At 60.4% G+C, this 458,111-nt stretch carries 434 protein-coding genes, 2 tRNA genes, 2 other RNA genes, 4 pseudogenes and 3 riboswitches (1 of these 445 running past the window's edge); of the genes and pseudogenes, 188 read left to right on the top strand and 254 right to left on the bottom strand.

Annotated features, from left to right (window positions below; translation table 11 throughout):
• Positions 1-156, top strand: the 3' end of a protein-coding gene (locus tag HGP12_RS02210) for a VOC family protein (RefSeq protein ID WP_168838910.1). The gene continues 216 nt to the left of window position 1, outside the view; the window shows 156 of its 372 coding nt (coding positions 217-372); the start codon falls outside the window, past its left edge; the stop codon is at positions 154-156.
• Positions 157-185: 29 nt separating this feature from the next.
• On the opposite strand, the gene HGP12_RS02205 is transcribed toward HGP12_RS02210, so the two are convergent.
• Positions 186-1,316: a citrate synthase gene (locus HGP12_RS02205; RefSeq protein ID WP_168838909.1), complete on the bottom strand. Its 1,131-nt coding sequence runs from the start codon at positions 1,314-1,316 to the stop codon at positions 186-188.
• 84 nt (positions 1,317-1,400) lie between these two features.
• Between HGP12_RS02205 and HGP12_RS02200 the strand changes: the two genes are divergently transcribed.
• Complete coding sequence (locus HGP12_RS02200; protein WP_168838908.1) at positions 1,401-2,489, top strand: citrate synthase/methylcitrate synthase; 1,089 nt, start codon at positions 1,401-1,403, stop codon at positions 2,487-2,489.
• 23 nt (positions 2,490-2,512) lie between these two features.
• Here HGP12_RS02200 and HGP12_RS02195 read toward each other — a convergent pair whose 3' ends face one another.
• Complete coding sequence (locus tag HGP12_RS02195; protein WP_168838907.1) at positions 2,513-3,388, bottom strand: LysR family transcriptional regulator; 876 nt, start codon at positions 3,386-3,388, stop codon at positions 2,513-2,515.
• 100 nt (positions 3,389-3,488) lie between these two features.
• On the opposite strand from HGP12_RS02195, the gene HGP12_RS02190 reads away from it, so the two are divergent.
• Positions 3,489-4,088 carry a LysE family translocator gene (locus tag HGP12_RS02190; protein ID WP_168838906.1) on the top strand — a complete coding sequence of 200 codons (600 nt, stop codon included), beginning with the start codon at positions 3,489-3,491 and terminating at the stop codon, positions 4,086-4,088.
• Positions 4,089-4,114: 26 nt separating this feature from the next.
• Here HGP12_RS02190 and HGP12_RS02185 read toward each other — a convergent pair whose 3' ends face one another.
• The 4 genes from HGP12_RS02185 to HGP12_RS02170 all read right to left on the bottom strand — a co-directional run bounded on the left by HGP12_RS02185 (position 4,115) and on the right by HGP12_RS02170 (position 8,191).
• Complete coding sequence (locus tag HGP12_RS02185; protein WP_168838905.1) at positions 4,115-5,974, bottom strand: CHASE2 domain-containing protein; 1,860 nt, start codon at positions 5,972-5,974, stop codon at positions 4,115-4,117.
• Positions 5,975-5,986: 12 nt separating this feature from the next.
• A complete protein-coding gene (locus tag HGP12_RS02180; protein ID WP_168838904.1) occupies positions 5,987-6,520 on the bottom strand; it encodes a FecR domain-containing protein in 534 nt (177 codons plus the stop codon).
• Positions 6,521-6,606: 86 nt separating this feature from the next.
• The gene (locus tag HGP12_RS02175; protein ID WP_168838903.1) at positions 6,607-7,656 is read right to left on the bottom strand and encodes a HoxN/HupN/NixA family nickel/cobalt transporter; all 1,050 of its coding nucleotides are present in this window, start codon (positions 7,654-7,656) and stop codon (positions 6,607-6,609) included.
• A 142-nt stretch (positions 7,657-7,798) separates the two neighbouring features.
• Positions 7,799-8,191 (bottom strand): rhodanese-like domain-containing protein, encoded by a 393-nt coding sequence (locus HGP12_RS02170; RefSeq protein ID WP_168838902.1) that lies wholly within the window; start codon positions 8,189-8,191, stop codon positions 7,799-7,801.
• A 65-nt stretch (positions 8,192-8,256) separates the two neighbouring features.
• Here HGP12_RS02170 and ftrA point away from each other — a divergent pair, with 65 nt between their 5' ends.
• Positions 8,257-9,309, top strand: coding sequence for a transcriptional regulator FtrA (ftrA, locus tag HGP12_RS02165; RefSeq protein WP_168839173.1), 1,053 nt, complete (start codon positions 8,257-8,259; stop codon positions 9,307-9,309).
• A 40-nt stretch (positions 9,310-9,349) separates the two neighbouring features.
• Here the strand turns inward: ftrA and HGP12_RS02160 are convergent, their stop codons facing one another.
• From HGP12_RS02160 to HGP12_RS02145, 4 genes are all read right to left on the bottom strand, one after another.
• Positions 9,350-10,978: a CTP synthase gene (locus HGP12_RS02160; protein ID WP_168838901.1), complete on the bottom strand. Its 1,629-nt coding sequence runs from the start codon at positions 10,976-10,978 to the stop codon at positions 9,350-9,352.
• 143 nt (positions 10,979-11,121) lie between these two features.
• Positions 11,122-11,649: a preprotein translocase subunit SecG gene (gene secG / locus HGP12_RS02155; protein ID WP_168838900.1), complete on the bottom strand. Its 528-nt coding sequence runs from the start codon at positions 11,647-11,649 to the stop codon at positions 11,122-11,124.
• A 114-nt stretch (positions 11,650-11,763) separates the two neighbouring features.
• Positions 11,764-12,534: a triose-phosphate isomerase gene (gene tpiA, locus HGP12_RS02150; RefSeq protein WP_168838899.1), complete on the bottom strand. Its 771-nt coding sequence runs from the start codon at positions 12,532-12,534 to the stop codon at positions 11,764-11,766.
• Positions 12,535-12,673: 139 nt separating this feature from the next.
• The gene (locus HGP12_RS02145) at positions 12,674-13,570 is read right to left on the bottom strand and encodes an alpha/beta fold hydrolase (protein WP_168838898.1); all 897 of its coding nucleotides are present in this window, start codon (positions 13,568-13,570) and stop codon (positions 12,674-12,676) included.
• A gap of 203 nt (positions 13,571-13,773) precedes the next feature.
• Here HGP12_RS02145 and parE point away from each other — a divergent pair, with 203 nt between their 5' ends.
• From parE to HGP12_RS02130, 3 genes are all read left to right on the top strand, one after another.
• On the top strand, positions 13,774-15,837 hold the full coding sequence (gene parE / locus HGP12_RS02140; RefSeq protein ID WP_168838897.1) for a DNA topoisomerase IV subunit B: 2,064 nt from the start codon (positions 13,774-13,776) through the stop codon (positions 15,835-15,837).
• Positions 15,838-15,986: 149 nt separating this feature from the next.
• Positions 15,987-17,120 carry an esterase-like activity of phytase family protein gene (locus HGP12_RS02135; RefSeq protein WP_168838896.1) on the top strand — a complete coding sequence of 378 codons (1,134 nt, stop codon included), beginning with the start codon at positions 15,987-15,989 and terminating at the stop codon, positions 17,118-17,120.
• 139 nt (positions 17,121-17,259) lie between these two features.
• On the top strand, positions 17,260-18,438 hold the full coding sequence (locus HGP12_RS02130; RefSeq protein WP_168838895.1) for an AI-2E family transporter: 1,179 nt from the start codon (positions 17,260-17,262) through the stop codon (positions 18,436-18,438).
• Positions 18,439-18,444: 6 nt separating this feature from the next.
• Here the strand turns inward: HGP12_RS02130 and HGP12_RS02125 are convergent, their stop codons facing one another.
• The 4 genes from HGP12_RS02125 to HGP12_RS02110 form a co-directional block, all read right to left on the bottom strand.
• On the bottom strand, positions 18,445-18,909 hold the full coding sequence (locus HGP12_RS02125) for a GNAT family N-acetyltransferase (protein ID WP_205926291.1): 465 nt from the start codon (positions 18,907-18,909) through the stop codon (positions 18,445-18,447).
• 35 nt (positions 18,910-18,944) lie between these two features.
• Positions 18,945-20,084, bottom strand: coding sequence for a DUF2336 domain-containing protein (locus HGP12_RS02120; RefSeq protein ID WP_168838894.1), 1,140 nt, complete (start codon positions 20,082-20,084; stop codon positions 18,945-18,947).
• A 128-nt stretch (positions 20,085-20,212) separates the two neighbouring features.
• The gene (locus tag HGP12_RS02115; protein ID WP_168839171.1) at positions 20,213-20,818 is read right to left on the bottom strand and encodes a flavin reductase family protein; all 606 of its coding nucleotides are present in this window, start codon (positions 20,816-20,818) and stop codon (positions 20,213-20,215) included.
• On the bottom strand, positions 20,818-21,405 hold the full coding sequence (locus tag HGP12_RS02110; protein WP_168838893.1) for a nitroreductase: 588 nt from the start codon (positions 21,403-21,405) through the stop codon (positions 20,818-20,820). Before HGP12_RS02110 ends, HGP12_RS02115 begins: the two co-directional genes overlap by 1 nt.
• Before the next feature lie 110 nt (positions 21,406-21,515).
• On the opposite strand from HGP12_RS02110, the gene HGP12_RS02105 reads away from it, so the two are divergent.
• A complete protein-coding gene (locus HGP12_RS02105) occupies positions 21,516-22,628 on the top strand; it encodes a DUF4493 domain-containing protein (protein WP_168838892.1) in 1,113 nt (370 codons plus the stop codon).
• 80 nt (positions 22,629-22,708) lie between these two features.
• On the opposite strand, the gene HGP12_RS02100 is transcribed toward HGP12_RS02105, so the two are convergent.
• The 5 genes from HGP12_RS02100 to HGP12_RS02080 all read right to left on the bottom strand — a co-directional run bounded on the left by HGP12_RS02100 (position 22,709) and on the right by HGP12_RS02080 (position 27,244).
• Positions 22,709-23,548: a lysophospholipid acyltransferase family protein gene (locus HGP12_RS02100; RefSeq protein WP_168838891.1), complete on the bottom strand. Its 840-nt coding sequence runs from the start codon at positions 23,546-23,548 to the stop codon at positions 22,709-22,711.
• 144 nt (positions 23,549-23,692) lie between these two features.
• Positions 23,693-25,681 carry a threonine--tRNA ligase gene (gene thrS / locus HGP12_RS02095; RefSeq protein WP_168838890.1) on the bottom strand — a complete coding sequence of 663 codons (1,989 nt, stop codon included), beginning with the start codon at positions 25,679-25,681 and terminating at the stop codon, positions 23,693-23,695.
• 128 nt (positions 25,682-25,809) lie between these two features.
• Positions 25,810-26,337 (bottom strand): DUF1697 domain-containing protein, encoded by a 528-nt coding sequence (locus HGP12_RS02090; RefSeq protein WP_168839170.1) that lies wholly within the window; start codon positions 26,335-26,337, stop codon positions 25,810-25,812.
• Positions 26,338-26,342: 5 nt separating this feature from the next.
• Positions 26,343-26,765, bottom strand: coding sequence for a membrane protein insertion efficiency factor YidD (gene yidD / locus HGP12_RS02085; RefSeq protein WP_168838889.1), 423 nt, complete (start codon positions 26,763-26,765; stop codon positions 26,343-26,345).
• A 14-nt stretch (positions 26,766-26,779) separates the two neighbouring features.
• The gene (locus HGP12_RS02080; RefSeq protein WP_312862840.1) at positions 26,780-27,244 is read right to left on the bottom strand and encodes an iron-sulfur cluster assembly scaffold protein; all 465 of its coding nucleotides are present in this window, start codon (positions 27,242-27,244) and stop codon (positions 26,780-26,782) included.
• Positions 27,245-27,647: 403 nt separating this feature from the next.
• Here HGP12_RS02080 and folE point away from each other — a divergent pair, with 403 nt between their 5' ends.
• The 3 genes from folE to HGP12_RS02065 all read left to right on the top strand — a co-directional run bounded on the left by folE (position 27,648) and on the right by HGP12_RS02065 (position 29,799).
• Positions 27,648-28,259, top strand: coding sequence for a GTP cyclohydrolase I FolE (gene folE / locus HGP12_RS02075; protein WP_168838887.1), 612 nt, complete (start codon positions 27,648-27,650; stop codon positions 28,257-28,259).
• Positions 28,260-28,284: 25 nt separating this feature from the next.
• A complete protein-coding gene (gene hisI / locus HGP12_RS02070; RefSeq protein ID WP_168838886.1) occupies positions 28,285-28,734 on the top strand; it encodes a phosphoribosyl-AMP cyclohydrolase in 450 nt (149 codons plus the stop codon).
• A gap of 105 nt (positions 28,735-28,839) precedes the next feature.
• Positions 28,840-29,799 carry a patatin-like phospholipase family protein gene (locus HGP12_RS02065; protein ID WP_168838885.1) on the top strand — a complete coding sequence of 320 codons (960 nt, stop codon included), beginning with the start codon at positions 28,840-28,842 and terminating at the stop codon, positions 29,797-29,799.
• Between the two features lie 96 nt (positions 29,800-29,895).
• Here HGP12_RS02065 and HGP12_RS02060 read toward each other — a convergent pair whose 3' ends face one another.
• Positions 29,896-30,330, bottom strand: a complete 435-nt coding sequence (locus HGP12_RS02060) for a CBS domain-containing protein (protein ID WP_112343114.1) — start codon at positions 30,328-30,330, stop codon at positions 29,896-29,898.
• A gap of 165 nt (positions 30,331-30,495) precedes the next feature.
• Positions 30,496-31,266, bottom strand: a complete 771-nt coding sequence (locus tag HGP12_RS02055) for a rhomboid family intramembrane serine protease (RefSeq protein ID WP_168838884.1) — start codon at positions 31,264-31,266, stop codon at positions 30,496-30,498.
• Between the two features lie 314 nt (positions 31,267-31,580).
• Here HGP12_RS02055 and HGP12_RS02050 point away from each other — a divergent pair, with 314 nt between their 5' ends.
• The 7 genes from HGP12_RS02050 (at position 31,581) to HGP12_RS02020 (ending at position 38,047) form a co-directional block, all read left to right on the top strand.
• Positions 31,581-32,243 (top strand): PAS domain-containing protein, encoded by a 663-nt coding sequence (locus tag HGP12_RS02050; protein WP_246703228.1) that lies wholly within the window; start codon positions 31,581-31,583, stop codon positions 32,241-32,243.
• An 83-nt stretch (positions 32,244-32,326) separates the two neighbouring features.
• A complete protein-coding gene (locus tag HGP12_RS02045) occupies positions 32,327-32,956 on the top strand; it encodes a PilZ domain-containing protein (RefSeq protein ID WP_168838882.1) in 630 nt (209 codons plus the stop codon).
• Positions 32,957-33,028: 72 nt separating this feature from the next.
• Positions 33,029-33,991: a prolyl aminopeptidase gene (gene pip, locus HGP12_RS02040; RefSeq protein ID WP_205926290.1), complete on the top strand. Its 963-nt coding sequence runs from the start codon at positions 33,029-33,031 to the stop codon at positions 33,989-33,991.
• Positions 33,992-34,380: 389 nt separating this feature from the next.
• On the top strand, positions 34,381-34,986 hold the full coding sequence (locus HGP12_RS02035) for a transglutaminase-like cysteine peptidase (protein ID WP_168838880.1): 606 nt from the start codon (positions 34,381-34,383) through the stop codon (positions 34,984-34,986).
• A gap of 318 nt (positions 34,987-35,304) precedes the next feature.
• The gene (locus HGP12_RS02030) at positions 35,305-36,075 is read left to right on the top strand and encodes a hypothetical protein (RefSeq protein WP_168838879.1); all 771 of its coding nucleotides are present in this window, start codon (positions 35,305-35,307) and stop codon (positions 36,073-36,075) included.
• Positions 36,076-36,192: 117 nt separating this feature from the next.
• On the top strand, positions 36,193-37,674 hold the full coding sequence (locus HGP12_RS02025) for a serine hydrolase (protein ID WP_168838878.1): 1,482 nt from the start codon (positions 36,193-36,195) through the stop codon (positions 37,672-37,674).
• 97 nt (positions 37,675-37,771) lie between these two features.
• On the top strand, positions 37,772-38,047 hold the full coding sequence (locus HGP12_RS02020; RefSeq protein ID WP_075856917.1) for a hypothetical protein: 276 nt from the start codon (positions 37,772-37,774) through the stop codon (positions 38,045-38,047).
• A gap of 12 nt (positions 38,048-38,059) precedes the next feature.
• Here HGP12_RS02020 and HGP12_RS02015 read toward each other — a convergent pair whose 3' ends face one another.
• Together HGP12_RS02015 and HGP12_RS02010 are read right to left on the bottom strand one after the other, a co-directional pair.
• Positions 38,060-38,494: a DUF1489 family protein gene (locus tag HGP12_RS02015; protein WP_168838877.1), complete on the bottom strand. Its 435-nt coding sequence runs from the start codon at positions 38,492-38,494 to the stop codon at positions 38,060-38,062.
• Positions 38,495-38,553: 59 nt separating this feature from the next.
• Entirely contained in the window at positions 38,554-39,963 is a 1,410-nt protein-coding gene (locus tag HGP12_RS02010; RefSeq protein ID WP_168838876.1) for an L-serine ammonia-lyase, read from the bottom strand.
• Between the two features lie 200 nt (positions 39,964-40,163).
• On the opposite strand from HGP12_RS02010, the gene HGP12_RS02005 reads away from it, so the two are divergent.
• From HGP12_RS02005 to HGP12_RS01995, 3 genes are all read left to right on the top strand, one after another.
• Complete coding sequence (locus HGP12_RS02005; protein WP_168838875.1) at positions 40,164-40,856, top strand: DUF599 domain-containing protein; 693 nt, start codon at positions 40,164-40,166, stop codon at positions 40,854-40,856.
• A 64-nt stretch (positions 40,857-40,920) separates the two neighbouring features.
• Positions 40,921-41,910, top strand: a complete 990-nt coding sequence (locus tag HGP12_RS02000; RefSeq protein WP_168838874.1) for a heparan-alpha-glucosaminide N-acetyltransferase — start codon at positions 40,921-40,923, stop codon at positions 41,908-41,910.
• A 12-nt stretch (positions 41,911-41,922) separates the two neighbouring features.
• Positions 41,923-42,396: an isoprenylcysteine carboxylmethyltransferase family protein gene (locus tag HGP12_RS01995; protein WP_168838873.1), complete on the top strand. Its 474-nt coding sequence runs from the start codon at positions 41,923-41,925 to the stop codon at positions 42,394-42,396.
• A 22-nt stretch (positions 42,397-42,418) separates the two neighbouring features.
• Here HGP12_RS01995 and HGP12_RS01990 read toward each other — a convergent pair whose 3' ends face one another.
• Entirely contained in the window at positions 42,419-42,811 is a 393-nt protein-coding gene (locus HGP12_RS01990) for a MerR family DNA-binding transcriptional regulator (RefSeq protein WP_168839169.1), read from the bottom strand.
• A gap of 319 nt (positions 42,812-43,130) precedes the next feature.
• Between HGP12_RS01990 and HGP12_RS01985 the strand changes: the two genes are divergently transcribed.
• The gene (locus HGP12_RS01985; protein ID WP_168838872.1) at positions 43,131-43,625 is read left to right on the top strand and encodes a peptide deformylase; all 495 of its coding nucleotides are present in this window, start codon (positions 43,131-43,133) and stop codon (positions 43,623-43,625) included.
• 59 nt (positions 43,626-43,684) lie between these two features.
• On the opposite strand, the gene HGP12_RS01980 is transcribed toward HGP12_RS01985, so the two are convergent.
• Both HGP12_RS01980 and lipB read right to left on the bottom strand, forming a co-directional pair.
• Positions 43,685-44,221, bottom strand: a complete 537-nt coding sequence (locus tag HGP12_RS01980) for a hypothetical protein (RefSeq protein ID WP_168838871.1) — start codon at positions 44,219-44,221, stop codon at positions 43,685-43,687.
• Between the two features lie 627 nt (positions 44,222-44,848).
• Entirely contained in the window at positions 44,849-45,565 is a 717-nt protein-coding gene (gene lipB / locus HGP12_RS01975) for a lipoyl(octanoyl) transferase LipB (RefSeq protein WP_168838870.1), read from the bottom strand.
• 238 nt (positions 45,566-45,803) lie between these two features.
• Here lipB and HGP12_RS01970 point away from each other — a divergent pair.
• The 3 genes from HGP12_RS01970 (at position 45,804) to HGP12_RS01960 (ending at position 46,639) form a co-directional block, all read left to right on the top strand.
• Positions 45,804-45,888: transfer RNA gene (locus HGP12_RS01970), tRNA-Leu, on the top strand.
• Between the two features lie 304 nt (positions 45,889-46,192).
• Positions 46,193-46,408 carry a hypothetical protein gene (locus HGP12_RS33900; RefSeq protein ID WP_120664072.1) on the top strand — a complete coding sequence of 72 codons (216 nt, stop codon included), beginning with the start codon at positions 46,193-46,195 and terminating at the stop codon, positions 46,406-46,408.
• A 78-nt stretch (positions 46,409-46,486) separates the two neighbouring features.
• A complete protein-coding gene (locus HGP12_RS01960) occupies positions 46,487-46,639 on the top strand; it encodes a hypothetical protein (RefSeq protein WP_168838869.1) in 153 nt (50 codons plus the stop codon).
• An 18-nt stretch (positions 46,640-46,657) separates the two neighbouring features.
• Here the strand turns inward: HGP12_RS01960 and HGP12_RS01955 are convergent, their stop codons facing one another.
• A complete protein-coding gene (locus HGP12_RS01955; RefSeq protein ID WP_168838868.1) occupies positions 46,658-47,080 on the bottom strand; it encodes a helix-turn-helix domain-containing protein in 423 nt (140 codons plus the stop codon).
• Positions 47,081-47,300: 220 nt separating this feature from the next.
• On the opposite strand from HGP12_RS01955, the gene HGP12_RS01950 reads away from it, so the two are divergent.
• The 6 genes from HGP12_RS01950 (at position 47,301) to sugE (ending at position 53,550) form a co-directional block, all read left to right on the top strand.
• A complete protein-coding gene (locus HGP12_RS01950) occupies positions 47,301-48,236 on the top strand; it encodes a DMT family transporter (protein ID WP_168838867.1) in 936 nt (311 codons plus the stop codon).
• Between the two features lie 81 nt (positions 48,237-48,317).
• Entirely contained in the window at positions 48,318-50,327 is a 2,010-nt protein-coding gene (locus HGP12_RS01945; RefSeq protein WP_168838866.1) for an acetyl/propionyl/methylcrotonyl-CoA carboxylase subunit alpha, read from the top strand.
• A 160-nt stretch (positions 50,328-50,487) separates the two neighbouring features.
• A complete protein-coding gene (locus HGP12_RS01940) occupies positions 50,488-51,615 on the top strand; it encodes an S-(hydroxymethyl)glutathione dehydrogenase/class III alcohol dehydrogenase (protein ID WP_168838865.1) in 1,128 nt (375 codons plus the stop codon).
• A gap of 74 nt (positions 51,616-51,689) precedes the next feature.
• Positions 51,690-52,130 carry a YaiI/YqxD family protein gene (locus tag HGP12_RS01935; RefSeq protein WP_168838864.1) on the top strand — a complete coding sequence of 147 codons (441 nt, stop codon included), beginning with the start codon at positions 51,690-51,692 and terminating at the stop codon, positions 52,128-52,130.
• A gap of 120 nt (positions 52,131-52,250) precedes the next feature.
• On the top strand, positions 52,251-53,087 hold the full coding sequence (gene fghA, locus HGP12_RS01930; RefSeq protein WP_168838863.1) for an S-formylglutathione hydrolase: 837 nt from the start codon (positions 52,251-52,253) through the stop codon (positions 53,085-53,087).
• Positions 53,088-53,235: 148 nt separating this feature from the next.
• Positions 53,236-53,550, top strand: a complete 315-nt coding sequence (gene sugE / locus HGP12_RS01925) for a quaternary ammonium compound efflux SMR transporter SugE (RefSeq protein WP_168838862.1) — start codon at positions 53,236-53,238, stop codon at positions 53,548-53,550.
• A gap of 10 nt (positions 53,551-53,560) precedes the next feature.
• Here sugE and HGP12_RS01920 read toward each other — a convergent pair whose 3' ends face one another.
• From HGP12_RS01920 to HGP12_RS01885, 8 genes are all read right to left on the bottom strand, one after another.
• Positions 53,561-53,947: a DoxX family protein gene (locus HGP12_RS01920; protein ID WP_168838861.1), complete on the bottom strand. Its 387-nt coding sequence runs from the start codon at positions 53,945-53,947 to the stop codon at positions 53,561-53,563.
• Between the two features lie 137 nt (positions 53,948-54,084).
• Positions 54,085-54,477, bottom strand: coding sequence for a DoxX family protein (locus HGP12_RS01915; RefSeq protein WP_168838860.1), 393 nt, complete (start codon positions 54,475-54,477; stop codon positions 54,085-54,087).
• 123 nt (positions 54,478-54,600) lie between these two features.
• Complete coding sequence (locus HGP12_RS01910) at positions 54,601-56,133, bottom strand: acyl-CoA carboxylase subunit beta (protein ID WP_168838859.1); 1,533 nt, start codon at positions 56,131-56,133, stop codon at positions 54,601-54,603.
• 162 nt (positions 56,134-56,295) lie between these two features.
• Positions 56,296-56,766, bottom strand: coding sequence for a hypothetical protein (locus HGP12_RS01905; protein WP_168838858.1), 471 nt, complete (start codon positions 56,764-56,766; stop codon positions 56,296-56,298).
• Positions 56,767-56,835: 69 nt separating this feature from the next.
• Positions 56,836-57,621 (bottom strand): ATP12 family chaperone protein, encoded by a 786-nt coding sequence (locus tag HGP12_RS01900; protein ID WP_168838857.1) that lies wholly within the window; start codon positions 57,619-57,621, stop codon positions 56,836-56,838.
• A 9-nt stretch (positions 57,622-57,630) separates the two neighbouring features.
• Positions 57,631-58,284 (bottom strand): HAD-IA family hydrolase, encoded by a 654-nt coding sequence (locus HGP12_RS01895; protein WP_168838856.1) that lies wholly within the window; start codon positions 58,282-58,284, stop codon positions 57,631-57,633.
• Entirely contained in the window at positions 58,281-59,279 is a 999-nt protein-coding gene (locus HGP12_RS01890; protein WP_168838855.1) for an RluA family pseudouridine synthase, read from the bottom strand. The genes HGP12_RS01895 and HGP12_RS01890 overlap by 4 nt, the downstream gene beginning before the upstream one ends.
• Before the next feature lie 186 nt (positions 59,280-59,465).
• Positions 59,466-59,999, bottom strand: coding sequence for a copper chaperone PCu(A)C (locus HGP12_RS01885; protein WP_168838854.1), 534 nt, complete (start codon positions 59,997-59,999; stop codon positions 59,466-59,468).
• 168 nt (positions 60,000-60,167) lie between these two features.
• Positions 60,168-60,251: riboswitch (glycine riboswitch) on the top strand.
• A gap of 3 nt (positions 60,252-60,254) precedes the next feature.
• Positions 60,255-60,332, top strand: a riboswitch (glycine riboswitch).
• Between the two features lie 70 nt (positions 60,333-60,402).
• Between HGP12_RS01885 and gcvT the strand changes: the two genes are divergently transcribed.
• The 4 genes from gcvT (at position 60,403) to HGP12_RS01865 (ending at position 65,448) form a co-directional block, all read left to right on the top strand.
• The gene (gene gcvT, locus HGP12_RS01880) at positions 60,403-61,539 is read left to right on the top strand and encodes a glycine cleavage system aminomethyltransferase GcvT (RefSeq protein ID WP_168838853.1); all 1,137 of its coding nucleotides are present in this window, start codon (positions 60,403-60,405) and stop codon (positions 61,537-61,539) included.
• 25 nt (positions 61,540-61,564) lie between these two features.
• The gene (gene gcvH, locus HGP12_RS01875; RefSeq protein ID WP_168838852.1) at positions 61,565-61,927 is read left to right on the top strand and encodes a glycine cleavage system protein GcvH; all 363 of its coding nucleotides are present in this window, start codon (positions 61,565-61,567) and stop codon (positions 61,925-61,927) included.
• Positions 61,927-64,791 (top strand): aminomethyl-transferring glycine dehydrogenase, encoded by a 2,865-nt coding sequence (gcvP, locus tag HGP12_RS01870; RefSeq protein WP_168878669.1) that lies wholly within the window; start codon positions 61,927-61,929, stop codon positions 64,789-64,791. Before gcvH ends, gcvP begins: the two co-directional genes overlap by 1 nt.
• 348 nt (positions 64,792-65,139) lie before the next feature.
• Positions 65,140-65,448: an addiction module antidote protein gene (locus HGP12_RS01865; RefSeq protein ID WP_168839168.1), complete on the top strand. Its 309-nt coding sequence runs from the start codon at positions 65,140-65,142 to the stop codon at positions 65,446-65,448.
• Here the strand turns inward: HGP12_RS01865 and HGP12_RS01860 are convergent.
• From HGP12_RS01860 to HGP12_RS01825, 8 genes are all read right to left on the bottom strand, one after another.
• On the bottom strand, positions 65,403-66,026 hold the full coding sequence (locus HGP12_RS01860; RefSeq protein ID WP_168838850.1) for a hypothetical protein: 624 nt from the start codon (positions 66,024-66,026) through the stop codon (positions 65,403-65,405). The two genes, HGP12_RS01865 and HGP12_RS01860, sit on opposite strands and share 46 nt — an antisense overlap.
• A gap of 27 nt (positions 66,027-66,053) precedes the next feature.
• Entirely contained in the window at positions 66,054-66,443 is a 390-nt protein-coding gene (gene sufA / locus HGP12_RS01855; RefSeq protein WP_168838849.1) for a Fe-S cluster assembly scaffold SufA, read from the bottom strand.
• A 76-nt stretch (positions 66,444-66,519) separates the two neighbouring features.
• Positions 66,520-66,900 carry an SUF system Fe-S cluster assembly protein gene (locus HGP12_RS01850; protein ID WP_120664094.1) on the bottom strand — a complete coding sequence of 127 codons (381 nt, stop codon included), beginning with the start codon at positions 66,898-66,900 and terminating at the stop codon, positions 66,520-66,522.
• Positions 66,901-66,911: 11 nt separating this feature from the next.
• Positions 66,912-68,153: a cysteine desulfurase gene (locus HGP12_RS01845; protein ID WP_168838848.1), complete on the bottom strand. Its 1,242-nt coding sequence runs from the start codon at positions 68,151-68,153 to the stop codon at positions 66,912-66,914.
• Positions 68,154-68,168: 15 nt separating this feature from the next.
• Positions 68,169-69,443, bottom strand: coding sequence for a Fe-S cluster assembly protein SufD (gene sufD, locus HGP12_RS01840; RefSeq protein ID WP_168838847.1), 1,275 nt, complete (start codon positions 69,441-69,443; stop codon positions 68,169-68,171).
• A gap of 22 nt (positions 69,444-69,465) precedes the next feature.
• Complete coding sequence (sufC, locus tag HGP12_RS01835) at positions 69,466-70,221, bottom strand: Fe-S cluster assembly ATPase SufC (RefSeq protein WP_047633180.1); 756 nt, start codon at positions 70,219-70,221, stop codon at positions 69,466-69,468.
• 71 nt (positions 70,222-70,292) lie between these two features.
• Positions 70,293-71,762 (bottom strand): Fe-S cluster assembly protein SufB, encoded by a 1,470-nt coding sequence (gene sufB / locus HGP12_RS01830; protein WP_168838846.1) that lies wholly within the window; start codon positions 71,760-71,762, stop codon positions 70,293-70,295.
• A 146-nt stretch (positions 71,763-71,908) separates the two neighbouring features.
• Positions 71,909-73,075: a cysteine desulfurase family protein gene (locus HGP12_RS01825; RefSeq protein ID WP_168838845.1), complete on the bottom strand. Its 1,167-nt coding sequence runs from the start codon at positions 73,073-73,075 to the stop codon at positions 71,909-71,911.
• Between the two features lie 233 nt (positions 73,076-73,308).
• On the opposite strand from HGP12_RS01825, the gene HGP12_RS01820 reads away from it, so the two are divergent.
• Positions 73,309-73,986, top strand: a complete 678-nt coding sequence (locus HGP12_RS01820) for an alpha/beta hydrolase (protein WP_168838844.1) — start codon at positions 73,309-73,311, stop codon at positions 73,984-73,986.
• Positions 73,987-73,998: 12 nt separating this feature from the next.
• Here the strand turns inward: HGP12_RS01820 and HGP12_RS01815 are convergent, their stop codons facing one another.
• Together HGP12_RS01815 and HGP12_RS01810 are read right to left on the bottom strand one after the other, a co-directional pair.
• Positions 73,999-74,517 carry a GNAT family N-acetyltransferase gene (locus HGP12_RS01815; RefSeq protein ID WP_168838843.1) on the bottom strand — a complete coding sequence of 173 codons (519 nt, stop codon included), beginning with the start codon at positions 74,515-74,517 and terminating at the stop codon, positions 73,999-74,001.
• Between the two features lie 169 nt (positions 74,518-74,686).
• The gene (locus HGP12_RS01810; protein ID WP_168878668.1) at positions 74,687-77,095 is read right to left on the bottom strand and encodes a caspase domain-containing protein; all 2,409 of its coding nucleotides are present in this window, start codon (positions 77,093-77,095) and stop codon (positions 74,687-74,689) included.
• A 283-nt stretch (positions 77,096-77,378) separates the two neighbouring features.
• On the opposite strand from HGP12_RS01810, the gene tyrS reads away from it, so the two are divergent.
• Together tyrS and HGP12_RS01800 are read left to right on the top strand one after the other, a co-directional pair.
• Positions 77,379-78,635: a tyrosine--tRNA ligase gene (tyrS, locus tag HGP12_RS01805; protein WP_168838841.1), complete on the top strand. Its 1,257-nt coding sequence runs from the start codon at positions 77,379-77,381 to the stop codon at positions 78,633-78,635.
• A gap of 181 nt (positions 78,636-78,816) precedes the next feature.
• On the top strand, positions 78,817-79,143 hold the full coding sequence (locus HGP12_RS01800; protein WP_168838840.1) for a hypothetical protein: 327 nt from the start codon (positions 78,817-78,819) through the stop codon (positions 79,141-79,143).
• A gap of 52 nt (positions 79,144-79,195) precedes the next feature.
• On the opposite strand, the gene HGP12_RS01795 is transcribed toward HGP12_RS01800, so the two are convergent.
• Positions 79,196-82,615 (bottom strand): DUF3971 domain-containing protein, encoded by a 3,420-nt coding sequence (locus tag HGP12_RS01795; protein WP_168838839.1) that lies wholly within the window; start codon positions 82,613-82,615, stop codon positions 79,196-79,198.
• 129 nt (positions 82,616-82,744) lie between these two features.
• On the opposite strand from HGP12_RS01795, the gene HGP12_RS01790 reads away from it, so the two are divergent.
• The 5 genes from HGP12_RS01790 (at position 82,745) to HGP12_RS01770 (ending at position 87,659) form a co-directional block, all read left to right on the top strand.
• Complete coding sequence (locus HGP12_RS01790) at positions 82,745-83,227, top strand: peroxiredoxin (RefSeq protein WP_168838838.1); 483 nt, start codon at positions 82,745-82,747, stop codon at positions 83,225-83,227.
• Between the two features lie 5 nt (positions 83,228-83,232).
• Entirely contained in the window at positions 83,233-84,063 is an 831-nt protein-coding gene (locus HGP12_RS01785; protein WP_168838837.1) for a ferritin-like domain-containing protein, read from the top strand.
• Between the two features lie 115 nt (positions 84,064-84,178).
• The gene (locus tag HGP12_RS01780) at positions 84,179-85,483 is read left to right on the top strand and encodes a M23 family metallopeptidase (protein ID WP_168838836.1); all 1,305 of its coding nucleotides are present in this window, start codon (positions 84,179-84,181) and stop codon (positions 85,481-85,483) included.
• 197 nt (positions 85,484-85,680) lie between these two features.
• Positions 85,681-87,198, top strand: a complete 1,518-nt coding sequence (locus HGP12_RS01775; protein ID WP_168838835.1) for a DEAD/DEAH box helicase — start codon at positions 85,681-85,683, stop codon at positions 87,196-87,198.
• 38 nt (positions 87,199-87,236) lie between these two features.
• Positions 87,237-87,659 carry an NUDIX domain-containing protein gene (locus HGP12_RS01770; RefSeq protein ID WP_168838834.1) on the top strand — a complete coding sequence of 141 codons (423 nt, stop codon included), beginning with the start codon at positions 87,237-87,239 and terminating at the stop codon, positions 87,657-87,659.
• Positions 87,660-87,662: 3 nt separating this feature from the next.
• On the opposite strand, the gene HGP12_RS01765 is transcribed toward HGP12_RS01770, so the two are convergent.
• Genes HGP12_RS01765 through HGP12_RS01735 form a run of 7 tightly spaced genes read right to left on the bottom strand, consistent with a single transcriptional unit; the run spans position 87,663 to position 93,356 of the window.
• A complete protein-coding gene (locus HGP12_RS01765) occupies positions 87,663-87,983 on the bottom strand; it encodes a TfoX/Sxy family protein (protein ID WP_168838833.1) in 321 nt (106 codons plus the stop codon).
• A 3-nt stretch (positions 87,984-87,986) separates the two neighbouring features.
• A complete protein-coding gene (locus HGP12_RS01760; RefSeq protein WP_168838832.1) occupies positions 87,987-89,621 on the bottom strand; it encodes an NTP transferase domain-containing protein in 1,635 nt (544 codons plus the stop codon).
• Complete coding sequence (locus HGP12_RS01755) at positions 89,618-90,325, bottom strand: XdhC family protein (protein WP_168838831.1); 708 nt, start codon at positions 90,323-90,325, stop codon at positions 89,618-89,620. The genes HGP12_RS01760 and HGP12_RS01755 overlap by 4 nt, the downstream gene beginning before the upstream one ends.
• Complete coding sequence (locus tag HGP12_RS01750) at positions 90,325-90,654, bottom strand: XdhC family protein (RefSeq protein ID WP_047633158.1); 330 nt, start codon at positions 90,652-90,654, stop codon at positions 90,325-90,327. The genes HGP12_RS01755 and HGP12_RS01750 overlap by 1 nt, the downstream gene beginning before the upstream one ends.
• Before the next feature lie 10 nt (positions 90,655-90,664).
• A complete protein-coding gene (locus HGP12_RS01745; protein WP_168838830.1) occupies positions 90,665-91,909 on the bottom strand; it encodes a vWA domain-containing protein in 1,245 nt (414 codons plus the stop codon).
• Positions 91,910-91,912: 3 nt separating this feature from the next.
• Positions 91,913-92,842: a MoxR family ATPase gene (locus HGP12_RS01740; protein ID WP_168838829.1), complete on the bottom strand. Its 930-nt coding sequence runs from the start codon at positions 92,840-92,842 to the stop codon at positions 91,913-91,915.
• A gap of 19 nt (positions 92,843-92,861) precedes the next feature.
• Positions 92,862-93,356: a flavin reductase family protein gene (locus HGP12_RS01735; protein ID WP_168838828.1), complete on the bottom strand. Its 495-nt coding sequence runs from the start codon at positions 93,354-93,356 to the stop codon at positions 92,862-92,864.
• 168 nt (positions 93,357-93,524) lie between these two features.
• Here HGP12_RS01735 and HGP12_RS01730 point away from each other — a divergent pair, with 168 nt between their 5' ends.
• From HGP12_RS01730 to purB, 4 genes are all read left to right on the top strand, one after another.
• Positions 93,525-94,607, top strand: coding sequence for an ABC transporter substrate-binding protein (locus HGP12_RS01730; RefSeq protein ID WP_168838827.1), 1,083 nt, complete (start codon positions 93,525-93,527; stop codon positions 94,605-94,607).
• An 80-nt stretch (positions 94,608-94,687) separates the two neighbouring features.
• Positions 94,688-95,374 carry a ribulose-phosphate 3-epimerase gene (rpe, locus tag HGP12_RS01725; protein ID WP_168838826.1) on the top strand — a complete coding sequence of 229 codons (687 nt, stop codon included), beginning with the start codon at positions 94,688-94,690 and terminating at the stop codon, positions 95,372-95,374.
• Between the two features lie 16 nt (positions 95,375-95,390).
• A complete protein-coding gene (locus tag HGP12_RS01720) occupies positions 95,391-95,882 on the top strand; it encodes a hypothetical protein (protein WP_168839167.1) in 492 nt (163 codons plus the stop codon).
• Positions 95,883-95,999: 117 nt separating this feature from the next.
• The gene (gene purB, locus HGP12_RS01715) at positions 96,000-97,301 is read left to right on the top strand and encodes an adenylosuccinate lyase (protein WP_168838825.1); all 1,302 of its coding nucleotides are present in this window, start codon (positions 96,000-96,002) and stop codon (positions 97,299-97,301) included.
• Positions 97,302-97,508: 207 nt separating this feature from the next.
• On the opposite strand, the gene HGP12_RS01710 is transcribed toward purB, so the two are convergent.
• The gene (locus HGP12_RS01710; protein ID WP_168838824.1) at positions 97,509-97,931 is read right to left on the bottom strand and encodes a low affinity iron permease family protein; all 423 of its coding nucleotides are present in this window, start codon (positions 97,929-97,931) and stop codon (positions 97,509-97,511) included.
• Positions 97,932-98,058: 127 nt separating this feature from the next.
• On the bottom strand, positions 98,059-98,865 hold the full coding sequence (locus HGP12_RS01705) for a DUF2189 domain-containing protein (protein ID WP_168838823.1): 807 nt from the start codon (positions 98,863-98,865) through the stop codon (positions 98,059-98,061).
• A 170-nt stretch (positions 98,866-99,035) separates the two neighbouring features.
• On the opposite strand from HGP12_RS01705, the gene HGP12_RS01700 reads away from it, so the two are divergent.
• The 6 genes from HGP12_RS01700 (at position 99,036) to HGP12_RS01675 (ending at position 102,798) form a co-directional block, all read left to right on the top strand.
• Positions 99,036-99,590: an alpha/beta hydrolase gene (locus tag HGP12_RS01700; RefSeq protein ID WP_168838822.1), complete on the top strand. Its 555-nt coding sequence runs from the start codon at positions 99,036-99,038 to the stop codon at positions 99,588-99,590.
• A gap of 265 nt (positions 99,591-99,855) precedes the next feature.
• Positions 99,856-100,620 (top strand): phosphoribosylaminoimidazolesuccinocarboxamide synthase, encoded by a 765-nt coding sequence (gene purC, locus HGP12_RS01695; protein WP_168838821.1) that lies wholly within the window; start codon positions 99,856-99,858, stop codon positions 100,618-100,620.
• Positions 100,621-100,637: 17 nt separating this feature from the next.
• Positions 100,638-100,880, top strand: a complete 243-nt coding sequence (gene purS, locus HGP12_RS01690; protein WP_168838820.1) for a phosphoribosylformylglycinamidine synthase subunit PurS — start codon at positions 100,638-100,640, stop codon at positions 100,878-100,880.
• A 103-nt stretch (positions 100,881-100,983) separates the two neighbouring features.
• The gene (gene purQ / locus HGP12_RS01685) at positions 100,984-101,655 is read left to right on the top strand and encodes a phosphoribosylformylglycinamidine synthase subunit PurQ (RefSeq protein ID WP_168838819.1); all 672 of its coding nucleotides are present in this window, start codon (positions 100,984-100,986) and stop codon (positions 101,653-101,655) included.
• Positions 101,656-101,777: 122 nt separating this feature from the next.
• Positions 101,778-102,185 carry a hypothetical protein gene (locus HGP12_RS01680; protein ID WP_168838818.1) on the top strand — a complete coding sequence of 136 codons (408 nt, stop codon included), beginning with the start codon at positions 101,778-101,780 and terminating at the stop codon, positions 102,183-102,185.
• A gap of 79 nt (positions 102,186-102,264) precedes the next feature.
• Positions 102,265-102,798: an AAA family ATPase gene (locus tag HGP12_RS01675; protein ID WP_168838817.1), complete on the top strand. Its 534-nt coding sequence runs from the start codon at positions 102,265-102,267 to the stop codon at positions 102,796-102,798.
• A 12-nt stretch (positions 102,799-102,810) separates the two neighbouring features.
• On the opposite strand, the gene HGP12_RS01670 is transcribed toward HGP12_RS01675, so the two are convergent.
• Positions 102,811-103,056 carry a DUF1127 domain-containing protein gene (locus HGP12_RS01670; protein ID WP_168838816.1) on the bottom strand — a complete coding sequence of 82 codons (246 nt, stop codon included), beginning with the start codon at positions 103,054-103,056 and terminating at the stop codon, positions 102,811-102,813.
• A gap of 105 nt (positions 103,057-103,161) precedes the next feature.
• On the opposite strand from HGP12_RS01670, the gene HGP12_RS01665 reads away from it, so the two are divergent.
• The 4 genes from HGP12_RS01665 (at position 103,162) to HGP12_RS01650 (ending at position 107,947) form a co-directional block, all read left to right on the top strand.
• Complete coding sequence (locus HGP12_RS01665; RefSeq protein ID WP_168838815.1) at positions 103,162-104,580, top strand: PLP-dependent aminotransferase family protein; 1,419 nt, start codon at positions 103,162-103,164, stop codon at positions 104,578-104,580.
• 120 nt (positions 104,581-104,700) lie between these two features.
• Positions 104,701-105,297 carry an acyloxyacyl hydrolase gene (locus tag HGP12_RS01660; protein ID WP_246703227.1) on the top strand — a complete coding sequence of 199 codons (597 nt, stop codon included), beginning with the start codon at positions 104,701-104,703 and terminating at the stop codon, positions 105,295-105,297.
• A 170-nt stretch (positions 105,298-105,467) separates the two neighbouring features.
• Complete coding sequence (gene purL, locus HGP12_RS01655; RefSeq protein WP_168838814.1) at positions 105,468-107,699, top strand: phosphoribosylformylglycinamidine synthase subunit PurL; 2,232 nt, start codon at positions 105,468-105,470, stop codon at positions 107,697-107,699.
• 14 nt (positions 107,700-107,713) lie between these two features.
• Entirely contained in the window at positions 107,714-107,947 is a 234-nt protein-coding gene (locus HGP12_RS01650; RefSeq protein WP_004108912.1) for a BolA family protein, read from the top strand.
• Here HGP12_RS01650 and HGP12_RS01645 read toward each other — a convergent pair.
• Together HGP12_RS01645 and HGP12_RS01640 are read right to left on the bottom strand one after the other, a co-directional pair.
• Positions 107,933-109,132, bottom strand: a complete 1,200-nt coding sequence (locus tag HGP12_RS01645) for a hypothetical protein (protein WP_168838813.1) — start codon at positions 109,130-109,132, stop codon at positions 107,933-107,935. The two genes, HGP12_RS01650 and HGP12_RS01645, sit on opposite strands and share 15 nt — an antisense overlap.
• A gap of 206 nt (positions 109,133-109,338) precedes the next feature.
• Positions 109,339-109,641: a hypothetical protein gene (locus HGP12_RS01640; RefSeq protein WP_168838812.1), complete on the bottom strand. Its 303-nt coding sequence runs from the start codon at positions 109,639-109,641 to the stop codon at positions 109,339-109,341.
• Between the two features lie 383 nt (positions 109,642-110,024).
• On the opposite strand from HGP12_RS01640, the gene grxD reads away from it, so the two are divergent.
• The 3 genes from grxD (at position 110,025) to HGP12_RS01625 (ending at position 113,028) form a co-directional block, all read left to right on the top strand.
• A complete protein-coding gene (gene grxD, locus HGP12_RS01635; RefSeq protein WP_168838811.1) occupies positions 110,025-110,360 on the top strand; it encodes a Grx4 family monothiol glutaredoxin in 336 nt (111 codons plus the stop codon).
• Positions 110,361-110,498: 138 nt separating this feature from the next.
• Positions 110,499-111,731 carry a multidrug effflux MFS transporter gene (locus HGP12_RS01630; RefSeq protein WP_168839165.1) on the top strand — a complete coding sequence of 411 codons (1,233 nt, stop codon included), beginning with the start codon at positions 110,499-110,501 and terminating at the stop codon, positions 111,729-111,731.
• Between the two features lie 13 nt (positions 111,732-111,744).
• On the top strand, positions 111,745-113,028 hold the full coding sequence (locus tag HGP12_RS01625; protein ID WP_168838810.1) for a multidrug effflux MFS transporter: 1,284 nt from the start codon (positions 111,745-111,747) through the stop codon (positions 113,026-113,028).
• 14 nt (positions 113,029-113,042) lie between these two features.
• Here the strand turns inward: HGP12_RS01625 and HGP12_RS01620 are convergent, their stop codons facing one another.
• From HGP12_RS01620 to HGP12_RS01565, 12 genes are all read right to left on the bottom strand, one after another.
• Positions 113,043-113,972: an adenylate/guanylate cyclase domain-containing protein gene (locus HGP12_RS01620; RefSeq protein WP_168838809.1), complete on the bottom strand. Its 930-nt coding sequence runs from the start codon at positions 113,970-113,972 to the stop codon at positions 113,043-113,045.
• A gap of 108 nt (positions 113,973-114,080) precedes the next feature.
• The gene (locus HGP12_RS01615; RefSeq protein ID WP_168838808.1) at positions 114,081-114,905 is read right to left on the bottom strand and encodes an inositol monophosphatase family protein; all 825 of its coding nucleotides are present in this window, start codon (positions 114,903-114,905) and stop codon (positions 114,081-114,083) included.
• A 15-nt stretch (positions 114,906-114,920) separates the two neighbouring features.
• A complete protein-coding gene (locus tag HGP12_RS01610) occupies positions 114,921-115,748 on the bottom strand; it encodes an inositol monophosphatase family protein (protein ID WP_168838807.1) in 828 nt (275 codons plus the stop codon).
• Positions 115,749-115,836: 88 nt separating this feature from the next.
• The gene (gene ttcA / locus HGP12_RS01605) at positions 115,837-116,712 is read right to left on the bottom strand and encodes a tRNA 2-thiocytidine(32) synthetase TtcA (protein ID WP_168838806.1); all 876 of its coding nucleotides are present in this window, start codon (positions 116,710-116,712) and stop codon (positions 115,837-115,839) included.
• A 61-nt stretch (positions 116,713-116,773) separates the two neighbouring features.
• Positions 116,774-117,703 carry a glutaminase gene (locus HGP12_RS01600; protein WP_168838805.1) on the bottom strand — a complete coding sequence of 310 codons (930 nt, stop codon included), beginning with the start codon at positions 117,701-117,703 and terminating at the stop codon, positions 116,774-116,776.
• A 72-nt stretch (positions 117,704-117,775) separates the two neighbouring features.
• Positions 117,776-118,393, bottom strand: coding sequence for a 30S ribosomal protein S4 (gene rpsD / locus HGP12_RS01595; protein WP_149636283.1), 618 nt, complete (start codon positions 118,391-118,393; stop codon positions 117,776-117,778).
• A 231-nt stretch (positions 118,394-118,624) separates the two neighbouring features.
• Positions 118,625-120,142 carry an ATP-binding protein gene (locus HGP12_RS01590; protein WP_168839164.1) on the bottom strand — a complete coding sequence of 506 codons (1,518 nt, stop codon included), beginning with the start codon at positions 120,140-120,142 and terminating at the stop codon, positions 118,625-118,627.
• Between the two features lie 131 nt (positions 120,143-120,273).
• The gene (locus tag HGP12_RS01585; protein WP_168838804.1) at positions 120,274-121,419 is read right to left on the bottom strand and encodes an alpha-hydroxy acid oxidase; all 1,146 of its coding nucleotides are present in this window, start codon (positions 121,417-121,419) and stop codon (positions 120,274-120,276) included.
• An 85-nt stretch (positions 121,420-121,504) separates the two neighbouring features.
• Positions 121,505-121,969, bottom strand: coding sequence for a GNAT family N-acetyltransferase (locus tag HGP12_RS01580; RefSeq protein ID WP_168839163.1), 465 nt, complete (start codon positions 121,967-121,969; stop codon positions 121,505-121,507).
• Positions 121,970-121,971: 2 nt separating this feature from the next.
• Entirely contained in the window at positions 121,972-122,772 is an 801-nt protein-coding gene (gene murI, locus HGP12_RS01575; RefSeq protein WP_168838803.1) for a glutamate racemase, read from the bottom strand.
• A complete protein-coding gene (locus HGP12_RS01570) occupies positions 122,753-123,595 on the bottom strand; it encodes an RNA methyltransferase (RefSeq protein WP_168838802.1) in 843 nt (280 codons plus the stop codon). The genes murI and HGP12_RS01570 overlap by 20 nt, the downstream gene beginning before the upstream one ends.
• Positions 123,596-123,708: 113 nt before the next feature.
• A complete protein-coding gene (locus HGP12_RS01565) occupies positions 123,709-124,314 on the bottom strand; it encodes a hypothetical protein (protein ID WP_168838801.1) in 606 nt (201 codons plus the stop codon).
• Between the two features lie 222 nt (positions 124,315-124,536).
• On the opposite strand from HGP12_RS01565, the gene HGP12_RS01560 reads away from it, so the two are divergent.
• Both HGP12_RS01560 and HGP12_RS01555 read left to right on the top strand, forming a co-directional pair.
• Positions 124,537-125,751, top strand: a complete 1,215-nt coding sequence (locus HGP12_RS01560) for an NADP-dependent isocitrate dehydrogenase (protein ID WP_168838800.1) — start codon at positions 124,537-124,539, stop codon at positions 125,749-125,751.
• Between the two features lie 119 nt (positions 125,752-125,870).
• Positions 125,871-126,497 carry a glutathione S-transferase family protein gene (locus HGP12_RS01555; protein ID WP_168838799.1) on the top strand — a complete coding sequence of 209 codons (627 nt, stop codon included), beginning with the start codon at positions 125,871-125,873 and terminating at the stop codon, positions 126,495-126,497.
• Positions 126,498-126,543: 46 nt separating this feature from the next.
• On the opposite strand, the gene HGP12_RS01550 is transcribed toward HGP12_RS01555, so the two are convergent.
• The 3 genes from HGP12_RS01550 to recA all read right to left on the bottom strand — a co-directional run bounded on the left by HGP12_RS01550 (position 126,544) and on the right by recA (position 131,450).
• Positions 126,544-127,395 (bottom strand): GyrI-like domain-containing protein, encoded by an 852-nt coding sequence (locus HGP12_RS01550; protein ID WP_168838798.1) that lies wholly within the window; start codon positions 127,393-127,395, stop codon positions 126,544-126,546.
• Between the two features lie 136 nt (positions 127,396-127,531).
• Positions 127,532-130,192: an alanine--tRNA ligase gene (gene alaS, locus HGP12_RS01545; RefSeq protein ID WP_168838797.1), complete on the bottom strand. Its 2,661-nt coding sequence runs from the start codon at positions 130,190-130,192 to the stop codon at positions 127,532-127,534.
• 172 nt (positions 130,193-130,364) lie between these two features.
• Positions 130,365-131,450: a recombinase RecA gene (gene recA / locus HGP12_RS01540; protein ID WP_112797567.1), complete on the bottom strand. Its 1,086-nt coding sequence runs from the start codon at positions 131,448-131,450 to the stop codon at positions 130,365-130,367.
• Between the two features lie 239 nt (positions 131,451-131,689).
• On the opposite strand from recA, the gene HGP12_RS01535 reads away from it, so the two are divergent.
• Together HGP12_RS01535 and HGP12_RS01530 are read left to right on the top strand one after the other, a co-directional pair.
• Entirely contained in the window at positions 131,690-132,634 is a 945-nt protein-coding gene (locus tag HGP12_RS01535; protein WP_168838796.1) for a carbohydrate kinase family protein, read from the top strand.
• Between the two features lie 46 nt (positions 132,635-132,680).
• Positions 132,681-133,607 (top strand): pseudouridine-5'-phosphate glycosidase, encoded by a 927-nt coding sequence (locus HGP12_RS01530; RefSeq protein WP_168838795.1) that lies wholly within the window; start codon positions 132,681-132,683, stop codon positions 133,605-133,607.
• Positions 133,608-133,670: 63 nt separating this feature from the next.
• On the opposite strand, the gene trpS is transcribed toward HGP12_RS01530, so the two are convergent.
• A complete protein-coding gene (gene trpS, locus HGP12_RS01525; RefSeq protein WP_168838794.1) occupies positions 133,671-134,690 on the bottom strand; it encodes a tryptophan--tRNA ligase in 1,020 nt (339 codons plus the stop codon).
• A 226-nt stretch (positions 134,691-134,916) separates the two neighbouring features.
• Positions 134,917-137,535: a cell cycle histidine kinase CckA gene (gene cckA, locus HGP12_RS01520; protein WP_168838793.1), complete on the bottom strand. Its 2,619-nt coding sequence runs from the start codon at positions 137,533-137,535 to the stop codon at positions 134,917-134,919.
• Between the two features lie 291 nt (positions 137,536-137,826).
• Between cckA and HGP12_RS01515 the strand changes: the two genes are divergently transcribed.
• Positions 137,827-138,747, top strand: coding sequence for a flagellar biosynthetic protein FliO (locus HGP12_RS01515; RefSeq protein WP_168838792.1), 921 nt, complete (start codon positions 137,827-137,829; stop codon positions 138,745-138,747).
• 75 nt (positions 138,748-138,822) lie between these two features.
• Here HGP12_RS01515 and dksA read toward each other — a convergent pair whose 3' ends face one another.
• Complete coding sequence (gene dksA, locus HGP12_RS01510; protein WP_168838791.1) at positions 138,823-139,242, bottom strand: RNA polymerase-binding protein DksA; 420 nt, start codon at positions 139,240-139,242, stop codon at positions 138,823-138,825.
• A gap of 281 nt (positions 139,243-139,523) precedes the next feature.
• Here dksA and HGP12_RS01505 point away from each other — a divergent pair, with 281 nt between their 5' ends.
• The 4 genes from HGP12_RS01505 (at position 139,524) to HGP12_RS01490 (ending at position 143,372) form a co-directional block, all read left to right on the top strand.
• Positions 139,524-140,015 (top strand): SixA phosphatase family protein, encoded by a 492-nt coding sequence (locus HGP12_RS01505; RefSeq protein WP_168838790.1) that lies wholly within the window; start codon positions 139,524-139,526, stop codon positions 140,013-140,015.
• Positions 140,016-140,152: 137 nt separating this feature from the next.
• Complete coding sequence (locus tag HGP12_RS01500; RefSeq protein ID WP_168838789.1) at positions 140,153-141,628, top strand: YcjX family protein; 1,476 nt, start codon at positions 140,153-140,155, stop codon at positions 141,626-141,628.
• A complete protein-coding gene (locus HGP12_RS01495; RefSeq protein WP_168838788.1) occupies positions 141,625-142,719 on the top strand; it encodes a YcjF family protein in 1,095 nt (364 codons plus the stop codon). Before HGP12_RS01500 ends, HGP12_RS01495 begins: the two co-directional genes overlap by 4 nt.
• A 101-nt stretch (positions 142,720-142,820) precedes the next feature.
• Positions 142,821-143,372 (top strand): hypothetical protein, encoded by a 552-nt coding sequence (locus HGP12_RS01490; RefSeq protein WP_168838787.1) that lies wholly within the window; start codon positions 142,821-142,823, stop codon positions 143,370-143,372.
• 70 nt (positions 143,373-143,442) lie between these two features.
• Here the strand turns inward: HGP12_RS01490 and folK are convergent, their stop codons facing one another.
• The 3 genes from folK to folP all read right to left on the bottom strand — a co-directional run bounded on the left by folK (position 143,443) and on the right by folP (position 145,256).
• Positions 143,443-143,961 carry a 2-amino-4-hydroxy-6-hydroxymethyldihydropteridine diphosphokinase gene (gene folK / locus HGP12_RS01485; protein ID WP_168839162.1) on the bottom strand — a complete coding sequence of 173 codons (519 nt, stop codon included), beginning with the start codon at positions 143,959-143,961 and terminating at the stop codon, positions 143,443-143,445.
• On the bottom strand, positions 143,954-144,325 hold the full coding sequence (gene folB / locus HGP12_RS01480) for a dihydroneopterin aldolase (protein ID WP_120664156.1): 372 nt from the start codon (positions 144,323-144,325) through the stop codon (positions 143,954-143,956). Before folB ends, folK begins: the two co-directional genes overlap by 8 nt.
• A 61-nt stretch (positions 144,326-144,386) precedes the next feature.
• Positions 144,387-145,256, bottom strand: a complete 870-nt coding sequence (gene folP / locus HGP12_RS01475; RefSeq protein WP_168838786.1) for a dihydropteroate synthase — start codon at positions 145,254-145,256, stop codon at positions 144,387-144,389.
• Between the two features lie 92 nt (positions 145,257-145,348).
• Here folP and HGP12_RS01470 point away from each other — a divergent pair, with 92 nt between their 5' ends.
• Entirely contained in the window at positions 145,349-145,972 is a 624-nt protein-coding gene (locus tag HGP12_RS01470; protein WP_168839161.1) for a DUF922 domain-containing Zn-dependent protease, read from the top strand.
• A 556-nt stretch (positions 145,973-146,528) separates the two neighbouring features.
• Here the strand turns inward: HGP12_RS01470 and HGP12_RS01465 are convergent.
• Both HGP12_RS01465 and HGP12_RS01460 read right to left on the bottom strand, forming a co-directional pair.
• Entirely contained in the window at positions 146,529-146,849 is a 321-nt protein-coding gene (locus HGP12_RS01465; RefSeq protein ID WP_168838785.1) for a 2Fe-2S iron-sulfur cluster-binding protein, read from the bottom strand.
• Positions 146,850-147,008: 159 nt separating this feature from the next.
• Complete coding sequence (locus HGP12_RS01460; protein ID WP_168838784.1) at positions 147,009-147,377, bottom strand: Hpt domain-containing protein; 369 nt, start codon at positions 147,375-147,377, stop codon at positions 147,009-147,011.
• Positions 147,378-147,870: 493 nt separating this feature from the next.
• Here HGP12_RS01460 and HGP12_RS01455 point away from each other — a divergent pair, with 493 nt between their 5' ends.
• Positions 147,871-154,641: a hypothetical protein gene (locus HGP12_RS01455; RefSeq protein ID WP_168838783.1), complete on the top strand. Its 6,771-nt coding sequence runs from the start codon at positions 147,871-147,873 to the stop codon at positions 154,639-154,641.
• 142 nt (positions 154,642-154,783) lie between these two features.
• Here HGP12_RS01455 and HGP12_RS01450 read toward each other — a convergent pair whose 3' ends face one another.
• The 10 genes from HGP12_RS01450 to HGP12_RS01405 all read right to left on the bottom strand — a co-directional run bounded on the left by HGP12_RS01450 (position 154,784) and on the right by HGP12_RS01405 (position 166,948).
• Complete coding sequence (locus HGP12_RS01450) at positions 154,784-155,110, bottom strand: RcnB family protein (protein ID WP_168838782.1); 327 nt, start codon at positions 155,108-155,110, stop codon at positions 154,784-154,786.
• A 144-nt stretch (positions 155,111-155,254) separates the two neighbouring features.
• Positions 155,255-156,865 (bottom strand): glycoside hydrolase family 43 protein, encoded by a 1,611-nt coding sequence (locus tag HGP12_RS01445; protein ID WP_168838781.1) that lies wholly within the window; start codon positions 156,863-156,865, stop codon positions 155,255-155,257.
• 92 nt (positions 156,866-156,957) lie between these two features.
• The gene (gene mgrA / locus HGP12_RS01440) at positions 156,958-157,989 is read right to left on the bottom strand and encodes an L-glyceraldehyde 3-phosphate reductase (RefSeq protein WP_168838780.1); all 1,032 of its coding nucleotides are present in this window, start codon (positions 157,987-157,989) and stop codon (positions 156,958-156,960) included.
• A gap of 69 nt (positions 157,990-158,058) precedes the next feature.
• Positions 158,059-159,192: a Gfo/Idh/MocA family protein gene (locus tag HGP12_RS01435; RefSeq protein WP_168838779.1), complete on the bottom strand. Its 1,134-nt coding sequence runs from the start codon at positions 159,190-159,192 to the stop codon at positions 158,059-158,061.
• An 11-nt stretch (positions 159,193-159,203) separates the two neighbouring features.
• The gene (locus HGP12_RS01430) at positions 159,204-159,965 is read right to left on the bottom strand and encodes a sugar phosphate isomerase/epimerase family protein (protein WP_168838778.1); all 762 of its coding nucleotides are present in this window, start codon (positions 159,963-159,965) and stop codon (positions 159,204-159,206) included.
• Positions 159,966-160,043: 78 nt separating this feature from the next.
• Positions 160,044-162,506 (bottom strand): glycosyl hydrolase 2 galactose-binding domain-containing protein, encoded by a 2,463-nt coding sequence (locus HGP12_RS01425; protein WP_168838777.1) that lies wholly within the window; start codon positions 162,504-162,506, stop codon positions 160,044-160,046.
• A 58-nt stretch (positions 162,507-162,564) separates the two neighbouring features.
• Positions 162,565-163,656: an ABC transporter ATP-binding protein gene (locus HGP12_RS01420; RefSeq protein ID WP_168838776.1), complete on the bottom strand. Its 1,092-nt coding sequence runs from the start codon at positions 163,654-163,656 to the stop codon at positions 162,565-162,567.
• Positions 163,657-163,659: 3 nt separating this feature from the next.
• A complete protein-coding gene (locus HGP12_RS01415; protein WP_312862848.1) occupies positions 163,660-164,589 on the bottom strand; it encodes a carbohydrate ABC transporter permease in 930 nt (309 codons plus the stop codon).
• 4 nt (positions 164,590-164,593) lie between these two features.
• The gene (locus HGP12_RS01410) at positions 164,594-165,499 is read right to left on the bottom strand and encodes a carbohydrate ABC transporter permease (RefSeq protein ID WP_168838774.1); all 906 of its coding nucleotides are present in this window, start codon (positions 165,497-165,499) and stop codon (positions 164,594-164,596) included.
• Between the two features lie 213 nt (positions 165,500-165,712).
• On the bottom strand, positions 165,713-166,948 hold the full coding sequence (locus HGP12_RS01405) for an ABC transporter substrate-binding protein (RefSeq protein WP_168838773.1): 1,236 nt from the start codon (positions 166,946-166,948) through the stop codon (positions 165,713-165,715).
• A gap of 461 nt (positions 166,949-167,409) precedes the next feature.
• On the opposite strand from HGP12_RS01405, the gene HGP12_RS01400 reads away from it, so the two are divergent.
• Positions 167,410-168,441, top strand: coding sequence for a LacI family transcriptional regulator (locus HGP12_RS01400; protein WP_168839160.1), 1,032 nt, complete (start codon positions 167,410-167,412; stop codon positions 168,439-168,441).
• Between the two features lie 55 nt (positions 168,442-168,496).
• Here HGP12_RS01400 and gndA read toward each other — a convergent pair whose 3' ends face one another.
• Positions 168,497-169,924, bottom strand: a complete 1,428-nt coding sequence (gndA, locus tag HGP12_RS01395) for an NADP-dependent phosphogluconate dehydrogenase (protein WP_168838772.1) — start codon at positions 169,922-169,924, stop codon at positions 168,497-168,499.
• A gap of 287 nt (positions 169,925-170,211) precedes the next feature.
• Here gndA and HGP12_RS01390 point away from each other — a divergent pair, with 287 nt between their 5' ends.
• A complete protein-coding gene (locus HGP12_RS01390) occupies positions 170,212-170,610 on the top strand; it encodes an SRPBCC family protein (RefSeq protein ID WP_168838771.1) in 399 nt (132 codons plus the stop codon).
• Between the two features lie 58 nt (positions 170,611-170,668).
• Here HGP12_RS01390 and HGP12_RS01385 read toward each other — a convergent pair whose 3' ends face one another.
• From HGP12_RS01385 to HGP12_RS01355, 7 genes are all read right to left on the bottom strand, one after another.
• A complete protein-coding gene (locus HGP12_RS01385) occupies positions 170,669-171,283 on the bottom strand; it encodes an ABC-type transport auxiliary lipoprotein family protein (RefSeq protein WP_168838770.1) in 615 nt (204 codons plus the stop codon).
• A gap of 38 nt (positions 171,284-171,321) precedes the next feature.
• Positions 171,322-172,692: an MlaD family protein gene (locus tag HGP12_RS01380; protein ID WP_168838769.1), complete on the bottom strand. Its 1,371-nt coding sequence runs from the start codon at positions 172,690-172,692 to the stop codon at positions 171,322-171,324.
• Between the two features lie 9 nt (positions 172,693-172,701).
• Positions 172,702-173,565: an ABC transporter ATP-binding protein gene (locus HGP12_RS01375; protein WP_168838768.1), complete on the bottom strand. Its 864-nt coding sequence runs from the start codon at positions 173,563-173,565 to the stop codon at positions 172,702-172,704.
• A gap of 12 nt (positions 173,566-173,577) precedes the next feature.
• Positions 173,578-174,732 carry an ABC transporter permease gene (locus HGP12_RS01370; RefSeq protein WP_168838767.1) on the bottom strand — a complete coding sequence of 385 codons (1,155 nt, stop codon included), beginning with the start codon at positions 174,730-174,732 and terminating at the stop codon, positions 173,578-173,580.
• 156 nt (positions 174,733-174,888) lie between these two features.
• A complete protein-coding gene (locus HGP12_RS01365; RefSeq protein ID WP_168838766.1) occupies positions 174,889-176,106 on the bottom strand; it encodes an MFS transporter in 1,218 nt (405 codons plus the stop codon).
• Positions 176,107-176,272: 166 nt separating this feature from the next.
• Entirely contained in the window at positions 176,273-177,079 is an 807-nt protein-coding gene (locus HGP12_RS01360) for a UDP-2,3-diacylglucosamine diphosphatase (protein WP_168838765.1), read from the bottom strand.
• Positions 177,080-177,192: 113 nt separating this feature from the next.
• The gene (locus HGP12_RS01355; RefSeq protein WP_168838764.1) at positions 177,193-177,948 is read right to left on the bottom strand and encodes a glycerophosphodiester phosphodiesterase; all 756 of its coding nucleotides are present in this window, start codon (positions 177,946-177,948) and stop codon (positions 177,193-177,195) included.
• A 240-nt stretch (positions 177,949-178,188) separates the two neighbouring features.
• On the opposite strand from HGP12_RS01355, the gene HGP12_RS01350 reads away from it, so the two are divergent.
• Both HGP12_RS01350 and HGP12_RS01345 read left to right on the top strand, forming a co-directional pair.
• Positions 178,189-180,465, top strand: a complete 2,277-nt coding sequence (locus tag HGP12_RS01350) for an NADP-dependent malic enzyme (protein ID WP_409526814.1) — start codon at positions 178,189-178,191, stop codon at positions 180,463-180,465.
• A 159-nt stretch (positions 180,466-180,624) separates the two neighbouring features.
• Entirely contained in the window at positions 180,625-181,377 is a 753-nt protein-coding gene (locus HGP12_RS01345; RefSeq protein WP_168838762.1) for a hypothetical protein, read from the top strand.
• Positions 181,378-181,419: 42 nt separating this feature from the next.
• Here HGP12_RS01345 and HGP12_RS01340 read toward each other — a convergent pair whose 3' ends face one another.
• From HGP12_RS01340 to HGP12_RS01330, 3 genes are all read right to left on the bottom strand, one after another.
• Positions 181,420-183,174 (bottom strand): ankyrin repeat domain-containing protein, encoded by a 1,755-nt coding sequence (locus tag HGP12_RS01340; RefSeq protein WP_168838761.1) that lies wholly within the window; start codon positions 183,172-183,174, stop codon positions 181,420-181,422.
• 166 nt (positions 183,175-183,340) lie between these two features.
• A complete protein-coding gene (locus HGP12_RS01335) occupies positions 183,341-184,168 on the bottom strand; it encodes a TolB family protein (protein WP_168838760.1) in 828 nt (275 codons plus the stop codon).
• 27 nt (positions 184,169-184,195) lie between these two features.
• Positions 184,196-185,875: an NAD+ synthase gene (locus tag HGP12_RS01330; RefSeq protein WP_168838759.1), complete on the bottom strand. Its 1,680-nt coding sequence runs from the start codon at positions 185,873-185,875 to the stop codon at positions 184,196-184,198.
• Between the two features lie 189 nt (positions 185,876-186,064).
• Here HGP12_RS01330 and HGP12_RS01325 point away from each other — a divergent pair, with 189 nt between their 5' ends.
• Together HGP12_RS01325 and HGP12_RS01320 are read left to right on the top strand one after the other, a co-directional pair.
• Positions 186,065-187,996, top strand: a complete 1,932-nt coding sequence (locus tag HGP12_RS01325) for an LTA synthase family protein (protein ID WP_168838758.1) — start codon at positions 186,065-186,067, stop codon at positions 187,994-187,996.
• A gap of 226 nt (positions 187,997-188,222) precedes the next feature.
• Complete coding sequence (locus HGP12_RS01320) at positions 188,223-188,759, top strand: DUF1003 domain-containing protein (protein ID WP_168838757.1); 537 nt, start codon at positions 188,223-188,225, stop codon at positions 188,757-188,759.
• Between the two features lie 3 nt (positions 188,760-188,762).
• On the opposite strand, the gene HGP12_RS01315 is transcribed toward HGP12_RS01320, so the two are convergent.
• The 5 genes from HGP12_RS01315 to rpiA form a co-directional block, all read right to left on the bottom strand.
• Positions 188,763-189,188 (bottom strand): GFA family protein, encoded by a 426-nt coding sequence (locus HGP12_RS01315; protein WP_168838756.1) that lies wholly within the window; start codon positions 189,186-189,188, stop codon positions 188,763-188,765.
• A 156-nt stretch (positions 189,189-189,344) separates the two neighbouring features.
• Positions 189,345-190,718 (bottom strand): class II 3-deoxy-7-phosphoheptulonate synthase, encoded by a 1,374-nt coding sequence (locus tag HGP12_RS01310; protein ID WP_168838755.1) that lies wholly within the window; start codon positions 190,716-190,718, stop codon positions 189,345-189,347.
• A gap of 154 nt (positions 190,719-190,872) precedes the next feature.
• A complete protein-coding gene (gor, locus tag HGP12_RS01305) occupies positions 190,873-192,258 on the bottom strand; it encodes a glutathione-disulfide reductase (RefSeq protein ID WP_168838754.1) in 1,386 nt (461 codons plus the stop codon).
• Positions 192,259-192,442: 184 nt separating this feature from the next.
• On the bottom strand, positions 192,443-193,000 hold the full coding sequence (locus HGP12_RS01300; protein WP_168838753.1) for a DUF2059 domain-containing protein: 558 nt from the start codon (positions 192,998-193,000) through the stop codon (positions 192,443-192,445).
• A gap of 13 nt (positions 193,001-193,013) precedes the next feature.
• Positions 193,014-193,715: a ribose-5-phosphate isomerase RpiA gene (gene rpiA, locus HGP12_RS01295; protein ID WP_168838752.1), complete on the bottom strand. Its 702-nt coding sequence runs from the start codon at positions 193,713-193,715 to the stop codon at positions 193,014-193,016.
• A gap of 195 nt (positions 193,716-193,910) precedes the next feature.
• On the opposite strand from rpiA, the gene HGP12_RS01290 reads away from it, so the two are divergent.
• A complete protein-coding gene (locus HGP12_RS01290) occupies positions 193,911-194,585 on the top strand; it encodes an HAD family hydrolase (protein ID WP_168838751.1) in 675 nt (224 codons plus the stop codon).
• Between the two features lie 71 nt (positions 194,586-194,656).
• Here the strand turns inward: HGP12_RS01290 and HGP12_RS01285 are convergent, their stop codons facing one another.
• A complete protein-coding gene (locus tag HGP12_RS01285) occupies positions 194,657-196,555 on the bottom strand; it encodes a murein L,D-transpeptidase (protein ID WP_168838750.1) in 1,899 nt (632 codons plus the stop codon).
• A gap of 405 nt (positions 196,556-196,960) precedes the next feature.
• Here HGP12_RS01285 and fumC point away from each other — a divergent pair, with 405 nt between their 5' ends.
• The 3 genes from fumC to HGP12_RS01270 all read left to right on the top strand — a co-directional run bounded on the left by fumC (position 196,961) and on the right by HGP12_RS01270 (position 201,593).
• The gene (gene fumC, locus HGP12_RS01280; RefSeq protein WP_168838749.1) at positions 196,961-198,352 is read left to right on the top strand and encodes a class II fumarate hydratase; all 1,392 of its coding nucleotides are present in this window, start codon (positions 196,961-196,963) and stop codon (positions 198,350-198,352) included.
• A 367-nt stretch (positions 198,353-198,719) separates the two neighbouring features.
• On the top strand, positions 198,720-200,327 hold the full coding sequence (locus HGP12_RS01275; RefSeq protein WP_168838748.1) for a fumarate hydratase: 1,608 nt from the start codon (positions 198,720-198,722) through the stop codon (positions 200,325-200,327).
• A gap of 198 nt (positions 200,328-200,525) precedes the next feature.
• Positions 200,526-201,593: a GGDEF domain-containing protein gene (locus HGP12_RS01270; RefSeq protein ID WP_168838747.1), complete on the top strand. Its 1,068-nt coding sequence runs from the start codon at positions 200,526-200,528 to the stop codon at positions 201,591-201,593.
• A 75-nt stretch (positions 201,594-201,668) separates the two neighbouring features.
• Here the strand turns inward: HGP12_RS01270 and HGP12_RS01265 are convergent, their stop codons facing one another.
• Positions 201,669-202,277 carry a pyridoxamine 5'-phosphate oxidase family protein gene (locus tag HGP12_RS01265; RefSeq protein WP_168839159.1) on the bottom strand — a complete coding sequence of 203 codons (609 nt, stop codon included), beginning with the start codon at positions 202,275-202,277 and terminating at the stop codon, positions 201,669-201,671.
• A gap of 57 nt (positions 202,278-202,334) precedes the next feature.
• Positions 202,335-203,297 (bottom strand): annotated as a pseudogene (locus HGP12_RS01260) (alpha/beta hydrolase); the annotation flags it as partial.
• Positions 203,298-203,342: 45 nt separating this feature from the next.
• Between HGP12_RS01260 and HGP12_RS01255 the strand changes: the two are divergent.
• On the top strand, positions 203,343-203,828 hold the full coding sequence (locus HGP12_RS01255) for a MarR family winged helix-turn-helix transcriptional regulator (protein WP_168838746.1): 486 nt from the start codon (positions 203,343-203,345) through the stop codon (positions 203,826-203,828).
• Here HGP12_RS01255 and HGP12_RS01250 read toward each other — a convergent pair.
• Complete coding sequence (locus HGP12_RS01250; RefSeq protein WP_168838745.1) at positions 203,822-205,021, bottom strand: low temperature requirement protein A; 1,200 nt, start codon at positions 205,019-205,021, stop codon at positions 203,822-203,824. The genes HGP12_RS01255 and HGP12_RS01250 overlap by 7 nt on opposite strands.
• Before the next feature lie 34 nt (positions 205,022-205,055).
• Positions 205,056-205,430: a gamma-butyrobetaine hydroxylase-like domain-containing protein gene (locus HGP12_RS01245; protein WP_168838744.1), complete on the bottom strand. Its 375-nt coding sequence runs from the start codon at positions 205,428-205,430 to the stop codon at positions 205,056-205,058.
• 194 nt (positions 205,431-205,624) lie between these two features.
• Here HGP12_RS01245 and moaA point away from each other — a divergent pair, with 194 nt between their 5' ends.
• On the top strand, positions 205,625-206,614 hold the full coding sequence (moaA, locus tag HGP12_RS01240; protein WP_205926308.1) for a GTP 3',8-cyclase MoaA: 990 nt from the start codon (positions 205,625-205,627) through the stop codon (positions 206,612-206,614).
• A gap of 270 nt (positions 206,615-206,884) precedes the next feature.
• Here moaA and HGP12_RS01235 read toward each other — a convergent pair whose 3' ends face one another.
• Entirely contained in the window at positions 206,885-207,283 is a 399-nt protein-coding gene (locus HGP12_RS01235; protein WP_168838742.1) for a VOC family protein, read from the bottom strand.
• A gap of 100 nt (positions 207,284-207,383) precedes the next feature.
• Between HGP12_RS01235 and HGP12_RS01230 the strand changes: the two genes are divergently transcribed.
• On the top strand, positions 207,384-208,091 hold the full coding sequence (locus HGP12_RS01230; RefSeq protein WP_168838741.1) for a YafY family protein: 708 nt from the start codon (positions 207,384-207,386) through the stop codon (positions 208,089-208,091).
• Positions 208,092-208,159: 68 nt separating this feature from the next.
• On the opposite strand, the gene HGP12_RS01225 is transcribed toward HGP12_RS01230, so the two are convergent.
• Positions 208,160-210,709 (bottom strand): methyl-accepting chemotaxis protein, encoded by a 2,550-nt coding sequence (locus tag HGP12_RS01225; protein WP_168838740.1) that lies wholly within the window; start codon positions 210,707-210,709, stop codon positions 208,160-208,162.
• 334 nt (positions 210,710-211,043) lie between these two features.
• Here HGP12_RS01225 and HGP12_RS01220 point away from each other — a divergent pair, with 334 nt between their 5' ends.
• The 3 genes from HGP12_RS01220 to mobB are packed head-to-tail and all read left to right on the top strand — an operon-like array spanning position 211,044 to position 213,143.
• Complete coding sequence (locus HGP12_RS01220; protein ID WP_168838739.1) at positions 211,044-211,955, top strand: DMT family transporter; 912 nt, start codon at positions 211,044-211,046, stop codon at positions 211,953-211,955.
• A 10-nt stretch (positions 211,956-211,965) separates the two neighbouring features.
• Positions 211,966-212,616, top strand: coding sequence for a molybdenum cofactor guanylyltransferase MobA (mobA, locus tag HGP12_RS01215; RefSeq protein WP_168838738.1), 651 nt, complete (start codon positions 211,966-211,968; stop codon positions 212,614-212,616).
• The gene (mobB, locus tag HGP12_RS01210; protein WP_168838737.1) at positions 212,613-213,143 is read left to right on the top strand and encodes a molybdopterin-guanine dinucleotide biosynthesis protein B; all 531 of its coding nucleotides are present in this window, start codon (positions 212,613-212,615) and stop codon (positions 213,141-213,143) included. Before mobA ends, mobB begins: the two co-directional genes overlap by 4 nt.
• Before the next feature lie 50 nt (positions 213,144-213,193).
• On the opposite strand, the gene HGP12_RS01205 is transcribed toward mobB, so the two are convergent.
• Positions 213,194-215,641 (bottom strand): OmpA family protein, encoded by a 2,448-nt coding sequence (locus HGP12_RS01205; RefSeq protein ID WP_168838736.1) that lies wholly within the window; start codon positions 215,639-215,641, stop codon positions 213,194-213,196.
• A gap of 480 nt (positions 215,642-216,121) precedes the next feature.
• On the opposite strand from HGP12_RS01205, the gene HGP12_RS01200 reads away from it, so the two are divergent.
• The 4 genes from HGP12_RS01200 (at position 216,122) to HGP12_RS01185 (ending at position 219,115) form a co-directional block, all read left to right on the top strand.
• Complete coding sequence (locus tag HGP12_RS01200; protein ID WP_168838735.1) at positions 216,122-216,904, top strand: ABC transporter substrate-binding protein; 783 nt, start codon at positions 216,122-216,124, stop codon at positions 216,902-216,904.
• A gap of 118 nt (positions 216,905-217,022) precedes the next feature.
• On the top strand, positions 217,023-217,835 hold the full coding sequence (locus tag HGP12_RS01195; RefSeq protein WP_168838734.1) for an ABC transporter permease: 813 nt from the start codon (positions 217,023-217,025) through the stop codon (positions 217,833-217,835).
• Complete coding sequence (locus HGP12_RS01190) at positions 217,832-218,662, top strand: ABC transporter permease (protein WP_168838733.1); 831 nt, start codon at positions 217,832-217,834, stop codon at positions 218,660-218,662. Before HGP12_RS01195 ends, HGP12_RS01190 begins: the two co-directional genes overlap by 4 nt.
• A gap of 186 nt (positions 218,663-218,848) precedes the next feature.
• Positions 218,849-219,115 (top strand): usg protein, encoded by a 267-nt coding sequence (locus HGP12_RS01185; protein WP_120664213.1) that lies wholly within the window; start codon positions 218,849-218,851, stop codon positions 219,113-219,115.
• Positions 219,116-219,160: 45 nt separating this feature from the next.
• On the opposite strand, the gene HGP12_RS01180 is transcribed toward HGP12_RS01185, so the two are convergent.
• Positions 219,161-219,886 (bottom strand): DUF2270 domain-containing protein, encoded by a 726-nt coding sequence (locus tag HGP12_RS01180; protein ID WP_168838732.1) that lies wholly within the window; start codon positions 219,884-219,886, stop codon positions 219,161-219,163.
• A gap of 145 nt (positions 219,887-220,031) precedes the next feature.
• Here HGP12_RS01180 and HGP12_RS01175 point away from each other — a divergent pair, with 145 nt between their 5' ends.
• The 4 genes from HGP12_RS01175 (at position 220,032) to HGP12_RS01160 (ending at position 222,482) form a co-directional block, all read left to right on the top strand.
• Complete coding sequence (locus tag HGP12_RS01175) at positions 220,032-220,856, top strand: methyltransferase domain-containing protein (RefSeq protein WP_168838731.1); 825 nt, start codon at positions 220,032-220,034, stop codon at positions 220,854-220,856.
• 123 nt (positions 220,857-220,979) lie between these two features.
• Positions 220,980-221,672 carry a glutathione S-transferase family protein gene (locus HGP12_RS01170; protein WP_168838730.1) on the top strand — a complete coding sequence of 231 codons (693 nt, stop codon included), beginning with the start codon at positions 220,980-220,982 and terminating at the stop codon, positions 221,670-221,672.
• Positions 221,665-222,009, top strand: a complete 345-nt coding sequence (locus HGP12_RS01165) for a helix-turn-helix transcriptional regulator (protein ID WP_168838729.1) — start codon at positions 221,665-221,667, stop codon at positions 222,007-222,009. The genes HGP12_RS01170 and HGP12_RS01165 overlap by 8 nt, the downstream gene beginning before the upstream one ends.
• Entirely contained in the window at positions 222,006-222,482 is a 477-nt protein-coding gene (locus tag HGP12_RS01160; RefSeq protein ID WP_168838728.1) for an SRPBCC family protein, read from the top strand. Before HGP12_RS01165 ends, HGP12_RS01160 begins: the two co-directional genes overlap by 4 nt.
• Here HGP12_RS01160 and HGP12_RS01155 read toward each other — a convergent pair.
• The 4 genes from HGP12_RS01155 to HGP12_RS01140 form a co-directional block, all read right to left on the bottom strand.
• Positions 222,479-223,279: an ATP-binding cassette domain-containing protein gene (locus HGP12_RS01155; protein WP_168838727.1), complete on the bottom strand. Its 801-nt coding sequence runs from the start codon at positions 223,277-223,279 to the stop codon at positions 222,479-222,481. The two genes, HGP12_RS01160 and HGP12_RS01155, sit on opposite strands and share 4 nt — an antisense overlap.
• A gap of 10 nt (positions 223,280-223,289) precedes the next feature.
• Positions 223,290-224,126, bottom strand: a complete 837-nt coding sequence (gene ssuC / locus HGP12_RS01150; protein WP_168838726.1) for an aliphatic sulfonate ABC transporter permease SsuC — start codon at positions 224,124-224,126, stop codon at positions 223,290-223,292.
• A 24-nt stretch (positions 224,127-224,150) separates the two neighbouring features.
• A complete protein-coding gene (ssuD, locus tag HGP12_RS01145) occupies positions 224,151-225,326 on the bottom strand; it encodes an FMNH2-dependent alkanesulfonate monooxygenase (RefSeq protein ID WP_168838725.1) in 1,176 nt (391 codons plus the stop codon).
• A gap of 193 nt (positions 225,327-225,519) precedes the next feature.
• Positions 225,520-226,488, bottom strand: a complete 969-nt coding sequence (locus HGP12_RS01140) for an aliphatic sulfonate ABC transporter substrate-binding protein (protein WP_168838724.1) — start codon at positions 226,486-226,488, stop codon at positions 225,520-225,522.
• Between the two features lie 245 nt (positions 226,489-226,733).
• Here HGP12_RS01140 and HGP12_RS01135 point away from each other — a divergent pair, with 245 nt between their 5' ends.
• The 3 genes from HGP12_RS01135 to HGP12_RS01125 all read left to right on the top strand — a co-directional run bounded on the left by HGP12_RS01135 (position 226,734) and on the right by HGP12_RS01125 (position 229,393).
• Positions 226,734-227,627 (top strand): NAD(P)-dependent oxidoreductase, encoded by an 894-nt coding sequence (locus tag HGP12_RS01135; RefSeq protein ID WP_312862846.1) that lies wholly within the window; start codon positions 226,734-226,736, stop codon positions 227,625-227,627.
• A gap of 278 nt (positions 227,628-227,905) precedes the next feature.
• Entirely contained in the window at positions 227,906-228,796 is an 891-nt protein-coding gene (locus HGP12_RS34590) for a helix-turn-helix transcriptional regulator (protein WP_168838722.1), read from the top strand.
• Positions 228,797-228,847: 51 nt separating this feature from the next.
• Positions 228,848-229,393, top strand: a complete 546-nt coding sequence (locus tag HGP12_RS01125) for a YbhB/YbcL family Raf kinase inhibitor-like protein (protein WP_168838721.1) — start codon at positions 228,848-228,850, stop codon at positions 229,391-229,393.
• 94 nt (positions 229,394-229,487) lie between these two features.
• Here HGP12_RS01125 and HGP12_RS01120 read toward each other — a convergent pair whose 3' ends face one another.
• From HGP12_RS01120 to HGP12_RS01110, 3 genes are all read right to left on the bottom strand, one after another.
• Positions 229,488-229,976, bottom strand: coding sequence for an Lrp/AsnC family transcriptional regulator (locus tag HGP12_RS01120; RefSeq protein WP_168838720.1), 489 nt, complete (start codon positions 229,974-229,976; stop codon positions 229,488-229,490).
• A gap of 66 nt (positions 229,977-230,042) precedes the next feature.
• A complete protein-coding gene (locus HGP12_RS01115; RefSeq protein WP_168838719.1) occupies positions 230,043-230,675 on the bottom strand; it encodes a uracil-DNA glycosylase family protein in 633 nt (210 codons plus the stop codon).
• Entirely contained in the window at positions 230,672-231,247 is a 576-nt protein-coding gene (locus tag HGP12_RS01110) for a thermonuclease family protein (RefSeq protein ID WP_168878667.1), read from the bottom strand. Before HGP12_RS01110 ends, HGP12_RS01115 begins: the two co-directional genes overlap by 4 nt.
• 123 nt (positions 231,248-231,370) lie before the next feature.
• Here HGP12_RS01110 and HGP12_RS01105 point away from each other — a divergent pair, with 123 nt between their 5' ends.
• Entirely contained in the window at positions 231,371-232,900 is a 1,530-nt protein-coding gene (locus HGP12_RS01105) for a sensor histidine kinase (protein WP_168838717.1), read from the top strand.
• Between the two features lie 21 nt (positions 232,901-232,921).
• On the opposite strand, the gene HGP12_RS01100 is transcribed toward HGP12_RS01105, so the two are convergent.
• Positions 232,922-233,314 carry a diacylglycerol kinase gene (locus HGP12_RS01100; protein ID WP_168838716.1) on the bottom strand — a complete coding sequence of 131 codons (393 nt, stop codon included), beginning with the start codon at positions 233,312-233,314 and terminating at the stop codon, positions 232,922-232,924.
• Between the two features lie 187 nt (positions 233,315-233,501).
• The gene (gene cobT / locus HGP12_RS01095) at positions 233,502-234,518 is read right to left on the bottom strand and encodes a nicotinate-nucleotide--dimethylbenzimidazole phosphoribosyltransferase (protein ID WP_168838715.1); all 1,017 of its coding nucleotides are present in this window, start codon (positions 234,516-234,518) and stop codon (positions 233,502-233,504) included.
• Between the two features lie 127 nt (positions 234,519-234,645).
• Here cobT and HGP12_RS01090 point away from each other — a divergent pair, with 127 nt between their 5' ends.
• The 4 genes from HGP12_RS01090 to HGP12_RS01075 all read left to right on the top strand — a co-directional run bounded on the left by HGP12_RS01090 (position 234,646) and on the right by HGP12_RS01075 (position 237,375).
• Positions 234,646-235,422 carry an adenosylcobinamide-GDP ribazoletransferase gene (locus tag HGP12_RS01090; RefSeq protein WP_168838714.1) on the top strand — a complete coding sequence of 259 codons (777 nt, stop codon included), beginning with the start codon at positions 234,646-234,648 and terminating at the stop codon, positions 235,420-235,422.
• Between the two features lie 19 nt (positions 235,423-235,441).
• Complete coding sequence (locus tag HGP12_RS01085; RefSeq protein ID WP_168838713.1) at positions 235,442-235,663, top strand: DUF1289 domain-containing protein; 222 nt, start codon at positions 235,442-235,444, stop codon at positions 235,661-235,663.
• The gene (locus HGP12_RS01080; RefSeq protein ID WP_168838712.1) at positions 235,660-236,361 is read left to right on the top strand and encodes a TIGR02281 family clan AA aspartic protease; all 702 of its coding nucleotides are present in this window, start codon (positions 235,660-235,662) and stop codon (positions 236,359-236,361) included. The genes HGP12_RS01085 and HGP12_RS01080 overlap by 4 nt, the downstream gene beginning before the upstream one ends.
• 108 nt (positions 236,362-236,469) lie before the next feature.
• Complete coding sequence (locus HGP12_RS01075; RefSeq protein ID WP_168838711.1) at positions 236,470-237,375, top strand: DMT family transporter; 906 nt, start codon at positions 236,470-236,472, stop codon at positions 237,373-237,375.
• Positions 237,376-237,405: 30 nt separating this feature from the next.
• On the opposite strand, the gene HGP12_RS01070 is transcribed toward HGP12_RS01075, so the two are convergent.
• The 6 genes from HGP12_RS01070 to HGP12_RS01045 all read right to left on the bottom strand — a co-directional run bounded on the left by HGP12_RS01070 (position 237,406) and on the right by HGP12_RS01045 (position 243,036).
• On the bottom strand, positions 237,406-237,936 hold the full coding sequence (locus tag HGP12_RS01070) for a GNAT family N-acetyltransferase (protein WP_246703226.1): 531 nt from the start codon (positions 237,934-237,936) through the stop codon (positions 237,406-237,408).
• The gene (locus HGP12_RS01065) at positions 237,933-239,264 is read right to left on the bottom strand and encodes a bifunctional folylpolyglutamate synthase/dihydrofolate synthase (protein ID WP_168838710.1); all 1,332 of its coding nucleotides are present in this window, start codon (positions 239,262-239,264) and stop codon (positions 237,933-237,935) included. The genes HGP12_RS01070 and HGP12_RS01065 overlap by 4 nt, the downstream gene beginning before the upstream one ends.
• 150 nt (positions 239,265-239,414) lie before the next feature.
• Positions 239,415-240,176 carry an ABC transporter permease gene (locus tag HGP12_RS01060; protein WP_168838709.1) on the bottom strand — a complete coding sequence of 254 codons (762 nt, stop codon included), beginning with the start codon at positions 240,174-240,176 and terminating at the stop codon, positions 239,415-239,417.
• Entirely contained in the window at positions 240,173-241,099 is a 927-nt protein-coding gene (locus HGP12_RS01055; protein WP_168838708.1) for an ABC transporter ATP-binding protein, read from the bottom strand. The genes HGP12_RS01060 and HGP12_RS01055 overlap by 4 nt, the downstream gene beginning before the upstream one ends.
• Positions 241,100-241,484: 385 nt before the next feature.
• Entirely contained in the window at positions 241,485-241,739 is a 255-nt protein-coding gene (locus HGP12_RS01050) for a hypothetical protein (RefSeq protein WP_168838707.1), read from the bottom strand.
• A gap of 103 nt (positions 241,740-241,842) precedes the next feature.
• Positions 241,843-243,036: an extensin family protein gene (locus tag HGP12_RS01045; RefSeq protein ID WP_168838706.1), complete on the bottom strand. Its 1,194-nt coding sequence runs from the start codon at positions 243,034-243,036 to the stop codon at positions 241,843-241,845.
• A 245-nt stretch (positions 243,037-243,281) separates the two neighbouring features.
• Between HGP12_RS01045 and HGP12_RS01040 the strand changes: the two genes are divergently transcribed.
• From HGP12_RS01040 to HGP12_RS01020, 5 genes are all read left to right on the top strand, one after another.
• The gene (locus tag HGP12_RS01040) at positions 243,282-243,671 is read left to right on the top strand and encodes an acyl-CoA thioesterase (protein ID WP_120664241.1); all 390 of its coding nucleotides are present in this window, start codon (positions 243,282-243,284) and stop codon (positions 243,669-243,671) included.
• A gap of 4 nt (positions 243,672-243,675) precedes the next feature.
• On the top strand, positions 243,676-244,266 hold the full coding sequence (locus HGP12_RS01035; protein ID WP_168838705.1) for a hypothetical protein: 591 nt from the start codon (positions 243,676-243,678) through the stop codon (positions 244,264-244,266).
• A gap of 120 nt (positions 244,267-244,386) precedes the next feature.
• A complete protein-coding gene (locus HGP12_RS01030) occupies positions 244,387-245,979 on the top strand; it encodes a tetratricopeptide repeat protein (RefSeq protein WP_168838704.1) in 1,593 nt (530 codons plus the stop codon).
• A gap of 55 nt (positions 245,980-246,034) precedes the next feature.
• Positions 246,035-247,099: an SEL1-like repeat protein gene (locus HGP12_RS01025; protein WP_168838703.1), complete on the top strand. Its 1,065-nt coding sequence runs from the start codon at positions 246,035-246,037 to the stop codon at positions 247,097-247,099.
• 148 nt (positions 247,100-247,247) lie between these two features.
• Positions 247,248-247,763, top strand: coding sequence for a hypothetical protein (locus HGP12_RS01020; protein ID WP_168838702.1), 516 nt, complete (start codon positions 247,248-247,250; stop codon positions 247,761-247,763).
• A gap of 53 nt (positions 247,764-247,816) precedes the next feature.
• Here the strand turns inward: HGP12_RS01020 and HGP12_RS01015 are convergent, their stop codons facing one another.
• Positions 247,817-249,067, bottom strand: a complete 1,251-nt coding sequence (locus HGP12_RS01015; RefSeq protein WP_168839157.1) for an MFS transporter — start codon at positions 249,065-249,067, stop codon at positions 247,817-247,819.
• 284 nt (positions 249,068-249,351) lie between these two features.
• On the opposite strand from HGP12_RS01015, the gene uvrB reads away from it, so the two are divergent.
• From uvrB to HGP12_RS01000, 3 genes are all read left to right on the top strand, one after another.
• Entirely contained in the window at positions 249,352-252,255 is a 2,904-nt protein-coding gene (gene uvrB, locus HGP12_RS01010; protein ID WP_168838701.1) for an excinuclease ABC subunit UvrB, read from the top strand.
• A gap of 188 nt (positions 252,256-252,443) precedes the next feature.
• Positions 252,444-252,902, top strand: a complete 459-nt coding sequence (locus HGP12_RS01005; protein WP_168838700.1) for an SRPBCC family protein — start codon at positions 252,444-252,446, stop codon at positions 252,900-252,902.
• Between the two features lie 162 nt (positions 252,903-253,064).
• Positions 253,065-254,123: an adenylate/guanylate cyclase domain-containing protein gene (locus HGP12_RS01000; RefSeq protein WP_168839156.1), complete on the top strand. Its 1,059-nt coding sequence runs from the start codon at positions 253,065-253,067 to the stop codon at positions 254,121-254,123.
• Between the two features lie 27 nt (positions 254,124-254,150).
• On the opposite strand, the gene HGP12_RS00995 is transcribed toward HGP12_RS01000, so the two are convergent.
• Entirely contained in the window at positions 254,151-254,687 is a 537-nt protein-coding gene (locus tag HGP12_RS00995) for a nucleoside deaminase (protein ID WP_168838699.1), read from the bottom strand.
• 466 nt (positions 254,688-255,153) lie between these two features.
• Here HGP12_RS00995 and HGP12_RS00990 point away from each other — a divergent pair, with 466 nt between their 5' ends.
• The gene (locus tag HGP12_RS00990) at positions 255,154-255,366 is read left to right on the top strand and encodes a cold-shock protein (RefSeq protein ID WP_168838698.1); all 213 of its coding nucleotides are present in this window, start codon (positions 255,154-255,156) and stop codon (positions 255,364-255,366) included.
• 274 nt (positions 255,367-255,640) lie between these two features.
• Here HGP12_RS00990 and dusA read toward each other — a convergent pair whose 3' ends face one another.
• Positions 255,641-256,639: a tRNA dihydrouridine(20/20a) synthase DusA gene (gene dusA, locus HGP12_RS00985; protein ID WP_409526813.1), complete on the bottom strand. Its 999-nt coding sequence runs from the start codon at positions 256,637-256,639 to the stop codon at positions 255,641-255,643.
• Positions 256,640-256,793: 154 nt separating this feature from the next.
• Here dusA and HGP12_RS00980 point away from each other — a divergent pair, with 154 nt between their 5' ends.
• Together HGP12_RS00980 and HGP12_RS00975 are read left to right on the top strand one after the other, a co-directional pair.
• A complete protein-coding gene (locus HGP12_RS00980) occupies positions 256,794-257,489 on the top strand; it encodes a fumarylacetoacetate hydrolase family protein (RefSeq protein ID WP_168838696.1) in 696 nt (231 codons plus the stop codon).
• Positions 257,490-257,505: 16 nt separating this feature from the next.
• Positions 257,506-258,036, top strand: coding sequence for a gamma carbonic anhydrase family protein (locus tag HGP12_RS00975; protein ID WP_168838695.1), 531 nt, complete (start codon positions 257,506-257,508; stop codon positions 258,034-258,036).
• A gap of 49 nt (positions 258,037-258,085) precedes the next feature.
• Here the strand turns inward: HGP12_RS00975 and HGP12_RS00970 are convergent, their stop codons facing one another.
• From HGP12_RS00970 to HGP12_RS00960, 3 genes are read right to left on the bottom strand one after another with little or no spacing between them, the layout of a single operon-like run.
• Positions 258,086-258,484 (bottom strand): Fur family transcriptional regulator, encoded by a 399-nt coding sequence (locus HGP12_RS00970; protein WP_149636391.1) that lies wholly within the window; start codon positions 258,482-258,484, stop codon positions 258,086-258,088.
• Positions 258,481-259,308 (bottom strand): zinc ABC transporter permease subunit ZnuB, encoded by an 828-nt coding sequence (gene znuB, locus HGP12_RS00965; RefSeq protein ID WP_168839155.1) that lies wholly within the window; start codon positions 259,306-259,308, stop codon positions 258,481-258,483. The genes HGP12_RS00970 and znuB overlap by 4 nt, the downstream gene beginning before the upstream one ends.
• Positions 259,301-260,188, bottom strand: a complete 888-nt coding sequence (locus HGP12_RS00960; protein WP_168838694.1) for a metal ABC transporter ATP-binding protein — start codon at positions 260,186-260,188, stop codon at positions 259,301-259,303. The genes znuB and HGP12_RS00960 overlap by 8 nt, the downstream gene beginning before the upstream one ends.
• 100 nt (positions 260,189-260,288) lie before the next feature.
• On the opposite strand from HGP12_RS00960, the gene znuA reads away from it, so the two are divergent.
• Positions 260,289-261,257: a zinc ABC transporter substrate-binding protein ZnuA gene (znuA, locus tag HGP12_RS00955; protein ID WP_168838693.1), complete on the top strand. Its 969-nt coding sequence runs from the start codon at positions 260,289-260,291 to the stop codon at positions 261,255-261,257.
• Positions 261,258-261,349: 92 nt separating this feature from the next.
• Positions 261,350-262,555: a zinc metallochaperone GTPase ZigA gene (gene zigA / locus HGP12_RS00950; RefSeq protein WP_168838692.1), complete on the top strand. Its 1,206-nt coding sequence runs from the start codon at positions 261,350-261,352 to the stop codon at positions 262,553-262,555.
• A 187-nt stretch (positions 262,556-262,742) separates the two neighbouring features.
• Here zigA and HGP12_RS00945 read toward each other — a convergent pair whose 3' ends face one another.
• The 14 genes from HGP12_RS00945 to HGP12_RS00880 all read right to left on the bottom strand — a co-directional run bounded on the left by HGP12_RS00945 (position 262,743) and on the right by HGP12_RS00880 (position 276,105).
• A complete protein-coding gene (locus HGP12_RS00945; RefSeq protein WP_168838691.1) occupies positions 262,743-263,465 on the bottom strand; it encodes a PAS domain-containing protein in 723 nt (240 codons plus the stop codon).
• A 383-nt stretch (positions 263,466-263,848) separates the two neighbouring features.
• Positions 263,849-264,781: a lipid A biosynthesis lauroyl acyltransferase gene (locus HGP12_RS00940; RefSeq protein ID WP_168838690.1), complete on the bottom strand. Its 933-nt coding sequence runs from the start codon at positions 264,779-264,781 to the stop codon at positions 263,849-263,851.
• 5 nt (positions 264,782-264,786) lie between these two features.
• The gene (locus HGP12_RS00935) at positions 264,787-265,815 is read right to left on the bottom strand and encodes a zinc-binding dehydrogenase (RefSeq protein ID WP_168838689.1); all 1,029 of its coding nucleotides are present in this window, start codon (positions 265,813-265,815) and stop codon (positions 264,787-264,789) included.
• A 54-nt stretch (positions 265,816-265,869) separates the two neighbouring features.
• On the bottom strand, positions 265,870-267,150 hold the full coding sequence (locus HGP12_RS00930; RefSeq protein WP_168838688.1) for a beta-ketoacyl-ACP synthase: 1,281 nt from the start codon (positions 267,148-267,150) through the stop codon (positions 265,870-265,872).
• 10 nt (positions 267,151-267,160) lie between these two features.
• The gene (locus HGP12_RS00925; protein WP_168838687.1) at positions 267,161-268,366 is read right to left on the bottom strand and encodes a beta-ketoacyl-ACP synthase; all 1,206 of its coding nucleotides are present in this window, start codon (positions 268,364-268,366) and stop codon (positions 267,161-267,163) included.
• 46 nt (positions 268,367-268,412) lie between these two features.
• The gene (locus tag HGP12_RS00920) at positions 268,413-268,886 is read right to left on the bottom strand and encodes a 3-hydroxyacyl-ACP dehydratase FabZ family protein (RefSeq protein WP_168838686.1); all 474 of its coding nucleotides are present in this window, start codon (positions 268,884-268,886) and stop codon (positions 268,413-268,415) included.
• A gap of 121 nt (positions 268,887-269,007) precedes the next feature.
• A complete protein-coding gene (locus tag HGP12_RS00915; RefSeq protein WP_041677496.1) occupies positions 269,008-269,286 on the bottom strand; it encodes an acyl carrier protein in 279 nt (92 codons plus the stop codon).
• A gap of 219 nt (positions 269,287-269,505) precedes the next feature.
• Positions 269,506-269,934, bottom strand: a complete 429-nt coding sequence (locus HGP12_RS00910; protein WP_168838685.1) for a L,D-transpeptidase — start codon at positions 269,932-269,934, stop codon at positions 269,506-269,508.
• 119 nt (positions 269,935-270,053) lie between these two features.
• The gene (gene cbiB, locus HGP12_RS00905) at positions 270,054-271,037 is read right to left on the bottom strand and encodes an adenosylcobinamide-phosphate synthase CbiB (RefSeq protein WP_168838684.1); all 984 of its coding nucleotides are present in this window, start codon (positions 271,035-271,037) and stop codon (positions 270,054-270,056) included.
• A gap of 84 nt (positions 271,038-271,121) precedes the next feature.
• Positions 271,122-272,141, bottom strand: a complete 1,020-nt coding sequence (gene cobD / locus HGP12_RS00900; RefSeq protein ID WP_168838683.1) for a threonine-phosphate decarboxylase CobD — start codon at positions 272,139-272,141, stop codon at positions 271,122-271,124.
• Positions 272,138-273,445, bottom strand: a complete 1,308-nt coding sequence (locus HGP12_RS00895) for a cobyrinate a,c-diamide synthase (protein ID WP_168878666.1) — start codon at positions 273,443-273,445, stop codon at positions 272,138-272,140. Before HGP12_RS00895 ends, cobD begins: the two co-directional genes overlap by 4 nt.
• Positions 273,442-274,290, bottom strand: coding sequence for a uroporphyrinogen-III C-methyltransferase (gene cobA, locus HGP12_RS00890; RefSeq protein ID WP_168838681.1), 849 nt, complete (start codon positions 274,288-274,290; stop codon positions 273,442-273,444). Before cobA ends, HGP12_RS00895 begins: the two co-directional genes overlap by 4 nt.
• A gap of 288 nt (positions 274,291-274,578) precedes the next feature.
• Positions 274,579-275,538 carry a nucleoside hydrolase gene (locus tag HGP12_RS00885; RefSeq protein ID WP_168838680.1) on the bottom strand — a complete coding sequence of 320 codons (960 nt, stop codon included), beginning with the start codon at positions 275,536-275,538 and terminating at the stop codon, positions 274,579-274,581.
• Between the two features lie 162 nt (positions 275,539-275,700).
• A complete protein-coding gene (locus HGP12_RS00880) occupies positions 275,701-276,105 on the bottom strand; it encodes a cobalamin biosynthesis protein (RefSeq protein WP_168838679.1) in 405 nt (134 codons plus the stop codon).
• Between the two features lie 160 nt (positions 276,106-276,265).
• Here HGP12_RS00880 and HGP12_RS00875 point away from each other — a divergent pair, with 160 nt between their 5' ends.
• From HGP12_RS00875 to HGP12_RS00865, 3 genes are all read left to right on the top strand, one after another.
• Entirely contained in the window at positions 276,266-277,051 is a 786-nt protein-coding gene (locus HGP12_RS00875) for a TSUP family transporter (RefSeq protein ID WP_168838678.1), read from the top strand.
• A gap of 99 nt (positions 277,052-277,150) precedes the next feature.
• A complete protein-coding gene (locus HGP12_RS00870) occupies positions 277,151-277,516 on the top strand; it encodes a nuclear transport factor 2 family protein (protein WP_168838677.1) in 366 nt (121 codons plus the stop codon).
• Positions 277,513-278,316, top strand: a complete 804-nt coding sequence (locus HGP12_RS00865; protein WP_168838676.1) for a helix-turn-helix domain-containing protein — start codon at positions 277,513-277,515, stop codon at positions 278,314-278,316. Before HGP12_RS00870 ends, HGP12_RS00865 begins: the two co-directional genes overlap by 4 nt.
• Positions 278,317-278,331: 15 nt before the next feature.
• On the opposite strand, the gene cobO is transcribed toward HGP12_RS00865, so the two are convergent.
• The 5 genes from cobO to cobU are packed head-to-tail and all read right to left on the bottom strand — an operon-like array spanning position 278,332 to position 285,138.
• Entirely contained in the window at positions 278,332-278,976 is a 645-nt protein-coding gene (gene cobO / locus HGP12_RS00860) for a cob(I)yrinic acid a,c-diamide adenosyltransferase (RefSeq protein WP_168838675.1), read from the bottom strand.
• Complete coding sequence (locus tag HGP12_RS00855; RefSeq protein WP_168838674.1) at positions 278,973-279,572, bottom strand: dimethylsulfonioproprionate lyase family protein; 600 nt, start codon at positions 279,570-279,572, stop codon at positions 278,973-278,975. Before HGP12_RS00855 ends, cobO begins: the two co-directional genes overlap by 4 nt.
• The gene (gene cobN / locus HGP12_RS00850) at positions 279,569-283,549 is read right to left on the bottom strand and encodes a cobaltochelatase subunit CobN (protein WP_168838673.1); all 3,981 of its coding nucleotides are present in this window, start codon (positions 283,547-283,549) and stop codon (positions 279,569-279,571) included. Before cobN ends, HGP12_RS00855 begins: the two co-directional genes overlap by 4 nt.
• Before the next feature lie 9 nt (positions 283,550-283,558).
• Complete coding sequence (gene cobW / locus HGP12_RS00845) at positions 283,559-284,608, bottom strand: cobalamin biosynthesis protein CobW (protein ID WP_168838672.1); 1,050 nt, start codon at positions 284,606-284,608, stop codon at positions 283,559-283,561.
• 5 nt (positions 284,609-284,613) lie between these two features.
• Positions 284,614-285,138 carry a bifunctional adenosylcobinamide kinase/adenosylcobinamide-phosphate guanylyltransferase gene (gene cobU, locus HGP12_RS00840; protein ID WP_168838671.1) on the bottom strand — a complete coding sequence of 175 codons (525 nt, stop codon included), beginning with the start codon at positions 285,136-285,138 and terminating at the stop codon, positions 284,614-284,616.
• Positions 285,139-285,279: 141 nt separating this feature from the next.
• A riboswitch (cobalamin riboswitch) is annotated at positions 285,280-285,679 on the bottom strand.
• A gap of 180 nt (positions 285,680-285,859) precedes the next feature.
• Between cobU and HGP12_RS00835 the strand changes: the two genes are divergently transcribed.
• Positions 285,860-287,656 (top strand): chloride channel protein, encoded by a 1,797-nt coding sequence (locus HGP12_RS00835; protein ID WP_168838670.1) that lies wholly within the window; start codon positions 285,860-285,862, stop codon positions 287,654-287,656.
• A 21-nt stretch (positions 287,657-287,677) separates the two neighbouring features.
• Here HGP12_RS00835 and HGP12_RS00830 read toward each other — a convergent pair whose 3' ends face one another.
• Positions 287,678-289,132 (bottom strand): cobyric acid synthase, encoded by a 1,455-nt coding sequence (locus HGP12_RS00830; RefSeq protein ID WP_168838669.1) that lies wholly within the window; start codon positions 289,130-289,132, stop codon positions 287,678-287,680.
• A gap of 234 nt (positions 289,133-289,366) precedes the next feature.
• Between HGP12_RS00830 and HGP12_RS00825 the strand changes: the two genes are divergently transcribed.
• From HGP12_RS00825 to bmt, 5 genes are all read left to right on the top strand, one after another.
• Positions 289,367-289,510 carry a hypothetical protein gene (locus HGP12_RS00825; protein WP_168838668.1) on the top strand — a complete coding sequence of 48 codons (144 nt, stop codon included), beginning with the start codon at positions 289,367-289,369 and terminating at the stop codon, positions 289,508-289,510.
• An 802-nt stretch (positions 289,511-290,312) separates the two neighbouring features.
• The gene (locus HGP12_RS00820) at positions 290,313-291,311 is read left to right on the top strand and encodes an ABC transporter substrate-binding protein (RefSeq protein ID WP_168838667.1); all 999 of its coding nucleotides are present in this window, start codon (positions 290,313-290,315) and stop codon (positions 291,309-291,311) included.
• 248 nt (positions 291,312-291,559) lie between these two features.
• Entirely contained in the window at positions 291,560-292,471 is a 912-nt protein-coding gene (locus HGP12_RS00815; RefSeq protein ID WP_168838666.1) for a proline/glycine betaine ABC transporter permease, read from the top strand.
• The gene (locus HGP12_RS00810) at positions 292,464-293,516 is read left to right on the top strand and encodes a glycine betaine/L-proline ABC transporter ATP-binding protein (protein WP_168838665.1); all 1,053 of its coding nucleotides are present in this window, start codon (positions 292,464-292,466) and stop codon (positions 293,514-293,516) included. The genes HGP12_RS00815 and HGP12_RS00810 overlap by 8 nt, the downstream gene beginning before the upstream one ends.
• A gap of 158 nt (positions 293,517-293,674) precedes the next feature.
• The gene (gene bmt, locus HGP12_RS00805) at positions 293,675-294,688 is read left to right on the top strand and encodes a betaine--homocysteine S-methyltransferase (protein WP_168838664.1); all 1,014 of its coding nucleotides are present in this window, start codon (positions 293,675-293,677) and stop codon (positions 294,686-294,688) included.
• Between the two features lie 118 nt (positions 294,689-294,806).
• On the opposite strand, the gene glf is transcribed toward bmt, so the two are convergent.
• From glf to HGP12_RS00775, 6 genes are all read right to left on the bottom strand, one after another.
• The gene (gene glf, locus HGP12_RS00800; RefSeq protein ID WP_168838663.1) at positions 294,807-295,982 is read right to left on the bottom strand and encodes a UDP-galactopyranose mutase; all 1,176 of its coding nucleotides are present in this window, start codon (positions 295,980-295,982) and stop codon (positions 294,807-294,809) included.
• A gap of 36 nt (positions 295,983-296,018) precedes the next feature.
• Entirely contained in the window at positions 296,019-296,993 is a 975-nt protein-coding gene (locus tag HGP12_RS00795; RefSeq protein ID WP_168838662.1) for a hypothetical protein, read from the bottom strand.
• Between the two features lie 79 nt (positions 296,994-297,072).
• On the bottom strand, positions 297,073-298,005 hold the full coding sequence (locus HGP12_RS00790) for a glycosyltransferase family 1 protein (RefSeq protein WP_168838661.1): 933 nt from the start codon (positions 298,003-298,005) through the stop codon (positions 297,073-297,075).
• A gap of 132 nt (positions 298,006-298,137) precedes the next feature.
• Positions 298,138-298,884: a phosphodiester glycosidase family protein gene (locus HGP12_RS00785; protein WP_409526808.1), complete on the bottom strand. Its 747-nt coding sequence runs from the start codon at positions 298,882-298,884 to the stop codon at positions 298,138-298,140.
• Positions 298,885-298,951: 67 nt separating this feature from the next.
• Entirely contained in the window at positions 298,952-299,644 is a 693-nt protein-coding gene (locus tag HGP12_RS00780; protein WP_168838660.1) for a 4Fe-4S dicluster domain-containing protein, read from the bottom strand.
• Positions 299,645-299,745: 101 nt separating this feature from the next.
• Positions 299,746-301,326 (bottom strand): trimethylamine methyltransferase family protein, encoded by a 1,581-nt coding sequence (locus HGP12_RS00775; protein ID WP_168838659.1) that lies wholly within the window; start codon positions 301,324-301,326, stop codon positions 299,746-299,748.
• A gap of 261 nt (positions 301,327-301,587) precedes the next feature.
• On the opposite strand from HGP12_RS00775, the gene HGP12_RS00770 reads away from it, so the two are divergent.
• Positions 301,588-302,289, top strand: a complete 702-nt coding sequence (locus HGP12_RS00770) for a corrinoid protein (RefSeq protein WP_047633207.1) — start codon at positions 301,588-301,590, stop codon at positions 302,287-302,289.
• Between the two features lie 64 nt (positions 302,290-302,353).
• On the opposite strand, the gene HGP12_RS00765 is transcribed toward HGP12_RS00770, so the two are convergent.
• Positions 302,354-302,515, bottom strand: coding sequence for an entericidin A/B family lipoprotein (locus tag HGP12_RS00765; protein WP_015340221.1), 162 nt, complete (start codon positions 302,513-302,515; stop codon positions 302,354-302,356).
• Positions 302,516-302,530: 15 nt separating this feature from the next.
• On the opposite strand from HGP12_RS00765, the gene HGP12_RS00760 reads away from it, so the two are divergent.
• From HGP12_RS00760 to HGP12_RS00730, 7 genes are all read left to right on the top strand, one after another.
• The gene (locus HGP12_RS00760) at positions 302,531-303,169 is read left to right on the top strand and encodes a DUF1638 domain-containing protein (protein WP_168838658.1); all 639 of its coding nucleotides are present in this window, start codon (positions 302,531-302,533) and stop codon (positions 303,167-303,169) included.
• Between the two features lie 234 nt (positions 303,170-303,403).
• Positions 303,404-303,706 (top strand): virulence factor, encoded by a 303-nt coding sequence (locus HGP12_RS00755; RefSeq protein WP_168838657.1) that lies wholly within the window; start codon positions 303,404-303,406, stop codon positions 303,704-303,706.
• Entirely contained in the window at positions 303,699-304,277 is a 579-nt protein-coding gene (locus HGP12_RS00750; RefSeq protein ID WP_168838656.1) for a methylenetetrahydrofolate reductase C-terminal domain-containing protein, read from the top strand. The genes HGP12_RS00755 and HGP12_RS00750 overlap by 8 nt, the downstream gene beginning before the upstream one ends.
• Before the next feature lie 3 nt (positions 304,278-304,280).
• Positions 304,281-305,387: a methylenetetrahydrofolate reductase gene (locus HGP12_RS00745; RefSeq protein WP_168838655.1), complete on the top strand. Its 1,107-nt coding sequence runs from the start codon at positions 304,281-304,283 to the stop codon at positions 305,385-305,387.
• A gap of 103 nt (positions 305,388-305,490) precedes the next feature.
• Entirely contained in the window at positions 305,491-306,456 is a 966-nt protein-coding gene (locus HGP12_RS00740; RefSeq protein ID WP_168838654.1) for a methyltetrahydrofolate cobalamin methyltransferase, read from the top strand.
• Positions 306,410-306,790, top strand: coding sequence for a hypothetical protein (locus HGP12_RS00735; RefSeq protein WP_312862839.1), 381 nt, complete (start codon positions 306,410-306,412; stop codon positions 306,788-306,790). The genes HGP12_RS00740 and HGP12_RS00735 overlap by 47 nt, the downstream gene beginning before the upstream one ends.
• Positions 306,791-306,844: 54 nt before the next feature.
• On the top strand, positions 306,845-308,845 hold the full coding sequence (locus tag HGP12_RS00730) for an ASKHA domain-containing protein (RefSeq protein ID WP_168839152.1): 2,001 nt from the start codon (positions 306,845-306,847) through the stop codon (positions 308,843-308,845).
• An 18-nt stretch (positions 308,846-308,863) separates the two neighbouring features.
• Here the strand turns inward: HGP12_RS00730 and HGP12_RS00725 are convergent, their stop codons facing one another.
• Complete coding sequence (locus HGP12_RS00725; protein WP_168838653.1) at positions 308,864-309,763, bottom strand: LysR family transcriptional regulator; 900 nt, start codon at positions 309,761-309,763, stop codon at positions 308,864-308,866.
• Positions 309,764-309,885: 122 nt separating this feature from the next.
• On the opposite strand from HGP12_RS00725, the gene HGP12_RS00720 reads away from it, so the two are divergent.
• The 3 genes from HGP12_RS00720 (at position 309,886) to HGP12_RS00710 (ending at position 311,735) form a co-directional block, all read left to right on the top strand.
• Positions 309,886-310,131, top strand: a complete 246-nt coding sequence (locus HGP12_RS00720; protein ID WP_168838652.1) for a hypothetical protein — start codon at positions 309,886-309,888, stop codon at positions 310,129-310,131.
• A gap of 74 nt (positions 310,132-310,205) precedes the next feature.
• Positions 310,206-310,412: a DUF1127 domain-containing protein gene (locus tag HGP12_RS00715; RefSeq protein WP_168838651.1), complete on the top strand. Its 207-nt coding sequence runs from the start codon at positions 310,206-310,208 to the stop codon at positions 310,410-310,412.
• Between the two features lie 303 nt (positions 310,413-310,715).
• Positions 310,716-311,735, top strand: coding sequence for a GlxA family transcriptional regulator (locus tag HGP12_RS00710; protein ID WP_409526807.1), 1,020 nt, complete (start codon positions 310,716-310,718; stop codon positions 311,733-311,735).
• 33 nt (positions 311,736-311,768) lie between these two features.
• Here the strand turns inward: HGP12_RS00710 and HGP12_RS00705 are convergent, their stop codons facing one another.
• The 4 genes from HGP12_RS00705 to HGP12_RS00690 all read right to left on the bottom strand — a co-directional run bounded on the left by HGP12_RS00705 (position 311,769) and on the right by HGP12_RS00690 (position 318,711).
• Positions 311,769-313,100, bottom strand: a complete 1,332-nt coding sequence (locus HGP12_RS00705) for a diguanylate cyclase (protein WP_168838649.1) — start codon at positions 313,098-313,100, stop codon at positions 311,769-311,771.
• Between the two features lie 184 nt (positions 313,101-313,284).
• Positions 313,285-314,115 carry a response regulator gene (locus HGP12_RS00700; protein ID WP_168838648.1) on the bottom strand — a complete coding sequence of 277 codons (831 nt, stop codon included), beginning with the start codon at positions 314,113-314,115 and terminating at the stop codon, positions 313,285-313,287.
• 217 nt (positions 314,116-314,332) lie between these two features.
• Complete coding sequence (locus HGP12_RS00695; protein ID WP_168838647.1) at positions 314,333-316,921, bottom strand: mechanosensitive ion channel family protein; 2,589 nt, start codon at positions 316,919-316,921, stop codon at positions 314,333-314,335.
• A 374-nt stretch (positions 316,922-317,295) separates the two neighbouring features.
• On the bottom strand, positions 317,296-318,711 hold the full coding sequence (locus HGP12_RS00690; RefSeq protein WP_168838646.1) for an FAD/NAD(P)-binding protein: 1,416 nt from the start codon (positions 318,709-318,711) through the stop codon (positions 317,296-317,298).
• 660 nt (positions 318,712-319,371) lie between these two features.
• Here HGP12_RS00690 and HGP12_RS00685 point away from each other — a divergent pair.
• Complete coding sequence (locus tag HGP12_RS00685) at positions 319,372-320,589, top strand: SfnB family sulfur acquisition oxidoreductase (protein ID WP_168838645.1); 1,218 nt, start codon at positions 319,372-319,374, stop codon at positions 320,587-320,589.
• Positions 320,590-320,613: 24 nt separating this feature from the next.
• On the opposite strand, the gene HGP12_RS00680 is transcribed toward HGP12_RS00685, so the two are convergent.
• From HGP12_RS00680 to HGP12_RS00670, 3 genes are all read right to left on the bottom strand, one after another.
• Complete coding sequence (locus HGP12_RS00680; RefSeq protein ID WP_168838644.1) at positions 320,614-321,081, bottom strand: RrF2 family transcriptional regulator; 468 nt, start codon at positions 321,079-321,081, stop codon at positions 320,614-320,616.
• Positions 321,082-321,289: 208 nt separating this feature from the next.
• Positions 321,290-322,750 (bottom strand): FAD/NAD(P)-binding protein, encoded by a 1,461-nt coding sequence (locus HGP12_RS00675; protein WP_168838643.1) that lies wholly within the window; start codon positions 322,748-322,750, stop codon positions 321,290-321,292.
• A gap of 533 nt (positions 322,751-323,283) precedes the next feature.
• Positions 323,284-324,063: an aminoglycoside adenylyltransferase family protein gene (locus tag HGP12_RS00670; protein WP_168838642.1), complete on the bottom strand. Its 780-nt coding sequence runs from the start codon at positions 324,061-324,063 to the stop codon at positions 323,284-323,286.
• Positions 324,064-324,522: 459 nt separating this feature from the next.
• Between HGP12_RS00670 and HGP12_RS00665 the strand changes: the two genes are divergently transcribed.
• Positions 324,523-324,819, top strand: coding sequence for a hypothetical protein (locus tag HGP12_RS00665; RefSeq protein ID WP_168838641.1), 297 nt, complete (start codon positions 324,523-324,525; stop codon positions 324,817-324,819).
• Positions 324,820-325,084: 265 nt separating this feature from the next.
• Here the strand turns inward: HGP12_RS00665 and HGP12_RS00660 are convergent.
• From HGP12_RS00660 to HGP12_RS00625, 8 genes are all read right to left on the bottom strand, one after another.
• A tRNA-Lys gene (locus HGP12_RS00660) sits at positions 325,085-325,160 on the bottom strand.
• A gap of 124 nt (positions 325,161-325,284) precedes the next feature.
• Positions 325,285-326,202, bottom strand: a complete 918-nt coding sequence (locus HGP12_RS00655) for a PhzF family phenazine biosynthesis protein (protein WP_168838640.1) — start codon at positions 326,200-326,202, stop codon at positions 325,285-325,287.
• Positions 326,203-326,270: 68 nt separating this feature from the next.
• Positions 326,271-327,008 carry an NUDIX hydrolase gene (locus tag HGP12_RS00650; protein WP_168838639.1) on the bottom strand — a complete coding sequence of 246 codons (738 nt, stop codon included), beginning with the start codon at positions 327,006-327,008 and terminating at the stop codon, positions 326,271-326,273.
• Positions 327,005-328,120, bottom strand: coding sequence for an endonuclease/exonuclease/phosphatase family protein (locus HGP12_RS00645; protein WP_168878665.1), 1,116 nt, complete (start codon positions 328,118-328,120; stop codon positions 327,005-327,007). Before HGP12_RS00645 ends, HGP12_RS00650 begins: the two co-directional genes overlap by 4 nt.
• A gap of 53 nt (positions 328,121-328,173) precedes the next feature.
• Entirely contained in the window at positions 328,174-329,169 is a 996-nt protein-coding gene (locus HGP12_RS00640; RefSeq protein ID WP_168838637.1) for an isopenicillin N synthase family dioxygenase, read from the bottom strand.
• Positions 329,170-329,246: 77 nt separating this feature from the next.
• Entirely contained in the window at positions 329,247-330,278 is a 1,032-nt protein-coding gene (locus tag HGP12_RS00635; protein ID WP_168838636.1) for an ABC transporter ATP-binding protein, read from the bottom strand.
• Positions 330,266-331,960 carry an iron ABC transporter permease gene (locus HGP12_RS00630; RefSeq protein WP_168838635.1) on the bottom strand — a complete coding sequence of 565 codons (1,695 nt, stop codon included), beginning with the start codon at positions 331,958-331,960 and terminating at the stop codon, positions 330,266-330,268. Before HGP12_RS00630 ends, HGP12_RS00635 begins: the two co-directional genes overlap by 13 nt.
• A gap of 17 nt (positions 331,961-331,977) precedes the next feature.
• The gene (locus HGP12_RS00625; RefSeq protein ID WP_168838634.1) at positions 331,978-332,958 is read right to left on the bottom strand and encodes an ABC transporter substrate-binding protein; all 981 of its coding nucleotides are present in this window, start codon (positions 332,956-332,958) and stop codon (positions 331,978-331,980) included.
• A 174-nt stretch (positions 332,959-333,132) separates the two neighbouring features.
• Between HGP12_RS00625 and HGP12_RS00620 the strand changes: the two genes are divergently transcribed.
• Positions 333,133-334,191: an aldo/keto reductase gene (locus HGP12_RS00620; protein ID WP_168838633.1), complete on the top strand. Its 1,059-nt coding sequence runs from the start codon at positions 333,133-333,135 to the stop codon at positions 334,189-334,191.
• 160 nt (positions 334,192-334,351) lie between these two features.
• On the opposite strand, the gene HGP12_RS00615 is transcribed toward HGP12_RS00620, so the two are convergent.
• Positions 334,352-335,581 (bottom strand): PLP-dependent aminotransferase family protein, encoded by a 1,230-nt coding sequence (locus HGP12_RS00615; protein ID WP_168838632.1) that lies wholly within the window; start codon positions 335,579-335,581, stop codon positions 334,352-334,354.
• A 242-nt stretch (positions 335,582-335,823) separates the two neighbouring features.
• On the opposite strand from HGP12_RS00615, the gene HGP12_RS00610 reads away from it, so the two are divergent.
• From HGP12_RS00610 to HGP12_RS00600, 3 genes are read left to right on the top strand one after another with little or no spacing between them, the layout of a single operon-like run.
• Positions 335,824-336,033, top strand: a complete 210-nt coding sequence (locus HGP12_RS00610) for an AbrB/MazE/SpoVT family DNA-binding domain-containing protein (protein ID WP_168838631.1) — start codon at positions 335,824-335,826, stop codon at positions 336,031-336,033.
• Positions 336,033-336,413 carry a type II toxin-antitoxin system VapC family toxin gene (locus tag HGP12_RS00605; RefSeq protein ID WP_168838630.1) on the top strand — a complete coding sequence of 127 codons (381 nt, stop codon included), beginning with the start codon at positions 336,033-336,035 and terminating at the stop codon, positions 336,411-336,413. The genes HGP12_RS00610 and HGP12_RS00605 overlap by 1 nt, the downstream gene beginning before the upstream one ends.
• A gap of 1 nt (position 336,414) precedes the next feature.
• Positions 336,415-337,023, top strand: coding sequence for a class I SAM-dependent DNA methyltransferase (locus HGP12_RS00600; RefSeq protein WP_168838629.1), 609 nt, complete (start codon positions 336,415-336,417; stop codon positions 337,021-337,023).
• 196 nt (positions 337,024-337,219) lie between these two features.
• On the opposite strand, the gene ilvC is transcribed toward HGP12_RS00600, so the two are convergent.
• Both ilvC and HGP12_RS00590 read right to left on the bottom strand, forming a co-directional pair.
• Entirely contained in the window at positions 337,220-338,239 is a 1,020-nt protein-coding gene (gene ilvC / locus HGP12_RS00595) for a ketol-acid reductoisomerase (RefSeq protein WP_168838628.1), read from the bottom strand.
• A 44-nt stretch (positions 338,240-338,283) separates the two neighbouring features.
• Positions 338,284-338,934: a TetR/AcrR family transcriptional regulator C-terminal domain-containing protein gene (locus tag HGP12_RS00590; protein WP_168838627.1), complete on the bottom strand. Its 651-nt coding sequence runs from the start codon at positions 338,932-338,934 to the stop codon at positions 338,284-338,286.
• A gap of 234 nt (positions 338,935-339,168) precedes the next feature.
• On the opposite strand from HGP12_RS00590, the gene HGP12_RS00585 reads away from it, so the two are divergent.
• A complete protein-coding gene (locus HGP12_RS00585; RefSeq protein ID WP_168838626.1) occupies positions 339,169-339,615 on the top strand; it encodes a hypothetical protein in 447 nt (148 codons plus the stop codon).
• 40 nt (positions 339,616-339,655) lie between these two features.
• Here HGP12_RS00585 and HGP12_RS00580 read toward each other — a convergent pair whose 3' ends face one another.
• Entirely contained in the window at positions 339,656-340,567 is a 912-nt protein-coding gene (locus HGP12_RS00580; protein WP_168838625.1) for an AraC family transcriptional regulator, read from the bottom strand.
• Positions 340,568-340,766: 199 nt separating this feature from the next.
• On the opposite strand from HGP12_RS00580, the gene HGP12_RS00575 reads away from it, so the two are divergent.
• On the top strand, positions 340,767-341,810 hold the full coding sequence (locus HGP12_RS00575; protein WP_168838624.1) for an NAD(P)-dependent alcohol dehydrogenase: 1,044 nt from the start codon (positions 340,767-340,769) through the stop codon (positions 341,808-341,810).
• A 56-nt stretch (positions 341,811-341,866) separates the two neighbouring features.
• On the opposite strand, the gene HGP12_RS00570 is transcribed toward HGP12_RS00575, so the two are convergent.
• Both HGP12_RS00570 and HGP12_RS00565 read right to left on the bottom strand, forming a co-directional pair.
• Complete coding sequence (locus HGP12_RS00570; protein ID WP_168838623.1) at positions 341,867-343,129, bottom strand: NAD(P)/FAD-dependent oxidoreductase; 1,263 nt, start codon at positions 343,127-343,129, stop codon at positions 341,867-341,869.
• A gap of 106 nt (positions 343,130-343,235) precedes the next feature.
• Positions 343,236-343,700, bottom strand: a complete 465-nt coding sequence (locus tag HGP12_RS00565; protein WP_168838622.1) for an Lrp/AsnC family transcriptional regulator — start codon at positions 343,698-343,700, stop codon at positions 343,236-343,238.
• Between the two features lie 161 nt (positions 343,701-343,861).
• Between HGP12_RS00565 and HGP12_RS00560 the strand changes: the two genes are divergently transcribed.
• The 5 genes and pseudogenes from HGP12_RS00560 (at position 343,862) to HGP12_RS00540 (ending at position 348,165) form a co-directional block, all read left to right on the top strand.
• Entirely contained in the window at positions 343,862-344,581 is a 720-nt protein-coding gene (locus HGP12_RS00560; RefSeq protein ID WP_168838621.1) for an aspartate/glutamate racemase family protein, read from the top strand.
• Positions 344,582-344,652: 71 nt separating this feature from the next.
• On the top strand, positions 344,653-345,582 hold the full coding sequence (locus HGP12_RS00555; RefSeq protein ID WP_168838620.1) for a helix-turn-helix domain-containing GNAT family N-acetyltransferase: 930 nt from the start codon (positions 344,653-344,655) through the stop codon (positions 345,580-345,582).
• Positions 345,583-345,668: 86 nt separating this feature from the next.
• Positions 345,669-346,175: pseudogene (locus HGP12_RS00550) on the top strand (GNAT family N-acetyltransferase).
• Positions 346,176-346,266: 91 nt separating this feature from the next.
• On the top strand, positions 346,267-346,884 hold the full coding sequence (locus tag HGP12_RS00545; RefSeq protein ID WP_168838619.1) for a TetR/AcrR family transcriptional regulator: 618 nt from the start codon (positions 346,267-346,269) through the stop codon (positions 346,882-346,884).
• Positions 346,885-346,938: 54 nt separating this feature from the next.
• The gene (locus HGP12_RS00540; RefSeq protein WP_168838618.1) at positions 346,939-348,165 is read left to right on the top strand and encodes an MFS transporter; all 1,227 of its coding nucleotides are present in this window, start codon (positions 346,939-346,941) and stop codon (positions 348,163-348,165) included.
• Between the two features lie 90 nt (positions 348,166-348,255).
• Here HGP12_RS00540 and HGP12_RS00535 read toward each other — a convergent pair whose 3' ends face one another.
• The gene (locus tag HGP12_RS00535; protein WP_168838617.1) at positions 348,256-349,503 is read right to left on the bottom strand and encodes an NAD(P)/FAD-dependent oxidoreductase; all 1,248 of its coding nucleotides are present in this window, start codon (positions 349,501-349,503) and stop codon (positions 348,256-348,258) included.
• 9 nt (positions 349,504-349,512) lie between these two features.
• The gene (locus HGP12_RS00530; protein ID WP_168838616.1) at positions 349,513-349,929 is read right to left on the bottom strand and encodes a winged helix-turn-helix transcriptional regulator; all 417 of its coding nucleotides are present in this window, start codon (positions 349,927-349,929) and stop codon (positions 349,513-349,515) included.
• 139 nt (positions 349,930-350,068) lie between these two features.
• Here HGP12_RS00530 and HGP12_RS00525 point away from each other — a divergent pair, with 139 nt between their 5' ends.
• Complete coding sequence (locus tag HGP12_RS00525; RefSeq protein WP_168838615.1) at positions 350,069-350,956, top strand: SDR family oxidoreductase; 888 nt, start codon at positions 350,069-350,071, stop codon at positions 350,954-350,956.
• A 144-nt stretch (positions 350,957-351,100) separates the two neighbouring features.
• Here the strand turns inward: HGP12_RS00525 and HGP12_RS00520 are convergent, their stop codons facing one another.
• From HGP12_RS00520 to HGP12_RS00510, 3 genes are all read right to left on the bottom strand, one after another.
• Positions 351,101-351,484: a GFA family protein gene (locus HGP12_RS00520; RefSeq protein ID WP_168838614.1), complete on the bottom strand. Its 384-nt coding sequence runs from the start codon at positions 351,482-351,484 to the stop codon at positions 351,101-351,103.
• Positions 351,485-351,567: 83 nt separating this feature from the next.
• A complete protein-coding gene (locus tag HGP12_RS00515; protein ID WP_168838613.1) occupies positions 351,568-352,320 on the bottom strand; it encodes a pyridoxine 5'-phosphate synthase in 753 nt (250 codons plus the stop codon).
• 185 nt (positions 352,321-352,505) lie between these two features.
• Positions 352,506-353,633, bottom strand: a complete 1,128-nt coding sequence (locus HGP12_RS00510; protein ID WP_168838612.1) for an ATP-dependent RecD-like DNA helicase — start codon at positions 353,631-353,633, stop codon at positions 352,506-352,508.
• Positions 353,634-353,786: 153 nt separating this feature from the next.
• Here HGP12_RS00510 and HGP12_RS00505 point away from each other — a divergent pair, with 153 nt between their 5' ends.
• From HGP12_RS00505 to HGP12_RS00495, 3 genes are read left to right on the top strand one after another with little or no spacing between them, the layout of a single operon-like run.
• Positions 353,787-354,167, top strand: a complete 381-nt coding sequence (locus HGP12_RS00505) for a hypothetical protein (protein WP_168838611.1) — start codon at positions 353,787-353,789, stop codon at positions 354,165-354,167.
• A complete protein-coding gene (locus HGP12_RS00500) occupies positions 354,151-354,705 on the top strand; it encodes an RNA polymerase sigma factor (protein WP_168838610.1) in 555 nt (184 codons plus the stop codon). The genes HGP12_RS00505 and HGP12_RS00500 overlap by 17 nt, the downstream gene beginning before the upstream one ends.
• Entirely contained in the window at positions 354,702-355,505 is an 804-nt protein-coding gene (locus HGP12_RS00495; RefSeq protein WP_168878664.1) for an anti-sigma factor, read from the top strand. The genes HGP12_RS00500 and HGP12_RS00495 overlap by 4 nt, the downstream gene beginning before the upstream one ends.
• An 87-nt stretch (positions 355,506-355,592) precedes the next feature.
• On the opposite strand, the pseudogene HGP12_RS00490 reads toward HGP12_RS00495, so the two are convergent.
• The 5 genes and pseudogenes from HGP12_RS00490 to HGP12_RS00470 all read right to left on the bottom strand — a co-directional run bounded on the left by HGP12_RS00490 (position 355,593) and on the right by HGP12_RS00470 (position 358,805).
• Positions 355,593-356,353: pseudogene (locus HGP12_RS00490) on the bottom strand (IS5 family transposase).
• Positions 356,354-356,530: 177 nt separating this feature from the next.
• Positions 356,531-356,902 carry a nitrile hydratase accessory protein gene (locus HGP12_RS00485; RefSeq protein WP_168843688.1) on the bottom strand — a complete coding sequence of 124 codons (372 nt, stop codon included), beginning with the start codon at positions 356,900-356,902 and terminating at the stop codon, positions 356,531-356,533.
• Positions 356,889-357,548: a nitrile hydratase subunit beta gene (gene nthB / locus HGP12_RS00480; RefSeq protein WP_168843687.1), complete on the bottom strand. Its 660-nt coding sequence runs from the start codon at positions 357,546-357,548 to the stop codon at positions 356,889-356,891. Before nthB ends, HGP12_RS00485 begins: the two co-directional genes overlap by 14 nt.
• Positions 357,545-358,189, bottom strand: a complete 645-nt coding sequence (nthA, locus tag HGP12_RS00475; protein ID WP_168843686.1) for a nitrile hydratase subunit alpha — start codon at positions 358,187-358,189, stop codon at positions 357,545-357,547. The genes nthB and nthA overlap by 4 nt, the downstream gene beginning before the upstream one ends.
• 22 nt (positions 358,190-358,211) lie before the next feature.
• Positions 358,212-358,805, bottom strand: coding sequence for a LysE family translocator (locus HGP12_RS00470; protein WP_168843685.1), 594 nt, complete (start codon positions 358,803-358,805; stop codon positions 358,212-358,214).
• A gap of 205 nt (positions 358,806-359,010) precedes the next feature.
• On the opposite strand from HGP12_RS00470, the gene HGP12_RS00465 reads away from it, so the two are divergent.
• A complete protein-coding gene (locus tag HGP12_RS00465; protein ID WP_168843684.1) occupies positions 359,011-359,856 on the top strand; it encodes an aldo/keto reductase in 846 nt (281 codons plus the stop codon).
• 2 nt (positions 359,857-359,858) lie between these two features.
• Here HGP12_RS00465 and HGP12_RS00460 read toward each other — a convergent pair whose 3' ends face one another.
• From HGP12_RS00460 to HGP12_RS00450, 3 genes are all read right to left on the bottom strand, one after another.
• A complete protein-coding gene (locus tag HGP12_RS00460; protein ID WP_246703225.1) occupies positions 359,859-360,866 on the bottom strand; it encodes a capsular biosynthesis protein in 1,008 nt (335 codons plus the stop codon).
• A 204-nt stretch (positions 360,867-361,070) separates the two neighbouring features.
• The gene (gene ilvN, locus HGP12_RS00455) at positions 361,071-361,643 is read right to left on the bottom strand and encodes an acetolactate synthase small subunit (RefSeq protein ID WP_168843683.1); all 573 of its coding nucleotides are present in this window, start codon (positions 361,641-361,643) and stop codon (positions 361,071-361,073) included.
• Positions 361,644-361,732: 89 nt separating this feature from the next.
• The gene (locus HGP12_RS00450) at positions 361,733-363,526 is read right to left on the bottom strand and encodes an acetolactate synthase 3 large subunit (protein WP_168843682.1); all 1,794 of its coding nucleotides are present in this window, start codon (positions 363,524-363,526) and stop codon (positions 361,733-361,735) included.
• A 343-nt stretch (positions 363,527-363,869) separates the two neighbouring features.
• On the opposite strand from HGP12_RS00450, the gene HGP12_RS00445 reads away from it, so the two are divergent.
• On the top strand, positions 363,870-365,900 hold the full coding sequence (locus tag HGP12_RS00445; protein WP_168843681.1) for an ATP-binding protein: 2,031 nt from the start codon (positions 363,870-363,872) through the stop codon (positions 365,898-365,900).
• Here HGP12_RS00445 and miaA read toward each other — a convergent pair.
• The gene (gene miaA, locus HGP12_RS00440; protein WP_246703224.1) at positions 365,885-366,793 is read right to left on the bottom strand and encodes a tRNA (adenosine(37)-N6)-dimethylallyltransferase MiaA; all 909 of its coding nucleotides are present in this window, start codon (positions 366,791-366,793) and stop codon (positions 365,885-365,887) included. The two genes, HGP12_RS00445 and miaA, sit on opposite strands and share 16 nt — an antisense overlap.
• Before the next feature lie 13 nt (positions 366,794-366,806).
• On the opposite strand from miaA, the gene serB reads away from it, so the two are divergent.
• Positions 366,807-367,697 (top strand): phosphoserine phosphatase SerB, encoded by an 891-nt coding sequence (gene serB / locus HGP12_RS00435; RefSeq protein ID WP_168843679.1) that lies wholly within the window; start codon positions 366,807-366,809, stop codon positions 367,695-367,697.
• A 31-nt stretch (positions 367,698-367,728) separates the two neighbouring features.
• Positions 367,729-368,310 (top strand): GNAT family N-acetyltransferase, encoded by a 582-nt coding sequence (locus tag HGP12_RS00430; RefSeq protein WP_168843678.1) that lies wholly within the window; start codon positions 367,729-367,731, stop codon positions 368,308-368,310.
• A gap of 4 nt (positions 368,311-368,314) precedes the next feature.
• On the opposite strand, the gene HGP12_RS00425 is transcribed toward HGP12_RS00430, so the two are convergent.
• From HGP12_RS00425 to HGP12_RS00400, 6 genes are all read right to left on the bottom strand, one after another.
• Positions 368,315-370,054 (bottom strand): Do family serine endopeptidase, encoded by a 1,740-nt coding sequence (locus tag HGP12_RS00425; protein ID WP_168843677.1) that lies wholly within the window; start codon positions 370,052-370,054, stop codon positions 368,315-368,317.
• Positions 370,055-370,245: 191 nt separating this feature from the next.
• On the bottom strand, positions 370,246-371,184 hold the full coding sequence (hflC, locus tag HGP12_RS00420; protein ID WP_168843676.1) for a protease modulator HflC: 939 nt from the start codon (positions 371,182-371,184) through the stop codon (positions 370,246-370,248).
• Positions 371,184-372,308 (bottom strand): FtsH protease activity modulator HflK, encoded by a 1,125-nt coding sequence (gene hflK / locus HGP12_RS00415; RefSeq protein WP_168843675.1) that lies wholly within the window; start codon positions 372,306-372,308, stop codon positions 371,184-371,186. Before hflK ends, hflC begins: the two co-directional genes overlap by 1 nt.
• A 177-nt stretch (positions 372,309-372,485) precedes the next feature.
• On the bottom strand, positions 372,486-373,004 hold the full coding sequence (locus tag HGP12_RS00410) for a dihydrofolate reductase (protein ID WP_168843674.1): 519 nt from the start codon (positions 373,002-373,004) through the stop codon (positions 372,486-372,488).
• A gap of 109 nt (positions 373,005-373,113) precedes the next feature.
• The gene (locus tag HGP12_RS00405; protein ID WP_168843673.1) at positions 373,114-373,950 is read right to left on the bottom strand and encodes an NAD(P)-dependent oxidoreductase; all 837 of its coding nucleotides are present in this window, start codon (positions 373,948-373,950) and stop codon (positions 373,114-373,116) included.
• Positions 373,951-374,051: 101 nt separating this feature from the next.
• Positions 374,052-374,618: a helix-turn-helix domain-containing protein gene (locus tag HGP12_RS00400; RefSeq protein WP_168843672.1), complete on the bottom strand. Its 567-nt coding sequence runs from the start codon at positions 374,616-374,618 to the stop codon at positions 374,052-374,054.
• A 297-nt stretch (positions 374,619-374,915) separates the two neighbouring features.
• On the opposite strand from HGP12_RS00400, the gene HGP12_RS00395 reads away from it, so the two are divergent.
• Together HGP12_RS00395 and HGP12_RS00390 are read left to right on the top strand one after the other, a co-directional pair.
• Positions 374,916-375,443, top strand: coding sequence for a GNAT family N-acetyltransferase (locus HGP12_RS00395; RefSeq protein WP_168843671.1), 528 nt, complete (start codon positions 374,916-374,918; stop codon positions 375,441-375,443).
• Between the two features lie 13 nt (positions 375,444-375,456).
• Positions 375,457-375,900 carry a DMT family transporter gene (locus HGP12_RS00390; protein ID WP_168843670.1) on the top strand — a complete coding sequence of 148 codons (444 nt, stop codon included), beginning with the start codon at positions 375,457-375,459 and terminating at the stop codon, positions 375,898-375,900.
• Here the strand turns inward: HGP12_RS00390 and HGP12_RS00385 are convergent.
• Positions 375,897-376,817: a thymidylate synthase gene (locus HGP12_RS00385; RefSeq protein ID WP_168843669.1), complete on the bottom strand. Its 921-nt coding sequence runs from the start codon at positions 376,815-376,817 to the stop codon at positions 375,897-375,899. The two genes, HGP12_RS00390 and HGP12_RS00385, sit on opposite strands and share 4 nt — an antisense overlap.
• Positions 376,818-377,014: 197 nt before the next feature.
• On the opposite strand from HGP12_RS00385, the gene ssrA reads away from it, so the two are divergent.
• The 4 genes from ssrA (at position 377,015) to HGP12_RS00365 (ending at position 378,574) form a co-directional block, all read left to right on the top strand.
• Positions 377,015-377,385: a transfer-messenger RNA gene (gene ssrA, locus HGP12_RS00380) on the top strand.
• 118 nt (positions 377,386-377,503) lie between these two features.
• Positions 377,504-378,013, top strand: coding sequence for an SspB family protein (locus HGP12_RS00375; protein WP_168843693.1), 510 nt, complete (start codon positions 377,504-377,506; stop codon positions 378,011-378,013).
• 48 nt (positions 378,014-378,061) lie between these two features.
• A complete protein-coding gene (locus HGP12_RS00370; RefSeq protein WP_168843668.1) occupies positions 378,062-378,256 on the top strand; it encodes a DUF4169 family protein in 195 nt (64 codons plus the stop codon).
• Positions 378,257-378,361: 105 nt separating this feature from the next.
• Positions 378,362-378,574, top strand: coding sequence for a ribbon-helix-helix domain-containing protein (locus HGP12_RS00365; RefSeq protein ID WP_041677915.1), 213 nt, complete (start codon positions 378,362-378,364; stop codon positions 378,572-378,574).
• A gap of 186 nt (positions 378,575-378,760) precedes the next feature.
• Here the strand turns inward: HGP12_RS00365 and HGP12_RS00360 are convergent, their stop codons facing one another.
• Both HGP12_RS00360 and HGP12_RS00355 read right to left on the bottom strand, forming a co-directional pair.
• Positions 378,761-382,498: an AsmA family protein gene (locus HGP12_RS00360; protein ID WP_168843667.1), complete on the bottom strand. Its 3,738-nt coding sequence runs from the start codon at positions 382,496-382,498 to the stop codon at positions 378,761-378,763.
• 247 nt (positions 382,499-382,745) lie between these two features.
• A complete protein-coding gene (locus HGP12_RS00355; protein WP_168843666.1) occupies positions 382,746-384,158 on the bottom strand; it encodes an FAD-binding oxidoreductase in 1,413 nt (470 codons plus the stop codon).
• A gap of 320 nt (positions 384,159-384,478) precedes the next feature.
• Between HGP12_RS00355 and HGP12_RS00350 the strand changes: the two genes are divergently transcribed.
• The 4 genes from HGP12_RS00350 (at position 384,479) to HGP12_RS00335 (ending at position 387,344) form a co-directional block, all read left to right on the top strand.
• Positions 384,479-385,249, top strand: a complete 771-nt coding sequence (locus HGP12_RS00350) for a transporter substrate-binding domain-containing protein (RefSeq protein ID WP_409526872.1) — start codon at positions 384,479-384,481, stop codon at positions 385,247-385,249.
• A gap of 64 nt (positions 385,250-385,313) precedes the next feature.
• Positions 385,314-385,985: an amino acid ABC transporter permease gene (locus HGP12_RS00345; RefSeq protein WP_168843664.1), complete on the top strand. Its 672-nt coding sequence runs from the start codon at positions 385,314-385,316 to the stop codon at positions 385,983-385,985.
• Positions 385,982-386,641: an amino acid ABC transporter permease gene (locus HGP12_RS00340; RefSeq protein WP_168843663.1), complete on the top strand. Its 660-nt coding sequence runs from the start codon at positions 385,982-385,984 to the stop codon at positions 386,639-386,641. Before HGP12_RS00345 ends, HGP12_RS00340 begins: the two co-directional genes overlap by 4 nt.
• Complete coding sequence (locus tag HGP12_RS00335) at positions 386,619-387,344, top strand: amino acid ABC transporter ATP-binding protein (protein ID WP_168843662.1); 726 nt, start codon at positions 386,619-386,621, stop codon at positions 387,342-387,344. Before HGP12_RS00340 ends, HGP12_RS00335 begins: the two co-directional genes overlap by 23 nt.
• A gap of 13 nt (positions 387,345-387,357) precedes the next feature.
• Here the strand turns inward: HGP12_RS00335 and HGP12_RS00330 are convergent, their stop codons facing one another.
• Positions 387,358-388,245 carry an AraC family transcriptional regulator gene (locus HGP12_RS00330; protein WP_409526871.1) on the bottom strand — a complete coding sequence of 296 codons (888 nt, stop codon included), beginning with the start codon at positions 388,243-388,245 and terminating at the stop codon, positions 387,358-387,360.
• A 14-nt stretch (positions 388,246-388,259) separates the two neighbouring features.
• Here HGP12_RS00330 and HGP12_RS00325 point away from each other — a divergent pair, with 14 nt between their 5' ends.
• Positions 388,260-388,667, top strand: a complete 408-nt coding sequence (locus tag HGP12_RS00325; RefSeq protein ID WP_168843660.1) for a DUF2000 family protein — start codon at positions 388,260-388,262, stop codon at positions 388,665-388,667.
• Positions 388,668-388,726: 59 nt separating this feature from the next.
• On the opposite strand, the gene HGP12_RS00320 is transcribed toward HGP12_RS00325, so the two are convergent.
• From HGP12_RS00320 to HGP12_RS00305, 4 genes are all read right to left on the bottom strand, one after another.
• Positions 388,727-389,395: an OmpA family protein gene (locus HGP12_RS00320; RefSeq protein ID WP_168843659.1), complete on the bottom strand. Its 669-nt coding sequence runs from the start codon at positions 389,393-389,395 to the stop codon at positions 388,727-388,729.
• A 188-nt stretch (positions 389,396-389,583) separates the two neighbouring features.
• Positions 389,584-390,558 carry a flagellin gene (locus HGP12_RS00315; RefSeq protein WP_168843692.1) on the bottom strand — a complete coding sequence of 325 codons (975 nt, stop codon included), beginning with the start codon at positions 390,556-390,558 and terminating at the stop codon, positions 389,584-389,586.
• A gap of 274 nt (positions 390,559-390,832) precedes the next feature.
• Positions 390,833-393,988: an efflux RND transporter permease subunit gene (locus HGP12_RS00310; protein ID WP_168843658.1), complete on the bottom strand. Its 3,156-nt coding sequence runs from the start codon at positions 393,986-393,988 to the stop codon at positions 390,833-390,835.
• Positions 393,985-395,151, bottom strand: a complete 1,167-nt coding sequence (locus HGP12_RS00305) for an efflux RND transporter periplasmic adaptor subunit (protein WP_168843657.1) — start codon at positions 395,149-395,151, stop codon at positions 393,985-393,987. Before HGP12_RS00305 ends, HGP12_RS00310 begins: the two co-directional genes overlap by 4 nt.
• Before the next feature lie 361 nt (positions 395,152-395,512).
• On the opposite strand from HGP12_RS00305, the gene HGP12_RS00300 reads away from it, so the two are divergent.
• Together HGP12_RS00300 and HGP12_RS00295 are read left to right on the top strand one after the other, a co-directional pair.
• Positions 395,513-397,978: an ATP-dependent helicase gene (locus HGP12_RS00300; RefSeq protein ID WP_168843656.1), complete on the top strand. Its 2,466-nt coding sequence runs from the start codon at positions 395,513-395,515 to the stop codon at positions 397,976-397,978.
• Between the two features lie 240 nt (positions 397,979-398,218).
• Positions 398,219-398,503, top strand: coding sequence for a GIY-YIG nuclease family protein (locus HGP12_RS00295; RefSeq protein ID WP_168843655.1), 285 nt, complete (start codon positions 398,219-398,221; stop codon positions 398,501-398,503).
• Here the strand turns inward: HGP12_RS00295 and HGP12_RS00290 are convergent.
• Positions 398,483-398,845 carry a winged helix-turn-helix transcriptional regulator gene (locus tag HGP12_RS00290; RefSeq protein ID WP_168843654.1) on the bottom strand — a complete coding sequence of 121 codons (363 nt, stop codon included), beginning with the start codon at positions 398,843-398,845 and terminating at the stop codon, positions 398,483-398,485. The genes HGP12_RS00295 and HGP12_RS00290 overlap by 21 nt on opposite strands.
• Before the next feature lie 149 nt (positions 398,846-398,994).
• Between HGP12_RS00290 and gstA the strand changes: the two genes are divergently transcribed.
• Positions 398,995-399,630 (top strand): glutathione transferase GstA, encoded by a 636-nt coding sequence (gene gstA / locus HGP12_RS00285; protein ID WP_168843653.1) that lies wholly within the window; start codon positions 398,995-398,997, stop codon positions 399,628-399,630.
• A gap of 75 nt (positions 399,631-399,705) precedes the next feature.
• Here gstA and HGP12_RS00280 read toward each other — a convergent pair whose 3' ends face one another.
• Both HGP12_RS00280 and HGP12_RS00275 read right to left on the bottom strand, forming a co-directional pair.
• Positions 399,706-400,056: an Atu4866 domain-containing protein gene (locus HGP12_RS00280; RefSeq protein ID WP_168843652.1), complete on the bottom strand. Its 351-nt coding sequence runs from the start codon at positions 400,054-400,056 to the stop codon at positions 399,706-399,708.
• Positions 400,057-400,067: 11 nt separating this feature from the next.
• A complete protein-coding gene (locus tag HGP12_RS00275) occupies positions 400,068-400,793 on the bottom strand; it encodes an SDR family oxidoreductase (protein ID WP_168843651.1) in 726 nt (241 codons plus the stop codon).
• Positions 400,794-400,899: 106 nt separating this feature from the next.
• Between HGP12_RS00275 and HGP12_RS00270 the strand changes: the two genes are divergently transcribed.
• Complete coding sequence (locus tag HGP12_RS00270; protein ID WP_168843650.1) at positions 400,900-401,820, top strand: LysR family transcriptional regulator; 921 nt, start codon at positions 400,900-400,902, stop codon at positions 401,818-401,820.
• A 39-nt stretch (positions 401,821-401,859) separates the two neighbouring features.
• Here HGP12_RS00270 and HGP12_RS00265 read toward each other — a convergent pair whose 3' ends face one another.
• Positions 401,860-402,597: an SDR family oxidoreductase gene (locus HGP12_RS00265; protein ID WP_168843649.1), complete on the bottom strand. Its 738-nt coding sequence runs from the start codon at positions 402,595-402,597 to the stop codon at positions 401,860-401,862.
• Between the two features lie 171 nt (positions 402,598-402,768).
• On the opposite strand from HGP12_RS00265, the gene HGP12_RS00260 reads away from it, so the two are divergent.
• The 4 genes from HGP12_RS00260 (at position 402,769) to HGP12_RS00245 (ending at position 406,839) form a co-directional block, all read left to right on the top strand.
• Positions 402,769-403,383 carry a TetR/AcrR family transcriptional regulator gene (locus HGP12_RS00260; protein WP_168843648.1) on the top strand — a complete coding sequence of 205 codons (615 nt, stop codon included), beginning with the start codon at positions 402,769-402,771 and terminating at the stop codon, positions 403,381-403,383.
• A gap of 272 nt (positions 403,384-403,655) precedes the next feature.
• Entirely contained in the window at positions 403,656-404,939 is a 1,284-nt protein-coding gene (locus HGP12_RS00255) for a sugar MFS transporter (RefSeq protein WP_168843647.1), read from the top strand.
• A 109-nt stretch (positions 404,940-405,048) separates the two neighbouring features.
• Positions 405,049-405,672: a bifunctional nicotinamidase/pyrazinamidase gene (pncA, locus tag HGP12_RS00250; RefSeq protein WP_168843646.1), complete on the top strand. Its 624-nt coding sequence runs from the start codon at positions 405,049-405,051 to the stop codon at positions 405,670-405,672.
• Between the two features lie 81 nt (positions 405,673-405,753).
• Positions 405,754-406,839, top strand: coding sequence for a glycosyltransferase family 4 protein (locus HGP12_RS00245; RefSeq protein WP_168843645.1), 1,086 nt, complete (start codon positions 405,754-405,756; stop codon positions 406,837-406,839).
• Between the two features lie 6 nt (positions 406,840-406,845).
• Here HGP12_RS00245 and HGP12_RS00240 read toward each other — a convergent pair whose 3' ends face one another.
• Positions 406,846-408,231 carry a hypothetical protein gene (locus HGP12_RS00240; protein ID WP_312862838.1) on the bottom strand — a complete coding sequence of 462 codons (1,386 nt, stop codon included), beginning with the start codon at positions 408,229-408,231 and terminating at the stop codon, positions 406,846-406,848.
• A 234-nt stretch (positions 408,232-408,465) separates the two neighbouring features.
• Between HGP12_RS00240 and panC the strand changes: the two genes are divergently transcribed.
• The 3 genes from panC to HGP12_RS00225 all read left to right on the top strand — a co-directional run bounded on the left by panC (position 408,466) and on the right by HGP12_RS00225 (position 411,007).
• On the top strand, positions 408,466-409,341 hold the full coding sequence (panC, locus tag HGP12_RS00235; protein WP_168843643.1) for a pantoate--beta-alanine ligase: 876 nt from the start codon (positions 408,466-408,468) through the stop codon (positions 409,339-409,341).
• A 1-nt stretch (position 409,342) separates the two neighbouring features.
• Complete coding sequence (gene panB / locus HGP12_RS00230; protein ID WP_168843642.1) at positions 409,343-410,164, top strand: 3-methyl-2-oxobutanoate hydroxymethyltransferase; 822 nt, start codon at positions 409,343-409,345, stop codon at positions 410,162-410,164.
• A 96-nt stretch (positions 410,165-410,260) separates the two neighbouring features.
• A complete protein-coding gene (locus tag HGP12_RS00225) occupies positions 410,261-411,007 on the top strand; it encodes an aminoglycoside phosphotransferase family protein (RefSeq protein ID WP_168843641.1) in 747 nt (248 codons plus the stop codon).
• A 12-nt stretch (positions 411,008-411,019) separates the two neighbouring features.
• Here HGP12_RS00225 and HGP12_RS00220 read toward each other — a convergent pair whose 3' ends face one another.
• Positions 411,020-411,289, bottom strand: a complete 270-nt coding sequence (locus HGP12_RS00220) for a DUF2164 domain-containing protein (RefSeq protein WP_168843691.1) — start codon at positions 411,287-411,289, stop codon at positions 411,020-411,022.
• Between the two features lie 232 nt (positions 411,290-411,521).
• Here HGP12_RS00220 and HGP12_RS00215 point away from each other — a divergent pair, with 232 nt between their 5' ends.
• The gene (locus HGP12_RS00215) at positions 411,522-412,244 is read left to right on the top strand and encodes an AzlC family ABC transporter permease (protein WP_168843640.1); all 723 of its coding nucleotides are present in this window, start codon (positions 411,522-411,524) and stop codon (positions 412,242-412,244) included.
• Between the two features lie 2 nt (positions 412,245-412,246).
• A complete protein-coding gene (locus tag HGP12_RS00210) occupies positions 412,247-412,558 on the top strand; it encodes an AzlD family protein (protein ID WP_168843639.1) in 312 nt (103 codons plus the stop codon).
• A 50-nt stretch (positions 412,559-412,608) separates the two neighbouring features.
• Here the strand turns inward: HGP12_RS00210 and HGP12_RS00205 are convergent, their stop codons facing one another.
• Entirely contained in the window at positions 412,609-414,444 is a 1,836-nt protein-coding gene (locus HGP12_RS00205) for an aminopeptidase P family protein (protein ID WP_168843638.1), read from the bottom strand.
• Between the two features lie 342 nt (positions 414,445-414,786).
• Here HGP12_RS00205 and HGP12_RS00200 point away from each other — a divergent pair, with 342 nt between their 5' ends.
• Entirely contained in the window at positions 414,787-414,927 is a 141-nt protein-coding gene (locus tag HGP12_RS00200) for a hypothetical protein (RefSeq protein ID WP_168843637.1), read from the top strand.
• Between the two features lie 219 nt (positions 414,928-415,146).
• On the opposite strand, the gene HGP12_RS00195 is transcribed toward HGP12_RS00200, so the two are convergent.
• Genes HGP12_RS00195 through HGP12_RS00185 form a run of 3 tightly spaced genes read right to left on the bottom strand, consistent with a single transcriptional unit; the run spans position 415,147 to position 417,804 of the window.
• A complete protein-coding gene (locus HGP12_RS00195) occupies positions 415,147-416,025 on the bottom strand; it encodes a 50S ribosomal protein L11 methyltransferase (RefSeq protein ID WP_168843636.1) in 879 nt (292 codons plus the stop codon).
• Positions 416,026-416,045: 20 nt separating this feature from the next.
• On the bottom strand, positions 416,046-417,194 hold the full coding sequence (locus tag HGP12_RS00190; RefSeq protein WP_168843635.1) for an NAD(P)/FAD-dependent oxidoreductase: 1,149 nt from the start codon (positions 417,192-417,194) through the stop codon (positions 416,046-416,048).
• Positions 417,195-417,201: 7 nt separating this feature from the next.
• Complete coding sequence (locus HGP12_RS00185; protein ID WP_168843634.1) at positions 417,202-417,804, bottom strand: SCO family protein; 603 nt, start codon at positions 417,802-417,804, stop codon at positions 417,202-417,204.
• Positions 417,805-418,253: 449 nt separating this feature from the next.
• Between HGP12_RS00185 and HGP12_RS00180 the strand changes: the two genes are divergently transcribed.
• A complete protein-coding gene (locus HGP12_RS00180; RefSeq protein ID WP_168843633.1) occupies positions 418,254-418,718 on the top strand; it encodes a chemotaxis protein CheW in 465 nt (154 codons plus the stop codon).
• A 307-nt stretch (positions 418,719-419,025) separates the two neighbouring features.
• Here the strand turns inward: HGP12_RS00180 and HGP12_RS00175 are convergent, their stop codons facing one another.
• The 3 genes from HGP12_RS00175 to HGP12_RS00165 form a co-directional block, all read right to left on the bottom strand.
• The gene (locus HGP12_RS00175; RefSeq protein WP_168843632.1) at positions 419,026-419,520 is read right to left on the bottom strand and encodes a CreA family protein; all 495 of its coding nucleotides are present in this window, start codon (positions 419,518-419,520) and stop codon (positions 419,026-419,028) included.
• A gap of 159 nt (positions 419,521-419,679) precedes the next feature.
• Positions 419,680-420,123, bottom strand: coding sequence for an SRPBCC family protein (locus tag HGP12_RS00170; protein WP_168843631.1), 444 nt, complete (start codon positions 420,121-420,123; stop codon positions 419,680-419,682).
• A gap of 38 nt (positions 420,124-420,161) precedes the next feature.
• The gene (locus tag HGP12_RS00165) at positions 420,162-420,485 is read right to left on the bottom strand and encodes a helix-turn-helix transcriptional regulator (protein ID WP_168843630.1); all 324 of its coding nucleotides are present in this window, start codon (positions 420,483-420,485) and stop codon (positions 420,162-420,164) included.
• Between the two features lie 307 nt (positions 420,486-420,792).
• Between HGP12_RS00165 and HGP12_RS00160 the strand changes: the two genes are divergently transcribed.
• The gene (locus tag HGP12_RS00160; protein WP_168843629.1) at positions 420,793-421,329 is read left to right on the top strand and encodes a GNAT family N-acetyltransferase; all 537 of its coding nucleotides are present in this window, start codon (positions 420,793-420,795) and stop codon (positions 421,327-421,329) included.
• Positions 421,330-421,366: 37 nt separating this feature from the next.
• Here the strand turns inward: HGP12_RS00160 and ligA are convergent, their stop codons facing one another.
• The 9 genes from ligA to aqpZ all read right to left on the bottom strand — a co-directional run bounded on the left by ligA (position 421,367) and on the right by aqpZ (position 433,772).
• Complete coding sequence (ligA, locus tag HGP12_RS00155; protein WP_168843628.1) at positions 421,367-423,520, bottom strand: NAD-dependent DNA ligase LigA; 2,154 nt, start codon at positions 423,518-423,520, stop codon at positions 421,367-421,369.
• A gap of 120 nt (positions 423,521-423,640) precedes the next feature.
• Positions 423,641-425,314: a DNA repair protein RecN gene (gene recN / locus HGP12_RS00150; RefSeq protein ID WP_168843627.1), complete on the bottom strand. Its 1,674-nt coding sequence runs from the start codon at positions 425,312-425,314 to the stop codon at positions 423,641-423,643.
• Positions 425,315-425,326: 12 nt separating this feature from the next.
• Positions 425,327-426,196: an outer membrane protein assembly factor BamD gene (locus tag HGP12_RS00145; RefSeq protein WP_205926283.1), complete on the bottom strand. Its 870-nt coding sequence runs from the start codon at positions 426,194-426,196 to the stop codon at positions 425,327-425,329.
• Positions 426,197-426,482: 286 nt separating this feature from the next.
• The gene (lpxC, locus tag HGP12_RS00140; protein WP_168843625.1) at positions 426,483-427,439 is read right to left on the bottom strand and encodes a UDP-3-O-acyl-N-acetylglucosamine deacetylase; all 957 of its coding nucleotides are present in this window, start codon (positions 427,437-427,439) and stop codon (positions 426,483-426,485) included.
• A 330-nt stretch (positions 427,440-427,769) separates the two neighbouring features.
• Positions 427,770-429,509, bottom strand: a complete 1,740-nt coding sequence (gene ftsZ, locus HGP12_RS00135) for a cell division protein FtsZ (RefSeq protein ID WP_168843624.1) — start codon at positions 429,507-429,509, stop codon at positions 427,770-427,772.
• A gap of 102 nt (positions 429,510-429,611) precedes the next feature.
• Positions 429,612-430,943: a cell division protein FtsA gene (gene ftsA, locus HGP12_RS00130; RefSeq protein WP_168843623.1), complete on the bottom strand. Its 1,332-nt coding sequence runs from the start codon at positions 430,941-430,943 to the stop codon at positions 429,612-429,614.
• Complete coding sequence (locus HGP12_RS00125) at positions 430,940-431,872, bottom strand: cell division protein FtsQ/DivIB (protein WP_168843622.1); 933 nt, start codon at positions 431,870-431,872, stop codon at positions 430,940-430,942. The genes ftsA and HGP12_RS00125 overlap by 4 nt, the downstream gene beginning before the upstream one ends.
• Positions 431,860-432,786 carry a D-alanine--D-alanine ligase gene (locus tag HGP12_RS00120; RefSeq protein WP_168843690.1) on the bottom strand — a complete coding sequence of 309 codons (927 nt, stop codon included), beginning with the start codon at positions 432,784-432,786 and terminating at the stop codon, positions 431,860-431,862. Before HGP12_RS00120 ends, HGP12_RS00125 begins: the two co-directional genes overlap by 13 nt.
• 299 nt (positions 432,787-433,085) lie before the next feature.
• The gene (gene aqpZ / locus HGP12_RS00115; protein WP_168843689.1) at positions 433,086-433,772 is read right to left on the bottom strand and encodes an aquaporin Z; all 687 of its coding nucleotides are present in this window, start codon (positions 433,770-433,772) and stop codon (positions 433,086-433,088) included.
• Between the two features lie 256 nt (positions 433,773-434,028).
• On the opposite strand from aqpZ, the gene HGP12_RS00110 reads away from it, so the two are divergent.
• On the top strand, positions 434,029-435,360 hold the full coding sequence (locus HGP12_RS00110) for an MFS transporter (protein ID WP_168843621.1): 1,332 nt from the start codon (positions 434,029-434,031) through the stop codon (positions 435,358-435,360).
• A 191-nt stretch (positions 435,361-435,551) separates the two neighbouring features.
• Here the strand turns inward: HGP12_RS00110 and murB are convergent, their stop codons facing one another.
• From murB to HGP12_RS00025, 17 genes are all read right to left on the bottom strand, one after another.
• Positions 435,552-436,526: a UDP-N-acetylmuramate dehydrogenase gene (gene murB, locus HGP12_RS00105; RefSeq protein WP_168843620.1), complete on the bottom strand. Its 975-nt coding sequence runs from the start codon at positions 436,524-436,526 to the stop codon at positions 435,552-435,554.
• The gene (gene murC / locus HGP12_RS00100) at positions 436,523-437,938 is read right to left on the bottom strand and encodes a UDP-N-acetylmuramate--L-alanine ligase (protein ID WP_168843619.1); all 1,416 of its coding nucleotides are present in this window, start codon (positions 437,936-437,938) and stop codon (positions 436,523-436,525) included. Before murC ends, murB begins: the two co-directional genes overlap by 4 nt.
• Positions 437,935-439,056 carry an undecaprenyldiphospho-muramoylpentapeptide beta-N-acetylglucosaminyltransferase gene (murG, locus tag HGP12_RS00095; RefSeq protein ID WP_168843618.1) on the bottom strand — a complete coding sequence of 374 codons (1,122 nt, stop codon included), beginning with the start codon at positions 439,054-439,056 and terminating at the stop codon, positions 437,935-437,937. The genes murC and murG overlap by 4 nt, the downstream gene beginning before the upstream one ends.
• Positions 439,057-439,226: 170 nt before the next feature.
• Complete coding sequence (ftsW, locus tag HGP12_RS00090; RefSeq protein ID WP_168878663.1) at positions 439,227-440,381, bottom strand: putative lipid II flippase FtsW; 1,155 nt, start codon at positions 440,379-440,381, stop codon at positions 439,227-439,229.
• A gap of 1 nt (position 440,382) precedes the next feature.
• A complete protein-coding gene (gene murD, locus HGP12_RS00085) occupies positions 440,383-441,795 on the bottom strand; it encodes a UDP-N-acetylmuramoyl-L-alanine--D-glutamate ligase (protein ID WP_168843616.1) in 1,413 nt (470 codons plus the stop codon).
• Positions 441,796-441,802: 7 nt separating this feature from the next.
• Positions 441,803-442,924 (bottom strand): phospho-N-acetylmuramoyl-pentapeptide-transferase, encoded by a 1,122-nt coding sequence (gene mraY / locus HGP12_RS00080; RefSeq protein ID WP_168843615.1) that lies wholly within the window; start codon positions 442,922-442,924, stop codon positions 441,803-441,805.
• An 11-nt stretch (positions 442,925-442,935) separates the two neighbouring features.
• On the bottom strand, positions 442,936-444,396 hold the full coding sequence (locus HGP12_RS00075; protein ID WP_168843614.1) for a UDP-N-acetylmuramoylalanyl-D-glutamyl-2,6-diaminopimelate--D-alanyl-D-alanine ligase: 1,461 nt from the start codon (positions 444,394-444,396) through the stop codon (positions 442,936-442,938).
• Positions 444,393-445,856 (bottom strand): UDP-N-acetylmuramoyl-L-alanyl-D-glutamate--2,6-diaminopimelate ligase, encoded by a 1,464-nt coding sequence (locus HGP12_RS00070; protein WP_168843613.1) that lies wholly within the window; start codon positions 445,854-445,856, stop codon positions 444,393-444,395. The genes HGP12_RS00075 and HGP12_RS00070 overlap by 4 nt, the downstream gene beginning before the upstream one ends.
• A gap of 66 nt (positions 445,857-445,922) precedes the next feature.
• The gene (locus HGP12_RS00065; protein ID WP_168843612.1) at positions 445,923-447,674 is read right to left on the bottom strand and encodes a penicillin-binding protein 2; all 1,752 of its coding nucleotides are present in this window, start codon (positions 447,672-447,674) and stop codon (positions 445,923-445,925) included.
• The gene (locus HGP12_RS00060) at positions 447,674-448,189 is read right to left on the bottom strand and encodes a hypothetical protein (protein WP_168843611.1); all 516 of its coding nucleotides are present in this window, start codon (positions 448,187-448,189) and stop codon (positions 447,674-447,676) included. Before HGP12_RS00060 ends, HGP12_RS00065 begins: the two co-directional genes overlap by 1 nt.
• A 1-nt stretch (position 448,190) precedes the next feature.
• On the bottom strand, positions 448,191-449,216 hold the full coding sequence (gene rsmH / locus HGP12_RS00055) for a 16S rRNA (cytosine(1402)-N(4))-methyltransferase RsmH (RefSeq protein ID WP_168843610.1): 1,026 nt from the start codon (positions 449,214-449,216) through the stop codon (positions 448,191-448,193).
• A 14-nt stretch (positions 449,217-449,230) separates the two neighbouring features.
• The gene (gene mraZ, locus HGP12_RS00050) at positions 449,231-449,671 is read right to left on the bottom strand and encodes a division/cell wall cluster transcriptional repressor MraZ (protein WP_168843609.1); all 441 of its coding nucleotides are present in this window, start codon (positions 449,669-449,671) and stop codon (positions 449,231-449,233) included.
• A 430-nt stretch (positions 449,672-450,101) separates the two neighbouring features.
• An RNA gene (gene rnpB / locus HGP12_RS00045) (RNase P RNA component class A) lies at positions 450,102-450,500 on the bottom strand.
• A 67-nt stretch (positions 450,501-450,567) separates the two neighbouring features.
• The gene (locus tag HGP12_RS00040) at positions 450,568-451,761 is read right to left on the bottom strand and encodes an NAD(P)/FAD-dependent oxidoreductase (protein ID WP_168843608.1); all 1,194 of its coding nucleotides are present in this window, start codon (positions 451,759-451,761) and stop codon (positions 450,568-450,570) included.
• 81 nt (positions 451,762-451,842) lie between these two features.
• On the bottom strand, positions 451,843-452,400 hold the full coding sequence (locus HGP12_RS00035; protein ID WP_168843607.1) for a lytic transglycosylase domain-containing protein: 558 nt from the start codon (positions 452,398-452,400) through the stop codon (positions 451,843-451,845).
• Positions 452,401-452,666: 266 nt separating this feature from the next.
• Positions 452,667-453,428, bottom strand: coding sequence for an N-acetylmuramoyl-L-alanine amidase (locus HGP12_RS00030; protein WP_168843606.1), 762 nt, complete (start codon positions 453,426-453,428; stop codon positions 452,667-452,669).
• On the bottom strand, positions 453,425-454,135 hold the full coding sequence (locus HGP12_RS00025; RefSeq protein ID WP_168843605.1) for a DnaJ family molecular chaperone: 711 nt from the start codon (positions 454,133-454,135) through the stop codon (positions 453,425-453,427). Before HGP12_RS00025 ends, HGP12_RS00030 begins: the two co-directional genes overlap by 4 nt.
• 273 nt (positions 454,136-454,408) lie before the next feature.
• On the opposite strand from HGP12_RS00025, the gene HGP12_RS00020 reads away from it, so the two are divergent.
• The 3 genes from HGP12_RS00020 to HGP12_RS00010 all read left to right on the top strand — a co-directional run bounded on the left by HGP12_RS00020 (position 454,409) and on the right by HGP12_RS00010 (position 457,687).
• Positions 454,409-455,620 carry a pyrophosphate--fructose-6-phosphate 1-phosphotransferase gene (locus tag HGP12_RS00020; RefSeq protein ID WP_168843604.1) on the top strand — a complete coding sequence of 404 codons (1,212 nt, stop codon included), beginning with the start codon at positions 454,409-454,411 and terminating at the stop codon, positions 455,618-455,620.
• Positions 455,621-455,760: 140 nt separating this feature from the next.
• Complete coding sequence (locus HGP12_RS00015) at positions 455,761-456,396, top strand: LysE family translocator (protein ID WP_168843603.1); 636 nt, start codon at positions 455,761-455,763, stop codon at positions 456,394-456,396.
• Positions 456,397-456,529: 133 nt separating this feature from the next.
• Positions 456,530-457,687, top strand: a complete 1,158-nt coding sequence (locus HGP12_RS00010) for a lytic transglycosylase domain-containing protein (RefSeq protein WP_168843602.1) — start codon at positions 456,530-456,532, stop codon at positions 457,685-457,687.
• A 122-nt stretch (positions 457,688-457,809) separates the two neighbouring features.
• On the opposite strand, the pseudogene HGP12_RS00005 reads toward HGP12_RS00010, so the two are convergent.
• A pseudogene (locus tag HGP12_RS00005) lies at positions 457,810-458,111 on the bottom strand (hypothetical protein); the annotation flags it as partial.

Raw genomic sequence — 458,111 nt, 5'->3', positions numbered from 1 at the left:
GTCGATGAATTTCACCAAGCGGCCCTTGCGGCCGGCGGCATCGATAACGGCGCTCCCGGGCTTCGTCCTCACTATCACGAGAACTACTATGGCGCCTTCATCCTCGATCCGGATGGCCACAACATCGAAGCCGTTTGTCACTTGCCGGTGAGCTGAGTGGCGACGCCGCATTCCTGGTAAAATCACTATACCGGCGGGCCGACATAGCGCGCACGCGGCCGGATCAATCGGCCGCTGGTCGCCTGCTCCATGGCATGTGCGAGCCAGCCCACCGTCCGCGCCAGCGCGAAGATGATCAACGGCGCATCCTCCGGGAGATGATAGGCATGGGTCATCGCCGTCAGAGCGAAGTCAACATTGACGCGTTCGCCGACCAGCTGTTCGCCGGCATCGCGAACCCCAGCAAATAACGGTGGAAGCGTAAAGCAGCGCAGCAGCGCCTCGGCACGGATATCGACATCCGGATAAAGCTGATGGCCGAAGGCCGGCAATGCTCGGCCCTCCGAGAGATAGCCGCGAACCGCCTCCTCCGCGCCCGTCACGGCCGCCCGGGCGATCAGCGAGCGCACGCTTTGCCATGCGCCGCCGTGCAAAGGACCCGTCAGCGTGGAAAGGCCGGACAAAGCGGCGGCGGATAATGTCGCTCCCGCGGACGCCGTGATCCGTGCGGTGAAGGTCGAAGCATTCAATTCATGATCGGTGAGCAGCACGAGGCTGCGGCGTATCAGATCGCTCGCATCGGGACGATTCCAGGCGGCGGCAAGACGTCGATGCAGCGGTTCGTCCCATGCGCCGGGGGCCAAGGCTTCGGCCACGGTGTCGAATACGCTCTCCGCCTCCTTCTGCAGGGCTGGAAGCGAGCGTCCAAGTGACGGCAGGTCGCCCATTATGCGCTCGGCAAGGGCAGAGAAAGCAGCATTCAACGAGGGAGGTCTTGGCCGCGCCTCGTTTTGCTCAAAGCGTAACGGCCGCTTCATGTCCCAAAGCAACAGCGCGACGTCCTCCAGAGCAGCGCTTTCGGCAAGCAATGCCGCATCCCTGCCGCGATAGAAGAGCCTGCCGTTCGAAACCGTCGACAGCGCCGATGGCAAGACCGGATCGCCCCATTGAATGGCTTCGGCCGCCACTGCCTCCGTCTTGCGCCGGCCGGCATGGCGGGTGACCAGTCGCTTCACGTCGTCGGTAAAATAGAGGCTGCGCCGCGTATCGGCGGGATCCGGCTTCGCACGAATGCGACCGCGGCTGACATTGGCGTATAGCGTCTGTGGTTTCGTTCCCAGCAGGCTCAGCGCCTGCTCCGCCGTCAGCCAGCTCATCATCCCTCACATTGATCAATTGCGTCAAGATTGACGTCAATAAAAATAGGCCCGATCTAATCGGATAGTCAAAGGAGAACGATGATGAAAAGTGGTCTTGAAGACGTCATTGCCGCGGAAACCAAGCTGTCCGACGTCGATGGCGCAGCCGGTCGTCTGATCATCCGCGGCGTGTCGCTGGATGATCTGGTGGCGACCAGCCGCTTCGAAGATGTCGCGGCGCTGTTGCTCGATGGCCTATTCGACGAGCATATCGACGCAGCCTCCATCCGCACACAGCTCGGCGTGGCCCGCCTTGCGCTCTTCGCGCATGTCGAGGCTGCCGATGCGGCTGTGCTCGCACTGCCGCCGGTCGATGCCGTACGCGCCTTGCTGGCGCGCCTCGGCGACGGCGAGGACTTTGCGACGGCGGTCCGCCTGATGGCAGCGCCGGCTGTCTTCCTGCCGGCCGTGTTGCGATTGCAGCGGCGCGAAACGCCGATCAAGCCGGATGCATCGCTTTCCCAATCGGCAGACATCCTGCGCATGTTGACAGGCCGCGTTCCGACGGCGGAGCAGACGGCGGGTCTCGATGCCTATCTGGTGACGATTTCCGATCATGGCCTCAACGCATCGACCTTCGCCGCGCGCGTCATTGCCTCGACCCATGCGGGCCTGACCTCCTCCGTGCTGGCGGCAATAAGCGCCCTCAAGGGTCCCTTGCATGGCGGCGCCCCCGGCCCGGTTCTCGATATGCTTGATGGTGTCGGCAAGCCCGAAAACGCTCGCGCCTGGCTGTCGCAGGCACTCGATCATGGCGAGCGGCTGATGGGTTTCGGTCATCGCATCTATCGCGTCCGCGATCCGCGTGCCGATGCCTTGAAGACGGCGCTGAAGCCGATTTTTGCGGGCGGACAGGCGGATGCCGCACGCATCGCCTTGGCGGAAGCGATCGAGGCGGCGGCTCTGGCCCTGCTGAAGGAGCGCAAGCCGGATCGGCCCTTGGACGTCAATGTCGAATATTATACCGCCCTGTTGCTCGATGCGCTCGGTTTCCCGCGCAACGCCTTTACCGGCGTCTTCGCGATCGGCCGCACGGTCGGCTGGATCGCCCACGCGCGCGAACAGACGCTCGATGGGCGCCTTATCCGGCCGCAGTCGCGCTATGTCGGCCCTCTTCCGAAGGCGGCATAGGCAGGTCTGATATCTGATGGAATTCAGGCGGCCGCGGATTGGCGCGGCCGCATCATGCCCTCGCGGATGTGGCGGGCAAGCTCCAGAGCCTGCGGTGTTGCGCCCCCCTTGGGCAAATGCAGGTTGATCGCAAAGACCGGCAATTCGGGCAGTCCCTGCTCGACGGTGAGGATATCGAGATCGGCCGGAACGGTGGAAGCGAGCCAGGCAGTCACTGCCAGATCCGTGCGCACCGTCGCCGTGGTCGCCTCGATATTGCCGTTCTCGAAAACAGTCCGCCAGCGCAACCCATCCTTGCTGAGTGCGGCAAAGACGGATGACCGAAAGGCACAGGTGTCCGCCACCATCGAGATCGGCAGAGGCACCTTGCGATAGGCATTTCCCGCCTTTGCACCCACCCAGACAAGCCGCTCGGCACCAAGGCATTCGCCTTGTGACGGACCAAAAGGTTCCTCCACCACGCAGAGGTCGACGGTTCCCTTCCCCAATTCCGCCAGCAGCTCCGGCGACGAGGCGCAGACCAGCGAAATCTCCACATGCGGATGACGCTCGGCATAGAACTTCAGTACGGGTGCCAGCGTTGCTCCCACGAGATCGTAGGGAACACCGAGCCGGACGCTGCCGCGAACGCTCCTCTCCGTCATGTCGTCCCAGATTTCGTCGTTCAATGCCAGCAGGCGGCGGGCCTTGCCGAGCAATCGTTCCCCCGCTTCCGTCAGCCGCAATCCGCGCCTATCCCGCTCGAACAGGGCACAATCAAGCATGTCCTCCAATCGCTTGATCTGCTGGCTGACGGCACCCTGGGTCATATGCAGCATATTGGCGGCAACCGTCATGCTGCTTTTGTCGGCGACAGCAGCGAAAGTTCGGATAAGGGCTATATCGAAATTCCGGATCATGGCTCGCATTATAAATGCTAATGCGACGATCCTTCAATATTCGTTTTGCTGATGAAGGCCATATCTCTATCCCTTGTCTCAAAATCGAGAAAGGCTGGAGATGACTGTCGAAACCCTGTTGCCGCTGATCCTCTTCGCATTGGTTTCGACCATAACGCCAGGGGGTGCTACGACGCTCGCGACCGCGTCCGGCGCGCATTTCGGCTTTCGCCGGTCGGTACCGGTCATGGCCGGTTTTGCTGTCGGCCTCGGCTCCATGGCCGGCGCGACGGCCGCGGGGCTTGGCGGCGTATTGCTGGCCCTGCCGGTGCTGCAGATCGGCATGAAGACGCTGGGTTCGCTCTACCTGATCTGGCTTGCCGTCCGCATCGGCGGGAGCGGCCCGCCGAGCGAGGCCGGGCAAATGGCGAGGCCCACCGGCTTCCTCGCCGGTCTCTGGATGCTCTGGCACAATCTCAAGGGCTGGGCGATGACCATGGGTGCTGCCGCTTCTTTCGCCGCGCTGGCGGAAAGTCCCGTCAGACTTGCGATCCTGCTCGGTGTGACCTTCTGTCTCGTCGCGGCTTTCTCGCTCGCCGTGTGGTGCATTCTCGGACAAATGCTCGGGCGCCTATTGAAAACCGCGTGGCAATGGCGCGCGGTCAACGTCTCCCTCGCCTGCCTCCTGGTGATTTCGATCGTTCCGATGTGGCATGAATGAAAGCTGACACGTCGAGGCCGGCGTGATCACGTCCGGCTGCGCCAGAGCCATATGGTCAATGTTCCGGCGCGGCCACGCAAGCCTGTATCGATCGGGCCATGGAGGTTCCCCTCCTTGAAAGGGGTGCTGTCCCGGCCGGCTGAGAGCAACAGCTCGTCACTGAGAGCGACCTCCGCCCGATGGCTGGCGGCGACCTCCATCAGTCGGCTGGCGATGTTGACCGTGTCGCCGGTTGCCGTGATCTGCTGGCGACCCCCACCACCCAGCCTCGAGGCGACGATAGTGCCGAAATGCGCGCCGATCTTGAAGCCGATACGGGATGCGACCGTCTCCGGCATGGCCGAGAGCCAGCCTCTCATACGCGCGGCCAGACGAATGCAACAGCGCGCCGCATCGGCGGAATCGCTCGGTTTCGGTTGCGGCAAGCCGAAAAGGATCATCGCTCCATCGCCCATGAAGCTGGTGATAGCGCCGCCGCATGCAGTCACTTCCTCGTCGACGAGATTGTAAAAGCCGTTCAGCAGTTCCCGCACGGCCGTCGGGCCGATCGTTTCGCTGAGCCCCGTGAAACCGTTGATATCGATGAAGACGACGGCGGCTTGCTGATGCACCGGGCTTGCTAGAAAATCGGGATCACGGGCAAGATGTTCGGCAAGACCGGGCGCCTCGATGCGCTGCAGGAGTTCGCTTTGCTTGGCGAAGCGCGTGGCCCGCCTGCGGTCGAACCAAAGCTGTACAGTGCCAAACAGCAGCGCCGTCGGGACGGTCGCGGCAATCGGCAGGGCGGCACTCAGCCAGATCCCATGCTTGAAAGCGCTGACATTGACTGCGAACCAGAGGAGCACGACGCCGAGAGCTGTTATCAGGCCGAAGGTGCTGCGTTGCCAGGAGAGAAGGCCGACGACGAGCAGCGGCAAACCGACGGCGAAATAGAGATCGATGAAGCGAATGTTGCGGTCGCGCACCAGGCCGTCTCCGGCAATCAGATGCGTGATCGAGGTGGAGATAACCTCGACACCCGGCAGAACGGGATCGAAAGGCGTCGGAAAGACATCGCCGCCACCGGTAACGGTTGCGCCGATGACGACGACATGATCCTTGATCGCAGCTTCCGGCAATTGCCCGTTGAGCGCCGCGCTGGCGCTGATGGTGCGGATCGTGCCGCGCGGACCGTAGAAAGAGAGCGGCAAGAGATAGCCGGTATCGGTCTGGATGGACCGGTCACCGATCTTGATACGATCGGAGATGACGGTTGTCTGCTCATCGGTTGCAGCGGAAACGACGCGCAGCGAAAAGGACGGCTCGATTCGCTCGCCGCTGCGAAACAGCATCGGAACGAAACGCGGCGTTCCCGCCTTGTCCGTCTGCACATTGACGACACCATAGCTTGCGGCATCGGCGAACCGCTGCTGCGGTTGGAGGAATTGCAGTGCGCTTGGCACGCGGGCGAGAGGTTCCCTGCTGTCGTCAACGACACGCTGTCGGCTTTCGGGGAAAATGCCCGCCGCAGCCAGCACGACTTTCGTTCGCTTCAGCGATTGCTCCAACGCGGAATCGCCGGCCTCGTCGCCGGAATCGAGCAGAAGCAGGTCGAGCGCAATGGCTTTCGGCCCCAACGCGCCGATGGCATCGATGATCCTGGCGAGCGTGGTGCGCGACAAGGGATAGTGCCCCGCCACGCGCGACGTATCATCATCTATGGCAACGATCGTGACGAGATCGGGTGGTGGGTGGCTGCCGCCGAGTGTATTGCGGAGGTTCGTCAACGTCGCTTCGGCGTTGTCGACGAAGGGAATGTCACCGCGCAGATGCGCGATGCCGAGGCCCAATCCCCAGACGGCAGTCAAGAGAAGCGCAATCAGCGTCTGCAGCGGTGGTCTGCGCATGGCGTCCGGGTCTCACTGGCCGAGGCGAGCCATCAAAGCGTTTATGCGCGGTTGTCCCCATTGGGTGACACGCAATGGGGAGCGGCTGCGGTCGACGTCGACGCCTTGCCCTCGGCCGAGCGTAACCCCCTGCCCGGTCGATACCTTGTTGACCGCGACACGGCCGCGCAAGACCAGCACGGATGTGTTGGCGCGTTTCACGTCGACTGCCCATCGTGTGCCGCGCACGGCGGCGATTGCTTGTGGCGTTACCACCTCGAATCCGCCCTGAATGCGACCGGCATCCACATCGATCAGCGCTGCCTTGCTGTCGAGCACAAGAGCATCCACCTGGCCATCACGGTTGCGGTCCGCGAGCCGGTAGTGCGCGCCGCGCTCGACGGTGATGCTAAGCCCAGCTTCGCAATTCAACGTCTGGCGCTCGGCGCTGACAGCGGGCCGCAACGGACAATTCGCGACGGGTTGCGAGGAGGCGGTGCCGGCGCTGATGATGCACAAGGCGCCAATTAACAACGCCAGGTTGCGAATATTGCTTGCATGGATCATGATTCTGGCCCCTCATCGCGTATAACTGGAGCGGCGAACGGCGATTTCCAGTCACGGCATGCTCGATCCCTGGGGGCGATGATGCGTCATGAACGATCGATCTGCAAGTTGTCGTATCCCCTGGCTTTGTAGAGGACGGTCGAAATCAGCCAGCTCAGCAGGAAAATGCCGACGACGGCGAAGCCGAAATTGGCAAGATTGTCATTGAGTTCGCCGATGAAGCTCCAGAAGCCGCCTTCGAGGCCGAGCTTGTCGGAGATCAGCCCCAGCGCCTCGATGCCGCCAATGAAGACCGCGACGACGACCGAGGCCGCCGTGATCGTCAGATTGTACCAGAGCTTGCGGATCGGCTTGACGAAGGCCCAGCCATAGGCGCCGGTCATCAGCGTGCTGTCGAGCGTATCCATCAGCGACATGCCGGCGGTGAAGAGCGCCGGGAAGACGAGGATGGTCCAGAAGGACATGCCCTGCGCGGCTTGGGCGGCGGAAATGCCGAGAAGCCCGATTTCCGTCGCGGTGTCGAAGCCGAGGCCGAAGAGAAAACCGATCGGATACATATGCCAGGAGCTGGTGACGACCTTGAACATCGGCCGGAATATGCGCGCCAGAAAACCGCCGCCGGCAAGCAGCGTATCGAGATCCTCGTCCGCGATCCTCTCGCCCCTCTGCGCCCGCCTGAAGGCGGACCATACGCCTCTGAGGACAAAGAGATTGGCAATGCTGATCAGTAGCAGGAACACGGCCGATACGGTGGTGCCGATGACGCCGCCGATATCGTGGAAGGAATCGAGCTGGCTCTGCATGGCGGCCGCGGTCGCGGCAATCAGGATCGAGGCGATCACGACGATCGAGGAATGGCCGAGCGAGAAGAAGAAGCCGACCGCATAGGGCTGCTTCCTTTCCTGGATCAGCTTGCGCACGACGTTGTCGATCGCGGCGATGTGATCGGCATCGAAGGCGTGGCGAAGCCCGAACATATAGGCAAGAAGCGCAATACCCAGCAGCGATGGCCTGTCAGCGAAAGCGAGCCAGGCCCATATCCATGCGGCAATGTTGAACGCGATCAGCAGCGTGAAAGTGATGGCGATCTTGGCCTTCGGCTTTTCCGCTCGATCGTCAAATGGATTGAGGATCATACTTTTGTTCCCGTTATGCTTACTCGCACAGTGCCACGGAACGAGAAGCGGCGCGACAGTCAAATGACGTAGGTGCCGAAGTTTTTCGCAGTGTCATAAAAATGGGCAAACCCGGCAGGCGCCGGGTTGTCCTCTTTGCCTGCTAGCCTCTTTCGAATGGGTGCCCCTCGTCCGCCCAGCCGGTCATGCCGCCGATCATGACCTTCACGCGCTTGCCGAGCGTGCCCAGTCGCCAGGCCGCCTTGTCGGTGCCGTTGCAATGCGGGCCGGCGCAATAAACGACGAACAGCGTATCGTCAGGCCATTCCGCCATCTTCCGCGCGGTCATCTTGCCATGCGGCAGATTGATCGAGCCGGGAATATGCTGCTCCTGGAACATGGCTGGACCGCGAACATCAAGCAGGACGAAATCCGGATTGCCTGAGGTCATGGCCTGACGCACATCGGAGCAATCGGTCTCGAAGGCAAGCCTGCGGGCATAATGTTCCGCAACGAGGTTCGAGGCGGCAGCGGGGATTTCACTGACTAGGGACATGGAACGCTCCTTCTTTGGTTCGGTGCATTCATGCCTGAGCGATCCCGGAGTTGAAATTGGCCGAAATGCCATATAGCATCAACATCATGCCAAACTCCGATAACCCAAATCTTCTCGGCCCGCATGTCGTCACCCTCGTCTATGACGGGCTGTGCACGTTCGAATTCGGCGTTGCCTACGAGATCTTCGGCCTGCCGCGCCCGGAGATGGGCGACGGCTGGTATCGCTTTTCCGCCTGCGCGATCGAGGACGGCCTCCTTCGCGCCGCCGGTGGACTGACGGTGCAGGTCGATCACGGGCTCGATGTCATTGCCGATGCCGATCTGATTATCGTGCCGGGATGGCGCGGCATCGGGACGCCTGTCCCCGCCCCGCTGATCGCCGCGCTGCAGGCAGCCAGCCGCCGCGGCGTCCGTATCATGTCGCTGTGCTCGGGCGTCGCAGTCCTTGCAGCCGCCGGATTGCTTGCGGGCCGAAAGGCGACCACGCATTGGCGCTACGTCGATTCCATCGCTGCGCGTTACCCGGACATATCAGTCGATGCCGATGTTCTTTATGTCGATGAGGATAGCGTGCTGACAGCCGCCGGCAGTGCCGCCGCCATCGATCTCTGCCTGCATGTCGTCCGCCGGGATTTCGGACCTGATATCGCCAATAGCGTCGCGCGCCGCCTTGTGGTGCCGCCGCATCGCGAAGGCGGCCAGGCGCAATATATCGAGACCCCGGTTCTCAGACAGCGCGAGGGAGCACGCTTAGGTCCCTTGCTCGAATGGATGCGCGAGCGCTTGCAGGAAGACCAGCCCGTTGCTGTGCTTGCGGCGCGAGCCGGAATGAGCGTACGGACTTTCCAGCGCCGCTTCGAGGCGACCACCGGCATGTCGCCGGGCGAATGGCTGTTAAGTGAGAGGTTGCGCCGCGCCCGCGATCTGCTCGAAAAGCAGACAGCTATTTCGCTTGATGATGTGGCGGTGGCGAGCGGATTTGGGTCGCTCGCCACCATGCGCCATCATTTTCGGGAGAGGCTTGCGGTGAGCCCGAGCGACTACCGCAAGCGATTTGCTGTTCTTAGAGCAATTCCAGGAAAAGTGCCCAGCGGTTTTCCGTCCGGAATTGCGTAAATCAAAAAGGTAGAGCGATTCAACGTTTCTGTGAAACGCTCTACACCAGCCGGCTCTGTTCCGTTGCCGCTTCGATGAAGCTGGAAAACAGCGGGTGCGGTTCCAGCGGCCGTGACTTCAGCTCCGGATGATACTGGACGCCGATGAACCATGGATGATCCGCATATTCGACCGTTTCCGGCAGGATGCCATCTGGTGACATGCCCGAAAAGGTCAAGCCGCAACCTTCCAGCCGGTCCTTGTAATCGACATTGACCTCGTAGCGGTGGCGATGGCGCTCCGAAATATCGGTGGAACCGTAGATTTCGGAAATCTTCGTACCCTTCTTCAAGGCCGCATTGTAGGCGCCGAGACGCATGGTGCCGCCGAGATCGCCGGATGCCGTGCGCTTCTGCAATTCGTTGCCCTTCAGCCATTCGGTCATCAGGCCGACGACCGGCTCCGGCGTCGGTCCGAATTCGGTCGATGAGGCCTGTTCGACGCCTGCCAGATTGCGGGCCGCTTCGATGACAGCCATCTGCATGCCGAAGCAGATGCCGAAATACGGCACTTTGCGCTCGCGCGCAAAGCGGGCAGCCAGGATCTTGCCTTCAGACCCGCGCTCGCCGAAGCCGCCCGGTACGAGAATGCCATGAACCTTCTCGAGATAAGGCGCTGGATCTTCCTTTTCGAAGACCTCGGACTCGATCCATTCGAGGTTAACCTTGACCCGATTGGCAATGCCGCCGTGATGAAGTGCCTCGATCAGCGACTTATAGGCATCCTTCAGGCCGGTATATTTGCCGACGATGGCAATGGTCACCTCGCCTTCAGGCGTACGGATGCGGTTGCAGACTTCTTCCCACTGATCGAGACGCGGCTTCGGGGCCGGCTCGATGCCGAAAGCGGCCAGCACTTCGTTGTCGAGGCCTTCCTTGTGGTAGGCCATCGGCACGTCGTAGATATTGGCGACGTCGAGCGCCTGGATGACGGCCGAGGGGCGGACGTTGCAAAACAGCGAAAGCTTGCGGCGTTCTGCTTCCGGGATCTCGCGATCCGCACGCACGAGCAGGATATCCGGGTGAATGCCGAGAGCCTGCAGCTCCTTGACGGAATGCTGCGTCGGCTTCGTCTTCAATTCGCCGGCGGCCGGGATGTAGGGCATCAGCGTCAGGTGGACATAGATCGCCGTGCCCCGCGGCAGATCGTTGCCGAGCTGGCGGATCGCTTCCATGAAGGGCATGGCTTCGATATCGCCGACGGTGCCGCCGATCTCGCAGATGACGAAATCATACTCGTCATTGCCCTCGATAACGAAATCCTTGATCTCGTTGGTGACGTGCGGAATGACCTGGACGGTGGCGCCCAGATAGTCGCCACGACGTTCCTTGTCGATGATGTTCTTGTAGATGCGACCGGTGGTGATGTTATCGGTCTTGGTGGCCGAGCGGCCGGTGAAGCGCTCATAGTGGCCAAGATCGAGGTCGGTTTCCGCACCGTCGTCGGTGACGAAGACCTCGCCGTGCTGGGTCGGGCTCATCGTGCCCGGATCCACGTTCAGATAGGGGTCAAGTTTGCGCAGGCGGACTCGATAACCACGAGCCTGCAACAACGCTCCGAGAGCCGCAGCCGCAATTCCTTTTCCGAGGGAAGAAACCACGCCGCCAGTGATGAATACATATCGCGCCATGGGAGTCACCGGATACCTTTTCACAAATGATTCCGCTAGCCCTAAAATTCGTTTCCGGAATTTTGGCTACAGAACGCGGAATATGGACAAAACAAAACCGGCAGATCCAGGGACCTGCCGGGGATGATCTTCGGCGACCGGAATTACTTACCGGTCGGAACGCCGCCGTTGTCGGCTGGCGCGGGAGTCGTTGTCGCCGGCGCGGTCTGCTGACCGGTCGCGGCCGGAGCCTGTTGAGCCGGCGCCGTGGCGGCAGGCTGGTTCGTCGTTGCGGGCGGTGTCGCCTGCGACTGCGGAGCGACGGCGCCACCGTTCGGAACGCCGCTATTGTCGGCCGGCTTCGGCTGGGTGGTCGCCGGCGCCGGGCTCTTCTGGCCGCCGAGCGAATCGAGAATGCCGTTGCCCTGGCCCGCCGTGCTCGGGATACGATTGAGAACGTCGGTCGGGCGGGCTTCGAAACGCGACAGCACATTCATGCCGAGCGCAAGAGCGAAGAACAGCGCTGCCAGAATGGCCGTGGTGCGCGTCAGCGCATTGGCCGTACCGCGTGCAGACATGAAGCCCGATCCGCCGCCGATACCGAGGCCGCCACCTTCAGAGCGCTGAATCAGCACAACGCCGATAAGGGCGACGACGATCATGAGATAGATAACAAGCAGTACGGTTTGCATAGATCCAGTCCCGCCCGCGGGCGGGCATTAAAAAGAAAAGCTCGCGGCTCTTTACATGAGGCTCTCGCCTATTCCAAGCCCCTTTAGGACTGGAATACCGGGCAAGTTGTTGCTTCAGGCGAACTGCCGTTCGAATGCGGCATAAATGGCGAGGAAGTCGGCGGCTTTCAAGCTCTGCCCGCCGACCAGCACGCCGTTGACGTGGGGAACGTCCAGAAGGTCGCGTGCATTGGCGCCGCTGACTGATCCGCCATAGAGGATTCGCATGCTCGCCCCCTCCTTGCCGAAGCGCTCGATGAGCTCGGCGCGGATGAAGGCATGTGCCTCCTCGACATTTTCCTGGGTCGGAACGACACCGGTGCCGATCGCCCAGACGGGCTCATAGGCGATCACGGTCGTCTGTGCCGTAGAGCCATCCGGGATGGAGCCTACGAGCTCTCGCTTCAGTACCTCCAGCGTCTGGCCGCTATTCCGCTCATAGGCGGTCTCGCCGATGCAGATGATGGCGATGAGCCCTGCATCGTGCGCGGCCTGCGCCTTGGCGCGCACCAGCATGTCGCTTTCCGCGTGGTTCCTGCGGCGCTCGGAATGACCGACGATGACATGGGTACCGAAGCAGTCCGCAATCATCTCGGCCGAAATATCGCCGGTATGGGCACCGCTGACCTGCTGATGGCAATCCTGGGCGCCGATTGCGAGCGGGCTGTCGTCGCAAAGTGCGGTCGCGACATAGAGCAATGTGGCCGGGGGGCAGAGCAGCGTATCGATCTTCTCAGACAGAGGCGCCTTGACGCCGTCAGCGATCGCCTTGATCTGATCAAGGCTCGCGCGCGTCCCGTTCATCTTCCAGTTTCCGGCCAGAAGCGGCCGTATGGTCTTCGTCATCCAGGTTGTCTCCCCCTTAACTCCATCAGTCGGACTAACAAAAAGGAGGAGGAAAGGAAAGTTATCGAATGCAGACGAAACGGTTCAAATCGTTTGAAAAAATGCTTACCCGGAAAATAGTTCGAATTGCGGGAGCGCTTTACGATGCCTGCGGATCGACGATCCAGTTGAGCACCTTGCGCCAATCGGTCATGCGCACGGGTGTTCCATGGTTACCGGTTTCGAAAAGCGTGAAGCGCGCCGGATAATGCGCCTTGTAGAGTTTCTCGAACAGTGCCTGCTGGTCCGCCGCGGCGTAGACGGGGTCCTTGCTGCCATGCGTGAACCAGAGCGGCAGCCTTGCCTTGTAGAAGGCGCTCTTGGTGAAATCCGGATCGGTCACCCCGCTCAGGATCGCCATGCCCTTCAGGCGCTTGATGCTATCGGCATCGCGGGTAATGCCCCAGCAGACGAAGCTGCCCATGGAAGCGCAGGTGAGGATCACCGGCTTGCCGCCCGATTGCTCGTATGAGTAGCGGATCAGCGCGGCGATATCGGCAACCCCGTTGCTGTCGAAACCCCTAACGCTCGGCGCGTAATAGGTGCCGCCATTGCGATAGGCGAGGTTTTTCAGCCGGTTGAAATTGCCGCCGAACGTATAGTCGTTGGAGCCGAGCCGGCGGTCACCGCCGCGACCGTGGATGAAGATCACGGTAAAGGACTGCTTCGATGCCGGGCCGATGCGGGTGACGTCGACCTTGCGGTCACCGAGTTGCAAGGTTTCGTCCTCTTGCGCCTTCCAGCGCATGCCGGTGTCGACATAGGCGGGCTTGACCCGCTTTTCCGGAACCTGGTCGCGGCCGTTGATATCCCGCATTTCCTGGTAATCGATCGTCTGGAACGCGCCATTGTCGTGGCTTTCGATGACGGTCTGGTTGGAAAACAGCTCGTCCTTGAAGGGCTTCAACATGTCGGCGGCGGCGCCTTGGGCAGTCGCCAGAAGCAGAATGCCCGCTATTGCGGACAGGATGGGCAAATGAGCTGTGGACATTGGCATGCGGACACTTCCTCCGATCGGACATCGGGCTTGCCATTCGTCACCCGGCAACGCAAATCTCTTTTGAATCTGCCCCGCTTTGGGGCGCCATCGCTCTTGTGCGTCGTTTCTGGCAGAATCACGGTGATTCGCGAATACCGGCCATAAATGCGACAATAAAGGGATCTGGCCCCTCCAGGACAAATCTAGCAGCTTGAAGTTCTATGGATAACAGCAACGATCTCTTCTCCGGACTGCCCCGCTCCCCGAAACCGGAAGCGGTGGAAAAGCCTGTTGCAAAGGCTGAGAAGCCGGCAGCCGCTCCGGCGCCGCGCGCCGCGCCGGCGACATCTTCTGCGGAAGAATACGGCGCAAGCTCGATCCGCGTTCTCGAGGGGCTTGAGCCCGTGCGCATGCGTCCCGGCATGTATATCGGCGGCACGGACGAGAAGGCGCTGCATCACCTCTTCGCCGAAGTCATCGACAACGCCATGGACGAGGCGGTGGCCGGTCATGCTAATTTCATCGAGGTCTATCTCGACCGGCAGGGCTACCTGACCGTCACGGACAATGGTCGCGGCATTCCTGTGGAAAACCATCCGCAGGTGCCCGGCAAGTCGACGCTCGAGGTCATCATGACCAAGCTGCATGCCGGCGGCAAATTCGACGGCAAGGCCTATGAGACATCGGGCGGCCTGCACGGCGTCGGTGTGTCCGTCGTCAACGCGCTGTCGGACGATCTGGAAGTCGAGGTCGCCCGCAACCGCAAGCTCTACCGCCAGCGCTTTTCGCGTGGCCTGCCCGTCGGCGGCCTGGAAGAACTGGGCGATGTGCATAACCGGCGCGGCACCCGCGTCCGTTTTCATCCCGACCCGCAGATTTTCGGCGATCACGCCCGTTTCGATCCGGCCCGCGTCTTCCGCATGGCCCGGTCCAAGGCCTACCTGTTCGGCGGAGTCGAGATCCGCTGGACTTGCGATCCTGAGCTTGCGCCCGAAGGTGCCGACGTTCCGGAAAAGGCGGTCTTCCATTTTCCCGGCGGCTTGAAGGACTACCTCAAGGCGACGATGGGCAACGAGTTCACCGTCACCCGCGAGATATTCGCCGGCAAGACGGAGAAGGAAAGCGGCCACGGCTCGCTCGAATGGGCGATGACCTGGTATGGCGGCGACCCGCAGATCCACTCTTATTGCAACACGATTCCGACCCCGGAAGGTGGTACGCATGAAGCTGGTTTCCGCATCGCACTGACCAAGGGCCTGAAGAACTACGCCGATCTCACCCAGAACAAGCGCGCGGCCAATATCACCACCGACGATGTGATGATCTCGGGCGTCGGCATGCTGTCGATCTTCATCCGCGAGCCTGAATTCGTCGGCCAGACCAAGGACAAGCTTGCAACGGTCGAAGCCCAGCGCATCGTCGAAAATGCACTGCGCGATCCCTTCGATCATTACCTGACCGATAATCCGGCCGAGGCCGAAAAGCTGTTGGAATGGGTGATCGAGCGTTCCGAAGAGCGCATGCGCCGCCGCAAGGAAAAGGAAGTCAACCGCAAGACAGCCGTGCGCAAGCTGCGCCTGCCCGGCAAGCTGGCCGACTGCTCGCAAAATTCCGCGGCAGGCGCCGAACTCTTCCTGGTCGAGGGCGATTCGGCAGGTGGCTCGGCCAAACAGGCACGCAACCGCACGAACCAGGCGATCCTGCCGCTGCGCGGCAAGATCCTCAACGTGGCCAGCGCGGGCCGCGAAAAGCTGTCCGCCAATCAGCAGATTTCCGATCTCGTCCAGGCGCTCGGCTGCGGCACGCGCACGAAATATCGCGAGGAAGACCTTCGCTATCAGCGCATCGTCGTCATGACCGATGCCGACGTCGACGGTGCGCACATCGCCTCGCTGCTCATCACTTTCTTCTATCAGGAGATGCCCGAGCTCATCCGCCAGGGCCATCTCTTCCTGGCCGTCCCGCCGCTCTACAAGATCACGCAGGGTTCGAAATCCATCTACGCCCGCGACGATGCCCATCGTCTTGAGCTGATGGAGACGGAATTCAAGGGCAGAGGCAAAGTCGAGATCAGCCGCTTCAAAGGCCTGGGCGAAATGCTGCCGGCCCAGCTCAAGGAAACGACGATGGATCCGTCCAAGCGCACCCTACTGCGCGTCGAGATCGACGAGGTGGATTTCGAAGGCACGCGCGATGCCGTCGATAATCTGATGGGCACCAAGGCCGAGGCGCGCTTCCGCTTCATTCAGGAGCGGGCCGCTTTTGCCGAGGATCTGGATATCTGACAATCCCAACGGATCGCCGTGGCATATCTCCATCCCCGATATTTTATTGGATTGTCGAATATCCGTTACGAGCGCGTCATCGACGGATGCATAGATGGCGGCATTGCCTTGGATGTCACCATTTAACCGTTCGGATTGACCATACCGCCATGCTGAAATCCTTTTTGACGACCGTTGCCGCCGCTCTCCTTCTTGGCTTTCCCGTTCGTGCCGCCGACATCGGCACCACCATCGACGTGCCCTGCCCTTTTGGCGACTGCAACGCCGGCATCAGCCTTTCCTATCTCGGCAGCTATGACATACCGACCGGCTTTACGGAAAACGGCGTCGAAGTCGGCGGCCTTTCGGGCATCGAATTCGATCCATCCACCGGCCGCTATATTTCCATCAGCGACGATCGCTCCGAAAAGGCGCCTGCCCGTTTTTACCGTCTCGATATCGACGTCGGCGCCAATGGTCTGAACGGAGTGGCGGTTCTCGATCACGTCACGCTGAAGGACAAGGACGGCCAGCCTTTCGCATTCCGCAAGGTGGATGCGGAATCCATCCGCTTCGGCAGGGACGGCATTTACTGGAGCAGCGAAGGCGACGGTAAGGCACTGTTGCCACCCTTCGTGCGCATAGCTGATCGCGACGGCAATTTCATGCGCGAGTTCTCGCTTCCGGCGGGATTTGCCCCCACCGCCGACAAGGGCACCGGCATCCGCGACAATCTCGCATTCGAGGGCCTGGCGTTCCTCCCTGGCGGCGATCTGATCGTCGGCACCGAATCCGCGCTCTACCAGGATGGACCGATTACGACGCTGACCGGCGGCGCGCTTGCCCGCCTGATCCGCTATGATGTGGCGACCGGCGAGCAGAAGGCGCAATATGCTTATCCGATCTCGCCCATTCCCCAGGCGCCGTCAACGGCAAGTGGCTGGAACGACTTCGGCCTGTCCGAGATCCTGGCGCTTGATGACCGCCATCTGCTGTCGATCGAGCGCGGCTATGCGCAGGGGGTCGGCAATTCGGTCGTCATCAACATGTTCGATCTCGACGGCGCCACCGATGTCTCGAACATCCCGTCCCTGGCGAAAACCGATCAGCGAATCGTTCCCGTGCGCAAGACGCAGATCATGGATCTGAGAGCGCTCGGCCTTGCGCCCGATAACATCGAAGGCATCACCTTCGGCAAGGCGAAGGACGGCACTGACGTCTTGATCCTCGTCGCCGACAACAATTTCAATCCGACGCAAAAGACCCAGTTTTTTGCATTCAAGGTGATCCGTCGCCCCTCGTGACAGCTCATTCTTATTTGCACCGCAGTCGTGTTATTGTCACGGCAGCGGAATAAAGAGGCTTTCAGGGCGTTGCTCTTGAAAGAGCCTAGATCATACCCCATAACCGGGAGGTCTAGTAAAGAGGGGCGAAATAAGTCCGGTGGGTGTATTTGAACGTCAAAAGCCGAAGGAGCATCGGTGGCTTGGGCCGAGCGCGCATGCGCGTATGCCGCTTATTCCATCTATCTCCGCGGCGCGTTGGCTGCTGATCCTGATTGCCATTGCGGGCATCTATTTCTTCTACGGTTTTCTCGTTCCGGTTCTGGCAGCGGCAGTGATCGGTTTCGCCACCTGGCCACTTTATAGCGAGCTTGTGCGCCGCACCGGCGGAAATACTACGCTCGCGGCCACGATTGCCCTCATGTTCATCGTCACCTTTCTCGTTCTGCCGATCGTTCTGTCGGCCATCTATATGGCCGGCGAAGTGCGCGAGTGGTTCGGCTGGGCTGTACACGTCAACCGCGAAGGCGCGCTGCCGCCGCAATGGATTCTGGCCTTGCCTGTCATAGGATCCTGGCTCGGCGAACAGTGGACGCAATATGTCGGCAGCCCCGGCTCGCTCGGCGAACTGGCACAACTCGTCAGTGGCGCGCATATCGGCAATATCTACAGAGCCGTGCTTGCGGCCGGCGGCGGGGCATTCCATGTCATTCTGACCCTGCTGTTCATGCTGATTGCGCTGTTCTTCATCTATCGAGACGGTTCGACATTCGTTCGGCAAGTCGATCTGCTCGGCGAGCGCATCCTTCCGAACCGCTGGGAACGGATTTCCCGGGTTGTTCCCGCGACTATCAGCTCGACCGTCATGGGCATGACGCTGATTGCCATTGGTGAGGGTATCGTTCTCGGCGTGGCCTATTGGATCGCCGGCGCTCCGTCCGCCATCACGCTCGGCGTCCTCACGGGTGTCATGGCGCTGGTGCCGGGCGGCGCTCCGCTGTCGATGTCGCTCGTTTCGATCTATCTCGTCGCGAGCGGTTCGCTCTGGGCGGGCATTGCCCTCTTCCTCTGGGGCACCATCGAACTCTTCATTGTCGATAAGACGCTTCGCCCGAAGCTCGTCGGCGGCCCGATCAAGCTGCCTTTCCTGCCGACCTTCTTCGGTCTCGTCGGCGGCGTGAAAACCATGGGCTTTCTCGGCCTCTTCATCGGGCCGGTCCTGATGGCGATCATCGTCGCGATCTGGCGCGAATGGATCCGCGAAGCCGAATTGACCGAGGAGCAGCAAGCGAAGGAACCGGAACTGCAGCTCCATGTCCGAGACGCTGCCGAACGCTGACCTTCGCTATTTCTGCGTCAGCTGTTTCTCCATGAACAGGCTGAGCGGGTCCGGCTGGTAGTCGCCGAAGGCAGCGATGTCGACATAACCGAACCTCCGATAAAGGCCGATTGCTTCCGGCTGGTATATGCCCGTCTCCAGCCGGATCGCTGAAAGGCGCTTTTCCAGCGCTTTCGCTTCGAGCGTTTCCATCAGCTTGCGCGCGACGCTGCGTCCTCGGGCTGCTGGATCGACGAACATGCGCTTGATTTCCGCCGTGCCGTCACCGGCCTCCACCAGGGCGCAACATCCGACGATGGCTTCCTCCAGCCTTGCGACCCAGAACGTCACGTCCGGTTTCTCCAGCGAAGCCAGATCAAGGATGTGATTGCTCTCGGGCGGATAAAGCGATTCCGCATAGGCGCTCGACATGTCGAGAAGGCGGATGACGCCTTCCTGGCGCGGGGATTCGATGGCGATCGTCAGCGGCAAGTTGAACCTCGGAAAAATGAGCCGCGCGCTGGATATCACGCAGCGGCGAGCGTCGCCAGAGCTGCGAAGCTACGCGCGGCCTGTCGCCGCTCGGCGTTCGCCAGCTTTTCCACCATGTCGAGCAGCTGCGTCGCGGCGGCGGGAGGCTGTTCGGCAAGGCGGAATTTACGCATCAGCTGCGAAGAGACGTTCTCCAGCATGGCGGCACTGTTCTTGCGGGACGCTTCGCGCCAGATCAGCGTCGCCTCGACGAAGATCGTGCTGATGTCGCGCGTCAATCCCGCGCTTTCATAAAGCGCCCGGATGGCATGGACGCGGCCTCTGGAGATGATGGAGCGCACGCGCCGTTCGTCGCAGCCGGAAAGATTGGTGATCGCGCACGCAAAGAAATCGACCTTGCCGGAGCACAGCGCATGCATCAGGAAGGCCGGCGTCAGCCAGCCGGATTGCCGCAGATGCTCCACGAGATCGGGCAGCTGCTCGTGCCCTGCCGTTCCCGCAATGGCGACGGTTGTGGATTCGGCCGCTTCGCGCGTCACCTGCTGCAGCCTGCTGCTGCCGATAACGCTCTGAACGAGCGTTGATTCCGACAGCGCCTCACTGACCCGGAGCATCAGCTGGTGCCTGACATCCGAAGACAGGGCGTCACGCGAAAGAAGCAGGCCGCGTATATCGGCGCAATCGCCCAGGCGCTCGGCGATGCGCTTAAGCGATGCCTGCGAAAGCAATGCGCCATCATTTTCGAGCAGACATAGGATTTCCGCCTCCCCGCCGATCTCGGCAAGCGCGGCACAGACAGCACGCGGCACCTGGCCGCGGGAGGCAATCAGGACTCGCGTCACGTCGCTGCCATGCAGCGCCAGATCGACAAGATCGGCATCGGTGAACACTGGCGAAAGCAGGATGATCTGTCCTGCTATTTCCGGCTGATCTCCAGCCAGAGACAGAATGACATTGCGGGGAGCACCGGCCGAGCGGGCGACTGCTTCGGCAAGCGCAAGCCGGACGCGCGGAGACGGATCATCGAGCAGATAGGTCATCGCCATTTCCGCGGCGGCGCGCTCTTCCCTAGGCATCTCCGACTGCAAATAGGCTCGGCCGAGCGCATTGGCCGCCCTAGCCCTGCTTTCTGCCTTGGCGGTCTCGGCCCAGCGGAGAAATGCTTCTATGATCACGTAATGCCCCGATAGCGACGAGGCGATTCCCGCCCCGCAAACTCATATTCCCCACGCTATCGAGGAAAAGTTTACGGGACGTTTACCGTGCTTATTAACCTTTTGCATATCAGTGCGATGGCCCCCCTTCAGGGTGCCTTTGGCCGCATCATCTCGAAGACGTCGCTGCCCTCGCTATAATCCATGTAGCCCATGCGCGCGACGGGCCGCGCAAGCGCCATGTCCAGCCTGCCGTCACGGATGATCGCCTCGTCGATGTGGATGCCCACAACCTGACCGATGGCCATGATGTTTTCCGACGTCTCGCCATCGAGGCCCTTTGGCCGTAGTACTTCGGTGACGCGGCATTCGAGAACCGCGAAAGCTTCGCCGACATAAGGCGCATCCACCAGCTGGCCCGGTTTCGCCGTCAACCCGGACAGCTCGAATTCATTGGTGCCGTAGGGAACGGCAATCGACGAATGGTTCATCTTTTCGACGATGTGACGGCTGACGAGATTGGCGGTGAAAACGCCGGTTTCCTCGACATTGCGCACGCTGTCCTTGCGGCCGGCGGAGGAGAACATCACCAGCTTCGGCCGGTCGCTAACCGCGTTGAAAAAGGAGTAGGGAGACAGGTTCAGCGAACCATCCCTGCCCTTGCTGCCGATCCAGCCGATCGGCCTTGGCGCGACGATGGCCTTGAAAGGGTCATGCAACAGCCCGTGGCGATTGCTGTCCGTCGTGTAGAACATCATGCGTCCTCCCCACCGACCCAGCTTACAGTCTCCGACAGTTCCGGGCGCGGGCGCTCGACGGGAGGGAAGCTGGAGGAGCCGATATGGATGAATCCGGCTACCTTTTCGCTCGGCTTAACGCCCAGCAGCGGATAGGCGCGCTCATCATAGGCGAACCATTCGGTCAGCCAATTGGAGACCCAGCCATGAGCATTCGCTGAAATCAGCAGGTTCAGGCAAAGCGCGCCGGCCGACATCAGTTGTTCCCATTCCGGAATCTTGAAATGCGGCGCGGCCTTGCTGACGACGGCGATGACGACCGGAGCGCGGGTGAAGCGAGTGCGTTCGACCTGGATCATTTCCTCCGAGAGCTCAGGCTTTGCCTGCAGCGCGAGTTTCAGCAACTCCTCGCCGATACGCGCCCGCTCTTCGCCGCGGTAGACAATGAAGCGCCAGGGGGCAAGCTTGCCATGATCCGGCACGCGCGAGGCCAGCCGGATGATCTCCTCGATCTCGGCCTTGCCCGGCCCCGGCTCCGACATTTGAAACGCGGGAATGGATCGGCGCACGGCGAGATAATCGACCAGCTTGATATCGGTTTTCATTAAGGAACTGCCTTCATTTTGGCTTGTGCTAAGAGGTAGGTCTTGAATTTGCCACTGCATTGGTTTTGAAGTGGCTTGTGTTTTATCGGAAGTCAATCGGTTGGGTATCCATGTCAGGCATTTCATCCGCTCGCCGATTGAGTGCTGTGATCGCGATCTTCGCGAGCGTGAGTACGGCCGCCTCCGCGCAGGAAGCCTTCAAGGAATTCAAGCAGCTGGACGGCAGCGTAAAGATGCCCAAGCTGAACGCCTTCGTGGCGCCCGCTGGGGAGAATTCGGCCTCCCGCACCTTGCGTGACGTTTCGCTCGAAGCGAGGATGACGCCACAGAGCAGCCCGCAGCAGCAAGGCCTCTCCTGGTATGTTTTCAGCCCTGTTGCCGGTGCGGACGGCAAGCTGCCGCTTGTCGCCAGCTCGCGAGGAGGCTCGGCCTCATTCCACCTGCTGCCCGGCGACTATTTCGTCAATGTCTCCTTCGGCCGTGCTGGCGTCACCAAGAGGCTGAGCGTCGCGGAAACGGGCGAAACGCAAAAGCAGACGATGGTGCTCGACGCCGGCGGCATGGTCTTGAACGCCGTATCCGGATCCGATGTCCGGATCCCGCCGAATGAGCTGAGCTTCTCGATCTATTCCAGCGAAGCCAAGGAAGACGGGGAACGCGGCCTTGTCATGGACGATGTGAAGCCGAATACGCTGGTCGGCCTCAGCGCCGGCACCTATCACGTCGTTTCCGAATATGGCGACGTCAACGCCGTCATCCGTGCCGACATTCAGGTGGAAGCCGGCAAGGTGACGCAGGCGACCATCCAGCACAGGGCGGCGAAGGTCACACTCAAGCTGGTGTCGGACGCCGGTGGCGAGGCGATCGCCGATACCGCCTGGTCGGTCCTGACATCGGCGGGCGATATTGTCGGCGAAAGCGTCAGCGCCTTTCCGACCATGGTGCTTGCCGAAGGCCGCTACACCGCCGTCGCCCGCAACAAGGACAAGATCTATCAGCGCGATTTCACCATCGCCGCAGGCATGAATACGGATGTGGAAGTGCTGATGAAGCAGCAGCAGCCGCAGGACGCCGATACCGAACAGCCGGCCCGCCAGCTTCCGATCCAGATGCCGCCGATGCGTGAGAGCCAGACACCGTCGGCGACAACCAGTCAGCAACCGCTGCCGACCTACGAACAACTGGCGCCTGCCGGCGGCGACAGCGGCGACAGCATGGATTGATAGCGGCGGCACGCCTTGAGCCACTGGCTGAACTCACTTGAGCGATCACCGCTTGGTGGCAGGTAGCTCGGCGCCCGTGCTTACCCAGCCCTTCGCCGCAGCATCTTTCTTGGCGGCGCCATGGAGAAGACAGCCCCATAGAGCTTCGACAGCAGATCCTTGCGGTCGCTGCCTTCGCTGAGCGCCTCCCAGCTTCTGGGAGCGCCGATATGGGCGGTAATGGTGCTGCCGGAAAGACGCCGGAATTCGCGGATCAGCAGCGAGATGCGCAAGGTCATCGAAATACGGCTCGCCAGATGGAACAGCCGGCCGTTCTGCCCTTCGAAATAGATGGGAATGACGCTCGCGCGCGCCGCCTGGATGAGCTTGGCGGGGAATATCTTCCATGGAAGATCCTCGGCGCGGCCGAAACCCTTCTTGGCTGTTGCGACGCCGCCGGCGGGAAAGACGATGATGGTCGTGCCTTCCTTCAGCAGGCGAACGGCCTCATGCCGGGTTTTCATGTTGATCGCCATCGCTTCCTTGGTTTCCTCGAAGGAGACCGGCAGCGAATAGTCGAGCATCTCAGGCACTTTCAACAATTCATTGTTGATGAGAACCTTGAAGGGGCGCCCCAGCTGCTCGGCAAGTGCCAGCACCGCGATCCCGTCGCCGATACCATAGGGGTGGTTGGCGACGATGACGATCGGCGCTTCGGGGATCTGGCTCGGCGGCCATTCGCCCTTGATGAGCAGGCGCACGTCGATGAGATCGAGCATCTTGCCGAAGACGCGCTCGCTCTTTCCGGCGATATCGGTGCGCCAGATATCGTAAAGCCGGGTGTAACGGTCCCGGCCGGAAAGGCCTTCGATAGAACGGATGAACCAGCGCTTGAGGCGCGGATCCCGTTCATTGGAGTAGGATAATTCTTTGAATTCCAAGTGCGCGACGGGGCTGCCCCGCTCCTATCGTTCCGTTGCGTCACATGTTGCGGCCACAGCAACGCCTTGATTCATCAACTATATGAATGCTCTATGACAATTGTCTGACGGCGCCCTGAAGCGCCGTCAGATGTCCATGGTCCGTCAGGCGGCCTTGGCGCGGCGTGCCGCCCGCTTGCGCAGGATGTCCGGTGCTGTTGCCTCCAGAGCAAGCGAAGCGATGGCTTCGTCAAGCGACATCGAAGTCTGCGCTTGGCTGCCGAGGCGGCGGATATTGACCGAACGCTCCTCGGCTTCCTTCTTGCCGCAGACGATGATGACAGGCACCTTCGTGACCGAATGCTCGCGGATCTTGTAGTTGATCTTCTCGTTGCGGAAATCGGTCTCGACCGTGAGACCGGCATCGCGCAGAGCTTCGGCTACTTCTTCGCCATAGGCATCGGCTTCGGAGGTGATGGTGGCGACAACTACCTGCAGCGGCGAGACCCAAAGCGGCATGTGGCCGGCAAAGTTCTCGATCAGGATGCCGAGGAAGCGCTCCATCGAGCCGCAGATGGCACGATGGATCATGACCGGCTGCGTCTTCTCCGAGTGCTGGTCGATGTAGAAGGCGCCGAAGCGTTCCGGCAGGTTGAAATCGACCTGCGTCGTGCCGCACTGCCATTCACGACCGATGGCATCCTTGAGCGTATATTCGAACTTCGGCCCGTAGAACGCGCCCTCGCCCGGCAGGATGCCGGTCTTGATGCGTCCTTCCGACTGCGCCTCGATCGTCTTCAGCACATCCATCATCACGCTTTCGGCGCGATCCCAGAGTTCGTCGGAACCGACGCGCTTGTCCGGGCGCGTCGAGAGCTTGACGACGATCTCCTTGAAGCCGAAATCCTCATAGACAGAGAGGATCAGGTCGTTGATCTTCAGGCATTCGGCCGCCATCTGCTCATCGGTGCAGAAGATATGAGCGTCATCCTGCGTAAAGCCGCGCACGCGCATCAACCCGTGCAGCGCGCCTGACGGCTCGTAACGATGCACGGCACCGAATTCCGCAAGGCGGATCGGCAGTTCGCGGTAAGACTTCAAGCCATGCTTGAAGATCTGGATATGGCCGGGGCAGTTCATCGGCTTCAGCGCGAAGACGCGATCATCGTCCGTATCGTCGCCGGCGACGGTCACCTTGAACATATTGTCGCGGTACCAGCCCCAATGGCCGGAAGTCTCCCAAAGCGACTTGTCGAGCACCTGCGGCGCGTTGACTTCCTGATAGTCGCCCTCAAGCCGCCGGCGCATGTAGGACACCAGCGTCTGGAACAAGCGCCAGCCCTTGCCGTGCCAGAAGACGACACCGGGGCCTTCTTCCTGGAAATGGAACAGATCCATTTCGCGGCCGAGACGGCGATGATCGCGCTTCTCGGCTTCGGCAAGGATGTGCAGGTAGTTATCGAGATCCGCCTGTTCGGCGAATGCCGTGCCGTAGATGCGGGTCAGCATCGGATTGTTGCTGTCGCCACGCCAATAGGCGCCGGCCACCTTCATCAGCTTGAAGGCGGTGCCGATCTGGCCGGTCGAGGCCATGTGCGGGCCGCGGCAGAGATCGAACCAATCCCCCTGGTAGTAGATCTTCAGATCCTGACCTTCGGGGATGGCATCGACCAGTTCCCCCTTATAGCGCTCGCCCTTGGCGGCAAAAACTTCCTTTGCCTTGTCACGGGACCAGATCTGCTTGGTGAACGGCGCATTGCGCTGGATGATCTCGCGCATCTTCTTCTCGATGACCGGGAGATCATCGGGCGTGAAGGGCTCGTTCTTGGCAAAGTCGTAATAGAAGCCGTTCTCGATCACCGGGCCAATGGTAACCTGCGTACCGGGCCACAATTCCTGAACCGCTTCCGCCATCACATGCGCCGCGTCATGCCGGATAAGCTCCAGCGCGCGGTCGTCCGTGCGGGTAATGATCTCGATCCTGCCATCGGTCACCGGATCGGAAAGGTCGCGCACGGTGCCGTCGATGGCAATGGCGACGGCCTTCTTGGCCAGCGACTTGGAAATGGATTCGGCGACATCGCGACCGGTCGTGCCGGCAGCGAAGCTGCGCACGGAATCATCGGGAAATGTCAGGGAAACGGATTGGGACATCGATATTCTCCTTGTCCAGTCCCGCCAACGAATGCGGGTGGTTTCGTAAAAAGAGGACCAAGTAAATACTTACTTATGTCCGCGCGCCTGATAGCCGCATTTCGTGATCTAGTAAAGAAAAAGCGGCGTTAGCGGCGGATCATCTCGGCCAAACCGCGCACCGTGTTCCAATTCCGCATCGTTCCGACGCCAAGCCTCTTTGTCGTCAAGGCCGGCAACATTTTGGTCTCGCTGGCCTTGAGGCCGAAATCGATCCAGAGATCGCCATCGACAACAGCCATGCGCTCGCTGCGGCGGTATTTCTCCAGCGTACCGAGGATTTCAGATTCGAGCGGCTGTCGCATAACCCGAACGATGACCTCACTGCCGATGCCGTCGCCGAAAGGATTGCCCTCGGTAAGCTTCAGCCATGTATCCGCATCGCGCACGATGATGTCGACATGCTTGCCGAAAGCCGCAGCAAAGCCGGCTTCGAGTTGTTCTTCAATCGCGGCGATCGGCTGTTTCTCGCATTCGAAAATCAGATTGCCGGTAGCGACCAGCGTTCTGGCATTGTGATAACCCAACCCCTCCGCCATCGCCTTGAGATCGGCCATAACGACCCTGCGACCTTGGCCGAGAACAATGCTGTGAAGCAGTGCCACATAAAGCGCCATGCGGATCAGGCGGTCTTCCGCCCAAGGCGGAAGTAGCGCCAAGGGGTCCACCAGTGATAGCGGCGCTCCAGCTCGCTGGGCACGGGATCGAGCCCGCTTGTACCACCGGGTCCACAGCGGGCGACACGAAACAGCGTCATCCAGCCACCGGCCCAAAGCCCGTGGCGAGCAACGGCTTCATAGCCATATTCCGAACAGGTCGGGATATGGCGGCAGGAATTGCCGACAAAACCTGAGAGCGTGAGCTGATAGAGGCGAATGAGGCCCATGCCGAAAAGCCTGTCCGGGGTCTTGCGCAATGGGCCGGAATAATTTCGCGACTGCGTCGCCTTGTCGCTGGCTGGTGACGTATGGCGTCGCGCATGCCTGGGAGGAGCGGCGCCACCCTCATCTTCATCGTCTTCCTGCATGAGACAGAATTGGCACATCGTCAGTATTCCGCTCAGACCTCTTCGGCCGTTTTGGTATTTCCACCCTGACGCGCCGCTTCGATCTGCCCGATCGCATCGACGACGGCATCGAAGGTCAGCATCGTCGAGGCATGACGGGCCTTGTAGTCCCGGACGGGCTTCAGATAGCGCATATCCTCGAAGCGCCCGCTCGGCCCTTCGCCATCGGCCTTGAGCATGGCGAGCATATCTTCACGGGCCTTTCGCACTTCATCTGACGAAGCGCCGACGATATGGCGGGCCATGACCGAAGACGATGCCTGGCCGAGGGCGCAGGCCTTGACGTCGTGAGCAAAATCGGTCACGACATCGCCGTCCATTTTCAGCCAGATTTTTACGCGAGAACCGCACAGTCTGGAATGGGCCTGGGCACTGGCATCGGCGTCAGGAAGACTGCCGATACGGCCGATATTGCCGGCAAACTCCAGGATTTTGCTGTTGTAGATGTCGTCCATCACAGATTTTGCTCCGATGCGCCTGCTAGAGCATGATGCCGAAAAGTGTAGGCGGTTTTCGGACGACATCATGCTCTATTTATTTGATCTAGAGCGGATTCAGATTTTTTAGGCCGAGCAGACCTAAAATCATCCGGCTCTAGTGTTTCGTAACAAAAAACACAGCGTGTCCATTTCGGACACTTTCACAGGGACAATGCCATACTATATGTATGTCGTTCGAAGACCATCGAAATGCAATGGTCTTCTGTAAGTTTGATGGGAAACCGTGCAGGACGGCAGGCTTGTCCGCCAGCCAGAACGCCCCGGAGCCCGCCAAAGGTACGTAAGCCTCTTTGTGGGGAATGCCAGTGGCGAGTCCGACAAGATGATATCCGCGTAGTGCGGGTCAGGAGATCCACAGGTAATGGACGCCATTGTAAAGAACTTTCCGCAAGTCGTTGATTCCGAACGTCCGACGCAGAAGGAAGCCGAGGACGCCATCCGCGTTCTGCTTCGCTGGGCCGGCGACGATCCGCAGCGCGAAGGCCTGCTTGATACGCCCGCGCGCGTCGCCAAGGCCTACCGCGAGCTTTTCGCCGGCTATGACATGAATCCCGAAGACGTGCTCGGTCGAACTTTCGAAGAGGTTTCGGGCTACGACGACATCGTCCTCGTGCGCGATATTCCGTTTTTCTCCCATTGCGAACACCACATGGTGCCGATTATCGGCAAGGCGCATGTCGCATATCTGCCGAACGGTCGGGTCCTCGGTCTTTCCAAGATCGCCCGCGTCGTCGATATCTTCGGCCGCCGCCTGCAGACGCAGGAAGCCATGACGGCGCAGATTGCCAATGCGATCGACGACACGCTGCGCCCGCGTGGTGTTGCCGTCATGATCGAGGCCGAGCATATGTGCATGGCCATGCGCGGCGTGCAGAAGCAGGGCTCCTCGACGTTGACGATGACCTTCACCGGTGCCTTCAAGGCCGATCCGGCCGAACAGGCCCGTTTCATGTCCTTGGTCCGGGGTCGCTGACCGGGCTTCAACGAAAGAGCCGGAGATGAACCTGATCTTCAACGCGCCTTCCGAAGACAAATCCGAACTTGAGGATGCCGGCGATTTCACGCCTCGCTTCGACGATCGCGGCCTGATCACCGCGATCGTGACCGATGCGCATGACGGCGAACTCCTTATGGTCGCCCACATGAATGCCGAGGCGCTCGCCCTGACGATCAAGACGGGCACGGCGCATTATTTCAGCCGTTCCCGTGGTAAAATCTGGAAAAAGGGCGAAACCTCCGGAAACTTACAGTCGGTGAAGGAAATTCGTACCGATTGTGATCAGGATGCCATCTGGCTGAAAGTGGAGGTCGCCGGACATGACGCAACGTGCCATACTGGGCGACGTTCCTGCTTCTATCGAACGGTTGAGCTTGAAGAAGGCAAGCCCGTGCTGAGCGTAGTCGACGATCATCTGCATTTCGACCCGGAAGAAGTCTACAAACAGTAGACCCATAGGCGAAACGGTCAAGAAGCCACAACCGATATACGATTTGGAAACGAAAAAGGGACAGTATTTTAGCGGAGGCACGCAGGGCCTCGAAGGAGGCTTCAAATGCTGAATTGGGGGTTGAATCGTCAGAACGGCGGACAGAACTTGACCGGTTCAGGCCTCTCGCAGGATACCTCCAATCCGCTTCCCCCTCCCGCACCACCCAAGAAAGTTAAGATCGCTCTGGCGCTCGGTGGCGGCGCCGCGCGCGGCTGGGCGCATATCGGCGTTCTGCGGGCGCTCGACGAGGCAGGTATTGAAGTCGGCATGATTGCCGGCACGTCGATCGGCGCCTTGGTCGGCGGCTGCTATCTTGCCGGCAAGCTCGACGAACTCGAAGCCTTTGCCCGCTCGCTGACGATGCGCCGCATTGCCAGCCTTCTCGACCTGACCATCGGCGGCAGTGGCCTGTTCGGTGGCATGCGGCTGACCAAGCGCATGCAGGAGCACCTGCAGGGCCTCTCGGTCGAGGATTTGGACCGTCCCTTTGTCGCCGTCGCATCGGAACTGAATACCGGACATGAAGTCTGGATTGCCAATGGCTCCCTGATCACGGCGCTCAGGGCTTCCTATGCCCTACCCGGCATTTTCGAGCCGGTGCGGACCAACGGCCGTACGCTGGTCGACGGCGCCCTCGTCAATCCCGTGCCGGTTTCGGTATGCCGCTCGTACGAACAGCCGCTCGTGGCGGCGGTCAATCTAAACTATGACCTCTTCGGTCGCTCGGCCGTGGTCAAACACAATGTCGGCCAGCTGAGCAGCGATTTGGTGCGGCGTGAAGACACGCCGCCCATGAAACTCGGCATGACTGGCGTCATGGTCCAAGCTTTCAACATCATCCAGGATAGAATTGCCCGCGCCCGCCTGGCTGGCGATCCACCGGATCTTGCGCTGCATCCACGCCTTAGCGATATCGGCCTATCGGAGTTCCATCGCGCAGGCGAAGCTATCGAACGCGGCTACGAGGAAGCTCTGACAAGATTGCCGGAAATCCGCCGCATGCAGGAAGCTTACGCGCGCTAAGGTGTAAATCAAGTTGATAGATCAATTTAGGCCTCTCCGCCAAGAACGGGAGAGGCTCTGTCGATGCCGGACGATCCGGCCCCCCGCTCCTCACCCTCAGCCGGCGATATAAGCTTTGATCTGCTCGGCCTCGAGTTCGATCTCGCGGATGCGCCATTTGACGACGTCACCGATCGAGATGATGCCGGAGAGCTTGCCTTTCTCCTCGACGGGAACGTGACGGAAGCGGCGCATCGTCATCAGTTCCATCAATTCGTCGGTCGTCGTATCTTCCTTGCAGCGGTGTACCTTGGCCGTCATCATCGAAGCGATCGGCTTTTCAAGGCATTCATGGCCATGCTTGGCAACGGCATTGACGACATCCCGCTCGGTGAAGATACCGGAAATCTTGCCGCCTGGACCGACGACCACGATGGCGCCGATGCGATTCTCGTTGAGAATCTTCGCGGCCTCGGCAACGGTTGTGTTACCGCCTGTCGTAACGACGTCGCGACCCTTGGCTTCCAGTATGGCCTTTACGGAAACTGACATTCGATCCTCCCATCTCGAAAGCATGATGAACACTTGAAGGTCCGATATGTTCCGAAATTACCCCCGGAGCTTAAACCGGCGCCCTACCCGTCGGTCGAGTCGATCTCCTCATCTCGCGACCGACGGAGAACAATGGTGCGCCTGTGTCAATGAGAAAGCAACAGCTCATTCATCGAGCGGTAAAGCTTCCTGGGCCTCCTCGCGCGGCTGCCGGTCGAACAGCGCAAAAAGCAGAAATCCGAACAGAAAACCGCCGATATGGGCATCCCATGCCACCGGCTGAGAGCTGTCGCCCGCAAGCGTAATCCCGAAGGCGACAAGCGCGTTACCGGCAACCCACATGACGATATAGGCAATGACGGTACGGCTTTGAAGCGAGCCGAGAATGGTGAGACGCGGATTGAGATGCGCCTCCCGTATGGAGACCCGCCGACCGTCCATGGCCGGGAAAGCGAAGCGGCAAGCCGCGCCCATGAGCGCCGAGACGACCCCGGATGCCCCTATCAGAAGCGTCTGGTCGCCCCAGTAGAGTGCGGCATGCATAAAGGCGGAAGCCGTGGACGAGAAAATCCAGAAGATGACATAGCGCAGGGCGCCGATGCGCCGCGCCACGGGCGCCGCGAAAACCATAAGCCACAGACTATTGAAGACGATGTGCTCGACCCCGCCATGCAGCAGCGAATAGGTGACCGGCGTCCAAAGCCATTCCAGGCCCTGCTGCGACAGGGGAAGGGCGTAGCGGGCCGGGATGAAGCTGAAGGTGAAATAAATCCAGTTCAGCATATCGTCCGACCACCACGGCAGGTTCATGACCGCGAAAATGACGATCAGGAAGGCCAGGCTTGCCAGTATGACGGGAGGCAGATTGAAAGCCGGAGTGCGTTGCCGCGGCCTCGGATCTTCGGGCTCTTGGTGCGGCAGCTGTTCATCATCCATGTCTTGCTCGGCTTGTCTATGAAGGTCATCGACACATAGCACAGCGAAAACCAAAAAAAAGCCGCCCAACAAAGCCGGGCGGCATATCGGGCGCTCCTTCCGGAATTGACCTTGAGGCCGGTCCGGCACCCGTGAAGTTCGTGCTGAAGGTCACTTCGTGAAGTGATGAACGATTCCTTTCATTTGTCGATGCAAAAGGCAACCGAAACCATTCATTAACCCTAACGGCCCGGCTTTGGCATGGAATTCGCAACGCTGGAATTGGAGGCAATGAATGCCTGGGCAATTGAATTGAAATGGGACACGGACGCGGCATGCGCCAGAAGACGAGCATCGACATATTTACCTATTGGGAACGGATACGCGGCAGCGCGGATGCCCCCTTGCGCAATTTGATACAACCGTCGGCAGTCAGCCATATTCTTCCGGAGCTGTTCATCCTGGAAAATACCGCGGACGACAATCCTCGTTTCCGGTTGGCCGGTACGGCGATCTGCAATCTCATGGGGCGCGAGATTCGCGGCGAAAACTTCGCGGCGCTATGGGCCAGCAGCCAGCAGGATGATCCGGTGCGCATCGCCGCCGGCGTGATGGCGCACGTCATTCCAGCGTCTATCCATGCCACGGGCTATTGCGTCAGTGGCCGCAGTATGACTTTCGAAATGACATTGATGCCGGTGCGTTCCTCTGCGGACGTCTGTGACAGGTTGCTGGGATCTCTGACGCCCACCGTTCATTCGACGTGGCTCGGCAACGAGCGTCTGGAGTTTCTGGCGCTGGACCGCAGTCGTTTGCTCTATGAGCGTCCTGCCCGGCTCGTGGAGGCTCCTCCCCACCCCGATCCGACGGATCTTCTGCCGCTTCAGGCAGGCGCCGGCCTTGGTGAATGGATGCGCCGAAAGTTGAATCAAGCAAAGAATAGCCGCGATCGTGCCAGAATTGATCCGGCGCGGGACAGAATCGGCCGTCACCTTTGAGTTATGCCTCGGGAAAGACAACCTTACTTTAAGGAGTTGCGGCTAATAGTTGGAAGAGACGCAATAGGACCCAAGACGCTTCCATGCACTCGTTCCAACCGGCCCAAGCGACGCGGCCCAACCAGTTGGCAGGCAATGCCGTCCGCGGTGATCAACGGACCTTTCAGCGGGTTCCGATCAACATGCAGGGCCGACTGATGTTGGCCAATTATGAGGAATTCGAGTGCCTGGTGACGGAGATGTCGCCGGGCGATCTCTATGTCACCTGCGTGGGACGTCCGCGCGCGGACGAGCGGGTCATCGCCTATATCGACCATCTCGGCCGCGTCGAGGGCAATGTCGTTGCCGTTGACGGCCGTGGTTTCAGCATGTCGATCAACGCCACCGAGCGGAAGCGCGAGAAGCTTGCGGCTCAGCTGACCTGGCTTGCCAACAAGCATGAGCTCGGACTGCCGGAAGATCGCCGCCATGATCGCCTGACGCCGCGCACGACCCGCAGCGAACTCACGCTCGATGACGGCACGCACTATGTCTGCCGCATCATGGACCTCTCGCTTTCGGGCGCTGCCGTCGACGTCGAGATACGCCCCGTGATCGGGACGCCGGTGCGTCTCGGCAACATGCGCGGCCGCGTCGTGCGTCATTTCGTGGAGGGCGTGGCGATCGAGTTCCTCTCCTTGCAGTCGCGCGAGACCTTGCGCGAATTTCTCTGATGCAGTCATCCTCCTGTCACGCAGCGTCGCGAAACAGCGGCGCTTGTCTTTTCTTTGATGCGTTGCGGCGAGATGCTCTACCCGGACACAATTCCCTTTGATGAAGGCCTGCTCGATGTGGGCGACGGCCAGCGGATTTACTGGATGCTCTCAGGCAATCCGGAAGGTGTTCCCGTGCTCATCCTGCACGGCGGCCCGGGATCCGGCAGCTCCGCCGGAACGCGACGCTATTTCGACCCGCAATACTACTGGATCATCCAGTTCGACCAACGCGGCTGCGGACGCAGCCTCCCGCATGCGTCGGAGCCGGAGAGCGATCTCTCGGCAAACACCACATGGCATTCCATCGCCGATATCGAGCAATTGCGGTTGGAGCTCGGTGTCGAACGCTGGACCGTATTCGGCAATTCCTGGGGCTGCACGCTGGCGCTGATCTATGCCGAAACGCATCCGCATCATGTCGACGGCTTGCTTCTCGTCGGCGTCACTATGACGAGGCAATCCGAAATAGATTGGCTTTATCGCGGACTTGGCCGTTTCTTTCCGCAGGAATGGGCGCGCTTCCGGGCCGCCGTGCCACAAGAGGATCGCGACGGCGATCCGGTGGCCGCCTATTATCGTCTTCTATGCGATCCGGATCCCGCAACCCATGTGAAGGCCGCCAGGGATTGGCATGAATGGGAGGCTGCCTCGATCCTGATCGATCCGCGTGCGACCCTGTCGCCGCGCTGGTCCGATCCACACTATTTGACGGCGCGGGCACGGATCATCACTCATTACTTTCATCATCTGGCCTGGCTTGAGGATCGGCAGATCCTGCGCGATATCCATAGGCTTGCCGGTATCCCCTGCGCGATGATTCAAGGACGACTGGATCTCGAGGCACCCCTCGTGACAGCCTGGGAATTGTCGCAGGCTTGGCCGGAAGCGAAACTGGTGATCGTCGCGAATGCTGCCCACTCGATGGCAGTCACCGAAATGACCACTGCGATCATACGCGTGACCGATGGCCTCCGCAGCGATATCAAGCGATAAAAATCAAAAATACTTTTGAGCCGACTTTCTCAAAATGGGACATATCCGGCTGCAAATGGCCGGTTTCAGCGCCTGGATAGGACGTATGCGCGATTGCCATGCTTCATTCTGGCACGCTTTCCGTCGTAGGCGGCCCCTCGACGTTAAGAAATCCGTTTCGAAAAGTCCTTTCAGCGCAGCACGATGCAGGATTTGGCCCTCCCATATCCAATACCGAAATCACTCAAATTTTAATCGAATTTTCCGCGAACTTGAATCAAGTTTTCTGCGTGTTTTATGAAAGTTTGATCCAGATTTGAATAAACTAAGTCCTTAATTTGACTGCGCAATTTTGCGCCGGATAAAAACATGCGTGTCATTCTGATCCCAATAAAAACAGGGACAGGGACATGAACTTTCAATTCGCAATTCGCGGCTGCGCCGCATTGATATTCGCCACTCTTGGCTTCTTCGGTCTCGCTCAGGCCGCGCCCGCCAACATGACGATCACCGGCGATGCGGCTCCTCCGATCGGCCACTATGAGTTCTGCAAGGAAAATCCGCGGGAATGTGTCTATGCCGGCGGCGATGCCGGTCCGATCATCCTCACCCAGGACAGCTGGAAGACGATCCTGAAGGTCAACTACACCGTCAACACGACGATCAAGCCGGTGACCGATATGGAACTTTACGGCGTCGAAGAGAAATGGGCCATCCCCACGACGGCCGGTGACTGCGAGGATTTCGCTTTGCTGAAGCGCAAGCAGCTGATCGATGCCGGCTTCTCGCCCTCCGATCTGCTGATGACCGTCGTGCTGCAGCCGAACGGCGAAGGCCATGCCGTCCTGACGGTCCGCACCGATCGCGGCGATTTCGTCCTCGATAACATGCGCAACAAGGTGAAACTCTGGTCCGAGACCGAATACACCTTCCTCAAGCGTCAGTCCGCTGACGATCCGGCCCGCTGGGTCAAGATACAGGATGGCCGCGCCGTCGCAGTCGGCAGCTTGAAGTAAGCCTTCCGCACACGATCGTCGGCGTCGATGATCAAAGTCTAAGGCCCGGTCTCGTCCCCTGAATTCTGTCCAGACCGGTGCCTTTGAGCCGTTCCCACTGTCCCGGGGAACGGCTCATTTTCATTGAGCAGCGCCCTCAAAGCGGTCGCGGAGAATTTCCTCAGAATTAACTGTGCCGTTAGCATGGCTTGCGATGTATATTTAACCGTCGGTTAACCATCGTGACGTCAATCATTCTTTCCAACGAGACTCATCAAGTCACACGCCGCGCGGCTTGGCCATCGATGACGGCGGGCGGAAGGAAATGAAGGCAACAGCATGGCTCATCCCCTGTCATCCGCCTCAATGATCGAAGAAAGGCCGCTGATCTCAAGCGGTGTCGTTTATCGGCTCACGGCAGGCGTTGCCGTCCTGGCTGCCCTTACGGTTGCCATATCCATCGGCGGTCACTGGCTTGGCGGGAAAATATCGTTGGCCGGTCATACGATCGATGCCAAACCCATCTCCGTCACGATCGGTGACGACACATTGCATTTGGCCGCGAATACGATCCGCTTCCCGAGCGAACGCGTGAATGGCGCTGCCGAGCGCATCGACCTCTATCTGACTTGGCCACAGATGCAGGGGTACAGCGAAGTGGATCGGCTGCGCTTCGATGATATCTCCCAGTCGTCGTCGTTGATCTTCCTGCAGGTCAGCCAGAGCACGATGTCCCGCGACATGTCCGGCAGGTTGGCGCCGATCTACTCGCAATTGATGGACGGCGCCGCCTATGCCGGCCCCTTCGGTCTGACAGCACATCGGCTGCGCGCGGATGCCGGCTATAACGGCGAAGTGCTTCTGACCGCGCCGCGTTCCGGCGAATCCGATTATGTCGTGCGCTGCCTCCTTCCCTCCTCGCCGGCTCTGGCCACCAGCGGGGATTGCCAGCGAGACGTCAAGCTTGGCAGGGATTTGAGCGTTCTCTACCGCTTTTCCAGCAATCAGCTCGGGGATTGGCGCGCCATGGACGCAGCCGTCCAAAATTTCATCGGGGCGCGCCTTGAGGATAAAGCCGACGCCGTGACGGCGGCCGAGGTCGGCCGCTAAAATGGCGCAAAAACTTGAAACCAACTGTTCATCATAAACCGATTGGTAACGCTAAGCTTCTACTGTCGAACGCAACGGACGTTCATGGAGGCGGCGGCCGGATCATCGAGAATGTAAATGCAAGCAGAGAGTGATTTAGTGTCCAGATCAATTCTTTCCGTTTCGACGTCTCAAACCGGTAAGATTCTGGCGAGAGCGCTAATTGGCTTTTCAATCGCGACGGCAACGATCACCGTGACGACGGACGCGAATGCCTCCGGGACGAAATATGCGGGCATCGTCATCGATGCGAATACCGGCAACGTCCTTTACAGCGAAAATGCCGACACGCTTCACTATCCTGCCTCGTTGACCAAGATGATGACGGTCTACCTGACCTTCGAGGCTCTCGAGGCCGGGCGCATCACCCTCGACACTCCCGTCGTATTCTCCAGGAATGCGGCCACTCAGGCGCCGACGAAGCTTGGGATTGGTCCCGGCCGTTCCGTGACCGTTCGCGAGGCCATCCTCGGCATCGTCACCAAATCCGCCAATGACGCCGCCATGGCGCTTGGCGAAATGCTCGGCGGTTCGGAGGAAGGCTTTGCCCGGCTGATGAACGACAAGGCGCGCGCCCTCGGCATGACGCGCACGACCTACCGCAATCCGAACGGCTTGCCGAATACTGCGCAGATGACGACCGCGCGTGATCAAGCCCGCCTCGGCGTGGCTCTGCGTGAACATTTCCCGCAATATTACGGCTTCTTCTCAGAAACGAGCTTCCGTCTCGGCAACCGGATCATTCCCGGCCACAACCGTTTGATCGGCTCCGTGCGGGGCGTCGATGGCATCAAGACCGGTTACACCCGCGCGGCCGGTTATAATCTCGCAACCTCGGTGAAGATCGATGGGCGCTCCATCGTCGGCGTCGTCCTGGGTGGCGCCTCGACGCCGGCTCGGGACAATCAGATGCGCAAGCTGATTGCGGAGTATCTGCCTGTCGCATCGACGAAACATATTCCCTCGAATGTTATCGCGCAGGCGCCGGCTGCGGCACCCAATCTCCAGGCTGCCAGCGCGCGCATGGCCGACATGAGCCGTGCGAAAATCAAGAACGACGAGACGGCGGAAGCCACCGATACGCATCCCTCCAGCGCGGCCGCCTTTGCAGCGGTTACGCCTCAATCCACCAATCCATTGCTGTCGACGAAATCCGTCCAGCGCCCCGCCTCCGAAGAAGTCGCTTCAGTTGCGCCTTCGGATGAGGGCAATGAGGACGAGGTCGATACCGTGACGACGGCATCGACGACCAAGGCCGATGCCAGGCCCATCAAGCAGCAGCGGGCCGAGAAGTCTGAAAAAGTCGCCAAGGCCGAGCGCGAACCGACCGGCTGGGTCGTTCAGATCGGCGTTTCCTCAAGCAAAAATGGCGCGAATGATCTGCTCGATACGGCGAAGAGCAAGGGTGGCAAGGCGCTTCGCTCGGCTAGACCTTACGCGGTCGCCTTCGATGGCGGCTATCGCGCCCGCTTCGGCGGTTTCGACGATCAGGGCGCGGCGCTCAATGCCTGCAAGGCGCTCAAGCGCGCTGGCGTGAAGTGCTGGGCAAGCATGGAATAGGAATGCAGATTGGCCGGGCTTTGTGTCTCGCCCGGCTTTCCGGTCCCGAATGTCAAACGGGCCGGCCCTGAGTTTGTAACGTGTACGGGGTTTTGAAATGGCAATGAACGAGAACTTTCCCGGTTTCTCGCTCGATAGCGGGGGCAAGATGAAACAGAAGAGCTTTGCTCTTCATCCGCTGCATGAAGCGGCGATGCGACTGGCGGACCTTGGTCTCAGCCGCTCGCGCTCGCGCAACAAGACGAAAGACCTGATCGGCATCCTGCTCTGCCACGGCGCGCGCGCCTGGCGCTACTCGCAGCCGGAAGCGCATATTCATCTGCACATCACCGCGCCAACGGGCCGTGCGCCGATCATGATGCGGCTGCGCTGAGCACCGCCTGGCCTAAAGCAATCCAAGTTCGGAGAGTTCCCGCCTGAGATCGGCGGGCAATTCAGCCGCAGCGCCCAAGCTGTCGAGGTCGCGGGGCACATCGTCCTGCGGCAGATAACGCCAGCCCTGAAACGGGCGTCGCGGCTGCCCGGTGGTTTCGACGACGCTCGGATCGAGAATGAGCCGGCAACGATGAATACCGTCCGCGTCGGTGAAGGTCTCGATCCCGAGAAGCTTCTGCCTTGCCTGCACCTGCCCCTTGATCACCCAATAGAGCGAGCCGCCATCCAGCAGCTCCTCGATCCGTTTCGGCACCATGCGTGTCGTATGGGTCGTATGCGGCTCCAGTCCGGCGGCAATGGCGTTCATTGCCCGCTCGGACACCCATTCGCGCAGATCCTCGATCGAATCCGCGCCGACACACAATTTGATGAGATGCAAAGCCATAGTGCCGTTTGAAGTCCTTTTGCCCGGCAGCGTCAAGCTTTTAGATCAGGCGTCCACACTCAGCATTCCACGACATTGACGGCGAGACCGCCGGTCGAGGTTTCCTTGTATTTTTCGCTCATGTCGTAGCCGGTCTGGCGCATGGTCTCGATGCAGGCGTCGAGAGGCACGAAATGCTGGCCATCGCCCTTGATCGCGAGCGAGGCGGCGGTGACCGCCTTGACAGCGCCAAGCGCGTTTCGCTCGATGCACGGCACCTGCACCAGGCCGGCAATCGGATCGCAGGTCATGCCGAGGTGATGTTCCAGCGCGATTTCCGCGGCGTTTTCGATCTGCTCCGGCGTTGCGCCCATCACTGCCGCAAGCCCCGCAGCCGCCATGGCCGCCGCCGAACCCACCTCGCCCTGACAGCCGACTTCAGCGCCGGAAATCGAGGCATTGTGCTTGATGATGCCGCCGACGGCGGCTGCCGTCAGAAGATAGTTGCGAATGCCGTCCTGATCCCAATCCTCGTGGAAATGCTGATAGTAGCGGATCGTCGCCGGGATGACGCCCGCAGCACCATTGGTCGGCGCCGTCACCACGCGTCCGCCGGCCGCATTCTCTTCGTTGACCGCCATGGCGTAGACGCTCAGCCAGTCGTTGGCGAGCAGCGGGTTGATGCGGTTGCTGCGCCATTCCTCCTGCAGCTTGTCATGAATGGCGCGCGCGCGCCGGCGCACCTTCAGGCCGCCGGGCATGATGCCGTCGACCTTCAGGCCGCGATCGATACAGCTGCTCATGGCAGCCCAGATGCGGTCGAGGCCGGCATCCAGCTCCTCGGCGCCCATGCGCGTCTCTTCATTGGCGCGCTTCATCTGGGCGATCGAGAGGCCGGAGCGCTCGGACATTTCGAGCATCTGCTTGGCGCTGGCAAAGGGGAAGGGAATGCGCTCGCCCGAGGCAGCCGGCTTCTTCTTGTCCGCCCGCATCTGCTCCAGTTCCGTATCGGTGACGACGAAGCCGCCGCCGACGGAATAGTAGATGCGCTTCACCAGCAGGCGATCATCCTTGTCGAAGGCGGAAAAGCTCATGCCATTGGCATGACCGGGTAGCGGCACCTTCTTGTCGAAGATAAGATCGGTCTTGGGCTGGAATTCATAGGCGGGATGGCCCGGCGGCGTGATGCGCCCGCTGCGCTCGACCTCATCGATGGTGCTATCCATGTGGTCGGGATCGACGCTATCCGGCCGTTCACCCATCAGGCCGAGAATAACCGCCCTGCCCGTACCATGGCCGATGCCGGTATGGGCGAGCGAACCATGCAGGCTGACCTTGATCGAGGCGACATGCACATTCGAGGACGGGCGCGGCCATTCGTTCGACAGCAGCAGGTCCAGGAAGCGATTGGCGGCCGACATCGGCCCCATCGTATGCGAGCTGGACGGCCCTACACCGATCTTGAACACATCGAAAACTGAAAGAAACATGGACCTTTGGTGCCTCCCAGGCAAATCGATTTCCGGCAAGGCTACGCTATTGCGGTAAGCTTGCACGGCGATTGGCCGACATCGGATTTCATGGCAGCGACATTACATATAGGCATTCGGGGAAGCAAACAGAAGGCCATTGCGCGCCGTCCGCGCTGCGCTACAGTTCACATCGGATTGGTCCTGGAGAATCTGCCTTTATGACGACTGCCGACTATGTCGCCCTCGCCCTGTTCATCTTTCTCTGGATCGCGCTGAACTGGATCACCACTAGCGCCCGCTTTTTCAATCGTACCAGCCTGACGCTGGCGATGAACGAGCGCCGGCGCGAGTGGATCTACAATTCATTGCGCCGCGATCTGAAGATGATCGATACGCAGATCCTCTCCGGCCTGCAGAACGGCACGGGCTTCTTTGCCTCTACCTCGATCTTCGCGATAGGCAGTTGTTTCGCCCTCCTCGGCGCCACCGACAAGGTCAACGCTTTCTTCTCCGACCTGCCGTTCATACTCAATGGCGGCCGCGCCGCTTTCGAGATCAAGGTGACGGGACTGGCTTGCCTGTTCGGCTATGCCTTCTTCAAATTCGGATGGGCCTATCGTTTGTTCAACTATTGCACCATCCTTTTCGGCTCGTTGCCGATGCGTGAGGAAGCCATTCTCGATCCGCTCGGCGCCGAACGGGCGGCGGAGCGCGTGGTGCGCATGAACATCATTGCGGCGCGCAACTTTAATGCCGGCCTGCGGGCGATCTTTCTGTCGATCGGCTATCTCGGCTGGTTCCTCAGCCCTTATGTCTTCATGGCGACCACTACATTCATCATCATCGTGCTGATCCGCCGACAGTTTTTTTCCGATGCCCGTCTGGCCATCATGGATGCCGATATGCAATGACAAGGCCGCGTCGGCTCGGACCGGCGCAGCATATATTTGAGTTTATGCCTGGAAGGACCCCACGATGGCCGTGATCGCGGAGAGCGTCGATGCCCCCCGAAAAACACCTCGCATCGGCATTCTGGATACGGCGCGCGGCTTGGCCCTTCTGGCCATGGCAAGCTATCATTGCACCTGGGATTTCGAATTCTTCGGCTATCTCGATTCCGGCACGGCTGAAACGGGCTGGCTGAAACTCTATGCCCGCGCCATCGCCAGCACTTTCCTGTTCCTGGCGGGCTTCAGCCTCGTGCTCGCCAATATGCCGGAGATCCGCTGGCACTCCTATTGGCGACGGATGGGCATGATCGTCGCCGCGGCCGCGGCGATTTCGCTTGTCACCTTCATCGGCATGCGTGACGAATGGATATTCTTCGGCATACTGCACAGTATCGCGGCGGCAAGCCTCGTCGGGCTGCTGTTCCTGCGACTTCCGGCATTCGTCACCCTTCTCATTGCAGCCTTGCTGACGGTCGGCATCGTCATCGACAATGTCATCGCACCCCTGTCGCTGCATTCGAGCTTTTTCGATGCGCCGTGGCTCTGGTGGGTCGGGCTCTCCGAGAATCTGCGGCGCTCGAACGATTATGTACCGCTCTTTCCATGGCTGGCGCCATTCCTGTTCGGCCTTGGCATCGCGCAATTGGCCACGTCCCTCGGCTGGCTCGAGCGTCTGGCGAAATTCGGCCCCGGCCGCAATCTGATCGCCCGCGCCGGCCGCCACAGCCTCATCGTCTATCTGGTCCACCAGCCCGTCCTGTTCGGCCTTGTCTACCTGCTGTCGCTGGTTGCGCCGGCGGCGCCGCAGGATCCGGCGGTTGGTTACATCAGGCAATGCGTGGCTTCTTGCACGCGGTCGGGCAGCGAAACCATGTGCCGCAGCTTCTGCCAATGCACCCTCGACAAGTTACAGGCCCAGGATCTCTTTAAACCGTTGGAATCCGGGGCGATCAAAGCAGATAGCGATGAACGCGTAAGCCGAATCGCGATACAATGCACGGATGAAGCGCAATGACAGGGTTATTCCATGAATGCCTATCGTTCGAAGTCGCTAAGTTTTCCGTGGTCGCCGCTGCTCTATAGCCTTGCCGTCCTTATGGCACTCTATATCCAGCGGTTGTATCCATTGCCCCTGCCGTTCATCTGGGCGCTCGCTTCATGGGTCGTCGGCGCGATCCTGACCGCCGTCGCGGTGACGTTGAACGTTTGGGCCGTCAAGACGCTGCTGGAGAGGCGAACGACCGTCTTGACCCAACGCTGCAGCGCGCATCTGGTGACCACGGGTCCCTTTCGCTTCACGCGCAACCCGACCTATCTAGGTTATACCCTGCTGACGGCGGGGCTCGGCCTGATGATCGGCAATCTATGGTTCGTGGCGATGGCGGCAGCGGCGGCTGCTTTGACGACATTCCTCGTCATCCGCTGCGAGGAGATGCATTTGCTCTCGCGCTTCGGCTGTGAATTCGAATTCTACTGCAAGCACACGCGCCGCTGGGTATAAGGCGCTGGCAGTTGGCCCATGATCAGGTCCCGACGCCGATTTCGGCGAGACGACCGAGACAGGCTTCCTCGACATTGTCGAGCTCGCTCAGCGTATCGTCGATATCCTTGCGCTTCTGGCGCAGCTCGTCGCGCTTTTCGTCGACGCGCTTCATCAGCAGCTTCAACTGGCCGATCTCGCCCGGCGGCTCCCTGTAGACCTGAATGATCTCGCGGATTTCGGCGATGGTGAAGCCGATGCGGCGGCCACGGAGGATTTCGGCAATGAGGCGTCGGTCGGCGGGCCGGAACAGGCGCGTACGCCCCTTGCGCTCAGGTTGAATGAGACCCTCGTCTTCATAGAACCTCAGCGTCCGGGTCGAAACCCCGAATTCCCGAGTAAGTTCTGTTATGCTATAATATCCGTCGACCAAGATTCCGCCCCTATCTGCTGCCCACCATAATATTGACTTTTACGTAATAGTCAATTTTGACGGGTTTGCAGCCCGTTGTTTCCTAAAGCGCGTGGAGCGCGCCCCGTCGGGCCGCGAGGATAACCAGGGGAAATATCAGGTAAATTCGATAGCAATGGCGGCCAGGAAGACGGATGCCGCCTGGCCGGCTCAGTCCGAATCGGGACGACAGAAGCGATAGAAGAGATAGCTGATAAATCAGCTATCGAGGCGGTGGTAATATCGCCAACCCGCCCTTATCGTGGGTATCCACATATGTCCTTTCATTCGATAGAGAGTGTCGTTGCCCGCCCGCCCGATCATCCGCTTCCCGGATCCGCTACTGCGAATCGCCTGTTCTCCCGTGACCATCTTCGACGACGATCTGCGAATGCTCGTCGGCGACCTGCTGGATACGATGCGCGCCGCCCCCGGCGTCGGCATCACCGGCCCGCATATCGGGGTCCTCAAGCGAGTCGTGGTGATAGAACTTAGCCGCGATGATGGCGTGCGCACCTATATCAATCCGGAGATTCTCTGGTCCTCGGAAGAGACCATGCGACATACGGAGGGCAGCGTTTCCATGCCTGGAGCGACCGAAGAGATCGTCAGGCCCAAATCCATCCGCTTCCGCTATCAGAATGTCTCCGGCGAAGTGCATGAAGCGGAGGCGGAGGATTTTCCGGCCATCTGCATTCAGCACGAGATCGACCAATTGGATGGCATCTTCTGGCTTCAGCGGCTTTCAAGGCTCAAGCGCGATCGCCTTGTAAAGAAATGGGAAAAGGCGCGAGACTAAGTTTGCAAAACAAAACGGGCGCCAAAAGGCGCCCGTTCTGCAATTGGTTGGATACGCGATCAGCCCTTGAGCTTGGAGTTGCAGAGGCTGTAGTAGCCGCCGCCCTTCTGGATCCACTTCAGGCCGCCGAGCGAATTGCTGGTCTTGGCGGCGTTGTATGCGTCGACGCAGGTATGGAAGCGGCCCTTGCCGGGCGTCTCGGTGGCATACTTGGGATCGACCTTTGCCGGGAACGTCACGCCGGCCGGAGCAGCCGTCGTCGGCTTTGCCGGCTCGCTTGCCGGCGGCTTCATGGCATCGGGCTCGCTGGCGTCTACCTTGGCGGCAGCGGTCGTCTTCGCAGTCTTGGAAGGTGTCGTTGTGGCCGGCGCGGTGGTTGCCGGCGCAGTCGTGGTGGTGGCGCTGGCATCGGCGCTGCACTGCGTCGCGCGGAAGTCGTTCCACTTTTGGCCGTTCAAGGTACCAGCGGTCTTAGCCGCCTGGTATTTGGCGCTGCACTCTTTCATGGTTAGCGCAGAAGCCGAAGAAGCGAGGCCCATCGAACCTACAACTGCAAGAGACGCAAAAGACATCAACAGAATGGCACGACTAGTCATTGGCATTTCCTCCGCTCTATGACGAATGTCGAAACTATTAATCGTATCGTCCCTACCGATTGTCAATCGACGCGCGATTTCTGGGGCGACGGAAAACACCATATGCGGACGAACATGAACGCAAACTGTACAAAAATAGCCATCAAAAAGAGAGGCTTGGCGGGATCGGCAATCGCTGATGGTCTTTCGTCGGGGTGCCGGATTCATCCGGAGGTAGATAAGGCAAAGATGCCGATATGGCATAATGGCGCTCGATTATCTCACGCGCGGATCAGCGATGCGTTCGGGCTGCAATGGCATCGAACGTCAAACTGCTGATCAGCAGTGGCCGATGTCCCGCTATAGATGAAAGCGATTGTTGACGCGATACAACCTATCACGGGCTTCGGGCCTTGAAGTGCGAGCGTGTCGCCCTACTCTCTTCCCTGCAGTTCCCCTCTCTATGCCCTGGATGCTCTCCCTTCCAGGGCATTTTTCTTGGCTGGCGCGCCATGCCGCAAGACCCACCTGTCCAAAATGATTCGCCTTTCCCTGTAAGGCTGCGGCGAACTGCAGTGGTCGATCGGACAGGGCTGCTTGATCTGCCGGGCTTTCCTAGGATCGCGCGGAAGCGCTCGGGAATCGGTCCTACGCGTCGTTGACCGTCTGTCCGAAGACCTGTTCGAAGGCGTCGCGAAGGCGGATGTCGACATCGGTCATCATGACCGGCAGACCGAGATCGACGAGGCTGGTGACGCCGTAAGCAGAAATCCCGCAGGGAATAATGCCGGTGAAATGGCCGAGATCTGGATCGACGTTCAGCGAAAGGCCATGAAACGTCACCCATTTGCGTACGCGGATGCCGAGGGCTGCGATCTTGTCTTCGGTTACGGTGCCATCTGGTAGAACCGGCTTTTCCGGGCGCCGGACCCATACTCCGACCCGATCCTCACGACGTTCGCCGCGCACATTCATCGCATCGAGCGTACGAATGATGACTTCTTCAAGCGCGCCCACGAAGGCGCGGATATCCTGCCGCCGACACTTCAGGTCCAGCATGACATAGGCCACGCGCTGGCCCGGCCCGTGATAGGTGTATTCGCCGCCGCGTCCGGTCGCGAATACCGGAAATCGATCCGGCTCGATGAGATCGGCGACATCGGCGCTGGTGCCGGCGGTATAGAGCGGCGGATGCTCGACCAGCCAGACCAGCTCCGGCGCCCGCCCCTCGGCGATATCGGCGACTTCGGCTTCCATGGTGGCGACGGCCTCTTCATAAGGCACGAGTCCCTCGCTGATCCGCCAGCGAACAGGCGGCGTACCGTGGACGGGAAGCATCTGGTGGGAAAGTTCTGTGCGAAGCATATGGCAGTCCTTTGCGTGCCGCCGGCCGCTCATGTGGAAATCCAGCGCTGCCTGCGGGTTGTCCACATATGGCGCTATTCGGGCGGAAATTCAAACATCTAAGGCGTTTCCACCGCATCTGGGCTGATACGATCGGAGGAGCTGTGAAGGAATTTAAAAAAACTGACACATCGCTCTTGTGCCCCCCGAATGCTTTTGCTACATGCAGCCGCGCCGGAGCAATCCAGCCTACCACGATGCGGTCGTGGCGGAATTGGTAGACGCGCAGCGTTGAGGTCGCTGTGGGGCAACCCGTGGAAGTTCGAGTCTTCTCGACCGCACCAAAAAGAACCCGGCTTAGGCCGGGTTTTTTGTTTTTCAAACAGTGCTTTAGGCAAGCATATATTCCGCAATGAAACGGGTCGCAGAACACAACGGATATCTCTCCGCGCTGTTGAGTACTTGCTCGCTTGAAATCAGCTTTTGTCGATATCGAGCGCTTGGTGTCCCCGCCTCATATATTTTCGTATGTTCGGGGCGTTCATGCTGTTCTCCCGCCTCGATCAGCGAGAGCCGTTAGGTCTCCGCGGTTACTTGACTTCGCGCCCCTCTCTGGCACCGTGAAATTCTTCAAAAATCGGAGGATGCATGACGCCAGAACGCTTTTCCGAATGCCTTTTGCATATCCGCTGGACGCCTATCAATCTGGCGAGCGCCCTGCAATGCGACCTATCATGGGTGGAGGCAATGGAAGTTGGAAATGCCGAAGTGCCGGCCGGATTGGCAGAGTGGCTGGAAACTCTCGCACAATGCCATGAGGAGGCCGGCGTCCCGACCACGTATCGCGGACGCGGGCACGACTGAGATCGACGGAGATGAACCTGGAAAACAACGGCAGTCCGGCAAACGGCGGATAATTCACTCCAAACGGAGGGGTTTGAGATGAATGATGATTTTCGTTTGAAGCTTATCAAAATCAGAGGCGAAAAGATCGCCCATCGCGACGAACTGCTGGCGATGAAGATGCAGGGCGTGAGCGCAAAAGGCGGTGCCGAGATTATCGATCTTGACGATACGATTGCCCGCCTGAGCTAGAAATGCCCAGCTCCGCGCTCAATGCGCCACGTCCTTGCTGAGTTTGCGCAGCCGGATCTGATGATCGAGCCGCTCGAGTTGGTGAGTGGTCGCCTCGATCAGTTTGCCGATTTCCTGGTGTGCTGTTCGTAGCCGCGAAAGCTCGTTTCGGACAGCTTCCAAGGCGCGCTCGTCGCTATCCTCTCCAGGACCATCGCCCGACCCGGTCATCAACCACGCCGGGGAAACATCGAAGAGAGCCGACATCTTCACCAGGGCGGAGGGGTTGGGTTCGGCGCGATCGGATTCCCAGGCAAGCATCGTCTCCTCGCTGACGCCAAGCTGGCTTGCCAATGTTTCGAGGCTGATGCCGGCGGCATCGCGGGCCATGGACAACCGTCCGCCCAGCGTATCGTCGCCCTCATCCGAAAAAACGGTCGTCTCTTGTTCGGGTTTGAACATCGGTGCGATCCTTTTCCTGGCTGCGTCGCTGATTTTTTGTGCGGCGCGTTTATGTTTTATCCGTTTCCGAAGGCGGAGATAGGTCTAAGGACGTCATCCCGCCATTCCGATCTGTCCCAAATGGAAAAGTGTGACGTTTTGCCATGCCTGTTTCCGCGTCTTGCGATCCGCTCACGATCGCGCCTTGATTGCATGCCTCTCTCGTGTTTGATGTCTCTTCATGTCCATCTCTCCCGCCGTTTCCACACAGCAGAATCCCCTCAAAGGCATGACGATCATGGCAAGCGCCATGTTCCTGCTGCCGACGATGGATGCGATTGCCAAGTACATGGCGAGTTTCGAAGGCATGTCGCCAGGCCAGGTGACCTTCTATCGCTTCTTCTTTCAGATTGTCTGCATGCTGCCGCTGCTGGCGACCGAAACTGGACGGTCGGCATTCTCGGCAAAGCGTCCCTGGATGAACCTCCTGCGTGGCGCGTTGCACGGTGCGGCCAGCCTGCTCTTCTTCGCAGCGGTCAAATACATGCCGCTTGCCGATGTCTTCGCGATCTATTTCGTCGAACCATTCATGCTGACAGCACTTTCAGCTCTGTTTCTGGGCGACAAGGTCGGCTGGAGACGCTGGCTGGCGATCGCCATCGGCTTCGTCGGCGCGATGATCGTCATTCAGCCGAGTTTCGAGATCTTTGGGCTGAAAGCGCTGCTGCCTGTAGCCTGCGCCTTCCTCTTTGCACTCTATCTGTTCATGAATCGCGCCGTCGGCGAGGCGGATTCGCCATTGACGATGCAGGTCATGGCCGGCGTAGGCGGCACGCTGTTCATGACGGCCACCCTGTTGGCCGGGGCATCCGCCGGCATCGCCGATTTCGAGCCTTCCCTGCCCGCCTCTGCGCTCGGCCTCGCGCTTCTACTGATTCTGGGTTCGATATCGGGCTACGCGCATATGCTTGTCGTCCGGGCCTTCCGGCTGGCACCCCTTTCGCTGCTCGCCCCGTTCCAATATTTCGAGATCATTTCCGCCACCGTCCTCGGCTACGCGATCTTCGGCGATTTCCCCAATCTTTCCAAATGGATCGGCATTGCCATCATCGTCAGCTCCGGTCTCTTCATCATCTGGCGGGAGCGCGTGCAGTCAAAATTGGCAAAAGCGGCGTGAGCCAAGACAGCTTGCGCATGGACCGGCCATGCAATTTGTGGCTAAAACACTGACTGAATAGAGTATTTGGGCGGAGATTGCATGTTCAAGAAAATCCTGATCGCCAATCGCGGTGAGATCGCTTGCCGCGTGATCAAGACGGCGCGCCGGATGGGTATCCTGACGGTCGCCGTCTATTCGGATGCCGATCGGGATGCTCTTCATGTCGAAATGGCGGATGAATCAGTCCATATCGGTCCGGCGCCCGCCGCCGAAAGCTATCTCGTCGCCGACAAGATCATCGCCGCCTGCAAGGAGACCGGCGCCGAAGCGGTTCATCCGGGCTACGGTTTCCTCTCCGAGCGCGCCTCCTTCTGCGCGGCGCTGGAGAAGGAAGGCATCATCTTCATCGGCCCCAAGCCGAAGGCGATCGAGGCCATGGGCGACAAGATCGAATCGAAGAAATTCGCCAACGCCGCCAATGTGTCCACCGTGCCGGGCCATCTCGGCATCATCGATGACGCCGATCACGCCGAGCGGATCGCGGCCGAGATCGGTTATCCCGTCATGATCAAGGCCTCCGCCGGCGGCGGCGGCAAGGGCATGCGCATTGCCTGGAGCAAGGACGAGGTGCGCGACGGGTTCGAGCGCGCCCGTTCGGAAGCGAAAAGCTCCTTCGGCGACGATCGCATCTTCATCGAGAAATTCGTCGTCGACCCCCGGCACATCGAGATCCAGGTACTGGCCGATGCCCATGGCAACGTGGTCTATCTCGGCGAGCGGGAATGCTCCATCCAGCGCCGGAACCAGAAGGTCGTGGAAGAAGCGCCCTCGCCGTTTCTCGACGAGGCGACGCGCAAGGCCATGGGCGAACAGTCCGTGGCGCTCGCCAAGGCCGTCGATTATCAAAGTGCCGGCACGGTCGAATTCATCGTCGATCGCGACAGGAACTTCTACTTCCTCGAAATGAACACCCGCCTGCAGGTCGAGCATCCGGTGACGGAGCTTGTGACCGGCATCGACCTCGTCGAGCAGATGATCCGCGTCGCCGCCGGCGAAAAGCTACCGTTCAAGCAGGCGGATATCAAGCTCAACGGCTGGGCGGTCGAAAGCCGCCTTTATGCGGAGGATCCCTATCGCAATTTCCTGCCCTCGATCGGCCGTCTGACGCGCTATCGCCCGCCGCGCGAGGGCAAGACGGAAAAATCGGCCGTCCGCAACGACACCGGCGTCTTCGAAGGCGCCGAGATCTCCATGTACTATGATCCGATGATCGCCAAGCTCTGCACCTGGGCTCCCACCAGGCTGGAAGCGATTGAAGCGATGGGCGAAGCCTTGGACGGTTTCGTGGTCGACGGCATCGAACACAACATGCCATTCCTGTCCGCGCTGATGAAGCATCCGCGCTGGCGCGAGGGCCGCCTTTCTACCGGCTTCATTGCCGAGGAATATCCTGATGGGTTCGCGCCTGTGACGCCGGATGAGGACCAGACAGCACTTCTTGCCGCAGTCGCCCTCTCCTGCAGCCTGATCGAATCCAACCGCCGCGAACGCTATGCCGATCGCTTGCGTCCCACAGCCGGGCCGTTGCCGGAGAACTGGATCGTCAAGCTCGGCACGGCCTACCTGCCCGTGGCATTGCTCGAGGGTGTGGTGACCATTCCTTTCGAGATGGATATGCGGATCGGCGGCAAGATCGTGACTGTCGCAACCGACTGGCGTCCCGGCGATGCCGTCTGGGCCGGCACCGTAAACGGCCGCAAGCTGACCGTCCAGATCCGCAGCCTGCTGAACGGCCTGCGTATCGACTGGCAGGGCATTTCCGTCAGGGTCAAGGTATTCACCCCGCGTCAGGCTGAGCTCGACAAGCTCATGCCCGTCAAATTGCCGCCCGACACGTCGAAGCTGCTGCTCTGCCCCATGCCTGGCCTGGTCGTCGCCATTGCCGTTGCCGAGGGACAAGAAGTCAAGGCCGGCGAGACGCTGGCCATCGTCGAGGCGATGAAGATGGAAAATGTCCTGCGCGCCGAACGCGACCTGGTCGTCGGCAAGATCAACGCCAAGCCGGGTGAGAGCCTCGCTGTCGATGCCGTGATCATGGAATTTGCCTGATCCGGATATAGGTATCGCCACCCTTTCGGAAAAACTGAGCGGCGGTTGCTCGGCTGAAACATGACGATTGCGACGCTAAGTGTCTGATTTTGGCTTGAGTCGCCCTGCGCGCCCATGCCAATGTCGCGCGGACCAAATCATAGCAAAAAGGGATGAGATCATGGACGTTCGCGCCGCCGTAGCCATTGCCGCCGGCAAGCCGCTAGAAGTGATGACGGTTCAGCTTGAGGGGCCGAAGGCCGGCGAAGTGCTGATCGAGGTCAAGGCGACCGGCATCTGCCATACCGATGATTTCACCCTGTCGGGTGCCGATCCGGAAGGCTTGTTCCCGGCGATCCTCGGCCATGAGGGCGCCGGCATCGTCGTCGATGTCGGACCGGGGGTGACTTCGGTCAGGAAGGGCGACCACGTCATTCCGCTCTATACGCCCGAATGCCGCGAATGCCCGTCCTGCCTGTCGCGCAAGACCAACCTGTGCACGGCGATCCGCGCGACGCAAGGCCAAGGCCTGATGCCGGACGGCACCTCGCGCTTCTCGATCGGCAAGGACAAGATCCATCACTATATGGGCTGCTCGACCTTCGCCAATTATACCGTGCTGCCGGAGATTGCCGTTGCCAAGGTCAATCCCGACGCCCCCTTCGACAAGATCTGCTATATCGGCTGCGGCGTGACGACGGGCATCGGCGCGGTCATCAACACCGCCAAGGTGGAGATGGGGGCAACGGCGATCGTCTTCGGTCTCGGCGGCATCGGCCTCAACGTCATCCAGGGCTTGAGGCTGGCCGGCGCCGACATGATCATCGGCGTCGATCTCAACAATGACAAGAAGGCCTGGGGCGAGCGCTTCGGCATGACGCATTTCGTCAATCCGAAGGAAGTCGGCGACGACATCGTTCCCTATCTCGTCAACATGACGAAGCGTGGCGCCGACCAGATCGGCGGGGCCGACTATACCTTCGACTGCACCGGCAACACCAAGGTGATGCGCCAGGCGCTGGAGGCGAGCCATCGCGGCTGGGGCAAGTCGGTGGTGATCGGCGTTGCCGGCGCCGGCCAGGAGATCTCGACGCGGCCGTTCCAGCTGGTGACGGGCCGCTCGTGGATGGGGACGGCCTTCGGCGGCGCGCGGGGCCGCACCGATGTGCCGAAGATCGTCGACTGGTACATGGAAGGCAAGATCGAGATCGATCCGATGATCACCCACACCATGCCGCTCGAAGACATCAACAAGGGATTTGAGCTCATGCACTCCGGAAAGAGTGTCAGGGGCGTCGTGGTGTACTGACACTCGAAGTCGCGAAAAGAAACGTATGCGGCGCATGAGAAATACGCCGCATATAACTGAAAAGATTTGATATCATGATCTATGTCGACGCTGATGCCTGTCCGGTCAAGCCGGAGATCCTGAAGGTTGCCGAACGCCACGGCATCGAAGTGACCTTCGTCGCCAATTCGGGGCTGCGGCCGTCGCGGGATCCGATGGTGCATAACGTCATTGTCTCCAACGCCTTCGATGCCGCCGACAACTGGATTGCCGAACATGCGGGCGCCGGCGATATTGTCGTCACGGCGGACGTGCCGCTCGCCGGCCGCTGCGTTGCGACGGGAGCGCTTGTGACGGGGCCGACCGGCCGCATCTTCGACAAGACGAATATCGGCATGGCGACGGCCATGCGCGATCTCGGGGCGCACCTTCGCGAAACCGGCGAAAGCAAGGGCTACAATGCCGCCTTCTCGCCGCGCGACCGCTCCGCCTTTCTCGAAACCTTCGACCGGCTCTGCCGGCGTGCCGGAGCATGATCCCAAAAAGTGCGCAGCGGTTTTAAGATAAGATTATGCAAAATCAAAGCATTAGAGCGTAATGGCAATTAGAAGAAAGCCGTTACGCTCTAAAACTCACCAATCGCCTGGAGACCAATCGTGAACATCATTTCCCAGAACACCGCCTTCGGCGGCATGCAGGGTGTCTTTTCGCATGAATCTGAAGCCTGCAAATGCGAGATGACCTTTGCCGTCTTCGTGCCGCCGCAGGCGATTACCGAGCCTCGGCCTGTCCTCTGGTATCTTTCCGGTCTCACCTGCACCCACGCCAACGTCATGGAAAAAGGCGAGTATCGCCGCATGGCCGCCGAGCTCGGCCTGATCATCGTCTGCCCGGACACGAGTCCGCGCGGCAATGACGTGCCGGACGAGCTGACCAATTGGCAGATGGGCAAAGGCGCCGGCTTCTATCTCGACGCCACCGAGACGCCCTGGGCCGAAAACTACCGGATGTACAGCTATATAACCGAGGAATTACCCGCGCTCGTGACCAAGCAATTCCGTGCCGATATGAGCCGCCAGGGTATCTTCGGCCATTCCATGGGCGGCCATGGCGCCATGACGATCGCGTTGAAAAACCCGAAGCGCTTCAAGAGCTGCTCGGCTTTCGCCCCGATCGTGCAGCCGTCGACGGCCGATTGGTCGGCTCCCGCTCTCGAGAAATATCTCGGCAGCAACAAGACGGCCTGGAGACAATACGACGCCTGCTCCCTCGTCGAGGACGGTGCCCGCTTCCCGGAATTCCTGATCGACCAGGGCAAGGCGGACAGCTTCCTCGAAAAAGGCCTGCGCCCATGGCTTTTCGAAGATGCGATCACGGGCACCGATATCGGTCTGACGCTGCGCATGCATGAGCGCTATGATCATTCCTATTACTTTATCTCCAGCTTCATGGACGATCACCTGAAGTGGCATGCCGAACGCCTGGCAAGATGAAGGTTGCGTGGCTGCCATGCGGCTCATGCCTTGAAAAGCGCCTTCGGCAAAGGCATATACAAAATGCGCAGACGACTGCGGTGGCCGGCGAATATGACCGGCCGCAGACATCGCGGGGACGGCCTCGCTCTTAACAAAGGAGCGTAAAATGGCTTGGTTCCTGCTTTTCCTCGCTGGCTTGTTCGAAATCGGCTGGGCCGTCGGCCTCAAATATACCGACGGATTCACCCGGCCGATGCCGACGGTCCTCACCGTCATATCCATGATCATCAGCGTCGTGCTGCTCGGTCTCGCTGTAAAGACCCTGCCGATGGGCGCGGCCTATGCGGTCTGGACCGGCATAGGCACGGTCGGCACTGTTCTCTTGGGCATATGGCTGCTCGGCGATCCCGCGACGTTCGTCCGACTGCTCTGCATCGGTCTTATCGTGGCTGGCATCGCCGGCCTGAAGCTTGCCGCCTGACAAGCTGCCGTCATCGGCGCTGGCGATTGTCCAGCGCCCACTTTCCAGGGCCTGCAAACACCAAAAACAGGAAGACGAAGCAGAACAGCACTGCGCCATCGCCCTGATTGTTGGCCGGGAAGAAGTCGATCGGCATATGCACCGTGAAATAGGCGATCGCCATTTCGCCACTGAGGAGAAAGGCGACCGGGCGGGTGAAGAGACCGAGCAGGATGAGGATACCGCCTACGAACTCGATGATCGCCGCAGCGAAGAACAGCGTCGTGATGGCGTAAGGTGCCGGCGGAAAGCCGAAGAGCTTCTGCGTACCATGTTCGATGAATAACAGGGCAGTCATGATTCGCAGAATTGTGAGGACTGCAGGCTGGTATGGCGAAAAGCGCTCGAAAAACGACATGAAGATCTCCGTTCGAAGGGGAATGCGAAGGAGATCCTGCCGAAAATGCTCTCGCTCCGCTGACAACGGGGCAAACACGCGAGAGGCGGATTTATTCGCCGGACCCAGCGATCAGCCAGGCCCGGCGACGAAGCGGATTACTTCTTGCTATTGTCGATCGCCAGAAGGCCCGGACCTGCGAAGATCAGGAACAGGAAGATGAAGCAGTAGAGGATCGCTGCGTCACCGCCATTGTTGGCCGGGAAGAAATTCTTGGGCGAATGCGCCATGAAATAGGCGACCGCCATATTGCCGCAGAGAATGAAGGCAACCGGACGGGTAAAGAAGCCAACGATCGTCGCCAATCCGCCTACGACTTCGATAATCCCCTGAACCAAGATCAAGGTCGGCAAGGGGCTAGGAAATTGACCGCCGGCCGGAAAGCCAACGAGCTTCTGCAAGCCATGTTCGATGAACAGCAGGCCGGTCATGACACGCAATACAGTAAGAGCATAGGGCTGATATTGGGTCAGCCGATCGGAAAGCGCCATTTTAAACTCCAGTTTTAACTCCCCCTGGAGGAAGCATTAGTGCGGACAGTCGCGAACGTGAAAACACGGCTTTTGACACTCAATCAATTTTTCGTGTGATATCCGTGGCTTGTTGTCACAGACTCACAAGGGGATGTTGTCGTGCTTCTTCCAGGGATTGGTCAGATCCTTGTTGCGCAGCATCCTCAGCCCCTGCGCCAGCCGCCGCCGTGTCGAACGCGGCATGATCACTTCGTCGATGTAGCCGCGTTCGGCCGCCACGAACGGCGATAGGAAGCGATCCTCATACATCTTGGTATGCGCTACAATCTTTTCCGGGTCGGCGATATCCTTGCGGAAGATAATTTCCACCGCCCCCTTGGCACCCATCACGGCGATCTGCGCCGTCGGCCAGGCATAGTTGAGATCGCCGCGCAGATGTTTCGAGGCCATGACGTCATAGGCGCCGCCGAAGGCCTTGCGGGTAATGACGGTCAGTTTCGGCACGGTCGCTTCGGCATAGGCAAAGAGCAGCTTGGCGCCATGCTTGATCAGCCCACCATATTCCTGTGCCGTTCCCGGCAGGAAGCCGGGCACATCGACGAAGGTGACGATCGGGATATTGAAGCAATCGCAGAAACGCACGAAGCGGGCCGCCTTTCGCGATGCATCGCTGTCGAGAACGCCGGCCAACACCATCGGCTGGTTAGCGACGAAGCCGACCGTGGCTCCCTCGATGCGACCGAAACCACAGACGATGTTCTTGGCGAAGCTTTCCTGTATCTCGAAGAAATCGCCCTCATCCGCGATCTTCAAGATCAGCTCCTTGATGTCGTAGGGTTTGTTGGCATTGGCCGGAATCAGCGTATCGAGCGAGTTATCCGGCTCTGTCACGGATTGATAGCATTCGATCTCCGGTACCGCCGCCGTGTTCGACTGCGGCAAGAAATCGACGAGACGGCGCACCTGCAGCAGTGTATCGACATCGTTGTCATAGGCGGCATCCGCGATCGAGGATTTCGTCGTGTGTACCGAAGCGCCGCCGAGCTGCTCGGAGGTAACGGTTTCGTTGGTGACGGTCTTTACCACATCCGGCCCGGTGACGAACATGTAGGAGGTGTCGCGCACCATGAAGATGAAATCCGTCATGGCCGGGGAATAGACGTCGCCACCCGCGCATGGCCCCATGATGATGGAGATTTGCGGAATGACGCCGGAGGCCAGCACGTTGCGCTGGAACACCTCGGCATAGCCGCCGAGTGCGGCCACGCCTTCCTGAATGCGGGCGCCGCCGGCATCGTAGATGCCGATGATCGGCGCCCGGTTCTTCAGCGCCATATCCTGTATTTTGGTGATCTTTTCCGCATGTGCTTCTGAAAGAGATCCGCCGAAAACCGTGAAATCCTTGGCAAAAATGAAAACGGTACGCCCGTTGATGGTGCCCCATCCGGTGACGACGCCGTCGCCGGCTATCTTGCTCTTGTCCATGCCGAAATCGGTCGAGCGATGTTCGACGAACATGTCGAATTCCTCGAAGGAGCCCTCGTCGAGGAAAATATCGATGCGCTCGCGCGCAGTCAGCTTGCCGCGCGCATGCTGCGCATCGATGCGCACCTGTCCGCCTCCGAGCCTTGCGACCTCGCGACGACGTTCCAGTTCCTGCAGGATTTCCTTCATGCGGTCCTCTCTCCCTCATCGCTTGGACTGGAGCATTTTCGCTTTTTTCGAATCGCGGAAGTGCTCTATCTTCTTGTTTTTACGCAATCCGGACGGAAAACCGCTGCGCACTTTTCCTGGAAATGCTCTAGCATGGCGCGAGCGTCGTTTGAAGCTGCCGGGTCAATTCGCCAGCCGCGGCGTAGTCAGGGAAAAGATGGAGCGGACGCGCGCCGCGATATCCTCGGCCATCAGCTCATCCGCCGTGGCGGGATCGGGAGCGGTGGTTTTAGTCTCGAAAGACGCCATGGCGACCACCGCGCCGCCGTCCAATGCCGCGGCGTCGATGTTGACCTTGGCGCTGTTGCGATCACGGTTGAAACCACGCGCCCTGCGGACATCGGTCAATCGGACCGTAATTGCGACCTGTGGCAAGGGTTGACTATAGGTCGTTGCGGCAATCGCCGCATTCACGCGATCGTTGACGGCGGCGACCAGCGCTGGCGATACCGGAGGCAAGGCCTGATCGGCGACGACACTCGCACTGCGTACGGCATAGGTTGGAGGCGGAGGGTCGACGGACCAGCTTGAGCAGGCTGCCAGAGCCAAACATCCCACGAGCGCCGAAGCGGCACCCGACTTCAACCACGACATGATATCCGTCCAGACCTACGAACTTGCAAGATACGAAGATCGCTATAAAGGACTGGAAATCAACAATGTTCAACTGCGAAGCGCGGAAAAAACATCGGTCGCGGCCTGAAATTCCTCAAAACGCTGTGCACGACGCAGTTCGGCCTCTTCGTCGCTGCCCCAGTGCTCGATCGTCCAGTCCTCATCGAGATGGGCAAGCGACCAGACGTCGGTGAGTGGCAGAAAACCTTCGGCGAAAGCAAGCGCCAGGATCGCCGAGCCGGTGAGCGTCGTGATCGTGTGCAGGCTCGCAAGCTCCATCGGCGTGGAGTATTTGCGCAACGCAGCGGCGAAGGCTGCGATGGCTTCGCCAGGCTGTTCCTGATGCATGACGCCTTCGGCCAGGATGAAGCGGGCGCCGATGTCGCGCGCCACCCATTCGATCACCGGATCCCAGCGTTCCGAATGCCGTTCGACGAGCCGCTCAGGCCCGTCGGCGCGGTAGCAAAGCAGGTCGCTGCCGGAGAAACGGACGATCTCGTCGAACACGGCCTCGCTCTCCGTCTCAACACCGTCGATAGCGGTGTTGACGAGGCGCGTTACCGGCATGGTGGCCGGATCGATCACGTCGACCTGCCGCGCCCATTCGGCAGCCACCAGCTTGGCAAGGGCTTCCGTCGGCAGGGCCAGGGAGTGCCGCGCCGGCGTCTTCACCACCTTGCCGTCGAGAGCGATGGCATGGTTGCCCTCTTCCTCGTTGATCGTCACGTCCTTGTAGAAGCGCTTGGGCAACGGCTTCTTCATCTGGATCTGCGCACGGCGGATCGGATCGGGATGGCTCAGGCCCTCGGAAACATCGTTCAACAGGTCGCGCATGACGTCACCTCAGAGAATATGGCTCAACAGGTCGTTCGGATGGTGTGCGATGGCATCGGCTCCGGCTGCCAGCAACTCCTCGACGGAAGCATAGCCCCAGGCGACGCCAATGGCAGTCGCACCCGCCGCCTTCGCCATTTGCATGTCGTAGATCGCATCGCCGATCACGATCGTGTCGTGCGGATCCATGCCGGTTTCGTCGCAGCATTCGGTCACCATCGCCGGATGCGGCTTGGACGGGCAATCGTCGGCGGTGCGCGAGACAATAAAATAGGGTGTGAAATCGTTGACCTCAAGGATATGGGACAGGCCGCGGCGGGATTTGCCCGTTACCGCGCCGATCAGCAATTCATCGCGGGCCGAAAGCATCTCGATCAGCGGCTTGATGCCGTCGAAGAGCGGCGTCTGCATGTCGGCCTCGTCCCGCACGTCGGGAAAAATCGACTTGTAATGCGCCGTCATGGCGATCGCCTCGTCATCGACATGCGGCTTGCCCTGCAGGCGGGCGATGGCGATGTCGAGCGTCAGGCCGATGATCGACTTGGTGGCCGAAACGTCCGGACGCTTATAGCCGAAGGCGACAAAAGTTCGCGCCATGACCTCGTGGATCAGCCGCGCACTGTCGACCAGCGTGCCGTCACAATCGAATAGGACCAGCTTCATTCGTCGTCCGGCTCCCCTGCCGATTCCATATCGAAACCGAGAAGGTTCCAGGTCTGCACCATATGCGGCGGCAAAGGCGCGGTGACGCGCAGGCGCCCGCCGCTCGGATGCGGGATATCGATATGGCGCGCATGCAGATGCAGGCGCTTCTGGACGCCGCCCGGGAAATCCCAGTTCGGATCGTCATCGAAATATTTGGGGTCGCCGATGATCGGATGGCCCATATGCAGCGCGTGGACACGCAACTGGTGGGTACGGCCGGTATAGGGCTCCATCTCCAGCCAAGCGAGGCTCTGCGCAGCGGTTTCGAGCACGCGATAGTAGGAAATGGCGTGATCGGCGCCCTCCTCCCCATGCTTGGCAATGCGCATGCGATCGCCATCCGGCGTCGCCTCCTTCACCAGCCATGTGGAGATCTTGTCCTCATGCTTGCGCGGCACGCCCTTGACCAGCGACCAATAGGTCTTCTTGGTGTCGCGCTCGCGGAAGGCCGCCGTCAGCTTCTGCGCGGCTCCACGGGTGCGGGCAACGACGAGCACGCCCGACGTATCGCGGTCGAGACGGTGCACCAGGCGCGGCTTTTCGCCTTTCTTGCTCGTCCAGGCCTCCAGCATCTTGTCGATATGACGCGTAAGGCCGGAGCCGCCCTGTACCGCAAGGCCGGCCGGCTTGTTCAGCACATAGACTTTGTCGTCTTCATGCAGAAGCATGCGCGCAAGAAGCTCGGCATCGCCGGAATGTTTGAGGTCATTGCTGGCAATAGGACCGCTCTTCAGGGCCTTTGCGTCGACATCGAGCGGCGGCACTCGCACGGTCTGCCCCGGCTGCACGCGCGCATCCGTCTTGACGCGGCCACCATCGACCCGCACTTGGCCCGAGCGCATCAGCTTCTGCAATTGCCCGAAGCCGAGGCCCGGAAAATGCACCTTGAACCAGCGGTCGAGGCGCATGCCGGCCTCGTCAGGCTCGACCTTAATATGCTCAATCCCGGCCATTCTTCTTCTTTCAAACATCGCGGCATGTCCCGGAAAATGCCGAACGCTCGTCGGACGGGGTCATGCGAATTCAAACGACGGGACAATCAGCCCCGCGGCCGGAGATTTCCTAGCCTTTTGACGTGGCTTTAGAGCATTTCGAGGAAAAGTGGAAACCGGAATTATACGGCAGGATAATTTTCTGGCTCAGTTTCCCCTAGCCGAGACGACGGGCAGATTGACGTTGACCATACCAGCCTTGTCGAACATCAGCATCACGGGCACCGTGCCGCCCTGCTTGAAAGGCGCCTTAACCTGCTTGAACATCATGTGCATCGTGTTGGGCGCAAGCGTCACAGTGGCGCCGGCGGGAATGGCGACGCCGCCCTTGATTTCGCGCATCTTCATGATCTCGCCGTCCATCTTCATCTCATGCAGTTCCACCTTGCCGGCGGACGACGAGGTCACGGAGGTCAGCTTGTCATCGGTCTTGCCACTGTTGTGGATGGTGATGTAGCCGCCGCCGACGGGCTGGCCAGGAAGCATGGCGCGAACATAGCCGCCGCTGATATCGAGATCGCCAAGCTTGGCGACGGCAGAGCCTGAAGGTGCTGCGCCGGCATCCATATGCATTCCAGGCATAGACTTCATCGCGCCGCTGTCCTGCGCCATCGCCCCGCTTAGGGACAGTGAAAATGCGCCAATCGAAATCAGCAGTGCGGCGGCGTAGTTGCGGTTCATCTTCATCTCCTGCCCGGCTCCTCAATCGACCAGAAGGGATAACCTCTCCAGTCTCTATTGCAAAGGCCAGTAATCGTTGCCAAACGCAGGATTGATCGGCGCGACAAAAATTTGTTCAGCGGCGACATTTGCCCCTTGCCATCTCTGACCGGGACCGGATAATGGCAACTGACCTTGTTGGGAGAATCCGGCGCAAGCCGGTGCCGAAGGAGCAACCGCCCCGGAAACTCTCAGGCCAAAGGACCAGCAAGGGGCAGACGGAACTCTGGAGAGAAGCGCGCAAGCGTTCGCCGAAGGGATAACAATCTCAGGCAAACAGACAGAGGGGGCTCATCGTCAGGCGCGCTTGCGCCGAAATTGTGAGCTCTGCGCCTCGAAACGGCGCAAAACCCGGAGGCGTCATTTGGACGAGACCGCTGCCCTCAAGACAACACCACTTCACGCCCTGCATCTGTCGCTCGGTGCCCGCACGGTGCCGTTCGCCGGCTATGACATGCCCGTGCAATATGCGCCCGGCGTGCTGAAAGAACATCTTTGGACCAGATCTTCCGCCGGCCTGTTCGACGTGTCGCATATGGGTCAGGTGACAATCCGCGCCCGCTCCGGCAAATATGAGGATGCGGCACTGGCGCTCGAAAGCCTGGTGCCGGTCGATATTCTCGGGCTTGCCGAAAATCGCCAGCGCTACGGCTTCTTCACCGACGATAACGGCGGCATCCTCGACGATCTGATGATCGCCCATATGGACGACTATCTTTTCGTCGTCGTGAACGCCGCCTGCAAAGAGCAGGATTTCAAACATCTTCAAGATCATATAGGCGATAGCTGCGAAGTTACATTACTCGATCGCGCCCTCATCGCCCTGCAGGGACCACGCGCCGTCGACGTGCTTGCCGAGCTCTGGGCCGATATCGCCTACATGAAGTTCATGGATGTGCGCCATTGTCGCCTCCACGACGTTTCCTGCCTCGTGTCGCGCTCCGGCTATAGCGGCGAAGACGGCTTCGAAATCTCCGTACCGGCGGATAAGGCCGAAGATATCGCCAAGCGGCTGCTGGAGCACCCGGACGTCCAGCCCATCGGCCTTGGCGCCCGTGACTCGCTCCGCCTCGAGGCCGGCCTCTGCCTCTACGGCAACGACATCGACGAGACGACGACGCCGATCGAAGGCGCCCTTGAATGGGCGATCCAGAAGGCCCGCAAGACCGGCGGCGCACGCGCCGGCGGCTTTCCCGGCGCAAGCCGCATTCTTGCCGAACTCGATGGCGGTACCGCGCGCCGCCGCGTCGGCCTGAAGCCCGAGGGCAAGGCACCGGTGCGCGGTCACGCCAAGCTTTATGCCGATGCTGAAGGCAAGACGGAAATCGGCGAAGTCACCTCCGGCGGCTTCGGCCCGAGCGTCGAATCTCCCGTTGCCATGGGCTATGTGCCGACCGAATTCACCGCTCCCGGCACCATCGTTTACGCCGAAGTGCGCGGCAAATACCTGCCGGTCGCCGTCAGCGCCCTGCCTTTCATCAAACCCACCTACAAACGCTGAACGTCTTTTCCAGAGAGGATTATCCATGCTGAAATTCACCGAAGAACACGAGTGGCTGAAGGTCGAAGGCGATGTCGCAACGGTCGGCATCACCGCGCATGCGGCCGAGCAGCTCGGCGATCTCGTTTTTGTGGAATTGCCCGAAGTCGGCGCCAGCTTCTCCAAGGGTGACGACGCGGCAACCGTCGAATCCGTCAAGGCGGCATCGGAAGTCTATTGTCCGCTCGATGGAGAAATCACCGAAGTCAACGAAGCCATCACCGCCGATCCGGCCCTCGTCAATTCCGACCCGATGGGTGCCGGCTGGTTCTTCAAGCTCAAGCTGAAGAATATGAGCGATGTCGATGGTCTTCTTGATGAATCCGGTTACAAGGAGCTGATCGGATAATGACGACGCCTACGGAATTCACATTCACCGACTACCAGCCATACGATTTCGCCAATCGTCGCCATATCGGCCCGTCTCCCTCCGAGATGACCGATATGCTTCGCGTCATCGGCTACAACAGCCTCGACGGCTTGATCGATGCGACGCTGCCGCCGGCGATCCGCCAGAAGACGCCGCTCGCCTGGGGCGCGCCGATGACGGAGCGCGAGGCGCTCGACAGGCTGCGCGAGACCGCCAATAAGAACAAGGTCTTGGTTTCGCTCATCGGCCAGGGCTATTACGGCACGATCACGCCGCCGGTCATCCAGCGCAATATCCTGGAAAACCCGGCCTGGTACACGGCCTATACGCCGTACCAGCCCGAGATCAGCCAGGGCCGCCTCGAGGCTCTGCTGAACTACCAGACGATGATCAGCGACCTCACGGGTCTCGACGTCGCCAATGCATCCCTGCTCGACGAAGCGACCGCCGCTGCCGAAGGCATGGCGATGGCGGAACGCGTCGCGAAATCGAAGGCAAAAGCCTTCTTCGTCGATGCCGAATGCCACCCGCAGACCATCGCGCTGATCAGGACGCGCGCCGAGCCGCTCGGCTGGACCGTCATCGTCGGCAATCCGTTTACGGATCTCGATCCGGTCGACGTCTTCGGCGCGATCTTCCAGTATCCGGGCACGCATGGTCACATCAACGATTTCACCGGTCTGATCGCACGCCTGCACCAGACTGGTGCAATCGCCATCGTGGCGGCCGACCTCCTCTCCCTGACGCTGCTGAAATCTCCCGGCGAAATGGGCGCGGATATTGCCATCGGCTCCTCGCAGCGCTTCGGCGTTCCTGTCGGCTATGGTGGTCCGCATGCCGCCTATATGGCGGTCAAGGACGACTACAAGCGCTCCATGCCGGGCCGTCTCGTCGGCGTTTCGGTCGATGCGCGCGGCAATCGCGCCTATCGCCTGTCGCTGCAGACGCGCGAACAGCACATTCGCCGCGAAAAGGCGACGTCGAATATCTGCACCGCCCAGGTCCTGCTTGCCGTTATGGCTTCCATGTATGCAGTCTTCCACGGCCCGCAGGGCCTGAAGGCGATCGCCCAGCAGGTCCACCAAAAGGCCGTCCTGATGGCCAAGGGGTTGGAAAAGCTCGGCTATACCATCGAGCCGGAAAACTTCTTCGACACCATCACCGTCGAGGTCGGTCACATGCAGGGTCTCATCCTGCGCGCGGCCGTGGCCGAAGGCGTGAACCTGCGCAAGGTCGGCGAGACGAAGATCGGCATGAGCCTGGACGAGCGCACCCGCCCGGCAACGGTAGAAGCCGTCTGGCGCGCCTTCGGCGGCGATTTCCGCATTGCCGATTTCGAGCCATCCTATCGCCTGCCGAAGGGCCTGCTGCGCACCAGCGAATACCTGTCGCATCCGATCTTCCACATGAACCGCGCCGAAAGCGAGATGACGCGTTACATCCGTCGTCTCTCCGACCGCGACCTGGCGCTCGACCGTTCGATGATCCCGCTCGGCTCCTGCACCATGAAGCTCAATGCGACGGCGGAAATGCTGCCGATCACATGGCCTGAGTTTTCGGATATCCATCCTTTCGTGCCGGCCGACCAGGCGCTCGGCTACCGCGAAATGATCGATGATCTGACGGACAAGCTCTGCGCCATTACCGGCTACGACGCCTTCTCCATGCAGCCGAACTCCGGCGCGCAGGGCGAATATGCCGGCCTCCTGACCATCCGCAACTACCACATAGCCAACGGTCAGGGTCATCGCGACATCTGCCTCATCCCGACCTCCGCGCACGGCACCAACCCAGCTTCGGCGCAGATGGCGGGCATGAAGGTCGTGGTCGTCAAGGTCAGCGACGACGGCGATATCGACATGGCCGATTTCCGCGCCAAGACCGAGCAATATGCCGACAACCTCTCCTGCTGCATGATCACCTATCCTTCGACGCACGGCGTCTTCGAGGAGACGGTGAAGGAGATCTGCGATCTCGTGCACAAGCATGGTGGTCAGGTCTACCTCGATGGCGCCAACATGAACGCCATGGTCGGCCTCTCGCGTCCGGGCGATATCGGCTCCGATGTCAGCCACCTGAACCTGCACAAGACCTTCTGCATTCCGCATGGCGGCGGCGGCCCCGGCATGGGCCCGATCGGCGTCAAGGCTCATCTGGCATCCCACCTGCCCGGTCATCCGGAAACGGACGGCCGCAACGGTGCGGTCTCGGCGGCAGCCTTCGGTTCGGCCTCCATCCTGCCGATCTCCTGGAGCTACTGCCTGATGATGGGTGGCGAAGGCCTGACGCAGGCGACTAAGGTGGCGATCCTCAACGCCAACTATATCGCTGCCCGGCTCAAGGGCGCCTATGACGTCCTCTATAAGTCGAAGGCAGGACGTGTCGCGCATGAATGCATCATCGACACGCGTCCGCTGGTCGCAAGCGCCGGCGTGACGGTTGACGATGTCGCCAAGCGCCTCATCGATTGCGGCTTTCACGCGCCGACCATGAGCTGGCCGGTTGCCGGCACGCTGATGATCGAACCGACCGAATCGGAAACGAAGGCCGAGATCGACCGCTTCTGCGAGGCGATGCTGGCGATCCGCGAGGAAGCCCGCGCCATCGAAGGCGGTCGCATGGACAAGACCGACAATCCGCTGAAGAACGCTCCGCACACGGTGGAAGACCTCGTCGGCGAATGGGATCGCCCCTATTCGCGTGAACAGGCCTGCTTCCCGCCCGGCGCCTTCCGCGTGGACAAATACTGGTCCCCGGTCAATCGCATCGACAATGTCTATGGCGACCGCAACCTGATCTGCACCTGCCCGCCGCTGGAATCCTACGCCGAGGCAGCCGAGTAGAATTTTTGAAAAAAAGTGAAGCGGTTCAGTCGCTTCGCCGGAAACAGACATAAATCTATTGTGAAACTTGTCTATGAAAACGCCGCGTGTCCGAACGGATGCGCGGCGTTTTTTATGACGCGGCAATGGCGCCTTGGAATTCAGATTTATGCCGGAACAACCGGAATTTCATTTCGTCGCCGGGGGGCGAGCGGAGGCTTGCTTGCGGATGCGATCACGCTGCAACGCCCGCGTAAGGCTGCTTGCCCTGCCCCGATTCTGGTCGGCTTCCCCAATGGGGGCACCATGGCCGCATCGGCTCCGCGGCGGGAATCATCCGCGATTGGCTTGTACGGAAAGGCATATGACATGAATCAGGAGATTTTCTTGGACGCGGACAATCCCGACGGCTACATCGCGGCGGCCTTTGCAACGGACGATCCGTCCTCTATCGCCAGAGCATTGGGCGAAGTCGCCCGCACGCGCAACATGAGCAAGCTCGCCAAGGATGTCGGTATGAACCGATCCGCACTCTACCGGGCTTTGAGCGGTGACGGAAATCCGGAATTCGCGACGATCCTGAAAGTCGTCAAGGCGTTGGGCCTCAAGCTGACACCGGTGCCGGCGGCAAACTACCAGATCACTTTGGACAATTCGGAAAGAACTGTGTTGCCGTAGTCCGAGTCCTTCATGCTGAATTCCGCCTCGCCGGAGACCAGATTGAAATTGAAATAGACCTCGGCTGACTCTTCGCCGAGGAAGAGTTTGGTGGCATACCAATCTCCTGGCCTGCCACCGAAGCCGCCGTCGGGAAGACGTGTGGTCGCAGCTCCGAGAAATGCTATGCCGAACGGCAGAGTTTCAAGCTTGGCGTCTGACGAGCTGGGCGCATTTGCTGCCAATGCTTTGGCCAATTGCTCGAAGAATCGCGCCGGCCGAGAACCGTTAACGTGGCGGAATTCGCCACGCAAGAAACTGATTGGTCCTCCTGTCTCAGCACTTCCCTCCGAGGCGCCGTCCTTTTCACGCGGCCCCTGAATTTCGATGATGAACTTGGTCTGGTCTTCGCCTTCACCAAAGCTGGCCATCAAGGCGAGCATTTCCGGATCCGAGCCGGGGGGCCGCAGAGCAATCGTGAAGGGAAGAGGTCCGGGAAAATCACTATCGGGCGGGAGTGGCACCTCGGCACGGTTCTGTGCCGACAGCAATGCCCCGACTGGCAGAATCAGTATGGAGCGCCGTGTGATTTTCCACATTTTGAGATAACAAACACTGTCGGTCCGTTAGATGGCCTGCGCGGCCTGGCGTTGCGCGGCAAGCGCAGCGAGATCGGCAGGCTTCAATTCGACGGATTCACCGCAGCCGCAGGCCGATGTCTGGTTCGGATTGGTAAAGATGAAGCCCGAGCGCAGCGTGGTGACTTCGAAATCCATTTCCGTGCCGAGCAGATAAAGCACGGCCGACGGCTCGACCCAGACCTTGGCACCATCGCGCTCGATCAGGTCGTCCTTCGCATTCGGCTCGGTCACCAGGTCGATCGTATATTCCATGCCGGCACAGCCGCCCTTCTTGATGCCGACGCGAACGCCCTTGGCATCGGGGCCAGAATTCTCGACGATCGCCTTGACGCGGGCTGCCGCCGCATCCGTCATGCTCATGACTGCAAAGCCCATGGGCTCATTCTCCTTCCGCAACCGGGGTCAAGATCCGGCGCTTCGAGTCTTAATGTAAAGCCGGCGGCTTAAAGCTTCAATACCAGCCGACGGCAACCTGCGCTTCTTCCGACATGCGATCCGGCGTCCAGGGCGGATCGAAGGTCATGCTGACCTCGACGCCGGAAACGCCTTCGACGGCGCCGACGGCATTTTCGACCCAGCCCGGCATTTCGCCGGCAACCGGGCAACCGGGCGCGGTCAGCGTCATGACGATCTTCACCATGCGGTCGTCTTCGATATCGATCTTGTAGATTAGGCCGAGTTCGAAGATATCGGCTGGAATTTCCGGGTCATAGACCGTTTTCAGCGCGGAGATGATGTCGTCGCTGAGGCGTGCCAGCTCATCCTCGGGGATGCTGGAATGCACGATCCCTTCGCGCACATCGATCTTCTGTTCGCTTTCGTCGAGTGACATTGCTTGCCTCCTTAGGCAAAGAATTTCCGCGCATATTCCAATGCATCCGCCAAAGCATCCACCTCGGCGCGCGTATTGTACATGCCGAACGATGCACGGCATGTGGAGGTGACGCCGAAGCGTTTCAAGAGTGGCTGGGCGCAATGGGTGCCGGCACGAACGGCGACACCCTGCCGGTCGATCACCATCGAAACGTCGTGAGAGTGAATTCCCGCAAGCTCGAAGGAGAAGATTCCGCCCTTGCCGGGCGCCGTGCCGATCATGCGCAGCGAATTGATCTCCCGCAGCCGCTCGGCCGCATAGGCGGCAAGATCGGCCTCGTGGCGTGCGATCGCTTCCCGGCCGATGCTGTCCATGTAATCAAGCGCATAGCCAAGGCCGATCGCCTGGACGATCGGTGGTGTTCCCGCTTCAAAGCGATGCGGCGGCTCGTTATAAGTCACGTTTTCCTCGGTGACGTCGAAGATCATCTCGCCGCCGCCCTGGAACGGCCGCATCTCGGCAAGCCGCTCCTTCTTGCCGTAGAGCACGCCGATACCCGATGGACCGTAAAGCTTATGACCGGTCATGACGTACCAGTCGCAATCGATATCCTGCACGTCGACGGGCATATGCACCGCCCCCTGCGAGCCGTCGATCAGGACGGGAATGCCACGCTCATGCGCGATCCGGCACACTTCCTTCACCGGAACGACGGTTCCGAGCGCATTCGACATATGGGTAATGGCGACGAGCTTGGTGCGCTCCGTCAGGCTCTTCTCGAAATCTCCGATATGGAACGCACCCTCGTCGTCGACCGGCACCCAGACGAGCTTCGCACCCTGCCGTTCCCGGATGAAATGCCAGGGAACGATATTGGAGTGGTGCTCCATGATCGAGACGACGATCTCGTCGCCCTCACCGATTTTCGGCATGCCCCAGCCGTAGGCGACCGTGTTGATCGCTTCCGTCGAGTTCTTGGTAAAGACGATATCGTCCACCGATGGCGCATTCAGGAAGCGGCGCACCTTTTCGCGCGCTGCTTCATAGGCTTCCGTCGCGGCGTTGGACAGGAAATGCAGGCCACGATGCACATTGGCATATTCGTTCGAATAGGCATGCGAGATGGCATCGATGACGACCTGCGGCTTCTGCGCCGACGCGCCATTGTCGAGATAGACCAGCGGCTTGCCGTGCACCGTCTTCGCCAGGATCGGGAAATCCCGGCGAATCGCTTCGACGTCATAGGCCGTTGCCGGCACGATCTTGTCCACGAGCTTTGCCTCCAATCAGGCGTGCTTTTCCAGCCAGGCGGAAATAACGCCTTCCAGCGCCTCTACCAGGGCTTCGTCTTCCAGTTCCTCGACGATCTCGGCCACGAAGGCGTTGACCAGCATGGCCCGCGCCTTGTTCTTCGGGATGCCGCGCGCCATCATGTAGAAGAGATGGTTCTCGTCGATATCGGCAACCGTTGCGCCATGGCCGCACTGGACGTCGTCGGCGAAGATTTCGAGCTCCGGCTTGACGGAGAATTCGGCATCATCAGACATCAGCAACGTATTGCAAGCCATGCGTGCGTCGGTCTTCTGTGCATCGGGCGCAACTCGGATCATGCCCTGGAACACGCCGCGGGCGCGGTCGAACACCACGTTGCGGACGATCTCGGTCGATCCGGTATGCGGAACGTCATGGCCGAGCACCAGCGTCACGTCGGTATGGGTGTCGCCGCCCAAGAGGTTGATGCCGCGAATCGTCAGATCGGAGCCCTCGCCCGTCACCTTCACATGCAGCTCCTGGCGCACCAGCTTGCCGCCGGCATTGATAACGAAGAGCTTCAGCTTCGCATCGGCACCGAGATCGACGCGGATCTGACCGAGATGCGTGTCCTCGGACCCCTGCTCCTGCAGGATGATCCAGATCACTTCCGCACCCTTGCCGATCTTGATTTCGCTCACCGACGAAACGAGAGCGGCAGCGCCTTCGACCGCCTGATGGCGTTCAATGACCGTTGCCTTGACCTCGGCTCCGAAGGAAACCGGCAAGCGGCTGTGGATCTGCCCGCCGGCATGCACGAACTGCACTTCCAGCGGCGCTTCGAGTTCGGTGCCATCAGGAAAAACGATGACGTAGCCGTCGCGCACAAAGCTCGCATTGATGCGCCCGATAGCGTCATCCTTGTCGAGCGCTTCAAGCCCGGCGGCGGCCGTGCCATTGATCAGGCTGTCGGCATAGCGTCCGACCGTCAGGTTCTTGACGGCAGCCTTTTCGTTCGCCCTGCCCTGGAGGACGGCAAGAACCGGAGATCCGTCGACCGTCGGCGGCAACGCCTCCACGAGACCCTTGCCGATATCGCTCGGAACCAGGCGCAGCAGGTTCTTGAAATCGGTGTAATGCCAGGCCTCGACACGGCGTGTCGGCAGGCCCGCGGTCTTTAGCTCGTCCAGCAGGCGATCGCGAACGGCAAAAACTTCGCCGTCACCGGGCAGATCGCCCATCTGGTCGTTATACGCCTCGATCAGCGCCGTCTCCGCGGCGGTGAGGCGGTTCGTCGTCTGAATGTTCATCGACGTGTCCTTTCCGCCTCGATCAGGCTGCAGCTCCGATGATGTCGGCATAGCCGTTGGCTTCGAGCTCATGCGCCAGCGTCTTGTCGCCGGATTTGATCACTTGGCCCTTGTAGAGAACGTGAACGGTATCCGGAACGATGTAGTCGAGCAGGCGCTGATAGTGGGTGATGACGATCACGGCGCGATCAGGCGAACGCAGCGCGTTGACGCCGTCGGCAACGATCTTCAGCGCGTCGATGTCGAGGCCGGAGTCGGTTTCGTCAAGCACGCAAAGCTTCGGCTCCAGCAGCGCCATCTGCAGGATTTCGGCGCGCTTCTTCTCGCCGCCGGAGAAGCCGACGTTCAGCGGCCGCTTCAGCATGTCCATGTTGATCTGCAGCTTGCCGGCAGCATCCTTGACGCGGCGGATGAAATCCGGCGTCGTCAGCTCGTCTTCGCCGCGCGCCTTGCGCTGCTCGTTCAGAGCCACTTTCAGGAACTGCATGGTGGCAACGCCGGGGATTTCGACCGGGTACTGGAAGGCAAGGAAGATGCCCTTGGACGCACGCTCGGCAGCGTCGAGCTCCAGAATGCTCTCGCCGTTGTAGAGAATGTCGCCCTCGGTGACTTCATAGTCGCTACGGCCGGCGAGAATATAGGACAGCGTCGACTTGCCGGAGCCGTTCGGCCCCATGATGGCGGCAACTTCGCCCGCCTTCACGGTCAGGTTCAGGCCACGGATGATCTCGGTGCCGTCTTCGGCGATGCGGGCATGCAGGTTCTTGATTTCAAGCATTTTGGAATCCTATCGCAGGAATGAGTGTGCGGCGCGCGTGGCGCGCCAAAGCTAATTCTGGTTCGTGGACGTCAGCCGACGCTGCCCTCAAGCGAGATGCCGATCAGCTTCTGCGCTTCGACGGCAAATTCCATCGGCAGCTCCTGCAGGACTTCCTTGACGAAGCCGTTGACGATCAACGCGATCGCCGCTTCGGTCGGGATACCGCGCTGCAGGCAGTAGAACAGCTGGTCTTCGGAAATCTTCGACGTCGTGGCTTCATGTTCGAACTGCGCCGTCGAGTTCTTCGCCTCGATGTAGGGCACCGTATGAGCGCCGCACTTGTCACCGATCAGCAGCGAGTCGCACTGCGTGAAGTTACGCGCGTTCGACGCTTTGCGGTGAGCTGAAACCTGGCCGCGATAGGTGTTCTGCGAGACGCCGGCGGCGATGCCCTTCGAGACGATGCGGCTCGACGTGTTCTTGCCGAGATGGATCATCTTGGTGCCGCTGTCGACCTGCTGATGGCCGTTCGAAACGGCGATCGAGTAGAACTCGCCGCGGCTGTCGTCGCCGCGCAGGATGCAGGACGGATACTTCCAGGTGATCGCCGAGCCGGTCTCGACCTGCGTCCAGGAGATCTTCGAGCGATGGCCGCGGCAATCGCCACGCTTGGTGACGAAGTTGTAGATGCCGCCCTTGCCGTGCTTGTCGCCCGGATACCAGTTCTGGACCGTCGAATACTTGATCTCGGCATCATCGAGCGCAACCAGCTCGACGACGGCTGCGTGCAGCTGGTTTTCGTCGCGCTGCGGCGCCGTGCAGCCTTCGAGATAGGAGACATAGGCTCCCTCTTCGGCGATGATCAGCGTGCGCTCGAACTGGCCGGTATTCTTCTCGTTGATGCGGAAATAGGTCGACAGTTCCATCGGGCAACGAACGCCCTTCGGCACGAAGACGAACGAACCGTCGGTGAAGACGGCCGAATTCAGCGTCGCATAGAAATTGTCCGTCGTCGGCACCACGGAGCCGAGATACTTGCGCACCAGCTCAGGATGCTCGCGGATGGCTTCCGAGATCGACATGAAGATCACGCCGGCCTTCTTCAGCTCTTCCTTGAAGGTCGTGACCACCGAAACGGAATCGAACACAGCGTCGACGGCGATCCTCGGCTTCTCGACGCCAGCAAGAATCTCCTGCTCGCGCAGGGGAATGCCGAGCTTTTCGTAGGTCTTCAGGAGTTCCGGATCGACTTCGTCGAGCGACTTCGGACCGGCGAACTTCTTCGGCGCGGCGTAGTAGTAGATGTCGTTGAAGTCGATCTTCGGATAATCGACGCGCGCCCATGTGGGCTCTTCCAGCGTCAGCCAGCGGCGATAGGCCTCCAGACGCCATTCCAGCATCCATTCCGGCTCTTGCTTCTTGGCGGAAATAAAACGGACAATATCCTCGGATAGACCCTTGGGAGCCTTGTCCATTTCGATGATGGTCTCAAAACCGTACTTGTACTGGTCCACGTCAATCAGGCGAACCTGATCGACCGTTTCCTGGACTGCAGGCATTTCGTTCTCCAATCTCGCCGGATCCAAGGTCCGGCAGCTTGTCAACGTTGCGGCAGACTTATGTCTACCCCCTATGTAGTCGGCCAAAAGGGACTTTTCATCCCGCTTGGCAAGCGGAAATTTCGGTTTCCGCAAATTTGTGGCCGTCAGGCCGCCGCACCCGTCAGCTTGCGCCTTCCCACGATGCGGGCAAACGCGGCAATTGCGCGATCAATATCCGCCTCGGTTGTGGTTTGCCCCAGCGAAATGCGGAGCGCCCCGAGCTTGGGATCGCATCCCATCGCCACGAGCACGTGGCTCTCGCCGACCTTGCCGGATGAGCAAGCGGAACCGGCTGATATGGCGACACCCTCGAGATCGAAGGCGATCTGCCCGGTTTCGGATTTCAGGCCCGGCAGGGTGAAAAAACTGGTATTCGGAACGCGCGCGCCCAGTTCCCCATGAATAATAATATCGGGCGCGTTTTGCCGCATGCCCTCTTCCAGCTGGCTCCGCAATTGAGCGATTGCGGCATTCCGGCCCTCAAACTCATCGAGCGCCGCAGCGGCTGCCGCGCCGAATCCGATGATGGCGAGCGTATTTTCCGTGCCGGAGCGATGGCCCTTTTCCTGCCCACCGCCATGGATCAGCGGCTTCGGCATGAGCACCTCGCCGCGCGAGACAAGGGCGCCGGCACCCTTCGGGCCGCCGATCTTGTGCGAGGATACGATGAGAAAATCCGCACCGATCGCATGGATATCGAGCGGAACGCGGCCGGCTGCCTGAACCGCATCCACGACAAACAGCCCGCCAGCGGCTTGAACAAGCTTTGCCGCTTCAACGACAGGCTGGAGAATTCCGGTCTCGTTATTGGCGAGCATGATCGCCACCATCGGCAGACCGGTCGTCTTGTCATGGGCTGATAGCATCGCCTCCAGCGCCGCAAGATCGACCGTACCATCCGCTGTCACCGGGATCTCGCTGACATTATCCTTGGCAAATCGTCCGCCTTCGCGCACGGCCGGATGCTCGACGGCGGATATGTAAAGACGGCTGATCGCAAGCGGCGTCCGCCCCATGCGGAATTCCGGCGTCAGCACCATATTGATCGCCTCGGTGGCGCCGCTGGTGAAAACGATATGCGCGGATTCGGCGCCCGTCAGGCTTGCAACTTGCCTCCGGGCGGCCTCGACAGCAGCCCGCGCCGCCCTACCTTCGCCGTGAACGGAATTGGGGTTGCCTTGAATATCCATTGCACGCAACATCGCATCGCGCGCCGCCGGATGAAGCGGCGCGGTAGCATTCCAGTCGAGATAGAGGCGTGTTGCCGCCATAATCGTCTTCCTGCGCGACTTTGCTTTGCTGCGGCCGGCTCATTTTCCTTGAAATTTCAGCCAGGCATGCCTTATGACACGTTCCACAAACCGTTGCACAAACAACGCGCGGAACACCGCATCAAGTTTCGAATTGTTCTAAACTGCGTTCTAGAAAATATGAGCGCATTCGTCAAGTCAACTTGCTGCGTGCCGTTAGGTTTGAACGCAGAAAAAGAAGAGCCGGAGTATCGATGCCCGAAGTAATTTTCAACGGCCCCGCGGGTCGCCTTGAAGGCCGCTATCAGCCCTCCAAGGAAAAAAGCGCCCCGATCGCCATTATCCTTCATCCGCACCCGCAGTTCGGCGGCACGATGAACAACCAAGTGGTCTACCAGCTCTTCTATATGTTCCAGAAGCGGGGCTTTACGACGCTCCGTTTCAATTTCCGCGGTATCGGCCGCAGCCAGGGCGAATTCGATCACGGCGCCGGCGAGCTTTCCGATGCGGCCTCGGCACTCGACTGGGTACAGAGCCTTCATCCAGACTCCAAGAGCTGCTGGGTTGCCGGCTATTCCTTCGGCGCCTGGATCGGCATGCAGCTGCTGATGCGTCGCCCCGAGATCGAAGGTTTCATGTCGATCGCGCCGCAGCCGAACATCTATGACTTCTCCTTCCTGGCACCCTGCCCGTCGTCCGGCCTGATCATCAATGGCGACGCCGACAAGGTTGCTCCGGAAAAGGACGTCAACGGCCTCGTCGAGAAGCTGAAGACGCAAAAGGGCATCCTGATCACGCACAAGATCGTGCCGGGCGCAAACCACTTCTTCAACGGCCAGGTCGAAACGCTGCTCGGCGAATGCGAGGACTATCTCGATCGCCGCCTAAACGGCGAACTGGTGCCGGAACCGGCCGCCAAGCGCATCCGCTAAGAAAAGCGGCCATTACCGGGCCATTCTGAAAGTTGGGCACAGGACCCCGTCGATCGTCATCGGCGGGTGATCCTGCATGCCGATCTTCCGCAAGACCCGTTGCGACGCAGCGTTTTGCGGATGGGTAAACGCGATGAATTGCCTGGCAAGACCACGCGCGAAGAACCATTGCGCCAGCGCGCCGGCGATCTCGGTCGCATAGCCGTTGCCCCAGCCATCCTTCTGAATGGAATAGCCGAGCTCGAACTCGCCCCGACCGCTTTCCTGATGAAAGCGCGAGAAGCCGGCACGGCCGATAAAGCGGCCGTCGTCGCGTCGCAGCATCTTGTATTTCGTCGTGCCATCGCGCGCCTGTTCGCCGAACCAGCTTTTCAGTCGCTCTTCGGCCTTCTCCAGCGTCCACGGCGCAGCTCCCGAAAGATAGCGCGTCGTCTCAATCGTCGAATGAAGCTGCCGAATCATCTCCGCATCGCCCTTGTCCCACATCGTCAGAACAAGGCGTGGGGTTTCGAGTATGACGACATCGCTCATCTGTCTGCCTTTTCCCGATTGCGATGAAACTGCGGCCCATGTTCAACCATGATGAGGTCCATACGGCAAGCCGCCAAACGCATAGGGCGCTCCGGCACTAAGGATGGGCTGAAGCTCAAAGGCCAAGGGCCGCATACGCGGCCCTCGGATCATCCGTTGAAATCGCGGATCAGTGACATGCAGGCAGGCCCGGAGCGCCGCACTTCTTCTTTTCCGGAGGCTTCTGCGGCGGAGGCGGAGGTAGTCTTTTCGCCTGCTGCTGCACGATCTTCGGCTGCGGTTGCGGCCTCGGTTGAGCCTGCGGCTTGGGCTCGGGCGCCCTCGTCTGGGCAGCGACATGAGGCACCGGCCTGGGTGGCGCGGCGGCGCCGTGAGGTTGGCTATTGACCCGAGGTTGGTTGTTGGTGACCGCCTTGGGCTTCGCCGGCGCCCTAGCGACCACGGCTGGCGCAGCCGGACTATGGGCGTTGGGCTTCGGTGCAGCGGCAACCGGATTCGGTTTGCCGCCCGGCGCTGCTTGCGGTGCCGGGGTCTTGGCAATCTGGTTTTGCCCCTTCACGGCAGGCGCATTGCCAACGCCCGGTAGTGGTTGCGCCTTGGCGCCGGGAAGCGCATGTGCGTGCGCGTTCGGTACAGGCTGAGGCTGTTGAGCCTGTTTCGCTTGAGCTGCACCAGGATTGACCGGCAGCTTGCCCGTGGCTGGCAAAGGTTGACCGTTGGCACCGGGAAGTGCGTGCGCGTTGGCATTTGTGCCTTGCCGGTTAGGTTGAGTGGCGACAGCCGGATTATGCACTGCATTCGGTGCGGCTCGCGGCGGTTGCCCCTGCTTCGTCTGAGCCGTTCCCGGATTAACGGGCAGCTTGCCGCCGGCCGGCAGCGGCTGGGCCGAAGGCGCGACCGCCGGAGCAGCTTCAGGCGCCGCCTTGGCCGCTGCTGCCGGATTCTGTTTTTGTAGAACCGCCGCCTTCTTCTGCACCGACGACGGCAGGGCAACATGCAACGCGGCGGCACCCGCTCCGGCAACGACGGCGGCGCCGGCAAGCTTCTGGCCCGTCGTCAGCCCGGGTGCGGCAGGTGCCGCACCATTTTCGTTGAGGACAGTATTGTTGTTGATGACCGTCGTGTTGTTCACGACCGTGTTGTGGATATTGTTGAAGATGATGTTGTTTTCGGGCGGCGCGATATCGCGCGGCGGCTCGACCCATCGCGGGACCGGAACGAAGACCGGCGCCGGCAGCACATAGACATCGACCGAAGGCTGCGGCGCCGCCAGCACGACGAAATCCGGCGGCGGTGGCGCCAGGAAGACGACGGGCGGCGGCGGAGCATAGCCAAAGTCGGCATCGTCGAAATAAAGCACGGGCCGGTCGACATAGACCACTTCCGGCGGTGGCGGCGGCGGAACGTCATACTCGATGACGGTGAAGGATGGCGGCGGTTCGATTGCGGCCTCGAAATGCTCCAGACGGCGGCGGGCATCCCAGACATGCGGACCGCGCGGATACCGTCTCAGATAGGACCAATAGGCCTCCGGCGTGTCCGCAACCCAGGTTTCGCGCCAGGTGATCGCCTCGCGGCGGGCGGCAATGATGGCGCGTACGCGTCTCGCCATGGAGTCGTTCGGATAGGCTGCGAGGAAATCCTCATAGCCCTGCAGCGTGTCGCGATCGAGCGCGGCGAAATAGGCATCCCGCTCGTCGAAATCACGGATCGCCTTTGTGCGGATTGCAGCATTGTCGTAGCCGGAAGCCTGAGGGGCAGGCGCATCGGGACCGCGATCGAAGAAGGTGAAGGCGTTCTTGAATTTCGAGGCATCCCAGGAGATCTGCGCACCCTTGGTCAGATCGCCGACACGCAGGCGCGTGCGGTCGAACACATCGCCGAGCGGCAAACCGCCGACGCGGATCATTTCCGCCAGCGCATGCGCATAGGAACCATAGGAACCGGCCTCCTGCGGCGCCACAGTGCCGGGCGCCGCATTGAAGGCGATCAGCTGGTTGGCGTCCGGATCGACCAGCGCCAGGCCACCGGCCAACGGCTGATTGGACTGCACGAACGGATTGGCTCTCGCCGCGTCGAGCACGACGATGCTGCCGCGATTGTTGATGGCCGCCAGCGATTTGGTGAAATCGGTCATCCGCAGGGCCTCGACCGGCACATCCGTGGCATTGGCGATTTGAGCATCCACGGGCACGAAATAATTATCGCCCTGATATTGCACGCCGTAGCCCGCCAGATAGACGAAAACGACGGTGTTGGGGCCTGACGCATTCGCTTTGGTCAGAAAATCCCTCATCGCATCGCGCAAGCCGTTCTGGTCGAGGTCGCGCGCGCCGATCACATCGAAACCGGCCGCCTGCAGCGTCTGCGCGATCAGGCCGGCATCATTGGCCGGTGTCGGGAGCGCGCCCGCCTTGTAGGCAGCATTGCCCACCACGAAAGCTATTCTCTTTTCGGGGGAACCTTGTGCTTCGGCCGGGCTCGCCGCAGCAATACCGGCCAAAACCAACATCATGGCAAAGAATGCCCAGATCGTCTTTTTGGATGACAATCCCATCATCGAGAGTAGAGGTGACATACCGGCTTCTTTCGCGAAACATGTGCACACGGGATCAATCAGAAATGACTAGGATTTGATTTGGGCGGATAGGCGGCATATTCCCGGCGGCTTGGCGGCGATGTCACGATCTATTCACGTTTAGATGCGCTCGTTTACAAATCCCGCCTCAATCGAAACTTGCCATCCGCGCCCACCAAAATGATGACGCGCCGGCAAATCGGTGCTAAACGCGCCTCCGCGATATTTAACAACAGCGACTTCGCCGCATCCTTCATCGATGCGGCCTCGAGAGACCAAGATCATGGCTGAATTCAAATCCGATTTCCTGCGCACTCTGCACGAGCGCGGCTTCATTCATCAGATTTCCGATGAAGCCGGCCTCGACGACCTTTTCGCCAAGGAAACGGTAACAGCCTATATCGGCTTCGATCCGACGGCATCGAGCCTGCATGCGGGCTCGCTGATCCAGATCATGATGCTGCACTGGATGCAGGCGACCGGTCACCGGCCCATCTCGCTGATGGGCGGCGGCACCGGCATGGTCGGCGATCCTTCGTTCAAGGACGAAGCCCGCCAGCTGATGACGATCGATACGATCGAGGGCAACATCGCTTCGATCAAGCGCTGCTTCTCGAACTACCTCACCTATGGCGATGGCCCGAAGGAGGCGTTGATGATCAACAACGCCGAGTGGCTGCGCTCGCTCAACTACCTGGAATTCCTGCGCGACGTCGGCCGCCACTTCTCGGTCAACCGCATGCTGTCGTTCGACAGCGTCAAGACGCGTCTGGATCGCGAGCAATCGCTGTCGTTCCTCGAATTCAACTACATGATCCTGCAGGCCTACGACTTCGTCGAACTGGCCAAGCGCTATGATTGCCGCCTGCAGATGGGCGGCTCGGATCAGTGGGGCAATATCGTCAACGGCATCGACCTCGGTCACCGCATGGGGACGAAGCAGCTCTTCGCGCTGACCTCGCCGCTGCTGACGACGGCATCCGGCGCCAAGATGGGCAAGTCCGCCACCGGCGCAGTCTGGTTGAATGCCGATCTGCTTTCGGCCTACGACTTCTGGCAATACTGGCGCAACACCGAGGACGCCGACGTCTCGCGCTTCCTGAAGCTCTACACGACGCTGCCTATGGACGAGATCGCCCGTCTCTCCGCCCTTGCCGGTTCGGAGATCAACGAGGTCAAGAAAATCCTTGCGACGGAAGTGACCGCGATCCTGCATGGCCGCGCGGCGGCCGAACAGGCAGCCGAAACGGCGCGCAAGACCTTCGAGGAAGGCGGTCTGTCCGAAAACCTGCCGACGATCGATGTTCCCGCTTCCGAGCTTGAAGCCGGCATCGGGCTTCTCTCGCTGATCGTGCGTGCCGGCCTTGCCGCTTCCAACGGCGAGGCTCGCCGCCACGTTCAGGGGGGCGCGGTTCGTATCAACGACGAAGCCGTCAGCGACGAACGCAAGATCATCGGCGGCGGCGAGATGACGGCCGACGGCATCATCAAGCTATCGCTTGGCAAGAAGAAGCACATCCTGATCCGCCCGGCCGCCTGAGTGGTCGACCCGCTTCTGAATAAACAAAGCCGGCGTCCCCTCGCCGGCTTTTTTCTATTTTTGCACGCACGGCGCTATCAATCGGATGGCGTCATCGGAACTAATTTAATTCCTCCAATGTCGGATCGAGGAATGCTCGTTCGTCCTCTTTTATGAATCCTAACGTAGGAGGAGGTGGACCATGGATGAATTGCCGGTCATCAAGACGAGGCGCAAAGGCCGAAGTCTCACGCAGAGCATGCTGATTCCAAGCGAGGAAATGGTCGCCCATGCGCTTTGGGCGGCGCCCGCGGGTCGAGTATCGGATCTGGGCGGACTGCGGCAGTCGCTTGCCAAACAATATGGTGCCGACGCCTGTTGCCCTGTCACCGTTCAGCGACACTTGGTGCGGATCAGCGAAGCCGGCAACGCTCCGTTCTGGCGCGTAGTGAATCCCGATCGACCATTCGCCCGGCGCATGAGCGGCGGACCGGAACGCATACGCCAGCAATTGGCGGCGGAAGAATGATGTTTTGAGCAAATCGCTCGTGACAGGACGCCGGGCGCCGGCCACTATCGCGTCAGAACTCGAAAATCTGCCTGAAAACACCCGGCGCGATGATCGACAGCGGGTTGATCTGGAGGTTCGATTTTTCCAGCGTGCCGGTCAGCCTGAAGGTGATGCCGATGAGACCGCGGTCACTGCCGTTGCCGAGGATGAAGCCGACGATCGGGACCTCCGCAAACAGCCGGTTCAGGCCGTAGGCGGGCATGAAGGTTCCGGTCATGTCCATCTTGCCGTTGGCATCCTTCAGTGTTCCCTGGAACGTAGCGCCGAGCTCTACGCCGCGCACCACGCCGTTTTCGACCGATAGCACGCCGTCCCGCATGACAAGCCGGGCAAAGCCCCGCTCGAAGCTCTGCGAACGCGTATCGATATTCTGCTTCACCGCCGCATTCAGGCTCTTTCCGTTCTTGCCGCTCGGCGTCGAGACGATGGTCGAGAGCTTCTTTTCATCGATGATGGCGAAGTTGCGGATATCGAGCGAGCCATCCCAATCGTCCTGCCCGGTCGAACGCAGCGATAGATTGAGAAGCCCACCCCTCAGGTGCTTGTAGAGATCGGTGAAGCGTGCCACCGCGCCGGCGTCGCCGCTCGTGATGCGGATCACGCCATTGCTGCCCTTGCTCATCTGGGTGACGAGCGCCTCGCCGCTGCGCGTCACGCCGGAAAAATCCGCTGCCGTCGTCTTGCCACCGGCGATCGAATAGACGCCCTTGACGTTGCCCATGGTCTCGTCGTTGAAACCGATAACCTTGTCGATATTGGCGCGAACCGTCGCGCTCGCCGAAGCATCGCCATCCGAATTCTGCTGACCGCCCGAGGTAGACGACTTTAGGCGGGCCAGGATCGGGCGAATGTCGGCGGAGTTGCCCGATATGGCGACATCGTAACCGCTGCTTTTGCTCCGCTTCAGGGAGAGCGCAAAATCGTCGAGCGCCGAAAGCTTGACGCTGTCGAAACTGGCCGATGTGAGCGTCCCCTTGCTGATCAGGAGATCGCCGCTGACGCCGAAACCGTCGCCCTTGAGCGTGAAATTCTTGAGCGCCGTCTGATTGTCGGGGCCGGATGCCTCGAACTGCGCGATCGCCCCGATGCCGCTGCCCTTCGACCAGCCGATCCAGGGCACCGTCAGTGCCGCCTTACCCAGATCGACTTTGACGCCCTGACGATCCTCATCGATGCGCGTCAATTCCACCTTGACGGGTCCGTCGATTATATCGCGAAGACCGGGCAGAACCGCGTTGCGCTGCGCATCGGTAAGCGTGGCCGTAATAACGCGCGTACGTTTGACGCTCGATTTGCTGTCGGTCGGCTCGACCATGTCGATCTCAGCGGGAATGCCGTCGATCTGTGCCTCTGCCTGCAGATGCACCGATTGCGGATCGGCCGAAATCTCACCGTTCAGATTGTCGATCTTGCGATTGTTCATCGGCTTCAGCAGATCGACATTGTCGAGGTCGAGCTTCGCCTGCCAGTCCGGCGGAGGCGGCTGCTGATCCCTGATCAGCCCGATCCTGGCATCGACCTTGGCAACGATCTTGCCGTTGAAATCCTCCGGCTTGAACTCGGTCCGCTGCAGCACCTCGAGGGGCTTATAGGTCAGGAGCTCGCCTATGGCGTCACCGGAGCCGGATATCGTCAGGTCTAGATCAGCCATCAACGGCTTGTCGTAGGTCGCCGGGATGGAGAAGCTGCTGTCGTTCAGCGTAATCGTGCGCCCGGTCGAAAAATAGGAGGTCGCCGTCGCGATATTGACGGCCATGTTCGGCCCGGTCAGGTCGAAATGGGCCTTGGTGTCGCGCAATGGCGGGATTTCACCGGGAACGTTCAGGCGCGCGCCGGCGATGTCGAAGGCGATGTGAAGCTCGTTCTTTCCGAGCTGCAGCTTGCCGTTTTGCGACGCTTCCCTCAGTCTTCCGGCAGGTATGAAGACGGATATGACGGCATTGGTCACCGAGCCGCCAAAAAGATTGGCTTCGACCCAGGTCCTCGGTTTCGAGGCCATCCAGAAAGGCCAAAGCTGCTTGACAACAGTCGTGTCCAGCTTGTCTGCGCGGCCGCCGAAGCTGATTTCCGGCGAGCTGTCGCCGAGCTTCATGTGCAGGGAACCGAACAGCGCGCCCTGCGGCGTCGATACGCCGAGGCTGTCGAACTGGAATTCCTTGGTTTCGGATAGGAAATGCCCCATGGCGCGACCATCGAAGCTGACGGGCTTTTCTCCGGAGATCGACGATGCGGCAACACCATCCTTGATTACGAAATCGATCCCGAAACCCTTGCCCGCATTGGCATTGACACGATCGAGATCGATGAGTGCGCCGGAGAACGGCACCATGGTGCCGACGAATTGCATCTTCGAAGGCAAAATCTCCAGCGTCTGATGATCGAAATTATAGGCGAGGTTGATATTGCCTAGCGTTAGATCCTGTACGTCGCGGTCCATATAGAGGGTACCGGGCTGCACGTCGATCGAGGCTTCCAGCTTCGGATCGATGCCGGCATCGCCCTTGACCGCAGACAGCGTCACATCGGCAAAACTGCTAACGCCCTGCCGCGGCGCGCCGTTCGCATCATAGGCCATCGTCAATGGCTTGAGATCGAGATTGGAGATCGTTGCCGTCAGCGAGGAACTGTGACCCGGTTGCTGCTGCGTCGCTTTCACATCCAATGTCGCGACTGATCCGTTGACGGCAACCTCGCCATAGAGATGCAACGCGTTCGGCTCGGCGCGCTCGAAGGTGAGATTGTCGACCACGAGAGAGATCGGGTCGCCTTCCTGGCGCGCCAGCTTCATCGAGAATCCGGAAATGCGCACGGAATTCGTGCCGCCGCGCTGCACGAAATGCTCCAGAAAATCGAGGTTGTCGAAGGCCGCGTTCAGCGCCTGCGGCAGTGCATCGACCCGCAACTTCGTCAGATCGACGGGATCTCCCTGGGGAAGTAACGACGTATCGAGCGCTATGCCCTCCGCCGCCACGCTCGCAACTTCCACCCGGCCCTCGAGCAGAGCCAATGGATCGAGCTCCATGTTGACGGCAGACATCGTCGACAGATGTTTGCCGCTATCCTGATCGACGACGTTCACGTCGCGCGCTTCGAGCGTTAGCCGCAGGCTGGATGTAAAGCGGACCACGGTCGCGCCGACTTCGGCCTTGTAGCGAGGGCCGATGGCGCGATCGAGGGCCGTCTGCGCCTTCTGTGACAGCGGCTCGTCGAAGATGCCGCCCTCGATGGTCGCGATGACGGCTCCGAGGATGAGCGCGAGAAATGCAAAGAAAACCAGCGTGATGCGGCAGACGTGCCAGACATGCGAGCGACGGCGGCGCACGCGCTCCGGCACGTGGACGATCAATGGATCTTCGGCCTGGGCGGACGGCAGATTGTCGAGCGGCACGAGATCCTTTTTGCGGAATGTTATCTTTTCGCCTCGGATCACTCCTGCGCGTGCCTTTCGCTCTCTACAATTTTGTTGGTGACGCTGCGTCCCATTGGACGGCACACGTGGGCAGTATATATGGCTTCCCTCAAGTGTCATCTAAAAAACCGGCAAAAGAAAGGTTTTCCCGTGGCGGAAGTTTTTCCAATTCAACTCGGCATCGGCGACAAGGCACCGGATTTCGATCTCCCGCGCGACGGCGGCGGCAGAATTCGTCTTGCCGATTTTGCCGGGAAGCCGCTGGTGGTCTATTTCTACCCCAAGGACGACACCACCGCCTGCACGACGGAATCGATTTCCTTCACTGCGCTCTCAGCCGCTTTCGCCAAGGCGGGTGTCGCCCTCCTCGGCGTGTCTCCGGACCCGGTCAAGAGCCATGACAAATTCGTCAAGAAGCATGCGCTTTCCGTGCCACTTGCCTCCGACGAGGAAAAGACCATGGCGACGGCCTATGGCGTCTGGCGGGAGAAGAGCATGTATGGCCGCACGTACATGGGCGTCGTGCGCTCCACCTTCCTGATCGGCGCCGATGGCCGGATCGCCAGAATATGGGACAAGGTCAAGGTCGCGGGACACGCCGAAGCCGTTCTGGCCGCCGCGACGGAACTCTGACAGGCATGACAGGCAATCCCGAAACGATCACCTCGCTGCGTGGCGGTGCCATTGCCGCCATTCGCGCGGCCGATCTCGATCTGAAGACCGAGCTTGCCCAGGAAACGGCAAGGCGCTGGTTTGCCCGCACCCTGTCGCTGCGTTCGCCGCTCGATCCGCCTCTGGCCGATCGCCCCGGCCGCCCCGACAAGCCGGATCTGGTGCCGCCTAAAAATATGGAGAAGCGCTCCCTGCATACGCTCAAGGGCCGCATCGCGCTGCTGCACGCCATCGCCCATATCGAGCTGAATGCCGTCGATCTGGCGCTGGATATCGTCGCGCGCTTCGCGACGGGGCCGATTCCCAATTCCTTCTTCGACGGCTGGATGCAGGTCGCCTTCGAGGAAGCCAAGCATTTTCGTATGGTGCGGGCGCGGCTGCGTGAACTGGGTGCGGACTACGGCGATCTTCCCGCCCATGACGGCCTGTGGCAGGCAGCCCATGCGACCCGTACGGATCTCACCGCCCGCCTCGCGGTCGTGCCGTTGATCCTCGAAGCCAGGGGGCTGGACGTGACGCCGGCGCTGCAGGCGAAGATGCGCGAAACCGGCGATCTGGAGAGCGCCGCCATCCTCGACGTCATCTATAATGATGAAAAAGGCCATGTGGCCGTCGGCGCGAAATGGTTCCGATTCCTGTGCGCACGAGAGAAGCGCGATCCGGCCCGCACCTTCCAGGAATTGGTGCGTGCCAACTTCCGCGGCTCCCTCAAGGCGCCATTCAACGACATCGCACGGGCGGAAGCAGGACTGACTCCATCCTTCTATCGCTCGTTAACCTCTACGAACAGCGCATAATCCACTAACATTAAAGGCTTTTTCCGGTATTTAGCGATGCGCCGGAAAGCATTCGTTAACCATAATGCCGTGTACTTCAAATCAATGCCATAAGGCATCGATTGGGAGATTCTCGGTGACAGCAAAGCCTCAGAATCGGGTTTTCGGCAAGCAGCAACGGCACCACACCATTATCCTCGCCAGCGGCGATACGGTGCGCCACATGACCGTGCGCCCATGGATGGCCGCCGGTGCCGTCTGCCTGGCCGGGATCTTTTCGATCAGCTATCTGCTTGCGACGTCCTACCTCGTGCTGCGCGACGATCTGATCAGCGCGACGATGGCTCGCCAGGCGCGCATGCAATATGATTATGAGGACCGCATCGCCGCGTTGCGCGCCCAGGTCGATCGTGTGACCTCCCGTCAGCTTCTCGATCAACAGGTCGTCGAAGAGAAGGTCGACAAGCTGATCGAACAGCAACAGCAGCTATCGTCCCGCAACGGCAAACTCGGAACCTTGCTCGACAGGGCCGAGAGTTCCGGCCTTACGGGTCAGCACCCCGACGCAAATGCCGCCTCCGGGAATGAGCATGCCCAGCTGACCACGCCGAAGGCGATCGAAAAGCTTCTTCTTGGAGGCAAGCCGGCGGACGCGACGCCTGACAACTCCACGCTCGCCTATGTTCCCGCGCCGGAAACAGTCGCCGATCGCGCTGATCGCGTCTTCTCGAAGGTAACGCTGTCGCTGAAGCATATCGAACAGGATCAACTGACCCGAATCCACAACCTTACGGCCGATGCCTCCGGGACAGCGAACGAAATCCAGACGATCATGCACAATGTCGGCATCAGGGTTCCGAATGAGGTCGCAGCCGCGAAGGGCGAAGATGCGGACGGCGTGGGCGGACCTTATGTGCCGCCTGAAAATGTGGATCGGTTCGAACAGTCGATGGCGGACCTCGATACCGCATTGACGCATCTGGAAATCGTGCGGGGCGCGGCCGAAAGCCTGCCTTTCCGCAATCCGGCGGCGGGCAAGCTCGTCACCAGCCCCTTCGGCAATCGCAAGGATCCCTTCTTCGGCACGCTGGCGCTCCATACAGGCACGGATTTCCATTTCAGCCCCGGCGAGAAGATCAAGGCCACCGCCCCCGGCAAGGTCATCGCGGCCGGTTGGACGGGCGGTTACGGCAATATGGTGGAGATCGACCATGGCGATGGCATCTCGACGCGCTACGGCCATATGGAGCAGATCCTGGTCAAGGTCGGCGACAAGGTCGGTACAGGCGCCGTCGTGGGTCTTGCCGGCAGTACCGGACGTTCGACAGGAACGCATCTGCATTATGAAGTTCGCGAGAACGGGCATCCGGTAGACCCGATGTATTTCATCAATGCCGGCACGAAACTCGCAAGTTACATCAGCGGCCTGGGCGCAATTTAGCTGCTGGAATTGTGACAAACGCGCAACAAAGATGGCACTAATCCGAAAATTGCGTTATGAATGAACTTCAGGTCCGTTGAAGCGCCTACTTTCCTTGACTTCACGGGTATTTGGTTCTATGTCGCGCTGCGTTGCGGCACATTCCTGTGTGTCGACTCATGGCGTTCGACTGAACCAAGACGGAACTAGATTTCCCTTTGACAACATTTGCTGACCTTGGCCTGAGCCAAAAAGTCCTTTCCGCGGTAACCGACGCGGGCTACACCACACCGACTCCGATCCAGGCCGGTGCCATCCCGTTTGCGCTTCAGCGCCGTGACATCTGCGGCATTGCCCAGACGGGAACCGGCAAGACGGCCTCTTTCGTGCTGCCGATGCTGACGCTGCTCGAAAAGGGCCGCGCCCGTGCGCGCATGCCGCGCACGCTGATCCTGGAGCCGACCCGCGAACTGGCCGCCCAGGTCGCCGAAAACTTCGAGAAGTACGGCAAGAACCATCGCCTCAACATCGCCCTATTGATCGGCGGCGTCTCTTTCGAGGACCAGGATCGGAAGCTCGAACGCGGCGCCGATGTGCTGATCTGCACGCCCGGCCGCCTGCTCGATCATTTCGAGCGTGGCAAGCTTCTGATGAGCGCCGTCGAGATTTTCGTTATCGACGAAGCCGACCGCATGCTCGACATGGGCTTTATTCCTGACATCGAGCGCATCGCCAAGCTCATTCCCTTCACGCGTCAGACGCTGTTCTTCTCGGCAACGATGCCGGCGGAGATCCAGAAGCTGGCCGACCGCTTCCTGCAGAACCCGGAACGTGTCGAAGTCGCCAAGCCGGCATCGACGGCCAAGACCGTGACGCAGCGCTTCGTTGCCTCGCATGGCAAGGACTACGAAAAGCGCGCCACCCTGCGCGATCTCATCCGCGCTCAGACGGATCTCAAGAACGCGATCATCTTCTGCAATCGCAAGAAGGATGTGGCCGATCTCTTCCGCTCGCTCGAACGCCACGGTTTCTCCGTCGGCGCACTGCATGGCGACATGGACCAGCGCTCGCGCACGACGATGTTGCAGAACTTCCGTGACGGACAGATCCAGCTTCTCGTCGCCTCCGACGTCGCGGCGCGCGGTCTCGACCTTCCGGATGTCGGTCACGTCTTCAATTTCGATGTTCCGATCCATTCGGAAGATTATGTTCACCGCATCGGCCGCACCGGTCGCGCCGGTCGCTCCGGCGCCGCGTTCACCATCGTGACGAAGCGCGACACCAAACACGTCGACGCGATCGAGAAACTGATCGGTGAAGACGTCCAGTGGCTGAACGGCGACCTCTCGGCGCTTCCGCCGGCGGAAGAGAGCGGGGACGACAATCGTTCCCCCCGCCGCCGTGACCAGAAGGGCAAGGGCCGCGAACGGGATCGCAGCCCCAGGGGCCGGAGTGCCCCGAGTCATAAATCTGATATCGACGTCGAAGATAATGGCGTCGTAGCGATCGAAGCAGCACCAGCAAAGGCCGAAAGCGTGAGAAACGAGCGCAAGTCTGAGAACAACAACAAGTCACACAACGGTTCTCGCAACAACCACCGGCCCTTCCCTGCTGCCAACGATGACAATCGTGAACGCCGCAACCGCTATCGCGACCAGGATGACGGCCCGACCCCTGTCGGCTTCGGCGACGACATCCCGGCTTTCATGCTCATCGTAGCAAACGCTAAGGCCTGATAGATTCCCACATAGACGTACCCCTGGGGATCCAAGCATTGCGTAAGCCCGGCATCGATTTCCCAGGATTAGGAACCGGTCTCGCAATTTTGCGGGACGGCAGACTATTGCTCTATCGGCGCCTCAAGGCGCCCGAAGCCGGCTTGTGGAGCATCGTCGGCGGTAAGGTCGATCACATGGAGCCGGCCGCCAACGCCGCCATCCGTGAAGCGGAAGAGGAAAGCGGTCTTTCCATCGGCAGGATCGACTATCTCTGTACGCAGGAAGTCATGATCGAAGCAGACCGGCAGCACTGGATTTCGCTGATCTATATCTGCAGGGATTTTTCCGGCGAACCGCGCTTGATGGAACCGGACAAGCTCTCCGATTTCGGCTGGTTTGGCCGCGACGAGCTGCCGGCTCAGCTTTCCGAATTCGCCAAGGCAACCATCGCCCATTTGAGCGAAGAAGACTTCCGCTGACGTCTACTTGTCCGAGCGCAACGCTGCCTCATAGGCGAGCCTGACCCATCGCGCCATCACATCCGGATCATCGAAAGCATCGTCGGGTATCGACCAATAGGGCATGTTGATCGCCTTGCCCTTCTTGCCCTCATAGGCCCAGCGCCGAGCGCCGGCTGCCTCGAATTCGGAAGCGCTGGCATCGTCGGCCTTGAGGAGAATCTCGTCGTCCACTTCGAGCGCCAGGATTCGACCCATATGGTAGATCCCCTTGCCACCGAACATCCGTTTGATGGTGATCGGCCCGAGAGACTGAAACATCTCCTCGATATCGGCATTGTCCATTCCCTACCCCTTCAAAATACCGCCGGCCGCAATGACAGCTTCGGGCGTATCGACATCGAGATGTGCCGCCTCGCCGATCTCCACGTCAACAACCGGAAGCCCCGATGTCTCGATAATATGCCGGGCACCGACATCACCCTCCAGCCGCATGACGGCGTTCAAAACGGATCTCGGCAGGATGACGGGATTGCCGCGCTTGCCGCCGGATACCGCCCGCACGATCGCCTGGCCGTTTGCCTCACGAAAGGCGGCAATCAGGATATTCAAGTCGTCGCTGGTCACCTCAGGCATATCGGCGAGCATGACAAGAACGCCGTCAGCCCTTTGCGCCGCCGGCGTGCCCACGCCTGCAACCAGCGAACTCGCCATGCCCGAGGCATAATCCGGATTGAATACCCGCTCGACGGCAAGGCCGTTTAACGCGTCTTCGATCTCGTCCTGGCGATGCCCCGTAACCGCGACGATATCGGATACGCCGCTGGCAATGGCGGTGGACGCCGAACGGCGAACCAGCGGAACACCGTCGAATTCCGCCAGAAGCTTATGCGAACCACCCTCGCCCATGCGGCTCGCCTTTCCGGCTGCCAGCAAGATGATGGCAACCGATATCTGGGCGGCGGGTTTCGCAACGATTTCGCGCGGCAGCGGCCGTGATTGTATTTCCATGAGCAACCCTCCCACGCCCATGCCGCCAATATCTCGCGAGGTTGGTCGTTCGCCGGCTAATATGCGATCCAGCACCCAGTCGAAACCATTCTCCTTCGGGCTGCGCGCGCATCCGGGCGCCCCGACGACATGAACGTCGCCCACTCGTCCGAGCACGAGAAGATTGCCAGGATCGACCGGCATGCCGACCTGAATAACCTTTCCGCCGGCAAGCCGGATTGCCGCCGGAATGACGTCACCGGCATCGATGACGGCCGACGCGCCGAAAACGATCAACAGCTTGGGCAACCGGTCCGGTGCCGCCAAGGCACGACGGATGGCGTCGGCAACATCGTCCGCTTTATGCGCAACGCGCTCCTCCCGCTGCAGCACACTGCCCGAAGACTGTAGACGTTGCGAGAGAACCCGCGCCGTCTTGTCCATCACCGAGGCCTTCAGCGACGGCAGCTCGGTGGCGACGAGCGACACGGCGTGCGGCGCGAAGGGCTTGACCTCGAAGACCGGCATCCGCTGCAGAATTTCGATGCCGGCGGCGACTTTAGCCCCGGAAACGGCAAGTGGAATGATCTTGAAGGTCGCAACCATGTCTCCGGTGCGGACCGGCACATGATCGGCCAGACAAGCAAGGGTGATCGCCGGATCGACGCTGTTGAGCTGATCGACAGCGGCTCGATTTGCAACGAACAGGCCATCGACTGCGCTGTGGACGTTCACTCGCCCCGTTGCCGCCTCGGAGAGGGTGAGATGGTCGGGTGCGACGGCCCGCGCCAGCCGGTCGGCGGCCTCGTCCTCCATGAGGTCGCCCGGCTCGATTCGCGCAGCAATGACGCGCTCGATCCCGGCGGCGGCAAGCCGGGCGATATCGCCGCCGGCAAGCTTATGCCCCTTGGAAAGGCTGCCATCGGACAGCCGAATGGAATGCGCGAGAACCGCGCCTTCAGCCTCGACCGTCTGAAATTCGCCGAAGATCATAGCTTGACGCCCTTCGGCGAAGACACGTCGCGGCCGCGAAGGGAGCCGATGATTTCCGCGAGGATAGCGACTGCGATCTCGGCTGGGCTGGCGGCGCCGATCGGAAGCCCGATCGGGGCATGAATGCGAGCAAGCTCCGCTTCGCCCAAACCCTCGCGCTTCAAGCGTTCTAGACGACCGGCATGCGTCTTGCGGCTGCCGAGCGCGCCGACATAGAAGCAGCCTGTCTTCAGCGCCTGGATGATCGGCTCATCGTCGATCTTTGGATCGTGGGTGACGGCGACAACAGCCATATAGCTGTCGAGCGGCCGCTCCTTCAGCGCATCGGCGGGCCAGTCGGCGATCAGGTCGATGCCTTCGAAGCGTTCGGGTGTCGCAAAGCCGGTGCGCGGATCGACGATCGTCACGTCGAAACCGGCAAGCGCCGCCATCCGCGCCAGGATCTGGCTGATGTGCACGGCGCCGATGACGACGATGCGTGGCGGTGGCAGATGGACATTGAAGAACAGGCTCTGTCCGTCCATCTCAAGTGCCGCCGATTTACCCGAACGGAATACCGATAAGGCAGCATCGGCCAGAGCGCCTTCCAGCACATCGCCTTCGACGATCAACCTGTCCGGCCCGCCGGAAAGATCTGTGACAAGGATCGCCGCCTGCCGCTTGCGCCGCATTTCGTTGAGCCGTGCCAGTATCTGACGGTCCATCAGGCGAGCCTTTCGACATAGACGCGGATGCGGCCGCCGCAGGAGAGGCCGACCCGCCAGGCCGTTTCATCGGCAACGCCGAATTCCAGCATACGCGACTTGCCCGTTTCGATAACATCGAGCGCCTCGGTGATGACAGCACCTTCGACGCAGCCGCCGGAAACGGAGCCGTGAAAATTTCCCTCGCCGTCGATCACGAGGTGACTGCCGGAGGGGCGCGGCGCGGAGCCCCAGGTATCGACAACGGTCGCCATGGCCACATTGCGGCCTGCCGACACCCATTCCTCCGCAATGACGAGCGGATCCAGACTTTCGGATATATCTGACATCGGAGCCTCTTTACTTCCAGAGAAACCGCTTGGGATCGTAAGCATCCGCGCGGCCGACGGTGAGAGCCGATACGAGATCGGCCAGAGATAATAGATTGTGAACCGGACGGAATTCGTCAACATGCGGCAGCATCGCTTTTACGCCACGCGCCCGCGCCTCGAAACCCTCGAACCGCAAGAGCGGATTGAGCCAGATCATCCTCCGACAGGAGCGATGCAGGCGATCCATCTCTTGCGCGAGCAATTCAACGCCTTCGCGCTCCAGCCCGTCGGTGATCAAAAGCACGATCGCGCCCTGCCCCAGCACCCGCCGCGCCCATATCAGGTTGAACTCCTTCAGCGTCTCGCCGATCCGCGTTCCGCCAGACCAGTCACGCACCGCCGCCGCACATTCGTCGAGCGCCTGATCCGGGTCCTTGTGACGCATCGCCCGCGTCACGTTGGTCAGCCGCGTTCCGAACAGAAAAGTATGCACACGCCGCCGACGTTCGGTGAGCACATGCAGGAAATGCAGAAAGATACGGGTATATTGGCTCATCGAGCCTGAAATATCAGCCAGCACGACCAGCGGCGGCTGTAGTTCCCTCGATCTGCGGAAGCGCGGCAGGATCAGCGCTCCTCCCGTGCGCAGCGCGGAGCGCATCGTCGCACGCGGATCGACCTTGCCGGGGGTAAGAGATGCCTTGAAGCGGCGCGTACGCACGCGGTCCAGCGGCAATTGCAGCTTTTCAAGCTCCTTCTTGGCGACGGCAATCTCCGCCGCCGACATCTGCGCGAAATCCAGATGGCGCAGAACCTCGCTGCCGGAGCTGGTAAATCGCGCATCGATTTCGATGTTGGGTCTCTCGCGCTGCGGGCGCCGGTCGTTGCTGTCGTTAAGCAACGCGTCGCTTGCCCGGCTTTCGCCCGGCCTCGGCTTCTCCTTCTCCCGATGATCGGGGGCGACCGGCGACATCAACGCGATCATTTTCGCGACAAGATCGCGCGAGCGCCAGAACAGCCGGAATGCCTCGTCGAATACAGCCAGATCTTCATGCCGCTTGACGAAGATCGAGCACAAGGCAGCATGGAACTCCTCGCGGGAGCCGATGCCGATCGCTTCGACCGCCTCGATGGCATCGGCAATCGCCCCAGGGCCGATCTTCAGGCCGGCTTTGCGGAGCACCCGGCCGAACAGCACGATATTGTCGGCAAGACGCCCATCACCAGGCGGTGACGGCGCAACGACGATGCCATCCTGCGCGCCCGGTTCCATGGTTCATCCCGCCGCAAGCAGTTCGGATTTCACCTCGTCCAGCACACGCTTGCCCTCGGCGCCCTGGATGCGGGCGATATCGTCCTGATATTTCAGCAGCGTCCCAAGCGTGTCCGAAACGGTCTCCGGATCGAGCGCCAGCCGATCGAGTTCGGTCAAGGCGGTCGCCCAGTCGATCGTCTCGGCGACGCCCGGATTCTTGAAGAGGTCGAGCGTGCGCAGCTTTTGCACATAGCCGACGATCTGGCGCGACAGCGTTTCGTTACAATCAGGCACCTTGCGGCGAATGATTTCGAGCTCCTGCTCAGCCCCAGGATAATCGACCCAATGATAGAGGCAGCGCCGTTTCAGGGCATCATGCACTTCGCGCGTACGGTTCGTGGTGATGATGACGATGGGCGGTTCGGCGGCTCGGATCGTCCCGAGTTCCGGCACCGTCACCTGAAAATCGGACAGCACTTCCAGCAGGAACGCCTCGAACGCCTCGTCTGTCCGATCCAGTTCGTCGATCAGGAACACCGGCGCGCGTCCGCAGACACCCGAAAGCGCCTGCAGCACCGGCCGGCGAATAAGGTAGCGCTCGGAGAAGATATCGGCCTCGATGCGGCCGCGATCGGTGAGACCGGATGCTTCCGCGAGACGGATTTCCAGCATCTGCGCCGGATAGTTCCATTCATAGACGGCCGAGGAAACATCCAGTCCCTCATAGCATTGCAGGCGGATCAGCGGCCGGTCGAGCGCCTTTGACAGGACCTTGGCGATTTCGGTCTTGCCGACGCCAGCCTCGCCCTCGAGAAAGAGCGGCCGCTTCATCTTCAATGCAAGAAACAGGACCGTGCCAAGGGCGCGTCCGGCCAGATAGTCGTGGGCGCCGAGCAGCGCCATCGTTTCATCGATGGAACCCGGTAGCGAAGGTAATCTCTGATCCGCCATGATAACTCCCTTGAAGGGGTTATAGCGTGTGATAGCCCCGGTTCATATAGAGCAATGCCGGCTTTGGCTCGCTGTAGCGTATGGCCATCACCTCGCCGAAGATGATGTTGTGCGTGGAGGCCTGCTTGATCTCGATCACGCGGCAATCGAAAGCGGCCAGCGCGTCGGCAAGCACAGGCGCGCCTGTCACCAGCGTCTCGAACTTGCCGGTTGCAAAGCGCTCGTCGGTGGTCAGTTGCGTCTTCCCGGAAAAGGCGTCGGCCAGAGACTGGTGATCGGCACCAAGCGTATTCAGGGCAAAAATGCCGCTATTGAAGAAGATCTCGTTTTTGGCGTTGCTGTTGTTGACGCAGATGAGAACCGTCGCAGGGCTGTCCGACACCGAGCAGGCAGCCGTGATCGTCACGCCACGCCGCTCCGCGCCGAGCGCCGTCGTCACCAGCTGCACATGCCCCGCATAGCGGCTCATGGCATCTCGATAAAGCGCCGGATCCATACGCTGCCTGTCTAGCATCACCGTCTCCATATTCCTGTGATACCTTATCTTCCGCTCAATATGGCGGCCAGATGTTAGCTTTTCTACAATAGCGCCATTGAAAACAGAGCGATTTTGTTGCTTTTTCTTTGACGATGCCCATCAGGCGGATAAATAGAGCAGAAAATTGTCCAGGATAATCCATCGATGAACCTTCTGCGTCGCCTTCCGCTTCTTTTCGCGCTGCTTTCGGCGGCCGGCAGCAGCTACGCCGCAGGAATCCATATCGGCGTCGTGGCACCGCAGGGCGGCAATTTCGCAACGCTGGGCGCCGAGATCACCACTGGGGCCAATTTCGAAATTCAGGCCCAAAAGGATGCGGCGACCGTCATCGACGAACCCTGTACAGAGGACGGCGGGCGTGCTGCCGCCGAGGCATTGATCGCCGCCAAGGCGCAGATCGCGATCGGCTTCCTGTGCACGGAAACATTGGAAGGCGCGCTTCCGCGCCTCAAGGACGCCGGTATCCCGGCTGTCACCGTTTCCGTTCGTTCCCGCATTTTAATGGAGGATGCGCTGAAGAACGGCTGGCCGCTGTTCCGCCTTGCCCCCGTGGATAGCGCCGAGGCCGCCGTCGCGATCAATACCATTCTGAAAAACTGGGCGGCCGAACCGATGGCGCTGATCGACGACGGCACGATCCACGGCCGCGAACTGGTGGGCGCGATCCGCAACGCACTCGAGGAAAAGGGGCTGAAACCGGTTTTCACTGATACCTATCGCCCCGGCCAGGATCAGCAGATAGCTCTTGTCCGTCGCTTGAAGAAAGCCGGTGCCACACATGTCTTCATTGGCGGTGACCGCAGCGATGTCGCTGTCATCGCGCGCGACGCCAAGAGCGAAAACATTCCGCTGGCCCTAATGGGTGGCGACGCGATGCGTGCTGCCGATACGCCCGTGCCTTTGCTGGAAGGCGTGCAGGCGATTGCGCTGCCCGACTATGCAAGTCTGCCGGCAGCGCAACAGACGATCCAGGCGATGCGCGCCGGCGGCATCGAACCGGACGGTTATATCCTGCCGGCAGCCGCCGCGGCGCAGATCGCCAGCCAGGCAGCCGAAGGTGCGAAGGCGGAAAACAAGCCCGTTACCGATAAGTTCGTCGGCACGGCATTCCAGACGGCAATCGGCCCGATCTCCTTCGGGCAGAACCACGAAGTGACAGAAAACCCCTATCGCTTGCTGGAATGGCGCGGCAATGCTTTCGTGCCGGTGACGACGCCATCGAACTGAAGCGATCCGTTCGGGCGGTTGTTTGCCCACGAGAGCGGTGCTAATCCAGACGCGAAAAATCAGTTGGAGCTTAGCCACCCATGACCTTGCCGATCCGTATCGCCCCCTCCATTCTCGCTGCCGACTTCGCCAAGCTCGGACAGGAAGTCAAGGATGTGACCGAAGCCGGAGCCGACTGGATCCATCTCGACGTCATGGACGGGCATTTCGTGCCGAACATCTCCTTCGGCGCCGATGTCATCAAGGCGCTGCGCCCCTATACGACCGCGACTTTCGACTGCCATCTGATGATCTCGCCCGCCGATCCCTATCTGGAAGCCTTCGCCAAGGCCGGCTGCGACCGCATCACCGTTCATGCCGAAGCCGGCGTGCATCTGCACCGTTCGCTGCAGACGATCCGTCATCTCGGCAAGAAGGTCGGCGTCACCCTCAATCCGGCAACACCGCTTTCCGTGCTCGAAAACGTGCTCGACGATATCGACCTGATCCTGATCATGTCGGTCAATCCCGGCTTCGGCGGCCAGAAGTTCATTCCCGCCATGGCCGACAAGATCCGCAACGCCAAGTCACTGATCGGTGATCGCCCGATCGAACTCGAAGTCGATGGTGGCGTCTCGGTCGACACCGCGCCTCTCATCACCGCTTCCGGCGCCAACGTGCTCGTGGCCGGTTCGGCAATCTTCAAGGGCGAATCGGTCGATGCCTATCGCCAGACCGTCGGCGATCTCCGCGCTGCCGCCGAACGAGGTCGCGTTGGATCAAACTAATCCGACCAATGCCATCATTGCGGCGGGCCGGACACGGACCGCCACATCGCGTTGCCTCGAAATTTTAAGCAATGCCGTCTGTTGGGGTGCGGCCATGGCCGCTTCGGCGCTCGCTGCCCTTTATTGGCGCAACGGCCTTCTGAGCAGTCATCTCGCGGCCCTTACCTTGGTCTATTTCTTCGGCGGCGCCCTCGCCTGGCCCATTCTCGTGCCGCTCACCCAGCGCTTCACCCGCAGCCGACCGGTGAGCGCGCGCTTCGCCGCTTTCTTTTTGATGCTCTCCATCGGCACCGCGGCCATGACGGCGTTTCTCTTCTCCATGGACTATCGCTGGTTCTATTCGCGTTGGCATGCGCCATTCGGCTCGCTCATCTGGACATTCCAGCTCCTGTACACCGGCGCCAGCGCCGTCTACCAGTTCGCGATTCTCGGCTTATCCCTGTTTCTGCCGTTCGGCCTGCTATGCCTGATCGCCGTTTCCGCCTATCTTGCGCGACGGACGCATTGAGGCGTACGAAGGATTGGCCCAACAAACATTGTGCCAAGAAACATTGTGATTGCCGTCCGTCTTTGTTATGGGGGCGCCGAGGTTTCCTTTCCCATTAGCCAAGAAAGCTTTGAGCCCATGATCCCGCGCTACTCCCGACCGGAAATGGTCGCCATCTGGTCGCCCGAAACCAAATTCCGTATCTGGTTCGAGATCGAGGCCCATGCCTGTGATGCGCTTGCAGCTCTCGGCGTTATCCCGAAGTCGGCGGCCGACACCATATGGGAAAAGGGTGGCAAGGCCACCTTCGACGTCGACCGCATCGATGAGATCGAGGCTGTCACCAAGCACGACGTCATCGCCTTCCTGACACATCTTGCCGAAATCGTCGGACCGGACGCCCGTTTCGTGCATCAGGGCATGACCTCCTCCGACGTGCTCGACACTTGCTTCAACGTTCAGCTCGTGCGCGCCAGCGACCTGCTGCTCGCCGATATCGACAAGCTTCTGGAAGCCCTGAAGCGCCGCGCCTTCGAGCATAAGGATACTGTCACCATCGGCCGCTCGCATGGCATTCATGCAGAGCCGACAACCTTCGGCGTCAAGCTGGCGCTCGCCTATGCCGAATTCGAGCGCTGCAAGCAGCGCCTGATCGCGGCTCGCGAGGAAGTCGCCACCTGCGCCATCTCCGGCGCCGTCGGCACTTTCGCCAATATCGATCCGCGTGTTGAGGAACATGTCGCCGCCGCCCTCGGCCTGAAGCCGGAGCCGGTCTCAACGCAGGTCATTCCGCGCGATCGCCACGCGATGTTCTTCGCGACGCTCGGCGTCGTCGCCTCGTCGATCGAGCGTCTCGCCACCGAGATCCGCCATCTGCAGCGCACGGAAGTCCTGGAAGCGGAGGAATATTTCTCTCCGGGCCAGAAGGGCTCGTCCGCCATGCCGCACAAGCGCAATCCGGTATTGACGGAAAACCTGACGGGTCTTGCCCGCATGGTCCGCTCCTACGCCATGCCTGCCATGGAAAACGTCGCCCTCTGGCACGAGCGCGATATTTCCCATTCGTCCGTCGAGCGCATGATCGGGCCGGATGCGACCGTCACGCTCGATTTCGCGCTGTCCCGCCTGACCACCGTCATCGATAAGCTGCTTGTTTACCCGGAAAATATGATGAACAATTTGAACAAGTTCCGCGGGCTTGTTCATTCACAGCGCGTGCTGCTGGCCCTCACCCAAGCCGGCGTCTCACGCGAGGATTCCTATCGCCTCGTACAGCGCAATGCGATGAAGGTCTGGGAACAGGGCAAGGATTTCCTCGAAGAGCTGCTCGCCGACCAGGAGGTGCGCGCAGCGCTTTCCGAAGAGAACGTCCGCGAGAAATTCGACCTCGGCTACCACACCAAGCATGTAGACACGATCTTCAAGCGGGTTTTCGGCTAGGCCCGAACCGATCTATCGATCTGATTTTGAAGGAGCGGCGCGGAAACGCGCCGCTCCTTCTGTCTTGCGGATAAGATCCGACCATCAAGCTTTCGGAGGGTCTTCAACGGCCCGATATCACGGAAAGCGGCGCGCGGCTGGCACGACCGTTACGTGATCCCGAAGCAAGAGGAGCGTTAAGCGGCCGGGAGCCATGGCTCGGCGCGTCTACGTTTCGCTTCTGATTTTCCGATGGATCGATCTTTGCGGTGATGCTCTTTCGCTGTTGCCGTCGCGTCTGGCCGCCTTCTCCACCAGACGGTCGAGATGCTGCAAATCCTCCTCGTCCAGGTTCTCGATGCCGATGAAGCGGTTCTCCGCGGCACTGGTCAGGATGAGCTCGTTGAGCTTGGCCTGGATGGCACGCGTGTCGCGCGTCTGCGCGTTCTGCAACAGGAAGACCATCAGGAAAGTGATGATCGTCGTGCCTGTGTTTATGACGAGCTGCCAGGTCTCGGAAAAGCCGAAGATCGGCCCGGTCAAGCCCCAGACGACGACTGACAGCAGCGCCAGTATGAAAACGACCGGTTTTCCCGCCCCTTCTGAAACCACCGTGGCGAAACGAGCGAAGATATGTTTGAGCCTTGCCATAAACCTCATCCTCGGCTGACCCCGTCTATCCCTCGAATTTATTCCAATTCGCGAGACGGCGGCAGATCAACGCTGCAAGGTCACGCTGGTTCCCGCCAAACAGGCGGGAACCATGACAAGCCGGCGTCTAGTGAGCCTCGACCGGCACCACCAGCTTGCGATAGAGATGCCATGTGGCGTGACCGAGTATGGGCATGATCACGGCCAGCCCCGCAAAGATCGGAATCGTGCCGATCACCAACAATGCCGCCACGGTCAGGCCCCAGACCGCCACCGGTATCGGATTGATCAGCGTCGCCCGGATGCTGGCGTCGATCGCCGCCACAACGCCGACATCGCGGTCCAGCAGCAGCGGGAAGGTAACGACCGTGGTCGCCAGCACGACAAGCGCAAAGATGAAGCCGAGGAGATTGCCCCAGAACATCATCGAAAGGCCTTCGGGCGTCGTCAGGATACTCGACACGAAGGACGTGAGCTTCGGCGGCGCACCATCACCGAAATAGATGAAGTAGAGATTCTGCGCCACGAAGAGCCAGACGATGAAAAGGCCGAACAGCATGAGGCCGGCGACGATGATCGACGGCAAGGCTGGCGAGAAACGGACCTCGAAAGCATGGCTCCATGACGTATCCAGCCCCTTCTCCCGCCGTCGGCTGATCTCGTAAAGGCCGATTGCCGCGATGGGACCCAGCAGCGCAAAGCCCGACATCAATGGAAACAGCAGCGGCAGCAGGTTCTGATCCGTGCTCCAGATCGCAAGCGCAATGCCTGCAATCGGATACATCAGGCATAGGAACACGTAATGCGATGGCTTTTCGCTGAAGTCGTCCAGCCCCAATTTCAGGGCATCGACGAGGTCAGCAATGCCGATCTTGCGGATGGCGGGGCGGGTAAATGTGTGGTCCGCTCCTGCCATGACGTGAAAGGCCGTCATAATGCTCTCCTCCTCAACCTCGATGTGCTCGGCTGGCGGCGCAAGATGGCGGCAAAATGGCTGCCGACATCCTCATTCGCTACCGGCAGCGGCGATATTAGCAAATTTTGCCGCAATTGTCGCCTTTCTCACTTGACAGTTGGGCTCCCCTTTTCCACATCGGCGCAATCATGAAAGCCTCCGACGCAAACATTCTCATCATTCCCGGCTATACGAATTCCGGCCCTGACCACTGGCAGACGCGCTGGGAGCAGAAGCTCTCGACCGCGCAGCGCGTGGAACAGGCGGAATGGTCGAAGCCGGTGCTCGATGACTGGGTCGCCCGCATTGCCGAGGAAGTGAACGCTTCGGATAAGCCCGTGGTGCTCGTCGCGCATTCGCTCGGCGTCCCCTCGGCGATCCATGCGATTCCGCATTTCCGCAACAAGGTTGCCGGCGCCTTCTTCGTGGCGCCGCCCGATGTCGCCAATCCGGATATCCGGCCGAAGCATCTGATGACCTTCGGCCCCTATCCTCGCGATCCCCTGCCGTTTCCGTCCGTCACCATCGCAAGCCGCAACGATCCCTTCGGCAGCTACGAGCATGCGGATGATGTTGCCAACAGCTGGGGCTCCCTGCTGATCGATGCCGGCGAAGCCGGCCACATCAATACCGAATCCGGCCACGGCCCCTGGCCCGAAGGCACGATGGTCTTCGCCAAGTTCCTGAGCCAGCTGAAGCCCTGATTGCGCCGGAAGCAACGGTGGTAGAAATACGCCTCGCCTCACTAGCCTGTGAAGTAGCGGGCACCTTCATTCCATCGTCAGAGAAAAGCCTGTAAAACAGGTTAGCAAAGGATCCCGATTCTCGGCATTGGCACCCCGTCAAGGCCGGAATTCCGAGGAAGGAGGCGCAGGCGGATTGTGAATTCGCTTCTTATCCGCTATGGGGACGCCCACATACGATCCACTTGCGCTATACCGTAAGCGCCAAAGACAGAGAACAACACCAATGAACCGTCGCCGCCGTATTTACGAGGGCAAGGCCAAGATCCTTTACGAAGGGCCTGAGCCGGGCACGCTGATCCAGTTCTTCAAGGACGACGCCACCGCCTTCAACAAGAAGAAGCACGAAGTCATCGATGGCAAGGGTGTTCTGAATAACCGCATCTGCGAGTATATTTTCAGCCATCTGAACAAGATCGGCATTCCCACGCACTTTATCCGCCGCCTCAACATGCGCGAGCAGCTGATCAAGGAAGTGGAGATGATTCCGCTCGAGATCGTCGTGCGCAACGTCGCCGCCGGCTCGCTCGCCAAGCGTCTCGGTATCGAGGAAGGCGTGGTGCTGCCGCGCTCGATCATCGAGTTTTATTACAAGTCCGATGCGCTCGAAGACCCGATGGTCTCCGAAGAGCACATCACGGCTTTCGGCTGGGCTAATCCGGCCGAGCTCGATGACATCATGGCGCTCGCCATCCGCGTCAACGACTTCATGACGGGCCTCTTTCTCGGCGTCGGCATCCAGCTCGTCGATTTCAAGATCGAATGCGGCCGCCTCTTCGAAGGCGACATGATGCGCATCATCCTCGCAGACGAAATCTCGCCGGACAGCTGCCGCCTCTGGGATATCGAAACCCACGAGAAGATGGACAAGGATCGCTTCCGCCGCGACTTGGGCGGTCTGCTGGAAGCCTATTCCGAAGTAGCGCGCCGCCTCGGCATCATCAATGAAAACGAACCCGTGCGTGGCACGGGGCCGGTTCTCGTCAAGTAAGCTCAGAAAGGACAATCGTGATCAAGGCTCGTGTAACCGTCACGCTGAAGAACGGCGTTCTCGATCCGCAGGGCAAGGCAATCGAAGGCGCGCTCGGCGCGCTCGGCTTTGACGGCGTCCATCAGGTCCGCCAGGGCAAGGTCTTCGATCTCGAGCTGGAAGGCACCGACAAGGGCAAGGCGGAAGCAGTCCTCAGAACCATGTGCGAAAAGCTTCTCGCCAATACCGTCATCGAGAACTTCAGCATTTCGATCGACTGATTGTCCTCTTTCGCGAGCCATCCTTCCTTTGCCGGAGGCAATGGGATATGGCTCACGAAGTACATTCCAGCGATTACTCTTCGCCTATTGCGGGACCAGCATCATGAAATCAGCAGTCGTCCAACTCCCCGGCCTCAATCGCGATCGCGACATGATCGCGGCGCTGACCAAGATCTCCGGCCATGCGCCTGTAACGGTCTGGCAGACCGAGACCGAGATCCCGGATGTCGACCTGATCGTCATTCCCGGCGGCTTCTCCTATGGCGATTATCTGCGCTGCGGCGCAATCGCCGCCCGTATGCCGATCATGCAGGCGATCAAGGACAAGGCCGACAAGGGCGTCAAGGTTTTGGGTGTCTGCAACGGTTTCCAGATCCTGCTCGAAGCCGGCATGCTGCCCGGTGCGCTGATGCGCAACGCCTCGCTGAAATTCGTCTGCCGCGAAGTGAAGCTGGAAGTCGTCAACGCCGAGACGGACTTCACGGCGGCTTATGCCAAGGGTCAGATCATCCGCAGCCCGGTCGCGCATCATGACGGCAACTATTTCGCCGACGCCGAGACGCTGAAGGCAATCGAAGGCAACGGCCAGGTGGTCTTCCGCTATGCGGAGGGCACCAACCCTAACGGCTCCGTCAACGATATCGCCGGCGTGATGAATGCCAAGGGCAATGTGCTCGGCATGATGCCGCATCCGGAAAATCTGATCGAGGCCGCCCATGGCGGTAGCGACGGCCGCGGATTGTTCGCCTCCGCGCTCGGTGTAGTCGCGGCCTGACACCAGGACGAGCCTATATCGAAATCATAAAATCGGCACCTTTGCATAAAACAGCAGGCGCCGAAACATGATCCGGCAGACTTCGGAAAAACAGCCTTAACCGCCTCATTGGAAAGAGATTGATGCGCCCTCGCCTCCTGACAGGACTTTATTCCGCCGCTGCCATTGCGACGCTTGGGCTGCTGGTCACGTCGTGCGGCCCGCGCCCGCCGGCCATCACCGCGATGGATCACAGCGCCCTGTCGACGATGGAACGCGTCATGCTCAATGCCAGCGCCTGCTGGTTCAAGTCGTCCGACCCGGCCTTTGCCGGTTATCAGCTCTCTCCGGAGCTCAACTCTTTCACCGGTCGCCCGCGCATTCTCGTGGTCGACAGGAAGCATCCGACCGGCCGGCCGTCTCTCGTCGTGCAAGCGGAAGGCAATCCCGCACAGCTGCAGGCTTTCGGTCCGATGATGTCAGGTGCCTCCGGCGGCCGCATCACGGGCGACGTCAATCGCTGGGCTGGGGGCTCGAAGGCCTGCAACTAGGCCGATGGCCTGAGGCCCGCTACGCGGTAATCCTGCTGCCGAGGCATGACGCGCGCCCTCAATCTCAGGGAGCATTGCCATGGACAGATTTGTCATTCTCTCGGGCTGCTCCGGCGGCGGCAAATCCACCTTGCTGGAGGCGCTCAAGCGTCGTGGCCATCACGTGGTCGAAGAGCCCGGGCGACGCATCGTCGTCGAGGAACTGGAAGGCGACGGTTCGGCTTTGCCCTGGGTCGATGCGCCGGCATTCGCGCGCCGGGCGATCGCCATGTCGCTCGTCGATCGCGAGGAAGCAGCGATAATTCCAGGTACCGTCTTCTTCGACAGGGGATTGATCGACGCCGCATCGGCGCTCGAGCATATGACGGGCGAGCCCGTGCTGGCTTCGCTCGGTCAATTGCATCGCTATAACAGCCATGTCTTCCTGACCCCGCCCTGGCCGGAAATCTATGTCGGCGACCGCGAACGACGGCATGATTTTGCAGCGGCGGTCGCGGAATATGAACGGCTGAGCGCCGTCTATCCCTCACTCGGCTATGACGTTCATCTCCTGCCGAAACTCGGCGTCGAGGAGCGCGCCGACTTCGTTCATTCCGTTATGGGATTCGAATAGACCGGCTACCCTTCACCCCCAGAAGAACGATTTCTTGGCTTCCGTCGCCGCCTCGTGGCGTGTCAGGCCGATGTCGCGCAGCTGGTCCTCCGTCAGATCTCGCAAGACCCAGCGGCTCTCGCGCTTCTCCAGCCAATGCAGATAAATTGCCCAAAGCCGACGCATCGCATGCGGCTTTGGCTGTGCCGCTCGGACTTTCAAGCCTGCCGAGGACGCGTCTCGCGCAGCGGTCGAGCAGATTGCATCTATTGTACTCATCTTCATTCTCACATGATGGTGACAATTCTTACGCATCGAGCCAAACGATGCAAATTGACTCATAAACTTGACTCCGTGACAGAGACAATCTAGGAAATTGTCATTATGACAAATTGGCTCCCTGACATTTCAAGCGGAACCGGCCCGGTCTACATCCGCGTCGCCGACAGTATCGAGAATGCGATCACGCATGGCGTTCTGCCGCCCGGCACCAAGTTGCCGCCGCAGCGCAACCTCGCCTATGACATTGGCGTTACCATCGGCACGGTAAGCAGGGCCTACGCCCTCGTGCACGAACGCGGTCTTGTAGCCGGCGAAGTCGGTCGCGGCACCTATGTGCTGGAACGCTCGAACGGCAAGCAGATCGAGCTCGTCGATCCGATCACGCAGGCGCTTGCCGGCACCCGCGGCCTGAATACGCCTGACGCGAAGATCCGCTTCGACACGACCGCCGCGCCCGACATCGGCCAGGGCGAAATCATCGGCAGGCTCTTTGCCGACATCAGCAGCGAGCATCAGACGGAAATTTCTTCCTATTCCCGGAATTTCCCGGCAAGCTGGTTTCAGGCGGGACAAATCTGGCTCGCCCGCAACGGCTGGCAGCCGGCAATCGATACAATCGTGCCGACGCTTGGCGCCCATGCCGCCGCCATTGCGGTCATATCGGCCGTCACCTCACCAGGCGACAAGATCGTCTTCGAGAACCTGACCTATACGCAGATCAGTCGCGCCGCGCGCCTCCTCGGGCGCCGTTCGATCCTGGTGGATTCGGATGAGCACGGCATGATTCCGGAGGATTTCGAGCGCCTCTGCCAGCAGCAGCATCCACGTCTCGCCTTCGTGATGCCGACGGCACACAATCCCACATTGGTGACAATGCCGGAATCCAGACGCCGGGCAATCGCCGCCATCGCCCGCCGGCACAGCGTCTGGCTGATCGAGGACGACCTCTATGGCGGCATGACCGGCGACCCAAATCCGCTCATGGCTGCCATCGCGCCGGAACGGACTTTCGTGGTCAGCAGCCTGTCGAAGTCGGTGACCGCGGGCGTGCGCGGCGGCTGGGTCGCCTGTCCGCCGCATTTTGCCCAGCGCATCAAGGTCACTCATAAGATGACGACCGGCGGCCTGCCCTTCATTCTGGCGGAAACCTGCGCCCGGCTCGTACTCGGAGGTCACGCACTGGAATTGCGCCGCAGGTCGGTCGAGGAGATCAAGGCGCGCGAACTGATCGCGCGCGAGGCGCTGGCGGGTTTCGAGTTCAACTCGCATCCACATCTGCCGTTCCTGTGGCTGAAGCTGCCCGAGCCCTGGCTTTCGGGCACATTCAAGAACGCCGCCCTCTCCGAAGGGGTGCTGATCGATGACGAAGACGAGTTCAAAGCAGCGCGAATCGAACGGGTTTTCCACAGGGTCCGCGTCGCCTTTTCCTCACCGCCACAGCGAGAAGATGTCGCGGCCGGCTTCATGATATTGCGCAGGTTGTTGGAAAACGGTTCATCGACATACGATAGTCACATTTAAGCAAGTCTTATCAATTTATCGACAGACATCTTGCGGAAATACTATTGCGTCGTCTCGACTCTTAGTACCCTACCATTCTATCAATAGGTCAGGATTCGCCCGCCACACCAGGGGGAGTGCATGGCTATTGCAGGCTATTTAAGCAAGCGTTTAGTTACGAGTTTTCTGGTAGTCAGTTCCATATTCATAGCAGGTCAGGCCATCGCCGCCGATGCGGTCGCGGTTGCCCCTCAAGCCAAGATTTTCGACGAGTTGCGCTTCGGCGCGAGCGGATCGGTTCAGAGCGGATACGATCACGAGAATGGCGTGTTTCCAGACGTGCAGGTGCTGTTCAATCCGTTCGGCTACAATCCGACCGCCGATTGGAAAGATCAGCTGACCCATCCGCGTATCCATCTGGGAACCTCGATCGGCACGGGCGGTTCGGCGACGCAGGTCTATGGCGGCCTTTCCTGGACGCTCACGCATAGCAACGGTATCTTCACGGAAGTCGGCTTCGGCGGAACGGTTCATACCGGCAATCTCGACGATTGGCAGGATCATGGCCCGATGCTTGGTTGTCGCCTGCTGTTCCACGAATATGCCGGCCTCGGCTATAATTTCGACAGCCATTGGAACGTGATGGCGCAAATCGCGCATGCGTCGCACGCCAATCTTTGCGATGGCCCCAATGGCGGCATGACGCGCGCGGGCGTCATGGTCGGCTACAAATTCTGATGATCGAGCGCGGCCGCCAATGGCTGCGCGCCTGACTTCTCCAGTATCAATGCCGGCGTGTTGTGAACGCCGGTGATTTTCCTGTCGCACGACGGGGAGACTTGCGCTAAAGAGACCCCGATCCCTGACCGGCCTTCAAACCTTTTACAGGCAAGGACACTCGAGCGCCCATGACCATTTCCAATTCGATCCAGATCACCCCCGAACTGATTGCCGCCCACGGCCTGAAGCCGGATGAGTATCAGCGCATTCTGGATTTGATCGGCCGCGAGCCTTCCTTCACCGAGCTCGGCATCTTTTCGGCCATGTGGAACGAGCACTGCTCGTACAAGTCCTCCAAGAAGTGGCTGCGCACCCTGCCGACCAAGGGGCCGCGCGTCATCCAGGGGCCGGGCGAGAATGCCGGCGTGGTCGATATCGATGATGGCGATTGCGTCGTCTTCAAGATGGAGAGCCACAACCATCCCTCTTACATCGAGCCCTATCAAGGTGCAGCCACAGGCGTCGGCGGCATCCTTCGCGACGTCTTCACCATGGGTGCACGCCCGGTCGCTGCCATGAACGCCCTGCGTTTCGGCGAACCGGATCATCCGAAGACCCGCCACCTCGTCTCGGGCGTCGTCGCCGGCGTCGGCGGCTATGGCAACTCCTTCGGCGTTCCGACCGTTGGCGGCGAAGTCGAGTTCGATGCGCGCTATAACGGTAATATCCTGGTCAACGCCTTTGCGGCCGGCCTTGCAAAATCCAATGCCATTTTCCTGTCGGAAGCCAAGGGCGTCGGCCTGCCGGTCGTCTATCTCGGCGCCAAGACCGGCCGTGACGGCGTCGGCGGCGCGACCATGGCTTCGGCTGAATTCGACGAATCGATCGAGGAAAAGCGCCCGACCGTTCAGGTCGGCGACCCCTTCACCGAAAAGTGCCTGCTGGAGGCCTGCCTGGAACTGATGCAGACGGGCGCCGTCATCGCCATCCAGGACATGGGTGCCGCCGGCCTCACCTGCTCCGCCGTCGAAATGGGCGCCAAGGGCGACCTCGGCATTGAGCTCGATCTCGACAAGGTGCCGGTACGCGAAGAGCAGATGACGGCCTATGAGATGATGCTGTCCGAGAGCCAGGAGCGCATGCTCATGGTGCTGCAGCCGGAAAAGGAAGCCGTCGCCAAGGCGATCTTCGTCAAGTGGGGTCTGGATTTCGCCATCGTCGGCAAGACGACCGACGATCTCCGCTTCCGCGTCATCCATCAGGGCGAGGAAGTCGCCAACCTGCCGATCAAGGATCTCGGCGATCAGGCTCCGGAATATGATCGCCCCTGGCGGGAATCCGATAAGCGCGCCGCCCTATCCGCCGATCTGGTGGCTGCCCCGGAAGATTACGGTCAGGCGCTGCTGACACTGGTCGGCTCGGCCAATCAGTCCAGCCGTCGCTGGGTCTACGAGCAGTATGACACCCTGATTCAGGGCAATTCGCTGCAGCTTCCAGGCGGCGACGCCGGTGTCGTTCGCGTCGAAGGTCATCCGACCAAGGCGCTGGCCTTCTCGTCCGACGTTACTCCGCGCTATGTCGAAGCCGATCCCTTCGAAGGCGGCAAGCAGGCCGTCGCCGAATGCTGGCGTAACATCACCACAACCGGCGCCGAACCGCTGGCCGCGACCGACAACCTGAATTTCGGCAATCCGGAAAAGCCCGAGATCATGGGTCAGTTGGTCGGCGCGATCAAAGGTATCGGCGAAGCGTGCCGCGCGCTGGATTTCCCGATCGTCTCGGGCAACGTCTCGCTCTACAACGAAACCAATGGCGTCGCGATCCTGCCGACCCCCACCATCGCCGGCGTCGGCCTGCTGCCGGACTGGAAAGCGATGGCCCGCATCGGCTCCGCTTCCGACGGCGACCGTGTGCTGATGATCGGTGTCGACGGCAGCCATCTAGGCTCCTCGATCTATCTGCGCGATATCATCGGCTCGGCCGATGGCCCGGCTCCGGAGGTCGATCTCTTTGCCGAGCGCCGCAACGGCGATTTCGTTCGCTCCGCCATCCGCAACGGCCAGGTTACGGCCTGCCACGACATCTCGTCGGGTGGCCTGGCGTTGGCGCTTGCCGAAATGGCGATGGCGTCCCGCAAGGGTCTGCGCATCGACCTCGCAGAATGCAAGACGCTGGCGCATGCAGCGCTTTTCGGTGAAGATCAGGCCCGCTATGTCATCGCCGTGCCGGCCGATGTCGCCGATTTCGTCTGCATCAATGCGGAAAGCGCCGGCGTGCCGTTCCGCCGCCTCGGAACCGTCGGCGGCGACGCGCTTGCCATCGATGGCCTGTTAACGCTTCCGGTTGAACAGTTGCGCGAGGCGCATGAATCGTGGTTTCCTGCCTTCATGGATGGCGGCTCGCTCGCCGCTGCTGAATAATCGAGGTACCACTCATGCCCATGAACCCCGGCGATATCGAAGACATGATCAAGGCCGGCATTCCCGGCGCCAAGGTGACGATTCGCGACCTGGCCGGGGATGGCGATCACTATGCCGCCGAAGTTGTCGCGGAAGCCTTCCGCGGCAAGAGCCGCGTGCAGCAGCACCAGATGGTCTATGATGCCCTGAAGGGCAATATGGGCGGCGTGCTGCACGCCCTCGCGCTGCAGACCTCAGCGCCCGATTAAGAGCGCCTGCGCTTCTTCGCCGGAGCTGAACGCCAGCTCCGGCAGTTTCTTCGAGGAAAACTCCGCGAAATCCGAGGCCGGCAGCGGACCGGCTGTCATCAGCGTGAAATCGAAGAAGGCTTTCGCATCGGGACCGAGCACATATTGCCGGTGAACCCGCAGGAAATCGCGCTTGATCTTCTTGTAATGCTTCTCCGACAGCATCTGCTTGAAGCGTACGAACAGGATCGACGCCTGCTCGGCATCCGGATGCCCGCAAACAGCGGCGACCTTCGCCTTATAGAAATGAATGGCGTCGGTCAGACAGTGGACGTCGAGCCAGAAAATCTCCTTGCAGCGCGCGATCAACCCGACACGCGAACGCAGCACGGATGCCGGCCGCATGAGGGCGCATTGCAGGATGGCGCTGCCAACCGTCATGAACACCACGCGCTTGCCCTGCAGCAGTTCCGGCTCCCGCTCGAGCAGCAGGCCGATCACATGAGTCGCGACGGACGAGCCCATGCTATGCGAGGAAATGACGATTTCATCGATTTCAGCCTCGTCCAGGGCCTGACGTACGCTGATCGCGCTCGCCTCCAGCCATTGTCTGGCGCCGAGCCCATTCAGTCCCGCCATCGCCAATGCCATTTCCCAGTCGGAGAAAAGATGCAGGGTATGCAGCTTCTCCGCCTGTGGCAGGAAGACATAGACGAAGAACGCAACAGCCAGCGCAATGCTGCCGATATGGCTCCAGGCCGGCAGCCCGAATACGAACGGCGTGAAGGCGATGGAAAGACTGATCAACAGCCCCGCAAGCATCAGCAGAAAGGGAAAGACAAAGAACAGGCCGAAACGCCAGGCGTGACGGAAATAGCCGACCATCCCGCCAGAAGCGGCAACCCGTGCGGCGGCAAGATATCCCTGCATGAGCCGCGTAAAGAACGGCCTGCCATTCAAGACCGAGACCAGATCGTTGTGATCGACGATATGAATGCGGCTCTGCGTGCGCCAATCCTCAGCCGTCGTGGTCACATCGAAATAGGGTGCCCGACCGAAATTCTTCAGCTCGTCGACGGAGACCGAAAAATCCCACACAGCAGCGCTTTGCCGCGCCGAACGCTCGTAGCGAGCCCGATGCGCCGCCGCATCCAACGGCTCGAAACCAGGGAAGTGGAGAACCACCCTCTTCTTGATATTATCCATATGGCAGTCTGTCCCTGGGCACACAAGCAGCATCGAAAACACTGGAAATCGCCAAAACCACGGGCTGCGGGCTTTTTCATGGCGACGCCCACAATTCATCTGAACATAAAAAGATTGAAATCAAGTGTTTACGATCGTGGTCGTCGGCGGAAAGGAAAATGCTCATAGGCGCCATCAGACTTGCCGCCGCACCACACGGTGACACGTCAGCATTCACGGCCGGGATAGGGAGAACTATCGGCACAGGGGTCCGCCGGCGGCGCGATCATGATTTTTTGGACGATGGGCGGCACCGTTGGTTGCGGCGTCGGAGCTGTCGATGCGCGGTAACCGAAAGCGATGCTCAAAACAAGCACGATGGCGCAAACGGTCACGGCGCTGTTCAGAATGGAAGCCCTTGGCGTGCGCACATGCTCATAATATTCCCGCTCGCCCTCGCTTGTTTCCTCCGAACTGTAAAATTCCCGCTCTTCACCAACCTGCCCGTCGGAATAGTGATGGTGGCTCATGGTGTCCGCTCCCTCAAAATACGAATGCAATGCCGACAAGGGACCGATACGCGCCAAATCGCATCAATCGACAAAACTCTAACAAACATACCGGCCGTTTGTAAATTAAGTAGCGGCCTAATATTAACTATCCCTTGCTTCGATTTTCATTTGTGTTGTTCAGGCACGGAGTTGAAGAGGCGTTTTCAAAACGCACTGTTCAGGAAAAATTGCCAATGAGCGGTTTCAGCCATCTTTCTTAACCGCTGATGCCGGAAATCCATTCATGCGATGAAAAAGGCGAAGCATACGTTTTGCCGCTGGAAATCGCGCCTGTCGCTTGCTATTTAAGGAACAGATTTAACGCTGCGGACCTTGACCCCGCATGTGAAAGGAACTGGACAATGAGCGGCATGCACGAATTCATCGACAACGAAGTCAAGAACAACGACGTCGTTCTTTTCATGAAGGGCACGCCCCAGTTCCCGCAGTGTGGCTTCTCCGGCCAGGTGGTCCAGATTCTCGATTATATCGGCGTCGACTATAAGGGCATCAATGTCCTTGCCGATGCCGAGATTCGTCAGGGCATCAAGGACTATTCCAACTGGCCGACCATTCCGCAGCTCTATGTAAAGGGCGAGTTCATCGGCGGCTGTGACATCGTACGCGAAATGTTCCAGGCCGGCGAGTTGCAGCAACACCTCCAGGAACACGGCATCAGCGTTCGCGGCGCCGCCTGACCGGGCACCGGGCTCCTCGTCCGGTTTCCATAGTTCAATTTGATCGAAAGGCGCTGCCACCGGGCGGCGCCTTGACATGTTTATGGGAATAAAACCGTGACGACTACATCCCAGGCTATGTCCCATGGGCAGCTGCCCATGGGCAAACGCGAGTTCATCGCACTCGCCGCCTTCCTGATGGCGATCAACTCGCTCGCGATCGACATCATGCTTCCCGCCTTGCAGCAGATCGGCTCCAGCCTCGGCGTGATGAACGAGAATCACCGCCAGTATGTGGTGACGGCCTATCTCATCGGCTTCGGCTCGGCACAGCTCATCTACGGTCCCCTGTCGGATCGCTTCGGTCGCCGCCTGCCCCTGCTGATCGGCATTACCGTCTACGTCATCTCCGCCTTCGGCATTGCCCTTATTCCGTCCTTTGCCGGCCTGCTTCTCCTTCGCTTCATCCAGGGTCTCGGATCGGCGGCGACACGTGTTATCACCATTTCGATCGTCCGCGATGTCTTCGGCGGTCGCCTGATGGCCGAGGTCATGTCGCTGATCATGATGGTCTTCATGATCGTGCCCGTCATCGCGCCCGGAAGCGGCCAGATCATCCTACTGATTAGCACCTGGCACATGATCTTCGTCTTCATCGGCACCATGGCAACGCTCGTGGGTCTCTGGATGTACTTCCGGCTTCCCGAAACGCTGAAGCCGGAAAACGTGCGGCCTCTGACGGTCAAATCCGTCGCGGCGGGTTTTCGCATCGTCCTGACGAACCGGGTGGCGCTCTGTTACACCCTTGCCAGCACGTTCCTGTTCGGGGCGCTGTTCGGCTTCATCAACTCGGCCCAGCAGATCTACAGCGGCATTTACAGGCTTGGCGTCTATACACCCGTCGCCTTTGGTGGCGTGGCGCTGTTCATGGCCTTGTCGTCCTTCATCAATTCGCAGCTCGTCGGCCGCTTCGGCATGCGGCGGCTGTCGCATGCGGCGCTGCTCGGCTTCTCCATCGTAACCTTCATCTGGATGATCGTGCAGCTTTACGGCCCAGCGCCGATGCCCTTCCCGCTCTTCATGATCTTTTTCGCGCTGGCGATGTTCCAGTTCGGCTGGATCGGCTCCAATTTCAACTCGCTCGCGATGGAGCCGCTCGGCCATGTCGCCGGAACCGCCTCCTCGGTGCTCGGCTTCATGAGCACGGTCGGCGGCGCGTCGATCGGCGCCGGCATCGGCCAGTATTTCAACGGCACGGCAACGCCGATGGTGATCGGCTATTTTACCGTCTCGCTGATCGGTTTGATGTTCGTGCTGATTGCCGAAAAGGGCCGCCTCTTCCGCCCGCACAACGCGCCGCCGCCAGCCGACCAGTCCCTCGCTTTGCATTGACAGGCATATTCAAATGACAACCGCGCCTCAGTCTCAATCGCCGGAACAGTCCGGCTCCAACCGCATCGGCCTCGGCATCGTGGAATTCATCCTCATGATCGCCCTGATGACGGCCAGCATCTCCATGGGCATCGACAGCATGCTGCCGGCGCTGCCGAACATCGGGCAATCGCTTCATGTTGCCAACCCGAATGACACGCAGCTCGTCATCGGCGTCTACTTTCTTGGCTTCGGCATCTGCCAGCTCTTCTTTGGCAGCCTGTCGGACACCTATGGCCGCCGGCACATCCTGCTCGGCGGCCTCGCCTTCTACACGGTGACGCTGTTTGCGGCGGCCTGGAGCGGCAATCTTTTCGCGCTGCTGGTCTTGCGCTTCGCCCAGGGTGTCGGCGCCGCGGCCGTGCGCATCACGACGCTTGCCATCGTGCGCGACTGCTTCGGCGGGCGCGAAATGGCGCGCGTCATGTCCTATGTCATGATCGTCTTCATGATCATGCCGATGGTTGCACCCTTTGTCGGCCAGATGATCGTTGCCTATTCAAACTGGCAATGGATCTTCATCCTGCTCGGCATCGCCAGCGCCGGCCTGTTCCTGGTCGGGTTCTTCCGCATGAAGGAAACGCTTCCCGCCGAGGAACGCCTGCCGCTTTCGGTCGCCTCCGTCCTCTCCGGCTTCAAAACCGTGCTGACCAACCGCATCACCTGCGGCTACATGATCGGCCTAACGCTCTATACCGGCGTCATCTGCGCCTACATTGTCTCGGTGCAGCAGGTTTTCGGCGAAGTCTACGGCCTTGGGGACACGTTTCCGATCGCCTTTGCGGCTACGGCAGCAGGTACCGCGGTAGCGCAGTTCGCCAATGGTTATTTTGTCCGCAGCTTCGGCATGCGCCGTATTTCTCATGCCGCCATGATCGTTTTCGCCGTCCTGGGCGCTATCGGCTACGTAGTCGGCATGTTCGGTCAGCCAAGCTTCACCTTCATCTATATCCTGATTTCCGTAATGCTGATGATGTTCGCCGTCATCACCACCAACTGCATGGCGATCAGCCTCGAGCCGATGGGACATCTGGCGGGCACGGCAGCCGCCATCACCAGCTCGATCTCCACGACGGTCGGCGTCCTGCTCGGCGGCATCGTCGGCCAGATGTTCGATGGCACCGCGCAGCCGCTGCTTGCCGGCTTCACGGTATTCGGTGTGCTGTCGATCTTGGCGACGTTGTGGGCGGAACGCGGCAAGCTCTTCACCCATCCCGGCGATACGCCGGCGCTGGAACCGGGCATGGGGCACGTCTGAACGACATGCCTTCCTTATGCGCCGCTGCGAGGCCGGCTGACCCAACGCACCGCAGCGGCAATAGCAAGCCCGAAAAGCGGCCACATCGCCCAGGGCGTTCCGTGCCAGGTGAAAAAATTGATGGCGACGATGCCGATGCCGGTGATGACAAGGCTGGCAATCGCCATATCGATCTGTCTGTTGCTGCGAACGTAGCGGAACGCCGCAAACCATAGAATAGCGAGTATGGGCCATTTGGCCCAGAACTCGCCGTGCCAAGTCAGCCCGTTGAGTATGGCGAGACCGATGCAGACGACGAACATCCCGCCATAGCTCCGCCGCCAGTCTTGCAGCGCGGGTTCCTGCATAACCGCTTCGGGCGCCCGCGCAGGAGGCGGCTCCGGAGTCGAGCGATAGTCGGATGTGGTGTCGACGACCTGCACGCCGCCGATCCTCACCGCGTAGCTCGGCACACCGCCCTCGATGTTCTTGACGTCGAGCTGACCGAGAAAATCGAAGCCGACCGCCACCTTGTTGCGCACCTGATCGTAGACCGTGTTGGAGATGACGATACCGCCCGGAACAGCACGCGACTGCAGCCGGGCGGCGATATTGACGCCGTCGCCATAGAGATCGTCGCCATCGGCGATCACGTCGCCGAGATTGAGCCCGATGCGGAAAAGCATCTGCTTGTCCGGATCGCTTGCGGCATTGTAACCGGCTAGCTCATTCTGCGTATCAATTGCCGCGCGCAATGCTTCGACAACACTGGGAAATTCGGCAAAGACGCCGTCGCCCCAGGTATTGATCACCCGGCCGCCATGCGCCTCGATCAGCCTTTTCATCGCCTCGCGGTAACGGCGAAGGGTCGAAAGCGTCCCCTCCTCGTCTTTCCCCATCAGGCGCGAGTAATCCTGCACGTCGGCGCAGAAGATGGTGGTCAGCTTGCGGCTCGTCTCGGACATTCGTCTTCATCCTCGCGGCAAGCGCCGACCAAGGCTCTTGCCTGTTGCAGCAAAGATAGCCTTCCAGGTGCCACTTTCCAAGTGGGGCATTCTCGGCAATCGACCCGCTTAGACGGTGAAGACCTCACGCCGCAGCAATTCCCACGTATCCTTGTCCACCGCAACCAGCAGCCCGCCATCGAGGTGATGCGGCAGATAGTGCGATCCGTCGAAACGGCGGACATAGGCGCCCGCTTCCTGGGAGATCAGCGATCCCGCCAAATGATCCCAGGGCATCAGCTTGTTGTACATGAGATAGTGCACATAGCCGCCGGCAAGCGTGCGATACTCATGCGCCGCACATCGATAGCAAGTCGTGTAGCGCACCTTGGCAAGATTACCCATGATCTCGGCGCGCTTTTCCTTGGGCAGGAAGCCGGTGGCCGCCATGCCGACCATCTCTTCCATTGCGACCGGTTGGGCCGTGTTCAGACGCAGCATCTCTCCATCAGGCCGGCGCAGCCACGCACCGCTGCCGCGCTCCGCCATCACCCAATCGTCGCCCATCGGATCGAAGATGATGCCGGCGATCGTTTCCCCCTTGGAAACGACCGAAGCCATGACGCCGAAGGCCGGAATGCCGGCTGCGAAATTGAACGTGCCGTCGACCGGATCGACGATGATGGCGAGATCGGCATCCGCCAGCTTCTCAAGCAGCGCCGGGTCCGCCGCGACCGATTCCTCGCCGACGAACAGCGCCTCTGGCCACAGCCGCGAAACCTCGGCCCTTATCATTTGCTCGGCACGCTCGTCGGCTTCCGTCACCAGATCGGTCGCCTCGCTCTTGGCGCGGATATCGTCGCTGCCAAGCCTGCGGAAACGCGGCAGTATCTCCGTCTGTGCCGCGCGGCGCAGCACGTGAGCAAGAGTGGTAACGTCAACGAGCGATGTCATGCTTTATCCTTTCTGTCAGGCGCCGATGATGTCGCGGCGGATCGCCCACCAGCTTTCCTCATCCGGCGCGGAAATAATGCCGCCTGTCGTTTCGCCGGGCCTGTAGGGCGTGCCATCGAATTTGGCGGTATGGCCGCCGGCCTCCTGGTGGGCCAGCGCGCCGGCAAGATGATCCCACGGCATCAGCTTGGAATGGCCGATGAAATGCCATTTGCCTGATGCCACCATCCAATATTCGTAAGCCGAGCAATTCAGCGAGAATGCCATGCGGGTCTTCGACAGATTGGCGCTGATGCGGGACCTGTCCGGCTCCTCCATATGTCCCCAGGATATGGCGCCCGTCATGGCGCTCAAAGGAGCGGGGGCGGCAACGGAAAGCCGCCTTTCCTGTCCCATCCGCCGGCGCAGGAAAGTACCCGAACCCTTCATGGCGGTAACAGTGTCGCCCAGCACAGGATCATGGATGATGCTGCCGATGGTCTCACCATTGGCGACAACAGCCAATATTGTGCCGAATACCGGCAGGCCGGCAGCGAAATTGAAGGTTCCATCCACCGGATCGATGGCGAAGGCCAGCTCCGCATGCGCGAGAGCGGGCACGACCGACTTGTCGGCCTCATAGGCCTCCTCGCCCACGATAAGGGCAGCCGGGAAACGCGCCTTCAGCGCCGCGGTGATATGTTTTTCGGCCAGCAGATCGGCCTCGGTCACAAGATCTATGGCCGAGGTCTTTTCCGATATGTCGCCTGCGGCCAGGTTGCGGAAGCGCGGGAGGATTTCCTGCGCCGCCGCTTCAGCAACGATCGTCATCAGGTGGTCAAAATCTGTATCGGAGAACGTCATCGGAGGCCTTTGCTCTGGAAGGGCCTCCTCTTATGCCCGATTCGATGACGGTGGTGTGGCAAAACCAATTAATCTCAGTCGGTTCGTCCTATCGAGACCCGCCAGTCATCAAACCAGCGAAATCAAAGAGTTTCGGGTCGAGCAGATGAGACGGATTCACATGCGCCAGCGCACGCAGCATCGTATCCTTGCGGCCCGGCATGCGCCGCTCGATATCGGCAAGCATGTCCTTCATGGCATTGCGCTGCAGTCCATCCTGCGAGCCGCAGAGATCGCAGGGAATGATCGGAAACTGCATCGCCGCGGCGAACTTGGCGAGGTCGTCCTCAGCCGCATAGGCGAGCGGCCGCAACAGCATCAGATCGCCTTCGTCATTGAGAAGCTTTGCCGGCATGGAAGCCAGCCGGCCCCCATGGAAGAAGTTCATGAAGAAGGTTTCGAGAATATCCTCGCGGTGATGGCCAAGCACCAGCGCATCGCAACCCTCCTCGCGGGCGATGCGGTAGAGATTGCCGCGGCGCAGGCGCGAACAGAGCGAACAATAGGTGGCGCCCTCCGGCACCTTCTCCTTCACGATCGAGTAGGTGTCGCGATACTCGATGCGATGCTCGACACCGATCTTTGTCAGATATTCGGGCAGAATATGCTTCGGGAAATTCGGCTGGCCCTGATCGAGATTGCAGGCGATCAGCTCCACCGGCAGCAGACCGCGCCATTTCAGATCGAGCAGCAGCGCCAAAAGACCATAGGAATCCTTGCCGCCCGACAGGCCGACGAGCCAGCGCTTCTGACCCTTCAGCATCTGGAAATCATCCATTGCCTGACGCACCTGCCGCAACAGGCGCTTGCGCAGCTTGTTGAAGGAAACCGATCGCGGCGCATCGAGGAACATCGGATGCACGCCGGGGCCACCGTCCTCCGCCTCGATATCGATTTCGTCCGTGACAACAGTCGCGATATTCATTCCGTCATTCCTTGCGTCTCGCCACGCTGATAGCAGAAAGCGGCACGAGAAGACATGGGTATCAATCGCCGAACACGGACCAGCCCGTGCGCGCTGCCAGCATTTCCAGCGCCACCGCGCCAAGCTGCGAATTGCCGACCTTGTTTAGCCCCGGTGACCAGACGGCGATCGAGCCGATGCCCGGCGCCACTGCCAGAATACCGCCGCCGACACCGCTCTTGCCCGGCAGGCCGACATGATAGGCGAAGTCGCCGGAGCCGTCGTAATGACCGCAGGTCAGCATCAGCGCATTGATGCGCCGCGCCCGCTTCGGCGAGACGACGGAATGCCCGGTGATCGGGTTGCTGCCGCGTGCGGCGAGATAGAGCCCCGCCTTGGCAAGCTGCTGGCAGCTCATCGAAAGCGCGCATTGATGGAAATAGACGCCGAGCACATGCTCGACCGGATGGTGGAGATTGCCATAGGCGCGCATGAAATTGGCGAGCGCTAAATTGCGATAGCCTGTCTGCGTCTCCGAACGCGCGACCTTGTCGTCGATACTGATCGCTTCGTCGTCGGCGACATAGCGCACGAAGCGCAACAGCTCGCCGATCGCCTCGCGCGGCTCGTGCCCCGCCAGAACGATATCGCTGATGGCGATAGCACCCGCGTTGATGAAGGGATTGCGCGGAATGCCCTCTTCGCGCTCCAGCTGGACGATGGAGTTGAAGGCCGTGCCGGACGGTTCGCGTCCTACACGCTTCCAGAGGCTTTCCCCGACCTTGCCGAGCGCCAAGGTCAGCATGAAGACCTTGGAGATACTCTGGATGGAGAAGGAAACGCCGGCGTCGCCGATACTGTAGACGTCACCGTCAACCGTAGCGATCGCCATGCCGAATTGTTTCGGATCGATCTTTGCCAGTTCCGGAATATAATCGGCAACCTTGCCCTCGCCGATGCGCGGCGAAAGCTCAGCATGAATGCCGTCGAGAATAGCCTGCAAATCCGTCATGAGGCGCTCCAAAGACAAAAAAGCCGCTCGAACCGAGCGGCTTTTTCATTCATCAAGAAAGTTATCCGCTTATTAACGCGAATAGAATTCGACGACCAGCTGCGGTTCCATGACGACGGCGTAAGGCACGTCGGCAAGCGTCGGAACGCGAGCGAAGGTCGCAACCATCTTGTTGTGATCGGCTTCGATGTAGTCCGGAACGTCACGCTCAGCGAGACCAACCGATTCCAGGACGATCACGAGCTGCTTCGACTTTTCGCGAACTTCGATGACGTCGCCAGCCTTACAGCGGTAGGAACCGATGTTGACGCGAACGCCGTTTACCGTGACGTGGCCATGGTTGACGAACTGACGGGCAGCGAAGACGGTCGGAACGAACTTGGCGCGGTAAACGATCGCGTCGAGGCGCGATTCGAGCAGGCCGATCAGGTTCTCCGAGGTATCGCCCTTGCGGCGGTTAGCTTCGTCGAAGGTGGCGCGGAACTGCTTTTCACGCAGGTCGCCGTAGTAGCCCTTCAGCTTCTGCTTGGCGCGCAACTGCACGCCGAAGTCGGAAAGCTTGCCCTTGCGGCGCTGGCCATGCTGGCCCGGGCCGTATTCGCGACGGTTTACCGGGGACTTCGGACGACCCCAGATGTTCTCGCCCATGCGGCGGTCAATTTTGTACTTGGACGATTCGCGCTTGCTCATCGCATTTCCTTTCAAACTGTTATGCGGCCCGTTGCCGAACCGCGAAGGAAACACGCCCTCCTCTGAACTCCGTTTTCGAGCTCTGACAGGCTTCTCACATTAGCGAATGGAGGAGCCACGGGACATGTCAAATGAAACACCGGACATTTCTGCCCGGCGTTGGGGCGGTCTCTAAGGGGTCGTCATGAAAATGTCAACAGCGCCGGACGCGCTTTGCAGAGAATACGACAGCTATTCCGCCGCCGCCTGCTCGCCGCCGTCCAGATCAGGCGCATTGGCATCGCCGGGCGCGGTCTGTGAACCCATATCCGGGAAGGCAACGATACGCTTGCCGGAGAAATCCGTGTGGACGACGACGCTGCCCTGTTCCTCGAAATAGCTGAGGAGACGCCGGGCGCGGCGCGCCGAATGCGTGCCGTAGGCACGGGCGATGCGGGCATCAGATGGGCACGGCTCACCGCTGATGGCGGCCTTGGCCAGCATCAGGAAGACGCCCTGCAGGTCGTCTGTGACGCTGGAGGAGAGCACGAGCGCCGTTGTCCACTGATCGGTCGCCATGACCTCCTCATCCGCGCCAGAGCGGGCAATCGCCACGCGGCGGCGAAACTCCGACAGGCTCATGGGCGCGCCGGGAACGCGGCGCATGCGCAACCGCACGAGAAATTCCTGGTAGAGCACAGCATCCGTGCGGAATCCCGAGGCCGGATCGTCGAGGATTTCGGAGAGGACGGCGCTCACCCTCGCCTCGCGATCCTCGCTCGATAGTTCCGGTTGGCTGACCTTCGGCTCCGCGGGCGCCGGGCTTGCCGTCGGCACGGAACGGGAAAGCTCAGCCAGAATATCGGTCGTCGGGCGCGGTGCCGGCGTGGTGCGGCGAACAACGGCGCGCGTAAACTCTTCCGGATCCGGCGTGAAGATCAGATCTTCGACATCCTGCGGCGCATCCGGCAGCGGCATCAGCTTCGGGCTGGAGGAACGCGCCGAGGTCTCCACCGTGCCGATGGTGATCGGCAGCGGCCGGCGCGAGAGTGCCGGCCCGAGCGCGACGAAATTGCCGCGCTTCAGGTCGCGGAACATTTCCGCCTGCCTGCGATCCATGCCGAGGAGGTCGGCGGCGCGGGCCATGTCGATATCGAGGAAGGTGCGGCCCATGAGGAAGTTGGAGGCCTCGGCCGCAACGTTCTTGGCGAGCTTCGCCAGACGCTGCGTGGCGATGACGCCGGCAAGACCGCGCTTTCGTCCGCGGCACATCAGATTGGTCATGGCCCCGAGCGACATCTTGCGCGCATCTTCCGAGACGTCGCCACCGACCGACGGCGCAAACATCTGCGCCTCGTCGACCACGACCAGAACCGGATACCAGAATTCACGATCGGCATCGAACATGCCGTTCAGGAAGGCGGCGGCAGCGCGCATCTGCTGCTCGATATCGAGCCCTTCCAACGTCAGAACGCAGGAGACGCGATGCTGGCGGATGCGGTTGGCGATACCGGCAAGCTCGGCTTCCGTGCGCTCACCGTCTACGACCACATGCCCGAACTTGTCGGCCAGCGTGACGAAATCGCCCTCGGGATCGATGATGACCTGCTGCACCCATTGCGCGGATTGCTCCAGCAGCCGTCGCAACAGATGCGATTTTCCGGAGCCGGAATTGCCCTGCACCAGGAGACGCGTCGCCAGCAGCTCCTCGATATCGAGCTGGGCGCTGGTCCCGCCGGACGCCGTTCCCATGTCGATGCCGACCTGCAATGCACTTCCCCTGTCTTCTAGAATCAAACGCGGATTCGTCCCATCTTTTCTGAAAGGACGTGCCTCCGTCTAGCAAAGATTTCTAAGCTTCGCGCCCGTGGATTGCAAAAACCCACAGGCGATTGCGAGACCTATCTGAACCGCAGATTGGCCCGCGATAACTGGCTGACCGAGGTGCAGCCCATCAGCTTCATGTCGCGCTCGACCTCGGTGCGCAGATGCCTGAGCGCGCGTTCCACGCCCGCCTGACCGGCAGCGGCCAGCGGATAGAGATAGAAGCGGCCGAGACCGACTGCCTTGGCGCCGAGCGACAACGCCTTCAGCACATGCGTGCCGCGCTGCACGCCGCCATCCATCATGACATCGATACGGTGACCCACGGCATCGACGATCTCAGCCAGCTGATCGAATGCCGCGCGCGAGCCGTCCAGCTGGCGTCCGCCATGGTTCGAAAGCACGATGCCCGTGCATCCGATATCGACCGCGCGCTTGGCATCCTCGACCGACATCACGCCCTTCAGGCAGAACTGCCCGTTCCAGTGCTTCACCATCTCGGCAACATCGTTCCAGTTCATCGACGGATCGAGCATCTCGGTGAAATATTTGCCGATCGACATGGCGCCACCGCTCATATCCACATGTTCATCCAGCTGCGGCAGGCGGAATTTCTCATGCGTGACGTAGTTCAGCGCCCAGGCGGGCTTTATGGCGAACTGGGTAAGGCCCGCGAGGTTGAGCTTGAACGGAATGGAAAATCCCGTGCGAAGATCGCGCTCGCGATTGCCGCCGGTGATGCTGTCGACCGTCAACATCATCACGTTGACGCCGGCTTCCTTTGCCCGCTCCATCATCGTGCGGTTCAGCCCGCGATCCCTGTGGAAATAGAATTGATAGACCTGCGGGCCGGGATGCTTCTTGCGGATTTCCTCGAGGCTGACGGTGCCGAGCGAGGAAACGCCGAACATGGTGCCGAGCGAGGACGCTGCGGCAGCGACCGCGTTCTCGCCCTGATGATGGAACAGCCGCTGCAACGCCGTCGGCGAGCAATAAAAAGGGGTCGCGAGCTTTTGTCCCATGACGGTGACAGACATGTCGACCTCGCTGACCCCACGCAGGACGTTGGGAACGAGATCGCAGCTCTCGAAGCTCGACGTGTTCCGCCGCAACGTCACCTCGTCGTCGGCTGCGCCGTCGATATAGTTGAAGATCGGGCCGGGAAGACGCTTTTTCGCGAGGAGACGAAAATCATGGAAGTTGTGGCACTCACGCAGACGCATGGCTTGCCTCGACAACACTGCAATCATTCTCAAAAGACATCAAATATCGACCTCCCAATATTCCACCGCTCAGTCCGGTCTTGAACTACAACCGGTGCAGGCGTGCTTCCCATTTGTAAAGCATATCCGGCTCTCTTTCCTCATTGCCTGCCCCGTCCGACTCGTCAACCACGAAGAAGCCGTGCTTTTCGTAAAAGCGGCGCGCGGGTACGTTTCTCTGGAACGTCCAGAGCGAAAGCGTCGGATAGGTCGATTTGGCGATATCGAGCAGGCGGCTGCCGATGCCGCGCCGCTGCGCTTCCGGCAGAATGTAGAGCTGATCGATCCAATCCTCGAGGAAGGCGATGACGCCGACAAGGCGGCCGCCCTCTTCTGCGCCCCAGATCTGGCAATCCTTGAAAACGACGGCGCTCCAGAAGCCGATATCCTCTTCCGGCGTATGAAGCCCGGCAAGCGTCGGCAGCCGTTCGTTGAAGGACGCGCGATGAACGGCCGCAGCCGCCGGCATGTCCGCGAGATCGAGTTTACGCAACGAAACCTTGTCAGTCATCATCAAGCCTTGAGCCCAAAACCTTGCATCAGCCGGCGGGTGGAGAAATCCGGCGCACCGGAGGTGAAGACCGCAAAGTCGAAATTGTCGGGATGGACGGCATCAGCCACCTGCGGCACCAGGCTGCGGGCACGCCTTGCGATCGCCTCTGCGGGATCGAGCCAGTCGACCGGCCATGGCGCGAGCCGGCGGAAGATATTGGCCATGAACGGATAATGGGTGCAGGCCAGTACGACGATATCGGTCTTGCGGCCATCCATCTCGACAAAGCACTGCTCGATCTCGGTCATGACAGCCTCGTCACCGAGGACATCGCCGCGAATATAGGCTTCAGCCAGGCGCGCTAAGTCCTGCGATCCGACAAGCCGCACATGGCATTGAGTGGCGAAGGACTGGATGAGATCGCGCGTGTAAGCGCGCTTGACCGTACCCGGCGTCGCCAGCACGGAAACAAGGCCCGAGCGGGTCCGCTCGGCCGCCGGCTTGATCGCCGGCACCGTGCCCACGAACGTCATCTGCGGAAAAGCGGCGCGCAAATCGGCACCTGCAAGCGTGAAAGCCGTGTTGCAGGCGATGATGCAGACTTCCGGATCATATTGAACGAGCAGCTTTGCGAAGAGATCGACGATGCGCTCCTTCAACGCCTGCTCTTCCCAGCTGCCATAGGGAAAACCGGCATCATCAGCGATATAGATGAAACCGCGCTCGGGCATCAGCACCCGCGCCTCGCGCAGCACGGTCAAACCGCCGATCCCTGAATCGAATACCAGGACCGGTTTCAGCTCATTCGCCGCTGCTGTCATCGCTGGTGGTTTCCTTGGGTGCCTTGGAGGATCGGGGATGCGAGCCGCTGCCGCGCGGAGATTTTCGCGTGAAGCGGTCGAGAGACGAGATCACACCGCGCAAGACGCTGATTTCCTGTTCGGTGAACGCCCGGCGCGAGAGGACAGCCCGGAGATTGTCGACCATTTTCGGCTTTTTCCCGGCGGGATGGAAATAATTGCGGGCATCCAGCGCCTCCTCGAGCTGTTCGAAGAGGCCAAAAAGCTGATCTTTCGTCGAAGGCCGTTGCTCGAGCGCCTGGAAAGGCACGGCGCCCAGATCTTCCATGCCCGACTTCATCCACTCATAGGACATCAGCAACACGGCTTGAGCGATATTCAGCGAGGCGAAGGCCGGATTGACGGGAAAGGTGACGATCTCGTCGGCCAGCGCCACCTCTTCGTTCGTCAAGCCCCAGCGCTCGCGCCCGAAGAGAATGCCGGTGCCCTCGCCCGCTTTGAATCGGGCGCGAAGGGTCTCGGCCGCAACGACAGGCGAACGCACCGGCTTGTAGCCGTCCCGTTCCCGTGCCGTCGTCGCATAGATAAAATTAAGATCAGCGATCGCCTGCTCCAGCGTCTCGTAAACCTTCGTCGCCTCGATGATATGATCAGCCTTCGAGGCGGTTGCCTGCGCCCTCTCGTTCGGCCAGCCATCGCGCGGATTGACGAGGCGCAGCTCGACAAGCCCGAAATTCGCCATGGCACGCGCCACCATGCCGATGTTCTCGCCCATCTGCGGCTCGACCAGAATGATGGCCGGCCCTTCGGCCAGAAGTGGACGCTCGCTGTTCGTGCCTGCCATGATGTCTTGCTCTCCGCGCGCGAACCTTCTCGCGCAAATCATGGGTCGCAATAGCGAGACATCAGCCGATCGGCAAGGTTTTTGCGCGTCACTGGCTAAGCGAACCGCACCCGCTATTGCGGATTTGCCGGCTTCTGCTGATCCGTCGGCTGCTGTTGCTGATCGGACGGCTGTTGCTGCTGTTGCTTGACGAGATCCTGCATCACGCTCTTGAGCGAACTCGGATTGCCGTTATCGTCGTTGGTGACGATATCGTCCACGACGGGCCGTCCGCCTTCCTCGATGACCTCGAAGCGCACCGTCGTCACCTTCTGAGAATCGGCATCCGATCCCATGCAGGTTGATTTCTTGAAGATCGTCAACACCTCCGTGACATTGTTCTTCGGCGGCTGGGCGGCGATCTTCACGTCCTCCAGCGGACAGGCGTCCTGAGCATTGACGATGACGTCATAGTCGAACGGCGAAATGCCATCCTCATCGGCCGCCGGAAACTGGGCGGCCGCCTGATATTTCGCCGCGAAATCCTTGCTGTAGATATCCTTGAGCTTGCTCTCATCGAAGATATCCTGCCAGTCGCTGTCCCCACCCGCCCAGTTCGAAACGGTCGCGTCCATAATGGCCTTGACGGGCGTCGTCGCATCGGCGGCCAGTGCCAAATGTGCGCCAAAAGAGAACTGAAAGAGCGTGAAGGCAAGCGCGGGTGCGGCAAATTTCTGCATGACATGATTCCGTAATAACAGGCAAAACACCCGCGACATTAGTCCCATCGACCGCTTTGGCAATGGCCGGATGGCAAAAAGCGGGTGATGCCACGAGTGATCAAAAACGCGATGTCTGAGGCTCTATCGGCTTTGCGTTCGGGGCTTGCGGTGTTATAGCGCTCGGGACTTCACATTCACCACAGGACCATCCGGTCCCATCAGCTTAAACGAGGCAGAAGTATGAAGAAGATCAAGGTCGCTAACCCCGTTGCCGATCTCGATGGCGATGAAATGACTCGCATCATCTGGCAGTTTATCAAAGACAAATTGATCTACCCCTACCTCGATATCGATATCGACTATTACGACCTCTCGGTCGAAAACCGCGACGCCACCAACGACCAGGTCACCGTCGATGCCGCCAACGCCATCAAGAAGCACGGTGTCGGCATCAAGTGCGCGACGATCACGCCGGACGAAGACCGCGTCAAGGAATTCAACCTCAAGCAGATGTGGAAGAGCCCGAACGGCACGATCCGCAACATCCTCGGCGGCGTCATCTTCCGCGAGCCGATCATCTGCAAGAACGTACCACGCCTGGTTCCGGGTTGGACCAAGCCTATCGTCGTCGGCCGTCACGCCTTCGGCGACCAGTACCGCGCCACCGATTTCAAGTTCCCCGGCAAGGGCAAGCTGACCATCAAGTTCGTCGGCGAAGACGGCGCGGTCATCGAGAAAGAAGTCTTCGATGCTCCGGGCGCCGGCGTCGCGATGGCCATGTATAACCTTGACGAGTCGATCCGCGAATTCGCCCGCGCCTCGATGATGTACGGCCTGATGCGCAAGTGGCCGGTCTACCTGTCGACCAAGAACACCATCCTCAAGGCCTATGACGGTCGCTTCAAGGACATCTTCGAAGAAGTCTACCAGAACGAGTTCAAGGCTCAGTTCGACGAAGCCGGCATCACCTACGAACATCGCCTGATCGACGATATGGTCGCTTCCGCCCTGAAGTGGTCCGGCGGCTACGTCTGGGCCTGCAAGAACTACGACGGCGACGTTCAGTCCGACACGGTTGCCCAGGGCTTCGGCTCGCTCGGCCTGATGACCTCGGTTCTCTTGACGCCGGATGGCAAGACGGTCGAAGCCGAAGCCGCGCACGGCACGGTGACTCGTCACTACCGTCAGCACCAGAAGGGCCAGGAAACCTCGACGAACTCGATCGCCTCGATCTTCGCCTGGACCCGCGGCCTCGCGCATCGCGCCAAGCTCGACGACAACGCCGAACTCGCCAAGTTCGCCGCAACGCTGGAAAAGGTCTGCGTCGATACCGTCGAAGCCGGCTATATGACCAAGGACCTGGCGCTGCTGATCGGCCCCGACCAGCCGTGGCTCTCGACCACTGCCTTCCTCGACAAGATCGACGAAAACCTCAAGAAGGCCATGGCTGCCTAAGCCTAGCCGACGTAGGAACATGCGAAAACCCGGCCTCAGCGCCGGGTTTTCTTTTGCCCGAAATCTTGCCGCCGCAGCAAACCGATGGCAACAATGCGCGCAACAAAAGGGAGAGACAGATGGCCGAGGAACTCGTTTTCTATACCAACCCGATGTCGCGAGGACGCATCGCCCGCTGGATGCTCGAAGAGATCGGCCAGCCATACCGCACCGAGTATCTCGACTACGGTACCACGATGAAGGCGCCCGAATATCTGGCGGTCAACCCCATGGGCAAGGTGCCGGCTATCAAGCATGGCGATACCGTCGTCACCGAAGGTGCCGCCATCTGCGCTTATCTCGCCGAAACCTTCCCCCAGGCAGGTCTTGCCCCGACAGCGGCCGAGCGCGGCCCCTATTTCCGCTGGATGTTCTTTGCCGCGGGGCCGTTCGAAATGGCGATCACCAATCGCGCCCTCGGCTTCGAAGTCCCGCCGGAACGCCTGCGCATGGCCGGCTGCGGCAGCTTCGCAAGTGTGCTTGATGCCATGGAGCACGCCGTCACGACCTCGCCTTTCATCGCTGGCGATCGCTTTACCGCCGCCGATGTCTATGTCGGCTCGCATGTCGGCTACGGCCTTAATTTCGGGACGATCGAAAAGCGACCAGCTTTCATCGACTACTGGAGCCGAGTCAGCGACCGCGACGCCTATCGCCGCGGCAACGAGATCGACAATGCGGCCATGCCGAAGCCGGCTAATGCCTGAAGATACAGGGTATTAGGAGGAAATCCCCAATCGAAGTGATATGCCGCTATTTCAGCGGCATATAAATATCCGTCAACAATTCCGTCGGCGCCACATCGCGCGGATTGTTGATATATTCCTCGAACATGACGGTATCGCGCAGTTGCCGCCCGGAAGCCGGCAGCCATTGCGCATAGAGCCACTGATAGGCCTTGTGCATATTGGCATAGGGTCCCTTGTGGCGCAGCACGGCATATTCACCGCCGTCGAGCGAGCGCCGCTCCAGCGGAGCATCGGCAGTGACAGTCTCGCCTGCGGTGACGCAGGCATAGGAGCGCAGCTCGTCCGCCTCTACGACATCGGGATCGTCGAGATAGACGCCGATCATGCGCATATCCAGCCCGGCTAAGCCGCGGGCAAAGATGGTGCCGAACAAGGTTTCGAAAGCCTGGTCGATCTGCATGTAGGAGCCGCGATGGGCGACACCGATCAGTGACATTGGCGAAATGGTGCGAAGCGTAACGTCGAACATGACCGTAATCCTTCCTTGAGTCCTGGGTTCGAAGATCGTGTGGCTTCCCTCATTCCGATATCGCGCCGGCGGCATGCCGTAGACGGATCTGAAGATGCGGTTAAACGACTGGAGGTTGGGATAGCCCGACCGCTTTGCAATGTCGCTGACGGATAGACGGGTGTTGACGAGATCGCCCGCGGCACGGTGCAGCCGCAGCCGCTTGACGGTCGCCGCCGCCGTCTCGCCATAGATCGCCCGGTAGATCCTGTGCCAGTGATAGCTGGACATGCAGGCGATCTCGGCGAGTTTCTCCATATCGAACTCGTCATCCAGATGCTCGTGGATATAGGCCGAAACCCGCCGCAACCGGGTCTCGTAAAGCGTCCAAGCCGTACCGCCTGTCATGTCAAACCCCTTGCAAATCGATCGGCCCGACAACAGCATAACCCGATTTGACAAATCCTGCGGAGTTGCCGGTACAAAGAAAAATGGCGAATGCCGCAGCATCCGCCATTTTCGCTATCATAAGAAAATAAAACCGTTAGCCGGCGAGTGCCGCAGCAATCGCCTCGATCGCTTCGTCGGCCTTGGCGCCATCCGGGCCGCCGGCCTGGGCCATGTCGGGACGGCCGCCGCCGCCCTTGCCGCCGAGGGCTGCCGAAGCGACGCGCACGAGATCGACGGCGCTGAAACGGCTCGTCAGATCTTCCGTGACGGCGACGACGGCGCTGGCCTTGCCATCCTCCGAGACGCCGATCAGTGCGACCACGCCGGAGCCGAGGTTTGCCTTGGCTTCATCCGCCAGGCCCTTGAGATCCTTGGGATCGACGCCGGAAACGGGCTTGCCGAGGAACTTGACGCCATTGACGTCGCGCACCGCGTCGGCCGAGCCGCCTTGGCCGCCGCCCATGGCAAGCTTGCGCTTGGCATCGGCCAATTCGCGCTCCAGCTTGCGGCGCTCTTCCATCAGGGATTCGACGCGGGAAACGACATCGGCGGGCTGAACCTTCAGCGTCGAGGCGAGGCTTTTCACGCGCTCGTCCTGCTCGGAGAGATAGTCACGCGCGGATACGCCGGTCACGGCTTCAATACGGCGCACGCCAGCGCCGACCGCGCTGTCGCCGAGGATGCGCACGAGACCGATCTGGCCGGTGGCGGACACGTGCGTGCCGCCGCAAAGCTCGACGGAATAGGCTTTGCCGGCCTTGCCGCCGCGAACACCCTGCCCCATCGACACGACGCGGACTTCATCGCCGTATTTCTCGCCGAACAGAGCCATCGCGCCTTCCGCGATCGCATCGTCGACGCTCATCAGGCGGGTCGTAACGGGCGAATTCTGCAGGACGATCTCGTTGGCCATATCCTCGACGATCTTCAGCTCCTCGGCCGACATCGGCTTCGGATGCGACACGTCGAAGCGCAGGCGCTCAGGCGCAACCAGAGAGCCCTTCTGCGCGACATGCGTGCCCAGCACCTCGCGGAGAGCCTCATGCAACAGATGGGTGGCGGAATGGTTGGCCCGCAGGCGCGAGCGTCTGGCATGATCGACCGTCAGCACCACAGGCTCGCCGACCTTGATCGTACCAGCGGAAACCTCAGCAATGTGGACAAAAAGGCCTTCGCCCTTCTTCTGGGTGTCGCCTACGGTGAGCTTGCCGTGGTCGCCGGAGATTATGCCGGTATCGCCCATCTGACCGCCGGACTCGCCGTAGAACGGCGTCTGATTGACGACGATCTGCACCTTGTCGCCGGCGGAGGCGCTATCGACGGCAACGCCATCCCTCACGATCGCCTGAATGACGCCCTCGGCCGTTTCCGTGTCGTAGCCGAGGAATTCGGTCGCGCCGAACTTTTCCTTGAGCTCGAACCAGATGGTCTCGGTCGCCTTATCCCCGGAGCCGGTCCAGTGCGAGCGAGCCTCGGCCTTCTGCCGCTCCATGGCATCGGTGAAACTGGAGATATCGACGCCGATGCCGCGGGCGCGCAGCGCGTCCTGCGTCAGATCCAGCGGGAATCCGTAGGTGTCATAGAGCTTGAAGGCGGTTTCGCCGTCGAGACTGTCGCCCTTGTGCAACGTCGAGGTTGCGTCGTTCAGCAGCGACAGGCCGCGTTCCAGCGTCTTGCGGAAACGAGTCTCCTCAAGCTTCAGCGTCTCGGATGTCAGCGCTTCCGCACGCCCCAGCTCCGGATAGGCGCGGCCCATCTGCTGGATGAGCGCCGGCAGCAGCTTCCACATCAACGGCTCCTTGGCGCCGAGCAGCTGCGCGTGACGCATGGCGCGGCGCATGATGCGGCGAAGCACGTAGCCGCGGCCTTCGTTCGACGGCAGCACGCCGTCGGCGATCAGGAAGGCGGAGGAGCGCAGGTGATCGGCGATGACGCGATGGCTGGCGCGATGCTCACCCTCGGCCTTCACGCCCGTCGCCTCTTCCGAGGCTTCGATCAGGGCGCGGAACAGGTCGATATCGTAATTGTCATGCTTGCCCTGCAGGACGGCGGCAACGCGCTCGAGACCCATGCCGGTGTCGATCGACGGACGCGGCAGGTCGACACGCTCTTCCTTGGTGATCTGCTCGAACTGCATGAAGACGAGATTCCAGATCTCGATGAAGCGGTCGCCATCTTCTTCGGGAGAGCCCGGAGGACCACCCCAGATGTGATCGCCATGGTCGTAGAAGATTTCGGAACAGGGACCGCAGGGGCCTGTATCGCCCATCGCCCAGAAATTGTCGCTGGTGGCGATGCGGATGATCTTGTCGTCGGAAAGACCAGCGATCTTCTTCCAGAGATTATAGGCGTCGTCATCGGTATGATAGACCGTGACGAGCAGGCGCTTGGCATCGAGGCCGAATTCCTTGGTGATCAGGTTCCAGGCGAGCTCGATGGCGCGCTCCTTGAAATAGTCGCCAAAGGAGAAATTGCCGAGCATTTCGAAGAAGGTGTGGTGGCGCGCGGTGTAGCCGACATTGTCGAGATCGTTGTGCTTGCCGCCGGCGCGAACGCATTTCTGTGCCGTCGAAGCCGTCGTATAGGGACGCTGCTCCAAGCCGGTGAACACGTTCTTGAACTGCACCATGCCCGCATTGGTAAACATCAATGTCGGATCGTTGCGCGGTACGAGCGGGCTCGACGGCACGATCTCGTGGCCGTTTTTCTTAAAGTAGTCGAGGAAGGTCGACCGGATTTCATTCACACCGCTCATATGAGGCCCTTCAGTACTGCGCTCAGCAACTTGCGTCAAAGTCAGTGGCTTTTATCGTTCGCTCCCGGCGCTGTCCAGCCGCACGAACAAAACCGGCCGCACATCCGTTGGACAATGCAGCCGGTTTCGAATTTTAGTCTCACATCAAGTCCGGGATTGCCCCCGGAAGTTTTTATTCTCCAGAGGCGTCGCCATCGTCGGCATCGGGGCCGCCATTCTGCAGGAAGCGATCGGCGATCAGGCCGGCGTTCTGGCGCAGCGACAATTCGATTTCGCGCGAGAGATCAGGATTGTCGCGCAGGAAGATTTTCGCATTCTCGCGGCCCTGGCCGAGGCGCTGGCTGTTATAGGAGAACCAGGCACCGGACTTTTCGACAATGCCGGCCTTGACGCCGAGATCGACCAGTTCGCCGGTCTTGGAAACGCCTTCGCCATACATGATGTCGAACTCGACTTGCTTGAAGGGAGGCGCCATCTTGTTCTTGACGACCTTGACGCGAGTCTGGTTGCCGATCACCTCTTCGCGCTCCTTGACGGCGCCGATGCGGCGGATATCGAGGCGAACCGAAGCATAGAACTTCAGCGCGTTACCGCCCGTGGTCGTTTCCGGCGAGCCGAACATGACGCCGATCTTCATGCGGATCTGGTTAATGAAGATCACCATGGTCTTGGATTTCGAGATCGAAGCCGTGAGCTTGCGCAGCGCCTGGCTCATCAGGCGGGCTTGCAGGCCCGGCAGGCTATCGCCCATCTCGCCTTCTATTTCGGCGCGCGGCGTCAATGCCGCGACGGAGTCGACCACGAGAACGTCGACGGCGCCGGAACGCACCAGCGTATCGGTGATCTCAAGTGCCTGTTCGCCGGTATCGGGCTGCGAGATCAGAAGGTTCTGCAGGTCGACGCCGAGCTTGCGGGCATAGACCGGATCGAGCGCATGTTCTGCGTCCACAAAGGCGCAAATGCCGCCCTTCTTCTGGGCCTCGGCAATGGTCTGCAGCGCGAGCGTCGTCTTACCGGAACTTTCCGGTCCATAAATTTCGATGATGCGCCCCTTCGGCAAGCCGCCAATGCCGAGGGCAATATCGAGGCTCAGAGAGCCGGTGGAAACCGTTTCGATTTCGACCACGTTCTCGTTAGAGCCGAGCTTCATGATCGAGCCCTTGCCGAACGACCGCTCAATTTGAGAGAGTGCCGCTTCAAGTGCCTTGCTTTTATCCACCGATTTGTCCTCTACAAGCCGCAAAGAATTCTGAGACATCCGATCCACCTTTAGGTTATTGAAGCCGCTCTAGCAATGTCGCCGCCGATGAGAATTCTGTACTCTATTTGTTCTCTTGTCGCAAGGGCACAACAAGCAATTGAAAGAAAAAGGTAAAATGAATTCCGTTCTATTTTTGTTTTCTTCTTTCTTCCCAGGCACTTGCATGGCTGCGGCGGTGAATTGCGAGATGTTATCTACCAGTCCGATTCGTCCTTTCGACCGCTGAGGAAAACCATATGGCGAAGAAGATTCTCGTTCTCGGCGGTGCCCATATCGACCGGCGCGGCCGCATCTTCGGCGAGACGGCGCCGGGCGCCAGCAATCCCGGCGCATGGTTCGAAGAGCCTGGCGGCGGCGGCTTCAATGCGGCGCGAAATCTCGCCCGCCTCGGCTTCGACGTGCGGCTGATCTCGCCACGCGGCGGCGATCCCTCGGGCGAAATGGTGGCGGAAGCGGCAAGCCACGCCGGCATCGACGACCGACCCTTCGTCTTCCTCGATCGCAAGACGCCAAGCTATACGGCGATCCTCGAACACGACGGCAATCTTGTCATCGCCCTTGCGGACATGGAACTCTACAAGCTGTTCGTCCCGAGACGTCTGGCGATTCGCGCCGTTCGCGACGCCTTCGATGAGACCGATCTCGTTCTCTGCGACGCCAACCTGCCCGCCGAAACCTTGGCTGCGATCGCGGCGAGAGCGGCTCTGTGCGGCAAGCCAGTCGCCGCCATCGCGATCTCGCCAGCGAAGGTCGTGCGGCTGAAGCCGAGCCTTGCCGGCATCGATCATCTTTTCCTCAACGAAGCCGAGGCCGCCGCGCTGACGGAAAGCCGTCCGGAAGACCCGCTCGAATGGGTGAACGGATTGCGCGCGCTCGGCCTGCGCAACGGGGTTATCACGCGCGGCAAGCGCGAGCTGATCGCCTTTTCACGCGACGCCGTCGTCAGCCTGCAGCCGCCCATCGTCGACGATGTCGCCGATGTCACCGGGGCGGGAGATTCGCTCGCCTCGGGCGTTTTATCGGCCCTGCTTGCCAGTCATGATCTCGCAGAGGCTGTCCGCCACGGCGCGGCAGCCGCCGCGATCACTGTACAATCGCCCTTCGCTACCGCCGAAAATCTCTCACCGGAACTCTTGAAGACGATGTTGGCCCTTGTTCCCAAGGCCGAAATTCTGTCATGAAGCCTGCTCAAAACGCGTATACTGTTTCAGTGAATTGGAAACGACAATGACACAGCCTATCTCGCCACTACTTCCGATCTCCTATTCGAAGGAAGTCGCTGCCGCCAAGCTGCGCGGCGCCCCGCTCGTGGCGCTGGAATCGACCATCATTACCCACGGCATGCCCTACCCCGGTAATATCGAGATGGCCCGCAGCGTCGAGGCGATCATCCGGCAGGAAGGCGCAGTCCCGGCGACCATCGCCGTTATCCACGGTACACTCCATATCGGCCTCGAGCCGGAAGAGCTGGAAACGCTTGCCAAGACGGAAGGCGCGATGAAGGTCTCGCGCGCCGACATCGCTTTTGCGATCGCCGAGCGCCGCACCGGCGCCACCACCGTCGCCGCCACCATGATCGCCGCAGCCCGTGCCGGCATCAAGGTTTTCGCCACCGGCGGTATCGGCGGCGTGCATCGCGGCGCGGAAGAGAGCTTCGACATCTCTGCCGATCTCGAAGAGCTTTCGCGCACCGGCGTCATCGTCGTCTGCGCCGGTGCCAAGGCGATCCTCGATATTCCGAAGACGCTGGAAGTGCTGGAAACCCGCGGCGTGCCGGTCGTAACCTATGACAGCGCCGAATTCCCGGCCTTCTGGTCGCGCTCTTCGGGCCTGGCGAGCCCGTTGACGCTGAACAGCCCCGCCGCTATCGCCAATTTCCAGTCCACGCGCGAGCAGCTCGGCATCGATGGCGGCATGCTGATTGCCAATCCGGTGCCGGAAGCAGACGAAATTCCGCGCGAGGAAATGGAAATCTATATCGAGCGCGCCCTCGACAGCGCCGAGCGCGACGAGATTTCGGGCAAGGCTGTAACACCCTATCTGCTCAGCACCATCTTCGACATCACCGAAGGCCGCAGCCTCAAGACCAATATCGCGCTTGTCGAAAACAATGCGCGTCTGGCCGCTGAAATTGCCGTTGCTCTGGCGGAATAATTAGAGCTGCAATAAATAAAAGAACGGCCGGGCGCTTCAAAAGATCGTCCGGCCTTTCTTGTTTCAAATCAGGGAGAACAGGCCCAACGCGGCGCGCAATTCGGCAAGCGTCGCCTCCGTCCGCTCTTTCGCCTTTCTCGTCCCCTCGCGCATTATATCAAGGACATAATCAGGCTCGGCGGCAAAATACGCCCGACGCTCGCGGATCGGCGCAAGCAGCGCCTGCAGGATGTCCTCGAGATATCTCTTCAAGGCGACATCGCCGAGACCGCCACGACGATAATGCGCCTTCATGTCGTCGACCAACTGCCGATCCTCGCAGAAGGCATCCATATAGGTGAAGACGACGTTTCCCTCGACCCTGCCGGGATCGCCGACGCGCAAATGATCCGGATCGGTATACATCCGTCGTACCGCATCGCTTATTTCATCCGGCGATGCCGAAAGCGGGATGGCGTTGCCCTGGGATTTGCTCATCTTCGCCTTGCCGTCGACACCTGGCAGGCGCCCCACGCTCGGCACCATCGCCGTGGCTTCCACGAGAACGTCGCGCCCGATCTGCCGGTTGAGGCGGCGAACGATCTCGTTGGTTTGCTCGATCAACGGTGCCTGATCCTCGCCGACGGGAACGACCGTTGCCTTGAAGGCGGTGATATCGGCCGCCTGCGCGACCGGATAGCAGAGAAAGCCGGCCGGCACGTCGCGTTCGAAGCCGCGCAGCTGAATCTCCGTCTTGATCGTCGGATTGCGCTCCAGACGGCTGACCGTGACGAAATTCAGATAGAGCAGCGTCAGCTCCGCCAATGCCGGCAAGGCGGATTGAACGCAGATCGTCGTCAGCGCCGGGTCAATGCCGACGGCGAGGTAATCGATGGCGACTTCGAGAACATTGCGACGAACCCTCTGGGGATCATGGGCATTGTCGGTCAGTGCCTGCGTGTCCGCCAAAAGAAGGAATTGCCGGTGGCTGCGCTGAAGCGCGACACGACTTTTCAGCGAGCCGGCATAGTGGCCGAGATGGAGTGGACCGGTGGTCCGGTCGCCCGTCAGGATGACCGGACGGGTGTCGATAAGGGAAGACATTTCGTTGCTCCGCAAAAGGAGCCGCCGTAATCGGGAAGGAAAAACGGAAATAGACCATGCCTGCCGGATCACGGCGGCAGGGTCGATTTCAAGACATGACGACTGCCGCTCCTACAAGGAGCACCACCACGAACGATAAATGGGCTTAGCAAGGTCGATCATGCGGTGGGTGATAGCACCTTCACGCCGCAATCGGCAACATGGCGAGGCGAAAATCGCCTCTGACCTACGGCTTGTCCAGCGTCTCGCGCACGACGACGGCAAGCTGCTTCAGCGAGAACGGCTTCGGCAGAAACCCGAACTGCGCATCCGCCGGCAGATTGCGGGCAAAGGCATCCTCGGCATAGCCCGAGACGAAGATGAACTTCATATCCGGATATTTCTTGCGCAATTCCCGCAGCAGCGACGGACCATCCATTTCCGGCATGACGACGTCGGACACGACAACGTCGACCTGGCCATCGAGCTCGTCCATGATGTCGAGCGCCTCGACGCCGGAGCCGGCTTCGTAGACGGTATAGCCCCGCGTCTCCAGCATGCGCTTGCCGCCGCGCCGCACCGCCTCCTCATCCTCGACCAGCAGCACGACTGCGGACTTGCCGGTAAGATCGGCCGGCTCTTCCGGCGGCGCCACTATGCCGACGCTCTGATCCATGGCCGCGACATCGCGGCTCTCCGGCGCCTTCGCGTCCGTTATGGCGGGCATTTCAACGACATGACGCGGCAGGAAGATGCGGAAAGTCGTTCCCTTGCCCACTTCCGATTCCGGCTGGATATAGCCGCCGGACTGCTTGATGATGCCATAGACCATCGCAAGGCCGAGCCCGGTGCCCTTGCCCACTTCCTTCGTCGTGAAGAAGGGCTCGAAGATCTTGTCCATGATCTCAGGTGCGATGCCGGTGCCGGTATCGCCGACCTCGACGAGCACCATATCCTCATGCGGCAGATAGGGATAATTGAAGGCGCTGACATCGGCCGCGAGCAGATTGCGGGTGCGCAGCGTCAGCTGGCCGCCGCCGGGCATGGCATCGCGGGCATTGACGCAGAGATTGATAAGCACCTGCTCGAACTGCGAAAGGTCGGTTTTGACAGGCCAGAGATCACGGCCATAATCGACATCCAGCTTGACATGCGTGCCGGACAGAAGCCGGTCCACCAGCATGCGCAAGTCGCCGATCACGTCGGTCAGGTTCAGTACGGTCGGCCGCATGGTCTGCTTGCGCGAGAAGGCGAGCAGCTGCCGCACCAGCACCGCCGCGCGATTGGCGTTGCGCTTGATTTCCATCAGATCCGCGAAGCTCGCATCCGAAGGCCGCGCCTGCAGCAGCAGATGGTCAGAGGACAAAAGGATCGCGGTCAGCACATTGTTGAAATCGTGCGCGATGCCGCCTGCGAGCGTGCCGACGGCATTGAGCTTCTGCGTCTGCGCCATCTGCGTCTCGAGCGCCTTCTGCTCGGTCACCTCGACGGCATAGACGATCGCGGCCTCTTCGGGCGCCTCGTCGGTCTGATCGATCACCGCATTGATATAGAAGCGGAAATGCCGTGCATCGTCTTTCGGGTTGCGGGAGTCGATCGGCGGAATGTCGCCCTGCCGGTCCTTGGCGGCCGCCAGTGCCTGCTGCAGCTGCGACCGGTCACTTTCGTTGACGACGCTTTCCAGCGCGGCGCCGCGCTCGATATCGTCGCGCGATACGAGATCGGAGAAAAGCTTCAGGAACGGCGCATTCGTCCGCAGAATGCGGCCGTTACCATCGACGGAAGCGATCGCCATTGGTGTATTGTTGAAGAAGCGGCTGAAACGCATGGCTGCCGCCGAGGCCGATTGCTCGGTGTCCGCGCCGTTCTGCCGGGTCAGGACGATGGTGCGGCTCTCGCCGGGAGCGCCGTCGCGCATCGAGGTGACGCTATGGACGATCTGCACCGGCAGGCTCTGGCCGTTGGCGCGACGCAGATCGAGATCGAGCGTCACGGTCTTTTTCAAGCCCGGCTCCGCCTGAACGGACTGGATCAGCGCCAGCCCCTCGCCGGCCACCAGATCGCCGATCGTCATCGAGCCGGGAACGAACTTGGTGAGGTCAAAGCCCAGCCATTCGGCCAGCGTCGCGTTGAGATAGAAGATTTCGCCCTTGCGACCGGCGGAGAAGAAGCCGGCCGGCGCATGGTCGAGATAATCGATCGCGTTCTGCAATTCCTTGAAGAAGCGTTCCTGATCGTCGCGCTCGGAGGTGATATCGGTGATCTGCCAAATATGCAGCGCTTTGTTGCTATCCTGCTCCGGCGGCAGCACCCGTGCTTTCAGCCGATACCAATGGGCTCCCTGGCCGATCCCGTTGAAAGGCCCCAGGGGCTTCAGCAACCGGAACTCCTCCGATCCCTCCTTACCGTCGCGCAGGCCATTGGCAAGGCGGTAGAGAGCTTCGTTGGATTCGCGGTTTCGCGATAGCAGCATCTCCAGCGACTGTACTTCCGTCGCCTTGGCGGCGCCGGTCAGCCGGCCATAGGCGGCGTTGGCGTAAACGATCCGTCCCTTCTCGTCAGTGATCAGCGTCCCGTCCGGATGGCTGTTGAGAAACGAACGCGCCAGACTGTCGGACTGCCGCTGCGGCATCACCTCGACGAAGCCGATGATCGAGGAAACCAGGAAGAAGATGCCGACCATGGCAAGAATGCCGAGGCCGCCGAGAACCGCTTCATTGTCGAGCTGGCTCTTGAAGACGACGAAGGCCGCGGCGGCGGCCACGAGAACGAGCGCCAGCAGGATGATGCGCAGCACGGTTCCCGAACGAACTCCGCGATCCACCAGCGGCACGCTATACTCGTCGGATGGACCCTGCTTCGTCATAAACCCCTCGTCTCCGCCGTTCTCCTCGCGACATGTCATACACGTTAAGGATCGCCGGAGTCGGACCTTTCGAATCTTCTTTACCAATTTGCGTCATCGGCAAAAAGCTTTGCCGAGCCAGAAAGGCTTGAATTCACAGGCAATAGAGCACAAGAGGTATCAATCGCATCTTGTCTCCGCCGCGATCCTGTTCATATGATCGCCGCATAGGAAGGCAAAGTTCAAGGCATCTACCCTGCCGTAGCTGCATAATAGGCCGCGACATCGGGACAAATACGGGAGTATCTCGACATGTTGGACGACATCGCCGGAGCCTATGGCAGCCGTTTCCTCCTCGCAGCCGGTGGGGTCGGCATCGCCCTGATCGTGCTGATCGCCATTCTGTGGGTCCTACGCAATCGAGCGCCTTCTCCCTTCGTGCGCGGCGGCAAAAACCGCCAGCCGCGTCTTCAGGTGCTGGACGCCGCCGCAGTCGATGCCCGCCGCCGTCTCGTGCTCGTCAGGCGCGACGGCATCGAACATCTAATCATGATCGGCGGTCCGACTGATATCGTCATCGAGTCCGGCATCTCCGATCCCACGCGCGCGGGCATGGCCGCGACGCCGGTCGAAATCCCCCCGGCATATGAAAGCCGGCTGCAACAACCGGAAAAGGCTGCCGAGCTCGACACCCCTCCCGCAGCGCTTCCACAACGTCCGCAATCCACCGGGGAGAGGATCGAAGCCTATCTGCGCTCCGAAACGCCCGCTGCCCCGGCTCTGGAACCAACGCCGCTCGTGGCTGCGGAACCTTCCCAACCGGCTGCTGTCAGGCCGCCGCAACCGGCTCCCCAAACCGCTCCGGCCATTAGCGAAGCCGAGGCCGCCGACATACTGGACGCCGCCCGCCATGTCGTCCTGCCGCAGCAACAGCCGGCTCCCATTCGCCCAGCGCCGGTGGAGCCCGTCGTCGCGCCGCCGCGCGCCACCGAGCCCGGCAATGATTTCCAGCGCATACTCGAAGCCGAAATGTCGAAGAACCTGACAGCCGAACGGATCATCCCCAATGCGCCGACGCCACGGCAGGTGCAACAGCAGCCCGCTCCATCGCCAGCACCAAGCCCGGCACAGAGGGTCGAACCCGAGTTAGCGCCGCTGACCGGGGCCGACAGTGCCCTTCAGCAGGAAGTGGCGCGCATCTTCGGTGAAATGAGCGTCAGCCGCGACAAATAATGCGCGGCCTGAAATGTCGGAAATGAAAAAGCACGAGGAACGGATTCCTCGTGCCCAGTCGAGCCGACAGCTCGATTATTCGTCGCGATAAACCTTTTCGCGGCGCTCGTGGCGCTCCTGCGCCTCGATCGACAGGGTCGCGATCGGACGAGCGTCCAGGCGCTTCAGGCCGATCGGCTCGCCAGTCTCTTCACAATAGCCGTAAGTACCGTCTTCAATACGCTGCAATGCGGCATCGATCTTGGAGATGAGTTTACGTTGGCGATCGCGAGCCCGAAGCTCGATGGCTCTGTCTGTTTCCGAAGAAGCCCGATCGGCCAGATCGGGATGATTTGCGCTTTCTTCCGCCAGATGACCCAGTGTTTCGCGCGCTTCTCTAAGGATATCGTTTTTCCAGGCTACCAGCTTCGCTCGAAAATAGGCTCGCTGATTCAGATTCATGAATTCCTCGTCTTCCGAGGGCACATAATTCCTAAGATCGATCTTCTCACTCAACGCGATTCTCCTGAAGAACATCTCATATGGCTGGGCTGTATATCCCAACCAATAGTGCCGATTCAAGCCAAATAGATGCTGTCAACTGATTTTTAAATTTGTCATAAAATTCGGCTAAGGGTCTATTTTTTCATCACTTCTTCTCAGTAGCCCGGATTCGCGTCGTCCGTAACCTTCGCGTGATAGTAGGAGATTTGGCCTTCCGAAGGATCGCGCCGCAGTTGACTGGGCATGCGAACAGACGTTACCTCATTCAGGAAATCGAGCTCCGGAATTTCGCCATGGTCAGCATTTCACCGCCGCCCTCCAGGATCTATCTTCTGCGTCATGCCGAGGCCCAGCAGGCCGCTCCCGGCCAGAAGGATTTCGACCGTCCTTTGAGCGACAAAGGCTATGCCGCAGCCGAAATCGTCGCGGACGAAGCCGCTGACAAAGGCTATAAGCCGGACCTCATCATTTCATCCACGGCCCAGCGCTGTCGCCAGACCGCCGCCGCCATGCGCCGCGCCGTCACGCCCTCGACGGAATTCCGCTTTGTCGATGCCCTCTATAACGGCACGCCGGATATTTACCTGTCGCTCATCGCGGCGCAGAGTGATCAGGACTCGGTCATGCTGGTCGCGCACAATCCGATTATCGAGCTGACGCTTGCGGCCTTGATCGGGCGCGAGGCTATGGCCGGCGCGCTCCCACGCGGTTTTCCGACGGCCGGGCTCGCCGTCATCGATTCGACGCCGTCAGGCTGGGTCCTGACCGACTTCGTCACCGAATAGGGATATTCATCGAGGCACTTGTCTCGAAAACGCCCGAAACGCCCCTGCCCCTGATTGCAGACGTTTACGCCTTCATCTTTTCGGAGCAAGTTTCGATCCCTATATTCACGGCCACGCTGTCATCCAGGGATCCCGCCTTGCCCCCAAGCCTGACCTCTTTTACCGACGACGCCCTCATTGCTTTTGACAATCTTGCCGATCGCGCCGCCGGCCTCGTCAATCCCACAATTCGTCTGGGCGTCACGGGCCTCTCCCGTTCGGGCAAGACCGTCTTCATCTCATCCCTGGTGCATAATCTTCTGAACGGCGGCCGCCTGCCGCTGTTTGAGCCGGTGCAGTCCGGTCGCGTTTCCGCTGTTCGCCTTGAGCCTCAGCCGGACGACGCGGTACCGCGCTTTCAATATGAGGATCATATCCGCGCGCTGGTCAAAGACCGCATCTGGCCGGATTCGACACGCGCCATCTCGGAGTTGCGAATCACGCTGGATTATCAGAGCGCCAGCGGCTGGAACCGCCTGTTCTCGCCAGGCCGCCTCTCCATCGATATCGTCGATTATCCGGGCGAGTGGCTGCTGGACCTGCCGCTGCTCGCCAAGGATTTCCGCACCTTCAGCGAGGAAACGCTGGCTCTGGCGAAAACCGGCATTCGCGCCGAACTGTCACATCACTGGCTGGCGATGACAGAGAAGGCCGATATCGCTGAAATTGCGGATGAAATGAAGGCACGCGACCTTGCGACTGCCTTCGCCGATTACCTGAAAGCCTGCAAATCCGACGAACGCTCGCTCTCTACGCTGCCACCCGGCCGCTTCCTTCTAGCGGGTGATCTCGACGGCTCGCCTGCCCTTACCTTCGCGCCACTGAAATTGCCCGCCGAAGGGACTGCGCCGAAAGGGTCGCTATGGGCGATGATGGAGCGCCGCTACGAGGCCTACAAGGCCGTCGTCGTCAAACCCTTCTTCCGCGAGCATTTCGCCCGCCTCGACCGGCAGATCGTTCTCGTCGATGCGCTGCAGGCCATCAATCGCGGCCCGGAAGCGGTGCAGGATCTCGAACGGGCGCTGACGGACGTGCTGGCGTGCTTCCGTCCCGGCACGAACTCCCTCCTTTCCTCGCTGCTCGGCCGGCGCATCGACCGTGTGCTGGTCGCCGCCACCAAGGCTGACCATCTCCATCATGAAAGCCATGACCGGCTGGAGGCCTTGACGCGCCGACTGGTGGAACGGGCCATAGAGCGCATCGGCATGGCGGGTGCCGGCATCGAGGTCATGGCAATTGCCTCGGTGCGCGCGACGCGAGAGGCGACCGTGACCCGCGACGGACAGACGCTCCCCGTCATCGTCGGCACGCCAATGGACAAGGAAACCATCGCCGGCGAACTGTTCGACGGCAATCGCAAGACCGCGATCTTTCCCGGCGATCTGCCGCAAAATCCGCACGGGCTGTTCGAAGCTCTTGAATCGGATGGGGCAAGGGTCCATCTGCCCGAGGTGAACGTGGTACGGTTCCGCCCGCCGGAACTCGATGAAACCGGCGACGGCATCAAGCTTTCGGTGCCGCATATCCGCCTCGACCGCGCCATGCAGTTCCTGTTCGGAGACCGTCTCGCATGACGAAATCGACCGAAAACGAGCCGAACGGCAACCGCCGACCCGCTGCCTTTGCGCTGGAACCGGACGTCTCCGGAAAAGATGCCGACATCAAATCCATCCCGCCGGCGGTACGCAGACCGCAAAGCTTCGATACCAATGTCGTCCTGACTCCGGACGAAGAAGATCCCTTCATCAATCCGGCCCTCGAGGCCGATTCGGGCGAAGGCGCCATTGCCAGGCCGCGCCGCAAAGGGTTTTCCTTCGGCAAAGTAGCACTTGGCACGCTCGGAATTTTGGTGTCACTCGCCTTTGGCCTCTGGACCGACCAACTCATCCGCGATCTGTTCAGCCGAGCCGACTGGCTGGGTTATACCGCCCTTGCGGTCGTCGCCGTCGGCATTCTGGCCGTGCTTGCCATCGTCACCCGCGAAACGGCCGGAATGATGCGGCTCGCTGCCGTGCAGACTATCAAGGCCGAAGCGGAGGCCGCCGTCATCGAGACTCGACCGGCCCGCGCCAAAGCTCTGGTCAAGCGTCTCTGCACGCTGCTGGAAGCCAACCCGGATACGGCCAGAGGCCGTGCGACGTTAAAGGCAGCGGAAGATGACATCATCGATGCACCACAGCTGATCGACCTCGCGGAACGAGAGCTTCTCGGCCCGCTCGACCGCCGGGCGCGAGCGCTGATCCTCGGCGCCTCCAAACGGGTGTCGGTCGTAACAGCCATCAGTCCGCGCGCGCTCGTCGATATTCTCTATGTTCTCTTTGAGGCGGCGAAATTGGTCCGCGCCATGGCGGAACTCTATGGCGGCAGGCCGGGCACGCTCGGCATGATCAGGCTGATGCGCGATGTGCTCGCCCATCTCGCCGTCACGGGTTCCATCGCGGTCGGCGACAGCATCGTCCAGCAACTGATCGGCCACGGATTGGCGTCGAAGCTTTCAGCGCGTCTCGGCGAAGGCGTCGTCAACGGCATGATGACGGCAAGGATTGGAATAGCAGCGATGGATCTTTGCCGCCCGCTTGCCTTCAAGGCATTCAAGCGCCCCGGCATCGCCGATTTCGCCAGCGATCTCACGCCGAACGTCACCGGCCGCAATCCGACGCGATGACCTGAAAATCCGGCGTTTTGGCATTGCGGAAACCAAGCATTAACCATTCTGCGGCAAAAGTGGGAACCAGTTTTACGGTTCCGCCTCGCTAGGAAATATCCATGTTTTCGCGTCGATTTCTTCTTGTAAGCAGCCTTGCCGCCGCAGCTATCCCTATGGGCGCCTGGGTGCAGTCAGCCGACGCGGCGCCCCGCGACAAGGCTTTCTTCCAGTCGGTCTCCGGCACCTGGAGCGGCCCCGGCGAAATCGTCGCCGGCAAGTACAAGGGCACGAAATTCACCTGCAACCTCACGGGCAAGCCGTCCGATGGCGGCAATGCCGGCGTCAAGCTCGACGGCACCTGCCGCGTCGGGGTCTTCCAGCAGCCGATGTCGGCCGAGATTACGCAAAGCGGCGGCTCCTACAGCGGAAAATTCCTTGATGGCGCGGCCGGCAAGGGTCTCGACGTCACCTCGGGCACGGTCAATGACAATACCGTCGTCCTCGGACTGATCCGTCAGAAGCTGAACGGCGCCATGATCGCTCGCGTTTCGGACAACAAGTCGATGAATGTCACCATCTCGGTGAAGGTCGGCGAACAGATGGTACCCGTCATCGGCGTCACGCTGAAGCGGGCCGATGTCGACCAGATGGCGGTCGGATCGATCCAGTAAGCCTCAGATACGAAAGTGCAAAACGTAAAAGGCCGGCAAATTTGCCGGCCTTTTGCTTTCATATTGTGGGTCAGGCTGTTCGCCACCAGTCGCGGTTTTCGTCCGCGATCTCGATGCCCTCGACATCGGCCTCCCGCAACCAATCGCTGATCTTGCGGCCGTTCACGACAAGATCGGCCGCGAAATCGGCAAGCGGCATCAGCACGAAGCCACGCTCGACCATCCGCGGATGGGGGATCGTCAAAAGCGGCTCCGCCCGCTGCAGATCTGCATAGGTCAGCACATCGATATCAATCGTCCTTGGCCCCCAGCGCTCGACCCGCACCCGCTTCATCTGCCGCTCTATATCGAGGCATACGTCGAGCAAGGCTTCCGGCGCGAGGGTGGTATCGATGGCCGCGCAGGAATTGTAGAAAAAGGACTGGTCCGTCTTGCCCCATGGCGGCGTGCGGTAAAGCCGCGACACCGAAACTACCTCGCAGTCGGTGCGCTGGTCCAGTGTGCGAAGGGCGAGCGCCATGGCACGAACCGGATTGTCCAGGTTGCCACCCAAACCGAGCGTCGTGCGCACCGCCAGGTTTTCAGGCAAAATGCTCAATGCTCACCTGCACATAATCGAGGACGCCCGGAACCGGAGCATTGGGCTTGCGCACAGTGATCTTGGCCCGGCGAATGCTGGGAAAGCGCCGGCATAGCTCCTTCGCCACGTCGAGCGCCAGCGCCTCGATCAAATAGCGACGGCGTCCGGTGACGATCTCTTCGATGACGGTGAATGCGACGCCGTAATTGACGGTATCGTCGATCGAATCACGTTCCAGCGCATCGCCAGCTTCGACATCGAGCTCGGCATCGACAAAGAAGCGCTGACCAAGGAATTCCTCCTCGTCATGCACGCCGTGGCGGGCAAAGAAAGCGCAATTCTGCAAAGTAATGGTGTATGTCACGGCGCTCATGGCGTCCCTCCGTTTCGAACAGGCACGACGGCGTCCGGAAAACGCTCCCTACCTTCAAGGATCATGCTTTAAGCCTCGCGCGCGTTCTGAGAATAGCATCCGCAACCGCCAGCGCGTCCCTGTTGATTGCGACATTGTGTACGCGGAATAGCGCAGCTCCCTGCAGACGCAGGATCGCGCTGGTCGCCGCCGTTCCGACATCGCGATCGGACGCATCGCGGCCGGTGATGGTACCCACGAACCGCTTGCGCGAAGTACCGACCAACAGCGGCAGCTCGAAGCGAAGCAGCGCATTGAACCGCGCCATCAGCTCCAGATTCTCCTCCGCATTCTCCTTGGCAAAGCCAAAGCCGGGATCGAGCACGATATTCTGCCTGTTGACGCCTGCCGCCGCGGCGATATCGAGCGATCGGCTGAGGAACAGCATCTGATCGTCGATGATGTCAGGCAGCTTCTGCCTGTTGCGACCGGTATGCATGATGCAAAGCCCGGCGCCCGTTTGCGCCGCCACGGCGGCGATATCCGGTTCGCGCTGCAGGCCGAAGACATCATTGACGATGTGTGCGCCGGCCCCGACGGCCAGCCGCGCCGTATCGGCGCGATAGGTATCGACCGAGATCAGTGCGTCAGTCTTGCCGCGCAAGGCTTCAATGACGGGCAGCACCCGCCCCTGCTCCTCGCTGGCGCTGACGGCGGCCGCATCGGGCTTGGTCGATTCGCCGCCGATGTCGATGATAGCAGCCCCCTCCTGGACGCAAGCCAATGCGTGCGCGACGGCAGCATCGACGGCCTCATAATGCCCGCCGTCGGAAAAGGAATCCGGCGTCACATTGACGATCGCCATGATGGCACTTTCTTTGCCAACCTCGAGGCTGCGGCCATGCGCGACATGCCAAGTATGGCTGCGAAGCTCCGTCACGAACCGTCCCATCCCATTGAAAATGAAAAAACCTTGCGCTTGATATTGCGCTCACAGTGGCTATGCCGCAAGGTTCGTCGAAGTTCAACATGGTAGCGACACGAATGCCGCTTGCGTTCCATAAGATAAGTATTGCGTGTGCTCTGTTGCTCGCGTTTTGCATACCCAGCGTGGCCGATGCCGACGTCATCGCCCGCAAATCCATTTCCTATTTCGATATCAAGGGCAACACGGCAGACGAGCTCGATGCGGCTTTGAATCAGCGCGGGCCGCTCGCGATGGGTTCCAGCAGCCATCATCCCGGCGCGACGAAAATCCGCTTCGGCGGCAGCGCGACCTATAGCGAGGCGAAGGGGCGCTGCTATATTTCCAGCGTCAAGGTCACGGTCGATACTGAAATCATCCTGCCGCGCTGGCGCGACCGGCGCCACGCCAGCAAGCAGCTTTCGACGATATGGGACACATTAGCCGCCGACATCCGGCGCCATGAGGACCGGCACGTCGAGATCGCCCGCCAGCATGCGCGGCAGATGGAACGGCACATCCTCTCCCTGCCGTCGGCGAGCAATTGTGACGCGCTCCAGGAAAAAGCAAACGAGGTGACGACGCGGGAAACCGAGCGGCACGATGCCGATCAGGCACGCTTCGACCGAATCGAGGCGATCAATTTCCAGAACCGGATACAGCGGTTGCTGTACTACCGCAGCCGGCACAGCGGCCAGCAATAGATCACACCCCTATAATTTCAGGGAAACAGCCTGCGGACCGACGCCGACTGTGGGAAAACCGCCACTATATCTGTGAATCGTCCAGCTGGGCCGTTCTTTGAACTTTACCAGAATCTGAAATAGGTTTTTCCTATCAATTACAGAGATAAACGCACCAGATGATTCGAAGAATACTGGGCGGGATCTCGAAAAGATCGATTGAGAGTGCCTGCGGCGGCGGGTTTGTTCGCTCTTCGGCGCAGTCGGGGTTTGTTTTTCAAAGCATGCGCTAAGTGTTCTCCTGGCGCGTCCTCAAGCCGCAGGTGTTTCCTCCCTTGCCTGTCGGTGATGCGCCCGCCTTGCCTCGCTCGCTGATCAGCTGAGCGGGGCATCTTTTTTGGACTACTGCATAATTCCTCAAATCGGAATCGATTTAGGGCGAAAATTATCCAGCATTTCAAAGTGTTACAGCGACTTTAGCGCACCTCAAGAGAGGCGCGGCTCTGTAAGACTCGGGAATAAATTGTCCGGCTGATATCAAAAGGCTTTCTGCGGAGGAACCGCGGCGGCGAAGACGTCAGGCCTGGCGTTCCGGCACATGCACGACGAGCCCGTCAAGGGCGCTCTTCATCTTGATCTGACAGGAAAGACGCGAGTTCGGCCGGACGTCGAAAGCGAAATCCAGCATATCCTCTTCCATCGGCTCGGGACCGCCAACCTTCTCGGTCCAATCCTCATCGACATAGACATGACAGGTCGCACAGGCGCACGCGCCGCCGCATTCCGCTTCGATGCCGGGAACGGAGTTTCGCACGGCATTTTCCATCACGGTGGATCCCTCGTCGACATTGAGGTCAAAGCGTGTGCCGTCGAAGGCGACGATGGTCAATTTGGTCATGTGGGTGAATTCCGATATTTCGTGAATGAGGATGATCGGAATTTTACTTCCAACAAATCGCTGGGGCAGTCAACATTTGCGCCGCCGAAACGGTCTTATCCGTCTGGCGGCGCAGGCATCACATTCCATTGATCTGCAAGGATCTACAAGCGGATCGGTTCAGCGCGAGAGCTTCAGAATGAAATTCTCAGCCTCGACGACACAGGTCGTCACCGCTGCCATGCGCGCGGCATCACCGACATCGCTCTCGAGCGCCCCGGCTGCGTCGGCGACGCGGAAAGCGCCGACGGCTCCGGCAGCCCCCTTCAGCTTGTGCGATGCGGATTCGATGCGCTTGGGGTCACCGCTGCCGATCTCCTGCAGGCAGGAACGGGCCTGCCTGGCGAACATCTGCAACACCTCGACCTCAAGCGCCTTGTCGCCCATCGTCTGCTTGCCGAGATGGACGAGATCGATCGCCCGCTCCCGCGATGGGGCAGCCCCCCTCGAATTGTCCGGAGATTCAAACGCGATATTCAAAGCTGCCATGTGCCAATGCTCCCGTCATTTATCTATGACTGTTTTAGGGACGTGCCGCATAGTTGCGGCCCGAGCATGGCCATCCAGTTAAATTTTGGCACATTGAGGGCCGAAAACTCCAGACATGGTTAACGTCCGTTAAACATGCTCAAAATCTTGAGTTTTCATGGCGTTGAACAGGTAAACAGGGTTAATGGCTCCTTAACGATCCACTGCCTTTAAGGTGGAATTAATTGTCATGACTAGGGGAATGTGTCACTACGATACTAGTAAATTGGGCTCATGGCACATGTCTTTGCCCAAGAAGTGGATGATGGTAATGTTTTCATAACATCCGTTTGAAAAACCAGTTATCCACTCTGAAATGTAACGGGAAATCCAACCTCGATATTAATCGAAAGCGGAGGACCCAACGGGAGGCAGGGTTCGTCTTTTCCGGACGAGGCGGAATTACCGGAAAAGGCACGGCAAGCCCGAGTGAGTTGTAACGAGGCGTAACCGCATGGCGAACAAAAAGTACATCGAGTCGGTCGAGGACAAGGCCTTCCAGGCATTGGACGAAGCTCTGCAGATCGATTTCAGTGACGAGAGCTTGGAGTCTCGCAATACCCCTACGCCTGATGTCCCGGAGCGAAAAGTGTCTGAGCCGCCCAAACAGCCGATAAAGCAAAGCAGGGATGATGCAGCCCGCAATACCGGCGGCACGCGCAGCACTGCAGCCCCTGCCACAACGCCTCGCTCCGCCGAGGCGCCGAGAAACCCGAACCTTGCGGCAGCCAACGATGGCAACCGGGCAAGCTCCGCCAGCATCCTGAAGGCGCTGGACAGCGGCTCTCAGAGCCGTGCGGTACGCAATGCCACCATTTTTTCCCTGTTCTGGATCATCGGCGGCGCCGGTCTCGCCTTCCTTCTTTACGGCACCCAAATCCGAAACATCCATTCCTTCGCCGATCTGGCCGCCCTGCCCGGCGTTATCGCCTGTATCGTCGGCATCATCATTCCGGTCCTTCTTTTCTATGCTTTCGGCATGATGATCTCGCGTGCGCATGACATGCGCAATGCGGCCCGCTCCATGGCGGAGGTCGCGTTGCGTCTCGTCGAGCCGGAAACGGTGGCTTCCGAACGCATCATGACGGTCGGCCAGGCGGTGCGGCGTGAAGTTTCGGCGATGAATGAGGGCATCGAGCGCACCATTGCCCGCGCCACCGAGCTGGAAACCCTCGTCCATTCCGAAGTCAACGCCCTGGAGCGCAGCTACGCAGATAACGAACTGCGCGTGCGCGGCCTCGTCCATGAGCTCGGCACCGAACGCGACGCGATCATCAATCACGCCGAGCGCATCCGCTCGTCGATCGTCGGTGTACATGATCAGATCAAGGAAGACCTGTCGCTGGCGACCGAAGAGATCACCGTGCGTCTCTCGACCTCGGGCGAAGCCTTCGCGTCGATGATCGATACGCGCGCTGCCGTGCTGATGGAAAAGTCGGATTCCGCGGTCGAGGCGCTCGGCACGCTGCTTGCCGCCAAGACCGACAGCCTGCTGCAGAACCTCAACGCCTCCGGCCTGGCGCTGAGCCACGAATTCGACACCCGCCTGGAATCCCTGTCGTCGACCCTTTCCGAACGCGGCAAGGAACTGCTCGGCCACTTCGAAACCCGCGCATCGACGCTTGACGCGAACACCGAAAAGCTGAACTCCGCGCTCAATGAACGCGCCCGCCAGCTCAATGAGACCCTGGTTGCCCGCACGAAGGAAATCAGTGAAAGCCTCACCGGCGGCGAGCGGTCCATTACGGGTACGCTGGACAATGTGTTGTCGCGCCTCAACACCGCGCTCGACGAAAAGGGTGCGAGCTTCCGCCAAAGCCTGCAGTCGACGGCCGATGACGCCATCATGGATATCGACCTGCGCTCCGGCTTTTTCGACGAGCGCTTCCAGTCGACGATCGCGCAGCTTTCGACCGCTTTCGACGAACGCGTATCGGAATTCACCTCCGCCTTCGACAAGCGCGCCGGTTCGCTGGACAGCAAGCTGTCGGAAAGCCTTGCCCGCATCAATCAGAGCCTGGGCAGCAACTCGGATGCCCTGGAAGGCATTCTCACCTCCAGCATCGAACGGCTGGGCTCGCATCTCACCGACCAGTCTTTCGCGCTGGCAACCACGCTTGCGACCGGTCAGGAAGTGCTGGAAAGCGCAATCGGCTCCAGGGCCGGCGAGATCACCTCGGCGCTTCAGAACGCCACCAGCGGAATTTCTGCCGCCCTGACATCTGGCACGAACGAACTGAACACCACGCTCGCCTCGCATGCCGGTGCCTTCACCTCGGCTGTGCAGGGTGTCACGCGGGATGTCTCGACCGCGCTGCAAACCGGCACGGAAGAGCTCACGACGGCCTTTGCCGGCCGCGCCAACGAGATCAACAACACGCTCTCTTCCCGCACGAGCGAGATCACCCAGGCGCTTGGCTCCGCGCATGAGCGCATCGATGCCGTGATGGCCGCCCGCAGCAGCGCGCTTTTCGGCGCTCTGACCGATAACCAGTCACGATTTGAACAGACGCTTGCCGAGCGTTCGCAGGCAATCACCGATGCCGTCAGTGGCTCTCACGAACACCTGACCGCCGCCCTCGACGAACGCACCTCGATGCTGGCGATTTCGCTGGCGGAAAACCAGCTCCGCCTCGAAAACACGCTGGCAAGCCGCGCCGACGCCATCACTAACGCCGTTGCCGATACGCATGGCAAGCTTGCCGACACGCTTGATGACAAGACGATGGCGCTTGCCATCGCGCTTTCCGAGGGCCAGTCCCGCTTGGAAGACACTGTGTCCGGCCACGCGGATCATGTTGCCGGCACTCTGGACGCAAAGACCAAGGAGCTCGCCCGCGCGCTCGCCGAAGGTCAGGCGCGTCTGGAAAACACCGTTTCCGGCCACGCCGAAAGCGTTACGAACGCCCTCGACGACAGAACCATGGCGCTCGCCGTTGCTCTTTCCGAAAGCCAGGCAAGGCTGGAAGAGACCGTGTCCGGCCATGCCGAACGTGTCGCCTCCACGCTGGATGGGAAGACCGGCGCGCTTGCCGCCGCCCTGACCAGCGGGCAAAATCGCCTCGAGGCAACGCTTGCCGATCGCGCCGAGGAGATCATCAAGGCGTTTGCCGGCAATCATGCCGCCCTGGTCGACGCCCTCGACGACAGGACGATGGCCCTCGCCATTGCACTTTCGGAAAACCAGGCTCGCCTTGAAGGCGCAATTTCGGGTCATGCCGAGCAAGTCACCACCACGCTCGACGACAAGACGATAGCTCTGGCCATCGCCCTTTCGGAAGGTCAGGCACGGCTGGAGGACACCGTCGCCGGCCACGCCGAGCGGGTCGCCAATACGATGGACGGCAGGACGAAGGCTCTTTCCGACGCGCTGACATCAGGCCAGTCCCGCCTCGAGGCGACGCTTGCCAACCGCGCCGAGGCGATTACCAACGCCTTCACCGGCAATCATGCCGCTCTGGCGGACGCTTTGGACGAAAAGGCGATGGCTCTCGCCATTTCGCTCTCCGATACGCAGTCCCGCCTCGAGGATGCCGTATCGAGCCGGCTGGACGCCCTTTCCGAAACCGTCGCCGGAACGCACGACAAGATCGTCAACAGCCTTGACGACAGGACGATGTCCCTGGCGATCGCCCTTTCGGAAAACCACGCGAAGCTCGAGGAAACCCTCGAACACAGCGCCAAGGCCATTGCCCATACCGTGGCCAGCGGCCACGAGGCATTGACCAATACGCTCGATGACAAGAGCATGGCCTTCGCAATCTCGCTCGCCGAAAACCAGAACCGTTTCGAAAGCACCCTGGAAGAGCGCGCCAATGCCCTGCTCGACAGCGTCTCCGGCGCTGAAGCGCGGGTTGCCGGCGCCTTCGGCGACAAGGCGGACGCAATCCGTGCCGCCTACAGCGAAAATCAGGATCGCCTCGATCGCTCGCTCGCGGTCCATACAGAAGCCCTATCAGGCTTGCTCGGCGGTAGCAGCGATCGTATCGAAACCGTTCTCGGCGCCACGACGCGCCAACTCGAAAATACGCTTGGTGTCGGTCTGTCGCAGATGGACGAGAACCTTGCTTCCGCTTACGAGCGCATGCGCTCGACGCTGGAAGATCGCAGCAATGCGATCAACTTCGCTTTGCGCGAAGCCCATGAGCAGATCGACAACACGCTGATGGAGCAGACGACAGCCATTGGCACCTCCATCGCCACCAGCGCCAGCATGCTCGAAATGTCGCTGGAGGACCGCGAGGCATCGCTGCGCCAGACCATCGACGCCAGCGCAAGGACCTTGGAAGAGCGCCTGAGCAGCGGTGCGGGCGACGTTGCCGGCCGCATCCAGCAGGCCGCCGGCGATATCCAGCGTTCGGCCGAAACCTTCTCGTCCAACCTCAACCAGACGATCGAGGGCATGACCGGCCGCTTCGCCGAGACCGGCTCCCGTGTCGAGGCCAGCCTGTCGGCTCTTGAAAACCGCATCCACGAAGGCGTCACAGGCGTCGCCGCACAGGTCGATGCAGCCGGCAACCGTCTCTCCGATACGCTGGCGAGCGGCGCCGCCCAGATCGACAACAGCGGCAGCCAGGCCGCGGCGCGCATCGAAGAGCGCCTGTCGACCATGGATCGCGCGCTCAATGTCGGCCTCGAAGCCGTCAACCGCACGATCGAGGGCAAGGCCGCCAATCTCGCGACGACGCTGCGCACGGCCGTTGCCGATGCCGCACAGGGCATGGATACGGAGGCGACGCGTACGGCTGAACTGCTTGCCAATACCGGCCAGCAATTTGCCGATAACCTCGGCAACCACAGCGATGCCTTCGCACGCGCCATGACCGAGCGCTCCGACGATCTCGTCAATCGCGTCTCGGAAACACAGAACCGGTTGGCAAGCCAGGCCGCGGCCGTCGCCCAGACCTTCTCTGAGGCTGGCAACGCGATCGTCAACAAGGTTGCCGAAGCCGAAGGCCTCGTCAGCAACCAGGTCAACACGATCTCGCAGGCCCTGTCTTCGGCGGAACAGACGCTGGAAGCCCGGGGTGCCGCCATTCGCAATACGCTGGCCGGCGGCAGCGAGCAGATCGCCTCCACCATGGCGCAGGTCGAGCGCGCGCTCGACGAGCGCAGCACGGCCATTCGCACCTCCCTCGAAGAGCGTGCCCGCGAGATCGACGCAACCCTTACCGGCGTCGACAACGCGCTGGAAGCACGCGGCGCATCCATCCGCACATCGCTCGACGAGCGCACCCGCGAGCTCAATTCGATGCTGGCAGGGCGCTCCACAGAGCTCTCCCGCCTCATCGACGAAAAGGCCCGTCCGATCGTCGATCGCTATGCGGCAACGGGTCAGGAAGCGGCAGCCCTCATCTCGGCGGCCGCCCAGGAAAGCACGGAGCGGCTGCGCGCCGAAAACACCGCCCTGATAAACGCAATCGCGTCGCGCACGGAACATGCGGTCAATACGGTCAGCGCGCTCGAGAACAACCTGCTTGCAAGCGTCAACGGGATCATCGCCCGCCTCGCCGAGAACAACTCCGCGATCGCCGGTCTGCTGACCAATGCCGCCACCGAGTTCGCAACCGTCGACGATCGTCTCAACGCGACGTCGACACGCTTCGCCGAATCCGCGGCGAAAGCCGGCGAGATGGTTTCGGCCTCCAGCCGCCTCCTCGAAGGCAAGGTTGACAAGCTGTCCGAAATCACCGGCCAGACGCTGTCGCAGGTCGGCAGCATCGTCGGCCGTTTCGACGATCACTCCAAGGTTCTCACACAGGCTTCCCAGCTTCTCGGCGCGGCACAATCGAACCTCGTATCGACGCTGGAAGAACGCGAGACGGCATTGCAGAACCTCGCCGTCGGCCTCGTTCAGCGTTCGGAAGAGATCGAGAACACCATGCGCGCCCTTGGGACCATGGTGGAAACCGCCTTCGACCGTGCCGAGCAGCGCTCCAATCAGGTCACCGGCAATCTGCGCCAGAGCGTCCAGTCGTCTTTCGCGGACATCGGTCGCGTCCTCTCCGAAACGGAGAAGCGCGCCGAGGACGCCGCGGAAAACATGCGTGGCGCACTGCACAAGGCCAGCGAGGAAGCAGGCCAGGCTGTCGAAAGCACCTTTGCCAATACCGAGCGCCGCTCCAATGACCTGACAAACCGCCTGCGCGGTGGCCTCACGGCTTCGCTGTCCGAGGTCGAGCAGATGCTTGCCGACGCCGGCAAGACCTCCGATACGGCCGCGCAGCAGCTGCGCGAGACGCTGCGTGTCGCCGTTGATGACGCCATCGGCCGCTTCGCCGGGGCAACGGACGAGATCCGCCGCTCGGCTGGCGATATCCGCCGGGAACTCGACCTCACCCGCAGCGAACTCAAGCGCGGTGCCTTCGACCTTCCGGAAGAAGCGAAGGAAAGCGCTGCTGCCATGCGCCGCGCCGTCGCCGAACAGATCAAGGCGCTGCAGGACATCTCGCAGATCGTCGGCCGCTCGACGCAGCAGCTGGAGATTTCCGAACCTTCGGCACGCGCTCTGGCAGACGCACAGCCAGCCCAGCGCCCACGGCCTACGGCTCCAGCGCCGGCCCCGGCACCTGTTGCCGCCGCTCCGCGGCCGCAACAGCCCGCCCCGCAGCAACCTGTGCCCCAGCAGCAGCCGGCACCGCAGCAGCCTTCGATCGAGTCCCTGGGCCTGCGCGGCTCCATCCCCGCGGAACGTCCAGTGGCTCAGCCGCAGCGTCCGGTCGAAACGTCGGCTCCTGCCCGCCAGGAAGCAGCCGGCGGCGGCTGGATCAGCGACCTGCTGCGTGGCGCCTCGCGGGATGAAACCGCTGGTCTGCAGCCGGCCCGCCAGGCGACGTCGAAAGCACCGGCGGAACCGGCACCCGCCGCACGCAACCCGCGCCATGTCGTGGAATCGCTGAACTCGCTCTCGGTCGACATCGCCCGCGCGATCGATCACGACGCGTCCGTCGACCTGTGGCGCCGTTACCAGCGCGGCGAACGCGATGTGTTCACTCGCCGCCTCTATACGCTGAAGGGCCAGCAGACCTTTGACGAAATCAAGCGCAAGTACGACCGCGAACCCGAATTCCGCACGGCAGTCGACCGCTACATCGCCGATTTCGAAAAGCTGCTTGCCGATGTCCAGCGTACGGACCGCGATCGCACCGTCACGCAATCCTATCTCACCTCCGACACCGGCAAAGTCTACACGATGCTGGCCCACGCAGCCGGTCGCCTGAACTGAGATAGAGAAGAGATGAATGCTCGATCCCCGGCCCAGGTGCCGGGGATTTTGATTCGAGGTACGGCACGCCTCATGTTTACGGCATGGAAAAGGGCGGCCCCGAGGGCCGCCCTTACTTCGCCCGGCGATGATTGTGCCCAATCTACCGGGCTTCATGTACCTTTGAGATCAGCCCGCTGGTAATGCCGACGAGCAGGAAATTGTTGTTGATGCGGACCCAGTGATAGCCGCGCGGGGGCGCGGACAGCTGATAGGCGCGATAGTCGATGTCCGCCGCACGATGCCGATCGGAGGCGGACAGGCGGCGGCCCTTGACCCAACCGCCCTTGCGGACAACGACCTTCTTCTTCACCACCTCTTTCTGCATGGCGGCCTGTTTGCCAGCTGGAGCCGGCTTGACCTGCGCCGTCGCAGCCAGCGGCATCGCCAGAACGGATGCCGCAAGAAGGACGGTGAAGATTTTTCTCATTGGTTGTTTCCTCATTTCAGAATCTGCACGCGAACTTACCGTGACAGACATGAAACGAGTCTGACAGTCGAATTACAATTCGGTAATGGACAAGATTGGCCGGCACAGTTTCGCGTCCACATCACTGCAAGCCATCGCCCGAACTTACAATTCATCGTAGTTGAACCAGTCGAAATCCGCCGTCTTCGCCCGACCCGAAGTGTCGAAGGCAAACACGCCGGCAAAAGCACCGGTGAAGGAGCCATGCTCACCGCGCCCGCCCTCATCCGAGATGACGCCGGCATCGAGCACGGGTCCTATGGACTGCCATGCTCCCATGCCCTCCGCCTGCCAGAAGAACTGCAGGTCGTTGTCGCGCACTTCCATGGCAAGCTGGATCCTCCCATCGGGCACGGCAACCCCGCCGTCGATCGGAAAACTCAGGCGACCGTTCGGATAGTCGCCCGGGCAGGTCATGATGGTGACGCAGCGGCCGAGCTTCTCGTGAAGGGTCACGGCGATGGCGTGCAGCTTGAAACGATTGTAGTAATGCGTCAGCCCGGCGACCTGCTGGTAGGTATTGGGCTCAAAGTCGACGACCGTTTCGGCGCGGAAGCTGTGATGCTCCTGACGGCGGGCGACGAGCGATTGCTCGAACCAGGAACCGATGCTTTCGCGGGCGATAAGCCGCAAATGGCCGGGACGTTCCGTCATGCTGAAGATGCGCTCCGGTTGCGGCGTGCGCAGCCACTGGAAATCCATCGGCAATTCCCGCTCATCGAAATTATAGCCGCTGCGGCGCGGCTTTTCGATGCGCTGGGCACCATTCAGGCCGGTCACCTCGACATCGGGAACGCTGGTGCCGTTTTCGAGATAGAGCCAGCCATCCTCTTTCCAGACGCATTTCTGCAGAGCCGTCTCGCGGCCGAGCGTGCAGCGACGATGCGGCGGCAGGGGGCGCCCGCAAAGATGCGTATGATAGAACTGCCCGTCATGCGTCTCGACATATTGGCCGTGGCCGGCGCGCTGCAACGCCGCCTCCGGATGATCCTTCGAGGTGATCAGGTACTTGTTCGGATGGAGCTCGTAGGGTCCGGCGATGTCGCGCGATCGGGCCATGGTCACGGCATGATCATAGCCGGTGCCGCCTTCAGCCGTGGTCAGATAGTACCAGCCGTTGCGCTTGAAGAGATGCGGCCCCTCGACCAGCCCCAGCTCCGTGCCGGCAAAGATGTTCCTGATCGACCCCTTCAACGATTTCGTCGCCGGATCCCATTCCTGCAGGAGAATACCGTCGAAGGCCGGCGTCTTCGGCGAGCCGCCATAGCTCTCGGTGCGGTGGTTCCATTGCATGTTGACGAACCACTTGCGTCCGTCGTCGTCATGAAACAGCGAGGGGTCGAAACCGGATGAGTTGACATAGGCGGGCTCGGACCATTCGCCTTCGATGGTCGGCGAGGTCACGATGTAATTATGGGCATCCTTGAAGTTGCCGTCATAGCGCTTGACGTCGGTATAGACGAGCCAGAACAGGCCATCCGCATAGGAGAGGCAAGGCGCCCAGATGCCGCAGCTGTCGGCCTCGCCGCGCATATCGAGCTGCGACGCACGCTCCAGCGGCCGCCTCACCAGGGTCCAATTCACGAGATCGCGCGAATGATGGATCTGAACGCCCGGATACCATTCGAATGTCGAGGTGGCGATATAATAGTCCTCGCCGACACGGCAGATGGACGGGTCGGGATTGAAACCCGGCAGGATCGGATTGCGGATCATGAAACTCTCTCCTCCAGAGACCACGACATGCGGCGATGTGCGGTCATACAAAGAAAAACGCCCGGAAGCTGGTTCCGGGCGTTTTATGATGATCAGTCCCGTTCGGCCGACTTTGCCCAGAGATTGATGTCCGCCTCCTTGGCATAGACATCGATCTGCTTCAGTTCTTCCGCTGTGAAGTCGAGATTATCGAGCGCCTTGACGCAGTCGACGATCTGCGACGAGCGGCTGGCGCCGATCAGGGCCGACGTGATGCGGCCACCGCGAAGAACCCAGGCAATCGCCATCTGCGCCAGTGTCTGGCCGCGCTTCTCGGCGATCTCGTTGAGCTTTCGTATATTATCGATGATCGACGGACGGATGAAGTCGCGCTTCAGGAAGTGGTTCTGGGCCGCGCGGCTGTCGTCCGGAATGCCGCCGAGATACTTGGTCGACAGCATGCCCTGCGCCAGCGGCGAAAAGACGATGGAGCCAATGCCGAGGTCCTCAAGCGTATCCACCAGACCGTCATCCTCGACCCAGCGATTGAGCATGGAATAGCTCGGCTGATGGATCAGGCATGGCGTGCCGAGTTCCTTCAGGATTGCCGCGGCCTCGCGCGTGCGCTGCGAATTGTAAGAGGAAATCCCGACATAGAGCGCCCTGCCCGAGCGGACGATATGATCGAGCGCGCCGCAGGTCTCCTCGAGCGGCGTATCCGGATCGAAGCGGTGGGAATAGAAGATATCGACATAGTCGAGGCCCATGCGCTTCAGGCTCTGATCGCAGGAGGCGATCAGATATTTGCGGCTGCCCCATTCGCCATAGGGACCTGGCCACATATTGTAGCCGGCCTTGGAGGAGATGATCAGCTCGTCGCGCAGCCCGGCGAAATCGGTGCGCAGGATCTCGCCGAACGCGGTCTCGGCGCTGCCGGGAGGCGGGCCGTAATTGTTGGCGAGATCGAAATGGGTAATGCCCAGATCGAAGGCCGTGCGGCACATATCGATCTTGCGCTCATGCGGCGTGTCGCCGCCGAAATTGTGCCAGAGTCCCAGCGAGACCGCCGGCAGATTCAGACCGGAACGGCCGGTCCTGTTGTATTTCATTTTTGAATAGCGATCGGATGCCGGTTGCCAGGCCATGATGGAATTCCTTCGAGATGAAAAAGCGCGCGGATTGCTCACCCGCGCGCAAACTAGCTCTTCCAGCGCTTACTTCAAGAGCGCCTGCGCCTCTTCGATGCCGAGTGCCGCCGGCTGCGTGCAGGTCGTGGTCAGGTCGATGAAACGACCCTCCTCGCCCGACTTCAGGATCGAGGTCATGACATCGACGCCATGCAGCGTCCTGTCCAGCGAGCAACGCGCATCCCGGCCGTCGATCAGCGACGCGGCTAAGTCGGCAAGACCGGCCGTGCGATAATTGGCGCGCGAGCCGCTCGGGCTTTCCTGGTTGACGATGCCGAAAGGATGCGCCCAGTTTTCCAGCGGCTTGATGTCCTTGTCGCGCCCACTCGCCTCGACGGTGCCGCCGAAGAAGTTCGGGTCGGGCACGTAGAGAGAACCCTCGGTGCCATAGAGCTCCATATTGGCATGGCGGTGCGACCAGACATCCCAGCTCGCCGTCAGCGTGATCCTTGCACCGCTGACGAATTCCAGCAGCGCCTGGATCGTCGTCGGCGTCTTCACGGGAATAATGTCACCGTTGCGCGGCTGGCTGGTGATGGTGCGGGTCGGCGACGCCATGGAGGTCATCGCGCCGACACGTTTCACCGGACCGATCAGGTTGATCAGGTTGGCGATATAGTAAGGGCCGAGATCGAGGATCGGGCCGCCGCCGGGCAGGAAGAAGAAGTCCGGATTCGGATGCCACATTTCCATGCCCGGGCTCATGACATAGCATGCACCCGAGGTGACGCGGCCGATGCCGCCGTCATCGATGAATTTGCGGGCGAGCTGATGGGCACCACCGAGGAAGGTGTCCGGAGCGCAGCCGACGGCCAGCCCCTTTTCCTTGGCGACGCGGCGCAGCTCTTCACCCTGCTCCAGCGTCAGCACCAGCGGCTTTTCGGAGTAGACGTGCTTGCCCGCTTCGAGGATGCGCTTGGAAACCGGGAAATGCGCATCCGGGATGGTCAGGTTGACGATGACGTCGAGCTCGTCATTGGCGAGCAGTTCGTCGATGGTCTGCGCCTTGACCTTGTATTCCTCGGCGCGCAGGCGCGCCGCTTCCATATTGATATCGGCGCACGCCAGCACTTTCAGGCCCTTGAAGAGCGGCGAAAGCGAGAAGTAGGTCGTTGAGATATTGCCGCATCCGATGATGCCGACGCCAAGTTCCTTAGCCATGTGGATATGCCTCAAAAGCTCTTGAAGGATGCGATGGAGCGCGTGATCAGGCGATCGACATCGCTCGGATTGTCATGTTCGACGACGAAGTGCTTGGCTTTCGTCCCGGCCAGCGCCTTGAGCAGCTTTGCCCACGGAACAGTGCCGTGACCGACGTCTGCCCAACCGTCCTCGTTCTTGTTCTCACCCGCCGGCGCGATGTCCTTGACGTGAACGGAGGTGATGCGTGGCCCCAGCTTTTCGATCCAGGCAAAGGGATCGCCGCCACCGCGGATGACCCAGGCAATATCGGCTTCCCAGGAGATATCCGGAGCGCCTTCGAAGATCTGCTCGATCGGCAGCGAGCCATCGGCCTGCTTGACGAATTCGAAATCATGATTGTGCCAGCCGAACTCGAAGCCCACATCCTTATAAGGCTTGCTCATTTCATGCAGGCGCTTGCCGAATGCGCGCCAGCCGGCGGCATCCTTCGGGCGCTGGTCGGCGCCGATATGCGGGGCATAGATCGAATCCATGCCGAGGGTCTTGGCGATGGTGAGCGACTTCTGCACTTCGCCGTCGAGGAAATCCGGGCTGAAATGGCCGCTCGCCATGGTCAGGCCGTTCCTGTCGAGTTCGGCGCGCAGGTTCTTGAGGCCGGTCTCGTCCAGATCGGCATAAATACCGCCGAAGCCCTCGACCTCGGCGTAGCCGGCCTTGCCGAGCTTTACGAAGATCTCCGAATAGGGCTGGAAATTGCGGGCGCTATACAGCTGAAATCCAAGTTTCGTCATCGATAGTCCTCCAATGGCCTTCCGGCCGTCTGTCTTGGGCCTTTGGCCCCGAATGCACCGTCATGACGGCGCGATAGCTCAATCCACCGACTGGCTGGATTGCAAATCGTAAATACGGAAATCCGGCACACCGCCTGGGAGCGGCTTGGTCGGCGTGAAGACGATGCGGCGGCTTTCGCCGGCGGCAAGATCGAAGGCGTTGTCAGAATAGCGCCCCTCCACCTCGCTCTCGATCATCACGAACAGCGCAAGTCCCTTGGCGGCGACGGTGAGTTCCACCGTGCCGTTTTCCTCCTTTTCCTCCCGTAGTGCCGTCAGGTCGGCGGGCTGAAGCTCGAGGGCCTTGTAGGTGCCGTGGACATAATGCCCCTCGCCGCCCATGCCGTTCGATGCGGTGAAACGCCACGCCAGCAGGCAATCGGCCGGCACCTGATCCGTATCGATCGACAATGCCGTGACAGCCGCGTCCGGCGTGCAGACGGCATGCGCCGTGGTCAGCGGCACACGCTCGCCGTCGAGCTTCAGCAACGAGACCGAGATATCGGCTGTGACATCGGCATTGGTGTCATTGACCAAGGAGAAGCGGATCGTCTTGTTGTCTTCGGAGGGAATTGCCGCGACCGATACCGGCTGGAAGAAGCGCCGCACCAGATAGTGCATCACCTTCCACCGACCGCCGTAATCGAGGCTCGACCAGGAGGCCACCGGCCATGTGTCGTTGAGCTGCCAATAGATGGTGCCCATGCAATGCGGCTTCAGCGAACGCCAATACTCAACCGCCGTCTTGATGGCGAGGCCCTGCTGGACCTGGCTCAAATAGACGAAATTCGGGAAATCCTTCGGGAAGCGGAAATAGCGGAACATCGTGCCGGCAATGCGCTCGTTACCGCCGGCATTTTTCTGGTGCAGCTCCATGACCGGAGAGGCGATGTTCATATCCTTCGCCTCGGCATAGGTCTTGATGACGGGCAGCGAGGTATAGGACTGGAAGCCGAATTCCGAGCAGAAGCGCGGGCGCACGGAACGATAATTGTCGAAGGACTTGTTCTCGTGCCAGACCGACCAGTAATGCATGTCGCCGGAACCATCGGCATGCCAGGCGTCGCCAAAGTTGAGATAGCCCGACGCCGGGCTTGACGGCCACCAGATCGCATCCGGCAGCGCCTTCTTCATCGCGCGCTCGATCGTCCTGTTCAGGCGGTCGTAGGAGACGAGATAGCGATCGCGATCCTTACGGGATTCCTCGAACCAGGTGAGCGCGCCCACCAGCTCATTGTCGCCGCACCAGAGAACGATCGAGGGATGCGTCGCGAGCCGGCGAACCTGGTAGTCCACCTCCGCCTCGACATTCTCGAGGAAATCGCCCGTCGAGGGATAGAGGTTGCAGGCGAACATGAAGTCTTGCCACACCATAAGCCCCAGGCGGTCGCAGGTGTCGTAGAACCAGTCGTGCTCGTAGAAGCCGCCGCCCCAGACGCGGATGGCATTCATGTTGGCCGCGGCAGCCGATTGCAGCAGGTCCTCGGTCGCGGCCGGGTTGGACCGTGAAAACAGTGCGTCAGCCGGAATCCAGTTGGCCCCGCGCGCAAATATCTCGCGGCCGTTGACCTTCAACACGAAACGGCTGCCGGCCTCATCCTCGTCGGTGATCAGCTCGACCGTGCGCAGGCCGATCCGCCGCGTGACGGTTTCGAAATTGGTTTCCACGGAGAGCGCATAGAGTGCCTGTTCACCATTGCCGGCCGGCCACCAGAGCCGGGGCTTGTCGACATGGAAGACATGGGTGATCGATGTTTCCCCGGCATTGACGCCGACATCGAGGCGCACCCGTTCGTCGTCAAGCGAAAAATAGAGCTGCGCGATCCCGGTTCCCTTGGCAAACAGCGCCACCGTCACCTTGAGGTCGACGGAGCCGTCGTCGTTGTGGAGCTGCTGGGTGACGATCGTCTCGATACAGGCGATCTCGAGCTTCTTCAGCGCGATCGTGCCGTAAAGGCCGAGCGGAGCGATAGCAATGTTCCAGTCCCAGCCGAAATGGCATTGCGGCTTGCGCAGCATGTTGCCGTTCGGGATCGGCGAATTGCCGGTGCTATAGGGGATGTAGAAGGGCTGCTTCGCCTGCAGGGCGGCGCCGGCCGCGATGCTCGAATGCAGGACGATGCGAATGGTATTTTCGCCCGTCTTCAGCGCCTTCGAGACATCGGGACGATAACGCTGGAAGCAGTTATTGGCCTCCAGCACGAGCGCGTCATTGACGTAGACGCTTGCGACGGTGTCGAGATAATCGATATCGAGGTACCAGTCGCCGCCGATATCATCGAGCCTGAAGCTGCGCGTCAGCTCCCAATCCTGCTTGGCGACCCATTGCACGACCTCTTCGTTCCGGCCGAAGTAGGGATCGGGAATAAGCCCTTCCGCATGGAGGGCCGTGTGGACATCACCGGGCAGAGATATGGCAAGAGAATGGTCGCTGTCGGGAGAGGTCAGCCTCCACGACCCGGCCAGATCGACGGCAAAATTATCATTGATCGAAGACGACATCGGACCTCCCCGGACCGCTGCAAAGAAGGAGGCGGTCAAACCGCCTCCGGGCATGGGATCATATTCTGAGTTCCGTCTGCGCATCAAAGAGCGACGCGACAGACATGTCAAAACCAAGCTTTACGGCCGAACCGGGGCCGAAGCGCCTGGCGCCGTTGACGCGAACCGACATCGTATGGCCGGCATGCTTCAGCCACAGCAGGTTGTCGGCGCCCATCGGCTCCTCGATATCGACAGTGGCATTGTGGACCTCGGCGCCGGACGCAGCCTCCTCATTGACCTTGATGTGCTCGGGACGGACACCCAGCACAACCTTGCGGCCGACCTCCAGAGCCTCGCCGGCCTTGTAGCCGTCGAGAGAAAACAGCACGTCGTTGGTCGCGAACACGACTTTGCCTTCGCGGTTTACCAGTTCGCCCTTGAGGAAGTTCATCGATGGCGATCCGATGAAGCCGGCCACGAAGAGATTGCGCGGCTCGTTGTAGATCGTCGTGGGATCGTCGAGCTGCATGATGACGCCGTTCTTCATGATCGCGATGCGGTCGGCAAGCGTCAGCGCCTCGATCTGGTCATGGGTGACATAGATCATCGTGTTCTTCAGCGACTGGTGCAGCCGCTTGATTTCGACGCGCAGCTCCGAACGCAGCTTGGCATCGAGGTTCGACAACGGTTCGTCGAAGAGGAAGACGTCGACATCGCGCACCAGCGCGCGGCCGATCGCGACGCGCTGACGCTGGCCGCCCGAAAGCTCTGCCGGCTTGCGCTTCAAAAGCGGCTGGATCTGCAAAATCTCGGCGGCACGCGCGATGCGCTTGTCGATCTCTGCCTGGGGTACCTTGGCGACGCGCAAGCCGAAGGACAGGTTCTTCTCGACCGTCATCTGCGGATAAAGCGCATAGGACTGGAACACCATGCCGATGCCACGATCCTTGGGCTCTTCCCAGGTGACGTTCTTGCTCTTGATGAAGATCTGCCCTTCGGTGATGTCGAGCAGGCCGGCAATGCAGTTGAGCAAAGTCGACTTGCCGCAGCCCGACGAACCGAGAAGCACCAGGAATTCGCCGTCATTGATCTCGAGATTGAGGTTCTTCAGAACGGTGACCGCGCCGAAATCGAGCGACAGATCTTTGATGGAAACGCTGCTGTTCATGGATCACCCCTTCACTGCGCCGGCGGCGATGCCCCGAACGAAAAGCCGTCCGGAGACGAAATAGACGATAAGTGGAACAAGACCCGTAAGGATCGTTGCCGCCATGTTGACGTTGTATTCCTTCACACCCTGGACGGAATTGACGATGTTATTGAGCTGGACGGTCATCGGATAATATTCCGGCCTGGTGAAGACGACGCCGAACAGGAAGTCGTTCCAGATACCCGTGATCTGCAGGATCATGGCGACGACGAAGATCGGCAGCGACATGGGCAGCATGATGCGCAGAAAAATCTGCCAGAAGCCGGCGCCGTCGATGCGCGCAGCCTTGAAAAGCTCCGCAGGCAGCGACGCGAAGTAATTGCGGAACAGCAAGGTCAGGATCGGCATACCGAAGATGCTGTGCACCAGGATAAGTCCGCTGAGCGTACCGTATATCCCGATTTCACGCAGTACGATGACGATCGGATAGATCATCACCTGATAAGGGATGAACGCGCCGATGATGAGGATCGAGAAGAAGAAATCCGCGCCCTTGAACCGCCAGTTGGCGAGCGCATAGCCGTTGACCGAGGCAATCGCGATCGAGAGGATCGTGGACGGCACGGTGATGCGTACGGAATTCCAGAAGCCGCGGGAAAGACCGTCACAATTGAGACCGGTGCAAGCCGTTGCCCAGGCCTTCACCCATGGTTCGAAGGTGATCTCGAGCGGCGGCGAGAAGATGTTGCCAAGCCGGATTTCCGGCATTCCCTTCAGCGACGTGACGATCATCACGTACAACGGCAACAGGTAGTAGGTGGCAGCAACGAAAAGCGTGCCGTAGAGCATGATGTTGCGGCCGGAAATCACCCGGCGCGGCTTGCGGCCACTCGGTCCGGAGAGCGGCTTGTCCGTCAAGGCAGCACCGCCGTTCGCATTCTTGAGAGTAATAGTATCAGACACGTTTGCGCCCTCCGCCGAATTCCAGGTAGGCCCAGGGGATGACGACGATCGCGACAGTGACCAGCATCATGGTGGAAGCCGCAAATCCCTGACCGAGGTTCTGCGCCTGGAACATGTAGTCGTAGACGTATTTCGCCGGAACTTCCGAAGCGATACCGGGTCCGCCGCTCGTTTGCGCGACGACGAGGTCGTAGACCTTGACGATACCGCTGGCGATGATGACGAGAGTCGTGATGAAGACAGGGCGCATCATCGGAATGACCACGAACAGGTAGGTCTTCCACATGGGTATCCCATCGACGCGCGCTGCTTTCCAGATATCCTCATCGATGCCGCGAAGGCCGGCGAGCATCAGGCACATCACGAGGCCCGTTCCCTGCCAGAGCGCTGCGATCAGCACGCCATAGATGACGATACTCGGCGTATAGAGCGGATCGAAAGCGAAGGTCGTCCAACCCAGCGAACGCACCACGGACTGGATGCCGAATTCAGGATTGAGCAGCCACTGCCAGACGAGGCCGGTGACGATGAAAGAAAGGGCGAAAGGATAGAGGAAAATCGTGCGGAATGTGTTTTCGAACCGGATCTTCTGGTCCATCAGCGCAGCCAGCACGAAGCCGATGACGAGACTGAAGATCATGGCAAGAATGCCGTAAATGGCAAGATTTTCGATGGACATGACCCAGCGCGGCGCCGCCCACAAGCGGTGGTATTGGTCCAGTCCGACGAAGCTGAGACGTGGCAGCAGCTTTGAATTGGTGAAGGAATAAACCACGGTCCAGATTGTGCCGCCGAGGAAGATGACGACGGCTGTCAGGATCATTGGAATGGATGCAATCTTCGAGTTCAGATTGCGCAGAAATTGATTTGGCCGGCCGGCTTTCGCATGACCCGTCATTGTAACTCCTTCCAAAGCGCGATTGCTTCGATGATCAGGAACTCCGGACATGACCCGGTTCCTGTCGCTCCCTCCTCATCCACGGCCGAACGTCACATCCCTGTGGGTCCGCCGCCCAAGAGGCGCCGTAGCCAGCCGGATCACAGGATGTGTCCCGGCCGTGATACCGGCCCGCAAGGCGAGGCCGGTATCACTACAGCGAGAAGATAGAGATCAATCAGCAGCAGCGATGATCTCGACGAAGCGCTTCTGAGCCGCTTCCGGCGTCATCGACGGATTGGCGAAGAATTCGGAGAACAGGTCCTCCTTCTGCTTCTGGCTGTCGGCGGAAAGAAGCTGGTCCGTACCCTGGATCACGTTACCCTTCTTCAGGATTTCCAGGCCTTTCTTCATGCAGTCGTTGGCGGAGGTGAGATCCACGTCGCCGCGCACGGGCAGCGAACCCTTCTTCAGGTTGAAAGCAACCTGCGTCTTCGGATCGAGAAGCGTCTTGGCGAGCGCTTCCTGAGCCTTCGACTTGGCCTCGTCCTTCAGCAGCGGGAAGTAGAACGCATCACCACCCGTCGAGATGACTTCGTTGACACCGAGACCCGGAAGGCAGGTATAGTCCGTGCCGGCCTTTTGACCTGCAAGGGCAAATTCACCCTGCGCCCAGTCGCCCATGATCTGGCCGCCGGCCTTGCCGGTGATGACCAGGTTCGTGGCCTGATTCCAATCCTGAACGTTGGAGCCCTTGGACATCTTGCGGGCATCGTCGGCAGCCTTGAAGACCTTGGCGATCTCCGGTCCGGCGGCAACTTTCGCATCCTTGTCGTTAAACACCTTTTGGAAGGTGTCCTTGCCGGCGATGGCGACCATCAGCACGTCAAAGGCACCCGCAGCCTGCCACGGCTGGCCACCGACAGCGAGCGGAACGATGCCTGCCTTCTGCAGCGCGGGAGCGGCGGCGACGAACTCATCCCAGTTCTTTGGAACCTCGACGCCGGCCTTCTTGAAGGCGGCATTCGAAAGCCAGAGCCACTGCCAGGAATGGATATTGACCGGCGCGCAATAGATCTTGCCGTCGATCGTGCAGGAATCGAGCAGGCTCGACGGGCGAACGATGTCTTTCCAGTGCTCCTGCGTGGCGACATCGGTCAGATCGCGCATGAGGCCCGCCTGCACCAGTTCCTCGGCCTGACGGCCGTGGTTGAATTGGGTGGCACCCATCGGATCGCCGCCGGTAATACGGCTGATCATGATCGGACGCGCAGTCCCGCCCGAGCCGGCGATCGCGCCATCAACCCAATGATTGCCTGTTGCGTCGAAAGCCTTTGCCAACTCGGCCACGGCGGCTGCTTCGCCACCCGAGGTCCACCAATGCGTTACCTCAAGATCGGTCGCCTTGGCCACACCAAGCGGCAACACGACGGAAGCAGCCAGCGCAGCAGCCATTAAACGAATATTCATGAGTTCTCCTCCCTCACTGAAACGTTGCCGGAAAAACCTAGTCGAATCATTTTCGCTGCGCAACCGCCAACTCGAGATTTTTTCGACAACGAGCGATTATACAACCTATGGATAAATTATCGCCTGCGAAATCAAGCCGCCGGCATTGGTTTTTCAACAGGCACGGCCAAGGGGGCACCTTAATAACAGATTGATTATAAGCGATATTTTCGTAAAAATGCATAGTCATATCCTTTGATGCCGTGCCACCGATGGAAAGCCACCTAACGGCAAGCTCTAATACAACCCTTGGAAATGGCGTCGAAAAACATATCTAAAATAGTACTCGACATTCGTACTGTATCGTTACAGTTTCTATTCAAAGTGAGGAGACGCCGCGTTTCGCCGATGCTTGCGATGCAGGCCTGGGCGATATAAGCGGATTGGTCGCGGGAGGCGGCCGGGAGGCGGGCTTGAACGGAATGGACAACAACAAAACTTCAGGCGGCGGTACGCGGTCTGGACCCGAGCGGCCAACACTGAAGACGATCGCCTTCATGACGGGGCTTGGAATTACCACTGTTTCACGCGCACTGAAGGATGCTCCCGACATCGGCGCCGAAACCAAAGAGCGCGTGCGCATGGTCGCCCGCCAACTGGGTTATCAGCCGAACCGGGCCGGCGTGCGCCTGAGAACCGGCAAGACCAACGTCATCGCGCTGGTGCTGAGCATCGACGAAGAAATCATGGGCTTTACCAGCCACATCGTCTTCGGCATCTCCGAGGTCCTGGCCGGCACGCAATACCACCTGGTCATCACGCCGCATTCGCACAGCAAGGATCCGCTGGTGCCGGTGCGTTATATCCTCGACACCGGCTCCGCCGACGGCGTTATCATATCGCGTACGGAGCCAGATGATCCGCGCGTCGAGCTTATGCATAATCGCAACATGCCTTTCGCCACGCATGGACGGACGGATATGGGTATCGTCCATCCCTTCCACGACTTCGACAATGAAGCCTTCGCGCACGAGGCCGTCCGTGCGCTGGTCGCGAAAGGGCGGCGTCGCCTGGCGCTGCTGCAGCCGTCGAGCAAGCTCACCTACTATTCGCATACGCGCATCGGCTTCCAGACGGGCCTGCATCAATATGGTGCCGAAGAGGTCCCGCTCAGGATAACCACCGACAATGCGCTTGCCGATATCAAGGACACGACCGAAGCATTGATGCGCTCTCCGCATGCGCCCGATGGGATCATCTGCTCCAGCAGCGGCGGCGCCATCGCCGTCAATGCCGGCATCGAGGCGGCGGGGTTCCGTCTCGGCCGCGATATCGACATGGTCGCCAAGCAATCGGCCGATGTCCTGAGCTGGATCAGGCCCGAGATCATCACGGTGTCGGAAGATTTCCGCCACGCCGGCCGGGAACTCGCAAAGGCCGTCATCGCCCGTATCGACGGGGTCGAGCCGGAACTGCTGCAAAGCATCAGCCCGCCCGTCTGGCCGAAGAGCTGATAACAAAAAGCCCACCGGATTTCTCCGGCGGGCCTCTTCAGATCTGGCAATTCTTTTAGCCGTTGGCGCCGCTGCCCCAAGGGCCGTGATGGATATCCTTGCCGTCGACACGGTCGAAACCGTGTGCGCCGAAGAAGTCGCGCTGGGCCTGGATGAGGTTAGCGGTGCCGCGAGCCTGGCGATAGGCGTCGAAATAGGTCAACGCCGAAGCCAGAGCCGGAACCGGCAGGCCAGAGGCCGTGGCAGCCGAAACAATGCGGCGCAGCGACGGGATCGATTCCTTGACCATCTCGGCAAAGGCCGGCGTGACGACCAGGTTCGCCGCATCCGGGGTCTTGGTGAAGGCGCTGGTGATCTCGTCGAGGAACTGCGAACGGATGATGCAGCCGGCACGCCAGATCTTGGCGATCACAGGCATCGGCAGCGACCAGTTGAACTCCTTCGAAGCCTCCGCCATGACGGCAAAGCCCTGCGCATAGGCGCCGATCTTGGCTGCAAACAGAGCAAGCTCGAGATCCTTCAGTAGGTCAGGACCGAAGCTGATCGGGAACTTGTAATCCGGCGTGCCGAAGATCTTTTCGGCAGCTTCGCGCTGGCTCTTGATCGCAGACAGGCTGCGGGCCGCAACGGCCGCTTCGATCGCGGTTGCGGGAATACCCATGTTCTGGGCTTCGATGGCAGACCACTTGCCAGTACCCTTCTGGCCAGCCTTGTCGAGGATCACGTCAGGCATGGCGCCGCCGGTCGCCGGGTCCTTGGCTGCCAGAACCTTCTCGGTGATCTCGATCAGGTAGGAATTGAGGCGGCCCTTGTTCCAGTCGCCGAAGATGGAGCTGATCTCGGCAGCGCTCTTGCCGAGTCCATCGCGCTGAATGCCGTAGATTTCGGCGATCATCTGCATGTCGGCATATTCGATGCCGTTGTGTATGGTCTTGACGAAATGGCCGGCGCCGTCATTGCCGAGCCACGCAACGCATGGATCGTCATTATACTTGGCGGCAATCGACGTCAGCACCTTCTCGACGCGCTTGTAGGAGTCTTCCGTGCCGCCGACCATGATCGATGGGCCATGACGCGCACCTTCTTCGCCGCCGGATACGCCCATGCCGATGAAGGTCAGGCCGGTGTCCTTGAGACGGTCGAAACGGGCGATCGTATCGCGGAAATTGGCATTGCCGGCGTCGATCATGATGTCGCCCTTGTCCAGATGCGGCTGCAGCGCCGCCATCTGCTGGTCGACCGGCTCGCCGGCCTTGATCATGATGATGATCGGCCGCGGCGGACGGATCGCGTCGACGAACTCCTCGATCGTCTTGCAAGGAATAATCTTGTCCTTGAGCGCACCCGCATTCGCGTAGAATTCATCCGTTACCTGCGGCGTACGGTTGAAAACCGCGATTTTGTTGCCTTTTTCGGCAATGTTGAGCGCCAGATTCGATCCCATTACCGCGAGACCGATCAGCCCGATTTCTGCCTTTTCCACGACAATCCTCCAATGAGTCTTTGACTGCGCCCGGCCCTACCCTAAAGACCCGGAAGACGCATCAACATCCGATACGACGCAATGCCCTCGACGCGACCTGCGACGGCCCTACGTTCGGCGTTGTTGTTGCACTCCGGACGGAAAACGGCAAGCCTTCGCGAGCCGTGAATCGTCCCCTTTGCAGGACCGTGCAAGAATGTTGCTGGATTCGCGATTTATCCATTTCCCGAAGCCGCGATTGCCCGGCCGATCGTCGGGCCATGAGGGATATAGAGGAGGAAGACAGCATGTCGACCATGAATGCGAAGATCGTGCATATCTCCATCGATCGTAACTGGAAGGAAGTCTACGGCTATGCCAGCCGTCCGGAAAACATGCCTTTCTGGGCGTCAGGACTGGCATCGGGACTGACGCAGGATGGAGACGAATGGATCGCGGAAGGTCCTCTCGGCACCGCCCGCGTGCGCTTCTCGCCCCGCAACGATTTCGGTGTCATCGACCATCGAGTGACGCTGGACTCCGGCCTGCAGGTTCACAATGCGCTGCGCATCGTACCGAATGGCGATGGCTGCGAGGTCATGTTCACCCTGCTCCAGCTGCCCGGCATGACCGAGGAACAGTTTGCAGCCGATGCCGCGCACATAATGAAGGATCTGAAGACGTTGAAAGAGCTTATGGAGCGCTGAAGCATTCCAGGAAAAGGGCGCAGCCGATTTCAGGCAGGAACTGAACAGTTCCAGGGCCTTACAGCGAACGCAATGTCCAATCGACGAGCTCGCCGGCCACGCCCGCAAACGCCGCATCGAGCGCGCGGACGAAATCCGGGTTGCCGCCGCCGCTGACCGGCACGACCTTGCGGAAGACATTCTGCGCTTTCACCGTACCGGTGCGGTCGTTCAGGATCTTTTCCGAGATTTCGACCGTCGCCGTCTTCTGGCCACCGGAGGCATTGATCTCGAAGGAACGGATGTCGGTGACGATCTGATAGTCGATTGCAAGGCCCTGCCCCGGCACGCCGACACCGCCGAGCTTACCGGTATTCTCAAAGGCTTCCACCAGCTTCGACTGTACCATCTTGCTCAGCTTGTCGCTCCATTGCGACTTGCCGAGATACTGGATTTCCGAAGGCGAGACGCGGATGACGATCTGGTTGCTGTCCAGCGCCTGCAGCGCCGTTGGCGGCGGGATGAGGATCTGGCGGCTCTTGACCGAGGGGCCGTTTGCCTTCACCGACGCGGAAAGATCGTAGGTGTCGTTGTTCGAGGCGGTTCCACAGCCTCCGAGCAAGGCTGCGAGCACTGGCAATGCGATCACAGCTTTCCACACCTGATGACGCTCACTCGACACGCAACCGACCATATTCCGCTTATCCCCTGGAAATCAGATATCGCTATTCATTAACGCCGCGCGCGGCCATCATATGTCTTGACCGTATCGCCGCCGAAGATCAGTCGCTGCGGATTGCGGTCGAAATTTGTGATTGTACTATTCAGATTGTCAACCGTGCCCCGCATGTCGTTGATCAGGGTCTGCGCGTCGCGTAGGCCACCGCTTGAGAACTTCTGCAGGTTGTCGGCGATCGGGCCGATGCGGGAGTTGAGATTGTCAGCCGTCTTCTTAAAGGATTCGAGCGTCTCTTTGGCCTGGGCAAACAGCGACTGCGTGCTGTCGTTACCGAGCAGGGAATCGACCTTCGTCAGAATGCCGTCGACCTTGCCGGATGCCGTATTGAGCTTGGTGGAGATATCGCGGGCATTGGCGATCGTCTGATCGATATCCCGCTGATGCGAAGCAACGGAGTTGGCGACATCGCGGATCGACGCGACGGCCGCGCGCGCTTGCTTCGTCACCTCAGCAACGTCGTCGACCGATCCCTTGACCTTCGCCGGATCGATCGATGCAATGATCTGGTCGACGTGCTCGAGCGTCTTTTGCGCCTTCTGCCCGAAAGCATTGTAGGTGTCGGCCGTCTCCTTGAAGCTCGCAACCGTCGCCTTCAGATCGGTCGTGGCATCCGCTACGTTCGCCGTGATCTTGTCGGCATTGGCAATGACGTCGTTGACCTTCCGGGCATCGACCGCGCGCACCAGCTTCTCGATCGCATCCAGCGTCGAGTCGACGCGGACGGAGACCGTCTTGAAGGTATCGGACAGCTGTCCGACGCTTGCCAGGAACTTGTCGATATTGTCGGAATTGTCGGCGACGGCCTTGGAGAATTTCTGCGCGTTGCGCACCGTGTCGGTCAAAGGTCCGCGCGAATCCGAAACAAACCCCTGGATGTCGCCGATCGTGTCGTTGGCGCGGTTCAGGATCTTGTCGGCCGTCGTCAGCAGGTTGGTCACACTCGATTGATCGGCGAGCAGCACCGCGCGCTTGCCGGTATCGACCGAACGCTTCAAGATGTTCTCGTCGCCGTTGCGGCCGCCGGAAAGCTCGATATAGGCGGCACCCGTCAGACCCTGAATTTCCAGGATAGCCTTTGTCGAGGTATAGACCGGCGCATCAGCGCGTACCTGAGTGAAAGCCAGAGAATAATTGGGATCGTCGGCATCGATCGAAAGGCCCTGCACCGAGCCGACCTGAATACCGTTGAAGCGGACCGGCGAACCGACGCTCAAGCCGTTTGCCGAGCCGGGAATGCGCACCACGAGTTCGACCATCGGTCCGCCGCGGCCATACTCGGCCATCCAGTAGACGAATCCGAAGGCGGCCGCGATAACCAGCAGCGTGAAGAACCCGACGATCGTATAATTCGCTTTGGTTTCCATTGTCTCCAGTCACTTCTCGCGGCCGTTGGCGCTTGCGCCTTTGTCGTCGTTGTGCGCCCTGATGTCTTCCCGCGGCACGATCGAACGTGCGCGCTTGCCCCTGAAGTAGGATTGCACCCAGGGATCATCGCAGGCGAGCATGTCCTCAACCGTACCTTCCACCAATACCCGCTTCTGTCCGAGAACGGCAATACGGTCGCAGACGGAAAACAGGCTGTCGAGGTCGTGAGTCACCATATAGACGGTCAGGCCGAGCGTGTCGCGCAGCCTGGCAATCAGCTCGTCAAATTCGCTGGCACCGATCGGATCGAGGCCGGATGTCGGCTCGTCAAGAAAAACAAGGTCCGGATCGAGCGCCAGGGCTCTCGCAAGTGCTGCGCGCTTGATCATGCCGCCGGACAGTTCGGAAGGATATTTATCGGCGGCATCCGCGGCGAGACCCACCATGCGGATCTTCATCAGCGCCAGTTCGTCCATCATCTCCTGCGGCAGGTCCAGATATTCCCGCATCGGCACCTGGATGTTTTCCTTCACCGTCAGGGACGAAAACAGTGCCCCCTGCTGGAAGAGGACGCCAAGCCGCATATCGAGCTGGTTTCGCTCCGGTTCGGAGAGCGTGTCATAGTCTTCACCGAGGATCTCGATCTTGCCCGAGCGACGCGGCAGCAGCCGCAGCACCGTGCGCAGCAGCACCGACTTGCCCGCACCGGAAGCCCCGACGAAACCCAGGATCTCGCCGCGATAGATATTCAGGTTCAATTTATCCAGGACGACTTTCGGTCCGAAAGCGACGGTGACATCCTGTGCCGACAGCACGATATCCCGGCCCCGCTCATCTTTCTGCAGTGGAATGTCCGAGTGAAGCGCGCTCATCCTTGCCATTCCTCAGAAATCAATTGCTGCGTAGAACATGGCAAAGAGCCCGTCCATCAGGATGACGACGAAGATCGACTTCACCACCGACGAGGTCACGTGCTGCCCCAGAGACTCGGCGCTGCCTCCGACCTTCAATCCTTCCACCGCCGCGACGATGCCGATGACAAGCGCCATGAACGGCGCCTTGATCATACCCGAAATGACCGTGGAGAGGCTGATCGCCTCATGCAGGCGGGAGATGAAGGTCGCAATGGTGATGCCGGAATAGCCCCAGGCAACCATCGCGGCACCGAAAAGCGAGGCGAAGTTGGCAAGGACCGTCAGCAAGGGCAAAGCCACCGTCAATGCCACCAGCCGCGGGAAAATGAGCACGCCGATGGGATTCAGGCCCATGACCTTCAGCGCGTCGACTTCCTCACGCATCTTCATCGAGCCGATTTCCGCGGTGATCGCGCTGCCGGAGCGGCCGGCGATCATGATCGCGGTCAAAAGCACGCCGATTTCGCGCAATTGCAGGATGCCGACCAGATCGACGACGAAGACTTCGGCACCGAAATAGCGCAGCTGGAAAGCCCCCTGCTGCGCGATGATGGCGCCGATCAGCGATGACATCAGCAGAATGATCGGAACGGCGCGTACCGCCATGTGATCGATCTGGTTAACGATCGAAGCTGGCGAAACGCCGCTGCCGCGCCCGAATTTGAGCTGCGCACCGCGTACGGCCGAACCCAATATGTACATGGCGGCGACAAGATTGCCCCAGATCTCATAGACGCTCTTGCCGATCGGCGCGAGAATCCGCTCCGCCAGCGATGTCTTCTGTTTCGGCTCTCCGGCCTCAGCATCGGGATCTTCATCGAATGCCGTCAGCAATTCGTCGATATGCGGATTGGAGCCTTCGATCGTAACGCGGGCTTTATGTGCTTCCTGGCTTTCCTTGAGCCGGCGGATCAGCAGCGCACCCGCCGTGTCGACATCCGAAAGATCGGAAAGATCGATCACGACTTCGCCGCCGGAGCTGCGCTTCGACAGCTGCTCGATCTGCCGCAGCACGCCGTGCACATTGGCGCTCCGCCAATTACCCTCCAGCCGATAGCGATGACCCGCGCCTTCGGGCGCATCGTCGATCCTCGGTGCATCGGACTTTTGTTCGGCCGCTTTCAAATTTACGCGTCTTTCAAATCTGGCACAACATGCGCCGACTCAGAGAGCCCGCATGGTCGATGCTTAATACACCGACTAGGCAGGGAATTTCCATCTCGCGCCGGTGCCAACATATGTCACGGCTTTTTGATATCCAAATGAATTTGTTGCACCGCGTTAGGACACGCCGTGAGCGCCCCCGCCCATCGCCGGCTTCCCGGCCTGCAGCCCGTAGGCGAAAATGACCATGCCCAGGCCGAAAGCGGCGATGCCGGCCATGACATAATAGCTTTCGAGGCCCAGCCAGGCATAGAGATAGCCGGATGCCAGCGTCATCAGGCCGAGGAACATACCATTGTAGAAATAATAGGCGCCTTGAGCCGATGATTCCTGCGTTTCATGGACCGAGGCGACAATACGGCGCTGGATGCCGGTATGGACGCAGGCATAGGTGCAGGAATGAAAACACTGCAGCACGAAATAGCCCATGAAACCGAAATTCATCGGAAACAGAACCCAGCGCAGGATGCACATGGTCGAACCGAAGAAGATCAGCGTCCACGCGCTGAACCGCCGGCTCAGCTTTTTCGAGAGGAAGAAGACCATCACCTCCGCAGCCACACCGATGCTCCAGAGCACGGCGATCTCCGCGCCGGAAAAGCCCAGCTTGCGCCAATAGATCGACGCGAACGTATAGAGCATCGCATGGCTCGACTGCTGTATCGATACCCCGATCATGGTGACGAGCAACTGCGGGGAGCGCAAATTTCCGGTCGGCGGCTGCAGATTGATCGGCTGGTTGCGGCGGCGCGTCGGCCCGATGCGCGGAGCAAACAGGCCCATCAGCGTCGTCAGAACGAAACCTGCCACCATGACAGGCAATACAGTCGCTCCGCCCCACATGCCGATCAATTGACCGCCGAGAAGGGTCGACAGGATGAATGTGATCGATCCCCACACGCGCATGGAGCCGTAATCGAAGCCCCAGCGACGCACACCCGACATGGCGATCGACTCTACCACCGGCACATATGGCGCATAGGTTGCGCCCTGGATGCCATAGACCAGAAGCACCGGCCAGAAGTCGCTGGTCCAGTAGAGCGCGATCGCCGTCAGAAGCGACAGGGCGCCGGACCACAGCAGCACATCGGCACGCTCCGTCATATGATCCGCCAACACGGCGATGACCGGCGTTACCAGGACGCGTACGACCATGGGGATTGCGATCACGAGACCGATCTCGTGGTCGTTGAAATTCAACCCCGCCAGCCAGACGGGAAAGAACGGCAGCGCAATTCCGTTCACGAATAACGGAGCGCAATAGGACAAGGCGGTGCGCAGGCGGAAATAAGGAGGCGCACCCTCGCCCTGGAAGGATTTGATCGCGGGAATCATGACAGACCTGAAGGGGAACTTATTTGTCCCTATCATGCTATCGAGAATACGACCATGGCGAGAAACGGCCAACACCGTAACGTTTCGGATAAATCCTAGGCTTCGGCGGTTCCACGACGATCAATAATTATGACAGGCCATTATCAAGTCCGTGAAAAGACTTGGATCAGGCCGCCTGAGCACCGAGCGACTGCGGCATTTCCTCGACTGGCGAGCCGGCCGGCTGCGTCTCCAGAATGCTCCGCCAAGTGATGAGTTCGAACGTGCCATCCTCATGCTCGGCGATCGCCGTGCAGCTTTCCACCCAGTCGCCCGTATTGATATAGCGCACGCCGTCGAGATCCTCGATGACGGCATGGTGGATATGACCGCAGATCACACCATCGGCATTATTGCGCTTGGCTTCCTCGGCAACGACACGCTGGAATTCGCCGATGAAGTTGACGGCATGCTTCACCTGCAGCTTCGCCCAGGCCGAGAACGACCAGTAAGGCATGTTCAGCCGGCGGCGCACTGCAGCAAGACCGATGTTGATCAGGATCGCCATGTCATAGGCCCAGTCGCCGAGATAGGCGAGCAGGCGGGCATTGCGGACGACGACGTCGAATTCGTCGCCATGCAGGACGAGATACTTCTTGCCGTCGGCCGCTTCATGCATGGCGCGTTGCGCCACCTCGATACCGCCGAAATGCATGCCGGGGAAATCACGCAGGAATTCGTCGTGATTGCCGGGAATGTAGACGATCCGCGTGCCCTTGCGCGCCTTGCGCAGGAGCTTCTGCACAACGTCGTTACAATCCTGCGGCCAGTACCAATTGCGCTTGAGGCGCCAGCCGTCGACGATATCACCGACCAGGAAGATGGTATCGGCCTCGTGGTGACGGAGAAAGTCGAGCAGGTAGTCCGCCTTGGCGGCCTTCGAGCCCAGGTGCACGTCAGAAATGAACAGCGTTCGGAATCGCCGGGTGTCCATGTTTTCATTCACGAACTTCTCAGTCCGTGCCCTATCTACCTTCGCTATTCCAAAACCAGACTCGTGTTTCAGGAAGATGACAAACCCTGTGTCTGCCGGCTTTTCGGCCAGGTTCAACCGCGTCTGGCCGCGATTGCGAGGTCCGGACGGTCGCTTGTGAAACTGGCGACATCGAGGCGAAACATGGCTCGCGCCGCCTCGTCCGTGTGTGCGGCCCATCCATGCACCTTCACGCCGCCCCTGCGGAAGAACTCCATGATCTCCGCGTCCAGCGCATTGGCGCGAATTGCGATCTCCCGCAGCCCCGAGCTGCGCAGAGCCGCCATAATCCCATTCCAGCCGAATTGCGCGGCAGCCTGGGGCGAACAGAGGAAGATGAAGCCGAGCAGTTCGCCGACATTCAGGCCACGTTCGTCGAGCGCGGCGCCGAAGGCCTCCAGGCGCGGCAAAGCGAAGCTCGTCACCATCGTGCGCGTCAGCATGCCCGTCGCCAGCAGCTCATCGGCAATGCGGCCCTCCATGCCCTCATATGGCGAGCCATCCGCCTTGGTCTTGATCTCCAGGCGGAGATCGACGGCGGACGGTCCAAAGATATCGATGGTTTCCATCAATGTCGGAATGGTTTCACCGCCGCTGCCGATCACGATATGGCGCATCAACTCGTCATGGCTGAAATCGGCGATCGCACCGCTGCCGTCCGTCATGCGGTCGATCAGCGCGTCGTGGTGAACGACGAGCTTGCCGTCCCGGGTCTGGTGGCCGTCGAATTCGACGAGGTCGACGTCGAGCTTGGCCGTCTCCGAAAAGGCAAGCCTGGTGTTCTCGGGCCACAGATGGGCACCACCGCGATGGCAAGCAATCAAAGTCATGAGGAAATCTCCGCTTGCGACCGTCATAGGTCGTCGCAATGAACTCCTGATGACGCGGCTGCGGCGGGGCGACCTGCGGCAATGCAACCGGGAACGAGCACTTTGCCACGACAAAAACGCGCGGCGGCATCAATTGCATACTGTGAAGGCGAAGCGATTGATGTATGGAGGGGTCTCTAGCGCAGGCAGGAATGGAGACGCGAGTTGGATACGAATGACACTTCGAAAGCAGCCAAGAACATGGCGAGCGGCAATTTCGACGATCAGGCTCTTTATTTCCATCGCTATCCCCGCCCCGGCAAGCTGGAAATTCAAGCCACAAAGCCGCTGGGCAATCAGCGCGATCTGGCACTTGCCTATTCCCCTGGCGTCGCCGCCCCCTGCATTGCCATCCGCGACAATCCCGAGACGGCCGCCGACTATACGTCCCGCGCCAATCTCGTTGCCGTGATTTCGAACGGCTCCGCCGTGCTGGGCCTCGGCAATATCGGTCCGCTCGCCTCCAAGCCGGTCATGGAAGGCAAGGCCGTTCTCTTCAAGAAGTTTGCCGGCATCGATGTCTTCGATATCGAAATCGCAGCCCCGACCGTCGATGAGATGGTCAACACGATTTCGGCGCTCGAGCCGACCTTCGGCGGCATCAATCTTGAGGACATCAAGGCGCCGGAATGCTTCGATGTCGAGCGCCGCTTGCGCGAGAAGATGGAAATCCCGGTCTTCCACGACGATCAGCACGGCACAGCCATCATCGTTGCCGCCGCTATCCTCAACGGGCTGGAGCTGGCCGGCAAGAAGATAGAGGACGTCAAGATCGTCGCCTCCGGCGCCGGTGCCGCGGCCCTCGCATGCCTCAACCTGCTGGTGATACTCGGCGCCAGGCGCGAGAACATCTGGGTCCACGATATCGAAGGCCTGGTCTATAAGGACCGCAACGTTCTGATGGATGAGTGGAAATCGGTCTATGCGCAGGACAGCGACAAGCGCGTGCTTGCCGAATCCATTCCCGGCGCCGATGTCTTCCTCGGCCTGTCCGCCGCCGGCGTGCTGAAGCCTGAACTTCTCGAACAGATGGCGGAAAAGCCGCTGATCATGGCGCTCGCCAACCCGACGCCGGAAATCATGCCTGATCTCGCCCGCGCCGCCCGCCCGGACGCCATGATCTGCACCGGCCGTTCGGATTTCCCGAACCAGGTCAATAACGTCCTCTGCTTCCCCTATATCTTCCGCGGCGCACTCGATTGCGGCGCCAAGACGATCAACGAAGAGATGAAGATGGCCGCCGTGCGCGCCATCGCCGCACTCGCCCGCGAAGAGCCTTCCGATGTCGCCGCCCGCGCCTATACCGGAGAAACGCTGGTCTTCGGGCCGAACTACCTGATCCCCTCGCCCTTCGATCCTCGCCTTATCCTGCGCATTGCGCCGGCCGTCGCAAAAGCCGCCGCCGACAGTGGCGTGGCACTGCGTCCGATCACCGATTTCGACGCCTATATGGACCAACTCAACCGTTTCGTCTTCCGCTCAGGCTTCATCATGAAGCCGATCTTCGCGGCCGCGAAGATCGCGGAACGCAAGCGCGTCGTCTTCTCCGAAGGCGAAGACGAGCGCGTGCTGCGCGCCGCCCAGGTCCTGCTCGAGGAAGGCACCGCCGTCCCGATCCTCATCGGCCGTCCGTCGGTCATCGAAACCCGCCTGAAGCGCTACGGTCTGAAGATCCGCCCGCATACCGATTTCGCCGTCATCAATCCGGAAGACGATCCGCGCTTCCGCGAATATGTCGACCTCTATTTCTCGCTTGTCGGCCGCGCCGGCGTCATCCCCGAGGCTGCGCGCACGATCGTCCGCACCAACGCGACCGTGATCGGAGCGCTTGCGCTGAAGCGCGGCGAAGCCGATGCGCTGATCTGCGGCCTGGAAGGCCGTTATGAGCGCCATCTGCGCATCGTCCGGCAGATCATCGGCAAGCGGCCGGATGTTCGGGATTTTTCGGCACTGAGCCTGCTCATCTCGCAGCGCGGCGCCACCTTCTACACCGATACCTATGTGACGTTTAATCCGACCGCCGAGGAAATTGCTGAATCGGCCGTTCTGGCGGCGGAAGAAATCAAGCGCTTCGGCATCGAGCCGCGTGCCGCTCTGGTTTCGCATTCCAACTTCGGCTCGCGGGAATCGGAAAGCGCCACCAAGATGCGCGACGCGCTGGCGCTCGTTCGTGCCGCCGCACCGGAACTGGAAGTCGATGGCGAAATGCATGGCGACAGCGCCATCTCCGAAAGCCTGCGCCGCCACGTCATGCCGGACAGCGCACTTTCCGGCGAGGCCAACCTGCTCGTCTTCCCGAACCTCGATGCCGCCAACATCACGCTCGGCGTGGTCAAGACCATGACCGACGGCCTGCATGTCGGCCCGATCCTGCTCGGCACGGCGCTGCCGGCTCACATTCTCTCGCCGTCGGTCACTTCCCGCGGCGTGGTCAATATGGCGGCTCTGGCTGTGGTCGAGGCATCGCAGCTCGTCTAACACCAGATGCCCCAGGCAAAATTCTCGCAGCCGTCATCAGACGGCTGCGAGCTTCAATTTCGTAAAAATACTCTCGAAATCCATGCGTTTTCATGGATACGTTGTTAAGCTACAACGTGTAATCTGGAGCGACTTCCAACCGCTTTCGAGAGCAGAACCGTGAACCGCGGCACAAACCTTTTTTCCATCGCCCTGCTGTCCCTGCTGACGGCCACGCCGAGCGTCGCTCAGGTGAATTTCTGCGACGAATTGCGCGGCCGCTATGTAGACATCGACGAAGTGATTGGCGCGAGCCAGGAAACACGCCAGCTCTCGCGCGCCATCGTGCAGCAGAACCTGCTGATCCGCCGGACGATGAGCGATCTGCGCAGACAGGGCTGCGTGGAGGATGAGAACATGCCGTTCGGCGGGGAGGACAATCAAGGCACCTGCGACGACAAGCGAATGTCTTTGGATCAGATGCGGGATGATCTCGCCACGCTGATGGATCAGCGCGAGGAAAGCGTCGGCCGCGTCGATGCCGTCACCATGCAGCGGCGGCAATTGCTGGATGCGATGCAGCGGAACGGCTGCAGCCTGCCGGCTTCGGCAACGCCGGATATCGTCATCGACACCCATACGAAGCTGGATGCCTATGCGCCGCAGGAGCAGTCCCTGGCCAAGCCGGAAAGCTCTGTCACCGTCATCGAAACGCCGAGGCTCCAGAAGAACTCCAGCCTGGAGCAGAAGCAGGCGCCGGCAGCGAAAGCGCCGGTGGTGACACAAGCCGCGCCGCAGCAATTCCCGCCCGACCGTCCCTACGATCCGTCCGCAAAAAAGGTCCGTCAGGTCGGGCCGCAATTCCTTGCGACCGACCAGGGCAGCATAGACCTCAAGCATCCGAAGGCAGCCGGCCCCCAGCCGGCCCAATAAGCAGCCGGGTGTCTTGCGTGGCCCCCCGACCGCTCCAGCCTTTTATCGCAAGCTGATTTCACGCTGACGCAGAAGCGATATGATGGCGTCATCGCCCGTTTCCGCCGCAAGATCGCGATAGGATTGCCCGGAAGCATCCTTTACCGCTCGATCCGCGCCCCGCTCCAGCAGCAGACGCACCGCGTCGGCACGCCCGTTGAAGATGGCAAAGCCGAGGGGCGTCATCCAATCACGGTCGGAAGGCTGTCCGCGCGGGCGAAAAGCGCCGAAGCGGAGGTTTAGCTGCTCGGGATGGCCGTCAAGAAGATCGGCCAATTGATCGGTAAGCCCGAAAGTTGCCGCAGCAAAGATATCCGAGGGATAGGTCTTCAGAAATTCGACCATGTCGGTCATGTCATTATATTCCGCCCAGCCGATCGGCGGCGCGTAAAAATGGGGATCGCGAATGGCGGTATCGGCCCCATGCTCGATCAGCAGCTTCGCCATGTCGATATGACCGTGAAGGGCTGCCTCATGCAGCGGCGTGCGGCTGGTCATGGCGTTGACGTCGAAATCTAGCGCCAACATGAGACGAACGGCCCGCAGATCATTTTCGCCAGCAGCCTCGTGCAGCATGGCAGGATGAGCCAGGCGCATCGCTTCAGGAATATCGAGCTCGCTCGCAATTCTCTTTATATGCTCGACGACTATCGCCGGATCGACTGCCTCATTCCGGGCTCCCTGCTGAATCTGGATATACACCCAATCCTCGCGTTTCAGACGAACCGCCACAGCTCCCTGCTGAACGAGATACAATGTGAGATCCTTGTCATTACCTAGCCGTGCCCATTCGTAAGGCGTTCGCCCATTGACCGGCTTAACGACATCCGCCCCGTGCTCCACCAGCAGGCGCACCCGCTCGCCCATGCGATGCTCCAGCGCCCATGCGAGCTGATAATCGAAAACGGTCTGCGAGTTCGCAACGAATTTACCGTCCTCGCGCACCAGCCAATTGTTGATATCCGTGGCAGACAAACCATATTCCAGCAGCAGTTTCAGGCAGGTATTGTCCGGCTCGAACATGCGGTTATAGAGCGCCTGGCTATCATTGGCCTCGGCACCTGCTTCCAGCAGCAGCCGCGCGAATGCCTCGCATTTCGAATGCGGTGGCTGACGATCCTTTCCCGCCTCGCCCTCGCCAAAGACGCCGGTCAGGACGGTGAAGCGATATTGGCCGGCATCGAGGAAAAACGCGTTGACATCAGCGCCGCGCCTGACGAGTTCGCGGGCGGCCGGCAGGCTGGAGCGGCCGGGCACGCGAGCATAGGCAGCATACATCAGCGGCGTTAGATCATGCGGCCCGCCCTTGCGATCAAGAAGCTGTGGCTGACGATCGAGCCAGCGACCTACGCCGTCAGCATCACCGAGCGCGGCAGCGACATGGATGCTTTCTCCGGCAATCTCCGGATTGTCTTCAAGCAACCGCAGCGCCTCATCGAACCGCGCGGGATCGGCGGGAATATTGGCAAAGTAGGAAACCGTCGCGAGCGACAGGAAACGGTTGGCGAGCTGGTCAGGCGGAACGCGCCTGCGATCGCCGTCCAGATGCGCCTTGAGCTTCGTCCAGCTGGAGAAACCAAATTCACGGGCAAGAACAAGCTGAATGTCCTGCAATCCCACACCGGCAATGTCGGCAAAATAGGGCGTAACGCGGCTGCACGCCAAGGCATCGCCGGCTTGGACCGCCTTGAGGAAAGACTTGGCCTGTTTTTTCAGGGAATCGAGGGTGGCGTTGCTCGCCAAAGAGCGCGTGGTCACGATAGACCTCCTTCCATTTACGTCCGGTATCCGCGCCCACAGACTGAAAAGAGGTGTGGCAGTCTCATTCTACATGCATCAGGTGGGCCTTGCCCTTCCCGCGGATCGGATGCGCCCTGCGAACGCGTCCAGATCTATAGCGCCGGTTGCAATCTGTCCAGAGTGGTCAAACGGGCTCGTACCGCACATAGGCGAACGCATCACCATCCGGTGACCAGTTCGGCACATTGATGCTTCCCTGCCCGCCGAAAAGCTCGAACAGCGCCGTGATATTGCCACCATCCATATCCATCAGCCGCATCCGCACATTGAGATCGCGCGGGTGATCGAAGACATCGGGATCGTAGGAGATCAGGACGACCTTATCGTTCTTTGGCGATGGATGGGCGAACCAGTTGCCGTAATTGTCGTGGGTCACCTGCTGAAGGCCGGTGCCATCGGGATGGATGCGCCAGATCTGCATCAGGCCGGTGCGGCTCGAATTGAAATAGATCCATTGCCCGTCGGCCGAGAAATCCGGCCCATCATTGCGGCCCTCGCCATGCGTCAGCCGCGTCTCCTCGCCGCCATCGATCGAGATCGTATAGATATCGAATACATTGTCGCGGATGCCGCAATAGGAGAAGCGCCGCCCGTCGGGCGACCAACCGTGCCAATAGGACGGCAGATTGGTCGTAACCTGCCTCGGCGTGCCGCCCTCTGCAGGCAGAACATAGATGCAGGCCTTGCCATGCTCGGTCTTGTCGGAAATGGCAATCAGCGAACCGTCAGGCGAAATCCCGTGGTCGTTGTTGCATCGCGTCGCAAAGCCGGTGTCGACGCGCGCAACGCCACCGCTGCCGTCCAGAGGCAGCCGATAGAGCAGGCCGTCGCCATTCAGCAGCAGATAGCGTCCGTCAGGCGAATAGTTCGGCGCCTCGACGAGCTCATCTGTTTGCCAGACCACCCGGTTGTCGCCGGTGCGGATGTTGTAGATCTCGACCGAGCTGCGCATTCGTCCTCTTCCTGTGCCGGGGTGCGATCAGCGATCGCGGAACCGGTTGGTAATCGGATAGCGGCGGTCGCGACCGAAATTCTTCTTGGTGATCTTCACGCCCGGCGCCGACTGCCGGCGCTTGTACTCCGCGAGATAGAGCAGGTGTTCGACCCGATGCACGGTCGCGACATCATGGCCGCGCGCCACGATCTCTTCGACCGACATTTCCTTTTCCACCAGGCATTCGAGGATATCGTCAAGCGCCGGATAGGGCGGAAGCGAATCCTGGTCCGTCTGGTTTGGCCTCAGCTCGGCGGAAGGCGCCTTGTCGATGATATTGTAAGGGATCACCTCGCCCGAGGGACCGAGCGCGCCCGGCGGCACATGCAGATTGCGCCAGCGCGACAGCGCATAGACCTGCATCTTGTAGAGATCCTTGATCGGGTTGAAGCCACCGTTCATGTCGCCATAGAGCGTGGCGTAACCAACCGACATCTCCGACTTGTTGCCCGTCGTCACCACCATCGAGCCGAACTTGTTGGAGATCGCCATCAGAATGGTGCCGCGGGCGCGGCTCTGCAGGTTTTCCTCGGTGATGCCGCTTTCGGTGCCTTCGAAGAGATCGGACAAGGCAGAGGTGAAGCCCGTCACCGGATCTTCGATCGGCACGATATCGTAGCGGCATCCGAGCGCCTTGGCGCAATCGGCCGCGTCCTTCAACGAATCCTGCGACGTATAGCGATAGGGCAGCATGACCGTGCGCACACGCTCTTCGCCCAGGGCATCGACGGCAATCGCGGCACAGATCGCCGAGTCGATGCCGCCGGAGAGGCCGAGCACGACCGACTTGAAGCCGTTCTTGTTGACATAGTCGCGGAAGCCCAGCAGGCAGGCGCGGTAATCGGCCTCCTCGCCTTCCGGAATATGCGCCTTCGGACCTTCGGCGCAATGCCAGCCGTCGCCATTCTTCTTCCAGGTCGTCACCGCCAGCGCGGTTTCGAACTGGCTCATCTGGAAGGCCAGCGTCCTGTCGGCATTGAAGCCGAAGCTGGCGCCATCGAAAACCAGCTCGTCCTGACCGCCAAGCTGGGCTGCATAGATCATCGGCAGGCCGGTCTCGATGACCTGCTTCAGCACTACCTGATGGCGAACATCGACTTTGCCGCGATAATAGGGCGAACCGTTCGGCGACAGGAGGATTTCCGCACCGCTTTCGGCCAGCGTCTCGCAGACGCCGAGCTCGCCCCAGATATCCTCGCAAATCGGGATGCCCAGCCGCACGCCGCGGAAATTGACCGGGCCGGGCATCGCGCCCTGGTCAAAGACGCGCTTTTCATCGAACTCGCCATAGTTCGGCAGGTCCACCTTGTCACGGACCGCAATCACCTTGCCGCCATCAAGCACGGCAATCGAATTATAGCGGCCGGTCTCGTTCTGCCGGGGAAAACCGATGATCACGCCGGGGCCGCCATCGGCGGTATCGGCTGCCAGGCTCTCCACCGCTTTCCAGCAGGCGCGAATGAAGGCCGGCTTCAGCACGAGATCTTCCGGCGGATAGCCGGAAATGAACAGTTCCGTCAGTAGGACGATCTGCGCGCCTTCACGCGCCGCCTCGGCGCGCGCTTCACGCGCCTTGGCGAGATTGCCTGAGACGTCACCGACCGTCGGATTGAGCTGCGCGACGGCGATGCGGATGGTGTGGGTGATCGGGCTTTGCTCTGTCATGCCATACATTTAGCGATGGCATCTTCCTTCCGCAACCGACTTCCGCCACCCGCACGCATCAAAGATCGCACGACGCGCATAGGCAGTGTTTCTACACGGAAAAATACTAAGCCTGCCTTGCGGTTCATCCGTCGTTCATGACAGAAACATGACAATTATACGAATACTTTGTAGCATTTGGAGACGGCATTGGTCGCACTGGTCATCGAGTCCGCGCTCGCGGGCAGGCTTGCCCTTTTCCAGAAGATCGGCGCAGCGAGACAGAAGTCGGCTGCTCTTCGCCTGCTTCTGAGCCTCCTGCTGACCTCACTTTTCTCCTTGTCCATCGTCGTGACGGTCGAATGGATCGCACGCGGCGAGCTTGCTCCGGTCTGGCCCTATCTCATGTCGCCGTCCCGCCCTGGCCTCGCCACGATCGGCGTCGTCATGCTGGCGATGCTGATCATCGATGCTCTTGTCGGGCGTGCACATTCGTCGGTTTTGGTCGTCGCGCCGCTGCTGCTCGTTCCCGCCTTCATCTCCAGCCAGAAACAGAACTATCTGTCCGATCCGCTCTATCCCTCCGATTTTCTGTTTGCCAGGCAAATCATCGAGCTGATGCCGGTCATGGTGCGCGATCGTCCCTGGACTGCTGTCGGACTCGCCATCGGTATCGTCACCGGCCTGGCTGCCACCGCTTTGCTTGGGCGCTATGTCTGGAAACACGCCGCCGCACTTTCGCGGCGGGAGCGCCTGGGCCGGCTTTCGGTCTGCTTGCCGCTCACGACGCTTTTTGTCTCGCAAATGGACCCGACGCAATATTCCTTCATCCGGGAAAAACTGGGCATCATTCCGATCGTCTGGGATCAGAACGAAAACTACAATTATAATGGCTTCGTCATCGCTTTCGCGCTCAACCTGCCGATGGCCGACGTCAAGTCACCGGCCGGTTACGGACCCAACGCTATCGATGCCATACCGGCGCGGAACTACGGCTATCTCTCCGGCCCGCGCGAAAAGCCCGACGTCATCATGCTGATGAGCGAATCCCTCTGGGATCCGACCCGGCTTTCCAACGTCGCCTTCACGCCCGATCCGATGCCGACGATCCGCGCCAGACAATCGGGAAATGTCTTCTCCCCTGAATTTGGCGGCATGACCGCCAATGTTGAATTCGAAGCGTTGACCGGCTTTTCCAACGCCTTCCTTCCCTATGGCAGCATTCCCTATCAGCAATATGTGCGTCGCCCGCTGCCGTCGCTTGCTACCTTCTTTCGCGGCGAAGGCTATACGGCTCGCGCGCTTCACCCCTTCAGCGGCTGGTTCTGGAACCGCAGCGAGGTCTACCGCGCCTTCGGCTTCGAGGAGTTCCATACCGAGGAAACCCTGCCGACCATGGACAAGCGCGGCATGTTCGCGGCCGACGATTCCCTCATGAAGGAGATCATGCGCGAGGGGGACGCGGCCGAACGCCCATTCTTCTTTTTCGCCGTCACCCTGCAGGGACATGGCCCCTACGAGGCCAACCGCTACGCTGAGAACACCGTCCATATCGGCGGCAATCTGAGCGAAGACGACCGCGAAACGCTCGCCACCTATGCGCAGGGCGTGCGCGAAGCCGATGGCAGCCTGAAGATGCTGATGGACTGGGCCGAAAGACGCGACCGCGAAACCATCATCGTACTCTGGGGCGATCATTTGCCGCCTCTCGGCAATGTTTATCTGAACACCGGCTACATGTCGCAGCAGGTGGCGTCCCGGAAAGCCCCGCTCGATGTCATGAAGAAGGAACACCAGACGCCGCTGATCGTCTGGTCGAGCAAGAAGGGCGTCCGCAAGGACATCGGCACCATCAGCCCGTCGCAGCTCCCGTATCAGGTTTTGAAAACAGCAGGTTACGAGCATCCCTTCTACACCGGCTTTCTCGGCCGCGTGCAGAAGAAATACAGCATTGTTGACCGCTACCAGCTGGCAACACGCGACAATCAGGCTTTCCCGGATTGGGCGCGCAAGGAGCAGGAAATCGATCCGATCGTCCGCGATTATCGCTATCTGCAGTTCGATATGATGTTTGGCCGGCAGCAGGGGTTGGAACGCTTCTTCCCATCGCATGCGCAACTGGTCAGCCAGGAGAGCAGTTAAGGCCTATCCTGCCGCATCAGAGAATTAATTTTCATTGTCATGGGCCGCCGAAACCGCGACACGCTGTCATTGCCCAACCTTGGGCGACGGTGTTTCGACGTCCGTCATCAGACGGCACACGCAACAGTTCCACGCGTGATCGAGATTGAAGCTCTTTCAACGTTGCATTTTTGCCCGTTGATCGAATAGTTGCGTTCAACGCCACCCAGGATGCCGGAGCCTTCCCATGTATAATCTGCCCAATTTCGTTCATCTGCATTTCGACAAGACCGCCGACGAGCTCGGCGATATAGAAAAGCGCGTTCTCAAGAAGGCGCATGAACGAAAAATCATATCCACCGATATCAACGCGGCCCTCTCGGCGAAAGCCTCCACGGGGCAACGTCTGGCGGACGGTATCGCCCGTGTCGGCGGCTCCTGGTCTTTTATCATCACCTTTCTGGTGTTCCTGGTGTTCTGGTGCGTCGTCAACACCATTCTTCTCACCACGCGCGCCTTCGACCCCTACCCCTTCATCTTCCTGAACCTTGTCCTCTCGATGCTCGCCGCCATCCAGGCGCCGATCATCATGATGTCGCAGAACCGCCAGACCGAACGCGACCGCTTCGAGGCGGCGAAGGACTACGAAGTCAATCTCAAGGCCGAGCTCGAGGTTTTGTCGTTGCACCAGAAAATCGACATGCAAGTGCTGACGGAACTTTCGGTGGTGCGCGAAGAAATCGCCAAGCTGAGCAAGCTGGTTGCCGAGAAAAGCGGTATCTGAGGGTCAATCGGAAGGGCCGGCCGTCAGCAGCCCCGCATGGTCGTGCCTGTATTGCGGCAGCCCATCGGTGATCTCGTAATAATCGCCCTTGTCGGCGCAATAGATGTGATAGGCGAGTTTCAGGTCGCTGGGCTGATCGAACAGCCCCGCCATGATCGATATTTCGTCCACGCCATCTGCTGCCCAAAAGAGGGCCGAGCCGCAGGTCCTGCAGAAGCCCCGTCGGGCGAATGTGCTGGCGCGATACCAGGTGATCGCGTCTTCCCCTTCGATCGTGAGGTTGGCGATCGCCACGTTGGTCGCTGCGTAATAAAGCCCTGTCTGCTTGCGGCACTGCGAACAATGGCAGGCGACGACCTCCCGCAGCTTGCCATGTGTCTTGAAACGTACGCTGCCACAAAGGCAAGCTCCAGAATGTTCGTCGCTCATGATCTCTCCCTTTTTGTGGGAGCTTTTCCGAGAATGACATCAAGGTCAAATTCAAAGAAACGAAGCGCCTTTCAGCCGGATTGATCCACTCAAGCACCAAAGCAAACGGGCCGGCTTTTCGCCGGCCCGCCTGATAATTCGCAAATCTGGTTTCAATCAGCCGTGAGCGCGCATGCGCTTTTCGTCGCGGCCGCCCTTCATCCGCTCAGCGAGCAGGAAGGCAAGCTCGAGCGCCTGGTCGGCGTTGAGACGCGGGTCGCAATGGGTGTGGTAGCGATCCTGCAGATCCTCGGCACCGACGGCGCGGGCACCACCCGTGCATTCGGTCACATCCTTGCCGGTCATCTCGATGTGGATGCCGCCCGGATGCGTGCCTTCGGCGCGATGGATCTGGAAGAAGCTTTCCACTTCCGACAGGATGCGCTCGAACGGACGGGTCTTGTAGTTGTTGAGCGTGATCGTGTTGCCGTGCATCGGATCGCAGGACCAGACGACCTTGCGGCCCTCCTTCTCGACAGCGCGGATCAGGCGCGGCAGGTTGTCGGCAACCTTGTCGTGGCCGAAACGGCAGATCAGCGTCAGGCGGCCGGCTTCGTTCTCGGGGTTCAGAATATCGATCAGGTTAATGAGATCGTCCGCCTGCAGCGAAGGACCGCACTTCAGGCCGATCGGGTTCTTGATGCCGCGGAAATATTCGACATGCGCATGGTCGGCCTGACGCGTGCGGTCGCCGATCCAGAGCATGTGGCCCGAGGTCGCGTACCAGTCTCCGGTCGTGGAATCGACGCGGGTGAAGGCTTCTTCATAGCCAAGCAGCAGCGCCTCGTGGCTGGTGAAGAAATCGGTCTCGCGCAGGCTCGCATTGCTCTCGGCGGTGATGCCGATCGCTTTCATGAAATCCATGGTCTCGCCGATGCGATCGGCAAGCTTGCGGTAGCGCTCGCCCTGCGGGCTGTCCTTGACGAAGCCGAGCATCCACTTCTGCACGTTTTCCAGGTTGGCATAGCCACCCATGGCGAAAGCGCGCAACAGGTTCAGCGTCGCGGCGGACTGGCGGTAAGCCATCAGCTGACGCTCCGGATTGGGGATGCGCGCATCTTCGGTGAAGTCGATGCCGTTGATGATGTCGCCGCGATAGCTCGGCAGCGACACACCATTCTGCGTTTCGATGTTCGAGGACCGCGGCTTGGCGAACTGACCGGCAATGCGTCCGACCTTCACGACCGGCAGCTGCGCACCAAAGGTCAGCACGACGGCCATCTGCAGGAAGGCGCGGAAGAAGTCCCGGATATTGTCCGCGCCGTGTTCCGCGAAGCTCTCGGCGCAATCACCGCCCTGCAGCAGGAAACCGTTGCCTTCGGCCACATTGGCAAGATGGGCTTTCAGACGGCGGGCTTCACCGGCAAAAACCAGCGGCGGATAGCTTGCGAGCTGTGCTTCTGTGTCTGCAAGCGCTGCCTTGTCCGGAAAATCCGGCACCTGCTGGATCGGTTTCTGCCGCCAACTGTTCGGTGTCCAATTCTGTGCCATCTCACTCACCTGCTTGTGCGCCCGGTCTCGGCCGGGAGTCCCGTCGTCGTAAATAACGCGCGCTTATAAACCTTTGCCACCCGCTTGCAAAGGCGCGCGAACTACTGTGCTGATCTTTTGTGACGCGGGCAATATATGTGGCCAGCCGGGCGCGTTACACGCGCTCGCCGTTGCGAATGCGATAGCTCGGCGAATACATCGTCACCAATTCTTCCGAGGCAGTCGGATGCACCGCCATGGTGCGATCGAAATCGTCCTTGGTGCAGCCGGCCTTCACGGGAACGCCGAGAAGCTGCGCCATCTCGCCGGCATCGTGGCCGAGAATATGTGCGCCTATCACCTTGCGGTCGGCGGCATTGACGATCAGCTTCATGATCATCTTCTCGCTGCGGCCAGAAAGCGTCGCCTTCATCGGCCGGAACTGCGCTCGATAGACTTCCAGTTCCGGATAGCGCTTGGCCGCATCTTCCTCGGTCAATCCGACCGTACCGATCTCCGGCTGCGAGAAGACCGCCGTCGCAATGAGCTCGTGATCCGGCCGCGTCGGATTGTTCTTGTAGACGGTCTCGATGAAGCACATGGCCTCGTGGATCGCGACGGGCGTCAACTGTACCCGGTCAGTGACATCACCCAGCGCATAGATATTCGACACCGAGGTGCGCGAATATTCGTCGACGATGACCGCGCCCTGCTCGTTGGTTGCGACGCCGGCTGCCTCAAGCCCGAGGTTTTCGGTATTCGGCGTACGGCCGAGCGCCAGCATGACGGTATCGACCGTCAGCGGCTTGTCGTTCTTGGTCCGGACCTTGAGCCCATTCTCCACCTTCTCCACGCCCGTAATGATGTCGTGGCAGAGAATGCGGATGCCCTTTTCCTCCATTGCCTCATGCAGGCCCTTGCGCAGGTCGTGGTCGAAGCGCGACAGGATCTCGGCGCCGCGATAAATCAATGTCGTCTCGACGCCTAGGCCGTGAAAGATATTGGCGAACTCGACGGCAATATAACCACCGCCGGCGATCAGGATTGACTTCGGCAGTTCCTTCAAATGGAAGGCTTCGTTGGAAGATATGCAAAGCTCGTACCCCGGCAGCGCCGTATGCAGGTTCGGCCGGCCGCCGGTTGCGATGACGATGGTTTTCGCCGTGACAGTCTGGCCGGTCTTCAAAAGCTTGACCGTGTGGGCATCCACCAGCTCGGCGCGGGTATCGAAGATCTCGGCCTTGGCATTGTCGAGCCCCTTGCGATAAAGGCCTTCCAGCCGGGCGATCTCCTTGTCCTTCGCTTCGATCAGCTTCTTCCAATCAAAACTGCTTTCGCCGACCGTCCAGCCGAAACCGGCTGCATCCTCGAAATGCTCGCTATATTGGGAGGCATAGACGAACAGCTTCTTCGGCACACAGCCACGAATGACGCAGGTGCCGCCGTAGCGGTATTCCTCGGCGATACCGACCTTCTTACCCAGCGAAGCCGCGACGCGCGCGCCGCGCACGCCGCCGGAGCCGCCGCCAATCACGAAAAGGTCGAAATCAAACGAAGGCATCGGTGGCTCCTGTCGAAATGAACATGCGCAAAAGCATCATTGGGGGTTCGCACTCATATAGGGAGCCGCGATACAAAAAGAAAAGCCCGGATCTTGTCCGGGCTTCGAATTTGCAACTGCCAGCCGATCATTCCGAAAACGCGAGACGTCCGCGCCGAAAATGGCCGAGGCAAGGAATTTCTGCTTACTGCTTCGGCGCGGGCTGCGCTGCGGCGGCACCGGCATCCGGCACCGCGACGGGCTGCTTGACGACCTTCTGCAGAGCGTCGTTGCTCTGCTTGGCGAGATCGCGCGAAATACCCTGGCTCCAGATATCGGCAGCCTTGTAGAGCTCGCGAGTGGCGAGCGGGCCGTCCTTGAGAAGCTTCTTGCCGGCCGGCGAATTGTAGAAATCGGCAATCGCCTTGAGTTCGTCGGCCGAGAATGCCTTGGCGTAGGTCACGGCAGCTTCGCGCTCGAGATCGGCACGACGCGGAGCGAGTGCCAGGGCGGTGGCGTCAACGGTCGAGTTGATCGCATCGCCAAAATTCGGGTTTGCCTGGATCATCGTGCTCTTCAGCTGCTCGGCGAGGTTCGGCAGGATATTATCGAACTGGTTGGTGATGCCGAGTGCGTTGATCGCGGCGCGCGCAGCCTTGATCTGATCCTCGGAAACTTCCTGAGCGTTCACGGAACCCAGGGCAATGCCCGAAAGAAGGATGGTTGCAGCGGCAAGACGGCCAAGACCCGCAAATTTGATCATGAGATGAGTGCTCCTATGTATTGTTCGCCTGCAACGTACGCGCACCGGCAGGGCCGGCAATGATCGCTAATGTCGCCATATGGATAAAGAGCCCGTGTTCGACAACGCCGGGAATCGAATAGAGCTCGCTCGACAGCGCCTCTGCATCAGGAATACGGCCGAAAGATGCATCGACGATGTAATGCCCTCCGTCGGTGACAAAGAGGCTGTCGCCGGAGCGGCGCATGTTGAACGCGCCCGAGAGCCCAAGACGCGAGGTCGCCTTCTCGATGAGGATGCGAGTGGAAACGAGACCAAAGGGATTGACCTCGATCGGCAGCGGGAAGGCTCCGAGCGTCTCGACGACCTTGCTTTGATCCGCGATGACGATCATGCGGGCTGAGGAAGCGGCAACGATCTTCTCGCGCAGCAGCGCGCCGCCGCCGCCCTTGATCAGCGTCAGCGCGCCATCCAGCTCGTCGGCGCCGTCAATGGTCAGATCAAGTTCCGGAAGCTCGTCCAGCGATTTCAACGGCACGCCAAGCTCGTTGCAGAGCTTGGCCGTTCTTTCGGAAGTTGGGACGCCCTGGATCGAGAGGCCAGCCGCGACCTTTTCAGCGAGCAGGCGAACGAATTCCTCCGCCGTGGTGCCGGTGCCGATCCCGAGCCGCATGCCGCTCTCGACATGAGCGAGTGCGGCTCTCGCAGCCTCAATCTTCATCTGGCGGGCGTCCATGCGCCACCTGCTCCCATTGTTACGTTGGTCTGCTGTTTACACGGCTCTCCAGCCAAACGAAAGCCAAAATAACGGCATGATATAGAAATCCCCGCCCCTCTCCGCCGAGGCTTCCGGGGTGCTTCGGTTGCAATTGCCCGCGTGATCTTTTAACTCCAAAAGACACACCCTTTTCCATGCAAAGGCCGATTCCTGGTGAAATCTCCCCTTGTCGTATTCGATCTCGATGGCACGCTGCTCGACACGCACGCGGACCTCATCGTCAGCCTCAACCATACGATTGCCGCGCTTGAGCTTCCGCCGGTCAGCTACGACGACGTGACGCATCTCGTCGGTAACGGTGCGCAGGTGATGATCGAGCGGGCCTGCAAGCTGCACGGCTACGCGTTGACGTCGGAAGAATTGCCGGCCCTCCTGCAGCGCTTCATAACCCATTATTCCGAGACGATGCCCGGCGTTACGCAGCCCTATCCCGGGCTCCTGGCCGCGCTCGTGACGCTGAGGAATAAAGGCTACAAGCTTGCTGTCTGCACCAACAAGATGGAATCGCTTGCGCGCACGCTCCTCGACCGGCTCGAACTGACCCAATATTTCGAGGCCATTACCGGCGGCGACACTTTCACGGTGCGCAAGCCGCATGCCGAGCATCTGATCGGCACCGTCGAGCGCGCGGGCGGCGACATCGCCCGCACCGTCATGATCGGCGACAGCATCAATGACATTCTCGTCGCCCGTAATGCCGGCGTGCCCTCTGTCGCCGTCCCGTTCGGCTATTCCGACGTCGGCGTGGAAACCCTCGGCCCGAACCGCATTATCTACCACTACGACGAGCTCACGCCGGAACTGGTCGAGGGGTTGCTCGCGGCCTGAGATATTCGATATTTCCAACAAAAAGAGCGGCGTTTCGGCCGCTCTTTTTTTGTTTTTCCGCTGCACAGAACTCAGATCTGAGCAGTGCGCGCCTTTGTCGTGGCATCGAGCGCCTTCAGCGTTGCCGCGTCGCGATCGTAGACGTCGTTGAAATACTGGACGACGCCGTCCTTGTTCGGCCAGGCCGTAAAGTAAGCAATGTAGATCGGGAACTTCTGCGGCACGGCGACCGCCTTGTTCTGGCCGGCCGCGATCTGCTTGGCGACATCGTCGACCGTGGTGTTCAGAACGGCGGCAGCCATTGCGCGCGGATCGGCAAGGCGGACGCAGCCATGGCTGAGTGCGCGCATATCCTTCTTGAAGAAGCTTTTCTGCGGCGTGTCGTGCATGTAGATGGCGTGCGAATTTGGGAAGAGGATCTTCAGCTCGCCCAGCGCGTTGTCGCTGCTCGGCGGCTGGCGAACCGAGATGCTCTTCGTCGAGCCGTACCAGTCGACGCTCGACGATGCGACTGCCCGACCGCCAACTTCGACCTGATAGCCCATGCGGTCGAGATAGTTCGGATCAGAGCGCAGCTTCGGCAGCATCTCGTTGATGATGATCGACTGCGGAACGCCCCAGAAAGGATTGAACTCGACCGTCTGCACCTGATTTTCGAAGAAGAAGGTCTGGTGCTGCTTGCCGCCGACGACGACACGCATCGACAACTGTTCCTGGTTATTATTGTAGTAATAGACCATGAACGCCGGCTGGTTGATGAAGACGTAGCGCGGTCCGAGTTCGGCCGGAAGCCAGCGGAGCTGTTCCATGGCAACGACGAGCTTCTGGATCTTCGTATCGTTGTTCTCGCCGACCATGGCCCGGACGGAGGACGGGCCGATTACGCCGTCAGCGGTCAGTCCCTTTTCCCTCTGGAAGTCTTCGACCAGCGACACCAGTTCCGGCGTGTAGTCAGGCGTACCCAGATAGGCCGCGAAAAGATCGGCATGGGCGGTTTTCAGCGCATCCGATCCGCGATGCTCGATCGCCTTGACGATATTGGCCATTTCCGGCGAGCTGCTGCCCGGCTTCAGGGTGCCGCTCAAGGAAATCGAAATACGGGTGCCATCGGAACCGGATTCGGCTCGCAACTTCGCAAGCTCGGCCTTCAGCAGCGTGAACTGCTGGTTGGATGGGCTGCGGCTGTTGAGATAGGCGGCGACGTCGGGGCTGGCGCGCAACACGTCGAGCATCGCCATCAGGTTGACGTCCTTGCGCTTGAAGTCGTGATAGCCGGAGATCCTGTTCGGGTCGAGACGGCCGCGGACCGTATCCTGGACGAACATCAGCACCTTGCTGGAGAGCGCCAGCTCGAACTGCATGAGAGCCCGATCACGCAACACGGGGTCGGCATTTGCAGCATCATCGCCGGGCGGCGTCACAGCATAATCGGCGGGGTCGAGACCAACGGAACCGGCATCGGCAAGAACCGTCATGGCGGCCTTCGCCTTGTCGCTCATGGCGTGATCCGCAACCCAGAGAAGCGGTTTGCTCTGATCGGCGTAGTAAGATTCGATCGCCTTGGCGATATCGTTGGTTGCCATGACGCGCGCATCGGAAAGATAGCGACGCTGCGAAATCTCGGTATCGACCGCGACCGGCGCCGGAGAGGCGTCGGCGACCGCGCCAGTCACCACCGGATCGGCAAAATGCGCGGTCGAAACCAGACGCATCGAATCCGCCTTGTAAGTATAATACTTCGGCGCATCCACCGTCGGCAGCGGCTGTTTTGCCTGCGGAGGCTGATCAGGATTCAGCGTCTGCGCCGGATTGCCGGGAACCGGCGCCGAAACCTGTGTGCTCTGCTGACGTCCTTGACCGCCACGGATGAAATCCATGAGAGTCATCGCGTTCGCGGAGGTTACGCCGATGGAGGAAAGGCAGCAGGAAAGAGCCAGGACGGATGCTGTGGCTTTGATGGCAAGTTTCATTCTCTAATCGGGTCCCTGTATCGTGCGATAACTTCGAGCCTGGCGGGGCTGTCTTCAACTCGGCCGCGATGTCTTGAAACATCGTATACCCACTAGAATGAAAACGGCGAGACCCGCCTTTCGTTCAATGCCTCACCTTCACATTACGAAGAATCGGCGCTTTCCGTGGCTCAGTTCACACAAAATTATGAAATTATTGGTTAATCTTTTATTGAAATTTCCCAGCCTTTTTAAGCATGTGGAAATGCACTTCTGCGAATATATGGAGAGCGTGTTAAAAAGGGCACGCCGCAGCGGGAGAAAACATGACCACTAGGATCATGAAATAGCGCTTTGATGTTTTCTTGGGCGCCGTTCGGGCCTATATGGCTGCTATCCGTCTCAATGGAAAGCAGGACCAGCAACATGACGTCCACCCGCACCGAAACCGATACCTTCGGCCCGATCGAGGTCGCCAGCGACCGTTATTGGGGCGCGCAGGCGCAGCGCTCGCTTGGCAATTTTAAGATCGGCTGGGAAAAGCAACCGCTGTCGGTCGTCCGCGCTCTCGGCATCGTCAAACAGGCGGCAGCGCGCGCCAACGTGGAACTCGGCCAGCTCGACCCGGAGCTCGGCAAGACGATCGCCGCTGCGGCGCAAGAAGTCATTGACGGCAAGCTCAACGACCATTTCCCGCTCGTCGTCTGGCAGACCGGCTCGGGCACGCAGTCGAATATGAATGCCAACGAGGTGATCTCCAACCGCGCGATCGAGATGCTTGGCGGCGTCATGGGCTCGAAGAAGCCAGTGCATCCGAACGATCACGTGAACATGAGCCAGTCGTCGAACGATACCTATCCGACGGCCATGCACATCGCCTGCGCCGAGCAGATCGTCCATCACCTGCTGCCGGCCCTGCGGCATCTGCATGCGGCGCTGGAAAAGAAGGTCGCCGACTTCGCCCATATCATCAAGATCGGCCGCACCCACACGCAGGATGCCACGCCTCTGACGCTCGGCCAGGAATTTTCAGGCTATGCCGCGCAGGTTGCGTCGTCGATCAAGCGCATCGAGCTGACGCTGCCGGGTCTCTGCGAACTCGCCCAGGGCGGCACGGCGGTCGGAACCGGCCTCAATGCGCCGATCGGCTTTGCCGAGAAGGTTGCCGACGAGATCGCCAAGATCACCGGCCTGCCCTTCGTCACCGCGCCGAACAAGTTCGAGGCGCTGGCCGCCCATGATTCGATGGTCTTCAGCCATGGCGCCATCAATGCGGCGGCAGCGGCGCTCTTCAAGATCGCCAACGATATCCGCCTGCTCGGCTCCGGCCCGCGCTCAGGTCTCGGCGAACTGGCTTTGCCGGAAAACGAGCCGGGCTCGTCGATCATGCCGGGCAAAGTCAATCCGACACAGTGCGAGGCGCTGACGCAGGTCTGTATTCACATCTTCGGCAACAATGCCGCGCTGACCTTTGCCGGCAGCCAGGGTCACTTCGAGCTTAACGTCTACAATCCGATGATGGCCTACAATTTCCTGCAGTCGGTGCAGCTGCTCGGCGACGCCGCCGTCTCCTTTACGGATCATTGCGTCGTCGGCATCGAGGCCCGCGAGGACAACATCAAGGCCGGCCTGGAGCGCTCGCTGATGCTGGTAACGGCGCTCGCGCCGAAGATCGGCTACGACAATGCCGCCAAGATCGCCAAGACAGCGCACAAGAATGGCACGACCCTGAAGGAAGAGGCACTGGCTAGCGGATTGGTCTCCTCGGAAGAATATGACGCCATCGTCCGGCCGGAGACCATGATCGGGCCTAGGTGAGTTCCTCGTTCTGCGAAGGTCAGGCACGTCCCTCGGCAACGCGGTGATCTGCCTGGCCCCTCACCCCAGCCCTCTCCCCGCTTGCGGGGAGAGGGAGTTTCCCTCGTTAGATGGCAAACCTCCCTGGTCGAACGGCCACTATCTTGCGCGGTCGTCCCCTCTCCTCGTATGAGCGGGGAGAGGGCTAGGGTGAGGGGCCGGGCACAAGGTTTCAGCGTCGGAAGACCCGTCCGACCCACGCGCGCACCGCCAACAAACTCCCATTTTGAAATTTCGACTTAGCAGCCAAACAATTGCATTTGGCTCCAGCCGGATTTAGATCGTTTCCAAACATCTCCTCCGCCATCCGGCTCGAAAGGTTTCCCAAATGGCTGACGATCTATTTCCTCTCGGCGATGACGCCACTCCGTATCGCAAGATTTCCGGCGATTACGTCTCCGTCGATACCTTCAAGGGCCAGGACATCCTGACCGTCGATCCCGAGGGCATCCGCCTGCTTGCCGAGACGGCTTTCGCCGATATCAATCACCTGCTGCGCCCCGGCCACCTGAAGCAGCTGGCCTCGATCCTGGAAGACCCCGAGGCGACCGACAACGACCGCTTCGTTGCCTACGATCTGCTGAAGAATGCCAATATTGCCGCCGGCGGCGTGCTTCCGATGTGCCAGGATACCGGCACGGCGATCATCATGGCCAAGAAGGGGCGCCGCGTCTGGACGGAAGGCGGCGACAGCGCAGCGCTCGCCAAGGGCGTACTCGACGCCTACGAGAAGAAGAACCTGCGCTATTCGCAGCTCGCGCCGATCAAGATGTTCGAGGAAAAGAACACCAAGAACAATCTGCCGGCCCAGATCGATATCTACGAGGAAGGCACCGACGCCTACGAGTTCCTCTTCGTCGCAAAAGGCGGCGGCTCGGCCAACAAGACCTTTCTCTATCAGGGCACGCCGTCGCTTCTGACGCATGACCGCATGCTGGATTTCCTGAAGGAGAAGATCCTGACGCTCGGCACGGCGGCCTGTCCCCCCTACCATCTCGCCATCGTCATCGGCGGCACCTCGGCCGAGATGAACCTCAAGACGGTCAAACTCGCCTCGACGCGGTATCTGGACTGTCTTCCCACGGAAGGCTCCGAAAGCGGGCACGCCTTCCGGGATATCGAAATGGAAAAGGAAATCCATAAGCTGACGCAGAGCCTCGGCGTCGGCGCGCAATTCGGCGGCAAGTATTTCTGCCACGACGTGCGCGTCATCCGCCTGCCCCGCCATGGCGCCTCGCTGCCGATCGGCCTCGGCGTTTCCTGTTCCGCCGACCGCCAGGCCAAGGGCAAGATCACGCGCGACGGCATCTTCATCGAGCAGCTCGAGACCGATCCCTCCAAATACATGCCCGAGATCGACGAGGCAAAGCTCTCCGAATCGATGGTGCGCATCGATCTCAACCGGCCGATGGCGGATATTCTGGCTGAACTGTCGCAGCATCCGGTCAAAACGCGCCTGTCGCTCACCGGCACGATCATCGTGGCGCGCGACCTGGCGCATGCAAAGATCCGCGAGCGCCTGGAAAAGGGCCAGGGCATGCCGGATTACCTCAAGAACCATCCGGTTTACTACGCCGGCCCGGCCAAGACACCCGCCGGCTACGCATCCGGTTCCTTTGGCCCGACGACGGCCGGCCGCATGGACAGCTATGTCGACCAGTTCCAGTCCTTCGGCGGCTCCATGGTGATGCTCGCCAAAGGCAACCGCTCGCGCGCCGTACGCGAGGCCTGCAAGGCGCATGGCGGTTTCTATCTCGGCTCGATCGGCGGTCCGGCCGCCCGCCTCGCTCAGGATTGCATCAAAAAAGTCGATGTTCTGGAATATCCGGAACTTGGCATGGAAGCCGTCTGGAAGATCGAGGTGGAGGATTTCCCAGCCTTCATCGTCATCGACGACAAGGGCAACGACTTCTTCCAGGAACTCAACCTGGGGTAATATTCAAGACTATTATTGCCCGGCTTGAACGAAGGCGCCGACGGCGCCTTCGTATGTAAAAGCATACCTTAATTATACTACTTTTGAATAAAACTTTACGGATCAACAATTTCTCACTATCAATCTCTTAATATTTTTTCAAAGATTCTGCGTATAAATAAAAATGGGATTTAACCAATACATGTTACGGAGCTCACGATGAGTACGGCGATTGCGCCAAAGGCGCAAAATCCCGACGTGGCGGGGCAGATTACCTATGCCATGCGTTCGATGGGCATCGCACCTATTCCGCGCAATTACGAGCTTTTCTATGAAGCCTATATCGGCTCCAATCCCGCCCTCACGCGCGAATTTGCAGCACTCGGCAACAGCGCCACCCAGGAGAAACTGGATGCGATCGGAGCCAAGTATTTTCCGCATCATGCGGGCCGTGTTTTCGATGACGCACATGCCCGCTTGACCATCGGGCTCGATACGGTCCTGCGCGCATTGCAGCAGGAGCAGGCCACCCTCCAAAGCTATAACCGGCTGCTTGGCGAGACCTGTGAGAACATAAGCTCAAGAAGCCACAACAGCGCCGAGCTGTTGCGTGGTGCCATCGACATACTGACCGCGGCGACCGGCGATACCATGGCGCAGGGCGAAAAAACGGTGGAGAACGTTGTCCAGCGCAGTCAGGAAATGGACCAGGTCCGCAAGGAACTGGATGAATACAAGCGCATTGCCAATACCGACGCCCTGACCAGGCTTTCCAATCGGCGCGCTTTCGAGGATCGCCTGGTCCCCATCTTCGACAATCAGCTGACCCGGCCGACAACGGCGCTGGTGCTGGCCGACATCGATCATTTCAAGCGCATCAACGATACGTTCGGCCATCCGGTCGGCGACAAGATCCTGGCAACCGTCGCATCCATCATTCGCGCCAATGTCCGGCGCGACGTTTTCGTGGCTCGCGTCGGCGGAGAGGAATTCGCCCTGATTCTGGAAGCCACCAATGTCGAGGAAGTTGCGATGGTCTGCGAGCGGATCCGCCGCACGCTTGAGACGACGCCGTTCAAAAACTCCCGAACACGCGTTGACTACGGTCCGATCACGCTGTCGCTCGGCGCCTGCATGGCCTCGGAAGCCGTTGATTCCGGCGAACTATACAATAAGGCCGACCTGGCGCTCTATTGTGCCAAGAATGCCGGCCGCAACTGCAGCAGCATCTACCAGGAAGGCATGCAGAAAGACTTCACCAAAAGTTGGCTCATCTACAAGAACTAGAAGCGCAGCCAACCACCCGCCGGCCCTGCCTTCCCATGCAGGCCGGCGGCTTTGCTTGCCAGGGTCGTTTTGGGCTTACCAAAGCGTCTTGGCAGCCCTCGCCGGCGCTTCGCGATCATAGGTTTCCTGATCGAAATCGTCTTTTGCCGCCTTGAGCATCATGCCCGGGCTCGGCAGGCTGGACGGATCGGCAAACCGTTCCGCATTCCATAGCTCGGCCCGCATCACCGCTCGGGCGCACTGGAAATACACTTCCTCGATCGTGATCACGACGACGCAGCGCGGATGCTTGCCATCCATCTTGAAACCGTCCAGCAAGGCCGGCTCGATCGAAACAACTGCTCTGCCGTTGAGCCGCATCGTCGTATTCGATCCCGGAATCAGAAACATCAGCGCGATGCGCGGGTCGCGCACGATGTTCGCAAGCGAATCGACGCGGTTGTTGCCGCGCCAATCCGGAAGATGCAGCGTCTGTTCGTCCGCGACGCGGACGACGCCACCCAAGTCACCGCGCGGTGAGCAATCGAGCCCTTCCGGCCCCACCGTTGCCAGCGCCATGAAGGGAGAGGCTTCGATCATCCGGCGATAAAGCGGCGTCAACACCGTCGTCACCTTGGTGATCGAAGCTTCGCCCGCATCACCATAGATCTCTTTTAGTTCCTCGACTGAAGTGACGATACGCATGCTGCCTCGCGGTTTTCTGGCGACTTGTCCAAGGCCCGCGCGACGCAAGTTCTTCTGGGAGGAGCGGCGCTGCGGGATTCGGTAAAACGATAGCACCGTACCGTCACCGTTTTCGAGTGGATTTTCCGCGTCCGCGATCTCCGACAGAAAAACGTCGATCGCCTCGAACACTGGAGCGGCGCCGACGATGCGCCGATGCCCGAAGCCATTGGCCCAGAACAGACGCACATGCGATCCCTGGGCAGCGTAGGCGCGTGCATGTTCGGCACTCACCTCCTTGTCGTCCTCGGCATGGATGACGAGGACGGGCCGGCCTGGATCGAGCTTGCCGCGTTTCTGGTCATAGGAGGCAAGCGTCCTGCCTGTCACCCGGCGAACTTCGTCTTCCAAAGCGGCCTGTGTCGCGGGCCTAAGCCTCATCAGGCGGCCGAAATCCTTAAACAGCCACCCCATGGCGCTCGGCGCGCCGATCAGTACCAATTTGCCCGGATGAACCGGATCGACATCAGGCAGAAAGCCCGCGCACGCCAGTGCCAGAGATGCGCCACCGAAGGAGTGCCCGATGGCGGCATCGAAGCCGCCGAAGCGGGCAAACGCCGCGGCAATGGCGGAAACGGCCAAACGCACGTTCAGGAACCGTCCGCCCGAGCGGCCGTGGCCTGGAAGATCCAGCGAGATGACTTCCGCTCCGCTGCCCGCAAGGAACACCGTCAACTCGGACATATATTCGCTGCTGGAGCCCCAACCATGTACAACGAGATAGCGCTTTCGCGGCCCCTTTGCTCCGCCATTGAAGCGATAGGCCATCGCGCGGCCGCCCGGAAACGGCAGCATGACCTGCTCCGCGGTCAGAAGGCGTTCCCTGCCCTCCATATGCGCCGCCCTGGCCTTGGCGCCGCGGGGACGGCGCGAGGGCGTCAGGCAGAAAAGCCGGAACGCGGCCTTGCCGGCAAGCCGCGGGGACAGCCTTCCAAGGCCGGACAGACCCGACCGGGTGACCTTGAGCGCAAAGGATGGCATAGTGGGAATCCGATAATGTTCAACTATGAACAATAAAGTACAACGATGAACAAAAATCAACCCCTACCCTGGGACCATCCTCGTTTTCGAAGCTGGGTCGCCGTCGCACGCGCCTGCCAGCTGATGCAGCAATCGCTCACAAGGGCCTTGGTCCATCTCGACATCAAGCCGCCGCATCTCGACATTCTCGTCAACCTGTTTCGCTTCGAAGGGATTTCGCAGCAGGAACTTGCCCGCAAACTGCTGGTCGGCCGCTCCAACATGAGCATGCTGCTGCCGCAGATGGAAAATCGTGGGCTGATCGAAAGGCGCGGCGACAAGCAGGACAAGCGTGTGCTGCGCCTCTATCTGACCGAGGAGGGCCGGCGCGTCACCGAAGAAGCCATGACCATACAAACCGCCCTCATCGACTGGACGCTCTCAGACACACCGATCGAAGAATGCGAGGCAATTGCCGTGCATATGGAGCGGGTCGTCGGCCTCCTGATACAGGAAGAGCGACAGCCGCTGGAACCCGCCGGCGATCAGTGATCGCCCGCTGATCGCGCCGAAGGGACGACCCGGTTCAAAGACGCGAACTCCCAGATCGCCACGACGATGAGCACGGCCGTGGCGAGAATGCCGAGCTGGTAGACCACGACCATCGGCAAGGTGAAAAGCAGCAGCGCCAATCCGACGAGACCCGCTATATGCGACAGCGGCGCCCGGCCGGTGGTCGCTCCCTTGAACCACAGATTTCCGGCCAGAAACACGGCCGGGCCGCCAAGGATGGCGGCGGCCGCATGCATGTCGGCCTGCTCGTGCGGATGCGCGAACAGGAATTCGTCGCCGACGACGCTGAGGATGATACCGGCGAGGATGAGAATATGCGCGTAAGTAAAGGCCTCGCGCGCCAGGCTGCCCGGCGTGTCGTCATGTTCGATGCGATGCGCCGCCCGTTCATGCCCGAATTGGAAGTAGATCCACCACAGGGCAACGGTGCCGACGAAAGCGGTGATGAATACCGCAACGATCAGGGGCGTGACCGGCTGATCGGCAAAGACCTTGCCCGCCTGCAGGACGGCCTCGCCGAGACAGATGATGATGAACAGGGCGCAGCGTTCGGCAAAGTGCGCGCCCGAAACATCCCAGTCGGCGGTCGTCGATTTGCCGAGACCCGGAACTCGGAACCCGAGCGCGGGAGCCGAATATTCCATAAGGACCGCGATCAGCCAGAGGATGATCCGCGCCTCACCCTCCATCAGCGCACCGGCGATCCAGAAAATACCCGACAATACGAACCAGCTGGTGATGCGGAGGAAATTGCGGTGGTTGCTGGGGCTGGTGTTTTTGAGGGCGTAGACCGTGAACAACGAGCGCCCGACCTGCATGAAGACATAGGCGCCGGCAAAGAAAATCGCCTTCTCGCCAAAGGCCTCGGGGATCGCGGCAGAGAGGATCAGACCCGCAAACATCAGCGTGAACAGCATGATGCGCACCGGCATGCGATCTGGATCGAGCCAGTTGGTTACCCATGCCGTGCAGACCCAGACCCACCAGACCGCGAAGATCAGCATGACGGCTTCCAGCGCGCCGAGCGGCGTGAAATGCTCCGCCAGCGAATGCGCAAGCTGCGAAATCGAGAAAACGAACACCAGATCAAAAAACAGCTCGACGAAGGAGACCTTGCTCTCGTTCTTGCTGCCCTTGGCGCGAAGCCAGTTTTCCCTACCCCCAAGGATCATGCCTACGCCCTTCTTTCCGTTGCTGGAGATTATGCTAGTGCGGCCTTCGCCCCGGGTCACGGCTGAGGCCTTTTTCCTTCAATTCGGCCTCATAAGCCGCGAAAAGTTCACTACCCTTCTCGCCGAGTTCGCGCAGGTAGATCCAGGTGAAGATGCCGGTATTGTGCATGTCGTCGAATCCAATACGCACGGCATAGTTGCCGGTCGGCGTCATGGACATGATGCCGACATTACGTTTGCCGGGTACGGTGACTTTCTGCCCCGGCCCATGCCCCTGCACCTCGGCCGAAGGCGACAGCACCCGCAGCATTTCCGCCGGCAGATCGAAGCTCGCGCCATCGTCGAATGTCACTTTGAGGTGATGCCGGTCCTTCGAGACCCGCAATTCGGTCGGCCAAACGTCGCTCATCGATTTTTCCATGCCTTTCAGTGTCTTTTTCGAGAATTAGGCCGCCGCTCGTTCACGCGCAAGTGTAATCGAGAAGCATTTTCCTTGACGCAATAATCGCCTATGCCCACATTAGAAGTCTGATGGAGGCGTGAGTGAACAGCATCGTCGGCAGCATAGGCAACGCATCACCGCTTCAGGCGGATGCAGGCCCCATGATCGATCCTTTCGGGCGCGCCGTCACCTATCTGCGCGTTTCCGTGACGGATCGCTGCGACTTCCGCTGCACCTACTGCATGGCAGAGAACATGACCTTCCTGCCCAAGAAGGATCTGCTGACGCTCGAAGAACTCGACCGGCTCTGTTCCGCCTTCATCGCCAAGGGCGTGCGCAAGATCAGGCTCACCGGCGGCGAGCCTTTGGTGCGCAAGAACATCATGTTCCTGGTGCGCGAACTCGGCAAGCACGTCCAAAACGGTGAACTTGACGAACTGACCCTGACGACCAACGGATCGCAGCTCGCGCGCCACGCCGACGAACTTTACGACTGCGGCGTCAGGCGCATCAACGTTTCCCTCGACACGCTCGATCCCGACAAATTCCGAACCATCACGCGCTGGGGAGATTTCTCCAAGGTGATGGAGGGCATCGACGCCGCGCAAAAAGCCGGCCTGAAGATCAAGCTGAATGCCGTTGCTCTCAAAGGCTTCAACGAAGAGGAAATTCCGGACCTGCTGCGGTTCGCTCATGGTCGCGGCATGGACCTGACCGTTATCGAGACGATGCCCATGGGCGAGATCGATGAGGATCGCACCGACCGATATCTGCCGCTTTCCGAGCTGCGAGCCGATCTCGAACGTCAGTTCACGCTGACCGATATTTCCTACAAGACAGGCGGCCCGGCCCGCTACGTCGAAGTCACGGAGACCGGCGGCCGCCTCGGCTTCATCACACCGATGACCCATAATTTCTGCGAGAGCTGCAATCGCGTGCGGCTTACCTGTACGGGCACGCTCTATATGTGCCTCGGGCAGAACGACGCGGCCGATCTGCGCACGGCACTGCGCGCGAGCGAGAGCGACGCCCTGCTCAATGCCGCAATCGACGAAGCGATCACCCGCAAGCCGAAGGGCCACGACTTCATCATCGACCGCACGCACAATCGACCGGCGGTCGCGCGCCACATGAGCGTCACCGGCGGCTAAACGCGCCATTTCGCCCGATGATCTAATCAGACCGGCACGCACGGTAAGCGGATCGGCTCATCCGCGCACACCGTTTATTTAGCCTCGTGCGGGCCAACGTGATGCCGGTCTGCAGTCGGGGCGGCAGCCGGACGGCGGAACGATGCCCTCCTGCAACCTAGCGCGTGATGCCGAAAAGTGTAGGCGGTTTTCGGACGACATCACGCTCTACTTCTTTGATTCTAGAGCGGATTCAGATTGTAGGTCGAACAGACCTAAAATCATCCGGCTCTAGCGCGACGCGAAGCGCTTCTTCGCCGCGTCGGTCGCCGGCATATACAGCGAAACTGCCGTTCCCTCAGGGTCACGGAACTGGAAGGTCTTGTTGCTCCAGGGCATTATCTTCAGCTCGTGGACGAGAGGAACCTTGTCTTTCAGGCGCTCGTATTCCAAATCGATGTCCTCGACCTGGAATTCGAGATAGGCGGTGCGATTGGCGCCGGGCTCGGCGCTGCCTTCCTTCCAAAGCGCGACAGTCTCGATGGAGCCGATGGCCAAGGTTGCAGCCGTGGTCTCGATCTCGGCAAAGACCGGGGCGAGCCATCGGGCTTGGAGCCCGGTTACCATCTCATAAAAGGCAACCATGGCCTTGATATCGCCTGCGATGAGACGGGTGGAAGCCAACTTCATAACTGGTCCTTTCGATTGACCGCAAAGCCTTCGCGGCCTCGCAGAACCCCTTGTCGCACGCCCCTGCTGCCAGCATACTGTCAGCAGGAGTAAGTATGCGATGCGCCGTGCCGACCGACTGTTTCAGATCATCCAGATTCTGCGCCGATCGACCCGGCCGGTGACGGCGAGCGCGCTGGCGGCGGAACTGGAGGTCTCCAAGCGCACCGTCTATCGCGACGTCGCGGACCTGATTGGCCAGCGAGTCCCGATCGAGGGTGAGGCTGGGTTGGGCTACCTGCTCGCTGCCGGCTACGACATGCCGCCACTGATGCTGGCGCCTGACGAGTTGGAGGCGGTGGTGTTGGGCGCGCAATGGGTCTCCGCCCATTCGGACAAGGTGCTCGCCAATGCGGCGCGCGATGTCGTGGCAAAGATCGCCGCCGTCGTCCCCGAGCGCCTTCGCCTTTTCGTCATCGAGCCGAGCGTGGGCGCAAGACCGACAAGCGGCAAGCCTGAGGAACGTGTCGATGCATCGCTGCTCAGATCGGCAATCCGCAACGGCATGAAACTGCGGCTGCGGTACAATTCGGAGGCAAGCGAGGAAACCGAACGCACGGTGTGGCCGGTGATCCTCGGTTATGCCGAAACGAGCAGCCTGCTGGTCGCCTGGTGCGAACTACGACAGGGCTTCCGCCATTTCCGCACCGACCGCATCGCCGCGGCAGAGATACTCGATGAGCCCATTGGCTTGCGGTCGGGCGAATTGCGCCGCCGCTGGCAGCGCTGGCGCGAAGACCAGGTTCGTCTATCTCCGCACTTGTCATAATCGATGGAAAATGCCCGCACGTTGGCCGGTCTTTTCAATGGATTATAGATTTTTGCTGATATACCGATTTAAGCAGCGCGATACCGTGTTCCGGCGTCGCCATAGCCTTGGTATTCCGCCTCGCCCTCGCCCGTCCGGAAACGGTCTATCTTCTCTGAGAGCATGTCGACGCGTTGGCGCAGGCCATGGATCTCGGCATTGTTTTCCTCGACCATGGCCGCGTTGCGCTGCGTGATGAGTTCCACCTCGGACACCGCACGGGTGACTTCCTCGATACCGGTCGACTGCTCGGTGGTCGCCGACGAAATATCGGCAACCAGCTTCTGGACGCCGGTAACGTGGCTGATGATCTCCGCCAGCGCAGCGCCGGTCTGCTCGACCAGATGAACGCCGTTCTGTACCTGGGCGGAACTTGCCGAAATCAGGCCCTTGATCTCCTTCGCCGCATTGGCGCAGCGTTGCGCCAGCTCGCGCACTTCCTGTGCCACCACCGCAAAACCGCGGCCTGCCTCGCCGGCACGAGCAGCCTCGACGCCGGCATTCAGCGCCAGCAGATTGGTCTGGAAGGCGATCTCATCGATGACGCCGATGATCGTGGCGATCTTCTCCGACGAACGATTGATCTCGCTCATGGCACCCACGGCCTTGGCGACTACTTCGCCGGATTGGGTCGCATACGCCTGTGTCTCATTGACGGATGTCGCCGTCTGCCGTGCGCGGTCGGCCGTCGAGCGCACCACGTCGCTGAGGCGATGCAGAGCCCGCGAGCTTTCCTCGAGAGCGGCCGCCTGCTGCTCGGTGCGCCGCGCCAGATCGTCGGCCGACATGGCGAGGTTGCCAGTGCCGCCCTTGATTTCTTCGGCCGTGTAGCGAACGTCCGTCAGGGTCTCGCGCAGCGCCTCGATCGCATGATTGTAGGTGAAGGCCATTTCCACGAAATCAGCAGAGAGGTCTTCACGCATGCCCTCCTCCAGATTGCCGTCGGCAAGCTTGGCAAGAACGTCAGCCAGGGCATTGAGCGCCTGCTTCTGCTCGGCCTCGATGCGGGCGCGTTCAGCGGCGCGGCGGGACGTTTCCTCGGCGGAAAGCGCACGCGCACTTTCCGCTTCTCGCTCCAGACGGACATTTTCGAGCGCGGCATCGCGGAAGACGCTGACGGAACGCACCATGTCGCCGATCTCGTCACCGCGATTGCGGCCGTCGATCGCCACGTCCAGATCGCCGCTAGCAAGGCGGGTCATGACGTCGGTAACGCGCTTCAGCGGGCCACGCAGGGTTTCCACCAGCATCAGGCCGCCGATGATGGCAAGCAGCGTGCCGACGATCATGGCGATGACCGAGACATTGGCCGAGCGTTCGCTGTCTTCCTTGCCGAGCTCCTGTGCCTGGGCGACGAAGCTGCGCAGCGACGTCATGGCATCGGCGAGCAGGCCGTTCGACTGAACGCGCGTCGTTTTCCAATCGGCCGCGGTCTGCAGCAGATCGGCCGAGCCGTTGGTCAGGCCATCGATCAGCGGCTTCATGTGAGCGGCAAAATCGCGCATCGTGGCATTGGTTTGGCCAAGTTCCGAGATCCTGGCTGCAACGGTCTGCAGGTCTTTTAGGTCGGCAAGCACCGGATCGCGCGAGGCAGCATCGCGGACGTTTTCCATGCGCGATGCATGCAGCGCCAGGCGATCGACGATGCCGAGCGCCTGGTCGACATGGTCCAGAAGCTCCTTCTGGCCATCGATGATCTTGTCCAGGCTGACGAAGCGATCGGCCGCGGTGTCGCTGTTCTTGGCCGACTGCAAGGTCATCTCGCCTTCGATCTTCACGAAGCTCTGCAGGACGGGGGCCATCGCCTCGACCTTCTGATCGGGCGTGTCTGAACCCTTCAACACCGCGTCAAGCTTGTCGGCGGCATCTGAAGCGTTCGCGACGAGAGCCGCGCCACGTTTGGATACGAGAGCCTTTGAAACCTTTACCTGCTTCAGAATGGCATCGGCATAGGTGCGCGCATCCGAAATCTCTTCGGTGGAATCGGCAGCCATCTGCACTTGGATGCGCAGATTGCTCATCTTCTCCGACAGCCCCTTATAGGCGGCGGCATCGTAAAGCAGTTCCTTGGCGAAGGTTTCCTTGTCGCCGAAATCCTTGCGAATGATGTCGATCTGCTTACCGGCCGCCTTGGCCGTCGCCGCGATGTTTTGCACCGCCTTCTGGATGGCGTCGACATCGCCGTTCTGTTTCTGCCGGATAGTCCAGAGCGTGGCCTCCTGCGAACGCATCTTGGCGGCAAGCTCGCTGACCGGAACGATCTTGGCGCGCTGGTCGTCGCTCAGCAATCCGCTCAGCCGATGCACGCCCTGCTCCTGGGCGTCGATCTTCGCCGTAAGCGCCTGGCGTGTCTCCTCCGAAGGCGAAGCGGTAAACTCCTGCAGGGCGGCCTGCAGGTTTTCGAAGTCGCTGATATTTTCAATCGTCGCGCGCGTGACGGTCATATGGCCGTTCAGAATATTGGCCGTGTGATAGCCGGCCAGGCCGACGCCGGCGATGAGAACCACCAGGGGCACCACGAAAATGAGGACCTTGGTTACAATTCGACGGCCTTGCAGAAGACGATCAATGAAAAACATGCGGCGCCTCAACTGGATTATAAAAATATCCGGCGAAGGCGGGATCGTCATTCCTGCTGCGCTGCGGTAAGTGCTTCTGCCTCATGCAAAACCGCAGCAAGCGTCGGAAAATAAGATTGAATAAGAATTAATCGCGCGATTAAAAGCCGTTGTATCGGCAAAAAATCTGCAACCTCTGTATCATTCCGCGACCATGGGCCGAAAAGCTGCCCTCCGTGCGCAACAATTCTACCGCAACGCACAATCGAATTTGACCATCATAAACGGACTATCGATTCCAATTTGCGAAAAACGGCGCTAATCCAGAAGGACATATCGAGGACTCATCTTTCTCATGCGACTGACCAAGAATACCCAGGGCGCGCTCTTCATGGCGGCATCCATGGCCGCTTTTTGCTGCGGCGACGCGCTGTCCAAAACGGTTATCGCCACCATGAATGCCGGCGAGATCATCTTCATCCGCGGCCTGTTCACCAGCTTTTTGGTCTATCTGCTGGCCCGCAGGATGGGCTCCCTGCGCTCCTGGAAGGTCATATTGCAGCCGATGATCGCACTGCGCATCGCCTGTGAGGCAATCGCCGCCGCAACCTACATCACCGCGCTCGGGATGATGCCCATCGCCAATGCCGCCGCCATCCAGCAGGCCGTACCGCTGGCGGTCACGCTCGGCGCGATGATCTTTCTCAAGGAGCCCGTGGGGTGGAGGCGCTGGACTGCGATTGGCGTCGGCTTCATGGGCGTGCTGATCATCATCCGGCCCGGCCCGCAGGGTTTCACTACGGCTGCGCTGCTCGTCATCGCCTGCATGTTTGCGACCGCCGCCCGCGATCTGGCGACGCGCTGCATCGACAAGGAGGTGCCATCGCTGATGATCACCCTCTGCACAGCAATTTCCATATCCGTCTTCGGCGCCTTGTGCATCGTTCCTTTCGGGGGATGGCAGCCGGTGAGCACGACGTCGCTTATGCAGATCCTGTTGGCCTCGGTTCTCGTGCTGATCGGGTATCAGGCGGTGATCCTGGCGATGCGCACCGGCGAAATCTCCTTCGTCGCACCGTTCCGCTATCTGAGCCTCATCTGGTCTGCCTTGCTCGGTTTGATTATCTTCGACGAAGTGCCGGACGGTTGGTCCATCTTCGGCGCGGCGATTGTCATAGCTTCCGGCATCTATACCTTCTATCGGGAGAGCAAACGACGCAATGTCGATCCCGTCGCGCAGGAATCAGAACCGCGCGTCCCGGCCTGAGGTCTCGGTCATGCCCAGTTTCATCGCGAGCGCAGAGAATATTCCGGTCGTCCTCCTTGCCGGAGGCCGGTCAAGCCGCATGGGCGCGAACAAAGCCTTCGCTCTGCTCGGTGGCGAAAGCTTGATCAGCCGCATCTCCTCGCGGATCGCGCGGCGCCAAAGCAAGCCTATCGCCTTGAATGCAGACGCCGATTGGCCCGACACCATGGGGATGCGGCTGGTTCCGGACGAAATCTCAGGAAAACTTGGCCCTCTCGCAGGCGTGCTTGCCGCCATGCAGGATACGGCACGCAGCTATCCGCAGGCTTCGCATGTCGCCACGATCCCGATAGACAGTCCCTTCTTCCCGCTCGACCTCATCGCGCGGCTAGCGCATGCCGTCGCATCTCCCGATGAGATTGCGATTGCCGCATCCCTCGGACAGGACCATCCGGTTTTCGGCCTCTGGCCGGTCTCTGCTGCCACCGATCTGGAAACATGGATCGTTTCGGATGAGAAACGGCGCGTCAGGGGTTTTCTCGCACGGCATAATATCAGGCGGGTAGAATTCCCCGCGATCGAAACGCGGATCGGCCCGCTCGACCCGTTCTTTAACATCAATACGCCCGCGGAGCTTGTCGAAGCGGAGACATGGCTGGCAGCATTGGAAAACGCATCATGACCAAATCCCGACCGAAGATTTTCGGTATTGCCGGCTGGAAGAATTCCGGCAAGACCGGCCTTGCCGTACGCCTGGTGACGGAATTCACCCGGCGAGGCTATCGGATTTCGACGATCAAGCACGCGCATCATGATTTCGATATCGACAAGGTCGGCGCCGACAGCTTCCGGCATCGCGAGGCCGGAGCACACGAAGTTACCATCGTTTCCGGCACCCGCTATGCCATCATGCATGAACTGCGCGGCGACCCTGAGCCGAGCTTCGAAGAGATACTGGCGCGCCTCGCCCCTTGCGACCTCGTATTGATCGAGGGCTACAAGCGCGAGCCCATCCCGAAAATCGAAGCCCGCCGCCTGGAAGCCGCCCAGCGCGAGCCCCTTGCGCCGCAGGATCCCCATATCGTCGCCATCGCCGCCGATCATTTGGTGGAAGACGCTGGCTTGCTTTCCACTTTCGATCTTGACGACACCCTCGCGATCGCCGATTTCATCGCCACCATCGTCGGCCTTGGCAAACCGGCAAAATGAAAGGCCGCCAGTTTCCCGGCGGCCCTTCTCATGCGAATGTAGCCTGATGCTTACTGATTGGAGGCAACCGGGCGCACCAGCGGCGTGATGCGGCGGATGGTGACGCGGCGGTTTTCCTGCGCCGGTCCAAGCGTATTCACCTTGAGATATTGCTCGCCATAACCCTGGGTGACCAGGTTCGCGGCCGGAATGCCGTAGACGTCCGTCAGAACATTTGCGACCGATTCCGCGCGACGGTCAGAGAGGATCAGGTTGCTCTCCGCCGTGCCCACGGCATCCGTATGCCCCTCGATCAGGAAGGTTTCGGTCGGATCGCGCTTGACGATTTTCGATATGCCATCGGCCACGCCACGCAGCGTGCTCGCCTGGGTCATCGGAATATCGGCGCTGCCCGTCGCGAAGGTGATCGTATCGAGGTCGATACGGCGGATCTTGTCACGGATACGAGCCGAGTAGCGGACTTCGTTGACCGAATAGATGCGCTCGACCGGCTCGACCGGCGGCTCGCGCAGGAAGTCGTAGTAGTCCGCATCGCGGTTGGTCGCCGTGTCGATGATGTACTGGCTCAGAGGGATGAGCAGGCGCATCGGCGGCAGATCGTCGCCCGGGTCGCGGAAATAATCGTCATTGTCGGGACGATCTTCCAGTTCCGGCGAGTAGAACAGCACATATTCGCGGCCGCTGGCATCGATGCGCGAGCGCTGGACGATGTCCCCATAGCGATTGCGGATCGTCACGACGCGATCGCCATCGGGCTGATCGATCGTCTCGCGATAGCGGTCCCGTTGCAGCTGTTCGTAGATCGGCCGTTCGCCGCCACGGACGAACCGCTCGGTATCGTCGTGACGAACGACATAGGTGTTGTCGACATTCACGACCGTACGGTTGTCCTGATTGATGATGGTCTGGTACGTCGTACCTTGCGGCGGGGCAAAATCCGGTCGGCGATCGATCCGGCGGCCCTGTTCGCTGGTCACTGCCTCCATCTTGACCGGCGGCTGCGGCTGACCGCCTGCTGCCGCGCGCTGCGCCTCGGCGTCGGAGGTCGGCGGCTTGGTGTAAGCCGGTGGCGGCTGCTGGGCCGGAGCATTCTGCACCTGCCCGTTCTGCTGGACCTGGCCGGCCTGTCCAGCGCCGCCCTGGGCGCCCGGCGTGCCGGGATTCTGACCTTTGTTCAGATGCTCGCCCCGACGAACTGCATCCTTCTGGCTGTCCAGAACCGCGCTGCCGTTTTCAACCGGCAGGATGACGGGGCCATTGGCGGAAGCGGGGTTTTCCGCGATCTTCTTGCGGCGCTCCAGCTCCTGCGGCGAGACCTGCTCGGCCGGTGGCAGCTTTATTTCGCCAGCCTGCTGGCCGTTGCCATTGGCGGGTGCTGGTGCTGCATTGCCCTGAGCCGGCGCTTCGGCGCCGTTCGTCGGCTGCTGCTTGCCGGGCTGCGGCGCCGCTTGGTTGCCCGTTTGTGCGGGTTGCGCCTGCGGCTCGCCCTTCTGTGCCGGCTGCTGCGGATTGACGCCGGGTTGCTCGCCCTGCTGCTGGTTTTGCGGCTGCTTGCCGTGGGTCTTGTCGCCGCCCTGCTTCTGTCCCTGTTGGGCGCCTGGCGTTACCGGCGTTCCGGACTGAGCTTCAGGCTGCGCCTGTGTCCCAGGCTGTGCCTCGGTCCCCGGCTGAGCTTTGTGACCCTGCGCGGGTTCGCCCGCAGGCGCCGGCTGCTGTTCGGCCGGCTGCTTCGCCGGGTTTGCGGATTGACCCTGCTGCTTGGGATGAGCGTTTTGCTCCGGTTGCGCCTGCTTTCCAGGCTGAGCTTCCTGGTTCTGCGGCTGCTGGGCGGCGGGAGCCTCCTTCTGGGCCGGCGCCGGCTGCTCCTTCGGTGCGGGCTTGGCCTTCGGCTGCACTTCCTCGGCGGGCTGCTGCTTGGCCTTCGGCTGCGGGGCCTCGGCCGGTTGCTCTGCCTCGGGCTGCTTCGCCTTCGGCTTAGGCTGCTTAGCTTCCGGCTCCGCTTCAGGGGCTATGGCCTTCGGCTGCGGCTTGGCTTCCGGTTGAGCCTGAGGCTCCTCCGCCGGCTGCTGGCGCTGCTTCTTCGGCTCCGGCTGGGCCTCTGCGGCCGGCTGGCGCTGAGGCTTCGGCGGCTGAGCTTCCGGCTGCTCCTTCGGCGCCTTCTGCTGCGGCTCGGCCTCAGGCGCGGCCTGCTTCATCTGGTGTTGCTGCTGTCCACCGCCCTGCTCTGCCGGTTCGCCGTGATGCTTTTGGCCTTGCGGCTCACCTTCACTGCCCTCGGCAGGCTTCTTGCGCTTGAGCTGCGGCTCTTCGTCCGGCTGGGCGGCCGGAGCCTCCTGCTGCGCAACTTCGAAACTCGAGTTCGCGGCAGCCGCAATACCGTTGTTTAGCGGCGCGATGGGCTGTTCGCGAAACGCCGCGGCCGCCGCCGGCTCGAATGCGAGCGATAGCGAAAGCAGCGGAAACGCGGCGCTGGCAAATAGTCTGGATCGCTTTCCCATATGGGGTCTCCTCTTATGATCTTTGTCCGCCGAATTGCGAATCTCAGCAGGCATGCCGATGCCTCAAGATCCCGGCCGATTTTCGGTTCTGATGAGGCTGAATCGCGGCAGGCCGTTATATGTTCCCGAACTATTAGGTGGCCGTAATTAACCCTGGCTGAATGCGCCGGACGGCTTACGTTCAGAATTCTGGCCAGGGCATGACGCCGAAAAGTGTGAGGGGATTTCAGACGACATCATGCTCTACCTGTTTGTTTCCAGCGCGGATTCAGGTTTGGGTCGTTTCGGCCTAAAATCGTCCGGCGCCAGCGCATTCGTATTGCCGCGCGATCGCACCGCAACAATTATCCTCGTAATTCCAGTTGCATTTTTCGAAAAAAAAGTACGAATATCGCCGCAAGGCAGGCCAAGGGCCTGCTCCACTCGAGCCGTCTGCCAATCAACAATAAGAGCTGCCGGCCGCCAACAGAGAGGGTCAATATGCGCATCTCCACTCGTCTTTTTGCCGCTGCGTCTTTCGCCGTGATGTCGCTTGTCGCCGGTGCGGCGCTTGCCGACGGCGACTCGATCGTGTTCGGCACCGACGCGACCTACCCGCCCTTCGAATCGCTTGACGCCGGTGGCAAGTTCGTCGGCTTCGACATCGATATAACCAATGCGCTTTGCGATCACATGAAGGTCAAGTGCACTTTCGTGAATCAGGATTTCGACGGCATCATTCCGGCCCTGCAAGCCAAGAAGTTCGACGCTATCATCTCGTCCATGTCGATCACGCCGGAACGCCAGAAGATCGTTGACTTCACCAACAAGATCTACAACACGCCGCCGGCGATCGCCGTTCCGAAGGATTCCACCATCAAGGAAGCCACCAACGAAGGCCTGAAGGGCAAGTCGATCGGCGCGCAGTCCTCGACGACGCACGCCAACTACGCCTCCGCCCACCTGAAGGACGCGGAGCTGAAGCTCTATCCGTCGGCTGACGAATACAAGCTCGACCTCGGCAATGGCCGTATCGACGCCGCCATCGATGATGTCGTCGTGCTGTCGGATTGGGTAAAGTCGGACGCGGGCAGCTGCTGCAAGATGCTCGGCACGCTGAAAAACGACCCGATCATCAACGGTGCCGGTGCTGGCATCGCTATCCGAAAGGGCGATACGGCTCTCCGCGACAAGCTCAATGCAGCCATCGAAGCGATCCGCGCGGATGGTACCTATAAGAAGATTCAGGATAAGTACTTCGACTTCGACGTTTACGGCGACTGATCGCCCGTCGATTCCCTGGGAAAAGACGACGGCGGAAGCTTGCTCTTCCGCCGTTTTTGTTTGACAACGGGAAGAATATAAGCAGAAACGCGGCAAAAGCCGCTAGGGGAAATACAGCATGAGCGGATTGTTTTCCGCCCTCGGTTCCTTGTGGACCTGGTTGAGTACGATTTTCGACCCATTGTGTGGTCCTGCCGGACTGTTCACCGTGTTCAGCATGTTCCGCCCGGACACGATGCTCGCCTGCGGTGATGCAGGCTGGGGCGACGAACTGGCAGGTGGCTTGAAGATCACCATTGCCGTCTCGGTCCTGACATTACCGCTCGGCGTCATCATCGGGTTCTTCGTCGCGCTGGCGCAGCAATCGGAAGAAAAATCATTGCAGCTCGCCGCGGGCGTCTTCACGACGATTTTTCGTGGTTTGCCGGAACTGCTCACGCTTTTCATCATTTACTATGGCATGCAGATCCTGCTGCAATCGCTGCTCGCCAAATTCGGCTATAACGGGCCTGTCGAAATCAATGCCTTCGTCGCCGGCATGGTTGCATTGGCGATCGTCTTCTCCGCCTATTGCTCGGAAGTGCTTCTGTCGGCATTCAAGGCAATTCCGAAAGGCCAATACGAAGCGGGCGATGCACTCGGCTTCCATCGCGCGCGCACCATGCGGCTGATCATCGTGCCGCAGCTTGTCCGCATTTCCCTGCCAAACCTTGGAAATCTCTGGATGAATCTGTTGAAGGACACATCCTACGTGTCGATTATCGGCCTTGCCGACATCATCAGGCAAACGGGGATCGCCGTACGCGCCACCAAGGCGCCCTTCACCTTCTATTCTATTGCCTGCCTGTTCTATCTGACGCTGGCCGTCATTTCATCGATCGGCCTCTTCTATCTCGATCGATGGGCCAAACGTGCGGAGGTTCATCGATGAGCCATGCCGAAATTCTGATAGCCGCGCAGCCGGCACCGCCCCGGACAGCCAGGAAATTATCCAAGGCGCGCATCGTCGGATATTTCTTCCTGACACTCTGGGCCGTTCTCGGCATCGCCCTGCTGACGATGATCGTGACAGGCTGGGATATCGACAAACTCCAGACTTATGGGCCACGGCTTCTGCACGGTCTCTGGATCACGGTAAAGCTGGTCGCCACATCCTTCATCCTCGGCGCGATCCTGTCGATACCGCTGGCCTTTGCCCGCATGTCGAGCAACAAGATCCTGAGCACGCTGACCTATTGCTACGTCTATCTGTTTCGCGGCACGCCGCTGCTGGCGCAGATATTCATGGTCTATTACGGCTTTCCGAGCTTCCGCTGGTTCTTCGAGGATATCGGCCTGTGGTGGTTCTTCAAAGATCCTTTCTATTGCGGCGTCTTCGCCATGACGCTGAACACGGCAGCCTATCAGACGGAAATCGTCCGTGGCGCCATCCAAAGCGTGCCGAAGGGCCAGAGGGAAGCCGCAAATGCCCTCGGCATCCACACCTGGATCGCCCTCCGCAAGATCATCATTCCCCAGGCGCTCATCGTGGCGCTGCGCCCCTACGGCAACGAGATCATTCTGCTGATCAAGAGCTCGGCCACCGTCTCCATCATCACGGTCTACGACCTGATGGGCGAGACGCGCTACGCGTTTTCGCGTACCTATGACTACCAGATCTATCTCTGGGCGGCGATCTTCTACCTGGTGATCGTTGAGCTCATGCGTAACGGCTGGGCACGGATGGAAGGCCGGCTGACCCGGCACCTCAAGCGCTGATTCAGAAACGCGGCGCGCAAGGCGCCGCTTTTGGCAGCACTCAGATGGCGCCGCTGCTAAACAATTGATTTATAGCAATAATTTTTCTTCGTGACAGTTCTGTAAAGCTTGAGTTTACCATGAGCTGTTTCCATATCTCTGTGACCATGAGTCACAAAGAAAAACGGGAACGGAAAGAGAAAGCTCATGCACGAAGACATGCAAAAGCAGTTGCAGGGTTATGGGTTGACGACGGCGCAGATCTTCTACCGCCTGCCCGATCACCCACAGTTTCTGCAGACCTATATCTGGCAGGACTATGACCTCGCCCCGAACTTCCCCGAAATGCACGGCTTCCTGAAGTTCTGGCAGGAAAAGCTGGATGGACCATTGCACTCCGTGCGCTATGTCCATCGCAAGCTGATTTCGGCGACCGAATGGCGGGCGGTGAAGGGGGAATTCATCCTGCACTGAGGCAGCCGGATCGAGTAGGCGGCGCCACGACCGGCTGTGCCGCCGTCAGACATGCGCTTCGCCATGGATGAAATCCCTCTCATCCGACGCGCGATGGAGCGCGCCGTAGAGGACGAAAGCATAAAAGGCCGCGACGAGAATGAGGACCATCCAGCCTGGCATCGGTCCGAGTGCCGCATTGTCGGTGATATAGCTCCATGAATGCGGCTGCTCCTGCGTCAGCCCCTCCGTCTGGAGCCTTGGCGTCGAAATCTTCAGGATCCATGCCAGCAGCAGGATCGCATACATCCAGCAATAATTGCGCCGCAACCGCCGCTGCGCTGCCTCGACATAGCTGAGCAGCAGCCGTGGCGAACGCAGGCTGGTGGCGATCGACAGTGCCCAATCGGGGTTGAGCTCCGTTTGCGGGGCCAGGATCTGCGCAAAGTAGTGCCGCTCCAATTGCCTCACCCGCGAGCGATAGACATCGAAGAAGCGATATCGCCGCGCCTCGATCAGTAACAGCAGCGTGATCAGCATCATTCCGAACAGCAATACGCCATGATGCGACGTCGGCGTCGAAAGCGATACGGATAGCAACGCTGCAACCACCGTGATGGCCCAGTTCGAGGTCCTGTCGATGCGATCGCGCCAGCTCGTCATCCTCCCCAATTCACCCCGATAGTAGTGGGTCAAGGTGTTGGTGACTTCAGCCGACGTCGACGGTAAGGAGGGACGGCCGCGCTCTGCCGGGCTGCTCGTCGGGTTCGGTGTGCCGAGTTCATTATCCATGATTTTTCCTCCCTTATTCTTCTGTTCGGGTAGCGTCCCCCAAGTCGCTTTTGCCGAAGGTCATATTCTGCGCCTGCGCGGCAAGCATTGCAAAAGCCGATCAAGCGCCTTAATGCCTGCGTGACAAAAGGAAGGGCCTGTAATCATGGCAAAGAAGAAGATCGACGAAGACGCGCTGGCGGAAGCCTATAACCAGGCATTGGCGCTGGAGAAGGCGGGCGACATCGACGCTGCGGTTCAGGCCTATGAGCACGTGCTGGCGCTCGACCCGGAAGACCATGGCGGCGCGGCCGTGCGCATCGCGTCGATGGGTCGCGGCGAGACACCGGTGAAGGCCCCGGACGCCTATGTCGAGACCCTGTTCGATCAGCATGCCGAAGTTTTCGAGGATGTGCTCGTGGAGCAGCTCGGCTACCATGTTCCGGTCCTCGTTCGCCAGCGCCTGCAGGCGCTCGGCCTCGGCCCCTTTAAGCGCATGCTCGACCTCGGCTGCGGAACGGGCCTCACCGGTGGCACGCTGCGCGACATCGTCGAGGATATCACCGGCATCGACATCTCGGAAAACATGGTCGAAGTCGCCCATGAAAAGGAGATTTACGAAACGCTCTTCGTCGCCGAGGTCGAAGACTTCCTCGACGACAATGATGAAGACGCTTTCGATCTGATCACCGCGACCGATGTCCTGCCCTATCTCGGTGCGCTGGAGCCCCTCTTCTTCGGAGCGGCGGAAAACATGACGCCGGGCGGTCTCTTCATTTTCTCCTCCGAGACCTTGCCACAAGCCATCATGGCCGGACGCAGCTATATGGTCGGCCCGCGTCAGCGCTTCGCCCATTCCGAAGCCTATGTGCGCGACAGGCTGACCGCGACCGGCTTCGAACTCGTCGAAATCACCGACATCAATGTGCGGATGGAAGACGGCCAGCCGACGCCGGGCCATCTGATCATCGCCCGCCGCCTCGCTGACTGAGACTATAACCGCCACAGGCAAATACTTATCCATACGGCTAAGTATTTTCTTGCGCGACAATCCGAGAGCTGATACTTAGCCATTCAGTTAAGTATTCAGCTCTGGTCTCGGAAAGGTCGTTGCATGTCCCTTATTCTCTACCAGCATCCCCTCGCGTCGTTCTGTCATAAGGTGCTGATGGCGCTCTATGAAAACGAGACGCCGTTCGAAAGCCGCATCATCGATCTCGGCAATGAGGAATCGCGCGCCTCGCTGGTGCGCCTCTGGCCGCTTGCAAAATTTCCGGTGCTGCGCGACGAAACGCTCGACAGCACCGTGCCCGAAACCAGCATCATCATCGAATATCTGGATCGGCATTATCCCGGAGCGGCGCCGCTCCTGCCGGCGGATCCGTCGGATGCCCTGTGCGTCCGGCTTTGGGATCGCTTCTTCGATCAATATGTTCAGGACCCGATGCAGAAGATCGTCGCGGACGTGCGCCGGGCAGAGAAGGACCAGAGCCCACAGAGCGTGTCTGAAGCCCAGGCTTTGCTGCGCACCGCCTATGGAATGATCGAGAAGCAGCTGGACGGAAAGACCTGGATCACCGGCGACAGGCTGACCATGGCCGATTGTGCAGCTGCCCCGGCCTTGTTCTACGCCGAAACCGTCGTTCCCTTTGCCGAAGAGCATAGCCGGCTGAAGGCATATTATCGACGTCTCCTCGAGCGTCCGTCCTTCGCCCGCGTCCTCCAGGAAGCCATGCCCTATTTCCACATGTATCCTTATAGCAAGAAACTGCCGGTACAATTCCGGCCGGAAAAGCCGAATGCTTGAGGACCTGCAGGCGCTCGACCGCATGTTCCAGGCCCTTTCCGATCAGAGCCGGCGCGGCATGATCGACCGGCTCGGGCGTGGACCTGCGTCCGTCACGGAACTGGCGGAGCCTCTGGACATGGCGCTCCCGACCGTGATGAAACATCTGCAGGTGCTTGAAACAAGCGGGCTGGTGCTATCGAAAAAGGCCGGCCGGGTGCGCACCTATCACCTGCGCAAGGAAGCGCTGGCAGCTGTTGAGCGCTGGATTGCCGAACGCAAGGCATCCTGGAACAGGACCTTCGACCGGCTTGACCTCTTTCTGGCAGACACATCGACGGAGACCGCAGACGAATGAGCGAACGATCGACAGAGCATACGACCATCACCATAGAGCGCCACTTCAAGGCTCCGCTGTCACGCGTCTTCAACGCCTGGGCAATCCCGGAACAAAAGCAGCAGTGGTTTGCCTGTAGCAGCGACTGGAAACAGCTGGATTTCCAGCTCGATTTTCGCACCGGCGGCAGCGAAAGCAATCGGACGGCTTCGACGGATGGCGTCGTGCATGCCTATCAGGCCCGCTACATCGACGTCGTCCCGAACGAGCGCTTCATCTATGCCTTCGACATGATGCTCGACGACTTCAGAATTTCCGTCTCGCTCGCGACAGTCAATTTTACGCCGGAGCCCAGCGGCACGAAGATGACCTTTACCGAACAGGTCGTCTTCCTCGACGGCTACACCGACAACGGCTCGCGGCTCATGGGCACGGAAATCGGCTTCGACAATCTCAGGCTCTACGTCGAGGGAGACGAGATGAGGCCGAACTAACCGCGCGCATTGCCAAGGATCGCTGCCAAAAGCTGGCCTTCGAGCTCGGCCAGCGCCGGATTGCCGTGGCGGCGCGGATGCGGATAGGGCACGGCGAGATCGAGCACGATCCTGCCCTCGTCCAGGACGACGACGCGATCGGCTAGATGCACCGATTCGCTGACATCATGCGTCACGAGCACTGCGGTAAAGCCGAGTTCGCGCCAAACGCGGTTCAGCAATTCCTGCATGCTGATGCGCGTCAGGGCATCCAACGCACCCAGCGGCTCATCGAGCGCGAGGATACCGGGCTTGCTGACGAGCGCGCGCGCAAGCGCCACACGCTGTCTTTGTCCGCCGGAAAGGCTGGAGGGCCATTCGCCGGCCTTCTCGGCAAGCTGCACTTCGGAAAGAACAGCGGCGGTCTCCTTGCGCAACACATCCCGCGGCACGCCCTCGCCCAGCCCAACGCCGACGTTGTCGGCAACCGAAAGCCAGGGCAACAGGCGCGGCTCCTGAAAGACGATACGTGTATTGGGTTGCGCTTCGTCGAGACCGGCTGCCTCGAAGCGCAGATGACCCGCGCTCGGTTCTTCCAACCCCGTCAGGATGCGCAGCAGCGTACTCTTGCCGCAGCCGCTCTTGCCGATGACGGCAACGAACTGACCGGCGGGTATATCGAGATCGATGCCGCGCAGGACGCGATTGCTTCCGAAGCTCTTTTCCAGACCCTTGATATGGACGGCTACAGCACCTGCAGCCTGCGGAGCCGTATGTGCCGCTTCCGCTCGCGGACGATCTATGGCGATGGTGCTCATGGCAGGCTCCTCAATTCTGATAGGCCGGGTTCCAGCGCAAAGCCCTGCGCTCGATCGTCCGCGCGACGACATCGGCAAGCTTGCCGAGGATGGCGTAGATGACGAGCGTCAGCACGACCACATCGGTCATGCCGAACTCGCGGGCATTGTTGGCCATGTAGCCGATCCCAGACGACGCCGCGATCGATTCAGCCACGATCAGCGTCAGCCACATGATGCCGAGGGCAAAGCGCAGTCCGACGAGGATGGATGGAAGCGCGCCGGGAAAGATGACTTTCCGAAACAGCGTCCAGTTGCTCATCCCGTAGACCCTTCCCATTTCGATCAATCCACGATCGACGTTGCGCACGCCGTGATAGGTGTTGAGATAGATCGGAAAGAGCACGCCGAGTGCCGTCAGGAACAGCTTCGATTCCTCGCCAATCCCGAACCAGAGGATGACAAGAGGCACCATGGCGAGATGTGGAATGGTGCGCAGCATCTGCAGCGTCGTATCGGTTAATTGCTCTGAGAGCCGTGATACGCCGTTGGCGATGCCGAGCAGGAAGCCTATCGAGCCGCCGACCAGCAGGCCCGCGAAAGCGCGGCCGGCGCTGACGAGGATGTTGTTCGGCAGCTGCCCGGAGATCGTGGTCTGCCAGAAAGCGACTAGGACTGCCGTCGGCGACGGCATGATGCGAGTGGAGATCCATCCAAACGACGAACCGAGCTGCCACGCCGCGATGACGACGACCGGCAGCAGGAACGGCAGAAAACCCTGAAACGAGATGGCTTGCCGTGCAGCCCTGGCCGGGCGCGTGCGCCGTTCCGAGCCTACACGCACGAAGGACGTGTCGAATGCCGACATGGGAATCTCCCCTCTTAGCTGACGTTACGAGCCGGAAACAACCTTCAGATTGCCGCCATGGCTGCCACCGGCAAAAATCTGCTTTGCGCCAAACTCGTTGCGGAAGCCGGCACGCTGCTCGTCACGTTTCAATCCCAGTTCGGGGAACAGAAGCTCCGCCACGCGATAGGCTTCTTCCAGATGCGGATAGCCGGAGCCGATCACGGTTTCGATACCGAGCTCCTGATATTCCCGCAGCCTTGCAGCCACGGTCTTCGGCGACCCCACAAGTGCCGTGCCGGCACCGGCGCGCACCAGCCCGACACCGGCCCAGAGATTCGGCGACACTTCGAGCTTGTCGCGCCGGCCGCCATGCAGCGCCGCCATACGCTTCTGCCCAACGGAGTCGGATTGCGTGACGAATTGCTCCTGCGCCTCGCGGATTGTCTCATCGTCGAGCTTGGAAATCAGCTTGTCGGCCGCAGCCCATGCCTCCTCATCCGTTTCACGGACGATGAAATGCAGGCGAATGCCGAAGCTGACCTCGCGGCCGCGCTTGGCCGCGGCGGCGCGCACCTTTTCGATCTTCTCAGCCACCTGTGCCGGCGGCTCGCCCCAGGTCAGATATTTGTCGACGCGGCCGACGGAGAATTCAATGCCGGCATCCGAGGAACCGCCGAAATAGAGTGGCGGACGCGGCGATTGCACCGGCGGCAGGCCGAGCTTTGCGTTGGTTGCTGTAATATACTTGCCTTCGAAGGTGGACGATCCCGTCTCCAACAGCTCCTCCCAGACATGGAAGAATTCATCGGCATGGGCGTAGCGCTCGTCATGCTCGAGATGAATACCGTCACCGGCTAGTTCCGCCGGGCTGCCGCCAACGACGATGTTGAGCAACACGCGGCCGTTCGAAACGCGATCGAGCGTCGAGGCGAGACGGGCGTAATAGGCGGGCGAGGCCGTACCCGGGCGGATGGCGACCAGAAACTTCAGCTTCTGCGTATGCGCCGAGAGCGCTGCAGCCGTCACGAAGGACTCTTCACAGGAAACGCCGGTCGGCAAAAGCACGCCCGTATAACCCAGCCGGTCGACTGCCTGCGCGATCTGCTGGAGATAGCCGATCTCCGGGCCGCGGTTGAGATCGGCCGTACCCAGATAGGTGCCGTCACCGGAGGTCGGGATGAACCAGAGAAAATCGATGGGTTTTGCGGTCGCGGTCATGAAGCTTTCCTGCTTTCTGGATGCGCGTGGTCGGGAGCCACCTCCCGATGTTCGATCCGGATAATGGCATAGACTATCGATTACATCGACAATATGGATTTTCTAATTGTCGGCGTTTGACGAAATATTTTGCCCATAAAGTGCACGCCCGTAGTGCTACGGGCGCAGACGATATCCGTGGGTCTTGTTAGCCTCAGCTCGCCTTTGGTCGCCAGACGATGTCCGTGACGTTGAGCTTCTTCGGAACGATGCCAAGATTATAGAACTCGTCAGCCAGCCCCTGCTGATAGGTGATCGTCGCATCTGTAATGGTAGAGACGCCGCCAAGATTTGCACCAGGGCGCGTCAGCACCACCCGCGTCACCTCGGCCGGCACGCCGGTGATTTCGGACATGGCCTTAACGGTGCCGTCCAAATCCGATTGCGCCGCCGCACCCACTTTGGCCAGTTCGTCGATGACGTCGATAATCACCTGCGGGTTATCTTTGGTGAAATCACCGTTGGCCAGGAAATAACTGAAGGAATCGACGATGCCCCGCGCAGTCGCAAGGATGCGAGCATCCGGATCGGCCTCTGCAATGGCGAGATAGGGATCCCAGATCGACCAAGCGTCGATCGCGCCGGTCTTGAACGCAGCGGATGCATCCGGCGGCGTGAGATCGAGCGGCTGGATATCGCTGATCGTCAGCCCGCCTTTGCGAAGCGCCTTGACGGCAACGTTGTGGGCACTGGAGCCGCGCTTGAAGGCAACCTTCTTTCCCTTGAGATCGGCAAGCGTCTGGATCGGCGAATCCTTGCGCACGAGAATGGCGGAGCTTTCGGGGCTGCCGGTGTAAATGCCGACATACAGCAGATTGCCGTTGGCAGCCTGCGCAAACAGCGGCGGCACATCGCCCGTCGCACCGAAATCGAGAGCACCGGCGCCAAGGGCTTCCAGCAGCGGCGGGCCGGATGTGAATTCCGACCATTCGACGGATATGCCGCGATCGGAAAGCCGCTTTTCCAACGCCCCTTGACGCTTTGCCAATGCCAATACGCTGTTCTTCTGCCAGCCGATCCGAAGCGCCGTCGCTGCAGCCGCACGTGACTGTCGAACGGAAGGCAAAGCGAAGGCAACCGCCGTCGCACCGAGAAGGCCGAGTGTCTGTCTGCGCGAAATCATCGAAGATCCCTTTTCATGAGGCCTCGGCGCTTCCGCGGCCACCGGCTCGTTGTCGATAGCTTAAAGATCGCAAATCCATAGATTATATCGACAAAGAAAATTATGAAGATTCACGGCAAGAGCGAAATTCTATTCCAATAAATGCAAAAATCGGAAATCAGATTTCACATCGCGGCCATGGTGACAAGTTGCCCGACAAATCGGTCTTCCGTCCCTCTAGCCTTTCCGCTAAGCCTTCGAAACAAATTCGGTCAGGGAGTTATAAAATGGCAAAGGTCTCGTTCATCGGCATGGGCGTCATGGGCTATCCCATGGCCGGGCATCTGAAGGTCAAGGGTGGGCATGACGTCACCGTCTACAACCGGACCGTTGCCAAAGCCGAGGCATGGGCCAAGCAATATAACGGCAAATTCGCCGCTACGCCGGCTCAAGCCGCTGAAGGTGCCGATTTTGTCTTCACATGCGTCGGCAACGACGACGACCTGCGCTCGGTGACCACGGGCGAGAACGGCGTCATTGCCGCCATGGAGGCCGGTTCCGTCCTCATCGACAATACGACGGCCAGCGCCGAGGTCGCCCGCGAGCTTTGCGCGGCAGCTAAGGAAAGGGGCGTCGACTTCATCGATGCTCCCGTCTCCGGTGGACAGGCCGGCGCCGAAAACGGCGTGCTGACCGTCATGTGCGGCGGAGACGAGGCGGTATTCGAGAAGGCTCGCCCCGTCATCGACGCTTACGCCCGCATGGTCGGCCTGATGGGACCGGTCGGCGCGGGTCAGCTGACCAAGATGATCAATCAGATCTGCATCGCGGGCATCGTTCAGGGCCTGGCCGAGGGTATCCATTTCGGCAAGCAGGCCGGGCTCGATATCGAAAAAGTGGTGGAGGTCATTTCCAAGGGTGCCGCCGGCTCCTGGCAGATGGAGAACCGGCACAAGACCATGAATGCCGGCAAATATGATTTCGGCTTCGCCGTGGACTGGATGCGCAAGGATCTCGGCATCGTACTGGAAGAAGCACGCCGCAATCAAGCCAAGCTGCCGCTCACGGCCCTCGTCGACCAATTCTACGGCGATGTGCAGGTCATGGGAGGCAATCGCTGGGATACCTCCTCGCTGCTCGCGCGCCTGGATCGGAAATAATCCGGCCCTGAGCAATTCCAGGAAAAGTGCGCAGCGGTTTTGTGTCCGGAATTGCGAGGCAACAAGGATATAAAGCGGTTCAGAGTTTCCGTGAAAACTGACCTTACACCTGGTCGGCTCCATCAGGGGCGTCGCCAATCGATCCAAGGGACCCGGCGGCGCATACTTCCTGCAAACAATGAGCGAAGATAGTTTCGCAAGTTGACGACCTCCGCTACGCTGCGCGGGACTTGCTGCCTTGTGACAAGGACAGCCGATGAAAGAGTTGCGGAGGCCCGGTGTTTCAAATTTCGGATAATTTCTCCGCCTTTCAAGAACGCGATATCGCCCGGCGCGACGGAGCCGGAACGGCGGCGCGTATCATCCAAAGCAAGCGCCTGCTCTGCAAGCGCCTTGCCTCGGCCGCTCCGGGCGTGGTGTTCATTCAAAAGGGCCAGAAGATCATTCTCGATCAAGGCGCCGACATGAAGGCTTGCGCCGGCGATCTCGTGCTGATCCCCGAAGGCGCCACCTCGGATATCATCAATGAGCCTGACGGCGCCAGCGGCTATCAGGCGCTCGCCCTGCAGTTCGCGCCCAACCTGATCGCCAATCTTGCCGTCGCCGAAGCCAAACCAGTGCAGGAAATCAAGGTTCTCAACGGCATGCCGCCGGCTTTCGAAGAAGCGTACGGCAAGGCGATCGAGGCGATCCGAAGCGGCCCTCTCCTGCCGGACAGCATCGCCGCATCCCGTGTCAACGAAATCCTGTTGTGGCTCGGCGCGCTCGGCCACCGGTTTGCGCCGATCGCCAACCCCGGTCCGATCGAACGCCTGCGCCGGATCATCAATTCCGACCCAGCCCATTCGTGGCGCGCTCCGGAGCTGGCGAAGACGATCGGCATGAGCGAGGCCAGTCTGCGGCGCAAGCTGGCAGCGGCGGGAACGAGCTTTTCCGAACTCCTGGCCGATATCCGGATGACGACGGCGCTTACCTTGCTGCAAACGACCGACAAGTCCGTGACGCAAATCGCGCTGGATGTCGGCTACGACTCCGCTTCCCGTTTCACCGCCCGCTTCCGGGCGCGTTTCGATTTCGCGCCGAGCGAAATCCGCGGTCATCAGCGTGAAGTTGATCGAAACGGCGCAAAGACTGATCGAAACAGCGCAGCACTCGTGCCCGCGGAATGACAATCTCCCGCCATCGACGCTGCGGGCAGCGTCGCTCTAACGGAGATTGTCATGAAATATTCTATCGCCGCGGCTCTGGCTGCATTGTTGTTGCCGTCAGCCCAAGCCTCGGCCTTTGAACTCGCCAGCCCCGAGATGAAGGATGGCGGCACGCTCAAGATCGAACAGGTGGCCAATATATTCGGCTGCAAGGGTGGAAACGTCTCTCCCGCGCTAATCTGGAAAGATGCGCCGGAGGGAACCAAGAGCTTCGTGGTAACGCTCTATGATCCAGATGCGCCGACGGGCTCCGGCTGGTGGCATTGGACCGTGTTCGATATCCCCGCATCCGCCACGTCACTGCCGTTAGGCGCAGGATCGGCTACGGGAACAGGTCTGCCCTCCGGAGCCATTCAGGGAAGAACCGACTTCGGTACCTCGGCTTTCGGTGGCGCCTGCCCGCCTCCAGGCCCCGCGCATCGCTACAGACTGACCGTAACGGCCTTGAAAATCGACAAGCTCGGCCTCGACGGCAATGCCAGCGGCGCGCTCGTCGGCTTCATGACGCAGGCAAACGCCCTCGCCTCCGCGTCCGTCACCGCGACTTACGGACAATGATACCGCGCTGACAAAGAAGCAACGCCCTTGCCGCAGAGTTCAGGTACATATCCCTGATCGCGGGCGGGCGTTGCTCATAGATATTGCCCGCCACTCAGTCTTCGTTCGACCTCGCATTCTCCAGCAGCATGTAGTCGAGCGGCAGTTCCGTCGAATACTTGATCTGCTCCATCGCAAAGGCCGAGGAGACGTCGCGGATTTCGATCTTGGCGATCATGCGCTTGTAAAAGGCGTCATAGGCAGCGATATCCGGCACGACGACGCGCAGCAGATAGTCGACGTCACCGCTCATGCGATAGAACTCCACCACTTCCGGAAAATCGGCGATCACTTCGGAAAAGCGCTTCAGCCATTCGATGGAATGGCTGTTGGTGCGGATGGACACGAAAACCGTGACCTTGGTGTTGACCTTTTCGGGATCGAGCAGCGCCACGCGGCCGCGGATGACGCCATCCTCTTCCATCTTCTGGATGCGGCGCCAGCATGGCGTCGTCGATAGGCCGACCTTCTTGGCGAGATCGGCCACGGCCAGAGTGGAATCTTCCTGCAAAAGGCGCAGAATCTTGCGGTCTAGGCGGTCCATTTAAGCATCCCTTCGAATTATATTCTCTCTATAGCCTATTTTAAGCGAGGGAAAAGAAACTTTTTCTCAAGAAAGGAGGCTTTTCACACGTTGTTGTAATACCGGAAGTAGTTCGGCCTCGAACCAGGGATGGCGTTTCAGCCAACCGCTGTTGCGCCAGCTCGGATGCGGCAGCGGCAGGATGGCGGGCGATCGGTTGGTCAGAAAATAGCGCCGCCATTCGGCAACCGTCTCGGTCATCGACCCCATGCGCGCCGCGCCAAGATGCCACGCCTGCGCATATTGGCCGATCGTCAGGATCAATTCGATCTGCGGCATCGCATCCATGGCCTTTTGACGCCACAAAGGCGCACATTCCTTGCGCGGCGGCAGATCGCTCCCGGCCGCATCATAGCCCGGAAAGCAGAAGCCCATGCCCATTATCGCGAAATGATCCGGATTGTAGAAGCTCTCGCGATCCACAGCGAGCCATTGCCGCAAACGGTCACCGGAGGCATCGTTGAACGGTAGACCGCTCTCGTGAACGCGCAATCCCGGTGCCTGCCCTGCGATGAGTATCCGCGCGGTCGACGACAGCGTGGCGACCGGGCGCGGCTCGTGCGGCAAGCGATCCGCCTCGCCTTTGGCCGGCGCATCTCGACAGAGACGACAAGCGGCAATCGCTGAACGCAGGATCTGTAATTGGCTATCTCGCTTCATGGCACAATCCATCCGACGAGTTGCCGCAGATACCCGACCACTCCCGCTATCGGATCGCCTCCATTGGCATGGGTCATTTGCTCATCATGCCGATAGTCGCTCGGTCTCTCGAAATCCCCAGCCCAAAGTCCGGCTTTCGCCTGCCGTGCCACTCGCTCGTCGCCGGTATAGCCGCCGTACGAAACCGCCATGCCGTTGCGGACCATCGCGGCATTGATATCAAGAGTGCCGATCGCGCAGGTCACCAGCATGCGACCGTAGCGATCCCTCTCCCGGCCACGGCATTCGGGCGTCCCGGTCTTAATAAATATGGCAAGCGCCTTGCGCGCTTCTTCGCCGCATGCCCAGTCGGCACCATCGCGCCGACAGCGTTGCCGATATTCGGGAGCATCGATGCCCTTCAGCCTCAGGCGCTCGCCACCGGTGGAAAGCGTATCGCCGTCGATGACATAAAAGCTACCGGTTTGAATGAATTCCGGCCGATTGTTCATCTTCCACGCGAGCAATGCAATAATGGCGAGCAAAGCGAAAGTGGCCACGCCGTCACGAAACAGGCGGCCTGACCGCATCACGTTCTCGCCTCCTTTAAGAACAAATCCTTGGCGAAGATGGCAAACAAATCATTTCGACGCAGTATCTTCTTAAGGTTTGGACGCTAGTCTGTAATCTCAGGCAGGCCAAGTTTCAATGTAACCATGAGCACCGGCGTCAGCACATCGACAGATAAGAATATCGTCGACCGATCGCGCAGCCACCGCAACCGGGCTGTGTCGAAGGCCGTGCGGCAGACGCGCGAGCGCCTTCAGAACGGCCATAGCCGCAATTTCGACCGCGAAATGATGCTTATGCACATCGACACGCTACTGCAGAGCGCCGCGGTCGTTCCGATCTTTGCCATCATCGTCGCTGTGCTCGGTGTCTATTTGACGCGAGACGCGCAGATCTTCTTCTGGACCGTCCCGATCCTGACGGCGCATGCCATCAACATGCTGCTTGGCCGGAAGGCACGGAAACAGGAAATCTCGACGGAAGGCGCCAGGAAATGGCGGCAGGTCTTCCTGCTCGGGCAATTGCTGATGGGCCTCTGCTGGGCAATCTTTGCCATGCAGAACTGTTCGACCTGCGGCGGCGACAGCTTCGCGCTCTACAAGGGCGCGGCCCTGCTGGTGGCGATCGGTATCACCGCGATGTCCAGTTTCATGCTGCCGCGCGCCGTACCCTTTTCCTTTGCGCCGGTCACCGTCGCGCTGGTCGTGACCGCCATCCTCACTCGAAAGCCCTCGGACATTGCGCTGACCGCCGCCATCTCCGTTGCCGTCGTGTTCTTCACCTTCATCACCATCCGCATGTATCAGTCCAACCTCAAGATCCTCTCCTTCCAGTCCGAGAAGGACGACCTGATCGCGGAACTGGAAGTCGCAAAGTCCATGTCGGACGAAGCGCGCCGGCGTGCCGAGGAAGCAAATCTCGCCAAATCGCGCTTCCTCGCCTCCATGTCGCACGAACTCAGAACGCCCTTGAATGCCATTCTCGGCTTTTCCGAAGTCATGTCCGCGGAAGTCATGGGGCCATTGAACAACCCGACCTATCGCGAATATACCACCGATATCCACCGATCGGGACAGCATCTGCTCAACCTCATCAACGAAATCCTCGACCTCTCGCGCATCGAGGCCGGCAAATATGAATTGAACGAGGAAGCGATTTCCCTGCTCGATATTGCCGAGGATTGCATCGGCATGGTGCAGCTGCGTGCCCGCGCCAAGAACATTTCGATCTCCTCGCAATTCGAAGCGCAGCTGCCTTCTGTCTGGGCCGATGAGAAATCGTTGCGCCAGGTGATCCTCAATCTGCTGTCGAATGCGGTGAAATTCACGCCGCAAAGCGGCGAGATTGCCGTCAAGGTCGGCTGGACGGCCGGCGGCGGGGAATATGTGGCGATCAAGGACAACGGACCTGGCATCCCCGAGGAAGAGATACCGGTCGTGCTTTCAGCCTTCGGACAAGGCTCGATCGCCATCAAGAGCGCCGAGCAGGGCACGGGCCTCGGCCTGCCGATCGTGCAAGCCATTCTTGCCAAGCATGACGGTCAGTTCGTGCTGAAATCCAAGCTGCGGGAAGGCACCGAAGTCATCGCCATCTTGCCAGCCAAGCGCGTGCTGCAAAGCCTGCCGGCAATCGAAGACGCCCCTCTCGTCGAGCGGCGCAAGAAGAGCTTCGCCTGAGCAAAGCTTGGGTTCCGCAACTTAACGGAACAGCAGATGGCTGCCGATGACGTACAGCAGGTAAATTCCGGAAGCGACCAGCATGCAGAGAACGGCAAACGAACCGAGATCCTTGGCATGCTTGCCGACATTGGAAATCTCCGGCGATATCCGGTCGATGACCTCTTCAACCGCCGTGTTCATGGCTTCGATCGCGAAAACGCCGAGAAAGAGCACCATGCCGATGACGATTTCGCCGATCGTCGCGCCAACGGCGATCAACAGGATCAACGAAACCGCCGCGAAGAGGAGTTCCTGCCGGAAGGCCGATTCCTGCAGCAGCCGCTGAAAACCACCCCAGGAATAACCGGCGGCGGCGAAAAAGTGCCGAACCCCCGTCTCCTTGGTGACCGTCTGCTTTGAAAACTCAGCCATTCGCGTTCCGCCCGTAATGTCCCGGTTTGCAATCTGGATGCCTTGCGAATACCGCCTCACCGTGAGCGAAGCAAGGCGACGCGTCCCGGCGACCCCAAATTCATTACAGATTTATGACGAAAAACCGATCGTCTACAGGAAATTTAGCGGCGAAACGCTTATTTCAACGTCTCGCCGCCCACGATTTTCAATGCTTGTTGGTAACGCCGGCGCTCTCGAATGTCGCCATGCCCGAATGGCAGGCGGCCGCGGCCTTGACGATGCCGGCGGCCAATGCCGCACCCGTGCCTTCGCCAAGCCGCATGCCGAGCGCCAGAAGCGGCGTCTTTCCGAGCTTCTCGATCGACTTCAAATGTCCCGGCTCTGCCGAAACGTGACCGATCAGGCAGTGATCGAGCGCGGAAGGATTGGCCGCCTTGAGAATGGAGGCGGCAGCCGTCGCGACATAGCCGTCGATGATGACGGGAATGCGTTCCATGCGCGCGGCAAGGATGGCGCCGGCCATCGCGGCGATCTCGCGGCCGCCGAGGCGGCGCAGGATTTCCAGCGGATCGGAGAGATGGTCGCGATGCAGCGCCACCGCCTTCTCGACGGCTGCGATCTTGCGCTTCAGCATCTCGCCTTCGGAGCCGGTGCCTGGGCCGACCCAGTCCTCCGCCTTGCCACCATGGAGTGCGTAATGAATGGCCGCGGCGATCGTGGTGTTGCCGATGCCCATCTCGCCGATGCAGAGCAGATCGGTGCCGCCGGCAATCGCTTCCATGCCGAAGGCCATGGTGGCAGCGCAATCACGCTCGCTGAGTGCCGGCTCTTCCGTGATGTCGCCCGTCGGGAAATCGAGCGCCAGATCGAAGACCTTGAGGCCGAGATCATAGGCGACACAAATCTGGTTGATGGCCGCACCGCCGGCCGCGAAATTTTCCACCATCTGCTGGGTCACCGAGGAAGGAAACGGCGTAATTCCCTGCTTGGTGACACCGTGATTGCCGGCAAAGATCGCAACCAGAGGCCGGGTCACGGCCGGCGCACGCCCGGTCCAGGCGGCCAGCCAGAAAGCAATCTCTTCGAGCCGGCCAAGCGCGCCAGGCGGCTTGGTGAGTTGCGCATCACGCTCGCGCGCTGCCACGAGTGCCCGGGCATCCGGCCCCGGCAGGTCACGCAGCAATGCGCGGAAATCGTCGAATGGGAGGCCGCTGACGCTCATGAATGCGTTCCTTGTCTTTTCGTCTCAAATCGGGTTCTTTGCGTGCGACTCTATTAGTCTTCGGAATCGGCGCGAACAACTCCAAAAGCGCCCGATGCCGTCGCGGTCATGGCGGGGAGAGGAAGAAATGCGGGAATATATGCGCGACATCGCGCGCGCGGTCGCTTTCTTGAGCCGCATTCCCGTGCCGGCATCCTTCTTCGGAGGCTATGACGGCAAGCTTGCGCGCGTTTCCCGTACCTTCCCTTTCGCCGGCCTGCTGGTCGTCCTGCCCGCCGCCCTGACCTTCGCCACGCTGCTTGCCGTCAATGCCGATCCATTGATGGCGGCACTGCTGGCCCTCACCGTGCAGACGATCACAACAGGCGCTCTTCATGAAGATGGGCTCAGCGATACCGCCGACGGGGTCGGAGGCGGCAAGGACCGCGAACGCGCACTTGAAATCATGAAGGACAGCCGCATCGGCACCTATGGTGCGACGGCGCTGATCTTGTCTTTCGGACTGCGCGCCGCAGCTCTCGCCGCCCTCGCCCGCCACCTTCCACCTTCCGAAGCCGCCATCGCCGTTCTCGCAAGCGCCGCCTTGAGCCGCGGCGCGATGGTTTGGCATTGGTATGCCCTGCCGCCCGCCAAACCGGATGGAATAGCAGCTTCGGCAGGCAAGCCGGATGGCGATGCCATGCAACTGGCATTGATCGCCGCACTCGGCCTCGCCGCGCTCCTCATCGGGCCTGCGCTTGGTGTTCCCGCACTCGTTGCCTGCCTTCTTGTGACCAGCACCGTGACATTTTTCGTCACCAGGTACATGCGGCAAAAACTGTCCGGCCACACCGGCGACACGATCGGCGCGACGCAGCAGATTTGCGAGATCGCCTCCCTCTGTACTCTTGCCATGTGCGTTTGAAGCATCGATATATGATCTCATGCTGACACCTTGCATCCTTGTCTGCTCCATCGACCAAATGACCGGCTATTGCTTCGGCTGCGGCCGCACATCAGCGGAGATCGGTGCATGGATGAATTATAGCGACGACGAACGTCGCCAGATCGTGGAGGCGCTTCCGGAGCGCCTGGAACAGGTCGAGCGCAAGCCGCGCAGGGAAACCCGCCGCCAAAGGATGGCACGGGAGCGCAGTGCCGTATGAACCGCCTGAACATCGTTCTCGCCATTCTTGGCATCGGCCTCGCTCTGCTCATCTTCAACAGCAATACCGGCACGACTTTCGGCATGCACAACGACGACTTCGCTCGCGTCGTCTATCTCCTGCCGATTGCCCTGATGATGAGCGCCGCCGTCTGGGCGAGCCGCCATACCGTCAGCCAGTCGATCCGCAATCTCCTGATCTGGCTTGTCATCATCATGGCGCTCGCGACCGCCTATATCTATCGCCGCGATGCCGAACAGGTCGGAAATCGCGTCTTCGCCGGCCTGATGCCAGGCCATGCCGTCGTCGTCACGACAAGCGAAGGAGCCCAGGAAGTTATCCTCCACAAGCGCTCGAGCGGGCATTTCGAAGCCCGGGTCATGATCAACGGCCAACCGATCGACATGCTGATCGACACCGGTGCCAGCACCATCGCGCTTTCGCAGGAAGACGCCGAGCGCGTCGGCATCATTCCCGAAAATCTCACCTATTCCATGACTGTATTGACGGCCAACGGCCGCGCCATGGCAGCTCCCGTGGAACTCGGCTCCGTGGCCATCGGCCCGATCAAGCGCAGGGATGTCGAAGCGAGCGTGGCTGAAGCGGGCAAGCTGGACCAGAGCCTGCTCGGCATGAGTTTTCTCGAAACCTTGGGTTCGATGCAGATGCAGACCGACGAACTCCGGCTTCGCGACTAAACGAAACGATCGGTCGAATTCGATAGTTCGGCCAGGACCGAAGCATTCGTTGGCCCCTTCACTCTAAAAGACGGCAGATCCGAACCCCGTATGAAGAGTGAAGCACCCATGACGCCCGCAAAATCAAACATAACGACGGAACTGCTGCTTCTTTTCGCTCTCGCGACCTGCTGGGGCGCCTCTTACACTTTCATCCGCGTCGGCGTGGCGACCATCCCGCCAATCACGCTGATCGCCGCCCGCACCTTGATAGCCGGCCTCGTCCTGTTTGCGATCATTCGCTGGCGCGGCCTGAGCCTGCCGAGGGACGCAGCCACCTGGAAGCGTTTTCTTATTCAATCCTGCCTCAACAGTGCCATTCCCTTCACGCTGATCGCCTGGGCGGAACAGACCGTCGATGCCGGTCTCGCGACCATATTGAATTCGACGACGCCCATTTTCACCTTCCTGATCGCCGCTTTCCTGCTGCGTAGCGAGCCGCTGACCGGACGCAAGCTTTTCGGTGTGATCGCCGGCATGGCGGGCATTTGCCTGATCATCGGCCTCGATGCGCTGCATGGCGTGGGCCGCCAGTTGCCGGCACAGCTCGCCGTCGTCGCGGCATCCGTCTGCTATGGCTGTGCCGCCCTGTTCGGCCGCAATTTCAAGGGGCTGGATCCGATGATGCCGGCCGCCGGTTCGCTGCTCTGCGGCGCAGCTCTTCTCATTCCGGCCAGCCTGATTGTCGAGCAACCCTGGCGGATCGCGCCGTCGACGGCTTCGATCCTCGCGCTTCTCGGCCTGTCGGTCGTCTCCACCGCCCTCGCCTTCAGCATCTACTTCCGGCTCATCCAGACACTCGGCTCGGTCGGCACGACGGCACAGGCCTATCTGCGCGTCCCGATCGGCGTCGGCATCGGCGTGGCCTTCCTCGGCGAGCCTCTGTCGCCGACGGCAGCCATCGGTCTCGTCTGTGTCGTCGTAGGCGTCATGGCCATGACCATCGCGCCGCGCCGGCCGGTTGCAGCCGAATGAAATCGGTTCCAATCGGCTCGCATGGGACAATCAGATCAGGATGGACAAGTCGTCCCACGCGAAAATGAAGTTGTCGGAGCGCCAGACCGGACCCGGATCCGTGTATCGGCCGATCAGTTGCCCTCCGAGCGCACGATAGAAAGCGATCGCCGGTTCATTGCCGACCACGACGCCAAGCGCCGCGCCCGAATAGCCCATGGAAAGAAGTTCTCGCGCCAATTCTCGCATCAGACGGCGGCCAAGTCCCTGGCGTTTGATGGAAGCATCGACATAGAGCGATTTTATCTCGCCTCGCCCCTCGAATACGGCATCGGACGGCGCATTGATCGCGCCGATGCCAACAAGCCGATCTCCCTGCTCGGCCAGAAGCACGCGCTGATCCCTACGGGGATTTGCGAGCATATCGGCCCATCGCAAGCGGCGGAAATCCTCGTCGAGCACCCGATAAATTTCTGCGGACACAAGGTCGCGATAGGTGTCGCACCAGATCGCGCGATGCAGCCTCGCCATGTCGGTGACATCGTCGGCAAGAGCAGGCCTGATCGCAATTTCCATCGTCATCCGACATTCCCCAGGACGGTGCCGCGCAATGCGCCGACCAGGTAGAGCGAACCGGTCACAAGGATCCAGCCGCCACGTTCCGCAGCCTTTGCAACGGCGCGATTGAGCGCTTCGTGCGGGTCCGGCTCGGCTTCGCAGGCCATGCCCATGGATTTTCCAAGCGCTTCCAGCTCGTTTGCCGCACGAGCCCGGCCAGATCCCGATGCTTCCGTAAAGACCGAATAGGCGGCGTATCGGGAAAGTACCTTCACAAAGCCGCTGGCATCCTTGTCGGACGCCAGCGCGACGATAACGACGCAATCGCCGCTGACGCCGGAGGAGCGCGCGATGTCGCGCAGCACAGCCTCGATGTTGAACGGCACATGCGCGCCATCCATGATTATGGGCAGGGTTTGCCGTCCATTTGCAGATGCAGGCGGCAGCGCAAAGTCGAAGCGCTCCATCCGACCCGGCAGACGTGCCTTTTCGATCACCGCGGGTTCGAGCAGCCATGCACCGATGGGCCGATCTTTTTCGCTTCCTTCCCGCGCGCTCTCGCCTTGCCGTCCCAGATGATCGAATACCAGGCCGACCAGCGCTATATTCGTGTCCGCAATCGTCGCATCCTCGGGAAGGTCAGTTCGAAGCACTTCACAGCCAAGTTCATCGGCACGCTGCTGCAAGACATGCCCTGCGGCATCATCGGCGGCAAGCATGGTGGCAAGCGTCGCACCGGGCTTCAATATGCCGACCTTCTCCCGCGCGATCGCCTCGCGCGTGACCCCAAGAATTTCCGTATGCTCGAGCCCGATATTGGTGACGATGGCAACTTCGCCGAAAACCACATTCGTCGAATCCAGCCTGCCGCCAAGCCCCACCTCGGCAACGATCCAGTTCAAGCCGGCATCTCTGAACACGACGAAGGCGGCGGCCGTTATCACATCGAACCAGGTGGCATCTTCGCCAGCCGTCGCTGCCCGCTTCGCACTCTCATAGCTGTCGAGAACCTGCGTGATCGCCCCTGCCAGCGTATCGTCCCCGACCTCCCGGCCCAGAACGCTGATGCGCTCGTTCACACGGTCGACATGCGGTGACGCATAACGGCCGACCTGCCAGCCGGCTCGCACCAATCCGGCCTCGAGAAGTGCTGAGACCGATCCCTTGCCCTTGGTGCCGGCGACATGGATGGCGCGAAAGTTCCGATGGGGATTGCCCAGCCGCTGCATCAGATCGAGCATGGGCTCGAGACCGACCCGCATCTCCCCGCGCGGCTTGCGCTCCCAATTGGTCAGTTGATCGAGCCGGGAGAGTGCTTGGGATAGCGAGTGGCTCGGATGGGATTGCGGCATGGAATACCTTCGGCAGGATTTCAGACTGACGTCGGGAAACGACTTGAACGTCTCTCACGGCTATGGACACCCGACCGCCTCGCTAGGTCAAGTCAGGATCGATGAACTCCATGCGGCGACGCGGGTAGCAAGACCTAAAAGGCTCCGCCGTCAGTTTCTCAGCCGATAGCCGGTCCTGAAAATCCACCCGAGGATAACCAGACAGACCGCGAGGAAAAACGTGATCATCGCAAGGCTCAGCACCGGATTGACGTCGGCAATGCCATAGAAGCTCCAGCGAAAGCCGCTGACGAGATAGAGAACTGGATTGAGGTGGCTGGCCGCCTGCCAGAAGGGCGGCAGCATGTTGATCGAGTAGAAGCTGCCGCCGAGGAAGGTAAGCGGCGGCACGACCAGCATCGGGATCAAATTCAGCTGCTCGAAATTCCCGGCCCATATGCCGATCATGAAGCCGAACAGGCTGAAGGTCACGGCCGTCAGTACGAAAAACAGGATCATCATGAACGGATGCTCGATCCTGATATCGACGAAGAAGCTCGCCGTCGCCAGAATGATCAGGCCGATCAGCATCCCCTTGGTCGCCGCCGCACCCACATAGCCGAGAACAATCTCAGTCATGGCGACGGGCGCCGATAGGACTTCATAGATCGTGCCCGTGAATTTCGGGAAATAGATACCGAAGGAGCCGTTGCTGATGCACTGACCGAGCAAGGTCAGCATGATCAGGCCGGGCGTGATGAACGCCCCATAGGACACGCCCTCGACGAGATTGATCCGCGATCCGATCGCAGCGCCGAAGACGATGAAATAGAGCGAGGTGGAAATGACCGGCGAGACGACGCTCTGCAGCAAAGTGCGGCGCGTGCGGGCCATTTCGAAAGAATAAATGGACTTGACCGCTTCGAAGTTCATTTGCCTGCCTCCACCAGCGATACGAAAATATCCTCGAGCGAACTCTGGCGCGTCGAGAGGTCCTTGAAATGAATTCCCTCAGCCGCCAGTTTCGAGAGCAGAGCCGCGATGCTGGACTGTTCGTGATGCGCATCGAAGTCATAGACCAGCGTCATGCCATTCGGCCCAAGCGAAAGCCCATTGCCGTCGAGACGGTCAGGGACGGCATCCAGCGGCTCGCTGAGATCGAGGATAAGCTGCTTGCGGCCGAGCTTTGCCATAAGCGCCTTCTTCTCCTCCACCAGCAGCAGCTCGCCGCCATTGATGACGCCCACTCGATCCGCAGCCTCTTCGGCCTCTTCGATGTAATGCGTCGTCAGAATGATCGTGACGCCGGAAGCACGCAGGCGCTCGACCACATGCCACATGTCCTTGCGCAGCGTCACGTCGACGCCGGCCGTCGGCTCATCCAGGAAAAGGATCTCCGGTTCATGCGAAAGCGCCTTGGCGATCAGCACGCGCCGCTTCATGCCTCCCGAAAGCTGGCGAAGCGTGTTGTCCTTCTTCTCCCACAGCGACAGATCGCGAAGCACCTTCTCAATATATTCCGGGTTCGGCTTCTTGCCGTGCAGTCCGCGCGAAAAGCTGACGGTATTCCAGACCGTTTCGAACTGATCGGTCGTCAGCTCCTGCGGCACCAGGCCGATCATGCTGCGCGTGGCGCGGAAATCGCGCACGACGTCATGACCGCCGACCGTCACCGTGCCGCCGCTCGGATTGGCGATCCCACAGACGATGGAAATCAGCGTCGTCTTGCCCGCGCCGTTCGGCCCGAGCAAGGCCAGGATTTCACCTCGCTCGATGTCGAGGTTGACGCCTTTCAGCGCCTGGAACCCGTTAGAATATGTCTTGGTAAGATTGCGGATGGAAATGATCGGAGCCATGGTGAGGCAAAGTCCGGCTTTTGTGATGAATTTCGCGGCGTTTGCCCGCTATATAACCGGCTCTGAGCTTTTACCACCCCACGGTCGTGAAACACAGCGTTCGCCTAAGCCAAATAAGCTGTCATCAAATCGTGACCTTCGTCGGGCATATAGCTCCTTAGGTGAGCAACGTTCGTCGCAACTCCGCCCAATGCCTCTTGGCGACACGTCGGCGCCTGCTGTTACTAGCCAATTTATTGCCTTCGTAGTCATATTGCATGCATCATTGCAACATGAAGTTCTTTTCTGGAGCAGGCAAGGATCCCCCGTCGTTGCCATGCACCGCTCAAGCCGGCACCAGCCGGCTTTTTTCTTTTTTGCCGGCTTGCGATCGATGGAGTGACCGTTACCAGCTGCCGTTGACGCCGCAACCAGCCGGCGGCAATGTCTTGTGTTCGAAGCGAGCCTTCAGCATCTCGCAGCCCTTGTCGCGGATGGGTCCCGGCATCATTGAATTAAGGCCGATGCCGACCTCGTCGAATGGATCGTCGGCGTAGGCGACGTAAGCATACCAGCGGCCGCCGATGACGAGAATGATGGCAATCAGTGCGGCAACGAGCGCCCGTCCCAGGCTTCTCTTTCGTCTTGGTGCTTCTTCCATGACCCCTCCTGTACTCGGCTCGCGTAATTAAGCGCGATTTCCTCGATAGGTAAATCAGCTTGCCCGTCCGGCAAGTGTGGATGCTGCCCCGGCGAAACGCCTATCAGAGGCTGCAATAGCGTCGGCCACCCTTTCGGTCCCGGAGATCGAAATGGAAATGGTTCCAGTGTTCCGGATTGCTGCCCGGACCAAGCACTGTATCGAAATAGCGGCAGCTATCGGTACGCACGGCTTTCAGCAGCCGCCCTTCCCGGAAGGAGAACAGACCCTTCCTGCGCACATCGATCACATGGCCGTTCTTCAGGACGAAGGTGCCGACATCGATGGCATTGCCGTGGGCATGTTCCGACATCGGGTTATAGCGTTGCCGGCTATTGTTCATCCGCCGACAAGAATAGCCGCCGAGCGGAACGACCGTGCCGATGCCGGACCAGTAGCGCGTACGCGCCGCCGGGGCCAACTCGTTCTTCACCCATTTGGCGAAAGCGAGCGTCACCTGGCAATTCAATGTGACGGCAGGCCTGACGGCGATGTTGCCCGAGAGACCACTGAGCGAGACCGGATAGGGAACCTGGCATGAGGGACCGTTCGAAATCGCCGGCTTGTCCGCATAGACTACACCCATGCGCTGCAGCTCCTGACGGCAGGCAACTTCCGAAGGCGGCATCATGCCCGGCGTCGATTGCGGCGCTTCGAACTGTTGGTCGAGGCGCGGTACGGGGTTTTCGATACGCGGCAGCATGGCGACCTGCGTTCCCGGCTGCTGCCTCGGTACCCGCGACTGGTTGAGTTCGGCCTGCGCGGCCGGCCGCTGAAGTGCGGAGCGGTTGGTCTGCACCGGCGCATCGGTGCCGATGCCGCCGACGACAGGCTGATCGGACTCGCCTTCAGCGATGTTCTGCTGCTCTTCCTGCGCCAGCCCGACCACCGATGGAGACTGCTCCTCCTCGCTCGGCCCGACGCCGAGCTCGGCATCCATATTGACGCCCTGCGGCGGAACGTTCGATTGCTGCGCCAGACCGATTTCGACGTCGGACGTGGTCACCGCCTCACCTGTTCCGGTGGAACGGACGGGACCACCATTCTTATAGTTGTTCGAGGTGGAGACGACGGGATCCTGCATGCCTGGATAGGCGAACTGCCGCTGCGGCACGCTCTTATGCGGCTTGATGGAGCCGACGCGCGAGGAGCTGTCGATGCCGGAAGGCGGCACGAGGCTGTCTGCCGTGCAGGCGACAAGTGCCGACGACAATAGCAATGGCAGCGCGACCCGCCGTAGAATGGGTAAAATGGTCATACTCCTGATCCGCTGCCCCAGCCACGGTCGGTAACGATTACAAATCCTAAATGGGAAGGGTGAACGAAAGCTTACCGTCGCCGGTCGGCGTGGCTCAGCCTGGCGCGACAAGGTAACGAAACGGCACGGAATTCACCTTTCGCCTCACGGAAGTTCGAGGCAGAAACGTCAACATTGTCTTTTCCATCGCGCCTGGATTGCATAGGCTGAAAAGGGGAATCGAGCCGAAAAACAGGAGCAGATGAATGAACGACAGCGTCAAACCGAGAGGCGAGCTGACATTGCGCACGCTTGCCATGCCCGCCGACGCCAATCCTGCCGGCGATATCTTCGGCGGCTGGGTCATGGCGCAGATGGACTTGGCGAGCGGCATCCGCGCGGCCGAACGCGCGCGCGGCCGCGTGGTCACGGCGGCGGTGAAGGAGATGGCTTTCGAGCTGCCGGTCAAGATCGGCGATACGCTGAGCGTCTTTACCGACATCGACCGCGTCGGCCGCACCTCCATCACGCTGAATGTCGAGGCATGGGCGCACAGGGCGCGTTTCAACACGCTGGAAAAAGTCACTGCCGCAACGTTCATCATGGTCGCGCTTGACGAGAACGGAGCGCCGAAGGCCGTACCAGAGGAGAGCTGACGTTATGGGCCCAGCACACACGCCGGAAGTCTACGTCTATATCCGGACGGTCATGAGCATGGTGATCGGCCTCTCGCTCGCTCAGCTTCTGACGAGGCTCGCCGGCTTCGTGCAGGCGCCCGGCAAGCACAGGATCTATCTCGTCCATCTCGGCTGGATATTGTCGATGTTCCTGTTCATCATCCATTTCTGGTGGTGGGAATATCGGTTGCAATCCGTCGCGCAGATCAATTTCGGCGTCTACCTCTTTCTCATCTGCTTCTGCTGCCTCTTCTATTTCCTCTGCGTGTTGCTAAATCCGCATTCGGTTGAGGATTACGGCGGCTTCGAGGAATATTTCATCTCCCGCCGCCGCTGGTTTTTCGGCTTGCTTGCAGTGACCTATGCCGTCGATCTCATCGATACATTGCTGAAGGGCGAGGCCTATTTCCAGTCCCTCGGCTGGGAGTATCCCATACGCAATGTCGTCTACATCGTCCTATGCATCATTGCCGCGATCACCGCCAACCGGCGTTTCCAGGCAGCGTTCGTAATCGTCGGGCTGATCTATCAGATCACGTGGATCTTCCGTCTCTACGACGTGCTTCCGGGATAAGGTTCGCATTCCGCTCGGAAGAAAACGACTGACATTCCGATGCTCCACAATCCTTGACCAAGACATCGCCATATTGTTCAGATCGATTGCCGTCTGAGACGCAGGTGGGGGACGTAAGCTTTGAAGACAAAGAGCTATGCATTGGGATTGGCGGTTGCTCTTTCATTGCCTTGGCTTGCCTACGCCGAAGACCCCGCTCCGGGGCCGGCCAATACCACGATCGACTTGAAATACTGGGTGGAATTCGCAAACCAGGGCAATCCGGCCGCGCAATACGGTCTCGGCTATCGCTACGCCAACGGCCAGGGCGTGGAACGGGACGATGCCCAGGCGGTCGATTGGTATCGGAAATCGGCCGACCAGGGTAATGCGCAGGCACAGTATGCGCTGGCCTATATGTATGCCAGCGGTCGCGGCGTCGATGTCGACCTGAAGCAGGCAAACGACTGGTATCTGAGGTCGGCGCAACGGGGCAATGCCGACGCTCAATATGCCATCGGCTATTCCTACGCCAACGGCCGGGGCATGGATGCCGATAATGAAGACGCCGTCACCTGGTACCAGAAATCCGCCGCCCAGGGCCAGGCACAAGCCCAATATGCCCTCGGCTACATGTACGCAAACGGCCGTGGCGTCCATGAGGACAAAGCCATCGCGCTCGGCTGGTATCGCAAGGCGGCGGATCAGGGCCGTTCCGATGCCCAATATGCTGTCGGCTATATGTACGACAACGGCGAAGGCACGGAAGAAGATCAGAATCAGGCGGTCGCCTGGTACAAAAAAGCGGGCGATCAAGGAAGCACGCAGGGCCAGTATGCCGTCGGCCACTCCTATGCCAATGGCAGGGGCGTCGGGCAGGACGATGCCGAAGCCTTTTCCTGGTACATGAAAGCGGCCGAAGGAGGCCGCGCCGATGCCCAATATGCCATCGGCTATAGCCTCGCGAACGGGACGGGCGTCGCCCGGGACTACAGGCAGGCGCTTCAATGGTATCGCAAGGCTGCCGATCAGGGGAGCCCCGATGCCCAATATGCCATCGGCTATCTCTACGCCAACGGCCAGGGCGTGAAGGTAGACGACGGCAGCGCGGCGAGGTGGTACCGCAGGGCCGCCGAACAGGGCGACGCGCAAGGCGAATACGCCCTCGCCTACATGTATGCGGCCGGTCGCGGCGTCGCAAAGGATTACGGCAAGGCGTTCGAATGGTATGGGAAGGCCGCCGGCCAGGGACATGCGGATGCACAATACGCCCTTGGCTACCTCTACGACACCGGTCAGGGGGCGAAGCCGGACAAAGCGGCGGCGGCAGGCTGGTATCGCAAGGCGGCCGACCAAAACAACGCACAGGGTCAGTATGCCCTCGCCTATCTTTATTATCAGGGCGCCGGCGTCACCAAAGACTATGGACAGGCTGTCGACCTGTTTCGCAAGGCCGCCGGCCAGGGCGACGCCCGTGCGCAATATGGTCTTGGATATATGTATTATAACGGCTATGGCGTGCCGAAGGACTCCACAATTGCCGCCGATTGGTTCAACAAGGCGGCGGCGAGAGGATTGCCGGAAGCGCAGCACGGCCTCGGCTATATGGAAGCCAATGGCGAGGGTCCGATCAAGGATCTCGGACCATTGGGACAGGGAGCAGCCGGAAAGAAGGGCACCGGCGACACGACGGGCTGGATCATATTTCACTTGCTGATGGCGCTCTTGCCCTGACGGTCGCAAGAGCTTGCTATCTTGATAGAACGGATTTTCGACTGCGGGGTAGATCGTGAATTGGAAGAAAGGGGCTGTAGGTTTGCTCTTCGTGCTGGCGTCGATGGCGACGGCGCACGCCGACGTCGGGCGGAACAGCTATGATCGTGGAGATTTCAAGACCGGCGTGGATTACTGGCGTCCCTTGGCAAACAAGGGCAACGTCGCGGCGCAGCTGAAACTCGGGCAAATGTACGAGCAAGCTGACGGCGTCGAGAAAAACTACACATTGGCGCTCAGCTGGTACAAGAAGGCCGCCGATCAGGGCAGCGCCGAAGCGCAGTTCAACGTCGGCACTATGTACGATCAGGGCGAAGGCGTCACCGCCGACAAGAGCCAGGCCGTTCTCTGGTACAAGAAGGCCGCTGCGCAGGGATACCTCAACGCGCAATACAATCTCGGCGTCGCCTACGATACGGGTGAAGGCGCTCTCAAGGACAAGCCGCAGGCCTTTGCCTGGTACAGCAAGGCCGCTGAACAGGGCGACATGGATGCGCAGTTCAATGTCGGCACCATGTGCGATCAGGGCGATGGCACAGATAAGGACAAGCGCAGCGCCGCCATGTGGTACCTAAAGGCCGCCGAACAGGGTAAGATCGAGGCTCAGTACAATCTCGGCATCATGTATCGCGACGGCGAGGGTGTTGCCAAGGACGGCGCGACAGCTCTTTCCTGGTTCAAAAGGGCGGCCGATCAGGGCGATCCCAGCGCTCAATTCAACGTCGGCGCGATGTACGCCGATGGCGACGGGGTGAAACAGGACGATGGCCAGGCAATCGCATGGTTCTTGAAAGCCGCGGCGCAGAACGATGTCGAAGCCGAATACAATCTCGGCGTCATGTTCCGCGACGGCGAAGGTGTCACCAAGAACGGTCCTCAGGCGATCTACTGGTTCGAGCGGGCGGCGGCGCATCGCTATGCCGATGCCGCCTATAATCTCGGCATGATGTACCGTGACGGTGACGGCGTCGCGTCTGATTCCGCCAGGGCGCTGGAATGGTTCCGCAAGGCAAAGCGCTTGGGCTATGAGGGCAACCCGGACGAGAATGAAGGCTCGAGCGAGCAAGGCATCCCGATATAAGCTGATCTTCTATGACCGCTTCTGCGACACAATGGTCGTCAAGGATTGAACGTCGCGACGGGGGATTGCCTTGGCGCAGGAAGAGATGGAAGAGTAGCGCCACGCCGGGCCTCAATTGCAGCTTCTTCTCTTGCGAGGATAGATCGCCGTGAACCTGAAATACTCCATGCCCCCCGTCTTGCTCCTGCCGCCGCTTCGCATGGCTTTGCTTGCCGCGGCCGTCGTCTTGCCGCTGTCGCCGCTGCCACTAACAGCAACGCCGGCGGAAGCCGCGCCCGGCTCGTGCTGGTCGCTGCTGCAGAGCAAGTTCGGCCCGCAGATCGAGAAATCGGTGAACGAGGCCGATCCGTGCAAGAAGTTGCCGGGTGTCGATCACAAGGACAAGTTCGAGGTGAAGTCGCTCGACGTCTGCGACGCTCCGAACGGAGGCGTCCAGGTCAACGCCCGTGCCGAAATGGCCTGCAAGTCGCACGGGGTGCTCAAGACGACGATTAAGGGTGAGCTGGACGCCTCGATGACAGTCGACGTCGGCGCCTGCCACATCACCGACCTGCGCGTCGGCATCAACGGACCCATCGGCGAGTTGATATCCTCCGTCGGCGGCCTGCAGGATCTGGCGCGGGACTTTGCCCAGGCCAAGATCTCGGAAATCTGCGGAAAGTGAAAGAAGGGCCGGCATGGACTGCCGGCCTCAAGGCGGTATGATGGCAAAGCGGTTCAGGTTTGCATGACGCTATCGGCTTGCCCGGCGTCCTTACCGCCAAACCGAACTCCCTTTTTCTCGAAGCCGAAGCCGGCAAACAGCGCCACGACGACGGCCACGATGCAGGCGACGATCAGCAGCGCCAGGGCGTAATCGCCGTTCCACTGCTTCGCCAGGCCCGCCTGGATCGAGGCATTGCCAGACGCCAGCAGATTGCCGAGCTGATAGGCAAATCCGGGGAACGTGCCGCGCACCTCGTCCGGCGACAATTCGTTGAGATGCACGGGGACAATGCCCCAGGCGCCCTGCACGAAAAGCTGCATCAGGAAGGCGCCGATCGCAAGCATCACCGGTCCTTGCCCATAGACCCAGAGCGGCGCGACCGGAATGGCCAATAGCGCGGCGATGACGATGGCGCGACGGCGGCCGATGCGCTGTGACAACATGCCAAAAGACATACCGCCGACGATGGCACCGATATTATAGACGATGGCGATGGCGCCGACCGTGTAGGAATCATATTGCCGCTGGGCTTCCAAGAATGTCGGATAAAGGTCCTGGGTGCCATGGCTGAAGAAGTTGAACGCCGTCATCAGAAGCACGGCCCAGATGAATAGCGGAATATTCTCCCGCAGCACGGTAAGGAATGGCCGCTGCGGTTTGGATTGCCGCTCCAGGAAAGCCGGCGATTCCTGCACACTGCGCCTGATGTAGAGTACCAGCAGCGCCGGCAGCGCACCGACGATGAACATGCCGCGCCAGCCGATGATCGGAAACAGCAGGAAGAACACGATCGAGGCAATCAGATAGCCGGAGGGATAACCGGCCTGCAGAATGCCGGACACGAGGCCGCGCGACTCCTCCGGTATCGTCTCCATCGTCAGCGATGCCCCCACGCCCCATTCGCCGCCCATGGCGACGCCGAAAAGCGCGCGCAAAACGAGGAACATCGTCAACCCGGTCGAAAAGCCGGTCAGGAATTCGAATATGGAGTAAAGCAGCACGTCGACCATCAAGGTCGTACGCCGGCCGAAGCGATCCGCCGCAAGGCCGAAGATCAGCGCGCCAAGCGGCCGCATGGCGAGGGTAAGGAAGATCGCCACGGCAACCGCCGGAACGTCCGTGTGAAATTCTTCGGCTATATGCTTGAGAACGAAAACCAAAATGAAGAAATCGAAAGCATCCAGCGTCCAGCCCAAATAGGCTGCGATGACGGTGTTTCGTTGCTGGGGGGACAAGGAACGTAAGCTATCCAATGCGGTCATCATGATCCTCCGACCGGATGGCGGCGGCGAGGCGGGCAATACCGGATGCCGTCGAAGCTGGGGGAACCCGGCACTGGCCGGGCATGTCGACGTTGCGGCTGGTTCCTCCGTTGGCGCCTGCGAGGATCGCGCTATGCGGACTTTCAGATCAGCGATAACGCATCGGCCGCCCCTGGGTTGTAACATATTTGACATCTCCGGCGAATGGAAAAATCCGCCGTTTCGTTTCCCTTTTGTACTCTTTGCCCCTTCACATCCGCGCCTTCTGTCGCCATATTCGGCGCATGGCCAAATCACCGAAAAAACCATACGCCCCGTCCGGTTTCGAAGAGGCGCCGCAGGCATCGTTTGAGGGCGCGCCGCTCAGCGGCAGTGTTGCCGACTGGGTGAAGCAGCTCGAAGCCGATGCCGAAACATCAGGCATCGAGACCCAGCGCGAGATTGCCTCGAAGGCTGGCAAGCATCGCAAGAAGGTGGAAATCGCCGCCTCCAAATCGGCGCGCGGCACCTCGATGGGTGGATCGACCGATCCGAAGACGCGCGCCGCCGCGGGCCTCAACCCCGTATCCGGCATGGATACATCGCTGGAAAATGCCGCCAATGCCGGTACTGCTGTCACGGCGACGGTCGAGGCGCTGTCGAAGCTGATCGAAAGCGGCAATCCGCTGTTCAAGGACGGCAAGCTCTGGACGCCGCACCGCCCTGCCCGGCCGGCCAAATCAGAAGGCGGCATCCGGATCCGCATGGACTCGGAATACCAGCCCGCCGGCGACCAGCCGACGGCGATCCGCGATCTCGTCGAAGGATTGGAGAATGGCGACCGCAGCCAGGTGCTGCTTGGTGTCACCGGCTCCGGCAAGACCTTCACCATGGCCAAGGTCATCGAGGCGACGCAGCGCCCCGCCGTCATTCTCGCGCCGAACAAGACGCTGGCAGCCCAGCTCTATTCCGAGTTCAAGAACTTCTTTCCCGACAATGCGGTCGAGTATTTCGTCTCCTACTACGACTATTACCAGCCGGAAGCCTATGTGCCGCGCTCGGACACTTTCATCGAGAAGGAAAGTTCAATCAACGAGCAGATCGACCGCATGCGCCACTCGGCGACGCGTTCGCTGCTGGAGCGCGACGATTGCATCATCGTCGCCTCGGTGTCCTGCATCTACGGTATCGGCTCGGTCGAAACCTATACGGCGATGACCTTCCAGATGAATGTCGGCGACCGGCTGGACCAGCGCCAGCTTCTGGCCGACCTCGTGGCGCAGCAATATAAGCGCCGCGACATGGATTTCATCCGCGGCTCCTTCCGCGTCCGCGGCGATACGATCGAAATCTTCCCGGCCCACCTGGAGGATGCCGCCTGGCGCATCTCCATGTTCGGCGACGAGATCGACGCCATCACCGAATTCGATCCCCTCACCGGCCAGAAAACCGGCGACCTGAAATCGGTGAAGATCTACGCCAATTCGCACTATGTCACGCCGCGCCCGACACTGAACGGCGCCATCAAGGCGATCAAGGAAGAGCTGAAAATCCGGCTTGCCGAACTGGAAAAGGCCGGACGCCTGCTGGAGGCGCAGCGTCTGGAACAGCGCACCCGCTATGACGTCGAAATGCTGGAGGCCACAGGCTCCTGCGCCGGCATCGAGAACTACTCGCGCTACCTGACAGGCCGCAATCCTGGCGAGCCGCCGCCGACGCTGTTCGAATATATTCCCGACAACGCATTGCTGTTCATCGACGAAAGCCACGTTTCGGTCAGCCAGATCGGCGGCATGTACCGGGGCGACTTCCGCCGCAAGGCGACGCTTGCCGAATATGGCTTCCGCCTGCCCTCCTGCATGGACAATCGTCCCCTGCGCTTCGAGGAATGGGACGCGATGCGCCCGGATACGATCGCGGTGTCGGCGACGCCCGGCAGCTGGGAGATGGAACAATCCGGCGGCGTCTTCGCCGAACAGGTCATCCGCCCGACCGGCCTGATCGACCCGCCGGTCGAAGTCCGCTCGGCCCGCACCCAGGTCGACGACGTCGTCGGCGAAATCCGTGAGACGGCCGCCAAGGGCTATCGCACCCTCTGCACGGTGCTCACCAAGCGCATGGCCGAGGACCTGACGGAGTATCTGCACGAACAGGGCGTGCGCGTGCGCTACATGCACTCCGACATCGACACGCTGGAGCGCATCGAGATCATCCGCGACCTGCGCCTCGGCGCTTTCGACGTGCTCGTCGGCATCAACCTGCTGCGCGAAGGCCTCGACATTCCGGAATGCGGCTTCGTCGCCATCCTCGATGCCGATAAGGAAGGCTTCCTGCGCTCGGAAACGTCGCTGATCCAGACCATCGGCCGCGCCGCCCGTAACGTCGACGGCAAGGTCATCCTCTATGCCGACAACATCACCGGCTCGATGCAGCGGGCGATGGACGAGACCAGCCGCCGCCGCGAGAAGCAGATGGCCTACAATATCGAGCACGGCATCACGCCGGAATCGGTGAAGGCGAAGATCTCCGACATTCTTGACAGCGTCTACGAGAAGGACCATGTCCGCGCCGATATCGGCGGCGCCTCCGGCAAGGGTTTTGCCGATGGCGGCCACCTCGTCGGTAACAATCTGCAGACCCATCTCAACGCGCTGGAAAAATCCATGCGCGATGCTGCCGCCGACCTGGACTTCGAAAAGGCCGCCCGGCTGCGCGACGAGATCAAGCGCCTCAAGGCCGTCGAGCTCGCCGCCATGGACGACCCGCTGGCCCGAGAGGAAGCCCGAAGCCTCGAAAGTGGCAAGGGTAGCGGCCGCCCCAATTCTTCGAGGCTCCGCTCCCCTTCGACAAACTCAGGGTCCTCCGCACCTCAGAATGAGGGCGGAGCAGGCATCGCAGCAAACAGCAACCCTCGTGGTGAGGAGGCCCGCAGGGCCGTCTCGAACCAGGAGGGCGGGACACAGCGCTCCTATTTCGCCAAGCCGAGCCTCGACGAAATGGGTCCGGGCAGCGACGCCGGCACGCCGCTTTTCCGCAGGAATACATTGGACGAAATGACAGTCGGCCGCACCGAGAAGCCGGTGACGGGGAAAGTACCGGACAAGCCGATCACCCGCGCGAGACCGGGCGTCGGCTCCTATGAGGATCCGGTGGACGAGAAGCAGCGCAAGGGACGGACAAAAGGCAAGACGGGACGGCCCGGACAGTAAGGCGACGGCAGTCGCCCAAGTCCGCCACCCGGATCTGCCGGTTTATGGGGAGCGACGCCCTGCAGGCATCGAATGATGTCTTGCTGCCAGGGCAATGGCTCCTACATGCCATCGCATGACGAGGTCTACTGAGGGACGAAGGTATTCGTCCCGGTGGGAGAGCGACAGCAACCAGGGGAGAGAGACCGATGCCAGAAGCTTTGATCGTCCGCCGCGAGACCCATGTCTCGGCGCCGCCCGCAGCCGTCTTCGCGCTGCTGACCGATCCCGAAAAGATCCTGCGCTGGATGGGCACGGAAGCCCGGACAGAACCGCAGCCGGGCGGCATCTATCTCGTCAACGTCACCGGGAGCCGCTTCGCGCGCGGCTCGTTTCGCGAAGTCGTGCCGGTGCACCGGCTCGCCTACAGTTTCGGCTGGGAAGGCAGCGAGGAAGTGCCGCCGGGGTCGAGCCTGGTGGAGATCGACCTGATCGAGCAACCCGACGGGACGCTGGTGCGCCTCACCCATTCGGGCCTGCCGACACCGGAGCAATGCGAAGCCCATGCAAAGGGATGGGCGCATTATTTGGACCGCATGGCCGAAGTGGCCGCGGGACGCGATCCCGGTCCGGATGCCATGCGCGGTCACGACGGCCAAAGCGGATGACGCTTTGAGTGCCGCGCCGCGAGGATCGGTGACCTGAAGAGCAAAGCTGTCACCGGCCGGCGACAATAGTTTCGCTCGCTGGAACTCGGCGATCCCATGCGCTCGCAGGAAGGTTGCAGCGGTGAGGATGACAGCCCGCAAGCGGCGTGGCATGATCGCGGCATGGATTTGCCCGCCCCCCTTGCCTGGCTGGTTGACGAAGCCGGCACCGCGCTCAGCCCCGAACGCTTCCTCGCCGATCTGGGCGGGCAATTGCTCGCCGCCGGATTGCCGCTTGCCGGAAGCGCCCTGACGCTCGCGGCGCCGCATCCGATCATCACGCAGCATACCTGGCTTTGGCGAGCCGAGACGGGCGCGGTGATCGAAGCCCTCGGCTTTGCCGGCACGTCGCTCGGGCAAGCCGGCCGCGACTGGCTCGGCGAGCTCGGCCCGACATGCGAGGTAACGATCGGGACCGCGCCCGGTCATTCCGTGCTGGCCTGGGCCGGCACCCGGCCCTTCACCTCCCCCGAGACGGAGAGGCTGCGTCAGGTCGCGCGCTTTGCTGCCCCCCCCTTGGCGGGTCTGGCCGCTCGCGCAACCCTATCGACCCTACTCGAAGCCTATCTCGGCCGCAGAAGCGCGGCACGCGTGCAGGCCGGTGCGCTCAGCCGCAACAGCGGCGAAACCATCCGCGCAGCGCTGCTCTGCGCCGACTTGCGGGATTTCACGGCTCTCTCCGAAGCATCGGAGCCGACGGTCGTGATAGCAGCCCTCGACGCCTGGTTCGATCGCGTCGCCGGCGCCGTACATGCTTTCGGCGGCGAGGTGCTGAAGTTCATCGGCGATGGTGTGCTCGCAATCTTCCCGGTCACCGAGACGCCGACGGAAGCCTGCGAAGCCGCGCTGCGGGCCGTCACCGCCATCCGCGCCGGCATGGCCCATCTCGACGCGACCCGGGCAAGCCAGGGCCTGCCGCCGCTTCCCTTCGGCGCCGCCCTGCATTTCGGCGATATGCTCTGGGGCAATATCGGCGCCGCCGACCGCCTGGACTTCACCGCCATCGGCCCCGCCGTCAATCTCGTCAGCCGATTGGAAGGCCTTTGCAGGCCGCTCGGACGCAACGTGCTGATCTCGGGCGCTGTTGCGGCGGAAACGACCATGCCGCTGGTGTCTTTGGGGAACTATGAGCTGCGCGGGATTGCCGAGTCTTGCGCGGTGTTTACGTTGGCGGAGAGCTAGGTCTGGGGTGTTAAACAAGGGTCCGAACTATCGGCGTTGCAGCACATCTTCATCAAGCTCGGCTCTCACCGCGGCCTGAAAATGCGAAGCCCCGCCCGTGAGCCAGAATTCTTCCGCGGTCGTGTCGAGAAACTCTGCAAAGAGCTTGGAAGCCACCCGGCGACGAACGCCTCCAACGATCTCTACCGCTCTCGAAAAGTGCCGGGGAGGAGAATTTTCCAATCTGACGTGGGCACATCCGCCATATGCATCGGCCATAGCGAAAACAAGCCGCGTTATCGGCAGATGCATCATCGTACCGAAACACATGATGCAAGGCTCAAGTGTCGTATAAAGCGTCAGCCCGTTGTTTCGCGAGAACGCGTAATCTCCGCTAAATACCTGATGAAAGAGATTCATTTCCGCATGGTTCAAATGATTCGAAATCATTGTTTTGCGGGAGCGTCCCAGAACCTGATCTTCCCTGCATAGAACTGCGCCAACAGGAAACACGCCTTCATCCAGCGCAATCCTGGCTTCGTCAAGCGCGAGACCCATCATATAGTCATCACTCAATTGAACCATGAGCCCTCTCGAATCCCGTATTAAAAGTTGTACTGACGTTAAATAGCGGCGTTTGTTGCAGCCGCATGACGAATTCCCGTACTGGGATCATCGCCGGCGCCCTCTTGTTAGCCAGCAAGCTCATTATATAGATTTGCAATAATAACTTCGTTGGTCGGCCGGGCGCCAACTTTCTCAACCCCTTGAAATTCCCCACCCTATCCTACCCGTTTCCCACCCTGGCCTAATATTACCCCTTGCCTTTTTCCAAAAACCCTGTCACCCATATACATGCTCGGGCATTTTCATGCCGGTGACTGGACTGATTTGGTGATCCGCTTGCGGCAGGCAGCGGTTGGGTTTTTGGACCCGCGCAGACGTTCTTTCCCCGTACGTGACTTCTCGACTAGCTTTCGCATGGCGCGGAGGCAAAGCCGTCCGGGTTTGCCCGGATAAACTAAGACTGATGGGTAAAGGACTATCCCCCATGGCCACCAAGGGCACTGTAAAATTCTTCAACCAAGACAAGGGTTTTGGTTTCATCACTCCTGACGGCGGCGCAAAGGACGTTTTCGTCCATATCTCCGCTCTCCAGGCTTCCGGCATCCAGTCGCTGCGCGAAGGCCAGCAGGTCACCTTCGACACCGAGCCGGATCGTATGGGCAAAGGCCCGAAGGCTGTCAACATCCAGGCTGACTAAGCCTTTGGTGACTGCCAGATCAAGGTTTCGAACGGCGCGGTGCAAACCGCGCCGTTTTTCGTTCGGCCTTTGCGGTCGCGAGTTCAGGGCTACCCCTCGTGCTTCGAGGCTGCAGCCTTCGACAAGCTCAGGGCTTTCGCACCTCGGCATGAGATTGGAGAAGCCTCCCGGCGCTATTCAAGATCAATCGCCCGGCTATCGCAGTCGATTAGTCCTCACGGCGAGGAGCCCGAAGGGTCGCTTCGAACCGCGAGGGCGGGTTGGAACCGCCAACTCAAGCGCTGACGCGTTCGCCATCGCCTGCAAAATCCACTGCGGCAAAAGCGGCGGCGATCACCTTTGGTCCCGCACCCGGCTTGTTGGCGTCGGTGGAGAGGATCTGGCGATAGCGGCGCGAGCCCGGCAGGCCGGTGAAGAGACCGACCATGTGGCGCGCGACATGCTGCAGGCGGCCGCCACTTGCGATATGGCGCTCCACATAGGCCATCATCCGGTCGCGCAGCCCGTTCCAGTCGGCCTCTGCTGCCGGTTCGCCATGGAAGCGATGGTCGACATCGGCGAGTATAGCGGCATTCTGATAGGCGGCACGGCCAAGCATGACGCCGTCGACATGAGCGAGATGCGCCTCGGCCTGATCCAGGGTCTGAATGCCGCCGTTGATGCCGATGAAGACCTCGGGCCAACGCTGCTTCATGCGATAGACGATGTCGTAATCCAACGGCGGGACCTCGCGGTTCTCCTTCGGCGAGAGACCTTTTAGCCAGGCCTTGCGCGCATGGATCCAGATCGCGTCCGCGCCGGCGTCGAGCACGCGCGTTATCAGCTCCGGCAGAGCTTCTTCGGGCTCCTGCTCGTCGACGCCGATACGGCATTTCACGGTGACGGGCGCCTTCGAAACAGCCTTCATCGCAGCAACGCAGGATGCCACCGTCTCCGGCGTCAGCATCAGGCAGGCACCAAAGGTGCCGGACTGCACGCGATCGGACGGGCAGCCCACGTTCAGGTTGATCTCGTCATAATCATAGGCTTGCGCGATCCGCAGCGCCTCGGCAAGCTTGGCCGGGTCGGAACCGCCGAGCTGCAGGGCGACGGGATGCTCGATGCCATCATGCCCCAGCAGACGATCGCGCGGCCCATGAATGATCGCATCGGCCACCACCATCTCGGTATAAAGCAGCGCATGCCGGCTGATCTGCCGGTGCAAGTACCTGCAATGGCGATCCGTCCAGTCGATCATAGGGGCAACCGCGAAAATTTTGCGGCCGTTTTTCAGTGCGTCGCTATACATGGGAAACCTTTCTGAATCCGCGCTCTACACCAAATCCCTCAAAAAGGCCAGTTTTCGTGGCTGTAACAATGATGCTAGTTTGCCTGATGGAGTCGGATGGCAGCAGCCCTCCGAAAAGATGAAAGTTTCGAAAGTCCATATGAAAGCCCCACTGACGACAGTCATTCCGCTACCCGCCCCCGTTCTTCTGCCGATCGAGGGCGAGACCGAGCTTTTCCCCGTGCGCCGCGTCTATTGCGTCGGCCGCAACTATGCCGACCACGCCATCGAGATGGGGCACGACCCGAGCCGCGAGCCGCCTTTCTTCTTCCAGAAGAATCCGGACAATCTGCTTACCTCGCGCGATTTCCCTTATCCCGCGCTGTCGTCGGACGTGCATCATGAGGTGGAGCTTGTGGTGGCGCTGCGTGGCGGCGGAGCAAACATTCCGGTCGAACAGGCGTTGGATTGCGTTTACGGCTACGGCGTCGGCATCGATTTCACCCGCCGCGACCTGCAGGGCGAAGCCAAGAAGCTCGGCCGTCCCTGGGAAATCGGCAAGGCCTTCGATCATTCCGCGCCCGTCTCAGCGCTCGTGCCGGCCACCCGTGTCGGCCATCCAGACAAGGGCGGTATCTGGCTGATGCGCAATGGCGAGGCCGCCCAGAGAGGTGACCTCCAGCAGATGATCTGGAAAGTGCCGGAGATCATTGCCGAACTCTCCAAGCTCTTCACGCTCGCACCCGGCGATATCATCATGACGGGCACGCCCGCCGGCGTCGGTCCCGTCGCGCGCGGCGACCGGATCAGCTGCGCCGTCGATGGCGTCGCAAACCTGGTATTGAACGTCGTCTGATCGAGGAGGATCGACCATGCCGCTCTACGCCCTTGCCGGCCAGACACCGAAAACGCCCGGTCCCGGCCGATACTGGATCGCGCCGGATGCCAGCGTGATCGGCAAGGTCGAGATCGGCGAGGATGTCGGCATCTGGTTCGGCGCGGTGCTGCGCGGCGACAACGAACCGATCATCATCGGCAAGGGCACGAACATTCAGGAAGGCACGATGGTTCATACCGACCCGGCCTTCCCTGTCACGATCGGCGAAGGCTGCACCATCGGGCATCACGCCATCATCCATGGCTGCACGATCGGCAACAATTCGCTGATCGGCATGGGCGCCACCGTGCTGAACGGCGCGAAGATCGGCAACAATTGCTTCGTCGGCGCCAATGCGCTTGTTACGGAAGGCAAGGAATTTCCCGACGGCACGCTGATCGTCGGCGCGCCGGCAAAAGCAATCCGCACGCTGGACGAAGCCGCGATCGAAGGCCTGCGCCGCTCGGCCAGCAACTATGTCGCCAACTGGCAGCGCTTCGCGCGCGATCTTAAGAGACTAGATTAGAAAATACTTATAACTACCTAGGACCAGTGGACCAAACCTCTGCCGAGCATTACGCTGCGCAGTTGGCGCAATGACCACGGATTTCGATGGTCGACTTTTCCGCCTTGAACTTCTGCGATTTCAGCCAATCCATCAGCCGATGGTCCACCTCGTGATCGTGGAATTCGATCACCTGGCCGCAGCTTTCGCAGATGGCGAAGGCGACGAGGCCGTGGCTGTGGCAATCCTCGTTCGGATGGGCGCAGGCGACGAAGGAGTTGATGCTCTCGAGCCGGTGCACCACGCCATATTCGAGCAGCTTGTCCAGCGCGCGATAGACCTGCAGTGGCGCGCGAAAACCCTGGTCGCGCAGCTTGTCGAGAATAGTATAGGCGCTCAGCGGCGCTTCCGCCTTGGTCAGGACATCAAAAACAAGCGTCTGGTTCTTGGTGAGCATCGGAGTCGTCATGATGACTGTCCTCTCTGTTGCGCCGCTGGCGTGCCGGCCCTGCGAACGAGGGGCAGCAGACTGATGATAAACAGGACGAGCGCCGCAACGACGATGGACGGCCCGGACGGCGTGTCATAGCGCAGCGATCCGAACAGCCCGCCGACAACGGCGATGGCGCCGAGCAGCGAGGCGAAAATCGCCATCGTCTCCGGCGTCGCGGCAAAGCGGCGCGCGGTGGCGGCAGGAATGATCAGCAACGCTGTAATAAGAAGTATGCCGACGATCTTCATGGCGATCGCGATCACTACGGCCATCAGCAGCATGAAAAGCAGCCGGGCACGCTCCGGCCGCAGCCCTTCGGCCTCGGCAAGCTCCGGATTGACGGTCGATGCCAGCAACGGCCGCCACAGCCAGACAATCGCGGCCAGCACGAAGATGCCGCCTGCCCAGATCACGAGAATATCGGACTGGCTGACGGCCAGAATATCGCCGAAGAGGAAAGCGATGAGATCGATCCTCACCCAGCTCATGAAGGCGACGATAACCAGGCCGATCGCCAGCGTCGCATGCGAGAGAATGCCGAGCAGCGCATCCGCCGACAGCGCCTGTCGCCGCTGCAGCAGCAGGAGCAGGATCGAGACGAGTGCCGCGACCGCAAAGACGGAGAGCGTGAGGTTCAGCTGAAAAAGCAGCGACAGCGCCACGCCCAGCAGCGCCGAATGCGAGATCGTATCACCGAAATAGGCCATGCGCCGCCAGATGATGAAACAGCCGAGCGGCCCGGTCGTCAGCGCCAGCCCGACGCCGGCGACGACGGCGCGCAGGAAGAAATCGTCAAACATGGCGCTCTCCCTCGGTATGGTCATGCCCCAGATGATGATCATGATCATCGTGGTGATGATCGTCATGCTCATGATGGTGGTGGCCGTCCTCGGCATGACAATGGTCTGTTATCGAGCCGTCGGCATGCCGGACGCGGCCGTCGGGCAGATGCGTATGATCGTGATGATGGCTGTAGATCGCCAGGGATTGCGCCGCGCGCGTGCCGAACAGCTTCACATATTCGGGGCTCTGGCTGACGCTCTGCGGCGTGCCGCGGCAGCAGACATGGCCGTTCAGGCAAACCACCGTATCCGTCGCCGCCATGACGACATGCAGATCGTGCGAAATCAAAAGGATACCGCAGCCTTGCGAATTGCGGATCGACTTGATCAAGTCGTAAAGCGCGATCTCGCCGCTGAAATCCACGCCCTGCACCGGCTCGTCCAGAACAAGCAGATCGGGCTTGCGGGCAATGGCGCGCGCAAGCAGCGCCCGCTGGAACTCGCCGCCGGAGAGATGCTGCACCTCGGCCTTAGCGAGATGAGCGATGCCGACCGCTTCCAGTGCCGCGATCAATTCGCGCTCCGGCAGAGGCCCCGTCAGCGTCATCAATCGCTGCACGCTGAGCGGCAAGGTCCAGTCGATGGCAAGTTTCTGCGGGACATAGCCGACCTTCAGATTGGCGATGCGGTCGACATGCCCCTCGTCCGGCTTCAGAACGCCGATCGCCGTCTTGGCACTGGTGGATTTACCGGAGCCGTTCGGACCGATCAGGGTGACGATCTCGCCGCGGTTCACCGAAAAATCGACGCCGCGCACCAGCCAGCGGCCGCCACGGCGGACGCCGACATCATGGAGCGACACGAGCGGCCGGCTCTTGCTGTCTATGGACGAAAGCATGAAATTTCCAATTGCACTATTGCGCTTTGCTATCGCACACGTTATAGCATAACGCAATTGATGTAATAACATAACAGACCCATTCAAGGGCATTTATCGCATGAACGCAGCAAAAGCTTTCCTCCCCCTCGCCGCCGCCCTCCTCTTGTCCGGCTTGCTTGTCGGCACTGCCGCAACGGCAGCCGATGCCCCCAAGGTCGTCGTCTCCATCAAGCCGATCCATTCGCTTGTCGCCGCGATCATGCAAGGGGTCGGCACGCCGGATTTGATCGTTGACGGTGCCGCCTCGCCGCATACCTATGCGCTGAAACCTTCGAATGCCCGCAGTCTCCAGCAGGCGCAAGTGGTGTTTTGGGTCGGACCGGGCATGGAAGCCTTCCTGGAAAAGCCGCTTGCTTCCCTCGGCGCCAATGCCACCGTCGTCGAGCTCGACGATGCCCCTGGCATCACCAAGCTCAAGTTCCGCGAGGGCGGCGCCTTCGAGCCGCATGACGACGGCGACGAACACGACGCCGGGGAAAACCATGCGCATGATCATGGCGACCACGATCACGGTGAGTTCGACACCCATCTCTGGCTCGATCCCCACAACGCCAAGGCGATGGTCGCCGAGATCACCACGTCGCTGGTCGCTGTCGATCCCGCCAATGCGCTGACCTATGAAGCAAACCAGAAGGCCTTGAACGACAAGCTCGACGCGCTGGATGCGGAAATTGCCTCCACGCTCGCCCCGGTAAAAGAAAAGCCCTTCATCGTCTTCCACGATGCCTATCAGTATTTCGAGCATCGCTACGGCGTCCGCGTTTCCGGCTCCATCACGGTCAGCCCGGAAACCATTCCCGGCGCACAGCGCGTCGCGGAAATCCACAGCAAGGTCGCCGATCTCGGCGCGACCTGCGTTTTCGCCGAACCGCAATTCGAGCCGAAGCTGGTCAATGTGGTGCTCGAAGGCACGTCGGCGAAATCGGGCACCCTTGATCCCGAAGCCGCAACGCTGCCGCAAGGGCCGGATCTCTATTTCGACCTGATGCGCGATATCGCAAGCTCCCTGAAAGCCTGCCTCTCCTAAGCAAGGCTCGCTATCGCCGAAGGAAGCGAGCCGGTTGTTCGCTTTTTTCACGCAAACAAATGTAATGATATTACATTACAATAGAGGTTGTCATGAACAAGAAGCTCCCGGTCACCGTCCTTTCCGGTTTCCTCGGCGCCGGCAAGACGACGCTGCTGAACCATATCCTCAACAATCGTGAGGGCCTGCGCGTCGCCGTGATCGTCAATGACATGAGCGAGGTGAATATCGATGCGGCGCTGGTGCGCGACGGCGGCGCCAATCTCTCGCGCGCGGAGGAACAACTTGTCGAGATGACAAACGGCTGCATCTGTTGCACATTGCGTGACGACCTGCTGAAGGAGGTCCGTCAGCTCGCGGAACAGGACCGTTTCGATTATCTGCTGATCGAATCAACAGGCATCGCCGAGCCCCTGCCTGTCGCCACCACCTTCGAATTCCGCGACGAGGACGGCAGCAGCCTTTCCGACGTCTCGCGGCTCGACACCATGGTCACGGTCGTCGATGCCGCCAATCTTCTGGCCGATTACGGCTCGACGGATTTCCTCGCCGATCGCGGCGAAACCGCCGGCGACGGCGACAACAGGACCATCGTCGATCTGCTGGTAGAGCAGATCGAATTTGCCGACGTCGTCATCTTGAATAAGGTCGGCTCCGCAACCGCCGAGCAGCGCGATGCGGCCCGCAAGATCATCGTCGGGCTCAATCCCGATGCCCGGCTGATCGAAACTGATTTCGGCACGGTCGAGCCGGCCGAGGTTCTCGGCACGGGCCGCTTCGACATCGATCGCGCCGAAACGCATCCGCTCTGGTACAAGGAGCTGCACGGCTTCAAGGATCACGTTCCGGAAACGGAGGAATACGGAATCCGCTCCTTCGTCTATCGCGCGAAGAAACCGTTCGATCCCGCTAAATTCCAGGCCTTTCTCAATCGTTCCTGGCCGGGCGTCGTCCGGGCCAAGGGCTTCTTCTGGCTTGCGACCCGGCCCTACTATGTCGGCGAGATGAGCCAGGCCGGTGCGCTGGTCCGCACGAGCAAGATGGGCCTCTGGTGGGCTGCCGTGCCGCAGGATCAATGGCCGCGCGATCCCTCCTTCAAACGGGCACTTGCGCCTTATCTCGATTCGATTTGGGGTGATCGCCGCCAGGAGCTGGTATTCATCGGCGCCGATCCGATGAACGAGAAGCAGATCACGGCCGAACTGGACGCTTGCCTCGTTAAGGCGAATCGATTCACGCCGGAACGTTGGCGGGACCTGCCCGATCCCTTTGCAAGCTGGAATGGGTTGACGGCATGAAGACGCCGAAAGTGATCAGGTTTCGTTGTCAATGCTTCGAGTGCGGGAGCGATGACGCTCCGCCGGACGGCGGGTTGCGATCCGCCGCGGCCGAGCCGGACCAGAGCGACAGAAAATCAGGAGAAATAAATCCTCGCCTGATGGCGGATGCGGTCGGAAAACTGCTGTTTGGGGCCTGAGCGCGAGTTCAGGCCACCAGCATGCCGGTGGGAACGGCAATGATCTCATGCATGACGACCAATGCGCCGATCACCTCCGACTTGGCGCGGAGCGGCGTGATAGTGCAATGGAGCACCTTACCTAGCTCGACCTGACGATCCGCGGGGTAAAGGCATTCCACCTGTTCGCCCGCAAAGCAGGTATCGAGCTTCGCCTTCACGTTGCTTTCGAAATAGTCAGACCCGACGAATTCAGAAATATGGCGCCCCACAAGATCCATCGGCTTCGATTTCAGGAATTCCGAATTCGCCGCATTGCTGTAGAGATAGCGGTAATCCCGCGTAATCACCGCAACGCGATTAGGCAGGCTGTCCAGAATGACATCATTCAGAACGCTGCTTTCCTCGAAGCCGAATGCTTCGTCACGATCGGTTTTTTCGCTTGAAAACGCGCGCAGGATCTCGCCCGCAGATTCGTTTGCCCCGCCGAAATAACGGTCGATCAGCACCGAAAGCGAAGCGGAATTGTGCATCACTCGCGAACGATCATCCGATTCTTCCCGGATGAGATTGTTCATGAATTGGAGCTGCATGTAGATTTCGAGTAGACTCGTGGCCTTGTACGCCAAAATCGCCGCGATAAGTGGCTCCAACTCACGATCAAGTGACGCTACAAGCTCATCGTCGCCAAGTTTTATCGCACGCTGAATCTGATTACATTTCGTGGAGAAGGCATGAAAGAGTGCCAGCAAAATTGCCCTCCTGTCCCTGAACACAACAGGACGCAGGGGCCTCGTTTCCCGGCGTTGCCATGCCCAAGGATATTCAGTTTGGTGTCCGCATTCTCACCAAACTTTCTACATTGTGAATTAACATGACTTACCCGCACTTTCAATCCGCATGAACGGAAGTTCTCGGGAAAGGAGAACTTTCTGAAAAGGAAGGCTTACCGGGAGCAATGGCTGCATGAAAGATTGGATGCAAATGCGTGTATGAATCCGTGGTGTGCGCCGAGCACGGGCCTAGAGCCGGATGATTTTAGGTCTGTTCGACCTAAAATCTGAATCCGCTCTAGAATCAAAGAAGTAGAGCGTGATGTCGTCCGAAAACCGCCTGCACTTTTAGGCATCATGCTCTAGAAAACGGTTTTCTTGATATTCCAGCGATCGTGATACCAGAGCCATTGTTCGGGATTCTCCCTCACCCAGCTCTCGACCTTGTCGTTCAGTAGCTGCGCCGTGGCCGTCAGGTCGAGGTTGCCCGCCTCGTTGCGCGGCATCTCCAGCTTCGGCTCGATTTCCAGCCGGTAGCGATTGCCAGGCAAGCGGATGCAGCGGGCCGGATAGACCTCGCAATTGAACTGGCGCACGAGTTTCGGCAGAAGCGGATTCGTCTTCACGTCCCGGCCAAAGAACCGGGTTTTCAGGCCCTTGCGGAACTTCTGATCGACCAACACGCCGACACCGCGCCCGGCCTCCAGTTCTCTCGCAAGACTGAAAGATGATCCGGCGTGAGACGGCACAAGATTGCCCATGCGCTTGGCGCGGAAGTCGAAGACCTTCTGCGCGACATAGGGATTGTTCGGCGGGCGGAACAATACGGTCACCGTCAAGCCGAAGGCAGCGCCGGCGACCGGCAGCAGCTCGAAATTGCCGGTATGTCCGGTAAAGACGATGAACGGGCGTGGATTGTCCCTGAGATCGAGGAAGATCGGAATTCCCGAAACCTCGATCCGGCCCGGCTTGTCGCTATGGGGATCGAAGTCGAAAAGCCGGTCGAGAAAGACATATTCGGCCGCCAGCCGGCCCATATTGCCCCAGCTCGCGCGTGCGATCTCCTCGATTTCCGCCTCGCTCTTTTCCGGAAAGGCATTGCGCAGGTTGGTCAGCATCAGCTGATGCCGGCGCATGCGCGGGCCGATCTTGCGGGTCAGCCGATCGGCAAAATTGATGCCCGCATCCGCCGGAAACAGCTTCAGGAAATTGAGGAATCCGAAAATGACCTGCGCCACCAGCCATTGCTGGAACTTTCTGAGCGCAAGCACGATCCGGGTGATGAAGAGCTTCACGCGGCTCAATCCATCTTCAGGATGATCTTGCCGAAGATCTGGCGCGATTCCATCCGCTCCAGTGCCCGGTCGATGTCACTGAAGCTCACTTCGGTATCGATCACAGGATGGACCAGCCCACGCGCCATCTTCTGCATGGCGTTGGCCATGTTCTCCATGCGGCAACCGAAGGAGCCGAGCAGCTTCAGCTGCTGCTGGAACAGCATCATCAGATTGATCTCGGTGGAAACGCCCGAGGTCGAACCGCAGGTGACGAGGCGGCCGCCGCGCTTCATGCAGAGCATGGAGCCGGCCCAGGTATCCTTGCCGACATGTTCGAAGACCACGTCGACACCCTTCTTTTTCGTCAGCTTGCGCACGACACCCTCGAAACGGTCGGTGCGGTAATTGATGACGTGATCGGCGCCCAGCGCCTTGGCCTTCTCGATCTTGTCGTCGGAACCGACCGTGGTGATGACGGTGCAGCCGATCTTCTTGGCAAGCTGGATAGCGGCGGTGCCGATGCCCGAGCCGCCCGCATGAACGAGGATCGTCTCACCCGGTTCGAGCTTGGCATTGTCGAAGAGCATGTGCTCGACGGTGCCGAAGGTTACGGGAGCAAGGGCTGCACCGATCGCATCGACGCCGGGAGGCGCCGGCACAAGCAGGCGAGCTGGGAGATTGACCTTCTCCTGGGCGAACCCGTCGAGATGGAAGCCATGCACGCCGCTGACATGTTCGCAGAGATTGTCGCGGCCTTCACGGCAATGGCGGCAAAGGCCGCAGGTCTGCGCGCCGTAGATGGACACGAGCTGGCCCGGCAGGACGTTGGCGACACCCGGTCCGATCGCTTCGACGACACCCGCAGCCTCGGCGCCGATGACCAGCGGCATCTTGCGCTTGGCGAATGCCATGCCGCGCCAGCCCCAGACGTCGATATGATTGAGCGCGACGGCCTTGACGCGCAAAGTCACCTCACCCGGGCCCGGAGCATCCGGCTCTGGCAGATCGGTGATCTCAAGTTTGCGGTCGTCGATCAGTTGCAAAGCACGCATGGCAAAGTTCCTCGCCCCTCGGGCGCAGTTGTATTCTGTTTTTCAGAAGTCCGATTAAGCCGGTTCAAGCGCCATGACAAGGCTGGCATTCTGACCGCCGAACCCGAAGGAGTTCGAAAGGACGGCGTTCACCTGCTTTTCACGTTTCTTGTTCGGCACCACGTCGAGGATGATCGACGGATCCGGATTGTTGTAGTTGATCGTCGGCGGCAGCGTGCCGGTGAGCATGGTCTGCAGCGAGAACACCGCCTCGACCGCGCCCGCCGCCGTCAGCGTATGGCCAATCATCGACTTGTTCGACGAGACGGGAATGGTCGGAAGCCGCTCGCCGAAGACGGCGGACATGGCGCCATATTCCATCTTGTCGTTCTCAGGCGTCGAGGTGCCGTGAGCGTTGATGTAGCCGATATCGCTCTCATCCATGCCGGCATCGGCAAGCGCCGCACGGATCGTCGCGATCGCCGGGCCGCCGTCGGGCGAGGAGCGCGTGCGATGGAAGGAGTCAGCCTTGTCGCCGGCGCCCTTCATGATGCCGAGGATCTTCGCGCCGCGCGCAACCGCTGTTTCCAGCGATTCCAGCACCAGCGTCGCCGCTCCTTCGGCAATGACGAAGCCGTCGCGGTCCTTGCTGAAGGGCTTGGAGGCCTTGGTTGGCGGGTCGTTCTGGGTCGACAAGGCCGACAGCAGCGAGAATCGGATCAGCGCTTCGGCGCTCAGCGAACCATCGGTCGCCACAGTAAGCGCCCGCGAGGTTCGACCCTGGCGGATTGCCTCGATGCCGAGCTGAATCGCCGTCACGCCCGATGCACAGGCCGTCGACAGCGTTACCGGCAAACCACGCGTGCCGAAGCGATCGGCAAGGCGCTCCGATATGGCGCCGAAAAGCGCTGCTTCATGGAAGGCCGGATCGGGACGCTGGCGCATGGCGGCGAGGAAGCGCTCATAGGCATCACCCTGATGATCCGCCGGCGGAGAACGATCGGCAAGCTCGAAACGCGCGCTCCATTCCGGCTCGATCGGCGGCGCGGCAAGAAACAGCGGTGCGTCGAAATCGCCCGAAATACCGGCCTGCGCCAGAGCTTCGATGGTCGTTTCGCGGGCAAAGGCGTAAGAGCGCTCGACGGCGTTCGGCACGGGAATGTCGATAAAATCCACCGTCCCGGCGATACGCGTCGAAAGCCCGTCAGTCGGAAAGCGTGTGATATTGTGGATGCCTGACGTGCCGGACGAAAGCGCGTTCCAGTTATCCTCTAGGCCCTGCCCCAGCGACGTAATGATCCCCATGCCGGTAACGGCGACGATCGGACGTCCGAGATGATCCTTATAAGCGGTCATATCCTGCTCCTCACGCTTCAGCGGAAAGTACGGCGATGCCTTCGCCACGCGAATGCCCGACGGTCGTTACCACGGCCTTGCGTGCACCCGTCGCCATCGGCTTTTCGTGCGTGGCATCGAAGGGCGGCACCTTGGCCTGATTGGCAACGGCGAGGGCTGCGAAAGCCAGTCCAAGCGTAAACTGACCCTCCAGCCCATGCCCGGAAATGCCGGAATAGGCGCGGATCGCCGCGGCGGGAAGCTGGGTTTCGAGCACTGCCTTTTCGCGCTGCGCGAGATCGTGGATCGCCGTCGTGCCGGAAAAGATGACCGTCGCCCCGTCGTTACCCTGCTTGGCGGGTGCCAGCATGCGCTCCAGCCGCTTCTCGAACTTGCCGTCATCGCGACGGCCGCGATCGCCTTCGACCGAATCGATCGTCGCATAAATGTGCGCGCCGCGGCCTTCCGCATGGGCACGCGATTCGAGCACGAGGAAGGCGCTCAGCGAGCCCATGATCATGCCACCGCCATCTTCGGGCTTGCGAGACCAGATCGGATGCCAGTCGCCGGTCGCATGCGCATTGATCGCCTCGATCAGCAGGATCATGTCCAGGCGCTCGGCCGAAAACGCGCCGCCTACGAGCGCGTGAGTCGATTCACCCGACTTGATGCGATGGAAAGCGGTCTCGACGGCGGACACGCCGGCCGCCTCCTCGCCCATGAAGGTACGCGACGATCCCGTGACCTTGTGGACGATCGAGATGTTGCCGGCCAGCAGGTTCGAAAGCTGCGCCAGGAACAGCGTCGGCCGCAATTCGGTCGTCAGCTTCTCGTTCAGCAATAGCTCTCGATCATTGCGCTTCAGACCTTCGTTGACGATTAGCGTGTCGACATTGGTGTCTCGTTCGCCGCCGCCGGCTGCAACGATCATGTCCATGGTGCCGCAGGCTTCCAGATCATCCTTGAAGCCGGCATCGTCGAGAGCAAGGCCGGCGGTAAAGACGCCGATGCGCTGCCAGTTTTCCATCTGGCGCTGATCGCCCCGCTTTGGAATCTGCTGCGACCAATCGATGTCAGGCAGCGGATGCACGGGATAGGGCTTGAACTTCTCGGTTTCGACGATGGGCGGCGGCGCCTTGTCCGCCTTCAAAAGGGCGACATGCGCATCCTTGCCGACGCCCTGGCAGGTAACGACGCCGATACCCGTGATCACCACATCATTCTGAGCCTTGCTCATTCATCAATCCTCTTCGAATGCGGCGGCGCCGAACAAGCCGGCAGCATCAACCGTTGGCGGCGATAGCGTCGAGAAGCCCGACTTCGCCCGCCCGCTTGCGCACGATATCGCCGAGCGGCACCTCATTAAACGGCACGGTCCGCAGCTTCAACTGCGCATCGCAGACCTTCTTACCGGCGATGGTGATGCGCGCCTTGGTGACGGCGAAGCCCGAACCGTCATGCTCAAGTTCGGCCTCGATATCAAGCTTCGCTTCCGGTTCGACAAAGGTCCGCATCTTGGCACCGTCGACAGACATCAGGAACGGCATATAGGCAAATTTTGTCGCGGCAAGCACGAGCATGCCCGAGGCCTGCGCCATTGTTTCGATCAGCAGAACACCCGGGACGAGCGGCATGCCTGGGAAATGGCCTTCGAAAACCGGGCTTTTCGCCGGAACGACGGAATGCGCCTTCAACAGGCCCTTGGACAGATCGACGGATTCAATCCTGTCGATCATCTGGAAATATTCCAGCAGCATCAACGCCTCCGCTCCAACCCGATAACGCAGCATGCGCCGGGCGGATACGCTATTTAAGAATGAAACCGCCCGGCCGCCATATTCAAGGGCAGCTGGGCGTCAAAAAATGCAAGGATGTTGCTCAGCCCTTGGCGGCGCGCAATTCATCGATCTTGGCACAGAGATTCTTCAGCACGAAATACTCTTCGGTCGAGACCTTGCCTTCGTTGACTTCCTGCGTCCACTTCTCGAGCGGAATCTTGATGCCGAACTCCTTGTCGATAGCGAAGACGATATCGAGGAAGTCCAGGCTGTCGATGCCAAGGTCGTCGATCGTGTGGCTATCCGGGGTGATCGTGTCACGATCGATTTCGCTGGTTTCAGCGATGATGTCGGCAACTTTGTCAAATGTAGCAGTCACTGCCCATACCTCTTGAAATAATAATTCACCCCCTCATAGGGAAATCCATATCAAAAGCCAATGGTTTCCACCAGAAACTCCGGCAATTTGCCGAAGCACTGTTGCGCAAACAGCAAAGTGACAATCGCGTCACAATTGCGGGATCAAGGGCGGCATGCGCGCAAGATGCGGCAGTATTGCGGCCACACCGAAGCGAAAGGCCTGCCGGTTTGCCAGCGTCTAGTCGCTGATGACGATACGGGTATTGTGAAGCCCCGCATCCGATGTCATCGCGAAGAAAGTGGCGGCGTTGCGCGTATCGAGCCGCACGCAACCGTGCGAGGCCGGCCGGCCAAGCCGCCTCACCTCGTAAGTCCCGTGAACGGCATAGCCGCCGTTGAAAAACACGGCATAGGGCATCGGCGCATCGTCATATTTCTTCGAGCGGTGATCCCTGGACAGCCATTTGGCGGTGTAGGAGCCGATAGGCGTGACATACCCCGTGCGAGCCGTCGATACGCGCCAGCGATATTTGAAAGCCCCATCCTCGGAAACGGTCATTGTTTGCGATCGAAGATCGATCACCGCAAGAACAGTTCCAGCATGAGCCGAAACGGCATGAAACTGCATGAACAGACATGCCGTTGCCATGAATGCGACACGCTTCATCTTGTCCCCTCCGACTGTTTACTTCCTTCCGAAGCAATTCAGACGATGGGGCAGTGTATCGCTATGCTAATTATACCAAATTAATACATATAGTGAGCGATTGATTAATTTAGAGACGCTCACAGCAGCAGCAGCAGGAACCCCAAAAAGGCGAGAAGCGTCAGCATCGAGCATGCGGAATAGAAGATGGAAATGCCGGCTTCGATATCGCTGACGGTAGCGGTGTCGCGGCCGGAGCCGTTGATCATCGGTTCACGCACGAGTTCTCCGCCATAAATTCGCGGACCGGCGAGCTGGATATCGAGCGCGCCCGCCATGGCCGCTTCCGGTCTGCCGGAATTGGGCGAACGGTGCAGCCCGCCATCCCGGACCGCGATGCGGATCGCGTTTCCAAGCGCGGAGATTCCCCGCTTGGCCAGGGCACCGGTGGCAATCAGCAGGATGGAGAGCCGTGCAGCCGGCCAGTTGGCAATATCGTCCAGGCGCGCCGCGGCACGACCGAAATCTATATAGGTCTCGGATTTGTGGCCGATCATCGAATCGGCGGTATTGAGCATCTTGTAGAAGAACAGGCCCGGCAGGCCGAATACGCCATACCAAAGGGCCGGGGCAACGACGCCGTCGGAAAAGTTCTCGGCGAGGCTTTCTATGGCCGCGCGGCAAATCCCGGGCTCGTCCAGCGTCTCGGGATCGCGGCCGACGATGCGCGATACAGCAAGCCGTCCACCCTCCAGACCGTCGGTGCGCAGTGCCCGCGATACCTCGCCGACATGATCGGCGAGGCTTTTTTGCGCCAGGAAAACCGCCACGAGTATCGCTTCGACCAATATACCGAGCCAGCCGAAGAAGGCGAAAAATCCATGAATGGCCCAGCCGGCGATAGCAGCTCCCATGAGCAGCGCGATGATCGACATGATCCCGTTGCGGCGGCGAAGCACCCCGGACAGATGCTTTGCATTGAACCGGCCGTCGAAATATGAAATCGCCTTGCCGAATAGCACGACCGGGTGCGGAAAGCGCTCCCACAACCAGTGGGGATCGCCGACGATGCGGTCGAGCAGCAAGGCAAGGACCAGAATGAGCAGGTGTTCGTCGGCGGTCATGTCGAATAATCCTCAAGAGCATGATGCCGAAAAGTGTAAACGGTTTTTAGCATCATGCTCTACCTATTTGATTCCAGGGCGGATTCAGATTTCAGGTCGATTCGACCCAAAATCATCCGACTCTAGTGCCCCGGCGAGTCTCTGGTCCGCTTCCTCATTCGGAGCAAGCCCGAAGCGCAGCCAATTGGGCGCATAATCGAACTTGCGGACCAGAATGCGATGACGGCAGAGATGCGTATATATGCCCTCTGCATGATCGTCCGCAACCAGCGCAAACAGCGCGGTGCCTCCGGCGACATTGAGATGCGACCGACGCAAAACCGCCTCGAGAGCGGCATTGCGCTCAAGAATGCGATTGCGGATGGCACTTGTATCGCTTTCCATGAGAGACGCCGCGATCGACAGCGCAGGTCCGGAAACAGCCCATGGGCCGAGCCAATCCTCGAAACGGGTCATGATCGAGGCCTCGGCAACCACGAAACCAAGGCGCAGGCCTGCCAGACCAAAAAACTTTCCGAAGGAACGGAAGATAATAAGGTTCGGCATCTCGGCGGCAAAAGGCGCCAAGCTTGCCGCCGGTTCGATATCGCCGAAAGCCTCGTCGACCAAAAGGACGCCATCCCGCTTGCGCTGCCTTTCATGCAAATCCCGCAGCTGCTCGACGGACAGCGTCCGTCCGTCCGGATTGTTGGGGTTGACGGCAACGACCAACCTGTCATCGGCGTTGAGCTCGGCAATCGTCGAAACCTGCCGAACCTGCAGGCCCGCAAGCGTGAAGGCACGCGCATATTCGCCATAGGTCGGGGAGAGAATCGCCACGCTGCCGCCGGGCACGAGCCTCGGAAGCAATTGAATGACCGACTGTGTGCCGGGAACCGGCAAGGGTAGAATGTCGCCGCTGCGATAATATCCCCTCGCCGCCTCTCGTGCCCGCTCCTGCAAGTGCTGATCCGGCAGCCGATGCCACGCCGCGACGGGAATTTCGGGCAGCGGCATGGGATTGGGATTGATACCGGTCGACAGATCCAGCCATTCCTCCGGATGCCCGCCATATTGGCGCGCCGCCGCGGTGATGCCGCCGCCATGGATGATCCTGCTCGTCATGCTGCATCACCGGCAAGATCGATCAGATGCATGTAGGAGCCCGCGACATTGGCGCGTTGCAGGCCGGCAGCGCCCAGATCGGCATCGAGCGGGTCCTTGACCGCAAACAGGCGATCCGCCTCACCTTCCGTTACGATGGTCGAATAATGAAACTCATGCGCCGTCATCGGCTTGTCGAAGAAAGAGCCGGCAAGCGGTACGACGCGTCGATAGCCAAGATGACGCTGCCGCTTTTCGTAGCTGGTGACGACGGGCAAGAGCCCGAGCATCTCGTGGCGAGCACCTGCCGCATCCACCAGCCCCTCGCCGAGCATCATGTAACCACCGCACTCGCCGTAGATCCGCGCCCCACGGGCAGCAGCAGCTTTCACACCATCCTGAAACTGTCGGGCAGCGGCAAGCTTTTCGGCATGCAATTCCGGATAGCCGCCCGGCAGATAGACGGCATCCGCGTCGGTCGAGGGTGCCTCGTCTGCAAGCGGTGAAAAGAAGGAAATTTCCGCGCCTCGGCGCTTCCAGCCGAGCAGCATATGCTCGTAGCAGAAGGCAAAGGCTATATCCCGCGCCACGGCAATGCGCTGACCGAACGGCATCAAACGGGCAATATTCGCCACGGATGAGCGGACGACATGCCGCTGCGCCGCCCGCAGGAGCAGTTCGAAATCGCAGGTCTTCGATACGACATCGGCGGCCGCCTCGATGAAATGCTCCAGCGCTTCATGTTCCGCCGCCTGCACTAATCCGAGATGCCGATCCGGCAACGCCAGGCTGCTGTCGTTGCGGATAACGGCGACAACGGGCATGCGCACCGCATCCAGCGCCTGACGCAGCATCCGCTCGTGCCTCTCGCTGGCGACGCGATTGAGGACCACACCGGCAATGCGGATATCGGCACGGAAATTGGCAAAACCGCTGACCACGGCGGCAACGGATTGCGACATGCGCGAGGCATCGACGACAAGCAAGACGGAAAGGCCGAGCAGGGCGGCAAGATCAGCCGGCGTCCCCGTGCCATCGGCAGCGCCGTCGAAAAGTCCCATCATTCCTTCGATGACGAGCATCCGCCCGCCGGCGCGATGCAGCGCCGAATTGGCGGAAATGAGCTCGGCGCGCATGGCCCAGGGATCGAAATTGAGGCAGGGCGATCCGACGGCCGCCGCATGAAAGGCGGGATCGATGTAATCCGGTCCAGCCTTGCCGGATGCGACGGCGATACCCCGGTTTCGCAGTGCTCTGAGCAGACCAAGCGTGAATGTGGTTTTGCCGGAGCCTGATGAGGGTGCCGCGATCAGAAGGCCACTCATGCCGACACCTTGTGGCCGCCTTTGCCGGGCCGTTCGGCAGCCGGCTGCAGCTTGCGGCCGGAAAGCGCGCCGAGCCAATCGAGTGACGGGCGCAATTTCACCACCTCTCCGACGACAACGATGGCCGGCGGTTCGAGGCCGGATGCTTCGACATCTGCAGGCGCGCGCCCGAGGGTCGTCTCCAGCACCTGCTGGGAGGGTGTGGCGGCATTGCAGACGAATGCGACCGCTTCATCCGCCGAACGGCCTGCAGCGATGAGATTGGCGCTGATCTGGGCAATGTGTTTCATCGCCATATACATGACGATGACAGGCGAACCCCTGCCGATCGCGTCCCAATTGATGGCATCCGGCACAACACCGGAGGAATCGTGGCCGGTGAGAAAGGTAACGGCATGGTTGACGTCGCGATGGGTGACGGGAATACCGGCATAGGCCAAGCCGCCGATCCCGGCCGTAATGCCTGGCACGATGCGGAAGGAAATACCGTGCTCGACCAGCATCAACGCCTCCTCGCCACCGCGTCCGAAAACGAAGGGATCGCCACCCTTCAGGCGCAGCACGCGCTTGCCCGCACGCGCCAGCTCCACCAACCGCAAAGAAATGTCCCGCTGCTTGGCCGACGGCTTGCCGCCGCGCTTGCCGGCATATTCCAGCACTGCACCCGGCCGGGCGAGCTTGAGGCAATCCTCATTCACAAGGGCATCGTGCACGATGATATCAGCCTCCGCCAGCCCTTTGGCCGCCAGCAAGGTCAGGAGCCCCGGATCACCCGGCCCGGCGCCGACGAGCCAGACGGAGCCCGGCTCCAAGGCCGGCAGGGTGGAAAAAGCGGTATCGTTCATCCCATGTGTCCTATGCCCGGATGGCTGAAATTGCAACGTTGAGAACGGGATAAGACGGCCTCAGTTCGACACCGTTCCCATTGCCGACATTACGCCACAGGACCGTTCGGCGTGAGCGATAGCACGCTATGAGCTTTTCCAACGGCGACGGAAAATGGAAAACATACTGATTGATCGTATTGCGTTCCGGACTCGATATGTCCGGAAACTCAAATAGGCGCATGACAAGCCGAGGAAATCACCTTTCAGCGGGATGTGAAGGGGCGCGACGCCCCCTTCACAGAGAGCTTAGTGCTTAACCCTGTCCAGGATCACATCGCGGATCAGATCGATGACCTGCTGCGAGCGAATGCCGGTGCACACGATCTGGCTCGGCAGATTGTCCCAATCGCCCGGCGGGAAGTGACGGCCGTTCGGCTTGACGATCGTCTGGCCGTCGGCAATGCCCCCGCAAACGACGCGGACTGAGCCTTCGATCGTGTCGAACAGCTCGGGCGCAACGACATAGACGCAGGCGCAGCTGTCGTGCACCATCATGCCGTCTTCGACGGCATGCTTGTAGAAATCGATATAGGACTGCGACAAGTCCGAGAGCAGCTGCACCGAAGGTCCGCCATCCCTCGCCATATCCGCCAGATAGCTGCGGCTCATGGTCGTCACCGCCGTCACGTCAAGACCGACCACGACGACTTTCCAGGCGGCAGTCATGACAAAATCGGCCGCTTCCGGATCGCCGTGAATATTGGCCTCGGCCACCGGCGAAACATTGCCCGGCACATAGAAATTGCCGCCCATGATCACGACAGCCTTCACGAGCGGGGCGATCTCGGGATCGTGCTTCAACGCCAAAGCCAGATTGGTCATGCGGCCGACGGCGACCAGGGTCACCTCGCCCGGATTGGCGCGAACGGTGTCGATGATGAACTGATGGGCCGGCCGCGGATCGGCCGGCAGGTCGATCGTCTCGGGCACCTCGATGTCGCCAAGGCCATTATGGCCGTGAACCATCGTCGGCCACGGGCGCTCGTTCCGCGAAGGATCGAACGTGACGCTGGCACCACGCGCAACTGGGCACGCAATATTCCACTCGCGCTTGAGGAACAGCGCGTTGCGGGTCGTCGTGTCTACAGAAGCGTTGCCGAAGACCGTCGTCACGCCGAGAAGGTCGATATCCGGATGACGATGCAGGAAGAGAAGCGCCATGGCGTCATCGACGCCCGGATCCGTATCATAAATGACCTTATGCATGATTTTTCCTTACCAATATACTGATTAAGCTTGATCTTCCGGAGATTTTCCTCCGTTACGGATCAGGCTTGAATTACGGAAATACACGAGAACCGACAATGGCGGAATGCCGCCGCGATCTCCTACGAGCCATTTGTGAGATTTGCGTGGCGCCTTCGATGCTCAGGCGATCCTGGCGATCGCCGCCGTCGCAAAACTGGACTTGATCTTCGGGAGCACAAGCTCGGAATCCGGCCCGGCCGCTGCAAGTGCCGCCGCCTCCGCGACACCGTGGCAGCCGGCATGCGCAAATACGAGTTCGGATGGGTTCTTCAGCCTGGGTGTCTCCCGCTCCAATGCAGCCGCCTTGAAAAAGCGGACCGGGAGCCGGAAATGCGTGGCGGTCTCAAGGATCGCCGGCTCATCCATGCGCGTATCGATCGAGACGACGGCCAGAAGCTGCTCGCTCCCGATCCCAACCTCCTCGAAGGCCCTTTCCGCGAGCGCGCGCACGTCATTCCAGTCGGTGCCGCGCTCGCAGCCGAGCCCGAGTACATAGCGGCGGGTGGAATTGGCATAGGTCGTCATATTCACTCCCAACGGCGTCAACCGATATGACAGCTGTAGCGAGCGCCTTTCGGCGCGTCAATTTCACTCGGTGTGTCCGCACAGCAATTGCCTTGCGGCAAGCGAAATGCCAGAAGGCCGCTGATTTCCCGCCCCAGAATTCCCGCTCCAGAGTGCCCCCTTGTACGACATTACATTTCAGGTCCTGCTCCTGCTGTTTGCCGCCGCATTCTTTGCCGGTTTCGTTGATTCCATCGCGGGCGGCGGAGGGCTGATCACCGTCCCCGCGATGCTGCTATCCGGCATTCCGCCGCTGCAGACGCTCGGCACCAACAAGGTGCAGTCGATCTGCGGCGCGGCTTCGGCAACGATCGCCTACGCCCGCCAGGGACATGTCGAGCTTCGCGAGCAGCTTCCGATGGCCGCAATGGCTGTCCTCGGAGGCATGCTCGGCGCCTTGCTGGCAACCGTCATGCCGAGCGAAGTCCTGCGCATCACCCTGCCCTTCCTGCTGATCGCCATCGCGCTCTATTTCGCCATCAAGCCCAATCTCGGCGATGTCGAAAAGCATCGCCGCATGACCGCCGGCCTCTTCGGCGTGACGCTCGTACCGCTGATCGGTTTCTACGACGGCGCATTCGGGCCGGGTACGGGTTCGTTCCTGATGCTCGCCTTCGTAACGCTCGCCGGCTTCGGCCTTCTAAAGGCAACGGCGCATACGAAGCTGCTCAATTTCGGCTCGAATCTCGGCGGCCTGATCGTCTTCATCTTCTCCGGCGCCATCCTTTGGAAAGTCGGGCTGACGATGGGGCTCGGCCAATTCCTCGGCGCGCAGCTCGGTTCGCGGCTTGCCATGCGCATCGGCGCCAAGCTGATCAAACCGCTGCTCGTCATCGTCTGCATCGCCTTCGCGATCAAGCTGCTGGCAGACCCCACCCATCCCGCCAGGATCTGGCTCGGCCTCTAGAACGGGCCTTTGATTACCTCCGACGTAATTGATAGTACTTCGGTCCGCGCCGATGATCGCCCTGCCTGAACGGTTCAGGCGATCCAAGGGAGTTGACCGATGACTGACGCAAACATCATTGCTGACCGCTATATTGCCATCTGGAACGAGGTCGACACCGAACGTCGCCGTGCGCTCATTGCCGAGGCATGGACGGAAGACTGCAGCTACGTCGATCCCATGATGCGCGCGGATAATCGCGAGCAGATCCACGCGCTGGTCACGGCCGCCCATGAGCGCTTCCCCGGCTTCCGTTTCACGCTCATCGCCGAGGGCGAGCGCCACGGCGATAATCTCCGTTTCTCCTGGGGCTTCGGTCCCGTCGATGCCGAGCCGCTGATCAAGGGCACGGATTTCGCCATCCTGGAAGGCGACCGGCTGAAGTCCGTTCACGGCTTCATCGATCAGCTGCCGGCTGCGGCATGATGAACCCGGCCCGCTCTTTAGGCGACCATCTGCGCGAATGGCGGCAACGCCGCCGCCTGAGCCAGCTGGAATTCGCCCTTGAAGCCGATATATCGCAACGGCATCTGAGCTTCATCGAGAGCGGGCGGGCGCTTCCGAGCCGGGAGATGCTGATACATCTCGCCGAACGGCTCGGCGTGCCACTGCGCGAACGCAACCCTATGCTCCTGGCGGCGGGGTTTGCTCCCGTCTTCCCCGAACGCAAGCTGGATGACCCGGCGCTTGCTCCGGCACGGCACGCCATCGATATGCTGCTGAAGGGACACGAGCCGTTCCCGGCCTTGGCAATCGACCGGCACTGGACGCTGATCGCCGCCAACGCCGCCGTGGCACCGCTGCTTGCCGGTATCACCGATATGGCGCTGACCAAGGGACCGATCAACGTCCTGCGATTGAGCCTGCATCCGCACGGCCTTGCGCCCCGGATCGCCAATCTCGCCGAATGGCGCGCGCATCTGCTCGACCGTCTGCGTCAGCAGATATCGGCAACCGGCGATCCTGTGCTGAAAAAATTGCTGGAGGAATTATCGGCCTATCCCGCACCGGCGGCACCCAGATCGGCAGCCCCGGAACGGGACTTTGCCGGAATTGCCGTGCCGCTCGAGCTCGTCACCGAGGCGGGACGCCTCTCATTCCTGTCCACCACGACCGTCTTCGGAACGCCGGTCGATGTCACCCTGTCGGAACTCGCGATCGAATCCTTCTTTCCTGCTGATCCGCAGACCGCGGAAGCATTGAAGGCGATGCTGCCGGGCGGCTGAACGCCCGGCCGGCGATCAGAACTCGACGCCTGGCTGCCCCTTGATGCCCGAGCGGAAGGGATGCTTGATCAATTCCATCTCGGTGACGAGATCGGCAATCTCGATCAGCTCTTCCTTGGCATTGCGGCCGGTCAAGACCACATGGGTCATATAGGGCTTTTCGGTCTTCAGGAATTCGAGCACGTCGTTGATGTCGAGATAATCGTAACGAAGCGCGATATTGATTTCGTCCAGCAGCACCATGGAATTCCGCTCGTCGCGGATTAGCTCCTTGGCCTTTTCCCATGCAGCAGAGGCCGCTGCCACGTCTCGGGCTCGGTCCTGAGTCTCCCATGTGAAGCCCTCACCCATCGTATGGAACTGGCATAGATCGGAGAAATGCTTCTCGATCAGATCGCGCTCGCCGGTCCACATGGCGCCCTTGATGAACTGCACGACGGCGCTGGGCTTCCCATGCGCGATGTGGCGGAAGATCATGCCGAAGGCGGAAGAGGACTTTCCCTTGCCCTTGCCGGTATGGACGATGATCAGGCCCTTCTCACCGCTCTTGGTCGCCATGATCTTGTCGCGCGCGGCCTTTTTCTTAGCCATCTTGTCGGCGTGACGAGCATCGTCGTTCTTCGGTGCGTCCGCACCGGTTTCGGCCAATTCGTCGCTCATTGCATTCTCCCTGATATGATCGATTTCTGTGCCAGCGGCCCGCCGCGCCAGAGATAGAGCGCAACAAGCGGCTGGGCTTCCGTGCGCATGGCATGGCGGATGTTCGAAGGGTGATGGATGATCTCGCCCGTCCAGCGCGGCAGGAATGGTTGCCCATCCTTGCTCCATAACGAGCCGTCGGTCAGAGGAATATAAATCTCCTCCGCCTCGTGATGATGATCCGGATAATGCACTCCGGGGCCAAGCAGCAGGAAGCCGCCGGCCATCTTCTCGCTTGCGAAATGCCCGCGCGTGCCGAACAGCTCGACCCAGCCATATCGCTGCAGGAAATCCGCGCCGAAGTCTGTGATGCCGTAGGTCTGCGCCCAATGCAGCATATCCGCCGCATTTGAAAGTCTCTCGAACAGAGCCGCTTCCGCTCCGTCGACCGGTCGACCAAGCTCGCGAAGGTACCCTACGACCGGCAGATGGCGCGGCGCGAGCGAGCGCTCTTCCGCCGACCAGTCAAAGCCTTCGATAAAATGCTGCAGCAGCAGATCACTGCGTGACAGGAGATAATCGCGAAACGTTGTAAGGAGCTCGTCGGCGGTGCTCATGCCACAGCCGCCTTGCCAGTCGCGAGGCTTTCCAGATCGAACCGCGCCGAGTTGCTTCTCGGCGTCCAGAGCTTGCGATCGATCGCCTCCAGCAGACGCTCCCGCAGGTCTCGAAGGGCTGCTGGGTTCTTTTCCGTCATGAAATCGCACACGCGCTGGTCGACGACGAAGGCCTGGTAGACGGCCTCGAAATGATGATCGCGGACGGCGCCGGTCGTCGCGGCAAAGGCGAAGAGATAGTCCACCGTCGCGGCGATCTCGAAAGCGCCCTTATAGCCATGGCGCATGATGCCCTCGATCCATTTTGGATTGACGACGCGCCCGCGCACGACGCGACCGATCTCTTCCTCAAGGGAGCGGATGACAGGCTTTTCCGGCCTCGAATGATCGTTGTGATAGATCGAAGGACGCGCGCCGCCAAGCTGCTCGGCTGCCGCGGCCATCCCGCCCTCGAACTGATAATAGTCATCACTGTCGAGCAGATCGTGCTCGCGATTATCCTGGTTCTGCACGACCGCCTGGATCGAGCGCAAGCGCTCCTCGAAGACGCCGCGCTCGGCCCTTCCCTCCTCGCCAGCGCCATAGGCATAGCTGCCCCAGACGAGGTAAGCCTCGGCCAGATCGGCGCGCCGCTCCCATCCATTCTCGTCGATGAGCGCCTGCAGACCGGCGCCGTAGGCCCCGGGCTTGGACCCGAAGATGCGATAGCCGGCCCGGCGGCTGGCGGAAGCCGTGTCGAGGCCAGCCGCCTCAAGCCGCGCGATCTCGCCGCGCATGCGCGCCGCAATCGGATTGTCGGCCGCATCCTCATCAAGCATGCCGACTGCGCGGATTGCCTTGTCGAACAAGGCGATCTGCTCGGGAAACGCATCACGGAAGAAGCCCGAGATGCGTAGCGTGACATCGACGCGCGGCCGACGGAGCATGGCAGGCGGGATGATCTCGTAGCCGGTGACGCGGCGCGAGGTCATGTCCCATACGGGCTTGACGCCGATCAACGCCAGCGCCTGTGCGATATCGTCGCCGCCCGTGCGCATGTTCGAGGTGCCCCAGGCCGTCAGGCCGAAGGAAACCGGCCATTCGCCATGATCCTGAACATAGCGGCGGATCAGCAATTCGGCCGATTTCCCGCCAAGCTCGTAAGCCGCCGGTGTCGGAACAGCACGGCTGTCGACCGAATAGAAATTCCGCCCCGTCGGCAGAACATCCGGCCGGCCACGGGTGGGCGCACCGGAGGGGCCGGGAGGTACGAAACGACCGTCGAGGCCATTGAGCAGCGCCGCGATCTCGGCATCCCCGCAGGCGAGGATGGAAGGCTGGAGTTTTGAGGCGATCTCGCGAAGGACCATGCGGGTGTTCGCCCAATTCTCGGGGCAGGCCGTTTCGCCATCCACGAGTTTCGCGGCCAGGAGTTCAATGCGCTCGACGGTATCGCCCTGCGTGCGCCAGGGGGTATCTGACACATCTTGCAGGATGGCGGGGCGCGAGCCTGTCCATTCGGCGGCCATATCGCAGTCTAAAGGATCGAATGGTTTATTCGGAGAGATACCCCCCTCTGTCAGCTTCGCTGACATCTCCCCCACAAGGGGGGAGATTGTCGGGAGTATGCCGCCAGCCCCTCCTGATTCATCACCAACAGCATCAGCAGATTCGATAGTCATTTGAGGCGATGTCGTGCTGCGGGCCACCAATCTCCCCCCTTGTGGGGGAGATGTCGCGAGAGCGACAGAGGGGGGTATCACACCCTCTGCGCCCACGAACGCATCCCGCGCAATCGCCCGCTGCAGGCTCTGATCGCCACCCTCGCCCAGCCCACGCGGCACCCTTGCCAGCGCCACCGTCAAGTCCGTCAGCAGCCGTCCGGATGGCGAAACGCCGAAGATGTGCAGGCCGTCACGGATCTGCATTTCCTTGAGGTCGCAGAGATAGGCGTCGAGCTTGCGCAATGCCTCGTCTTCGCCCTCGCCCTTAGCGATGCCGGCATCCTGATCAAGGCCGATATCGGCGACGAGTTCGAGGATCTGCTTGCGGAGCAAACGGATGCGGCGCGGATCGCCGCCTGAGGCCTCGTAGTATTCGTCGACCAGCGCCTCAAGATCCTTCAATGGACCATAACTTTCGGCGCGCGTCAGCGGCGGCGTCAGGTGATCGATGATGACGGCGCTCGTTCGGCGCTTGGCCTGCGTGCCCTCACCGGGATCATTGACGATGAAGGGATAAAGATTTGGCAGCGGACCGAGGATCGCTTCCGGGTAGCAGCCTTCCGACAGCGCCAGCGCCTTGCCCGGCAGCCATTCGAGATTGCCGTGCTTGCCCATGTGGATGACCGCGTGCGCATCGAAGGAGCGGTGCAGGAAAGCATAGAAGGCGAGATAGCCGTGCGGCGGAACGAGATCGGGAGAGTGGTAGCTCTCCTTCGGATCGATATTGTAGCCGCGCGCCGGCTGGATGCCGACAAGCACCCCGCCGAAGCGGGCGAACGGCAGGGCAAAACCGCCATCCAGCGCGTAAGGGTCCGCCTCCGGATCGCCCCAGCGACCCGTAATCTCATCCTGAATCTGTTTGGGAAGCGACGAGAAGAAATCCTTGTAGTCGTTGAAGGAAAGCCTCTCGCGAACTACGCGGCTGTCATGACCCGAATTCGTGGGGCCTTCCGCCAAATGCCGCATCAGCATATCGCCATTGATGGGCAGATCAGCAACGCCATAGCCGGCCGCCCGCATTGCCTTCAGCACTTCAATCGTACCGGCGGGAGTATCGAGCCCGACGCCATTGCCCAGGCGCCCATCCCGATTGGGATAATTCGCCATGATCAGCGCGACACGGCGACCGCGAGGCGGCGTATTGCGCAGCCGCGCCCAGTTCGCAGCAAGCCGCGCCGTATAGCGCATGCGATCCTCGAGCGGTTCGCTGGCGACGATGTTGGCCTCGACCCGTTCGTCATAGCGGGCTGCAGCCTTGAAGGACACGGCGCGGGCAAGGACGCGCCCATCGACTTCAGGCAATGCGACGTTCATACCGAGATCGCGCGCCGAAAGCCCCTGTGAGGATGCCTCCCAGGCCTCTTTCGCCGAAGCGGAGAAGATGGCCTGAAGGACGACGGCTTCCCCCGTTTCCAGAACCGTCGCCTGACGATCGGCCCCCGGCGCCGAAACGGCAAAGCCCGTGGAATTGATCACCACGCCGGGCTTCAGCTCGGTAAACACGCTTTCGAGAATACCAACCGACACGGCATCCTTGAGACTATAGGCAAAAACCGGCAGCGGCCGCATGCCCTCGGCAATGAGAGCCTGTATCATGGCTTCGACAGGCTTCGTTTCGCCACTTTGGACCAGCGCGCGATAGAAGGAAATCGCAACTGTCGGGGGTTCGAGCCCCTGCGGGACCGCCATCTCTCCCCCGGAAACTTTCCTCCACTCCCCAACACCGATCACGCCCCTGCCCGGCCACCAGATGCCGGCCTTCATCAAGGGCACCGCGGGCATCGGCTTTTCCACGCCCGACAGCATCGCCTCGGCATAGGCAAGAAATGCCCTGGAATTCGTCCCCCCACCCTCGATCAGATAGGACCAGAGCGCATTGAGATCATCGAGCGCGACATTGGAGAATGGCGTCAGGCCGGGATCGGGTTTCGAGTCTCCCGGCAGCACTGCGATCAATGCGCCCTGGCGCGCCGCACAGGCATGCAGCGCCTCCAGCGCATAGTGAAAGTAGCTCGCACCTCCCAGCGCCCGCACGATGACGAGCTTCGCATGCCGAACCGTCCTCTCGATATAGGTATCGACGGACATCGGGTGCTTGAGGCTCATCAGGCTCGCAAGCCGAAGGGAGCGGCCGCCCTCGCCGTGCGCTGCGGCAATCGCCGCAAGCTCGGTGTCGGCGGCCGACAGAAAGAGAATGTCAGCCGGCGATTGGCCGAGGTCGATCGCCTCTTCGCCGTCGCTGATCGTTCCCTTCTGAGCTAGGAGGAGATGCATGGACTTGCCTTAGACCAACGCTTCGATCGCCTTGCGTACGATCGTCTCGTCCATCTCGTGCAGGCCGATCACCACAAGTCTGGTCGCACGCGCTTCACCCGGTGTCCATGCACGGTCGAAATAAGTGTCGATGCGGCTGCCGACAGCCTGCACCTGCAGGCGCATGGGCTTGCCCGGAACGTCGCCGAAGCCCTTGAGGCGCAGCACGTCATGTTCCGCGATCACGCCCTTCAGCGCATCGATGAAGGCGGCCGGATCGGCAATCGGGCCGAGCTCGACGACGAAGCTGTCGAACTCGTCATGATCGTGCGGCGTGCCGTCCTCATGCTCCAGCTCGTGATGCGATTTGCGGTTGACGATATCGTCTTCGGTGCCGATGCCGAGGCCGAGCAGGATGGCGGCCGGCACATCGCCGTTCTTGGCTTCGATGATCGTCGGCTTGCGGGCGGTGCGCGAAGCAACCTCGGCGCGCACCCGGCCAAGACCAGCGACATCGATGAGATCGGTCTTGTTCAGCACGATCAGATCGGCGCAGGTCAACTGATCCTCGAACAGTTCCTCGATCGGGCTCTCGTGGTCGAGCGAGTCGTCCTCGACGCGGGCGGCTTCGACAGCATCGTGATCGTCGGCAAAGCGGCCAGCGGCAACGGCGGCGCTATCGACCACCGTGATGACGCCGTCGACGGTGACGTGGGTGCGGATATCGGGCCAGTTGAAGGCGGCGACCAGCGGCTGCGGCAGGGCAAGGCCCGACGTCTCGATAACGATGTGATCCGGGCGCGCATCGCGCTCCAAGAGCTTCGTCATCGTGGGGATGAAGTCGTCGGCGACGGTGCAGCAGATGCAGCCGTTGGTCAGCTCGATGATATCGTCTTCGGTGCAGTTCTCCGCGCCGCAGCCCTTGAGCACGTCGCCATCGACGCCGAGATCGCCGAATTCGTTGATGATCAGCGCGATCTTCTTGCCGCCGGCATTCTGCAGGAGGTTGCGGATCATCGTCGTCTTGCCGGCCCCGAGAAAGCCGGTGATGACGGTGGCGGGAATCTTTTCCTGGTTCATATGGATCAGCCCTTCATTTTCAGCGGCAAGCCCGCTGCGATAAAATAAACTTCGGCACTTGCCGCCGCGACCATCTGGTGCAGGCGGCCGGCATGATCGCGAAATTCGCGAGCCATGCGATTTTCAGGCACGATTCCAAGGCCGACCTCGTTGGATACGAGAACGAGCCGCGATCGCGCCTTCGGCAGGAATTCCGTAAGAGCGGTGAACTCCGCCGTCATATCACGCTCCGCCATCATCAGATTGGTCACCCAAAGCGTCAGGCAGTCGACAAGCACCGCGCGCCCTTCGGCGTCGATTGCGGCGAGCCGCGCAACGAGATCGATCGGCTCCTCATGCGTCTGCCATAGATCGCCGCGGTCGGCACGATGCTGGGCGATGCGCTCGCGCATCTCATTATCCCACGCCTGCCCCGTCGCCACATAGTGACGCTCAAGACCGGTATCCAAAACCAGAGATTCGGCGAATCGGGATTTACCGGAACGCGCGCCCCCAAGGACGAAGACAGCTCGGGAGGCCGAAGAGGACATGCGTTATTCCTGCTCCCGCAAAACAGCGAGGCTCGACATCATGAAGCCGATACCGGAAAGCAGGCGTCTACACGCCGAAAACTCGTCTTGTGCCATGACAACCTCCGTGCTGGCAGCGGAACTGGCGTTCCTGGAATGGGCTCTGCGCCCGGCACGCATGGCAGGTCTCCTGGCTCGCGGATAAGGCGCCGCGACGGGGGCGGACCGAAATCGGTCGCCCCCGATCGTGCGCCAGCGGGTCTTCCTCGCCTTCCCGGCAATGCATCATGAAAAGGCGGACGATTCGTAGAATTGGAGGCGTCCAGCCCCGGTTGATCATGATGCCACACCAGTGGCTTTTCCGGCTTTACGCTGCCCCGCCTCGTTCGCCCCATGCGAACCATCGACGGAATATACCCCAAACCGAACGAAAGACCCTGACCGCTCTACAGTCGCGGGGTCGGCTGTGATGAGAACGCCCGGATTGGGTCCGTCCCTTCACATTCCCTTTTCATCCCATGCGACAGATCGCCGCTCGGGAACCATACGTTATGCCGGCAATGATTAGGCTTTCACCGAGTTCAAGTCAATGAAGGGCATGGATGCGACGCCCAGCGTCCCGATTGCGAAATCGACCCGATATTCCCGCAAAATCAGCGGCTTTTTTGCCGCATTTCTTTGATGTTAGAAGTCTATAGAGGGTAAGCTCTCATATTCGAATAAAACATATCGTTCGTTTCCCATGTTGCAGAAATTCCAACCACGCCGCCTCGGCGTCTTCTCGGCCCTATTCGATCTCGGTCGGTTCAGGGCATTGCTGCGCCGTGGCGAATCGGGACTTGTTTTCGCCGGCGCGCTGGTGGGAATAGTCTCCGGCTGCGCCGTGACGGCGATGAGCTTCGTCTCGCGCAAGCTTCACAGCCTCATCTACGGCATCACCGACTATGAGCGCCTGAGTTCGGCGGCGGTGGCGATTCCCGACAAATCGGTGCTGTTCATCGCGCCGATCGCCGGCGGCATCATCCTCGGTATCCTGCTCTATATATTGTCGCGCACACGCAAGAAGCCGATGGTCGACCCGATCGAAGCCAATGCGCTGCACGGCGGCCGGATGTCGCTCACCGATAGTATCCTCGTCGCCGTACAGAACCTGATCTCGAATGGATTCGGTGCCTCCGTCGGGCTCGAGGCCGGTTACACCCAGCTTGCGGCCGGCATCGCCTCCAAATTCGGCTACAAGATGCAGATGCGCCGCGCGGACCTGCGCATGCTCGTCGGCTGCGGCGCCGCCGGCGCCATTGCCGCCGCCTTCAATGCGCCGCTCACCGGCGCCTTTTACGCCTTCGAGCTGATCATCGGCACCTACTCCATCCTGACGCTGACGCCTGTCGTCGTCTCGGCATTGATATCGACGATGATCGCGAGGCTGCTCGCCGGCGATGACTTCGCCATCGATATCGGCCATATCGGCTCGATCGCCCCCGCCGACTATCTGCCGGCAGTTTTGCTCGGCGCCTTCTGCGCCGGTGTCGGCATCCTGATCATGCAGGGCGTCGCCTGGACCGAGGAGCTCGCGCGCAAGAGTTCCATCGCGCCGTCCTTCCGCCCAGCGCTCGGAGGCCTTGTCGTCGGCACACTGGCACTGATCTCCCCGCAGGTTTTGTCGGCGGGGCACGGCGCCCTGCATCTCAACCTGTCGACGGATGTGACTATCGGGGCGTTGGTCGGGCTGTTCCTCCTCAAATCGCTGGCCTCCGCAGTCTCGATCGGCTCCGGCTTCAGAGGCGGTCTTTTCTTCGCATCTCTGTTCATGGGTGCTCTTCTCGGCAAAATCTTCGCCTATTGCGCCCCCTATTTCGATCACAACACGCTGACGCCGGCCGTCTACGCCGTGGTCGGCATGAGTTCGCTGGCCGTCGCGATCATCGGCGGCCCGCTGACGATGACGTTCCTGGCGCTGGAGATTACCGGCGACTTCCCGATCACCGCCCTGGTGCTGGCCGCCGTCATCACATCGTCGCTCGTGGTCCGCACCACCTTCGGCTACTCCTTCGCCACATGGCGCTTCCACCTGCGCGGCGAGAGCATCCGCAGCGCCCACGACGTCGGCTGGATCCGCAATCTCACGGTCGCCCGCATGATGCGCCCCGACGTGCATACGGGAAGCATCGACATGAGCATCGAGGAGTTCCGCAAGAACTTTCCGATCGGCTCGGCCCAGCGCGTCATCCTGATCGACAAGAACAATAAATATTCGGGAATGGTCTTCGTGCCCGACGTCTATGCGAGCCCGGTCGAGAAGGACGACGAGGAACACGGGCTTTCCGATTTCATCCAGCTGCGCAACGAATTCCTGCAGCCGCAGATGAACGCCAAGCAAGCGGCCGCCATGTTCGACCAGACCAAGAGTGAAGCGCTCGTCGTCGTCAACGATCTGATCGAACGCAGGGTGATCGGTCTGCTGACCGAAAGCTATACGCTGCGGCGCTACAGCGAGGAACTCGACCGCCGCCGCCGGGAAGTCTCGGGTGAACTCTAAAGCAAGTCGCTGACCGGGGTTTTATCGAACCAGGCTATCGAGCCAGGCAGGGTCGAGCACACTCTCCAATTCCCCGGCAATGTCGTCCAGCGCCGCATCGACGCCGGCGCGATAGTCCGTGCGCTCGCCGGCAAGGCCAAAGCTTGCAAGCAGCTTTGCCCGATAGGCATCGCTGCCGAAGAGGCCGTGCAGATAGGTGCCCATGACGCGACCATCAGGCGATATCGCCCCATCGGGCCGACCGTCGATGACAGCCGAAGGCCGCTCGCAGTCGGCGCCGCGCGTCACGCCAAGATGGATTTCGTAGCCCGACAGCGGCACGTCATATTCCCTGGAGACCGCAGTGCTGTTGCGCACCGTCTTTTCCGGCGCCATTTCAGTCTCGATCTCAAGTAGGCCCAGTCCCGGCGTCTCGTTGACCGACCCCTCGATGCCGAGCGGATCATAGACCGTACGGCCGAGCATCTGGTAGCCGCCGCAAATGCCGATGACGCGGCCGCCGCGGCGCACGTGCGCGGCAATATCGCGGTCCCATCCCTGCTCGCGCAGATCGAGGAGGTCACCGATCGTGGACTTGGAGCCCGGCAGCACCACAAGGCCCGCATCATCTGGCAAGTGCTCGCCCGCGCGGACAAAGACGAGATCGACGTCGGGCTCGGCCCGCAGCGGATCGAGATCGTCGAAATTGGCGATGCGCGACAGCACGGGCACGGCGACCTTCAGTGCGCCGGAGGAGCCGCGCGCAAGCCGCTCCAAAACGACGGAATCCTCGGCCGGCAAGCGCGCCGCCGCTTTCAGCCACGGCACCACGCCGTGGCATTGCCAGCCCGTGAAGCCGCCAATGGCCTCTATGCCTTCTCCGAAGAGCGAGACATCGCCGCGAAACTTATTGATGATGTAGCCGCGGATCATCCGCCGGTCTTCTTCCGGCAGAATATGGTAGGTGCCGACCAGCGACGCGATCACGCCGCCGCGGTCTATGTCACCGACCAGTACGACGGGAACGTTGGCGCGCGTCGCAAAGCCCATATTGGCAATATCGCCCCGCCGCAGATTGATCTCGGCTGGAGAACCAGCCCCCTCGACGATGACGAGATCGGTTCCCGCACGCATCACGGCGAAGCTCTCAAGCACCGCGCCGAGCAATTGCGGCTTCAGTGCCTGATAGTCCCTCCCCTTGGCATGACCCCAAACCTTGCCCTGCACGATGATCTGGCTGCCCGTCTCCGATTGCGGCTTCAGCAGGACCGGATTCATATGCACGGATGATGGCACGCGCGCCGCCAGCGACTGCAGCCATTGAGCGCGGCCGATCTCGCCGCCATCCTCGGCAACGGCGGCATTGTTGGACATGTTCTGCGGCTTGAACGGACGGACCCTCACGCCCCTGTTGGCGAACAGCCGGCATAGCCCCGCGACCAATACCGTTTTTCCGACATCGGAGCCGGTCCCCTGCAGCATGATCGCCTTCGTCATTCCCCACCACCTCGATATGCTGCAGCCACTGAAAACGTGGAGTTTTGCCTTGATTTCGCCGCTATCTTCAACAGCCGGAAACAATGGTCACGATACAAAAATGCATCACTAAAAAATATGCTCTGTTTGCGACATTGGATGACGATTTCATCCATTGTTAGTTACGCTGGAGAAGATTATCTCCATCGCGAAAACAAACAACAAAACGGCCGACCCGGCTCGGAGGATACCCCAATGCTCTTCATCTTCAACAGACAGAATTCCATCCAGATCGCCTGGAACGGCAAGCTTCCGGTCCAGCGCCCGGAGAACCGCCTGCAGCAGCTCGACACCCGCTTCGGCACCGTCGGCTTCATCCGCACCTATAACGTCGGCTGATATCCGGTCAAGCCGCAAGCCTGCGCGCACCAAGCCGCCATGCAATCGCATCGGCGGCTTTATTTTGACCTGTGTGAAATGTCGGCCGACACGCTGGCTCGGGCCAGTCCCAAAACGGCACGCCTGAAATGCGAAAACCGCGCGATCCGGAGATCGACGCGGCTTGCCAAAAAACGCCGGCTTCCCTGCACATACATCGCAAGGTTCGCTTTCTCCGGGACGCAATACCTGATCCGAAGAAGCAGCGGTATGTCCCCCGCCACGTCTCGATTGATAAACAGACATCGTTACCGGAGGGTTATTAAGTACTTAAATTAGGGTGAATCTGAAAATTTTTTGAAAATTTTTCCCTTTGCGTTGCGAAATCGCAAAGGACGCAGATTGAACACAAAAGGTCTTTCAGGGACGCGATATTTGAGCCGCATTGAACTCCATGCCCATGGAAGCGCCTCATCGAAACCTCGCATTGCCTGTTTTGCAGCCATGAATAGCAGAAAACAGGCTAATTCAGACGCTTATATCAGCTTCTCGAAGAGGCGCGATAACTCCGCGTGGCCCGCAGGCTGTTGATTTATTCACTCAAATCCTTACGCTGCCTGTCGTCGATGCAAGAAACATCCGGCCGTGACAGAGTTGCGCGGTCGCAAAAAGACAGATGCACGACGGCAGCAAGGGGACCGTGCTCGCGTCGTCAGCGGCGTATGAACGGTTGTGGTTGGACCACGCTGACAGGGGATCGACAGAAATCGAAAGCGTTGGAGTCGATTTCCGTAACGTAACGAAAAATTGGGAGACAATATCAATGAAGAAGCTTCTCGCTTCCGCCATCTTCGCATTTGGCGCCTACGCTTTGGCTGGCTCGGCGCATGCTGCGGAATGTGGCAACGTATCGATCGCTGAAATGAACTGGGCATCCGCCGGCGTTGCCGCCCAGGTCGACAAACTCATTCTGCAAAACGGTTACGGCTGCAACGTGACCCTGGTAACCGGCGATACGCAGCCGACATTCACCTCCATGAACGAAAAGGGTGAGCCGGACGTCGCTCCGGAACTCTGGGTCAACGCCGTGCGTACCGCACTCGACAAGGCCGTATCCGAAGGCCGCCTCATCGAAGCCGCGCCGCTTCTGAGCGATGGCGGCGTCGAAGGCTGGTGGATCCCTAAATTCGTTGCCGACGCCCATCCCGATATCAAGACCGTTCAGGACGCACTGAAGCATCCGGAACTCTTCCCCGCTCCCGAGGATCCGTCCAAGGGTGCGGTCTATGACTGCCCGGCAGGCTGGAACTGCCAGATCTCCACGACCAACCTCTACAAGGCCCTCGACGGCGACAAGCTCGGCTTCACGCTGGTCGATACCGGCTCCGCCGCAGGCCTCGACGGCTCGATCGCCAACGCTTTCGAAAAGAAGACCGGCTGGCTCGGCTACTATTGGGCTCCGACGGCCATCCTCGGCAAGTACGAGATGGTTCGCCTGAGCTTCAACGTGCCGCATGACAAGAAGGATTGGGATGCCTGCACGTCGCAGCAGGATTGCGCCAACCCGAAGGTGAACTCCTATCCGGTTTCGGACGTCTATACCGTCGTAACCAAGGCCTTCGCCGAGAAGGCCGGCGTCGCCATGGACTACATGAAGACCCGCAAGTGGGATAACGCCACCGTCGGCAAGGTTCTCGCCTGGATGACCGACAACCAGGGTACCAACGAGGATGGCGCCAAGTACTTCCTCAAGACCTATCCGGACATGTGGACGAAATGGGTTTCCCCGGACGTCGCCGCCAAAGTGAAGGCTTCGCTCTAATCCCTGTCGTGGAATCGGCGGCCGGCCAACGCCTGCCGCCGATTTTGTATTCGCCGGAATCAGCAGCAACGACCCTCATTACTGACGGGATGGCGCGCCGCAAGGTCGCAACGAGTGCAGATCGGCGAAGGCAAATGTAGTAAGAATTGAAAGGCAGCCTGAAGAACCGGTCGCAGCGCTGCAATACCATCCGTGCGTGAAAGCCACACGCCGGACCAGGACAGAACCGGACCAAGAAGGGGAAATACATGGCTATTCAGTGTACGATCCTGCCGAATGTGCTCTGCAACTTTCCGGCAATAGATGAATCGCTCATACGTCTGGCGCGCAAGAATATCGATGACGGGTTTCGCGCATCCGTGCGCGCCTACGGCACTCTTATCGATGCCGTCGTGCAGCCTCTGCAATGGTTTCTGAATTATCTGGAATGGGCTTTCACCAATACGCCCTGGTTCATCGTGCTCGTCGTCATGATGCTCGTCGTCTATGCCGCCAGCCGCAATCTGAAGATTGTCGCCGGAACCGCGATCTCGATGGTCCTCATCGGCGTCTTCGGCCTTTGGACCGACACGATGATCACGCTTGCCATGGTGACGGTCTGTACGCTCATCGCCATCGTCATCGGCCTGCCGATCGGCATTTTGATGGCACGCTCCGACCGGCTCCAGTCGATCGTCAACCCGATCCTCGACGTGATGCAGACGATGCCAAGCTTCGTCTATCTCATCCCGGTCGTCGTCATCTTCGGCATCGGCAAGGTCCCGGGTCTTATCGCCGTCGTCATCTATGCCGTCCCGCCGATGATCCGCCTGACCAATCTCGGCATCCGCCTTGTGGACAAGGAGGTGCTGGAAGCAGCCGACGCCTTCGGGTCGTCGCATCGCCAGAAGCTATTCAACGTGCAGATCCCGCTCGCGCTGCCCACCATCATGGCCGGCATCAACCAGACCATCATGATGTCGCTCGCCATGGTCGTCGTCGCCTCCATGGTCGGCGTCGGCGGGCTCGGCAAGAACACGCTGCAGGCGATCAACAATCAGTTCTTTACCGTCGGCTTCCTCAACGGTTTCGCCCTGGTTGCCATCGCCATCATTTTCGACCGGACGAGCCAGGCCTATGGCAGACGGCTCCAGAAGCACTCGGAGGTCATTCATGGCTAGTCATGCGATCCAGATAAAAAGCCTCTACAAGATTTTCGGTCCGCGGGGGCGCGATTATGTCGACCGCGTCAAGGATGGTTTGGGCAAGGCCGAGCTCAACGAGACACATGGTCACGTGCTCGGCCTGCAGGATATCAACATCGACATGCCGGCCGGCGCCATCACCGTCGTCATGGGCCTTTCCGGCTCGGGCAAGTCGACGCTGATCCGCCATATCAACCGGTTGATCGAGCCGACCGCCGGCGAAGTGCTCTATGACGGCGTCGACGTCTGCAAGATGAACGAAAACCACCTGCGCGAATTCCGCCGCCACAAGACGGCGATGGTCTTCCAGAAATTCGCGCTGCTCCCGCATCGCACCGTGATCGAGAACACGATCTACGGCCTGGACATCCAGAGCGTGCCGCGTTCCGAAAGCGAGAAGAAGGGCCAATACTGGATCGAGCGCGTCGGGCTGAAGGGCTTTGAGAGGCACTTTCCGAACCAGCTTTCCGGCGGCATGCAGCAGCGCGTCGGGCTCGCCCGGGCGCTGACGAACGATGCTGATATCCTGCTGATGGACGAAGCTTATTCGGCACTCGATCCGTTGATCCGCGTGGATATGCAGAGCGTCCTGCTCGATCTGCAGAAGGAACTGAAGAAGACCGTCGTCTTCATTACCCACGATCTCGACGAGGCGCTGCGCCTCGGCGACAAGATCGCGATCCTGCGCGACGGCAAGGTCGTGCAGCAGGGAACCGGTCAGCAGATCGTGCTGCAACCGGCGGACGATTACATCACCGCCTTCGTCAAGGAGGTGAACCGTGGTCGCGTCATCCAGGCCCAGACGATCATGAAGCCGCTTGGAGGCGAGCCCGTCACCGCACGCGTGCCCGGCGACATGACGCTGGAACTCGCCGCCAAGCAGATAACCGAAGCAGGCCAGACCGGAGCGCTCGTCACCGACGCCAGCGGAAAACCTATCGGCATGATAGACCTGCAAAGCATCATCGCCGCCATGGTCACGCCCACGACCCATGAGACGACCGAGATGGCAGCGGCGTAAACACCTGTCACAGCAACGAAAAGCGCCCTGCTCGAGCGCTTTTTTCTTGTCCGATCGCCACATCGAGACAAGCGGGTCATCTAGTCATTGTGTTCACATAAAGAAATGTTTATATCTGCATCTAATATCCAGATATTCGACGCATCCGAGGACAAACCATGACCGTCGCCATCAATCCCTTGACCGATCTTCTTGCTGAAAAGGGCGTGCTGCTTGCCGATGGCGCGACTGGCACCAATCTTTTCGCCATGGGCCTCGAGGCCGGCGAAGCGCCCGAACTCTGGAACGAACAGCATCCGGAGCGGATCACGAAGCTACATCAGGATTTCGTCGATGCCGGCGCCGACATCATCCTAACCAACACGTTCGGCGGCACCCGTCACCGGCTAAAGCTGCACCACGCTCAGGATCGTGTGCATAGCCTTAACAAGGCGGCCGCCGAGATTGCACGTTCCGTTGCGGACAAGGCCGACCGCAAGGTCATCGTCGCCGGTTCGGTAGGCCCGACCGGAGAGCTGCTGATGCCGCTCGGCGCCTTGACCTATGAAGACGCCGTCGCAGCCTTCGTCGAGCAGATCGAAGGCCTCCAGGCCGGAGGCGCCGATGTCGCCTGGATCGAAACCATGTCCTCGCCCGAGGAAATCCGCGCCGCGGCCGAAGCCGCCGCCAAGGTCGGTCTGCCCTACACCTATACCGGCTCGTTCGACACGGCAGGCAAGACCATGATGGGCCTGCATCCGAAGGACATTCACGCTATCGCCACGGACATCGGCGAAGGCCCGCTCGCCGTCGGCGCGAATTGCGGCGTCGGCGCCTCGGATATCCTGTCGAGCCTTCTCGACATGACGGAAGCAGATCCCTCCGCCATCGTTGTCGTCAAGGGCAATTGTGGCATTCCGGAATATCGCGGCGCTGAAATCCACTATTCCGGCACGCCGCCGCTGATGGCCGACTATGCGCGCCTTGCGCGCGATGCCGGCGCCAAGATCATCGGCGGCTGCTGCGGTACCTCCTGCGACCACCTGGCCGCCATGCGACAGGCTCTCGACAGCTACGTGCCCGGCCCCCGCCCGACTTTGGAGACGATCATCGAAAAGATCGGCCCCTTGCGCAACAAGACCGCCAATGAAGGTGGTTCGGCGCCGGCTCGCGAACGCCGCAGACGCTCTTAATGAGCGAGAGGAAAGCCCGGCAGCCGGGCTTTCCTCTGCAAATCCGACATTTCGTCATGAGTCTTATTCGGCTCTGCCTGCAGATGCATGCCAACGCGGGCGCATGTCTGGACGCCGTCTATTTTTCACCGCCGATATCGCGCCCTTCAGTGAAATGCGGAACAATACGGCTGTCGAACGCCTTCAAGGCAGCACCGATGGCCTGATGCATGTCGAGGTATCGGTAGGTGCCGAGCCGCCCGCCGAAATGGACATTCGTCTCCGCCTCGGCACGCTCGCGGTACCGCAGGAAGACGTCCTTGTCCTGCCGCGTATCGATCGGATAGTAGGGCTCGTCCACGCGCTTCGCCGATCGTGAATATTCCCGCACCACGACCGTCTTCTCATTCTGGTAGCTGCGCTCCGGATTGAAATGGCGAAACTCGAGGATACGCGTGTAGGGGATTGTTTCATCGGCATAATTCATGACTGCCATCCCCTGGAAGTCGCCGGTATTCAGGGTTTCCTTTTCGAAGTCGATGGTGCGCCAGCCCAATTCGCCTTCCGAATAGTCGAAATAGCGATCGATGGGGCCGGTATAGACGATCGGGAGATCGGCCGGCAGCGTTGGCTTCAGCGAGAAGAAATCGACGCCCAGGGCAATCTGGATCCTCGTATGCTTCAGCATCCTCTCGAAGATCGCGGTATAGCCATCGACCGGCAGGCCCTCATATCTGTCGTTGAAGTAGCGATTGTCGAACGTGTAGCGGACCGGCAGACGCGTAATGATATGTTCAGGCAGGTCGCGTGGGTCCGTCTGCCACTGCTTGGCCGTATAGCCGCGGATGAAGGCCTCGTACAATGGCCGGCCGATCAGCGAAATCGCCTTCTCTTCCAGGTTTGCCGGATGGCGGCCGGCCATTTCGGCGGCCTGGTCGGCAATCAGTGCCCTCGCCTGGTCGGGCGAAAAGCGCCGGTTGAAGAATTGCGAGATCGTGCCGAGGTTGATCGGCATCGAATAGACCTGATCGCGATAGGTCGAATAGACACGATGCTTGTAATCGGTGAACGCCGTGAACCTGTTGAGATAGGTCCAGACCAGTTCGTTCGGCGTGTGAAAGAGATGCGCGCCGTAGCGGTGAACCTCGATGCCGGTGTCGCTATCGAACTCGCTGTAGGCATTGCCGCCGATATGGTTCCGGCGGTCGATCAGAAGAACGTTCTTCTGCAGCTCGTTTGCCACCCGCTCCGCGATCGTTGCGCCATAGAAGCCGGCACCGACCACCAGCAAGTCAACGTCGGCGAAATTGATCATGATCGCGAGACCAATCCTCTTGCCGCCGACCTACGATCAGACTTGCCCGAATACACTGAAGACCTCCAATTCGAACTTTGTTTCTTCGACGGCGATAGAGCGCCGATAGACGCCGAAATCCTCGAACCTCTCCGAGAAATTCTGGATCACGTCACCGATCGCCCTTGAAATCTCGTGCGTTCGCTGGGGATGATTGCCAAACTTGTATTTGGCCGGAATGGGCAAATCCTCGAAATTGTTGGCTGAGCCGTTCCGGCCGGTGATCACGCAGCATCCGAGCAGCGCTGCTTCCCGCGGCATGCGATCCTTGCCGGCATGCGGACCGAAGTCGACGTAAACCTTGGCTTGCGCCATGTTTTGATGGACTTCCGTCGGCGACATATTGCTCAGGATCTTGAATTCATATTGCGGACACATGGTCGCCAGTTGGCGCCCGAAAGCCTCGGCCTTGTTGTTGAACAGAACCAGATCGCGCCGCTGCTGAATCGGTTGTGGCGGCACGTTGTTTGCCAGCGTCGTAAAATCCGAGATCCGCAAGACATCGCTGAAGCCCAAAATATTGAGCTGTGCCGTGGCATAAGAGGATTGCGACAACATCTTGCAGTCGTTCTCCAGAAGGAACGGTACGCCGCCCAATGGCATCAGATGCCGCATGCCGTAATCGAAACTCAGCCACCAATAGGCCTTAGCTGCCTTCTTGAAGAGTGGAATCAGATGCGGCCATATCTCCGGAAACACCACGATCGCGTTTTCGTTATCGATAATGTAGTCCGAGCTTTCGGTCGCATAGGCCCGATATTGCGGATGGACGGCATTCTCGTATTCCCGAAATACCATCGTGGTTTCCCCCTCGGGGGATGGCATCAGGGAGTGATCGGAACCATTGGTATAGACCATTCTAGCGCTGCGCCCGATTTTGGTCAGCCGGGCGCAAAGCTGGTGAAGGGCTTCCGGGCCACCCGTCATATGATTGGGTGGGCAGAGGATGTAGATCGTTTCATTTCCAGTCATTGTCGCAATCCGCCTTCACATGTCGTTTGCCGATCCAGCCGCCGCGGGCACCCGGTTCGCTGCCAAAATCTCTAAAAACCTAGCCGCCTCTTGCCATCAAGGCGGAAAGGATGGCCGACTGCTGGCGCTCGCGCATAAGGCTGAAGCCGCGGCTTGCAATTGCCGTCCGCCTCTCGTCGTCACGAACGAGTTCGATGCAGGCTTCAACAAGCCGATCGTAATCGCAAAACGCCATTCCTTCGGCAAAAGCGGCCACTTCCGGATCCTGGATATTGCCTTCGCTGACGACGCAGGCGCCATTGGCAAGCAAGAAGGAAACGCGGCAAATCTCGAAAATCGCGGCGTCGAAATGATGCACGTTAAGGACGATTTTGGAGCGCCCGATGAGGGCGTCGCGCTCGGCGCCATATACACCGAACAGGTGAACAAGGTTCAGTCCGCTTGATTGCAGCGCCACCAGCACATTCTTGCGGCGCTCGTTGACTGAGCCGTAAAAGAGAACGTCGATATCCTTCACCGGCGCTTGGGGCACGCGCGTCAGATGCTTGTTGTATCCCACATCAAGAATTTCGGCGGGAACGCCGAACTTGGCCAGTCCCTGGCGATTACGCTCGCTATAATCGAGCACGGCGAACTTCTTGAGCAGTCCGAGATACCGATGGTTGATCCAACTGCTTTCGGCGGAGACCTGCTCCATATTCACGATGACGCTCTCAGGTGGCAGCCATTGTGCCGCGACCGACGGCAGCAAATTAGCGCCGTAAACGATCGGCGCCCGTCCATTCCAGTCTCGTGGATCGGTAACCAGAGGCGCACTGCCGCCGAGTTCGGCAAAGGCATAGTGAAGACCGAGGGCAACATCCTCGAAAGCGCGGCTGTGAATGTAGCCCTCGGGGCTGACGATCCAAATGCAGTGCCGATCCTTGTGATGCTCCCAACCGAAAGGAAAGGCTGGCAGGGCGTGCTCCGCGCCATGCGATGCGACAGTCTGTTTCTCCGCTAGCGCGTGCATGTTGATCCTTCTCAAAGACTCGCTGGAACCCCTTGCTTGAAAACTGCGCAATGGGGCTTGCTCAAACCTTACGAGGCCGAGAGCCGGTGGAGAGCTTCGGGAAGGCGATCTTGCCTGTCTATGGAAGCTGCCTTAGCCCGGCAGCATTTGCGTCACCGCAATGATCGGGCCGAGCGGAAACAGGCTGTCGCGCCTTTGCCATTCCGGAACGTCGAGGCTGGAAATGCTGCCATCGAGAAACAGCGCGTTCGGACATTTCAAATCGTCGCGGAACAGTGTCGCAAAGTCGTGAAAGCGGACAGCTCCGTCGGAAATCGCGAACACGACGAGCCCATCCACGGTGACGCCGACGCCGTTCCGTGTTTTAAGACTGGTGCTGTCGGCCAGAAATGACGGATGAAGCTTGCCATCGATGACCAGCATCGGGCCGGACTGGGTCGCGTAGAATGGCTTGGTGCCGGAAGCGGCGAAGGCCTTGCTTTCCATGATACCGGCCTTGCCCGAACCGACATAGAAGACCCCATTCGGCAATAGATGGAAATTGCCCCAGCCCTTGTTGGTGTTGATCGCCTTCACTTCGCGTCCGTTTTCGATGAAGAGACCGACGGGAGATTGGTCGTCGAGATACATGCCGCCGTTCATGGCAAAGCGCACGTAGATCCGGTCCTGGCGCAAGTCGATTTCCAGCGCCCGGAACGAGCCGTAGGGCTTGCCGCTGCGGTCGTTCTGGAAAATCTGTATATCGTAGCGGGCGGGATCGAAGGTGCAGACCGTGTAGCCATCGCCGAGATGCTGAACCTTGCGGCAGGCTTCGCCGGCCGATGCCGTGGCGGCACAGGCAAGAACGGCAAGGATGACCATCAATCGAATCAAGCGCATGGCCCCGCATCAATAGCACAAGCTTCAGAACGCATCGCAATGCGGCGAAACAAGGAATGCGTGAGGACTAAAGCTGGAGCGCCGCCATATGGAAGGCAAGCTGCTCGGCGGGATAACGATAATCGGCCCCGACCGGACAGGCATCGCGCGCAAGACAGCCGCCGGTCATGCAGCCGGCCTGCCCTTTCTGCGTGCGCAAATGCGAGCGACAGCCCTGAACATCAAAACCCGTTGGGGTCACGGATTCGGCGGGACAGGCCGTGAGACAAGGCTTCCCCACGCATAAGGCACATGGATGCGGAGAAGATGCTGCCGTCTGAGCCATCTTCAAATCGTCGGCAAATCCCAGGGCACCGCGATATCCATGCCATAGGCCGTATTCCGGATGGATCAATATGCCGAGCGGCGATGCCTGCAATCCCTCGGCTTGCATGGCCCATCGCTGGAACGGCTGCCAGGGCGGATCCGAAGGGAAATAGGCCGTTGCGCCCAACATCTGCGCGACTGGGCGGATGATCGCCTTCGACCAATTATCGAGAGGATCCCGGCGCATCCTGTTTTCGGCCATATTTCGCCAGGCCGAAAACGTCGGCCAGATCGAGCCGCCGATATTACCCAGCAGCACGACACCGCGCGCAGGCGTGCCATCCGTCAGCAACGGCCCCTCGCCTTCATTGAAGGACAAGCTGCCGCGAACGAAAACTCCGTGGACACCGAGTGTCGCACGGAGCTGTTCGAAAATGGCGGGGCCGCGGTTCATCGTGGCCCCTTATATTGATAGTGCGGCCGCCAGACTTCCTTCTGGATCAGGTCGGCGACGCGCGTCGCACCGCCTTGCTCCCTGGCGGCCTCGGGCTCTCTTCAGGTGAAGGCGTCCGGCATGGAGTCCTTGCGCTTCTGGATATAGGCGAGCAAGGCTTCGTCGATGGCCGGATCGAGCGGCGGCGCTTCGTAGTGATCGAGCCAGGAGCGGCAAAGGGCGTTGGCGCGTTCCTCGATGCGCTTCTGGCCTTCGATCTCCCACTGCTCGAAAGAATTGTTGTCGGCAAGCGCCGAGCGATAGAAGGCAGATTGGAAATTGGCCTGCGTGTGGCCGCAGCCGAGATAATGGCTTCCGGGTCCGACTTCGCGGATGGCATCCAGCGCCTGGCCATTGTCGGAGAGGTCGATACCTTCCGCCATCTTCTGCATCATGCCGAGCTGGTCCTGGTCGATCATGAACTTCTCGTAGGAGGAGACGAGACCGCCCTCGAGCCAGCCGGCCGCGTGCAGCACGAAATTCGTGCCCGCCAGCAGCGTCATGTTCAAGGTGCTGGCGGATTCATGCGCAGCCTGCGCATCCGGCACCTTCGAAGCGCAGAGCGAACCGCCGGTACGGAACGGCAGACCGAGACGGCGGGCAAGCTGTGCCGCGCCATAGGAGACGAGCGACGGCTCCGGCGTGCCGAAGGTCGGTGCGCCCGACTGCATCGAAATGGATGCGGCGAAGGTGCCAAATAGGACCGGCGAGCCCTTGCGGATCAGCTGCGTGAAGGAAGCGCCGGCCAGCACCTCGGCGAGGATCTGTGTCAGCGTGCCCGCCACCGTCACCGGGCTCATCGCGCCGGACAAGATGAACGGAGAAACGACCGAGGCCTGATTATGTCGCGCATAGACCTTCAAGGCACCGAGCATGGTCTCGTCGAACACCATCGGTGAGTTGGCATTGATCAGGTTCAGCGTCACGCAATTGTTCTCGACGAACTCGTCGCCGAAGACGATCTTCGCCATCGCGATGGTGTCTTCGGCACGCTCCGGTGCCGTGACCGAGCCCATGAACGGCTTGTCGGAATATTTGATATGGCTGTAGACCATATCGAGATGGCGCTTGTTGACCGGGATATCGACGGGCTCGCAAACCGTGCCGCCGGACGAATGCATCGACGGCGCCATATAGGCGAGCTTCACGAAATTGCGGAAATCCTCGATCGTCGCATAGCGGCGGTTGCCTTCGAGGTCACGTACGAAGGGCGGGCCGTAGACGGGCGCGAAGATCGTCGCCTTGCCGCCTACATGGGCGTTGCGGGCGCTGTTGCGCGCATGCCACGTAAATTCTTTCGGCGCCGTCTTCAGAAGTTCGCGGCAAAGTCCCTTCGGGAAATGCACACGCTGGCCACGCACGTCGGCGCCGGCTTCCTTCCAGAGCGCCAAAGCCTCCGCATCGTCACGAAACTCGATGCCGATTTCCTCGAGCACGGTGTCGGCGTTGCGCTCAATAAGCTGCAGACCTTCTTCATCGAGCACTTCATAGACACCGATCTTCCGAGTGATATAGGGGAGCGAAGGGGCCGGTCCGCCGCCGCTGCGCGAGGCGCGCCTCGCCGCGGCACCCCTGCCTTCGCCGCGCGAACGCCGTCCGCCGCCTTCTCCGCCTGCAGCCGGTTGCTCAATCATATCGTCCATGATGTTTCCTCACTCCTGCGCATGAATGCGTCTGTCATAACCCTATGCTACCCGATTCCACCAACCGGACGTTCCTTAATGCGCCAGCAATTAGCATAGGACAGACATCGGTGCGGCAATATCGACTGTTCTCCATTCGTCGCGATTGATCCGCGCGACGTCGCATTCGAAAAGAGTTTTGGCAGACTTCGGGTCTATCGGTAATAACGACACTGTTTTATACAAGCCTCTGATGCATTGCACGAAAATGGGATGGAGCGCATGTCTGACGACGAAATCATTCTCGCGGAACTTTCTGATGAAGAACTCGTGCAGCAGATGCATGATGATCTATATGACGGCTTGAAGGAAGAGATCGAGGAAGCGACGCAGATCCTTCTCGACCGCGGCTGGACGCCTTACGACGTCCTGACGCAAGCGCTTGTCGAAGGCATGCGCATCGTCGGCATCGACTTCCGCGATGGCATTCTCTTTGTTCCGGAAGTTTTGCTTTCCGCCAATGCGATGAAGGCCGGCATGGCCATCCTGCGTCCGCTGCTGGCACTGACCGGTGCACCCAAGCTCGGCAAGATGGTGATCGGCACCGTCAAGGGCGACATTCACGACATCGGCAAGAACCTCGTCGGCATGATGATGGAAGGCGCCGGCTTCGATGTCATCGACCTTGGAATCAACAATCCGGTCGAAAACTATCTCGACGCCATCGAACGCGAACAGCCCGACATTCTCGGCATGTCGGCGCTGCTGACCACTACCATGCCCTACATGAAGGTCGTTATCGACACGCTGAAGGAAAAAGGCCTGCGCGACGACTATGTCGTGCTGGTCGGCGGCGCGCCGCTCAACGAGGAGTTCGGCAAGGCTGTCGGTGCGGACGCCTATTGCCGCGACGCTGCGGTGGCGGTCGAAACCGCCAAGGAATTCATGAAGCGCAAGCACAATAGCCTGGCTGCGGGAGCCTGATTGCTTTATTTCTCCAAGCCGGCGACGAAAAGGTTGTCGCCGGCCTGCGGGCATCCCAAATGAGTTACTGAGCAGCCTTCTTGACGGTATGACCGGCATCTTCCGTCGCATTGACGGCGTTTGCCGTATCCCTGCCCATGCCACGAATGGTGTTGGAGCACGAAGCAAGCACCATAAGCACGGCGAAAGCGGCGGCGATTTTGCTTGTTGTCGATACGGTCATCATCAGGAGCCCCTTTGAATGGATGTTGATCGGCAAAATTCGGAGAAAAACCCTCCGCCCGATAAACGCGTAACAACTCAAAAAGTTCATGTGATCGCGTGCGGCGCAATCGCGCGCGAAATACTGGCGGTCGTTAGAATAAACGGGCTCGACCACATCGACCTGCACTGTCTTCCCGCAATTTACCATTCCTATCCGCAGAAGATCGCACCGGCGCTGGAACAGGCAATCGCCGATGCGCGCTCGCGCGGATTCGACAAGATCTTCATCGGCTATGCCGATTGCGGTACCGGGGGAGATATCGACAGGATTTGCGAGCGCGAGGGAATAGAGCGCCTGTCCGGCCCGCACTGTTACTCCTTCTTTACGGGCAATGAGGCTTTCGCGGCGCGTGACGATGATATCACGTCGTTTTTCCTGACCGACTTCCTGGCCCGTCAGTTCGAATCCTTCGTCATCGTCCCACTGGGTTTGGATCGTCATCCGGAGCTGCGCGACATGTATTTCGGCAACTACCGCAAGGTTGTCTACCTCTCGCAGGAGGAGGATCCCCTGCTGCAGGCAAAGGCGAAGGAAGCCGCCGCCTACCTCGGCCTGGACTACGAATATCGCTTGACCGGCTACGGCGATCTTGCCCGCGAACTGTCGGTCGTCTGATTGCGACGCCCTCTCGTTTCCTGCCGGCTGCTTCTTTGTCGCCACCGACATGCTGGACGAGTGAGGTTCATTCAATCACAGTTCGAACCCGGTAATTTCAAAGGAAAATGCTCGCTGGGGACGCTCACGGACAAGCTTTTCACGCGGCGTCGCTTTTCGGCATGTGCCGCGTCGTGGCGAGCGCAGTCCGATGGTCGGCCGGCGTGCATTCTTGTGTGAAGAGGAGATTTGTGCATGGCAGATCGCATTGTCGTCTACTGGCGGGACATTCCGGCCCAGGTGATTATCAAGAAGGGTAGGCAGACGGCAAAACGTGAGCTTTCGCTGCGCTTTACCGAAGCAATAGACATGTGTGCCATGCGCACGGGTGCCGCCGAAACGGACGACTATCTTGCCGAATGGCGCAAGGCGGATCCCGTGGCCGTTTCCGACGATCTCGAAGCCGAGGCGGACAAGGCGGCAAGCGAGCTTGAGGCCGCCTACGATCGCGAGCGGCTGGTGGCGCTGGTAAAGGCCGGGGGCCGCGACAATGGCTGATGCCGTCCAGAAGCCCGGCAACGCCGCGGCAGGTGCAAAGGCAGCCAGCGGCGCCTATACACCGGCCGGCGTCTCCCCCAATCGCCGCGCCCGGCGCAAATATACAGTCCGCCTATGGGCTGTCCGTCACTCGCGCTTCTTGGAATGGTTCTACCGTCGCTTCGCCGATGCCTTCCTCCTGCTTCATCCGCTGTGGAAAGCGTTCGGCTATGAACGCGTGGAGCGCCCGATTACCTTCATCGAACGCAATGTGAAGGGCTTCCTGTTTGATTGCCGCATGTGCGGCCAGTGCGCGCTGTCGTCGACGGGCATGTCCTGCCCGATGAACTGTCCCAAGCAGCTGCGCAACGGCCCTTGCGGCGGCGTACGCGCCAACGGCAATTGCGAGGTGGAGCCCGACATGCCCTGCGTCTGGGTGCAGGCCTGGAACGGCTCGAGGAACATGACCCACGGGGACGCGATCCTTAACGTGCAGAAACCCGTGAACCAGTCGCTGCGCGAAACATCCTCATGGCTTCGCGTCACGGCGGAAGCGGCAGCAGCCCGTGAAACGGCGAAAAAGGAAGCCTGAGCGATGTCGCATATCGATGAAAACCCGCTTGGCGTCCATCTGCCGCTCGATCCCCTGCCCGGCCATTATTCACTCGGGCGGCTGGAACGCGTCCTTCGTCGCGGCGAATTCGCGGTTACCGCCGAGTTGAACCCACCCGACAGCGCCAATGCCGAAGACGTCTACGAGCGCGCCGCGATTTTCGAAGGTTGGGTCGATGGCATCAACGCCGTCGATGCCTCCGGCGCCAACTGCCATATGTCTTCCGTCGGGATTTGCGCCCTGCTGACGCGCATGGGCTATGCCCCCATCATGCAGATCGCCTGCCGCGACAAGAACCGCATCGCCATTCAGGGCGACGTGCTGGGCGCGGCTGCCATGGGCGTGTGCAACATCATGTGCCTCACCGGTGACGGGGTGCAGGCAGGCGATCAGCCGGGCGCCAAGCCGGTCTTCGATCTCGATTGCATGTCGTTGCTCGAAACCGTGCGTATCATGCGCGACAACGGGAAATTCCTCTCCGGCCGAAAGCTGACATCACCGCCGAAAGTCTTTCTCGGCGCCGCCATCAATCCCTTCGCACCGCCTTACGACTTCCGCCCCTATCGGCTGGCGAAGAAGATCGAGGCCGGCGCGCAGTTCGTCCAGAGCCAGTATTGCTACGACGTGCCGATGTTCCGGGACTATATGAAGAAGGTCCGCGATCTCGGCCTCACCGAAAAGTGCTTCATTCTCGTCGGCGTCGGTCCGCTCGCATCGGCAAAGACCGCCCGCTGGATGCGCTCCAACGTGCCGGGCGTCCATATTCCCGATGCCGTCATCAAGCGCATCGAAGGTGCGCAGGATCAGAAGAAGGAAGGCAAGCAGCTCTGCATCGATATCATCAACGAGGTGCAGGAGATCGAGGGCGTTTCCGGCATTCACGTCATGGCCTATCGCCAGGAGGAGTATGTCGCCGAAATGGTGCATGATTCCGGTGTTCTGAAGGGCCGCCAGCCTTGGAAGCGCGAGGCAAGCCGCAGCGACGTTCTGGTTGCCGAGCGGCTGCACCAGATCAGCGAAGGCCGGGAAGAAAACCAGCAGGCGATGGCGGAAATTGCAGCCCACCATACGCCGCCGCAGGCGCATTGACTTCGATACGATAGAAGCAGGCCAGGAGAGAAACCGGCCGGCTTGTAACCCAGATCACCGCACGGTAGACCAGCTATCGGGCCAATCGACCAGAGGATCAGACATGACGCGTACCATCGTTGCCTCCGCCACCCGCGAGATCATCATAGGCTTCGACCAGCCCTTCTGCGTGATCGGCGAGCGCATCAATCCGACGGGGCGCAAGAAGCTCGCCGCCGAGATGATCGAAGGCAATTTCGACACTGTCATCAAGGATGCGCTGGAGCAGGTGGCGGCCGGTGCGACCATGCTGGACGTCAATGCTGGCGTCACTTCGGTCAACCCCAATGAAACCGAACCGGGCCTGCTGGTGCAGACGCTGGAGATCGTGCAGGGCCTCGTCGATGTGCCGCTTTCCATCGACAGCTCGGTCACGGCAGCCATCGAAGCGGCGCTCAAGGTCGCCAAGGGCCGGCCGCTGGTCAATTCCGTGACGGGCGAAGAAGAGAAGCTCGAGGCCATTCTGCCGCTCATCAAGAAATACGATGTGCCGGTCGTCGCGATTTCCAACGACGAGACCGGCATTTCCATGGACCCGGATGTCCGCTTCTCCGTCGCCAAGAAGATTGTCGAGCGCGCCATGGATTACGGCATCAAGCCGCACGACATCGTCGTCGACCCGCTCGTTATGCCGATCGGCGCTCTGGGCGATGCCGGCCGTCAGGTCTTCGCGTTGCTGCATCGCCTGCGCAACGAGCTGAAGGTCAACACCACCTGCGGCCTTTCCAATATCTCGTTCGGCCTGCCGCATCGCCATGGCATCAATGCCGGTTTCATTCCCATGGTCATCGGTGCCGGCATGACCTCGGCCATCATGAACCCCTGCCGCCCGCAGGAAATGGAGGCTGTGCGCGCCGCCAACGTGCTGAATGGCACCGACGCCAATTGCACCAACTGGATCATGACCTACCGTGATTACAAGCCGGCGGAAGCTGGCGCTGCCCCTGTCTCCACAGCCGCTCCCGCTGCCGGCGGCGGACGACGTGGCGGCCGCGCCGCACGCGCTGGCGCCGGCGCTGCGAGGGAATAGCATGGCATCCGGTCGCGGCTTTTCAAACGATCTTGCCACCCTGTGGCTGCAGTCGCCCGTCGTGATTGCGATACGGCTGCAGCAAATGTGGATGGATGCTTTGGCTGGCAATGTGAACGCGGCCGAGATGAATCGGATGATCTCCGAGAAGATGATGGCAGCGGCCGAAAGCGCCGTTGCCGTCAACGCCGCGATGATGCAGCAAGGCATCGCGGTACTGACGGCAAGCCCCACAAGCCAATCGCAGCGCCACGTCGCCGACGCGATCGCGCACGCCGCGATAGAACCCTATAGCAGGCGCGTTCGCTCGAACGCGCGCCGCCTTACAAAATAGAAAGGCTGATCCGTGGCCGAAGCCGGTGACAGCGCGAACCCTCTCGTCCTTTTCATGCCGTCCGGCAAGCGCGGTCGCTTCCCCACGGGAACCCCGGTACTGGAGGCGGCGCGCCAGCTCGGCGTCTATGTCGAGAGCGTCTGTGGCGGTCGCGCCACTTGCGGGCGCTGCCAGGTTTCGGTGCAGGAAGGCAATTTCGCCAAGCACAAGATCGTCTCTGCCAACGACCACCTTTCACCGATCGGGCCAAAGGAGCGGCGCTATGCCGAGGTGCGCGATTTGCCCGAAGGCCGCCGCCTCTCCTGCTCCGCGCTGATCCAGGGCGATCTCGTCATCGACGTACCGCAGGATACCGTCATCAATGCGCAGGTGGTGCGGAAAGCCGCCGACGAGCGCATTATTGCCCGCGATGCGGCCGTGCACATGTGTTACGTGGAGGTCGAGGAGCCCGACATGCACAAGCCGCTTGGCGATCTGGATCGCCTGAAGGCGGCCATCGCAGCGGACTGGAAATACGACAATCTCGAAGTGGATTTCCACCTCATTCCGCAGGTGCAGGCAATCCTGCGCAAGGGCGAATGGAAGGTGACGGCTGCCATTCACCGTGATCAGGACACCGAGCGTCCCCGCTTGATCGCACTCTATCCCGGCTTGAAGAACGAGGCCTATGGCATCGCCTGCGATATCGGTTCGACGACGATCGCCATGCATCTGTCGTCGCTGCTGTCGGGCAGAACCGTGGCATCGGCAGGCGCCTCAAATCCGCAGATCCGCTTCGGCGAGGATCTGATGAGCCGTGTCTCCTACGTGATGATGAACCCGGACGGCCGCGAGGCGATGACCAACGCTGTGCGCGAAGCATTGAACGGCTTGATCGACAAGGTTTGCGCCGATGGCGGCGTCTCGCGCCAGGATATTCTGAACGCCGTCTTCGTCGGCAATCCGATCATGCATCATCTTTTCCTCGGCATCGATCCGACCGAGCTTGGCGGCGCTCCCTTTGCGCTTGCCGTATCGGGGGCGGTGCATCTGAAGTCGGCGGAAATCGGACTGCCGATGAACGCCGGTACGCGGATCTACATGCTGCCCTGCATTGCCGGCCATGTTGGCGCCGACGCGGCTGCCGCAACGCTTGCCGAGGGTCCGCATCGCCAGGACGAGATGATGCTGCTGGTCGACATCGGCACCAATGCGGAGATCGTGCTCGGCAATCGCCATCGCGTTGTCGCCGCCTCCTCGCCGACCGGCCCCGCTTTCGAAGGTGCTGAGATTTCAAGCGGCCAGCGCGCGGCACCCGGTGCGATCGAACGCGTGCGCATCGATCCCGTCACGCTCGAACCGCGCTATCGCGTGATCGGCATCGAGCCATGGTCGGACGAGCCGGGCTTCGCAGACGCCGCCGCCAAGGTCGGCGTCACCGGTATCTGCGGCTCCGCCATCATCGAGGTCGTCGCCGAAATGTTCCTGACCGGCATCATCTCGGAGGATGGCGTGGTCGATGGCGCGATGGCGGCGCGCTCGCCGCGCATCCTGCAGAACGGCCGCACCTACTCCTATCTGCTGCGCGATGGCGAACCCCGCATCACGGTGACGCAGAACGACATACGTGCCATCCAGCTTGCCAAGGCCGCGCTTTATGCCGGCGTCAAGCTGCTGATGGACAAGCAGGGCATCGATCACGTCGACCGGATCGGCCTTGCCGGCGCCTTCGGCACCTTCATCGATCCGAAATACGCCATGGTGCTCGGGCTCATCCCGGACTGCGCGCTGGACAAGGTGAAGGCCGTCGGCAATGCCGCCGGCACCGGCGCGCGCATGGCTCTGCTCAACCGCGGCCATCGCCGTGAGATCGAGGAAACCGTCAGGAAAATCGAGAAGATAGAGACGGCGCTTGAATCAAAGTTTCAGGAGCATTTTGTCTACGCCATGGCCCTGCCGAACAAGGTGGACGCCTTCCCGGAACTCTCCAAGGTCGTCACGCTGCCCGAACGCAAGCAGATTTCCGATGATGGCGGAGAAGGTGGCGGTCGCAGGCGTCGCCGCAGCCGCGAATAGGAAACGGCTGGCCGCGGTTCACGCGGCCATCTTGCGCCCGATCTCGACAAAGGCCTGGCGGATGCTGTCGGCCACCGCCTTCATCGGCCCCGTCATCTGCGATGCCGTCAGCAGACGAATGTCGAAGGACGTCAGTTCCGGCAGCCCCTCGTTCGGTCCGAGAATTTCCATATCATCGGTGATGTAGGAGCGTGGGAACGGCGCGATCGCAAGATCGGAGACGATAGCGGCGCGCTGCGCCATCGTATGGGCGCTGAGATAGGAGACGCGATAGGCGCGCTTCTGTCTCTCCAGCTGCGCCATGGCTTCGGACCGCCAGATGCAGCCCTCTTCCCATATGGAAATCGGTAGCGGATCGCGACGATAGGCGGTGCCGCACTTGGCGCCGGCCCAGACGAGGCGTTCGGTATATATAACCTCCCCCTCCGTCGGGAAAGGCCGCGTCGCGCAATTGATCAGGGCCAGATCCAGCCGCTGCTCCTCGATGCGCTTCTTGAGCTGGATGCTCATATCCACGACGACATCCACCATGATGCCCGGATAGCTCTCGGAAAAGCTCTTCAGGATGGTCGGCAAGAGCCGCTCACCAATATCGTCGGGGGCGCCGAGCCGCACCACGCCGCTGAGCTCAGGCATGATGAAGCGCGAGACCGCCTCGTTGGAAAGCGCCAGAATGTTGCGGGCATAGGAAAGCAGCATCTCACCGTGCTGCGTCAGGCTCACCGAGCGCGCGTCGCGCAGGAACAGCGTCACGCCGAGCTGCTCCTCCAGCTTCTTGATCTGCATCGAAACGGCAGACGGTGTACGAAAGACGGCATCGGCGGCCGTGGAGAAATTCCCCGTTTCGGCGATCGCGACGAAGGTGCGCAGAACTTCATTGTCAAGCAACGGTATGGGCCGGCGGAGCGGAACGGTCATAACGGTTAACTTTCAATTTTTCTGATTTTAAACACCATATCATTTCATTTGTCTGAATGTCAACGAAGTCCCATATTAGACCTAATGGAAATTCACGCAGACAGCCGCAAAGGAGTAAAATCATGGCTGACACGGCATTGAGCGAAGCTTCTCGCCTCTTCACGCTCTTACGCGTCCGGAAAATTCAGCGGACGGCGCAACATACGCTTGATGAGATCGTAACCCGCTTTCCGGCTCATCTGATCGACGACGTAAACGCGCGCGGCCTGCCGCCAGATCGGACGCTGTCGATCCTCGAGCGCAAGCCCGGCAAGGTGCGTTCGTTCAAAAATACTGATGGCAACCATAAGATCTATTCGCTTGATTGATTGGTTTGCCAGATCCATATTTACACCCAATGGGCGTGACATTTTGAGCGGTTGACACTGAAAGGAACCCGGAAATGACAACGATCATCTATAGACAACCCGGCAGGATGCGGAATTCGTTTCCATCAGGCGGCAGTTACGTACCCTTCATCTCTCGCATCGCCCGTCGCTGGCAGCAATGGCGTTCGCTTCGCGAGCTTGAGTCCCTGTCCGACGACCTGCGCAAGGACCTCGGCTGGCCGGCCGCAAACGAAACGAAAAATCCGAAAGTCATGCGATGATTGCAAAAGATCGAAAGCATTGAAGGCGGCGCTCAACCCCAACGAGTGTCGCCTTTTGAACATTTAATCATCTGAACGCGCATTCCCGAATAATTTCTCGAATTACCTTCATATACATTCCTTTGCTCCGGCGGATTGCCCGCCATCCCCTTCAATCCTCTCCGTAGAGCGACATTTTTCCTGACAAGCGCAAATATCCCTTTGCGGCCGCGATTATCCATGCCAGTGTCGCTAATAGACCATCGGGCCGACGTATTTGGCGCAAGGAATACGCAATGGTCCTGGAGCATGGATTTTCACGATATGAGCAAGACTCCGATTAAGACGCGTTCCCTGGTTTTCTTCCTCGTCCCACATTTCACCATGCTGCCGTTTTCCGCCGCGATCGAGACGCTGCGGATTGCCAACCGCATGCTGGGCTACCCCGCCTATACGTGGCGATTAGCCTCCGCGGACGGCCAGAAAGTCTATTCATCCAGCGGCATCGGATTGGAGGTCAATTCCTCCCTTACCGACGAGCGCCGCTATCTCGGCGGCGAGAACCGCCCGAACATGGTGCTGGTCTGTTCCGGCATCTATGTCGAGGAATTTCACAACAAGTCGGTCAACGCCTGGCTGCGCGAGACCTATAATCGCGGCGTCGCCGTCGGCAGCCTCTGTACGGGCGCGCATGTGCTTGCTCAGGCAGGATTGCTGAACGGCAAGCGCTGTGCGATCCACTGGGAGAACCTGCCCGGCTTTTCCGAAACGTTCCCGCAGGCGGAAGTCTATGCCGATCTCTACGAGGTCGACAGCAACATCTATACCTGCGCCGGCGGCACGGCTTCGCTCGACATGATGCTGAACCTGATCGGCCAGGACTTCGGAGAAAACCTCGTCAACCGCGTCTGCGAGCAGCAGCTGACCGACCGCGTCCGCAGCCCGCACGACCGTCAGCGCCTGCCGCTGCGCGCGCGCCTGGGTGTCCAGAACGCCAAGGTTCTCTCCATCATCGAGCTGATGGAAAGCAATCTCGCCGAGCCATTGTCGCTCCTGGAAATCGCCGACGATGCCGGCCTGTCGCGCCGGCAGATCGAGCGCCTGTTCCGCCAGGAAATGGGCCGCTCGCCGGCCCGCTATTACCTTGAAATTCGCCTCGACCGCGCCCGGCACCTGCTCGTGCAATCCTCCATGCCGGTCGTGGAAGTCGCTGTTGCCTGCGGCTTCGTTTCAGCCTCGCACTTTTCCAAGTGTTATCGCGAGCTCTACAACCGCTCGCCGCAGCAGGAGCGCGCCGAGCGCAAGCTGACCATGTCGACGAACCGCACGGGGATCGTCGTCTAAAAGGCCCGAGCAATCACGACTATGGGGCGCGGCCTACTGGGCCGCCTCCTGGGTCATCTTGAAGTCCGAATAGACCTGATTGCGACCATTGTGTTTCGCCATATAGAGAAACTGGTCGGCGGCGTTGAGATAGTTGTCGAAGGATTCGTATCCGGCGATCTCGGCAACACCAATGGAAACCGTCACTGACAATTCCTCGTCATCGGCGTGAACCTTCAGATCCGCAAGGCTGAGGCGCACCTCGTCGCACACCTCGGTCGCCGCGCGTGAATTCATTTCGGTAAAGAGAATGGCGAACTCCTCACCGCCGAGGCGGGAGAGCAGGTTGTCGCTGCCTTCAAAAAGCGAACCGAGCCGGCCGGCAACCGCCTTCAAGACCTGATCGCCGATCTCGTGACCATAGGTATCGTTCAGATTCTTGAAATGATCGATATCGAGAATGGCGACCGAACTCGGACGCTGGCGGCGCAGGCAATCGTTTACGAGACGCGGACCGTGGTCGTAGAAATAACGCCTGTTATAAAGACCCGTCAGATAGTCGCTCGCCGCCGCCGCGCGCAATTGCTTCAGCTGCGCCAATGTCTCGACGTTCAACGCGATACGGCACTGTAATTCCTCTGGAACGAAGGGGCGATAGATGAAATCGCTCGCGCCGGCCTTCAGGAAGGTCGCGGACAGCAATCGGTCATTCGATGACGAAATGCCGATGATCCGCATCCGGTCCGAACCAAAACGATGGCGGATGCGACGGGTCAGTTCATGGCCATTCATATCGGGCATGTTGTAGTCGGTGACGACCACTTCGATATCGTTGAACTCCTCGAGCGCCGCCAGGGCTTCGATCCCGGTGCCGGCTTCGGTGACCTTGAACTGCTGGGCATGCAGCAAATCCGTCAGCATCTTTCGAGCCGACGGAAGATCGTCCACAACCAATACGCGCGTCGATCGATTGGCAATGGCGCGCCGGACGGACGAGACCAGATTGTCGAGCGCGAACTCGCCGTCCTTGAGCACGTAATCGACGACACTGCGCTCCATGATGCGGTTGCGCGTCGCCATGTCAAAAGACGCGGTAAAAACGATGGTGGGAATATTGTGGGCGACGGCGACATCCAAAGCCTCGCCATGGGCAGCGTCGGGCAGATTGAGGTCGATCACAGCCATGGTAAAGCCACGGTCCGCATCCGCCAGCGCGTCGTTCAACACTTTCAGCGATGGGCAATGCGTAACCGCCAGGCCGAGTTCGGTCTCGAACCGATGCGAAAGCACGGCTGAAAACATGCGGGAATCCTCCACCAGAAGTATCTTCTGGTGGCCGTTGCGGTGGCCGCCGCCATCGCCGAGGGATCCCACATGCAGTACCATTTCCCTTCAATTCCTCCCGCGCCGTAGGCGCCTGAATCTCAGTCAATTGCAGGGTCTGCCAAACCGTCCTTCACCTTATCCTGAACAGGATTCGTGAAAAAATTGGAACCATAGATTGCGGAGTTTTATACAAAAATGATTTCTCCTCACATTCTTTTGATGGACTTCCCTGCTTTCGCAATGCCTAGGCGGTTTCCTCGACTTTACGCGCCGTCTGGATTTGCAAAAGCGTGTCGAGATTCTGATTCACGCGGCAGTAGAATTCCTCGTCGATGAATGGCCGCAGGATGAAGTCGTTGCCGCCGGCCTTGAGGAACCGTGCCGAGAGCAGCCGGTTGTTGGACGACGAAACGCCGATGATGCGCAGCTCGTGCGAACCGGTGGTGGCGCGAATGCGCCGCGTCAGTTCGAAGCCGTCCATGTCGGGCATGTTGTAATCCGTGACCATAAGGCCGATATCCGGACTGGCCTTCAGGATTTGGAGCGCCTTGGCGCCGCTTTCGGCAACGCTGACACGGAAGTTATAGCGCTTCAGGCGGCTGGACAGCAGAGCGCGCGCCGTCGCACTGTCATCGACGATGAGCACGTGATGGCGGTGGTTGGTGAGAAAGCGGCAGATCGATTCCGCCAGCATGTCGACCGCAAACACATTGTCCTTGAGAATGTAATCGACGACATCTCTGGCGATCAGCTCGTCGCGCATACCCTCCAGGAAGGTGCCGGTGAAGGCGATGGTGGGAATGCTGAGATCGACCAGATAAGCCAGGGCTTCGCCTTTCTCGGCTCCCGGTAGGTTCATATTCGAGATCGCCAGCTTGATCGGCTCCGACGACTTGTCATAGGCAAGCTGCAATTCCTCGAAATTGCGGCAAATCTCGACATCGATGTCCAGAAGCTCCTTGAGCCTGGCCCGGATCATAGCGGTGAAAAGATTGGAATCCTCGACAAGGAGAATGCGCGAGCCGGCAAGAGACGCACCGGAATACTGCATCCCCGAAACACCCAGAAATGGCATAATGAAAACCTGTTACTGAAAATGATCCCCTCTGTACTTTTTTAGAACAAAGCTTTTGCGGATTCATTAAACCGATTGGTTTCCCAGAGATGAAGAAAGGTAGCATCCGCCGCGGCGGACGCAGGCGAATGTTCCGGCTCTTGGAACCGGTCGATGATCAGCAAGCGTTGAGCATCGTGTGCCACTGATGCCGGCTACAAGTCCGGCCCTGCCCGGCTCACTCCGCTGCGGTTCTGCCGCGGCGACGGCCGGCACCCTTTACCTCGGAAGCACTCTCCTCGGACGGAGCAACACCTTCCGCCGGATCGGCCTCCGGCCCATCGGCCGAATCCGTCAATATACTGGCCGCAATATCGCCGTGCCGCTCTCTCCTGCCGTCGCGAACGATATGCAGCTCCTGATGCGGATAGGGAATGGCAATCCCCTCCTCCTTGAACCGCCTCAGGATTTCGATGCGCAGATTGTTGCGGATCTCCATGCCGTCGGAAAGATCCGAGAGGTAGAAGCGCATCTCGAAATCCAGAGATGACGGACCGAAGCGCAGGAACTCCACGTGCGGCTCGGGATTTCTGAGGACCTTCGGGATCGCCCGCACCAGTTCCAGCAGAATATCCATGACCTTGCGCGGATCGGCATCATAGCTGACGGATACCGGAATTTCCGAGCGGCCGAGCCGGTTGCGATGCGTCCAATTGCCGAGCGAAGCGTTGATGAGCTCGGAATTCGGTACGATGATCGACTGTTTGCGGAAGGTCTCGATCTCGGTCGCCCGCACCGAGATGCGCTTGACGATACCCTCCGAAGTGCCCGACACGATCCAGTCACCGACCTTGAAAGGCCGTTCGACCAGAAGGATCAGGCCGGACACGAAATTCGACACGATGTTCTGCAGACCGAAACCGATACCGACCGAAAGGGCACTGGCGACGAGCGCGAGGCTGGACAAATCGATGCCGGCAGCGGAAATGGCAAAGATGGCGGCCAAGGCTATGCCGAGATAGCCGATACCGGTCCTCACGGAGTTGCGGACGCCCAGATCCACCTGCCCGCGCGCCATGACATTGCTGTCGAGCCAGCGCTGGAACCAGCGCGTAATCATATAACCGCCGGCAAACAGCAGAATGCCAACGAATATGCCGAGCAACGAGATCGACATGTTGCCGATCTTGATCTCGGTAAACAGCCTGTAGGCGAAGACCTCCAGATCCTGGATGTGGAAGCCCCAGGACAGCAGGATCAACGGAATGCCCGTCAGCAGCGCGACGGCATAGGTCGCCAGCCCGGCAGCGAGGCCGGCCTGATCGAGCGCCACTTCGCGAAGCTTCAGCCGGTTTTCCAGAAAGCGGCCGATGATCGTTTCGGCAAAGACGCCCTGCTTCGATACGGCCTTGCCGAGCTGAAAGCCGAGATACATGGTCGCGATGACCGCACTCGTCACGATCATCTGCGTTGCCATGAAGCGGGCGAGGCCGACATAACCGATGAACGAGATGAAGATCACCAATATGCCGAGAGCGCGAAGAATGATTGCCATGCCATGCGGCCAATGACGGCCTGGCGCATCCGGATCGCCGTTCTTGGCCAGCATCGGCGAGCCGAACGAGGCGGCAATCAGAATGAGGCCGATCAGCAGCGCCGCCAGGAAGCTCTTTGCAACGGTGACGACGACGGGCGAACCCATGGACTCGCTGATGCGGTCGAAGACGTAGTCCAAACCATTGACCACGGCCATTGCCTGCAGGCACCAGGTCAGCGAATGCGCGCCCTTGTTCGACAGCTTGACGAGGCGCCAGTGCGGCCGGAACGGCGCGAAGACGGCGTTGCTCAGGCGGCCGACGAAATAGACAAGCCCGATGAAACCGAAGACCGCCGCCAGTATCGGCGCGATATCCGGTCGCAGGACATTGAAATTCGACAGGAAAAAGAAGGACGTGACGAGAAATGCCGCCAACGACAGGGTGCGGATCAAGGTCGACCAGAAGGCGACGGAGAGCCGGCTGATATAGGGCGGATTCTCGATGGCCTCGTCCTGCACGTAATAACGGCGGAACAGCCTATAGCCACCGGCGAGGAATAGCAGTGCCGCGCCGATCGACAGGCAAACGGCGGCCAGGAACGAAGCGAGCTTGGCTTTCAGCACGAATCCGATCCAGCTCGTCACGGCGCCGCTGAACTTGATGCCCTCATCGACGAGAGCCGCGCCCGCATCGTCGAATGTGGCACCGGAAATCTCCGTCCGCTTGAACAATGTCTCGGCGAACAGCTTTCGGCGCATTTCCATGAACTGCATGGAAAGCCGATTGGTCTCCGCGGTCAGATTGTCGGCATCGAGGATCACCGCGCTGATCTGCGCGCGCTCGGCATTGAGCCGGTCACGCTCCTGCGCGACGATCGGCGCTTCCGGCGGCTGGCCCTCCTTGGGGGCAGCGCCGAGCTGGGTCAGGCGCGTATCGATCTCGGCGGTGCGGGGTTTCAGACGTGTCGAGATTGCAGCGACGGCGCGATTGAGCTCGTCGACACGGCCCGAGAGCGCCACCAGCGCCTCATCGTCCGCTCCCGATTGTTTTGCGCTGTCCTGGAGGGTGTCGTATGTCTTCTTTGCCTTATTGAGATCGGCAACGGCCGCATCCAGCAACCCGTTTGCAAGCTGCGTGGGCTGTTGCTGATCCGTTTGTTGCGACTGCTGGGCCGGCTGCTGATCCTGCGCAAAGGCATAGCTACCCGCCAACGGAAGGGTGGCGGTAACGGTGCCCAATCCCAGCAGCAAAAGGGGCAGCAGAAAAAGACGGAATTTCAGCGGGCGCAAGCAAAGCTCCTCGTCGCACATAACTCGCAGGCAGCGGATGATCGAAATCGCCGAAGAAAATCGCGAACCGAGTCGTCCTATAGTGTGATTGCGAATTTCATAGTCTTTACGCGAACGCCTTGTAAGACAAAGAAAGGCGACACAAAGGCATTCCACGCCTTTATCCGGTTCTGAATCGTGCCCGAAGCCGGATATCGCTCGCTTCGTCCCGAAGACGACGTGTCGGACCGCTCATGTCTGCGTGGAAATAGGCCGGAGCCAAGCCTTGGCAATGGGTCGTCCATGGCCGCCTGCTTCGCGATGTCAGAATGAAGATCACACCTTCGGCAGGCCGGATGGGCGCGCCAAATTGCTTAAAATAGATCCGCGAAACGTCAGCCGGCCTTGCACTGCGGATGAAAGCGCTCCGCCACGTTTTCGGCTGCTGCATAGGCCTGGGTCACGATCTCCGGCACCAGATCGATATCGGGAAGACTTCCGAGCCCCAAGGGGCCGATGGCAAAGAGCCCCTCCGTCGTGCGGCCATTGACCTCGAGCGCACCGCTCGCCTCGACGGCCAGACCGAGGCCGAGTTCGTCGGGCACCGCAAGGCCGGTGTCGATCAGGCTGCGCAGCAACGGCGCATTCAGATCGGGCGCCTGGCATCGACAGTCGATCACATCATCGGCGTAGAGCTGCTCGGGTTCTGATCGGCCTGCGGGCCTCAAAACCATCCCGGTCGGTGTCCGCCGGATGAAATGGCCGCGCCGCAACACGGTATTCCCCTCGGCCAGTTCCTGCTTCAGGCGAACATGCAGGGCTTCGGGCAGCCGGTTGCGATGGCTGTCGTAGAGTGCCCGCAGATGACGGTTGAACTGTTGCTTCTGGCCGGCGGGCAAGGATCGCCAGAGCGACCGCGCATGCTTGCGCAAGCCGTTCATGACAGACTGCCAGCTTTGGCCACTCGTCTCAGCCTCCTCGCAGGCTTGACGGATAAAGCGAACGATCTCGCTGAGATTGCGAGGCATTTTATCGGCGGGGAATACCGGATCGGCATTGTTACGCGTGTGGCTTTGCGGCAGGAAGCCCCGCCTCGAAACGATGGTGATCTGCCCGGTATAACCATTGTCGCGCATCTGCAGCAGCCGGTCGACGACACGCAGGCCGCTGCCGAGCAGCAGCGTATGCGGGCGCGACACCAGGCGCCGTGCCCGCACCGTCGTCGGGACATTCACGAGATCGCTGGCCTGCGATTCCTGATCGGTGATGCCGTAGCCGGTCGCCACCACCACCATGTCGAACGGCGCGTTAACGGCACCGTCGCTTTCCACCACGAAGCGGCCGCCGCGAACGCGGCGAAGCCCGAAGACCGTCTCGCTGCTGACCTGCACCGCAACATCGCGACGCGACGAGAAAGCCTCGGAAAAGCGCTGATAGACGTAGTCGCTGAAAATGCTCTTCGGCACGAAGATCTGCAAAAAGCCGGGTATGGCGGCGGGAACGGCACTGCGGAACGGCGCATTGCCACAAAGCCATTGATTGAAATCATCGGGATCGCCGGCGGAGACCGAAAGATCGCGAACGCGGCTATTGAGGATTTCGCTGCTATGGCCCGAGGCCAGCGCCTGACCGCCGCTAACGCTGGAATTGGGGTCGAAAAGCTGTAGATGAAACGGAAAGCGCACTGTCTTCATCAGGGCGATCGCCATCATCATACCGGAAAAGCCGCGCCCGATAACGGCAATGCGCGGCATCACATAAGACTGTGCCGCCGCGTTCGTCCTGGCGGAAAAAAATCCCTGAACCGTCATATCAACTCCTGGGGCGAGAGGTGCTCGATCATGCCTTTCTTGAGGCTTGCTCACTTTACGGGCCCAGAAACTCAAACTCCGATATCTGGTGCTCGACAGCCGAAGAACAGTGGCTGACAAAACGCACGGAGGCCGCTTCGGTTCTCAAAACTAGGCGCATTCTTTCAATCTGGATTTCCCTATCCGCTGCAAGAAAGATGCGACAGGCGGGTCCAACTCTGATCTACACCAGATCCCCGCAATCGGCTGCCATGTATTGCTTCTCGGAAGCCGTCAGGCAGCAGGATTATTGTCATTGTCTACTTATTTAGTCGTATATGAAAGCGCGAAAATGCGTCGCTAGCAAGTGCTTTCTTGTGGGACCGGGATCGGACTGTCGATGCTGCAACGCAAAAGACGCCTCGTGATCGTAATGCCTCCTCGTGGATAACGATGATTTCTTCCGGCGGAAAAGAAGAGTGTCTCATAGCCCCGATGCCACTGTGCGGCACCGCTTTCTACGTTGACGAGCAGAAGACGAGAAGCCGCAAAGCTCGCTATTGCAGCAACCATATATCGGCCCGCTCGCTTACAATTTCTGCATTTGACGCCTATTATGTCCAAGGACGTGGCGCGAACAACGCCTGAAAGACTGACCTGGCGCTGGCCGAGGAGTGGTGAATGGGGACTGTTTCGCAGTTGCGCGAACGCGTCAGGCCGCCCGCGCATCGCATTCAAAGCGAAGAAGAAGCGCTCGACATCGCGCGGTCACTCGCGGCTGATTTCGCACAGCAGGCAAGCGACCGCGATATCAACCGCATCCTACCCTATGACGAGATCGAAGCCCTATCCCAATCGGGCCTGCTCGGCATTTCAGTGCCCTCGGAGCATGGCGGCATCGATATTTCAAACTGCGTTCTCGCTGAGGTCATTGCCATCCTGGCGGAGGCCGATCCTTCCATTGCGCAGATACTGCAGACACATTTTCATGTGCTGGAGGCAGTCAGAATCGCCGGCGGCGAGGAACAACGGGCATCCCTCTTCGACCGGGCGATCACAGGCGATCGCTTCGGCAGCGTCTTCTCCCAACCAGAGACCGGCGGGACGGATCAGGATGTCCTGCATCTGGCACCGGATGGGCTCGGCTTTCGCCTCAACGGCCGAAGCCTGCCTTCCGCCAGCATTCTGTTTTCGGACTGGATCGCCCTGTTCGTCCCGGACAAACGCAAGGGGCTGATGGCGGCAATCGTGCCGAGAAATACCGAGGGCATTCAGATCATCGACGACTGGGACGGCTTTGGTCAACGAACCTCCGGAAACGGCACGACCATACTGCATGACGTTTATCTCAACGCCGACGCCCTGCTCCTGCAGCAGGAGAAGCTGACGGAGCCCACGGTGATCGATTGCGTGAGCCAGCTCACCCATGCCGGCATCAATCTCGGCATCGCCCGATCGGCTCTGGCGGCGACCATGGAGTTCGTGCGGACCAATCCTCAACTATCGGCGGATAACGACTCCAAGCGGGCCGTGGACGATCCATTGCTGGTGACGAGGATCGGCGAGATTGCCATTCGGATCGAGGCAGCAACGGCGATCGTGGAGCGCGCCGGCAGCAAGATCGACGCCGCCCAGATCAATCTCACCGAGGATCACGTCATCGATGCTGCGCTCTCAGTTGCGGCGGCCCAGGCGATTACCGCCGACATCGCGATGGAAGCATCCAATACGTTGTTCGATCTTGCCGGCACGACGTCGGCGCGTATCGGGCTCAATCTCGACCGCCACTGGCGCAACGCCCGCATTCACACGCTGTATGATCCCGCGCGCCGAACCCACAACATCGTCGGCAACTATCATCTCAACGGCATAAAGCCGGCAAGAAACTCGCTGGTCTGAAAACCGCAGGGAATGCCGGGAAGGTCAGCCGATCTGCGAGGCGCGGTGGTCTTCCCGCTCCGGGATATCAACATCCGCGCCGCCGGCAACGAACTGCTCCAGCGACATGTTGTCGAGAATCTCGGCAATGGCGTCACGCACCTCCGTCATGGAGCGCCGTACCTGACAGCGCTCCGGATCGGAACAGTCGTCGCAAGCTTCGTAGGCCGTGCGGCTGGCACAGCGGATCGGCGCCAGCGGCCCGTCCAGAGTGCGAATGACATGGCCGATGCGGATTTCCGACGCCGGGCGCGACAGCGAATAGCCGCCACCCGGCCCCTTCTTCGAGCGCAATACGCCGGCGTTTCGCAATTCGAGCAGGATGGTATCGAGAAACTTCTTCGGAATATTGTTGCGCAACGCGATATCGTTGATGAATGCGGTTTCGCCTGGACCGAGGCGTGCGAGATCCACCAACGCCTTCAGTCCGTATTTTCCTTTTTTCGTAAGCATCGCCGTCCGCTTTACTGCAAAGTCGATTGTTGAAACCCGGCTTGGCCACCCAAGAGAGACTCACCCGGCTCATCCTGTCATCATGGATCACGGAAGTAACCCCGCGCCCTTTGACGAACAAGATAGTAACTCACAAATTGTATAGTTTATATGAGTAAATTTAGGCAATTGTATCGCCTAAGCAACGAATTTGCGGCTTTTCTTGGATTTAGGCGGCGCTACTATCCCAATATGCCTTCCTTTTCCCATGCCTACGGCCGCTGATCGCGCCGGCGACCTGTTCGGCGACAAGAACGGCATGCTCGACCACTTCGGGCAGGCCCATGAGTTCGCCGAAGGTGCCGCGTGCGAGCGGTCCGGAAATAAACAGGGACGGCACCACCGTTCCGTCGGCGGCAAGTGCCCGCGATTGCGTATCGCAGGCAAATCCCAACCGCGCGGAATCCATTGCGAGATATCCGGCTTTCGACAGCTCTTCGATCCAGCCTTGCGATTGCAGAATGCCGCGATGTCCGGGGCCTGTGGTGACGACGACCGCATCGAATTGCCTGTCGACACGCCGCCCGGACCGGCTGAGCTGCAATGTGCAGTCAATGACGCCATTGGTAACGTCAACTGCCGCGACCGAAGCTGCCAGAACCTCGAGCCTGCCGCTTTCGATCGCCCGATCGCTGACCGCCTGCACCTGCGGCGCGACGCGAAAACGATGCACATCCCAGAACGGCCTCAAATGCCTGACGAGACGGCGCCGCTCCTCGGTCGGCAGCGCCTGCCAGACATGCCGGCCCTGCGCCCTCACCTGGTCGATGACGGCATGCCAGCTGCGCCCTTCGCCCTCCGCGTTGCGGATAGCAGCCCGCAGGCCGCGCAGGAGATCAAGCGCCGTCTTCGACGGCTCGCTGGCGAAATCCCCGAATGGTTCCTGCTTCACCGCCGCATGACCGCGCGAGCGCAGACCGCGTCGCGATATGGCGGTGACCGGTCCCGCATGCCCCCTGAGTTCGAGCGATGCGATGACATCGGCCGAGGTCAAGCCGTTGCCGACGACCAGGACGCGATCCTCGGCGCCGATAGCCGCTAGCGCATTCGGTCGTGTCGGATCAGGAACGAAGCGCGGGTGCCCCGTAAGCGCCTCCCGCAGCACCTGCGGCGGCGAGGGCGATGGATGGCTGGTGGCGATGACGAGAATATCCGCATCCACGCGCTGTCCAGCCGCACCGGTGACCGCCCAGCGGCCACCTGCCCTCTCGATGCGCTCCACGCCTTGCCTGACATGGACAACACGCCCATCCTCGACGAAGGGATGGATCATGCTGTTGATATAGTTGCCGAAGACAGAGCGTCGTGGGAAGAGGTTGCCATTGGCGGCAACCGCCGCCTCATCGTCGGCAAGCGCATTCCTCTGCTGCAGCCAGCGTTGAAAATGCTCGAGGTCATCCGGCAGCAGGCTCATCTTCGCCGCCGGCACATTGATGCGGTGGGCGGGATCTTGCGTATCGTAGGCAAGCCCTGCTCCCAGACGTTCCCGTGGCTCGAATATGAAGAGCTGGCCGGCTGGCAACGACTGTCGCTGCAGCAGATGGAAGGCAACCGCCGTTCCGGAAACGCCGCCGCCGACAATGACGATAACAGGCAGATCACGTGCCTGGTGGTCAGAGCCAATGGTCAATAGCCAACTCCCTCAAGATCGACCAGCACGCGAGTTCTTCGCGCGTCGAGCAATCGCAATTTCATTGGAGATAATCGTATACTCTATAAAATTTGTTGACAATACGATTGCGGCGGCGGCCCACTCCACCCGCAGCCAAAGGCAGCCAACACAATGCTGATATGCCTTTGCAAACAAGCGGTTATTTGTGCCTCGCACAATATTGTTTTTGCACCGCAGGATGTAAAAAACTTGGCAGGCGTCGTTCGAAAGAACATACTAGCGGTTGTTCTGGTTCGTGTTCTCTGTGGGAGGAGAAACATCATGGAACTGCTTCGTCTGCTCACTGCATTCGACTATACGCTGGTGCTGATTCTGGCCGTCATCTTTGTGTTCAGTGTTATGGAAGGCGGGCATAAAAAGCATTGAATATAGGCTGTTGAAGGCGATAGCCGTTGCGGCCGGGCAACCACGCCCGGCATGGTTAGATGCGCTTGAGCCACCATGCTCGAAACCCGCTACAGCCGCGCAAAATCGACACGCATGGCGATTGGCTATAACAGCGACAGCACGTGTTGATGCAGACAAGCCGCCGCCTGGCCGGCCTCATCCTGACGAATTGTCCAATCATCCCTCACATTGCCTAGATAGCCCTCGCGCGCATGCAGCAACGTTCGCGCCGGCTGCTTCGGCAGGCGCGATGCGGCCCAATCGGCTGCGATATCCTTGGTGACGAACTCCCCGGTTGCGGCCGTTCTCCACATGCGAGCCAGTGTCAGCAGGACATTCCGTTCATCCCCTGGCAGATTGACAAGCAGCGCCGGCAGCGCCTCCAGCATCGCGCGCCGAATGTGATCCATCGGAATTTCGGCCAGAAGATCGACCGGGGCGGGGCCGAACAATGGGCATGCTTGCTGCCGCGCTTGAGCCAGAACAAGCGTATTCTCCGGATCGGAATGAGGTTTGGGAACGGTGCCCGCCTCGAAGCCCTCGCGCAGCCATTCGCCATAGACGAATTCGCTCCGCGCCGGAAACGCTGGCGCAGCAAGATGATCTCCCAGGAACACCATCAGCTCGATGCAGGGCGGAGTGCCCGGACTGACCGGATAGCGGCCCGAAACGTCCAAAAGGGAAGAAAGAAGGTTTTTGCGCATGGCATCGGACATCGGCTGATCGATGACCGCCAGAATATCCACATCGCTTTGCGGCCGCAGTCCGCCCGCGACTGCCGATCCATGCAGATAAACGGCCAGCAGGCCGTCAGCGAACACACGCCTGGCGATTGCCGAGACGGCGCGCGCCTCAGCCGGTATCCTTGACGCTGCTGCCCGCATGCAAAGTCCTTTCGATCCGGGAACAAGTTGTGTCATTGTACTCGCAAATCCGACAGTAAATATTGCAGCAATGAATTGTATAATTCGATGCTCTTCGCTCGTTGAAGTCCGGGAATTATTCCACAAGCTTCGCGCAAACAATTCCTAGGATATTTCCTTGCGTCGATAAGACATCGAGCAAGGGGGATATACTTATGGGCTATGACTGGGACGGCATCAAAACGCGCCGAATGCGAAGGCTGAAATACGGGTTTTCGCTAATCCTCTTCACGATGTCCATCACCGCGCCAGCCATATTCCTGCTGCATCTCCGCTGAACCTTTTGCAAGGCCTGCGCCGATCGGCCGGCCGGGAAGCTTGCCTCGGAGCAGCCCTTGAAGTTTCCGGGACAACGAGCGGCGGGGAACCAAAGCGAGCTGCCGGCCGTTCCTAAAGGCTTGCGCCACTAAGGAGAACACCATGGCCGACGTCTCGCTGGACAAGGATATCAACGCTCAGATCGACGAGCTCCGCAAACAGATCAACAAGCTCTCTACCGTCCTGACAAAGAGAATCGACACCGCTTCGGATCGCGCGGACGAGGCTCTCTATTCATCGAAAGTGAAGGTGGCGCGCATCGCGGATCAGGCTCGATCAGAAAGCCGAAACGTCGTGCGGGCCGCAAAGGAAAATCCGACGGCCACGAGTTCCATCTTGATCGCGACGGCGCTTCTGGGCGTCTTCACCGGCCTTCTGCTCGGCAAGCTTTCGAACTGATCCGGTAATTCCTATCAAACAAAGACCGGCCGATCATTATGACAATGACATCACGTTTCGTTTGAAGCTTCGCCCTGCCTCGCGTTTGAACCGACAGTTGCGCGGCTTAGCGACGGACGCCAAGAAGCTCATGGAATGAGATCGAGCCCGCCGCATTCAAGAAAAGAACGGAACCCGAATTGGAAGCCGTTTCCAATTTGCTGGAAACCGGACAGCCGAAAACCCTTGAGACGCTTCAGAATATCTAACGTTTTCAAGAGGTTTTTGGTGGGTGATGTAGGGCTCGAACCTACGACCCGCTGATTAAGAGTCAGCTGCTCTACCAACTGAGCTAATCACCCGTACCGCTTGCTGGCGGCGTGACCGGGCATATAAATAGGATCGGTTTGATTGTCCAGCGGCCAGACGAATTTTCTTTGATTATTTGTCAAAAAAATTTCAGAAGCCGCGAAAAACCCCGTAAAATCAAAGCTCAAGGATTCCAGACGCAATGCGCACGGCTTGGCCGCCGATGCGGGCATTGGCGATCAGGCCGCCATCGACATCGACATGGAGGTGAATCAGAGACGGCCGTCCCATCTCTATGCCCTGCTCGATGATGAAGGGATGATGGCCGTCCGGCAGAGCATCGAACTGATTGATGGCGCCGGACAGCGCCGCGGCCGCCGACCCCGTTGCGGGGTCCTCCACAATGCCCATGCCGATCGGAAAGACGCGTGCATGAAACTTCGCCGTATGGTTGACCCCGCCACGGCAATAGATGAAGGCCGAGGCCAGAGCGCCATCGACGAAGGGGACCGTCTTTTCCCAAAGCTGCGAATCGAATTCCATCCGCTCGGCCACACCGACATCGTGCACCGGCACCAGAAGAAACGGCACCCCGGCGCTCCAGATGGAGGGAACATGGTTCTCGAAACCAATCTCGGTGATGTTCAGGCTGAGCGCGTTGGCGATGTCGGCCTTGTCGAGCGGCAATAGGATCTGCTGCGATTTCTTCGGCAGATCGAACTCGGCAAAGCTCGCCTTGTTCTGCCGCAGCTTGATGGCGCAGCGCACCGGCCCGACGCGTTCGTCGAGAACGGAGACGAGATCGAGATCTCCGCCATGGCTTGCATGGGCCTTCTCCGCCAAAGCGATCGCCGTGCCGACAGTCGGGTGCCCGGCAAAAGGCAGCTCGCGGCCGGGCGTAAATATGCGCAGGCTTGCCGTATGGGCCGGATTTTGCGGCGGCAGCACGAAGACCGTCTCGGAAAGATTCATCTCCCCGGCAATCGCCTGCATCGCCTCGTCGTTCAGGTCCTCGGCATCGAAGATGATTGCGAGCGGATTGCCCGCCAGCTTGTTGTCGGTGAACACATCATAGACACTATAGCTGCGCGCCAATCCGGCCTCCATCCATACTTCCAGACTCGATTATTCATACCGGCAAGCGACCCCAGCGCAAGCCCAAGCTATTTGCCGCTGCCGAAGAACCAGGCGAGAATGGGAAGCATCGCAATATTATAGGGGTGCGCCGTTGGGTCGGCCGATCGAATAGCGACCACGCCATCGACCTCGTCCTCTTCGGAAACGAGCATATGCGCCTCGATCCGCCGAAGCATGTCCTCGGCCGTCCACGGAAAACGGAAGACGCGAAGAAGCGTGACCGAACGCTTTATATGCATTGCGTAATAGCCTGGATCGGCGGTGGCATCGTTCAGGTCGAGACCAGTTTCCTCCAACACCTCGCGCCGCATATTGCCGTCGACATCGCCGCGCCCGTCGACAACGTCATTCTCATCCATCGACCCGGCGGCGCAATAGACTCGGCCGGGATTGGAGGTGTGTGGCGCCATGCGGATCGCGATGATCGCTCCGTCGGACGATACGGTGACGGCAAAGGCAAAAAGATGGAAGCCGCCCGGCTGCCTCTGCTTTCGCCACCAGAGAAACGTCGAGAACGGTACAATATAGGCCTCGCCCTTCACCGCGCCGCCATTGATCGACAGCCGATGCTGGAAGACCATGCGGCCGTCATAGAGAGATGGATTGGCGGCAATTTCCCTCGCCCAGTTTTCCTGCGCCGCCTCCTGCTCGCGCAGGTGAAACGGATGTTCGCCGGGAAACACGGTGAGGTCGATGCCGGAGATCGGAAATATGGTGCCTTCCGGCGGCCAGCCGGCCATGTCGTTCTGTTCTGAAAGGGTCATATCAAATCCAATGTCATGACGACGGGGCAATGATCGGATGCCTTCGGCCTGTCCCAGCCGGCGCGCGGGTAGCGCTCCACCTCCTGCCCCGGTGGAAATATGGTGCGGAAAGGCTGGCCCGAGCGCACGACATCCGGGAGCCGCGTTGCATTGGCCCGCGCCAGGGCCGGAGACAACCAGATATAGTCGAGCTGACAAAGCCGTTGTTCCTGCGGCCCGCGCGCGTGGTAGAGCGTCCAGCGGTCGAGCTCGTCCCGCCGCTGCATGACGTTTTCGGCAAAGCCGTCATGAGTGAAGACATCAAGCGCGCTGCGCTTGTCTTCACTTCGCGGCTCGAAACGATAGCCCGTGCGGCGCGTGCCGATGACATCGACCCATTCCTGATAGTCGTTCATGTCGCCGCAAATGGCGAAATTCTTCGTCGCCGTATGACCGGCGCCGAACCGGTTCTCGATGATGCGGCGAACCGCCATCGTCTCGGCCCGGCGGATCGGCATGGTCGCATGGCGTCCATCCACCCCTTCACGTGCCGGCCCCATCGATTTGAGGTGCGCCACAAAGAGCGAAAACGGCACGCCGCCGATATGGAGATGCAGCTCCAGGCAGTCGCGTTTGAAGATCTTGTCTTCCGGATGAAGCTCGAGTTCCGCCAGCTCGTCGTTGAAAAGGCCGAAATCGCCATAGGTCACCATGGCGTGACTTTTGATATCGTTGAGCACGATCGGCTGGCCGTCGCGCGTTTCCTCGCGCATCATGACGGCGACATCGATGCCGCGGCTGTCATTGCCCTCGATCAGGAACTTCTGGCGGTAGCCATTGCCGACCATGCGGTAGAGGTAGCCATATTCGAATGCCTGCAGCGCGGCCATGTTGTCGACTTCCTGCAGGCAGATGATGTCGGCATCGGCATCCGCGATCGCAAGCGCCGTCATCTGCCTGGTGTCGTCGGTCGCGGCGATCACGCGCGCGGCTTCGAGCTGCTGGTAGACCTCCTCGCTGCGGACATCGAAAAGCTGCAGCACCCGGTCCTGGCGCAGCTGATTGCGAAAACCGGTGTAATCGAAGCGGGTTAGAAGATTTTCAACATTGAATGTCGCAAGGCGCAGGGACATGAAGCATTCCAGTTTACAAGAATAATGTGAGCCGGCTTATTATTATAAGCGCATCAACCGGCTTTGGCTGTAACAGTCGATTTGAATTTGCCCATCAGATACGGACCGGACAGAACGGGAGCATATCTAGGCTCCTCACCCGGCCTCAGACATGAAGGCAGGCAGGCGATTTCGGCAAACCAGTTCGGTTGATGAAAGAAGGCCAGGGATTGCCGGCGCTGCATGCCGCCCTCTTCCGGCGGCGGATTGACGACGCGATGCACAGTGGAAACCCAGCGGTCATTGGTCCAGAGTGCCATCAGGTCGCCGATGTTGATGACGAAGGCCCCTTCCACCAGCGGTACCGGTGTCCAGTTGCCATCCGGCGCAATGATCTCGAGCCCTTTCGAACCGGGCTGCGGCAAAAGGATCGTCAGGCTGCCGTAGTCGGTATGCGCGCCGGCGCGAAGCTGGCCCGGCTGCGGCGGTACATGCTGCTCGGGATAATTCAGCGCCCTCAGCGCACTGATCGGAGCATCGACGTAAGAATCGAAGAAATGTTCATCGAGACCGAGCGCGGTGGCGAATACGCGCATGATGCGCGCCGCCAGATCCTCCATCGCCCCATAGTAAGCCTTCCATGCCTCCACGAACCCATCTGGCCGCTCCGGCCAGATGGTGGCGGCATAGCAGAAGCCGAGCGCTTCCGGATTGCTCATATCAGCGGGAACGGAAAGCGGGCCGCCATTGAAGCTTTCCTTCAGGTCCGGCGGCGTGTCGACATTGCGTGATTTTGCGAGCGCCTCCGTACCCGGCCCGAGATAACCGTAGGGATAGCCGGGATAGAGCGTCTTGGCGCGCTGTTTCACCTCGGCCGGCAGATCGAAGAAGGCCTTCGTCTTCTCCCATACCTCGGTGATAACGGCATCGCCGACGCCGTGATTGGCAATCGCCAGAAAGCCCGTCGAGCGGCATATCCGGTCCACCTCCGCGCCGAGTCGCTTTTTCTCGTCATGACCGGCCGCTTCGAAGGCACCGAGATCGAAAATCGGAAAGCTATGATCGGACATGCGCGACTCCCATCCGTAACTTCAAGCAAATCAAGCATAGGAGGAGCCGGGGAACAACCATCTTATCCCCCGCCCGATTAAAGCCGCCAGGCCGAACGAATGGCAATGGGGTAGGCATCCCCCGCAGCGACCTTCTCGCGGCTATAAGCGCGCAACACTTGTCCGTCCGGCATCGACAACCTTACCGCATAACGCTCGCCCTCGTAGAGAACGGAATCGACTCGGCAGGAAATGCCCTCCGCATCGGCGAGTACGTCTTCGGGCCGCACGAGAATATCCGCAACCGCCGAGCCGCCTGCCCGGTTCTCCCAAAGGCCTCGGAAGGAGGCCCAATCGATGCGGCGCGGACTGCCATCGGGAAAAGCAAGCGGCAGTATGGCGCCCTGCCCGACCAGACTGCCGACCATTCTACCTTCGGGCCGAGCATAGATTTCCGCCGGCGGCGCCACCTGCAGGAGCCGCCCTTCGGACATGACGGCGACATCGGTCGCAAGCGCCATCGCCTCGCTCTGGTCGTGCGTGACATAGACCATGGTGGCGCCCGAACGCTGGTGAAACTCGCGGAAAGTCTCCTCCATCTCCTTCTTCAGGTGACGGTCAAGATTGGCGAGCGGCTCGTCGAGCAGCACGACGTCGGGCGATGTCACCAGGCAGCGAGCAAGCGCCACGCGCTGACGCTGGCCACCTGAGAGATCGGCGGGCCTGCGCTCGGCATAATCGCCGAGGCGCACTGTCGCTAATGCCTCGCGCACCTTGTCGCGATAGCGCTCGCCGGAGATACCACGCACCTTCAGAGGATAGCCGACATTGTCTGATACGTTCATGTGCGGCCAGAGCGCGTAGGACTGGAACACCATCGCCATGTTGCGCCGCTCCGGCGGCAGCATGGTCGCCGCATCCGCCAGCAACCGCTCGCCGAGATGGATGGAGCCATCGGTCGGTTGCTCGAAACCGGCGATCATTCTGAGCACGGTCGTCTTGCCGCAACCGGACGGGCCGAGCAGCGCCAGGAAACCGCCCTCCCGCACATCGAGCGACAAGGCGTTGACGGCAGCACGCCCGCCCGTGCCGAAATCCTTGCTGACGTGATTGAGGATCAGCTTCGCCAAGGCACCACTCCTTTCGGCAGGCGCTTGGCCATGATTTCCAGAAGCACCATCATGATGACGACCATGGCGATGACGATGACCGACATGGCCGAGGCAAGATCGGCGCTGCCGCCATCGTCGAGATTGTAGATGACGACGCCGAGCGTCTGCGTGCCAGCCGACCAGAGGAGCGCCGAAACGGTCAGCTCGTTGCAGGCGATGAGGAAGACCAGGATCACCGATGCGCCGGCCGCCGGCGCGATCAGCGGTACGATGATATCGGCAAGACGGCGGAAGAAGCCTGCACCGGAAAGACGCGCGGCCTCCTCTAGCGCCGGATCGAGCTGCAGGAAGGCGCTCATGACCGGCTTCAGGCTGACGGCGAAATAGGCGGAGAAATAGGCAACCAGGATGATCCAGATCGTCCCGTAAAGCGTGACGTTGAGGATCGGCAAGGGTGCTGCGAACACCAGAATGAAGCAGACGGCGATGATGATGCCGGGAAGCGAATACGGGATCTCGATCATACCGCCGACGATGCGGCTCAGCATGTCCTTGCGCCGCGTCAGGGCGTAGGCCGCAAGGACCGTCACCAGCAGGAGACCAAGTGCGGTCGCGGTCGCCAGGAATAACGAATTGGAGAAGGCGGTGCGCGTTATGCTTTGCCGAAACAGGATCTCGGTGAAGGCATTCAGCGATGCCGTCTTGAGGGTGAGCGGCACGCCATAGGCGGGCACCAGCGCACCGGCGACCAGCGCGAGGAAGGGCGCGACGAGCATGACGAACAGGATGGCGCAGAGCACAGGCAACGCCAGATAGCGCCAGCGGCCCAGCGAAAAGGCAGCCGTTGCGCCGGAAATGCCGATGACGCGATAGTCGCGTCCCTTCAAGGCTCTGCCCTGCACGGCAAGCCCGGCAACAGCGATGACGGCGATCATCGTCGACAGCATGGCGATGTCGCCGAAGGTGCGTGGTCCGAAACTGGAGAACTTGGTGAAGATCAGCGTCGACAGCGTATAGATCGAGGCGGGTATGCCGAGGATCGCCGGAATGCCGAAATTGCCGATGGACGAGACGAAGGCAATCGCAGCGCCCGCAATGACACCGGGCAGAGACAAGGGCAGGATGATATCGCGGAAGACACGCAGGCCGGACGCGCCCGAAAGCCTTGCGGCCTCGACGCCATCGCGCGGCAGCGCCATCAGGCCGGCGCGCAGAGCGAGATAGACGAGCGGTGCATGCTGAACGCCGTAGAGCAAAGCGATGCCACCGACAGAATAGAGCGGCTGCGGCGAGCCAAGCGGCGGCGCGATATGCAACGCTTTCAGCAAGGGGCTCGACGGCCCGGACATCTGCACCCAGGCGAGTGCCGTCACTTGCGGCGGAATCATCATCGGCAATACGAAGAGGAAGCCGAGCAGCCCCCTGCCCGGCAGATCGGTCAATGTCAGCAGGAATGCGAATAGGCAACCAAGGACCACCGAAACGATCGTGCCGAGCACGGCGGTTTCGATCGTGTACCAGGCCGAGCGCCAGAGCGAGGGATCGGTGATGAGTTCATAGGTGCCGCCCCTAAGCAGCGCCTCGATGCCGGCAAACGCCAGCCGTGCCAGCGGCAGGACGCTGAGCAAGAGCACGACGACAACAACAAAAGGAAACAGCCAGGCCGGCTGGCTGTTTCCCCGACGCACATATGAGTACATTCCAAATCCGGGTCGGATTACTTCGACTTGAAGTAGGTGGAGAAGGTCTTGAGGTCCTGATCCGTGTTCTTGAGAGCATCGGCCGCATTCAACGGCAGAACCTTGATGCTGTCACGTGCCGGGAAGCCTGCCGGCAGCGGCGTGCCATTGCGGGCCGGAATATAACCGAGCTTCAGGAAACCTTCCTGACCCTTTTCGGAGAGGACGTAATCGACAAATTTCTTGGCGGCATCGTCATGCTGCGTGCTGGCGAGAATGCCGACCGGCTCAGTGACGGCGGAAACGCCTTCCTTCGGGAATACGAATTCCAGCGGGGCACCCTTGGCTTTTTCTCTGATCGGCATGTAGTCGACGATCATGCCATAGGCCTTCTCACCCGAAGCAACCGACTTGAGCACAGCACCGTTGCCGCCGGAAGCGATCGCGCCGTTGTCGGCGAGGTTCTTGTAGTAGTCCCAGCCGAGGCTGCCGACGCCGGCGAGCGTCTGTGCGTGGATGAGAGCAGCACCCGAAGCAAGCGGGCTCGGCATGGCAACCAGGCCCTTGGCTTCCGGCTTCACCAGATCCTGCCAGCTTGCCGGCTTCATCGCGGCAGCCGTGTTGTAGACGATCCCGGTCGTGATCAGCTTGGTGGAATAGTAATAGCCGCCGGCGTCATAGAGCGACGCATCGTAATTTGCGGCTTCCGGCGACTTGTAGGCAAGCAGCTTGCCGGCTTCCTTCAAGCGCTCAAGCGTCACCGTATCGGCAATCAGCAGGACATCGGCAACCGGAGCGCCGGCCTGCATTTCAGCTTGAAGCTTGGCGATGATCTGCGGCGTGCCGTCGCGAACCCAATCGACCTTGATGCCGGGATTGGCGGCCATGAAGCCATCGACGGTGGCCTGCGCATCGGCATTCGGCTGGCTGGTATAGAGGACGAGGTCGGCGGCACTGGCGGCGCCGGAGAAAAGAGCGACGGCCAGCAGGCCGGCGAGAGCGGAAACAAACGTCTTCATGAAGCGTCCTCGGCTGGATGATCAGGAAGGTTCCTTAGACGGATGGCTTAACATGATTGTGACAGTTGAATTTTGAATACATTGCCGTTCGTATGATGATTGAATCTTGACCATCGCTATCAGGCACTATTTCCTGACGTACGTATTTCAGACGGGATCGAGGAGGACTGATCTATGGAATATCGCTTGCTTGGCCGCTCCGGCCTCAAAGTTTCCACCATCACTATGGGCACCATGACCTTCGGCGGCGTCGGCTGGGCGAAGACCGTTGGCGATCTCGGCATCAAGGATGCGAAGAAGCTTGTGGACATGTGCATCGATGCCGGCGTCAACCTGCTCGACACGGCCGATGTCTACTCGCAAGGCGCATCGGAGGAAATCATCGGCGAAATTATCGGCGGTCCGCGCAAAAACGGTGCGCTCATCGCCACAAAGGCGCGCTTCCCGATGGGGGCTGGCGCCAACGATGCCGGTTCATCCCGCCAGCATCTCATCCAGGCCTGCGAGGCGAGCCTGAAGCGTATGAAGACCGACGTGATCGACCTCTATCAGCTGCATCAATGGGACGGACAGACGCCGCTCGAAGAGACGATGGAAGCGCTCGATACCTTGGTTCGCCAGGGCAAAGTCCGCTACATCGGCTGCTCGAACTTTTCCGGCTGGCACATCATGAAAGCGCTCGGCGTCAGTGAGCGCGACAGGCGCGAACGTTTCGTCAGCCAGCAGATCCACTACACGCTGGAAGCCCGCGACGCGGAAAACGAGCTGGTGCCCGTCAGCATCGACCAGGGTCTCGGCATCCTCGTCTGGAGCCCAATTGCCGGCGGCCTTCTTTCAGGCAAACATCGCCGCAATCAGGCGACACCAGAGGACACGCGCCAGTTCGCCGGCTGGACGGAACCGCCGATCCGCGATGAAAACCGCCTTTGGAATATCGTCGATACGCTGGTGGAAATCGCCGAAGGCCGCGGTGTTTCGGCCGCTCAGGTGGCGCTTGCCTGGCTCATCGGCCGCAAGGGCGTGACCTCGGTCATCATCGGCGGCCGCACCAAGGCGCAGTTCAAGGACAATCTCGCCAGCGCCGAGCTGAAGTTGACGGACGAGGAGCGCAAGCGCCTCGACGACGTCAGTCTGCAGCCGCTGATGTATCCCTATTGGCACCAGTGCAATACCGCCAGCGACCGGCTGAGCGAGGCCGACCTTTCGCTGCTCAGCCCACACCTGGCGAAGTAAGGAAACTTCTTCCCCCCTCTGGGAGCAGGTGCCCGAAGGGCGGATGAGGGGCGCGGCGCGGCACATTCAATGCCCACCATAACGGTGCATCGCCCCCTCAACCAGCGCCCCTTCGACAAGCTCAGGAGCGCATCCTTCTCCCCGCCGGCGAGAAGGTAAATCAGGCCGCCATCGATCCGATCTCGCTCGCAATCAACCTGCCCAGCCGCGAGATGCCCTCTTCGATCATCTCGTCATTGGCGCAGGAGAAGCTGACGCGGAAAGTGTTCGCACCGGTTCCATCCGCAAAGAAGGCTTGTCCGGGCACGAAGGCAACCTTCGCCGTTTCCAGCGACCGAGCGAGCAGCTTGGCGCCATCCATGCCCTTCGGCAGGGTAACCCAGACGAACATGCCGCCTTGCGGCTTCGTCCAGCTCGTGCCCTCAGGCATGTATTTGGCAAGTGCTGCCAGCATGCAGTTGCGACGGTGGCTATAGGTCTTGCGGACCTTGGCAACCTGCGCATCGAAACCGCGCTCGGCGACTTGATGGATCGCGATCTGGTTGATCGTCGAGGAATGCAGGTCGGCCGCCTGCTTCATCAGCACGAGCTTGCGAATGACGGGCGCATTGGCGACGATGAAGCCAACGCGAAGCCCCGGCGCCAAGGTCTTGGAAAAGCTGCCGCAATAGATCGTCCGCGTGTCGTTGATATGGCCCTTGCGCGCAATTTCCAGAGCCAGGATCGGCGCTACCGGCTCGCCGTCATACCGCAGCGACTGATAGGCGGCATCTTCGATAACGGCGATATCAAGTTCTTCGGCAAGGTCGAGTAGCTTCTCGCGGCCAGGCAGATCGACGGTCTCGCCCGTCGGATTGGCAAAATCGGCCGAAAGATAAGCGAACTTCACCCTGCCGCCGGCTTGCGAAGCCGCGGCGCGATAGGAGTCCGGCGTGCGGTTGCCGTTCGGTGTCAGCTGGTCATAGGTCGGCTCGTAGGCATTGAAAGCCTGCAGCGCGCCAAGATAGGTCGGCGCGGTAACCAGCGCCGTATCTTTCGGCGACAGGAAGAGCTTGCCGAGATAGTCGAGCCCCTGCTGCGAACCGGAGACGATGAAGACGTTTTCGAGTTCGCAGGGAATGCCGAGCGCACCCATCTGGCCGACAAGCCATTCGCGCAGCGGCTTATAGCCTTCGCTGACCGAATATTGCAGCGCTGCATTGACCGTCGGGCCGGAAAAGATATCGGCATAGGCCTGCTTGAATTCGGCATCCGGAAACAATGCGGGATCGGGAATGCCGCCTGCGAAAGAGATGATATCCGGCCGCTCCAGCAGCTTCAGCAGCTCGCGGATTTCGGAGGCGCGCATACGGCTCGAGCGCGTCGCAAAGATATTTTCCCAATTCAACATGGGCTTCCTCGTAATTTTTGGTCTTTCCGGCACAAGATCACGCAACAAAAGATAAGTCAATAATGCTGACCTAATTTGTTTATGATGGTAGCGAGGAATCAAACTTCAGCGATAGAAAAGGCTATTCATTCAACGTGGCATCCACTCAAAATCTCCCAATTTTCTGCTTCCCAAGGAGACCTACACATTCCTCTGTGCAGATGCTATTCTTACGCTAGATCAATCGATAGGAAAAAGTAAGAATGATCACTGCGACCCTGTCCTCAAAATTTCAGATATCGATCCCAAAAGAAGTGCGTGATCAGCAGCATTGGAGCGCTGGTCAGGAGTTCGTCTTTATTCCCAAAGGCAAGGGCGTGCTCGTTATGCCGGTTCCAACATTGGAAGATCTCAAAGGTATGGCGCGAGGCGCAAACCCCGAAGACTATCGCGATCGAGGCGACCGATACTGATGCGTGTGATCGATAGTTCCGCATGGATAGAGTGGCTTCTTGATAGCCCGACTGGACAGCAGCTTTCCGACCAGATCCCGAAACCGCGCGACTGCATTGTTCCGACAATAGTCCAGCTTGAACTTTCCAAATGGCTTCTTCGCGAAAAAGACGAAGACGTTTTGGACAACTTCATCGCCTACACGATGCTATGTAACGTTACTCCATTGGACACAGCCATAGCCCGGCGCGCGGCTGAGATCTCGGCACAGCATAAGCTCGCAACCGCCGATGCGATCATCTATGCAACCGCTCTTCATCTCGATGCCGATATCCTGACTTGTGATGCTCATTTCAAGGGATTGGAAAACGTAATCTATTACCTGAAGATGGGTGGCTGATATGGCAAAAGACGACCCCACGTCCTCCTTCTACGATCACAGCGCAGCCGTCTACGCGGTGCGCGATCGCAGCCTGCCGCAGCGTCGGCTCGATGCCTTCCTGAATACTCTCCCCGCCGGCGCATCGATTCTCGAACTGGGCTGCGGCGGCGGTCAGGACGCAGCCTACATGATCTCACAGGGCTTCAACGTCACGCCTACAGACGGTTCGCCGGAAATGGCCAAGCAGGCCGAAAAGTTGATCGGAAAGCCGGTGACCGTTCGCAGGTTTGAAGAACTGGAGGACGACCAGCTCTACGACGGCATTTGGGCCGAAGCATCCTTGCTGCATGTACGGCGACCGGATCTTCCGGAGATTTTCAACCGCATCCACAAGGCTTTGAAGGACGGCGGCCTATTTCACGCCAGTTTCAAAGCGGGAGAAGCCGAGGGGTACGACAGCTTCGGCCGATACTACAACTACATCTCGGCCGACTGGCTTAATGATCTGCTTATCTCGACCGGGTGGAAGGACATTTCGCTCAACGAAACCGATGGCGGCGGCTACGATGGCAAACCGACAAGATGGCTGCGGATGAGAGCCAGGAAAGGCATTCGATCGGCCACGTGAGCCGTAAACACATCCTGAAACGTTTAGAGCGTGATGCCGAAAAGTGTAGGCGGTTTTCGGACGACATCACGCTCTACTTCTTTGATCCTAGAGCGGATTCAGATTTTAGGTCCAACAGACCTAAAATCATCCGGCTCCAGGGCCGGGGAAGTCTCCCTCCCCGGGCCTTTCTACTGCGGTATAACCCTGAAGAAGCTTAGTTGACCGACTTGTCGACCAGCTTGTTCTTGCCGATCCAGGGCATCATGCCGCGCAACTTGGCGCCGACTTCTTCGATCTGGTGGCTGTCGTTCAGGCGGCGGATACCCTTGAAGCGGGCAGCGCCCGAGCGGTATTCCTGCATCCAGTCCGAGGTGAACTTGCCGGTCTGGATGTCCTTCAGGACGCGCTTCATTTCAGCCTTGGTTTCAGCCGTGATAATGCGCGGGCCGGAGACGTATTCGCCCCATTCAGCTGTGTTGGAGATCGAGTAGTTCATGTTGGCGATGCCGCCTTCATAGATCAGGTCGACGATGAGCTTTACTTCGTGCAGGCACTCGAAATAGGCCATTTCCGGTGCGTAACCAGCCTCGACCAGCGTTTCGAAGCCGGCGCGAATGAGCTCGACGAGACCGCCGCAGAGAACGACCTGTTCGCCGAAGAGGTCGGTTTCGCACTCTTCGCGGAAGTTGGTTTCGATGATGCCGGAACGGCCGCCGCCGACGCCGCAGGCGTAGGAGAGAGCGAGTTCAAGGGCGTTGCCGGAAGCGTTCTGATGAACGGCAACGAGGCAGGGAACGCCGCCGCCCTTCTGATATTCGCCGCGAACCGTGTGGCCCGGGCCTTTCGGAGCGATCATGACGACGTCGACAGAGGCCTTCGGCTCGATGAGGCCGAAGTGAACATTGAGGCCGTGCGCGAAAGCGATCGCAGCGCCGTCCCGGATGTTCGGAGCAATGTCGGCCTTGTAGATGTCGGCCTGCAGTTCGTCCGGGGTCGCCATCATCATCAGGTCGGCCCAGCCGGCAGCTTCAGCAACGGTCATGACCTTGAAGCCGTCGGCCTCCGCCTTCTTGACGGTCGGCGAACCGGCCTTGAGCGCGATCGCAACGTTCTGTGCGCCGCTGTCCTTCAGGTTCAGCGCGTGAGCGCGGCCCTGGGAGCCGTAGCCGATGATGGCGACCTTCTTCGATTTGATGAGGTTGAGATCGGCATCACGATCGTAATAGACGCGCATTGTTTGTCCTTCCCTTTGCTTGTCTGGGTGCAGATTTTAAATTGTCAGACGGTCGCTGTTGCTTCCGCCAATACCTTTTCCGTGCCGTAGAGCCGGAGGAAGGCGCTGACCGCCTTCTCCGCCTGACGGCTCGTATCCTTCAAACCGGGCTCGCCGAGCAGCATGCGCACATGCAGATCGGAGACGATGAGCCCGTAGAGCGTGTGATATGCCTCGTCGGCATCGGTGAAGCGCAACAGCCCTGCCCGCTTGCCGGCATCGATGAGACCGCTGGCGCGGCGGTCGATCTGCCGGCGCCCCCGCTCCAGCAAGAGCTTGCCGAGCTTAGAGCCGTCGCGGTTCGACTGGCCGATCGCCAGACGGTTCAAGGCGAGCGAAACGTCGCCGGCCAGCACTTCCAGCAGGTCGCGCGCGAAGATCACGAGATGATCGTGCAGGCTTGCCGAGTTCAGCCGCTCGCCATTGCGCTCGAACGTGCGCACCTTGCTCGCCTGATAGGTGATCATCGCCGAGAGCAGACCGTCGCGATCGCCGAACCACTTGTAGAGGCTTTCCTTGGAGCAATTGGCGGCGCGTGCGACACCCGAGGTCGTCAGCGCCTTTTCGCCGCCGTCGACGAGCAGACGCAACGCCTGTTCCAGAACGGCGTTCTGGCGCGGCGAAAACTCGCTCGACTGTCCTGCTTCGCTCAGCACGATGACCACTCCCAAATGCGTACCGTACGGTACGGTTCGTGGGTGCTTTATGCAGGACGACACGGTGGCCGTCAAGCGGAATTCGTTGCTGCACTGCGCCAAAAAGAGAGTGCTTGTCAGGGCAGGCTTGCGGAGGCTAGAGCTTGCCGGCCGGCCGACACGCCCTTGGTCGGCATCGCCTTAATGAGAACCGCATCCATGTATCTTTGCGAAACGCTGCTATTCTCGAATTCAATGAAGCGTCGTTCCGTCAAAGGCAGGCGGCGGATGCTTGCCGGCACCATTGGGGTCTGTCTGGCAATCGGCCTGCTTCCCGTGTCGACATCAAGTCTCTCGGAAGCAAAGCCACTCGCCGGACCAGCCGGACATTATTGCGGCAAACTTCTTTCAAACGGATCATTGGTGGACGTCGAGACATCGCTGCAGGTCAACATGGAAGGGCACATCTCGGGAACGTACCGTTTCGACGACGATGGAGCGAAGACGATCGGTACCGTGTCGGAAATCGGAGCAGCCCCCGGTAGGAAACGGGTGCTGCTATGGTTCGACAAATATGGAACCGGAGCGCTCTCGATCCAGTTCGATCCCAGCTACACACGCTTCGAGGGCCTGTGGGGACCGCATGGCTCCCTCCCTAGCTACACCTGGACCGGCGGCAACTGCAACGACCCGATCAGTTGATCGATAGAGCTGGACGCGGACGACGGGTCGGGAACGTCGCCTATTCGGCCGCCACCGCATTGGTACGCATGGCCTCGACATCCTTCAGCGGCGGCAGGCCATAGAGGCGGCTGTATTCGCGGCTGAACTGCGAAGGGCTCTGATAGCCGACGCGATGGCCGGCCGATCCGACGTCGAGCTGCTCGACGATCATCAGCCGCCGCGCCTCGTGAAGCCGAAGCTGCTTCTGATATTGCATCGGCGACATTGCCGTCACCGCCTTGAAATGATGGTGCAGCGAGGAGACACTCATGCCGACACGTTCCGCCAGTTCCTCGATGCGCAGCGGCTGGGAGAAATTGCCACGGATCCAGGCAACCGCGCGCGCCACCCTGTTGCTCTGGCTCTCAGCCATGGCGACTTGCAGCAGCCGGGGACCGCTCGGGCCTGTCAACAGACGGTAGAGTATCTCCTGTTCGATCAGTGGCGCCATGGCCGGAATATCCTCCGGCCGGTCGAGCAATCTGAGCAGCCGCAATGAGGCATCGAGCAGTTCCGGCGACGCCGCATCGACCGCAAGCCCGCGCATGGGCTCCGATGCCATCGCTTGGCGCGGAATATTGACACGCGTTAACAGCTCATTCAGCCGTTCGCTGTCGAGGGCCATGGCAAAACAGAGATAGGGTGTATCACTGCCGACATTGGTGACCTGGGTCGATACGGGCAGGTCGAGGGCCATCAAAATATACTCGCCGACACCGTAATGGTACGAATCGGCGCCGACCGTCAGGCTTTTCCGTCCCTGGACAACGACGGCATAGCAGGGTCGATAGGCCCCATGTTGCCACACGGTCGCAGCCGACTGTCGGTATAGGTTGAGACCGTCTATCGGCGTGCGATATTCTCCATCCCTCGTAGCGAAACGGGCAACGATGGAGGCGAGTTCCTGATTGGGGTTGAAAGCCAGTGTCATGCGCAACCGATTGTTTTTGAGAGCGTGTCGAGGCTTATCTAGGTGACCTCTTCCGTTCGCAAAAGAGCCGCAGGAAATTTAGATTCGCAGGATCGTACATAAAGCTTGCAGGATCGCTCTACCGCTGCCGTCCGATACCGATGCATAGTCCAGCCTCTCAATTCCACTCCCAACCCGTCCCAATATTAAGGAACCTTCCATGCCTATCGCAAAAGGTTATGCCGCCACCGACGCGTCCAAGCCGCTCACTCCCTTCACCTTCGAGCGCCGCGAGCCGAACGAAGACGATGTCGTCATCGCTGTTCAATATTGCGGCGTCTGCCATTCCGACATTCACCAGGCTCGCAACGAATGGGGCTTCTCGAAATACCCGATGGTACCTGGCCATGAAGTTGCAGGCCTCGTCACGGCCGTCGGGTCCAAGGTAACGAAATTCAAGGTCGGTGACCGCGTCGGCGTCGGCTGCTTCGTCAATTCCTGCACGACGTGCGCCACGCGCGATCTGGATTACGAGCACTACATGCCGGGCCTGGTCCAGACCTACAATGACGTCGAAGCCGATGGCGAGACGCCGACCTATGGCGGCTACTCCGACTCGATCGTCGTCAAGGAAGGCTATGTTCTCTCCTTCCCCGACAATATTCCGCTGGATTCGGGCGCGCCGCTGCTGTGCGCCGGCATCACGCTCTTCTCGCCGCTGCGCCACTGGAAGGCCGGTCCGGGCAAGAAGGTTGCGATCGTCGGCATGGGCGGCCTCGGCCATATGGGCGTCAAGCTGGCGCACGCCATGGGCGCTGACGTGACGGTTCTCAGCCAGACGCTGTCGAAGAAGGAAGACGGCTTCAAGCTGGGCGCCAAGGAATATTACGCCACCAGCGATGCCGAGACCTTCACCAAGCTCGCAGGCACCTTCGACCTGATCATCAACACGGTCGGCACCGCGATCGACTGGAATGCCTATCTGAACCTTCTGAAATATGATGGCAGCATGGTGCTGGTCGGCGTTCCCGAACATGCCGTTCCGGTGCATGCCTTCTCGCTGATCCCCGGCCGTCGCAGCCTCTCCGGTTCCATGATCGGCTCGATCAAGGAAACCCAGGAAATGCTCGACTTCTGCGGCGAGCATAACATCGTCGCCGAGATCGAGAAGATCAGCATTCAGGACATCAACGAAGCCTATGAGCGCGTGCTGAAAAGCGACGTTCGCTACCGCTTCGTCATCGACATCGCCTCGCTGGCGTAAGCGCTTGCGGCGCAAATGCTCATACGGAAAGGGCAGCCACTGCGGCTGCCCTTTTTTCATTCCTCGCGCATGGTTTCCTTCTGCGTGATCAGCCGGGCGCTGTGCTGCCGGCTGATATAGATCCAAAGCCAGCTCCAGGCGACTGCGATGCGCCAGCGCACGCCGATCAGGAAATAGATGTGGGCGAGGCCCCATACCCACCAGGCGAGCCATCCCCTGAGCTTGATCCAGCCGAAATCGATGATCGCCGCACTTTTGCCGATCGTCGCCAGGCTGCCTTGATGGCGATAGTGGAATGGTCCCGGCGCCGGTTTGCCCGTCAGCTTCGCCTTGATCACCTTGGCAACGTAGGCGCCCTGCTGCTTGGCGGCCGGAGCAATCCCCGGCACCGGACTGCCGTCGTCGCGCAGGACGGACGCCGTGTCGCCGATGACGAAGATATCTTGCTTGCCGGGCGCCCGCAGCTCCTTGTCGACGACGGCCCGGCCAGCGCGGTCGGCAGGAATGTCCAGCCATTTCGCCGCCGGGGATGCCTCGACGCCCGCCGCCCAGACGATGGTGCGGCATGGCACGAAGGCATCTCCGATCGTCACTCCTTCGGCCGAGCAGAAGGTGACAGGCTTGCCGAAGCGGATTTCGACGCCCAGTTCTTCCAGTTCCCTGCGCGCATAGTCGGACAAGTCCTCGGCGAAAGCCGGGAGCACGCGCGGCCCCGCCTCCACGAGAATGATCTTCGCCTTCCGGGTATCGATATTGCGGAATTCCCTAGGCAAGGTCGTCCTTGCCAGCTCCGAGATGATCCCGGCAAGTTCGACGCCAGTCGGTCCCGCGCCGACAATGACGAAAGTCAGGAGGGATTCGCGGACCGCCGGGTCTGTTTCCAGCTCCGCCTGCTCGAAGGCGAGCAGCACCCGGCGGCGGATGGTCGTCGCATCCTCCAGTGTCTTCAACCCCGGCGCCACCGGTTCCCATTCGTCATGGCCGAAATAGGCATGGGTGGCACCAGTCGCCAGCACCAGCGTATCGTAGCCGATCTTCTGCCCATCTTTCAGAAGGACTTGATGCGTCTCGCTGTCGACACCGACAACTTCCGCAAGCAATGTCGTCACCTCCGGCCTGTCCCTGAAGAAGCTGCGGATCGGCCAGGCAATCTCGGAAGTTGAGAGCAAGGTGGTCGCAACCTGATAGAGAAGCGGCTGAAACAGATGGTGGTTGCGCCGGTCGATCATCGTGACGCGTACGGGAGCGCCCTTTAAATCGTTGACGAGCTGTACCCCGCCGAAACCGCCCCCGACAACGACAACGTGATGATCCTGCATGGCAACACCTCATGGCTACATTTCGCCGAAAACGTAGGGTTGAGAAGAGTAAGCAGCAACCATCTTTTATGCATGGCACCTCTGCTGCTGTCACGCGCCATTGTGCTTAACGCGCATATCCAACCGGAACGGACGCCCCGCTTTTCAGCTCCTCCATGGAGATCGATGCAGAAACATCGAACAATTCGACCTTGCGCACGAGCATCTTGTAGATGACGTCATAATGCTCAACACGCGGCAGCACGATCTTGAGGATATAATCGTAATTACCTGTCAGCCGGTGCGCTTCAACGATCTCTGGGATATCACCGATCACCTTGCGGAAAGATTCGATCCATTCGTCGGCATGATGCGCCGTCTTGATCAGCGCATAGACCGTGGTCGGCACGCCCATCCTCTCGCGATCGAGCACGACGATACGCCGGGCGATATGTCCGCTTTCCTCAAGCCTCTGGATGCGGCGCGAGCAGGCCGAGACCGACAGCGCGACACGATCGGCAAGCTCCGTTACCGAAATGCCGGCATCAGCCTGCAAAAATTCAAGAATCTTTCGGTCTCGTTCGTCCAGCATGTGCGGTAATCCTCATTCATACGCCTATATTTTGCACAAAAGTGGAAAAATGCGCAAACTATTACAGAAAAACTTTGATAGACTTCAAAAAATGCAAACACGCGGCGGCTGAATCGCAGCAATATTCCTCCATTCACACATTAGGAGCGGAGAACAGCATTATGCGCACCATTGGCCTGATCGGCGGCATGAGTTTCGAGAGTTCGGCGGTCTATTATCGCCTGATCAATGAAATGGTCCGCGAGCGGCTGGGCGGCCTCTCCTCCGCCGAACTGGTGATGTACTCCGTCAATTTCGAAGAAATCGTCGCGCTGCAGAAGGCGGGACGCTGGAGCGATGCCGCCGACCGGCTTGCCGATGCCGCGCAGCGCCTCCAGACCGCCGGCGCCGAATGCGTGCTCATCTGCACCAATACCATGCACCTGATCGCATCCGAGCTTGCTGCCCGCGTTTCCGTGCCGCTCATCCACATCATCGATGAAACCGCGGCGGCGCTGAAGGCCGCAGGCCGGCTCAAGCCCCTGCTGCTCGCGACCCGCTACACAATGGAACACGGCTTCTATGCCGAGCGCATGGCTAAGAATGGTGTCTCCATCATGGTTCCCGGCCCTGAGGATCGCACCGTGACGCATGACATCATCTTCAACGAACTCTGCGCCGGCATCATCAAGGACGAGTCGCGCCGGAAGCTGAACGGCATCATCGAGCGTGCCAAGACGGAAGGTGCCGACAGCGTCATTCTCGGCTGCACCGAAATCTGCCTGATCCTCGATCCCAAGGCGCTGATCCTGCCTGGCTTCGACACCACGACGATCCACGCCGAAACCGCCGTCGATTTCGCGCTTGCAAATGAAAAGAGCAGCAAAAGTTGCGCTGCTTGATCTCGATCAATTTACTTGACTGAGTCCAACAAATGACGGACATCGTCTCCTATATCTGAGGAGACGATGCCATGAGTCCTGCCGCCGAATTCGCGACCATTGATGCCGTCCGCGACTTCAACCGCTTCTACACCAATTTTCTTGGCGTCCTGAACAAGGCCTATCTCGACAGTCCCTATACCCTCACGGATGCGCGCGTGCTGTTCGAGGTCGGCTTCCGCGGTGGTGTCGCCGCTTCGGCGCTGACACGCGAGCTTCATCTCGATCCAGCCTACCTCAGCCGCATCGTCAAGCGCTTTCGCGAGGATGGGCTGATCGAAACGACGCCGGACCCGACCGACGCGCGCAGCCAGGTCATAAAAGTCACCGAAAAGGGACAGGTGCAGTTCGAGGAATTCGTCCGCCGCTCTCGTGCCCAGATCGCCGGATATTTCGAAAAGCTCGCGATCGGCGAACCCGAGCGCGTCGTTGCGGCGATGCAGACGATAAAGGACACGCTCGGCATGGATCGAACCACGGCATCCCCCGCGATCATCCGCAACCACCGGGCGGGAGATATCGGCTGGATCGTGCAAAGCCAGGCGCGTTTTTACACCGAGGAATTCGGCTGGGACGACCGCTTCGAAGGGTTGGCGGCCGAGGTCGCCGGAAAATTCCTCTCCAATTTCAATCCGCAAAAGGATCGCTGCTGGATCGCCGAGCGAAGTGGCGTGAATGTCGGATCGGCCATAATCGCCGATGGCGGCGACGGCGTTGCCAAGCTCCGGCTGCTCTATGTCGACAAGGCTGCGCGCGGCCTTGGCCTCGGCAAGCTGCTGGTCGACGAATGCATCCGCTTCTCGCGCGATGCGGGCTACAGCAGCCTTTCGCTCTGGACCAACGATATCCTCGACACGGCACGGGCGATCTACGTCAAGGCGGGCTTCAGGCTGACCGCAGAAGAAAAGCATCGCATGTTCGGCCCTGAACTGAACGGCCAGACCTGGGTGCTCGATCTGTAAATGTCGTTGACGGCGCATGCAGATAGACAGGCTCGCAGTTGAATCATATCCTCGCTGCAGCCCTGATTTGCACCGAGTTGTTCGCCATGACCATCGACACCGAAATCCGGATAGAACCCATCGCCAACGAGTACATCGAAAGGCTTTCACAAGGCGCTCGATACGGTGGCGCGCGAGCAAGAATATCTATCGCTGCTCGAAGCTTTTCCATTGGAGGAGACACGCGCCTTCGTGCTCGGCATGATCGAGAACGGCAACCCGCAATTCGTTGCTCTTGCCGACGGGAAGGTGGTCGGCTGGTGCGATATCAGCCGTCATGGCTTTCCATCCCACGCCCACACCGGCAAGCTCGGCATGGGCATCATTCCAGCCTATCGCGGCCAGGGGCTCGGGCGTCGATTGATAGAAACGACGCTGCAGGCCGCCGCGATGTGGGAATAGAACGCGTCGAGCTCAGCGTGCATGCCGATAATGGCAGGGCTATCGCGCTCTATGAGAAAGTCGGTTTCGTCCGTGAAGGCCTCGCACGCAAGTCTTTTCGTATAGATGGACGCTACAAGGACGCCATCCACATGGCGTTTTTCCACGAATAGCGGAACCAGCAGCAATCACCATTCTCGCCATGTCTTGCTGCGATGCAAAAATTCGCTTGATTTGGAAACGATCATTTCCTAAAAGAGTGACATGACGATAGACACACTCGACATCGCACCGAAGCTCCGGGGACGCCCACGGGAATTCGACATCGATTCGGCGCTCGACGAAGCGCTGCGCGTCTTTTCGGAGCGCGGCTATTATGCCGCCTCGATCAGCGAATTGACCGAGGCCATGGGTCTGACGGCCGGAAGTGTCTACAAGGCATTCGGCGACAAGCGCGGGGTGTTCCTTGCCGCTTTCGACCGCTATCGCCACGTACGCCAGCAATTGATCGACGATGCCCTTGCCAAGGCCCCGAATGCCTATGAAAAGCTGCGGACATTGCTGAGGTTCTTCGCCGAAGCATCATGCGGCGAGGTCGGACGGCGGGGCTGTCTTGTGGTTGGCAGCGCGACCGAACTCGCGCTTTTCGACGAGGAGGTCGCCGGCCGGGTTGGCGTAGCCTTCGATTTCGACGAGCGGCGCATCCTCAATCTGATCCGTCTCGGACAAGAGGATGGTTCTGTACCGAAGCATGTCGATCCTGAAACCACCGCCCGCGCGCTGCTTGCCCTGACCAAGGGCATGCGCGTGATCGGCAAGACCGGCCGCAAGACCGAACATATGCTCGCCGTCGCCGAGACGGCCATGAAACTGCTGAACTGATTTTTATCGAAATTTCGGGGAGCAAACTCCCCCTGCCCGCATCGAGGACAAGATATGCCCGCAACTGCCGCCGCCAGACGGGAGAGCACGCCGCTCCCCGAGAAGACCCTTTCACCGCTGCTGACATTCATGTTCGCCGCCGCCTGCGGGCTGGTGGCTGCCAACCTCTATTATGGCCAGCCGCTCGCCGGCCCGATCAGCCAGTCGCTCGGCTTCACCCCCGCCGCCACCGGCCTCATCGTCACGCTGACACAGATCGGCTACGGCCTCGGCCTCTTGTTGATCGTGCCATTGGGTGATCTTCACGAGAACCGCAGGCTGGTGCTGACCCTGGTGGCGCTGTCCGCCGTCGCTCTTGTCGGCGCTGCCTTCGCATGGTCGCCGTCGCTGTTCCTGCTCGCTTCGCTCTGTATCGGCCTGGCGTCCGTCGCGGTGCAGGTGCTTGTTCCCTTTGCCGCCCATATGGCGCCGGATGCCAGCCGCGGTGCCGTCGTCGGCAATGTCATGAGCGGCCTGCTCGTCGGCATCATGCTCGCCCGCCCAGCGGCAAGCTTCCTGTCCGAACTCCTGTCCTGGCACGCGGTCTATATCATCTCTGCCGGCATTATGATCGGGCTGCTCGTCATCCTGCGCCTCGTCCTGCCGACCCGCGTGCCGCACACCAAGCTGCACTACGGACAGCTCTTGTCTTCCATGGGCCACCTCGCGCTCCGCACGCCGGTACTGCAGCGCCGTGCGCTATATCAGGCCTGCATGTTCGGCGCCTTCAGCCTCTTCTGGACGACGACCCCACTATTGCTGGCAAGCCCTGCATTCGGCCTGACGCAAAACGGCATTGCCCTTTTCGCGCTGGCCGGCGCAGCAGGCGCAGTCGCCTCGCCGATCGCCGGGCGCGTTGCCGATCGCGGCTGGACGAAGCTTGCCACCGCCTTCGCCCTGACGATTGCGATCGTTGCCTTCCTGATCGGCCATTTCTCCGGCAGCGGCTCGTTGCTGGCGCTGATCACGCTGACGCTGTCGGGCATCATGCTGGACTTCGGCGTCCAGACGAACCTCGTGCTTGGTCAACGCGCCATCTTCGCGCTCAGCGCCGAACACCGCAGCCGCCTCAACGGGCTCTACATGGCAACCTTCTTTGCCGGCGGCGCCCTTGGCTCGGCGCTCGGCGGCTGGGCCTATGCCATCGGCGGCTGGAAGATGGCCTCCTGGATCGGCGTCGCCTTCCCGGTCATCGCGCTTCTTGCCTTCCTGACCGAAAGCAATTCCAGGAAAAGTGCGTAGCGGCTTTCCGTCTGAAATTATGTAAAAACAAAAGGATAGAGCATTTTCGCGATTCGAGGAAAAGCGGAAAGGTTCGAGCCTGAGAACTGATCAAGACGGCTGCGGTATAGCCTCCCGCAGCCAGTCGCATTCCCGCAGGCCGGCGCCGTTGAACGGATCGACCAGCGTGCCGGAAACGATGCCCGCCAGGATCTGCGGCGCGGGAGGCACTCTGGCGACTGTGGCGACCAGCCGGTCCCTGATCCAGGCGAGCGCCGCCGAGTCCGATTGATAGAAGGGCGTGAACGCGGCCGAGAGCAGCTGGAACAGCCGCACATGCATCCGCCGCGCCTTGGCATAGGCCGCAAGAGCAGCCTCGATAGTTTCATGTCCTGCAAGCGCATGCGCCAGCGCCGCCACATCGAGCAGAGCCATATTGGCGCCCTGCCCGAGCTGCGGGCTGGTGGAGTGGGCTGCATCGCCGACGAAAACCGTTCGCCCGCTATAGGGCACCTTCATCGTGCGATGGGCGTAACGTGCAAGCGTCAGCTGGTCCCAATCGGTGATCTGCTCCAGCAACGGCTCGCATCCCGGCCAATAGCCGCGGATCGTCTGCTTCCAGCGCTCCAGCCCACGCTTGCGCACCTCATCGGCATCCGCGGCCTTCAAGCTCCAGAACAAGGCCGCCTGCTTCGGCAAATGCGGTCTTCTGCTACCGATTGGCAGGACGCCGATCATTACGCTCGCCCTGTCATAGCGCTGCGTCAGGGCAGCCTGATCCACTAATCCGTCCGGACAGTCGAGCGTCGCCCAAAAGGCGCCATAGACGAGGCTGCGTGCACGCGGCGCGACGGGTGACGCTGCCACCAGCTCGGAGCGCGCGCCGCTGGCATCGATGACGAGATCATAGGGTCCGAGGCGCTCGCCGCCTTCGACGGAGAGAAAGCTGCCGGCCCCCTCTTCGATCACGCCAAGGACCCGCTGACCGGTATGGATCGGGTGTTGCCGTGCGGAGACTTCATCATAAAGCGTATCGAATAGCGCGGCGCGATGAACGCCAAGCCCATAGCGGCCGCCGGGCAGCGCATTATAGCGCACGTCAAGGACGATGCGGCCACGAGTGGTCTCCGTGCCGAACAGCCGATCGATGCGGTTACCGGCGGCATGAATGGCTGGGCCGAGCCCGAGCGATTCCAGCACGGTCAATCCGGTCGGCTGCAGCATCAGCGCCGAGCCGACGGGGGCCGGGCTGTCGAACCGTTCGATGATATCGGTCGTGTGGCCGGCACGAGAAAGAAAGAGAGAAGCGGCAAGCCCGGCAGGCCCGGCGCCGACGATGGCGATTTTCAATGGATTCACTGTAAAGGCTCAGTCCGGCGATTGATCGAAACGGGCTCTTGCGGCCTTAACAGCCTCATGATTGGCTTCCGCCCAATTCAGGAGCTGGGCCAGCGGCTCGTACAGCGAATAACCGAGATCGGTCATGCGGTATTCGACACTCGGCGGTTTGGTGGGAAAGACCTCGCGGTCGACATAGCCGTCGCGCTGAAGGTCGCGCAGCGTTTGCGTCAGCATACGCTGGGAGATATCAGGCACAAGACGACGCAGTTCGCCGAAACGGTATGGCCGCTTTGCCAGCGTTTCCATCAGCAGCACCGACCATTTTCCGCCGATCTGTGAGATGAGGTCGCGCACCGGACAATTGCTGAAATCGAGATTGCTGAGATCCACATCGCGTAACGCGGAATCTCTGCTGCGCAGATTGACGACGGTGCTGGCACCCATGCCGGTTCCCTTTTGGTAACTTGGAGCCGAAAAACTGCCTCCTTTACATCGCGAAGTCAATTCCTATTCTAGCGCTAGTCTCTTTTTGAGAGCAACACGGTCACTGCAAATCCGCGGTGGTCAAACAAGGAAAACCAATATGAGCAGCACTCTTCTCGTTACCGGTGCCGCGGGTCAGCTTGGCCAGCGCGTCATTCATCACCTGCTGGAGACATACAAAGTCGCTCCTGGCCGCATCATTGCCGCCACGCGTAGCCCGGAGAAGCTTGCCGACCTCGCCGCCAAGGGCGTCATTACCCGCAAGGCCGATTTCGATGATGCCGACACCCTGCTTGCGGCTTTCACTGGCGGCGATCGCCTGCTGATCATCAGCACCGACGCGCTCGCCGTTCCCGGCCAGCGCCTGAAGCAGCACACGGCCGCCGTAGAAGCCGCGAAGAAGGCCGGCGTGAAGCATATCCTCTACACCTCAATGCCGGCTCCGGAAGATTCGCTTGTCAGCTTCGCCCCCGACCACCTCGGCACGGAAAATGCCATCAAGGCTAGCGGCATCGGCTACACGATCCTGCGCGACGCCTGGTATTTCGACAACTACCTGCACGGCCTGCCGCATAGCCTCGAAGTCGGCAAGTGGTACACCGCGACCGGCGGCGGCCGCGTCAGCAACATCAGCCGCGAAGACTGCGCACTCGCCATCGCCGCCGCCCTGGCTTCCGACAGCGCGGAAAGCGCCACCTACACGCTGACAGGCTCGACCGCCGTCACCATCGCGGATGTGGCGAGTGTCGTCAGCAGGATCACCGGCCGTCCGCTTGAGGTTATTGACGTCAACGACGAACAGCTTGCCGCCGGTCTCACCGGTGCCGGCCTGCCGCCATTCGTGGTCGACATGCTCGTCTCCGCCGACGCCAACATCCGCGCCGGCAAATTCGACATCCTGACCAACGACTTCAACAAGCTGACCGGCAAGGAGCCGCAGACGCTACGCAGCTTCTTCGAGGAACACAAGGCCGCATTGCTCGGCTAAGTCTTGGAACGGCTGGCAAAGCGTTCTTACCGCTAGCCTACGAACAACCCCTCTCCCCGCAAATGCGGGGCGAGGCAGCTTCCGCCTCCATCAAAGTGTGGACTGCAACGAGGATAACTCCGTCAACGCATGTGGAAAGAGCGATCAATCCGATTCCGCATATTGCGGCAGATCATCGGTAATTTCATACCACTCGGCTTTCGATGCGACGAAAACATGGTGTGTGGGACGTATGCTTGGCGTGTCGACAAGCGTACCCATCGTAACATGGGCGTAAGTGCCGTCCTTGACGATCGCATAGAGAAGCGAGCCGCATATTCTGCAGTGGATGTACGGAGCCGCCGCGTCGCCGTAGATCATGACGCTTTCCGCGCCATCGACTATCCCGATCTTCTCGGATGGGATACCCGCCAGAGGTTTGAAGGCCGACCCGGTTGTTCGCCGGCAGTTCGAACAATGGCAGTTCACCGCATAAGCGAAGTCGTCGGCAACCTGGTAGGTTACGGCACGTCGCGCCCAGCCCCGCATTGGGCAGATGGGCTGATGTCAAGGGCAGCCGAAAGCTACCGCGTCTGGACGGCGGCTCGGCTCACGAACCCGCCCAGTCGGCTTCAAACCGTCTGTCCGCAAGCCCGGCGGAAACGCCGCACCGTTTCGGCCATGCCATATTCCAGTGCATCCGCCGTCAGCCCATGGCCAATCGAGGTCTCCGCGAGCTTCGGAATGCGCTTCAGCAGCGCCGGAAGATTGGCGACTGTCAGGTCGTGGCCGGCATTGACATCAAGGCCGTTGGCGAAGGCTGCATCGGCGGTCTTGCCGAGTGCCTCAAGAATGACAGCAGCCTTCTGCGGATCATCATAGCAGCCACCATAGGGGCCGGTGTAAAGCTCGATGCGATCCGCACCAACTTCTCTCGCGATCTTAACGGCGTCCGCATCGCCGTCGCCATCGGCAAACAGCGACACACGGCAGCCGATCTTCTTGTACTTGGCGACGACCGCAACCAGCAGCTCGCGATTCCTACGAAAATCCCAGCCGTGGTCCGAGGTCGCCTGAGTGGGATCATCGGGCACGAGTGTCACCTGCTCGGGCTCGGCAGAAGCGCAGAGATCGAAGAACTCGTCGCTCGGATAGCCCTCGATATTGAAATCTGCTTCCGGAAACTCGTCATCAATCAGCGCACGGATTTCGGGCAGGTCGGAAAAGCGCACATGCCGCTGATCGGGACGCGGATGAACCGTCAGCCCGCTGGCGCCGGCCGCCAGCGCGATACGGCCCAAACCCGTGACGCTCGGCCAGGGAAGATCACGCCGGTTGCGCAGCATCGCGATGGCGTTGAGGTTCACGGAGAGCTTGGCGGGCATGATCGAAATCCCTGATTTTCAAAGCGGATGATAGTGCCGTTCTATGCCATTATGACCAGCGAAACCAACGAGATTCCGACATCGACCCATGCAAAACTTTGATGGTCACGGCAAAGTGGCATCGCCATGCGGTGACGCATCGGCAGCAAAGTCCTTTTGCGGATATCTATTGCCCCAAGCGCGACTTATCGGACGATGGTCAGCGTCTCGGCGGCGCGGGTGATGGCCGTATAGAGCCAGCGCTCGCGCGTATCGCGAAATGCCCAGCTCTCGTCGAACAGCACGACATTGTTCCACTGCGAGCCCTGCGCCTTATGAACGGTCAACGCGTAGCCATAGTCGAATTCGTCATAGCGCTTGCGCGTCGACCAGGGAATCTCACCCTCGACATCCTCGAAGGCCTGTTTCAAGAGCTTGATCTTGGCCGCACCACGATCCATGTCGTCGTCTTCCGGCCGCACCAGCAGATTGATGCCCGGCTTCGTCGTTTCCCTGGAGGATGTCATGACCTGCCAAAGCGAGCCGTTGAGCAGACCCTTGGCGGGATCGTTGCGCAGGCAGACAAGTTTGTCGCCGGATTGCGGATAGTCGGCGGAAAACCCCTTGAGTTCGCGCAGACGCTGATTGTAGCGCCGGCGCGTCCTGTTGGTGCCGACGAGAACCTGATCCGCCTCCAGCACCAGCGGCTGCGTGACTTCATTCTTCGAGATCACCTGCGCGGTGCCATAATCGCCATGCATGATTTCCTTGCCCTCACGCACCTGCATGGCGAGCTGAATGATCGGATTGTCGCGGGCCTGACGATGAATATCCGTCAGCAGATAATCCGGCTCCTCATTCGTGAAGAAACCGCCGCCGGAAACCGGCGGAAGCTGGCCGGGATCGCCAAGCACCAGAATGGGCGTTCCAAAGCTCATCAGATCCTTGCCAAGCGCTTCGTCCACCATCGAGCATTCGTCGACGATGATCAACGCGGCCTTGGAGACCGGGCTCTGGCGGTTGATGGTGAACATCGGGGCGATCGATGTCTTGCCCGTCTCCTCATCCTCAACGGCTTCCTCGCCGCGCGGCCGGTAGATCAGCGAATGGATGGTCTTCGCATTGGAAGCGCCGCGCGAGCGCAGCACCTGCGCCGCCTTGCCGGTAAAGGCCGCAAACAGCACCTCGCCATCCACATGTTCGGCAAAATGCCGCGCAAGGGTCGTCTTGCCCGTGCCGGCATAACCGAACAGGCGAAACAGCGGCGAGCGCCCCTCCTTCAGCCATTTGGCGACGGCCTTGAGCGCTTCATCTTGTTGCGGCGCGAATTGCATCGGCCGAATTGGCAGGATTCGGCCGCTGGAAGCAAGCAGTAAAAAATACCCGGCGAGCTGGGAATAAAATCAAGCGCACCCGTGTCTCATGTCCGGCAGCGCAAAAATGCGACGCCTGGATAACCATCATCCACCCACCCGAGGAGAGACAACATGAAAACCATGAGATTCCTGGCCGCGCTCGCTGCGGCGTCGGCCTTTGCCACAGCCGCTTTCGCCGCGGCCCCCGTCAAAACGGTCGAAAGCTCCAAGGGCAAGGTGCTTGCCGGCGAAAACGGCAAGACGCTCTACACCTTCAAGAACGACAAGTCGGGCGAATCCAATTGCAATGGCGATTGCGCGAAAGCCTGGCCGCCGCTCATGGCCGATGGCAAAGCCAAGGCGGAAGGTGCATATTCGATCATTACCCGCAAGGACGGGATGAAACAGTGGGCAAAGGACGGCATGCCGCTCTACTTCTTCATCAAGGACGCAAAGTCCGGTGATGTCGCCGGCGACGGCTTCAAGGGCGTATGGGATGTCGCACGGCCCTGACAATCCGGAAAATGGCGCGGCGGGAGCCTCCGCCGCGCCCGATAGCTTCGAGGCGGAGGTGCTGGCGCTCCTCCCCTCGTTGCGCCGCTATTCGCGCAGCCTTGCCCGCTCGGATGCGGATGGCGAAGATCTGCTTCAGGATTGTGTCGAAAAGGTTTTGACCCGGCGCGGCCAATGGCGCGGACTGAACCTGCGCGGCTGGGTGTTGACGATCATGACCAATCTCTATCGCAACGGACTGCGCCAGCAAGGCGGCCGCAGCTTCGTCGACATCGATGACAACAGCCATCTGCCTGCCGCCGAAACCGACAACGACCCGCTGCAGCGGTCACGCCTGGAACTGGCTCTCAACAACCTCGGCGAAGACTATCGAGCAGTGCTGATGCTCGTCGTCGTCGAAGGCTACAGCTATCAGGATGTCGCAGACATGCTTGATATCCCGATCGGCACAGTGATGTCGCGCCTGTCGCGCGCGCGCCAGAAGATGACCAGCCTGTTGAATGCAGACAATGTTGTCACGCTTCGGAGACCAAGATGAACGAACGCAAACCGACCGTGACCGAAGCGGACCTTCACGCCTTTGCCGATGGCCTTCTGCCACCGGAGAAGCAGGCGGAATTGCAGGCATGGCTGACCGAAAATCCCGAGAACGCCGCTGCCGTTGCGACATGGCAGGTCCAGAACGATGAAATCCGCGCCATGTTCTCCCCCTATGCCATATCGAAGGACGGCGACGCGGACCTCTTTTCGAAAAGCAGAAACATATCGTCTGCCCAGGCGACTGCGCCACAGCGAAGCCGCAAGCTGACGATGCTCGCCGCCTCGCTCGCACTATTTGTGGCCGGCGCTGCAGCAGGCCATTTCGGCCCCGATCTTTTCGCGCGGCCCGAATTGCAGCTGACCTCAATCGAGGCATTGCCGCAGCAGGCGCATTCGGCCTTCGTCGTCTATGCCAGCGATGTCCGCCATCCCGTCGAAGTCGGCGCGGATCAGGAGGCACATCTCGCCACCTGGCTTGGCAAGCGCATGAATGTGGCCGGCCTCAAGGTACCGAGCCTGCAGAAGCTGGGATTCCAGCTGGTCGGCGGCCGGCTGCTGCCGATCAACGGTACGCCCGGCGCCCTGTTCATGTATGAGAATGCCAGCGGCCAGCGCCTGACCGTGCTGGTCGGGCGCAATAGCGGCAATACCACGACCAGCTTCCGCTTCGCCAGCGACAACGCCGTCGAGACCTTCTACTGGATCGACGGCGACCTCGGCTATGCCGTCACCGGCGAGATCTCGCGTGACATGCTGCGGCAGGTGGCGGACGAGTGCTACAAGCAATTCTCATCCTGATGCCCCAGCGGAGACCACTCACCCACCCTCGTGGTTCGAGACGGCCTTTTAGGCCTCCTCACCATGTGGGCTAGGAAGTGTGGACAGTTATCTGATCCATAGGACGATTGCTGCGATAGTGACGACTGCGAGGTAGTTTTCGGCGGTTTTTTCGAAGCGCGTAGCGACCCTGCGGAACTGCTTGCGTCTCGAGAAGCAGCACTCGATCAGGTGGCGCTGGGCGTAGAGATGCTTGTCCAGCGGGTATTTTTGGGCGCGGGAAGGATTGTTGGGGATCACCGCCACAGCGCCTTTATCAGCGATGGCATTGCGCAGGCGATCGCTGTCATAAGCGGTGTCGGCCATGACGATGTCGGCGGGTAGGCCCTCGATCAGGGCATCGGCTTGCGGCGCATCGCCCTTCTGGCCTGCGGTCAGTGTGAAGCGGACCGGGCAGCCGAGACCACGCACGGCCATGTGTATCTTGGTGCTCAGGCCGCCGCGAGAACGGCCAAGGGCTTGATCTTCAGCCCCTTTTTTGCGCCGGCAGCGTGCTGATGGGCGCGGATGATGGTGGAATCAACGATCAGGTATTCGAAGTCCGGATCGTCCGACATCGCGGTGAACATGCGCCACCAGATGCCCTTCCGGCTCCAGCGGCTGAAACGGCGGAAGACACTGTTCCACTCGCCGAACACTTCCGGCAGGTCACGCCAGGGCGAGCCGGTCCGCACAATCCAAAGCACTGCTTCCACGAACATGCGGTTGTCGCGGCCAGACGAGCCGCGCGTGCGCTCGTCACCAATGATGTGATGCGCTATCCGCGCCCACTGTTCGTCCCGAAGGATCAGACGATCCAAAACACCCATGACTGCCTCCAAAAGACAGTCTTGAATCTGATTTGCTCAGCCTTGGAAACCCAAGAGTCCACACCTCCTAGTCTTTTGTGCATGTCGGTAAAATAAAGCTCGCTCCATCCTCTGACGCGCGGACGACGCAGGCCGGAACCTCGAAGGGCGAGGATGGCCTCAGGGGAGCCCATCCTTTTACCGCTGCGGATCGTTTTCCAGCGCGATCGGCTTACCATGCGGCGTCGCCTCCGCGGCACGTTGCCAACTTTGCTGCAGAGCCAGCATCACATCCGCGTCGGCAATGCCTTTCGCGACCAGCAGACCTGACAGCGCAGCCACCCAGCAATCGAAATAGTCGCTGCCATCAACAGCGCGGCCGGGCTTGTGCAATTCGGCCGACAGCCACTCCGCCCATTCGCTCCAGGCAAACAAGCCCTTCTCGTGCAGATGAACGGTCATCGCAAAAGCCTCAGCCGCCCAGGGCTCGGGAAAGACCGGCTCGCCATCGACTGACTTCGGCAATCCCGGCGATTGCGCCAGAGGCGATGCGACCTCACACGCGCTCAAGATAGCTCTCCCAGGCGTCGATCGAGACGGTCAGCGAGGGATCGGCACCCTCGCCCCATATCTCGGCACCATCAAAGACCACCGTGTAGACCCATTGCGGATTTTCGCCCCGGCCATGGGCGTTGTCGTCGGGGAAGACGAAGGAGCCCTGCACCGCTTCGATGACACCCGTCTTGGCGCGGGCGTAGCGCGGCAATCTCGTATGGCCGGTCGGATTGAAGTTCTTGGTGCGGACATGATCGCCGACGGCAAAGAGCGGCGTGGTATCGAGAGGCCGGTCGCAAGGGCCGCCCTTGGCCAATACGCCGTCGACCATTTCAGCCTTCAGCACCCGCTTCGGAACCCTGCCCTGTTCGAGCGAATGGCCAATGCGCAGCTCTTCGGCCGTGGCAAAACCGTGTCGCTCCAGTAGGGTGTCGATGGCGCGGGTCCAGATCTCGTAGTAGCTGGCACCAAGATAATCGGCCGGCGGAATGTTTTCGCGCGTATGCCGGCTCTCGTCGATGGTCCAGGCCCCAAAGGCGCCGCAGGAAAGCGTGATGCCGAGCGCCCTCTTTTCCCATTCAGCATGGAAATAGGGCTCGTTCGGTTCCGGAGCGACAAGGCCGAAGCCCATCTGGCCGCCGAGATCGTGCGGACCGTTCATCGTGCTGCCTCCGGCCTTTTGGCGACTGCCGTTCCGATCATGGCGTCGCGGCTGACGAGATCGGCCAGCGCCGCCTCATCCATGCCTTCCGAACCGGCGGGACGCTCCGGGATTACCAGATAGCGCAGCTCCGCCGTCGAATCCCAGACGCGGATCTTCGTCTCCTGCGGCAGCGTCAGGCCGAATTCGGCGAGCACCCCGCGCGGATCGATCACAGCGCGGGACCGGTAGGCCGGCGCCTTATACCACACCGGCGGCAGCCCGAGCACGGCCCACGGATAGCAGGAGCAAAGCGTGCAGACGATGAGATTATGCGTTTCCGGCGTATTGAAGACCGCGCGCATATGCTCTCCCTGGCGGCCGGTAAAGCCGAGACTGGCGATCGCCGCCGTCGCGTCGCGCCGCAGCCAGTCGGCAAAATCAGAATCGCTCCAGGCTTTCGCCACCACCTGCGCACCATTGCGCGGTCCGACCTTCGTCTCATAGGTCTCGACGATACGGTCAATTGCCGCCGGATCGATCAGCCCCTTTTCCGTCAGCAACGTTTCGAGCGCCTTCACCCGCGCCTGCATGTCCGAATAGTGGTTGTCGTGGTGATGGTGGTGATGATCGTCGTCATCATGCGAGTGTCCGTGGGACATGGCCGTCTCCCGTCTTTCCGGATTACTTTAGCATCGGCCAGAGACTGAGCACCAGCAGGACGGCCATGGTAATGTTGAACCATTTAAGCCGAACGGGATCGGCCAGCCAGTCGCGCAGCACGGAACCGAAGCCGGCCCAAGTCGATACGCTCGGAACGTTCACGGCGGCAAATGCCAGTCCGACGAGGAGAACAGTGAAGAGATAGAGCTGCTCGTTGGTGTAGGTCGCCATGGCGGTAACGGCCATCACCCATGCCTTGGGATTGACCCACTGGAACGCGGCAGCGCTCATGAAGCTCATCGGCTGCGCGGAGCCCTCGCTCTCCGTAATACTGCGCGACGTGCCGATCTTCCAGGCAATCCAGACGAGATAGGCGCCGCCGGCGAATTTCAGCCCGGTGTAGAGCACCGGCACGGTATGCAACAACGCGCCCAATCCAAGGCCGACGCCGAGCAGCAGGGAGAAGAAGCCAACACCGATGCCAAGCATGTGCGGAATGGTGCGCCGAAAACCGAAATTCACGCCCGAGGCAAACAGCATCATGTTGTTCGGCCCTGGGGTGATCGATGTCGTGAACGCGAAAAGTAGAAGAGCCAGAAATGTATCCAGCGCCATGATGCCTCCTGGGACACCGTGCGTGACAAATGGCGGTATCCAAAATTCTTCTCATGCGTGCCAGATGTAGCGACGCATATCCGCGCGACAATAATTCGCTCATAGTCTGAAAGCCATAGGACCTTTGTCACAGTGACATGAAGGGCATCGATTGAAATCCGCCAGGATGGATCTATCCTTCCGTTTTCCGCAGCGAGGACAGACCATGCGCGAGCCCATTCCCACCGTCACCCTCCCCTCCGGCATTGCGGTTCCCGCACTCGGCCAGGGGACATGGAACATGGGCGAGAATGCCGCGAGCGCCAGGGACGAGATCGCCAGCCTCAAGACCGGCCTCGATCTCGGCATGACGCTGATCGATACGGCGGAAATGTACGCCGACGGCGGCTCGGAGGAAATCGTCGGCAAGGCGATCGAAGGCCGCCGCGACGAAGTCTTCCTCGTCAGCAAGGTCTACCCCGCCAACGCCAGCCTCAGGGGTGCGGTAGAAGCCTGCGAACGCAGCCTGAAGCGCCTGAACACCGACCGCATCGACCTCTATCTGCTGCATTGGCGCGGCAACTATCCGCTCGAAGAAACGGTTGAAGCCTTCGAAGGCCTGAAGGCGGCCGGCAAGATCGAAGCCTGGGGCGTGTCGAATTTCGATATCGCCGACATGGATGAGCTGCTCTCTGTGCCGAACGGCGGCAATGTCGCCGCCAATCAGGTGCTCTACAATCTCTCCCGGCGCGGCATCGAATACGACCTCTTGCCCTGGTGCCAGGAGCGCAGCATTCCGATCATGGCCTATTCGCCGATCGAACAAGGCCGCCTGCTCCACCATCCCGAACTGATCCGTATCGCAAAGACCTATCAGGCCACACCCGCCCAGATTGCACTTGCCTTCCTGCTGGAGCGCGACGGCGTGATATCGATCCCGAAATCCTCGAATGCACAGCGCGTTGAGGAAAACCGCGACTCGATCGATGTCGATATCACCGATGAGGATTGGGCCGTCCTCGACGCCGCCTTCCCGCCGCCATCGCGAAAGAAGTCATTGGACATGCTATAGGTTTACGCAGCAGCCTTCTGCTGCGCGACGATCAGCTCGATTGCCCGGAAGACGTCGATTTCTCGCCAGTCGGCGGGATCGCGATAGGTCGGATAAAGCGAAAGGGCGGCGGCGGCGATCTGGTCGATTGTCCGTAGCTTCGTTCGCCGACCGGCAAGTACCGCCTTGGCGTAGACGCCGAAATAATCTTCGGTGATGCCCCAGCCGGCATAAAAGGGTGCGGCATAGCAGCGAACCGGAATGCCGCGCAGCAGCGCATCGAAGCCGAACTGGCTCGAAACCGTCCAGACCTCGTCAACGACTTCGAGGATGGAGGCCACCGACACGGCGTCGTCGAGCAACACGGCAGCGCCCTCGGAAACACCGTTCGTAAGATACCCCTTACGAAGTCCAGCCATGACATCCGGATGGGTGCGGATGAGACATTGCGCATCGCTCGCCAGCCCATCGGCGAGCATCTTCTCGAAGGACGCTTTTGAGCCGAGTGCCCTATCAACGGAAACGTCGCCAACGACCTGATCGACCAGCAGAATACGACGCTTTGTCGTCCGCTCGATGCGCGGCGCCAGATGTGGAAGATGATTGTATTTCGAAAGTTTGTTGAGAACGATCTGTTCGCGGATGGCGCGGCCGAGCTCTCCCGCCTCCCCAGCCTCCTCTATCAGCCGCTCAAGCCGCGACGGCCGGTTTGCATCGACGGGCAGGCCAAGATCGTCGATGACGATGGAAAGAGGAACGGCACCGGCCTTGCCGAGTCCCACGGACCGCAGGAAACCATCCTCCAAGTGCCAATGCGACAGCCGGCGGAGCCGCGCAATCTTCGCCGCCATCTTGGCCGGCGCGCGGCCACCCCACGAAACAATGCCGCCTATACCGGGCGCCAATGCACAAGCCAGCTTCCGCGATCCGAAATAATGTCCGAGCCAGGGAAAATCGCCACGGACGAAGAATGCAGCGCCGAGACGCATATCATCGGGCGGATGCCATGGCTTTCTGCCGATCTCAGGCATTGTTGCCGTGTTTCCCCTTCTCCCCTCGGGGAGAAGGTGCCGTCAGGCGGATGAGGGGGTGTCTGCCAGGAGTACGAAAATTCGTGAATTCAAATCGGAAAGTCCCCCTCATCCGACCCTTCGGGCCACCTTCTCCCCAAGGGGAGAAGGAATTTGGAGCGCCGATTTGCCTCACATGCGATCACCCCTCAACACCGCAGGTTTCTACATCCCTTGCGAGCCGCGGTTCATCGCAGCAATGCCGGTGCGGCAGACTTCGATAAGGCCGAGCGGCTTGATGATGGCGATGAACTGATCGATCTTCGAGGACTTGCCGGTGATCTCGAGAATGAAATGCTCGACGGTCGCATCCACCACCTTGGCATGGAAAGCATCGGCGAGCCGCAGCGTTTCTGCGCGCATCTCACCGCTTCCGGTCACTTTCAGCAGCGCCACTTCGCGCTCGATCGGCCGCTCCTGGCCGAGTTCGCGGGCGCGCACCGTCAGATCGACGACGCGGTGAACCGGAATGATGCGCTCAAGCTGCGCCTTGATCTGCTCCAGCACCTGCGGCGTGCCGCGCGTTACCACAGTGATCCGCGACAGATGCGCCTGGTGCTCGGTCTCCGAAACGGTCAGGCTTTCGATGTTGTAGCCCCGGCCGGAGAAGAGGCCGATGACGCGGGCGAGAACGCCGGGCTCGTTGTCGACGAGTACCGAAAGCGTGTGGCTTTCCGCCGCCGCCGTTTCCGGCGAAATAAAATAGGCGGAGCCCGTGGGTTGAAGGTGTGCGTTCATTATCCTTGTTCCGTTTCCTCTGTTCTTGTTCGATATGCCAGCGAGATCGGCGGCCGGGGCGCAGCTCCTGCTGCGCCACCGGCTAGCGATCAAACCAGCTGGCGACCCTTGGCATCGATGGCGTTGGCGACGGCCTCGTCGGTTGCTTCGTCCGGCAGCAGCATTTCGTTATGCGCCTTGCCAGAGGGGATCATCGGGAAGCAGTTGGCGAGATTGGCGACGCGGCAATCGAAAATGACCGGCTTGTTGACGTCGATCATCTCCTGGATGGCGGCATCGAGATCACCCGGCTTTTCGCAGCGCAGGCCGACGGCGCCATAGGCTTCCGCGAGCTTGACGAAATCGGGCATCGCTTCCGTATAGGAATTGGACAGGCGGTTGCCGTGCAGCAGCTGCTGCCACTGGCGAACCATGCCCATATACTGGTTGTTCAGGATGAAGATCTTGATCGGCGCATTGTGCTGGATGGCCGCCGACATTTCCTGAATGCACATCTGGATCGAGGCATCGCCGGCAATGTCGATGACCAGGCTTTCCGGATGGGCGATCTGCACACCGAGCGCTGCCGGCAGGCCATAGCCCATGGTGCCGAGGCCGCCCGAGGTCATCCAGCGGTTCGGCTGTTCGAAGCCGTAGAACTGCGCCGCCCACATCTGGTGCTGACCGACTTCGGTCGTGATGTAGGTATCGCGATGCTTCGTCAGCTCATAGAGGCGCTGGATCGCATATTGCGGCATGATGACATCGTCGCTCGGCTTGTAGGCGAACGAGTTGCGCGCACGCCAGCGGGCAACATCAGCCCACCAGTCGCCCAGGCGCTCCGTCGCAGGCTTCTGCGGCAGCGCACGCCACAGGCGAACCATGTCTTCCAGAACATTGCCGACATCGCCGAGAATGCCGATATCGACGCGGACGTTCTTGTTGATCGAGGAAGGATCGATGTCGATATGGATCTTCTTCGAATTCGGAGAAAAGGCATTCAGGCGGCCGGTAATGCGGTCGTCGAAGCGCGCGCCGATGCAGACCATGACGTCGCAATCATGCATCGCCATGTTGGCTTCGTAGGAGCCGTGCATGCCGAGCATGCCGAGCCAGTTCTTGCCGGATGCCGGATAGGCGCCGAGGCCCATCAGCGTCGAGGTGATCGGGAAATCGGTGAGCTCGACCAGCTCGCGCAGCAGCTTGCAGGCCTCCGGGCCGGAATTGACGACACCGCCGCCAGAATAGATGACGGGACGACGAGCATTCTTCATCAGCTCGATCGCTTGGGTGATCTTGTTGAGATCGCCCTGGATCTTCGGCTGATAGCTCTTCTGGGCATGATGCGCTTCCGGCGGCGTATAGGTGCCGGTCGCGAACTGGATGTCCTTCGGGATGTCGACGACGACAGGACCCGGACGGCCCGATTGCGCGATGCGGAAGGCTTCGTGAATGACGGCCGCCAGCTTGTTGACGTCCTTGACCAGCCAGTTGTGCTTGGTGCAGGGCCGGGTGATGCCGACCGTATCGCACTCCTGGAAAGCGTCGGAGCCGATCAGCGTGGTCGGAACCTGGCCGCTCAGGCAGACGAGCGGGATCGAATCCATCAAGGCATCCTGCAGCGGCGTAACCGCATTCGTCGCGCCCGGGCCGGAAGTAACCAGCATGACGCCGACCTTGCCGGTGGACCGGGCATAGCCTTCGGCCGCATGGCCGGCGCCCTGCTCGTGACGAACGAGAATATGCTGGATGTCGTCCTGCTGGAAGATCTCGTCATAGATCGGAAGCACAGCGCCGCCCGGATAACCGAAGATGTGTTCGACGCCATTGTCCCTGAGCGCCTGCAACACGATCTCCGCGCCTGTCATTCGATTGCCGCTCGCCTGATTATCTGTGCCGGTCATACGTTTGTTCCGCTGTCTGCTGGAGGTTTGGAAAGATGAAATCTCGATTTCGGGCATAAAAAAAGGCCCCTTGGGGAGCCTGTCATCTAGCGCATGGGTGGCTGTCGCCGGATGGTTACACCATCCTGCCCATGCGCTTTCCCACCACGATAAGAACGATCGAGTTTTTCATGGGGCGAAGTGATAGACAGAAAATTTCGAAGCGTCAACGCGTGAAGCAATAAAAAATCGCGGCCCCGCCAAAACCCCATAAGCCTGGACCCTTTAAAAAGCATGGGTGACAGACAGGATTTTGTTAAGCCACCGTCTCTATGCTCCGGCATCGGATAATTGGGGTAGCTGTTTGCTGAATAATGATCTGCAGACGTCCGGCAAAGCTGGAGATTTAGATCGCCGCGATAGACTGAGGCCGGGAAATCGCTTCCTCGGCCGCGTCGTCGCGTGCAACGGCTCGAGAGCAACGATCGCCGCTGTCGCCGAAGCCGGCGGTACCGATCTTACCGAACTCTGGTCGGTCGGCAGGCTGATTTCCATCAGCGTCGGCTCGAACCGCGTGGCCGCCCTCGTCTACTCGATGAATACTCAAAGCGTCGGCTGGGGTGAAGAGCAGGACAACCTCTTCCGCATCGAAGTCGAACTTTTGGGTGAGGTCCATGTCGGGCCGGATGGCCGCGAGGAGTTTTCGAGCGGCATTACCGCCTATCCCTATCTCGGCGCGATCGCGCATCGTATCCGTGCCGCCGATCTCATGCGCATCTTCGATGCAGGCAAGGGCAGCAGCTGCGTCATCGGCAAGCTGACGCAGGATGAAAGCATCGACGCCGCCATACATATTCCCTCGATGCTGTCGAAGCATTTCGCCGTCGTCGGTTCCACCGGCGTCGGCAAATCCACCGCCGTCTCGCTGTTGTTGCACAAGGCGATCAGCGCCGATCCAAAACTGCGCGTGCTGATCCTCGATCCGCACAATGAATTTGCAGCCGCCTTTCCCCGGCATGCCGTCGTCATCGATACCGATACGCTCGACCTGCCCTTCTGGCTGATGCGGCTGGAAGAATTCAGCGAAGTCGTCTTTCGTGGCCGCCCGGCGATCCCGGAGGAGCTCGATGCGCTGCGCGATCTCATTCCAGAGGCAAAGCGCGCCTTCCGCGGCAGCGATTCAAGCCTGATGCGCCGCCAGACGGAAAAATCCTCGGTGACGGCGGATACGCCGGTTCCCTACCGCATGGCCGATCTGCTAGCACTGATCGACGAGCGCATCGGCCGGCTGGAGGGCCGCCAGGAAAAGCCGCATCTGCGCTCCCTGAAAATGCGCATCATCTCGGCGATCAACGATCCGCGCTATCACTTCATGTTCTCCAACAATACAATCACCGATACGATCATGGAGACGATCGCCAAGATCTTCCGCATTCCGGGCGACGGTAAGCCGATCTGCACCTTCCAGCTCGCCGGCATACCCTCGGAAGTGATCAATTCCGTCGCTTCGGTTCTCTGCCGCATGGCATTCGAGCTGGCGCTCTGGAGCGATGGCGCGATCCATATGCTCGTCGTCTGCGAGGAGGCGCACCGCTACATTCCCGCCGATCCGAACCTCGGCTTCTTCCCGACGCGCCAGGCCATAGCCCGCATCGCCAAGGAAGGGCGCAAATACGGCGTATCGCTCGGCATCATCACGCAGCGCCCCGGCGAACTGGACCAGACGATCCTGTCACAGTGCTCGACGCTCTTCGCCATGCGACTTGCCAATGATCGCGACCAGGAAATCATCCGCTCGGCCATTCCGAACTCCTCGATTTCGACGACCAGCTTCCTGTCCTCCATAGGCAACGGCGAAGCCATCGCGTTCGGCGAGGCCATTGCCGTGCCGATGCGCATGCGCTTCTCCCGCGTGGAAGATCATCTGCTGCCGAAAGCCAGCGGCGGCACGGCGAAGGTCAGCGAGGATTCGCCGGATACTGTCGATCTACGCACGATCATCAGCCGCATGCGCTCGATTACGGGTCCCGATATCAGCGCCTTGCAACAGAACTACGGCGCCGCGACGGACGCGGTAACCGGGATCAGGAACGATTTCGACGATCCGACCGTCGAGCAGACGCCACAGCGTGCAGCGGAAGTCGATGCGCCACCGATCGAACCATATCGTCCCGACATGTTGCCCCGCCCGGCCACCCAGCAGGCCGCGCCGCCGCTGCAGACATCGATCGACAGCAGGCTTGCGGACCTGCGCCGCGAATACCGAGGCGACGACACCGACGCACGCCCGATGCCGCCGAGAGAACCCCTGCCATCGCTCAGGCGGGAACCCGGCCTTTCGCTGCGGGACAGCATCCTGAAAAAGCCGCCGAGCAGCCTTTACGACAAGGATTGAAGCGTTGGGCTTACGGGGCTCAGGCGCTCCCAGCTCTCATCCATCTGATTGCGAAACCAGGTCATCTGCCGCTTGGCATATTGCCGAGTTGCCGCCGCGCCGGTTTCGATGACCTCTTCCCGCGTCATCTCGCCCTTCAGCATCGCGGCGATCTGCGACACGCCGATCGCCTTCATGACCGGCATCTCCGGCGGCGAGTCCAATGCCAGCAAAGCCCGCACCTCTTCCTCCGCCCCCATTGCCAGCATCTTTTCGAAGCGGCTGTTGATGCGCTGGTGCAGCAGCGCGCGCTCAGGCAGCACCACGATCTTGCGCGCGCGGTCCGGATCGACAACCGTCTGCCCGGCCTTGCCCTGAAAGGCCGCAATCGATCGGCCCGTCGCCTCGACCACCTCCAGAGCACGCACGATACGCTGCCCGTCCTGTGGGTTCAGCGTATCCGCGACGGCGCTGTCGCGTTCCGTAAGCTCGCGATGCAGAGCTTCCGCCCCCTCCGCCAGCAGCCGACTGCGAAGCCTGCTGCGGATATCAGCCGGAATTTCCGGCATGTCGGAGAGCCCACCGGTGAGAGCCTTGAAATAGAGCCCGGTGCCGCCGACGAAGACAGGCAATCGCCCCTCGCCGCGCAGGCGCTCGACCAATATGCCGGCATCGCGCAGCCAGACGCCGGTGGAATAGGCCTGGCCCGCCGGGACATAACCATAAAGATGATGCGGAATGCCTTCCATATCGGCCTCGGAGGGCCGCGCCGTCAGCACGCGCAGGGTGTCGTAGACCTGCATGCTGTCGGCATTGATGACGACACCATCATGTAAACGGGCTAATTCTACCGCCAGCGCGGACTTGCCGCTGGCGGTCGGCCCGGTTATCAGGATCGCGTCGATATTGCTCATAAGGTTTCTGCTCATGGCCTTCGTTGCCACGCTTATTGCCAATCCGTCAAACCCCGTTCTTGTTCCGGCCATTGCTGAACAGGCTGCTGAGGCCGTCAAGGCGTCCGGGCTTTACTGGCTGGCCGACGGCATTGCCTGCGATATCGCGCTTCGCGACAATACGGACCTGCAGGCCGCGGAAGCCAATATCCTGGCCGTGATCGGCAGCGAGCCGATCGATCTCGTGATTCAAGACGCCGACACCCGCCGCAAGAAGCTTCTGATTGCCGATATGGATTCCACGATGATCGCTCAGGAATGCATCGACGAGCTTGCCGCCGAAGTGGGTCTCAAGGAAAAGGTCGCCGATATCACGGCCCGCGCCATGAATGGCGAGATCGCCTTCGAGCCGGCCCTGCGCGAACGTGTGGCCCTGCTGAAGGGATTGCCCATTTCCGTCGTCGATGATGTCATCGCCAAGCGCATCACGCTGACACCCGGCGGTCCAGAGCTCATCGCGACGATGAAGACAAAAGGCTATTACACCGCCCTCGTCTCCGGCGGCTTCACCGTCTTCACCAGCCGGATCGGCGCGACGCTCGGCTTCGATGAAAACCGCGCCAATATCCTGCTCGAAGAAAACGGCATCCTGACCGGCCTCGTCGAGGACCCCATCCTCGGCAAACAGGCCAAGGTGGATGCGCTGAACGAAATCGCCGAGAAGCTCGGCATTTCGACCGATGATGCTCTCGCCGTCGGCGATGGTGCCAATGATCTCGGCATGCTTCAGCTCGCCGGCTCCGGAGTGGCGCTCCACGCCAAGCCGACGGTCTCGGCACAGGCCAGAATGCGCATCGACCACGGCGACCTGACCGCCCTGCTCTACATCCAGGGCTACCGCAAGACGGACTTCATCAAACCATAGAACGGCGCAATCGCCGGCATCGAGGCCTCCGATGATCATCACTGAAACCGACCGTCTTATCATCCGCAACTGGCGGGAGACGGACCGCGATCTGGCCTACGAGATCAACTCCGACGAGACCGTCATGGAGTTCTTTCCGTTTCGTCGCAATCGTGCGGAAGCGGACGCCTTCTTCGATCGCGTCCGCTCGATGATTTCAGAAACCGGGCTTGGCCTCTACGCCCTCGAGCTGAAAGAAAGCGGCGAAGCGATCGGTTATTGCGGACTGATGCGGACGGATCATCTGGAACCCTTCGTCCCAGTCGGAACGATCGAGATCGGCTGGCGGCTGGTTGCACAGCAGTGGGGCAAGGGATTTGTCAGCGAGGCGGCACGAGCGCTCCTCGCTCACGGCTTCGGAAAGCTCGACCTGGATCAAATCGTCTCCTTTGCCGTACACAACAATATCAGGTCGATCGCAGTCATGGAACGGATCGGCATGCACCGCGTCGAAGGCGGCTATTTCGATCACCCAAACGTCCCCGACACCCATCCCCATCTGCAGCGGCATGTCCTCTACCGCCTGACCGCAGCCGAGTGGCGGGCACAGCAGGCAAAACGAGCCGGGCGCTGAACCTCTACTCCAGCGCGACGGCGATGAAGCGCAAGTCACCGTTTGGAGACGCGACCATCATCTGCGCATTGCGGCGGCCCTCGCGCTTCAGCGAGGCCACCTTCTCCGAGGCGGCACTCGGCGTCTGTACGAATTCCTGCGCCACTTCCACGACGACGTCGCCGGGTTTCAGGCCCTTGTCCGCCGCCGCCGAACCGGGCGCCACTTCGGTGATGACGACGCCATCGACGCTATCGGCGATGCCGAAGCTCTTGCGGTTCTCGGCGGTCAGCGTCGCGAGCTTCATGCCAAGTATGTTCGAGGTCGCCTGGGCTGGTGGCTGAGCCTGCGGCGATTGCTGCGGATCGCCGCTCTGGTCCTGCCCATCCATGCCGTCATCGCCACCCTCATCGCCCTCGTCGGGATTGATGACACCGCCATTATTGCCATTATCGTCGGGCGCAAGCTGCGGCTTCTTGGTCTTGTCGGTGCTGGCGGCCGCCGCCTGATCGCTGTCTTCCAGTCGACCGAGGGTTACCTTGACGGTCTGTTCCTTGCCTTCCCGGAAAACGACGACATCGACTTCCTTGCCGACAGAGCTCTCGGCAACGACGCGCGGCAGATCGCGCATCTCGTCCACATTCTTGCCGTCGAATTTCAAGATGACATCACCTGCCTTGATCGAACCGTTGTCGACCGGGCCGCCCTTGATGACACCGGCGACGAGCGCGCCCTTGGCAGTCGAAAGACCGAGGCTGTTGGCAACATCATCCGTCACCGGCTGGATGCGCACGCCGAGCCAGCCGCGGCGCGTCTCGCCGAAATCCCTGAGCTGGTTGACCACACCTTCCGCCAGTTCTGACGGCACCGCAAAGCCGATGCCGATCGAGCCACCGCTCGGAGAGATGATGGCGGTATTGATGCCAATCACTTCGCCCTTCATGTTGAAGAGCGGGCCACCGGAATTGCCCTTGTTGATCGCCGCATCCGTCTGGATGAAATTATCATAGGGGCCGGCATTGATGTTGCGGCCGCGGGCAGAGACGATGCCGACGGTGACGGATCCGCCGAGGCCGAAGGGATTGCCGATCGCCATCACCCAGTCGCCGATCCGCATCTTGGAGGAATCGCCGAACTTGACCGCCGTCAGCGGATGCTTCGGCTCGACCTTGAGGACCGAAAGATCGGTCTTCGTATCGGTGCCGATCAATTTCGCCTTCAGCTTGGTGCCGTTCGGGAAGATCGCCTCGATATCGTCTGCGCCTTCGATGACGTGATTGTTGGTGACGATGTATCCGGCCGGGTCGATGACGAAACCGGAACCGAGCGAACTCACCTTGCGATTGCTGTTGTCGTCTTTCTTGTTGTTGAAGAAATCGTTGAAGTAATCCTGATAGGGCGAATTATCCGGCACCTTCGGCGTCGCCGGCCCATCGCCCTCATCCTTCACCTTCTGCGATGTGGAAATATTGACGACGGCATCCAGCAATCCCGAAGCAAGATCGGCAACCGAAGCCGGACCGGCGTTCATTCCCGGTGTCATCATGCCCGGGTTCATTGTGCCCGGGTTCATTGTGACGGTCGGCGATGCAGCCGGAGGCGTCTGGTTGTTGGTGGCCGGCGCCTGGGCACCCGCCGTCGCGCCGCTATTCTGCGCCTGCGCATGAGCCTGTTCGGTAACGCCCACAATGGGGCCGGCAATCAATGCCATGCTGGCCAGCAAGGCAAACGAACGGCTGAAAGGCAGGCGATTGGTCGAAGCCATCAGGCATCCTCATCGAGAAAGGGGAAATCTTGTATAAGCATCAACATAAGGCGGAATGATGAAGCGTGAAATCACCTTTTTGCGAAATCCCCGCACTCCGCGCCGACGATGCGACATGGTAAAGGTGATGCGATCTACCATAAGGAAAAGGGCCGCCGTGAGGCAGCCCTTCCATTCCTTGATTTGACGCCTTACTTCGCGGGCGGCGTCGGATTGGCAAGCGCCGGCGCCTCGGAATTGGGCGTAGAACCCAAGGGACTGTCGAAAAACTTGAAGAAAGCCGATTGGTTCGGCGGCAGGACAAGCGTCTTGCTACCCGATACAAACGCCTTGTTATAGGCGGCCATCGAGCGATAGAACTCGTAGAAATTCGGATCGCGCTTCGAGGCATCCGCAAAGATACCGTTGCGCTCCGCCTCGCCCTGACCGCGCAAGACTTCCGAATCCTTCTGTGCATCAGCAACGATCTCGACAACCTGACGGTCAGCGATCGCGCGTCGCTTCTGGCCTTCTTCGTTACCCCTGGCGCGGATGAGTTCGGCTTCCGCCAGACGCTCGGCCTTCATGCGATCATAGGTCTGCTGCGACACTTCCTGGGTCAGGTCGGTGCGGCGGATGCGGACGTCCTCGATGTTGAGACCGAGCGTTTCGGCATCGCGATGCAGATCGTTGCGCACTTCCGTCATCATAGAGGCGCGTTCCTCGGAAAGCGCCGCTTCGAAACCGCGCAGACCGTAAACACGGCGCAATGCGGCGTCGAGGCGGGTTCTCAGGCGTGATTCCGCCGCGTCGCGATCGCCGGAAACGGTCTCGCGGAACTTACGTGCATCCATGATCTTGTAGACGACGAAGGCATCGACTTCATAGAACTTGCCGCCGGAGACCTGGACGCGGATATTGTCCAGATCAAAGCGAAGCTCCTGCAGCTGCACATACTGGACACGATCGGCATCCATGAAGGCGAAAGGCAGCTTGAAGTAGAGACCCGGTTCCGTCTTGACCTCACGGATCTGGCCGAAGCGCAGAACGATAGCCTGTTCGCGGGCATTGACCACGAACACCGACGAATAAACGAGCAGCAGCACTACCGCGAGCGCGATGAGAATGGCTGGCAAACGGCTGGATGTCATTATTTGGCCTCCGGCTGAGTTGCAGCGGCGGGCTTGCCCGCCGGCGCCGTGGACTGCTTGCCGATTTCATTCAGCGGCAGGTAAGGCACGACACCCTGCTTATCGTCGATGATGATGCTGTTGGAATTGCCGATGACGGACTCCATGGTTTCGAGGAACAGACGCTTGCGGGTGACTTCCGGCGCCTTGACGTACTCGTCATAGATCGAGATGAAGCGCTGCGCCTCACCCTGGGCTTCCTTCACCACACGGTCCTTGTAGGCGGCTGCTTCTTCGCGGATCTGAGCCGCGCGACCGCGGGCCTGACCGAGCTTCTGGTTGGCGTATTGATTGGCCTCTTCCACCTGCTGGTCTTCATTCTGCTCGGCGCGCTGCACTTCATCGAAGGCATCCGCCACTTCACGCGGCGGCGAAACATCTTCGATCGGCACAGCGTTGATGGAAATACCCGAACCATAGCGATCCATGGTATCCTGGATGATACTTCTCACTTCGGTCGCGACTTCCTGGCGCTTGTCGCGATAGATGTCCTGGGCAGGACGGCGACCGACAATCTCGCGCATGGCGCTTTCGGCAACCTGCTGCAGCGTCTCGTCGGGGGTCTCGAGATTGAACAGATAGGATTGCGGGTTGGTCACCGTATAAAGAACCGAGAACTGCACGTTGACGATGTTCTGATCGCCCGTCAGCATTAGGCCGGCGGTCGAGCCGGCGGTTGAACGGCCGCCGATATTGCGCTGCTGCTCGGTTACCTTGACGAATTCGATGCGGTCCATCGGCCAGATATGGAAATGCAGGCCGGGCATCGAGACTTCCTCACGCGGCTTGCCGAAGCGCAATTCCACGCCGCGCTCGTCCGGCTGCACCGTGTAGATGCACTGGATCAGCCAGAAAACGGCGATTACTGCGATGATGATAAGGACGACGCCTGCGTTGAAGCCACCGGGCACGAAACCTTTCAATCGGTCCTGACCACGGCGAATGATATCCTCAAGGTCCGGAGGCCCTCCGTTGCCGCTTCCCCGCGGCCGGTTTGGTCCTTGCCCCCAAGGTCCCTGATTATTTCCGCCGCCACCGCCGCCCCATGGGCCACCGCCGCCGCCATTCTGATTGCTCCAAGGCATCAAAACCTCTTTGTTTGTTGACTCCCGAAATCGCGCCGAACCTGCAAAATTCATGTCTCGAAATCTGCAGGCGGCAGCGATTGTTTCCCGTTATAGGTATCGAAGCACCTGCTTTCAACGAGACTTGAGGAAGTTCGTCGGATTCATTGGAAAATATTTGATTTTCGAGGCCAGCTCTTATGCTTTTCGCCTGAAATAGCTGACGAAACGTGTCGGATACGTGTCCTTCTCGCCGGCCGGCACTGCAAGCTCGCTTTCGGCCTGCCATATGGCGGGATCAACCGCTGGAAAGGCGGTGTCACCCTCCACATCAGCCTCCACATGGGTAATCAGTAAACGATCGGCAACTCCAATAGCCTGTCGATAGATCTCACCGCCGCCAAGGATACAGATTTCGTCGACATCGCTCTCGCGCGCAAGACGCGATGCAGCCTCGATACCCTCTTCAAGCGAATGCACCACCGCTATCCCTTCGACCGAGAAACCGGTGTCGCGGGTGATGACGATATTTGGCCGGCCGGGCAAGGGCCGGCCGATCGATTGGAACGTCTTTCGCCCCATGACCACGGGTTTGCCCAGAGTCATTGCCTTGAAGCGCTTGAGATCGGATGACAATCGCCAGGGCATGTCACCTTCGCGCCCGATGATGCCGTTGCGCGATACGGCAACGACGATGGTCTTGATCGGCTGGGTCATGCGTCTCCCTCACTCCATCTCCATGTCGCCGACACCAATCGAGTCGGCGCGGCGACTTTACATCAGGATGGCGGCCACGGGAGATGGAAGACGCCTCGCCGCTCCCGCCTCACACACCATTGTTGAATTTGTCGAGCTGGCCGGCCAGAAGACCTCCGTCGTCCCGATCCTCAGCCATCTTTCGATAGAGCCCGGCCATGCCCCTGAATATCAGCGCAGCGGGATCGTCTTCGCCAAGGAAATCCGAAATCTCCTCCATCTCGGCGACCCAACGATAGGCTTTGGGATACATGTCCGGAAGACCCAGCACGAATTTCGCATCGAGATCCGGCAGACTCTCCTGAAGCTCGCGTTTCAGGGCTGCATCCGCGCCCGAACGGATCGCCGCAAGCAGCATGGCCGTACCGAGACCGGTCACGCCCTTGTTGATGCCGGCATAGCACATCTTCAAGGCCGAAGCCGCGCCGATCGGCCCGTCGATGCGGCGAACCTGAAGTCCATGCTCCACAAGCGCGCCGCTATCGTTGGCCGCGTCGCCGCTGACATAGAGCTTCGGCCCCTTCTGGCCGGGCTTCGGCGGACCGCCAATGATGGAGCCATCGAGAACCACGCCGCAGTCGCTGCCGAAAATCGCCGCAACCTCGGCCATGGTCTTAGGCGAAATCGCGTTGCAGTCCATGAACGTCGTCTTACTGCCGTTTCGGCGCAGCTCGCCGGCGATCTGCTTGGCGACCGCAATCGCCTCAGCCGGTGGTACGATGGAAAGAATAAGAGGGGACGCAGCGACAACGTCCAGGCCGACCGGCTCCATCCCGGCTGCTTTCGCCCGCTCGATGGTCGAAGCCGAGCGTCCCTCGAGATAGGTGACCACCCTCGCCCCATTCTCGGCCAAACGCCGGCCAATGGCACTCCCCATTGCGCCGGCTCCGATGACTGCGATCTCCAAGGTCAATCTCCTTCTCCGCAGAGGAAGATGGCAGCATATCGCCCATCGCTCGGCCGGACGAGCGCAATGCCGCGCGGTAACGCCAAGTTTAACGCCACCCCTCATGCGCTGCGCAGCACGAGGACGGCATAGGTGCAGGGCATTCCGCTTTCATTCCTGAAGATGCAATCCGTCGGCGGCCCGAGCTCGAGGCAGTCGCCCGCCGACATCGAATGTCTCACATCTCCTTCGACAAAGGTCAGCCGCCCCTCCAGCACCCAGATGAGCTGCCGCATGAAGGCATAGGCCGATGCGGGCATCGGAACCTCCGCTCCCGCAGGCAATTCGATGCGCACGAGATCCAGCGGCAGATCGGACTTCGGGGAGACATGCCGCCGCTCGTAACCGGTCTGCGGATCGACCCAGACCGGTTGGTCCTCCTTTTTCAGGAAACGGCCTTGCTGCATCTCCGCACGCGCCATCAAGGTCGACATGCTCAAGCTGAAGGCGCCGGAAAGCTTGCCGAGCAGCGTCGCCGTCGGGCTGCTCTCGCCACGTTCGATCTTGTGGATCATGGCGCGGGACACTGTCGAGCGTTCGGCGAGCTCCGTCAGCGACCAGCCACGGCTTTCCCGTTCGATGCGAATGCGCGAGCCGATACGCCTATCGATATCATCAAGTTGAGACATGTGTTTACTATAGTGGACTTTCACAGTGGTGACAATCGCCGCACGCAGCTTTCCAATTTGAAGCTACACACATACTACCGATAAGCGCCCTCAATATTAGTCAAAAAACCTCCATTATCCGTTGATAATGGTGGTGGATTTTGATACGTCGACCACGACGCAAGCCGCTATCGAATTTTGCCGGCTACAGGATTTTTGTAATAATATAGTAGACAGATATCGAAATCGGTGTATGACAGCATGAAAGAGCAAGACCACACGCTCATCCAATTTAGTGGATAGCCCACGGAGCCGCCGATGCAAATTCGCGATGCGAGAGACGAGGATCTCGCGGGAATTACCGCGATCTACAATGACGCCGTCGCAAATACCGCCGCGATCTGGAACGATACGCAGGTCGATATCACCAATCGCAGACAATGGCTGCGGGATCGGCACAAGCTCGGTTATCCGGTACTGGTGGCGATCGACGATAGTGGCGACACCATCGGCTACGCCTCCTTCGGCGACTGGCGCGCCTTCGACGGCTATCGGCACACGGTCGAGCACTCCGTCTATGTCCGCAACGATCAATATCGCGGCGGCATCGGCAAGGCGCTCATGGTCGAGCTGATCGGGCGTGCCCGGGCGATCGGCAAGCATGCCATGGTCGCGGGCATCGAGGCCGGCAATGAGGCCTCGATCCGGCTGCACGAAAAGCTCGGCTTCCAACAGGTCGGCCTTCTTCCGCAGGTCGGCACCAAATTTGGACGCTGGCTCGATCTTGCGTTCCTGCAGCTTTTGCTTGATGAGCGTATCGATCCCGACTCCAAGCCGACCACCTGAAGGCGCAAGTATCATGCCGATCACGGTGGCAACGCTCATTCTCGCCGGCATATCGCTGGTTCTGCAGAACGCATTGATGGTGCGGATCACCCAGTCAGTATCGACCGTGCTTATCACGCTCGTCATCAACTCCTCGGTCGGGCTGACGGCGCTGCTCGTGATCCTGATTTCCCGCAACGGTATGGCCGGCCTTACGGAAGCGGCCGGTGCCATCAGGCCATGGGCCTTGCTGCCAGGCCTTCTTGGCTCCTTCTTCGTCTTTGCGGGCATACTGGGATATCAGCGCCTTGGCGCCGCACCCACCATTGCCGTGCTCGTCGCCAGCCAATTGCTGGCGGGCCTCGCCTTCGACGCCGCCATCTCCGGAAAGACGATGGCCGGTTTCAGCATGTGGCAGCTTGTCGGCGCCTTGCTGCTCGTCAGCGGCGCCGTTCTCGTTGCCGGCCGAAACGCCTAAACCGCAACCTCGGCCGCGATCGCGGCATGCGGCTCATAACCGACAACCTCGAAATCCTCGATGCGATAGTCGTCGATGCTGTCGGGCCGGCGCAGCAGACGCAGTGTCGGGAACGGCTTCGGCTCTCGGCTGAGCTGTTCGCGGATGGCATCGAGATGATTGAGATAGAGGTGCACGTCGCCGCCCGACCAGACCAGTCCTCCCACATCCATGTCGACCTGCTGCGCGACCATGGCTAACAAAGCCGCCTGCTGGGAGATGTTGAAGGGATTGCCCAGGAACAGATCGCATGAGCGCTGGAACACCATCAGGCTAAGGCGCGGCCGTTTGCCCCCCTCGGCCGAAATGTTCACCACATGAAACTGATAGACCATGTGGCAGGGATGCAGCGCCATGTCGGCAAGCTCTCCGACATTCCAGGCATGGAAAATCATCCGGCGGCTGCTAGGGTTGGTTTTGAGATCCTGGATGACAGAGGCCAGCTGGTCATGCACCCGCCCCTCGGCATCGCGCCACTGCCGCCACTGCTTGCCATAGACCGGGCCGAGATCGCCCCATTGAAGCGCGAAAGCCTCGTCCTCGAGGACCCGCTTTTCGAAGGCTAGCTGATCGATATCCTCTCCGGTGGCCTTGCGATATTTCGCCAGCGGCCAGTCGGTCCAGATCCGCACGTTCTCCTTGAGGAGATTGCGGATATTGGTGTCGCCGGTCAGGAACCAGAGCATCTCCTTGACGGCAAGTTTCCAGTAGACGCGCTTCGTCGTGAAGATCGGGATCTGCCCCTTCGAAAGGTCGAAGCGCATCATCGCGCCGAGGCCGCTCAAGGTGCCGACGCCCGTGCGGTCGATCCGGCGATCACCATGCTCGAGCAAGTGCTCCATCAGGTCGAGATATTGATACTCCGGGTGACGAGCCATCTTCCGCTCCGAAATCGCTTGAAATTTGCCGGCGGCACGGATGCCACCAGCGGCCGATTGCCGCCGTGTCCGGCCGATTCCTTTCTGGCGATTTTAATGACAAGCCGGGACGAAACCAACTGTAGAGAAACTTAATTCAGGCAAATCTCGCGCCCTCCAGCGCAAAGCGATGTTTCGGCGAAGCATTTATGACAATTGCCCTTCCCTTCGCGCGCGGAAAACACTATATCAGCCGTGCCGGTCTTCGGGCCGGCTATGGCGATAAATGAGCGGTGTAATAAACCTATTGGACCCGGGGGCGGTACCCGGCGCCTCCACCAAAAACCGGCCGGCAAGACTGGCGTCAGACCGGCTTTTGATGGGGGCGAAACAGGATCGACAAGGGTGTAAAGATCGACTTTTCGCTCGGCATTGTACCGCCGTTATCGGGCTAAAATTGTAGTTGCAAACGACAACTATGCGGAAGCTCGTCTCGCTGCTTAATCGCGGTGTGACACTTCAAATAAAGTCCTAAGGGGTCGCACTCTTAGGCGGGGTTCGAAGGCACCTGGCAACAGAAGCCTTCACCTTCTTCTCCATTGCTATATTATAGATCGTCAGGCGATGACTCGCGCATAGGGCTTTTCCGGCGACGTTCAGCGTGGCATAAGCCTATAAAAAACATGGCCAACGAAAGACAGGAAAGCATGGGGCAGGATCATATCCGCTACGACATTTTGGCACAGGACGCCTTGCGTGGAGTCATCCGCAAGGTGTTGACCGAGGTCGGCGCCACAGGTCGCCTGCCCGGTGACCATCATTTCTTCATCACTTTCCTGACAGGCGCTCCCGGCGTGCGCATCTCGCAGCACCTGAAGACGAAGTATCCCGAGCAGATGACCATCGTCATCCAGCATCAGTTCTGGGATCTGAAGATCACCGAAAGCCAGTTCGAGATCGGCCTCTCCTTCTCCGACGTTCCGGAAAAGCTGGTCGTCCCCTTCAATGCCATTCGCGGCTTCTACGATCCCTCCGTCAACTTCGAGCTGGAGTTCGACGTGCCGCTGGCCGACGAGGAGGAACTCTCCTCCAGCGAAATCACCGCCTATCCGGTGCCGGTCGAAGGCGAGGAAGCTCCGGCGGCAGCGGCCAAGGACGGCGAGGAAAAGAAACCGGGATCGGTCGTCTCTCTCGACGCGTTCCGCAAGAAGCAGTAGGCATGGATGGGGAGGCATTTGCCTCCCTTCGCATTTCATGGGTGATCGATGAGCGCCGAAATCGTCAATCTGCGTCAGTTTCGCAAGAAGCAGGCCCGCTCGGTCAAGGAAAAGCAGGCAGAGCAGAACCGTGTTACCTTCGGGCGGACCAAGACCGAAAAGAGCCTGACGAAAGCACTCAACGAGAAGAGCGTGAAAACGCACGAAGCGGGCCGAATGGAGACGACGGAGACCGAAGACTAATTTCGGTCCTGAGATAAAAAACTTCAGAAATCAGTTGCTTACTTCCGCGTTTTGAATCACTTTCAGACTTTATCCCACCATTTCCGATTTTTGATCGATCCGCCGATGATCCGTAAACATTCCGCGACGCTGCATGGCCATCGCACAAGCTTTTCCCTGGAAGACGCCTTCTGGACAGAACTGAAGGCCATTGCCAATGCGCGCGGCACCTCGCTCGCGGCACTGATCTCCGAGATCGACGACGGTCGCGAGGCCGGCAGCAACCTCTCCTCCGCACTCCGCCTCTACGTTCTCAAATGGCTGAAGGATCGCAACTAGAGCACATAGCGCAAAAATGCGCAGCGCGTTGCCTCCGGAATTACACAAAACAATTACATAAAACAAAGAGATGGAGCGGTTTGCCGATTCCGTGAAGCGCTGAACCACTCCAGCGAATTTCGCTAGGCCCGACGGTCGCAGACGCTTCGGAGGTTCGGCAGCCCTCGTTGCCCGCGAAGGCGTATGTTATTGCGCAATTCCGGGCAGCTCATTGAAATTCAAGGGGCCATTCGTTTGCGGCGGCTGGCCGTTGGGTGCAGGGATGCGCTGCGTTTCGGCCCTGGTCCTGGCTTCAGCGGCCGCCCTGGCCTTTGCTTCTTCTTCCGCCTGCTGCTTGGCCCTTGCCTCTTCTTGTGCCTGTTTTTGTGCGGCGGCCTGCCGGGCCAGATCGCGCAGGCGGATTTCCTCGGCACGGCGCTGCTGCTCGATGGCAGCATCACGCTGGCGTTGAGCTTCTCGTGCGATAACAGTAAATTTGTAGAGCGCCACCTCGCGCCGGAGCCGCTGCTTCTCGAGCACATTGGCCTGCAAGCGCTCGACACGCCGGCGCTCGCGCTCGAACGCGCGCACCGACAGGAAACTGGTCACATCGGTCACATCCATCGTTCGGCCCGGCGCCGTGAGCGGCCCGGCAAAATCGAGACGCAAGGCAGGCTCGGCGCCGCTCAACGCCTCGGCTCCCGCATTGAAATCGATGCCGAGGGATCCGCGCATGCGCTCGTCCGGCAGGCTCATTTCGGCATTGCCGGAGAGCTTCGCCACATCATTGCCGGCTGCAATATTCGTCGCGCGCGCCACCCCCGCGGAAATATTGAAGGGTATGCTCGTGGCCGGAAGCACCGCTTCGCCATTGTTGAGCAGCGTCTGCACGATCGGTAGCACCTTGGCAGCGGTGATATCGCCCTGGATCTGATCCGTCGCCGAAAGCAGGGGCGACAGGATGGAGAGATTGAGACCGCGCACATGCGTTTCGCCAAGCTTGAGCTCTCCCGAGCCGCTGGCATTGGCCGCAAGCTCGGCAACGCTCCTACCGCTCGCTTCCGCGTTCATGGCAAAGCCGAAACGACCACTGGCGAGCGGTGCGCCATCGCGCTGCCAGGCGACGGCAGCCAAATCGCCATCGATTAGACTGAGCTTGGCCTGCAGCAAGCCTGTGCCATCGGAATTGGCAAGCATGACGCTGCCGTTCAGCGTACCGCCGTTCCAGCCGCCAGCCAGATCATTGAGCCGTAATTCCTCACCCTTATACGAGGCATTGGCGGTAAAGTTCGAGATGGGACCGAATATGCCGGGCCAAACCTGCTTGGCTGAAAGCTTGACGCCGATATCAAGCCCGGTGAAAGCCGGCAAGCCGAGCTTGTCCTTGTCGAGACCCCCCGTCTTCGCGTCCGCGATCGGCCCATAGATCGCCTCCGCCAGCCAGCCGAAATCCGCCTTATCGAGCGACAATTCGCCCGATGCCTTGATATTCGGCGCCTTGCGATCGACGGTAAGCACGCCCGACATGGTGTTATCGGCAAGCAACCCCTTCATGTCGGAGAATACGATCTTGTCCGGGCTCAGCGCGACATTGGCCTGGAATTTCACCGGCAGGCCTGCTCCCATCTGCGGGATGCCGATGCCGTTCATCACGAAATAGGGGTCGAGATCGGTACTTTCGAGCGACAGGGCAATATTGCCGTTGAGGAAGGTATCGGGACGCACGTCGACCTTGCCGTTCGCCGTGAACGAGGTCTTGTCGGTAGCAAAGGTCAGTGCCGCATCGGCCGGATCGGTACCGTTGGCGGATACTTTCAACGTCAGGCGGCCATTGGCATCGGCCTCGACCGGCAGCGGATCAAGGCCGGCCTGGCCGAAGAGGATGGACGTAACGGAGTTTTCCAGCGTTCCCTCGAGCGTCGTCGTGCCCTTGCCCGTGAAGGCCGAGAGATCGGACATACGGTAATCGAAATTGACGCGGCTGCCGTTGGAGACGCCGGCCAGCGTCACCGTCAGCGCGTTGTCCTGGTCGCCGCCAAGCGTGACCGCTCCGCGAAGCGCTGTATTTCCGTACCATGCGGCGTTGCGCACCAATCGATCCATGACGGGATGATGCGGCAGATGCTGGCGCAGCATTTCGAAAAATGGGCCGGGATCGGCGGCCTTGAAGGTGATTTCGCCCGAGCCCTTATAGTGCGAAGGCTCACCGTCGGCGCGGCCGGTGGCGGTGATTTCAGCGCCTGCGACGTTGCGCACGGAAAGCTTGTCCAGTGTCAGCGCGCCGCCCGCTATGGAGAACGACGTGTCGACATTGTCGGCCGGCACGCCGAAGGCCATGAACTTGCCGGCCTGGAGATGCGCGGTGATCCGGTGATCGAACAGAGTTTCGTCGCTGTCCTGGCCGGTGAACAGCCCGGTCAGCGCCCTCAGCGCGTCGAGATCGAGCGCATCGCCGGCGAGATCGACCGCAAGTCTCGGCGGGTCCTTGTCATTCGGCACCTGGCGGTCAAGCCGGCCCTTGAGGATCGCCGAACCGACGGCGATCTCCAGATTTTCGAAACGCTGCTCTTCGTGCCGCAAGCTGACATCGGCGGAAAAACCGGCTTGGCGCAACTGGCGGATCGACGGATCCACGGACCCCACTAGCCAGGATGCCAGCCCCGACGGTTGGTTAGAGGCGACCACCAGATTTCCGATGAAATTCGGTTCGCCCTGCAGCATCAGATTGCCGCGGGCTTCGACCTGCGTACGTCCCGGCAGCGCACCGATCGCATGGTCGATCTTCCACCCCGTTCCCGCCGGTTCGAGATCGAGCTGCACGTCGCGGATCGTCGTGTCGCCGGCAACGATCGCCGGCAGGCGGAAGGTCGCCTTGCCCGGCACCTGCGGCACGGGAACTGCGGCGGCGATCGCAATTAGACTGTTCAGGCGCTGACGCGCGGAGACGGTCGGATTCCGGTTCGTCTTGCCGTTGGAGCCCTTGTTGCTGCCGAGCCGATTGACGTCGATCTGCTGACCATCGGCGGTCAACAGAAACTCCGGCTTGGAGCCCGTATCCAGGGTTGCCTCGCCGGTTACCACATAGGGATCGTCGTCGGCGCCGACTTCGAGGCGATATTCCGGAACGCGAATGCGATCATTCGTGAGCTCGAACCGGCCCTTGATGCGGGGCTCCACCTTCTGATCGGCGGAATCGTGGGCCTGCTTGTCACTGACACCAGCCGTGAAGGAGCCCATGTAGTCCGGCTTGCTGTCGACAAGCTTCAGCTCGCCGTCGAGATCGACATTCACGGGATGGCGGTCGGGCATCAGCCGGGTGCGGACGCGCAGGACGCCGTTGTCGTCGGGCTGGCTGCTGGAAACGGTGAAGTTGCCATGCTCGCCGTCCAGCGCCGCATCGCCTTCCATGCGCCATGGCCCGGCCAGCGACCTCGCCGACATTTGGGCATTGAAGCCGGTGACATGCCGGGTGCGGCCCGTCTGCTCGTCGATGAAGAGGATATCGCCCTCTTCGACGTGGACGCTTTCGAGCACCACCGATTTTGCCGGAATCTCGGGCAGGCTGCCGCGCATCCAGTCGAGCGTCCCATCCTTCAACAGACGCAGACGTACATTCGGCTTCGATACGCGCATATCGAAGATCAGCGCTTCGCCGGAAAGGAAAGGTGCCAGTTCGGCGTCCATCGAGAATTCCGCTATCTGCACCAGCGGCGTCCCATCGGCTTCCTGGCCGACGCGGACATCGTGCAGCGTTACCGACGGAAACGGCAGAATGCGGGCATCGACGGTGCCGTGAACGGTCACCTTCTTGCCGATGATGCGGCTCGCCTGATCCTCGAAATTCTTGCGAAAATCGGTCCAGTCTATGAAGAGCGGAGCAAGCAGCGCCACGAACAGCGCCACCACGAGCAATCCACCCAGAAAAACCAGGACCTTACCTAACAACGCGTATCGTCTCCAATCTTCATTCCCAACTTCCGCCAAGATGTCTCTTGTCAGAGCGCATACACGGCATAACCTAGAATATGCACAGTTCTACCCGATCCCCGCCCGTCACAGCAGCTCTTTTTAAGAGCTATGCCCCATCTAGCGCATACATGTGGCTTTTCATGAAAAAAACCGCCTAAGTGCGGCTGCAGCCTAGCGTCATTCGCACCTGTAGCAAGCCAAGATCATGAAAATATTCCATCTTTCAGTGCCTGCGGAATATCTTGCCGGGATTGAAAATAGCATCCGGATCGAGCGACTCCTTGATCTGGCGCATTAGATCGACCGCATCGCCAAGTTCCTGCTCGAGAAATGCCATCTTCCCCTGCCCTATCCCATGTTCGCCCGTGCAGGTGCCATCCATGGCAAGCGCACGCGCATTGAGGCGCGCGACGAAATCCTCGACCACGGCGATCCCTTCCGGCGTCTTGTCATCGAACAGGACAAGCACGTGAAAATTGCCGTCGCCGGCATGGCCGACGATCGGTGCCAGCAGGCCATGCGCTTCGATATCGGCCTGGGTTTCCGCGACGCATTCGGCAAGGCGTGAGATGGGTACGCAGACGTCCGTCGACAGGGCAGCCAGCTCCGGCGCCAGCGCCCGGCAGGCCCAATAGGCGTCGTGACGCGCCTTCCAGAGCTTGTTGCGTTCCTCCGCATTGCTAGCCCATAGAAACTCGCCACCGCCGCATTCGGCTGCGATCTCGGCAAATTGCGCCGACTGCAGCTCGACGGTCTCGTCCGTCCCGTGAAATTCGAGGAAAAGCGTGGGCTTCTCATCGTAGCTGAGGCCGGAATAGCGGTTGCAGGCCCGCATCTGCATGGCATCCAGCAACTCGATGCGCGCGACGGGCACGCCCATCTGGATCGTCATGATCACGGCATCGCAAGCCGCCTTGACATCCGGAAAGGCGCAGGCGCCGCCGGCGATCTTCTGCGGAATGCCCTGCAGGCGCAGCGTGATCGAGGTCAGCACACCGAGCGTGCCTTCCGCTCCGACGAAGAGCCGGGTTAGATCGTAGCCGGCGGATGATTTTCTGGCGCGGCGGGCGGTGCGGATTTCCTCGCCATTGGCGGTCACGACGGTCAAGGACAGCACATTGTCCTTCATCGTGCCGTAGCGCACGGCATTCGTGCCCGACGCGCGCGTCGATGCCATGCCGCCGATCGAGGCATTGGCGCCAGGATCGATGGGGAAGAACAGGCCGGTATCGCGCAGATAGGTGTTAAGCTGTTCACGCGTGACGCCGGGCTCGACCGTACAATCCAGATCCTCGGCATTGACCTCAAGGACGCGGTTCATCCGGCTGAAATCGATGGAAATCCCGCCTTGCGGTGCATTTACCTGCCCCTCCAGCGAAGAGCCGGTGCCGAATGGAATGATCGGAACCCTATGCTCGGCGCATGCCTTGACGACGGTCTGCACGTCTTCACGCGTTTCGGCGAACACCACGCCGTCAGGAAGCTGCGGTGGGATATAGGTCGTCGTGTGAGCATGTTGGCCGCGAAAGCTTTCACCGGTCTGGAAACGCTCTCCGAAGGTCTGCTTCAGAATGCCGACAACGGCCGATATGCCAGCCTCGTTGCGTGTTCCCGCCTTTGCATCAGCCAAAACCATAGTCCGTATCCCCGATCGCGGTCACCAAGGGCGTTAACCCCTTATTGGTTCTATGAGGCATTTGGGGCGGAACTGTCCAGTCATGAAGTGAACCATTTCCGGCGCATGGGTTCGGCGGCATTCAAACAAGCACGGGAATAGCAATTGCTCATTTTTTAATCACAATTGATCCGGCCGCAGTGAGAGATGAAGCACTCTCATGGCGATATCTGCAGCCGATGGAGCAATATACCATCGACTGGCATAGGTCTTGCCTTCTGCTTTCCAGACTTGAAACGCCACGACTGGAAGGACATTCGATGAAGCGCAGACAATTGCTCATGGCACTCGGTATCGCGATGCTGGCGACGGGGTCGCTTTCCCCGCACGCGGCTCGGGCGGATGCCTTGAGCGACATAACCTCGCGCGGCACCCTCCGCGTCGCCGTCCCGCAGGACTTCCCGCCGTTTGGCAGCGTCGGCCCGGACATGACGCCGATGGGTTATGATATCGATATGGCCAATCTGATCGGCGAAAAGCTCGGCGTGAAAACCGAACTCGTACCGGTCACCAGCGCCAACCGCATCCCCTACCTGCAGACGAACAAGGTCGACCTGGTGATTTCGAGCCTGGGCAAGAATGCCGAGCGCCAGGCGGTCATCGATTTTTCCGATCCTTACGCACCCTTCTTCAATGGCGTCTTCGGTCCGGGCGACGTCGCCGCCGCCAAGCCGGAAGACCTTTCCGGCAAGACGATCGGCGTCACCCGCGGCGCAATCGAGGATCTGGCGTTGACAAAGGTCGCGCCGCAGGACGCCACGATCAAGCGCTACGAGGACAATAACGGCACCATCTCCGCCTTCCTGTCCGGGCAGGTCCAGCTGGTCGCGACCGGTAACGTTGTCGCCGCGGCCATTCTCGCCAAGAACCCGCCGAAGAAGCCGGAGATGAAATTCCTCGTCACCAACTCCCCCTGCTACATCGGGCTCAGCAAGAACGAACCGGCCCTGCAGAAAAAGGTCGATGAGATCATCGCCGCAGCCAAGGCCGATGGAACGCTGAACAAGATATCGCAGAAATGGCTGGGCGCCGACCTGCCGGCTGGCTTCTGATGAAGGCGCGGCCGACTTCACCGTCAGCGGGCGATGCAGTCGGTCCCCGGCAAGGCTTTACCTCATGCGCTATCATTTCGACTTCGGCTGGCTCGCCGACTATTATCCAGCCCTAATCAAGGGCGTTTTCGTCACGGTGGAATTGACCCTGATCGGTGCCGTGTTCGGCATTCTGCTCGGGATAGCCTGCGCCTGGGCGCGCGCGCTCGGTCCGCGCTGGCTGAAACCCTTCGTCGCTGCCTATGTCGAGCTGATCCGCAACACGCCGTTTCTGATCCAGCTCTTCTTCATTTTCTTCGGCCTGCCCGGCATCGGCGTTCAGATGAACGAGATGACGGCCGCCAATCTCGCGATGATCATCAATCTCGGCGCCTATAGCTGCGAGATCATCCGAGCCGGCATCCAGGCGACGCCGCGCGGTCAGTTCGAAGCCGGCGACAGCCTTGCCATGACCAAGTTCGAAACCTTCCGACACGTCGTCCTCGCGCCATCCTTGCAGCGCATCTGGCCGGCGCTGTCATCCCAGGTCGTCATCGTCATGCTCGGCTCCTCGGTCGTCTCGCAGATCGCTGCCGAAGATCTGACCTTCGCGGCAAACTTCATCCAGTCGCGCTCGTTCCGCGCCTTCGAAGCCTATTTTGCCTCCACGGCGATCTACCTCGTGCTGGCGATCCTACTCCGACAGGCACTCGCGGCCGTGGGGATGCTGATCTTTCCACGCAGGACCCGCCAATGATCCAGTTCACCACATGGGATATCCTGCGCGGCCTGCTTCTGGCCGCACGCTGGACGCTATTGCTGTCGCTTGTCTCCTTCGCCGGGGGCGCCATCGTGGGCGCGATCCTGCTGTTTTTGCGCATCGGAAAGGCCAGGGCCGGCCGCATCGCGGTCAAATACTTTGTCGAGCTATTTCAGGGCACGCCGCTGCTGATGCAGCTCTTCCTTGCCTTCTTCGGCCTCGGATTGTTCGGCATCGACGTGCCGGCATGGCTTGCCGCGGGCGCCGCACTCACCCTCTGGTCATCGGCCTTTCTGATCGAAATCTGGCGCGGCTGCGTCGAGGCCGTCGCTAAGGGGCAATGGGAGGCCTCGGCCAGTCTCGGCATGGGCTATCTGCAGCAGATGCGCTACGTCATCTTGCCCCAGGCGCTGCGCATCGCCGTGCCGCCGACCGTCGGCTTCTCCGTGCAGGTGGTCAAGGGCACGGCCCTGACCTCCATCATCGGCTTTGTCGAACTGTCCAAGGCCGGCACCGTCATCACCAATGCGACCTTCCAGCCGTTCACTGTCTATGGCTTCGTCGCGCTCATCTATTTCGCCCTGTGCTGGCCGCTGTCGAAAAGCAGCCAGATCCTGGAGAGGAAGCTCAATGTCGCTCATCGAAATCACTGAAGTCCACAAGAGCTTCGGCGCCAATGAAGTCCTCAAAGGCATCAATCTCGATGTCGAGCCCGGCGAAGTCATCGCCATCATCGGTAAGAGCGGTTCGGGAAAATCGACGCTGCTGCGCTGCATCAACGGGCTGGAAACGATCAATGACGGCTCGATTTCCGTGGCCGGCGCACAGCTTTTGCCTGACGACCTGCACCTGAAGGCGCTCCGGCTAAAGGTCGGGATGATCTTCCAGCAATTCAATCTCTTCCCGCATCTGAGCGCGGGACGCAACGTCATGCTGTCGCAGATGGTCGTCAAGAAGACCGCCAAGGCCGACGCCGAGGCGATGGCGCGGCGGATGCTCGATCGCGTCGGCCTCGGGCACAAGTTCGATGCCTATCCGGATGAACTCTCCGGCGGCCAGCAGCAGCGCGTCGCCATCGCAAGAGCGCTTGCCATGCAGCCGATCGCACTTCTCTGCGATGAAATTACCTCCGCGCTGGATCCGGAACTGGTGGCGGAAGTTCTCGCCGTCGTGCGCGAGCTGGCGGGCGAAGGCATGACGCTGCTGATGGTGACGCATGAGATGAAATTCGCTCGTGACGTCTGCTCGCGCGTGGTTTTCATGCACCAGGGCCGCGTACACGAAATTGGCCAACCCGGCGAAGTCTTTGCCAATCCCCGGACGCCGGAACTCAGGCAGTTCCTCGGCGTTCATTGACGGCCGGCAGGCGCTACCCGGCTCTCTGCACCATATTGTTCCAGGCACCCGGCGCGATGCCGAACGCTTTCTTGAAATGCCGGGTCAGATGGCTCTGGTCGGCAAATCCGGTCGCGGCGGCAACCTCCGCGATCGGCTCGCCCGCGCCGATCATCGCCTTTGCCTGCTGCAGCCGCCGCATCAGCAAGAAGCGGTGCGGACTGGTGGCAAACGCGGCGCGGAAATGCCGTGCCAGCGCAAAACGGTCAAGTCCCGTGATGCGCTCCAGTTCCTGAGAGCGCACGCCGCGCGTGACATGCTCTTCGAGATAGTCCCGTGCAGTTTTCACCTGCCCCCAGGCAATGCTGCCCAATGGCCGCTGCGGCAGGCGGGCATGCTGGACGAGGCCATCGGTCAGTCGAGAGAGGAAATCATCGACGAAGAGGTCGTCCAGCTTACGATCAAGCTCGCCGAGCGCCGCTAGCAACAACCCGGCAAGCCGATCATCCCTCACGATCGGATCATCGACGAAAGGCAGACCGATCCGCGCCGCCTCCAGACATTGAAACAGCACCGAAGGTTCCAGATACAGCATGCGATAGACGAGCCCGTCCTCGGTCGCCGCCCCGCCGTCATGCAGCTCGTCCGGATGAAGGATGATTACCCGTCCCGGCAGGCTGTAGCGCTGTTCACCGCGGTAACGGAACGTCTGCACGCCCCGCATGGTGACGCCGAGCGCATAGGTGTCGTGCCGGTGCAGTTCGAATGCATCACCCCGAAACTGAGCCTGAATGCGCTCGATGCCCGGATAGGCCGGCGCGGACAGGATGCGGTTGGCGTCGGGCGCCACGCACAAACGTTCAAGACCCTCGAAGATCTGTCCGGTTACATCCTCGCGCAACGTCCCATTCCCAGACTGCATGAAAGTGACCACCGATGTTCGATACCAAAATCGCGATCGTGCTGCGAAGCGATCTTCAATCCTGGCAGAAGCTGAATGTAACTGCCTTCCTGTCGACAGGCATAGCCGGACAATATCCCGATATCATCGGCGAACCCTATCGCGATCGCACCGGCAACGTCTACAATGCTTTGTCGATCCAGCCCATTATCGTGCTTTCGGCTGAGCCGGAGAACATTGCCGCCATTCATCGCCGTTCGCTGGAGCGTGGCGTTACTTCTTCCATCTTCATCGAGGAAATGTTTTCAACCGGCCATGACGTCGCCAATCGCGCAGTCTTCTCCGAATTCGCGCCGGAGGACGCCAAGGTGGTGGGCATCGCGCTGCGCGGCGAAAAGAAAATTGTCGACAAGATCACCAAGGGCGCCAGCATGCACGCGTGATCTGTCATACAATAAAAACGGCCGGATCGTGAGACCCGGCCGTCGTCGTCGAAAAAGACTTATCCGTTCTGCGTGATCGGCGCGATCTGGATTTCGACGCGGCGGTTCTGGGCGCGGCCAGCCTCGCTCGCATTCGATGCGACCGGCTGCGACGGGCCGAAGCCGATGGCCGACATGCGGCGCTGGTCGATGCCCTGGCTGCCGAGGTAGGAGGCAACCGATCCGGCGCGGCGTTCGGACAGATCCTGATTATGCTGCAGGCTGCCGGTCGAATCCGTATGTCCGTTGACGTCGATGAGGGTGCGGTTGAACTTGCGCAGAACGATCGCGACGGAATTCAGTGTCGAGAAGAACTCCGGCTTGATCGCATCCTGGTCGATGTCAAAGGTGATCGCCGACGGCATGTTCAGGATGATGCGGTCGCCGGCGCGGGTCACCGAAACGCCGGTGCCCTGCAGCTGCGCACGCAGTTCGGATTCCTGCTGGTCCATGTAGTTGCCGATACCGGCGCCTGCGAGCGCACCGACGCCAGCGCCGATCAGCGCGGCATTGCGGCGTGAGGCCGGCGAATGGCCGATCAGAAGACCGGCAACGGCGCCGACACCGGCACCGAGCGCTGCACCGCCGGCGGTATTGGAGACTTTCTGCTCACCCGTATAGGGATCGGTGGTGGTGCATGCGTTCAAAAAGGCTGCCGCTAGGGCAAGAATGGCAATTTTCTTGATCATGGAATCGTCGCTCTCCGGTTCGATGGCCGCAGCAGATATGAAGCATTAAGGCGATATCATGAAGAGGAATCTTATTCGGACCATTATCCCCTGTGCATAGGGCGGGAAGGAAGCTTTTGATGAAGCCGATTGAAATCCGGATATGAGAAGCCGTCCATCAACACGGCTCCTCCGGACCCCATCGGAAATCAAAAGCTCTTGAAGAGCTGCAGAACCGTATTGTAGCTCGCATTGGCAATCGAGAGCGATTGCAATCCGAGCTGCTGCTGGGCCTGCAGCGCCAGAACCTTACTCGACTGCTGCTCCATATCGGCATCCACGAGCTTGCCGACACCGCTGGTCAAGGAATCGCTGAGGTTCTTGGCGAACTCGGTTTGGAGATTGATGCGCGATTCGAGTGAACCGAAGGCGGATCCGATCGTCTGGAGCTGGTTCAGCATTCCCGTCACGGTGTTGACCATGTCGGCGATAGAGCCTTGCGTCGTATTCGCATCGAGCGAGATCTCCACCTGGCCGCTGGTGTTGCCGTTCTTGCTGTTGAGCAGCACGTAGTTTTTCGCAGCGCCGGCCTCGGTCGCAAAGGCCGTCGAGGTCAGGACGCCGTAACCGCCGGTGCCGCTTGACTGATCGTCTATCAGGTAACGCGCATCGCTCGAGGTGATGGGGCCGGTCGTCGAACTTACGCCTTCATAATTCAGCATGCCGATCGTGATGGTTCCGTTCGTACCGCGAATGAGGGATCCAGGAACCTCATGTGGCGCGGTGGGGTCCGCTCCGTCCTGCAGTACGGTCCAGTTGACGCCATTGAAGGTCGCCGACTCCCCGACGCTGCGCAACTGCTCTTTCAGCTGGGTAAGCTCGTCGTTGAGCTTCGTCTTGTCGACACTGGTTTCATAGGCGCTGACAAGCTTCGTCCTGATTTCGGTCACGACGTCGATTGCACTGCTCACGCCTGTGGAAGCGGTGCTGACGGTCGAGACGGCAAGACCGAGCGCATCCTGCACCGACGAGATGGCCCCGACGTCGGTATGCGTCAAAGTCGAGATTTTCCAGTATGTGGCGTCGTCTTTGACTGACTGCACCCGCAGGCCTGATGACATCTGCCGCTCGGCATTGGTCAATTTGGTCTTGGTATCCCTCAGCACTTCCAGTGCTGTGTTCATAGAGGGACTGACCCTGATGAAGGTCGAAAAAATACTCACGGCACATGAACTCCGGACGCAACAATACGCAACAAATACAAGGAGACATTGGAACCTTGCCGCGAGCGCTCATGCGCGCGGGCCGAGCGTGTCGGCGAACGGGGAGCAAGGCAAAACAACACCTTCGCTCCAGCGGTTACATATCGCTATGATTAGCAAACATGCTTAAAAAAGCGCTAAACGAAACGCCTAATTTACCATAAATAAGCGCAACGCCTGTACGGGCGCAACCTGCCTATTCCGCCGCGCGAAGATTGGTCAGCTTCGAACGCAGCGCCGCATCGGACATTTCGTCGTGCAGACGCTGCTCCTCATGCGTCTGCGGCTTTGCAAAGCGGGCAATCAGGAGGTAGGCGACCGGCGTGATGTAAAGCGTGACCAGCGTCGCAAAACCAAGGCCGCCGACGATTACCCAGCCAAGCGCAATGCGCGCTTCCGCGCCCGCGCCTTCCGCAAAGACAAGCGGCACGCCGCCGAGGATGGTCGCGATCATCGTCATCATGACCGGACGCAGACGCAGCGCACAGGCTTTTTCGATCGCCTCACGCACGCTCTCGCCCTTGTCGCGAAGCTGGTTGGCGAATTCGACGATCAGGATGCCGTTCTTCGCCATCACGCCGACAAGCAGCACCAGGCCGATCTGGCTGTAGATGTTGAGGCTCGATCCTGTGATGACCAGCGCGAAGACAGCGCAGGCGAGGCCGAGCGGCACCGTCGACATGATGATCAGCGACGACAGCACGCTTTCGAACTGCGCCGCAAGCACCAGGAAGATGATGACGATGGCAAAGCCGAAAGTGAGTGCCATGCCGCTGGAATTCTCCTCGAGTGTCGCGGCTTCGGCGAGCGGCATCAACCGCGCGCCGGGCGGCAACAGCGGTGTAGCGACCCGCGTGATTTCCTCGACAGCTTGTCCGAGCGACATGCCGCTCTTGAGACCGGCGGTGATCGCAACCGAGGCCAGTTGCTGCTCACGGGTCAATTGCGGCGCGACGGCATTCTCTTTCAGCGATGCGATGACCGACATCGGCACGATCTTGCCGTCGCCGGTCTTCAGATAGACGTTTTCGAGATCTGTCGGATCGTCGATCGGCCGCATCGTCGAGGTCAGCAGCACCGGATAGGATTCACCTGCGACGAAAACGTCGACGACGGAGCGCCCCTCGAGCAACGACTGCAGCGCCATCGAAAGCCCCGATATATCGATACCGAGATCGGACGCCCGCTCCCGATCGATGGTGACGGAGACCTGGGCCTGCGTCGGCTCGTTGTTGAGCCGCGGTGTGTCGAACTGCCCCGTCTTGTCGAGCTCCTGAACGAGCTTGAGAGCCGCCTCGGTCAGCGCCTCGTGATTGTTTCCGATGAGGGCCATCTGCACGCCGCTGCCGGCGCCGCGGATGCGAAGGCTGTTGGCCTGGATGACATTGCCGCGAAGCGCCGGCACGCCGGCCATGGCACGGTTGATATCGGTGACGATGTCCTGCTGCGTGCGATAGCGCTCGCTCCATGGCGCGAGGGTCAAGACCATGAAGCCGCTGTTCTTCTGGCTGTTCATGCCCGAGATTGCGTAGATATTGCGGATATCGCCGCTATCCATCAGCGGCTGCAGACGCTCCTCGACACGCTGCAGCTGATCCTTCGTATAATCGAGGCCAGCTCCCTGCGGCGTGGTGAGACGCAGCATGACCATAGCGCGATCCTCGCTTGGCGTCAGCTCGCTTTTGACATTCACGAAGGCCAGAACGGCGGCGGCCGAAAACATCACGCAGAAAACGATGACGATAAGCGGTGCGTTGAGACAGGCCCGGAGCGTGCGGCGATAGACGCCGGCAAAAAGCTCGCCGAAACGGCCGAGCACTCCGTGTTCCTCGCGCATTTCCTTGGTCAGCATGCGCGAGGCAAGCATCGGGCAGAGCGTCAGCGCCACGATCGAGGACAGCCCGACGGAGAAGGCGAGCACGAAGCCGAATTCGCGGAAAAGGCCCCCCACCTGTCCCGGCAGGAAAGACAGCGGAATGAACACGGCGGCAAGCGTTGCCGTCGTCGCAATCACGGCGAAGAAGACCTCGCGCGCGCCGAGCACGGCAGCCGCGCGCGGCCCGATCTTCTCCGCCCTGCGCCGCACAATGTTCTCAAGCACGACGATGGCGTCGTCGACCACGAGGCCCGTCGCAAGCACGATTGCGAGCAGCGTCAGGATATTGACCGAGAAGCCGACCATATAGAGCGCGGCAAGCGTGCCGATCAGCGCCACCGGCATGGTGACGACCGGGATCAACGTCGCCCGCCAGTCGCGCAGGAAGAGATAGATGACCACCGTGACGATCAGCGCCGACAGGACAAGCGCCAACACGACCTCGTGGATCGCTCCCTGAATGAACTGGGCGTCATCGCTGGTGACGACGATGCGCGTGCCTTCGGGCAGCGATTTCGACAGTTGCACAACGACGGCTTTGACGCCTTCGGAAATATTCAGCGTATTCGATTGCGCCTGGCGGATGATGCCGAGGCCGACGCCCTGCACGCCGTTCGAGCGCAGCGCAGTCGTGCCGTCTCTCGGCCCGAGCGTCACGGTCGCGACATCGGAGAGCCGCACGCGATTCCTGATGATCAGCCGGGAGAAATCCTCCGGCGTCTGCAATGCGGCCGTCGCTCGCACGACGATATTCTGTCGGGCGCTCTTCAGCGATCCCGCCGGCACATCGAGCGCGGCGGTCGCAAGCGCCGTCGTCAGATCGCCGATCGTGAGGCCTCGGCTGGCGAGGGCAGCCTGGTCGACGTCGATGCGGAAGATTTTCTCCTGATCGCCGTAAAGCTCGACATCGGCGACGCCTTCGACGGAGGCCAGCCGGTCGGTGATCTCCTTGTCGACGAGCTGCGTCAGGTCGTCCATCGTCATCGTACTGGAGGTGACGGCAAGGCGCATGATCGGTTGCGAATCCGAATCCGCCTTGACGATCTGCGGCGCGTCCGCCTGATCAGGCAATTGTTCGGTGATGCGGCCGATGGCATCTCGGACATCGTTGGCCGCAACCGAAAGATCGGTCGCATCGGAAAATTCAAGCGTCACCCTGCTCTGACCGAAGGACGAGCTGGAAGAGACCGATTTCAGGCCGCTGACGCGGGCAACGGCCCCTTCGATGATTTTCGTCAGCTCCTGATCCACCGTCTGCGGCGATGCGCCATCGAACATAGTTCGAACAGTCACGACGGGACGGTCAACATCGGGCAGCTCGCGCACCTCAACACCGAAATAGGCGGCAAGGCCGGCAACGACCATCAACGTGTTGAAGACCAGCGCCAGGATGGGCCGGCGCACGAACAGCGCCATGAAGGATTGCTTGGCGGCAGTCGAGCCGGCATCCGCAGTGTCATCGCCCTGCGTCATCATTGAGTGATGACCTCCCTGGCCTCGGCGACATCACGGGCAAAGCGAACGTCGCCGCCTTCCGTCATGCGCTGCAATCCCTCGATGACGATGAGATCACCATTGCAGAGTTCGCCCCTGACCAGCACCGCATCCGGATTGCGCTGCACGATGCTGACGCGCACCTTCGAGGACTTGCCATCGACGACGCGCCAGACATGCGCACCGGCACCATCCCATTGCACCGCCAGCGGATCGACGGAAGGATAGGTTTCGCCGGAAAAGCGCATGCCGACATTGAAAGACATGCCGGCGCGCAATTCGTCGGAGGCATTATCGATGCGGGCGCGCACGCGCAGCGTCCGGCTGGCGCCGTCGACGCGATTGTCGACCGCCTCGACAGCGCCCGAGAAGACGCGTCCCGGCAGCGCGACCGAGGTCGCTTCCACCGGCTGATCGACCTTCACAGTGTTGGCGAAGCGCTCCGGCACCCAGTAATCCACCAGGATTTCCGAGCGATCGTCCAACATCACGATATTGGTCGTCGTCGTCACATTGTCACCGACGACAACGGGCACGATGCCGACGATGCCGTCTATCGGCGCGACGATATCGCGGCGCTTCAGCGCCAGCTCCGCCGATTGCAGCGCCAGCTTCGCGCCCTGCTCGGCGATCTCCGCATCGAAAACATCGATGCGCGACACGCTGGACTTGATGTTGCGGTAGAGTTGGGATTTCTCGGCCGCGCTCTTCAGCGCCACCTCCGCCTGGCCGCGGGCGATGATCTGCTCGTCGTCGTCGAGACGCGCCAGCACTTGGCCCTGCTTGACCCTGTCACCGGACTTGATGAGGATTTCCCGGATCGTGCCAGCCGCCTGCGGCATGACGACGACCGAACGGATGGCGTCACCCGTGCCGATCGCGCTGAGGCGATCGTTGACGACGCCGCTGACGACGGCTTCCGTCACGACAAGCGGTACATTCCGGCCGCGCCGCGCGCCGTCATTGGCCGTGTCGCCGCTCTTCTCCGCCTTGGCATCTTGGTCGCGCGTGATTGCCGCCACAATCGTCTCGGGAATACCGACCTTCTGCAACAGACCGGCGGCGCTGGGCACAAGAGCCACGACGGCAACAATGCCTGCCGCCAGCAAGAGAAAAGACAAGAAAAGCTGCTTCCAGGCGGTCATGCACGTCTCCGGCTCATTGTGTCAGAGGCGATGAAATCGCGTCGTTGGTTTTTGTACGGCCCCTACACACCCAGCGCACTTACCGGGGCCAAATTCTGATCAGGCGGCTCTATAATGCAAGATTGTGCCCGATTTGCTGCAATATCGTGTTTTGAGCATATGCGGCAAGTTTTGCCGCTGATTATGACAAAGTTGTAATCTTGGGATCGACAACGGGACGTTTCACCGGCGCACCGGCTGATCGATTCCGATATGGAAGACGGCCCTCAAGCGAGCACTATGCCCTGTGAATGTGCACTTTTTGTTCTAGTTTCGGCCCGTTTCTTTTGCCTTTCGGGGTAGAATCATTACATTGGGCCGCATGACCATTGGACATGACGATATTCCCTTCTTTGACGAGGAGCCGGAGCACACTGCGCCGCGCCGTTCAGCGCCGGCTGCCGGCGGCACCGGCGGCGGTATTGCCGCCCGCGCCATGGCGGCGCGCGACAGCGGCCGCCGGCCGGATTATCTCGCAGGCCTCAACTCGGAACAGACGGAAGCAGTCGAGACGCTTGACGGCCCCGTTCTGGTGCTTGCCGGTGCCGGCACCGGTAAGACGCGCGTGCTGACGACCCGCATCGCCCATATCCTGTCCACCAACCGCGCCTTCCCCAGCCAGATCCTCGCCGTCACCTTCACCAACAAGGCGGCCCGCGAGATGAAGGAACGCATCGCGCTGCTCGTCGGCGGTGCGGTCGAAGGCATGCCCTGGCTCGGCACCTTCCATTCGATCGGCGTCAAGCTTTTGCGCCGCCATTCCGAGCTGGTCGGCCTTTCTTCCAGCTTCACCATTCTCGATACGGACGATGTCATCCGCCTGATCAAGCAGTTGATCCAGGCCGAGGGCCTGGACGACAAGCGCTGGCCGGCCAAGCAGTTCGCCGGGATGATCGACACCTGGAAGAACAAGGGGCTCAGCCCCGCCGATATTCCGGAAGGCGATGCGCGGGCCTTCGCCAACGGCAAGGGCCGCGAACTCTACAGTGCCTATCAGAACCGCCTGAAGACGCTGAACGCCTGCGACTTCGGCGATCTTTTGCTGCATCCGATCAATATGTTCCGGCAAAATCCTGATATTCTGAAGGATTATCACCAGCGCTTCCGCTACATCCTGGTCGATGAGTATCAGGACACCAATACGGCGCAATATATGTGGCTTCGCCTGCTAGCCCAGCGACAGAAGGGCGAGCCACAGAACGTCTGTTGCGTCGGCGATGATGACCAGTCGATCTATGGCTGGCGCGGTGCCGAAGTGGACAACATCCTGCGCTTCGAGAAGGATTTTCCCGGCGCCAAGGTCATCAAGCTCGAGCGCAACTACCGCTCGACGGAGCATATTCTCGGTGCCGCCGCGCATCTGATCGCCCATAACGAGGGCCGGCTCGGCAAGACGCTGTTCACCGATCGCTCAGACCCCGACGACATTAAGGTGCAAGTGCACGCCTCCTGGGATTCCGAGGAGGAAGCGCGCGCGATCGGCGAAGAGATCGAGCAGCTTCAGCGCAACAAGCATAATCTGAACGACATCTCGATCCTCGTGCGCGCGTCTTTCCAGATGCGCGAGTTCGAAGACCGTTTCGTCACGCTCGGCCTGAATTATCGCGTCGTCGGCGGCCCGCGCTTCTACGAGCGCCTCGAAATCCGCGATGCCATGGCCTATTTCCGCCTCGTCTGCCAGCCGGCTGACGATCTCGCCTTCGAACGCATCGTCAATACGCCGAAGCGCGGTTTGGGCGACACCACGGTCCGCGCCCTGCACGATTACGCCCGTGCTCGCGATATCCCGATGCTGGCGGCAGCAGCGGATATCATCGAGACGGACGAGATGAAGCCGAAGGCGCGCAAGGCGCTGTTCGATGTCGTGCAATCCTTCCGCCGCTGGCAGGGCCTGCTTGAAAACACGCCCCATACCGAGCTTGCCGAGCAGATCCTTGAAGAGTCCGGCTATACGGACATGTGGAAGAACGACAAATCGGCGGAAGCGCCGGGACGCCTGGAAAACCTCAAGGAACTCGTCCGCTCCATGGATAGTTTCGAATCCATGCGCGGCTTCCTCGAGCACGTCTCGCTTGTCATGGATGCCGAGCAGAACGAAAATCTCGACGCCGTTTCGATCATGACGCTGCACTCCGCCAAGGGTTTGGAATTCGATACGGTGTTCCTGCCCGGCTGGGAGGAAGGCCTGTTTCCGCATCAGCGCTCGCTCGACGAAAACGGCCGCGCCGGCCTGGAGGAAGAGCGCCGCCTCGCCTATGTCGGGATTACCCGCGCCAAGCGCCGTTGCCACATCTGGTTCGTCTCCAACCGCCGCATCCATGGCCTCTGGCAATCGACTATTCCGTCCCGCTTCCTCGACGAACTGCCGGAAACGCATGTTCAGGTTGCCGAGGTCGAGCAGTCCTACGGCGGATATGGCCGCGGCGGCTACGGCCAGTCACGCTTCGACAAGGCCGATCCCTTCGCCAATTCCTATTCCACCCCCGGCTGGAAGCGCGCCCAGGCAAATCGCAACGATGCGACCCGCGACAACTGGGGCAGCCGCTCCGGCCACGCCGTCGAGCGCATCGGCTACGGCGAAAGCGGCCCGAAGGTGCGCACCATCGACGGTGAGCTGGTGGCCAAATCCACCTCCTCCGAACCCTCCAAATTCGCCATCGGCGACCGCGTCTTCCACATCAAGTTCGGCAACGGCAATGTCTCCGAGATCGAGGGCAACAAGCTGACCATCGAATTCGACCGCGCCGGGCAGAAGCGGGTGCTGGACGGGTTTGTGGAGAGGGTTTGATCGGCGAGGCCGATTATCTCGCTTGGGATAAGAGGGGCGGCCCCAATGCATCCGCGAAGACTTGGTTGATTGTGGCTCTCCTTCTCTCCCACACACTCCGTCATCCTCGGGCTTGACCCGAGGATGACGGAGTGTGGGGTATGGCAGGGTGGCAAACGCGAACCCCATTCTTTGCCAACCATAGGTCATCCACCATCCATAGCTCTTGACGGCTATCATCTCCGCCAGCATCCTACACGCATGGGTGGATATACTTACATTATCACCAACCACAAACGCGGTACGCTGTACATCGGCGTCACTGCCGATCTCGAACGCCGCATCTACAAGCATCGTGAAGGCCTGACACCCGGCTTCGCTTGGAAATATGGGTGCACGCGGTTGGTCTGGTATGAAGACCACGCGGACATCGTTTCAGCCATACAGCGGGAGAAATCCCTGAAACGCTGGTATCGCCAGTGGAAGATCGAGCTGATTGAAAAGACCAACCCCGATTGGCGGGATTTATACTACGAGCTCTGGTGACGTCTCATGCTCCCCGAGCAATCGCGCATCCCGATCCTTCAGCCACAGCCCGAACTCCTTGACCACGGCCACCACTTTCTCCAGCCGGGTCCCATCCTTCGTCAGCGAATATTCGACCTTCACAGGAACAGTCGGATAGACCGTGCGCCGGATAAGGCCTGCCTCCTCCAACGCGCGGAGGTCAAGCGTCAGCATTCTCTGCGAAATGCCAGGCATCAGCCGTCGCAGCTCGTTGAAGCGCTTGGGTCCGTCGACCAGATAGGAGACGATCAGCAGCCGCCAGCGGCCTCCCAGCAAATGCATCGCCTCCTCGACAGAGCAACCGGTCACGGTCTTTTTCATCACGCATTCCTCATGCTTGAGGCGGTATAATTTTTGAACCTAGATGTCAAACTTTTCCGTTCTTACGATTCTATACCAAAGGGATTACCTGGTTCGGCAGCCAGCCTTCCAAGGGGAGGCTGGCACTGGAAACACCATGGAGACCTTCAGTGAAACTATACTACATGCCGGCAAGCTGCTCGCTCTCGCCCCATATCGTCATCAACGAACTCGGCCTGGACGTGGAACTGATCAAGGTCGATCACACCAGCCACAAGACCGAGGCTGGGCTGGATTTTCACGGCGTCAATCCGCACGGCTATGTCCCCGTTCTCGAACTCGCCGACGGCAATCATCTGAGAGAGGGACCGGCGATCGTCCAATATCTGGCGGACTTGAAGCCCGAGGCTGGATTGTTGCCGGCCGCCGGCACGATGGCGCGCTACAAGCTGCAGGAAATGCTCGGCTTCCTGTCGACGGAAATCCACAAGGGCTTCATTCCGCTTCTCTATGCTCGGCTGGCGGGAGGTTATGTCGAGACGGCAAGGCCGAAGCTCGAAAAGCGATATCAATGGATCGACGCACATCTTGCCGACCGCCTCTTCCTGATGGGCGACAGGTTTACGGTTGCCGATGCCTATCTTTTTGCGCTGACGGGCTGGGGCCAGGCGGCATGGCTGAAATCCTACTACAAGGCAGGGATCCACTTCGATGAACTCGATCATCTCAAGGCCTGGTATCTGCGCATGAGGCAACGCGATGCCGTGCGTAAATCCATCGTGGAAGAAGGATTGGCATTCGACTGACCACCGCGGCGGCGGGCAAGAGGAATGCCATCGCGAGACACAGACGGTCTCGCGATGGCGCGATTTGATACCATGCTACTTCTGTCGATGGAGGATCATGCCGCCGTGATGGAGCACGTCGTCGATGAAATCTCCATCGGCGGTGAAACCTGTATCGTCCCAATAGTCGATGTGATTGCCGCGAACTTCATAGCGCCCCTGATAGGCGCTTTCGCGCTGGCCGCGCGCTTCGTCATAGCGGCCGTTCGGCAGCAAATTGTGACGCACATAGCCATCGGCGGTAACCCACATGCCGGCATAGGGATGGCTTTGCTGGATGGTCGCGGATGCATTGGGCTTGTTGTTCATGGTGGCGTAAACCTCTGATGTGACGATGAATATGGCGCTGGCGGCAAGAGCCACGGTGAGACTTTGGATTGTGGCCATGTCTCGCGCCGCTAGGTGTTGGCCGTCGGGCGCACGACGATCTCGTTGACATCGACATCCTCGGGCTGCTCGATGGCGAAGCGCACGGCGCGGGCGATGGCATCGGGCTTCAAGGCGATGGCGCGATAGGTTTTCATCGCCTCGGCGGCGACGGGATCGGTGATTGTGTCGGCAAGCTCGCTTTCGACGACGCCGGGATGGATGCAGGTCACGCGCAACGTCTTGTGTTCCTGGCGCAGTCCATCGGAGATCGCCCGCACCGCATGTTTCGTGGCGCAATAGACCGCAGCGGTCGGTGAAACCGCAAGCGCTCCGATCGATGCGATGTTGATGATCTGGCCGGAATTGCGCGCGATCATCTCGGGCAGAACTGCGGCAATGCCATACAGCACGCCTTTGATGTTGACGTCGATCATCCGGTCCCATTCCTCGACCTTCAGCGACGCCATCAGCGACAGCGGCATCACCCCGGCATTGTTGACGATGACATCGACGCGTCCCCATTTCTGTCGAGCGGCGCTGACGGAAGCCTCGAAGCTCCGGCGGTCCGTCACATCAAGGGGATGGGCGAGCACGGTACCGCCTGCCGCGCTCAATTCGGCCGCCAGCGCCTCCAGGCGTTCCACCCGCCTCGCGCCCAGCGCCACTTTCGCGCCGGCGGCGGCAAGTTCGCGGGCAATGGCCTCACCGATCCCGCTCGAAGCCCCAGTAATCAGAATGACCTTATCAATCGGCACGACCTCATCCTTTCTTGGTCTATGTCATGAGGCCTTGACTGTAAGGGTCAGCTATTGTTTCGATAAGCCATCATTCCCTTGCCAGATTGGAAAGAAAAAATAACCAATGGAGCCGGATCTGAATGCGCTTGCCGTTTTTGCGCTCGTTGCGGAGGAACGGAGCTTCCGGGCTGCGGCGACGCGGCTCGGCGTGACGCGTTCCGCCGTCAGCCAGACGATCCGTCGCCTTGAGGAAAATCTCGGCATCGCGCTTGTGCTCCGTACGACGCGGAGCGTCAGCCTCACCGAAGCCGGCGAGCGGCTCTATGAGAGGGTCGCTCCGGCAGTGGCGGACATGCGCGCGGCACTGGAGGGGACCAAGGCGCTGACGGAGCTTCCGCGCGGACGTCTGAGGCTTGCGGTCTCCTCGATTGCCGAACGTTTTCTGGCAGGGCCGCTCCTCGCCGGCTTCGTCCACCAATATCCCAAGGTGGAGCTTGATATCACCGTCACGGACGAGGAATTCGACATCGCCGCCGAAGGCTATGACGCGGGCGTGCGGCTGGGAGAAGTCATCGCGCAGGATATGATCGCCGTGCCGATCGCGGGCGCCGAGCGGCAACTGGCCGTCTGTGCCCCATCCTATCGCGAACACTTCGGCGTGCCATCACACCCGGCAGACCTTGCCGGGCATGCCTGCATCGGCTGGCGCCCTTCCCCGAAATCGGCGCCCTATCGCTGGGAATTCGCCGAAGCGGGCAAGGAGTTCAGCGTCGCGGTGCCGTCGACGATCACCACCAACGACATGGGCCTGATGATCAAGCTCGCCGTCGCAGGGGCCGGCATCTCATTTGGAATGGAGGAAAGCTTCCGCCCCTTCATCGGCCGCGGGGAGTTGCAGCCGATCCTGGAGGATTATTGCCCCTACTTCGCGGGCTTCTATCTCTATTATCCGAGCCGCCGAAACACTGCTCCGAAGCTTCGCGCGCTGATCGAGCATGTCAGGCGCTTTCCCGCCGGCGGCGAAGGACGGGCAAGCGGCAAGTAAACCGGATAAGTCCCTTGCCGTCTTGAGCGATCACCACCCTCAATTGCGCCCGCCATTCGCGCGGATGATCTGCCCATTGATCCAGCCGCTCTGAGCACCGGCGAGAAACGATACGATCTGGGCGATCTCTTCCGGCAGCCCGAGTCGCCCGAGCGGAATATCGTTGATCAGCCGCTGGATCAGCTCCTCGGACCGTCCCTTGAACAACAGTTCCGTGGCGATCGGTCCAGGCGCGACGGCATTGACTGTCACGCCGCGCGTGCCGAGTTCCTTGGCGAGCGTATGCGTCATGGCTTCCACCGCCGCCTTCGTCGCCGCATAGACGCCGTTGCCGGGAGAATAATGGCCGATGATGCTCGTGGAGAGGTTGATGATGCGGCCGCCATCCCTCACCCGCTTTGCACCTTCCCGCATTCCGTTGAACGTGCCTGTGAGGTTGACGGCAATCTGCTGTTGAAAATCCTCATCGCTCACCTGCGCCAACGGCGAGAATTTGCCGATCCCGGCATTGTTGACGAGCACATCGACCTCTCCGAACTCGGCTTCGGCACGATCGAACAACGCCGCAACAGCCGAAGCGTCGGCCACATCCGCACGGACCGCAATCGCGCGGCCGCCCGCCGCTTCGATGCAGGCGACGACGTCCTCAGCCTCTCCCATGCTCGATGCGTAATTGACGATGGTCTGAAAACCATCGGCGGCAAGCTGCCCCGCAATGGCGGCACCGATGCCCTTCGATGCTCCGGTGACGATCGCGGTTTTGATTTCGCTGGACATGCATTTATCTCCATTTGTCTTTCCGGCCCGAACGGCGAGCGTCGCGCACGCATGCGCGCTGGAACACGCCGGGGACTTCAATCTCCGGATGTTGCTGGAACGCTTGTTTCGTTGGGCTACGACCTGTAATATGAGCGATAATTCGCTTTTTACCACTCGCATTCCAGGAACATGTCCGAGAGCCCTCTGAAGAGCCGCCCGGCGCCGAGAAAAACACCGAAGCAAGCCCGTTCGCTCGCGACCGTCGAGGCAATTGTCGAGGCTGCGGCTCGCATTTTGGAAGAGCGCGGCCATGAAGCCTTTTCCACCAATGCGGTGGCGGAGAAGGCCGGTGTCAGCGTCGGCTCGCTCTATCAATATTTTCCACGCAAGGATGCGCTGATCGGAGCCTTGATCCTCAGAGAAACGAGCCGCCTCGTCGAGGATGCGGAAAGCGCAACCGACCAGCCCACCGGCAGTCAAGCCCTGTCGGCACTCATCCTCCCCTGCGTCGAGCAGCAGCTTCGCCGGCCGGCTCTTGCCCGCCTGCTCGACTTTGAGGAAGCACGCCTGCCGCTCGACGACACTACGGAACGAGTGAAGATGCGGTTCTTCGAACTCACGCGCGCAACGCTTCGGCGACCGGACCTGCCGCCGCAGGCCGATATCGATGTTGCAAGCCGCGACGTGGTGGCGATCATCAAGGGAATGGTCGACGCCGCCGGAGAACACGGTGACGGAGATAAAGGTCAATTGGCGCTTCGCGTGAAGCGCGCCGTGTTCGGCTATCTAGCCAACAAGGGCTGATGCCTGCGGATCAGACGCGCCGTAAGGGAGGCTGAATTGCTTCGCTCGATGTCTTCAGCCTTTGCTGCAAACCGCATTGCTGCATTGCAAAATCCGCATTCCTAGCAAGCTACCAATAATGATCCAATCGATTATATCGATTTAAGCGGCTTCGGGATTCCGTGCTTCTTGCGGGCGTCTCGGCAAGCCGCTGCCAGTCCTTCCGGCCCGTTCGGGCTTTTCGCCCGGGTCGAATCTCGAAGCCTGGCAACAACAAGAACCGAGGATAAAAAGTGGCTGGCTCAGCAACAAGCTCTGCGCCCACCAGCGCCCGTGCATCCGCACGCCAAGGCCAGGGCAGTTACCAATTCGCGCTTATCGCACTCACCTCACTCTTTTTCATGTGGGGCTTCATCACTTGCCTGAACGATATTCTGGTCCCGCACCTGAAGAGCGTCTTTCAGCTCAACTACACTCAAGCGATGCTCATCCAGCTCTGCTTTTTCGGCGCATACTCCATCGTATCTCTGCCGGCTGGAGCGATCGTGAAGCGCATCACCTACAAGTGGGGCATCGTCGTCGGCCTTACCATCGCGGCAGTCGGCTGCGCCCTGTTCATCCCCGCCGCCAGCTATCGCGTTTATGCGCTCTTCCTGGGCGCGCTCTTCGTGCTCGCCACCGGCATCACAATCCTGCAGGTGGCCGCAAATCCCTATGTCACCGTATTGGGACCGCCGGATACGGCAGCCAGCCGACTGAACCTGACGCAGGCCTTCAACTCCCTCGGCACGACGATCGCACCTTACTTCGGCGCGATGCTGATCCTGTCTGCCGCAACCGTTGCAGCCGCTAACGCTACCCCGGAACAGCTCGATGCCATCAGGCTTGCCGAAGCCGGCGCGGTCAAGTTCCCCTATCTGCTCCTCGCGGCCGCCTTCCTGGTGCTCGCAGCGGTCTTTGCTGCGTTGAAGCTGCCCGAGGTCGAAGACGAGGAAACGGTCGAGCCGATGCGCGGCGGCGGTTCCGCCTGGCAGTACCGCCACCTCGTGCTCGGCGCCGTTGGCATTTTCCTCTATGTCGGCGCCGAAGTCAGCGTCGGCAGCTTCCTCGTCAACTTCCTGAGTCAGCCCGATATCGCGCATCTCTCCGAAGCCGATGCCGCCCACTACGTCTCTTACTTCTGGGGCGGCGCCATGATCGGACGCTTCATCGGCTCGCTGATCATGCGTCATATCGATGACGGCAAGGCGCTTGCCTTCAACGCCGCTGCAGTCATCATCCTGCTCGTGGTCACCGTGCTGACAACGGGCCATGTCGCCATGTGGTCCGTGCTGGCGATCGGCCTGTTCAACTCGATCATGTTCCCGACGATCTTCAGCCTGGCGCTGCACGGCCTCGGCAAATATACGAGCCAGGGTTCGGGCATTTTGTGCCTTGCCATTGTCGGCGGCGCCATCCTGCCGGTCATCCAGGGTGGCCTCGCCGATACCATCGGCATTCATCTCGCCTTCCTGATGCCGATCATCTGCTACGTCTATATCGCCTTCTACGGGCTCAAGGGCCACAAGCCGGCCTGAGACTGACTAGGCTTTGCGCTCCGCCGGTTTTCCAGCGGAGCGCAAAGGGCTTGATCCGAGGCGCGCCGCTTGGCATCGTGCGGCACAACAAACCTGAAGGACTGGCCTCATGAAAGCACTGCTGCTCATCGACATCCAAAACGGCTTCTGCCCCGGCGGAAATCTCCCCGTGCCGGATGGAGATCAGGTGGTGCCCATCGCCAACGAGCTCATCGACAGCCGCAAATACGATCTGGTTGTCGCTTCGCAGGACTGGCATCCGGCTGGCCACGGCAGCTTCGCCTCCTCCCATCCCGGCAAGAAGCCCTTCGAAATGGGTACGCTATCAGGCAAGCCGCAGATGATGTGGCCCGACCACTGCGTCCAGAACACTAAAGATGCCGAATTCCATCCCGGCCTCCATGTCGCGGCCGTCGATTTTATCCAGCAAAAGGGCCAGAACCCCGCGGTCGATAGCTATTCCGCTTTCCGTGACAACGATCAGACAGCCCTTACCGGACTGGCCGCCTATTTGCGCAATAAGGGCGTCACGGAGCTCGATCTTTGCGGGCTGGCGACCGATTACTGCGTGAAGTTCTCGGCGCTCGACGCCGTCGAAATGCTGCCCGGCGTCACCGTTCGCTTCATTGAGGATGCCAGCCGAGGCATCGACCCGGCCGGTGTCAAGGCGGCGGTCGACGATATGCGAGCCCATGGTGTCGCGGTCATCAGCAGCAAGGATGCGCTTGCCTAAAATCGCGTCGACCGGGCTAAACCTTCTCTAAACAAAATGGTGCAAGCTAGTCCTGATCAGTAAGATATCGGGACCCTTAGCGTGCAGTCGATTGTCATCAATGGGCGTTTCCTTGGCCAGTCCTTGTCGGGCGTGCAGCGCTTCGCGCGCGAGCTCACCCTGGCGCTCGACCGCAAGATCTCCTCAGGCGCCCTGCCCGCCTCGCTGAAAGGCGCGCGCTGGCGTCTGGCCGTACCACGCAATACACCCATCGATATAAGGCTCTCCACCATCGAAATCGATAGTTTCGGTTCCGGTCCCGGTCACGTCTGGGAGCAAACATCGTTGCTTTCGCGCTCGCGCGGCAGCCGGCTTATCGGCTTCGGCGGCAGCGGCCCGCTGCTGCATCGCCGCCAGGCGGTCGTCATCCACGACGTGACGATCTTCCGCCATCCGCAATCCTTCAAGCGCAGCTACCGCCTGCTGCACGGTGCGCTTGGCACGGTGCTGACGCGCACCGCCAAGATCGGCACCGTCTCCGAATTCTCGCGACAGGAACTGGCCTCGGTGTTCCGGGTTCCCTCGGCCGGCATCGACGTCGTCTACAATGCCGTCGATCACTTCGCCGCCATCGAGCCGGACAACGCCGTGATGCACCGGCTTGACCTGAAGACGAACGGCTTCTTCCTGCTTGTGGGAACGATGAAGCCGAACAAGAACCTCGATTTCGCCATCCGCGCTTTCAAGGCGCTCAAGGATGACAACCAGAAGCTCGTGGTCGTCGGCGGCTCCGCGCCGACCGTCTTCAAATCGGAAGGCCAGCAATCGAACGACAGCTTGCTCTTTCCCGGCAGGCTTACGGATGCGGAAATCGCCGCGCTGGAGCGACATGCCACCGCCTTCGTCTTCCCGAGCCTTTATGAAGGCTTCGGCATCCCGCCCCTGGAAGCGATGACGCAGGGCTGTCCGGTGCTCGCGGCCGATATCCCCGCCGTGCGCGAGGCGTCGGGCGATGCCGCGCTCTATTTCGACCCTTTCCAACAGGATGAACTCATCACCGCCATGCGAAGGATCGCAACGGACGACGGGCTACGCCAGGATCTGCGGCGGCGTGGCCACGAGAACGTCACGCGTTTCTCCTGGGACGGCAGCGCCGACCGCGTGCTCTCTATTCTCGAAGATCTCTGAGAGACTTCACGATCGGGCCTGCGGCCGGAACATGGTGACGAAGTAGCTATAGAGGCCAAGCAGGCAAAAGAGCGCGCCGCCGGCGACACCGACCGCCACCGATATCCAGAGCGAACAGCCGAAACCGGTCGTCGCCAGTACCGGCACCGCAAGACCAATGGCGGAGAAGACCACCGGCGGCCAGACGAAATCGAAGGCAAGGGACATCATCACCTTGACGCCGATCGCCGTGGCGCAGAGCGCGCCGATCATGCCACCGGCCATAAGAGCAGCATCGCCGAAAGAGCCGAGGTAACCGCCGATAAGCGTGCCGGCGTTCAGCAATACGCAATCCAGCGCTGCGAGCAGGAAGATCGTCAGCAGCCGATGCTGCAGATGCGCCGGCGTCGGCATCATGTTGGCGGTCAGGGCGCGGCATGTCGCAAGACCGATGACGAAGGGGGCAACGGCAAGAAATTCGTTGCGCAAACCGGCGGCGATCACCAATTGGCCGACCGGCTGCAGCAACGCGAAGATACCGGCAGCCGTCATGAGTGTAAGGCCGGTCAGCAGCGAGTAATATTCCCCAAGCTGCTTGGCAAAAACAGGCGTCGCCCCGTCGCGATCATAGGTCGTGACGACATCGGGATATTGAATGGCCTGCAGGGCGGAGACGATCAGCACGAAGGGCCGTTGCAGCAGGTCGAGCGCCAGCAGCGCACCGGCGGCGGCCCCCGCTCCCAATGTGGCCGTGAGGATGGATTTCAATCCCAGCGGCGTCAGCATGCCGATAACGGAGGCGCTGGCGGCAACGCTGCCATAAACGAAGTGCTTGCGGATCAACGACGGCTCGAAGGGTGCCGCCTCGCGCAGGCTGTCACGGGTCAGAAACACAGCCAATAAACCGTAAGCGATATAACCGGCCATCAGACCTATGACGGTGCAAGTGAAATTGGGGGCAACGGCAGCACCCGCGAGCGTGCCGGCTGCGAGAATGGTGGCGCGTGAACCCTGCAGCCGCGAGAAAACACGAAACTCCTGACGAAAGCGCAACATGGTGAGATGCAGGTCGCTGCCGCCCTGGAAGATCGCGACCAAGCCGCCGAGCACGGCAATCTCCGCCGAAACAGAAAAGAAGATCGAAGCGGACGCGGCAATCAGGCAAATTGCCGAGCACGCCGCAAACTCCATCGTGAGTGCCTTTCGCTCCAGCGCTTCACTTCCAGGACCCTGCCCCGGATAGAAACGGCTGCAAGCAAAGCGAACCCATTCGAAACAGAAAATCGCCGCGAACTGGCTGATCGAGATGAACAGCGAATAGGCTGCGTAATCCGCCGGAGCCAGCAAATGCGCGACAGCGATCAGCAGCCCAAAAGCCACCGCCGCCTGATAGAAATATGCAGCCAATGCCACGATCTTCGCCATTCAGGCAGCTAACAGCAAAAGATTGAGGAAAGCGCTAATCCTTCGAAAGGATAGTTATCGTACCAGCCCGAAAAGTAACTATCGCCGGTGGACGGCCGAACCGGCGCAGGCAGGGCCAGCGGCCTTGAATTGCCTTTTTGCACCGCACACGTTAGAAGAGCCGCCAAAATTAAAAGACGAAAGACGGACATGCACCGGGCGGCGCGTCCGGGGAGGAGCATCATGGAGACCATCAATACGATAGCCGCCCTGCGGGAACGGCTCGGCGAACATCGCGCGGCTGGCAGGCGCATCGGCCTGGTTCCCACAATGGGCTACCTGCATGCCGGCCACATGGAACTGGTCTCCCGCGCCAGGGCCGAGAACGGCATCGTCGTTACCTCCATCTTCGTCAATCCGCTGCAGTTCGGCGCCAATGAGGATCTGGCGAAATATCCGCGCGATATCGAGCACGACGGCGCGATGCTACGCGACGCCGGCGTCGATTTCCTCTTCGCACCCGCTGTCGCCGACATGTATCCGCGCCCGATGGAGACCGTCGTCGACGTGCCGAAGCTTGGGGCGGAACTGGAGGGCGCGGTTCGCCCCGGCCATTTCGCCGGTGTTGCCACGGTCGTCACCAAGCTCTTCAATATCGTCCAGCCCGACAGCGCCTATTTCGGCGAGAAGGACTATCAGCAGGTGGCGATTATCCGCCGCATGGTCGAGGACCTCGCGCAGCCCGTTCGTGTCGTGCCGGTGCCGACCGTTCGCGATATGGATGGGCTGGCTCTCTCCTCGCGCAACGTCTATCTCTCGAAAGAGGAGCGCGCAGCCGCCGTTATCGTGCCGAAGACGCTGGCGGAAGCCGAGCGGCTCTACGATCTCGGCGCGGACGATCCCGCCGCCCTCGAGGAGGCCCTGCGCACTTTCATCGAAAAGGAGCCGCTGGCAACAGCGGAAGTCGCCGCCGTTCGTGATCCCGATACGCTGGAGCCGCTGACGAGCTTGCAGGGCCGGCCCATTCTGATCGCGCTTTTCGTACGCATCGGCACCACTCGCCTGCTTGACAACCAGGTCATCGGCCGCAAGCCATCAAACAACGAAAAGGCCGCCTGAGATGAGCACCGTTGGACACACTAAGCGCATCACGCCCGCTGCGATCGAAACCATGAAGGGTACGCGTCTGATCGTCAGCCTGACGGCCTATACGACGCCGATTGCCCGCCTGCTCGATCCGCATTGCGACCTGCTTCTGGTCGGTGATTCCCTCGGCATGGTGCTCTACGGCATGGAAACGACCGTCGGCGTTACGCTCGATATGATGATCGCCCACGGCCAGGCCGTCGTGCGTGGTGCCAAGCACGCCTGCGTCATCGTCGACCTCCCCTTCGGCTCCTACCAGGAATCGAAGGAGCAGGCCTTCCGCAACGCCGCGCGCGTCCTGAAGGAAACTGGCTGCGATGGCGTGAAGCTGGAGGGTGGCGAGGAAATGGCCGAAACCGTGGCGTTTCTCACCTCTCGCGGCATTCCGGTCTTCGGCCATGTCGGGCTCATGCCGCAGCAGGTGAATACCACCGGCGGCTATCGCTCGCTCGGCCGCTCGGACAAGGAGGCAGACAAGATCCGGCGCGACGCCATGGCGGTCGCCGAGGCCGGTGCCTTCGCAATGGTGATCGAAGGCACGGTCGAACCGCTCGCACGCGAGATCACCGCCGCCGTCGCCATTCCCACCATCGGCATCGGCGCATCGGCCGCCTGCGACGGACAGATCCTCGTTTCCGACGACATGCTCGGCCTCTTCAATGATTTCAAGCCGCGCTTCGTCAAGCATTTCGCGGAGCTGGCGCCCCTGGTCTCAAAGGCCGTGGAAGCCTATGCCGAGGAAGTGAAGGCCCGCACCTTCCCGGCTATTGAGCATACGTTTCAACCGAAGAAGTAGCCAAATAGCTGCCAACTTATCCGCGGCCAGTTTTGCTCTTCGGCTCGAATGTTCGATAGAATGCCTTCGGGCAACGATCTGAACGAGGTTAGCGCGATGATCTCCAGCGAACGTGGAAGCCTCCTTGGGGCCGGCAAGGAGGCGGAAGTCTATGAATACGGCGAGCTGGTCCTGAAATTATGGAAGGTCGACGCATCGAAGGCCGCGGCTTTTCGGGAAGCGGCGACCCTCGCAATCCTGGAGAACTTGGAAGTCAATGCTCCAAGAGTCCGAAGTGTTGGCGAGTTTGAAGGTCGCTGGGGCTTGGTCATGACACGCGTCGAGGGCCGAACCTTTGGTGACGCGATCGCCCAAAAGCCATTGCAGGCACTAGCCCATCTGAATGTTTTGGCAGCTACGCATCGAAAAATCCATGAACACAGCGGGGTTGGTCTTCCTGCTCTGAAATCGCGCTTGCATCGTGACATTGAGCGCGCCGTGCAATTGAACGAAGCCCAGCGACAGCATCTCTTGTTTAGGCTTCATCGCTTGCCGGATGGCGACAGGCTTTGCCATGGCGATTTTCATCCGTGGAATGTGCTCGGATCGCTCGAGCGGGTAACCGTGATCGATTGGCTCGATGCTTGCTGCGGAGATCCCTTTGCCGATGTCTGCCGGAGCTATGTTCTTATACATTCCTATGACAACGGCCTGGCGGCGGCCTACCTCGATGCCTACGGCGATGAAAACCGTGCCGCCATTTTGGGTTGGCTTCCTTACGTCGCGGCGGCGCGATTGTCCGAGGGCGTTTCGGATGAAGCGGACAACCTTATGAAGATGATCAGCCGTAACTCACCGGATTGAGCGTATATCGCCTTACGGCTTCGCCGACCGGGAATGGACGCTCTCTTCCTTCTCCAGCAGATAGATTGCCTCACCGAAGTCTTCCATCTTGCTTACCAATGCGGCATGGGCATCCCGAAGACCTTGATTGTAATAATACGGCCCGAACTCGGCGGTGAAGAAATCGAGCAGGAACTCGGTGGGCAACGAGCCGAGCGTCTGGTCCAGTTCATCAGCGAAATAGCGCTGAAGGCGCGCGACCATGGCTGCCTTCTCCTCCTTCGAAAAGGTGATCTTCTTCATCTGTTCATCTCTCATTTTGTGAGCGGTCTCAAAGCGCTGGATCAAAGAAATCAATTGATCCATCAAGTAAATTCAATTGCTGGCCCGGCGCACACGGCTTACACGTCCCGCCATTGAACAGCGCGGAAGCAAATGCGCAAGGGTGCAACGTCGTCGTTCCCCATGCGGGATCCGCGCCCTCGACACCGCATCCGGAGCAAAGCCGGTTTTTCCACGAAGGACAGAGCGGACCATGAGTCGCGCGGAATTTCTTGACGGATTGAAGGGCGGCATTCCCGTCGGCCTCGCCGCAGCGCCTTTCGGCGCCCTGTTCGGTGCGTTGGCGCGCGACCAAGGCATGTCGCTCGGCGAGTTGACCCTGATGAGCGGCACCGTCTATGCCGGCGCCAGCCAGATGGTCGGGCTGGACCTCTTCGGCAACCATGTCCAGGCTTGGCTCATCGTGCTGTCGATCCTGGCGGTGAACTTCCGCCACGTCCTCTATTCGGCGGCGATCGCCCGCTATATCAGGCATTTTTCGGCGGTGGAGAAGTTCTTCACCTTCTTCCTGCTGGTCGATCCGCAATTCGCCGAGACGATCAAGCGCCATGAGAGCGGCAAGACCGTGAGCTTCGCCTGGTATATCGGCTTTGCCGCGGTGATCTATGTTCCCTGGGTGCTGATCAGCCTGATCGGCGGCCTTCTCGGCAGCTTGATCGGCGACCCGAAGGCCATCGGTCTCGATATCCTGCTGCCGGTCTATTTCCTAGGCATCGTCATGGGCTTCCGCACGCGCGACAACTTTCTGCCGGTCGTCGCCGTCAGCGCAGTCGCATCAGCCATCGCCCATCGCTATGTCGGCTCGCCCTGGCATGTCAGCATCGGTGCATTGGCAGGCGTCGCACTCGCTGCAATGCTGCCGCCGGTAAAGGCGAATCGCAAGCCGGATATCGCGCACGAAAGCCACGAGGTCTGACCATGCTCGATTTCAATCCGCATATGGTCGTGCTGATTGCCGCAGCCGCTGTGGTGACTTTCCTGACGCGCATCGGCGGCTATATCCTGATCGTCAAGATGACCCGCATTCCGCCGCGCGTCGAAGCCGCGTTGAATGCCGTGCCCGCCGCCGTGCTGACGACCCTCGTCGCCCCCGCCTTTTTCATCGGCGGCTGGGATACCAAGGTGGCGATGCTCGCGGCCCTTCTCGTCGGGCTGCGCTACCCCTCGACCTATATGCTGGTCGCAGGATGGATCGTCGTCATGGCGTGGCGCCATTCCATCGGCGCTTGAGACCCGAAAAGACCCCATCCCGTTTCGAAGCGGGATGGGGTTCGTGTTTCTCAGTGACTGAGCGCGAGCGTGGCGTTTTCCAGCCATGCCCGGACGTCGTGATCATGGATCAGCGGCATCAGCGCCTCGCGCGTCTTCGCGTGATAGTCGTTCAGCCAATTTAGCTCTTCATGCGTCAGCAGCTCGACCAGAACCAGGCCGCGATCGATCGGGCAGAAGGTCAAGGTCTCGAAACCCAGCATCGGCATGTCGCCGCCCTCGATCTCCTCCGGATCGCGGATATAGATCAGGTTTTCGATGCGGATGCCGAAGTGACCCGGACGATAATAGCCGGGCTCGTTGGAAAGGATCATGCCGGGAAGCAGCTCTTGCACCGCAAGGCGCGCGATGCGCTGCGGCCCCTCGTGCACCGAAAGATAGGAGCCGACGCCGTGGCCCGTGCCATGGGCGAAATCGACGCCCGCCTTCCAGAGGGCAATACGCGCCAGTGGATCGAGATCGCAGCCACGCGTGCCCTTCGGGAAACGCGCCGTGCTGATGGCGATCATTCCCTTGAGCACCAGCGTGAAGAGACGCTTCTGCTCTTCTGAGACGGCACCGATACCGACGGTGCGGGTGATATCCGTCGTGCCGTTGATATATTGCGCGCCTGAATCGATGAGAAACAGTTCGCCGGCCTGGATCAGCCGGTCGCTCGCTGTCGTCACGCGGTAATGCATGATGGCCGCATGCTCGCCGGCGCCGGAGATCGTATCGAAGGAGATGTCCTTCAGCGGGTTCTGCATGCTTTCGCCGACGCGGGCGCGGCAGGCTTCCAGCCGTTCAGCCGCGCCGATTTCCGTCACCGTCCCCGGCTTGCTCGTCTCCAGCCAGTAAAGAAATTCGACCATGGCGGCGCCATCCTGCAGATGGGCGGCGGCCGATCCATTGATTTCAGCGGCATTCTTGCAGGCGCGCGGCAGCTTGGCGGGGTCATTGCCCTCGACGACTTCGCCGCCCTGCTGACGAACGATATCCGTCAGGGCATAGGAGGCGAGATCCGGATCGATCAGGATTCGCCCGCTATTTGCAGCCGCCCCTCCCAGTCGCTTGACGAGTTCGGACGGCGGCAGCTGCTTGCAGATCTGCGTGAGGTAAGCCTCCGCTTCGACCTTCGTCTTGCGCTTGTCGAGGAAGAGTTCGGCCTCGCCTTCCGCGTAAATGATGGCGCGCGCCAGGGGATGCGGCGTGTGCGGCACGTCGCTGCCGCGGATATTGAAGATCCAGGCGACCGAGGACGGATCGGTAATCAGCACCGCCTTGAGGTTCTTTTCCTTGAGATTGGCTGCGATCTTCGCAAGCTTGTCCCTGGCCAGGACGCCGGCCTGGCCGATATCCTGGATGATGACGCCGCCAAGCGGCTCGGCCGGCCGGTCCGTCCAGAGCTTGTCGAGCGGATTGTAGGGGAGGAAAACGAGCTTGCCGTCGATCTCAGCCAATGCCTTTTCAAGCCGGCGTACTTCCGCGCCCGTATGCAGCCACGGATCGATGCCGAGCCGGAAGCCCTTTTTCGCGTGGCGCGGCAACCAGATATGCGGCGGCTCGTTTACCAGATCGCCGCCGGTGAAAACACTTTGGTCCACTTGCTCGGCAAGCTGCGTCACATAACGGCCATCCACGAAAACCACGGCCTGGGAGTGTGTGATAAGCGCAACACCTGCCGATCCAGTGAACCCCGTGAGCCATGCCAGGCGCTCCGAGCATTTGGGCACATACTCGCCCTGATACTCGTCAGCACGCGGCACGAGGAAGCCGTCGATGCCGAGATCGCCGAAGGCGGCACGCAAGCCGGCGACACGCTCGCGACCGAATTGCGGAGTGGAGGTGACGTCGAAAGACTGAAACATGAGCTGATCCGAGACTGATGGAGATCCGTGAAACCGAATGGTGCCAGTATGTTAGAGCATGATGGCCGGAAGCGCGACGGGATTTTCGGTCGTAGCGGCGATATGCGCGGCAGCGAGCCATCGGACCCCTCTCAAGTGCCGCAGCTCCCCTCTTTGCCGTTAACGAATCCGCCCATTTCGTGAGCATCACCGATCAAATATGACAACTTCACGGCACGAAATATGCATATCGCGCATAGCTCCCATGAAAGTGCCCCCCTGCCACGCCGGCGAGCGAGTCGCTATATCCGCCGCATCAAACGGGGTTCACGACGAACCCACTCGAACAAGGACTTGAAGACAATGCCTATCACCCGCTCCGCATATGTTAGCCCGGCGCTGGCTGGCGAGCGTCGCACCGTACGCCACTCCGTCGGTTCGCTTCGTCAGCTCGAAGTCGAAACCTCGAAGGCAATCGGCGCAAGCCGCGGCGGTCGCCGCTAAGAAATTTACGAGCTACGCGTTCTATATCGATCGCAATCCGGTTCTCCTCCTCCCTTCCGGATCGTGACCAGAGCGCTAGAGCCCGCTTGAGCACTCCTCCTCCACACGCTCGCGGGCAAGATCGGTGAAAGCCGATCTTCAAGGCGGTGCCTCGGCACCGCCTTTTTTTATTACCTGCGATCTTATTACCTGCGATTGGGATAGCGGGAAGCGACCGGCTCAAGGCCGGTCGAGATGGATTGTGACCCAGCCGTTGCGCCAGATCGTGCGCACATGGCGCATGTTCGCGCCGTTATAGGCAGCCAGCACCTTCCAGCGCTGCTCCGCCAGGATACCCGATAGGATGACCGAGCCACCCGGCGCCAGATGTGCCACGAGCTGCGGTGCCATCTTGATGAGCGGGCGCGCCAGAATATTGGCGATGACCAGATCGAACGGTCCATGGCGGGAAAAGGCCGTGGAATGAAAGCCCGGCGCCGTCTCCAGCGCGATACCCGAGGCAATCCCGTTGCTGCGGACATTTTCCCGGGCGACGCGAACGGCGACAGGGTCGATATCCGTCGCCAGAACCGGAATGTTGCGCAGCTTGCGCACGGCGATCGCCAGCACGCCGCTGCCGGTGCCGAGATCGAGCGCGTTGCGCACGCGGCGGCTGACGAGAACCTTCTCGATCGTCTCCAGGCAGCCCGCCGTCGTCCCATGATGGCCGGTGCCGAAGGCCTGTCCGGCCTCGATCTCGATGGCGATATCGCTGGGGCCGACCTTGTCGCGGTCATGCGAACCATGCACGAGGAAGCGGCCGGCGCGAACCGGCTTCAGCCCTTCCAGCGACTTGGCAATCCAGTCGATGTCCGGAAGTACTTCCTTTTGAATGGGGAGTTCGGCGAAGGTGGGCTTCAGAAGCGCTTCAAAACGACCGCGCACTTCCTCTTCATCCACGGCATAGAGATAGATCGACGCTTCCCAGATGTCGTTCTTTTCGTCGATTTCCGTCGTTGCGATCGGCAATTCTTCGTCTTCGAATACCGGCGTCATCAGATCCAGGACCTGCGCGGCCTTTTTCTCGGTCGTCGTTACATAAAGGCGGATTTCGCTCAACTCGTCGCTCTTTCTCGTTCTTATTCGGCCCAGTCGATCCAGGGTGGTCTCGGCGTATCATAACCGGCAACGCTTCGAAGCAACGTCCGACGCGCCGGGCGAAAGCGCAGGAATAGCGGCGCAAACAAATTGCGCGCCGCAATTGCCAGCGGATTTCTCATGGTCACCAGTCGCGTCAGGCCGTAGGTCTGCTTCAATACCAGCGTCACGGCGGGAATTCTCAAGGCCGAATACTCCTGTTCGCGGCCTTCCGCAATGAGCCAGGCAAGCCAGCAGGCATCTTCGATGCCGAGATTCATGCCGCGTGCGCCGGCTGGCGAGTGGATATGCGCGGCATCGCCGGCCAGGAAGACATTCCCTTTCGCCATCGGCTCGACATGACGGAAACTGATGCGAAACTGCGAAGCCCAGGTCCTCTGTGCAATGGTGGCCGGATGGACGATGCGGCTTTCGAAATCCTCCAGCGTCGAGATATAGCGGAGGATCTCGGCCGCAACAGGCAGGCGCCCAATCATGCCGGGATCGAAGAGCGAGATTTCGCCGTAATGGGTATCGACCGGCTCCGCATAGCGAAAATCGGCAAGATAGAAATAGGCCTCCAGAGCCTCGCCCGGGAAGCCGGCGCCCATCGCCTTGCGAACGGCCGAATGCGCGCCGTCGGCACCGATCAGGATATCCGGTCGCACCGTCTCCGGCATGCCGTCGCTCCGGCGCAGTGTGACCTCCGGCTTCCGGAAGTCCGATATGGCTTCCGCAACCACGGCCGTCTGCCATTCGGGTGAGATGCCGTAGGCCGAAAGCGCCTCCATCAACAGGCACTCGGTGGCGCCCTGCGACAAGGCTTGAATTGCGCTGAAGCGGCCCTTCACCTCTCGGGTATCCAATTGGACAAGGATTTTCTCGTCCGAGCGGACGCGAAAGCGCTCGATCGGCTGGGCGGCGGCGAGGATGCGTTCTGCAACGCCGGAGGGAGACAGCAACGTCAGCGTGCGGGCATTGACACCGAGCGCCCGGCTCTCTTCCGTGGGTGTCGGGCCGGCGCCATCGTCGACGATGCGGGGCCTATAGCCGCGTCGGGCGAGTTCAAGCGCGGCGGTCAGGCCGACCGGCCCTGCCCCTGCAATCAGGATGGATCTGGATTTTCCCTGTTCGCCACGCCCCTCGCCCATGCAGGCCCTATCCCTTCTTGATCAGGTTCTCCAGCTTCTTCGTCGCCACGTCCGGGTCTTCTTCATAGGCGATGGTTCCGGCAAAGCGGCCTGCCGAATCCAGCAGGAATACGGAAGCCGTGTGATCCATCGTATAGTCGCCGTTCGGCTGCTTTTCGTCCGCCGGCACTTTCTTGGCGTAGACGCGGAATCCCTTGACCATGTCCATCACCTTGGCGGGATCGCCGGAAATGCCGGTAATCCGCTTCGACACATTGGAGACATACTGATCCATCACGGCGGGCGTATCACGCTCGGGATCGACGGTTACGAAATAGGCGTTGAGTTTGCTGCCATCGGGATCGACCTTCTGCAGCCAGCCGTTCAGCTCGAACAGCGTCGTCGGGCAGACATCCGGGCAATGCGTATAGCCGAAGAAGATGGCCGACGGCTTGCCGCGAAACGCCTGTTCGCTGATCGGCTGACCGCTTTGAGAAACGAGCGTGAAAGGCACGCCATAGGGACCGGATGCCGCCACCTCGGGCGACTTGCCTCCACCAAAGCTCAGCCAGCCCAATATTCCGGCCACGATCAACACCGCCACCCAAATCGCAATCCGCACGTTTCTCATGACTGCCTTTCCTCATCATTTCCGGCGACCGCACTCGACAGGCAGCGCGATCCGCCCTCCAGCCGATGTAACGGCTCGACGTGGAGGACGCAATTCAAGAAGATGTTCGCAAGGGACCGAAATCGTCGCAGCATGCGCTTTGGGGTTTCCCAAGCCTTGCTTGCTTTGTTTCTTGGCTTCACTCAGGCTCGGCGAAACAAAATCTGCGATCATGTTAAACCAATCCTAACCTGTCCGCGCCAACATCTCTTTCAAAGGTCGAACTCGACTTCGCCCGCCGCCCGAAACGCGGCAAACTCTTTGTTTCAGAAGGGCATGACGCCCGCCGGAAAGCCAGGCGTTTTCGCGCCGAAGCACCGGATGCTGCCGCTGCCCAAGCCGCTCCAGCCGATCTCTTTTTCAATCGCGAGCGTCGCTTGCCGGCGATGCCAATCGGGAAGTCCTCGAACATGACGAACGCCATCACGCAATCGGGCGCCTATCTGGAAATCGTCTCCTTCCACCTCGGCGATCAGGAATTCTGCATCGATATCATGGCCATCCGCGAAATCCGCGGCTGGGCGCCGGTGACGCCGATGCCGCATACGCCGCCTTACGTGCTCGGCCTCATCAACCTGCGCGGCGCAGTGATCCCGGTCATCGACATGGCCTGCCGCCTCGGCATGAAGATGACGGAGCCATCCGAGCGTTCGGCCATCATCGTCACGGACATTGCCGGCAAGCTCGTCGGCCTTTTGGTCGAGCAGGTCTCGGACATGATGTCGATCAAGAGCGAAGACCTGCAGCCGGCGCCGGAAATCGTCCCGGAAGCACAGCGCGCCTTCTGCCGCGGCATCGTGGCACTGGAAAAGACCATGGTCTGCTTCCTCAACCTCGATACGGTTATCGCGGATCAGCTGGCCCAAGCGGCCTGATTTCAATAAGTTAGAAGTTGGTCCTGAAAGAAGATCGCCCTGAAGCTCGGCTCCAGGGCGATCGTTTTTCATGTAACCGGCTTTGGCAGGGGTGTAGCCAATGATGCCGGTCTAGCAGGCCGTGAACAGGGGCAAGAGTCGCCTCCGTGTTCGCTTTCAAAATTGCATCAAAAAGATGCAAACCGAAAGCAACCAGAAGCAATTCGACAACCCAAGAGTATGACTTTTTTTGGTATTACCTCTTCGCGAGTTGTGATTGCGGTATCCTGGTAACGACGAAGCACCTCATGCAAAGTCGCGGTCCGCTTTAGTTGGGCTTGCCCTTCTTCCATGTAACCTGTTGACCAAACAAGGGTATCGTCGAAATCGCCATCTTGGCCGAACCGTCCACTAGCTGGCGTGAATGGATGAGGTAGATCAACGTGTCGTTCTTCTTGTCGTAGATCCGGGTGACGACCAGCTTTTTCCAGATGAGCGACAATCCTGCGCGAAACACCTCCTCGCCGCCTTGCGACAGGTTGATATCGCCGATTTCGATCGGTCCGGTCTGGCGGCAGGCGATGGAATTGTTGGAGGGATCCTCGAACCAGTTGCCCTTGCGCAGCCGGTCGATGACGCTGCGATCGAAATAGGTCACATGGCAGGTCACGCCGGAGACTTCCGGGTCCGGCACGGCATCGACCAGAATGTCATTGCCCGTCCAATCCACGCCGACCTTACCGACGACCTCGGCGGAAGCGGAAACGGGCGCCATGGCCAGAAGAGACGCGGCAATGGCGGCAAGCAATTTCGGTGAACGCATCAATCATCCTCCAACAGCGGCCGCGGGGAGCGAAGCGGCATGGCTAAGGTAAGGTGGCCGATGAACGATGCAAGATAAGGCCGGCAATCCGTATCGGATGCAGCCGGGACGCCACCGCCAAAGCGCCGGCGTCCCAACGAAAACTTGAGGCGTTGCAGCTTACTTCTGGCTGATCGTAACGGCTCCGGTCTCCAGCAGCGACTTGAGGTTCGACAGAATTTTAGGCCAGCCGCCCGAAACAGCCTCGATGAACTTGGAGTTCTCCACATCGATCGCATGGGTGACGGTCAGCTTCACGGCGTTATCCGCGGGCTCCAATTCCATTACGCAGCGCGACCAGCCCTCGGCTTTCAACTCGGGGCGAAATTCGTTGCGCCATTTGAAAGCCAGCCGGCGAGGCGGATCGAATTCCGCAATCTCTCCGGTGTCGGCGACGCGACCATCCGGAAAGAGCATTTTCCATGGCGCACCGACCTTCCACTCCGTGTCATGGACCATGTCGAACCAATATTGCTTGATGAATTCCGGCGTGGTCAGCGCCGACCAGAGCTTCTCCGGCGTGGTGCGGATGAAGGTGACGTAGACGAATTTGCTTTCAGCCATGTCATTTCTCCTTGTTTGAATATCTGTGCCTGTCGCGGTTACTGACCGCCCTCCTCTTCCAGCGCTTTCTTCAAGGCCGAAAGCGCGCCCAGATGACGGCGTTCGAACTTGCTGATCCAGCGCTCGGCAATACCGTTGATCGGCACCGCGTTGATGAAATGCAGCTTCTCGCGGCCATGCTTCTCCGAGGAGACCAGGTTGGCCTCTTCCAGAATGGCAAGGTGCTTGGCCACAGCCTGGCGGGACATCTCCAGATCTTCGCAAAGTGCGCTCAGGGTCTGCCCGTTGCGCTCGTAGAGCCTGTCGAGCAATTGCCGCCGGCTGGCATCCGCCAGCGCCTTGAAAACTGCATCATCATTCACGGATACGGAACCATCTAGTTGCCTATTTGTTATATATAGGCAACTAGATGGTTGCCTGTCAAGTTGCCGATGGAAGGCAAGCAGAGGGAATTCCGCCTGGAATGATTGACAATAGCGCCACCGCATCGGATCATTCGCGCATGATCGCAAACCGCACCGTCACGATGCACCTTCACATCATCTCCCCCCTTGCAGGGCGAGTGGAAACTGTGTTGCGCTGAGCTAACCGCGATCCATCTCAACCCTGCCGAGGCGAGCAGGGTTGAAGCCTCCTTGCTCTCCTCCCCTTGACATCAAAGGAGAGCCCATGAATTCCGACCAAGACGACCCAAGCAAGCGACGACCGGGCAAAATCGGTCCGATCGAGATTCGCGCAACGCGGCCGTCGGATGCCGAAGCAATTGCGGCGATCGCCAATCTCCCCGGTTTCCGCGCCGGCACCTTGCGCCTGCCCTTTCAAAGCCTCGAGGAAACGCGGGGATGGCTGGAAAAACCCGCCCCAGACTCAACACGCCTTGTCGCGGAGGTAAACGGGCAGGTCGTCGGCAATGCCGGCCTGAACCGCCTTGCCGGCCGGCGGATTCACACCGGCAATATCGGTATGGGCGTGCATGACGATTTTACGGGCTGCGGCATTGGGTCGGCACTGTTGGGCGCCCTCGTCGATACCGCCGACAACTGGCTTGCGATCAAGCGTCTGGAGCTGAGCGTCTACGTCGACAACGCACCGGCCATCCGGCTCTACGAAAAATTCGGGTTCGAAACCGAGGGCCGTTTGCGCGCCTTCGCATTCCGCAACAGCGAGTATGTCGATGCATTCACGATGGCGCGGCTGAAATTCTGAGCGATAAGGGCGGCGGATTACGATTCCGCCGCCATGCTTAACCGCCGATAAGCTCGAGCCATTCGTCCTCGGTCATGACCTGGACATCGAATTCCCGCGCCTTGTCGAGCTTCGAGCCGGCGCCCGGCCCCGCCACGACGATGTCGGTTTTTTTGGAAACCGAGCCGGATACCTTCGCACCCAGGCTCTCTGCCTTCGCCTTGGCCTCGTCGCGGGTGAACTTTTCAAGCGAGCCGGTAAACACGACCGTCTTGCCTGCCACCGGGCTGCCCGAGGTCACCGGCTGCTCCGCTTCTTGGGGGCGAACCTCCTCCAGCAGCTTTGCGATCACCTGCGTATTGCGCGGCTCCTTGTAGAATTCGACGATCGCGCGCGCCACCACTTCGCCGATGCCCTCGATATTGTTGAGGTCGTTCCATGCGTCGCCCGCAAGCGGCGCTGCCTCCTTCATGGCAGTCTCGAAAGCCTCATAGGTGCCATAGGAGCGCGCCAGCAGCTTGGCCGTCGTCTCACCGACATGGCGGATGCCGAGCGCAAAGATGAAGCGATGAAGGGCGATTTGCCGCCGCTCGTTGATCGCGGCGTAGAGCTTGCCGACACTGACCTTGCCGAAGCCGTCGATATTCTCGAGCTTCGCAAGCGACGACTGCTGACGTCTCTCCAGGGTGAAGATGTCGGGCGCGGTCTTTATCTGCAGTGCCGGATCGTCGCTCTCGAAGAAGAAATCGATCTGCTTCGAACCCAGACCCTCGATGTCGTAGGCATTGCGCGAGACGAAATGCTTGAGATGTTCGGTCGCCTGCGCGCGGCAGATGAAGCCGCCGGTGCAGCGCGTGACGGCGTCGATCTTGCCGGTCTTCTCGTTGATGTCGCGCACCGCGTGACTGCCGCAGACCGGGCAGACCTTGGGAAATTCGTAAGGCGCGCTCGACGCTTCGCGCTTTTCCAGCACGACATCGACAATCTGTGGGATGACGTCGCCTGCCCGCTGCACGATCACCATGTCGCCGACACGAATATCGCGGCCGTCGCGGATCGGCTCGCCCTTGTTACCGATGCCCTTGATATAGTCGGCATTGTGCAGCGTCGCATTGGTGACGACGACACCGCCGACCGTGATCGGCTCGAGCCGCGCGACGGGCGTCAGCGCCCCAGTGCGGCCGACCTGGATGTCGATGCCGACCAGACGCGTGAATGCCTGTTCCGCCGGAAACTTGTGCGCCGTCGCCCAACGCGGCGAGCGAGAGCGGAAGCCGAGGCGGGCCTGCAGCTCCAGGCTATCGACCTTATAGACGACACCATCGATGTCATAATCGAGATCGGGGCGCTGCAGGCCGATCTCCTCGTAATGCCCGAGAATATCGGCAACCGAACTCAGGCGCTCCATGAGCGGATTGACCGGGAATCCCCAGGATTTGAAGGTCTGCACCATGCCATATTGCGTATCAGCCGGCATGTCTGACATCTCGCCCCACGCATAGGCAAAGAATTTCAGCTTGCGGCTGGCCGTAACCTTCGCATCGAGCTGACGCAGCGAACCCGCCGCCGTGTTGCGCGGATTAACGTAGGTCTGCTTGCCTTCCGCCTCCATCTGGGCGTTAAGCGCCAGGAAGTCGCTCTTGGCCATATAGACCTCACCGCGCACCTCGACGACCGAGGGCGCACCTGCAGGCAAGGTCTGCGGTATCTCCTGGATGGTCCTGATATTGGCGGTGACATTCTCACCGGTCGTGCCGTCGCCACGCGTCGCGGCGCTCACCATCCGGCCATTCTCGTAACGGATCGACATCGAGAGCCCATCGATCTTCGGCTCGGCGGTAAAGGCAATCGAATTGTCCGGAAGGCGGCCAAGGAAGCGATAGACGCTGGCGACGAAATCCTCGACGTCTTCCTGCGAGAACGTGTTGTCGAGCGACAGCATCGGCCTTGCGTGGACAACAGGCGCGAAGGTTTCCGACGGCGCGGCACCGACCCGGCGTGACGGGCTGTCGGCGCGAATGAGTGCCGGAAACCGCGCCTCGATGGCATCGTTGCGCCGCTTCAGCGCGTCGTAATCCGCATCCGAAATCTCCGGCGCATCCTTGCCATGATAAAGCGCGTCGTTGCGCGCGATCTCCGCGGCCAGATAGGCAAGTGCCGCGGCCGCTTCCTCTTCGGTCAAATCTTCGACGGGCTTCTGTTCGGTGCTCATGAATCGACACTCCCCGATTTTGGAGATGTTTTAGAGCAGTTAGAGCAAAAGTGCGAAGCGGTTTTTCCGTCCGGCCCGGGTAAAATAAAGAGAAAAATCAGACGGTCAAAGGAGCAGCGATCAGCCGTTGCCGGCCAGCAAGCGCTTGGCGGCCGCCCTCGCCTCTTCGGTCACCGACGCGCCTGCGAGCATGCGCGCGATTTCCTCGGTGCGGTCCTTCGGCTCCATTGTCGCCACGCGCGTGGAAATCTTTTCGGAACCGTCCGCAACCGGTCCCTTGGAGATCAGGAGATGCGTCGCGGCGCGGGCGGCGACCTGCGGTGCGTGGGTGACGGACAGCACCTGCACGCGGTCGGAGAGGCGCTTCAGCCGCTGACCGATCGCATCCGCGACCGCGCCGCCGACGCCGGTGTCGATTTCGTCGAACACCAGGGTCGGCGCCGAACCGCGATCGGCGAGCGCCACCTTCAGCGCCAGCAGGAAGCGCGACAGTTCGCCCCCGGACGCAACCTTGGTGATCGGCCCCGGGCGTGTGCCCGGATTGGTCTGCACATGGAATTCGACGACGTCGATGCCATCAGCCGTGCCGGCTTCGGGATCGCTTGTTATCTCCACCATGAAACGTGCTCGTTCGAGCTTCAGCGCCGGCAATTCCGCCATGACGGCCTCGGCAAGGGCTTCGCCGGCATGGCGGCGCTTTTCCGAGAGGCTGCGCGCCGCCGCGTCATAGTCCGCCTTGGCAGCGGCAAGCTCGGTGGCGAGCCGCGCCAGCCGCTCCTCGCCCGCATCGAGATCAGCGAGATCCGAAACCATGCGCTCGGCCAATGCCGGCAGTTCGGTGACCGGCACCGAATATTTGCGCGAGGCGGCCCGCAGCGCAAACAGGCGCTCCTCGACCCGCTCCAGTTCGCGCGGATCGTACTCCGTCTTGCGCAGCGCCGCCTCTACTTCCATCTGGGCGTTGGAAAGCTGGTCGAGAGCGGCATCGAGCAGCGCCACCGTATCCTCCAGCAGCCCCGGCGCTTCATGGCTCTTGCGCTCCAGCCGACGCACAAGCGAGGCAATATGCGGAACGGGCGATGCATTGCCGTTCAAGAATTCCGAAGCCTCAGCAATATCGCCGGCAATACGCTCGGCCTTCATCATCCGCGAGCGCTTTTCAGCCAGCTCATCCTCTTCGCCATCCTGCGGCGAGAGCTTTTCCAATTCCTCGACGGAAGCGCGAAGATAGTCCGCCTCGCGCGCGGCCTTCTCCACCTGCTCCTTGTGCCTCTTCAAGGTGCGGTCGGTATCGCGCCAAACCTTGTGAAGTCTGCCGACCTCTTGCGCCTCTTCGGCAAGGCCGGCGAAGGCATCGAGCAATGTGCGGTGCGCGTCGGTATCGACGAGCGCGCGATCGTCATGCTGCCCATGAATTTCAACGAGAAGCTGCCCGATCTGGCGCATGAGCTGGACGCTGAGCGCCTGATCGTTGACAAAGGCCTTGGTACGGCCGTCGGCCGACTGGACGCGACGGAAGATCAGGTCGCCGTCATCGTCGATGCCATTCTCGCGCAGGAGCTTGCGGGCGGGATGCTGCGTGCCGACGTCGAAAACCGCGGTCACCTGGCCGCGGTCCTCTCCATGACGTACGAGATCGCCATCGCCGCGCCCGCCAAGCGCCAGCGACAGACTGTCAAGCAGGATGGATTTGCCCGCGCCGGTCTCGCCGGTCAGTACCGAAAGCCCGGACTCGAAGGCAAGATCCAGCCGCTCGATCAAAACGATATCGCGGATCGAAAGCTGGATCAGCATCTGCGCTCAATCTCACGTCCCAAGAAGAAGTTTCTTACCCGCTCTGGAAATCCAGGAGCCCGAATTTTCGCTCGGCTCTACGCCACCCTTCTGCAGCAGCTGATAGGAATCCTTATACCAGCGGCTGTCCGGATAGTTGTGGCCGAGAACGGCGGCTGCCGTCTGTGCTTCCTGAACGATACCCATCGCGTAGTAAGCCTCGACCAGGCGCGCCAGAGCTTCTTCGATCTGGTTGGTGGTCGGATATTGCTCCACGACAATGCGGAAGCGCGAGATTGCCGCTAGGTAATCCTTGCGCTCCAGATAGTAGCGGCCGATCTGCATTTCCTTGCCGGCGAGCTGATCCTTGGCGAAGCGGATTTTTTCCTGCGCGTCGCTGACATATTGCGACTTCGGATAGGTGTTGACGAGCTTGGTCATCGCCTCGATCGTCTGTTGTGCCGCGCGCTGGTCCTGCGTCACGTCGACGATCTGCTTGGCATAGGACGAGCCGACCAGATACTGGACATAGTCGGCGTCTTCCGAGCCGGGATATTGCTTGAGGTAGCTGTTACCCGTCTGCACCGCATCGTCGTAACGACCCGTGCGGTACTTGACGAATGTGCTCATGACAAGCGCTTTGCGAGCCCATTCGGAGAATGGCTGCTGCTGGTTGATGGCGTCGAACTTCTTGCCGGCTTCCGTCATGTTGCCGGCCTTGATGTTGGCCAGACCCTGATTATAGAGCATTTCCGGAGGATCGGTCTCGACACCGAGCTTGGTGATGTCGATATCCTTTTTGGTATTACAACCCGTCACCACCGCACCGGTACCGGCCAGAAGGAGCGATACGAGCAAAGCCCGTGCTGTAATATTCATGCGTTCAGACCTTGCAAAACCCATCGGATAACTGTCCCACTAGCCGTCGTTGCGGAGACGGCGTTCTCTCGCTGGCGTTTCTAGCCGCAAAAACACCATCAGGGCAACGCATTGATGATGCATTAACGCATTTTTGTGGCAAGGCCGCATATCCGCAGTCTTTAATCACTGTTTTGACAGGGAATTCTCATATCAGCCCCCGCAGCCTCGCCCTCGCGCAAAGACTGACGGCAACCCGCGTGAGTCGCCTGTCAAAAAAAGAGCCGCTCCTCATCGGAGCGGCGGCTTTTCTCATTCAAATTCCGCAGCGTCACGCCGACCAGGGAGCGAATTCAGGCGCATTGACCGGCACGAATTCGCGGCTGTGGGCGCGCTGGCGCGGCGCCGACGTTTCGACGACATCATAGGCGCTGGGGTCGCTGAGCAATGCCTTCAGGGCATTCGCGTTCATGCGATGACCGCCGCGATAAGAGCGGTAGCAGCCGATGAATTGCGCGCCGGCCAGTGCCAGATCGCCGACCGCATCCAGCGTCTTGTGACGAACGAATTCGTCCTTGGCGTAACGCAGACCCTCGACGTTGATAACGGTATTGTCGTCGGAAATGACGACGGAGTTTTCCAGCGACGAACCCAGCGCATGACCCGACGCCCAGAGACGTTCGACATCGCGCATGAAGCCGAAGGTACGAGCGCGCGACAGTTCGGTCTTGAATGTCTCGGCGGTCAGGTCGCCTTCCCACTTCTGCCGGCCGATCAGCGGGCATTCGAAATCGATCTCGACTTCGAAGCGCGTGCCGTCATACGGGCGGAATTCGCACCAGGAACCGCCGGCTTCGATACGAACCGGCTTGGTGACGCGGATATAGCGGCGCTTGACACCAAGCGACACGACGCCGGTCTGCTCGATCGCTTCGATGAAGGGATAGGAGCTGCCGTCCATGATCGGCATTTCAGCACCGGTCACTTCGACGACGACGTTATCGAGACCTATCGCATAGATGGCGGCCATCACATGCTCGACCGTGGCGACGGAACGCGCCGGAGAAAAACCGAGGACGGTGCAGAGATCCGTATTGCCAACCTGCGAGGAAACGGCGCGCAGTTCGGTCACATCGCCATTGTCGTGCAAGCGCTGGAAAACGACACCGGTGCCGGCTTCGGCCGGATAGAAGGTGATCGACACATTGGCACCGGAATGAACGCCGATACCCGAAAGTGTCACAGGGTTTGCAATGGTGGTCTGAAAACCAAGCAATCCGATTGCCATATAATTCTGCCTTCGTCTGTCTGATCCAGGCCGGGCGGTCATCTTCGGACGCTTACCCTTATTGCCGGTTCAGTCTGTTAACTATGCCGCGCACACCACATACATTCGTCATTGAATGTGAGTCCGCAGGCTTGCTTGGTATCTACATACGCGCCGAGGCATCGCATTCCAAATCACTGTTTCTTTCGTTTTGTTACGAAAGCAGCCAATTGAATTTGTTGGGTAATTTCAAATATAACAACAGGTCTAAAATAAGGAAATCCGGGGCCTTTCGGCCCCGGATTTCATCAAGATGGTTAGCAACCTATTAAAAGGCCGTCCAACATCGGGTCAGTTCGATTGCCGGCGCAGGAACGCCGGAATCTCGAGCTGATCATCTTCATGGCTCGTCATGCGCGCCTGCGGAACCTGCCGGCCCTGATCGTCCAGAGTGCCGCGACGCGGAGCGTAGAGGCTCGCTTCCGGCGACGGTGCGCGGCGCTGCGGAGCCGCGTTGTTCGTCGAAGCCATCATGTCGTCGAAAGCCGGGTCTTCTTCGCGGCGGCCGAGCGAATTGGTGATTCGCTTCAGCAAGCCCATCGGCCCCCGCTCTTCGGAAGCCTGACCGGCGGCCGGCTGGGCGCGGTGTTCCATCTCGGCCTTAACGACCGGCGGGAAATCCTCGACCTTCGGCATGCGGACCTGCTCGGGAGCCTGACGGATGACCGGCTGCTGATGCATGACCGGCGCCTGCTGCTGAGGCTGCGGCAGAACCGGAGCCTGACGGACGGGCTGGGCTTCCGGGGCGGCTGCGAAGATGCGGCTCTGCGGACGGAAGTTATCTTCCGGCGCTGCGGCCTGCGGCATCACCGGCTGCTGCTGGACATGGGCCTGGCGGCCCATCTGGAATTCCAGTTCGCGCTCGAGATCGGCCTCTGCTGCACGAATGGTCTGGGCAACCGGATCGACAGTGCGTGGAGCCGGAGCGGCAGCCTGTGCGGTCTGGGCCTGCGCGACGTGGGCAGGCTGAGCTGCGGCCGCTGCCGGAACGGCGGCCGCGGAAGGACGCATAGCGGGCTTCGTGGCCGGGCGGAATTCCATGCCTCTGTCGGCCGCCTCGTTCATCGCGCGGTCGATACCGGTTGCGACGACGGAAACGCGGATGATGCCCTCAAGCGATTCGTCGAAGGTGGCGCCGAGGATGATATTGGCGTCGGGATCGACTTCTTCGCGGATGCGGGTCGCAGCTTCATCGACTTCGAACAGGGTCAGGTCACGGCCGCCGGTGATCGAGATCAGCAGGCCCTGAGCGCCCTTCATCGAGGTTTCGTCGAGCAGCGGGTTGGCAATGGCGGCCTCGGCGGCCTGCATTGCACGGCCCTGGCCGGAAGCCTCGCCGGTACCCATCATGGCGCGGCCCATTTCGCGCATGACCGAACGGACGTCGGCGAAGTCGAGGTTGATGAGACCTTCCTTCACCATCAGGTCGGTGATGCAGGCAACGCCCGAATAGAGAACCTGGTCGGCCATCGAGAACGCATCGGCGAAAGTCGTCTTGTCGTTGGCGATGCGGAAGAGGTTCTGGTTCGGGATGACGATCAGCGTGTCGACCGACTTCTGCAGTTCCTGGATGCCCATCTCGGCGAGACGCATGCGGCGGCCGCCTTCGAAGTGGAACGGCTTGGTGACGACGCCAACGGTCAGAATGCCCTTGTTGCGAGCAGCCTGTGCGACGACGGGAGCGGCACCCGTGCCCGTACCGCCGCCCATGCCGGCGGTGACGAAGCACATATGCGTGCCGTTCAGGTGATCGATGATTTCATCGATGCATTCTTCTGCAGCTGCACGGCCGACTTCCGGCTGCGAGCCGGCGCCGAGACCTTCCGTGACGTTGACGCCGAGCTGGATGATCCGCTCCGCCTTCGTCATGGTCAGTGCCTGAGCATCCGTGTTGGCGACGACGAAATCGACGCCCTGCAGGCCTGCCGTGATCATGTTGTTGACGGCATTACCGCCACCGCCACCGACACCGAACACGGTGATTCGCGGCTTAAGCTCGGTGATATCTGGCTTATGCAGCTTGATAGTCATTGTACCCGTTCCTTCTCTTTATGGCCGCATCGCCACGCCGGCCAATTCACTCGATTTCACTTGCCTGACGCTTGCCCCGGAATGAACTCCGGGATCAGGCACTCAAAAACTCTCTTTCAGCCATTGGCCGACGCGGCCGATCCGGCTGTTATTGCCTCCAAACGACGAGAGCAGACCGCCGCTCGGCGCATGTGTTTCCATGTCTGCGACCTGCGGATAGATCATCAGACCGACCGCGGTCGAAAAAGCCGGACCCTTGGCTGCCGTCGGCAAACCAGACACGCCCATCGGACGACCGATGCGGACATTGCGGGCAAGAACACGGCGCGCCACATCGGGCAAACCGGTCAGCTGGCTCGCGCCGCCCGTGAGGACGACGCGCTTGCCGACGATTGGGCTGAAGCCCGAACGCTGGATGCGATCGCGAATGAGCTCGAGGGTTTCCTCGATGCGAGCCTTGACGATGCGCGACACCAGCGCCTTCGGCACTTGTGTCGGCTGGTCACGCTCGTCTTCGCCGATCGGCGGGATGGAAATCAGTTCACGCTCTTCCGAAGAATTCGCGAGCGCCGAAGCATGGACGACCTTCAAGCGCTCCGCATCCTCGATGCGGGTGGAAAGGCCGCGGGCAAGGTCCGTGGTGACATGATGGCCGCCAAGGCTGACGGCATCGGTATGCACGAGCTTGCCCTCGGCAAAGACCGAGATCGTCGTCGTACCGCCGCCCATGTCGATCGCGGCGCAGCCGAGCTCGACTTCGTCATCGACGAGAGCTGCAAGACCGCTGGCATAAGGTGTCGCCACCATGCCCTCGACCGAAAGATGGGCGCGGTTGATGCAGAGCTCAAGATTGCGAAGGGCTGCGCGCTCCGCGGTCACCACATGCATGTCGACACCGAGCGCGTCTCCGAACATCGCCAGCGGATCGCGAATGCCGCGCTCGCCATCAAGGGAGTAGCCCGTTGCCAGCGAGTGCAGCACGGCACGCTCCTGGCGGACCGACTGCTGGCAGGCCGCAGCCAGAACCTTCTTGAGATCGTTGGCTTCGACTTCCTGACCGCCGAGATCGATGGTCGCGGTGTAGATATCGCTGCCGAGGCGTCCGGCCGAAACGTTAACGATCAGGCTGTCGACGGTAAGGCCGGCCATGCGCTCGGCCGCATCGACGGAGAGCCTGACGACGCTTTCCAGCGCGTCGAGGTCGGCGATGACGCCGGTTTTGATGCCGCGTGAGCGCTGGTGGCCGATGCCGATGATCTCGATATTGTGGGTGCGGTTCGGGAGAACCTGGCTCTCCTCGCGCGGCGTCAGCCGGCCGATCATGCAGACGACCTTCGTCGAGCCGATGTCGAGGACCGACACGATGTGCGACCGCTTCGAAGAGAGCGGCTTCAACCGAGGCAGGCCGAAATGGGACGAACCGAATAAGCTCATGTATCCTGCCCTGCTTTCTTCAAAGCCTTGTTTCTCGCATCGACGGCGGCCTGACGACGAACTGCGGCATCCGGGGTGAGTTCTATTGCTGTACGATCATCGAGACGGAGATCGATGGCGGCGATGTCGCGCTGCAAAAGATTCTCGTCCTTGTCGAGCTTGGTCAGCCGCGCGAGCGCGCCGTCGACGTTGTCTTCCGGCAGTTTGATGATCACGCCATTGTCGAGGTAGAGATCCCAGCGACGGCCGGCGACGCGGACGAAGGCCTTCACATGACCACGGACATCCGGCCACTTGGCAAATGCATCCTCGACCGAAGCGGCTGCTGTTTCGGCATCGCGACCGACGAAGAGCGGCAGCTTGGCGAACTTGTTGTCACGTAGCGGCGCGATCACGCTACCGTCTTTCTGGATCAGCGAAAGCTCGGAGCCGTGCTGCCAGATGGCGTAAGCCCTACGCTCCGTCAGCTTCACCTCGACAGCCCTCGGATAGACCTTGCGAACTTCCACATTTTCGACCCAGGGCAGGTTCGCGATTTTCAGGCGAGCCGCGTCGGCATCAAGGGCAACGAGCGAGGTCGTACCGTCAAGGCCAAGCAACTGCAGGATCTCGATTTCCGAGGTCTCGTCATTGCCCGAAACCTTGACATCCTCGATCGCGAAGCCGGCGGCAGACGTCGTCGCCTCGGCGACAGCCTGGGTGTGCCCGCCGAGCGACATGCCGTAAAGACCGGTCGCGGCGAGAAGCATGAAGACGGACACCGTGCCCGTATGCGCGGGGATATTGACGCGACCCGAGCCGAGACTGACCAGGAAGCGCACCGTACGGCGCAGCGGACGCGGCAGGACGAATGCGTCCTCGACATCATCGATGGCAAGCGGGACGCGATGACGGGACCGCCTCATATTTTTGACCGTCAGCGCAAACAAGACGCGTCCTCCACCATCCACCGGAGAAATTCACCAAAAGAGTAGCCGGCATGCGCCGCCATTTCAGGCACCAGGGAGGTAGGAGTCATGCCGGGCTGGGTATTGATCTCCAGCCAAACAAGTTCGCCCTCTTCGGAAAAGCGATCGTCAAAACGGAAGTCAGATCGACTAACACCGCGGCAGCCGATAGCCTCATGCGCCCTTAACGATAATGTTTGTATCTTTTGGTAAAGATTCGGTGAAATTTCCGCCGGCAAGACATGTTTTGACCCACCCTTGGCGTACTTGGCGTCATAATCATAGAAGCTGTGACCGAGCGGCACGATCTCGGTAACGCCAAGAACCTTGCCATCCATGACCCCGCAGGTCAGCTCCCGACCGTGGATATAGCGCTCGACCAGCACCTCGTCGCCGTAGCGCCATTCGGATGAGGTGACGATCTGCGGCGGATGCGCCTGATCCTCCTTGACGATCACAACGCCGAAGCTCGAGCCCTCACGCACCGGCTTGACCACGTAAGGCGGCTTCATCGGATGCTCGCCGACGATGTCGAAGCGGTCCATGACGATCGAGCCCGCGACAGGAATGCCGGCCGCGGCGGCAACCGTTTTGGCGCGGGACTTGTCCATCGCAAGAGCCGATGCAAGCACGCCGGAATGCGTATAGGGAATCTGCAGATATTCCAGAATGCCCTGAATTGTTCCGTCTTCACCAAAGGGACCATGCAGCGCGTTGAAGACGACATCAGGCTTTAGCTCGGCCAGACGACTAGCAACATTATGCTCTACATCGACACGGGTAATCCGGAAGCCTTCAGCTTCGAGGGCATCGGCGCATGCCTTTCCCGAAGAAAGGCTGACAGGCCTCTCCGAGGAAAATCCGCCCAAAAGGACAGCCACATGCTTGCCACCCATTAATACCCCCGACTTCACGGTCTTTGCTCTGCGTTTGCGGGCCTCGCCTAACAGCGATTCTCGCCCCGCTTTCAATAGGCTGATTAGAACGACATTAAGGTTAATGAAGCGTTTACTTTCGTTAACTTTCGGCCGCTCCGCCGATGATCGAATGGTTCGAATCAAACCGACCTAAAGAATTCTGCCATTAGAATCAGAGAGTTGCTACTTTTGAAATCGCTACATTTAGATTTTTTAAACAAAGAGGCCCGCATCGAGGGACTCGATGCGGGCCTGAAGGTATTAAAATCGTTGTGATTTCACTCGCTGTCGTCGACCAGTTTCCAGACGAGTCCGCCCAAGGCGCCGCCGACGATGGGAGCGACCCAGAACAGCCAAAGCTGCTGCAAGGCCCAACCGCCGACGAACAATGCCTGGCCTGTCGAACGCGCCGGGTTCACCGACGTATTGGTGATCGGGATCGAAATCAGGTGGATCAGCGTCAGCGCCAGGCCGATGGCGATCGGCGCGAAGCCGGCCGGCACCTTGCTGCTCGTCGAGCCCAGAATCACGACGAGGAAAAACAAGGTCAGCACGATCTCGGCCACCACTGCCGAGACCAGCGAATAGCCACCCGGCGAATGCTCGCCGTAACCATTCGCCGCAAAGCCGCCGAGTTGGAAATCGGCCTTGCCGCTGGCGATCAGATAAAGCGCGGCTGCAGCCACGATGGCACCGACAACCTGCGCGACGATATAAGGAATGAGCTGCCCGCCCGGAAAGCGGCCAGCCACCGTCAGCCCCACCGAGACGGCTGGGTTGAAATGCCCGCCTGAAATGCCGCCGACCGCATAGGCCATCGTCAGCACGGTCAGACCGAACGCAAAAGCAACCCCCAGAAAACCGATGCCGAGGCTCGGAAATGCCGCCGCGAAGATTGCGCTGCCGCAGCCACCAAATACGAGCCAGAACGTCCCAAGAAACTCAGCAATGAGTTTTTTCTGCATGAAAGCCTTCTCCTTTGCCCTCAACCAAAGCGAAAATCGACCATCTATGAAAAAACTCCGGGCAAGGACTCGCCTGAAGCACGCCCACTTAACGGCAAACGTTCGCCCAACTGTTTGCGAATCAACAATTGCGGCTAAATAGTAGCACACAACCGCTGATTTCTTGCGCATTTGGCGTTTGCGCCGAACGAAAATTACGCTAAGGACACGCCTTACCTAATAAGGAAACCTTAGCACCTTCTAAATTGGTGGGATTATGACTGACGCGATATCTCCTTTATCGCCGACCCCCTCGTCATCGAACAATGCTGTTGCCAATTCCCCGGCACGTGTTCTGATCGCGAGCCTTATCGGCACAACGATCGAATTTTTCGATTTCTATGTTTATGCAACAGCAGCGGTTATTGTCTTCCCGAAGCTGTTTTTCCCCGCGAGCGATCCGACCTCGGCAACGCTGCAGTCCTTCGCGACCTTCTCCATCGCCTTCTTTGCGCGTCCGATCGGCGCGATGATCTTCGGCCATTTCGGTGACCGGATCGGCCGCAAGGCGACGCTTGTCGCGGCCTTGATGACCATGGGTCTTTCGACGGTCGTAATCGGCATGCTGCCGACATACGAATCGATCGGCGTTCTCGCACCCGTGCTGCTGGCGCTTTGCCGCCTCGGTCAGGGCCTCGGTCTCGGCGGCGAATGGGGCGGCGCGGTGCTTCTGGCGACGGAAAACGCACCTGAAGGCAAGCGCAGCTGGTACGCCATGTTCCCGCAGCTCGGTGCCCCGATCGGCTTTATCCTGTCGGCGGGTCTTTTCCTCATCCTGCGCGAAACCATGGCCGATGCCGATTTCCTCAACTATGGCTGGCGCGTCCCCTTCCTGATCAGCATCGTGCTTGTCGCCGTCGGCCTCTATGTCCGTCTGAAGATTACGGAAACCCCGGAATTCCAGCGCGCCATCGAAAAGGAAGAACGCGTTTCCGTCCCGATCGCGGTCATCTTCCGCTCGCATCTCCGCAGCCTGATTCTCGGCACCATCATCGCGGTGGCCACCTTCGTGCTGTTCTATCTGATGACGGCCTTCACGCTGAGCTGGGGCACCAGGCCTCCGGGCAACGGTCCGCTACCGGCAGGTCTTGGCTACTCGCAGGGCCAGTTCCTCGTCGTCCAGCTCGCCGGCGTCGTCTTCTTCGGCCTGATGATCCCGATCTCCGGCCTGTTGTCGGACCGCTATTCGCGCCGGCTGGTTCTGATCCTGACGACGATTGGCATCCTCATCTTCGGCCTGTTCTATTCGTCGCTGCTAACGGCCGGCCTTGCGGGCGCTTTCGCCTGCTCGATCATCGGTCTTGCCCTGATGGGCTTCACCTACGGTCCGATCGGCGCCGCGCTGGCGGCACCCTTTCCGACCACCGTGCGCTATACCGGCGCCTCGATGACCTTCAATCTCGGCGGCATCGTGGGTGCATCCTTGGCTCCCTACATCGCCACATGGCTCGCGACGACCTACGGCCTGGTCTATGTAGGCTATTATCTGGCGGCCGCCGCGCTGCTCTCGCTGGTCGGTATCCTGCTCTCGGGCAACGACGAAGTCTGAGGACTTCACGATAACCAATTGAAAAGGCCGGGTGAAAACCCGGCCTTTTTGTTGAATCATTGCCTGAAGTTCGAGCGTAGAGCGGTTCACTTTTTTGCGGACTCTGAACCGCTCTATCTCTTTGCTTATCGCAATTCCGGACGGAAAACCGCTGCGCACTTTTCCTGGAATTGCCCTATGACAGCGTAAGCCTACTCGGTCGTGACACCCTGGAACGGGCGAACCTCCCGGCCGGACATGAAGTAGCCGAGGCGCTTGATTTCCCACTCCAGCTTGATGCCGGAATTCTCGAACACTTCACGGCGCACCTGCTCGCCGAGATATTCCAGATCGTAGCCCGTCGCCTGCTCCATGTTGATCATGAAGTTGCAATGCAGCGACGACATTTGTGCGCCGCCGATGACGAGACCGCGGCATCCCGCCTCATCGATCAATTTCCAGGCGGAATGACCTTCCGGATTCTTGAAGGTCGAACCGCCGGTCTTTTCCCGAATCGGCTGCACGGTTTCGCGATGGGCGCGCACGGCATCCATCTCGGCGCGAATCTTGGCGCGATCTTCCGGATATCCCTCGAAAAGCACATGCGTGAAAATCAGATCGTCAGACGCATCCGAATGCCGGTAGCTGTAGCCCATCTCGGCATTACTAAGCACATGCTTGTCGCCCTTGCGGTCGACCGCATGCACTTCGACGACGCGCTCGCGCGTCTCGGCGCCGTTGGCGCCCGCATTCATCCGCGCGGCACCACCGATGCTGCCTGGAATGCCGTAGTAAAAATGGAAACCGCCGATGCTGTTGTCCATCGCCATGGCCGCGACATGCTTGTCGGGGCAAATGGCGCCGGCCAGGATACGATTTTCGCCGGCAAGCTCGACCGCGCCGAATCCCTTGGCGGAAAGCCTGAGGACGACGCCTGGAATGCCGCCGTCGCGCACCAATATGTTCGAACCCACGCCGACGACCGTCAGCGGCACCTCTTCCGGCAGTATCTTCAGGAAGGCGACGAGATCGTCCGTGTCATGCGGCTGGAACATCAGTTCCGCCAGCCCGCCGGCGCGGAACCACGTAACACGATCCATCGGCGCGTCTGGCGTCAGCCGGCCCCTGATGTCCTTTACACTGTCGCCGAGCGACGCCAGAAGCTTTTCCCCATTTACCTGTTTCATGCGGACTTACCCGAGAGGCCTTCCAATTCCTTTGGCAATGATGCTGCCCAATATGTGATACTGCCAGCCCCCAACAAAACCACAAAATCACCCGGTTGCGCAATCTCTGCAACCATGGCGGCAAGATCTTCCTGCGATGGCAGATAGCGCGCATCCCGATGACCGCTAGCCTTGATGCGCGAAATCAGCGCCTGCGAATCGATGCCTTCGATCGGATCCTCGCCAGCCGCATAGACGGGCGCCAGGAAGATGCTGTCGGCATCGTTGAAGCAGGCGGCGAACTCTTCGAATAGGCTCGACAGACGCGTATAGCGATGCGGTTGATGAACGGCGATGATGCGGCCCTTGCAGGCTTCACGCGCCGCCTTCAGCACCGCCTTGATCTCGACGGGGTGGTGGCCGTAGTCGTCGAAGACCTTCACGCCGTTCCATTCGCCGGTCAGCGTGAAGCGGCGCTTGACGCCGCCGAAGGATGCCAGCCCCTTGGCGATCGCCTCGCTGGAAATGCCAAGCCGATTGGCAACGGCAACGGCCGCCGTCGCGTTGGAAATATTGTGACGACCGGGCATCGGCATGACGAGATCCTTGATCTGGATCACCTTGCCCGTACGGCGCCTGCGGATTTCGATATCGAACAAGGAGCGCGTACCGTCGATGCGCACATTCGAGAAACGCACGTCCGCCTGCGGGTTTTCGCCATAGGTGATGACCTTGCGATCCTCGATGCGCCCGACCAGCGACTGCACTTCCGGATGGTCGATGCAGAGGACGCCGAAACCGTAGAACGGCACATTCTCGACAAACTGCCGGAAGGCGGCGCGGACGGCATCGAAATTGCCGTAGTGATCGAGATGCTCCGGATCGATATTCGTAACGACGGCGACGTCGGCCGGCAGCTTCAGGAAGGTGCCGTCCGATTCGTCGGCCTCGACCACCATCCACTCGCCGGCGCCCATGCGCGCATTCGTGCCGTAGGCATTGATGATGCCGCCGTTGATGACCGTGGGGTCGAGCCCGCCGGCTTCCAGAAGCGTCGCTACGAGGGACGTCGTCGTGGTCTTTCCGTGCGTGCCGCCGATGGCGATGGCGCTGCGGAAGCGCATCAATTCGGCCAGCATTTCGGCGCGACGCACAACCGGCAGCAGCTTTTCGCGCGCGGCGGCGAGCTCGGGATTGCTCTTCTTGATGGCGGTGGAGACAACAACGACTTCTGCATCGCCGAGGTTTTCCGCCTTGTGGCCGATATGGACCGGAATGCCCTTGTCGCGCAGCCGCTGCACGTTGGCGCTTTCCGATTGATCGGAACCCTGCACGCGATGACCGAGGTTATGCAGCACCTCGGCGATACCGCTCATTCCGATGCCACCAATACCGATAAAATGCACAAGGCCGATTGCCTTCGGCAGCTTCATGCGCCCGCCCCCTTGAATTGCTGAATTGAACGTCCCGCGGCAATAGCCTCAACCATGTCGGCAAGCAAGTTTGCCGCATCCGGCTTGCCTGCCTGCCTGGCGGCCGCAGCCATCTTTGCGAGCTTTTCCGGCATGGTCATGGAGCCGCGCAGGATGGTGGAAAGCTTTTCCGGCGTCAGCTCCGATTGCGCGATCACCTTGACGCCGCCGGTCGCCGCCAGCGCGGCCGCATTGGCGGCCTGATCGTGATCGAGCGCGTGCGGATACGGCACGAGGATCGCCGGGCGGCCGATGACGGCAAGCTCCGATACGGTCGAGGCCCCCGAGCGGCAGAGAACCAGATGCGCGGCGCCGATGCGCTCGGCCATATCGGTGAAGAACGGCGCGACATCGGCGCCCATGTCAAGCTTTCTCGTGCAGCTGTTGACCGTCTCCATATCCTCGGGGCGCACCTGCTGCGTGATCCGCAGGCGCTTGCGCAGCGGCTCCTCAAGCAGGCTGATCGCCGTGGGCACGGCCTTCGAGAAATACTGAGCGCCCTGGCTGCCGCCGAAGACGACCAGATTGAACGGATCATCCGGCCCCGACGGTATATACGGCCGCTTCGCGGCCTCGATGACGGCCGGGCGCACCGGGTTTCCCGTCGTTACCGTCTTCTCGGCAAACGTACCGTTATCCGTGAGGAACCCGCCCGCAATCGCGCGGACGCGCGTCGCCAGCATCTTGTTGGCGCGGCCCATGACAGCGTTCTGCTCGTGCAGCATGGACGGCACGCCCATGCGCGTAGCCGCCAGAAGCGGCGGAACCGTCGGATAGCCGCCGAAGCCGACGACGCAGACGGGCTTCAGCCTCTGGATCAGCTTGCGGGCGGCGCGCATACCGGTCCACAGCGTCCAAAGCGCGCGCGCGACCTTCAGCGGGTTCTTCGAACCGATCGTTGCCGAGGGCACGACATGGATCTCATCGGCCGGAAACTTGCCGGCATAGCGTTCGGCGCGGCTGTCGGTGACGAGGTGCACGGAATAGCCGCGCTCCTTCAGTTTATAGGCCAACGCCTCGGCCGGAAATACGTGGCCGCCGGTTCCGCCGGCGGCTAGAAGGACAATGCCTTTACTCATAATTTTCGCTCCCGCGAATACCCACTACTCGGGGCATTTCCCTAATATAGGAAGTCGCCCCGACCGCGTCATCGGCGCGGACCAAAGCCTCCTCATAGACCGCTGCTTCCTGAAAAGCGACCGAAGAATGAGAGGGAAACGGGAGATGGAATAACGGCAAGTCCACGATGTCACTCCGCCGGCAAACCATGCGTCACGCGGAATTGGCTGCGGTCCTGTGCACGCTTTTCCGGGCGATGACGCGTCAGCGCCAGAATGAAACCGGCGGTCACGCAGATCGCGGTCATTGACGAGCCGCCGTAGGAGATCAGCGGCAAGGTCATACCCTTGGCCGGCAGGAGCTGCAGGTTAACGCCGATATTGATGATCGACTGAATGCCGATCTGCAGCACCAGGCCGGCAACGGCGAAGCGGTTGAAGTCGTTCTTCTCCTTGTAGGCATGCGACAGGCCGCGCAGCACCAGGAAGCCGAAGATGCAGACCAGAACCATGCAGAAGATCACGCCGAATTCTTCGGCTGCCACCGAGAAGATGAAGTCGGTATGAGCATCAGGAATGATGCGCTTGACGATGCCCTCACCGGGACCGACGCCGAACCAGTTGCCGTGAACGATCGCCTCCTTAGCGGTATCGACCTGGAACGTGTCGCCCTCGCCCGTCATGAACTTGTTCACGCGTTGCGCCACGTGATCGAAGACGTAATAGGCCGCGACGAAGCCGCCGGCGCCAAGGCCGCCGAGCACGATGATCCACAGCCAGGGCATGCCCGCCATGAAGAACATGCCGCCCCAAACGGCTGTCGTCAGGATGGTCTGCCCAAGATCCGGCTGGGCCACGAGCAATGCGACGACGATGCCGAAGAGGATGATGGCGAAGAGATTGCCCGGAATTTCCGGCTGGCGCGCATGTTCGGAAAACAGCCAGGCGCAGACGACGACGAAAGCCGGCTTCATGAATTCGGATGGCTGGATCGACAGCGCCGCGATATTGACCCAGCGCCGCGAGCCCTTGACCTCGATACCGAAAAACAGGGCAAAAAGCATCATCGCCAGCGAAACAATCAGCAGGATGACCGCCGTGCGCCTGACCTGTCGGGGCGTCATGAAGGAGATGCCGATCATCGCCGCGATCGCCGGGACGAGGAACAGGGCGTGACGCTTGACGAAGTGGAACGGCTCAAGCCCGATGCGCTCCGCCACCGCCGGCGACGCCGCAAAGGAAAGCATGAAGCCGATACCGATCAACAGGATGAAAAGGGCAAGAAATACACGGTCGATGGTCCAGAACCATTCGGCCAAGGCCCCACGTTCAACGCGGCTTACCATATCATTTGCCTCCAGCTGCTGAACCGATCAGCATGGTGATGCCCTCGATCGCAGCTACATGGCTGACGAAGGCGTCGCCCCTGACCTCGAAATTCTTATACTGATCGAAACTTGCGCAAGCCGGTGACAACATCACCGCCGCGGACGCATGCTCGTCCTTGTCCGCATCGGCTGCCGCATGCGCGACGGCTCGTTCCAGCGTACCGGAAATTTCGTAGGGCACCTGCTCGCCGAGCGTTGCGGCAAAAGCGGGTGCGGCCTCGCCGATCAGATAGGCCTTGGCGATACGCGGAAAAAGTGGCGCAAGGGTCGTAATCCCACCCTCTTTCGGCAAGCCTCCGGCGATCCAGTAGATATTCTCGTAGCTCGAAAGCGCAGGCGCTGCCGCATCCGCGTTGGTCGCCTTGGAATCGTTGACGAAGATCACCCGGCCCCGCTTTCCGACCGGCTGCATGCGATGCTTGAGACCGGGGAAGGATCTCAATCCGGCCCGAATTTCATCGGCTGAAACACCGACGGCGAGACAGGCGGCAATTGCCGCCGCTGCATTCTGTGCGTTGTGGCCGCCGCGCAAGGTCTGGATGCCGCCGAGATCGGCAATCTCGCTTGCCGCACCGCTCGATGCCTGCATGATATGGCCGCCTTCGGCATAGAGGCCATCCGCCAAGGCATGTCGGCGCGAAATCCGCATCACCTTGCCGCCCGCCCTTTCGATGCGATCGGCAACCAAGGAAGAATGACTGTCGTCGATGCCGACAACGGCAACATCGCTGCCCGCGACCAGCCGCTCCTTGATGTCGGCATAGTGCTGCATCGTGCCGTGCCGATCGAGATGATCAGGCGTCAGGTTCAGCAGAATGCCGGCGGAAGGATTGAGCGTCGGCGCCAGATCGATCTGATATGAAGAGCACTCGACCACATAGAAGCGTCCAGCCTTCGGCGGATCGAGCGTCAGCACGGCTGTCCCGATATTGCCGCCGAGCTGCGTGTCGCGCCCGCTCGATTGCAGGATATGGGCTATCAGCGCCGTCGTCGTCGATTTGCCGTTCGTGCCGGTAATGGCGATGAACGGGCAATCCGGCGCATGAGCCCGCCGTTCCCTAACGAAAAGTTCGACATCGCCGATGATCTCGACACCGGCGCCATGAGCGAGATCGACGGTCCAATGCGGTTTGGGATGCGTCAGCGGCACGCCGGGCGACAACACGAAGACCGACTGGCTGTTCCAGTCGATCGTCCTGAGATCGGCAACCGCTATTCCTTCTGCAGCCGCCTTGGCCACGCTGTCCGGATTGTCGTCCCAGGCCGTGACCTCGGCGCCACCGGCGACGAGCGCCCGCGCCGTGGCGAAACCCGAGCCGCCGAGGCCGAAGAGAGCGACCTTCTTTCCGTTCAGCGTGGTGACTGGGATCATCGTTGCCTCACCGCAGCTTCAGGGTGGACAAGCCGACCATCGCCAGGATGACCGCAACGATCCAGAAACGCACGACGACCTGGCTTTCGGTCCAGCCCTTCTTTTCGAAGTGGTGATGGATCGGCGCCATCAGGAAGACACGGCGCTTGGTCATCTTGAAAAAGCCGACCTGGATGATGACGGAAAGCGCTTCCAGCACGAAAAGACCACCGATGATCGCCATGACGATCTCGTGCTTGGTGGCGACGGCGACCGAGCCTATCATGCCGCCGAGCGCCAGCGAACCGGTATCGCCCATGAAGATAGCGGCCGGTGGCGCATTGAACCAGAGGAAGCCAAGGCCCGCCCCGATAACCGCGCCGAGGACCACGGCCAGTTCGCCCGTGCCGGGCACGAAATTGATCGCCAGATAATCGGCGAAGACGAAGTTGCCGGCCAGATAGGAAATGACGCCGAACGAGGCTGCGGCAATCATGACCGGCACGATGGCAAGCCCGTCGAGTCCGTCGGTCAGATTGACGGCGTTGCCGGCGGCAACGATGACGAATGCACCGAAGAACACGAAGAACATGCCGAGATTGAGCAGCAGGCTCTTGAAGAAGGGGAAGGCGACGGACGAGCCGAAGGTCGAGCCGGCCGGCCCGGAGGACAGCGCGGTCGTCATCATGAAGTAGACGGCGATAGCGGCGATGACGAACTCGATGCCGAGGCGCGCGCGGCCGGAAAAGCCCTTGTCGCTCTGCTTGGTCACCTTGAGATAGTCGTCATAGAAGCCGATCGCCCCGAAGCCGAGCGTTACGAGCAGGGTGGCGACGACATAGACATTGGCAAGATCCGCCCAAAGCAGCGATGAGACGACGATGCCGGCGAGAATCATCAGCCCCCCCATCGTCGGAGTGCCGGCTTTCTTGAAATGCGTCTGCGGACCGTCGGCGCGGATCGGCTGTCCCTTGCCCTGACGCACGCGCAATGAGGAGATGATTCGCGGCCCGAAGAGGAAGACGATGAACGCTGACGTAAACAGGGCGCCGCCGGTGCGGAACGTGATGTATCTGAACAGATTGAGGAATCTGAAATGAGTACTGAAAAAATGAATATGGTCCGACAGTTCGGCAAGCCAGATCAGCATAAGAGCCCTTTCTAAAGCCCCTGGTGGGCGTGATGGCCCATGTCGGAAAATGCGGGAAACTTGTCAAGCAAGCCCGCCACTATCTTTCCAAACCCCAATCCCAGCGACGATTTCACCATCAAGACGTCGCCAGGTGCGACTGCATTGAGCGCGAATTCCGAGAGCTCCTCCGTCGTCTCCCGATATTCGACATGAACACTTTCCGGCAGCTCATCCCTTAAAGCCGCCATCTCCGGACCCGCCAGCCAGACATGCTCGATACCGGCCGCCAGCAGCGGTCCGGTAAGGTTGGCATGCACGCGCTGGGCATAATCCCCCATTTCCAACATGTCGCCGAGCACGGCGATCCGCCGGCCCTGCCGTCCGCCCAGCCCTGCATGTGGCGAGGTCGTCGCCAGCAGCTCAATGGCCGCGCGCATGGATGCTGGATTGGCGTTGTAGCTTTCGTCGATCAACGTGAAGTAGCCATTGCCGATCGCGCGCTTGTGGCGCTGTCCCCGGCCCTTTTCCGGCCGCAGGTCCGCCAATGCATCGACAGCTCCGTCGAGATCGGCTTCCACGAGCATGACCGCGCCGAGCACCGCAAGCGCGTTTTCGGCGATATGGCGGCCCGGTGCGCCGAGCGCCACTTCCATGGTCTCGCCGCCGATCGTCAGCCAGAGCGTCGAATTTTCTTCCGAGGCGTTGAATTCGGCGAGCCGCACATCCGCCTTGGCATGCTGGCCGAAGCTGTGCACATGCTCGATACCGGCCTCCAGCGCCGCATGTTCCAGCATTTCGAACTGGTCGCTGTCATGATTGAGAATGGCGTGGCCACCCGGCACAACACCCTCGAAAATTTCCGCCTTCGCGGCAGCGATTTCGCTGATGCTGTTGAAATTGCCGAGATGAGCCGGAGCAACCGTTGTGATGATCGCCACGTGCGGCTGCACCATCTTGACCAGCGGGCGAATTTCCCCGGGATGGTTCATGCCGATTTCGAAAATACCGAAATCCGTATCTTCAGGCATGCGCGCCAGAGTAAGCGGGACACCCCAATGATTGTTGAACGAGGCGACCGAGGCATGCACCTTGCCCGAAGGTGTGAGCGCCCGCCGCAGCATTTCCTTGGTGGTCGTCTTGCCGACCGAACCCGTAACAGCGATGATCTTGGCCTGTGTGCGCTCCCGGGCGGCGACGCCGAGCCGCGCAAGTGCGGCCAGCACATCGTCCACCACGATCTTCGGTACGGTCAGCCTGCCCATTGCCGGCAGGCGCCCCTCGCTGATCACGATAAAAGCCGCACCATTCGCCATGGCCAGATTGGCATAATCATGGCCATCGACGCGATCGCCCTTGATCGCAAAAAAAGCCTCGCCGGGCTGAATGGAACGACTGTCTATGGAAATGCCCGTGATGCCTTCCGGCAGCGCTCCGAAAGAGCGACCCGAGATCGCGGCGACCATATCCTCAGTTGTCCATAACCAGCTCAAGACTTCAAATCCTCCAATGCTTTGCGCAATTCGGCATGATCGGAGAACGGCAGCGTGACACTGCCGATCGTCTGACCTTCCTCATGCCCCTTGCCGGCGACGATCAGCGTGTCGCCGGATGTCAGCATGCCGACCGCCGTGCGGATCGCTTCGGCGCGATCACCGATCTCGGTCGCACAGACAGCTGCCGCCATGATCTCCGCGCGGATCGTTGCCGGATCCTCGGATCGTGGATTGTCGTCGGTAACGACGACGACGTCGGCAAGACGGCAGGCAATCTCGCCCATGATCGGCCGCTTGCCGCGATCGCGATCGCCGCCGCAACCGAAGACGACAATGACGCGGCCCGTCGTGAACGGCCGCACCGAATTCAGAACATTTTCCAGCGCGTCCGGCTTGTGAGCGTAGTCGACATAGGCCAGCGCGCCGTCATGTGTGTGACCGACAAGCTCCAGGCGGCCGGATGCACCAACAAGCCTTTCCAATGCCGCCATGGCGACCGGCGCCGCTACGCCCGTCGAGATGGCAAGACCGGCCGCGACAAGCGCGTTGGCGATCTGGAAGTCCCCGGCCAACGGAATGTGAATTTCGAAGATATCGTCGCCGACATGTACCTCGGCGATCTGCTTGTGGCGGAAATGCTCGACGCGCTTCAACGTCAGGAAATCACCCTTGCGCCCGACGGTGCGCACATCCTGCCCGGCCTCGCGGGCGGCGGCGATGGCCTGAGCCGACCAGGCGTCATCGGCAAAGATCACAGCTGGAGAACCCTTCGGCAGCAGATCCCGGAACAGCCGCATCTTGGCGGCCATGTAGTCCTCGACCGTCGGATGATAATCCATGTGGTCACGGCCAAGATTGGTGAAAGCGGCGGCAGCGAGCCTCACGCCATCGAGCCGGAATTGATCGAGGCCATGGCTGGAGGCTTCCATGGCTGCATGGGTCACCCCTTCCCCGGCAAGCTCGGCCAGCAGCTTGTGCAGCGATACCGGATCAGGAGTCGTCAGGGCACCATATTCGTTGCGGGTCGGCGATACAACGCCGGTCGTGCCGATCATGGCGGCCGGATGACCGGCATAGGCCCAGATCTGGCGCGTAAAGGAAGCAACGGAGGTCTTGCCGGCAGTACCCGTTACCGCCACCATCGTTTCCGGCTGCCGTCCGTAGAAGCGCGAAGCCGAGACCGCAAGAAACCGGCGCGGCTCGGAAACCGAGAGCACGGGCACACTGCCGGCATCGGTCTCATGGCCTGCAACCACAACCGATGCCCCGCGCGAAACGGCATCGGCGATAAAACTCGCCCCATCGGCTTTGGTACCGGCCACGGCGACAAATGCCATGCCGGGCAACACCTTCCGGCTGTCGGCGGAAATGCCGATTATCTCAAGATCGCCAAGCGTCCCGCCAATCTGTGTGTTGAGTTCCGGAAATACATTTCCGGCAATATCCCGCAAGTTCATCGAATGTACTTTTCGCCTTCTCGATCAGTCCGCCCCTCGCGAATCGACGTGTGTATTCTTTCACGCTTAATAAGACACCAGCAAGGCCGAGTTGCCGTTTCCAAAACTTGGCTGAATGCCGAGGATCGGTGCGGCCCGGGCGATGATGTCGCGCGCGATCGGCGCGGCAGTATAGGCCGAGATCGTCCCGCCATGCTCACCGGTCTTCGGCTCGTCGCAGAAGGTCATGATGATATATTGCGGATTATCGATCGGGAACGCGGCCATGAAGGTGTTGAAATTCAGCGTATTGGAATACCGACCGTTGACCACCTTGTCGGCCGTACCGGTCTTGCTGCCGACATCGTAGCCCGGCACGCGAGCAGCGCGACCGGATCCCTTCGAGCCGTTGAAATCGAGGAGGAAGCGTACGTTGTCGCTCGTGCTTTTCTTGACGACGAGCTTGGCGATCTCATCCGCCTGGTCGAGGGTGCGAGGCAAGAAAGTCGGCTCGATCAGCTTTCCGCCGTTGACAAGCGCCGCACCGGCAACGGCCGTCTGCAGCGGCGTCGTCGAAACACCGTGGCCGAAGGAGATCGTGATCGAATTGATCTTCTTCCAGACGCGCGGCTGCGTCGGCATCTTCACCTCAGGCAATTCGGTCTGCATCTTGCTAAGCAGGCCGATACGAGTGAGGAATTCCTTATGCGCATCGATACCGACAAGGTCGGCAATCTTCGCCGTGCCGATATTGGACGAATATTGGAAGATTTCCGGAACGGTCAGCACGCGATGCTGACCATGGAAATCCTTAATGGTGAAGCCGCCGATACGGATCGGGTTGGTGGCATCGAAGGCATCGCGCAGCGTGACCTTGCCGGAATCGAATGCCATCGCCATGGTGAAGGTCTTGAAGGTCGACCCCATTTCGAACGTGCCGTTCGTCATGCGATTGAGCCAGCCTTCGGAAGCACCTTCGTTCGGGTAGTTCGGATCGAAATCGGGCGCGGATGCCATGGCAACGACTTCGCCCGTGTGAACATTGATCACCGCCGCGCCAGCACCCTTCGCCTGGAAATTCTTGACGGCGTTGACGACGGCATCATGGACGATGTCCTGGACGCGCAGATCGATCGACAACTTCACCGGCTGCAGCGGCTGGTCGTTGGTCATGCCCGCGGCAGCGAGATCGGCGAGCCCCTGGTCGTCGATATATTTCTCCATGCCGGCAACGCCGCGATTGTCGATATTGACGTAGCCGAGAATGTGAGCCGCGGTGGAGCCACCGGGATAAAAGCGGCGCTTCTCCGGACGGAAGCCGATACCGGGAATGCCGAGCGCCAGGATCTGGCTTTGTTGTTTCGGCGTCAGTTGCCGGCGCAGCCAGGCGAAGTGCGAGCTCTTTACCGAAAGCTTCTTATAGGTGGATTTGGCATCGAGATCCGGCAGGACCTTGCGCAACTCCTCGACGGCTTCATCCGGATCGATGATCTTGTTCGGCTCGGCAAACAGCGAGACGGTGCGGATGTCCGTTGCCAGAAGAGCACCGTTGCGATCGACGATGTCGGGCCGCGACGCCATAAGGCGATCCGGCGGCAAAATGCTTGACGTCGTATCCGGCGGCGTCATGGCGAACTGCGCAAGACGAGCACCGATCACGCAATAGACCGCGATGAAGCTTGCTACCAGCAGAACGACGCGGCTCCTGGCCTGAGTAGCCTTGCGCTTGCGAGCGCCTTCAAAAGTCGAGCGCGAAAAGCCGTCGCTCGGTCGATTGTTGCCGTCGGTGGAGAAGTGCGCCTTGCTCTTCAGGACCATGATACGAGAAAGAAAAGACATTATTCCTCCACCGATCCCGTTGCGATGTTGTCGACATTCGGCTTCTTGCGCTTCACCAAGGCGGGCGCCTTCGGCCGCGGCGCGGGAGCGGCAGCCACATCAGCAATGGCCTTTCTGATCTGCGCGTCGGTCGTATCGCCGTTCTTGGCGGCAGCAGATACATTGCCCTTCACGGGTTTGCCGCTCTTCGGATCGTTGGATGCGGTCACCGTCGGCGGCGGAAGCTGCGAGCGCAGCATCGGCAATTCGCTCGGCTGAACGATCGCGGTCGAAAGGGTCGGCTGCAGCTGTAGCTCGCTACTGTAGTTGTTGACGAGCTTTTCAAGACGGTTCGGCTGCGAGACCAGCGCCCAGTCCGCTTTCAGAAGCTCGATCGTATCCCTCTCCAGCTTGATTTCGGATTCGAGACGTCGAACCTCCTCCAGTTTCAGCTCGGCGCGATGCTTGATCGTATAGGTCACGCTGGCCATGGCCGTCATGACGCCGATCAGCACGATGTCAAAAGTTTTCAGCATCTCAACCCCCGAGCTTTCCGAGACTGGCGAGATTGGGCAGATCGAAAATCGAAAGATCTGCGGCCTCCGCCGGAGCCAAAGTGCGAACCCCCGCGCGCAATTTGGCTGAGCGAGCGCGCGGATTGGCTTCCGCCTCGGCATCGCTCGCAGAAATCATCGACTTGCCGACCGGCTCGAAGGTGGCGGGCCGCTCGCTCACGATCGGCATGTGACGCGACCCGGCCGCACGGCCCGAGCGATCGGCAAAGAACTTCTTGACGATCCGGTCTTCCAGCGAATGGAAAGTCACGACGACAAGGCGCCCGCCCGGCTTGAGGGCGCGCTCGGCGGCAAACAATGCCTGAGCCAGCTCGCCGAGTTCGTCATTGACGAAAATGCGCAAGGCCTGAAATACCCGCGTCGCAGGATGAATTTTGTCCTTCGCCTTCCGCGGCGTCACGATCTCGATCAACCCGGCCAGATCGCGGGTGGTCACGAAAGGAGCTTCCGCACGCCGTTTCTCGATCGCATGCGCGATGCGCGGCGCCTGCTTTTCCTCGCCTAGGAACACAAAGATGCGAATGAGATCGGCCAGCTTGGCGCGATTGACGACATCGGCGGCCGATACGCCGCTGGCCGACATGCGCATGTCGAGCGGGCCGTTCTTGTTAAAGGAAAAGCCTCGCTCGGCCTCATCGAGCTGCATGGAGGAAACGCCGATATCGAGAACGACGCCATCGAGGCCGCGTGCCGGCACATGATCGGCCAGCTGGGAAAATTGCGACTGAATGAGATTGAGATGACCGGCATGAGCAGAAACGAGCGCCTGCCCTGCCGCAATCGCCGTCGGATCGCGATCAAGCGCGATCACATCGGCGCCGGCGGCAAGAATGGCCGACGTATAGCCGCCCGCGCCGAACGTTCCATCAAGGATGATCCGGCCGGGCGCGGGAGCCAGCGCCTCGAGCACCTCGGAAAGAAGAACCGGAATGTGGCGAACTGGTCCGCCACCGGCATCAGAAGAACCTCCGCCTGAATTCGCCGCCATTCCGTTTCCCCATTCTATTCCGAGCGCCTGCCCGCCAGCCTGCGCTCCTCTCGTGCCTGCGCCTGCAAAGCCAGGAAGGCCTCCGGTCGCCACAATTGAAAATGATCCGCCCGTCCGACGAAGGTCACTTCGCCCGAAATTCCGGTGAAATCGCGGATGAAATCCGTGACCATCAACCGCCCTTCCGCGTCGAGCTTCATAAAGACCCCGCCCCCATGAATGAGGAGCGACATCTGATTTGCCGCCGGCGAAAACGGATCCTCCGCCGCAATCTGCCGCTCGAAGCGATCGAGCAGATCGAGACCGCCGACACTGATCGCCGGGAACACAAAATCCTGGAAGCAGTACAGCTCCTGAATATTGCGCTCGGCCAGCACGGAACGAAATACCGCCGGCACGGAAACCCGCCCCTTGGTATCGATCCGGTTGGTCGCATTTGACAGGAAGCGGTTCATGACGCGAAACACCCGTCCCCCATGACCCGCAAGCAGCTACACACTGGCAGGCACAGCCAAAATCGGACACAGCTTCGCAAGCCGAAAGAGCCAACGCCCCTTCGACACTTCCAGAACGGAAGCAATCACGGCCTTGCGATGATTGGGCACTGATTTGCCCGTATGCAGTGTTCTTTTGGGATACCATGGGACCATATGGGCGTCAATGGGATGAAGCCACGTCCGGCATGGCATCAGCTCGAATATTCATAAGCCGTTAAGTTTAACGAAAGGTTAGGATTGGCTTCAGCCGACGTCTCGAAACGGATTGTTTTCATAGGCGAAAAGCCTCATTCGCCAAGGCCTCAGCCCCCGGAAATACGGGGCATCCCGCTCCCCTTGAAATTATTTGCGGAAAGCGGGAAACACGCCTTTCGGACAAGCGTGATGATTTGCCAGTTGGCCTGTAAGCCGGGTTCTGTATGGCTCCGGCCGAGACCGGAACGTGGCAGCCATTCATCTGGGACGGCGCTTGCGCGACGCCTCATGCAACCCACCCGGATGACCGGCCCGGAAACGGGCTGGAGCGCTTGCGCGCCCCGCGTCATCCCTATTCGGTTTTGCTCCCGGTGGGGTTTTCCGTGCCGTCGCTGTTGCCAGAGACGCGGTGGGCTCTTACCCCACCCTTTCACCCTTACCCGGCGCGAAGCCGGGCGGTTTGCTTTCTGTGGCACTTTCCCTGAGGTTGCCCTCGCCGGACGTTATCCGGCACCGTGTTTCCGTGGAGCCCGGACTTTCCTCACCCCATCGCCTTTCGGCATTGATGAAGCGCGGCTGCCCGGCCAACTGGCACTGGCTCATTAACCGAGACCGCCCGCAATTGCCACCGAAATATGCGGCTACATGAAGAGCGGATGTCAGTTGCGGAAATGCGCTGAGAAATCCGTGCCGTAGCCCTCGTCCTTGATTCGGCCTGCGAGCAGCAGCTCAGCTCCCAGGCGGCCGATTTCATCGGAACTCTTGGCAGCCGTGCCGCAGCCGCCCGTCAGAACAGCAACGCGCGGCGACGACGTATAACCGATCATCGGATAACCCGTCGGCGAATAGGAAACGGCACAGGAATTGGTGAAAGCCGGAGGGCGCTTCACCCCGGGGACGAGCTCGTGGAAAATCCGCACTAGGTGTTCGCGGGCTTTGTCGCGCCCAGCCGTGCGAAACCAGGCGCGCAATTCCGTCTCGGTCTCGAATTGAAGATCATCGGGATCGCCGCCGATCTTGATATAGTGCCTGCCGTCGGGATAGCGGATCGGCGGCAGCATATAGATGCTGTCCACGTCATCGGGCGTCACGGATATCAGCGAGGGCATGCCGGAAAGAGCCTCTGCTTCCGCTTCGCTGACCTCGAAGAAAGTGACGGTGCGGCCATAAACCTTCATCTCAACAGGTCGCGGCAAGAGATTCTCCGCAATGGAGAAACCGCCGGCGGCCAGCAGGATTTTTTCCGCGCTGAAGGTCTCTCCCTCTGCGGTCGTGACGACCGCCAGACCACCCTCTTCGCGGATCGACAGCGCCGTCTGCTTGATGACCCGGGCGCCGGCTTTTTCCGCCAGCAGCGACTGTGCCTTCACCAGCCGGCGCGGACTGATGTGACCTGCGCCACGCGGTTCAAAGACGCCTTCGCTTCCCGATACGAATGAGAAGAAGGGGAACTTCTTCCTAAGCTCCGCGTCGGCGAGGATTTCCGTTTGAACGCCGAGCCGCTCCGCTGCGTCGACGACATCTCCGACATAGCCGTTGCCGCCGCCGCGCTTGGGACCAACGACCAGGCAGCCGACGGGCGCATAGAACTGGATGCCGCTATCCCGTTCGATTTCCGCATAGCGGCTGATCGAACGGTTCGCGAGGCGGGCCCAATCGGCATCGGGATCGATCGTCCGAGTAATGCGGCCTTCGTCGTAATGGCTGCCGAAGACACCCCGATGGCTGGCGCGATCTTCGGGTTCATCCGGCCCGATGACGGCAACGCCGTCGGTTTGCCTGGCCAGGTGACGGGCAGCGGCCGCCCCCATCATGCCCCGGCCGACGACGATGAATTTGAAATCCGCTGCCATGCTATGATCCTCGCAAACAATAGCGGTTCGATAGCATGAAAAGCGATTCCGCCCTACCCGTAATCCCTGGCTCCGTGGATGTCAGTCCAGAAGCGCCAGTACCTTGCCGCAATAACGCTTCGAGATCGGATTCATGCGCGTGGCGCCGTGGCCGGCATTGTATTTGAGAATGGTGTTGCAGGTCGGACCGCCGCCGAGATCCTGCGCCATGGCAAGATATTTCATGCCGAACTTGATGTTCGTCTCGGGATCGTAGAGCCCCTTGGCCCCTCCGGCATATCCCATAAGCCGCGCAGTTGCCGGCTTGATCTGCATGAGGCCGATCTCGCCTGCACTGCCCCTGGTTTTCGGATTGAAATTGCTTTCGATCCGAATGACGGCGGTCGCCAGTTCGACAGCAACGCCGTTCTGCTTGGCATATTTGGCAATCAGGGCGGAGTAACGATTTTGTCGTGCGAAGGAGGTGTCAGCGTCACGCAATTCGGCGGGAACGTTTGGCATCGGAAAGCCGGTGGTGCGGCTGACGATCTTGAGTGGAACTGTTTTCTGCTTTGCGTCACGCTGGCCCGCAAAGGCGCAATCATATCCCGCCAGCAGCACGCCCACGCATGCTGCAGCCGCAACAATCAAATTTTTCATGTAGTCTTTTGTCTCCAGGGGCGGGACCGCGGACGGCACAAGCCGTCACGTCCGGCTGGAGGCAAAAAGAGCCGCCGGAATGTACAGTCCCCATTAGTCGTCTACGGCCGCGCGACACACAAACCCAGACGGCGCGACCGCCGTTCAGCGAGCGTCGTTAGACCAATGCAATGCGGAGATAATAGGGAAAAGATGTGGCGTAGCAGGGGGTTACGCATTTTCTCATCAATAGCCGGCTATAAACATAAGCAGCGACGGCCGCGAGGCTACGAATAGCGGGGCAGCGCGGACAGGAGGCGATGAAGCGTATCGATCGTGGAAAAATCGGCAATGCCATCTACGCGCTCCTGGCGGAAATGGCGCTGAAAGGCTTCGACGTCCCCCTTCAGCTTCTCCGAGAATTCCCCCGTTATTTCAGTGCTGTAGCCATAAAGCGAAAGCATGGACTGCAGCGCCTCGATCGGTTGGCCGACATCGCCCTTCTGGAAGAACCTGCCGCCGGTGATCGGCGTCGGTTCCACCCAGTGTCCCACCCCTGCCTTAGCCAGCTCCGCCCAAGGAAATTTCTCGCCCGGATCCACCTTCCGCACGGGCGCCACATCGGAGTGTCCGAGCACGCGTTCAGGCGCGATTGCCCAGCGTTGGCCGCAATCGCGACACAGTTCGACGACCGCTTCGACCTGCGCATCGGGGAAATCCGGCAGCCCGCCCGGATGGCCGGCATTGGCGATCTCTATGCCGATCGACCGCGAATTGATATCGATATCACCATGCCAGGAGCTCTTGCCCGCATGCCAGGCACGACGCTCTTCCGGAACGAGCTGCACGATACGGCCGTCCTCGAAAACGAAATAATGGCTCGACACCTGGCTCTCCGGGCGACAGAGCCAATCGAGAGCACCCTCGGCGGTACCCATGCCGGTATAGTGCAGAAGAATGATGTCAGGCCGACGCCCATCCCGCCGCTCGCCATGGTTCGGCGAAGGCTGCACATGGGCGCGAGTGAAATCGGCCTTAAATGCACTCATGCGGCGCGGCGTTCTTTCTCGATCTCGGCATAAGCCGCATTCAGGGCTGCCATGCGCTCATTGGCGATGGCATGAAACTCTTCCGGAACCCCACGCGACACGAGACGATCCGGATGGTTCTCATAGACGAGGCCATGATAGCGGCGGCGGATCGTCGGAAAATCGTCCTGCCGCGATACGCCGAGCACCTTGTAGGGGTCACGGCCGCCGACACTCACATGGCGGGCCATGATCTGCTCGAACCGCTCTTCGCTCATATGGAAGATTTCGGCGACATGCTGAAGGAATGCCGTTTCCTTCTCATGGATCAAGCCGTCGGCCTTGGCGATATGGAACAGGCCGTCCAGCACGTCTTCCAGCACCGGGCAGTTCTTCGTGCAGGTCTCGCAAAGCGAAGACAGTCGCTCCGCATAGGCCTCGTAGCCGGCCACGTCCTGACGCGCCAGATTATAAAGGCGTGCGACATTCTTGGCCTGGTCGGGAGGAAATTCGAAGATCTCGCGAAACGCATTGATCTCGTTTTCCGTCACCACGCCGTCGGCCTTCGCCATCTTGGCGGAAAGCGCGATAATGGCGACGGAAAAGGCCACTTTGCGCCGGGTTTCCGGGTCGCCTTCGAAGACGGTGCGAATAGCCTCGACCACCGCGGACAGGGCATTGCCGGCAGTGCTACCGATAGCATTCAGCAATTTTTCCCAAAACGACATGGTGGTTCCAGCAGCCTCTAAACAGTAGAACACCTTGATCAAATTATGGTTGCCATTGCAAGCAGTCCATTCGTCGCAAGGCGGAAAACTCTTTTCACAATTTGGTAATGATTGCGTACTTCGCACCTCATCCAATTGTGCACGATCTGCCGTCCAACGGCCAAACAAACCGCGGATTTCTTAAATTCTTTACTTTACACCCATGCCCGCCTGTCGCATCCATTCCCACCGCAACCTTTGAAATGAAGCAGCTTGACTGCAAGGAGGATCTCCATGGCCAAACAGAAAGTCGCAATGCTCACCGCCGGCGGATTGGCGCCCTGCCTTTCTTCCGCGGTTGGCGGGCTGATCCAGCGCTACAGCGACGTGGCACCCGATCTCGACATCATCGCCTATCGGTCCGGCTACCAGGGCGTCCTGCTGGGAGACAGCGTCGCAGTGACCCCGACCATGCGTGAACAGGCCTATTTGTTGCATCGCTATGGCGGCTCGCCGATCGGCAACAGCCGCGTCAAGCTCACCAACATCGCCGATTGCGTCAAGCGCGGCCTGGTCAAGGAAGGCGAAAACCCGTTGCGCGTCGCGGCCGAGCGACTGGCTTCCGACGGTATCACCATCCTTCATACGATCGGCGGCGACGACACGAATACCACCGCGGCCGATCTCGCCGCCTATCTCGGCGCCAACGGCTACGATCTGACCGTCGTCGGCCTGCCGAAGACTGTTGATAACGATGTCGTGCCGATCCGCCAGTCTCTTGGCGCCTGGACGGCAGCCGAGGTCGGCGCGCATTTCTTCGACAATGTCAGCAACGAACAGACTGCCGCGCCGCGTACGCTGGTTATTCATGAAGTGATGGGCCGCCACTGTGGCTGGCTGACGGCCGCAACGGCGCGCGCCTATATCCAGAAGACCAGCGCCAACGAATATGTCGAAGGCTTCATGATGAATGCCGAATTGAAGCGCATCGACGGTCTTTATCTGCCGGAAATGGTATTCGACATCGAGGCGGAAGGCGAACGCCTGCGCGCCATCATGGAAAAGACCGGCCAGGTGACGTTGTTCGTGTCGGAGGGCGCCGGTCTCGACGCCATCGTCGCCGAACGCGAAGCCGCCGGCGATGCCGTCAAGCGTGATGCCTTCGGCCATGTGAAGATCGATACGATCAATGTCGGCGGCTGGTTCCAGAAGCAGTTCGCCGCGATTATCGGTGCCGAACGTTCCATGGTGCAGAAGTCGGGTTATTTCGCGCGCTCCGCGCCCGCAAATGGCGAAGATCTCCGCCTGATCCAGGGCATGGTCGATCTCGCGGTGGAAAGCGCGCTCAACAAGGTATCGGGCGTCACTGGCCATGACGAAGGTCAGGGCGGCAAGCTGCGTGCCATCGAATTCCCCCGCATCAAGGGCGGCAAGGCATTCGACATCACGCAGCCATGGTTCGCCAACGTGATGGACCATATCGGGCAGAAATACACACAAGCCTGATTGATCGGCGATCAATCGGACTGATCTGGGACCAAGCGGACTGATCTGTGATCAAGCGGCCTGATCTTCGATCAAGCGGATTGACGGATCGCAAATCCGGTGTCTTTGCTGACGGCGGAAGAGGAATAGAGGAGGATTCCATGTCCATCGAAACCTGGCTCGCTTTCGCCGCCGCGTCCTGCATCATGCTGGCCATACCGGGTCCCACCATTCTCCTTGTCATATCCTATGCGCTGGGCCACGGCCGCAAGACGGCCTTGGCAACCGTGACGGGCGTCACTTTGGGCGATTTTACGGCGATGACCGCCTCCCTGGCTGGCCTCGGCGCCCTTCTCGCCACTTCGGCGGCATTGTTCACGATTCTTAAGCTGATCGGCGCCGCCTACCTCGTTTTCCTCGGAATCAAGCTGTGGAGAGCGCCGATCGTGACGGGTCCGCTGGGCGACAATGACAACCTCCCCGAGGAAAAACCGTTAAAAATCATGTTGCACGCATATGTTGTAACGGCGCTCAACCCAAAGAGCATCGTGTTCTTCATCGCCTTCGTGCCGCAGTTTCTCGACTTATCGAAGCCATTTCTTGAGCAAACGCTTATTTTGGAGGCGACATTTCTCACTTTGGCGGCATTGAACTCGCTCATCTACGTGTTCGTTGCCGACATGGCCCGCGGCTTCATCCGCAAGGCAAGCGTGCAACGTGCCGTCAACAGAACGGGCGGCACCCTGTTGATTGCCGCCGGTGCGGTGACCGCCGGATACCGCCGGATGGCCGCCTGAGGCGTTGCAGGGTTGCGGGCCGATCACGGATAGGTTAATGGGGATTCATAATTTTATCGATCCCGTGACCGAATTTGGCGGTCCTGTGGCCGAATTACATCGAAATTACGTTTGGCTTTTCGAAAGTGACAGAATGGTAGCGATCGGATTTCCCAGCCTGAAGCGCAGCGTTGCCTTGTCGGCGATGATGTGCGGCGCGCTCGCCGGGTGCGCAAGCACTCAGCAGCAGACGTCTCAGGCAGAACTCCCGTCGGCACACATCAACGTGCCGCATCCGAATACAACCCTGACCGCAACCGGCACTCCCTCGTCGACGGGCGGCACGGTAATCGCCGCAGCGGCGCCGACATTTATCGGGCCGCAGCAACCGCAACAGACGGCACTGGCAAAATCCGGCCGTATTGCCCCGGGCACGGTAAACACCGTTGCCGGCACCGTGAACCAGCAGCAGGTCGATGCAGCGCAAGCGCGTTTCGGCACCCCGGCGGCAAACGCGCCCAACCAGGGAACGGTCGCAATTGCCGCGGCAACCGGTGCGCCTGCCGCCAATACCACGACAGCCGCGGCCTATGCCGCATCCGACGTGCCGCTTGTGCCTTCCGTGGTCGCGATCCCGATGCCTAATCCGGCACGCCCCGGCGACGCCGCCCTGACGCCGGTCTCGGCCTCCGCCGCGCAAGGCGGGCCGACCATCCCGATGACCTCGGATGTTGCCGCTATTCAGGTTGCCGTGCCGACGCCGCGTCCCGGATCTCAAGCGCAGGCCGAAGTCGCTTTCGCGACACCGGCACAGATCGGCCAGCCACGCTATGCGGACAACCGCATGCATTATGACTTCAATTTCGACACCAGCGGCCCGACCGTCGTTCCCGCAGTGATGACCACGACCCCGAATTACGATTCAGACGTGCCGGCCGAGGAAAAAAGCTACGTCTCCAAGCTCATCCAGAAATACGCCAAGCTCTACGAAATTCCGGAATCGCTGATCCATCGCGTCGTCCATCGCGAGAGCCGCTATAATCCGAAAGCTTACAACCGGGCGGGATATTTCGGCCTGATGCAGATCAAGTATAACACGGCGAAATCCATGGGCTACGAAGGCCCGGCGTCCGGCCTGCTCGATGCCGAGACGAACATCAAATACGCCGCAAAATATCTGCGTGGCGCCTGGATGACGGCAGACAGCAAGGCCGCAAACAAGGAAAGCAATGCTGTCCAGCTTTATGCCCGGGGCTACTATTACGATGCCAAGCGCAAGGGCCTGACGGATGTCGCCAACGGCAATTACTGATTTTACCGAGACATTTTGAAAGCCGGCTTGGAACGGTTCGACATTTCACGAAATTGCCGAACCGTTCCATGGCTTTTATGCAATTTCGGGCAAAACCGCTGTCCACTTTCACAGTACACGACTCAAACTTTACTCGGACTTCTCAGGGGTCTTCTGGGGGCATTTTGCGTCCATGCAGAGAAGGCTTTTTCCGGATTGTGGATGATCCACTCCCTGAGAGCGTCGAGACCGATGCGGAACCATGATTTCTGGCGCCGTCCGTGGCTTTTTCGCGTGATCGCCTTCATGCCCATGGTGTGAGTAGCGCATCGGTAGGCCCAGGTGATGGCCAGGATGAGGATGACGAGCAGGCTTGCGAGCTTGTCGGGATTGGTGATGTGGGTGTCCTCCATATTGAGGCCGCGCGTTTTGGCATCGCCGAATA

The organism is Rhizobium sp. P28RR-XV (assembly GCF_012641385.1).
In the GTDB taxonomy this organism is placed as follows: domain Bacteria; phylum Pseudomonadota; class Alphaproteobacteria; order Rhizobiales; family Rhizobiaceae; genus Rhizobium.
Note: the sequence above shows the minus strand (reverse complement) of the source record. Positions and strands in the feature narration are given on the sequence as shown.

Bases quoted from the DNA above. Each gene is read 5' to 3' on its own strand.
- HGP12_RS02205 (WP_168838909.1), bottom strand. From the start codon at position 1,316: ATGAGCTGGCTGACGGCGGAGCAGGCGCTGAGCCTGCTGGGAACGAAA.
- HGP12_RS02200 (WP_168838908.1), top strand. From the start codon at position 1,401: ATGAAAAGTGGTCTTGAAGACGTCATTGCCGCGGAAACCAAGCTGTCC.
- HGP12_RS02195 (WP_168838907.1), bottom strand. From the start codon at position 3,388: ATGATCCGGAATTTCGATATAGCCCTTATCCGAACTTTCGCTGCTGTC.
- HGP12_RS02190 (WP_168838906.1), top strand. From the start codon at position 3,489: ATGACTGTCGAAACCCTGTTGCCGCTGATCCTCTTCGCATTGGTTTCG.
- HGP12_RS02185 (WP_168838905.1), bottom strand. From the start codon at position 5,974: ATGCGCAGACCACCGCTGCAGACGCTGATTGCGCTTCTCTTGACTGCC.
- HGP12_RS02180 (WP_168838904.1), bottom strand. From the start codon at position 6,520: ATGATCCATGCAAGCAATATTCGCAACCTGGCGTTGTTAATTGGCGCC.
- HGP12_RS02175 (WP_168838903.1), bottom strand. From the start codon at position 7,656: ATGATCCTCAATCCATTTGACGATCGAGCGGAAAAGCCGAAGGCCAAG.
- HGP12_RS02170 (WP_168838902.1), bottom strand. From the start codon at position 8,191: ATGTCCCTAGTCAGTGAAATCCCCGCTGCCGCCTCGAACCTCGTTGCG.
- ftrA (WP_168839173.1), top strand. From the start codon at position 8,257: ATGCCATATAGCATCAACATCATGCCAAACTCCGATAACCCAAATCTT.
- HGP12_RS02160 (WP_168838901.1), bottom strand. From the start codon at position 10,978: ATGGCGCGATATGTATTCATCACTGGCGGCGTGGTTTCTTCCCTCGGA.
- secG (WP_168838900.1), bottom strand. From the start codon at position 11,649: ATGCAAACCGTACTGCTTGTTATCTATCTCATGATCGTCGTCGCCCTT.
- tpiA (WP_168838899.1), bottom strand. From the start codon at position 12,534: ATGACGAAGACCATACGGCCGCTTCTGGCCGGAAACTGGAAGATGAAC.
- HGP12_RS02145 (WP_168838898.1), bottom strand. From the start codon at position 13,570: ATGCCAATGTCCACAGCTCATTTGCCCATCCTGTCCGCAATAGCGGGC.
- parE (WP_168838897.1), top strand. From the start codon at position 13,774: ATGGATAACAGCAACGATCTCTTCTCCGGACTGCCCCGCTCCCCGAAA.
- HGP12_RS02135 (WP_168838896.1), top strand. From the start codon at position 15,987: ATGCTGAAATCCTTTTTGACGACCGTTGCCGCCGCTCTCCTTCTTGGC.
- HGP12_RS02115 (WP_168839171.1), bottom strand. From the start codon at position 20,818: ATGTTCTACACGACGGACAGCAATCGCCACGGGCTGTTGCATGACCCT.
- HGP12_RS02110 (WP_168838893.1), bottom strand. From the start codon at position 21,405: ATGAAAACCGATATCAAGCTGGTCGATTATCTCGCCGTGCGCCGATCC.
- HGP12_RS02105 (WP_168838892.1), top strand. From the start codon at position 21,516: ATGTCAGGCATTTCATCCGCTCGCCGATTGAGTGCTGTGATCGCGATC.
- thrS (WP_168838890.1), bottom strand. From the start codon at position 25,681: ATGTCCCAATCCGTTTCCCTGACATTTCCCGATGATTCCGTGCGCAGC.
- HGP12_RS02090 (WP_168839170.1), bottom strand. From the start codon at position 26,337: ATGGCGCTTTATGTGGCACTGCTTCACAGCATTGTTCTCGGCCAAGGT.
- yidD (WP_168838889.1), bottom strand. From the start codon at position 26,765: ATGTGCCAATTCTGTCTCATGCAGGAAGACGATGAAGATGAGGGTGGC.
- folE (WP_168838887.1), top strand. From the start codon at position 27,648: ATGGACGCCATTGTAAAGAACTTTCCGCAAGTCGTTGATTCCGAACGT.
- hisI (WP_168838886.1), top strand. From the start codon at position 28,285: ATGAACCTGATCTTCAACGCGCCTTCCGAAGACAAATCCGAACTTGAG.
- HGP12_RS02065 (WP_168838885.1), top strand. From the start codon at position 28,840: ATGCTGAATTGGGGGTTGAATCGTCAGAACGGCGGACAGAACTTGACC.
- HGP12_RS02060 (WP_112343114.1), bottom strand. From the start codon at position 30,330: ATGTCAGTTTCCGTAAAGGCCATACTGGAAGCCAAGGGTCGCGACGTC.
- HGP12_RS02055 (WP_168838884.1), bottom strand. From the start codon at position 31,266: ATGGATGATGAACAGCTGCCGCACCAAGAGCCCGAAGATCCGAGGCCG.
- HGP12_RS02050 (WP_246703228.1), top strand. From the start codon at position 31,581: ATGCGCCAGAAGACGAGCATCGACATATTTACCTATTGGGAACGGATA.
- HGP12_RS02045 (WP_168838882.1), top strand. From the start codon at position 32,327: ATGCACTCGTTCCAACCGGCCCAAGCGACGCGGCCCAACCAGTTGGCA.
- pip (WP_205926290.1), top strand. From the start codon at position 33,029: ATGCTCTACCCGGACACAATTCCCTTTGATGAAGGCCTGCTCGATGTG.
- HGP12_RS02035 (WP_168838880.1), top strand. From the start codon at position 34,381: ATGAACTTTCAATTCGCAATTCGCGGCTGCGCCGCATTGATATTCGCC.
- HGP12_RS02030 (WP_168838879.1), top strand. From the start codon at position 35,305: ATGGCTCATCCCCTGTCATCCGCCTCAATGATCGAAGAAAGGCCGCTG.
- HGP12_RS02025 (WP_168838878.1), top strand. From the start codon at position 36,193: ATGCAAGCAGAGAGTGATTTAGTGTCCAGATCAATTCTTTCCGTTTCG.
- HGP12_RS02020 (WP_075856917.1), top strand. From the start codon at position 37,772: ATGGCAATGAACGAGAACTTTCCCGGTTTCTCGCTCGATAGCGGGGGC.
- HGP12_RS02015 (WP_168838877.1), bottom strand. From the start codon at position 38,494: ATGGCTTTGCATCTCATCAAATTGTGTGTCGGCGCGGATTCGATCGAG.
- HGP12_RS02010 (WP_168838876.1), bottom strand. From the start codon at position 39,963: ATGTTTCTTTCAGTTTTCGATGTGTTCAAGATCGGTGTAGGGCCGTCC.
- HGP12_RS02005 (WP_168838875.1), top strand. From the start codon at position 40,164: ATGACGACTGCCGACTATGTCGCCCTCGCCCTGTTCATCTTTCTCTGG.
- HGP12_RS02000 (WP_168838874.1), top strand. From the start codon at position 40,921: ATGGCCGTGATCGCGGAGAGCGTCGATGCCCCCCGAAAAACACCTCGC.
- HGP12_RS01995 (WP_168838873.1), top strand. From the start codon at position 41,923: ATGAATGCCTATCGTTCGAAGTCGCTAAGTTTTCCGTGGTCGCCGCTG.
- HGP12_RS01980 (WP_168838871.1), bottom strand. From the start codon at position 44,221: ATGACTAGTCGTGCCATTCTGTTGATGTCTTTTGCGTCTCTTGCAGTT.
- lipB (WP_168838870.1), bottom strand. From the start codon at position 45,565: ATGCTTCGCACAGAACTTTCCCACCAGATGCTTCCCGTCCACGGTACG.
- HGP12_RS33900 (WP_120664072.1), top strand. From the start codon at position 46,193: ATGACGCCAGAACGCTTTTCCGAATGCCTTTTGCATATCCGCTGGACG.
- HGP12_RS01960 (WP_168838869.1), top strand. From the start codon at position 46,487: ATGAATGATGATTTTCGTTTGAAGCTTATCAAAATCAGAGGCGAAAAG.
- HGP12_RS01955 (WP_168838868.1), bottom strand. From the start codon at position 47,080: ATGTTCAAACCCGAACAAGAGACGACCGTTTTTTCGGATGAGGGCGAC.
- HGP12_RS01950 (WP_168838867.1), top strand. From the start codon at position 47,301: ATGTCCATCTCTCCCGCCGTTTCCACACAGCAGAATCCCCTCAAAGGC.
- HGP12_RS01945 (WP_168838866.1), top strand. From the start codon at position 48,318: ATGTTCAAGAAAATCCTGATCGCCAATCGCGGTGAGATCGCTTGCCGC.
- HGP12_RS01940 (WP_168838865.1), top strand. From the start codon at position 50,488: ATGGACGTTCGCGCCGCCGTAGCCATTGCCGCCGGCAAGCCGCTAGAA.
- HGP12_RS01935 (WP_168838864.1), top strand. From the start codon at position 51,690: ATGATCTATGTCGACGCTGATGCCTGTCCGGTCAAGCCGGAGATCCTG.
- sugE (WP_168838862.1), top strand. From the start codon at position 53,236: ATGGCTTGGTTCCTGCTTTTCCTCGCTGGCTTGTTCGAAATCGGCTGG.
- HGP12_RS01920 (WP_168838861.1), bottom strand. From the start codon at position 53,947: ATGTCGTTTTTCGAGCGCTTTTCGCCATACCAGCCTGCAGTCCTCACA.
- HGP12_RS01915 (WP_168838860.1), bottom strand. From the start codon at position 54,477: ATGGCGCTTTCCGATCGGCTGACCCAATATCAGCCCTATGCTCTTACT.
- HGP12_RS01910 (WP_168838859.1), bottom strand. From the start codon at position 56,133: ATGAAGGAAATCCTGCAGGAACTGGAACGTCGTCGCGAGGTCGCAAGG.
- HGP12_RS01905 (WP_168838858.1), bottom strand. From the start codon at position 56,766: ATGTCGTGGTTGAAGTCGGGTGCCGCTTCGGCGCTCGTGGGATGTTTG.
- HGP12_RS01900 (WP_168838857.1), bottom strand. From the start codon at position 57,621: ATGCGCGACCTGTTGAACGATGTTTCCGAGGGCCTGAGCCATCCCGAT.
- HGP12_RS01895 (WP_168838856.1), bottom strand. From the start codon at position 58,284: ATGAAGCTGGTCCTATTCGATTGTGACGGCACGCTGGTCGACAGTGCG.
- HGP12_RS01890 (WP_168838855.1), bottom strand. From the start codon at position 59,279: ATGGCCGGGATTGAGCATATTAAGGTCGAGCCTGACGAGGCCGGCATG.
- HGP12_RS01885 (WP_168838854.1), bottom strand. From the start codon at position 59,999: ATGAACCGCAACTACGCCGCCGCACTGCTGATTTCGATTGGCGCATTT.
- gcvH (WP_168838852.1), top strand. From the start codon at position 61,565: ATGCTGAAATTCACCGAAGAACACGAGTGGCTGAAGGTCGAAGGCGAT.
- gcvP (WP_168878669.1), top strand. From the start codon at position 61,927: ATGACGACGCCTACGGAATTCACATTCACCGACTACCAGCCATACGAT.
- HGP12_RS01865 (WP_168839168.1), top strand. From the start codon at position 65,140: ATGAATCAGGAGATTTTCTTGGACGCGGACAATCCCGACGGCTACATC.
- HGP12_RS01860 (WP_168838850.1), bottom strand. From the start codon at position 66,026: ATGTGGAAAATCACACGGCGCTCCATACTGATTCTGCCAGTCGGGGCA.
- sufA (WP_168838849.1), bottom strand. From the start codon at position 66,443: ATGGGCTTTGCAGTCATGAGCATGACGGATGCGGCGGCAGCCCGCGTC.
- HGP12_RS01850 (WP_120664094.1), bottom strand. From the start codon at position 66,900: ATGTCACTCGACGAAAGCGAACAGAAGATCGATGTGCGCGAAGGGATC.
- sufD (WP_168838847.1), bottom strand. From the start codon at position 69,443: ATGAACATTCAGACGACGAACCGCCTCACCGCCGCGGAGACGGCGCTG.
- sufC (WP_047633180.1), bottom strand. From the start codon at position 70,221: ATGCTTGAAATCAAGAACCTGCATGCCCGCATCGCCGAAGACGGCACC.
- sufB (WP_168838846.1), bottom strand. From the start codon at position 71,762: ATGCCTGCAGTCCAGGAAACGGTCGATCAGGTTCGCCTGATTGACGTG.
- HGP12_RS01825 (WP_168838845.1), bottom strand. From the start codon at position 73,075: ATGGCGGCAACACGCCTCTATCTCGACTGGAATGCTACCGCGCCGCTT.
- HGP12_RS01820 (WP_168838844.1), top strand. From the start codon at position 73,309: ATGCCCGAAGTAATTTTCAACGGCCCCGCGGGTCGCCTTGAAGGCCGC.
- HGP12_RS01815 (WP_168838843.1), bottom strand. From the start codon at position 74,517: ATGAGCGATGTCGTCATACTCGAAACCCCACGCCTTGTTCTGACGATG.
- HGP12_RS01810 (WP_168878668.1), bottom strand. From the start codon at position 77,095: ATGTCACCTCTACTCTCGATGATGGGATTGTCATCCAAAAAGACGATC.
- tyrS (WP_168838841.1), top strand. From the start codon at position 77,379: ATGGCTGAATTCAAATCCGATTTCCTGCGCACTCTGCACGAGCGCGGC.
- HGP12_RS01800 (WP_168838840.1), top strand. From the start codon at position 78,817: ATGGATGAATTGCCGGTCATCAAGACGAGGCGCAAAGGCCGAAGTCTC.
- HGP12_RS01785 (WP_168838837.1), top strand. From the start codon at position 83,233: ATGACAGGCAATCCCGAAACGATCACCTCGCTGCGTGGCGGTGCCATT.
- HGP12_RS01765 (WP_168838833.1), bottom strand. From the start codon at position 87,983: ATGGACAATGCCGATATCGAGGAGATGTTTCAGTCTCTCGGGCCGATC.
- HGP12_RS01760 (WP_168838832.1), bottom strand. From the start codon at position 89,621: ATGATCTTCGGCGAATTTCAGACGGTCGAGGCTGAAGGCGCGGTTCTC.
- HGP12_RS01755 (WP_168838831.1), bottom strand. From the start codon at position 90,325: ATGGACCGTCAGATACTGGCACGGCTCAACGAAATGCGGCGCAAGCGG.
- HGP12_RS01750 (WP_047633158.1), bottom strand. From the start codon at position 90,654: ATGTCAGATATATCCGAAAGTCTGGATCCGCTCGTCATTGCGGAGGAA.
- HGP12_RS01745 (WP_168838830.1), bottom strand. From the start codon at position 91,909: ATGGAACCGGGCGCGCAGGATGGCATCGTCGTTGCGCCGTCACCGCCT.
- HGP12_RS01740 (WP_168838829.1), bottom strand. From the start codon at position 92,842: ATGGCGGATCAGAGATTACCTTCGCTACCGGGTTCCATCGATGAAACG.
- HGP12_RS01735 (WP_168838828.1), bottom strand. From the start codon at position 93,356: ATGCTAGACAGGCAGCGTATGGATCCGGCGCTTTATCGAGATGCCATG.
- HGP12_RS01730 (WP_168838827.1), top strand. From the start codon at position 93,525: ATGAACCTTCTGCGTCGCCTTCCGCTTCTTTTCGCGCTGCTTTCGGCG.
- rpe (WP_168838826.1), top strand. From the start codon at position 94,688: ATGACCTTGCCGATCCGTATCGCCCCCTCCATTCTCGCTGCCGACTTC.
- purB (WP_168838825.1), top strand. From the start codon at position 96,000: ATGATCCCGCGCTACTCCCGACCGGAAATGGTCGCCATCTGGTCGCCC.
- HGP12_RS01710 (WP_168838824.1), bottom strand. From the start codon at position 97,931: ATGGCAAGGCTCAAACATATCTTCGCTCGTTTCGCCACGGTGGTTTCA.
- HGP12_RS01705 (WP_168838823.1), bottom strand. From the start codon at position 98,865: ATGACGGCCTTTCACGTCATGGCAGGAGCGGACCACACATTTACCCGC.
- HGP12_RS01700 (WP_168838822.1), top strand. From the start codon at position 99,036: ATGAAAGCCTCCGACGCAAACATTCTCATCATTCCCGGCTATACGAAT.
- purC (WP_168838821.1), top strand. From the start codon at position 99,856: ATGAACCGTCGCCGCCGTATTTACGAGGGCAAGGCCAAGATCCTTTAC.
- purQ (WP_168838819.1), top strand. From the start codon at position 100,984: ATGAAATCAGCAGTCGTCCAACTCCCCGGCCTCAATCGCGATCGCGAC.
- HGP12_RS01680 (WP_168838818.1), top strand. From the start codon at position 101,778: ATGCGCCCTCGCCTCCTGACAGGACTTTATTCCGCCGCTGCCATTGCG.
- HGP12_RS01675 (WP_168838817.1), top strand. From the start codon at position 102,265: ATGGACAGATTTGTCATTCTCTCGGGCTGCTCCGGCGGCGGCAAATCC.
- HGP12_RS01670 (WP_168838816.1), bottom strand. From the start codon at position 103,056: ATGAGTACAATAGATGCAATCTGCTCGACCGCTGCGCGAGACGCGTCC.
- HGP12_RS01665 (WP_168838815.1), top strand. From the start codon at position 103,162: ATGACAAATTGGCTCCCTGACATTTCAAGCGGAACCGGCCCGGTCTAC.
- HGP12_RS01660 (WP_246703227.1), top strand. From the start codon at position 104,701: ATGGCTATTGCAGGCTATTTAAGCAAGCGTTTAGTTACGAGTTTTCTG.
- purL (WP_168838814.1), top strand. From the start codon at position 105,468: ATGACCATTTCCAATTCGATCCAGATCACCCCCGAACTGATTGCCGCC.
- HGP12_RS01650 (WP_004108912.1), top strand. From the start codon at position 107,714: ATGCCCATGAACCCCGGCGATATCGAAGACATGATCAAGGCCGGCATT.
- HGP12_RS01645 (WP_168838813.1), bottom strand. From the start codon at position 109,132: ATGGATAATATCAAGAAGAGGGTGGTTCTCCACTTCCCTGGTTTCGAG.
- HGP12_RS01640 (WP_168838812.1), bottom strand. From the start codon at position 109,641: ATGAGCCACCATCACTATTCCGACGGGCAGGTTGGTGAAGAGCGGGAA.
- grxD (WP_168838811.1), top strand. From the start codon at position 110,025: ATGAGCGGCATGCACGAATTCATCGACAACGAAGTCAAGAACAACGAC.
- HGP12_RS01630 (WP_168839165.1), top strand. From the start codon at position 110,499: ATGGGCAAACGCGAGTTCATCGCACTCGCCGCCTTCCTGATGGCGATC.
- HGP12_RS01625 (WP_168838810.1), top strand. From the start codon at position 111,745: ATGACAACCGCGCCTCAGTCTCAATCGCCGGAACAGTCCGGCTCCAAC.
- HGP12_RS01620 (WP_168838809.1), bottom strand. From the start codon at position 113,972: ATGTCCGAGACGAGCCGCAAGCTGACCACCATCTTCTGCGCCGACGTG.
- HGP12_RS01615 (WP_168838808.1), bottom strand. From the start codon at position 114,905: ATGACATCGCTCGTTGACGTTACCACTCTTGCTCACGTGCTGCGCCGC.
- HGP12_RS01610 (WP_168838807.1), bottom strand. From the start codon at position 115,748: ATGACGTTCTCCGATACAGATTTTGACCACCTGATGACGATCGTTGCT.
- ttcA (WP_168838806.1), bottom strand. From the start codon at position 116,712: ATGAATATCGCGACTGTTGTCACGGACGAAATCGATATCGAGGCGGAG.
- HGP12_RS01600 (WP_168838805.1), bottom strand. From the start codon at position 117,703: ATGACGGATTTGCAGGCTATTCTCGACGGCATTCATGCTGAGCTTTCG.
- rpsD (WP_149636283.1), bottom strand. From the start codon at position 118,393: ATGAGCAAGCGCGAATCGTCCAAGTACAAAATTGACCGCCGCATGGGC.
- HGP12_RS01585 (WP_168838804.1), bottom strand. From the start codon at position 121,419: ATGCGTCTGCGTGAGTGCCACAACTTCCATGATTTTCGTCTCCTCGCG.
- HGP12_RS01580 (WP_168839163.1), bottom strand. From the start codon at position 121,969: ATGACTGACAAGGTTTCGTTGCGTAAACTCGATCTCGCGGACATGCCG.
- murI (WP_168838803.1), bottom strand. From the start codon at position 122,772: ATGACAGCAGCGGCGAATGAGCTGAAACCGGTCCTGGTATTCGATTCA.
- HGP12_RS01570 (WP_168838802.1), bottom strand. From the start codon at position 123,595: ATGGCAGGCACGAACAGCGAGCGTCCACTTCTGGCCGAAGGGCCGGCC.
- HGP12_RS01565 (WP_168838801.1), bottom strand. From the start codon at position 124,314: ATGCAGAAATTTGCCGCACCCGCGCTTGCCTTCACGCTCTTTCAGTTC.
- HGP12_RS01560 (WP_168838800.1), top strand. From the start codon at position 124,537: ATGAAGAAGATCAAGGTCGCTAACCCCGTTGCCGATCTCGATGGCGAT.
- HGP12_RS01555 (WP_168838799.1), top strand. From the start codon at position 125,871: ATGGCCGAGGAACTCGTTTTCTATACCAACCCGATGTCGCGAGGACGC.
- HGP12_RS01550 (WP_168838798.1), bottom strand. From the start codon at position 127,395: ATGACAGGCGGTACGGCTTGGACGCTTTACGAGACCCGGTTGCGGCGG.
- alaS (WP_168838797.1), bottom strand. From the start codon at position 130,192: ATGAGCGGTGTGAATGAAATCCGGTCGACCTTCCTCGACTACTTTAAG.
- recA (WP_112797567.1), bottom strand. From the start codon at position 131,450: ATGTCTCAGAATTCTTTGCGGCTTGTAGAGGACAAATCGGTGGATAAA.
- HGP12_RS01535 (WP_168838796.1), top strand. From the start codon at position 131,690: ATGGCGAAGAAGATTCTCGTTCTCGGCGGTGCCCATATCGACCGGCGC.
- HGP12_RS01530 (WP_168838795.1), top strand. From the start codon at position 132,681: ATGACACAGCCTATCTCGCCACTACTTCCGATCTCCTATTCGAAGGAA.
- trpS (WP_168838794.1), bottom strand. From the start codon at position 134,690: ATGTCTTCCCTTATCGACACCCGTCCGGTCATCCTGACGGGCGACCGG.
- cckA (WP_168838793.1), bottom strand. From the start codon at position 137,535: ATGACGAAGCAGGGTCCATCCGACGAGTATAGCGTGCCGCTGGTGGAT.
- HGP12_RS01515 (WP_168838792.1), top strand. From the start codon at position 137,827: ATGTTGGACGACATCGCCGGAGCCTATGGCAGCCGTTTCCTCCTCGCA.
- HGP12_RS01505 (WP_168838790.1), top strand. From the start codon at position 139,524: ATGGTCAGCATTTCACCGCCGCCCTCCAGGATCTATCTTCTGCGTCAT.
- HGP12_RS01495 (WP_168838788.1), top strand. From the start codon at position 141,625: ATGACGAAATCGACCGAAAACGAGCCGAACGGCAACCGCCGACCCGCT.
- HGP12_RS01490 (WP_168838787.1), top strand. From the start codon at position 142,821: ATGTTTTCGCGTCGATTTCTTCTTGTAAGCAGCCTTGCCGCCGCAGCT.
- folB (WP_120664156.1), bottom strand. From the start codon at position 144,325: ATGAGCGCCGTGACATACACCATTACTTTGCAGAATTGCGCTTTCTTT.
- folP (WP_168838786.1), bottom strand. From the start codon at position 145,256: ATGGGACGGTTCGTGACGGAGCTTCGCAGCCATACTTGGCATGTCGCG.
- HGP12_RS01470 (WP_168839161.1), top strand. From the start codon at position 145,349: ATGCCGCTTGCGTTCCATAAGATAAGTATTGCGTGTGCTCTGTTGCTC.
- HGP12_RS01465 (WP_168838785.1), bottom strand. From the start codon at position 146,849: ATGACCAAATTGACCATCGTCGCCTTCGACGGCACACGCTTTGACCTC.
- HGP12_RS01460 (WP_168838784.1), bottom strand. From the start codon at position 147,377: ATGGCAGCTTTGAATATCGCGTTTGAATCTCCGGACAATTCGAGGGGG.
- HGP12_RS01455 (WP_168838783.1), top strand. From the start codon at position 147,871: ATGGCGAACAAAAAGTACATCGAGTCGGTCGAGGACAAGGCCTTCCAG.
- HGP12_RS01450 (WP_168838782.1), bottom strand. From the start codon at position 155,110: ATGAGAAAAATCTTCACCGTCCTTCTTGCGGCATCCGTTCTGGCGATG.
- HGP12_RS01445 (WP_168838781.1), bottom strand. From the start codon at position 156,865: ATGATCCGCAATCCGATCCTGCCGGGTTTCAATCCCGACCCGTCCATC.
- mgrA (WP_168838780.1), bottom strand. From the start codon at position 157,989: ATGGCCTGGCAACCGGCATCCGATCGCTATTCAAAAATGAAATACAAC.
- HGP12_RS01435 (WP_168838779.1), bottom strand. From the start codon at position 159,192: ATGGCTAAGGAACTTGGCGTCGGCATCATCGGATGCGGCAATATCTCA.
- HGP12_RS01430 (WP_168838778.1), bottom strand. From the start codon at position 159,965: ATGACGAAACTTGGATTTCAGCTGTATAGCGCCCGCAATTTCCAGCCC.
- HGP12_RS01425 (WP_168838777.1), bottom strand. From the start codon at position 162,506: ATGTCGTCTTCGATCAATGATAATTTTGCCGTCGATCTGGCCGGGTCG.
- HGP12_RS01420 (WP_168838776.1), bottom strand. From the start codon at position 163,656: ATGAACAGCAGCGTTTCCATCAAAGATCTGTCGCTCGATTTCGGCGCG.
- HGP12_RS01410 (WP_168838774.1), bottom strand. From the start codon at position 165,499: ATGACGGGTCATGCGAAAGCCGGCCGGCCAAATCAATTTCTGCGCAAT.
- HGP12_RS01405 (WP_168838773.1), bottom strand. From the start codon at position 166,948: ATGAATATTCGTTTAATGGCTGCTGCGCTGGCTGCTTCCGTCGTGTTG.
- HGP12_RS01400 (WP_168839160.1), top strand. From the start codon at position 167,410: ATGGACAACAACAAAACTTCAGGCGGCGGTACGCGGTCTGGACCCGAG.
- HGP12_RS01390 (WP_168838771.1), top strand. From the start codon at position 170,212: ATGTCGACCATGAATGCGAAGATCGTGCATATCTCCATCGATCGTAAC.
- HGP12_RS01385 (WP_168838770.1), bottom strand. From the start codon at position 171,283: ATGGTCGGTTGCGTGTCGAGTGAGCGTCATCAGGTGTGGAAAGCTGTG.
- HGP12_RS01380 (WP_168838769.1), bottom strand. From the start codon at position 172,692: ATGGAAACCAAAGCGAATTATACGATCGTCGGGTTCTTCACGCTGCTG.
- HGP12_RS01375 (WP_168838768.1), bottom strand. From the start codon at position 173,565: ATGAGCGCGCTTCACTCGGACATTCCACTGCAGAAAGATGAGCGGGGC.
- HGP12_RS01365 (WP_168838766.1), bottom strand. From the start codon at position 176,106: ATGATTCCCGCGATCAAATCCTTCCAGGGCGAGGGTGCGCCTCCTTAT.
- HGP12_RS01360 (WP_168838765.1), bottom strand. From the start codon at position 177,079: ATGGACACCCGGCGATTCCGAACGCTGTTCATTTCTGACGTGCACCTG.
- HGP12_RS01355 (WP_168838764.1), bottom strand. From the start codon at position 177,948: ATGACTTTGATTGCTTGCCATCGCGGTGGTGCCCATCTGTGGCCCGAG.
- HGP12_RS01350 (WP_409526814.1), top strand. From the start codon at position 178,189: ATGGCGAGCGGCAATTTCGACGATCAGGCTCTTTATTTCCATCGCTAT.
- HGP12_RS01335 (WP_168838760.1), bottom strand. From the start codon at position 184,168: ATGCGCAGCTCGGTCGAGATCTACAACATCCGCACCGGCGACAACCGG.
- HGP12_RS01330 (WP_168838759.1), bottom strand. From the start codon at position 185,875: ATGACAGAGCAAAGCCCGATCACCCACACCATCCGCATCGCCGTCGCG.
- HGP12_RS01320 (WP_168838757.1), top strand. From the start codon at position 188,223: ATGTATAATCTGCCCAATTTCGTTCATCTGCATTTCGACAAGACCGCC.
- HGP12_RS01315 (WP_168838756.1), bottom strand. From the start codon at position 189,188: ATGAGCGACGAACATTCTGGAGCTTGCCTTTGTGGCAGCGTACGTTTC.
- HGP12_RS01310 (WP_168838755.1), bottom strand. From the start codon at position 190,718: ATGGCACAGAATTGGACACCGAACAGTTGGCGGCAGAAACCGATCCAG.
- gor (WP_168838754.1), bottom strand. From the start codon at position 192,258: ATGCCTTCGTTTGATTTCGACCTTTTCGTGATTGGCGGCGGCTCCGGC.
- HGP12_RS01300 (WP_168838753.1), bottom strand. From the start codon at position 193,000: ATGATCAAATTTGCGGGTCTTGGCCGTCTTGCCGCTGCAACCATCCTT.
- rpiA (WP_168838752.1), bottom strand. From the start codon at position 193,715: ATGGACGCCCGCCAGATGAAGATTGAGGCTGCGAGAGCCGCACTCGCT.
- HGP12_RS01285 (WP_168838750.1), bottom strand. From the start codon at position 196,555: ATGAAACTTGCCATCAAAGCCACAGCATCCGTCCTGGCTCTTTCCTGC.
- fumC (WP_168838749.1), top strand. From the start codon at position 196,961: ATGACGTCCACCCGCACCGAAACCGATACCTTCGGCCCGATCGAGGTC.
- HGP12_RS01275 (WP_168838748.1), top strand. From the start codon at position 198,720: ATGGCTGACGATCTATTTCCTCTCGGCGATGACGCCACTCCGTATCGC.
- HGP12_RS01270 (WP_168838747.1), top strand. From the start codon at position 200,526: ATGAGTACGGCGATTGCGCCAAAGGCGCAAAATCCCGACGTGGCGGGG.
- HGP12_RS01265 (WP_168839159.1), bottom strand. From the start codon at position 202,277: ATGCGTATCGTCACTTCAGTCGAGGAACTAAAAGAGATCTATGGTGAT.
- HGP12_RS01255 (WP_168838746.1), top strand. From the start codon at position 203,343: ATGAACAAAAATCAACCCCTACCCTGGGACCATCCTCGTTTTCGAAGC.
- HGP12_RS01250 (WP_168838745.1), bottom strand. From the start codon at position 205,021: ATGATCCTTGGGGGTAGGGAAAACTGGCTTCGCGCCAAGGGCAGCAAG.
- HGP12_RS01245 (WP_168838744.1), bottom strand. From the start codon at position 205,430: ATGAGCGACGTTTGGCCGACCGAATTGCGGGTCTCGAAGGACCGGCAT.
- moaA (WP_205926308.1), top strand. From the start codon at position 205,625: ATGATCGATCCTTTCGGGCGCGCCGTCACCTATCTGCGCGTTTCCGTG.
- HGP12_RS01235 (WP_168838742.1), bottom strand. From the start codon at position 207,283: ATGAAGTTGGCTTCCACCCGTCTCATCGCAGGCGATATCAAGGCCATG.
- HGP12_RS01230 (WP_168838741.1), top strand. From the start codon at position 207,384: ATGCGCCGTGCCGACCGACTGTTTCAGATCATCCAGATTCTGCGCCGA.
- HGP12_RS01225 (WP_168838740.1), bottom strand. From the start codon at position 210,709: ATGTTTTTCATTGATCGTCTTCTGCAAGGCCGTCGAATTGTAACCAAG.
- HGP12_RS01220 (WP_168838739.1), top strand. From the start codon at position 211,044: ATGCGACTGACCAAGAATACCCAGGGCGCGCTCTTCATGGCGGCATCC.
- mobA (WP_168838738.1), top strand. From the start codon at position 211,966: ATGCCCAGTTTCATCGCGAGCGCAGAGAATATTCCGGTCGTCCTCCTT.
- mobB (WP_168838737.1), top strand. From the start codon at position 212,613: ATGACCAAATCCCGACCGAAGATTTTCGGTATTGCCGGCTGGAAGAAT.
- HGP12_RS01205 (WP_168838736.1), bottom strand. From the start codon at position 215,641: ATGGGAAAGCGATCCAGACTATTTGCCAGCGCCGCGTTTCCGCTGCTT.
- HGP12_RS01200 (WP_168838735.1), top strand. From the start codon at position 216,122: ATGCGCATCTCCACTCGTCTTTTTGCCGCTGCGTCTTTCGCCGTGATG.
- HGP12_RS01195 (WP_168838734.1), top strand. From the start codon at position 217,023: ATGAGCGGATTGTTTTCCGCCCTCGGTTCCTTGTGGACCTGGTTGAGT.
- HGP12_RS01190 (WP_168838733.1), top strand. From the start codon at position 217,832: ATGAGCCATGCCGAAATTCTGATAGCCGCGCAGCCGGCACCGCCCCGG.
- HGP12_RS01185 (WP_120664213.1), top strand. From the start codon at position 218,849: ATGCACGAAGACATGCAAAAGCAGTTGCAGGGTTATGGGTTGACGACG.
- HGP12_RS01180 (WP_168838732.1), bottom strand. From the start codon at position 219,886: ATGGATAATGAACTCGGCACACCGAACCCGACGAGCAGCCCGGCAGAG.
- HGP12_RS01175 (WP_168838731.1), top strand. From the start codon at position 220,032: ATGGCAAAGAAGAAGATCGACGAAGACGCGCTGGCGGAAGCCTATAAC.
- HGP12_RS01170 (WP_168838730.1), top strand. From the start codon at position 220,980: ATGTCCCTTATTCTCTACCAGCATCCCCTCGCGTCGTTCTGTCATAAG.
- HGP12_RS01165 (WP_168838729.1), top strand. From the start codon at position 221,665: ATGCTTGAGGACCTGCAGGCGCTCGACCGCATGTTCCAGGCCCTTTCC.
- HGP12_RS01160 (WP_168838728.1), top strand. From the start codon at position 222,006: ATGAGCGAACGATCGACAGAGCATACGACCATCACCATAGAGCGCCAC.
- HGP12_RS01155 (WP_168838727.1), bottom strand. From the start codon at position 223,279: ATGAGCACCATCGCCATAGATCGTCCGCGAGCGGAAGCGGCACATACG.
- ssuC (WP_168838726.1), bottom strand. From the start codon at position 224,126: ATGTCGGCATTCGACACGTCCTTCGTGCGTGTAGGCTCGGAACGGCGC.
- ssuD (WP_168838725.1), bottom strand. From the start codon at position 225,326: ATGACCGCGACCGCAAAACCCATCGATTTTCTCTGGTTCATCCCGACC.
- HGP12_RS01140 (WP_168838724.1), bottom strand. From the start codon at position 226,488: ATGATTTCGCGCAGACAGACACTCGGCCTTCTCGGTGCGACGGCGGTT.
- HGP12_RS01125 (WP_168838721.1), top strand. From the start codon at position 228,848: ATGAAATATTCTATCGCCGCGGCTCTGGCTGCATTGTTGTTGCCGTCA.
- HGP12_RS01120 (WP_168838720.1), bottom strand. From the start codon at position 229,976: ATGGACCGCCTAGACCGCAAGATTCTGCGCCTTTTGCAGGAAGATTCC.
- HGP12_RS01115 (WP_168838719.1), bottom strand. From the start codon at position 230,675: ATGAAGCGAGATAGCCAATTACAGATCCTGCGTTCAGCGATTGCCGCT.
- HGP12_RS01105 (WP_168838717.1), top strand. From the start codon at position 231,371: ATGAGCACCGGCGTCAGCACATCGACAGATAAGAATATCGTCGACCGA.
- HGP12_RS01100 (WP_168838716.1), bottom strand. From the start codon at position 233,314: ATGGCTGAGTTTTCAAAGCAGACGGTCACCAAGGAGACGGGGGTTCGG.
- cobT (WP_168838715.1), bottom strand. From the start codon at position 234,518: ATGAGCGTCAGCGGCCTCCCATTCGACGATTTCCGCGCATTGCTGCGT.
- HGP12_RS01090 (WP_168838714.1), top strand. From the start codon at position 234,646: ATGCGGGAATATATGCGCGACATCGCGCGCGCGGTCGCTTTCTTGAGC.
- HGP12_RS01085 (WP_168838713.1), top strand. From the start codon at position 235,442: ATGCTGACACCTTGCATCCTTGTCTGCTCCATCGACCAAATGACCGGC.
- HGP12_RS01080 (WP_168838712.1), top strand. From the start codon at position 235,660: ATGAACCGCCTGAACATCGTTCTCGCCATTCTTGGCATCGGCCTCGCT.
- HGP12_RS01075 (WP_168838711.1), top strand. From the start codon at position 236,470: ATGACGCCCGCAAAATCAAACATAACGACGGAACTGCTGCTTCTTTTC.
- HGP12_RS01070 (WP_246703226.1), bottom strand. From the start codon at position 237,936: ATGACGATGGAAATTGCGATCAGGCCTGCTCTTGCCGACGATGTCACC.
- HGP12_RS01065 (WP_168838710.1), bottom strand. From the start codon at position 239,264: ATGCCGCAATCCCATCCGAGCCACTCGCTATCCCAAGCACTCTCCCGG.
- HGP12_RS01060 (WP_168838709.1), bottom strand. From the start codon at position 240,176: ATGAACTTCGAAGCGGTCAAGTCCATTTATTCTTTCGAAATGGCCCGC.
- HGP12_RS01055 (WP_168838708.1), bottom strand. From the start codon at position 241,099: ATGGCTCCGATCATTTCCATCCGCAATCTTACCAAGACATATTCTAAC.
- HGP12_RS01050 (WP_168838707.1), bottom strand. From the start codon at position 241,739: ATGGAAGAAGCACCAAGACGAAAGAGAAGCCTGGGACGGGCGCTCGTT.
- HGP12_RS01045 (WP_168838706.1), bottom strand. From the start codon at position 243,036: ATGACCATTTTACCCATTCTACGGCGGGTCGCGCTGCCATTGCTATTG.
- HGP12_RS01040 (WP_120664241.1), top strand. From the start codon at position 243,282: ATGAACGACAGCGTCAAACCGAGAGGCGAGCTGACATTGCGCACGCTT.
- HGP12_RS01035 (WP_168838705.1), top strand. From the start codon at position 243,676: ATGGGCCCAGCACACACGCCGGAAGTCTACGTCTATATCCGGACGGTC.
- HGP12_RS01015 (WP_168839157.1), bottom strand. From the start codon at position 249,067: ATGACCGCATTGGATAGCTTACGTTCCTTGTCCCCCCAGCAACGAAAC.
- uvrB (WP_168838701.1), top strand. From the start codon at position 249,352: ATGGCCAAATCACCGAAAAAACCATACGCCCCGTCCGGTTTCGAAGAG.
- HGP12_RS01005 (WP_168838700.1), top strand. From the start codon at position 252,444: ATGCCAGAAGCTTTGATCGTCCGCCGCGAGACCCATGTCTCGGCGCCG.
- HGP12_RS01000 (WP_168839156.1), top strand. From the start codon at position 253,065: ATGGATTTGCCCGCCCCCCTTGCCTGGCTGGTTGACGAAGCCGGCACC.
- HGP12_RS00995 (WP_168838699.1), bottom strand. From the start codon at position 254,687: ATGGTTCAATTGAGTGATGACTATATGATGGGTCTCGCGCTTGACGAA.
- HGP12_RS00990 (WP_168838698.1), top strand. From the start codon at position 255,154: ATGGCCACCAAGGGCACTGTAAAATTCTTCAACCAAGACAAGGGTTTT.
- HGP12_RS00980 (WP_168838696.1), top strand. From the start codon at position 256,794: ATGAAAGCCCCACTGACGACAGTCATTCCGCTACCCGCCCCCGTTCTT.
- HGP12_RS00975 (WP_168838695.1), top strand. From the start codon at position 257,506: ATGCCGCTCTACGCCCTTGCCGGCCAGACACCGAAAACGCCCGGTCCC.
- HGP12_RS00970 (WP_149636391.1), bottom strand. From the start codon at position 258,484: ATGACGACTCCGATGCTCACCAAGAACCAGACGCTTGTTTTTGATGTC.
- znuB (WP_168839155.1), bottom strand. From the start codon at position 259,308: ATGTTTGACGATTTCTTCCTGCGCGCCGTCGTCGCCGGCGTCGGGCTG.
- HGP12_RS00960 (WP_168838694.1), bottom strand. From the start codon at position 260,188: ATGCTTTCGTCCATAGACAGCAAGAGCCGGCCGCTCGTGTCGCTCCAT.
- znuA (WP_168838693.1), top strand. From the start codon at position 260,289: ATGAACGCAGCAAAAGCTTTCCTCCCCCTCGCCGCCGCCCTCCTCTTG.
- zigA (WP_168838692.1), top strand. From the start codon at position 261,350: ATGAACAAGAAGCTCCCGGTCACCGTCCTTTCCGGTTTCCTCGGCGCC.
- HGP12_RS00935 (WP_168838689.1), bottom strand. From the start codon at position 265,815: ATGCGTGCTTTGCAACTGATCGACGACCGCAAACTTGAGATCACCGAT.
- HGP12_RS00930 (WP_168838688.1), bottom strand. From the start codon at position 267,150: ATGACCGCTTATAAGGATCATCTCGGACGTCCGATCGTCGCCGTTACC.
- HGP12_RS00925 (WP_168838687.1), bottom strand. From the start codon at position 268,366: ATGAGCAAGGCTCAGAATGATGTGGTGATCACGGGTATCGGCGTCGTT.
- HGP12_RS00920 (WP_168838686.1), bottom strand. From the start codon at position 268,886: ATGCTGCTGGAATATTTCCAGATGATCGACAGGATTGAATCCGTCGAT.
- HGP12_RS00910 (WP_168838685.1), bottom strand. From the start codon at position 269,934: ATGAAGCGTGTCGCATTCATGGCAACGGCATGTCTGTTCATGCAGTTT.
- cbiB (WP_168838684.1), bottom strand. From the start codon at position 271,037: ATGACCGCCGACGAACACCTGCTCATTCTGGTCCTTGCCTTGCTGCTC.
- cobD (WP_168838683.1), bottom strand. From the start codon at position 272,141: ATGACGAGCAGGATCATCCATGGCGGCGGCATCACCGCGGCGGCGCGC.
- HGP12_RS00895 (WP_168878666.1), bottom strand. From the start codon at position 273,445: ATGAGTGGCCTTCTGATCGCGGCACCCTCATCAGGCTCCGGCAAAACC.
- cobA (WP_168838681.1), bottom strand. From the start codon at position 274,290: ATGAACGATACCGCTTTTTCCACCCTGCCGGCCTTGGAGCCGGGCTCC.
- HGP12_RS00885 (WP_168838680.1), bottom strand. From the start codon at position 275,538: ATGCATAAGGTCATTTATGATACGGATCCGGGCGTCGATGACGCCATG.
- HGP12_RS00880 (WP_168838679.1), bottom strand. From the start codon at position 276,105: ATGACGACCTATGCCAATTCCACCCGCCGCTATGTACTCGGGCTCGGC.
- HGP12_RS00870 (WP_168838677.1), top strand. From the start codon at position 277,151: ATGACTGACGCAAACATCATTGCTGACCGCTATATTGCCATCTGGAAC.
- HGP12_RS00865 (WP_168838676.1), top strand. From the start codon at position 277,513: ATGATGAACCCGGCCCGCTCTTTAGGCGACCATCTGCGCGAATGGCGG.
- cobO (WP_168838675.1), bottom strand. From the start codon at position 278,976: ATGAGCGACGAATTGGCCGAAACCGGTGCGGACGCACCGAAGAACGAC.
- HGP12_RS00855 (WP_168838674.1), bottom strand. From the start codon at position 279,572: ATGAGCACCGCCGACGAGCTCCTTACAACGTTTCGCGATTATCTCCTG.
- cobN (WP_168838673.1), bottom strand. From the start codon at position 283,549: ATGCATCTCCTCCTAGCTCAGAAGGGAACGATCAGCGACGGCGAAGAG.
- cobW (WP_168838672.1), bottom strand. From the start codon at position 284,608: ATGAACCAGGAAAAGATTCCCGCCACCGTCATCACCGGCTTTCTCGGG.
- cobU (WP_168838671.1), bottom strand. From the start codon at position 285,138: ATGTCCTCTTCGGCCTCCCGAGCTGTCTTCGTCCTTGGGGGCGCGCGT.
- HGP12_RS00835 (WP_168838670.1), top strand. From the start codon at position 285,860: ATGTTGCAGAAATTCCAACCACGCCGCCTCGGCGTCTTCTCGGCCCTA.
- HGP12_RS00830 (WP_168838669.1), bottom strand. From the start codon at position 289,132: ATGACGAAGGCGATCATGCTGCAGGGGACCGGCTCCGATGTCGGAAAA.
- HGP12_RS00825 (WP_168838668.1), top strand. From the start codon at position 289,367: ATGCTCTTCATCTTCAACAGACAGAATTCCATCCAGATCGCCTGGAAC.
- HGP12_RS00820 (WP_168838667.1), top strand. From the start codon at position 290,313: ATGAAGAAGCTTCTCGCTTCCGCCATCTTCGCATTTGGCGCCTACGCT.
- HGP12_RS00815 (WP_168838666.1), top strand. From the start codon at position 291,560: ATGGCTATTCAGTGTACGATCCTGCCGAATGTGCTCTGCAACTTTCCG.
- HGP12_RS00810 (WP_168838665.1), top strand. From the start codon at position 292,464: ATGGCTAGTCATGCGATCCAGATAAAAAGCCTCTACAAGATTTTCGGT.
- bmt (WP_168838664.1), top strand. From the start codon at position 293,675: ATGACCGTCGCCATCAATCCCTTGACCGATCTTCTTGCTGAAAAGGGC.
- glf (WP_168838663.1), bottom strand. From the start codon at position 295,982: ATGATCAATTTCGCCGACGTTGACTTGCTGGTGGTCGGTGCCGGCTTC.
- HGP12_RS00795 (WP_168838662.1), bottom strand. From the start codon at position 296,993: ATGACTGGAAATGAAACGATCTACATCCTCTGCCCACCCAATCATATG.
- HGP12_RS00790 (WP_168838661.1), bottom strand. From the start codon at position 298,005: ATGCACGCGCTAGCGGAGAAACAGACTGTCGCATCGCATGGCGCGGAG.
- HGP12_RS00785 (WP_409526808.1), bottom strand. From the start codon at position 298,884: ATGCGCTTGATTCGATTGATGGTCATCCTTGCCGTTCTTGCCTGTGCC.
- HGP12_RS00780 (WP_168838660.1), bottom strand. From the start codon at position 299,644: ATGAACCGCGGCCCCGCCATTTTCGAACAGCTCCGTGCGACACTCGGT.
- HGP12_RS00775 (WP_168838659.1), bottom strand. From the start codon at position 301,326: ATGGACGATATGATTGAGCAACCGGCTGCAGGCGGAGAAGGCGGCGGA.
- HGP12_RS00770 (WP_047633207.1), top strand. From the start codon at position 301,588: ATGTCTGACGACGAAATCATTCTCGCGGAACTTTCTGATGAAGAACTC.
- HGP12_RS00765 (WP_015340221.1), bottom strand. From the start codon at position 302,515: ATGATGACCGTATCGACAACAAGCAAAATCGCCGCCGCTTTCGCCGTG.
- HGP12_RS00760 (WP_168838658.1), top strand. From the start codon at position 302,531: ATGGATGTTGATCGGCAAAATTCGGAGAAAAACCCTCCGCCCGATAAA.
- HGP12_RS00755 (WP_168838657.1), top strand. From the start codon at position 303,404: ATGGCAGATCGCATTGTCGTCTACTGGCGGGACATTCCGGCCCAGGTG.
- HGP12_RS00750 (WP_168838656.1), top strand. From the start codon at position 303,699: ATGGCTGATGCCGTCCAGAAGCCCGGCAACGCCGCGGCAGGTGCAAAG.
- HGP12_RS00745 (WP_168838655.1), top strand. From the start codon at position 304,281: ATGTCGCATATCGATGAAAACCCGCTTGGCGTCCATCTGCCGCTCGAT.
- HGP12_RS00740 (WP_168838654.1), top strand. From the start codon at position 305,491: ATGACGCGTACCATCGTTGCCTCCGCCACCCGCGAGATCATCATAGGC.
- HGP12_RS00730 (WP_168839152.1), top strand. From the start codon at position 306,845: ATGCCGTCCGGCAAGCGCGGTCGCTTCCCCACGGGAACCCCGGTACTG.
- HGP12_RS00725 (WP_168838653.1), bottom strand. From the start codon at position 309,763: ATGACCGTTCCGCTCCGCCGGCCCATACCGTTGCTTGACAATGAAGTT.
- HGP12_RS00720 (WP_168838652.1), top strand. From the start codon at position 309,886: ATGGCTGACACGGCATTGAGCGAAGCTTCTCGCCTCTTCACGCTCTTA.
- HGP12_RS00715 (WP_168838651.1), top strand. From the start codon at position 310,206: ATGACAACGATCATCTATAGACAACCCGGCAGGATGCGGAATTCGTTT.
- HGP12_RS00710 (WP_409526807.1), top strand. From the start codon at position 310,716: ATGAGCAAGACTCCGATTAAGACGCGTTCCCTGGTTTTCTTCCTCGTC.
- HGP12_RS00705 (WP_168838649.1), bottom strand. From the start codon at position 313,100: ATGGTACTGCATGTGGGATCCCTCGGCGATGGCGGCGGCCACCGCAAC.
- HGP12_RS00700 (WP_168838648.1), bottom strand. From the start codon at position 314,115: ATGCCATTTCTGGGTGTTTCGGGGATGCAGTATTCCGGTGCGTCTCTT.
- HGP12_RS00690 (WP_168838646.1), bottom strand. From the start codon at position 318,711: ATGACGGTTCAGGGATTTTTTTCCGCCAGGACGAACGCGGCGGCACAG.
- HGP12_RS00685 (WP_168838645.1), top strand. From the start codon at position 319,372: ATGGGGACTGTTTCGCAGTTGCGCGAACGCGTCAGGCCGCCCGCGCAT.
- HGP12_RS00680 (WP_168838644.1), bottom strand. From the start codon at position 321,081: ATGCTTACGAAAAAAGGAAAATACGGACTGAAGGCGTTGGTGGATCTC.
- HGP12_RS00670 (WP_168838642.1), bottom strand. From the start codon at position 324,063: ATGCGGGCAGCAGCGTCAAGGATACCGGCTGAGGCGCGCGCCGTCTCG.
- HGP12_RS00665 (WP_168838641.1), top strand. From the start codon at position 324,523: ATGGCCGACGTCTCGCTGGACAAGGATATCAACGCTCAGATCGACGAG.
- HGP12_RS00650 (WP_168838639.1), bottom strand. From the start codon at position 327,008: ATGACCCTTTCAGAACAGAACGACATGGCCGGCTGGCCGCCGGAAGGC.
- HGP12_RS00645 (WP_168878665.1), bottom strand. From the start codon at position 328,120: ATGTCCCTGCGCCTTGCGACATTCAATGTTGAAAATCTTCTAACCCGC.
- HGP12_RS00640 (WP_168838637.1), bottom strand. From the start codon at position 329,169: ATGTCCGATCATAGCTTTCCGATTTTCGATCTCGGTGCCTTCGAAGCG.
- HGP12_RS00630 (WP_168838635.1), bottom strand. From the start codon at position 331,960: ATGTACTCATATGTGCGTCGGGGAAACAGCCAGCCGGCCTGGCTGTTT.
- HGP12_RS00625 (WP_168838634.1), bottom strand. From the start codon at position 332,958: ATGAAGACGTTTGTTTCCGCTCTCGCCGGCCTGCTGGCCGTCGCTCTT.
- HGP12_RS00620 (WP_168838633.1), top strand. From the start codon at position 333,133: ATGGAATATCGCTTGCTTGGCCGCTCCGGCCTCAAAGTTTCCACCATC.
- HGP12_RS00615 (WP_168838632.1), bottom strand. From the start codon at position 335,581: ATGTTGAATTGGGAAAATATCTTTGCGACGCGCTCGAGCCGTATGCGC.
- HGP12_RS00610 (WP_168838631.1), top strand. From the start codon at position 335,824: ATGATCACTGCGACCCTGTCCTCAAAATTTCAGATATCGATCCCAAAA.
- HGP12_RS00605 (WP_168838630.1), top strand. From the start codon at position 336,033: ATGCGTGTGATCGATAGTTCCGCATGGATAGAGTGGCTTCTTGATAGC.
- HGP12_RS00600 (WP_168838629.1), top strand. From the start codon at position 336,415: ATGGCAAAAGACGACCCCACGTCCTCCTTCTACGATCACAGCGCAGCC.
- ilvC (WP_168838628.1), bottom strand. From the start codon at position 338,239: ATGCGCGTCTATTACGATCGTGATGCCGATCTCAACCTCATCAAATCG.
- HGP12_RS00585 (WP_168838626.1), top strand. From the start codon at position 339,169: ATGAAGCGTCGTTCCGTCAAAGGCAGGCGGCGGATGCTTGCCGGCACC.
- HGP12_RS00580 (WP_168838625.1), bottom strand. From the start codon at position 340,567: ATGACACTGGCTTTCAACCCCAATCAGGAACTCGCCTCCATCGTTGCC.
- HGP12_RS00575 (WP_168838624.1), top strand. From the start codon at position 340,767: ATGCCTATCGCAAAAGGTTATGCCGCCACCGACGCGTCCAAGCCGCTC.
- HGP12_RS00570 (WP_168838623.1), bottom strand. From the start codon at position 343,129: ATGCAGGATCATCACGTTGTCGTTGTCGGGGGCGGTTTCGGCGGGGTA.
- HGP12_RS00565 (WP_168838622.1), bottom strand. From the start codon at position 343,700: ATGCTGGACGAACGAGACCGAAAGATTCTTGAATTTTTGCAGGCTGAT.
- HGP12_RS00560 (WP_168838621.1), top strand. From the start codon at position 343,862: ATGCGCACCATTGGCCTGATCGGCGGCATGAGTTTCGAGAGTTCGGCG.
- HGP12_RS00555 (WP_168838620.1), top strand. From the start codon at position 344,653: ATGAGTCCTGCCGCCGAATTCGCGACCATTGATGCCGTCCGCGACTTC.
- HGP12_RS00545 (WP_168838619.1), top strand. From the start codon at position 346,267: ATGACGATAGACACACTCGACATCGCACCGAAGCTCCGGGGACGCCCA.
- HGP12_RS00540 (WP_168838618.1), top strand. From the start codon at position 346,939: ATGCCCGCAACTGCCGCCGCCAGACGGGAGAGCACGCCGCTCCCCGAG.
- HGP12_RS00530 (WP_168838616.1), bottom strand. From the start codon at position 349,929: ATGGGTGCCAGCACCGTCGTCAATCTGCGCAGCAGAGATTCCGCGTTA.
- HGP12_RS00525 (WP_168838615.1), top strand. From the start codon at position 350,069: ATGAGCAGCACTCTTCTCGTTACCGGTGCCGCGGGTCAGCTTGGCCAG.
- HGP12_RS00520 (WP_168838614.1), bottom strand. From the start codon at position 351,484: ATGCGGGGCTGGGCGCGACGTGCCGTAACCTACCAGGTTGCCGACGAC.
- HGP12_RS00515 (WP_168838613.1), bottom strand. From the start codon at position 352,320: ATGCCCGCCAAGCTCTCCGTGAACCTCAACGCCATCGCGATGCTGCGC.
- HGP12_RS00510 (WP_168838612.1), bottom strand. From the start codon at position 353,633: ATGCAATTCGCGCCGCAACAAGATGAAGCGCTCAAGGCCGTCGCCAAA.
- HGP12_RS00505 (WP_168838611.1), top strand. From the start codon at position 353,787: ATGAAAACCATGAGATTCCTGGCCGCGCTCGCTGCGGCGTCGGCCTTT.
- HGP12_RS00500 (WP_168838610.1), top strand. From the start codon at position 354,151: ATGTCGCACGGCCCTGACAATCCGGAAAATGGCGCGGCGGGAGCCTCC.
- HGP12_RS00495 (WP_168878664.1), top strand. From the start codon at position 354,702: ATGAACGAACGCAAACCGACCGTGACCGAAGCGGACCTTCACGCCTTT.
- nthB (WP_168843687.1), bottom strand. From the start codon at position 357,548: ATGAACGGTCCGCACGATCTCGGCGGCCAGATGGGCTTCGGCCTTGTC.
- nthA (WP_168843686.1), bottom strand. From the start codon at position 358,189: ATGTCCCACGGACACTCGCATGATGACGACGATCATCACCACCATCAC.
- HGP12_RS00470 (WP_168843685.1), bottom strand. From the start codon at position 358,805: ATGGCGCTGGATACATTTCTGGCTCTTCTACTTTTCGCGTTCACGACA.
- HGP12_RS00465 (WP_168843684.1), top strand. From the start codon at position 359,011: ATGCGCGAGCCCATTCCCACCGTCACCCTCCCCTCCGGCATTGCGGTT.
- HGP12_RS00460 (WP_246703225.1), bottom strand. From the start codon at position 360,866: ATGCCTGAGATCGGCAGAAAGCCATGGCATCCGCCCGATGATATGCGT.
- ilvN (WP_168843683.1), bottom strand. From the start codon at position 361,643: ATGAACGCACACCTTCAACCCACGGGCTCCGCCTATTTTATTTCGCCG.
- HGP12_RS00450 (WP_168843682.1), bottom strand. From the start codon at position 363,526: ATGACCGGCACAGATAATCAGGCGAGCGGCAATCGAATGACAGGCGCG.
- miaA (WP_246703224.1), bottom strand. From the start codon at position 366,793: ATGAGCAATATCGACGCGATCCTGATAACCGGGCCGACCGCCAGCGGC.
- serB (WP_168843679.1), top strand. From the start codon at position 366,807: ATGGCCTTCGTTGCCACGCTTATTGCCAATCCGTCAAACCCCGTTCTT.
- HGP12_RS00430 (WP_168843678.1), top strand. From the start codon at position 367,729: ATGATCATCACTGAAACCGACCGTCTTATCATCCGCAACTGGCGGGAG.
- HGP12_RS00425 (WP_168843677.1), bottom strand. From the start codon at position 370,054: ATGGCTTCGACCAATCGCCTGCCTTTCAGCCGTTCGTTTGCCTTGCTG.
- hflC (WP_168843676.1), bottom strand. From the start codon at position 371,184: ATGACATCCAGCCGTTTGCCAGCCATTCTCATCGCGCTCGCGGTAGTG.
- hflK (WP_168843675.1), bottom strand. From the start codon at position 372,308: ATGCCTTGGAGCAATCAGAATGGCGGCGGCGGTGGCCCATGGGGCGGC.
- HGP12_RS00410 (WP_168843674.1), bottom strand. From the start codon at position 373,004: ATGACCCAGCCGATCAAGACCATCGTCGTTGCCGTATCGCGCAACGGC.
- HGP12_RS00400 (WP_168843672.1), bottom strand. From the start codon at position 374,618: ATGTCTCAACTTGATGATATCGATAGGCGTATCGGCTCGCGCATTCGC.
- HGP12_RS00395 (WP_168843671.1), top strand. From the start codon at position 374,916: ATGCAAATTCGCGATGCGAGAGACGAGGATCTCGCGGGAATTACCGCG.
- HGP12_RS00390 (WP_168843670.1), top strand. From the start codon at position 375,457: ATGCCGATCACGGTGGCAACGCTCATTCTCGCCGGCATATCGCTGGTT.
- HGP12_RS00385 (WP_168843669.1), bottom strand. From the start codon at position 376,817: ATGGCTCGTCACCCGGAGTATCAATATCTCGACCTGATGGAGCACTTG.
- HGP12_RS00375 (WP_168843693.1), top strand. From the start codon at position 377,504: ATGGGGCAGGATCATATCCGCTACGACATTTTGGCACAGGACGCCTTG.
- HGP12_RS00370 (WP_168843668.1), top strand. From the start codon at position 378,062: ATGAGCGCCGAAATCGTCAATCTGCGTCAGTTTCGCAAGAAGCAGGCC.
- HGP12_RS00365 (WP_041677915.1), top strand. From the start codon at position 378,362: ATGATCCGTAAACATTCCGCGACGCTGCATGGCCATCGCACAAGCTTT.
- HGP12_RS00355 (WP_168843666.1), bottom strand. From the start codon at position 384,158: ATGGTTTTGGCTGATGCAAAGGCGGGAACACGCAACGAGGCTGGCATA.
- HGP12_RS00350 (WP_409526872.1), top strand. From the start codon at position 384,479: ATGGCACTCGGTATCGCGATGCTGGCGACGGGGTCGCTTTCCCCGCAC.
- HGP12_RS00345 (WP_168843664.1), top strand. From the start codon at position 385,314: ATGCGCTATCATTTCGACTTCGGCTGGCTCGCCGACTATTATCCAGCC.
- HGP12_RS00340 (WP_168843663.1), top strand. From the start codon at position 385,982: ATGATCCAGTTCACCACATGGGATATCCTGCGCGGCCTGCTTCTGGCC.
- HGP12_RS00335 (WP_168843662.1), top strand. From the start codon at position 386,619: ATGTCGCTCATCGAAATCACTGAAGTCCACAAGAGCTTCGGCGCCAAT.
- HGP12_RS00330 (WP_409526871.1), bottom strand. From the start codon at position 388,245: ATGCAGTCTGGGAATGGGACGTTGCGCGAGGATGTAACCGGACAGATC.
- HGP12_RS00325 (WP_168843660.1), top strand. From the start codon at position 388,260: ATGTTCGATACCAAAATCGCGATCGTGCTGCGAAGCGATCTTCAATCC.
- HGP12_RS00320 (WP_168843659.1), bottom strand. From the start codon at position 389,395: ATGATCAAGAAAATTGCCATTCTTGCCCTAGCGGCAGCCTTTTTGAAC.
- HGP12_RS00315 (WP_168843692.1), bottom strand. From the start codon at position 390,558: ATGAACACAGCACTGGAAGTGCTGAGGGATACCAAGACCAAATTGACC.
- HGP12_RS00310 (WP_168843658.1), bottom strand. From the start codon at position 393,988: ATGATGACGCAGGGCGATGACACTGCGGATGCCGGCTCGACTGCCGCC.
- HGP12_RS00305 (WP_168843657.1), bottom strand. From the start codon at position 395,151: ATGACCGCCTGGAAGCAGCTTTTCTTGTCTTTTCTCTTGCTGGCGGCA.
- HGP12_RS00300 (WP_168843656.1), top strand. From the start codon at position 395,513: ATGACCATTGGACATGACGATATTCCCTTCTTTGACGAGGAGCCGGAG.
- HGP12_RS00295 (WP_168843655.1), top strand. From the start codon at position 398,219: ATGGGTGGATATACTTACATTATCACCAACCACAAACGCGGTACGCTG.
- HGP12_RS00290 (WP_168843654.1), bottom strand. From the start codon at position 398,845: ATGAAAAAGACCGTGACCGGTTGCTCTGTCGAGGAGGCGATGCATTTG.
- HGP12_RS00280 (WP_168843652.1), bottom strand. From the start codon at position 400,056: ATGGCCACAATCCAAAGTCTCACCGTGGCTCTTGCCGCCAGCGCCATA.
- HGP12_RS00270 (WP_168843650.1), top strand. From the start codon at position 400,900: ATGGAGCCGGATCTGAATGCGCTTGCCGTTTTTGCGCTCGTTGCGGAG.
- HGP12_RS00265 (WP_168843649.1), bottom strand. From the start codon at position 402,597: ATGTCCAGCGAAATCAAAACCGCGATCGTCACCGGAGCATCGAAGGGC.
- HGP12_RS00260 (WP_168843648.1), top strand. From the start codon at position 402,769: ATGTCCGAGAGCCCTCTGAAGAGCCGCCCGGCGCCGAGAAAAACACCG.
- pncA (WP_168843646.1), top strand. From the start codon at position 405,049: ATGAAAGCACTGCTGCTCATCGACATCCAAAACGGCTTCTGCCCCGGC.
- panC (WP_168843643.1), top strand. From the start codon at position 408,466: ATGGAGACCATCAATACGATAGCCGCCCTGCGGGAACGGCTCGGCGAA.
- panB (WP_168843642.1), top strand. From the start codon at position 409,343: ATGAGCACCGTTGGACACACTAAGCGCATCACGCCCGCTGCGATCGAA.
- HGP12_RS00225 (WP_168843641.1), top strand. From the start codon at position 410,261: ATGATCTCCAGCGAACGTGGAAGCCTCCTTGGGGCCGGCAAGGAGGCG.
- HGP12_RS00220 (WP_168843691.1), bottom strand. From the start codon at position 411,289: ATGAAGAAGATCACCTTTTCGAAGGAGGAGAAGGCAGCCATGGTCGCG.
- HGP12_RS00215 (WP_168843640.1), top strand. From the start codon at position 411,522: ATGAGTCGCGCGGAATTTCTTGACGGATTGAAGGGCGGCATTCCCGTC.
- HGP12_RS00210 (WP_168843639.1), top strand. From the start codon at position 412,247: ATGCTCGATTTCAATCCGCATATGGTCGTGCTGATTGCCGCAGCCGCT.
- HGP12_RS00205 (WP_168843638.1), bottom strand. From the start codon at position 414,444: ATGTTTCAGTCTTTCGACGTCACCTCCACTCCGCAATTCGGTCGCGAG.
- HGP12_RS00200 (WP_168843637.1), top strand. From the start codon at position 414,787: ATGCCTATCACCCGCTCCGCATATGTTAGCCCGGCGCTGGCTGGCGAG.
- HGP12_RS00190 (WP_168843635.1), bottom strand. From the start codon at position 417,194: ATGGGCGAGGGGCGTGGCGAACAGGGAAAATCCAGATCCATCCTGATT.
- HGP12_RS00185 (WP_168843634.1), bottom strand. From the start codon at position 417,804: ATGAGAAACGTGCGGATTGCGATTTGGGTGGCGGTGTTGATCGTGGCC.
- HGP12_RS00180 (WP_168843633.1), top strand. From the start codon at position 418,254: ATGACGAACGCCATCACGCAATCGGGCGCCTATCTGGAAATCGTCTCC.
- HGP12_RS00175 (WP_168843632.1), bottom strand. From the start codon at position 419,520: ATGCGTTCACCGAAATTGCTTGCCGCCATTGCCGCGTCTCTTCTGGCC.
- HGP12_RS00170 (WP_168843631.1), bottom strand. From the start codon at position 420,123: ATGGCTGAAAGCAAATTCGTCTACGTCACCTTCATCCGCACCACGCCG.
- HGP12_RS00160 (WP_168843629.1), top strand. From the start codon at position 420,793: ATGAATTCCGACCAAGACGACCCAAGCAAGCGACGACCGGGCAAAATC.
- ligA (WP_168843628.1), bottom strand. From the start codon at position 423,520: ATGAGCACCGAACAGAAGCCCGTCGAAGATTTGACCGAAGAGGAAGCG.
- recN (WP_168843627.1), bottom strand. From the start codon at position 425,314: ATGCTGATCCAGCTTTCGATCCGCGATATCGTTTTGATCGAGCGGCTG.
- HGP12_RS00145 (WP_205926283.1), bottom strand. From the start codon at position 426,196: ATGGGTTTTGCAAGGTCTGAACGCATGAATATTACAGCACGGGCTTTG.
- lpxC (WP_168843625.1), bottom strand. From the start codon at position 427,439: ATGGCAATCGGATTGCTTGGTTTTCAGACCACCATTGCAAACCCTGTG.
- ftsZ (WP_168843624.1), bottom strand. From the start codon at position 429,509: ATGACTATCAAGCTGCATAAGCCAGATATCACCGAGCTTAAGCCGCGA.
- ftsA (WP_168843623.1), bottom strand. From the start codon at position 430,943: ATGAGCTTATTCGGTTCGTCCCATTTCGGCCTGCCTCGGTTGAAGCCG.
- HGP12_RS00120 (WP_168843690.1), bottom strand. From the start codon at position 432,786: ATGGGTGGCAAGCATGTGGCTGTCCTTTTGGGCGGATTTTCCTCGGAG.
- aqpZ (WP_168843689.1), bottom strand. From the start codon at position 433,772: ATGCAGAAAAAACTCATTGCTGAGTTTCTTGGGACGTTCTGGCTCGTA.
- HGP12_RS00110 (WP_168843621.1), top strand. From the start codon at position 434,029: ATGACTGACGCGATATCTCCTTTATCGCCGACCCCCTCGTCATCGAAC.
- murB (WP_168843620.1), bottom strand. From the start codon at position 436,526: ATGAAACAGGTAAATGGGGAAAAGCTTCTGGCGTCGCTCGGCGACAGT.
- murC (WP_168843619.1), bottom strand. From the start codon at position 437,938: ATGAAGCTGCCGAAGGCAATCGGCCTTGTGCATTTTATCGGTATTGGT.
- murG (WP_168843618.1), bottom strand. From the start codon at position 439,056: ATGAGTAAAGGCATTGTCCTTCTAGCCGCCGGCGGAACCGGCGGCCAC.
- ftsW (WP_168878663.1), bottom strand. From the start codon at position 440,381: ATGGTAAGCCGCGTTGAACGTGGGGCCTTGGCCGAATGGTTCTGGACC.
- murD (WP_168843616.1), bottom strand. From the start codon at position 441,795: ATGATCCCAGTCACCACGCTGAACGGAAAGAAGGTCGCTCTCTTCGGC.
- mraY (WP_168843615.1), bottom strand. From the start codon at position 442,924: ATGCTGATCTGGCTTGCCGAACTGTCGGACCATATTCATTTTTTCAGT.
- HGP12_RS00070 (WP_168843613.1), bottom strand. From the start codon at position 445,856: ATGAACTTGCGGGATATTGCCGGAAATGTATTTCCGGAACTCAACACA.
- HGP12_RS00065 (WP_168843612.1), bottom strand. From the start codon at position 447,674: ATGTCTTTTCTTTCTCGTATCATGGTCCTGAAGAGCAAGGCGCACTTC.
- HGP12_RS00060 (WP_168843611.1), bottom strand. From the start codon at position 448,189: ATGCTGAAAACTTTTGACATCGTGCTGATCGGCGTCATGACGGCCATG.
- rsmH (WP_168843610.1), bottom strand. From the start codon at position 449,216: ATGGCGGCGAATTCAGGCGGAGGTTCTTCTGATGCCGGTGGCGGACCA.
- mraZ (WP_168843609.1), bottom strand. From the start codon at position 449,671: ATGAACCGCTTCCTGTCAAATGCGACCAACCGGATCGATACCAAGGGG.
- HGP12_RS00040 (WP_168843608.1), bottom strand. From the start codon at position 451,761: ATGGCAGCGGATTTCAAATTCATCGTCGTCGGCCGGGGCATGATGGGG.
- HGP12_RS00035 (WP_168843607.1), bottom strand. From the start codon at position 452,400: ATGAAAAATTTGATTGTTGCGGCTGCAGCATGCGTGGGCGTGCTGCTG.
- HGP12_RS00030 (WP_168843606.1), bottom strand. From the start codon at position 453,428: ATGAGTGCATTTAAGGCCGATTTCACTCGCGCCCATGTGCAGCCTTCG.
- HGP12_RS00025 (WP_168843605.1), bottom strand. From the start codon at position 454,135: ATGTCGTTTTGGGAAAAATTGCTGAATGCTATCGGTAGCACTGCCGGC.
- HGP12_RS00020 (WP_168843604.1), top strand. From the start codon at position 454,409: ATGGCCAAACAGAAAGTCGCAATGCTCACCGCCGGCGGATTGGCGCCC.
- HGP12_RS00015 (WP_168843603.1), top strand. From the start codon at position 455,761: ATGTCCATCGAAACCTGGCTCGCTTTCGCCGCCGCGTCCTGCATCATG.
- HGP12_RS00010 (WP_168843602.1), top strand. From the start codon at position 456,530: ATGGTAGCGATCGGATTTCCCAGCCTGAAGCGCAGCGTTGCCTTGTCG.